Genomic DNA, 461,373 nt, shown 5'->3' with positions numbered 1-461,373 from the left:
GTGTCGCCATCAATGACAAGTCGGCCCAGTTCGGTCTGCCGGAAGTGACCCTGGGTCTGCTGCCCGGTGGTGGCGGTGTCACCCGCGTGGTGCGCATGCTGGGCATTCAGGATGGCCTGATGAAGGTGCTCATGCAGGGCCAGCGCATGAAAGCCGACAAGGCCCAGAAAGTGGGGCTGATCGACGAGCTGGCCGCCGACCGTGACGAAATGCTGGCCAAGGCCCGCGAATGGATCAAGGCCAACCCGAAGGCCCAGCAGCCCTGGGATCAGAAGGGTTACAAGATCCCCGGTGGCGACCCCAAGAATCCCAAGTTCGCCATGAATCTGCCGGCCTTCCCGGCCAACCTGAAGAAGCAGATCAAGGGTGCCAACTATCCGGCCCCGCTGGCCATCATGTCCGCAGCGGTGGAAGGGGCCCAGGTGGATTTCGACAATGCCTCCACCATTGAAGGTCGCTACTTCGTGTCCCTGGTTACCAGCCAGGTGGCCAAGAACATGATTACCGCCTTCTTCTTCAACCTGCAGGCGATCAATGCCGGTGCCAGCCGTCCCAAGGATGTGCCGAAATTCCGAGCCGAAAAAGTCGGTATTCTCGGTGCCGGTATGATGGGCGCGGGCATTGCCTACGTGACCGCTCGCAGTGGTGCCCAGGTGGTGCTGAAAGACATCTCCCAGGAAAACGCGGAGAAGGGCAAGGACTACTCCCGCAAACTGCTCGACAAGGAAATCTCCCGGGGCAAGATGACCGAGGAGAAGAAAGAGCAGATCCTGTCGCTGATCCACGCCACGGCAGACGCCAAGGATCTGGACGGGGTGGACTTCGTGATCGAGGCGGTATTCGAGAGCACCGAACTGAAGCACAAGGTTTTCCAGGAAATCGAGGATGTGGTGAAGCCCGATGCGGTGTTGGGTTCCAACACCTCGTCCCTGCCGATTACCGGTCTGGCCAAGGGTGTGAAGAAGCAGGACAACTTTATCGGTATTCACTTCTTCAGCCCGGTGGACAAGATGCCGCTGGTGGAAATCATTTCCGGCAAGGACACCAGCCCGGAAGCGCTGGCGAAAACCTACGATTACTGCCAGCAGATCAAGAAGACCCCCATCGTGGTCAACGATGCCCGTGGCTTCTTCACCACCCGCGTCATCGGTACCTTTGCCAACGAAGGCATTGCCATGCTGGGTGAGGGCATCAATGCCCAGTCCATTGAGCAGGCCGCCATGCAGGCGGGCTACCCGGTGGGCACCCTGAACCTGATTGATGAGATCAACATGGAAACCGCCCTGAAGATCGGCAAGGCGGCCCGTGACGATGCCAAGCGTGAAGGACTGGAGCTGCCGCCGGAGCATCCGTCGGAAGCGGTCATGAAGAAAATGGTCGAAGAGCTGAATCGCCCTGGTAAAGCCCAGGGTAAAGGCTTCTACGAGTACCCGGAAAACGGCAAGAAGCACCTGTGGCCTGGCCTGAAAGACGCCTTTGGCGGTGACAAGGAGATCCCGTTCGAAGATATCAAGGAACGGATGATGTTCGTGGAAGCCATCGAAGCAGTGAAATGCTTTGACGAAGGCGTGATGGAATCAGTGGCGGATGCCAATATCGGTTCTATCTTCGGTATCGGCTTCCCGGCCTGGACCGGTGGTGTGATCCAGTACATCAACCAGTACGAGGACGGCCTGCGTGGTTTCGTGGCCCGAGCCCAGGAGCTGGCCAAGCTGTACGGTGATCGCTTTAACCCGCCGGCTTCTCTGGTGGAGAAAGCGGAAAAGGGCGAAATCTACAAGTAACGAGGGTTTTGTCTGATAGAAAAACCCGGCCTTGTGCCGGGTTTTTTTATGCCTGTACGTTGCGCCGATACAGGGCTAGCGAGGCCCTACCCAGAAGTGCGGGTTGCAGGCCACTTCCCAAAGATGACCATCCGGGTCGGCAAAGTAGCCGGCGTAGCCGCCCCAGTCGGTGGGCTGGCCCGGCTTGATCCGTTGTGCGCCGGCTTTCTGAGCCTGGGCGAGAAGTCGGTCAACCTGCTGGGGGCTTTCCACATTGTGTGCCATCGCTACACCACGAAAACCCTCGCCTGCTGCTTCAACGCCAGCATCAGCGGCAAGGTCGTCATGACCGAACAGCCCCAGCCAGGTGCCGTTCAATTCAAAGAATGCCACCGGCGCATCGTCGGGCATGGCTCGGCGGGGCAGGCCCAGGCCCTGTTCATAAAAGCGGATAGCCGTCGTCAGGTCCCTGACGCCAAGGGTGATCATGCTGATACGTGGTTCCATTGAAATCTCCTGTTTGCGCAGATCACGCTGCCCTTTATGCTCAATACGGTATATCCAAGGGAGTGTGTATGGAACTGGATCGCTTTGGTTGGCCTTCTGGGCCCACCCTCAACGTGCAGAGTTTGCCAACAGATTTCCAGGAGCCGCCGCAACAGGATCTGGATACCGTGCTGGACAGTCTGCACGAATACCAGCGGCGACTGTTTGCCAATCGACGCCACGCGGTGCTCCTGGTGGTGCAAGGGCTGGACGCTGCCGGCAAGGACAGCCTGATTCGCACTCTGGCCCGGGCCATGGACCCGGCTGCGTTCCGGGTCCATGCATTCAGCCGCCCGCTGGGTGAAGAGGTGGACCACGATTTTCTCTGGCGGGTATGGCGGCACTTGCCGGCCAGGGGCGAAGTGGTGGCCTTTAATCGCAGCCATTACGAATCCGTACTGGCCGAACGGTTGTGGCCGGTCACCGAGCACAGCAGTGATGACTGGCCGCTGAAATACGAAGCCATCAACGCCTTTGAGCAGCATCTGCACCGGGAGGGAACCCGGATCATCAAGATCTGGTTGCACACCTCGCAGGAAGAACAACGCCGCCGGCTGCTGAAACGGCTGGATAAGCCGCGCAAGCGCTGGAAGTTTGATACGGCAGATGTGGAGAGCTGGTTGGCAAGGGACGCCTACTTGTCGCTGGTAAACGAGACTCTGACGGCAACGCATACCCTTCATGCACCCTGGCATCTGATTCCCAATGATGACAAGAAAAATGCCAGAGCGGCAGTGGCGGCGTTGCTCCTGTCCACGCTGAAAGAGCTGGCGCCGGAGTATCCGCAGGAAAACTCCGAGTGTATCGAGCACTACCGGAAAGTGTTGGCGAACCCGAATGATTGAATCACCGCGATGAACAGTGTGCTCACGATGATTGCCGGACTGGGCCTGTTCCTGTTTGCCATGCAACTGGTGGAACAGGCGGTGCAGACCCTGTTCAGCGAAAAGGCCTCCCGGTGGCTACAACGTTCCACCAATACCACCCTGAAAGGGGTAGTGGCAGGGGCCCTGATTACCGCCGTGATGCAGAGTAGTTCCCTGGTCGGGCTATTGGTGCTGGCATTTGTGTCAGTGGGGATACTTCCCCTGCGCCATGCCATGGCGGTGATGCTGGGCGCCAATCTGGGCACTACGGTAACCGGCTGGCTGGTGACGCTGCTCGGTTTCAAGCTCTCGCTGTCCGCAGTCAGCCTGCCGCTGGCAGGGGCCGGTGCACTCTGCTACGTGCTCCTGCCGAAAGGCCTGTGGCGTTCTGTCGGCCTGTTTCTACTGGCTTTCGGTTTGCTGATCTTCGGCCTGGATACCATGAAGGTGGCGGTGGAAGGCGTCGGGCAGCGCTTTGATGTGAGTTGGCTGCAGGGTTATCCGCCGGTGGTGTATCTGCTGGCCGGGGTGCTGCTGACTGCTATTATCCAGTCCTCGTCGGCGGCCATGCTGATTACGTTGTCGGCGCTCAATGGTGGTCTGATTGCCTTGCCGGAAGCACTGGCGCTGGTGATTGGTGCGGATCTGGGAACCACCAGCACCCTGCTGCTGGGGGCGATCAAGGGATCAGTCCAGAAGAAGCAGGTGGCGGCTTTCCATGTGTTTTATAACGTGGGAACAGCGCTGTTGGCCTTCCTTTTGATCATGCCTGTATGGCCCAAGGTGTCCGGCATGCTGGGTATCAGTGATCCACTATATGGATTGGTGGCTTTCCATACGGGCTTTAACCTGATCGGGATTGTGGTGTTTGCGCCGTTACTGGGTGCCATGGAGCGGAGCATTGAAAAGCATATCGGCAAGCGAGGGCACCATGATCTGTTCGCTGATATCAGTCCGCAATCAGTGGAGCCAGCGCTGTTGGTGCTGGGCCGTGAAACTGACAGCCTGATCGAACGGATCAGGCACTACTGCCGTTATCCCCTGCAGGGACGTTCCTTGTCCCGCTTCCTTGAGGAATACGGGCAGGTGACGGATCTGGAAATGCAACTGGCCGACTACGCCAACCGGCTGGCCCAGCAGCCCATGACCGAGGGGCAGGAACAGCGCCTGCGACGTTTGCGCGCCCGGGTACGCGAAGCCGTTTATGCCTTGAAGGCGCTCAAGGATGTGGCGGATGATCTGGCGCTACTGGCAGAAAGTCGTGATCCCGGCTTGCAGGGCTTCAGTGAACAGATCCTGCTTGCGCTGGAGAGACTTTACCAGTCACCACGCTGCGCGGACCTTGCGGAACAGCATCGCCAGGCCATGGAGCAACTTCACCGCGAAGCCTATTCATTGGTGGCAGATGCCCGTGTGCGGGGTATCAGCGTGCTGAATCTGGCCAGGGAGGTGGATGAAAGTGGTCGCCACTGGCTGCGAAGTCTGGCGGTGACGGAGGGTACTGTGACGGGGCTGGAGTCAGGCTGACGCGCCGGAGGGGGTCAGGTTGTTATCGGCGGCAAGCTGGGTAAAGGCCGTGTCCAGCCAGCGTCGCAATTCACTGGGGCGCAGGGGTTTGGGCATCAGGGTCTCACCACCGGCGTCCAGACACTGTTGCCGGTAGGCCTCACTATTGTTGCCGGAGATAAACAGTATGGGGGTCTGACCGTTCTGGTTACGAATTTCCCGGGCCACACTGAAGCCGTCAAGCGTCGGCAGTTCCACGTCCAGGATCAATAGATCCACGTTCCGTTGCCGGTAGAGGCGTAACGCCGCCTCACCGTCGGCTGCCAGTACATATTCATGGCCCAGCTCTTCGATGATACGGCAGATGATCAGACTGACAGCTTTATTGTCTTCGACAACGAGAACATTCATGAATGATTTTGTAACGTAACGGCGCGCTGATAACAAGGGTGAAAGACACGTCAAGGTAGTTTTTGTTATCTCAGCGTACAATGGCGCGACCGGATTGGGTAAACACTATGTCAATTATGGTCAGTTTCTTTATTATTGGCGATCCGGATTCCGGTCAGAGGATTCGAGATACAAGCCCGATGGACAAGAACGCTGAACGGGTAACGATTTCGGGATACTGAAGAAGCGGTTGAGCCGCTTTTTGGCATTGCCAATGGTGTGAGGGTGGCGGTCGATGTACCAGCGCAGAACAATCAATATCAATCGCGTAGTAAAGTTGCTCCAGGGGGCGGCCCGGTCTGGTGCCAGCATTCCCGATCTGCTTGATCAGTGCGACATCCCCCGGCAGTTGCTTGATGACCCGAACGGCACGGTTGAGCGCGACACCTTTATCAAGATGATGCTGCTGATCATGCAGCAGACCCAGGACGAGTTTCTCGGGTTCGGCCAGGGGCGAAAATCCAAGCCCGGTACTTTTTCCATGATGGCCCACGCGGTGATTAACTGCCCGACCCTGGGGGCGGCCATTGAGCGGGGTATCCGTTTTTACGATCTGTTCGAGCTGAGCATGCACTCCCGAATCGAGCGGGAAGGGGACATCGCCCGGCTGGTGGTCAAGGCCGATCCGCGCCTGGATTTCCGGGAAGTGATCATTGAGACCTCTCTGTTTGTCTGGCTGCGCTTCATGAGCTGGCTGGTGGGTAAGGCCATTGAGCCTCAGCTGGTAAAACTGGATTACACGGACGTGAGAAACGATGAAGAACACCGTTTTTTGTTCGATTGCCCCATCGAGTACAGCGCCGACGAGAATGCGGTGAGCTTTCGAGCAGATTTCCTGGATCTTCCCCTGGTGCAAAACGAGCTGTCTCTTTCCAAGTTTCTCAAGGACTCCCTGGCCCAGTTGTTCGATGGCAATATCCACAATGTGGGCCTACCGGCACAGATCCGGGCGATCATCTCCAACGAATACGGCAACAGCTTCCCCGATTTCACGGAAATCTGCGGTAAACTCAACATGACGCCGCAAACCCTGCGCCGCCGGCTGAAAGAGGCCAATACCAGCTACCAGGAAATCAAGGACTCCATCCGCAAGGATGCGTCAGTCTATTACCTGTCCAAGCCGGATCTGAGCATCGATGAGATTGCCCTGCTGATGGGCTTCAGTGAAGCCAGCTCTTTCCACCGTGCTTTCAAGAAGTGGACGGGCAAGACCCCATCCAGCTTCCGCAAGGAGCATTTCGGCGTCAGTCATTAATCTGCCCGATTACCAGGACCCGCAATGACAGTGCAAGACGCCAACACGGCCCGCCTGCTGGTAACCTGCCCGGACAAGCCGGGCATTATCAGCGCCGTCAGTACCTTTCTGTTCAACCACGGTGCCAACATCACCGACTTCGACCAGCATTCCAGTGATGCCCGGGGTGGCACGTTCTTTTTGCGGCTGGAATTCCAGACCCCGGAGCTGGACTGCTCCCGGGAGGCGCTGCGTAACAATTTCGCCAGCCGGGTGGCCGAGCCCTACGGCATGCAGTGGCAGATCAGCTATGCCAGCGAGAAAAAGCGCATGGCAGTGCTGGTGTCACGGCATGACCACGTGATCATGGATCTCTTGTGGAGAACCTCGCGGGGAGATCTGCCGGCCACCATTCCCATGGTGATCAGCAATCATGATGATCTGCGCGGCGAAGTGGAGCGATTCGGTATCGACTATCACCATATTCCGGTGAACGGCGATAACAAGGCCGAGGCAGAAGCGAAAGCGCTGGAGTTACTGGATGGCAAGGTGGACGTGATCGTGCTGGCTCGCTATATGCAGATATTGAGCAGCGAGTTCGTTTCCCATCACCCGCACCGCATCATCAATATCCACCATTCCTTTCTACCTGCCTTTGTGGGGGCCAACCCGTATCAGCAGGCCCATGACCGCGGTGTAAAGTTGATAGGTGCCACCAGCCACTATGTGACGGAAGATCTGGACCAGGGTCCGATCATCGAGCAGAACGTGCAGCGGGTCAGTCATAGACATTCCGCTGACGAGCTCAAATCGCTGGGGCAGGACGTGGAACGGCAGGTAATGTTGCGCGCAGTACGCTGGCACCTGGAAGACCGGGTCATCGTTGATGGCAACAAGACCGTGGTGTTTGTGAAGTAGCAGCACACTCCTATCTGCGATGACGTGAAAAAACGGTGCGTTGTTGGAGCTTTGCTTGCAAAGCGAAGAAGGCTGCTCCCATGCGCTTCGCCTTGAAAGCATGGCTCCAACAGCATTTCCGGGTCAGTTGGAATACCGTAGTCCCACCCCGAAGGTACCGAAGTGCTCGGATTCCAGTTGCGTTTGGCGGTAATCCGCGGTGACAGTCAGCTTGTCCACTACCGGGATGGCCAGACCCACGCCGAGGTAGGGCGCAATACCGCTCTGGCTGTCGCTGCTCGGGGCTTCCGTCAGTGACACCACGGTGTCGCCATTATTATCCAGCAGGGTGCGCTGCTGACGGTTTTCCAGTTCGAAATCGTAGATGTAGGCGCCGCCTTTCAGGTACACCCAGCGTTTTGTCTGCCAGAGCACTCCCACGGTGAAGCCATTTATTTCCAGCGAATCTTCCTCGCTGATGCGGACACTGCTGGCCCCGGCACCCTGTTCGGACACGGTTGGGGCTCGCTCAAATTCACTGTCGATGGAATCCTTGCTCTGACGCAGGAAACCCGCTTCCAGTCCCAGACGGGAATAACCGCCCAGATCGACACTGTTAAGCCACATACCAATGCGAATATCCAGTCCGTCAGTAGTGTCAAAGCCATAGGGTGCCAGGTCGGCACGCAGCATTTGCGCTTCGGCGTAGAAATCCACATCCGGTGGTGCCAGTTCTTCTTCGGCGTGTACAAAGGGGGAGAGCAGGGCGGTGCCAAGGCCCAGGGTCAGCGGCAATATTGTTTTCATTATTGATCCAGCCGTTGTGATAAGGACAATGTGCCACATTGTAACCACCGCGAGACCGACATGCACAGTGACTTGCAGCACGACCATGATGAAACCCTGCTGGGGTTGTGCCGACCCGGCTTCGAGAACGATCTGGCCGCGGAGCTGAACTACCATGCGGCAGAGCAGATGGTCGGCGGTTATCCGCGTACCGTCCCGGATAGTGGCTATGTGCTCTGGCACAGCCAGCAAGGCTCCATGGCGGCATTGCTGCAGAGCGGGCTGATTTTTGCCCGCAGCCTGAGCCTGGCAGAGGGCCAGTTCGTGGATATCGGCGACGACCGGATCGCCGAACTGTGGCCGTTATTGAAACAGGCGGCCCCTTTCAGCGAAGTGTTTCTGGAGCACCCGGACACCAACGATGGTCGCGAGATGCAGCGTTTTCTGCGGGGCTTTCGCAAGGCGCTGGAGCCTCGCCTGAAAAAAGCCGGCCTGCTGAAACCCGGTGCCCGTCAACGGGTGCACCTGTTCTTCAGTGATTCCCACAATGGCTGGGTGACCAGCAGCCCGACTGCTGTGCCGTTGGCCGAAGGCGGGGTACGGCGACTAAAACTGCCGGCCGAAGCGCCCAGCCGTTCGGCACTCAAGGTGGAAGAAGCGCTGCTGCGCTTTTTCGGCAGCACCGACAGCCTCACTGCGAAAACAGCCGTGGATCTGGGCGCCGCTCCTGGCGGCTGGAGCTGGCAACTGGCCCGCCGTGGCATCAAGGTGCAGGCGGTGGATCATGGCAAACTCGATGCCCGTCTGCTGGATGAATACCCGGTGGAACATATCCACGGTGATGCCTTCACCTGGCGGCCCCGCAGCAGTGTGGACCTGGTGGTCTGCGATGTGGTGGACAAGCCGGCACGGACCCTGCAGCAGATGGAAAAGTGGCTTACCCAGGGCTGGTCCCGGGCGGCCCTGTTCAATCTCAAGCTGCCCATGAAGCGCCGTTTTCAGGAGGCGTGGCAATTGCTGGAAAAACTGACCGCTGCCATGGAACGCCATGAGCATCTGGGCGTCCCCGAGATCAAGGCGGCACAGCTTTACTACGATCGGGAGGAAATCACCGTGTGGGCCGCGTTCCACCGGGATTACTGATCATGTCAGCACAGCGTGTCTCCTCAACAGGGACTCCAGCCCTGTTTGTCACCCTGGGCATGCTGTATTTCGCCCAGGGGCTGCCTGCTGGTCTGCTGGGTAAATCCATGCCGGCCCTGGCCCGGGACGCAGGCCTGTCACCGGAATGGATTGGTCTGCTGGCGCTGCCGGCGTTGCCCTGGGCACTGAAGTTTCTCTGGGCGCCCTGGGTGGACCGCTGGGGCAGTGGCAAGCCCAATCACCGCAAGCGCTGGGTTCTTGCCTGTGTGTTTGCGGTGATGCTGGTACTGGCCATCACTGCCTTGTTTCCCCGCGAATGGTTGTTTGGTCCGGGCTTTGCGTTGCTGGTGGCCCTGCTTTTCCTGCTCAACCTGTTCAGCGCTACCCAGGATATTGCCACCGATGGCCTGGCCACTCGCTTGCTGACGCCGGACCTGCGTGGGCTGGGGAACAGCATTCAGGTGAACGGCTACAAGATCGGCATGATCCTGGGCAGTGGCGCCTTGCTGATCATGGTCGGTCGTTGGGGCTGGCAGGGCACCCTGGCAAGCCTGATTGTGGCCCTGCTGTTGGTGGCACTGGTTGTCTGGCGATTTCGCGAGCCCCGGGAGCAGATCAAACCCCGTCGACCCGTGACGTTGCGCTGGTGGCGCCGGCAACTGACTCTGTTCTGGTGGCGGCCAAAGATGGCAGTGTGGCTGGTGATCCTGCTGGGCTACAAGGTTGGTGACGGGTTCGGTACCCGCATGATCAAACCCTTTCTGGTGGACCGGCAATGGAGCCTGGAAGCCATCGGCCGTCTGGACCTGGTGTCATCCCTGGTGGGGTTGGCCGGGGCGGCTCTGGCGGGTGTACTGATGATGCGGCTGTCGCGCAAACTGGCCTTGTTCGGCTTTGCCGGCTTGCAGGCCTTGTCGTTTCTGGGCTGGTGGATGGTGGCCAGCAGCGAGGCGGACCACTGGATCTGGCCGGTCGCCCTGTTCGAGCAGTTCGCTGATGGCCTCTCCACCGTGGCCCTGTTTGTGCTGATGATGGATTACTGTCGCAGCGGCCACGAGGGCAGTGACTACACCATGCAGGCGTCGGTGCAGCTTTTTGCGGTGGGGGCCTTCACCCTGGCCAGCGGTTTCAGTGCGGCCTGGCTGGGGTACGCCGGCCACTTCCTGCTGGCTGCGATTCTCTGCTCAGCCGTTATAATGGCCGCCTTTTTCTGGCAAGCGCCCCTTGATGGCAACGCACAAAAGGTAACTCCATGAGCCATGACGCCCAACACCACCTCGATGCCACCGGCCTGCTGTGCCCGGAACCGGTGATGATGCTGCACAACAAGGTGCGCGACATGGCCCCCGGAGAGGTCCTGGAAGTGCGCGCCACCGACCCGTCCACTGAGCGGGACATCCCCAAGTTCTGCCAGTTTCTTGGCCATACGTTGTTGGGGCAGGAGCAGGAAGGGGAGCTTTGGGTGTATTGGATACGGAAGAAGCAGTGAACAGTTAATAGTTAACAGTGAATAATTGCGCGCCCAAGCGCATTGAAAGTTGAACGCAAAGAGGCCGCGTCCATGGCTAGGACGCGGCCTCTTTGCGTTGTGGATTCGCTCACGGATCAATCCGCGTAGCTGTTCACTATTCACTGTTAACTATTAACTGTCTTTTCAACTCCTTGCCAGCATGGCCACCGCCGCCAGTGCTTCCGGGTCGCGTTCTTTCAGTTTGTTGGCGATGCCGTGTTGAAAGAAGTACCGAAAGTCCGGCAACTGTTGGGCCTGAATCAGGCATTTGGCGCCGGGTAGCACCGGGGTTTCCATGGAACCGGATTCGTCGGCCACCATGGCGGCCAGGCTGCCGTCGGCGGTCAGCCGCCAGCTCACCACTTCCATCAGGCTGATGGTGTGGAAGTCATCTTCGGAAAATACCGCGTGGGTCCCGATGGTGTCGGGGATTTCCTGAATCGTCTGGTGGCCGGGCTGGGGCTTGCCAAAGAAGCCCAGTGCCGCATCCAGCTCCTGCACCTTGTGCTCCGGGGCATCAATGAACAGGTAATCGCTTTCCGGCAGACGGTAGCCTTCCCAGCGACCGTTCAATGGATCGGCCAGGGCCATAGCGGTCACCGGCTCTTTCAGCCAGGGCACCATGGCCACGGTGTCGCCGTTGGCAAGGCGGGCCCAGGCCAGGATTTTCAGGGAGAAGAGTTTGTCCGGGTGATGATCATTGGCGTACAGCAGCTCAATGCCATCGTATTCCGGGGAAAGGCGCAAAATGGGGGGCTGTGCCGCTTTGCGGCGTGGAGAGAAAGGAACCACATTGTTCCCGCCAGGGTGTTGCCGGTGAGCCTGAGTCATGGGCACCTCCCGGTACAAGTCCTTGGCGCCGCCAGCCCGACACACAGTGTTCGTTCTGCACGGCCCGTTAATTCACGTTAGCCTGTACGGGGCGGCCATGCAACCCGCTGCAGATAACCGGTTTATCGTGGCATTTTTCTTCAGGAGGCGTATGTGCAGTGTGAGTATTATTTTGCCTATGGCTCGAACATGAACCCGGGCCGTATGGCGGTGCGCGGCATGCGTTACCGGGAATCCATGGCGGCGCGGCTGGATGGTTGGGGGCTGGCATTCAACAAGCGGGCCCATGGCAAACAGGGCATTGCCTACGCCAACATCGTGCCCATGGAGGGCGTGGTGGAAGGGGTGCTATACCGCTTGCGCGACCATCGGGAAATCGAGCGGATGGACCCCTATGAAGGGCACCCGGTCCGTTACCGCCGTGAATGCCTGCCGGTGCTGACGGGCGCAGGGGAGATCCCCACCTGGGTCTACATTGCCAACCCAGACTGGCAGGCGGACAACCTGAAACCGGAGCGCTGGTATCTCAATCATCTGTTGAGCGGTCGCCCTTGGTTGACCGACAGTTATTACCGAAGGCTATTGCAGGTGCCGGTGTTTCAATCGTAGGCGCCTGCCGGACGATAAACCGGTTGTGGGGTACGAGAAGCGAAAGCCTGGCCTTCCGGTTTTGTATTTGGCTAACGCGCCATTTATTCGCAAGCAATGAGAGTGACGATCCTACAGGCGGTGATCATAACGCAGGGTGGATTAGCCTAAGCGTAATCCTCCTGTGCTTTCTCCTCCCTCGCCGAGCCATCGTCGTACCGAAACAATGGTGGATTACGCCTAGGCTAATCCACCCTACGGGAGACGCCGGAGAGGGATGATGTCAGGTGGTTGGTGACAAGCTTTGTTGCATCCGCCAGCGCAGTCGCCAGCCGAGCAGAATGGCGGCCACGGTGAGACCAGCTACCAGACCGATCCAGAACCCAGCCGGGCCCATGGGCTCACCGAACCAGTGGCTCAGACCCAGGCCGTAACCCAGCGGCAGGCCCACCCCCCAGTAGGCGAACAGGGTCATGATCATCGGCCAGGCGGTATCCTCGAAGCCGCGCAGGCAGCCGTTGGCGCATACCTGCAGGGCGTCGGATACCTGGTATAACGCCGCGAACAGCAACAGATAGGTGGCCAGTTCGATCACGTCCCGGTTATTGGTATAGATATGGGGGATCCAGCCTCTTGCCAGTACCAGCGCCGCGGCTGCCGTCACCCCCACCACCGTGGTAATGCACAGTGCCACCTGCACCGCGTGGCGCAGGCCAGGCTCGTCGTGGCGCCCCCTGGCATGGCCCACGCGGACCGAGGCGGCCAGGGAAAAGCTGAGCGGCACCATGAAAATCAGCGAGGTGAAGTTCAGGGCGATCTGGTGGCTGGCCACGATCTGGGCGCCCAGGCTACCGATCAGCAGCGCAATCACGGCAAAGATGCTGACCTCGAAAAAGATCGACAACCCCACCGGCAGACCCAGACGCAGCATGTATCCCAGGCTGGCTATTTCGAAGTGGCGCCGGCGCAGATTCAGTGGGGCGTGCTGGTACACCGGGTGGCGATGGGTATAAAACAGCATCATCAGCGCCATGGACCACATCACCAGGGAAGTGGCCCAGCCACAGCCCACGCCTCCCATGGCAGGGAAGCCCAGCTTGCCGTAGATCAGTACATAGTTACTGGGAATATTGATCAGCAGGCCGATCACACTGATCAGCAACACCGGGCGGGTGTGATTCATGGATTCGGTGTAGCTACGGATTGCCAGCATCAGGGCGGCGCCGGGCATGCCCCAGCTGAGCGCATCCAGATAGCCGCTGACCAGTGGACGAATGGCTGGGTCCACGTCCATCCATACCAGTACCGGGGCGATGCTGCGCAGAATCAGGGCGCAGAGAATCCCCAGCCCCAGGCCCAGCCAGATGCCCTGCTGGGCGAGCGGGTTGATGCGATGGTAAGCTTCGCCGCCGAGATGGCGGGAGAGAATCGGCGTGGCGCTCATCAGCACGCCGGTCATGAACAGGAACAGGGGCACCCAGATACTGGCACCCACCGCCACCGCCGCCAGATCATTGGCACTGACCCGACCGGCCATCATGGTGTCCACAAAGCCGTTGGCGGTCTGGGCCAACTGGCCGCCAAGAATGGGCAGGGCAAGTGTGAGCTGGGCGACGAGCTCCTGACGACGGGATGACATAGGCGCGACGAATCTTATGGGTGATCTTGGCGGTAAGCCACAGGGCCAAACGAAGGCGGCTACCATACCGCAAAGCGCTGTCCGGGGGCACCGTAGCGACGACCTGGACAGACTGTTTAGGGCCACTTTTTTTCCTTCCTACGCCACCGTGCTGGAAGGCGGCGCGGACGAGCCCCTGTATCGTCCGGGCAATCCCCATCGTATCTGCTATACCCGCGATTATTTCCGCAGCGCCCTGCACGAAATCGCCCACTGGTGCGTGGCAGGCCCGGCGCGCCGGCAGCAGGAAGATTATGGCTACTGGTACGCCCCGGACGGGCGCAATGCCGCACAGCAGGCAGAGTTCACCCGGGTAGAAGTCTTGCCCCAGGCCTATGAAGCGCTTTTCTGCGCCGCTTGCGGCCATCCGTTCAGGGTGTCACTGGATAACCTGAATGGGGATGCGGGGGATGAAAGGGACTTTGCCATGAAGGTCAGGGAGAAGGCGCTTTCCTTACTGGAAAACGGCCTTCCCGAACGCCCCCGACTCTGGTGTCAGGCCTTAGCAGATTTCTACGGTCGGACGTCTATTTCCCTGGAGGAGGGACTTGGCGAGGTTTTTGATTGCCCTTGATCAGTGGACTGGAGCGTTTCAGTTAACAGTGAATAGTGAATAGTTAACAGCGACGCGACCAGGCTTTTCTGGTGCTGAAACGAAAGAGGCCGCGCTCAAATCATGGGCGCGGCCTTTTTCGTTGCAGATTGTGCTGACCTGTGGCGCGAGCTATTAACTGTTCACTGTTAACTATTCACTGCCCTTAAAGTCTGCCGCTGCGTTTCAGCATTAAATACAGGTTGTTGAGCTGCGCCGGCATGTGCTGCGGGGTGGTGGCGGTGACCAGGGCGCCGGCGTGGCGCAGGCGGGTGTGCAGATCGTGGCGGGCTTGCTGTTCCTGGGCGTCGGCGCACACTTGCAGGGCGCGGTCGAAATCATTGCCTACCGGCTGGCGGGCCAGTTGTTCCTGCTCTGGCAACAGCATGTCTGCAATCAGCACCAGATGGTGGCGGCGCAGCAGCGATACGGCAGTCATCAGGTCGTCCAGGTCTTCCTGCTGCAAGCGAGTGACCAGTACCACCAGGGCGCGGCGTCGGCTGCGGCGGACCAGTTGCCGGGCAGCCAGGCTGAAGTCACTGGCATGGTGGCTGGGGTGCAGGTCGTAAAGCCCGTTGAGCAGATGGTTGATGCCCTGCTGGCCTTGTACCGGGGGCAGCCAGCGCGGCTGGTCGCCGGAAAACAGCATGGCGCCGGCCTTGTCCTTCTGCTTGAGTGCGCTCCAGGCCAGCAGCAGGGCGGCGTTGAGAGCGTGGTCGAAGCCGGTCAGGGCGCCCACCGGCATCCCCAGGCGGCGCCCGCCATCCAGCATCACCAGTACCTGTTGATTCTGCTCGTCCTGATATTCCCGGCTGATCAGGCTGCGGCGCCGGGCGGTGGCCTTCCAGTCGATCTGGCGCAGGCTGTCACCGGGGTGATATTCCCGTAGTTGATGAAACTCCATGCCTTCGCCTCGGCGCGGTTGCAGGCGGGTGCCGGTGAGCAGGTGAGCATGGTTGGCATCCAGTCCACTGTGGCTGAGCCGGGAAAAGTCCGGGTACACCGGCACGGTGCAGGCGGCGCCGCATACCTTGCGCACCCGCCACAGCTTCAGTCGGCTGGGGAACCAGAACACCAGATCGCCAAATTGCACCGGGCCGCGGCGGCTAGGCCGGTAGTGATAGGTCAGCTCGGTCAGTTCTTCTTTGGCTCGCTGCAGGGTGGCCGGCAGGCCGGTGTGGGGATCGTCGCCGGGGTGCTGATCGGCCAATTCCACGCTGTCCGGCAGGCTTGCGGAGGTGACCCGCACCCGTACCGGGTGCGGTTGCTGAACCGACAGGGCGGTGGGCAGCTCCCGTTGTGCTTGCGGGGCGGGCAGGCGGCGGGCGTGCCACAGGTCCAGCAGGGCAATCACCAGAGTCAGGCCGCCAAGCGCCCACCACAGGGCTACGGCGAGAATCCCCGGTATGACCAGCAACGGCAGGGCCAGTAGCGCCCAAAGGCCGGTGAGCAGGAGAAAACGCGGCGCCGGCTTCATTGCTTCGGCGCTTCCACCTGTTCAAGCAGTCGACCCAGGGCGGTTTCCGGGGTCTGGCCTTCGATTTCCGCATCGGCACTGAGCTGGATACGGTGGCGCAGGACCGGGCGGGCCACCTGCTGCACATCGTCCGGGGTAACAAAATCGCGGCCCTCGAACAGGGCCTGTACCCGGCTGGCCCTGGCCAGGGCGATGCTGGCACGGGGGCTGGCACCGTGGCTCAGGCCGCTGAAATCCCGGGTGGCACGCACGATGCGCAGGGCATAATCGAGGACTTCGTCGTCGATCAGCACGCTGTCGCTAAGGGACTTCATGGCTTTCAGGCCAGCGGCATCAGTAACCGGCCTCAGGCTGTCCACATCCAGGCTGGCGCGGATGGTGCCGTCCAGCACCATGTTGACCAGACGGGTTTCGTCGGCGTGATCCGGGTAGTCGATCAACACCTTGAACAGGAAACGGTCCAGCTCCGCCTCCGGCAGCGGGTAGGTGCCTTCCTGGTCCAGCGGGTTCTGGGTGGCCAGTACCATGTAGGGTTCGTTCAGGGTGAACGCCTTGCCTTCGATGGTGATCTGCCGCTCCTGCATCACTTCCAGCAAGGCTGCCTGGGTCTTGGCCGGAGCCCGGTTGATTTCATCGGCCAGAAGCAGTTGCGTAAAGGCGGGGCCGCGGCGAATGCGGAACTGCTCACTCTTCTGATCGTACATGGCGTGGCCGGTCACGTCCGTGGGCATCAGGTCCGGGGTGAACTGGATACGGTTGAAATCCAGCTCCAACACCTTGCCCAGGCTACGCACCAACAGGGTCTTGCCAAGTCCGGGTACCCCTTCGATCAGCACGTGGCCACCGGATACCAGGGCGATCAGCACTTCGCGAACCACCTGGCGTTGGCCGATCAGCACCTGATTGAGGTGGTGTTCAATATCCTGGGCCAGGCGGGCAGCCTCGGCCAGGGTAGTGGGCTGTGTCATGTTTCACTCCTCAGTGCTTGCAGCAGGGCCACCTGCTGGGTGAGCTGGTCGCGGTTTGCCGGGGGCTGTGTCAGCGCATGCTCAAGTTGTGCCACGGTGACGTTCAGATGCGTGGCGGCGCGCTTCAGGGCCTGCTGGCGCTGGTGATGGTAACGGTTGAGTCGGGCTTGCGCCTGCTGACGCAGGGCGGTGAGCAGGGTGCCCTGCTGTTCGGTGCGCCACTGGAAGTAGCCACTGGCGTGCAGATGCTGCAGGTAGTCCCGGTTGTTGTCTTCGGCCACCGGCTGAATCGGGCCGCGGCGGGGAATGCGTGACCATAGCCACAGGGCGACAAGCAGCAGCAGGGCGGTGCCCAGTTCCGGGGCGCGGAGCCATAGCCATTGCAGCAGTGGCGGCATGGCCACGGAGCGCACGAACCAGACCGGTTCGTTGCCGGTGAGCCAGGCCAGCAGCCAGGCGTGGTCGAAATAATGCAGATTGTGGTTGTCCCACAGCCCCAGGTCGGTGAGTACGGTGACCTGGCCGTCGCCCAGGGATAGCTGGACCAGCTGGCTGCCGTAATCGTTGTCCGCATAGGCGGTCACTTCCACCGGCCACTCGGGGAGAAACTCTTCCGGACTGCTGTCCTCGTTCCAGCTGTGGTGCCAGAGCACATGCTGGCTGTGCAGCTGGATGCGCCGGGAGGGCTGGTCATCACCGGCATGCAGCAGCAGGGGCTCCGGTTGTGGCGGGGCCTCGCAGGCCAGTGCCTCGCAGGTGTCACGCAGTTCGTCGTTGTCGGTGAGTAGACAATATTGCAGGGGGTTACCGGCAAAGGCGGGCAGGGCGTCGAGCAATTCGAAAAAGGGGGCCAGCTCTTCGTCGTCGGTTTCCTGTTCGCTTTTCCAGACGGTGATGCCGAGGCTGTAGAGCAGGGGGTCGTTGTCCTGCCACTCCATCTCGGTGGCGGTATCTTCGTCCCGGGATTTTGGTAGTGGCCGTGCCTCGACGATCAGTTCGCCACCGGCTTCCACCCATTGCAACAGTGAGCGGACCTGACTGTGGTTGAGCAGGCCGCGTTGCTTGTCGATGACCAGGGTGGTGTCTTGTTCCGGCAACGGAAACAGGGCGGCGGCACTGAGCACCCGTTTGCTGGGCTGGCCCCGCTGTGCCAGCCAGTCCTGGGCAGCGCTGTAGGGGTTGCGTTGAATGGCGCTGTCCGGCGCCGCCCGCTGGATCACGGTGACCGGCTCGGTGAGTGTGTAGTAGGCGATCATCAGCGCTACCACCAGCAGGGCGCCCAGCCAGGGGAGTTTTCTACGCATGGGCAGCCTCCTCTGCGCTGATCTGCTCCCAGTCAGCCAGCAGGGTGCGCACCGTATCAGCGCCCACCGGACGATGGGCCCAGGCAGTGCTGATCCAGGCTTGAGTCAGGCGTTGCAGGTAGAGAATCGGCAAGGATTCGCCGTGGGTGGCCTTGAGGTTGCGCAGGCATTGCTGCTCGGTACTGCCCGCGGCCAGAGCCACCGGATAGCGGTGCAGCAGGTTGGCCAGGGCACTGCGCAGCATCAGCGACAGGGCCAGGCGAATATCGCTGGCGGCCAGTGCTTTCTCCACCGCGTCGCGCAGATTCTTCGGCAGGCTCTGGCGGCGAATATCCATGCCGGCCACATGGGTGGGGATCACCGGGGTGTTATCCCGATTGCGGCTTCCCAGCCCCAACTGATCCATGACCTTGATCAGCAGCCAGATCGCCAGCCCGGCGAACAGGGTCCAGAACAGTATCCATAGAACGGCATCAGGGATGTCGAAGGGGCTGGAAGAGGAGTCCGGTTGCTCATCATCGTCCAGGTTATCGAAGAAGTGTTTCCAGAATTCTTCCAGCCAGCTGTTGCCGTCGTCGTTCCGGTCTTTCCATTGCCGTTCGGTACGCTCTTCGAAAGGCATGTAATCCGGCCCGGCCAGTAGCTCGATGACCTGCTGTTGCTCTTCATTGCGGGGGGCGGGCTCTGCCGTTGCCGGTTCCGGCAGGGGCAGCAACAGGGCCAGAAGCATGAGCACGGTGGCACCGGTGCGGGTTGCCCGGTGGCGGCCAAGGCGGGTCAGGCCCAGTTGCAGGTCCCAGCCTTCCAGCCAGGTGCGCTTGTTCAGATAGAGGGCAAAGCCGCAGGCTACATAAAGTGGTTCGGTGACACACATGACCAGGTACAACGTGGCACTGGCAATGGCCATCTGCAGGGCACCCTGATCATAGAACCAGTCACTCCATTCCAGGCTGAACTGCCAGGGCACCAGGGTGTAAAGCAGCACCATCAGCCCCATGGCCATGAACTGTTCCAGGTGCAGCACCACGATGGTCATGATGCCGGCCCGGTTGGAGGGGTAGCTGTTCAGTGCCCGCAAACGCTGGCTGAGTTGTTCCCCTTTGGCGCCCTCCAGTTGCCAGACGCAGGTGTTGAAACTGCGTGCCGGACCGAAACGCCGCCAGGTGAGCTGGCTGGCCAGGCCGGGCAGGGCGTAGTGGCGCCAGCGCTGGAACAGTTGTTTAAGGGTGAGGGTTTCCGCAAACAGGGCGTGGCTGTACCAGGCCAGTAATGGCCGTTCCCAGAGTGGCTTGAGCCACCAGAACAGGAACAGCGGCAACAGGGTTTCTGCCAGCAATGACCAGCCCAGCAACAGCCCGAAAGGCACCAGCGTGAACGCCAGCCATACCCACAGCACCGGTGCGGCCCAGTGTCGATACAGTTTGGTACCCAGGTCCACCGCCTGCCAGGGGCTACGCGGTGCCAGGCGAGCGCTAGCCTTTTCCAGCTCCACGTTGACGTCCCCCGAAGAAAAGATAGAGATAAAGCAGTGCCCAGCAGGCGGCACCGACGCTGTATTTTATGGTGGGTGCGAAGTCTCTGGGCGACCAGAAGGCTTCGATGAAAGCGGCCAGCAGTAGCAGGGCGAATACCCCGTACATGGTCGGCAACGCATCCCGTGCGGCCAGGCGCAGGGCATCCAGCCGCGACCATTGCGCTGGCGCGATAATCGACCAGCCCAGTCGCAGCCCGGCGCCCCCGGCCAGCACGATGGCGGTGAGTTCAGGAGCGCCGTGGGCAATCACGAAGGTGAAAAACGCTTCATGGCCGCCAGTGTTGATCAGGTGGCCGGCGATGGCGCCAAAGAAGCTGCCATTGAACAGCATGACAAAGATCGCGCCCACGCCCAGCAACAGGCCGCCGGCAAAGGTGCGAAAGGCAATGCCGATGTTGTTCTTGATGTAGTAACCGAACATCAGCACATCATCCTCGCCCTCACGGTCGGCATGGATGTCAGCGCTGGCAGAATCCGCCGGCTGGTACATGAGCTCCAGATCCGAGAGCATGGCTTCGTCCACCACGGTATAGATCATCTCTGGTTGTTGCTGCACCAGAATCCAGGCCAGTGCGATGGACAGCACAAAGCTGAGCGCGCTGACCAGGTGCCACTTCCATTGCCGTCGAACCGCAGCGGGAAAGCCGCTGGCAAAAAACTGGCCGATGCGATCTGCCAGGGGCGGGTTGTAGCGGTACAGCTGGTGGTGGGCACGCAGCACCAGGTTGTTCAGGTATTGCTGCAATTCCAGGCTGTAGGTGCGCTCACGGGCCAGCGCCAGTTGATGGCAAAGCTGGCGGTAATCCGCCACAAAGCGATCCAGCGGCAGGCGTTTCTTGCGCGATACCCGTAGCGCTTCCAGTTGCTCCAGCTGCTGTTCCAGCGAGTCCCACAGGGGGCGGTACTGTTGTTCGAAGCGGGCCTGTTTCATTGGGCCCCCTCAAGCAGGTAACGGGTCACGGAGCGCAGACGTGCCAGTGCCAGCGGTGGGCTCAGTTCCGGGAAGGCCAGTTGTGCCAGTTCCTGCTGGCGGGCTTCGGAAAACTGGTCCTGGCGCTCGTGGAAGGCCAGCAGGGCCAGTTGGTCCTGGGAGCTGAGCGGCCAGTCCGGCGGATTGGCCGGGCCGCTGTGTTGCTTGCGGGTGGTCTCGGTCTGCTCGATATGGACTACCAGGGTGTTGGCCGCCATGTCGCCCAGGCGCTGATAACGGGGGCTGATCAGGGTGGTGACAAAACCCAGCAGGTAAAACAGCGGGAAGGCATCGGCGGTGCGCAGCAGATTACGGATCAGGCTGCCGTTGAAACTGAGCGGGCTGCCGTTGGCGTGGACCACGGCAATGCCCATGGCTTTCTTGCCCGGGGTCTGGCCATGGCGCAGCGCTTCGAACAGGGTGGGGTAAAACCATTCCAGCGCAAAGCCGATGATCAACAGCAGGCCGATACCCATTTTGCCAAGCATGCCGAGCACGAAGGCCAGTACCGCAAAGATCAGCAAACGAAGGGTGAGGTCGATACCGTAGGCCATGGCCCGGGTCACCGGGCCGGCCAGGGACAGGCTGAGCATGGCCCCTTCCGGTGTCTCCACCTCGTACCGTTCGTCAATCAGCATGCTGCCCCTGGCGAATCTGCAGGGCAGAGAATACGAACAGCATGACCGTCAGCGAGGTCTTGGCGATGGCCAGGGTGCGTACCGGTGGCGGATCCAGTAGTTGGACAGCATAGCCGCAGAAATAGAACAGCAGAATAAAGCATAGCCAGGTGGCCTGACGCTTGTTGCCACTGATCACGGCGGGGAGCATCAGCACCAGGGGGGCATAGAGAATCACCGCAAAGATGATGCTGGAGACAGGATGTACATCCGGCGGTGCCAGGCTGAACAGCCCGGTGATGCCGACAAACAGCAGGAGTGCGTAACTGATACGCAGAAGCAGCAGATTCATTGTCAGGCCTTGAGTTGGCGGGCCAGGGTGGCCAGGCGTTTGCCCAGCGCCCTTGCCAGGGAGATTTCATGATCGGTCAACGACGGGTCCGCATCGATGCCGGCAACGTGGGTAGGGCCATAGGGTGTGCCGCCACTGCGGGTATCCAGCAGCGCCTGCTCGGAATAGGGCACACCGGTAATCACCATGCCGTGGTGCAGCAGCGGTGTCATCATGGATAGCAGGGTGCTTTCCTGGCCGCCATGCAGACTGCTGGTGGAACTGAACACGCCGGCGGGTTTGCCGATCAGGGTGCCTTTCATCCACAGGTCGCTGGTCTGGTCGATAAAGTATTTCAACGGCGCGGCCATATTGCCGAAGCGGGTGGGTGAGCCCAGCGCCAGGCCACTGCAACCGGCCAGGTCATCCAGACTGGCATAGGGCGCTCCCTGTTCCGGTACGGCGGGTTCGGTGGCTTCACAGTTGGCAGAGATTGCCGGTACCGTGCGCAGCCGGGCTTCCATGCCGGTGCCTTCAATGCCGCGAGCGACCTGTTGCGCCAGATTGGCCACACTGCCGTTGCGGCTGTAGTAAAGCACCAATACATAATCCGTCATGATGGTGTCAGTCCAGCAGGTTAAGGGCGTTTTCCGGCGGGCGTCCCAGCACCGCCTTGCTGCCCCGTACCACGATGGGGCGCTCGATCAGCTTCGGATACTGCACCATGGCGGCAATGACAGCATCATCGCTGCTATCCGCCGACAAGCCTGCCGTTTTATAGTCGGCTTCCTTGTTACGTACCAGATCATGAGCCTTGGCAAGGCCAAGTTTCTTGATCAGGGTTTTCAGCGTGGCGGCATCCGGGGTGTCGTCCAGATACTTTACGATAGTGGGCTGGATGCCGTTTTCTTCCAGTAATGCCAGCGTTTGGCGGGATTTCGAACAGCGCGGGTTATGGAAGATGGTGTAGTCCGTCATGAGTTTTGCATATTCTGTGAATGAGGGTGTCATTGTAAGGCGCTTGAACCCGCTGGCAAGGAGAGGATGCCGATAGCATGGAAACTGATGAAAACGTCATTCCGGTACGCGCCAGGCTGGATTCCATCCGCGCTTTTTTTGCGCTGCTGGTGCGCCAGTTCAAGGACGACGGCTGCCGGGAAAGCGCTGCCGCACTGACCTACACCACCCTCTTTGCCATCGTGCCGGTGATGACCGTGAGTTTTTCGGTGCTGGCCTCGGTTCCGGCGTTGAAAGGCAAGGGCGCCGAGGTTCAGCTGTGGGCGTTTGAATACTTTGTGCCGTCGGCGGGCAATATGCTGCTGGAACACCTGCAGTCGTTTGCCCGACAGGCTACCAATCTGACCGGTCCGGGGGTGGTTATCCTGATTGTCACCTCGGTGCTGATGCTGCGAACCATTGAGCAGACCGTGAACCGAATCTGGAAGGTACGTAGTGCCCGCAAGGGACTCACCAGCCTGATGATGTACTGGGCAGTGTTGTCGCTGGGGCCGATCTGTCTGGGGGCTGGCCTGGCGATCTCTTCCTACCTCACCTCCCAGGCCATTTTCAGTGATACCGTGCATTATCTCGGTGGGGTCAGGCTGTGGCTGTCGTTGCTGCCTTTCCTCTTTACTACCGCCATGCTTACCCTGCTGTACACCGTGGTACCCAATACCAATGTGCCGCTTCGCCAGGGCATAGTAGGGGCTGCTTGTGCTGCGTTGCTGTTTGAGCTGGCGAAAAGCGCTTTTGCTTTTTTTGTCCGTCAGACTCCCAGTTATGAAGTGGTGTACGGTGCCTTTGCGGCGGTGCCGGTGTTCCTGTTATGGGTCTACATTTCCTGGATTATCGTGCTCGGCGGCGCGGAGCTGGTACGTGCCCTGGTGGTATTTCAGGAACATAGGCGCCAGGTTCCCAGGATGCATGCGTTGATGCGTTTGCTGCATGCCTTCTGGCTGCGTCAACAACATGGCAAGGTACTGCGCAGCAAGGAAGTGCGTCAGGTGATGCGCGACTGCGGCGTGAGCCAGTGGGATGAGTTCCGCAATCTGTTGATGGACGCAAAGCTGATACGGCGCACTGAGGAGGGCGGTTATATGTTATCCCGGGATCTGCGCAACCTGACCCTGGGGCAGCTGGTGGCCATGTTGCCCTGGCCGGCGCATACCCAGCTGCGGGTGCGGCTGGGTAATGATGAATCTGCCTGGGAGCGGGCATTGAAGGAAACCATGGATCAGGCCCGTGAGGGTATGATGGCGCCGCTGGATATGCCGCTGGATACACTCTTTCAACGTCGCGACAGTATTGGCGACAAAGAGGATAGTCGGGAGAACAATGATGTCGATCACTAAACATGTACTGGTGAGCGGCAGGGTTCAGGGGGTAGGCTACCGGGCCTGGACCCAGCACGAAGCCAGCCTGCGAGATCTGGTTGGCTGGGTACGTAATTGTGACGACGGCCGGGTGGAAGCCACCTTGCAGGGCTCGCCGGATGCGGTAGAGGCCATGCTGGACGCCATGCGCCAGGGGCCGGCCATGGCCCGGGTGGATGAGATCATCACCCAAGATACAGAGGCGCTGGCGACCCGGAATTTTGAGGTAACTCGATGAAACAGGTTGAACTGGTAAACGGAGACTTGCGCTTTCCGGCCCTGATGGCCGGCAGCGGTGAGCCCGTGATTTTGCTGCATGGTTTCCCGGATACTTACGAAAACTGGGCCGTGCAGATCAATGCGCTGGCGGCAGCGGGTTACACGGCAATTGCTCCGGCCCTGCGTGGCTATGCCCCAGGCTGCCAGTCTGGAAATGACGATTATTCCCTGTATTCAGCGGTGGATGATCTGATGGTGTTTGCCGCCCAGTTGGGTGGCCGTGTGCACCTGATCGGCCACGACTGGGGCGCGGCAGTGGGCTACATGGCCTGTGCCCAGGCGCCGGATACCTTTTGTTCCTTCAGTGCCTTGGCGATTCCCCCCTTGCGGCGCATTCCTCAGGCCCTGCTGAAGGTCCCTGAGCAGGTGCTGCTCAGCGGCTACATGCAGTTTTTCCAGTTACCGGTAGCCCCGGAGGCCTGGCTCAAACGCGGCGATCTGGGTGGAGTGGAATCCCTGTGGCGTCGCTGGTCGCCGGGTTGGGAGCCGGGACTCTATCTGGACAATGCCAAGCACACACTGGCTGAACCGGGCGTTATCAGTGCGGCTCTGGGCTGGTATCGGGCCATGTTCAAGCTTTGGAAAAAAGAGCAGCGCAAGGCTCTCACCTGGCTGGGACAGGATATTGCCACGCCCACCCAGATCCTGATTGGCGAAAATGACGGTTGCATGAGCCCCAAACTGCTCGAACACACTCTGGTGGAAAGTGACTTCAGTGGTGGGGTAGAGCTGCATCGGATCGCCAATGCCGGACATTTCCTGCACTTGGAGCAACCAGAAGTGGTCAATGATCACCTGTTGCGGTTGCTCAGCAATACCCGCTGCGACTGAGGTGAACGCGGCTCAGGCCGCAAACCGCAAGGTGCAGGGAACGAAATCCGCTCACCGGGGTTTTGTTCCCTGGCTCTGCTGACCTGTTCCTGATGTATTCCGATTTTCGCCCTGTTCACACTCTGCGCTATACTACGCGCCCCCAAATTGTCCCAGCAGGAGTAATCCCATGACGGTGATTCGCCAGGATGACCTGATTCAGAGCGTGGCTGATGCCTTGCAGTACATCTCTTACTACCATCCGGTGGATTTCATTCGTGCCGTCACCGAAGCCTACGAGAAGGAAGAGAGCAAGGCTGCCAAGGACGCCATGGCGCAGATCCTGGTCAACTCCCGCATGTCTGCCATGGGCCACCGTCCTATTTGCCAGGACACTGGCATTGTGACCGTGTTCGCCAAAGTGGGCATGAATGTGACCTTCGAAGGCGACATGAGCCTGGACGACATGATCAACGAAGGCGTGCGCCGGGCCTACAACCACCCGGAAAATGTGCTGCGCGCCTCGGTGCTGGCGGACCCGGACGGCAAGCGTGCCAACACCAAGGACAACACCCCGGCGGTGATCAACTATTCCATCGTTCCCGGTGACAAGCTGGAGATCGATGTGGCGGCGAAGGGCGGCGGCTCCGAAGCCAAGTCCAAGTTCGCCATGCTCAATCCGTCCGATTCCGTGGTCGACTGGGTGCTGGAGCAGGTGCCGAAGATGGGCGCAGGCTGGTGCCCGCCGGGCATGTTGGGCATCGGCATCGGCGGCACCGCCGAGAAGGCCATGCTGCTGGCCAAGGAGTCCCTGATGGACCCCATCGACATCCACGACCTGCAGGCCCGCGGCCCGCAGAACCGTGCCGAAGAGTTGCGCCTGGAGCTGTTCGAGAAGGTCAATGCGCTGGGTATCGGTGCCCAGGGCCTGGGTGGTCTGACCACGGTGCTGGACGTGAAAGTGGCGGATTACCCCACCCACGCGGCCAACAAGCCGGTGGCGATCATTCCCAACTGTGCCGCCACCCGCCATGCCCACTTCACCCTGGATGGCACCGGCCCGGCGGACCTGAAAGCGCCGGATCTGAAAGAATGGCCGGACATTGCCTGGGGCAATGACGAAGGCGCCAAGCGCGTCAATCTGGATACCGTCACCCCGGAAGAAGTGCAGACCTGGCAGCCCGGTGACACCATTTTGCTGTCCGGCAAGCTGCTCACCGGTCGCGATGCGGCCCACAAGCGCATGGTGGACATGATTTCCAAGGGCGAAGAGCTACCGGTGGACTTCACCAACCGCTTTATCTACTACGTGGGCCCGGTGGACCCGGTGGGCGACGAAGTGGTGGGCCCGGCTGGCCCCACCACTGCCACCCGTATGGACAAGTTCACCCGCACCATGCTGGAAAAAACCGGTCTGATCGGCATGGTGGGCAAGGCCGAGCGTGGCGACACCGCCATCGAGGCGATCAAGGACAACAAGGCTGTGTACCTGATGGCTGTGGGCGGTGCCGCTTACCTGGTGTCCAAGGCAATCCGTAAATCCCGGGTGGCCGCGTTTGAAGACCTGGGCATGGAAGCCATCTACGAATTCGAGGTGGAAGACATGCCGGTTACCGTGGCCGTGGACTCCAATGGCGAATCCGTTCACAAGACCGGCCCGGTGATCTGGAAAGAAAAGATCGCCGCACGTTAAGGTTCTGCGTGTCATCGAGGGGGCAGCCTGGCTGCCCCCTTTCTTCCCGTCCCGATGTCACAGGCGACGTTCTGTTGTGCGTATTGTTCCGGTTTTCCTCATAGGGTGTCTGGTTGCTGCTGTCAGCGGTTGCAGCACTGTTGTGCCGACCACTGCTGACTGGCTGGGCTGGACCCGCGCGCCGGCCCAGGTGGCCGGTCTCGACTATGATGAGATCGAAGCGTTGGGTGCCAGGGCGGGAGGCTGTCAGTCCCTCTTTCAGCACCACAGCGAGGCCCGTTACCTGAAAGAACAGCAGGCAGCGGCGTGGCAGGATGACTGCGCGGAGCGGATTGCCCTGGCCCGCAAGGCCCGACACTATGCGCAACAGGTGGATCTGGAGGTGGAGCGCGCCTGGCAGGCGGTGATGGCGCACAAGGAAGAGCAGCGCCGCCAGGCACAACGACGCCGTGAAATCCGTGAGAGCATGCGGCAGGCCCAACAAATGTCGGAGAGCCTGCGCAATGCTGAAGAAGAACAGGAAAAGGCCCAGAGTCAGCGGCTGGAGAGGCTGGATGGGGCCAATATCCACAGCCTGATGCTGGAAGTTCCGAACCTGCCGCTGGCGTTTACTGTGGGCTCTGCCTCGGATATGACCCTGAAACGGTTTCTGGCCTGTCTGGAAGTGCTGTACCCCAACGAGGGTTATCAGATCCGCCGCGATGGCGACAAGCTGACGGTGAAGGCGGAGCGGGCTACCATGATGCGTGGCGATGTGCTGCTGGAAAGTCGCTATACGCGAATCTGGGACAACTGGACCTTGCAGTACCTGTCGGTGGGCGAAATTCGTGCCGAGAACGCCCAGGACCGCTACGTACTGGCGCAAAACCTATTGGGGTCACAGTGCCAGCCGGACCGGCAAGACGATAGCGGTAGCTAAGCCAAGCTGGTCCATGGTGCCAATGGATCGGCCCATCCCTCCCAAGCATTAATTCCGAAGCCATTAATCTCCGAACTCGCGATCGTCGTGCGTAGGGTGGATTAGCCGCAGGCGTAATCCACCGATTCACGGCTTGCTGGTGGATTACGGCCTTCGGCCTAATCCACCCTACGCAAAATCCGGGTTTTGTCTCTAAAACGAATAAGTCCGGGAGCCCGAGCCCCATCCTTGGGGCTACGGAGATCAATCAGGTCTTCCTGGGGTCACAGTACGAAGGCCTGGGGCTACCCGGACAATCAATGTACTGTTCATTTGATCAGTAGTCAATCAAAGCCCACCAAACCTCTCGAAACTCCACCGTAGGAGCGGCGCTCGAGCCGCGAACGTACTTGCGAAGGCATTCCCAAGTACGGTTCGCGGCTCGAGCGCCGTTCCTACAGCCTGGTTCAGCCCGCCCGCAGTTTCGGTTTCACGGTAATCAGCAGCGCTGGCAGCAGGGTCAGGTTGCTGAGCAGGGCCACCAGCATGGCCAGGCCGGTGAGCAGGCCGAAGTAGACCGTGGGGTTAAAGTTGGAAAACGCCAGAATCGAGAAGCCGGCAATGATGGTCAGCGAGGTGTAGTACATGGCCTTGCCGATGGAGCCGTGGCAGCGCTTCATGGTAGCCACGTAGTCGTTGTCTTTCGGCAATTCCTCGTGGAAGCGGTGGATGTAGTGAATGGTGTCATCCACGGCGATGCCGATGGTGATGGCGGTGATAGTGATCGTCATCAGATCCAGGGGCAGGCCGATCCAGCCCATCAGTCCCAGCACCAGGGATGCAGAGATCAGGCTCGGTACCATGCTGATCAACGCCACGGGGAGGCTGCGGAAGAGAATCAGCAGCATCACCAGAATGGCGGCGAACACATAGCCCAGGGTCTTGATCTGGGAATCGAACAAGCTCTGCAGCATGTTGTTGTAAAGCACCATGGCGCCGGTCAGATGTACCTGTTCCGGTTGCAGGCCGAAGTTGGTTTCCATATCGGTGCGGATCTTGGCGAGCAGCTCGTTACGGTTCAGGTTCTCGTCCGAGTCGATCACCCGCACGCTGAAACGCACCTGGTTACCGTCGTCGGACAGATAGGGACGCACCAGCTGGTCGCGCAGGTCCTCGGGAATGAAGCTGGCCAGCAGCATCAGTTGTACATAGCTGAGCGGCCCCTCGTTGAGTTTTTCCGCTACCTTGTAGGTAGTGGCGATGGATAGCACCTTGCCGGTTTCCGGCAGGGATTGCAGATAGTTCTGGATCTCCACCAGCTGGGCGAGACGCGCCGGGGTAAACCAGTAGGCGCCTTTCAGCGGGTTGGGTTTTGCCTGCTGGGGTTCAGCAAACGGATCGTCAGAGGGGGCACTGGCAAAGGGATCTTCGCCGCTAGAGCCATCGGAGAAGGGATCACTGTCCGCAAACGGATCCGGCTCTGCTGAGGCGAACGGATCGCTATCGCCACCCGACGCGAATGGATCTGTTGCGGTGCTATCGTCCATGGATTCACCGTCCCAGCCGGTAGCCGGTTGCGACGACGCTGTCGCAGTCCGGGCTTCAGTACTCGGCGCATCGATGACAATATCCAGCGGAGTCGTGCCCCCCAGCTTGCGATCAATCTGCAGCATGCCCTGGTAGATTTCCGTGTCTTTCTGGAAATAGTCGATGAAGCGGTTTTCCACCGTCAATCGGCTGACGCCCCACAGTGAGGCGACCACGGTGATAATGGCCAGCACCATCAGGGTAGGGCGATGTCGTTCGGTAAAGCCGGCAAACGCCAGGGTGAACTTGCGGCTGAAGTCTCGCCCCTGTTGTGGTTGCCCGGCCTTCAACGGACCTAGCAGGGCCGGGAAAACCAGAAAACAGACCACTAGCGCCACGCCCAGGCCGAAGGTCATCATCCAGCCGAAGTCGATCACCGGGCGAATCCCGCTGATCACCAGGGAAGAGAAACCCACCATGGTGGTGAGGATCATGTAGATCATGGGCCGCATCATGTGGGCGGCGGTTTCCCGGATCAGCCATTTCTGGCTTGCATCCGGGTTTTCTTCGTGCAGCTCACGGAAACGCACGGTCAGGTGGATGGTGATCGACATGGTGATGATCAGCAGTAACGAGATGTAGTTGCTGCTGATCACCGAGACTTTCCAGTCCATCCAGCCCAGCCAGCCGGTCACTGTCAGCACGGTGACGCCACAGCAGGCCAGGGGGACCACCACCCAGCGGGGGCGGCGGAAGATCATGAACAGAGTGACAATCAGAAAAGCCAGGACACCAATCCCGAAGATTTTCAGGTCCGCTCGAATAAAGCGCACCAGATCGGTGGCGATCATGGGTACCCCGCCCAGGAACAGTTTTGCCTGGTCCCGGTAGCTGTCCATGATGTGGCGAACCTGATCAATCTCGCTGGCAGTGCGTTCCTGTATCTGGCTGCTGTAGTCGCTGAAGGCCCGTGAGGCTTCCTCCAATGCCTGTTCGCCGTCCTCGTCAAGCTCACCCTCATGCTGCTGTGAGCGTAGCTCATTACGTCGGTAGAGCAGTTCGTAATACTTCTCGTCCCGTTCGAAACTCACCAACAGGGCGGTGGTGTTGCCGTCGTCGCTGACCAGCAGATCTTCGTAGAGCGGGTTTTCTTCGGTGAACTCCTTTTTGGCCAGCGACAGGTCCACATCCTTGTCGGTGAGGGTGCGGTAGTCGTTGGCCAGGTCACTGAATTCCACCTGGGGACTGAACAGCAAGGGCACATCCAGCATGCTGTAAACCGAACTGACCCGGTCTACCTGCTTCAGATCGCTCTGTAATGCCTGCAAGTGTTCCAGCGTATCGCGCTGGAACAGCGGCGCCTGGGACGGCGTATAAGTGATGATCAGGAAATCACTACCGCCGTAACGCTTGGAAATCTTTCGGTAGTACTGCAATGCCTCATCGTTCTCGAGCACCAGCGAATCCGCCGATGCATCAATCTTGAACTCCCGGGCCTGCCAGGCAGCAACAGCACAGAGCAGCGCCAGCAGAGCCAGCCAGAAAACCGGGTGTGCCAGCACAACCCGGCAGTAGGCATTAAACAGTCGATGAGTCATGAAGGAATCCGTTCAGGGTGAATAATCAGAACATGGCAGCGTATTCTGCCGCAAAGCGGGTATCAAAGCGGTGAATCAGTTTGCCGGCGGGCCAGGCCAGCAGGGTGAGCAGCCCCTCGGTCCATTCTTCCTGATGCACCCGGCAGCCACCCTGACCATCGTCGATAAAGGTAAAGCGATGGGTGATGCGGGCGAAGGGCAGGTGCAAACCCCAGGTGATGCGCTCGTTTTCCTTGTACTCCATCACCCTTACCACTACCGGCGCCGGCGGCAGGCCGGGTAAGTCTGCCACAAACAACAGCAGGGCGCCGGGGCGCCAGTTGCCATTGAGCAGACGGGCATGGCGCACTACCGAACACCAGTTCTGCCAGTTGGTTGCGTCGGTGAACAGTTTGAAAGCCTGCTTGCGCGAGGCCCGGGTGTCGGTGACCTCGTCGACCAGATAGCGTTTGAGCATAATCGATCCGGTTGTTGATTGGGGTGACGGTAGGTTACTCACTGTCCGAGGGAACCTCCAGTCGGTCAAACGGGCCAATCCATCTTGGTCGGTTGACCTGCCCGATACCTTTGCCTAGTTTCGGGTGATTGCGAGGTACCACCATGACCACAACGTTGCTTCCGGCTTCCATTCTTCCCGGCCTCCTTGAAGTATCCCTGCGCAGCCGTCTGGATGTGCAGTCCCTGTTCGAGCGTGCCGGTATTGATGCGGATATTGTTGGCCGCAACGACCGTTTTATCAGCCTGTTACAGCTGGACGAGTTGCTTTATTCCGCGTTCAGCGAAAGTGATGATCCTTTGTTCGGTCTGCATGTGGGAGCCGACAATCACTACGGCAATCTGGATTTGCTGGGCAATCTGATGGCCACGGCTGATACCCTGGAACAGGGCCTGGCCATGTTGTTTCGCTACAAGGATCTGGTGGTCCCCTACCTGGGTTTTTCTTTGCATGCCCATGGCAATGAGGTGATGCTGGCTGTGGCCAGCAAGGACCCGACCCTGCGCTTTACCGCCACCCGCACCCATAATGAAGTGGTGGTGGCCACCATGGTGGCCATCGGCCGCTCCCTGCTGGGTGGCACCATGCCGGTGAACGGTGCCTGGTTTCTGCATGACCAGCCGGTGGTGGATCAGGTGGCGGTCTATCAGCAGTTTTTCCAGTGCCCGCTCCACTTTGCCCAGCAACACAACGCTATCACCATCCCGGCCAGCCTGTTGGCGCAACCGCTTCCCCGGGCCTATCCCAAATACAACGAACGTCTGCGCAAATCCGCTGACCAGGTGCTGTCCGGGTTGTCACGGGCTGCCGGTGTATCCGGGCAGGTGATCAAGCAACTGGAAATCATGCTGGGCGGGCAGGGCGTGACCATGGAAGCGGTGGCCGACGCCCTGGCCATGACGCCCCGCACACTCCAGCGTCGTCTGCAGGAGGAGGGCACCCGCTTCGCCCAGCTTCGCGACCAGGTGCGTCACCAGCATGCCTGCCAGGCCCTGCGTGAGCCGGGTTGTGACATGCAGGCATTGGCCATGGAGCTGGGGTTTTCCGATACCGCCAATTTTTACCATGCCTTCAAGCGCTGGCAGGGCTGCGCACCGGGCCAGTACCGAAAGCAATTCGCCTGATATTGGAATCGCTGCGACGTTTTGCCGCATTGGCATTGCCGGCCGTATCCGTAGGCTGCCCGCTATCGTTATTTAGTGGGGAAGCTACATGCGGAACACAGTTCATCTTCTCGTCGCGGCCACCGTGATGACCAGCGTGGGTCAGGTTCAGGCCCATTACGATGGCGGTCGTGCTGACAGCCACGCGCCGATTTCGGTGATGGGCGACCATACCCACGGCAAAGGCGAATGGATGTTGTCCTATCGTTATATGGGCATGGGAATGAGTGGCGCTAGATCAGGCAGTGAATCGTTGAGCACCAATGAGGCATTTGCAGACATTCCCGGCATGAACATGGGCATGGGCACCATGAAAGCGTTGCCCTACGAAATGACCATGCAGATGCATATGCTGGGGGCCATGTATGCGCCTACGGAAAACCTCACCCTGATGGCCATGTTGCCGTACGCCACCAATGAGATGACCACGAAAACTCGTATGACCATGATGATGGATACCATGGAAGACGAGTTCGACACAGAAACCTCCGGTATTGGTGACGCCAGTATCGGTGGCCTTTACAAGTTCTTTGACCAGGGTGGTTACCGTCTGCACCTGAATTTGGTGCTGGGTCTGCCCACCGGCTCTATCGAGGAAGAAGACTACGTACCCATGCAGGGCAAGGACATCCAACTGCCATACCCGATGCAGTTGGGCTCCGGTAGTTATGAGGCGCGCCCGGGCATTACTCTTAACAAGCAATATCAACGCTGGAGCTGGGGGGCGCAGGCTAGCGCCAGGATCGCGCTGGACGAGAATGATCAGGGCTACAAATTGGGCTCCCGACGTTTTCTGACGGCCTGGGTGGCCAAGCCACTCGCTCCCTGGGTCTCCATGTCCCTGGCTGCTTACAAGAGCTGGTGGTCTGACATTCACGGGGCTGCGGAAGATCTGACTATCTCGCCGATGATGAACCCGGCGGCAGACCCGGATGCGAAGGGTGGGCAACGACTGGATATCGGTCTGGGGCTGAACCTGCTCGGCAAGAACGGCACCCTGACAGGCCACCGTCTCGCCCTGGAATACAAGGCTCCGGTTCACCAATCCCTGCATGGCGTTCAGATGGAAACCGATTACACCTTCACGGTGGGATGGCAGAAGGCCTTCGGCGGGAAATAACGGTTCTTTGCGCAGCAAGGGCCAAACAAAAAAGCCGCCTTTAGGGGCGGCTTTTTTTGTGATTCGATGGTGCCGGAACGCGGAATCGAACCGCGGACCTACTGATTACGAATCAGTTGCTCTACCGACTGAGCTATCCCGGCATGCCCGAAGTTCGGGCGGCGCTAGTTTAGCAGGACGCCCCGGGCTGGCAAGTATTGGCGTCAAGAAACCTGCTTGATGCCGGCCAGTTTGCGGGCGTGCCATTTCTTGGCGTCCACATCCATGCCGCGCAGGATCTGGATGCGTTGTGCCTGGGGGCTGCCGGCGCCATGCATGGATTCGGTCAGATACCCCACGGCGTTGCGACCCAGCGTCATGTTCTCGATCAGGCGCAGGATACGCATGCGATCCTCCGTGGGAATGTCATCCCGCCCTTTCAGGAAACGGCGGATGATATCGCCGGCTTCCTGGTTTTCCAGGTCTTTTTCACTGGGCATGGTGACCATGATGCCGCCAGCCAGGTCCTGCGCCAGCCGGGCGATTTCGTAGGGGAAGCGGGTCACGTTGTGTTTGCACACGTTGGACAGCATGGCGTCGTTCATGAAGATGCCGCTGGGCATCTGCTTCGCCTCGTGGGAGCTGGCAATGCCGGAGGAGTAGATGGTCTCGTTCAGGTGCACCATTTCCACCAGCTTGTCGCGAATATGGCTGACTTTCTCCAGTCCGTTGTATTCGGCAATGGACGCGGCGGCGCCCACCAGTACATCGCCAAGACCGGTTTTACACACATAGCTGGCCCGGTGGTAGGCGGTGAAACGGGCGACCATGTCCTGGGCGAATTCGTATTCACCGTCCATAAACACGTGTTCGTGGGGAACGAAGACATCGTCGAAGTAGACCAGCACTTCCTGGCCGCCGTATTCGGCGTTGCCCTGGTCGATGTCGCCGCCTTCCATGGCCCGGGTGTCGCAGCTCTGGCGGCCGTAGATGTAGGTGATGCCTTCCGCGTCGCCGGGGATCATGCCGACTACTGCATAGTCACGGTCTTCTTCGGTGAGGTTCATGGTAGGCATGACGCAGATCCAGTGCTGGTTCCAGCCGCCGGTCATATGGGCTTTCACGCCTTTTACGTAGATGCCCTTGTCGGTGCGCCGGGTGACGCGCATGAACATGTCCGGATCGCTCTGTTGCGCGGGGCGCTTGCTGCGGTCGCCCTTGGGGTCGGTCATGCCGGCGGCGATCAGGATATTTTTGCGTTGCGCTTCGCCGAGGAAATCCAAGAAGCGGTGGTGATACTGGGTGCCGTGCTTTTCGTCGATCTCGTAGGTGATCGAATGCAGCACGCTGATGGTGTCCAGCCCGGTGCAGCGCTGAAAACAGGTGCCGGTAATCTGCCCCATGCGGCGCTGCATCTTGTTCTTTTTCACCAGGTCCGCCGGTGATTCCACAATGTGCAGAAAGCGATTTACCGGTGCATCAATGAGCGGCGACCAGGCGGTGGCCAGGTCCGGATCTTCGATGGCCAGATCGTAACTGGCGCGCAGGGCGTTGATGCTGGGCTTGATGATCGGATGGTCAGCGGGTTCGTCGATCAGCTCACCGAACAGGAACAGGCGGGTGCCGCGGTTGCGCAGGCTGGCCAGATAATCGTCACCGGTTTTCAGGACGGAAAAGCGGTTCCAGCGCTGTTCGGCGGTTTCCTCGCGGCGCGGGGCAGGGGTCGCGGCGTTCATGGTGCCTCCTGTGATATCCATTGCTCTGGCAGCGGGCCAGGGTGTCGTGACTTGGGGGTCACTTACGATGGTATACAGGGTGTCACGGGAGGCAATGACAGAAACTGCCGCTGTACGCTGCGGTCAAGTCAGGGGGGCTGTGGGGTAGCGAATGGCTTGCTGTAGGAGCGTCGTTGGCGGCGGGATAACCAGAGTAGCGAGTTTCGAAAGGCAAACCCCTGAACACGGTCAAGTCAGGTGGTTTCGCTCCTCGTAACTCGTTACTCGAAACTGGGCTTATCGCGCCGCCAGCGCCGCTCAACGGAAGGGGGCGGGTTTTAGCGATTTTCGTTTTGCGCCTTAAACACCATCGACGCTGAATTCAGGCAATAGCGCAGGCCGGTTGGGGGCGGGCCATCGGGGAATACATGCCCCAAGTGCCCATCGCAGCGGGCGCAGCGGATTTCCACCCGGACCATGCCGTGGCTGGTGTCGCGCAGTTCGCGGATATGCTCCGGGTCGAAGGGCTGGTAGAAACTGGGCCAGCCGGTGCCCGACTCGAATTTGGCGTTGGCGGCAAACAACGGCAGGTCGCACAGTTTGCAGTGGTAAACACCGTCTTCCTTGTTGTCGAGCAGGCCGCCGCAGAAGGGCGGTTCGGTGCCTTGATTGAGGAGGATGCGCTTTTCTTCGGCGGTGAGATTTTCCGCTCGCTGCTGTTTCTCGGCATCGCTGAGCGGCGTGAGATCATGGCCGCTGGCAGAGTGTGTTGTGTTCATTGCGTATCCCCTTTGAGCAGGTCGGGAAAGGCATGGATGAGTTTTTCCACCTTGGGCCTGGCCACGTGCACGATATAACCCTGGTTGGGGTTGTGGCTGGCGAAATTCTGGTGGTAGTCCTCACCCCGGAAGAAGGTCTCCAGCGGCTCCAGTGTGGTCACAATGGGGCCAGTAAAGGCGCCGGCGTTCTCCAGCTGATGGATATAGGCTTGGGCTACCGCTTTTTCCTCCGGGCTCTGATAGAAAATGGCGGACCGGTACTGGGTGCCGCGGTCGTTGCCCTGGCGGTCTTTCTGGGTGGGGTCGTGGGCCACGGAAAAGAACACCTTCAGTAGCTGTCCGTAGCTGATCACCTTGCTGTCGTATTCGATTTCCACCACTTCCGCGTGACCGGTGGTGCCGGTGCAGACCGCTTCATAATTGGCACGGGCGGCATGGCCACCGGCATACCCGGAGGTGACCCCCAGTACGCCATCCAGATTGAGGTAGACCGCTTCCACGCACCAGAAACAGCCCCCCGCCAGTACCGCTTTCTGAATGCCGTCAGTTGGCAGGTCGTCCACCGGGTCGGGGAAGCGTTCCGGGTGAATCGCCAGGGATGTTCCGGGTATCACTGCAGTCATGGGGTCCTCCGCTGGTGAGAATGCCCCGGCGTATGGCCGGGGGCTGCTGGCCCTAAAAAGGTGCTGTTGGCACTTTGCTCGCAAAGCGAAGATTTCAGGTTGCACGGCACTGGATCAAATCCTTCGCCTTGCGAGCCATCCGACATTGGCTCAGGTCAGTCCTGCTTCACTGCGCCGCTACGGATCAATGTGTCGATCTGTTCATCACTGAAGCCTGCCTGGCGGAGAACCGCCTGACTGTCTGCCCCGGCGCTGGCTGCGGCTTTGATATCGCCGGGGGCGCTGCGCGAGAAGCGGGGTGTCGGTGCCGGCTGTAAGGTGTTGCCGACTGTGACAAAGGAACCTCTTGCCGCGTTATGCGGGTGTGAAGGCGCTTCTTCAAGGCTCAATACCGGTGCAAAACACACGTCGGTACCTTCCATCAACGCGGTCCATTCATCACGGCTCTTCTGTTTGATGACCTCAGCCAGTTTTTGTTTCAGTTCCGGCCACTTTGCCGGGTTCATTTGCTGGCCGAATTCCTCGGCGGGTAACTCAGCGATGCGGCACAGCTCGGCATAGAACTGCGGTTCGATGCTGCCGATGGAGACATATTTGCCGTCGCGGGTTTCGTACACTTCGTAGAAGTGGGCGCCGGAATCGAGCATGTGGGTGCCGCGATTTTCGGTGAACAGGCCCTGGGCTTTCAGTCCGTAGAACATGGCCATGAGGGCGGCGGAGCCTTCCACCATGGAGCTGTCGACCACCTGGCCTTCGCCGGAGCGCTGGGCTTCCAGGGCGGCACAGACCATGCCGAAGGCGAGCATCATGCCGCCACCACCGAAATCACCTACCAGGTTCAGCGGAATGGCGGGTTTTTCGCCTTGGCGGCCCATGGCATGGAGGGCTCCGGACAAGGAGATGTAGTTCATGTCGTGGCCGGCCGCTTTGGCCAGCGGACCCGTCTGGCCCCAACCCGTCATGCGGCCGTACACCAGTTTCGGATTACGGGCCAGGCATTGTTCCGGGCCGATACCGAGGCGTTCGGTCACACCCGGGCGAAAGCCTTCGAACAGGCCGTCGGCGGTTTCACAAAGCTTGAGGACGGTCTCGATGCCTTCCGGGCTTTTCAGGTCCAGGGCCAGGTTCTGCCGGTTGCGGAACAGTACGCTGTGACCGATGGCGGCGTGGGGGTTGCCGCCGGGGCGGTCAATGCGGATCACGGTGGCACCCATGTCCGCGAGCATCATGCCGCAGAAGGGGCCAGGGCCGATGCCGGCCAGTTCGATAAAGGTCAGTCCGTTCAGTGGGCCAGTCATAGTCTTTATTTTCCGTTGTCAGGGTATTAATGCGAGCTCTTTGAGTGTCTTGCGCAGGGCCGTACATTGGCTCTTGGCGATGGCAACGGTGTTACTGGCTTCGTGGGTGGTAGCGATCCCGGTCCACAGGGGCTTGCCGTCAGCATTGATCAGTTCCGCGCCGTGTTGACGCAGTGCCTCGGGGACGTCCTCCCGGGCCAGCTCGCCACCAATACCCACTTGCCAGGTCGGTTTCATCTCGCCGGCGGACTGGTCCATGGGGTTGAGGCGATTACCCGCCGTGGGCGGTGCTGCTGCATCGATCAGCAAGTGGGTGAGTTCCACCACCAGAACCCGTTGCACATCATTGCTCTGCGCCCAGTCGAGGATGCGATTTTTTCCGCCTTCGTACCATAACGGTAATTCCTGATGGCTGAGCAAAATGGTCAACGAACCGCTTGAAAATATTTCCTTGCAGGTCAGTTCCCAGGTTTCGCGGGTGCTGCCCTCCGGGGTGTGGGCGACCAGTAGCAGAGTTTCTTGGGGAGGATGGCTCCCTTCAGCGGTGAAGCGAGTTGTCACTTGGGTAGTGCTGGCACAGCCGGCAACGAGCAGGGCAGGTAACAGAAAGCGAAGCAACGGGCGCATGGCGGATCTCCGGGAGAAAAAGCGGCTTGTAGCACGCCTTCAGTGTAGCAGTGCGGTTGCCAGGGCTCATCCGCTAACGGCCGTCTTGCGGCTGTGGTTGTGACAGGGTCGTCAGCGAAACACTGAGCGGCCTCGAGGAACAAGGCTGGCTCCGTGTTGTTTGCACGAGCTAGGGCAACGGCGCGGAGAACACCGGTTGCTGCTGGTCAGCGGTGCTAACCGCAAAACGACAGGACCCGGAAGGTAAGGGGGTGGCGGGATACCAGCGCACCTCATAGCGCCCGGTTTCATTATCTGTGTCCTCCTGATGCAACAGCTGCAGCTCGGCGCTGTCATCGCTGATGACGCCATTGTCGCAGTGGACGGTCAGTAGCGGACGATCCAGTGCCAGTTGGTTGGCCGGTTCCGCTGTAAGCAGCAGGCTCCAGTAAGGGCCGGTGGTGGCATGACCCTCATGGTGTTGCGGTTCGCTTAACCAGCGCCGAGCGCTCGAGCCTGCCAGAGAGTCCGGGAAGTATTGCCGGCTGAGCAGGGAAAACGTCTGGCGTTGCGGAATGTCGTTGATGTCGCCGTGTTGCTGAAGGTCCCGGCTCAGTGCTGTGCTTTGCTGAATGAGAAAATCCAGGGTATGCGGCCCATAGAGGGTGTGACCGCCCTCGTAATACTGGAGCGCATATTCTTCCGGAGTGACGGCATAGCCGAAGTAGCCATTGGCCAGACTGGAAATTTCCACCTTCCAGTCGCTGCCATCGGGCAGGGTGTTCGCCACCGCCTGGCGGAGTCTGTTGCCGCTTTCCAGGGTGATTTCCCAGGGTAAGGGGACCAGCACCAGGTCGTTGATGCGCACGACCTGGAACAGGGCCTGGTGCGGAAAGCGCTCGGCCGGCAACAGCAATTGCAGCTTGGATAGCATCCATTGTTTGACGCCCTGGCAGTTATCGGTAAACACCTGCCGTGGCCAGTCTTCCGCCAGGAAGGGCAGGTAGGAAATCGGAAAGACTTCGTCACCGTTGGCGGCGCCGGCCACGGAGGCGCCAGCGATGGCCCGTTCGCAGAGTCCGAAGCGGCCGGTATCAATATCGTCTAGCAGGTCCAGCTGGCGGCTGGCGACGGCGGTGCTGAGGCTGTCAGTAAGCTGACTTTCCAATGAATGAAAAAGTCTGGACGCATGTTTCCCCAGTGCCTTGCCGATACGTTCGGCTTCAAGGTCACCACGCAAATTCTCTTTCCAGGCCGGGTTGTTATCCGCGTGGGTTGCCTGGGCGGCGCCATGGATGAAATCCGGGGAGTCGTCCGCCAGTTCGGCTTCCAGTTCCTCGCTGATCCAGTGCCAGACATCCGCATGGTAGGGGCGAGTAAAGGGTGGAATGGCGGTGCCGTGGATCGAGTAGAGGCTGAGTGCGCCGGCGGGTACAAAACCGTTGCCCTGGCGCTGATCAATGCGCAGCAGGGTCATGGTGGGATTCACCGCCTGCATGGGGTCGGCGTTGCGGTGATTCTGGTCAGGAAAATTATTGGCCCAGGCCTCGATGGAGCGGTTGCGGGTAAAGCCGAACAGGTCGCTCTGGCCCACTGCAAAACGGGCTTCGCGGCGGGATTCATAGGCCTCAATGACGGTATCGGCAATGCGTTGGCTGAGAAACTCGAACAGGGCCGGGTCGAAGCCGGGTTTATTGCTGCCGAAAACATTGTAGAAATCGCTACCCAGATACTGACCGGGACCGGAGTGGGTGTGAGTAACCAGCAGGGTCAGGGCATGGGCAGGAATATCGGTGTTATTAGCGATCAGTTCTGCCACCCGGTGACGCAGCACTAGCGAACCGGAGCCAAGATCCAGCTGCACGATGGCAAGCGGGGTTTGCCCGGGACCTTTCAGGTAGAAGGCCCTGGCCTTCAGGCGAGTGCGGAAGCCGTCGGCATTTTTTGCCCAGGCGGAATAACCGAACTTGGGTATGCCGACAGGCGGCGTAATGTCTCGTTCAGCAATACCGGCTTTTGCTGTGGCGTTGTCGGCTGTGATCGGTTGTACTGGGAAAGAGAAAGACAGGTTCTTGTTGGGGTAAAACAGGAAAGGCCAGGCCGTGTGCAGCAGGCCAACGAGAATACCGGTAAACAAGAGTAGTAGCAGTAAATAGCGGATGCGCAGTGTTCGCATGGGAAATGGTGTTCCAGATAGTTTGCACTATCGTGCCACAATTGGGGTTGTTGTGAAATCTACCCCTTGAAACGGCGCCATTTTCCTCGCTTTGATACGAAAGGATACGCTCAGAAACAAAATAGGGCGCCAGCAACCAATTGGCAACATTAAAGCAACGTAACGGCACTCGTTGATGGTTTTAAAGCGCCCCCAATGCTATTTCAATAATTGCACAGATCAATCATACCCGAGGGGGGTAATCATGAAAGGATGCATTCGACTCTCAGCTCTTGCGCTTTCTGTGGCTATGGCAAATCAGGCCTTGGCAGAAGACAAGGCAGGTGACTCTACACGCCAGTATCTGGCGCCCATGGCAAGCTACCTGGTGCTCGACGAAGATCGGGAAATTTCCCGCAATGGTCTCGGCGCAAGCCTGATCTACGGCCGTGAGCTTTCCGAGCACTGGTGGTGGGAGACTGAAGGTGCTACCTATGGTCTTGATACCGATGTTGATGGTGGCACGGATTTTTACCAGTATGCATTGAGCACCGGCATCGCCTATGCCTTCGGCGATCGTGAGGGCTTTACCCCGTTTGTGCTTGCCAATATCGGTGCCATCTACAATGACGTTGTTCCTGATGATGATGATGGTACCGACTTGCACGCCAATGTGGGTATTGGTGCGGTGACCGGCCCGATCTTCGATAACGGCCTGAAGCTGCGTGCTGAAGCCCGTTACATGTATGACGATTTTGATGGCGTGACCGGCACCCTTTCCGAGGACGAGGGCGGCTTCAACGACTGGCGCTTCTCTCTGGGTCTGGAAATTCCACTGGGCGTGACCAAAGTGGTGGAAGTCGAGAAGATCGTCTATGAAACCAAGGAAGTGGAAAAAATCGTCGAGAAGCCCTTCATCGACAGTGATGGCGACGGTGTACCGGATGACCGCGACAAGTGCCCGGATACCATTGAGGGCGCCAAAGTCGATTCTGATGGTTGCATGATCATGAATCAGACCATCACCTTCAACAATATCAACTTTGAACTGAACTCCGCAGAGATCACTGCCAGCTCCCGCCCGTCTCTGGACCGGGTAGCCAAAGCGCTGAAAGCCCAGGATGACTTCAAGGTTGAGATTGCCGGCCATACCGACAGCACCGGTTCAGCGTCTTACAACGAAAGTCTGTCTGATAAGCGTGCCAAATCCGTACGCCAGTATCTGATTGATCAGGGCATCGATGCTGATCGCCTCACCGCTCGCGGTTACGGTGAACTGGAACCGATCGCCAGCAACGAAAATCAGTCAGGCCGTGCCATGAACCGCCGTGTGGAATTCCGCGTCAGCGAGCAGTAGGAGACGAACAATGAGTACCTATATGAAAACCTTGTTCGCCATGCTGCTCGCAGCCACCCTGGCCTTTGGTCTGGCTGGCTGTGAAGCGGAAGGTGATAGCAATGGCAATACCCCGGGGTCGAGAATTTCCGATCAGGACAATGACGGTATTCCCGATGATGAAGACAACTGCCCCACGGTGCCCAATTCTGATCAGAGCGATATTGATGGCGATGGTATCGGTGACGCCTGTGAAGACGACACCGATGGAGATGGTATTCCGGATGATACTGACAACTGTCCGCTGGTACCGAACGTGGATCAGCTCGATAGCAACGGTGATGGTATCGGTGATGCCTGTACGGATGATGAAGACGGTGATGGTATCCCCGATGATACCGATAACTGTCCGGTAATCCCGAACCCGGGCCAGGAAGATGGTGACGGTGACGGCATTGGTGATGTCTGTGATAACTGTCCGCTGGTGGCCAATCCGGGTCAGGAAGATGCGGATGGCAATACGGTTGGCGACGTCTGTGAAGACGACGACGATGGCGATGGCACCCCTAATGACGATGACAACTGCCCGGTAACCCCGAACCCGGATCAGGCGGATGTGGATGCGGATGGTGTCGGTGATGTGTGCGACAACTGCCCCAACACTGCCAACGCGGATCAGGCCGATGCGGATGAAGACGGTACCGGTGATGTGTGTGACGCTGATGGCTTCAGCTGCAGTGCAGGTGGTGCCTTCGAGCCCCTCACCGCTGCCAACTTCGGCGCAACTGGCACAACCTTCGGCGTCTGTGTAGGTTGTGGTGTGACCGGTCCGGAACTGGCCATTGACGAGATGAACAGTACCTTCTCTGAAATGACTCTGGCGGTGAACGTGGCGGGTGGCGCTCGTCTGACCGTTACCGAAAGCACCAACACCAACTTCTCCGGCCTGGTAAACATTGGCTTCGTCACCAGCAACCCAAGTACCGGCCTGCTGGACCTGGGTGCGCTCGGCGATTTTCTGACCCTGCGTCTCTATGACGATGGTGTGGAAGTCGACAGCTTCACCGTGGGTGGAGGCGTGCTGGCACTGGATGTAGCGGGCCTGCTGGGTGACTCAGGGCAGACTTTTATCAGTACTGAAGTGGATGCAGATGCCACAGCATTTGATGCTGTTGCCCTGGAGTTTGGTGGTCTGGTCTCCGCAGATAGTGAGCTGCGGGTACATGATACCTGCATCCAACAGCTCTAAACGCTCTTTCCTCCTTCTTTTGTCAGGGGCCTTCGGGCCCCTTTTTCTTGTGCTGAAATCTCCCTCAGTGGCATATTCCAAGGGTGTGGCAATGGGGTGACAAAAACATCGTCTGACACCGCCTGAGCCGTTACCCTGTCTGTAACAGCCAAAGAATGATAATCCGCAGTAGAGGGGGGCTTCATGCGAACAGGACTGATGCTGACTGTGATGTTGTTGGTTGCCGTGATCACCGGTTGTGATAAGGAGCCGGGGGTCGGGGAGGTGGTCAGCTCCTTTGCAAACTATCAGGAAAAAGGCGATCTGGAGGCGTTGCGTCAGCGCGGGTTTATCCGCCTGCTTGCGCCACGCTTTGATGAACCTTCCGGCCTGCCCCGGGATGGCGTGCCTGCGCGTGAATATCAGGCGCAAGCGGAATCCTTCGTCAGAGAGTTGGGTCTGGAGCCTCGCTGGGTCTACGCGGACAGCGTGGCGGAGCTGGGAAAGCTGATCAATGCCGGCATGGCCGACATTATCGTTACCAATTACTCCGTGACCAAGTCGCGGCAGAAATCACTGGCGTTCTCCACACCCGTCAATGCGGTGCAGGAAAAGCTGGTTGTTCCCGTCGAACGCAAAGACATCAGTTTGACAGACCTTGATGATCTCACCATTGCCGTGCCAGAGGGGACGGCCTATCAGGAAACCGCCGAGAAGCTGGCCCGTCGTCACGATGGAGTTCGGATTGATGTGGTCGATGCCGAGTTGTCCGATGAAGAGCTGGTGGAGGCGGTAGAAGCCGGTGAGCTGGAAGCGACCATCGTTGACAGTAACATGCTGGATCTGTTGCTCAGCCCGGATTCCGGGGTGGCTGAAGGCCCGGTAGTGAACCGGAAACGACGAATTGCCTGGGCGGTCAGAAAAGATAGCACCGAGCTACTGGATCGTATCAACCAGTTCATTACCAGTGAGCGGGTTATCAGCTCGGTCAAAAAGCAGGTAAAACGTGACTGGGCCGAGATCAGGAAACAGGGGGTGCTGCGAGTCATTACCTCCAACAATCCGGCCAGTTATTTCATGTGGCGTGGTGAGCTGATGGGCTTTGATTATGACCTGATCAGTGATTTTGCCAAAAAACACCGTTTGCGGGTGAGTGTGGTGGTCCGTGACAGCCCTTCGGCCATGTTCCAGGCCCTTGAGGAAGGGGAGGGAGATGTGATTGCCGCGTCCATGACCATCACCGAAGGACGCCAGGAAAAGGGCTGGATGTTCAGCGATCGTTACCTGGAAGTGAACGAACAATTGATTGGCCGGGCGGATGAGGAGCCGCTGGAAAATCTGGGCCAACTGGCCGGCCGCACCATAGCGGTTAACCCCGAAACAGCCTATCACGATACCTTGCAGCAGCTACTTGATGATGATTTCCCCTTCATCGTTCAGGAAGTGCCGGGCGCCAGTACCGAGATGTTGATTAACGCTGTTGCCAACGGCGAATATGACTTGACCATGGCAGATAGTCATCTGGCCGCCATGGAGTCCACCTATCGAGAAGACATTGCCGTGCTGTTCGAATTCGAGCCTGCCAAGGAGATCGGCTGGGGGCTTCGGCAAGAGCAGACGGGGCTGAAAGAGCAACTCGACAGCTATATCGCCCGTCAGTATCGTGGCCTGAATTACAACATCACCTACAATCGCTATTTTCGCGAGAAAAAAACCATCAACACCCATGAGGCTTACCGGGTTGGCTCCGGCAAAGCCATTTCACCATATGATGATCTGGTAAAGAGTGAGTCACTGAAATACGGCCTGGATTGGCGCTTGATCACCTCGCAGATGTACCAGGAGAGCCGCTTCAACCCCAAGGCACGCTCATTTGCCGGCGCTCAGGGGCTATTACAGGTAATGCCACGTACCGGGCGTCAGTTTGGTTACAGCAACCTGACCCGGCCTGAGAATGGAGTGGCCGCCGGAGTCGCCTATATGGACTGGCTGGAACAGCGATTCCCGGCGCGTCTGGATCTGGCAGAAAAACTGTATTTTACGCTGGCCGCCTACAATGCCGGGCATGGCCATGTGGAGGATGCCCGTCGCCTGGCGGAACGTCTTGGAAAGGATCCGGATAAATGGTTTGGCAATGTGGAAGAAGCCATGCTGCTGCTTTCCCGGCCGGAATACGCCCGTCAGGCTCGCTATGGTTATGTCCGGGGGGCTGAGCCGGTGAAGTATGTCAGGCAGATCAAGAACCGTTATCTGGGCTATGTGTCGGCTCTTGAAAAAGAAGACAGCTAGCCGCCTGTCAGGGGATAGGCTGCCTGAGAAAGTGAAGGTCAGGAAAACTGCTGGTTTTTACAAAGTAGCCATGGAAAAGTAGTGATGTAGCCCCATGATACAGGTACCCATTCATTGAAAGGAGATTGTGATGGATCGCAATGCTTTCATCGAAAAAATTAAAGGTAAATTGAACGAACTGGACAATGAATTTGACCAGTTGCAAATCAAGGCGGACAAGGCCAGTGAAGAGGTTCGCCACAAGTGGGAAAAACGAAAGACGGAGTTGAAGGAAAAACGCCAGGAACTGGCGGCGCGGCTGGACGAACTGCGCAACGACAGCAACGCCCGCTGGGAAGATGTGAAGGCCAGTGTGGAAAAAACCTGGGATAGCACCCTGGAAGGGTTGAAGGATATCAAGAACAACCTTCTCAAATAAGTCTCAGTCAAATTTAACATCAAGAACGTTGGGATAAGCGTGCCAATTTATTGGCGCGCTTTTTTTATGAAAAATTCATACCGCCGATCGCGAAATTTTCAACTGCTGTCATACCAACTGTAAAAGAACAGTTTGTTACTGTCTTCCCTTTCCAAAAAACAACAGAATATCAACAATGAAATTGACGGAAACTTCACATGTGGGAGTAGTCTGTGGAGAAAGTATGCATTGTGCTAGGGAGTAGTGGCATGAAGAGTCAAGGACGGTTTCATATAGCTTGGTGGGTACCCGTTTTGCTGTTGCTAGGCAGCTTGGGCTTGTCGGGTTGTGGTGCGGATGGAGATGGTTCTCGCTCGCAACCCCCGGTTAATCGTGACGCTGATCAGGATGGCGATAATGTTCCTGATAACCGTGATAATTGCCCATCTGTCAGTAATCCGAATCAGGCCGATACCGATGGTGATGGCTTGGGTGATGCCTGCGACAACGATGCTGACGGCGATACCATCCTCAACAGCAACGATAACTGTCCGGCCGTGGCCAACACGGACCAGATCGATACGGATGGTGATGGCGTCGGGGATGCCTGTGACACGGATACGGACACTGATGGTGACGGGGTAGATGACGGCGTGGATAACTGTCCGGCTGTTGCCAACCCGGGCCAGACAGATACGGACAGTGATGGCACTGGCGATGCCTGTGATACGGATGATGACAATGACGGTGTAGAGGACAGCACTGACAACTGCCCGCTGACCAGTAACCCGGATCAGACCGATACGGATGGCAATGGCATCGGCGACGCTTGCGACATCGATAGTGACGGGGATGGTATCAGCGATGATCTGGATAACTGTCCCAATACTGCCAACGCTGACCAGACCGATACCGATAGTGACGGTACCGGCGATGTCTGCGATGCCGATGATGACGGGGATGGTGTTAATGACGGTACGGATAATTGTCCGCTGATCAGCAACCCGGATCAGGCGGATGCCGATGGTGATGGTATCGGTGATGCCTGCGATACCGGCAATACCGACAGTGACGGTGACGGCGTCGATGATGATGTCGACAACTGTCCGGATGTGGCCAATGCGGGTCAGGAAGATCTGGATGGGGATGGCACCGGCGATGCCTGCGACGACGATACTGATGGCGATGGTGTGGCCGATGCGCTGGATAACTGCCCACTTACCGCAAATTCAACCCAACTGGATACCGATCTGGACGGGCAGGGTGATGCCTGCGACAGCGACGATGACGGCGATGGCGTTGATGATGGCGCGGATAACTGCCCCACGGTCAGCAACCCGGATCAAGCCGATGCCGATGGTGACGGTATTGGTGATGCCTGCGATCTGGATCTGGATGGTGACGGTGTCGATGACCTGAGTGATAACTGTCCGTTGATTGCCAACCCGGATCAGATCGATTCCGACGGTGATGGCCTGGGTGACGCCTGCGATCCTGATGACGACAACGATCTGGTACTGGATGCGGTGGATAACTGCCCTCTGACGGCCAATGCGGACCAGACGGATACCGATGGTGATGGCGTGGGCGATGCCTGCGATAGCAATACGGATACCGATGGCGATGGCGTGGATGATGGCATCGACAACTGTCCGAATGTGAGCAACCCGGATCAGGCGGATACCGATGGCGACGGCATTGGTGATGCTTGTGACCCGTTAACTGACAGTGACGGCGATGGTGTTGCCGATGATGTGGACAATTGTCCGGACGTTGCTAATGCCGATCAGGCTGACAATGACGGTGACGGTCAGGGTGATGCCTGTGACACGGATGATGATAACGACAGCGTTCCGGATACCCTGGATAACTGTCCCAATGACCCCAATGCCACTCAGCTGGATAACGACCTGGACGGCATCGGCGATGTCTGCGATACCGATGATGACAACGATGGTGTGGAAGACAGCGTGGATAACTGTCCCACCGTCAGTAACCCGGATCAGGCCGACACGGACGGGGATGGTATCGGTGACAGCTGTGATGTGGATCTGGACGGTGACGGTGTTGATGATGTGACTGACAACTGTCCGCTCATCGCCAACGCGGATCAGCTGGATTCGGACGGTGATGGTATTGGTGATGTCTGTGACCCGGATGACGACAACGACCTGGTACTGGATGGCCTGGATAATTGCCCGCTGACACCCAACACCGATCAGGCTGATATCGACGGTGATGGCATCGGTGATGCCTGTGACACCGTAAACGACAGTGACGGCGATGGCGTTTCCGACGAGACCGACAACTGTCCGGCGGTTGCCAACCCGGACCAGGCAGATGCGGATGGTGATGGCGCCGGTGATGCCTGTGATAACGACGCTGACAACGACGGTGTTACCGACGATGTGGACAACTGCCCGAACAACGCCAACGCGGATCAGACCGATTCCGATGGTGATGGACTGGGCGATGCCTGTGATGCCGAGTTCACCTGTAGTGGTGCTACGGGGAATGGCCTGGAACCGCTAGTGGCGCCTACGGCGACAGCATCCGGTGGTGGCTTCGGACTGTGTGTCCTCTGTGGTCTTCAGGATGCAGAACTGGCAGTGGATGATCAGGTGCCTACGGCTGCACAGCTCTTCGTGACTCTGGGTGCATTGGGTGGCGGTTCCCGCCTGAATGTAGACAGTGGCGAAAGCTTCAGTGGCACCAACCGTGCTGGCTTTACCGTAAGCAACAGCGCCGAGTTGCTGGATCTGGGCGTGCTTGATCAGATCACAGTCAGCCTGTTGAACAACGGTACTGTCGTTGACACCTCAGGCAGCGGTGGCCTGCTGAACTTGCAGTTGCTGACACTGGCCGGTTTTGACCAGCAGTTCCTGTTCGTGGATACCGCAGAGACCTTCGACACCCTGCGGGTGGACTTGTCGGCCACGGTGGGTCTGCTCACGGATCTGAATGTGCACCAGAGCTGTGTGGGTCCCACGCCCTGATTCAACACAAGCATGAAGAAAGGAAAAACGGGAAGCTTCGGCTTCCCGTTTTTTTTGCGGATTTGAAAATGCCAGGAGAACCTCTGAAAAACACCGCATTTCCTGTGGGAAGGGGCGCTTCAGAGGCAGCTTAATGGGAGGGGCTGTGCAGTGAGCCGAACTCAGGCCGTTCTGGCCAGGGGGTGCAGCCATTCCCCCAGCGCAGCCAGGACCTGCTCCCGGCACTGATCGTTGAGCAGTTCATGCCGACCCTCAGGCCAGAAATGGGCGGTCAGTGGCTGCTCCATGGTATGCAGGACTTGCTCCAGGGCCATCATGCCTTTTCCCATATCACTCATGGGATCTTGTTCTCCACCCAGTAACAACACCGGCAGGGTGTCGGGCAACTCTGCCAGCTGGGGGACACTGTGAATCTGGCGCAGGCCCTGTACCAGCTGGCACCAGGATTCGGTGGTGCAGTCGAAACCGCACAGGTCGTCATCCATATACTGCTGCACCTGCTCGCGATCATGACTGAGCCAGTCAAACTCGGTCTGCGGGTCTGGCACCCGGCGTGCCCAGGCGCCAAAGGTCATTCTGCGAATCAACGGGCTGGTACCGCGTTTGCCGTTGCGGTGGCGGGCAAACTTCAACGGTAGGCCCATCAGTCCATAGTAGGCGGCGGGGTGATAATCGCTGGCGCACAGAGCCAGCCCAGCCAGCTGTTCGCCGATGCGTTGTGCGGCGGCCAGGGCGATGAAGGACCCCATGCTGTGGCCGCCGAGTACACAGGGCAGGCCCGGGTGGGTTTCTCTGGCCATGGCGATCACCGCCATGGCATCCTGCACCAGAGCGTCCCAGCCATCCGCATCGCCAAAATGCCCCTTGGGGCAACGATCACTGATGCTCAGACCGTGTCCGCGATGGTCCGGGCAGTACAGGTGCCAGCCCTGTTCGTTGAGGGCATCTGCCAGGCCCTCATAACGAGCGCCATGTTCCGCCATGCCATGCAGCCACACCACGATGCCTTGCGAGGTAGCGACCTTGGCGGGCCAGTGGTGGATGGCTGTGGCATGGTGGTCATCAGTACTCAGATAACGCATCTGTTTTGTCATACAGTCTCCGGCGACATGGTCCATGGGCAGGCGGGAACCCGGTTATGATCATAACAGCTATGGCAACCGGGTGATGCAGCCACTACCATCCCGACCTGAACCAGATATCCAGGAGACACCATGATCGAATACCGGATTCGCCCGCTGCGCCCGGAAGCGCATTTGTTTGAAGTCACCATGACTGTGGCGAAGCCAACTCCTGAAGGGCAGGCCCTGACCATGCCGGCCTGGATCCCGGGTAGTTACATGATTCGCGATTTTGCCCGCCATCTGGTGTCCCTGGAAGCCAGCTGTCACGGTGAGAGCCTGGCCGTGGCCAAAATCGACAAACAGACCTGGCAGTTGCCTCCCTGTGAGGGACCGGTACAGATTCATTACCAGATCTATGCCTGGGATCTTTCCGTCCGTGGTGCCCACCTGGATACGACCCATGGTTATTTCAATGGCACCTGTGTGTTTCTGGCAGCCATGGGGCACGAGGACCAGCCCTGTGAAGTGGATATCGAAGCACCGGAAGGTTCTGCCTACCTAGGCTGGCACCTGGCCACCGGGCTGCCCCGGGTGAATGGCTCGGAGCTGGGGTTTGGCCGCTTCCGGGCAGACAACTACGATGCCCTGATCGATCACCCGGTGGAAATGGGCCCGTTCGAGTATGCCCAGTTTGAAGCCTGCGGCGTGCCGCACTGGGTGGTGATGGCCGGTCGGCACAAGACGGACATGGCGCGCCTGTGCCGGGACCTGAAACCGATCTGCGAGCATCATATCCGCATGTTCGGTGAACCGGCGCCCATGGATCGCTATCTGTTCATGACCCTGGTCACCGGCAACGGTTATGGCGGCCTGGAACATCGTAATTCCACCAGCCTCATGTGTGCCCGCGACGACCTGCCCAAACGCACTGACGAGCCGGGCAAGGTACGCGATGGCTACCGCAATTATCTGGGCCTGTGCAGCCACGAATATTTCCATACCTGGAATGTGAAGCGGATCAAGCCGGCGGCCTTTACGCCCTTTGATCTGTCCCAGGAAGTGCACACCGAACTGTTGTGGGCTTTCGAGGGCATCACCAGTTACTACGATGATCTGTCGTTGACCCGCACCGGGCTGATTGCGCCGCAGAGCTATCTGGAGCTGCTCGGGCAGACCCTGAGCCGGGTGTATCGCGGCCAGGGCCGTCACAAGCAGACCGTCACCGAATCCAGCTTCGACGCCTGGACTCGTTTCTACAAGCAGGACGAAAACGCCCCCAACGCCATCGTCAGCTATTACACCAAGGGCTCGCTGGTGGCTCTGGCGCTGGATCTGACCCTGCGTAATCTGACTGGCGAGCAAAAGTCCCTGGATGATCTCATGCGCCTGCTCTGGGCCCGTTACGGCCAGACCGGCGAAGGCGTGCCGGAGCAGGGCATACAACCCTTGGCCGAGGAAGTGGCCGGTTGCGAGATGAGCGACTTTTTCGAGCAGGCGCTCTACAGCACCGAGGATCTCCCGCTGGCGGAGCTGCTGGCCGAGCGGGGCGTGGAACTGAACTGGCGCAGTGCCGCCGGCCACGGCGACAACGGTGGCAAACCCGGCAAGGATGGCATCCCCAATCTGGGTGTGCGGCTGGTTGCCGATACGATGGGCGCGAAGATTGCGGTGGCGTTCGAGCAGGGCCCGGCCATGGCGGCGGGACTGTCCGCGGGGGATGTGATCATCGCCGTGGATGGCCTGCAGGCCACGCAGAGCAATATCGACAACCTGATGGCCAACTTCCTGCCCGGCGAAATTGTGGAAGTCCACGCCTTCCGCCGCGATGAACTGATGAAGTTCAAAGTGAAAGTGGCGCCCAGTGAACCCAGCACCGCGTACCTGACCATCGCCAAGGGCGGGTTAACGGAGAAGGGCAAAGCCTGGCTGCACTGTAAGGGCAATTAATAATTGATAGTTGATAATGAATAACGAAAGAAAACAGGCCGTAGGAGCGGCGCTTGAGCCGCGAACCTGCTTGCGAAGGTTTTCCCAAGTACGATTCGCGGCTCAAGCGCCGCTCCTACGGCGTTTTATGGTTGATTGAATTTTTCATGTCTTTGAAGCCACTCTACAGCCAGCTTGATAACGCTCGCAGAGCTGATCATTTTCGTTTGAAAAAGCGGATTGATGGTCTGTCACGCTTGCCTGCTGACAAGCGCAATGACAAGGCGGTGGAGAAGATATACTCGGCCATTGCCGCTTCCGTTGCCAATCGGGAAAAACGTCAGGCGTCTCAGCCCGTCCTGAACTGGCCGGACCTGCCGGTGGTGGCCAGCCGTGAGGAGATCAAGGTGGCCATTCGCGACCATCAGGTGGTGGTGATCGCCGGGGAGACTGGCTCGGGCAAGACCACCCAGCTGCCCAAGATCTGCCTGGAACTGGGGCGGGGTATCGAGGGCACCATCGGCCATACCCAGCCTCGCCGGCTGGCGGCCCGGGCCGTGGCCAGCCGGGTGGCGGAAGAGCTGAACAGCCCGCTGGGCAGCACAGTGGGCTTCAAGGTGCGCTTTGCCGAGCAGGTCAGCGAGACCAGCCTGATCAAGGTGCTTACCGATGGCATGCTGCTCAATGAAATCCAGCAGGACCGCTTTCTCAATCAGTACGACACCCTGATCATCGACGAAGCCCACGAGCGCAGCCTGAATATCGATTTTCTGCTCGGCTACCTGAAACAACTGCTGCCGAAACGGCCGGATCTGAAGGTGATCATTACCTCGGCCACCATCGATCACGAACGCTTTGCCAATCATTTCGGTGATGCGCCGGTGCTGGAAGTGTCCGGGCGTACCTTCCCGGTGGAAATGCGTTACCGTCCGCCGGTGGAAGGGCAGGAACTGTCCCGGCAGATTGAAGAGGTGTTGCAGGAAATCCAGCGCGAGGAACGCCGCGATGGCTTGCCCGTGGCGCGGGATGTACTGGTATTCCTGGCCGGCGAGCGGGACATTCGCGATGTGCACCATCACTTGAAGCGATGTGAGCTGAGAGACACGGAAATCCTGCCCCTCTATGCGCGACTGAGTCAGGCCGAACAACACCGCATTTTTGCTTCTCACCGGGGCCGGCGGGTGGTGCTCAGCACCAATGTGGCGGAAACCTCCCTCACCGTGCCGGGTATCCGCTATGTGATCGATGCCGGCACCGCCCGAATCAGCCGCTACAGTGTGCATTCCAAGGTACAGCGCCTGCCGGTGGAGCCGGTCAGCCAGGCCAGCGCCAACCAGCGGGCCGGGCGCAGCGGGCGCATCATGCCGGGTATCTGTTTCCGGCTGTATGACGAAGACGACTTTCTCAATCGTCCCGCCTTCACCGACCCGGAGATCCAGCGCACCAACCTGGCGGCGGTGATTCTGCAGATGGCGGATCTGAAGCTGGGCCGCGTGGAAGACTTTCCCTTTATCGAACCACCGGACGGGCGCCTGATCCGCGACGGTTACCGGCTGCTGGACGAGCTGGGCGCGCTGACCCCGAAACAGACCCTGACACCCCTGGGCCGACAACTGGCCCGCTTTCCGCTGGACCCGACCCTGGGGCGGATACTGGTGGCGGCTTCCCAGCAGAAGGTGCTTCGCGAAGCGCTGATTATCGTCTCGGCCCTGGCAGCCCAGGACCCCCGCGAACGCCCCCACGACAAGCAACAACAGGCGGACCAGGCCCATCAGCCGTTCACCGACAAGGATTCGGATTTCCTGTTTTTCGTCAAGCTGTGGCAGTGGGCGGACAGTCAGCGCGAGTCGCTCAGCCGCAACCAGTACGAGAAGCTGTTGAAGAAAACCTTTCTGTCGCCCACCCGCATGCGCGAATGGCGCGATACCCACCGCCAGTTGTTGTTGCTGTGCAAGGAGCAGGGCTGGGCGCTGAATGCGCCGACCATGAACGAGCAGGGGCTCGTAGAGGGTGCCTATGGGCCTCTGCATCAGGCTCTGTTACCCGGCCTGCTGGCCAACGTGATGCAGCGCACGGACGAGGGCGAGTGGCTGTCCACGCGCAATCGCAAGCCGCTGATCTGGCCGGGCTCGTCGCTGTCGAAAACCAAGGCCCGCTGGCTGATGGCAGCGGAGCAGGTGGAAACCAGCCGGCTGTTTGCTCGTACCGTGGCGCGCGTCGAGCCGGAATGGGTGGAAGCGGCCGCCGCTCACCTGGTGAAACGTCAGTATTTCGAGCCGCACTGGTCGAAGAAACGTGGCTGTGCCATGGCAAAGGAACAGGTGAACCTGTTCGGCCTGATCCTGGCCAGTGGCCGGCGCGTGAACTATGCGCCCATCAACCCGCAGGAAGCCCGCGAACTGATGATCCGCGAAGGGCTGGTGATGGGAGAATTGCACCGGGAGCCGCCCTTCGTGAAGGCCAACCGGGAGCAATTCGAGACGCTGGAAGAGATGGAACACAAGCTGCGCCGCCGTGACATCCTGGTGGATGAGGAGGCCCGGGTGGCCTTCTACGATGAGCGGTTGCCGCAGGACCTAACCAGCCTGGCCGGGCTGATGAACTGGTATAACAAAAAGGCCACGGCGGCTGAGAAGGACGCGCTGCTGATGAAGCGGGATTTCCTGCTGTCACGCAGCCCGGATCTGGCCAACGACCAGTTCCCGGATCAGCTGCGCCTGGATGGCATCAGCCTGCCGCTGGAATACAGCTTTGACCCCACCGGTGAGCGCGATGGCGTGACCCTGATCGTCCCGGTGGCGGTGCTCAATCAGGTGCCGGAAACCCGACTGGACTGGCTGGTGCCGGGGCTGCTGCGGGAAAAACTGGAAGCTCTGATCCGGGCCCTGCCCAAGGCGCGGCGGCGCCACTTTGTGCCGGTACCGGATTACGTCAGCGCGCTGCTGGAAACCCTGAATCCGCAAGAGCCCCTGTTGTCGGCCATGACCCGGGAACTGCAGCGCATGACCGGTGTGCGTATCGAGCGGGAAGAGTGGCAGGATGCCACGCTGCCGGATCATCTGCGCATGTTTATTCAGGTCGTTGACCGGGTGGACGGCAAGCGCAAGGTGCTGGCCCAGGGACGCTATCTGGATGAAGTCCGTGACAAGCTGGAAGGTGTCACTCGCAACCTGCCAGAGCCTGAGGCGGAGGAGCCGGCGCTGCGTGGCCAGGAATGGCTGTTCGGCACACTGCCGGAAACCCGCGAGCAGGATCTCGGCGGCATGGTGGTGCGTCGTTATCCGTCGCTGGAGGAAGATGGCGACGGGGTGGTGTTGCGCTATCGGGATGATGCCGATGAAGCGTGCTGGCGCCATCGCTGGGGCACGGCGCGCCTGTTGGGCTTCAAGCTCAGTGTCCAGCTTCGCGACCTGCGCAAACAGGCCTCACAGATGGCCGGTTTCCAGAAGCTCAAGGGTGAAAAAGGCGCCATGGCCCGCCAGGCACTGGACCATGCGCTATTGCGTCTGCTGGCCGAACATTTCCGGCTAGATGAACCGGTGCGGGATAACGCCGCTTTCCAGGCTCGGCTGGATGCCCATCGGGGCGATTTCGTCCCCTGGGCCAGCCAGCAATTGACCGCCTTCGGCAAGCTGTTCGCCGATTACCGGCAGCTGATGGGCAAGCTGGAAAAAAACTTCCCGCTGGCCTGGGCCCATGCCCACCGGGACCTGAAGCAGCAACTGGCCAGCCTGTTCAGTGATGATTTCCTGTTGCAGGTGTCCTGGCCCTGGTTGATGGAGTACCCCCGTTATCTGGAGGCTATCGGCCACCGGCTGGACAAACTGGGCGGCCAGATCGGCAAGGACCGCACCCTCACTGCGGAACTGGAGGCCTACCACAAGCAGTACCTCACCCGTGCCGCCGGTCTGCCCCTGTGGCAGCAGCCGGCGACCTTGCAGGAGTATTTCTGGATGTTGCAGGAATACCGGGTGAGCCTATTTGCACAACAGCTCGGTACCCGGGTGTCGGTGTCCGCCAAGCGCCTGAACAAGCAGTGGGAGCTGTGTTGAGGAATCGCCTTTTCCACGAAGCCGCTGTAGGAGGCTGCTTGCAGTCGAACCCGGTTGGCTTCTCAGCGATGGAGTTCGCTGGCAAGCAGGCCCCTACAGTGGCCCTGTAGAAAGCCTAACAACTATCCGGCCACCCCCTTTGCGCTGGCCACCCCGAATCCGGATAATCGACCCATTATTCCCATTTATGAAACGGGGCCCTTTGCCCCGTTCGAGTGCGAGGACTCGCTTGTGAGCTATTCTGTAGTAATCAGTGGCACCGGCCTGTGGACCCCGGAGCAGACCATCACCAACGACGAGCTGGTGGAATCCTTCAACGAATACGTAAAACGGTTCAATGAGCGTAACGCCCAGGCCATCGAGGCCGGTGAGGTGGAAGCCCTGGGGCCCTCCGATAGCGCCTTTATCGAAAAGGCGTCCGGTATCAAACAGCGCTATGTTATCGACAAGACCGGAATTCTCGATCCGGACCGGATGGCGCCGCGTATTCCGGAGCGTTCTGACGACGAGGTGTCCATTCAGGCGGAGATCGCCGTGAACGCGGCAAAGCAGGCGCTGGAGAATGCCAACCTGACCGCCGATGACCTGGACGCGGTACTGGTAGCCTGTTCCAACATGCAGCGCCCGTACCCGGCCATGGCCGTGGAAGTGCAGGCCGCTCTGGGCATGGAGCACGGCTGGGGATATGACATGAATGTGGCCTGTTCCAGCGCCACCTTCGGTATTCAGGCCGGTGTCGACGCTATCCGCAACGGCAGCGCCCGCCGGGTGCTGATGGTGAATCCGGAAATCTGCTCCGGCCACCTTGCCTGGGAAGACCGCGACTGCCACTTCATCTTTGGCGATGTGGCCACTGCGGTGATTCTGGAACGCAAGGAAGATGCTACCTCCGACAATCAGTGGGAAGTGCTGGGCACGCGTCTGCAGACCAAATTCTCCAACAACATCCGCAACAATTTCGGCTTTCTGAATCGTGCTGACGAAAGCGGCGTTGGTGCTCGTGACAAGCTGTTCCGCCAGGAAGGCCGCCGGGTGTTCAAGGAAGTGTGCCCCATGGTAGCCGAGCAGATTTCCTCGCATCTGTCCGATACCGGTGTGCCGGTGGAGGCCCTGAGCCGCATGTGGTTGCATCAGGCCAACCTGAGCATGAACGAGCTGATTTCCAAGCGGGTACTGGGCCGCCCGGCCACCCGTGAGGAAGCCCCGGTGATTCTTGATGACTACGCCAACACCAGCTCCGCCGGTTCCATTATCGCCTTCCACAAATACAACGCGGACCTGCCGGTGGATACCAAAGGGGTGATCTGCTCTTTTGGCGCCGGTTATTCCATCGGTAGTGTGATTGTGAACCGGATCAAATAACGGCTCGGCAACTTCACGCCAGCTTCACAAGGGCCGCTTCGTGCGGCCTTTTTTGATGCTGGCTGTAACGTTTACCTCACGTGTTCATCTCTATATTATCTGAGACAGGCGCTACACAAATAAACGTGCCTGGGCCGCATCATGCGGTGTCGGATACTCAATAACGATGTATGGAGACTGAACATGGCTAAGTTGAGCAAACTGAACCCCCTGGCTGCTACCGTTGGTGCAGCTGTTGTCGCTTCTGCACTGTCTGTTCCGGTGGCTACGGCTGCCGAAAACCCCTTTGCTGCGTCTGATCTGAAAGCCGGTTATCAACTGGCTGGCAACCACGCTGAAGGCAAGTGTGGCGAAGGTAAGTGTGGTGACAAGAAAGGCGAAGGCAGCTGCGGCGAGAAAAGCGGTGAAGGCAAATGTGGCGCCGACGACAAGAAAGATGGCGACAAGAAAGGCGAAGGTAAATGTGGTGAAGGCAAATGCGGTGGTGATGCCTGAAGGCAGGAGCTGACGCATGAAACCTGAGACACCAGTGTCCGGAGTGGGCCTGGGTCTTCGGCGGGCCCTGATGGGCCCGCTTTCTTCGACCCTGGATTCCCGGAAAGTGCGCCTTTCGACTTTATGGAAGTGGCACCGGAAAACTGGATCCCCATGGGTGGGCGTCTGGCGAAGGAGTTTCGTGCCTTCACCGAGCGTTTTCCATTTGTGACCCACGGGCTGAGTCTGTCCCTGGGCGGACCAGAGCCCCTGGATTTTGAATTATTGAAAGCGGTGAAAGGGTTCCTCAAGGAACACAATATTCGCCGTTATACCGAGCACCTGAGTTATTGCAGTGACCACGGCCACCTTTACGATTTGATGCCGATTCCCTTTACCGAAAAGGCGGTGCACTACGTGGCTGACCGGGTACGACAGGTGCAGGATTTTCTGGAACAGCCCATCGGTATCGAACACGTCAGCTACTATACACAGTTGGGGAATGCAGCCCCCGGTTCCGACATGTCGGAAATCGACTTCGTCAATGCGGTGCTCGAAGAGGCGGATTGTGAGCTGTTGCTGGATGTGAACAACGCCTACGTGAACAGCATCAATCATGGTTACGACCCGCGCGAGTTTATCAGCGCCTTGCCGGGCGAGCGTATCTGTTACGTGCATATCGCCGGTCATTTCGACGAAGCGGAAGATCTGAAAGTGGATACCCATGGCAGCGCGGTGATCGACCCGGTATGGCGCTTGCTGGAGCATGCTTACCAGGAGTTCGGGGTACTGCCCACCTTGCTGGAGCGGGATTTCAACTTTCCCGGTAACGACACCCTGTTTGGCGAGCTCCGACAGATTGCTGACTATCAGCAGCAACAGCGTTCAGCGACACGGAAACTGGGATGAGCGAGACGGATTTTCAAAACTTGCAGCGTCATTTTGCCGCCCATTTGCGTAATCCGAGTCGCCACCCGGCTCCAGAGGGTATTGAAGAGCGTCGGCTGGCGATCTACCGCAACCTGTTTTTCAATAACGTCAACGGCTTCATTACCCAGGGCTTCCCGGTGCTGCATTCCCTGCTGGATGCTGAGCGCTGGCAACGTCTGGTTCGGGCCTTCTTTGACCAGCACGCCTGTCAGACCCCATATTTTCTGGAAATCCCCCAGGAATTCGTCAGCTTTCTGGCGTCAGGCCAGGGGCAGGAGGAGGGCGATCCGCCTTTCCTGCTGGAGCTGGCTCACTACGAATGGATGGAGCTGGTGCTGGATGCCTCCACCGAGGAATTCCCGACAACCGGCTTTCACCCGGAGGGGGATCTGCTCCGCGCCATCCCCCAGCTCAGCCCCTTGCATGTAGTGCTCAGCTATCAGTACCCGGTCCACGAAATCTGCGCCGAGTTCCAGCCCCTGGTACCCCTGGAGCAACCGTTGTGGCTGCTGGTGTATCGTGATCGCGAGGACCAGGTGCGCTTTATGGAAATCAATGCACCCACCGCACGGTTGCTGCAATTGATTGACGAGAACCCGGATAGCACCGGCTTTCAGATCGTCGGCCAACTGGCGGAAGAACTGCAATTCGCTGACGTGGAGAAACTGGCAGCCTTCGCCCGCGATATCCTGCAACAGATGCACCAGCGGGACATCCTGATAGGCGCCAGTCTGAAGAGCTGCTAGGCGGTTAAACCACACAGTACCGGCATGCGTTTCCTCAGTGATCTCTGTGTCCTCTGTGGTAAAACCGGTTTCCCGGCCTCGACGAGATACGGCGTTTTCACCTGTTCCAGCTGTAAAATCCGCCGGGAGGCAGAGCGGTTCAGCGCGTGGCCCTGTTCGGGGATGCGACGGGCTGGCTATAATGCAGCGTCGACGACATACCGGGGTGACCGTGCGTTATTTACTGCTGACCATATTGCTGAGTGTTTCCTGTACCGCTATGGCGGAAGAGGAAGACTGGGGCGCCGCTTCCACGGCGTTCGATACGCCCCAGAGCAGTCAGGCAAAGGATGACGACCCCTGGGAAGACATCAACCGCAAGATCTTTGCCTTCAACGAAACCCTCGACAAGTACGCCCTCAAGCCCGCTGCCAAGGGCTATCGCAAGGCGACACCGGGCTGGTTCGATGACACCGTTACCCGCTTCTTCGAGAACCTGCGCGATTTTCGCAGTGGTCTTAACAGCGTGTTGCAGTGGCGGTGGGGCCATGCCGGCCATAACTTTGGTCGTTTCACGGTCAACAGCACCCTGGGGATCGGCGGCCTGTTTGATGTGGCCAGCAAGGTGGATCTGGACAAGCACAACACCGACCTGGGCCTGACGTTTGCTCGCTGGGGAATTCCGGAAGGCAATTACCTTGTTTTGCCGTTCTGGGGCCCATCCACTGTGCGCGATGCGGCAGCGATTATCCCGGAAGACTACATGCGCCTGCGCCACTACATCGAGCATGATCTGACCCGCTACAGTGTGACCGCCACCTATGTGGTGGACTTGCGTGCGGATCTGCTGGATCTGGAGCGCAACATTGTCGGTGACCGCTACACCTTCCTGCGCAATGCCTACCTGCAACGCCGCCGCTTCGAATCCGGCGACGCGCCGTCCCTGCGTTTCCCGGACATTGAGGAGCGGGATATGGAGTTGGAAGATGAGGGGTGGTGAAAGCAGTTAATAGTTAACAGTGAATAGTTAACAGCTGCGCGAGCAGGTTTGTCTTTATCTTCATGCAATGAGGCCGCGCCCAACTGATGGGCGCGGCCTCACACGTTTAAAACCTGAAACACGCCTGACGCGCGCTGTTCACTGTTAACTATTCACTGTTAACTGCTTTCAGTTTCGCCCGAATATAGTCCCCATGCGACACATACAGTAAATCGCTGACCCGGCGGATCAGGTGTTCTTCGTGGGCGTCGGCGTGGCCGTCGGCGGCGGCCATGGCCCACATTTCCTCGATCAAGGTGACTCTGGGTTCTGGTCCCCAGTGATCGCGAAGCGGGCGGGTGAATTCGAACAGGTCGGTGGCCTGGTCCACGCGGTTTTCCAGTTCCGTGAGGATGTCATTCATTTCCTGTGGGTCCAGATGCCAACGCTTTTCCACCGCCTGAATCAAACGTTGTGATTCTTCCTCTGCCACGGCACCGTCGGTGCGTGCCACTTCCAGCAGCAGGGCGGCGGCCGCCCGATGCAGGTCGTGCTCGCTGGTCTGCTGTTGGGGCTGGTCGGGACGAAAGAGTCGGTTCAACCAATTCAAATTACACCTTCCTCCTGCAGTAGGGTTTCCAGCGCCACCTGGTCGTTGGCGAAGCGGCGGATGCCATCGGCGAGCAGGTCGCTGGCCATGGCATCGTCATTGAGTTGCCAGCGAAACGCGGCCTCGGTGACGGCCTGCCAGTCGTCTTCCGGTGCCACCAGTTCCGCATCCAGTACCCGTGTCAGACTACCGGTATCGGCGGCCAGTTCCCCGAGCAGGGCCGGGCTGATGGTGAGCTTGTCGCAACCAGCCAGGGCTTCGATTTGGCCGGCGTTGCGGAAGCTGGCACCCATCACGATGGTCTCCAGGCCGCGGGCCTTGAAGGTGCGGTAGATCTGACGCACGGATTGCACGCCCGGGTCGTCATCGGCAGTGGCCATCTCCATGCCCTGTTTGCGGTGCCAGTCGAAGATGCGGCCCACAAACGGAGAGATCAGGGTGGCGCCGGCTTCTGCGGCGGCCAGGCCCTGGGTCTGGTTGAAGACCAGGGTCACGTTGCAGCGGGTGCCTTCTTCTTCCAACACTTCCACCGCGCGAATGCCTTCCCAGGTGGCAGCGGTCTTGATCAGGATGCGCGACGGATCCACATCCAGTTCCCGGTAGATGGCGATCAGCCGGCGGGCTTTCTCCACGGTGGCGCGGGTGTCGAAAGACAGGCGGGCGTCCACTTCACTGGAGACCAGGCCGGGCACCCGTTCAAGGATGGCCTGGCCGGCCAGGCAGGCATAGCAGTCCGTCAGCCAGTCCATCTCACCGTCATGCCCCAGGGTACGGCACAGATCCGCTGCCTGTTGCAGCATCGGTCGGTAACGCTCGTCACGGGCTGCCGCCAACAGCAGGGATGGGTTGGTGGTGGCATCCTCCGGCGCCAGTTCAGCGATCATGTCCAGATCACCGGTATCGGCCACCAGGGAGGTCCATTGGGCTAGCTGTTCGCGTTTGTTCACGGTATCCGTTCCTTTCAGTGTCATGGCGGGGCACGGTACTGCGCCGCCATGACAGAATTATGGTTTCACCACAGAGGTCGCAGAGTACACAGCGGTATTAGGGGTGTGGGAAACCATGCTTGCATGGTGAAGAGGCGGGCACGGCTTCGCTATGCAAGCATAGCTTCCCACAAAAACAGAGAGTGTCATCCGGCTTTTGGCTCTGTGAACTCTGTGTCCTCTGTGTCCTCTGTGATGAAAGACTTTTTACAGCCTAAGACAGTTGTGCCAAAGCGTCCATGAGCACTTGCGGGGTGGTGTCCGGCTTGTGCATGTTTTCGCTCAAGTGGCGGCGGAAGCGGCGGGCGCCGGGTTCGCCCTGGAACAGGTTGAGAATATGGCGCAGGGAATGCTTGGGGGCATGGCCCAGTGCATAGCGGCGTTCCACGTAGGGCAGGAATTGCTCGGCGATCTCCCGGCGGGTAGGCACGGCGTGCTCGTCGCCGAACACGATGCGATCCGCGTTGGCCAGGAAATAGGGATTCTGGTAGGCCTCGCGACCAATCATCACGCCATCCACGTCGCCCATGTGTTCGTGCACCTCGTTCAGTGTCTTCACGCCGCCGTTGAGAATGATCTCCATATGAGGGAAGGCCTGCTTGATGGCGTAGGCCCGCTGGTAGATCAGCGGCGGAATCTCCCGGTTTTCCTTGGGCGATAGCCCGGACAGGATTGCCTTGCGGGCATGGATGGTGAGGCTGGTGCAGCCGGCCCGTTCCATGCGGGTGACAAACCGGTAGAGAAAGTCGTAATCATCCTGGTCATCGATGCCGATGCGGGTCTTCACCGTCACCGGCACGCAGACCGCCGCCTGCATGGCTTCCACGCACTGGGCTACCAAGTCCGGTTCCGCCATCAGAATGGCGCCGATCTTGCCCTGCTGCACCCGATCCGACGGGCAGCCCACATTGAGATTGATCTCGTCGTAACCGTATTGCTCGGCGATCCGGGCCGCTTCCGCCAGATCCTGCGGCTCGCAGCCGCCTAGTTGCAACGCCACCGGGTGCTCTTCGTCGTTGAACGCAAGAAAGCGGTCACGATCGCCGCGCAGAATGGCCTGGGCCACCACCATTTCGGTGTAGAGCAGGGTGTGGCGGGTAATCAGCCGGGCCAGAAACCGGTAGTCCCGGGTGGTCCAGTCCATCATGGGCGCCACGGACAGGCGTCGATCCAGGGCTGGGGCAGGGCTGGCGGTCATCACGGCTCTCGTACGGCTTGCAGGAAAGGGGACTATTCTCGCATGTTCATGGGGCACGGTGGGAGCGGATGTGGGCTCTGTAAGCACAAACCCACTCAGTCTTGTTGGACAATGCGCCTGTTAATCGACCGGCCATGCTGATAAACTCCGCCGCCTTCTTGTCGACCCAAGTGTGCAGATTCAATGATGCAGACGGTTTCTTCTGTCTTGCGGCTCAGTCCGCCCTAGGTTTTCTCCCCCAGCCACTTCCTGTGGTGTTTTGGTCGTGCCCTGTCGCGACGATGTCTTCCTGCCTGTGAAATTAATGCTGAGATAGCACGAACCGGCTCCGTGCCAGCAGGCATTCGTGTCTTGAAATCAGGAACCTCGTAAATGATTCAATCGTTAAAGCAGAACTGGTTTAGCCATCTTAAAGGCGACACCCTTGCGGGTGCGGTGGTGGCTCTGGCTCTGATTCCAGAAGCCATTGCTTTCTCCATTATTGCCGGCGTAGATCCGAAAGTGGGTCTATACGCTTCCTTTTGTATTTGTGTGGTGATCGCCTTTGCCGGTGGGCGGCCGGCGATGATTTCCGCCGCCACCGGGGCCATGGCGCTGCTGATGGTGGGGCTGGTGAAGGAACATGGTCTTCAGTACCTGCTGGCGGCGACGGTGCTTACCGGTATTCTGCAGATACTCGCTGGATTCCTTCAGCTGGGGAATTTAATGCGCTTTGTGTCCCGGTCGGTGGTCACCGGGTTTGTGAATGCGCTGGCGATTCTGATCTTTCTCGCCCAGTTGCCGGAGCTGAGTGGTGTGACCTGGCACGTTTACGCCATGGTGGCTGTTGGGTTGGGTATTATTTATCTGCTTCCTTTGCTGACCACGGCAGTGCCGTCGCCGCTGGTGTGTATTGTGGTGATTACCGGTTTTGCCATGTACATGGGCATGGAAGTTCCCACTGTCGGGGACAAGGGTGATCTGCCAGACAGCCTGCCCATGTTCCTGTTCCCGGACATCCCGCTTAACTTTGAAACCCTGCAAATCATCTTCCCCGTGGCCTTTACCATGATGGTGGTAGGTTTGCTGGAATCCATGATGACCGCGACTATCGTTGACGATCTGACCGATACGTCCAGCGAGAAGAACCGTGAGTGCAAAGGGCAGGGCATTGCCAATATCGTTTCCGGTTTCTTCGGTGGCATGGCCGGTTGCGCCATGATCGGTCAGTCCGTTATCAACGTGAAATCCGGTGGTCGGACCCGTCTTTCCACGCTGATTGCCGGTGTCTTTCTGCTTATCCTGGTGGTGTTTCTTGGCGAGTGGGTATCCCAGATTCCCATGGCGGCCCTGGTTGCCGTGATGATCATGGTGTCTATCGGTACCTTCAGCTGGGAATCGATTACCAACATGGCCAAGCACCCGCCCAGCAGTACCCTGGTGATGCTGGCCACGGTGATCGTCACCGTGTACACCCATAACCTGGCCTATGGTGTGGGCATTGGTGTGGTGCTCAGCGCCCTGTTCTATGCCAACAAGGTGGGCCGTGTCTTCTACGTGCGCTCTGATCTGGATGAGGACAATAGTAGCCATCGACGCTACGAAGTGCTGGGACAGGTGTTCTTCACTTCTGCCGAGCAGTTCATTGCTTCCTTTGATTTTAAGGAAGCACTGGATAAAGTGACTATCGATGTGCACCGTTCCCATTTCTGGGATATCACTGCCATTGGCGCCCTGGACAAGGTGATCATCAAGTTCCGCCGTGAAGGTACCGAAGTGGAGCTGATTGGCCTGAACGAAGCCAGTGCCACCCTGGTAGACAAATTTGCCGTGCACGACAAGCCCGAGGCGGTCGAAAAACTCATGGGCGGCCACTAAAGGAGAAGAACAATGAGTGAAGTGATTGCCTGTATTGATGGTTCTCCGGCTGCGGCCCGGGTTTGCGATTATGCGGTCTGGGCGGTGCAGCGCCTTAACGCGCCGCTGACCCTGTTGCATGTGCTGGACCACTCCCGTTACCCGGTAGAAAGTGATTTGAGCGGCAACCTGTTGTTGGGTGGCCGCGAATCCCTGCTCACCGAACTGTCCGAGCTGGACGCCAAACGCAACAAGCTCGCCCTGGAGCAGGGCAAGTTGATGCTGGAAGCCGCTGCCGGTCGCGCCATCGAAAAAGGCGTAAGCGAACCCAAACAGCGTCAACGTCATGGTGGCCTGGTAGAGACCCTGGCGGGCATGCAGGAGCAAACCCGTATTCTGGTGATCGGCAAACTGGGTGAGGAGCACACCGGCGAAGCGGAGCAGGTGGGCGACCACGTGGAGCAGGTGATTCGCACCATGCACAAGCCGATTCTGGTGGTGCCGTCCGATTTCACCGAGCCCGGTAAAATCATGCTGGCCTTCGATGGTAGCCCCACCTGTCGTGAAGGCGTAAAAATGCTGGCCGCCAGTCCGCTGTTCCTGGGGCTGCCTTGTCACCTGGTCGCAGTGGGCAAGGACAAACATCTGACCGAGGATCTGGCCTGGGCCCGTGACACCCTGGAGAAATCCGGTCACGAGGTAGAAGTGGTGCAACTGGAAGGCGAAGTAGAGCCTGCCTTGCATCAATACCAGCAGGATAACGGCATTGATATGGTGGTGATGGGGGCCTATGGCCATTCCCGTATCCGCGAGTTTTTCGTGGGCAGTACCACCAGCAAGATGATCAAGAACGCTACAGTGCCCCATTTGCTGCTGCGATAAGGATGTGCCCCGGCGAAGTTGAAGACGCCGGGGTCTTGTCCCCTGGAAGAGCCAAATGGAACAGGCAGAACAGGAATACTTTCGCCAGAAATTGCTGGAAGAGAAGCAGGCATTAGGCGAAAGGAATGATGAGGCCGATTCAGCCACCAAACCGGTGGAACTGGACCAGCAAAGCGTCGGCCGCCTGTCGCGGATGGATGCCATGCAGGGCCAGGCCATGGCCCTGGCAACCCGCCAGCGTCAGCAGCAGCGTTTGCGCAAGCTTATTGCGGCGTTGCGTCGTATTGATGAGGATGATTACGGCTACTGCGAGGATTGCGGCAAGCCTATCAATCCCAGACGTCTCGAGATTGATCCCGCCACCTTGTTCTGCCTTGATTGCGCCCGTGCCCGCGAATAGGTCCGTATTTCCAGTACACTCCTTCTACTTTCTGCGCGCTCTGTGTGGCATTAGCCTCGCCGCGTACTGATCTGACGATATACGGGGAGGTTCCCTTGCCGGAGTTGAAGATTCTGGGGTTGTTTCTGATCACGGCGGTCGCCGAGATCGTGGGCTGTTATCTGCCCTACCTGTGGCTGCGAGAGGGAAAATCCGCCTGGCTGTTGATCCCTGCTGCCCTGAGTCTGGCTGCCTTTGCATGGTTGCTGTCATTGCATCCCACGGCGGCGGGGCGGGTCTATGCGGCCTATGGGGGCGTGTATATTTTCGTGGCGATTCTCTGGTTGTGGGGCGTTGACGGTATTCGTCCCACGGGCTGGGATATTGTCGGGTCGTTGGTGGCGTTGACCGGCATGGCGATCATCATGTTTGCGCCTCGGCAGATGGGATGACGCCTGAGGCTTGATGCCGGACGCTTGACGCTAAAAGACAAACCAAAATCCTTTGGCGTCTGGCGTCCGGCGTGTATGCCTTATTCCACGGTAATAGTGATCTTTTCCGACATCACCGGCGGTTCATGGGGCACGTGCATGTGGTCACCCAGCAGCAATTGCAGGGTATGAGTGCCCGGTTCCAGTTCCAGCTCGGTCTGGGTCTGGCCCTTGCCGAAGTGGACCACGTTATCGTTGGCCGGCAGCGGGAAATCCATGGGCGGCAGTGCGTCCTTGTCCAGATCGATCAGCAGGTGGTGGTGGCCGGCATGTTCCTGTTCGGTGCCGGCGGGCGCCACGTCCATGCCTTCCAGACCGAATTCCACGGTAACCGGGCTGGTCACGGTAGCACCATCCGCGGGGCTGAGAATGGTGGCTTTGGCGTCTTCCGGAGCGCTGCTGCGGGTCATGCCGCTGCTGCTGGCAGCATCGTCGGCGCCACTATCTTCGGTCTTGGCGGAGTCAGCCTGGGTGTCAGTGGCGGGCGCTTCGGCTGCCGGTGCTTCGGTCTTGGGTTCTTCGCTATTGTCTGAGCAGCCCTGCAGCAGGGTGGCGCCGGCGATCATGGCCACCAGCAGAGAATGTTGAAAGGGAATACGCATGGTCTTTTCCTTTTCTTTCTGTCGTGTTGATGAAGTCTGCCGGCGGCGTGCCGGCAGAAGAATGAGTGGCGTTCAACCTTAGCAGAAAGGCGCGGGTGGATGTCTATATGGATCACGCTTTGGCAGGTATAATCCGCGCCAGTTTGCCTTATTGGAGTCAGCATGACCGTCCGTACTCGCGTAGCGCCGTCGCCCACCGGCGACCCCCACGTAGGCACCGCCTATATTGCCCTGTTCAATCGCTGCTTTGCCCACCAGCACGGTGGTCAGTTCATTCTGCGTATTGAAGATACGGACCAGACCCGTTCCACCGACCAGTCCGAACAGATGATTCTGGATTCGCTCAAGTGGCTGGGGCTGAGCTGGGACGAAGGCCCGGATGTGGGCGGCCCCCACGGCCCGTATCGGCAGAGCGAACGCAAGCACATGTACCGTGAGTACGCGGAAGCGCTGATCGAGAAAGGCCATGCCTTCAAGTGCTACCGCACCAGTGAAGAGCTGGACACCCTGCGTACCGAGCTGAAAGAGCAGGGCCAGAATCGGGCACTGAAGCCGATGGATCTGGAGCTGCCCGCCGACGAGCAGGCAAAGCGTGAAGCGGAAGGGGCGCCCTACGTGATTCGCATGCGCGTGCCCACCGATGGCCGCTGTGAGATCCAGGACATGCTGCGTGGCACCGTGGAGCTGGACTGGGCGCTGGTGGATGCACAGATCCTGCTCAAGTCCGATGGCATGCCCACCTACCATCTGGCCAATATCGTGGATGATCACCTGATGGAGATCACCCACGTGATCCGTGGTGAGGAATGGTTGAACTCCGCCCCCAAGCACAAGCTGCTGTATGAGTATTTCGGTTGGGACATGCCGGAGCTCTGCCATATGCCGTTGCTGCGCAACCCGGACAAATCCAAGCTCAGCAAGCGCAAGAACCCCACCAGCATCCTGTTCTATCAGCGCATGGGCTATCTGCCGGAAGCGCTGGTGAATTACCTGGGGCGGATGGGTTGGTCCATGCCGGACGAAAGCGAGAAATTCACCCTGGCGCAGATGCAGGATGCCTTCGATATCAATCGAGTGTCCCTGGGCGGTCCCGTCTTTGATGTGGAAAAGCTGAGCTGGCTGAATGGCCAATGGCTGCGTGAGCAGAGCGACGAGCAGTTCCTGGATACCTTGCTGGACTGGGCCTACAACCGCGATTACGCCATGAAGATCATCCCTCACCTGCGCCAGCGGGTGGAAACCCTGTCGGATGTGGCGGACAAGGCGGCCTTCTGTTTCAGCGGCATGCCGGCGATCAGCGAGGCCAGCTTCGAGCACAAGCAGTACGGTGCCGAGGACATGAAGGTGTGGCTGCAGTACCTGCTGTGGACCTATGAAGCTCGCAGTGACTGGAATCGTGACGGCCTGTTTGCCGATGCCAAGGCCATTGCCGATGCCCTGGAAGTGAAGATCAAGGACTTCCTGTTCCCGGCCTTCGTTGCCATTGCCGGCACCAGCGGCAGCTTCTCGGTGGTGGATTCCATGGAAATCATCGGCGCCGACCTGAGCCGCGCTCGCCTGCGCAACGCCATCGAGGTGCTGGGCGGGGTGTCCAAGAAGCAGATGAAGAAGCTGGAGAAGGCCTACCGGGATTTGCCGGTAGGCTGAGTTGCAAGTTAAAAGTTGAAAGGCGCGGTCAGGTTCCATGGGGTCTGATTGGCCGTGCCCGCGCACCATGTTATCCGCAATCGCGGTGAGGGCGGCGCTGTTTGGCAGGGCTTTTGTCGCGTTGTAACTTTCAACTTGCAACTTTCAACTGATGTTGCCCAGTTTTTCAGCAGCTTGTTCAGGATGTAGCCAAACGGACTTCATTCTGAAAAAAACACCAGGCCAGCGCTTGACAGAGTAGGGGGGCTGGGTAGAATACGCCGCACCAACCGGGACGCACCTTGTCCCGATTGTCGTATTTGGGGCCATAGCTCAGCTGGGAGAGCGCAACACTGGCAGTGTTGAGGTCGGCGGTTCGATCCCGCCTGGCTCCACCAAATACGTCCCCTTCGTCTAGTGGCCCAGGACACCGCCCTTTCACGGCGGTAACAGGGGTTCGACTCCCCTAGGGGACGCCATATAGAAAGGCCCTGCTCGAAAGAGTGGGGCCTTTTTATTTGTGCGTATTTTGCCTCGGGGGTGCGCGCCCTTGACGGCCTCTCTTTTATCCAAGCAGCTGGGCCACGGCGCTGATGTCGGTTTCCAGGCGGAACTCCCCGGCAATGCTTTTCTCATCACCGGGCCGGTACTTACCGGTCTGCACCAGGCAGGCCTGCATGCCGCTGTTGAGCGCGCCTTCCACGTCTCCGTGTACATCGTCACCGACCATCAGGGTGTTTTCGGGCCGGGTGCCCAGGTCGGCGAGCACCTGTTCGAAGAAAGCAGGGGAGGGCTTGCCGGTGATGATGGCCCGGCAGTTGGCGGCATACTCGAGGGCCCTGACAAAGGGGCCGGCATCCAGGTGCAGCCCGTCATCCAGTTGGTAGTAGCGGTTTTCGCCAATGGCAATCAGGGGCGCGCCGTCGTGCAGCAGGCGGAACGCCTGGTCCAGGTGGTCATAGCTGAATTTCTTGCCGGCATCACCCAGCAGCACGGCATCGGCTTGCTTGCCTTGCAGGTCGGCAAATTCCTCTTTCAGGTTGGGGTGAAACAGACAGTAGGGGGTCAGATTGTGGCGGGTCAGGTAGTCGTGGGCCGCTTGCGGCGCGGTAAACAGCTCGGCCTCGTCCACGGCCAGGTTCAGGCTGGCCAGGTCGTTGAGTATCTGGCTGCGGTTGCGCTGGGAGGTGTTGGTGACAAAACGCAGGGGCAGGCCGGTGGCACGCAGTGTATCGAGCGCCTCCAGGGCACCGGGCAACAGACGCGGGCCCTGATAGAGCACGCCGGCCAGGTCCAGGCAGATGGCATGCAGCGGCATGGCACTCCTCCGTGAGGGTTCTCATGTCAGGATAGTGCGGGCTGTCGTTTCAACTCAAGCGGCGAATGGTCAGGGTATGGGCGATCTTTTCCCCATCCCAGATGTATTCGTAGTGGGCGCTGGGGGTGATGGCCTCCAGCGGCTGGGGGGTGAACAGGGCGTAGCAGTGGCTGCCGGGGGCGCGGACCGATTCGTAGTGGAGGCCGGTTTCACGCTGCTGCTGGAGCTGCTGGCCCAGCTGCCGTGCGGCCCGGTAATCATGCGGGTCATGCCAGTGCGGATGCTGCGTTGCCGGGGTGATGTCGCACAGGGTGGCGGAGAAATGAACCTTGAGGCCGCGCATGACAATGCGATCGTATTTCAAGCCCTCTACCCGCTGGAAGTAACGCTGCTGATGATAGCGGGTTTCGGCCAGGGCGGTGGCCATTCGATCCGCGCAGTAGAAGACGCCGTAGGCACCATCGGAAAACCGGGAGCCGGCCGGGCTCACATGAACAAAGGGGCCCAGGGCATAGTTGCAGCCGGGAATGCCCCAGGGACGCTCTGCGGGCGGTACCCGGTTCAGGTCGCCCACCTCGTTCTGCAGGCGCGGATTGGTCAGGGCCTGTACCGCAAACAGGGCGTCGAAATCCGTCTGGTCCGCCACATCGTCAAAGATGGCGATGGGCGGATATTTGCCGTTGACCAGCCGGTAGGCGGTCTGGGAGGAGAGTGTGTGTCGGGGCAGGGCGTGGATCTCGGTTTCCCTCATCCCCATTGCCCGCCCCGCAGGCTGTCCAGCTGACGGTGCACTTCGTAGAGGCTGGCCACGCGGCCGTTGCTCATGATGTCCATGGGCGTGGCGCCGTTGAAGAACGGGTTGTGGTTGGCCATGCGTACGAAGCCATAAACGTTTTCCCGGTTTCCGAACAGGGTGCGTAGCGCCTGATGGATGTTCAGCAAATAGCTCAGGCGCTCCAGCAGGTCGTTGCCGACCCGGGCGCTGTCCGGCTGGCTCTGGTACTTGTGCAGGGTGGAACGGCCCACGCCGAGCAGGGCCATCTTTTCCTTTTCACTGCACTGCCAATGCTCCAGGAGCTTGAGGACGGCGCGCAGAGCCGCATGGCGGGCGCCGTCGTCCAGTGCCTGGGGTGTCTGTTGTCTGGCTGCTTCCATAGCGCCTCCTGACTCGATGATTCAATAATGATCTTTTTTGTCTATTTTGTCTATATGTGGACGAATGGCTCTGAGAAGGTCCTGGTGCCCAGGCAATGGGACGAATTGGGGCCTGAAGGGTGATGAAAAAGGAGGGCGTTTTGGTGAAAAAGACAGGGGCGGGTACAGGGTTGTGTATCTTCGGGGGGAGCCAATTCCCTGCCCAACAATGAGGCAAGGCAATGTGTCAGTGGCAATGCAGCGGCGCTGCTGCCCCGTGATGGGGCAGTATTTCAGTCCTGATCCTGGGTCTTTAGCAAGCGGCGTAGCAGTGAGGAAGTATCCCAGCGCCCGCCACCCATTGCCTGAATTTCGCGGTAGAAATCATTGACCTGGGATGTCACCGGCAGGGTTGTGCCGTTGCGGGCCGCTTCCGCCAGACAGATATCCAGGTCCTTGCGCATCCAGTCCACCGCAAAGCCGTGTTCGTACTGGTCGTCGATCATGGTCTGGTGGCGATGGCTCATTTGCCAGGAGCCAGCGGCGCCATGCTGGATGGTGTCGAAGACTTTGCCGGCATCCAGCCCGGCATTCTGGGCAAAGGCCACGCCTTCCGCCAGGGCTTCCACCAGACCGGCTACGCAGATCTGGTTGACCATCTTGGTGAGCTGACCGCTGCCCGCCGGCCCCATCAGGTTTGCGGCCTTGGCATAGTGATTCAGCACCGGAACAACACGCTGGTAGGCGGCGTCGTCACCGCCACACATGATCGACAGCTGGCCGTTCTCGGCACCCTGCTGGCCGCCGGACACGGGCGCATCGATAAAGTCGGCCTGACGGTCACGGCAGGCGGCGTCCAGCTCCCGGGCCACGGCGGCGCTGGCGGTGGTGTGGTCCACTAGCAGGGCCTGTTTGCCGAGGGTTTCCAGCACGCCGTCGGGGCCCAGGGTTACCTGCCGCAGGTCGTCGTCATTGCCCACGCAGACAAACACCATGGCGGCTCCTGCGGCGGCTTCCGCCGGGGTGGCTGCGGTGCGGCCGCTGAAATCCCGGGCCCACTGGCTGGCCCGGCTGGCGGTGCGGTTGTAGACGGTCATGGACAGCCCGGCTTCAGCCAGATGGCCGGCCATGGGATAACCCATGGTGCCCAGTCCGATAAAAGCGGCGTTAATCTGTGACATGGCTGGCGTCTTGCTCCGTGAGGGTGGCGGGGTCATTGGCCGGTAGCGGGTAGGCGGCAAAACGGGGGGCCGTGAGGCTACCCAGGTAAAGGGTATTGCCGTGCTGTTCCACGCTGGTGATGGGGGCGAAAGCGTCGGCACTGGTATCCTGCAGGTTGTGGGTCACTTCGCCCTGTTCGTTCAGGCCCAGTACAAACCCGTGATGAGCCGGCTGGGGCTGCAGGAAGGAGGGTAGACGGAAGGCCACCTTGCGCAGCAGTGGCTTGTCGGACATGGCATCCAGCATGGCGTTGCGCGGGCTGAACAGGGCCACCCAGAAGGTGCCGTTGCCGTTGGCGGAGACGCCGTCGGGAATGCCCGGCAGGTTGTCGACGAAGACATCATGGCTGCCGGCTTTATCGCCTTTCAGCCAGTAACGGACAATCCGGTAACTGCCGGTTTCATTGACCAGCACAAAGTCTTCGTTCTGTGACACGGCGACGCCGTTGGCGAATTGCAGGCCATCAAGCAGGACGTCTGTGTGGTCGCTGGCCGGGTCGTAACGCAGCAGACGGCCGTGGCCACCGTGCTCAAGGATATCGTCGCGGGCGTGCAGTGCTGGGCCGAACTTGCTGGAGGCATCGGTGAAGTAGATAACCCCGTTGCTGTCCGCGTCCACATCATCGGTGAACTCGTAATCTATACCGTCTGCCCGTTGCGAGAGCGCGGAAATGGCCCCGGACGGGCTGATGCTGAGCAGTCCCTTGTAGCCATCGGCGACGAGCAGATTGCCTTGCGGGTCGAAATCCAGGCCCAGCGGACGGCCCTTGGTGTCGGCAATCAGGTCCGGGTTGCTGCCATCAGGGTCAAAGCGAACGATGCGCCCGTCCACATAACCCACATAGAGAAAACCGTCGTCATCAATGGCCACGTCTTCCGGGCCGATGCCTTCATCGACAGCCAGGGAGCGGCTTTCCGCCAGGGCAGAGTTGCTGGCGTAGGGGCCTTCCAGTGCCGGCGCCTCGGGCGCTTGCCAGGCCACCGGATCGATGGAAACCGGCCAGAACAACAGATAGCCAACCAGAATGATGAGAATCAGCAGTGCGATGTTTTTTATCATTGGAATCCGGAAGATCAATTAACGGAAAGCAGATGCTTGCATGGAGGGCGCAGTGGCGCAAATGCAGGGTGCTAATCATTGCGGATGAGCGTGGTTAGGGTGGGCGGTAAAGGCAGAATCTGTTTTTACCACAGAGGGCACAGAGCTCACTGAGGAAAAGAGACTACAGCTGCAGGTTTTCTGGGGGCGCTATGCAGATAGCCAGTGGCACGCAGTGCGCTCTTGCCCCTGAAAAGAAAGGGTTTTACTCGGTGAGCTCTGTGCCCTCTGTGGTAAAGAGCCTTTGAACCTAACAGGCAGCAGGCACAAAAAAACCGCCCGAAGGCGGTTTCTTTGTGTGGCGCTAACGAGGGGCTTATTTGCGCTCGTTGACCGGTACGAACTCGCGTTCGGTCTCGCCGGTGTACAGCTGGCGCGGACGGCCAATCTTGTACGGGTTGGAGATCATTTCGTTCCAGTGCGCGATCCAGCCCACGGTGCGGGACAGGGCGAAGATCACGGTGAACATGGACGTCGGGATACCAATCGCTTTCAGGATGATACCAGAGTAGAAATCCACGTTCGGGAACAGCTTCTTCTCTTTGAAGTAGGGGTCGCTCAGGGCGATTTCTTCCAGCTTCATGGCCAGTTCCAGCTGCGGGTCGTTGACACCCAGCTCGGCCAGTACTTCGTGGCAGGATTCGCGCATTACGGTGGCGCGCGGGTCGTAGTTCTTGTAGACCCGGTGACCGAAGCCCATCAGCTTGAACGGATCGTTCTTGTCCTTGGCCTTGGCGATGTAGGTGTCGATGTTATCCAGGCTGCCGATTTCATCCAGCATGTTCAGTACGGCTTCGTTGGCGCCGCCATGTGCCGGCCCCCACAGAGCAGAGATGCCCGCAGCAATACAGGCGAACGGGTTGGCACCGGAAGAGCCAGCCAGACGCACGGTAGAGGTGGAGGCGTTCTGCTCGTGGTCTGCGTGCAGGATGAAGATGCGATCCATGGCCTTGGCCAGGGTCGGGCTGATTTTGGACTCTTCACAGGGGTTGCCAAACATCATGTGCAGGAAGTTTTCTGCATAACCCAGGTCGTTGCGCGGGTACATGAAGGGCTGGCCCAGCGCGTACTTGTAACACATGGCCGCAATGGTGGGCATCTTGGCGATCAGGCGGTACGCAGTGATTTCACGGTGTTCGGGATTATTGATATCCAGAGAGTCGTGGTAGAAGGCGGAAAGGGCGCCAACCACGCCGCACATGATGGCCATGGGATGGGCATCGCGGCGGAAACCGTTGAAGAAGTTACGAATCTGCTCGTGCACCATGGTGTGGTTCTTCACGGTGCTGACGAATTGCTCTTTCTGCTCTGCTGTCGGCAACTCGCCGTAGAGCAGGGTGTAGCACACTTCCAGGTAGTCGGACTTGCCGGCCAGTTCCTCGATGGAGTAGCCGCGATGCAGCAGCTTACCCACTTCACCGTCGATAAAGGTGATCTTGGATTCACAGGAGGCGGTGGAGGTAAAGCCCGGGTCGAAGGTAAAGACACCATTGGCTACCAGTTTGGACACGTCAATAACGTCGCGGCCCAGTGTCGGGGAGTAGATAGGCAGGTCCAGGTCCTTACCATCTACCTTGAGAGTGGCTTTCTTCTCGGTCATGGGAATCTCTCCATTGGCGGACGAGGGAACGTTCCTCAAGGCAAGGAAGGTCCTCCAAAGCGCGGGGGAAGGTAAAGTTTTGACACACCTTTGTCAACGCGAACCCGGGAACCGGTGGGTCAGACTTTTGTAGGGTAAACAGCTTGTTACGGCAAAAACCGCGTTTTGCATCAGGGTGGTGCGAGCTCTTTTTATAACGCTCACATCCGGTGCGCCATTGTAAATCAAGGTGTTAGAGAAAAGATACTGTGTCTGAATGGTGCGCAGCGTTTGTTTTGCTCATGGTGCGGCGATATACTGCCGCCCGGCAGAAACCTCTGACTGGGGGTTTTGTGTGGGCCCACCCCGGCCCGGGCGAGGTTGTTAAGATCAGACTTCACGTTTTGATCTCAACAACTTTGCCAAAGTTCCCGACAACCGCCCCAACCTGGGGCCCGGCTATAAGTAGGCTACCGTGAACGATAAGCGACCCGTTAACCTCGATCTGAGCACGATCAAGTTCCCGGTCACGGCTATAGCATCTATCACCCACCGTGTAACCGGCGTTGCCATTTTCCTGGCGTTGCCGATTCTTCTGTGGATGCTGGATCGCTCCCTGGCGTCTCCCGAGAGCTTTGCGGACCTGAAAGAACTGATGACCTCCCCGCTGGTGAAGCTGGTGGTATGGGCCATTCTGGCTGTACTGCTGTATCACCTGGTGGCAGGTATTCGCCACCTTATTATGGATGCTGGCGTGGGTGAGACCCTGGAAGGCGGCCAGCGCGGCGCCAAGCTGGTGTTCATCATCTCTGTAGTACTGATTCTGCTGGTAGGAGGCTGGATATGGTAACCAGTGTGACGAGCCTGGGCCGTAACGGCCTGTATGACTGGCTCATTCAACGTGTGTCTGCCGTTATCATTGGTGTGTACATGATCGGCATGCTGGGCTACCTGATGTTGTCCGGTGATCTGGACTATGGCAGCTGGAAGGCCCTGATGGGCTCTGTTTGCATGCAGATTGCCAACACCCTGCTGGTAGTTTCCGTCGCTGCACATACCTGGGTAGGCCTGTGGGGCGTAACCACCGACTACCTGACCGGCATGACCCTGGGTAAAGCTGCCACCGGCGTTCGCCTGATTGCCCAGTTGGCAATCGCACTGGCTCTGGTGGTGTATCTGCTGTGGGGTCTGGTTCTGATCTGGGGAGGGGCGTAATCCATGTCCATTCGCACTATTACGTTTGACGCTATCGTCGTAGGTGGTGGTGGTGCCGGTATGCGCGCCTCACTGCAAATGGCCCAGTCCGGTTTCAAGACTGCGCTGATTTCCAAAGTCTTTCCGACCCGTTCGCACACCGTGTCCGCCCAGGGCGGCATCACCTGTGCGATCGCGTCTGCCGATCCCAACGATGATTGGCGCTGGCACATGTACGATACCGTCAAGGGCTCCGATTACATCGGTGACCAGGACGCCATCGAATACATGTGTAACGTGGGCCCGGAAGCGGTGTTCGAGCTGGACCATATGGGTCTGCCGTTCTCCCGTACCGAAGAAGGCCGTATCTATCAGCGTCCGTTCGGTGGCCAGTCCAAGAACTTCGGTGAAGGTGGCCAGGCGGCCCGTACCTGTGCCGCCGCTGACCGTACTGGTCACGCGCTGCTGCATACCCTTTACCAGCAGAACCTGAAGAACGGCACCCAGTTCTACAATGAGTGGTACGCTGCCGAACTGGTCAAAGATGCTGACGGTAATGTCTGTGGCGTGATTGCCATCGACATCGAGTCCGGTGAGACCGTGTTCTTCAAGGCCAAGGCAACCGTATTTGCCACCGGTGGTTCCGGCCGTATCTACGCCTCCACCACCAATGCCCTGATCAACACTGGTGACGGCGTGGGCATGGCCCTGCGTGCCGGCCTGCCGGTGCAGGACATCGAGATGTGGCAGTTCCACCCCACCGGCATCGCCGGCGCTGGTGTACTGGTAACCGAAGGTTGCCGGGGCGAGGGTGGTTACCTGATCAACAAGGACGGCGAGCGCTTCATGGAGCGTTACGCGCCGAACGCCAAAGATCTGGCGTCCCGCGACGTTGTTGCCCGTTCCATGATGATGGAAATCCTGGATGGCCGCGGTGCCGGTCCGGATGGTGATCACGTGTTCCTGAAGCTGGATCACCTGGGTGAAGAAGTCCTGCACAGCCGCCTGCCGGGCATCTGTGAGCTGGCCATTACCTTTGCGCAGACCGATCCGGTGAAAGAGCCCATTCCGGTTGTACCTACCTGTCACTACATGATGGGCGGTATCCCCACCAATGTTCACGGCCAGGCGATCAAGCTGAGCGGCGGCCATGAAGGCGAAGACCAGTTCGTTAACGGTCTGTTCGCGGTGGGTGAAGTAGCCTGTGTATCTGTACACGGTGCCAACCGTCTGGGCGGCAACTCGCTGTTGGATCTGGTGGTGTTCGGTCGTGCGGCCGGTCTGTTCATCGAAGATCAGCTGCGTCAGGGTATGACCCAGTACGAGCCCACCGATGCCGACATCGACCAGGCCCTGTCCCGCGTGCGTCGCTGGGATGAGTCCAGTGGTGGTGAGTCTGTCTCCGCCCTGCGCAAAGAGCTGCAGAGCGTGATGCAGAATCACTTCGGGGTGTTCCGCAAGGGCGACCTGATGGCGGAAGGTGTAGCCAAGCTGGCGGATCTGCGTGAGCGGATTTCCAAGGCGCACCTGGATGACAAGAGCAAGCCGTTCAATACCGCGCGTATCGAAGCGCTGGAGCTGGACAACCTGCTTGAAGTGGCGGAAGCCACTGCCATCGCCGCAGAGGGACGTACCGAAAGTCGTGGCGCGCATTCCCGTTACGACTACCCGGATCGTGATGATGAGAACTGGCTCTGCCACTCCATCTTCGACCCCAAAGCCAAGAAGCTGGGCAAGCGTGAGGTGAACTTCAAGCCGAAGACCGTTGACACCTTCCAGCCCAAGGCGCGGACCTACTAAGGGGAGCTAACGATGAAAGTCAGTATCTATCGCTACAATCCGGAAACGGACCGCGAGCCGAGCATGAAGGAGTATGAGGTCGATACCCAGGGTAAAGACCTCATGGTGCTGGACATTCTGGCGCTGGTGAAAGAGCAGGACGAATCCATGTCCTACCGTCGCTCCTGCCGTGAAGGCGTCTGTGGTTCCGACGGCATGAACATGAACGGCAAGAATGGCCTGGCCTGTATCACTCCGCTGTCCCAGGTGGCGCCGGGTGTACTGGAAGGCAAGAAGCCGCTGATCCTGCGCCCGCTGCCGGGCCTGCCGGTGATTCGTGACCTGGTGGTGGACATGGGCATGTTCTACAACCAGTACGAGAAGGTGCAGCCGTTCCTGCAGAACAACACGCCGGCTCCGGCCATCGAGCGCCTGCAGACCCCGGAAGATCGTGCCAAGCTGGACGGTCTGTACGAGTGTATTCTGTGTGCCTGTTGCTCTACCAGCTGCCCAAGCTTCTGGTGGAACCCGGACAAGTTCCTGGGCCCGGCGGCCCTGTTGCAGAGCTACCGCTTCCTGGCGGACAGCCGCGACAATGCCACCGAAGAGCGACTGAGCAAACTGGACGACCCGTTCAGCCTGTTCCGTTGCCACGGCATCATGAACTGCGTCAGCGTGTGTCCGAAAGGGCTCAACCCGACCCGGGCCATTGGCCATATCCGTTCCATGCTATTGGAGCGGGGCATCTGACCCGAATGAAAAAGGCGGCCATGTGGCCGCCTTTTTTGTTTCTGGCAGAGCTGAATTGTCGCGAGCAGCTGTCTATTCGACGTTTCGCCAATGCAGCGACAGGCATAAGAAGTGTTACCTTATTTTATCAAGACGGCGTCTAACAAAAGCGAAATAAAAGGGCTACACTAGACGGCGATTCGAGGTAATCCCTCGTCGAGAGCTGGCAGAATACTCACTCTCACCCAACCCGGTGAAGATGGGTGATTTTGTTGCATCTCATGGGTGGGGCAGGGCTTAAAAGGCGCTGCCCCGGACAATACAAAGCGTACGGGAACAGGGTCGCCCCCCTGTGGTCGCAGTGACACCACCTACCACAGAGTGTGACACCTCCCGCTGAAGGAACGAGCTGACATGCAAGACAGTTCCATGCAGCGCCAATGGCAGTCCTCCCACATTGGAGGAGCCAACGCCGCCTATGTCGACGAACTGTACGAATCCTATCTGACTGACCCCAATTCTGTGCCGGAAGACTGGCGCGTCTATTTCGAAAAACTCCCCAGTGTTGATGCCGCCGTCGAGTCCGACGTTCCCCATGCGGCTGTTCGCGAATACTTCCTGCTGCAAGCCAAGAATCGTTCCCGGGTGCAAAAGTTCGGTGCCAGTGCGGTCAGTACTGAGCACGAGCGGCGCCAGGTGCGGGTGTTGCACCTGATTGCGGCGTACCGCAACCGGGGCCATCAGGTGGCGAAGCTGGATCCGCTGGGGATCATGGAACGCGAAGCGGTACCGGATCTGGAGTTGTCTCACCACGGGTTAAGCCCCGCGGACCTGGATACCGTATTCCAGACCGGCAACCTGTTTATCGGCAAGCCGGAAGCGACCCTGCGCGAAATCGTTGACTGTCTTCAGGGTACCTACTGCTCCAGTGTGGGTGCCGAGTACATGCACATCGTCAACACCGCGGAAAAACGCTGGTTGCAACAGCGCATGGAAGGGGTGCGCAGCCATCCTGAATACGGTGAAGACGTTAAGAAACATATTCTCGAGCGTCTCTCCGCCGCCGAAGGCCTGGAAAAATACCTGGGAAGCAAGTACCCCGGTACCAAGCGCTTTGGTCTCGAAGGCGGTGAATCCCTGATTCCGTTGATGGACGAAATCATTCAGCGGGTGGGCAGCTACGGGGCCAAGGAACTGGTCATTGGCATGGCCCACCGGGGTAGACTGAATGTGCTGGTCAACACCCTGGGCAAAAGCCCCAAGGACCTGTTCGAGGAATTCGATGGCAAGAGCTTCATCGAAACCGGTTCCGGTGACGTAAAGTATCACCAGGGCTTCTCCTCCAATGTGCAGACCTCCGGTGGTGAAGTCCATCTGGCCATGGCGTTCAATCCGTCTCACCTGGAAATCGTTTCTCCGGTGGTGGAAGGCTCGGTGCGGGCTCGACAGGACCGCCGTGAGGATTATGAAGGTGAACAGGTGGTGCCGATCCTGCTGCACGGGGACGCGGCTTTCGCCGGCCAGGGTGTGGTCATGGAAACCTTCCAGATGTCGCAGACCCGCGGCTTCAAGACCGGCGGCACCTTGCATGTGATCATCAACAACCAGGTGGGTTTTACCACCAGCCGTCGTGAGGATGCCCGCTCCACGGAGTACTGCACCGACGTGGCGAAGATGGTGCAGGCACCGATCTTTCACGTGAATGCGGATGATCCGGAAGCGGTTTACTTTGTTACCCAGCTGGCGGTGGATTACCGCATGCAGTTCAAGAAGGACGTGGTGATCGACCTGATCTGCTATCGCCGTCTGGGGCACAACGAAGCGGATGAGCCGTCATCCACTCAGCCGTTGATGTACAAGAAGATCAAGTCCCATCCGACTACTCGTACCCTTTATGCGGAACGCCTGGTCAGTGAGGGCGTGGTCAGTGAGCAGGCCGCGCAGAAGACCGCAGACGATTACCGCAACATGCTGGACGCGGGCGACCATGTGGTGAAATCCCTGGTCCGCGAACCCAACAAGTCCCTGTTCGTAGACTGGTCACCCTACATCGGCCATCAGGTTGAAGATGACTGGGATACCAGCTATCCGCTGAAAAAACTGCAGGATCTGGCCACTCGTCTGGAAACACCGCCGGAAGGTCTGGTGGTCCAGCGCCAGGTGAAAAAGATTCTCGAAGACCGCCGCAAGATGACCGCCGGCGCGTTGCCGCTGAACTGGGGCTACGGGGAAACTTTGGCCTACGCCACCTTGATTGATCAGGGTTTTCATGTGCGCCTTACCGGGCAGGACTCCGGCCGCGGTACGTTCTCCCATCGCCACGCGGTGCTGCACAACCAGAAAGACGGTGAGCAGTATGTACCGCTGCAGCACCTTTATGAGGGTCAGCCACGTTTCGATATTTACGATTCGTTGCTGTCTGAAGAAGCGGTGCTGGGGTACGAGTACGGCTATTCCACCACCACGCCCAAGACCCTGGTGATCTGGGAAGCCCAGTTTGGTGATTTCGCCAACGGCGCTCAGGTGGTGATCGATCAGTTCATTTCCTCCGGAGAAGCCAAGTGGGGCCGGCTGTGTGGCCTGACCATGCTGTTGCCCCATGGCTATGAAGGGCAGGGGCCGGAGCATTCCTCCGCTCGTCTGGAACGATTCCTGCAACTGTGCGCCGAGCACAACATGCAGGTCTGCGTGCCCAGCACCCCGGCGCAGATTTATCACCTGCTGCGTCGCCAGGCGGTACGGCCGTTGCGCAAGCCGCTGGTGATCATGAGTCCGAAGAGCCTGCTGCGGCACAAGAAAGCGATTTCCACGCTGGAAGAGCTGGCCGACGGTATTTTCCGTACCGTGCTGGATGATCCTGCGGAGCTGGATCGCGACAAGGTGAAACGGGTAGTGATGTGTTCCGGCAAGGTCTACTACGACCTGCTGGAAAAACGCGACAGCGATGAGTTGATCGACACCGCACTGATTCGTGTCGAGCAGCTCTATCCGTTCCCGGAGCAGCGCTTGCAGGAAGTGTTGGAGGGCTACCCCAATCTGGAGAACCTGGTGTGGTGTCAGGAAGAGCCCATGAACCAGGGCGCCTGGTATTGCTCCCAGCACCATATGTACCGGGTGGCTCGCGAGGTCGGAGACCTGCGGGTGCATTACGCAGGCCGGGATATGGCTGCCGCGCCGGCAGCTGGCTCCATGGCCCTTCATGTGGAACAACAGCAGCGTCTGGTCCAGGACGCCTTCGAGATCAAGTAGATAAGGATTAGGCATGGCGACTGATATCAAAGCTCCGCAGTTTCCCGAATCAGTAGCGGACGGCACCGTAGCCACCTGGCACAAGCAGGAAGGCGAAGCGGTCAAGCGTGATGAGCTGCTGGTGGACATCGAAACCGACAAGGTGGTGCTGGAAGTAGTGGCACCAGCTGACGGTGTAGTCAGCAAGATTCTCGCCGCAGAAGGCGACACCGTTGAGAGCCAGCAGGTGCTGGGTCATTTCGAAGAGGGCGCCAGCGGCGCGGCGTCGTCTGGCGGTGACAAGGCTGATACGGCTCCGGCCGAGCAGAAGCAAGAGGAGCCGGCAGCAGAAAAGGCGCCTGCCAATGAGGCTGCCAGCGACGACGACAGCGCATCGGATCAGGCCGGCCCGGCTGCCCGCAAGCTGATGAGCGAACATGGCGTTGCCGCTGCGCAAGTGACTGGTACCGGCAAGGGTGGCCGCATCACCAAGGCGGACGTGGAAAAAACCATCAGCGCCAAGGAAGAGAAGCGGGCCAGCCAGCCGGCACCGCAGCAGCCGGCCACCCTGGATGTACCGGCAACGCCGGGTGAACGCGAAGAGCGCCGGGTACCCATGACCCGTCTGCGCAAGCGTATCGCCGAACGACTGGTGTCTGCCCAGCAGAACTCCGCCATGTTGACCACCTTCAACGAGGTCAACATGAAACCGATCATGGATATGCGCAAGCATTACCAGCCGGAATTCGAAAAGGCCCACAACGTGCGCCTGGGCTTCATGGGCTTCTTTACCCGTGCCTGCGTGGAAGCGCTCAAGCGCTACCCGGCGGTGAATGCGTCCATTGATGGTGACGACGTGGTTTACCACGGGTACTACGATGTGGGTGTGGCGGTATCCACCGAGCGTGGTCTGGTGGTTCCGGTGATTCGCGATGCGGATCAGCGTGGTCTGGCGGAAGTAGAATCCCAGATCATCGAGTACGGCCAGAAAGCCCAGAAGGGCAAGCTCTCCATCGAGGAAATGACCGGTGGCACCTTCACCATTTCCAATGGCGGGGTGTTCGGGTCACTGATTTCCACGCCGATTCTCAATCCGCCGCAGACGGCCATTCTCGGTATGCACAAAATCCAGGAACGCCCCATGGCGGTGGACGGCAAGGTGGAAATTCTGCCGATGATGTACCTGGCGTTGTCCTATGACCACCGTTTGATCGATGGCAAGGAAGCGGTGCAGTTCCTGGTGGCAGTGAAGAACTTTATCGAAGATCCGGCGCGCCTGCTGCTGGATATCTGAATGTATGCCTGCACGCATCACGTTGGCACGCAACCACGCTCCGGGCGTGCCAGCGTGTTGCGTGAAGCGTGCCTGCGATTGAAGGAATAGATCATGACTGACAAGTACGACGTCATTGTCATCGGTGGTGGGCCCGGCGGTTATGTGGCCGCCATCCGTTGTGCGCAACTGGGTTTCAACACGGCCTGCATCGAGAAACGCATCAACAAACAGGATGAACCGGCACTGGGCGGTACCTGCCTGAACGTGGGCTGTATTCCCTCCAAGGCGTTGCTGGATTCTTCCTGGAAGTATCACGAAGCGCAGAGTTCTCTGGCTGATCATGGCGTCAAGCTGGGCGACGTGAGCCTGGACCTGGATACCATGCTCAAGCGCAAGGACACCATCGTCCGCAACCTGACCGGCGGCATCGCCCAGCTCTTCAAGGCCAACAAGGTCACCTGGTTGCAGGGCTCCGGACAATTGAAAAGCGGCAAGCAGGTGGAATTCACCCCACTGGAAGGGGATGCACAGAGTCTGCAGGCCGAGCACATCATTCTTGCCGCTGGCTCCGTGCCGGTGGAGATTCCGCCGACACCGGTGGATCAGAAAATTATCGTCGACTCCACCGGTGCCTTGGATCTTCCCGAAGTGCCCAAGCGCCTCGGCGTGATCGGTGCCGGTGTGATCGGTCTGGAGCTGGGCAGCGTCTGGGCCCGGCTTGGCAGTGAAGTGGTGGTGCTGGAAGCGGTGGATACCTTCCTGCCCACGGTGGATCAGCAGATTGCCAAGGACGCCAAGAAACAGTTCAGCAAGCAGGGCCTGGATATTCGTCTCGGTGCCCGGGTCACCGGCTCCGAGGTGAAGAAGAACCAGGTCGTGGTGAGCTTCACCGACAAGGACGGCGACCAGCAGGAGACCTTCGACCGCCTGATCGTGGCCGTGGGCCGACGCCCTTACACCGAAGGCCTGCTCAGCCAGGATGCCGGTGTCAGCCTGGATGAGCGTAATTTCGTTTACGTGGACAACCAGTGCCGTACCGATGTGCCCGGTGTTTACGCCATCGGCGATCTGGTCCGTGGCCCGGCGTTGGCGCATAAGGCCATCGAAGAAGGCGTGATGGTGGCCGAGGTGATTGCCGGCGAGCACACCCAGGTCAACTACGATGCCGTCCCCGGGGTGATCTATACCCACCCGGAAGTGGCCTGGGTGGGCAAGACCGAAGAAGAAGTGAAGGAATCCGGTGAAGCCTACAAGACCGGTGCAGTGCCGTTCGCAGCCAATGGCCGTGCCATGGCGGCTGGCGAGACCGGGGGCATGGTGAAGTTTGTGGCCGATGAGAAAACCGACCGCATTCTCGGTATGCACGTGGTGGGGCCACAGGCCTCGGAACTGATCCAGCAAGGTGTGGTGGCGATGGAATTCGGCGCCACCATTGAAGATTTGCAACTGATGGTGTTCGGTCATCCGAGCCTGTCGGAAACCGTTCATGAAGCCGCCCTGGCCGTGGATTACAAGGCAATCCATGTGGCGCAGCGTCGGCGCAAGAAATAACGCCGCAGAACGGTCGCGAAGTGACGGCGTCCAACCGGGCGCCACTCATTCATTGATATGGAAGTATTGGCATGAATCTCCATGAATATCAGTCAAAGCAGCTTTTTGCTGATTATGGTCTGCCAGTTTCTACCGGTTTCGCCTGCGATACTCCGGAAGAGGTCGCAGCCAAAACCAAAGAAATTGGTGGTGAAAAGTGGGTGGTAAAAGCCCAGGTACACGCCGGTGGCCGGGGTAAGGCCGGGGGCGTGAAACTGGTGAACAGCCCGGAAGAAGCGGCGGAGTTTGCCAAAAAGTGGCTGGGTAAAAACCTGGTCACGTTCCAGACCGATGAGCATGGTCAGCCGGTGTCCAAGATCCTCGTGGAAACCTGCACCGACATCGCCAAGGAACTGTACCTGAGTGCGGTGTTTGACCGTGCCTCCCGGCGTGTTGTGTTCATGGCCTCCACCGAAGGTGGCGTGGACATTGAAACCGTTGCGGAAGAAACCCCGGAAAAAATCCTCAAGGCAGAAGTGGATCCGCTGGTTGGCGCACAGCCCTACCAGGCCCGCGAGATCGCCTTCAAGCTTGGCCTGGAAGGCAAGCAGGTGGGCCAGTTTGCCAAAATCTTTGTAGGCCTGGCGAAACTGTTTGAAGACAAGGATCTGGCACTGATCGAAGTGAACCCCCTGGTGATCACCGATCAGGGTGATCTGCACTGTCTGGACGCCAAGATCAACGTGGATGGCTCAGCACTTTATCGCCACCCGGACATCAAGGCCCTGGAAGATCCCAGCCAGGAAGACGAGCGTGAGCGTCGTGCTGCGGAGTGGGACCTCAACTATGTAGCGCTGGATGGCAACATCGGTTGCATGGTGAACGGTGCTGGCCTGGCCATGGGCACCATGGACCTGGTGAAGCTGAAGGGCGGTGCCCCGGCCAACTTCCTGGATGTGGGCGGCGGCGCTACCAAGGAACGTGTTACCGAAGCCTTCAAGATCATTCTTTCCGATGATCAGGTGAAGGGCGTGCTGGTGAACATCTTCGGCGGTATCGTTCGTTGCGACCTGATTGCCGAGGGCATTATCGGGGCGGTCGAGGAAGTGGGTGTGACGGTGCCGGTGGTCGTTCGTCTCGAAGGTAACAACGCGGAGCTGGGCTCCCAGAAGCTGGCAGAAAGCGGCATGAATATTATCGCCGCGCAAAGTTTTGACGATGCTGCCGAGCAGGTAGTAAAAGCAGTGGGAGGTGCCGCATGAGCGTACTGATCGACAAGAACACCAAAGTTATCTGCCAGGGTTTCACCGGCAGCCAGGGTACCTTCCATTCCGAGCAAGCCATTGAATACGGTACCAAGATGGTCGGTGGTGTGACCCCGGGCAAGGGCGGCCAGACGCATTTGGGCCTGCCGGTGTTCAACACCGTGGCCGAGGCAGTTGCCGAAACCGGCGCTACTGCCAGTGTCATCTACGTGCCGGCGCCGTTCTGCAAGGACTCCATCCTGGAAGCCGCTGATGCGGGTATCGAGCTGATCGTCTGCATCACCGAAGGCATCCCGGCGCTGGATATGCTGTACGTGAAGGAATACATCACCCGCAAGGGCGGTGTGCGCCTGATCGGCCCCAACTGCCCGGGTGTGATCACCCCCGGTGAGTGCAAGATCGGTATCATGCCCGGTCACATTCACCAGCCAGGCAAGGTGGGCATCGTATCCCGCTCTGGTACCCTGACCTATGAGGCGGTTAACCAGACCACCAAACTGGGCTTTGGTCAGTCCACCTGTATCGGCATTGGCGGTGACCCGATTCCGGGTACCACCTTTATTGATGCCCTGGAATTGTTCCAGAATGATCCCCAGACCGAAGCCATTGTCATGGTCGGCGAGATCGGTGGCACCGCGGAAGATGAAGCAGCAGCCTATATCAAAGAGCACGTGACCAAGCCGGTGGTGAGCTATATCGCCGGTGTAACCGCGCCTCCAGGCAAGCGTATGGGCCATGCCGGCGCTATCATTGCCGGCGGCAAGGGCACTGCGGACGAGAAGTTTGCAGCCCTAGAAGCGGCCGGTGTGAAAACCGTGCGTAATCCTGCGGAAATTGGTAAGGCTGTTAAAGAAGCGACAGGCTGGTAATCAAAGCCTGCACGGATACAAAAAAGGCCGGCAAAATGCCGGCCTTTTTTGTTAGTGAAGAATGTCGTCGTCCAGGCTAAAGAACTCGTATTCGTTGAGTTCCTTTTTCAGGCGACGTTCCTCCAGGCGATCCTCGATGCGATGGCGCATGTCCATATTGAAAGAGCGGGAACGTGCACTGCGCTCTTCCTGCTCTTCATCACCGGTATCGTCATCCAGGATATCGAAATCTTCGTTCATCAGCAGATCTTCCGAATCAAGGTCTTGCTCATTACGATGGTTACTCATGGTGGCCTCCTGTGTCTGACCTCCTCAAACAACCTGTTAATCGGCTAGTCAGGTCCGGGGCACCGGTTTCCTAACATCCTCAGCGCCTGTATATATCCTGATTTCCCCCCGTACAAGTTTTTTTTTATTTCCGATGATAAGTGGTGGTGGTGGGAACGCCCGGCGGCGCCGGCGGCCGCTGTAGCAGGTTGCGGCAAGGTGGAGTGTGATGGAGATCATGCCTGACTGCCGTATAGCAAAATCAGTCACTTAAGTGCTGGAATGCCTGGGCCCGGCTTTGTAAAGTGGGGCCATCGGGAAAACCATTTCGTCCGGAGCCCGCAGAGCCTCTTTGGGGTTCGTCTCGGCGGGCTGTACCGCTAAGAACCGCTCGCTTTCGAGTCTCATAGTGCAGGATTATATGGCAATGGCTGACATTGGAAGGCCAATCTGAGGGGAAAACGTGCCGACACACGGTTCACAGAAGCTGATTCAACGCTCCGTTGAGAGACTTATCTGTTGAGAGAATAAGAAGATGGCAGAACTGCTGATCATAATCGGGGTAAGTGGGCTCATCATCTGTACCCTGGGCCTGATGCATGAGGCTGGCAGCCGGGGGCACAGCGCCCTGTTTTTTCTGGTTCCCCTGGCAAGCCTGGGGCAGGTGCAGCAACACTGGGAAGAATATCGCTGGTGGGCATTGGGGCGTGTTGCTTCTCTGCTTACCGCGGCAGTCGGTATTGCCTTGTTCCTGGCAACCGGCCAGAGCCCACTTGAGCAGGCTCCCCGTCAGAATCTGGCTGGCCAGGCCGGCCAGGTGTTGCGGGGCGATAATATGGCGTCCAGTACCGCTTTTGTGACCTCTGAGGAGGCCGCGTTACTGGTGGTGGAAGGGCAGGGGAAAGCCCTGTCCGGTCGACTGCACGGAAAAAAATTCCGCTATAACCGTGTGGCGTTGATCGATGGCGTGCTGACGGCCAGTCAGGGTGAAGGTTTCCTGCCCGAGCTGGAAGTACGCATCCTGCTGGGCTGGGATCCGAAAGAGATCACCGAGCGCCGTACAATGCTGGTGAACCCTTCCGATGAAGGGGCGCCTGTTGTGCATTTATCCTGGAAACCGGACGGACAGGACTACCCGGAAACCCGCATCTTTGCCGGCGGCTATCGCATGGAGCTGGCACTGGCGCCACTGGATACAGACCAGCTTTCCGGTTCCATGGTGCTGGTCATGCCTGACAGTTTCAAAAGCTATCTGGTCGGAGACTTCACGGCGTATTCCAATCATCTCCGCTATCGTAATGGTGTTGTGGATTTGCACTTCGATCACGATGATACCCTGGCGTATGTGGCCGAGGATTATCTGGCAACCCAGTTCCCGGAAGGGGTGCTCGAATCCGTCCAGGCTGAGCATGTTCAGCTGAGACGTGCCGAGGGCAGCGGTCAGGTGATGTCCCGGGTGGTACTGACCAACGGTGCGGTGGAACAACGGCATGTGCGTCTGGAGAAAAGCGAAGTGGGCTGGGCCGTGGTTCCGGGGTCAATGGAAACCCGGGTGATCACTGAGCCGCGAGAAGGCAGTGCAACCCTGATATCGCCGGTGTTCGAGAAAGCGGCGCCAGAACCGGCACAGTCGTTACCGCCGGTGGAGAAGACCTTCCCGGAGCTGGTGGCCTATGTGGACAGGAATGTGCTGCTGGAAACCCACAGCGGCCGTCAGCTTGATGGGGTATTGCGCCGTGTCAGTGGCGATCGCCTGTGGCTGGTCATGAATGTGGGCAGCGGAAACGTGGAGCGTAGTGTGTCCGCTGAGGAGCTTAAATCACTGACCTTGTCCACTGGACAACGCATTGACCTGCTCTCTGAGGGGGAGGCAGACAATGAGGCCGGGGTTGTCTATGAGAGTGAGTCCCCTGTTATCCAGTCGGAGCAACCCGGCAGCAGGGTAGGCGAGCCGGTAGAGGAAATATCTGCGAGACTGAAGGAGCTTCGTGCCCTGGTTGGAAAATCTGTCACCATCACCGCCAGTGACGTTGCTACCCGCACAGGGATCCTGCAGGCGGTCAGCGACGATCATTTGACCTTGAGTGTGGCGGTGGGAGCAGGCAACATCGAATACTTCTATGACATGAATAGCATTCAAAAGGTTGAGGCAGCGCGTTGAAGATACTGATTACCGGAGGCAGTGGATTTATCGGGCAACACCTGTGCCGCAGACTGGCGGCTCACGGTCATGAGCTCATTGTGCTCAGCCGCCGTCCGCGGCGGGTCGCCAAGCTGTTGCCGGAGGAGACCCGTATCGTGTCGTCCCTGGACGATATCGTTGATGACGAGCCCATTGACGGCATCATCAACCTGGCCGGCGAAAGTCTTTTTGCCGGGCGCTGGACGGAACGTCGCAAGAAGGTACTGTTCGATTCCCGTATTGGTGTCACCCAGGGGCTGGTTGGCCTGGTGTCCAGGTTGCAGCGCAAGCCGGCGGTGATGGTATCCGGTTCTGCGGTGGGATTTTATGGGGATGCCGGTAATGCGGAACTGACCGAGGACAGCGCTGCCCGCAAGCGTGATTTCGGTTATCTGCTCTGTGATGCCTGGGAGCAATCGGCACGGCCTGTGTCCCGTCAGGGGGTGCGGTTGTGTCTGGTACGTACCGGCATTGTGCTGGGGCGTGATGGCGGCATGCTTGGCAAGCTGCTACCGGTTTACCGGCTCGGGTTTGGTGCCATGCTCGGTGATGGTAGCCAGTGGTTGAGCTGGATCCATATTGACGACATGGTGGCGATTCTGGTGCGGGCGGTGGAAACTCCGGGGATTGATGGAGTGTTCAATGCCACGGCTCCGGCGCCTGTCACGCAACGTGAGTTCCATCGTTCCCTGGCCAGTGCGGTCAAGCGCCCGGCTTTTCTGCGGGTGCCGTCAGTGGCTTTGCGTGCCGGTCTGGGTGAGCAGTCAGAGATCCTGCTGGGCGGCCAACGGGTGTATCCCCGTCGCCTGGAGCAACAAGGTTTCGTGTTCCGTTTTCCGGATCTGACCTCGGCACTGGCTCACCAGGTCACGCGCTGAGCTCTTTCCTCCCCCCTTGAAAAACTCACGGCTGCCCCTATTACACCCGGGTGATTAACCCCCATAGGAGTCAGCCGTGTCCGTAGAAAAACAAACCCATGGTTTTCAGGCAGAAGTATCCCGCCTGCTGCACCTGATGATTCATTCCCTGTATAGCAACCGGGAAATTTTTCTTCGTGAATTGATCTCCAACGCCTCCGATGCTTGTGACAAACTGCGTTTCAAGGCACTGGACGAGCCGTCGCTGCTTGAGTCAGGGAGCGATCCGGCCATCAGCCTGCGGATAGACAAGGAGGCGGGCACCCTCACCATTGCCGATAACGGTATCGGCATGAATCAGGAAGAGGTGATCGAGAATCTGGGTACCATCGCCCGTTCCGGCACCGAAAAATTTCTGGCCTCGCTGAGTGGTGATCAGAAGAAGGATGCCCAGCTTATCGGTCAGTTTGGTGTGGGTTTCTATTCCGCGTTCATTGTCGCCGATCGGGTAACCGTGGAAAGCCGCAAGGCCGGTACCGATGCCTCTGCCGGTGTGCGCTGGGAAAGCGACGGCCAGGGTGAGTTTACCGTGGAGGCTATTGACCGGGCAGAGCAGGGCACGGCGGTGATTCTGCATCTGCGCAAGGATGCCCGGGAGTTTCTGGATGATTTCAAGGTCCGCCAGGTGGTTCACCAGTACTCGGATCATGTGGCGTTCCCGATCACCCTTGTCACCCCGGGTGAAGGAGACGAAGAGGAAAAAACGGAAACCCTCAACTCTGCCACGGCCCTGTGGCAGAGGCCCCGTCAGGAAATCAGTGACGAGGAGTACCAGAATTTCTACAAGCACATCAGCCACGATTTCCAGGATGCCCTGAGCTGGAGCCACAACAAGGTTGAGGGCAAGCTGGAATATACCAGCCTGCTTTACATACCGGCCCGGGCACCTTTTGATCTGTATCACCGTGAAGCCAATCGTGGTCTTAAGCTCTATGTGCAGCGTGTCTTTATCATGGACGATGCGGAGCAGTTTCTGCCCCAGTACCTGCGCTTTATCAAGGGGGTGATTGATGCCCCGAACCTGCCTCTGAACGTGAGCCGGGAGCTGCTGCAGGACTATGGTCCGGTACAGAAAATCCGTGCAGCGTTGACCAAGCGTGTGCTGCAGATGCTCAAGAAGCTGGGCAATGACGAGGAAAAATACGCCACCTTCTGGTCCCATTTCGGTCAGGTGATCAAGGAAGGCATCGGCGAAGACCGTGACAATCAGGAGGCGATTGCCGCCCTGTTGCGATTTGCCAGCAGCAAGCAGCCGGACAAGGTGGCCACTTCACTGGACCAGTACCTGGAGAACAAACCGGCAGACCAGGACAAGATCTATTACCTGCTGGCTGACACGCCGTCGGCGGCAGAGAACAGCCCGCACCTGGAAGTGTTCCGCAAGAAAGGCATCGAAGTGCTGTTGCTCAGCGACCCGGTGGACGAATGGATGGTCAGCTACCTGGACAGCTACAAGGATGTGAAGCTGGTCAATGCGGCCCGTGGCGAGCTGGATCTGGGTGAAGAGGCGGACAAGGCGGATAACGAGAACCCGCTGATCGGCCGTCTCGGCAGCACCCTGGCAGAACGGGTGGAAGCGGTACGTGCCACCTCCCGGCTGGTGGATTCCCCGGCCTGTCTGGTGTTGGCCGAAGACCAGCTGGGGCCACAGATGCGTCGCATGCTGGAAGCCGCCGGCCAACCGGTCCCGGAAAACAAACCGGTGCTGGAAGTGAATCTGAGTCACGGCTTGCTACAGGCGCTGGCCGAGATGGAAGAGGGCGAACGCTTCGACGATCTCGCGGCACTGCTGCTCGATCAGGCCATGCTGGCGGAAGGACAATTGCCGAAAGACCCGGCGGCCACCGCACGGCGCCTGCAGGGAATGCTGGTGAAGGCAGTGAACAGTTAACAGCGACGCGATCAGTGTGGCTGCATTTCCAACCCCAAGAGGCCGCGCCCATATCCTGGGCGCGGCCTCTTGGGGTTCTGATATGACAATAATTCTCCGCGCAGCTGTTAACTATTCACTGTTCACTGTTAACTGCTCTGCCGCGTTGTATCCCTGACGGGGGGCGCTTATGATGCCCCAAAAGCTGCTATACAAGGCGTTCCGTATGGAGCAGGAAAGACATAATGCAACGATTCTGGGCGGTGGCAGTTTTGGCACCGCCATGGCCAGCATTCTGGCCGCTAATGGACACCGGGTGAATATCTGGGTGCGTGACCCGGAAACCGCTGCGGCGATCAATCTGGATCGCGAGAACAGCCGCTACCTGCCCGGTGCGGAATTACCCGCCGGAGTGAACGCCACAGACAGCCTGGAAGAGGCACTGGATCAGGCATCCCTGGTGTTTGTGGCCATTCCCAGCAAGGCGTTCGTGGAGGTTCTCCGGCAAGCCAGGGAATGGGTGCCAGCGGATACGCTGGTGATCAGTTGTACCAAGGGTATTTATTCCGAAGGGTTTCTGCTGATGAGCGAAGTGCTGCAGCAGGAATGGCCTCACGCTCGTATCGGTGCGCTCAGTGGCCCCAATCTGGCCAAGGAAATTGTCGAGCAGAAGTTCAGTGGAACCGTGGTGGCAAGCCCGGATGAGGAGCTGTGCCAGGTGGTACAGACAGCCCTGAGCTGTGATTATTTCCGCGTCTATGACAACCCGGATATTTACGGTGTGGAGCTGGGTGGTGCCCTGAAGAATATCTATGCGGTGGCATCCGGCATGGCAGCGGCCATCGGCGTGGGCGAAAACAGTCGCAGTTTCATGATCACCCGTGCCCTGGCAGAAATGAGCCGTTTCGCGGTGGAGCTGGGGGCCAATCCAATGACGTTCCTGGGACTGTCAGGAGTCGGGGATTTGATCGCCACCTGCAGCTCTTCCTTGTCACGTAACTACCAGGTTGGTTTCCAGCTGGGTCAGGGCAAGAGCCTGGAAGAGGCGGTGGAAAGCCTGGGGCAGACCGCGGAAGGCATCAACACCATCAAGCTGGTGGCCGACAAGGCCGCCGAGCTGGGGGTCTATATGCCCTTGGCCACCGCATTGTACCAGATCGTCTACCATGGCCAGCCGCTGGAACTGGTTATCCAGCAACTGATGAGTGGGGAATACAAGCACGATGTGGAGTTTCAACTGGCGGGAACCGGGCTGTGAGGCTTTATCTTAGCCGGCACGGGCAGGCGGTCTCCCAGGCACCCACCGATGCGCAGCGCCCGCTGACCGAAACCGGCAGAGCGGCGCTGCTGGCCCACTGGCAGCTCATGCGTAGCAATGGCATTATCGTCACCGCTCTTATCGCCAGCCCTTATGTGCGTGCCCAGCAGACGGCTGACTGTATCGAGCAGGTCTATGGTGATCTTCCTCGTCTGACCTGCGAGCAGTTGGTGCCGGACGCACACCCGGGGCAGCTTTTCGACTGGCTGCTTGCCAATCCGCCCGCAGAGCATACCGTGCTGGTCAGTCACATGCCGCTGGTGGCCCAGTTGACGGCCAGCTGGACCGGTTCGGCCGAGCGTATCGGTTTCAATGTGGGGACGGTGGCCTGCCTGGACGTGGACGTGGCTGCAGCCGGCGGTGCCCGGCTGTTATGGTTACGCAGTCCGGGGGAGGCTGTGGCTGGCCGCTGATCCGCAAAACCCTACCCTCGGTAACCCTTCCTGTACCGTTCGCCGTTGGGCGCTGGTCAGGGCATTTGTGATTCCCTAATCTGACCCTGATGGCACTTGAACGCATGGCAGACTCCTGAATGGTGTCATCGGAACCACCCTAAGGGGGGGAATGCGATGTCTCCTTGCGTCGCATCAACTTAGGCAGATCCTCGGGCACCAACCTATGTTGGTGCTTTTTTTATGTCACCTCGCTGCTTGCACGCCTCTCACTTTCCCGCCTCAAATCCTGTTTTCACCATAAAGTGCACCGAGCCACAGAGAGGATTTTCCTCAGTGATCTCTGTGTCCTCTGTGGTGAAAAGGGTTTTCTTTAACCTGATTCAGACTCCGGTTCCCAGGCCAGCCGTTCAATGGGCTGGCCATCGGCGGCTACCAGGTTGAGCAGAATCGGCAGGCGGCCGAGAAATTCCAGCCCCTCGGACTGGCGAAGTTCCTTGAGGTATTGTTTTACCCGGCCACTGATCCAGGGGTGCAGAGTCGCCTTGATGGTAACCCCCTTGCAGCGTGAACCTCGTTGCCGGTGCCAGTCCTGCAGGGCGGAGCGCAGTACCGGGAAGTGGGACTGGAACTGTTCGAAGTCGTCGGCTACCAGATAGATATCGTACTGGTAAAGGTTGCCGCGCCAGCTCAATCCGGCCTTGGTTTCCTTGAGCCGCAGTCGTGGGGCCAGGGGGCCGTTGATGCCAGTTTCCTGGGGGCGGTAACGGGTCCGTTCACCGATGTAGTGGTCAGGCGATTCCAGGTTATCCAGGGCGTCGGTAACGGCGGCGCCGCTTTCCGGCCGGTCGGCCGGGGCCTTGGCCAATAACTGGCGCAGCAGTGGCTGGTAATGACGTAGTGTCGGCGGCAGAAGGGGGATGGGATCGTTTAGATGGGCCCGTGTCATGGCGGCAGTATCGACGCCCTGATAGGGCGGTTCGCCTGTGAGCATTTCATAGAACAGACAACCCAGGGAGTAGAGATCAGATTGCGGTGTCAGCGGCTGGGAGCGGTGCTGTTCCGGGCTCATGTACTTGGGGGTGCCCATGATGCTGTTTGTGCCGGTAACGCTGGTATCGCGAAGAATGTTGGCGGCGATGCCAAAGTCCATCAACAGCGCAGATCCGTCAGCGCGAAACAGCACATTATCCGGTTTTACGTCACGGTGAATAAAACCGTGCTGGCCGGCATAGCCAAGGGCGCCTGCCAACTGGCGTAGAACGGTCTCGGCCTGGCGGGGCTCCATGCCATCACGGATACGCTGTTTCAGGCTGCCCCCGGTGACGTACTCCATGCTCAGATAATAATAGCCCTCATGCTCGCCCACGTCGTAGACCGGCACGATATGGGGGTGATTGAGGCTGGCGACGGTGCGTGCCTCTTGCATGAAGCGCTCGGCAAAGCTTGGCTCCAGGGCGAGGGAAGGGCTGAGAATCTTGATCGCAACCTGACGCTCGAAGGAGTGCTGGGTGGCCAGAAAGACATGGGCCATGCCACCTTTGCCAAGGCGTTCGGTAATGCGGTATCCGGGGAGTCTGATGGCCATGCTGTTATTCAGGTCGTTCTGACCGTTTGTTGTTGTCGGGCCCGGAGAGCTATTCGGGTGGTTCGCCGTATAGTGCTTTCATCTCCGCTTCGGAGCGACGGGCCTGAGCCAGTTTCGCCTCCAGCCGCTTTTTCTGTTGATCAAGGCTCAGGAAAAAACTGACCTTGCTCTGCAACAGTTGCGGATCAATGGGCTTGAACAGATAGTCTACGGCACCACTGCGATAACCTTGTTGCACAAAGCGGGTTTCTTTCGAGATCGCAGTCACAAAAATGATAGGCACATTCTGGGTGCGCTGGTGAGAACGCATGATGCCGGCCACTTCGAAACCATCCATTTCCGGCATTTGTACATCCAGCAGTACCAGGGCGTAATCTTCCTTGAGCAGCTTGGCCAGGGCCGCATTACCACTGGTAACGCTGTCCAGATCACAGTCCATATCTTCGAGCACTACCTCAAGGGCCACCAGATTCTGCGGGGTGTCATCCACCAGCAGGATGCGGGAGCGGGGCAGCTGCAAATTGTCGTCACTGGATTCGGTGATGGTGCTCATGATGTGATCCGGTTGGCGTATAAGCTGAGACTTAAGTCCTAGTCGATGGTATCAACTTTTTTCGGGGCCGTCTCGCTCTTCCAGCTTCCATTGTTGCACGGCCATCTGGGCTTTTACCTGTTCCAGCACATCCAGCAAGGTGTCCCGGATCAACTGGTCCAACTGCTCCCCTTCGCCTTTGGCAGCGCCGATCAGGTCGTGCAAAAGCTGCTCCAATTGTGGCCGATTGGCTGGTGAGGCCAGGTCATCCACCAGCTGATCCACGAAGGCAGTACCGGTTTCCCGGACGGCCTCGCCAAGAAGGGCAATGGCCCGAGGCCCGGCCACCGGGATTGCGGCCAAGCGTTTACCTGCCTGGGTGCGAGTCAGTGACTCGTCGGTAAGATGGGCGAAATATTCCGCCAGCTGGTCACGATACTGACCATGGCTTTTCTGGGTGGCGTCGGCGATGCGGGTGGCGATAAAGCTAACCAGCTTGTCCTGGCGTGGAGCCAATACCTGGGATTCGATGCGATGCAGTAGCGGGCTGCCGCCGCCGATTTCCCGCTGAGCGCCGCTCAGTACATTGATCACCACCCGGTCGGAGATTTCCTCTACCACAATGCCGTAATACTTGAGGATAGTCTGGCCCAGCCAGGTTTGTGACAGGTCGATAATGCCCATGCGCTGCAGGCGCATGACCAGGCCGACTATGCGCAGAATCCGCAACCAGCGGAAGCTGCCTACCGGAATGCAACCGAGCAGGTCATACCAGTGAGCGAAGGGGTAAAAGAACCAGCGGTGGTAGGTGCCACGGGCAATGGCGATAACCCAGCGGATCACGAACTCGGTCAGGTAGACGGCGACAAAACAGAGGTCATAGAACAGGAAGTTGCTGTGGATGGTGTCCCGGTAAAACGCATGGAACGCCGGCGTTATCCCCGCCAGGAATTCCTGCACAGGCGGCACCTGGAAGAGCCAGTCAAACAGGATCAGCCCCAGATTGAGTATCACCAGGGCAATCATCAACAGGTCGACAACAAAGCCGGCCGTGTCCAGGTTGAGCTTTAGCTTTTCCGGATGCAGTTTGATTTTCATGGACTAGCCGCGAAACCGTGCCCATACCGGGCAGTGATCGGAGGGTTTTTCCATGCCGCGTAACTCGTAGTCCACGCCGGTGGTGTCGAGTTTATCCAGCAACGGGGGGGTGGCCAGCACGGTATCAATACGCAGGCCTCGGCGGGGCTCTCGCTCGAACCCTCGTGAGCGATAATCGAACCAGGAAAAGATGTCATCGGTTTCCGGGTTCTGGTGCCGGAAGGTGTCAGTCAGTCCCCAGTCGATCAGACGCTGCCACCACTCACGCTCTTCCGGCAGGAAGCTGGTCTTGCCTTCGCGCAGCCAGCGTTTTCGGTTGGCCTCGCCGATGCCGATATCCCGATCGGTGGAGGAAATGTTGAAATCCCCCATCACTGCCACTTGATCGTTGGGTTGGTGATGGTTAGTCAGATAGTCCTGTAGATCCTGATAGAACTTTTCCTTGGCGGGGAACTTGGTCGGATGTTCGCGGTTTTCACCCTGGGGAAAATAGCCATTGAGCACGGTAATGACAGAGCCATCGGTATGGCGCAGGGTGCCGATGATCATGCGACGCTGGGCATCTTCATCGTCGGTAGGGAAGCCGTACTGCACTGATTCCAGAGGCTCGCGGGTTATCAGTGCCACACCATAATGGCCTTTCTGCCCGAAATAGTAGGGGTGGTACCCCATGTCGCGCACAGCCTGTTCGGGAAACTCCGGGTCATGAACCTTGGTTTCCTGCAGGCCAATCAGGGCAGGCTGATACTTGTCAATTACTGCCTGCAACTGGTGCAGACGAGCGCGAATACCATTGATGTTGAATGAAATCAGGGTCATGAAGCCTCCTTAATGGCGGCATTGTACACCAACAAAAGATGACGAAGGCAGGCAACCCTGTGGCGTTTTCGGACATGGCCCGGGGTGAACAGATACGGCTATGATGTCTCTTTTGTTTTCGTGCCCAACTCAGGGAGACACCATGTCAGCAGTTTCTGCCGGCCGCCAGGCGCTGGTCTTTGCCCACGCCAATGGTATTCCCGGTCACAGTTATGACACCTTCCTGGCGCCGCTGGCGGACGAATTCGATGTCACCATCATCGATCGCCTCGGCCATAACCCGGCGTACCCGGTGGATGCGGACTGGCACAGCCTCAGCCTGGAGCTGGAAGCCAGCCTTGAATCCTTGCCCAAGCCCATTGTTGGTGCTGGCCACTCGCTGGGTTCAGTGATCATGTATCTGGTGGCCCAGCGTCGCCCGGAATGGTTTTCTGCGTTGATCATGCTGGACCCGCCGATGATGAATGGCTGGCACGGGGTGATGATGCACGCGGCGAAACTGACCGGCATGATTGACCGGGTGACCCCGGCGGGCAAGAGCAAGGGGCGGCTGGATTACTGGCCTAATTGGGACGCTGTGGAGAGCTACTTTTCCTCCCGTGGCCTGTTCCGGGCCTTTGATCCTCGTTGCCTGGAAGATTATCTGCGTGCCGGGCTGGAGCCCTGGCAGGGGGGCTGGCGATTGCGTTTCCGCCCGGAGGTGGAAGTGGCCATTTTTCGACATACCCCCACGGCCGCCACCCGTATGCCCAGGCTGAAAGTGCCGGGGGCAATTATCACCGGCAGGGGCTCGCCATCGCCGTTTCTGGATAGTGCCCGGCGCCACGTGCGCCGCCACGGCATGCTGCACCGTATTGCCGAAGGATCGCACATGTACCCGCTGGAAAAGCCGGAGCAGACCCTGGCCCTGTTTCGCGAGACCCTGCAAATGCTGCAACAGGAAGAGGCGAGCTGATGTCGGCAAAAGAGAAGAAATTTCACGTTTTCGGGCAGACTCTGGCGGCCCTCAGGTGGGACGGGGAGGGCGAGCCGGTGCTGGCCCTGCATGGCTGGCTGGATAACGCCGCGTCCTATATCCCGCTGGCATCGCAATGGCAACGTCCCATGGTAGCACTGGATTTTTCCGGTCATGGCCATTCCGACCATCGCCCCGACGGCGTCGTGACCCATCTGGTGGATCATGTGCGTGATGTGCTGGCCGTGGCGGATCAGCTCGGCTGGCAACGTTTCACCCTGATGGGGCACTCCATGGGGGCGGGCATTGCCTGTCTGTTCGCGGCGGCGTTTCCGGAACGGGTCTCCCGTTTGGTGCTGATCGAAGGGCTGGGCCCCCCCACTACGCCGGGTAAAGATGTGGCCAGCACCCTGCGCAAGGCGCTGGATGACATGATGGCGCTGGCAGACAAGCGTAAGCCGGTATATGCAGACATTGCCGACGCGGTAGAGGCTCGCACCCGGGGGTTCGGTGGCCTCAGCCGGGAGGCATCTGCACTACTGAGCGAACGGGGTCTGATGCCGGTAACCGATGGCTGGACCTGGCGGGCAGACAGCCGCCTGCGGCTGACCTCCTCGTTACGGCTGACTGAAGAGCAGGTGGAGGGATTTGTCCGCGCCATTCAGGCACCGGTCTGCCTGATTCTCGGCGAGCAGGGCATGGGCGGCAACGGCATGTTTGATCACCGACTGGACTGGCTGCCGGATGCCACCGTGGTGCGTTTGCCGGGGCGGCACCATTTGCATATGGAAGCGCCGAAGGCCGTGGCTGACGCCATTGATGCCTTTCTCGATAGCACCACCGCTAACTGACCAAAAGCACCAGACCTGTTCTGGCTGCTGCTTGAAAAGGTCATGTATTGCCTTGACCTGGCTCGCTAAGCTGAAAGAAAAGGGCATTCAAGGAGCGCGTTACGATGAAAGTGGTTGAGGTGGCCTCGCTGAACGATTACGTAGGCAAGGAACTGGGAGCCTCTGACTGGTTCCAGATAGATCAGGACAGGATTAACGCTTTTGCTGACGCAACCCTGGATCATCAGTTCATTCATGTGGATCCGGACCAGGCAAAGAACACGCCATTCGGCACTACCATCGCTCACGGCTATCTGACCCTGTCTTTGCTGCCTTACCTGCAAGCCTCCATTGACGGCTTCCTGATGCCCAAAGGCATGAAAATGGCCATGAACTACGGCTTCGACAAGCTACGGTTCATGGCGCCTGTGAAACAGGGGAAACGTGTTCGTGCGGTGGCTACCTTGCTGGATGCTACGGAAAAGCGTGAAGGGCAGTGGTTGCTGAAGTTTGCCTTTACCGTGGAAATTGAAGGGGAAGACAAGCCGGCACTGGTGGCCGAATGGTTGCTGATGTACTTTGTCTGAGAACCAAGCAGTGTCATAAACAGCCCGTTGAGGGCATCACAATGTCTCCTGGTCAGGTCTGTCGTTTTGTGCACGGCAGGCCTGTTTTTTTATCGCACCTTTGCCCTCGTCAGCCCTGCTGTCCGCCACTTTCCAAAGTTCGGGTTCTACGCAAGGTTGATCAAATAAGCTACTGATTTAGCTCAGGTTGATTTGTGGTTGTGGCCGTTATTGGTGCTGGCAAAATACCGCATTTCGACGTACTGTAAGGGGGAACTTTTGTACTAGAGGGCGAATTTGTCGCCACCCCGTATCAGGGCTTTCCAATGTTGCACCGTTCCCGACAATGGCTTCGTCGACTGGTAGATAACCGTTCTGCCATACGACGAGATCTGCGCCTCAGCCTGAGCCACGCAGCGGATATTCCACGGATGATTCTGCCGCTGGGTAGGGAGCCGGGTATCCGCTCGGAACTGGCATGGTCTTCCTATGCCAGCCGCGGTGAAGCCTTGCTGTCATTGTTACAGTTGCTGGTACCTGCCACTCGCGAATCCATCAGCCAGGGGACCCTGGTCTGCTATCCGCCTCGCACCACCCATGAAGCCCGCTCCTCGCGTTGGTTCTTCATCAACGATATGGGCACGGCGGGGCCAGTGGCACTGCTCAATGCCAGTGAAATTGCGCGGCTCTTCCGTCGCCCGGTACACCTCATCCATACCCCTACCTGGGGGCTGGTTCGCGATCTGGCCGAGTCCATTACCGCGCGAACCCTGCGCAAGGACGGCAAGCTGTCGCGGCCGGCACTGAATATTCTGGTAGAAGCGCTGGAAAATAATGAGCAGGTGGTGCTGGTCTGCCATTCCCAGGGCACCATTGTGGCCAGCTATATCGTGCGCAAGCTGTTACGGCATCCCAGTGCCCGGCAATTAGTCAAGAAACTGGAGATTTACTGTATCGGCGGTGTGGCTGACAGCCTGGAAATAGACCCGCAACTGACCCTGGCGGCCGGCCATCCGGTGCCCTATGTGGAGCATTTTGCCAACGGTCGCGATTATTTGGCGCAGATCGGCATTCTGTCGCATCTGGACAGTACCGCCGGTACCGTCTATTGCCTTGCCGACCGGCCTGGTCATCTTCTTAACGAGCATTATCTGCCTGCCATTGCGCGAGGGGATTTCTGCCAGCGCCGTTCCCGGCTTTACGGCTATGTAAGAGGGCGGGAGCCCGGTCCGAAAGGGGCCTTGTCAGTGGTCAAAAAGGAAATGGACCCACATGGATAAGAACAACAAACCGGTACTACTGTTTGTCGACGACTCCAAAGTGATGCGACTGGCTGCCGACAAGATGCTGGGCCGGGAGTTTCGCGTGGAAGTGGCAGAAAATGGCGTCGCAGCATGGGAGCTCATCTGTCACAACCCGGCCATCAGTGTGGTCTTCTCGGATCTGGCCATGCCGGAAATGGACGGTTTCACGCTACTGAAAAAAATCCGCACCAGTGAGGATGATGGTATCGCCGGGTTGCCGGTAATTATTGTTACCGGTGCGGAGAATGACGACGAGGCGCGTAGCGAAGCCCTTAGGTTGGGTGGCACCGACTTTATCAGCAAGCCGTTCAACTCCACGGATCTGCTGGCCCGTGCCCGGGCCCATGCGCACTATCAACGTGAGCGAAAGGAACTGGCCCGCCAGGCCATGATTGATCCGCTCACCCGGCTGGGCAATCGTCGCTATTTACAACATCGCCTGCGTCAGGAGTTGGCTTTGGCCAGTCGTCAGCAAATTCCGCTTTCGGTTGTGCAACTGGAGATTTACCAATTCAATCAACTTTTCGTACAGCTCGGTAAACGCAGAACCGATATGGTGCTGATGAAAATGGCACAACTGATGCGGGGAGTGGTGCGCAAGGAAGACTCGCTGGCGAGAAGCAGCGTGGCCCAGTTTACCATTTTGCTGCCCAGTGCCGGAGCTAATGGTGCCCAGCGTTTTGTTGAGCGAGCGTTGAAAGTCAGTGAAAAGCTGGCTTTTCAATTTCGAGGCAGGGCACAGCAGTTGCCGCTGTCGGTGGTCATACATACGCCCACTGCGCACACCGGGCTGATGCCCCGCCAGGTACAAGCAGTATTGGATGAACAGATGAACAAGGCGCGCCTAGCCGGGCCCGGGGCGGTGGTCAGAGATGGCCCCGATGAGCCTCTGGCTACCGGCCAGGCGGCGCCCTCGATAACCATTGAGCAGGCACTCACGCTGTTGCGGGCAGGCAAGTCCCGTGTGGTGGAGAATGCGTTGCCGGACTTGAAACGCCAGCTGGCGCCTCTGCTGGAATTGATTGAGCAGGCGCCCGCGGGTCAGGAGACAGCATGAAGGTAATGGTTGACCGGGAATTTCCTGTCGGCGTGGACCGGCTTTATGAAATTCTCACCAGCAAGGCCTATTTTGAGCAACGGTTTGAGTGGGGGAAGGTAAACGACTATCGATTCCAGGCGTTTCAGGAAACCGCAGAAGGCTTGCTGATACAGATCGTTCAGCCGATCCGGATTCGCACCGACAAGGTGCCGTCATTCGCGCGGCGTTTGCTGCCCAGTCAGGCAGATCTGCTGACGGAATTTTTGTGGCAAGCCACCGGGCAGCCGGGCTGCTATGAGGCTCGCTATCGTTTTCAGCTGGGCAATGTGCCGCTGAAGATCAGTGGCAACATGCGGCTCAGCGCTGACGGTGAAGACCAGTCCATTCAGCAAACTCAAGTGGAAATTACCTCCTCGGTTCCACTGGTGGGTAAAAAGCTGGTGGATCTGGTGGCGCCGAAAATCGACGATGCGCTGGCAGGGGATTATCGACATACACTGCGTTACGTGGAGCAGTTTGCCTGACGTATAGAGAATAATTGTTACCACATAGGGCACAGAAAACACGGAGTAAAAAGCAGGCTATGACTGCCAGGTTATCGCGGGCATAGTGCAATGCCGCGAAGGAGGGGGCGCGCTTTTGATTTTTCTCAGTGCCCTCTGTGGTGTGAAACCGGCCTTTTGTTGTTAACGCCGATACTTCGCCCCTAGCTCCCTCAGTGCCCGCTCCCAGCGTTTCCTGAACCAGCGTTTGCGCCGCCATTTGGCCTGGGTATGGCCGGAGGCGATGTGCAAGGCGCTGTCACTGTCCAGTGCCTGCAGAATCTGCTGACTGAGTTCCTGGCGGGTGACCGGGCTGCGGCCGATCTTGCGCTGGAAGCGAGCGTCGCTGAGCGGGTCGGTGGCACACAGGCTGTTGGCCTGCTCCTGATAGAGGGGGATGACCACGGTGGTCACCCGGATGCGGCTGCTGTGCAATTCACTATGCAGGCTTTCCCCCAGTGCCACGATGGCGGCGCTGGCGGCACTCTGGGCAGCGGCCAGAGGCCCCGCAAGAATGCCGTATTCCGGTACCACATTGAGAATGCGACCGCCTTCCTGGCGATGCATGGCGCTGATCGCGCTCTGGCACAGGTTCACTGTATCCATCAGTTGCTCATCCAGCACCCGCTGCCAGTGAAATCCTTGGGTGGCTTCGAAGGGCCCCAGGGTCAGTGGGGCGGGCAGGTTGATGAGGGTATCCAGTTGCTGCCAGCGACGCAGAACCCGTTCCACCCCCCGTTGCCGGTCACGGGCACTACCGGGCAAACAGTCCAGGAAAAGGGCTTCCCGGCCGTTGCCGTGCAGGTCGGCACAAAGCTGGTTTCCGAGCTGCCCGTCAGCGTCTGCCAGGGCCACCCGAAAATGCTCTGCAGCGTCACTGACCAGTGTCTGGCCAAGCTCGGAACAGGCATTGCTGATAAGCAGGGTAGGCTGATGTTTCAAGGGGTCTCCGCGGCAAATCGATCAATAGTGAACAAGTGTTGACTTTCTCTTTTTGTAAGTTAACATGTGTTCACTATAACAAGTTCAGAGGAGCTTTTCCCATGACTATTATCTCTCGTCTCTGCAAAGATGTGTTCGCTCTGGTTGTGGCTGTTATGTTCACCGTGCTGATGGTAGCCGGTCTTGCCGATCAGGGGAAAAACCTGTTTCCCGCCATGTTGGCGTTTGCCGCCATGGTCCCGGTAGTAGGCAGTGCGGCAGTGGCCATCAAGCGTGACTGGGACAACCGCGACCATCACCTGTCAATCTGATCCTGTCCGGCGCGGGTGCCTGCCGCCTGCGCCGCCTTTTCTGCCTCGGCCACTGGCCGCTGCAGCACCTGCTCTTCCCCTTCGCTGCGTGCCAGCAGCACCGTGACCACACTGTCGCCCCAGACGTTGACGGCGGTGCGGAACATGTCCAGCAGTCGGTCAGTGACCAGAATCAGGCCGATGGCTTCCGCCGGCAGCCCGATGGCAGCCAGTATCACGGTGATTGCCACCAGCGAGGCGGCCGGAATACTGGCGACACCAATGGACGTCAGTACTGCGGTGATCACGATCATGAATTGTGTCGCCAGTGACAAGTCCATGCCATAGGCCTGGGCGATGAACATGGCGGCTACGCATTCATACAGGGCGGTGCCATCCATGTTGACTGTGGCCCCCAGTGGCAGCACAAAGCTGCTGCTCCGCTGTGAGACCCCGGCCCGGTTCTGTACGCATTCCATGGTCAGCGGCAGGGTGGCGGCGGAGCTTGCCGAGGAAAAGGCGGTCAGCAGCGCCGGTGTCATGGCTTGAATGTGCCGTAACGGTGAGCGACGGGCCAGGAAAAAGACCAGTGCCGGCATGAAAACAAAGGCGTGCAGGAAGAGTGCGACCACCACCGAAGTGAAAAACCATGCCAACGGTTCAATGGCATCAAGGCCGGTGCGGGTCACCGTGGCGGCAATCAGGGCGAATACCCCCAGCGGAGTGAAGCGAATTACCAGCATGGTGATTTTCATCACCACCTGATAAATCCCCTCGATCAGATCTCGCAGGCTGCGGCCGGCATCATTGCGCTCGGTGCGCAGGAAATAGCCAAACAGCAGGGCGAATACGATCAGGCCCAGCATCTGGCCTTCGGCGGCCGCGGCGATCAGGTTAGGGGGCAGCATCTGCATCAGGATCTGGGTGAAATCCCCCGCGCCTCGCCCTTCGATGCCGGCCAGCACCGCCTCGGTATCGCTGGCCAGGCCAAGCAGGTCCCTGGCCGGCTGGCCGTCGATGACCCCCGGGCTGAACAGATTGACGGTTACCAGGCCGATGATCACTGCGACTACCGTGGTGGTCATGTACAGTGCCACCGTCTTGAGCCCCATACGGCCCAGATTGTTGCCGTCACCGACGCTGGTCATGCCGTTGATGATGGCGGTAACAATCAGCGGTACCACCACCATCTTCAGGCCATTAATGAACAGGCTGCCAACCAGATCGTAACCGGCCAGTACCGGCACCCCGAACAGAGTGGTGGTCTCGTTGGTCAGGCTGCCGACCAGGGCGCCGGCCAGCATGGCGATAAAGATCTGGTGGTGTAGCTTCATGGTGTTCCCTATCGGCTGTTGTTGTTATGGCTCAATGCGCGAACAGGGTTACAAGACTACCTGATCCTTGGTGCTGTCACATGGCGGCAATGGCAGGAAGTGCAGCGTTTCACAGCAACTGGCGCAGTGCCGCAGGGTCAACCTGGCTGCTCAGGGTTTTCTGGTAGGCCGCCTTCAGTTGTTGATCGGCTTCCACCGGGCCGAGTCGTTCGCACAGCAGTATATAGGTACGATTCAGCTGATCGCGCAGAGCGGTTAATGCCAGAGGGGCAAGGGGGCGATCCGGGGATTGCAGCCAGTATTCCATGGTCAGCCGGATTTCCGTACCCACCTTATTGCTGCGCAACTGGGCAGCCAGGTCCAGGCGCAGCTGGCTGGCCGCCCGGGCGCCGATGCCGTCCCACAGCGAGCGCATCATCTGCTCGAAAGCCTGGCTACAGGGGTGTTCCTGCGCGTGTCTTTCGCCGCTGTCTGCCAGCGGATCGTCGGCCAGTTCCCGCTCAGACAGGGTCATCGCCTGCACCAGGCTCATATGAATTTGATGCCGACGCTCACTCAGGTCGAATAACTGGCAAAGCTCACTGACAAAGCCCTGCAGGGAAAATCGCGGCCGTTCGGCGTAATTCTGTTGCCAGAGGCTCAGTGCCTCCAGCACCAGCGGTTCGTTCATGTAGGGGGTCAGCCCGGTAACAATGGCGCGCCGTCGACGTTGCAGATCCTGGCTCATGGACGGGACTCCGCCGGGCTGCTTAATTCACTGTTGTAGAGGGTATTCTGGGGGAATTCGGGGTAGCCGCTTTCCGCATGCTCGCTCAGGTCCAGGCCGCGTTGTTCATGCAGGGCAGGTGCCCGCAGGCCAGAGAGCACGGACACCAGCATGTACATCACCAGGGCAGTGAAGAATGCCCAGCCAAACGCGACTACGATGCCCAGCAGTTGCACGGTAATCCGTTCCGGGTTGAACAGGTCGCCATCGTAGAACAGGCCAGCGGCCAGGGTGCCCCAGGCGCCGGCGAAAGCATGTACCGGCACCGCGCCGACCACATCATCGAGACGCAACGCCAGTAACATTCTCGCCCCGAAGGCCGCTAGCGCACCGGCGACCAGGCCGGTGAGCACAGCAAATCCCGGTGTCATCACGGCGCAGCCCGCAGTGACAGCCACTAGTCCGGCCAGGCTTCCGTTGACGGTTTCCGTCAACAGAATCGGTCGGCGGCTGACCATGCGGTAGATCACGCTGCCCACCGCACCTGCGGCGGCGGCGAGCTGCGTGTTCAGGTTCACCTTGGCAATATCCACGCTGGCGGCCAGGGTGGAGCCACCATTAAAGCCGAACCAGCCGAACCAGAGAACAAAACCGCCCAGGGCCACGTAGGAGAGATTATGACCGGGGATGGCGCGGGGCTGGCCGTGACTGTCAAAACGACCCAGTCGAGGTCCCACCACCAGCACCCCGGCCAGGGCACACCAGCCGCCAATGCTGTGTACGACCGTGGAACCGGCAAAATCAATAAAGCCCAGTTTTGCCAGCCAGCCGTCACTGTTCCAGGCCCAGTGGCCGTAGAGCGGATAGATCAGCCCGGTGATGACCACCGCCCCGCACAGGTAGCCCACATAACGGGTACGCTCTGCCATGGCCCCGGAGGCGATCGTGGCAGCGGTGGCCGCAAACATGATCTGGAATAGCAGCATGGCCCAGGTGCTGCCGTCGGCCTGGCTGAGCATGAACTGGTCCTCGCCGAACCAGCCGGTGCTGCTGGTGCCGAACATCAGGCCAAAGCCCACGCCCCAGAACACCAGGGTGCCAACGCACAGGTCCATGTAGTTTTTCATTACCACATTGAGCGCGTTCTTGGCACGGCTCAGGCCGCTTTCCAACAACGCAAATCCGGCCTGCATGAAGAACACGAGGGCGGCGGCAACGGCAATCCAGACCGTATCGACGGCGCTGAGCGAGTCCGCTCTGGCCAGCCCGGGAAATAGCAACAAGGAAAACCAGGGTAAGCGGCGCTGTGACATGAGATGAACCCCATTCGTGATAGTGACGGAGGGGTGATTGCAACGGTTGTGCCAAGCTGGCAGGAAGATGAATGGCGGTGGTAGTGGTGCTTTTTTCGTATTCGTGTGCCCGGGTTTGGGGCGTGGCGTTGCCATGGTGCGCCAGTGTGCACCGGGTTGGTCCGTCTGTCAGGGGCTGGCGTTCTCTGCCTGGCAGAGTTGCTGAATTCGCTGGAATTGGCGTTCGGCAACTTTCTGTACCGACAGGCGGGGGCGACGCACCAATTCCATATCGGTGAATTCCACGTCCTGTCGCAGGTCTTTTAACAGTAGGGGCTGTGGATAGGTACACACGTAACGAATATCCACCTGATACCAGCGGGGGTTTTCATGGGTGCTGCGATTGTCGAACCCGGCTGAGTCGGCATCAAACTGGCTAGGGTCCGGGTATGGATCACTGACCACACACGCTTCGCCAACAATGGCAGGCTTAGGACAACTGGAATGATAGATAAGCACGGTATCGCCTTTGCGCATTTCGTCGCGCAGCCGATTGCGAGCCTGGTAGTTGCGCACCCCGTCCCAGCCGCTGGTGCTGTCAGGGCATGCCCGCAAGTCATCAATGGAAAAGGTATCGGGTTCGGTTTTCAGTAACCAGATCGCGCTCACTGTCCCCCCGTGAGGTGGTTTTCCTGAAGACAGGCTTTGGCCTGTGCCAGGCTGCCACAAACGTAGACCGGAAATTGCGGTTTGTTCAGGGTCAGCATCATGTTGGCAAAGGTGCGGTTTAGGACGCTTTCCAACACCAGCACCTTGGCTTCGGTAATCTGTTCAAAATCTTCACCACACGCATATCGCGCGGCGGTGAAATCCAGTCCGCGGATGCGCCCCACGTAGATCGCCAGCTGCTTGCGATGACGATTCATATTGAACAGGGTCAGCCGCTGCCTATAGATCGACAGTTCCACGCGCATGTCCACCAGGGTGCCGTTTTTAAGATCTACCAGGGTGAAGGGGCCGTCTTGTGACACCGTAACTGCAGTCATGCTTATCCTTTCATAGGCAATGTGTCAGTATTTTATACGCAATCCAGCTGCTCCTGAAAATGATGGCACCTGATTCCGTGTGCTGATATTGCGATAACGCACATGATTTTCAGCGCAAGTCCAGGCATACCTGTCTCCAGGCCAACAAGTTCTTCTCTGGCAGGCTTTCACCGTGGATTCTGTGCTAATCTTCGGCGCCTGCTCGAGGAGGATGCCGTGATTAGTCCGCAACAACACAAAGAAGCCGTTACCGCCCTGCAGACCGTCAGGGATTGCCTGCGTTTCGGGGAGAGTGCCCTGCGTGCCGGCGAGGTCTTCTTTGGTCACGGCAATGACGATCCCTGGGATGAGGCGCTGGCCTTGTTGATGCACACCTTGTCCCTGCCGCTGCAAAGTGACCCACGTATCCTTGACGCCCGCCTGTTGCCCTCTGAAGTCAGTGATTACCTTGAGCTCCTGTCTCGGCGTGTTAACGAGCGGGTGCCGGTGCCTTACCTGACCCATGAGGCCTGGTTCTGCGGGTTGCCCTTTTACGTGGACGAGCGGGTGCTGATTCCCCGCTCACCGCTGGCGGAACTGATCGAGCAATCCTTCACCCCCTGGGTAGAACCGGATCATGTCCATGCGGTGCTGGACCTGTGCACCGGCAGTGGCTGCATTGCCATTGCCTGTGCCTACGCTTTCGAGCAGGCGCGGGTGGATGGCAGTGATATCAGTGACGAAGCCCTGGAGGTCTGTGAGGACAACATCCGCCGCCACGGCCTGGAAGGGCAGGTGAGAGCCCTGCATTCCGATGGCCTGGCCCAGGTGGATGGGCCCTATGACCTGATTGTCTCCAATCCGCCCTACGTGGATGCGCAGGATATGGCCAGCCTTCCTGATGAATACCGCCACGAACCGGAGCTGGCACTGGCTTCAGGGGACGATGGCCTGGACTTTACTCGTCGCCTGCTGCGCGATGCCCCGGATCAGCTTACCGAGCACGGGGTATTGATTGTGGAGGTGGGCAATAGCTGGGAAGCCATGGTCAATCAGTGGCCCGAGGTGCCTTTCTTCTGGTTCGAATTTGAGCGCGGCGGTCACGGGGTATTCATGCTTACCCGTCAACAGCTGCTAGAATACCGGGAACAGTTTTCTTTCTGAGCCGCTGACGCGTCTCTCCCTTTGCAGGTGAGAGGGCAAGCAATGGCCCAATGCTTTTTTGAGGATCCGCATGTCCGGCAACAGTTTCGGTGAACGTTTTCGCATCACCACCTTTGGTGAGAGTCATGGCCTGGCACTGGGGGCCATCGTGGATGGCTGCCCGCCGGGACTGGAAATCAGCGAGGAAGATTTGCAGGTGGAGCTGGACCGGCGCAAGCCTGGCACCAGCCGCTACACCACCCAGCGTCGTGAGCCGGATCAGGTGAAGATTCTTTCCGGTGTGTTCGAAGGCAAGACCACCGGCACGTCCATCGGCTTGCTGATCGAAAATACGGACCAGAAGTCCAAGGACTATTCGGACATTGCCACCACTTTCCGGCCCGGGCATGCGGACTACACCTATACCCAGAAATACGGGTTTCGCGATTACCGGGGCGGTGGCCGGTCTTCTGCCAGGGAAACGGCCATGCGTGTGGCTGCCGGCGCCATTGCCCGCAAGTACCTGGAGCAGACACAGGGGATCCGCATCTACGGTGGTTGCACCCAGATCGGTGCGATCAAGGCAGAGCAGTTCGACTGGGCCGCGGTAAACAGCAATCCGTTTTTCTTCCCGGATGCAGACAAGGTGCCGGAACTGGAAGCGCTCATTAATGCCCTGCGCAAGGACGGGTCTTCCATTGGTGCGCGGGTGGAAGTATTTGCCGACGGCGTCCCGCCGGGCTGGGGTGAGCCGGTATTCGACCGAATCGACGCGGATCTGGCAAAAGCAATGATGTCTATCAATGCAGTCAAGGGTGTGGAAGTGGGCGACGGTTTTGCGGTGGTCAATCAGCGCGGCGAGCAACACCGCGATGAGATGACACCAGAAGGGTTTCTCAGCAACCATGCCGGCGGCGTTCTCGGTGGCATCAGCTCCGGCCAGACCATTCGTGTGGCCATGGCACTCAAGCCCACCTCCAGCATTCTGATTCCCGGCAAGAGTATTGATCTTCAAGGCAAGCCGGTGGAAGTGGTAACCAAGGGTCGCCACGATCCGTGTGTGGGTGTGCGTGCCACTCCTATCGCCGAAGCCATGCTGGCACTGGTGCTGATGGATCACTGTTTGCGCCATCGGGCCCAGAACGGTGATGTGAAACCGCCTTTCCCGCCGATTTAAATGGCTCACCATCCGTAGGAGCGTCGCTGGCGGCGCGATAACGCGCAATCAAAAGCATTTTCACCACAGAGGCCACAGAAAAAACCAGTCTTTTCCTCGGCGATCTCTGTGGTTACATTGCTGTTTAACGCCTTTGATCGCGCCGCCAGCGACGCTCCTACGGCAGGTTTGATTTAGCGCCGGATGTCTGACATCAGACGTCCGGCCTTCCATTCATTTAACCGCCACGCCAAGGTTCAGCCCCTAATGCCTTACTACTGGCGACTGTCAGGCTTCTATTTCCTCTATTTTGGACTGTTGGGCGCCCTGGTCCCTTACTGGTCCCTGTATCTGAAAGACCTGGGATTCAGCGCTGCCGCCATCGGTCTGCTGATGGCCATTCCCCAGTTGACCAAGATTGGTGCGCCTAACCTGTGGGGTTGGCTGGCGGATCGCAGCGGCCAGCGTCTTCGTATCATTCGTGCCGGCAACTTGTTGGCGGCGGTGGTATTCCTGCCGGTATTCTGGATAGACCAGTTCTGGTCCATGGCGGCACTGCTGGTGTCGTTCAGCTTCTTCTGGAACGCGGTGCTGGCCCAGTTTGAAGTGCTCACCCTGCAATCCCTGGGGCACCAGTCCCATCGTTACAGCCATGTGCGCCTGTGGGGCTCGGTAGGGTTTATTCTGGCGGTGCTGGTGCTCGGCGAGGCGCTGGACCGGCTTGGAACCGATTTGCTGCCCTGGGTGCTAAGTGCGCTGCTGTGGCTGCTGTGGCTGGGTACCCTGACCCTGCCGGCGGGTGACGGGCAGGTGCGTCATCGGGAAGCGGGTGGGCCGTCAGTATGGACCGTGTTGCGTCGACCGGCGGTTTCCCTGTTTCTGGTGGCGGCGTTTCTGATGCAGCTGTCCCACGGGCCTTACTACACCTTCTACAGCATCTACCTGGAGGATCTTGGCTTCAGCAAGTTCGTGGTAGGAAGTCTGTGGGCCCTGGGGGTGCTGGCGGAGGTGGGGCTGTTTCTGCTGATGCATCGGCTGTTGCAGCGATGGTCGATCCCCTGGATTCTGGTGGGCAGTCTGTTGCTGGCGGCACTGCGCTGGCTGGTGATCGGCATGGTGGCAGATTCATTGTTCTGGCTGGCCCTGGCTCAGCTGCTCCACGCGGCCAGTTTTGGCAGTTTCCATGCCGCCAGTATTGCCTGGATGCACAAGCAATTCGGGGCGTCGCTGGGTGGCCAGGGGCAGGCCCTGTATTCCAGCCTGGGTTTCGGTGCGGGCTGGGCTGCAGGGGCCGGCTTGTCCGGCTTGTTCTGGCAGCAGTGGGGGGCGAATCTCTTTTACGGAGCGGCACTGGCCGCGCTACTGGCGGCCATGTTGTTGATCGTGGGCGGGGTGACCAGCTCGAACAGATAGGGATTGAAACCGTTACAGTCCGGATGCTTCCAGTGCCTGCAAAAATGCCTTGGCGGCATTGGAGCGGGTACGGGCAGGGTGGATAACCACCCCCAGCTCCCGCTCCGGTAACGGTACATCCACGGCCAGCTCCACCACAGAGCCATCTACCATGGTGGCGGGCAGTACGCTCCAGCCCAGACCGATGGACACCATCATGTGAATGGTTTCCAGATAATTGGTGGACATGGCGATATTGAGCTTCAGGTTATGCTCGTCAAACAATCGCTCTACAATGCCACGGGTGAAAGTGACCGGTGACGGCAGAATGGCACTGTAGCCGGTAAGGGTTTCCAGGGTGATATTTTCCACCTTGGCCAGCGGGTGCTCGGGTGCGCACATGAACACCAGGGGATCGCGCCATATCACATCACTTTGCAGACGATCATCTGGCTGTGGTGGCAGGGTGACTACACCCATTTCCAGTTCCCCGTGCAGCACCCCCTCCCAGGCTTCTTCCGAATCGATAAAATGAATGTCCAGCTCTACCTTCGGATAGTCCCGGGAGAATTGTCGCAGTACCGGCGGCAGGCGATGCAGGCCGATATGGTGGCTGGTACCGATGCGCAACTTGCCGGTGACCGAACCGGACAGATCGTGAATGGCCCGGGCCATGTCTTCCACGTCCATCAGCACCTGCCGGGCCCGCGGCAGCAGGGAGCGGCCAGCTTCGGTGAGCTGGATCTGACGACCTACCCGGTCAAACAGGCGAGCGCCAAGCTGCTGTTCGAGCAGGGCAATACGCTTGCTGATGGCGGGTTGGGTGATGTAGAGGCGCTCTGCGGCGGCAGAAAACGAGCCGGTTTCGGCCACCGCCATGAAGGCGCTGAGGGTCGGCGTATCTATCATTCCCGGGGCATCCAGTTGTTCGGTTGCGAGATAATAATTGGTTATCTTAAAAATGAAAAATATGAATTGGATTTATTGATGGGTGAACCCTACATTAATCGTTATTGACAAACCAGTCGCAATGGTGAAGTTGCTGCAGTGCGACGCAGGGAGAGAAACATGGCCGGCAAGACCCTCTATGACAAATTGTGGGACGCCCATCTCGTCACCGAGCGTGAGGATGGCTCCGCACTGATCTATATCGATCGCCAGATCATCCATGAGGTGACCTCGCCCCAGGCGTTTGAGGGGCTGCGTCTGGCTGGCCGTAAACCTTGGCGTACTGGTGCCAGCGTGGCGACGATCGACCATAACGTGCCCACTACGCCGTTCAAGTCAGCTGCTGAAATTGTGGATGAAACCTCCCGGATCCAAGTGCAGACCCTGCAGGACAACACCCGGGAATTCGGCATTACCGAATTCGGCATCGGCGATGTGCGCCAGGGTATCGTTCACGTGATGGCCCCGGAGCAGGGCGCAGTGGTGCCCGGTATGACCGTGGTCTGCGGTGATTCGCATACCTCCACCAACGGGGCGCTGGCCTGTTTGGCCCACGGTATCGGTACCAGTGAGGTGGAGCATGTGTTGGCCACCCAGACGCTGGTGGCCAAGAAAATGAACAATATGCGTGTCAGCGTGGAAGGTGAGCTCGGTCCGGGTGTTACCGCCAAGGATGTGGTGTTGCATATCATCGGCATTATCGGCACCGCCGGTGGTACCGGCTATGCGCTGGAATTTGCCGGCAGTGCCATTCGCAGCCTCTCCATGGAAGGCCGCATGACCATCTGCAATATGTCCATCGAGGCAGGTGCCCGTGCCGGCATGGTAGCGGTGGATGATGTCACCATTGATTACGTCAAGGGCCGTCCCTTTGCGCCCAGTGGGGCAGACTGGGACAAGGCCGTGGAATACTGGCGCACCCTGGTTTCCGACGAGGATGCAGTATTCGCCCAGGACATCACCATCGACGCAGCGGACATCAAGCCGCAGGTCTCCTGGGGTACCAGCCCGGAAATGGTGGTGCCGGTGGATGCCTCCCTGCCGGATCCGGCTGCCGAAAGTGACGAGGTGAAGCGCTCTGGTATGACGCGAGCCTATGAGTACATGGGGCTCAAGCCGGGTATGCCTGTCACCGATATCAAGGTGGACCGGGTATTCATCGGCTCCTGCACCAACTCCCGTATTGAAGACCTGCGAGCCGCTGCCGAGGTGGCCAAGGGCCGGAAAAAAGCGGATTCCGTGAAACAGGTGCTGGTCGTACCGGGCTCCGGTTTGGTCAAGCAGCAGGCTGAGAAGGAAGGCCTGGATAAGGTCTTTACCGACGCGGGCTTCGAATGGCGTGAGCCAGGCTGTTCCATGTGCCTCGCCATGAATCCGGATCGCCTGGAAGCGGGGGAGCACTGCGCGTCCACGTCCAACCGTAATTTCGAAGGTCGTCAGGGCAATGGTGGTCGCACACATCTGGTAAGTCCGGCCATGGCAGCGGCTGCTGCAGTCGCCGGCCATTTTGTGGATATTCGCGAACTCGACCGGGCCTGAGGAGCAGATCATGGAAAAATTTATTCGTCAGGAAGGGCTGGTTGCACCGTTGGATCGTGCCAATGTGGACACCGACCAGATCATTCCCAAGCAGTTTCTCAAATCCATCAAACGTACCGGTTTCGGACCGAATCTGTTTGATGAGTGGCGCTACCTGGATGAGGGTTTTCCTGGCCAGGACAGCAGCCAGCGCCCGAAAAACGAGGATTTTGTGCTGAACCAGCCCCGTTATCAGGGCGCCAGCATTCTGCTTACCCGTCGTAACTTCGGCTGTGGCTCCAGCCGGGAGCATGCCCCCTGGGCATTGATGGATTTCGGCTTCAAGGCCATCATCGCGCCGAGCTTTGCGGATATCTTCTACAACAACTGCTTTAAAAACGGGTTATTGCCCATTGTGTTGTCTGAGGATAACGTGGAAGCCCTGTTCAGAGCGGTGGAAGGGAAGGAAGGCTTTCGGATTACCATTGATTTGGAGCAACAGCAGGTGATCCCGGAAAGCGGGGAGCCGCTGCCGTTCGAGATTGATGAGTTTCGCAAGCACTGTCTGCTCAACGGTCTGGATGAAATCGGCCTCACGCTTAACGAGGCAGACACCATTCGTGCCTATGAAGCACGCCGCGCCGAGCGGGAACCCTGGATCTTTCAGTAGGAAAGACAGGATCATTAAAAGAAAAATCAAGGAGGCGACACCATGTTGCGAATTTTATCTTTGCTGTCAGTACTGACTTTGGCCGGTTGTGCGACCGGCATGTACAACGAGCCGGACGCAGGTGATGCGGCCAAACTGAGCGTGGACAACCAGCTTTCCGCCGCTGCAAAAGGTGATGACGGCGGTGGTTGGCAGATGCCCACCAGCAGCTCAGCCAAGGCGGAAATCTTCAAGGTCGATGGTGACCGTATTTCCGAGCAGGGTGGTGTGGAGTCGGTGTTTATTGATGCCGGTGAACGTTCCGTGGAAGTGTTCGCCGACCAGGGCGGGATCCTGCGTTTCGGCAAATTCCGCCATACCTTTGAAGAAAAGGGTATTTACCAGGTGCGAGTGAAGCCATCTTCCGGCAACAAGGGTGACTACACCCTGGAGCTGGTCAAGGCCTCGGCACCTGACGATGTGCTGGTAAGCAAAAACTTTTAAACCTCGTTATAGCAGTAAACAGGAAGCAGGAATGAGCAAGGTACTGGTGTTGCCCGGTGACGGTATCGGCCCGGAGATCGTGGATGAAGCGGTGAAGGTGCTGAATGTCGCCAAACAGAAGTTTGGCCTCGATGTAGAGCTGGATGAGGCCCTGGTGGGCGGCGCGGCGGTGGATGCGGAAGGTGATCCGCTGCCGGAGAGTACCCTGGACAAGGCCCGCGCTGCGGATGCGATTCTGTTCGGCTCCATCGGCGGCCCCAAATGGGATGCCATTGAGCGGGACAAGCGCCCGGAGCGTGGTCTGCTGCGCCTGCGTTCCTCCCTCGGCCTGTTTGCCAATCTGCGCCCGGCAATCCTGTTTCCGCAACTGGCGGATGCCTCCAGCCTGAAGCCCGAAGTGGTTTCCGGTCTGGATATCCTGATTGTTCGCGAGCTGACCGGCGGCATCTACTTCGGTCAGCCCCGTGGGATCAAGGAAGAGAACGGCGAGCGCGTGGGTTTCAATACCTACGTTTACACCGAGTCGGAAATGCGTCGTATCGCCAAGGTGGCGTTCGAGCTGGCCATGAAGCGTGGCAAGCGAGTCTGTTCTGTGGACAAGGCCAATGTGCTGGAAGTCACTGAACTCTGGAAAGAAGTGGTCACCGAGGAGGCCAAAGCCTACCCGGAGATCGAGTTGTCACACATGTATGTGGACAACGCGGCCATGCAGTTGGTGCGTGCGCCAAAACAGTTTGATGTGATTGTCACCGGTAACCTGTTCGGTGACATTCTCTCCGATGAAGCCGCCATGCTCACCGGCTCCATCGGGATGCTGCCCTCCGCGTCCCTGGACGAGAACCGCAAGGGCTTGTACGAACCCTGCCACGGCTCGGCACCGGATATTGCCGGCCAGGGTATTGCCAACCCGTTGGCGACCATCATGTCGCTGGCCATGCTGATGCGTTACAGCCTGGAGCGCGGTGATGTGGCGGATGCCATTGAAGCTGCGGTAGAGCGGGTACTGGATCAGGGGTTGCGTACTGCGGACATCTACACCGAGGGCACTCGCAAAGTGGGCACTGAAGAGATGGGTAACGCCGTGGCTGAAGCTCTGGCCCAGGCGTAATAGCGCGTTCACCCGTTTATTCACAGATAGAAAGGGCAATCCTTTCAGGAGACAGTTTTCCAATGAAGAAAGTCGGTTTTGTCGGCTGGCGTGGCATGGTGGGTTCCGTTCTGATGGAGCGCATGATTGCCGAAAATGATTTTGCAGATATCGAACCGGTCTTTTTCTCGACCTCCCAGGTCGGACAGGCGGGCCCCGATGTGGGCAAGGATATTCCTGCCCTGGGCGATGCCAAGAGCATTGATGAGTTGAAAAGCCTGGATGTGATCGTGACCTGTCAGGGTGGCGATTACACCAATGAGGTGTATCCCAAGCTGCGTGAAGCCGGCTGGGACGGTTACTGGATTGATGCCGCATCTGCCCTGCGCATGGCGGACAACAGCGTTATCGTGCTGGATCCGGTGAACCGCAAGGTGATCGACAGCGCCCTGGACAAGGGAATCAAGGATTACGTCGGCGGCAACTGTACTGTCAGCCTGATGCTGATGGCTCTGGGTGGTCTGTTCAATGAAGGCCTGGTCGAATGGGCCAGCGCTCAGACCTATCAGGCGGCATCCGGTGCCGGTGCACAGAACATGCGCGAGCTGATCGCCCAGATGGGCAAGATCCACGGCGATGTGGCCGACAAACTGGCTGATCCGGCCAGCGCGATTCTGGATATCGACAGCCAGGTGGCAGCCACCATGCGTAGCAGCGATCTGCCCACCGAGCATTTCGGTCATTCCCTGGCGGGCTCTCTGTTGCCCTGGATCGACAAGGAAATGGAAAACGGTCAGAGCAAGGAAGAGTGGAAGGCCCAGGCAGAAACCAACAAGATTCTGGGCCGTGGCGCGAACCCCATCGCTCTGGATGGCACCTGTGTGCGTATCGGCGCGATGCGCTGCCACGCCCAGGCCCTGACCGTGAAGCTCACCCGTGATGTGCCGCTGGATGAAATCTACGACATCATCGGCAAGGCCAATGACTGGGTGAAAGTGGTGCCGAACGAGAAAGAGGCTACCCTGCGGGATCTGACTCCCACGGCGGTAACCGGTACCCTGAATATCCCGGTGGGTCGTCTGCGTAAGCTCAACATGGGCGGCGAGTACCTGAACGCCTTTACCGTGGGTGACCAGCTGCTGTGGGGTGCGGCGGAGCCGCTGCGCCGTATGCTGCGTATCCTTATGGAGCGCTAAAAAGTAAAAGTTGAAAGTGGAAAAGCGCGGGCAGGGCCGAGGTAGTATCAAGGCCGTGCCCGCGTTTGTATTTGTGGGGGGATAATTGTCGCCCCTGCAGCATCGTTCTTGCGAGGTTTCTATGCGCTCTATCAATCTTGCCATTGTCGGTGCAACTGGGCTGGTCGGTGAGGCTATTATCAAGCTGCTTGCAGATCGGCAGTTTCCGGTTGGCGAGCTTTTTGTGCTGGCATCAGAGAATGGAGCCGGTGGCAAAGTGTCCTTTGCCGGCAAATCGCTGACCGTCAAAAAAGCTGAAGACTTCGACTTTTCCCAGGTGGAGGTGGCGTTGTTTGCTGCTGGCGCCACGGTTAGCCAGCAGCTGGCTCCCCGTGCCGCGGAGGCCGGGGCAGTGGCGGTGGATCTGTCACCGGCGTTTCGTTATGAATCCGATGTGCCGTTGCTGGTCGCCGACGTCAATGATGAGCTGCTGGCCCAGGCCCGGGAAAACAACCTGGTTGCCTGTGCTGATGCCGCCACCGTGCAGCTGGTGCGGGCACTCAAGCCCCTGGCTGATCTGGCCCCTCTGCAGGAGGTGGTGGTGACCCAGTTTCAGGCCGTGTCAGCCACCGGTAGGAGTGGGGTGGATCAATTGGCCCAGCAGAGCGTGCGTCTGCTCAATGGCCTGTCTCCCAGTGAGGCCGCCCAGGCCCAGATCGCTTTCAACGTGCTGCCGGTGAGTGGGCAAGTCCAGGAAAACGGCTTTACCAGCGAAGAGCTCAAGCTGATGCTGGAAACCCGTCGGATTCTGGCTGACCAGCCCGTGTCGGTACAGGTCACCACGGTGCGGGTTCCGGTCTTCTATGGCCACGGGCAGAGTGTGTCGGTTCGTAGCATTCAGCCCTTGGCAATGGCCCAGGCCCTGGGTGTGTGGGAAGGGCAGAGCGACCTGGATGTGCTGGAAAATGATGATCCCCAGGCCATGTCTCCGGTGGCCTCGGTGGAAGGGGAGCCCTGCCTGCGGATTTCCCGAACTCGGGAAGACATGGAAGGCAGCGGCGGTTTGAGCTATTTTAGCGTCGCCGACAATGTCCGTTGGGGGGCCGCTTTGAATGCGGTGAAGGTGGTCGAGAAGTTGCTAAAAGACTATCTGTAATGGATACTTACTGACATTATGTGACGCGGTTTCTAGGTTTTGACCCCTGCCTGGGGCAAAATGTGTGATCAGCGTCATAGGACTGCTTGCCGCCTCGGGTTCGTCCGGTAGCGCCCGCGGGATCGGGCTGAGCGCGGGAAACATAATAAATAAAGGGTTCGACCATGCTTCGAAAACTTGGGTTTGGCTTAACCGCACTGGTAATCATGTCACCAGGCGTAGCGGCGGCTTTAGGGGTTGGGGAATACGAGCTGAATTCCTACCTTAACCAACCCCTGGATATGGAAATTTCTCTGCATGAGGTCGGTGATCTGACCGCAGAGGAAATTCTTGTGAATCTGGCGTCGCAGGCCGAATTTGACGCAGCCGGGGTGGATCGCTCCTATTTTCTCAACCGTATGGATTTCGAGGTTGAGCTGCTGGCTGGTGATAAAGCGTTGTTGCATATCACCACGGATCAGCCGGTTCGCGAACCCTATCTGAATTTCCTGGTGGAATTTCTCTGGCCCACCGGCCGCCTGATGCGTGAGTACACGGTGTTGCTGGACCCGCCCAGCTATGCTGACAGCTCCGCTACCACTGCGCCAACCATCAGCCGGGTCCCGCAACCGGTTAGTCGCAGTGAGCAGGAGCCTCAATCCGCCCCGAGTCGTCCTGCCGCCCAATCACCGACACAAGCAACGTCTCCGGAATCCGGCAGCCCGACTACAGTTAGCAGCCAACCAGTGGCCGACACAGGTCAGCGCAACACTTATACGGTGAAAGCGTCCGACACCATGTGGCGTATCGCCCTGGATAATCGGCCGGCAGAAAGTGTTTCTGTACAGCAGATGCTGGTCGCTATCCAGACCATGAACTCTGATGCCTTTATCAACAATAACGTCAATCTGGTTAGGGAAGGCACGGTGCTTCGCATCCCTAACGAACAGGAAGTGCGTAATATCTCCACCCGCAGTGCCATCGTGGAAGTGGCTGACCAGAATCGGAAATGGCGGGAGATGCTGGAGGCCCGTGGTATTCAGGTACCTCAGCAACGTGCCCAGCTGGATGGCAGTCGTCAGGTTGCAGATAGCGACGACAATGAGACGGGACCGACCACCGGCCAGGTGAAACTGGTTTCTCCGGAATCTACCGCTGGGGTTGATGATGGTGACAGCACTGGTTCTGCCCGCGAGGGTAGTGCCAATACCGCGGTGCTTGAGAATGAGTTGGCGATTCGTGACGAAAACCTGGACCGTCTGGACCGAGAAAACTCCGAGCTGAAATCCCGTCTTGACGATCTGGAGGCGCAGACCCGCACCAGCGAGCAATTGCTGAAACTGCGTAACGATCAGATTGCACAGTTGCAGGAAGAGCTCCGCAAGCTGCGCGAAGAACAGGGTGTCGCCGTGGAAGGTGAAGACCCGCTCATGGAAGACCCCGCCGAGCCCGAAGTGTCTGCCGCGAATGATGACATCGATGCCACTGCCGGCAGTGATGGCGATATGGCAGATTCTGGTGAGGAAGGCTCCGAGCCGATGCAGGACGAGGCTGATGCTGCAGCCCAGGGCGATGCGACTGTGGCGGCAACGGACACTGGTGTTGCTGAGAATGATGCTGCAGAGGCTGAGGGCGCAGAAGATCCAGAAGGTACAGAAAGTGCCGGCACCGATCTGTCGGATAACGCCGAGCCAGCAGTTGCTGCCGGTGAGCCCGCAGTGGAAAAAACACCGGAGGTGGCCAAGCCCAAGCCGGTTGCGCCTGCACAGCCTCCTGCCCCGCAACAGGGTGGTATAGTTGATCTGTTGCTGGATAACCTGATGTATATCGGCTTGGCACTGATTGCCATTCTGCTGTTGCTCTTCCTGCTGCTGCGAGGCAAGAAGAAGGATGATGCTGATGAAGAGGCTGGTGGTGCTCTGTTTGAAGACCTGAATGATGAGGGCCAGGATGAATTCGGGCTCAATCTGGATGATGACGATGTCGTTGCCGGCACAGTCAGTGAGCAGGATGACGAAGCCGAAGTTCCGGAGCAGACCAGCAGCCAGGACCCGCTGGAAGACGTGGAAGTCTATGTGGCCTATGGTCGCTACCCGCAGGCGGTGGACTTCCTGCGCAATGAGATCAACAAGCATCCCCAGCGAGCCGATCTGAAAGTCCGTTTGCTGGAGCTCCTCAAGGAAATGAATGACGATGCTGCTTTCCGGCAGCAGACCAGCATTTTTGCCGGCACTTCTCCGGAGGTAGATGACGCCATCGCCCGTCTGGGAGGCAATGTGGTATCACGGGCTTCCGGCGGTGATGATGCGCTGTCTCTGGATGATCTTGAGATGGGGCTCTCTTCTGATCTGGGCGACGATGTGCCCACCATGCAGGCGGATGAGCCGGAAGCATTCTCCATCGCCTCAAGTGATCAGGAAAAAGAGGAGCAGGGCGACGAGCTGGCGGATTTCGATTTCGAGCTTGACGCGGATGAAGACGGCGACGGCGACGGCGACAATACCTTGATGCTGGATGCTTCTGAGGACAATGCAGCTTCGCTGGATGATTTCAGCCTAGATTTTGAAGACGACAGCAAGCCGGAAGCAGAGCAGGAAGCGCCTCTATCCGATGCAGATAAGCAGTCCCTGGGTGCCAGTCCGGTTCTGGAGCTGGATGACGTCAGCAGTTCATCCCTGGGCGATGATGATACCGAGTACGGCGATCTGAATCTTGATGACATGAGCCTCGAGTTCGACGAGTCCGGCGACAGCGAAGACAGTAAGGAAGAGCTTGATCTTTCTCTGGATGATCTGGATCTGGATGGTGACTCTGGTGAAAGTGCGGATGACACCCTGACGGACCTGGACCTGGAACTGGACGAGGCAGAGAAATCCCTGGCCGGTGCTGCGGACAGTGACGACAAGGACGATCTCGCCGACCTGGATCTGGAGATGCCCGCTGACGAGCCGACCCCGGCTTCCGAGCAGGCCGCTTCCCTGGAAGATCTGCTGGGTGACGACGACCTGCAGCTGGACGATCAGGACGACAGCCTGTCTCTGGATGAAGAGCCGGTTCAGGAAGAATCTCCTTCCGACGCGCCGATCCCAGCCCCGGAACCGGAAGCTCCGGTCGCCCCTGCCGAGCCGGAAGGCGACATTGAGCCTCCTGCTGCCCCCCAGGCAGCCGGCGATGTGCTCGGCGACGAGGATGATTTCGACTTCCTCGGCGAGACCGACGAAAACGCCACCAAACTGGATCTGGCCAAAGCCTATATCGACATGGGCGATACTGAAGGTGCCCGGGATATCCTCAACGAGGTCATCTCTGAAGGTACCGATCAGCAGCAGGCAGAAGCACGTGAACTGATGGGGCAGGTTGGCTGATCAGTTCTGAGCTAGGAAAAAGGGGGGCGATGCCTTAAGGTATCGCCCCCTTTTTGTTTTAGTTACGAGTTGAAAGTTCAAAGTGGAAAAGTGCGCGCCCGGCCGGGGTTACACGGTGAAGGCCCGGGCTGCGAAGCAGACCTTGGCAGTGCGGCCCAGATTTATCGCCAGGCTGGCACTTTGTGTGGGTTTTAACTTTTCGCTTTGACCTTTCAACTGAGGTTGTCATGGCCCGTATTGCCCTTGGAATTGAATACGACGGTACCGACTTTCGTGGCTGGCAGACTCAGCAGGCCGGTGTCAGAACCGTGCAGGAATGTCTTGAGAAGGCGCTGTCGAAAGTGGCTGACCATCCAGTAGCGGTGGTCTGTGCCGGTCGCACCGATGCTGGCGTGCACGGCACCGGGCAGGTGGTGCATTTCGATTCCGATGCGTCCCGTGAGATGAAAAGCTGGATCATGGGCGGCAATACCAATCTGCCACGGGATGTGACTGTGCGCTGGGCCACCCCTGTCAGCGAGGAATTCCACGCCCGCTTTTCTGCTGTCAGCCGCCGTTACCGTTACGTTATCTACAATCACTCCCGCCCGCCGGCTCTGTACCGCAATCAGGTGACCTGGAATTACCGACCGCTAAATCTGGGCGCCATGCGTGAAGCGGCCGATTACCTGGTTGGCAGCCATGACTTTACCGCTTACCGCAGTGTGCACTGTCAGGCAAAGTCACCGCACAAGACCCTGCACAGCCTGAGACTGTATGAATACGGCAAGGTGATCGTGCTGGAGGCCCATGCTAACGCCTTCTTGATGCATATGGTGCGTAATATGGCGGGTGTGTTGATGACGATCGGGGCGGGCAAGAGACCGGCGCACTGGGCCCGAGAGGTGCTGGAGTCCAAAGACCGCCGCAAGGGGGCAGCAACGGCACCGCCATTTGGCCTGTATCTGGTGGATATCGAATATCCGGATCACTTTCATCTACCCAGAGAGCCGTTGGGGCCCCTGTGGTTGCCCCATTCCCTTGAGGCATAATGAAGGTGGTGACAGCGAATCATTTCTCGCTGATGCCCCGAAAAATCCCTAATCCGTCGGGCTTTTGATACACTGGAGAACCCATGACCATACCCCGGGTCAAAATCTGTGGCATCACCCGCATTGAGGATGGACTGGCGGCGGCAAGCGCCGGTGCTGATGCCATTGGTTTGGTGTTTTACGAGCCCAGCCCCCGTTTTGTTACGGTCGCCCGGGCGGCGGCAATCTGTGCCAGCCTGCCCCCGTTCGTGACCACGGTTGGCTTGTTCGTGAATGCGTCGCAAGCCGCCATAGAGCATGTGTTGAGCCAGGTGCCGCTGGATCTGCTGCAATTTCATGGTGATGAGCCCGCGCAGTTCTGTACCCGCTTTTCGCGCCCCTGGATCAAGGCGGTGCGCATGAAAGACGATGTGGATCTGTACCGCTGTGCGGCGCAATACCGGGAAGCAGCGGGGTTGCTGGTCGATAGCTATGTGGCCGGTGTGCCCGGTGGCACCGGAGAAACCTTTAACTGGGGCAGGTTACCCAAGGATCTGCCCCTTCCTGTGGTGCTGGCCGGTGGCCTGCATCCGGGCAATGTGGCCGATGCCGTGGCACAGGTACGGCCATGGGCGGTGGATGTTAGTGGCGGCGTTGAACAGAAGACGGTTCAGGGCGGTCGCAGTGGCGGGATCAAGGATCCGGCTGCCATCCGCGCCTTTATCAAAAGTGCGAAAATACGAGGAGTAGCTGGTGTCTGAACGCCCTGATTTTTCTGCTTTTCCTGACGCCCGAGGCCATTTTGGCCAGTTTGGCGGCTGTTTTGTTTCCGAGACCCTGATGGGAGCTCTGGACGATCTGGCTGCCATGTATGAGCGTCTCAAGGATGATCCGCAGTTCCGCGCGGATTTCGATTACGACCTGGCCCATTATGTGGGCCGCCCGTCGCCGTTGTATCTGGCGGAGCGATGGTCGAAGCAGCTCGGCGGCGCCAAGATCTGGCTCAAGCGTGAAGATTTGAACCACACCGGTGCCCACAAGGTGAACAACACCATCGGCCAGGCTCTGTTGGCCAAGCACATGGGCAAGCCGCGGGTGATTGCGGAAACCGGGGCAGGGCAGCATGGCGTGGCAACGGCCACCGTGGCGGCCCGGCTGGGGCTCAAGTGCCAGGTGTACATGGGGGCCGAGGATGTGGAGCGGCAAAAGCTCAACGTCTACCGCATGAAGCTGCTGGGTGCCGAGGTGATTCCGGTGACGTCCGGTTCGAAAACCCTGAAAGATGCCATGAACGAGGCCATGCGTGACTGGGTCACCAATGTGGACGACACCTTCTACATCATCGGCACCGTGGCAGGCCCGCATCCGTATCCGCTGCTGGTGCGCGATTTCCAGTGCGTGATCGGTCGTGAAGCCCGTGAGCAGAGCCTGAAGCAGGCCGGAAAACTGCCGGATGCGCTGGTAGCGTGTGTGGGTGGCGGTTCCAACGCCATTGGCCTGTTCCATCCCTTCCTCAATGACGATGACGTGGCCATGTACGGTGTGGAAGCCGCCGGCGACGGCATCGAAACCGGTCGTCATGCGGCACCGCTGAGCGCCGGGCGCCCTGGTGTGCTGCACGGTAACCGTACCTACCTGATGGAAGACGATAACGGCCAGATCATCGAAACCCATTCCGTGTCCGCTGGCCTGGATTATCCTGGCGTCGGCCCGGAGCACGCCTGGTTGAAGGATCTGGGTCGGGTCAACTATGTGTCTGCGGATGACAAGGAGGCCCTCTCGGCGTTCCGTGAGCTGACCCGGGTGGAGGGCATCATGCCGGCTCTGGAATCGGCCCATGCGCTGGCCTATGCGCGCAAACTGGCTCCAACCATGTCACCGGATCAGAATATTGTCGTGAACCTGTCCGGTCGTGGGGACAAGGACATTCTGACTGTCGCCGCCATCGATGGCATTGAATTTTAAGGAGCAGTAATGCGTCGTATTGAAAGCTGTTTTCAGCGGCTGGCCGAGCAGAACCGCAAGGCCCTGATTCCCTTTGTGACCGCCGGTGATTCCAGCAAGGAAGTGACGGTGCCACTGATGCACGCCATGGTGGAAGCCGGTGCCGACATCATTGAGCTGGGGGTGCCTTTCTCGGATCCCATGGCCGATGGCCCGGTGATTCAGAAGGCCTGTGAGCGGGCCCTGGCCCATGGCACCTCTACCCATGATGTGCTGGCCATGGTCAAGGAGTTCCGCGAGCGCGATACCCGGACCCCGGTGGTACTGATGGGCTATCTGAACCCGGTGGAAGCGCTTGGCTACGAAAGCTTTGCCAAGGCCGCCTCTCAAGCCGGCGTGGATGGCATCCTGCTGGTGGATCTGCCGCCGGAAGAGGCGCTGGAAATCAAACCTGTGATGGATGCCCACGAGCTGGACATGATTTTCCTGGTGGCACCCACCACTTCGGATGCCCGTATCAAGCTGATTGGCAAGGCCGGCTCTGGCTACCTGTATTACGTGTCCCTGAAGGGGGTTACCGGCTCCGCATCCCTGAATGTGGACGAAGTGGCCAGCCGGGTTGAAACAATTCGCAACCTTGCTCAATTGCCCATTGGTGTCGGCTTTGGTATCAAAGACGCTGAATCTGCACAGGCGGTGAGCCGGGTGTCCGACGGTGTGGTCGTAGGTAGTGCTCTGGTGAACCAGATCGCTGCCAATCCGGATAACCCGGGGGCGATCAACAAGGCCATCAGTGACATCCTGGCCGCCATGCGCAACGCTATGGATCAGTAACGGGACCTTTGCATGAGCAACAGCAACTGGCTGGAAAAAATCCTGCCTGCAGTACGTCGCCCCCAGGAAAACCGGCGCAACAACATTCCCGAGGGGCTGTGGCGTAAGTGCCCACGCTGCGACGGGGTGGTGTACCGGCCTGAACTGGACCGCAACATGGATGTTTGCCCGAAGTGTGAGCATCACCTGCGTATCAATGCTCGGCGGCGGCTCAAGCTGTTTCTGGACGAAGGCGCGCAGACGGAAATCGGTACGGAACTGGCACCGGTGGACCGTCTCAAGTTCAAGGACTCCAAGAAATACAAAGACCGTCTGGTTGCTGCCCAGAAAGCCACCGAAGAAAACGACGCGCTGATTGCCCTGAAAGGCACTCTGCACGGAGAGCCCCTGGTGGCCTGTGCCTTCGAATTCAACTTCATGGGCGGTTCCATGGGCTCCGTGGTCGGCGAGCGTTTTGTTCGTGCTGTAGATGTGTGCCTGGAGCAAAAGCTGCCGCTGGTGTGTTTTTCTGCCAGTGGCGGGGCGCGTATGCAGGAAGCCCTGTTCTCCCTGATGCAGATGGCCAAGACCAGCGCAGCGCTGGAAAAGATGCGCCAGGCGGGTTTACCGTTTATCTCTGTGCTTACCGATCCGGTCTATGGTGGCGTTTCTGCGTCCCTGGCCATGCTTGGTGACGTAAATGTGGCTGAGCCCAACGCCCTGATCGGTTTTGCCGGGCCCCGGGTTATTGAGCAGACCGTGCGACAGAAATTGCCTGAGGGCTTCCAGCGCAGTGAATTCCTGCTGGATCATGGTGCTATCGATATGATCGTGTCCCGCCACGATATGCGCGACACTCTCCATCGCTTGCTGGCGAACATGATGGGCTGGTCCCTCCAGACTGTTGATGACTGATGATTCCGCCGCTTCCGCTCTGGCCGCCTGGCTGGAGCGGATCGAGGCCATGCATCCCACCGAAATCGAACTGGGCCTGGAACGTATCCGGCAGGTAGCCCGTCGTCTTGGGGTGGACACGATGCCGGTGCCGGTGATCACCGTGGCCGGTACCAACGGTAAAGGTTCCACCCTGAGCCTGATGCAGTCCCTCGCGGAGCGTCATGGCCGTCGAGTCTGTCTCTATACCTCTCCTCATCTGCACCGTTTCAATGAGCGCGTGCGTCTGCCCCATGGACAGGCCTCTGATCAGCAGCTCTGTGAGGCATTTGCGCAGGTGCAACAGGCTCGCCTGGACATTTCCCTGACCTATTTCGAGTTCAGTACCCTGGCGGCACTATGGTTGTTCCGGCAAAGCGAGGCCGATCTGGTGCTGCTGGAAGTAGGCTTGGGTGGCCGGCTTGATGCGGTGAATATCGTTGATCCGGATGTGGCGGTGGTCACCTCGGTGGGGCTGGATCATCAGGACTGGCTGGGCGAAACACGAGAAGCTATTGCCGGCGAAAAATGCGGCATCGCCCGTCCCGGCAGGCCTCTGGTTTTCGGCGAGGAAGACTGGCCGGAAAATCTTCCTGCCCTGGCAGAACACTATGCGGCGGAGCCGGTTTTTGCCGGCCGTGATTTCCGCCTCACCGAGCAAGGCGTCACGCTCAGTGATGGCCGCGAGTTGGCCTTTCCCTCCAAGGTGATCCTGGGCCGGGATAACCTGGCAACGGCCTGCCAGGCGCTTAGCCTGGCCGGAATTGTCGTCGATGCACAGGATTGCGCGGCAGTGGCGGATGTGACCCTGTTCGGTCGTTGTGAATTCCGGCAGCTGCAGGGACATGACTGCTGGTTTGATGTGGGCCACAACCTGCCGGCCGTGACCCGTTTCCTGCAGCTGTTGCCTCCCTGTGAAGGGCGGCGGCATCTGGTGTTCGGGATGATGGCGGACAAGCCCATTGATGAGGTGGTGGCGTTATTTGCCGGTCAGCCGGTGAATTGGCATCTGGCAGCGCCAGCCATGGCAAGGGCGGCATCGCCCGCCAGGCTGGCGGCTGCTTTGCCGTCGCAGGCATCATATCGTCAGTATGGCAGTGTTTCCGAGGCACTGCAGGGCGCTCTGGATGCTGCACAGCGTCACGATCAGGTGCTAATCTTCGGGTCTTTCTATACCGTTGCGGAAGCGAGGGGAGAGCAAGGTGGATAAACGAACCCGCCAGCGCATTATCGGCATTGTCCTGTTGTTGGTTCTGGCCGCCGTGCTGGCGCCCTTTGTGTTCCGGTCACCGGAACAGATCCGCAATGCGCTGGATATGCAAATACCGGATCAGCCGGAGATGACGGCGGTGAATGTGGAGCCGGTAGTGTCTGCAGACATGGAAAGCGCGGCGGCGGAACGTATCCAGTCTGAGCGTCAGGCGGTCAAGGAGGCCGCAGAAGAGCAGTTACACGCCGAGACGGACAGCACCGAAAAGTCTGCCGAGGTTGCCCGTGAAGACAGCCAGACTGCGCCGCTGGCTGACGATGCCCCGGTACCGCCGCCGGCGGATCAGGATGACGGGCCGGTTTTGGCTGGTTTTGTGGTCCAGGTGGGCAGTTATTCCAGCGCAGATAATGCAGCCGGCATGGTGGACAAGCTGAAAGCCGCCGGCTATCGGGCCTATAGCGAAACCGACAGTCACCAGGGCAAGGTCGTTCATCGTGTGATGGTGGGACCGGAAATCCACAAGAAGGATGCCGAGCGGACCCGCCAGCAGCTGGCGGATGACAGCCGTTTTGGCTTCAAGGGGCTGGTGCGGATCTACGCACCCTGATTGCCACCATCCACTGGCTGTATCCATGGGCAAGTGGTTCGGCCTCTGTTAAACTTCGCGCTCTGAATTTCCCGGGTGGCCTGCGGCTGACAAAGGCTCCAACTCACCTCGGGACAAGCGTTTATCCGCCGGCGAGAGCACGCTTTACATGAATCTGGCAGACGCCATCATTCTGATCGTCATCGCAATTTCCGCTTTGCTGAGCGTGCGCCGAGGCTTCACCCGCGAAGCCTTTTCGTTGCTCACCTGGGTGGCGGCCTTTATCATCGCGCGCCTGTTCAGTCCGGCTCTGGATCTTCTTCTCCAGGATCAGATCGCTACCCCCAGCCTCCGTGCCGCCGTTGCTTTCGGCCTGCTGTTTGTCTTGACGCTGGTGGTTGGCGCCCTCATTAACCATCTGCTCGGTGAGCTGATCCGTGTCACCGGGCTGAGCAGTACTGATCGATTGCTGGGTATGGTCTTCGGCGCCTTGCGAGGGGTGCTGCTGATGGTCGTGCTGGTAGCCCTGGGGCGGCATCTTTTTGGCGCCGACCCATGGTGGCAAGAATCCACCCTGGTTCCGCATCTGGTCATGATGGAAGCGTGGACCCGGGATATGGGCGAGAAACTGCTCGCTCTGATCATGAACGTATAAGCAACGAGGGTGTGTAAACATCGTTCATACTGACGGTGTCACAGGCCCTAACGAGAGGAAAGTACCATGTGCGGCATTGTGGGCATTGTCGGCCATAGCTATGTGAACCAGGGCATTTATGATGCGCTGACAGTCCTTCAGCATCGGGGGCAGGATGCAGCCGGTATCGTTACCTGTGACGGAGATCGTCTCTATCTGCGCAAGGACAACGGCATGGTGCGCGATGTGTTTCGCACCCGTCATATGCGCCGCTTGGTTGGCAACATGGGGATTGGCCATGTGCGTTATCCCACCGCGGGCAGCTCCAGCTCAGCGGAAGCCCAGCCGTTCTATGTGAATTCCCCCTACGGCATCACTCTGGCCCACAACGGCAATCTCACCAATGCCGAGGAACTGGCCGAGCATATCTTCCGGGCTGATCTGCGCCATATCAATACCACCTCTGATTCCGAGGTGCTGTTGAATGTGTTCGCCCACGAACTGCAGAGTCTGGGCAAGTTGCAGCCTGAACCGGACGATATCTTTGACGCGGTTGCCGCAGTACACAAGCGGGTGGAAGGGGCCTATGCGGTGGTGGCCATGATTACCGGTTACGGCATCCTGGCGTTCCGTGACCCTCATGGTATTCGGCCAGTCTGTTTCGGTCGCAAGGATACCCCGGACGGGCCCGAGTACATGGTGGCTTCCGAATCCGTGGCATTGTCTTCTCTGGGCTTTCATATCGAACGTGATCTGGAGCCGGGCGAAGCCATCTATATCACCGCCGAAGGGGAGATGCACACCCGCCAGTGTGCCGACAATCCCAGCCTGCACCCGTGCATTTTCGAACAGGTATACCTGGCACGTCCGGATTCCATCATCGACGGCATTTCGGTGTACAAGGCCCGGTTGCGCATGGGCGAGAAACTGGCAGAAAAAGTGGAACGTGAATGGCCGGACCACGATATCGACGTGGTGATTCCTATTCCTGATACCAGCCGTACTTCGGCTCTGCAGATGGCCAACCATTTGGGCGTGAAATATCGCGAAGGCTTCATCAAGAATCGTTATATCGGCCGTACCTTCATCATGCCCGGTCAGCAGCAGCGCAAGAAATCTGTGCGTCAGAAGCTGAATGCCATCGAGCTGGAGTTCAAGGGCAAGAATGTCCTGCTGGTGGATGACTCCATTGTGCGTGGAACGACCTGCAACGAGATTATCCAGATGGCGCGCGAAGCCGGTGCCCGTAAAGTGTATTTCGCTTCTGCGGCTCCAGCGGTGCAGTATCCCAATGTCTATGGCATTGATATGCCGGCAGCACAGGAACTGATTGCCCATGGCCGTACCACCGAAGAAATTGGCAAACTGATCGGTGCTGACAAGTTGATTTACCAGGACCTGGAAGATCTGGTGGAGACTTGCAAGGAAGGCAATCCCGGGGTGGAGTCCTTTGACTGTTCCGTGTTCAATGGAACGTATCTGGCGGGCAATATCACACCGGAGTATCTGGCAAGTCTTGAAGCTCGTCGCAATGACATGGCCAAGGGCAGTAATGAAAAAACCCAGGCCCTGGCAGATAACGAGATTATCGATTTGCACAACACGAACTGAGCACGACCCAAAGGAAAATTGAGGCTATCAATGAACGATCTGGATCCGACACAACTTGATGTGGAAACCCTGGCTATCCGCACCGCACAGTTGCGTACGGACGAGATGGCTCACTCGGATCCGATTTTTCTGACCTCCAGTTTCGTCTATGAAAGTGCGGCGCAGGCCGCGGCTCGCTTCGGGGGACAGGAACCGGGCAATATCTATTCCCGCTTCACCAATCCCACCGTACGGGCTTTCGAGCAGCGTCTGGCAGCCCTGGAGGGAGGTGAAGCCTGTGTGGCCTTCGCCTCTGGTATGGCCGCTATCAGTGGCACCTTCTTTTCCCTGCTGTCACCGGGCGACCACATTGTCAGTTCTCGCAGTGTATTCGGTACCACCAATGTGGTGTTTGACAAATACCTGGCCAAGTTCGGTATCGAAACGTCTTTGGTGGATCTGAGTGAATTGAAGGACTGGGAAGCGGCAATTCGCCCGGAAACCCGGATCCTCTATCTGGAGACGCCGTCCAACCCGTTGTCAGAAATTGGCGATATCCGGGCCCTTGCCAAACTGGCCCATGACAACGGCGCCTTGCTGGTGGTGGATAACTGTTTTTGTACCCCAGCCCTGCAGAAACCCCTGGATCTTGGGGCGGACATCATCATTCACAGTGCCACTAAATACCTGGATGGCCAGGGCCGCTGCCTTGGTGGTGCCGTAGTGGGTCCAAAAGCAGAAATGGAAGAAGTGCTGGGCTTTGTCCGTTCCGCCGGTGCCTGTATGAGCCCTTTTAACGCCTGGGTATTCCTGAAGGGCCTGGAGACACTGAAATTACGCATGGAAGCACAGAGTGCTCGCACCCAGGAGCTGGCTGAGTGGCTGGAAAGCCAGCCAGGTATTGTTCGGGTGCACTATGCCGGTCTGAAGAATCACCCCCAACATGCATTGGCCGGTAAACAGCAGTCCGGTTATGGTGCGGTCATGTCCATTGAAGTGGAAGATGCCGCAGGCTGCAGGGATCGGCAGGCAGCCTGGCGCTTTATTGATGCCACCCGGCTGATTTCCATTACCGCTAATCTGGGAGATGTTAAAACGACGATCACGCACCCAGCCTCAACAACTCATGGGCGTGTGAAAGAGGAAGAAAAACAGCGGGCCGGAGTCACCGAAAATCTGATTCGTCTTGCTATTGGCCTGGAATCGGTCAATGACCTTAAGGCGGATTTGAGCCGGGGATTGCAGGCGATCGCTAGCGCATAACAATAAGCGCCTGGCGCTTGCTGGCTGACCCCTCGCAAAAGAAGGCGGCATCTCACCGATAGCGCCCGGTCAATACAGAATCAAGGGGAATCATGCAGGCACTGGATAAAGCCCTGGCCCAGGTGGGCCGCGTGGTACTGGGCAAAGAAGAACAATTGAAGCTCGCGCTTACCTGCATGCTGGCCAATGGCCATCTGCTTATCGAAGACCTGCCTGGCATGGGGAAAACCACGCTTGCTCATGCTTTGGCCCGGGTGTTCAAGCTTGAGTACCGGCGGGTGCAGTTCACCAGTGATATGTTGCCGGCGGATATTCTCGGCGTCTCCGTATTCGATCCCAACACACAGCAGTTTTCCCTTCGTGAAGGTCCGGTTTTCACCCAGTTACTACTGGCGGATGAAATCAATCGGGCCACACCGAAAACCCAGAGTGCGCTGCTTGAAGCCATGGAAGAGCGACAGGTGACCCTGGACGGGGTGACCCGGATCTTGCCGCAACCCTTCTTTGTTATCGCTACCCAGAATCCGGTAGATCAGGCGGGCACGTTCGTGTTGCCCGAATCGCAGCTTGATCGTTTTCTGATGCGGATTTCCCTGGGCTACCCGGCCCCTGAAGTTGAGCTGCAGCTATTGGCTGGTGGCGACCTGCGTGAGCAGGTTCGTGAGCTGCAGTCAGTGATTAATAGTGAAGGGTTGATCAAGTTGTCACGGGTGGTGGGTAAAGTCCGCGCCAGCCATGAGTTGCTGGACTATGTTCAGCGTTTGCTGGATACCACCCGTTCCGATGACCGTTTCGTCGCTGGGCTGTCTCCCCGAGCCGGCCTGGGCTTGCTCAAGGCAGCCCGGGCCTGGGCCCTGGTCAGTGGCAGGGATTATGTATTGCCGGAAGATGTGCAGGCGGTATGGCCATCCGTGGCGGAGCACCGTCTGAGTGCTCGTCAGGGGGGGAGTGTGGCGGCCATTACCCAGTCCCTGCTGCAGTCCGTGCCAGTCATACGTCGCTAATCCATGCAGCTGCCGGCGCCGATACGGGACCTTTATGAACGCTGGCTGGCCCGGCGCTTGCCTCCGGCCAGGCAGATCGTGCTGGATCGGCGCCGCATATTTATTTTTCCGACCGGTTACGGTTTCTTTTATCTGCTGGTGGCGGCGCTGCTTTTCATCGGCGGCATCAATTACGAAAACAATCTGATTCTGGCCTTGTCCTTCCTGCTCGCCAGCTTGTTCATGGTGGCGATTCTGCATACCTTCCGGAATCTGTTTGCCCTGGGCATGCGTAACGGGGATAGCGAATCCGGTTTTGCGGGAGAGGAAGGCGCGTTGGAACTCGTATTGTTTGCCCAGCGACGAGATCACCATTGCGTCTGGTTCCGCTGGCGTGGTCAGGACGGCCAGCAGATCAGTATCCGCAGAGGTGAAGAAGAAAGCCTGTGGCTGAATCTGCCACTGACAGAACGAGGGAGGGTGGCGGCACCTCGCCTCAAGGTGGAAAGCCGCTTTCCGCTGGGGTTGTTACGCACCTGGTCCTATGTATCGCTGGACCACTATTGTCTGGCCTGGCCACGGCCGGAGGAAAGTCTGGATTGCCCGGCAGATGGCGGCAAGGAAAATCAGCAGGCGTTCAGCAGTGGCCAGTCAGGCAATGACGAATTCCAGGGGCTGCGCAGCTACACTCCAGGGGACTCCCTTCGCCGGGTAGACTGGAAAGGTTACGCACGGGGTCGCGGCTTGAATATCAAGCAGTTCGAGGAACCGGTGGGCGGCCGTTTGTGGTTGCGCTGGGATCGTTTGCAGGGCCTCGGCGAGGAGCAGCGACTTTCCATACTGTGCTACTGGGTTTTGCAACTGGACCAGCAGCGCCAGCCCTATGGTCTGGAGTTGCCGGGCCTGACGTTGGCGCCGGATACCGGTGATGTGCATCGCTGGCGGCTGCTGGATGCTCTGGCCAGCTATCCGGATTACTGAGGTTTTCCATGGCGCGCATTTATCAGGTCCCGTCTCATACCAGACTCTGGCTAGCCCTGGCAGTTGTGCTGTGTTCCATCCCCCAACTGGTCAAAGGGCCTCTCTGGCAGGCCGGGTTGCTGGTGCTGGTGATCCTGATCCGCTGGCTGGTGGATCAGCAGCGCCTTACTCTGCCCGGCCGCATAGTGCGTACGCTGCTATTGATTGGCGCTGTGGGGCTGACCTTTTACAGCTTTGGCAGATTGTACGGGCCGGAAGCGGGCGTTGCCTTGCTGGTCAGCTTGTTTGCTCTCAAGTATCTGGAAGTGGTGCAGCAGCGTGATGCCTATGTGGTAATTGTGCTGGGGTATTTCGTATGCGCCACGGCACTGTTGTTTTCCCAGACACCGGGCATGTTCCTCTATGTGGTCCTGTGCATGACGGTCCTGACTACCTGTCTGGTGGGGATCAATCACAGTGACACCCGGGCCAGCGGCTTGCTGCATGGCAAGCGGGCGATGGTCATGACTATGCAGGCCATTCCCCTGATGGTGGTGTTGTTCCTTTTGGTGCCACGGGTGGCACCACTTTGGAATATGCAAGTGGGGGAAGACAAGGCCCGCACTGGTATGAGCGACAGTATGTCACCGGGCCAGATCAGTGAACTGTCGGAATCTGCGGAGCTGGCCTTCCGGGTAGACTTTCAGGGAGACATTCCGCCTCGGCCACAGCGTTACTGGCGGGGGCTGACGCTGAGTCACTACGACGGACGCACCTGGCAGCAGGCAGTGCCCCAGGGACAGGCGGAGTCAGAATACCTGTACCGGAGAGGGAATCAAAAACCGGTTTGGTACCAGCAGCTCGAGAGCCGTCGAGCCGCGGAGCAACAACGGTATCGCTACCAGATCATTGCCGAACCGACCCAGCGCCGTTGGCTGTTCAGCCTGGCTGTTCCTTTCCCGCTGGATGAAGGCATGGCGCTGGCCAAGGATATGCGGCTGGTGGCTGACCAGCCGGTGTCGCAGCGGTTTGCCTATGGTGTGGAAAGCGTGCCTGCAGCCACTGACGCTATCAGCCTTGACGGGCAGGAGCGACAACTGATGCTGTCGTTACCGCAGGAGTCAGGAAGGAAAGCCAGAGGGCTCGCGCAACAATGGCAGCTGGAAAGCCATTCAGCACGTGAGATTGCCCAGCGAGCGTTGCGTCATTTCCGTGAGCAACCTTTTCATTACACCCTGAGGCCACCCAGGCTCACCGCGGATCCAGTGGATGATTTCCTTTTTCGGACCCGGCGTGGATTCTGTGAGCACTATGCCTCCAGTTTTACCTTCCTGATGCGCGCGGCCGGGGTGCCGGCCAGGGTCGTGGTGGGCTACCAGGGAGGCGAGCAGAATCAACTGGGTACCCATTTGCTGGTGCGACAGTACGATGCCCATGCCTGGAGCGAGATCTGGCTGGAAGGGCAGGGATGGACCCGTGTCGACCCTACCGGCGCGGTAGCGCCTGAGCGCATCGAGCTTGGGCTAAGGGAGGCCCTTGAGAACAGTGAAGACGGCAGAGATGTGCTGGATGATCTGGGGCTCCGCCGTTTCTCGGATGGGGGGCTATTTGCGAAAGTCAGTCAGTGGATGGATTACGTGGATTTCCGCTGGCAAACCTGGGTGCTGGGGTACGATAGCGCCTTTCAGTCCGCATTTCTGGAAGATCTGCTCGGCGTTGTTTCACCAGTCCGCATTGCCATTGCGCTGATCGTTGCTGTCGCCATGTTGATGGGGCTCTATGCCCTGTTTTTACTTTGGAGGACCGGCAATGCGAGGCTGACGCTGATGGAGCGTGAATACTGGCGATTGCATCAGCGTGCCAGTGAACGGGGGCGGCCACTGGCGGTGGGACTGACCCCCATGCAGTTGAGTGACGCGATCAGCGAGCAGTGGCCTCAGGCGGCGGTTGCTGCGGAGAATTGGGCAAAATACTATCAGAAGCTCCACTATGATCCTGTTTCAGCGCCGGACAAGCGACAAAGGCGTCATTTACGAAGCCTGAGAAATCGCTTATACAAATTATTGGACTAGTGTGCTATTTGTAGGTCATGGTCGCCAGGCCACGAGCTGCAATAACCGGTTGTTATGGAGAACGACAAATGCGCGCCGCAAATTACAAGAAAGGGCTCGAACTCACCGACCACAGCCCATGGGCTCAGGCCTTCTGGGACGATCTGGTGCCGTTGAAAAACCGGGTGGTGGAGCATCCGGTGTTTGTGGAAATGGGAGCCGGAACCCTCAGCTTGCCGCGTTTTCGCAGTGCCTTGCTGAATTTCTACCCCCTGGTCGAGAATTTTCCCAAGTATATGGGGTTGAACCTGGCCAAGACTCAGCCGGGCCGGTATCCAGGTCACGAAGAGAGCAAGAACTGGCTGATCAGCAACATCAAGGTCGAACAGCGCCATGCCTACTGGTACCAGGACTGGGCCATGGGCTTTGGTATTACCCTGGAAGAGCTGGAATTTGTGACGCCGCCGCCAGCCATGGATGCGGTGAATCATTACCTCTGGCACATGGGGCGTCAGGCCAGCCTGGAGGAGGGCCTTGCCGCCACCAATCTGGCCATTGAATGGGCTACTGGCGAATGGAGCCAGAGTGTGGTCAAGGGTATGCAGGCCTACCAGGAAAACGGGGTGGCCACCATTAACCGTCATTCAATGGCCTGGCTACGCGCCCACGCCTCCTACGACGACGCCCATCCCCACGAAGCCATGGAGCTCATCAAGCTTACCTGTGTCAATGAGGAAAGCCGGGAAAGAGCCTTCGCCGCAGCGGTCAAAGGGCTGGAATACTACGTTCTGGCCCTGGATCACTGTTACGCCCAATCAGACTGAATAGACCTGATCACGCCTACAAATCCGGGAAAGCCGCCTATTGTTTTTGGTGGTTCTTCCCGGTCCGGTTCCTGTTTTCGCTGTTAACTATTCACTATTAGCTGTTCACTGCCTTTACATATACACCTTCAGTTTTTCGCGGATTACCCGTTGGATAGCCTTGACCTCCATGGGCGATCGGTCGGATAGCTTCGATGGCTGGATCCGGTGCAAGTGAAGAGAGGGAGAGTCTTTGCGAAAGGCCCGCAGATCCCCCTTGGTGATCACAGGAAGGAACGGCACTTCCTCGGTTTCCTTTTTCATTAGTGCCCAGAGGCCCACTTTCAGCGGCACCGGCTTGATGACTTTTTCGTTATTCTTGAGCAGCCGCAGGGTCAGGAAGAGTCCCTCTTTGTTGAAAAACTCGCCGGGCATAATATGCATGCCGGTAGGGTGTACGCTATGGTCCCCGATATTGTTAAACGTATCGTGGTAGGCGTAGGGGTTGGGCAGAATGACCAGAGAGCGGTCATCATCCGGTGGAATGGAAATATCGTAGTTGGTGTAGAGCTGCTCCACCGGCGCACTGTAGACGCACAGCGTGTCCTGAAACTGTTTGATGAAATTGACCGCCCGCTGATGGTTGTCGAAATCATTCAGCTTCCAGATAAGGTGCTCAGGGATCCCCAAGTCATTCAGCATATATCACTATATAGGGTAGTTATTAATTATTAGTCGGTAATGAGCAGAATATAGCATAGGTTTACCTCCCCACCAGTGGTATTCGCCGATCAACATGACCAGAGGTGACAGCCGTCACGGCGCCTCAGCAATGGACGTAACAAATGCAGAACGAATTTCCCGTCGATGATGTGGTGGAGCCACTGCTTGATGCCTTGCAGAACATGGGGTGTGCCATTCTGGAAGCGCCCCCTGGGGCGGGGAAATCAACTCGTGTACCGTTGCGCCTGCTTGAGCGTTTCGGGGCCGGCCAGAGTCGCATTCTGATGCTGGAGCCACGCCGGGTTGCTGCCCGCTCCGTGGCGAGTTTCATGGCCACCCGGCTTGGCGAGCCGGTGGGCCAAACCGTTGGTTACCGGACACGTACCGATACCCGGGTCAGTGCCGCCACCCGTCTGGAAGTGGTCACCGAAGGGGTCTTGACCCGTATGGCGTTGAGTGACCCGGAGTTGCAGGGCATCAGCCTGGTGATTTTTGACGAGTTTCATGAACGCTCCCTGAATGCGGATCTGGGCCTGGCCTTGGTCAAGGAAATCCGCGAGGCATTCCGCCCTGATCTGGGGCTGCTGGTCATGTCTGCCACCCTGGACTGCGGGCCCCTGGTGAGCATGCTGGATGCCCCGGTGATACGCAGCGAAGGGCGCAGTTTCCCGGTCAGTGTGGTTTATCGCCCGGCGCCCCCTCGTCAGGACTGGCGGGACCACTGTGTCCAGCAGGTGTGTTCTGTAGCGGAGGAGGCTCAGGTAATACTGGTGTTTCTTCCTGGCCGGGCGGATATCCGCCGCGTGGCCCGAGGCCTGTCTGAATCCGGACTCAGCCTGCCGGTTAGTGAATTACATGGTGGCCTGCCGCTGGCCCAGCAACAGCAGGTGCTGGAGGCGGCCAAAAGTGGCGACTCGCTGATTGTGCTGACCACCAATGTGGCGGAAACCAGCCTGACCATCGAGGGGGTGACCCATGTCATTGATAGCGGCCTGGCTCGGGAGCCGGTCTATGATCCGGCGCGTCACCGCAGCCGGTTGGTCACCAGGAGGATCAGTGAGGCCAGCGCTCGTCAGCGTAGCGGGCGGGCAGGGCGGCTGGGGCCCGGCTGCTGTCTGCGACTGTGGTCCGAATCCGAGGTGATGGCCAGCCATCAGAAGCCGGAAATAGCGAGGGTGGCGCTGGATCAACTGGTGCTGGACCTGGCTCGCTGGGGCTGCCGGGAGCCCCGGCAGATGCACTGGCTGGATGCACCACCAGCGCCGGCTTGGCAGAACGCGGTGGTTCGACTCCGTGATGGGGGCGCCCTGGATGCGCAAGGCGGGCTGACAGAGCATGGCGCGGCCATTGCCCGATTGGGTGTCGAACCGGCCCTGGCGATGCTGATACTGGCAGGTAGAGAGCAGGGGCTGCCCGTGGCGGCAGCCCGGGTCGCTGCCTTGTTGTCCGAGCGGGATATCCTCAATGGTCAGGGTGTGGATTTGCGTAGCCGCCTGCAGGTGCTGGAGATAAACCCGGATCGTCACAGGGCGTTATTGTCTGAAGCGCAGCGACTCCTGCCGGGCAAGTCCCGCGATAGCAATGACTGGCGTCATTGCCTGGGGAGGGTGCTGGCAGGAGTTTACCCCCGACAACTGGCCCGCCTGCGCCAGACAGAGGGCAACCGTTACCAGATGATGGATGGACCCGGTGTGCAACTGCCGCCCGGGGATAGCCTGGCTGGCACACAATGGCTGCTGATTCTGGATACGGACGGCCAGCCCCGGGATGCCCGTATCCGGCTCGCCATGCCACTGGAAGAAGCGGATCTGGAACCGGTTTTGACCCGGCAGGGGCAGTGGCATGAGCAAATTGGCTGGGATCGTGAGCGACAGCGGGTGAGCGGCTGGCGCCAGCGCCGTCTGGGCGCCATTGTCCTGCAGAGTCAGCCCATGGCAACGCTGACTGCGGAACAACAGACTCAGGGATTGCTGGAAGGATTGCGTGGTGACGGGCTGGGCTTGTTGCCCTGGTCCGAGGATTGTCGGCAGTGGCAGGCCAGGGTGACAACTCTGGCGGCGGTGGATAACGGTGACTGGCCGGATGTAAGTGATGAGGCCTTGCTGGAGAATCTGGAAAGCTGGTTGGCACCGTTTCTTGCCGGCATGCGCACCTTTCAGGATCTGCAACGGGTGCCACTACGCGATGCCCTGAACCTGCTGTTGACTGCGGATCAGCGCAAGCAACTGCAACGGGATATGCCGGAAGCCATCACCATTCCCACCGGGCGGCAGGTTCGGCTGGATTACACCGGGGACACGGTGGTGCTGGCCGTCAAGCTGCAGGAACTATTTGGCCTCACTCGTCTGCCAGTCATTGCCGGGGGCAAGCTGACCATCAGTGCGCACCTGCTGACGCCGGCAGGACGGCCGGCGGCCATTACCGATAACCTGGAGCGGTTCTGGCGGGAAAATTACCAGGCGGTGCGCAAGGACCTGCGAGGCCGCTACCCCAAGCACCCTTGGCCGGAAGATCCGCTGGCGGCAGAAGCTACCGTGCTGACCAAGCGCCGTCTGAATGGCGGCTAGCAGAGGCCGTTACAAGACTGTTCAGCTCTGCCGCTGGTAGCCTGCCCGGATTGTTGCGGGAAGCGATGTTCGCATCGCGAAGATGTTGGCAGTGATGTTCTTTTAACGACGTAAGCCGCCGCTTTCTGGAACAGCATTGCTGAAATAGCGAAAGAATTTCCGACAATCGGTGCTGAACTTTTTACTTCTGCAAAAACAAAAACGCCCGGCAAGTGCCGGGCGTTTTTGGTTCGCGAAGCGATCGGTCAATCTTAGACAGATTGGGCAACCGGGATCTTCACGGTATCTGCCACGTCCTGGTATTCGGCCATCTGGTCGAAATTCAGGTAGCGGTAGATCTCGGAGGACATGGAATCGATAGTGTTCGCGTACTCCATGTACTCTTCGGTGGTCGGCAGCTTGCCGAGGATGGACGCCACAGACGCCAGCTCAGCTGATGCCAGGTACACATCCGCACCCTGACCCAGACGGTTCGGGAAGTTACGGGTGGAGGTGGATACCGCAGTGGACTTGGGCGCGATGCGAGCCTGGTTCCCCATGCACAGGGAGCAGCCCGGCATCTCGGTGCGTGCACCGGCGCTGCCGAAGATGTTGTAGTAGCCTTCTTCGGTCAGCTGGTGCTGATCCATCTTGGTCGGCGGGGCGATCCACAGACGGGTCGGCATGGTGCCGCTTTCCACTTTCTGCAGCAGCTTGCCGGCAGCACGGAAGTGGCCGATGTTGGTCATGCAGGAACCGATGAAGACTTCGTCGATCTTGGCGCCAGCCACGTCGGACAGGGTCTTGGCATCGTCCGGGTCGTTCGGGCAGCACAGTACCGGCTCTTTGATCTGGTCCATGTCGATTTCGATGACGGTGTGGTACTCGGCATCGGCGTCGGCACGCATCAGGCTCGGATTGGCCAGCCATTCTTCCATGCCGTTGATGCGACGCTCAATGGTACGGGCATCGCCGTAACCGTTGGCAATCATCCACTTGAGCATGGTGATGTTGGACTTCAAGTACTCGGTCACGCTGTCTTCGGACAGGGTGATGGTACAACCGGCAGCAGAACGCTCGGCGGACGCATCAGACAGTTCGAACGCCTGCTCGACAGTCAGATCGTCCAGACCTTCGATTTCCAGTACGCGACCGGAGAACACGTTGACCTTACCGGCTTTGGCAACGGTCAGGTGGCCGTCTTTGATGGCCTGCAGCGGAATCGCGTGTACCAGGTCACGCAGGGTGATACCCGGCTGGCGCTTGCCCTTGAAGCGAACCAGTACCGATTCCGGCATGTCCAGCGGCATCACACCGGTGGCAGCGGCAAAGGCAACCAGACCGGAACCGGCCGGGAAGGAAATGCCCATGGGGAAGCGGGTGTGGGAGTCACCACCGGTACCGACGGTATCCGGCAGCAGCATACGGTTCAGCCAGGAGTGAATGATGCCGTCGCCAGGACGCAGGGACACACCGCCACGGTTCATGATGAAGTCGGGCAGGGTGTGCTGGGTTTCCACGTCAACCGGCTTCGGGTATGCAGCGGTGTGACAGAAGGACTGCATCACCAGGTCAGCCTGGAAGCCCAGGCAAGCCAGATCTTTCAGCTCGTCACGGGTCATCGGGCCAGTGGTGTCCTGGGAACCCACGGTGGTCATCTTCGGCTCGCAGTACATGCCCGGGCGAACGCCTTCCAGGCCGCAGGCCTTGCCGACCATCTTCTGGGCCAGGGTGTAACCCTTGTTGGAGTCACCGGGCTGCTCCGGCTTGCGGAACAGATCAGACGGTGCCAGACCCAGGGCTTCGCGGGCCTTGGTGGTCAGGCCGCGGCCGATGATCAGGTTGATACGGCCGCCGGCGCGCACTTCGTCCAGCAGTACCTGGGAGCGCAGCTCGAATTCGGCAATCACTTCACCGTTTTTCTCTACCTTGCCTTCAAAGGGGTAGATATCGATCTGGTCGCCGGTTTCCATCTTGGAAACGTCGCATTCGAAGGGCAGGGCGCCGGAATCTTCCATGGTGTTGAAGAAGATGGGAGCGATCTTGCCACCGATGCAGACACCGCCAGCACGTTTGTTCGGTACGAAAGGAATGTCGTCACCGAAGTGCCACAGCACAGAGTTGGTAGCGGATTTACGGGAGGAACCGGTACCCACAACGTCACCCACGTAGGCAACGGGGAGGCCTTTGGCCTTCAGTTCTTCCATCTGCTTGAGCGGGCCGATTTCGCCGTCTTTCTCCGGGAAGATGCCTTCGCGGGCATTCTTCAGCATGGCGTTGCCGTGCAGCGGGATGTCCGGGCGGCTCCAGGCGTCCTGGGCGGGGGACAGGTCATCGGTGTTGGTTTCGCCGGTTACCTTGAACACGGTCAGAGACATTTTCTCTGCCAGGTCCGGGCGCTTGGTGAACCACTCACCTTCGGCCCAGGATTCGATCACTTCCTTGGCCTTGGCGTTGCCGGCTTTCATCTTGTCTTCCACATCGTGGAAGGCATCGAATACCAGCAGGGTGTGCTTGAGCTCGTCAGCGGCGATTTCAGCCAGTTCGGCATCGTCCAGCGCTTCTACCAGGGTGGCAACGTTGTAGCCGCCCTGCATGGTACCCAGCAGCTGCACGGCACGCTTGCGGTCGATCAGGGGAGAGCTGGCTTCGCCTTTCACAATCGCGGTCAGGAAGGCGGCCTTCACGTAGGCTGCCTGATCCACGCCGGGCGGAACGCGGTTAACGAACAGGTCCTGGATGAATTCTTCTTCGCCGGCCGGCGGGGTTTTCAGCAGCTCGACCAGCTCGGCAACTTGCTGCTCGTTCAGCGGTTTGGGCGGCACGCCTTCGGCGGCGCGCTCTTCAACATGTTTGCGATAGGCTTCTAGCACAGCGTTTCCCTCTTTACTCGAATTGGCTAATTTCTTTTGGAAATCAGTCTTTTAGGGTGTTACTGGGGGTTGGAATTGCGCGCGGAGTATAGCGGAAATGCCATCAACTGTTAAGCCAAACCGCCGTTACAGCCATTCACGGCATGAATACTCGCAATCACTGAAGGGGTAGGCTGCAAGGATCAGTAGGGGGTTTTCTGGTCTGCAGGTGGACGCCGGAAGCGTTTGTAGCTCCACAGGTACTGGGCTGGCTCTTCGTCGATCAGGTGAGCGATGGAGTCGTTCATGGCGGAGAGGGCGGTGTCCAGATCCTCATCGGCCACTTGCGGGTTGGCCGGGCGCACGCGAATTTCGAACCCCTGGCCGTCCGGCAGGCGCCGGGCCCAGGCCATAAAGGTAACCGCACCGGTTTGACGGATCAGCTTGCAGGCCAGGGTGCCGGTGTAGGTGGGCTGGCCGTAGAAGGGGGCGTGTCGGCCGCTACGGCGATCCGGTACCTGGTCCGGCAGGATGGCAGTGAGCGCGCCTTTTTTCATGGCGCGCACCAGGCCGGCCACCCCTCGTGCGGTGGTGGGGTACATGGTGGAGCCGAAGTGTTCGCGGCCTGAGCGTATCAGGTCATCCACTTCCGGCAGCCCCGATGGGGCAAACATGGCATGCAGACCGAACTCGGTGGCCAACCAGAAATTGAGCACCTCCCAGCAACCCAGGTGGGGAGCCAGGATCATCACCGGTTTCCCCTCCTGGACCGCCTGGCGCAGGGGGCCGTCACCATCCACTGCCACGATCCGTTTCAGGCCTTGCTCCGGGTGTCGCCAGAAGAGGGCGATCTCGAAGGTGTTGCGGGCGCTTTCCAGCAGGGATTGCCGGGCCAGTTGATGGCGCTGTGTTTCCTCCAGGTGGGGGTAGCACAGGGCCAGATTGATCCGGGACACGCGCCGGGCCTCACTGGGTAGTCGTGCCAGCAGCGCCCCGAACAGGCTAGCGATGCAGCGGTTCACAGCGTAAGGAAGGCAAGCGATCAGCCGCAGCACGGTCACTGCGGCAAGACCCTTGATGCGTTGGATTTTTGGATTGGTTCGTCGTCCCATGGCGAGAGAGTATAGGACGCCAGACGCAGGACGCCAGATACCTGATACAGAAAATAGAGAAACCGCGTTGCGGGTGTGGTGTGCCGGCGTGAGTGTATCCCGCTATAATGCGCGCCGACCCTGAGGATGCCATGCACGATATCTCCCACATTCAAGACTTCCTGCCCTGTGCCACACCGCCGGCCTGGATCGACTGGGCGCTGCAGCACCCGGACATTCTGCTGATTGATCATGCCCATTGCGAAAAGAAGGCCGCCAGTACGGCGCTGAATCTCATGTTTCGCTATGTGGACCGGCCGGAATTGCTGGATGCCCTGAGCCAGCTTGCCCGCGAGGAGTTGCTGCATTTCGAGCAGGTGCTGCAGATCATGCGCCAGCGCGGCGTCACCTACGACCACATGACGCCGGCCCGTTATGCCAAGGGCCTGCGCCAGCATGTTCGCACCAGCGAACCCGGGCGTCTCATCGATACCCTGATTGTCGGGGCCCTGATCGAAGCGAGAAGCTGCGAACGTTTCGCTGCGCTGGCTCCCCACGTAGATGAGGAACTGGGCCGCTACTACCGCTACCTGCTGAAAAGCGAATCACGGCACTTCGAGGATTACCTGACACTGGCCGAACAATATGCCGGCGAGCCCATCGAGGAGAGGGTGAGTTTTTTCAAGGAAGTGGAACGGGAGCTGGTGGAGTCGCCGGATTCGGAGTTTCGGTTTCATTCGGGAGTACCACAGCAGTTAACAGTGAACAGTTAACAGCTGCGCGAGCAGGGATTGTCTGTACCCTTAAACAACGAGGCCGCGCTCATCTTATGGGCGCGGCCTCATGCCTTTGAAAATCATAAGCACGCTTAACGCGCGCTGTTCACTGTTAACTATTCACTGTTAACTGATTTCGAAGCTCTCCAACCGCAGCCCCTTCTCACTGTCTGCCACAATCTGCCACCCCAACTTACCCCAATCACCCAACACCCAGCGTTTGCCCTGGCCACTGGCCAGCTCCACGTCGTGGACGTTGGGGCGGTGGGTGTGGCCGTGGATCAGGTGGTTGACGCCGGCGTCTTCCATGACGCGGACCACTTCCTCCGGGGTCACGTCCATGATGTTTTCCGCCTTGTTGGCGTTGTTGCCCTGGCTTTGCATGCGCATGCCCTGGGCGATCATGCGGCGTTCCTCCAGGGGCTTGGCCAGCATGCCCTGTTGCCACTGGGGGTTACGGGCCATGGTGCGGAACTGTTGATAGGCCGTGTCCAGGGTGCACAGGCTGTCGCCGTGCATCAGCAGGGCACGGGTGCCATACAGATCCACCACGGTGCCTTCCTCTAGCAGGGTGCCGCCGCAGGCGGCGGCGAAATCGTCACCGAGCATGAAGTCCCGGTTGCCATGCATGAAGTAAAGCTGGCTACCGTTGTCGCTGAAACTGCGAAAGGCGCTAATCGCTTCCTGATTGAACGGGGTGTCATCGTCGTCGCCGATCCAGGCTTCGAACAGATCACCCAGTACATAGAGCGCGTCTGCCTTGCCGGCATGGGCTTCGAGCAGTTTGCCCAGGGCTTCCAGATGTTCCGGTCGAGCCGGGTCCAGATGAAGGTCGGAAATAAACAGGGTGTAGCTCATGGTCACTGTGCGCCTTTTTCATCTTCGCCGGCTGAATCCAGGCGGTAGGCTCGGGTAATCAGGATGGGCACTTCCGGCACGTCCCGGGCCAGCATGCCATTGAGACGCTGGCTGGTGGTGCGTTCGCGGGCGATATTGTCCACCACGGACATACCGTCAGTGACCTTGCCGAACACGGCATAGCCCCAGCCGCGGGGTTTTTTGCCGGAAAAGTCCAGGTTGCCGTTGTCTACAAGGTTGATAAAGAACTGGGCGGTGGCCGAATGCGGGTTGCCGGTGCGCGCCATGGCCAGGGTGCCGCGCTCGTTCTTCAGGCCATTCTCGGCTTCGTTCTGGATCGGGGGACGGGTGGCCTTGCGCTGCCCGCTCTGGTCAAAGCCGCCGCCCTGTATCATGAAACCGCGAATGACCCGGTGGAACTGGGTGCCATCGTAGAAGCCGTCATCCACATACTTGAGGAAGTTGGCGACGGTCTGCGGCGCCTTGTCCTCGTAGAGTTCCACGGTGACCGGGCCGGCAGAGGTTTCCAGGCGAACCTGCGGATTGGCGAGCAGCAGGGTCGGCAACAGGGCAAGCAGGGCAGTGGCCAGAACGCGCATGGGCTCAGTCCTCGATCAGTTCAGCAGATTCGATCAGCACCGGCTCTACCGGTACATCCTGATGAAAGCCGCTGTTGCCGGTGGGCACATTGCGGATTTTCTCTACCACGTCCATGCCGTCACTGACCGCGCCGAAGACCGCATAACCCCAGCCATCCTGGCTGCGTTCCTTGTCCAGGAAGTGGTTGTCGGCCACGTTGATGAAGAACTGGGCGGAGGCGGAGTGCGGGTCCGGGGTGCGCGCCATGGCGATGGTGCCGGCCTTGTTGGACAGGCCATTACCGGCCTCGTTCTGGATGGTGTCACGGGTGGGCTTTTGCTGCATATCTTCAGTGAAGCCGCCGCCCTGGATCATGAAGTTGCTGATAACACGGTGGAAGATGGTGCCGTCGAAGTGGCCATCCTTGACGTATTGCACAAAGTTCTCGGTCGTGATCGGCGCCTTCTCTGCGTCCAGTTGCAGGGTGATTTTGCCGTAGGTTGTTGTCAGCACCACTTTCATCAGGTTTTCTCCGCAAGATGGGCCCGCTGCGGGTTTTTGTTCCCGGGCTGGCCCTGAGTCTTTGACTGTTGGGGGGCGTACAGTACACTAGCGCACCTTCATTTTCACCGTGAGAGCCTGCCCATATTCAGGCTCCCTGCCTTCCGGACTGGCCAAGACCCATGAGCGAAACGAAAGCGCCCAGCAATTTTATCAGACAGATCATCGACCGTGACCTCGCAGAAGGTAAAAACGACGGCCAGGTGGTGACCCGTTTTCCGCCGGAACCCAATGGGTACCTGCATATTGGTCATGCTAAATCTATCTGCCTGAACTTCGGGATTGCCGAAAGCTATAACGGCAGTTGTAACCTGCGCTTTGATGACACCAATCCCGCGAAGGAAGAAGACGAGTACATCCAGTCCATCAAGCAGGATGTGCAGTGGTTGGGCTTTGCCTGGAATGGCCAGGAGCGTTTCGCCAGCGACTATTTCGACCGGCTTTATGAGCTGGCGGTGGAGCTGATCCACAAGGGGCTGGCCTACGTGGACAGCCTGAGCCCGGAGCAGATCGCCGAATACCGTGGCAACTTCACCACCCCGGGCAAGCCAAGCCCCTACCGCGAGCGAAGCGTGGAAGAAAATCTGGCCCTGTTCGAACAGATGCGCAGTGGCGAGCTGGACGAGGGCGCAGCGGTGCTGCGTGCCAAAATCGACATGCAGAGCGCCAATCTGACGCTGCGCGATCCGATTCTCTATCGTATCCGCAAGAAAGTGCACCATCAGACCGGCGACAAGTGGGTGATTTACCCCATGTACGATTTTACCCATCCCCTGTCTGATGCCATCGAGGGGATCACCCACAGTCTCTGTACCCTGGAGTTTGAAGATCACCGGCCCTTTTACGACTGGGTGATCGAGAACACCTCCGTGCCCGCCAACCCGCGCCAGTATGAGTTTGCCCGGCTGAACCTGAATTACACGGTGACCAGCAAGCGCAAGCTCAAGCAACTGGTGGATGAGGGGCATGTGGAAGGCTGGAACGACCCGCGCATGCCGACGATCAGCGGTCTGCGCCGTCGCGGCTACACGCCGGCTTCCATTCGTACCTTCTGTGAGTCTGTGGGCGTCAGTCGGGCCGATTCCGTGGTGGATATGGGGATGCTGGAAGCCGCCATCCGTGACGACCTGAACCAGCATGCCCCCCGTGCCATGTGTGTGCTGCACCCCCTGAAAGTGGTCATCGAAAATTGGGAGGAGGGCCACGAGGAATCCCTGACTGCACCGGTACACCCGCAGAACGAGACCATGGGCACCCGCCAGGTACCCATGACCCGTGAGGTGTATATCGACCGGGAGGATTTCCGCGAAGAGGCCAACAAGAAGTTCAAGCGCCTGGTGCTGGGTGACCGGGTGCGCCTGCGCTACGGCTATGTGATCCGCGCCACCGACGTGGTGCGTGATGACAGTGGCGAGATTGTGGAAGTGCGTTGCACCTATGACCCGGACACCCTGGGCAAGAATCCGGAGAATGCGGATGACCAGGGCAAGCTGCGCGGGGTGATCCACTGGGTCAGCGCCAGCAAAGGGGTGCCTTGCGAGGTGCGTCTTTACGATCGTCTGTTCACCGCAGCGAATCCCAACAAGACCGAAGAAGGGCAGACTTTCCTGTCCCACATCAATCCGGATTCCCTGAGTGTGCTGGATGGCTGTTGGGTTGAGCCTGGGCTGCGCGGGGTTTTGGCGGAAACCCGCTACCAGTTTGAACGTGAAGGCTATTTCTGTGTGGATCAGGACAGCAGCGAGGACAAGCTGGTGTTCAATCAGACGGTCGGTCTGCGCGAATCCTGGCCAAAGGAAGCCTGATTCAGCGATAGAAAATAGCAGGAAAAGGGGCCACGCTAGTGGCCCTTTTTTGTATCAGTCGGTCAGATCATCCACCGGCGCATCCGGGGCGTTGTTCTTCACGGATTCAATACCGTTTTCCATGCCACTGGTGCTCTTGTACATCTGGCTCTGACCAATGATCTGGTGGTTGGCGGCTTTCAGGGAAAAGTAGTGCCTGCCGTCCTTGGCTTCCTTGCGGTCATAGCGGCCGTCGTCCGGGGCATTCTTTTTTACCGAATCCACACCGTTCTCACAGGCGCCTTTGGTGGTGTACTGCTCGCTGGAGAGAATGATTTCCCCGTTGCCGGCTTTCAGACGAAAGATGTACTGCCCGTTGCTGGCCTTATCGATTTCGAACTTCCCTGCCATAGTCGTTCTCCTTGGGTCTATAGCGACGCCTCGCGGATGAGGCAAAGGAAACTATAGGCCGCTGCAGTCGACAATAATGTTACCGCCGGTTGTGACTGCGTAGCGTTGCTTTGCTTTGTGGGCGGGATCGCAAAAAGGTGAGGGCTGGTGCCGCCATTGGCGGCACCGGTCGGGCAGGGACGAACAGGCTTAGCCGAGCGCTTTTTCGCCGGACTGCAGGGTCTGGAAAATCAGGGTGTTGATGGTCATGGGACCGACACCACCCGGTACCGGGGTATAGGCGCTGACACGGTCTACCAGCGGGGCCAGTTCAATGTCACCGCATTTCTCCGGGTGGAAGCCGGCATCCACGACGACAGCACCATCCTTGATCCAGTCTGCCTTGATGAATTCCGGTTTGCCCACGGCGCCAACCACGATATCTGCCTGTTTGACCAGTTCCGGCAGGTTACGGGTGCGGCTGTGACAGATGGTTACGGTGGCGTTGGCTTCCAGCAACATCATCGCCATGGGCTTGCCGAGAATGGCGCTGCGCCCGACCACAACGGCGTGCTTGCCCTCCAATTCCACCTGGTAGTGCTCCAGCAGGCGCATAATGCCCTTGGGGGTGGCGCAGCCGTAAGCGGTCTCGCCCATGCTCATGCGACCAAAGCCCAAGCAGGTAACGCCATCCACATCCTTTTCCAGGCTGATGGCATCGAAACAGGCGCGCTCATCAATCTGCGCCGGCACCGGGTGCTGCAGCAGGATGCCGTGCACATCCGGGTTACTGTTCAGCTCATCGATCTTGGCCAGCAGCTGTTCGGTGGTGGTTTCCGCCGGCAGTTCGATGGCTTCGGATTCCATGCCGACCCGACGACAGGCATTGCCCTTCATCTTTACGTAGGTGGCAGAGGCCGGATCGGCACCAACCAGAATAGTGGCGAGAATAGGGGTGCGGCCGTTGGCTTTGGCTTTCAGTGCATCAACGCGCTCACGCATTTCCTCTTCAAACTGCTGGGCCAGGGCTTTGCCATCAAGAATCTGGGCGGTCATGGTGGGGTCTCTCTAACATTGGCTGAAATTGGCAAGGAGGTTGGGGCGAAAACGGCGCGATTCTCGCACGCACCGGCCATGGGCGCAAAAGTTGTCTAAAATCTGAACGTTAGGCATATTTTTGTTGCCGAATCCGTTGACGCTCCCGGGGGTGCCGAGTATTATTCGCGCCTCGCTTTCAAGCTATGTAGGCGTGACAGAACATCGGGGTGTAGCGCAGCCTGGTAGCGCGCCTGCTTTGGGAGCAGGATGTCGGGGGTTCGAATCCCTCCACCCCGACCATTATAGAGAAGGCGAAACCTGCAATGCGCCTGTAGCTCAACCGGATAGAGCAACGGCCTTCTAAGCCGTCGGTTGCAGGTTCGAGTCCTGCCAGGCGCGCCATTTGCCAGCAGAACGGCGACGCGCAGGACAGACAATATGGTTTATGGTGACTGTAGCTCAGTTGGTAGAGCCCCGGATTGTGACTCCGGTGGTCGGGGGTTCAAATCCCCTCAGTCACCCCATTTTAAAAGCCTCCGGGAACTCCCGGAGGCTTTTTCGTATGGGCTGCCGATGCGGCGCTCATGTAGGCACAGCGGGCGCCTTTTGATTATAATCTGCGCCCTTAATCAGGCCGTCTGTCTTAATCTTCCGGCGGCGAGCAGCAAAAAGTCTTTTTAAAGAGGATGTTATGCAGGTTTCTGTTGAAACGACTTCAGGTCTAGAGCGCCGTCTGACGGTGGGTGTGCCGGCGGAGAAAGTGGACTCCGCAGTAGAAGGCAAGCTCCAGGAAGCCCAGAAAAATGTCCGTCTGGACGGTTTCCGCCCGGGCAAAGTGCCCATGCGTGAAGTAAAGCGTCGCTTCGGCAGCGCCGTGCGTAACGAAGTGCTGGCTGATGTGATGCGCGAAGCCTTCATCGAAGCTGTGGAGCAGGAAAAGCTGCAGCCGGCCGGAATGCCAGGCTTTGAAGCCACCAAGAACGAATCCGGCCAGGATCTGGAATTTGTCGCCACCTTCGAGGTGTACCCGGACGTTGAGTTGTCTGCCTTTGATTCCATCGAAGTGGAAAAGCCCAAGGCAGAAGTGACTGATGCCGACGTGGATACCATGATCGAAACCCTGCGTCAGCAGCGTGCCGAGTTTGCAGAAGTCGAGCGTGCCGCGGAAAGCGGCGACCGTGTCAACATCGATTTCAAGGGCCTGAAAGACGGTGAAGCCTTCGAAGGTGGCAGCGCCGAAGGGCAGAATCTGGAGCTGGGCTCCGGCCAGATGATCCCGGGCTTTGAAGACGGCATCATCGGCATGAAAGCCGGTGAGGAAAAGGACATCGACGTGACCTTCCCGGAGGACTACCAGTCCGAAGAACTGAAAGGTCAGGCTGTGGTCTTCCAGATCAAGGTCAACAAGGTAGAAGGCAAGGCGCTGCCGGAAGTGGACGCAGAGTTCATGAAGGCCTTCGGTGTTGAAGATGGCGACGAAGCCAAATTCAAGGCGGAAGTGCGCAAGAACATGGAGCGCGAGCTGAAAAATGCGGTCACCGGCAAGGTAAAAGAGCAGGCGATGGATGGTCTGGTCAACCTGCACGAGTTTGACCTGCCGGGCGCCCTGGTCACCCAGGAAATCCAGCGCATGCGTCAGCAGATGATGCAGCAGTTTGGTGGCGGTCAGCAGTTTGACGCGTCCATCCTGCCGGATGATCTGTTCAAGGAGCAGGCTGAGCGCTCCGTGCGTCTGGGCCTGGTGGTTCGCGCCATCCTCGACAAGCACGAAATCAAGGCCGATGCCGACAAGGTCAAGGCCCGTGTGGAAGAGATCGCCGAGCAATACGAGAAGCCGGAAGAAGTCGTTAACTGGGTGTACAGCAACCCGCAGCAGCTGCAGCAGATTGAAGGTGCGGTGCTGGAAGAGCAGGTGGTTGACCTGGTGCTGGATAGCGCCAAGGTGGAAGAAAAAGCCATGTCCTACCAGGACGCGGTGAAGCCTCGCGAGCAAGCAGAAGGCTGATTCTTTCCGCTTTTTGACACCAAAACGGGGCCTTCTGGCCCCGTTTTGCGTTATTTATGCACAATTTGCGCAAGTTTTGCGCATTCAGACCCCGCCTGAGCCCACTTTTATAGACGCCCCCCATACACCGTCATAAGATGCTGGAAGACCTGTTCGTCCGGCCTGCCTTGTTTTCGGCTGTGTCAGCCCCCATTGCAGCATTCAGGATGAGGTCGGCTACCGCCGATACCAATAAATCACAAGAGCGTCCCCGGACGATCGACGAGAAGGAAAGCGCTACATGATCGACTTGAGCCGTATCAAATCCATGACCCCGGAAATGCAGCAACTGAGCAACGACCCGACCAACCTGGGTCTGGTGCCGGTGGTCATTGAGCAGACCGCCCGTGGCGAACGTTCTTTTGATATCTATTCCCGCCTGCTCAAGGAGCGGGTGATTTTCATGATTGGCCAGGTGGAAGACCATATGGCCAACCTGATCGTGGCCCAGATGCTGTTCCTGGAGTCCGAAAACCCGGACAAGGACATTCACCTGTATATCAACAGCCCGGGGGGCTCGGTAACCGCAGGGATGTCCATTTATGACACCATGCAGTTTATCAAGCCGGATGTATCCACCATGTGCGTGGGCCAGGCTGCCAGCATGGGCGCCTTCCTGCTGGCTGCCGGTGCCGCTGGCAAGCGTTATGCGCTGCCCAATGCCCGGGTGATGATCCACCAGCCGCTGGGCGGCTTCCAGGGTCAGGCCTCGGATATCGAGATCCACGCCAAGGAAATCCTCAAGATCAAGGGGCAGCTCAACAGCCTGCTGGCGCATCACACCGGCCAGCCGCTGGAAAGGCTGGAGAAGGACACCGACCGTGACAACTTCATGGGCGCCGAAGAAGCCCAGGAATACGGCATTGTTGACGCGGTGTTGCGTCAGCGTCCGGTGTAATTCGGTAACCTTCGTACAAAAAGTGTCCTAACGGAAGGCCTGAGAGGCCCGGCGGGCTTGAAAAACCCCCCGTCTCCCTGCATCTTCAAAGAGACGCAAATACTCAAATACACAGGTTTAGAGGCGATTCAATGACCGACTCCACTGGCAAGGGCGACGACGGCAAGCTGCTGTACTGCTCTTTTTGTGGCAAAAGCCAGCATGAGGTCCGCAAGCTGATTGCGGGGCCCTCGGTCTTTATCTGCGACGAATGCGTGGATCTGTGTAACGACATCATCCGCGAGGAAGTGCAGGAAGACACCGGGGACACAGGCGGAGAGAGCCTGCCCAAGCCCAATGAAATCAAGGAAACCCTTGATGAGTACGTGATTGGGCAGGAGCGCGCCAAGCGAGTCCTGGCAGTGGCGGTGTACAACCACTACAAACGTCTGCGCAGCAGTAGCAAGGGGCGCGATGAAGTGGAGCTGGGCAAAAGCAATATTTTGCTCATTGGCCCCACCGGGAGTGGTAAGACGCTGTTGGCCGAGACCCTGGCACGGCTGCTGAATGTGCCCTTCACCATTGCGGATGCCACCACCCTCACCGAAGCCGGTTACGTGGGTGAGGATGTGGAAAACATCATCCAGAAACTGCTGCAAAAGTGTGACTATGACGTGGACAAGGCTCAGCGAGGCATTGTCTATATCGATGAAATCGACAAGATTTCCCGCAAGTCCGACAACCCCTCCATTACCCGTGATGTGAGCGGGGAGGGCGTGCAACAGGCCCTGCTCAAGCTGATTGAGGGCACGGTTGCCTCTGTGCCACCCCAGGGCGGTCGCAAGCACCCCCAGCAGGAATTCCTGCAGGTGGACACCTCCAACATGCTGTTCATTTGTGGTGGTGCTTTTGCCGGGCTGGACAAGGTGATCCGCGAGCGCTCTGAGAAGGGCGGTATCGGCTTCTCGGCAGAAGTGAAGAGCAAGGACGATGCCCGCAATCTGGGTGAGTTGCTGGTGGATGTGGAGCCGGAAGATTTGGTCAAGTATGGCCTGATTCCCGAATTTATCGGCCGTCTGCCGGTGATTGCAACCCTGGAAGAACTCAGTGAAGAAGCGCTCGTGCAGATTCTCACTGAGCCGCGCAACGCCCTGACCAAGCAGTACGCTCGCCTGTTCGAGATGGAAGGGGTGGAGCTGGATTTCCGCGATGATGCCCTGCGAGCTGTGGCCCATAAAGCCATGGAACGCAAGACCGGGGCCCGTGGCCTGCGCTCTATCCTGGAAAGTGTGCTGCTCGACACCATGTACCAGGTCCCGTCCATGGACTCTGTGGCCAAAGTGGTTATCGACAGTCCTACCATCAAGGGTGAATCCGATCCGTTGTTGATCTACGAAAACAACGAGCAGTCTTCCAAGGTGGCACCGGATTAAGGTGCTACCACGGCAATAGAGGCAATACGTGCTGAAAGATATCCCGCTTTTACCACTGCGTGACGTAGTGGTGTATCCCCATATGGTGATCCCGCTGTTTGTTGGCCGGGAAAAGTCCATTGCTGCGCTTGAAACCGCCATGGCGGATGACAAACAAATCATGCTGGTCGCCCAGCGCAATGCCTCTGACGATGACCCGGGTGCGGATGACATTTACCGGGTCGGCACCGTCTCTACCATCCTGCAGCTGCTCAAATTGCCAGACGGCACCGTCAAGGTGCTGGTTGAAGGCGGTCAGCGAGCCCACGTGGTCAAGGCCGAATTCGGCGACCAGGGTGGCATCGCGGATGTACGTGAGCTGGAGGAGGGTCTGCCGGAAGAGGGTGAACAGGAAGCCCTGTCTCGCTCGCTGCAGTCCCAGTTCGAGGATTACGTCAAACTTTCCAAGAAAGTGGCGCCGGAAGTTACCGGCTCCGTTTCCTCCATTGATGAAGTCAGCCGCCTGGCCGACACCATTGCTGCCCACCTGCAATTGAAGCTGGAAGAAAAGCAGGATGTGCTGGAAATGGTGGATGTGCGTGAACGGGTGGAACACCTGATTGCGCTGATGGAATCCGATATTGATGTGCTCAAGGTGGAAAAACGCATTCGTGGGCGCGTCAAAAAGCAGATGGAGAAAAGCCAGCGCGAGTACTATCTGAACGAACAGATGAAAGCCATCCAGAAGGAACTGGGTGATCTGGACGACAGTGGTAACGACCTGGAAGACCTGGAAAAGAAAATTGAAAGCGTGGGCATGCCCAAGGAAGCCCTCGAGAAATCCATGAATGAGCTGAACAAGCTCAAGATGATGTCGCCCATGTCTGCGGAAGCCACGGTAGTCCGAAGCTACCTGGACTGGATGACATCAGTGCCATGGAAGAAACGTAGCCGGGTACGCCACGATCTGGCCCATGCCAAGAAAGTACTGGATCAGGATCATTACGGCCTGGAGGAAGTGAAGGACCGGATTCTGGAATTCCTGGCAGTACAGAGTCGTGTGGGCAAGGTAAAGGGTCCAGTTTTGTGCCTGGTCGGTCCTCCAGGTGTGGGTAAAACCTCACTGGGCCAGTCCATCGCCCATGCCACCAATCGAAAGTTTGTGCGAATGGCGCTGGGTGGTGTGCGAGACGAGGCCGAAATTCGTGGTCACCGTCGTACCTATATCGGTTCGTTGCCGGGCAAGGTGGTTCAGAAGCTATCCAAGGTTGGCGTGAGGAACCCACTGTTCCTGTTCGATGAAGTGGACAAGATGGGTATGGATAACCGCGGTGATCCGGCCTCAGCTCTGTTGGAAGTGCTGGATCCCGAACAGAATGATACCTTCAGCGATCATTATCTGGAGGTTGACTATAATCTGTCTGAAACCCTGTTTATCTGCACCTCCAACTCCATGAACATTCCGGCACCGTTGCTGGACCGTATGGAAGTGATTCGTCTACCTGGTTATACCGAGGACGAGAAGGTCAACATCGCCCTCCAGTATCTGGTTCCCAAACAGATCAAGAACAATGGTCTGAAAAAGGACGAGGTGATTTTCGACGAAAGCGTGCTGCGTTACGTGGTTCGCCACTACACCCGCGAAGCCGGGGTTCGTGGACTGGAGCGAGAAGTCAGCAAGATTTGTCGCAAGGTGGTCAAGGAGCATCTGCTGGCAGGCGAAGCAAAGACCGTCACCCTGTCCGACGATCTGGTGGAGCATTACCTTGGTGTCCGCAAGTTCAGCTTCGGTCGCGCGGAAGAACAAGACCAGGTAGGACAGGTCACTGGACTGGCGTGGACCTCCGTGGGTGGTGAGCTTCTGACTATCGAAAGTGTTTCCACTCCGGGCAAAGGCCGCGTAATCTCTACCGGTTCGCTGGGTGATGTCATGCAGGAGTCTATTCAGGCTGCCTGGACGGTTGTGAAAAGCCGCGCTGGTACTCTTGGAATTCGACGTCGCTCTCTGGACCGTAACGATCTGCACATGCATGTGCCGGAAGGCGCCACGCCAAAGGATGGTCCGAGTGCGGGTATTGGCATGTGTACCGCCATGGTGTCGGTGTTGACAGGCATCCCGGTGCGTGCGGATGTGGCCATGACCGGCGAAATCACCCTGCGTGGCCAGGTGCTTCCCATCGGTGGGCTGAAAGAGAAATTACTGGCCGCACACCGTGGTGGCATCAAGACGGTATTGATACCGGAAGAAAACGAGCGGGATCTCAAGGAGATCCCGGACAATATCAAGTCGTCCCTGGATATCCGTCCTGTTAAATGGATTGACCAGGTGCTTGATGTGGCGCTGACTCATCAACCCAGCCCGCTGAGCGAAGCGGAACTGGAAGAGGATTTGGCGCTCGCAGAAGAGAAAAACCAGGAAGGCACAAAGCGTCCCAGTACACATTAACGGGTCGAATTTGAAGCTTTTTAAATTATTGATCTATATGGTTTTTCATTTTTTTTAACTTGGGTGCGATGATACCTTTCCTTTCTTGACGCTCCTTATACCCGTTGGTATAAAGGCGGCTTGCTCAGGAGGAGAGTACATCACGCCTCGACCATAAAACCGGGAAAAACAGAAAGGGGAACTTTGTGAATAAGTCAGAGTTGATTGATGCGATTGCCGCTAGCGCGGATATTTCCAAAGCCGACGCAGGTCGTGCACTGGATGCTACTTTGGAAGCGGTTACTGGCGCCCTGAAAAAAGGTGACAGCGTTTCTCTGGTAGGCTTTGGTACTTTCGCTGTAAAAGAGCGCGCTGCTCGTGAAGGCCGCAACCCGCAAACTGGCCAGACCATTCAGATCGCCGCTGCCAAGGTACCGGGCTTCAAGGCCGGTAAGGCACTGAAAGACGCGGTGAACTAAACTGTTTGCAGGAGCGGTAGTTCAGCTGGTTAGAATACCGGCCTGTCACGCCGGGGGTCGCGGGTTCGAGTCCCGTCCGCTCCGCCAGTTTGAGGAAGCGCAGCCGTAAGCGGGTGCGCTTTTTTCCGTTTAGGGAACCTGCGCTACCAGTTGCGGTTCTCACATAACAAGATCGAATTCGACAGTTTTCACCTGAAACCATGCTGAAGTCACGGATTCAGGTTTTAATAAGAGTCCCTACGGAGTAATTTCATGCAGGAGTTCAGACGGTTTGTCCGCGGTCCCGTGGGCAAGGTCCTGCTTGCCGCGATTATCCTTCCCTTTGTCATTTCTGGTTTCTACGGGTATTTCACCGGCGGTGGAAGCGGGGATGTGGTTGCCGAAGTCGAGGGCAACAAGATCACCCGCAGTATGGTCAATCAGCGCGTTGAACGTGTTCGAGACATGCTGCGTCAGCAGAGTCCGAATATTGATCCTTCCATGCTGGATTCCTTTGTGCGACCTGAAATGGTGCTTGAAGGTCTGGTTAATGAGCAGTTGATCATGGCAGCAGCGAAGAATGCCGATCTGGCATTCAGCGAAACGCAGGCTGCCCGCGATATTTACCAGGTCCCCCTGTTTCAGGAAAACGGCAAGTTTTCCGAGACCCGTTTTGAGCGGGAGCTGCGTAGCCGTGGCATGACGCCACAGGGTTATATCCGTGGCCTGCGTCAGGATATGCTCAAGGAGCAGTATCGCAATGGCTTCCTGGCAACCAATTTTGCATTGCCTTCAGAGCTGAATGAACAGCGTCGGTTGGGTGAACAGGTCCGCGATATTCGTTATGTGACCCTGGATCTGAACGCTCTACGTAGTGAATTTAACGTCACAGACGAACAGGTTCAGGCTTACTACGAAGAAAACAAGGCGGAGTTCATGCGCCCGGAAGAATTCCGTGTCGCTTATGTGAAACTGGCTGCGGAGAATTACGCGGATCAGGTGTCCGTGAGCGACGAGGATGTGGCAGCTGAGTACCAGGTGCGTCGCTCGATCATGGAAGAATCTGGCGCTGGCACCGCTCGCAACGTGGCGCACATTCTGATCGAGGTTAATGGCGACCGGGATCTTGAGCAGGCTGAAGCTCGTGCAAACGAGGCCGTTCAGGCCATTGCCGCTGGAGAATCTTTCGCCGATGTAGCAGCGGAGTATTCCGACGATCCGGGTTCTGCTGATGCAGGTGGTGACCTTGGTGTGGTTTCCAAGGGCGCGTTGCCTGAGGAGATGGAAGAGGCCATTGCCAGTCTTGAACCGGGCATGGTCTCTGATCCGGTAATTACCGATGCCGGTGTCCATCTAATCAAGGTATCCGATGTTGTCCGTGAGCAGGACTTACCCACACTTGAAGAGCTTGCCGGTCAAATTCGTGCGGATCTCAAGCAGGGCCGGGCAGAAACCCTCTTGAATGAAGATGTGGCACGTCTTGAAGAGCTGCTCTACGAGCACAGCGACATGACCGTGCCTGCTGAGCAGGTAGGCGTTGAGTTGAAAACTACAGGCTGGGTGCCGTTGTCGGCCCTGCCAGCGCCGTTATCTTCCCCGCAGGTTCAACAGGCCCTCAACAGCGATCAGGTTCGCAAGGATCGCCACAACAGTGACCTGATCGAGGTCGCGCCCGGTGAATACCTGGCCGTACGCATCGTTGAAGAAAAGCCGGCGGAGGCTCTGCCTCTGGAAGACGTTTCCTTTGCCATTCGTGAGCGGCTCAAGGGTGAGCTGGCCGCTGACAGGGTTCAGGAATTGTCTGCGCAGGCAGAGGAAAGGCTGCAGCAGGGTACAACGCTTGATGATATTGCTGCCTTGTTCGAAAGCGATATCGAAGAGCAGGAAGGCCTTCAGCGTGGTGGTGCAGAGCCTTCCATGGAAGTGGTCAATGGTGCTTTTGCCTTGCCCAAACCAGAGGAAGGGCAAAACTCCTCCATTGAATTGACCCGCGTGGGTGATGGATCTCTGGTTGCCTATCAGGTAACCCGTGTGGAAGACGGTAATGCTGAGCCGCTGTCTGATGCCCAGCAACAGGCCGCATTGCTTGAGCTGGGGAATATCGAAGGGCAACGCAGCTTCCGTCAGGTTGTTGCACTACTGCGCGACGAAGGGGATGTGGATCTCAACCCCGAACGCTTGAGTAGTCGCTCCGCCGATCAATAACACGACCGGTAGACACAAAAAAAGCTCACCAGCAATGGTGAGCTTTTTTTTATGCCTGCAATCCCCGTCGCGGGGCTGCGTTTGGCTTACTCGCTATCCATCTCAAACGGCATGGATACGGTGCTGGCACCGGCATCTACGTAGGTGATTTCGCCGGTGATACCGGAAGCCAGGTCAGAGCAGAGAAAGGCTGCCACGTTACCCACTTCCTCGATGGTCACATTTCTGCGTAGCGGTGCCTTGGCGGCGTTATAGTCCAGCATGCTGCGGAATTTCTTGATGCCGGATGCCGCCAGGGTGCGGATCGGACCGGCGGAAATCCCGTTCACCCGAATGCCTTCCGGACCCATGCTGGACGCCAGATAACGAACAGAGGCTTCCAGGCTGGCCTTGGCGAGACCCATCACGTTGTAGTTTGGAACGGTCTGGCGGGCGGCATGATAGGTGAGTGTCAGCAGCGAGCCATTGCGATTTGCCATCATCTGGCGACCGGCCTTGGCCAGGGCAACGAAGCTGTAGCTGGAGATATCATGGGCGATACGGAAACCTTCCCGGGTTGCCACTTCCGCGAAGTTACCATCAAGCTCATTACCGGGGGCAAAGCCGACCGCATGGATAATGCCATCCAGGCCGTCCCATTGCTTGCCCAGCGCGGTGAACACGGCCTCGATTTCTTCATCGCTTGCCACATCGCAGGGGTAGCACAGGGCTTCGCTACTGCCGTAGCGTTCAGCCGCTTTCACGACCCGGCTTTTCAGTTTCTCGTTCTGGAAGGTAAAGGCCAGCTCAGCACCCTCGCGATGCATTGCTTCAGCGATACCGGTGGCAATGGAGCGGTCACTGGCGACGCCGACAATCAGGTAGCGTTTGCCTGCTAGAAATCCCATGGTCATCCCTCGTGGTTCTGGTTGTTCCGATTGGTGGCCAACATAACGACTGGGCCAAGTATAGGCAATTAAAGCGAGTTTGACGTCTCTTCACGGGCTGACAAATGCAACGGTGTGTTTCCCGGGGCTTTCCTCAGGCAAAGGCGGCAGACATCAACTTAAGCGTGTAACTGTGCTGCGGCTGGTCGAAAACGGCCTCGGTCTCACCTTGTTCCACTACTTTGCCATCTTTCATCACCATGACCCGGTGACAGATGGAGCGTATGACTTTCAGATCATGGCTGATAAACAGATAGCTGAGATCATGTTTCTTTTGCAGCGACTTCAGCAGTTCCAGAATCTGGTATTGCACACTCCGGTCCAGGGCTGAGGTGGGTTCATCCAGTATCAGCAGCTCCGGCTCCATGATCAGGGCCCGGGCAATGGCGATACGTTGCCGCTGACCGCCGGAAAACTCGTGGGGGTAGCGGTAGCGGGCTTCCGCCGGCAGATCCACTTCGTCGAGCATCTGGATGACTTTGCCATCCCTTTCCTGACGGGACATGGCGCTGGCGTGCACGGCCAGGCCTTCCGCCACGATCTGACCCACGGTCATGCGTGGATTAAGGCTGCCGAACGGGTCCTGGAACACCACCTGCAGGCGACTTCGCCAGCCTCGCATTTGGCGGTGGTTTAGTTGGCGCAGATCGGTGCCGTCCATGAGGATCTGGCCCTGGCTTTTTACCAGGCGCAACAACGCCAGTGCCAGCGTGGATTTGCCGGAGCCGGATTCGCCAACAATGCCCAGGGTTTCGCCGCGCCTTACGCAAAGATCAATGTCGTCCACAGCACGCATCAACGGGGCAGGGGAGAACAGGCTCTGGCGCTTTTCCTTGAAGGTGACCGCCATGGTGGTGGCTTCCAGCAGCACCGGAGCGTGTTCGGCTAGTGGCGGCATCTTGCCGCGGGGCTCAGAGCTGATCAGGTGCCGGGTGTAAGCCTCCTTGGGTTCTGCCAGCACCTGTGCAGTGGGGCCGGCTTCCACCTTCTTGCCGTGGTGCATGACCAGGATGTCATCGGCAAAGCGACTGACCACCGCCAGGTCATGGCTGATCAGCAGAATCGACAGGTTCAGATCGTTCTGCAATCGCTTGATCAGGGTCAGGATGGTTTCCTGAACGGTTACGTCGAGAGCGGTGGTGGGCTCGTCGGCAATCAGGATCTGTGGATCGTTGGCCAGGGCCATGGCGATCATTACCCGCTGACGCTGGCCACCACTGAGCTGGTGGGGATAGCGCCCCAGCATTTCCGTGGTGGCAGGGAGCTCCACCTGGCCGAGCAATTCCAGGCAGCGTGCACGGGCCTTATGACGACTCATGCCCTGATGGACAAACAGACTTTCGCTGATCTGTTTCTCCACGGTATGCAGTGGGTTAAGCGCTGTGAGGGGCTCCTGGAAAATGGTGCCGATACGGCCGCCGCGCAGGGCACGTTTGCGATTCTCCGTGAGGCCCAGCAGGTTTTCACCATCCAGGGTCAGGGTCTCAGCCTGCCAGCTGGCGCTATCCGGCAGCAGATCAAGAATTGACAGGGCAGTCAGTGATTTGCCGGAACCGGACTCCCCGACCAGCGCCAGCATGTGGCCGGGTTCCAGATCCAGGGACATGTTATCCACGGCCACATCCTGGCCGAATCGAATGGTCAGGCCGCGCAGGGATAGGAGGCTCATTGCAGAAACTTCCTTGTGTCGAACGCATCACGGACGGCTTCACCGATAAACACCAGCAGAGTGAGCATGACCGTGAGCGTGGCAAAGACGCTGATACCCAACCAGGGAGCGTGCAGGTTGGCCTTTCCCTGACCTACCAGGCGCCCCAGTGATGGTGCATCCGGGGGGAGCCCGAAACCGATAAAGTCCAGGGAGGTGAGTGTTACTACGGCACCGTTGAGAATGAAGGGAAGGAAGGTGATGGTGGCGACCATGGCATTGGGCAACATATGGCGGAACATGATCACCGGTGTTCGCACACCCATGGCGTGAGCGGCGCGTACATAATCCATATTGCGACAGCGCAGGAATTCGGCCCGCACCAGATCCACCAGTGTCATCCAGGAAAACAGCAGCATGATAATCAGCAATGTCCAGAAACTCGGTACCACGAAGCTGGAGATGATGATGATCAGAAACAGGATCGGCATGCTTGACCAGATTTCCAGAAAACGCTGCCCGGCCAGATCCAGCCAGCCACCGTAGTAACCCTGAATGGCACCAATAATAATGCCGACAATGCTGGAGAACAGCGTCAGCATCAGCCCGAACAGTACGGAAATACGAAAGCCGTAGATCAATCCGGCGACCACATCACGGCCCTGATCATCGGTGCCCAGCCAGTTTTCCGCTGAGGGTGGGGCAGGGGCCGGTTCGCTCAGGTCGTAGTTGATGGTGTTGTAGCTGAAGCGAATCGGCGGCCAGAGTATCCAGCCGCTCTCTTCGATCAGATCTTTCACCACCGGGTCCCGGTAATTGGCTTCCGATTCGAAAAAACCGCCAAAGGTGGTTTCCGGGTAGGCATTGAATACCGGGGTGTAGAGCTCGCCGTCGTAGTGGACCAGAAGAGGCTTGTCGTTGGCGATGAATTCTGCGCCCAGGCTGAGGATGAACAGCACCAGAAAAATCCATAACGACCAGTAGCCACGGCGGTTGCTGCGAAACGCCTGCCATTGGCGGGCGGATACCGGATTGCGCAAACGCAGGGAGGGCAGAGCCATCAGTTGTCCCTCCGTTCAAAGTCAATGCGGGGGTCTACCCACATATAGGTCAGGTCGCTGACCAGCTTAAGCAACAGGCCGATCAGGGTGAAAATGAACAGGGTGCCGAAGACCACCGGGTAGTCCCGGTTGATCACCGATTCAAAGCCCAGCAACCCGAGACCGTCCAGGGAGAAGATGAATTCGATCAGCAGTACACCGGTAAAGAACATGCTGATAAAGGCGGCGGGAAAGCCGGCGATGATGATCAGCATGGCGTTGCGGAACACATGGCCATATAGCACCTGCTTTTCACTCAGCCCCTTGGCGCGGGCGGTCTGCACATACTGCTTGCGGATTTCATCCATGAAGGAATTCTTGGTCAGCATGGACAAGGTGGCGAAGTTGCCGACCACAATGGCAATGGTGGGCAGGGTGATATGCCAGGCGTAATCGATAATTTTGCCGAACAGGCTCAGTTCGTCAAAATTGTCCGAGGTGAGTCCGCGAAGCGGGAACCACTCGAAATAAGAGCCGCCGGCGAACAGCACAATCAACAGAATGCCAAGCAGAAAGCTGGGGATGGCAAAACCGATAATGATGGCGGTGCTCGACCAGACATCGAAGCGTGATCCATCCCTGACTGCCTTGCGAATGCCCAGTGGAATGGAAATCATGTAGGCAATCAGGGTGCTCCACAGCCCCAGGGAGATGGACACCGGGAGGCGTTCCACAATCAGTTCGGTGACGGAGCGGTCCCGGTAGTAGGATTCACCGAAATCAAAACTGAAGTAGTTTTTGATCATCAGCCAGAAGCGTTCGTGGGCAGGCTTGTCGAAACCGTACATCTTCTCGATGCGCTCCACCAGTTCCGGCGGCAGCCCCCTGGAGCCACGGTATTCACCGCCGCTGACGGTGTCTGCACTGCCGCCGGCAAAGCTGCTGCCGGTACCGCCGCCACCAATTCCCTGCAGCTCTGCCAGTGTCTTTTCCACCGGTCCGCCGGGGGCGGCCTGTATCACCAGAAAGTTCAGCAGCAGGATGCCGAACAAGGTAGGAAGAACCAGCAACAGCCGTTTGGCAATGTAATAGCGCATCATTTAGCCGTGCTATCCCACCAGGTATCCAGGGCAGCATCCATGCCTACGTACCTGCCGAGCCTGGGATGGCGCAGGCGTGACTGGTAGGCGAGACGGTACTCGTCGGAATACCAGTTGAACACGCTGTAATGGTGCCATTGCAGCACACGGTCCAGAGCCCGGCAGCGGGTGATCAGCTCTTCCCGGGTCTGGGCTGCGACAATTTTATCTACCAGCGCATCAACGACCGGGTTCTTGATGCCGATCAGGTTGCGGCTACCGGGTTGGTCGGCGGCCTCGGAAGACCAGTATTCCTGTTGTTCGTTGCCGGGTGAGCTGGATTGGCCCATGCGGTAGACAATCATGTCGAAGTCGAAATTCTGGATGCGTTCAACCCACAGGGATGAATCGACCTTGGACACGTTGGCAACAATACCCAGTGCCTTCAGGTTGCGGGAGAACGGCAGCACGATGCGCTCGAAGGCCGGAGAGCTGAGCAGGAACTCGAAGCGAACCGGTTTGTTATCCGGGGTGTAAAGCTGGCCGTCGCGGAGCTGGTAGCCGGCTTCCTTGAGCAGCATGGATGCCTTGCGCAGGTTTTCACGGGGGCGACCGGAGCCATCGGTTTTGGGTGGCTGGTATTCCTTGTTGAAAACTGCTTCTGGCAGTTGCTCCCGGTATGGCTCCAGCAGTTCCAGTTCTGCCTTGGAGGGCAGGCCGGTGGCGGCCATCTCGGAGTTATCAAAGTAACTGCGGTTCTGTTTGTACTGCCCATAGAACAGGTTGTCGTTGGACCACTGGAAATCAAAGGCGTAACCAATCGCCTCTCTCAGGGTCTCATCCTTGAACAGGTCTTTGCGCAGATTGAAGATAAAGGCCTGTGCGCCCCAGGGATTTCCGTGGCTGACCTCATCGGTAACAATTTCGCCGCTTTTGAAGGCCGGTCCCTTATAGGCTGTGGCCCAGAGCTTGGAGTTGTTCTCATGGCGCCAGTCGTAGCGGCCACTTTTGAACGCTTCCAGAGCCGCCGTTTCATCCAGGTAGTAATCGTAGGTGATGCGATCAAAGTTGTTGCGCCCCTTCATGACGGGGAGCGATTGGGCCCAGTAATCCTTGCGGCGCTGGTAAACCACTTTCTTGCCGGGTTTTGCCTCTGCCAGGGAGTAGGGGCCGGAGCCCAGTGGGGGCAACATGCCATCCTTGTCGAACTGCCGGTCTTGCCAATGGTGTTTGGGTAGCACCGGGAGCTGACCGATGATCAGCGGCAGTTCCCGGTTGTCACGGGTCTTGAAATGGAAGGTGACGGTGAGCGGGTCGTTGACTTCCACGCGCTCTACGGCTGCGTAGTAATAGCTGTAGAAAGGCTTGCCTTTCTCCAGCAGGGTCTGAAAGGTCCAGGCCACATCGTCTGCCCGCACCGGTTCTCCGTCGGCAAAGCGGGCTTCTTCGCGAAGATGGAAACGTACCCAGCTGCGGTCATCCGGCCATTCGATGCTTTCTGCCAGCAATCCGTACTGGGTGAACGGTTCGTCTTCGCCACGGACAGTAAGCGAATCGTACAGGTAGGAGTTATCCAGAAACGCCATGCCGGCAGCAGCGCGGCCCTTGGAAACAAAGGGGTTGAGGGAGTCGAAACCGCCAATCACATGCAGCCGCAGCTCGCCGCCTTTGGGAGCCTTGGGGTTGGTGTAATCAAAATGCGAGAACCCGGCGGGGTACTGGGGCTGGCCATGCATGGCAATCGCATGGCTTTTGTGGATTTCGGCATGTGCCAATGCTGTGAACGCACACAGCCCAACAAACAGCCCACGCAGCACAGTGCTGTGAATGGCCATAATGACTCCTTTTTTCATGCGGCACGCTTACCGGCAACACGCAACGGGTGGGTGATGGCAACCTTGTCTGTTGCCGCTTCCGTTGTCGTCGGAGAATCGGGGCCTGACAACGCGGAAACGAGGCCGGTCTTGTTGCATGTCTACGTGAAGCGTGCGCGTATTATTTATTTTTCATCCACCAGGTATCCAGACCCAACCCGAACGGTATCGGTTCCGAAGGCCGGGAAAATCTGTCCCACCAGGCAACCCGGTGATGGCGGATATGGTAATTCAGGACGCCGTAATGCTGGTAGCGCAACATCCGGTCCAGTGCTTGCAGGCTCAGGACATAGTCTGCCTCTTCTTTTGCAGAGTGGGCGGTGCGAATCAGATAATCGATAACCGGATGGCTGATGCCCGCCAGGTTCTTGCTGCCGATGATATCCGCACTGCTTGACGCGAAATAATTGGTCAGCTCCGGCCCGGGGTAGTCCCGCATCGGCAGTACAAACAGCACCACATCATAGTCAAAGTTGTCCAGGCGCTCCTTGTAGGCGGCGGGCTCCACTTCCCGATAGTCGGCTTCAATGCCCAGTCGCTTCAGGTTACGGAACCAGGGGGCAAGGATGCGGTAAATGCCGGGGTTATGGGAATTGAGGACAGTAAAACGTAAAGGCTTGCCTTGTGCATTGACCAGCTTGTGATCCTGCAGGCGCCAACCGCTGGCCTGTAGCAGCGATAGCGCTTCGCGCATGCGATTGCGGATCTGGCCACTGCCGTCATTCACCGGGGGATGGATGTCGGCAGTGAAGAAATTGTCCGGCAGGTGTTCCGCCTGATCCGCCAGCAGGTCTTGCTCTTTGGACGTGGCGGGAACCGGCGCAGAGTAGGGGCTGTTGGGGAACCAGCTGACGGTGCGAGTATAGGCATTGCTGAACAGGTTGCGATTGGACCATTCAAAGTCAAATAGCAGGCTGGCGGCCTTGCGCACATTCAGGTCATTAAACGGGGCTTTGCGGGTATTGAAAAAGAAAGCCTGCACCGGTCGAGGCATCTGGTGAGGAATTTCCTGTTTGATGATCTGACCCTGTTTCACGGCAGCAAAATCGTAGGCAGTAGCCCAATGCTTCGAACTGTAATCGTAATGCAGGTCATAATCACCGGATTTGAAGGCCTCGAAAGCCACGTCTGCATCGCGGAAAAACTCGAAGACCACCTGGTGAAAGTTGTAGCGTCCGCGGTTAACCGGCAGGTCCGCTGCCCAGTAGTCCTTGACCCGCTGAAACACCACCTGCTTGCCAGGTTTGACCGAACTGACCTGATAAGGGCCGCTGGACAATGCCGGGGTAAGGGTTGCCCGCTCGAAATCGTTTTTTTCCCAATAATGTCTGGGCAGGATGGGGATCGAACCGACCACCAGGGGTAAATCCTTGCGGCTTTCCTTGAAGGTGAACTTGACGGTGAGAGGATCCAGTGCCTCGACACTGGCCAGGTCCGCCAGTTGCAGGGTGTACTCGGGTTTGCCCTTGCTGAGCAGAATGTCAAAGCTGAACACCACATCCTCGGCCCGGATCGGGTGGCCATCATGGAAGCGGGCCTGTTCGCGGATGCGGAAAGTGGCCCAGCTCCGGTCTTCAGGATATTCCACCCATTCAGCGATCAGGCCGTAGGCGGCGCCTGCTTCATCGCCAAGGCGATTATGGGACTGGTTGCCCATCAGCAGGCTGTCGGCCAGTTCGGTGACGCCGTACATCTGCATGCCGGGGGTATCAGCCGGGCTGATACCCTTGAGAATATACGGGTTGAGGCTGTCAAAGGTGCCCTGGCCATAAAGCCGCAGGGTGCCGCCTTTGGGGGCATCGGGATTGACGTAGGCAAGGTGCTGAAAATCGGCAGGGTATTTGAGGTTGCCGAAGGGATGATAGCCGTGGCTGCGGGTTACCTCGGCGTGGCTGGCCACGCCGAGGAGCAGGGCCACAAGGGCCAGAGCGGTTCTAGAATGTTTTGCGAATATCAACGTAGAGTGTCAGCCGTTGCCCGGGTTTAATGTAACGATTGCTGGCTACTCGGTCGTTCCAGCTCTTGATGTCATTCACCGATACATTAAAGCGGTCTGCAATGGCATACAAGGAGTCTCCACTGCGTACGGCATAGCGTAGCTTGCGCACCATCTTGTCATCTTTCGCAGGAGTGACGGTGCCGCCCTGGCTGGATTCGCTCCACACAGCCAGGGATTGACCGATACGCAGCCTGTCACCGGGGGCCATGTTGTTCCACTTGGCCAGTTCCTTCACGCCCACATCGTAGCGGCGCGAAATGTCCCACAGGGTATCGCCGGACTGCACGGTGTAATTGACCCGTTGTCGGCCTTTGCGTTGCCGGGATTGGTTGGCAGCCAGTCGTGCCTCTTCACTGAGGCTGTAGTCGCCTTTTCCGGACGAGGGCCCGGGAATCAGCAGGGTGCGCCCGGCGATGATGGTGTTGCCGTTCAGCTTGTTGATGCTGCGCAGGACCTGCGGTGTGGTGCGGTGTTTGCGCGCAATCGCGCCCAGGTTGTCCCCGGGACGAATTTCGTAACGGACCCATTGCATCCGTTGGCCTTCCGGCAATTCGGCCAGCCCGGTACGGAAGCGCTCTTCCCGATCAACCGGCACCAGAAGACGGTGAGGACCATCCGGTGAGGTTGCCCAACGGTTGAAAGAAGGGTTGAGCAGATAGAGTTCTTCTACGGATATATCTGCGAGTCGGGCGGCCTGGGTCAGATCAATCTGACCGCCGGTTTCCACGGTGCTGAAGTAGGCCTCGTTCTGGATCGGGTGAAGCGTGACGCCGTAGGTCTCCGGGGCCTGTACGATCTGGGCAATAGCCAGCAGTTTGGGTACGTAGGCGGTAGTTTCCCGCGGCAGGTCCAGGTGCCAGAAATCCGTTGGCCTGCCAGCTTCTTCGTTGCGTCGGATGGCGCGTGATACGGTACCACCGCCGGCATTATAGGACGCCAGAGCCAGCAGCCAGTCACCATCAAAACGGTTCGACAGCTTTTGCAGGTAATCCAGCGCCGCATTGGTGGATTTGAGGATGTCCCGCCGCTGGTCTTCCCACCAGGTGCGCTTCATGCCGAAATAATCACCGGTCGATGGAATGAATTGCCAGGGGCCGGCCGCTCTGCCGTGGGAGTACGCAAATGGGTCGAAGGCGCTCTCTACAATGGGAAGCAGCGCCAGCTCCAATGGCATGTTGCGCGCTTCTGCTTGCTCGATGATGTAATGCAGGTAACGTTCTGAGCGGGTGGTGACCCGGGTGAAATATTGCGGGTGGCGGGCATACCAGTCGCGCTGAACGCGAATACGGTCATTTTCTACAGTCAGGTCAAGGCCGTAGCCTTTACGCAGTCTTGCCCATAAGTCGTTGCTTTGATCAGCTTCGTCCGGGGTGTTGTCCAGTGGGTTCGGTTCATCCATGCCGTTGGCAAGATTGACATCGTCCACTGACGGTTCGGCGGCGGGCATGGGAGGAAGCTCATCCAGGGACTGATTCGAGGCACAGCCACCCAGGACTCCCAGGCCCAGACACAGGGCGAGAGTAGTAATTTTTTTCATAAAAATAGCGACAGCAAAATATTTCATTCATTTTAGGGGTATGGAAAGGGGCCCCACAAGCAATGTCAGCTAAAAGTTGTCTTTCCAGCGACGCAAGGTGGCAAAACACTGCATATCAGTGGCGGAAGCCCCGGTTTCACGGGCTTCACAGGCGCGCTTGAGGGCCGGCTCGTGGGCGCGCAGGAACGGGTTGCTGCGGGCTTCCTCTTCCAGAGTGGAGGGCAGGGTGATCCGGCCTGCCTCGCGAGCCTGGCGTACGCTTTCAAGCCGCTCAGTCACGGCGTCGTCATCCGGAGTGACCGCGGCGGCAAAGGTCAGGTTGGCGAGGGTGTATTCATGGGTACAAAACACCAGGGTTTTGGCCGGCAGGCTGGCCAGGCGCTGCAGCGAGTCGTGCATCTGCTCCGGGGTGCCTTCGAACAGACGGCCACAGCCGCCGGCGAACAGGGTGTCACCGCAGAACAGCCAGCTCTGTTCGGCGTCGTGGAAGGCGATATGCCCCAGGGTATGACCGGGGACTTCCATCACCGTCAGGGTCATATCCACCCCGGCCGGTTGAATGGTGTCGCCCTCGGCAAGGGGGTGCGTCATCCCGGGGATGGTTTCCCGGGCGGGCCCATAGACGGGAATATCCCTTTCCTTGAGCAGCGCGGGAATGCCGCCCACATGATCCGGGTGATGGTGAGTCACCAGAATGCTGGTGAGTTGCAGTCCGTTTTCCTTCAGGAACTGCTCCACCGGTGCGGCATCGCCCGGGTCTACAACCACGCAGCGATCCTCCTGGCGGATCGCCCAGATGTAATTGTCTTTAAATGCGGGGATGGCAGTGGGGCTGTGCAGCATGTCGTGCTACGCTCCTAGATAGGTTCTAAAGGGCCGGCAATCTTTTGTGATCAGGAGTCATTGTCCGTCATGCAGCTGCCTCCACTCAACCGTATTTCCTATAATGCCTCCTCCCCTGAGTTGGGGCGCAATTTTGACAACTGGCTGGACAGCGAGCCGGGCCAGGCCTTGCTGGCTGCCGAGCGCGACATGCTCGGTGAATGGCTGCGCAGTCAGGCCGGTCAGCGGGCGGTGGCCCTGTACAGCGGCAGTGGCCGGGATATGCTGGCCGAGAGCCCGCTACCCTGGCAGACCAGCATCTCTACCCAGGGCTTCGGTGGCACCCGGGTTCGCGCCCGTCTGGAGCTGTTGCCCCTGGCCAAGGCCAGCGTGGATCTGCTTCTGCTTCACCATGTCATGGACTTTAGTCAGGATCCCCACCAGGTGTTGCGCGAAGCCACCCGAAGCATCGCGCCGGGCGGCAAGGTGGCCATTATCGGCTTTCATCCGATCAGCCTGATGGGCCTGGCGCGCTGGTTCTTCTGGCGGAGCCGGCCGGGCTGGTCCGGGCGCTTTTACCGGCCCACCCGTCTCACTGACTGGTTGCAAGTATTGGGATTTGAGGTCGATGGCATGGCCAGTGGCTTCTATACTATGCCGCTTTCCGACCGTGGCCGGGAGCGCCTGCGCCTGCTGGAGTGGCTGGGTAGCCTGCTTTGGCCTCGCCACGGCAATGCCTATTTGCTGGTTGCCCGCAAACGGGCCGGCATCGCCAAGCTGTTGCCCGACAGGCAACACAAGGTGCCGCGCAATACCGTGGTTCCGGTACCGGTCGCCCGCTGGGGACAGCAAAACAAGGAGTCCTGATTCATTGAAGCAAGTGATTATTTTCACCGACGGCGCCTGCCGCGGTAACCCTGGCCCTGGTGGCTGGGGTGCGGTGATGCGTTACGGCACCACCGAAAAGACCCTGTTCGGTGGTGAACCCGATACCACCAACAACCGTATGGAGCTGATGGCCGCTATTATGGCCCTCGAAGCCCTGACCCAACCCTGCAAGGTGGTGCTGACAACGGACTCGCGCTATGTCATGGATGGCATCACCCAGTGGATGGCCAACTGGAAAAAACGGGGCTGGAAAACCGCTTCCAGGCAGCCGGTAAAGAATGCGGATCTGTGGCGGCGACTGGATGCGGCCTGCGGCAAACACTCCATTGAGTGGCAATGGGTGAAAGGCCACAGCGGGCATCCCGAGAACGAAAAAGCCGATGCGCTTGCCAACCGTGGCATTGATGAACTTCTTCAGAAAAAAGGAATGCCGAGCTAATGCGTCAGGTAGTACTGGATACGGAAACCACCGGCCTTGAGCCCAACGATGGCCACCGGGTGATCGAAATCGGTTGTGTCGAAGTCGTCAATCGGCGGCTTACTGGTAACAGCCTGCATTTGTATCTCAATCCCCAGCGCGAGATTGATGAAGGTGCCCTGGCCGTGCACGGCATCAGCACCGAGTTCCTGGCGGACAAGCCCACCTTCGACAAGGTTGTCGATGAATTCATGGCCTTCGTGGATGGTGCGGAACTGGTGATCCATAATGCCCCCTTCGATGTGGGCTTTCTGAACCACGAATTGCGCCGCCTTGGCAGTCGCTATGGCACCATCGAGCAACGCTGTGGCGTTCTCGATACCCTGGTGATGGCTCGCCAGAAACACCCGGGGCAGAAGAACAACCTGGATGCGTTGTGTCGACGCTATGGTGTGGAAAACAGCCACCGGGAGCTGCACGGGGCCTTGCTGGATGCGGAGATCCTTGCCGACGTCTACCTGGCCATGACCGGTGGCCAGACCCGGCTGTCTCTCGATGGTAGTGACAGTGGGGAGCAGGGCGGAGAGATGGCTGCGGAGGCCATTCGCAGGCTGGATGGCCAGCGCCCGGCATTGAAAGTGGTGAGAGCCTCCGACCAGGAACTGCAGCGACACCGGGACAAGCTGGCAGCCATTGCGGACAGTAACGGTGAGGCGACCCTCTGGGATCGCCAGAAAGAAGAAAGCCCGCTGCAGTGAAGCGGGCCGCCACTTGAGCCCTGGCCGGACAAGCATAAAACGCCTGATTCGAAAAAGCGTCTTGCCACTTGTCCCCTGAGGCGTGGTTTAGTGTGTCTTGCCCGGGGACACCTGGAACTCACTCACATCGTGGTGTTCGATCCAGCCATTCTCGTAGAGATAATCCGTAGCTGGCCCCAGTGCCATCATCGACATGAGCAGGCCGGTAACGGACATGACGATGGTGTAGGGCAGGGCCATTACCACCATTCGTCCGTAGGACAACCGCACCAGTGGCGCCAGCGCCGAGGTCAGCAGAAACAGGAAGGCTGCCTGGCCATTAGGGGTGGCAACCGAGGGAATATTTGTGCCGGTGTTGATGGCCACAGCCAGCAGGTCGAAGGTATCTCTGTCGATTTCGCCTTTCAATAGTGCCTGGCCTACCTCATCCACATAGACCGTAGCCACAAAGACGTTATCGGACACCGCCGACAGCACCCCGTTGGCCACATAGAAGGCGGGTCCCTGAATCTGTTTTTCCAGACTCAGCACATATTCAATTACCGGAGCAAAGAGCTGCTGATCTGCAATCACAGCTACTACAGCGAAAAACACCGTCAGCAGCGCGGTAAATGGCAAGGCTTCCTCAAACGCCGCTCCCAGGCGGTGCTCCTCGATGATGCCGGTAAAAGAGGTGGCCAGAATAATCACTGTCAGGCCTACCAGCCCTACCGAGGCGGCATGTGTAGCCAGGCCGACAACCAGCCACACGGCGGTGAGCGCTTGTATCACCAGTGCTGCCCGGTTCTGCACGGTGCGCTTGCGGTCCTGTTCCAGCGCGTATTGGCGCATGATGCCACGCACCTTTTCCGGGATATCTTCGCCGTAGCCGAAGCTGCCACTGATTTCCAGGAACACGCAGGTGAGAAGGCCCATCACCAGCACGGGCAGGGTAATAGGTGCCATGCGCAGGAAAAACTCGCCGAATTCCCAGCCAGCCTTGTTGGCGATGAGCAGGTTCTGGGGTTCGCCCACCAGGGTGCAGACCCCGCCCAAGGCAGTGCCAACCGCTGCGTGCATCAACAGGCTGCGCAGGAAGGCGCGGAAGCGGCGCAGATCCTCGCGGTGCAGGTCTTCAACGCTGGTGTCGTCACCATGATCGTGTTTCTGCTGAAAGCTCTTGCCGGAGGCGACCTTATGGTAGATGCCGTAAAAGCCGGTACATACCGCGATAACCACGGCGGTAACGGTGAGCGCATCCAGAAACGCAGAGAGAATGGCTGCTGCGACACAGAACAGCAGGCTCAGGCGTACCTTGGATTTCACCCCGAGCAGAATGCGGGTGAACAGGAACAGGAGTAGATCCTTGAGGAAGAAAATCCCCGCCACCATGAAAATCAACAGCAGCATCACTTCCAGATTGCTTTCCACCTTGTGCAGTACCGTCTCTGCAGAGGTCAGCCCGATCAGTACTGCTTCGATGGCAAGCAGGCCACCCGGTTGTAGCGGGTAGCACTTGAGCGCCATGGCCAGGGTAAAGATGAACTCGGCCAACAGCAGCCACCCGGCGACAACCGGACCCAACGTCAGGTGGATCAGCGGATTGACGGCCAGAAAGGCGATGATGGTGTATTTGTACCAAGCGGGAGCTTGCCCAAGGAAATTGTGCAAAAAGGCACGGCCAAGCGTGGCTGACATGGCGGAATCCTGCGCGAGGGATGAACGGGGTTTAGGCGGCGGCAATCATACGGATTTGCCGTGCCCCAGTACAGTGCAGTTGCCGGATAAAGAGGGTGGGCGATGGCCGGGATTGACATGGATCAATCCTGGTTCAGGTCTGTGGTAATGAATAGGCTATTTTCAGAGTGTGGCCAGGTTAACAAATCACCAATAAATCAGTTGCTTACAAATGAAAGTTGACGCACTGTTTGATGGCGTGCAAAAGTTGACGCGCCCTTACCGGCCGGTGTTGAAAAGAGTCCGGAGCCTTTTTCTGCCGTCTTGATGGGGGCGTCAGCCAGGGGACACACAACAAATCAACCGCCTGGCGTGTTGGTCGGATAGCAGGGTTATTTGTTTTTGTCAGCCCGAGCTGCTTTTAACGGCCTGTCGACACTTCTATCATGAGGATTGCGGCGTATCCGGGGGTTTCACGGCGTACGACCGATGATAATAACAGTTGGGTGCTTGCGGAGAGTCCATGGTCGCCATAACGAATACCACCTCCCTGACTTTTCTCAAGGAAGCGATTGACGCCACCCTGACGGAAGCGGAAACCAGCCTGGAGGCGTTTTCCGACGACCCCTCCCGTCAGGAAGAGCTGGCACGCTGTGCCGAAGACTTCCAGCAGTTGCGGGGTATCTGTCAGGTGGTGGAGCTGCCCGCGGCGGCTTTGATGAGTGAGGAGATGTCTCTTGCTGCCCGGGAGCTGCGTGAAAAGCAGTCTGATGCACGGGTGCAGGCACTGAGCAATGCCATTGTTCTGCTCACCCGCTATTTCGATTATGTCCAGCTGAAGAATCGTACCCTGCCGGCCCTGCTGATCGGTGGCATCAATGAGTTGCGCCGGGCCGGTGGCAAGGCGTTGATCCAGGAAAGCCACTTTTTCAGCGCCGACCTGTCCCGGCCGCGGAACCCGCAAGCGCCGGACAGTGACCTGCCTCGCTCCGAATTACCGGCATTGGCCCGGCGATTACGCCATATGTACCAGACCGGTCTGTTGGGGGTGCTACGGGACCAGAACCCTTCGGTAAACCTCCGCCTGATGGGGAGGGCACTGGTTCGCCTGGATCGTGCCGCCGGTCATTGTGGACTCAGCCGGTTCCTGTGGATCGGCCAGGCTGTCATCTCGGCAATGGTCGGCGATGACATGGCAATCACGCCGGCTCGCAAGGCGCTGTTGTCTCAGTACGATCGTCAATTGAAGAAGCTGGTCTATGGCGGAGATCAGGCGCTCAGTGAAGAAGCGCCGTTGTTAATGATCAAGGAAAGCCTCTATCTCGTGTCTCTGTCTTCTCTGGACGCGGGGGTGGTCGCAGAAGTGAAGCAGGCGTTTGCTCTGAATAACGATGTCTCCGACGCCATTTTGCAGCGTGAATTGGCGCTGATGACCGGTGCCAGTGGCTCGGTGATTCGCTCCGTGGCCAGTGCCATGCGTGATGAAATCAGTGACCTCAAGGAAAGCCTGGATATGGCGTCACAGGGCGTCGCCGATACTAATTATCAGTCTGTGGCCGCCAGTCTTAATCGACTCGGTAGTACCCTTGCCATGATCGGCAAGGATGATGAAGCTGGCGTTATCAAGCATCAGGCGGCCAAGGTTAATGAGTGGCGCGCAGACCAGAATGTGGAGAGTGCGGCATTCCATTCGCTTGTGGATGACCTGCTGATGGTGGAAAACGTGGCAGCCAATCTGGAACGCAGCATTACGCCGGAAGACGACATCCATCGGGGCAGCAACAATAGTGGCATTTCCCTGTATCAGCTGGATGATGCCCGGATGACCGTGGTTGGGGAATGTCGCGCCGGCCTGGCCTTGGCCAAGCGCTCTATCAGCTCCTTTATGGATAACAACTGGGATGCCATGCATCTTTCCAATTTGCCGGGCACGTTTGCATCTATCGCCGGCGGCCTGATGTTCCTGGAGCTGCAACGGGCCCGGGGTGTGACTGAGGCATGCCACAAATATATCGTTCACCAACTCATTGAGGGCCCTGCGGCTCCCACCCGGGAAAATATGGAAACCCTCGCAGATGCCCTTACTGGCGTTGATTACTACCTGGAAAGTATGGAAGAGCAGAAGCCCATCGGTGACGGTGTGCTTGAAGTGGCGGAAGAAAGCATGAAAGCCCTGGGTTACCCGGTGGCCAAAGTGGCTTGATACCCATGATTGATCTCTCCAGCCCCGAACCCAAGGATGCTGAGCACGCCAGATGCTACGTAATCCATGAGCAGAATGTTCTGATTGCGGCCGATCAGTGGCAATTTCCTGTGTTGCCGGCTTATATGCTTCGTCAGCATCCAGATTACTACTATCTGGGTCTGTTGAACGGCGAACCCTGCTATGTCTGTGAGCTGAGTAACCATGAGCTTGACGACGGTTCCCTGCAGCCGGTGCCGTTACGGCGATTGATTTCCGGCGGCCTGGATGAGGCAGGATTCTCCATGGTGAGCCGTGCCCTGCAGTTCCTCAGCTGGCAGAAGAACCACCGTTTCTGCAGCCGTTGTGGCGCACCCACCGAACCCCACCCTAGGGATCTGGCAATGGCCTGCCAGGCCTGTGGCTATTTTCAGTATCCCAGAATCACTCCCTGCATCATTGCCCTGGTGACCCGTGGCGAGCATGCGCTGCTGGGTCGCTCAACCCGTTTCCCGGAAGGCATGTACTCCTGCCTGGCGGGGTTCATGGAAGCGGGGGAGTCCGCGGAGCAGGCCCTTGTCAGGGAGGTTCGGGAAGAAAGTGGTATCGAAGTGACCAACTTGCAATACCTCAGCAGTCAGTCATGGCCGTTTCCCCATTCCCTTATGCTGGGCTTCCATGCGGATTATGCCAGCGGGGAAATCTGTATTGATGATGATGAGATAGTGGCGGCGGACTGGTTCCATTACCAGTCCCTGCCCATGATTCCGCCACCGGGCAGCATTGCCCGGACCCTGATTGACCATTGGGTTGTGCGCTTCAAATAAAGGACAGTACCAATGAACTACACTCTCGCGCCTCTGGTGATCTTTATCTTCAGCCTAGTTTTTGTCTTGCTGGGTGCCTGGGTGCTGCTTCGTCAGCAATGGTTGATGCAATGGCTCAAAGGGACCGCAGGGCTGATGATGGTGGGGCTGGCCATCTACCTGAGTCTGTTCGCCCTGAATATCTATGGTTACCGGGAATACGCCCAGGAAGTGTCCGTCGCTACGGTCAGCTTCCGCCAGTCAGGTGAGCAATCCTTTATCGCTACCGTCACCCGCACCGACGGCACCACCGAGGACTTCCGCCTGAAAGGGGATCAGTGGCAACTGGACGCCCGCATTATCAAGTGGAAAATGCCTTTCAGTCTTCTGGGCCTGCAGCCAGGCTACCAGCTGGACCGCATCTCCGGTCGCTACTACGCCCTTGAGGACGAACGTTCACTGGACCGCACCGTCTACAGCCTGCACCGCGATCCTGTAGGCATTGATGTCTGGAAGATGGCCCGGGATGGCTGGAGTCTGCTGGTGGACGCCAGCTATGGCAGTGCTGCCTATTTGCCTATGGCAGAAGGTGCCCTGTTTGAGGTTAATGCTGGCCCCACCGGCCTGGTAGCCCGCCCCATGAACGGCAGTGCCCAACAGGCTATCTCCGGCTGGGATTGAGGTTTTGCGGTCACCACAGTCCCTCCCTGTGGTGACCGCCATACCCCATTGCGGCTCTCTTAGGTAGAATCATCCCACTTCTTTTCATCTGTCGCCCATGGACAGGTGCCAATCCTACGGACAAGCAGGTAACCAGTGATTGCGTTTTTATCCGAATACGGCATGTTTTTGGCCAAGGTCGTTACCCTGGTGGTAGCGATCTTGTTTGTGATCGGCGGTATCGCCGCCACCGCTTCCCGGGGCCGCAACAAGGCTGGCCAGGATGGGGAGCTGAAAGTACGCCACCTGAATGAGGAATTCGAAGATCTCAAGGATTCTCTGGAAGCGGAAATACTGCCAGAGGCTCAGTACAAGAAAGCACATAAGGCCAAGCGCAAGCAGGAAAAGCTGGAAGCCAAGCAGAAGAAAAAGGCAGGAACCGAGGACAAGGTGGAACCGCGCCTTTTTGTGCTGGATTTCGATGGCGATGTGCAGGCCAGTGCCGTGGATCATCTGCGCCGGGAAATCAGTGCTGTGCTGCAAGTAGCCACACAGAATGATGAAGTGCTGGTGCGTTTGCAGAGCCCCGGTGGTCTGGTGCACAGCTACGGCCTTGCAGCGTCCCAGCTGCGCCGTATCCGCAATAGCGGTATCAAATTGACCGTGACCGTTGACGAAGTCGCCGCCAGTGGCGGCTATATGATGGCCTGTATCGCTGACCGTATCGTTGCCGCGCCGTTTGCGGTGATCGGCTCTATCGGCGTGGTAGCCCAGATCCCCAATTTCCACCGCTTGTTGAAAAAGAACGACATCGACGTGGAGCTGATGACAGCCGGAGAGTACAAGCGCACCATGACCATGCTGGGTGAAAACACCGAGAAAGGTCGCGCCAAGTTCCAGGAAGAGCTGGAAGAAACCCATCAGCTTTTCAAATCCTTTGTCCGTGACAACCGTCGTGGTCTGGACCTGGACAAAGTCGCCACCGGCGAGCACTGGTTTGGCACTCAGGCCAAGGAGCTGGGACTGGTGGACGAGATCATGACCAGTGACGAATTGTTGCAACTGCGCCAGGGAAGCCATTCTCTCTATCAGGTACAGTGGGAAGCCAAGCGCAAGCTGGGTGAGCGGCTGGGGTTCTCCCTGGAGACCAGTCTGCACCGTGCCGTGGAAAAATTTTGGCACCGCGGCAGCCAGCGCCAGATTCATTAAATAAGCTGCGAGCTATGAGCTGCTAGCTTTGAGACGCGGGCATCGTGCTGCTAAGCGAGAGAGTATTGTCGCCGCGCCCAAGGCTAAGGCTGTAACACCATTGTTTCGCGGGCAGGGTTTTCTGTTTAAAGAGACCTTTATCCGCGTCTCACAGCTAGTAGCTAGCGGCTCGTAGCTTTAGAGGAGTTCCGACCATGAGTTTCCAAGCCCTGCTGACCCGTGAAACCGAGAACGGCTATGAAAACGCTGTTGAAGAACGCGAGCTTGCCGATCTGGGGGAGGAGGGTGTGCTGGTGCGGGTGCACTGGTCGTCCCTGAACTACAAGGACGCCCTTTCTGCCACCGGCAATAAGGGCGTTACCCGTCAGTTCCCTCACACGCCGGGTATTGATGCAGTAGGAGTGGTCGAGGAAACCGCGAATGGCCCATTCAGTGTGGGTGATGCCGTCATCTGCACCGGCTATGACCTGGGCATGAATACGGATGGTGGCTATGGCCAGTACATCCGGGTGCCGGCGGAATGGCTGGTTCCTCTACCTGAGGGCTTGGCTCCCCGAGATGCCATGGTGCTGGGCACCGCCGGATTGACCGCTGCCTTGTGCGTGGAGTCACTGCTCGATACCGGTCTCAATCCTGACCAGGGCCCGGTGCTGGTTACCGGTGCTACCGGCGGGGTGGGCAGCATCAGTGTGGCCATTCTGGCCAAACTGGGTTTCTCGGTGTCCGCAGTGAGTGGCAAGCCGGAATCACACCAGTGGCTCAAGTCCCTGGGGGCCAGTGAGGTGATCAGCCGCGACAGTTTTCTGGAAAATGCCGGAAAGCCGATGCTGAAAGAAAATTGGGCCGGAGCGGTGGATTGTGCCGGTGGTGATATGTTGAGCACGGCACTGAAAAGCCTGAAATATGGGGGCTCAACGGCGTGCTGTGGACTGGCTGCTTCTCCTAAACTGGAAATGACGGTTTTACCGTTCATTCTGCGCGGGGTGAATCTGCTGGGCGTAGACAGTGTTGAGTTGCCCTGTGAGATCAAGCAACAGATGTGGCAGCTGCTCGCGGACGAGTGGATGCCTGCGGATCTGTCTTTGCTGGAAGCGGATGAGGTTGATCTTGATGGTGTAAACGCCTGGGTGGAAAAAATTCTCCAGGGCGGTGTTCAGGGGCGAGTGGTCGTGCGTTTGCCCTGAGCCAATAACGCTTTGGGGGCACTGAAAAAAGCGCGGTGAAGCCGCGCTTTTTTATTTGTCTGAAGAAACTTGCTGACGCATTCTATGGTTAACAAGGAACAGGGGGCATTGGCCGCCATGAGTAATAACAACTGGCTGAAATTCGCATTGCAGTTGACGGCTAAGGGTGGGGCGCTGCCACTGGGGTCGCAGCAACTACTGACTGAAACACCGAGCTACTGGGTTCATCTGGATTATACCCGCGAAGAGAGCGAGCAGTGGTTGCAACAGCAGTCCATTCCGCAGGCTGTTATTGCTGCGCTGACGGCCGCGGAAACTCGCCCACGTGCATCGGAAGTGGCCGGTGGCGTGCTGGTGTATTTGCGTGGCGTCAACCTTAACCCCGGTGCACGGCCAGAGGACATGATTGCTCTGCGCATGTGGGTGTCACCGACCGGCCTTATCAGTACCCAAAAACGTACGCTGCTCAGTGTGGAGGCAGTGCGACAGACACTGGACAGTCAGCAGGGGCCAGATTCCATCAGTGCCCTGGTGGCTGAACTGATTGATCAGCTGATCTGGCGAATGGAGGAGGTGATCGAGAATCTGGAGCTGGAAGTGGAAGGCTGTGCTCTGCAGCTGGAGGAATCCCCCACTGCCAGCCTGACGTCACATTTGAGTTTGTTGCGGCGCCGTGCAATTACCCTGCGGCGTTATCTGGCGCCACAGCGAGAAGCCCTGATCAAGCTGCAGAATGAAAGCCTGTTTGCCGCGGTGGATACCCTGTTGATCCGTGAGGCTACAGACAGGCTGCAGCGCTTGCTGGAAGATCTGGATGCGGCCAGGGAGCATGCCACCCTGCTGCAGGAGGAGGTGTTTTCGGTGCAGAACGAGGCAATTAATGATCGCATGTACCTGCTGGCGATCATTTCGGCATTGTTCCTGCCACTGGGTTTTCTCACCGGCCTGTTCGGTATCAATGTGGGTGGGTTGCCAGGCGTTGAGGATCCGAACGCCTTCTGGTGGTTCTGTTCCGGAGTGGGAGTGATTGCCGTTGGCGTCGCCATCTGGATGCGAAAACGCCGCTGGTTATAGCCAGCGGCGTTCGGTATCTACCGTTGATGTGCCTGTTGTTCAGGCCCGGCGGTAAATCGGTCTTGGATCGTTCACGTCAGCCTGGTAGGTGACGCTGAAATCTTTCAGACCTTGCAGTGCATCTTCGATGCTGCGGTCTTCGCGAATTTCAAAGGCATTGAACCCGCAACGGGTCATGTAGAACAGCTGGTCACGCAACACGTCGCCGGTGGCGCGGACTTCGCCCTCGAAGTTGTAGCGAGTGCGCAGCTCACGGGCATAGGAGTAGCCGCGGCCGTCCTTGAAGGCAGGGAAGTGAATCGCCACCAGCGGCAAGCTGGCCAGATCGTCTTCCAGGTCTTTGGGCTCTTCGCCGGGCGCCAGCCATACAGCCACATCGCCACGCTCGATCAGGGCATCGCGATTTTCCTGCCAGTAGGCCAGCGGCACAATGATCTTGCCCTGTGCCGGTACGCCGTTTTCCAGAGCGTCAGCTTCCAGGCGCTGCCACTGGTTGTCCACGATGGCGCCATCAATGATTACCTTACCCATAGATGCGCTCCTTGAACGGTTCCATGCCAATGCGCTCGTAGGTGTCGATAAACGGCTCGTTTTCGAGGCGTTTTTCCACGTAGAGCTTGATAATGTTTTCTACCACATCGGTGATCTGGTCCGACTCGAAGGATGGGCCCAGTTTCTCACCTACACGAGATTCCTTGTCGCCACGGCCGCCCAGGGTGACCTGGTAGAACTCCTTGCCTTTCTTGTCCACACCGAGAATGCCGATGTGGCCAATGTGGTGGTGACCACAGGCGTTCATGCAACCGGAGATGTTCAGGTCGATGAGCCCCAGGTCGTGCACGTAATCCATATTGTCGAAACGACGCTGGATGGATTCCGCCACCGGGATGGATTTGGCGTTGGCCAGGGCGCACAGATCGCCGCCGGGGCAGGCCACGATATCGGTGATCAAGCCCAGGTTCGGGGTCGCGAAACCGAGGGCATCCAGGGCTTTCCACAGATCGTAGAGATCCGAGGCGGCCACGTCAGCCAGTACCATGTTCTGCTGGTGGCTGTTGCGCAGCACGCCGAAGCTGTACTGGTCCGCCAGATCGGCCACGGCTTCCAGCTGCTCGTCGCTGATGTCGCCGGGAACCCGACCGGTTTTCTTCAGGGTCAGGGTAACGGCACGATAACCGGCCTGTTTGTGGGCGCGGGTATTGGTGTGATACCAGCGGCTGAACGCCTTGTCTTCGGCCAGTTTGGCATCCAGAGCGGCAGTATCCACGGACTGGTAATCCGGGGCAGAGAAGCAGGACTGGATGCGTTCCACTTCTTCCGTGGTCAGGGTCATTGGGCCGCCTTTCAGCTCGGCGAATTCCTGTTCCACCAGTTCCCGGTACTTGTCGGCCCCCAGAGCCTTCACCAGAATCTTGATGCGGGCCTTGTACTTGTTGTCCCGGTTACCGTACTTGTTGTACACCCGCAGGATTGACTCCAGGTAGGGCAACAGGTCCTGCCAGGGGACAAACTCGCCGATGACGGAGCCGGTCATGGGGGTACGGCCGAGGCCGCCACCAGCCCAAACCTGGAACCCGGTCTCGCCGTTGGCATCGTGAACCAGTTGTACGCCGATATCGTGGACGCCGATCAGGGCCGGGTCCGCGTCGGGGACTGCATTCACGGCAATCTTGAATTTACGCGGCAGGTAGGCGAATTCCGGGTTGAAGGTGGACCACTGGCGAATGATTTCACACCAGGGGCGCGGATCTTCAATTTCCTTCGGGTTCACGCCAGCGAATTCATCAGTGGTGATGTTACGGATACAGTTACCACTGGTCTGAATGGCGTGCATCTGCACCTCAGCCAGCTCGGCAAGAATATCCGGCACCTCTTCCACAGAAGGCCAGTTCAGCTGAATATTCTGGCGTGTGCTGACGTGGCAGAAGCCCTTGTCATAGGTGCGCACAATATGAGCCAGACGGCGCAACTGACGGCTCGCCAGTAAGCCATAAGGAACGGAAATGCGCAGCATCGGCGCATAACGTTGAATATAGAGGCCGTTCTGGAGACGCAGGGCGAGAAACTCGTCTTCGCTCAATTCTCCAGCCAGATAACGGCGGGTCTGGTCGCGATACTGCGCAACCCGCTCTTCCAGCAGTTGCTGGTCATGTTCCTGATAGACGTACATGGGACCGATTCACCGTCCTTTATGCTTGAAATTCAACAAGTAAGCGTCGCCCTCGGGGGAGGGAGAGCGGCACTCTAACAAAGCGCCCTTATAGTGAAAAGAAATATCTTGGCATATCGCTATAACGGGGGCTCATGAAACCAGACTTATTTAGCGGCCGCGTCCAGCACCATATTCACGGTGACGATCATACCGATGACCAGCGCCAGAACCAGCACTACATAGACACCGATATAGTTACCGGCATCGCCCTTGGTAAAGTCGCGCTCGCGGTTTTTCGAGCTCTGGACACCGAACAAAGCGGCCAGAATGCTGCTGATGGTCTGGATCAGGGTGGGTTTCTTTTCTTGATCGGTGGAGGTGTGATCCTGCTCGGACATGGAGAATCCTGCGTTTTGGCGATTGGCTAAACGTTATAACTGCACCAGTCATTGTACGCTTGCCGGGCGCTGGGTAACAGCGCGGAGGGTCAGGGTTGAATTCGCTTCACCACGGCACCATTGCAACTGCTGAGTACCTGACTAAAATAGTCAGGAAAGCATTACCACCCCCAGGTGGCCATTCATCCCGAACAGGAATCATGATGGCAGAGCAGTTGATCGACATTACCGAAACCGCCCAGGACTACTTGCGTGACCTGTTGGGCAAGCAGGACCAGGGCGATATCGGCGTGCGCATTTTTGTTGAGCGTCCTGGCACCCCTCATGCAGAGTGCTGCATGGCCTATTGCCCGGATGGCGAGCAGGAAGACAGCGACGTGCGCTATGACTACGAGGGCTTTCATGCCTGGGTGGAAGGCAAGAGCGTGCGCTACCTGGAAGATGCGGTGATCGACTACAAAAAGGACAGCATGGGCGGCCAGCTCACTTTCCGTGCCCCGAAATCCCGGGTGCCCGATATCAGCGAAGATGCCAGCATCGAAGAAAAGATCAATTACGTGCTGTATGCCGAGATCAATCCCAACCTGGCGGCCCACGGCGGCAGCGTCCAGTTACTGGAGCTGACTGAGGATAACGTGGCCGTGCTGGAATTCGGCGGCGGTTGCCAGGGCTGCTCCGTGGTGGATGTGACCCTGCGCGACGGCGTGGAAAAGACCCTCAAAGAGCGCGTGCCGGACCTGACCGGTGTCCGCGACAAGACCGACCACACCGTCACGGATAACGCTTACTACAGCTAACAGCTTCGAGCTACTAGCTACTAGAAAGGAAAAACGCAGCCATGGGGCTGCGTTTTCTTTTATGAGGTCTTCGCTTTTACTAGAAGCTAGTGGCTAGCAGCTCGTAGCTTTCCTCACCCGCACTGCGGTTTACGTCCCGCCGCCTGGGCCTGCTGATACAGCGGCATCACTTCCGGTATGCGCGCGCGCAGGCCGTCAATGCGGGTGGAATTTGAGGGGTGGGTGGACATGAACTCCGGTGGCTCGTTGCCACCATTGGCTGCCGCCATGTTCTGCCACAGGTTCACGCTTTCCCGGGGATCGAAACCGGCCTGGGCCATCAGTTGCAGGCCAATGATATCTGCCTCGGCTTCATGCTTCCGGCTGAAGGGCAGGGCAAGACCATATTCTGCGCCCACCCCCAGGGCTGCCATCACTCCCTGTTTGGCTGCGGTATCCTGGCCAGCAAGAGCCCCCAGCAGCTGCATGCCGCTCTGGGTGGCATACTGCAGGGACACGCGCTCGTTGGAATGCTGAGCCTGCACATGGCCAATTTCATGACCGATTACGGCGGCAAGCTGGCTCTGATTCTTGGCCACTTTCAGTAGCCCCGTATGCACGCCGATCTTTCCCCCGGGCAGGGCAAAAGCGTTGGCGCTGTCTTCCTGGAATACGGTCACTTCCCACTGCTGGTTGCCAGCCAAAGTGTTGGTGATGGCATTGCTCACGCAAAGGACGTAGTTCACTTCACGATTGTCCTTGCTCTGTGGCTTTTCCTCCTTCATCTGTGCATAGGCAGTGCTTCCCATCTCGTCCATCTGATCGGCGGGCATCAATAAGAACTGATTGCGACCCAGTGGTGAGGTGGCGCAGGCCACAAGCCCGGTAGTGAGCGCGGAAACCGTGATAAGACGGCGGAATTTCATTGTTTCATTACTCCCATTCCCGCAGAAAACGGCGGGACACAAACATAAGCCAGCTTGCCCAGCCAGCACTTCCGAGGAAGATGATAAGGCCAAACAGGGAAATTTCCCATGGTGCAGGGGGTACGCGGCCGGCCAGCATCAATGAGCCGCCGATAAAACCGGAAGCCACCAACAGGGCCTGCACCTGTCGATACTGACCACGCTCCAGTCGCGCCACCAGTCTTTCCAGATGGCGCGGGTCAATGCTGCCATCCTGTTGCGGTGGCAGGTTGCTGGTGTGAGGCGGGGCGTAGACCTTATCCACCACATCCAGAGCACGCAGGCTAAGGCTCTTGGCCAGGCGCACCGGAGAGTAGCGATTACGGACCATGCGTTTGAGCAGAGGTTCCGCCTCGGTCATCAGATCGAAATCCGGGTTGAGCAGGCGCCCGAAGCCTTCCAGCGTGATGATGGCCTTGATGAACAGGGCAATATCGCTGGGCAATACCAGGTTGTGGTTACGTACCAGGGCGGTGATATCGGTAAGCAGGGCACTGATATCCAGTTGCGAAAGCGAAATACCGTGGTACTGGCTGATTACGTCTTCCACATCCGATACCAGCTGATCGAACCGTACCGGTTGCCCGTCGGACCAGTTGGACAATACCGCCGCACATTGTTCTGCCTCACGTAATACCACCGAGCGGGTAATCTGCAGGATCTGCTCGCGGCGGCTATGGCTGAGTTTGCCGACCATGCCGAAATCCAGCATGGCAATGCGGTTGTTGTTCTGGATGATGAAGTTGCCCGGGTGCGGGTCGGCGTGAAAGAAGCCGTCTTCCAGGGCCATTTTCCAGGCCGCCAGGGCGCCGCGCCGGGCAATCAGTACCCGGTCAAAACCTTGAGCATCCAGTTTGTCCGTGGCGCGGGCAGGAATCCCCTCAATATGCTCCTGAACCTGCAGGGTTTGTGATGATAGTTCCCAGTAAACCTTGGGTACGGTAAGCCATTTCAGGGTGCGCATGTTCCGGCGGATACGGTCGGCGTTGCGGGCTTCGATGGTGAAATCCAGCTCCCGGGTCAGGGAGCGTTTGAACTCACGGACCAGTTCCACAGGTCGGTATCGGCGAAGCTCAACGGAATTGTCAGCCGCCAGTTTGGCGAGCTGATCCAGCAGTCGCAGGTCGGATTCGATTTTGGCACGAATGCCCGGTTTCTGGATTTTCAGCACCACTTTTTGGCCGCGACGGGTAAGACCGCTGTGCACTTGACCGATGGAAGCGACGCCGATGGGCTGGGGATCGATACGGGCAAAGGCGGTTTCCAGGGGTTTGCCCAGGACCGCTTCGATGTGTGGCACCAGCTCCTCATAGGGGATAGCGGTAGCCTGATCCTGAAGCTTCTCGAATTCGGCAATCCAGTCGAGAGGAAACAGGTCTACCCGGGTGGCCAGTACCTGCGCGAGTTTCACGAAGGTGGGGCCCATCTCCTCCATGGCATGACGCAGCCGTTCGGCGGTGCCCATGCGCAGCATGTCAGGGCGCATGGAACTGCGCACCAGCTTACCGGCGTGCTCAGCCGGTGTGGAAAGCCCGAGGCGACGAATCACATCGGCAAAGCCATATTTGAACAGAATGGTGGCCAGCTCATTCATACGGAGCAGGTCTTTGCCGGTGTGCAGGATGCTCATGGGGCATGTCCTTTAGTCGTGCGCTCCTGATCCAGCAACTGCTGCTTCAGTGTTGTTCCCCAATAGAACCCGCCCGGCCCGCCATCGGCGCGGGTGACCCGGTGGCAGGGTACCAGGATCGCCAGGCGGTTCTTGCCCACTGCCTGACCTACGGCCCGGGCCTGGCTGCCCAGCTGCTTGGCAATATCACCATAGTGCCGTGTGCTGCCGGAGGGAATGCCTAGCAGTGCTTGCCACACCTGTCGCTGGAACGGCGTACCGCAAAGATGTAACGGGGTTGGCGCGGAGTCGGGATGGTCCAGGGTAGCGAGTAGGGTGGGGGTGGGTTGTTCGGTGAGGCTGGTGTCAGGAAAGCGTTGTTGCAGCCTGGCCAGAGCCTGGTCCTTGTCGTCGCAGAAATCGAAATGGATCAGACCGTGAGTGGATTCAGCAACAAGGGCCTTGCCATAGCGGCTTTCACCGTAGTACCAGGTCAGTTGCCCCGCATAACTGTCTGACTCATGGAGGCGAGGGCCTGCAGGTGTGGTCGCTTGTTCTGTCGTCGTTTCCATCGTCAGGGGATGTAGCCAGTGCTGGATAGCATCGGCGATGGCTTGCGGGTTGTCTTCCTGCACATAGTGCAGCCCGCGACCGCAATCGGAAATATCCAGGTTGGGAATCTGTTCCAGCAGCCAGCGGATGCGCGCCGGGCCGAGCACGGCCCCCGGTCGAAACCGCAACAACAGCATGGGCTGGGGCATGCTGCCCAGCCCCTTCTCGATGTCCTCGATGGCCCGCCAGGTCTCATCCTTGCGATCGTTGATCGGTAGCTGGTTGGGCCAGACATACACCGGGTAGCGGGACTCTCGCTGGCGAAAAGGCCTCTGGTAGATGCGCCTGACGCTGCGGGGCAAGTGACGGATGACGCCGAAAGGCAGCACCATCCTGACAAACAGATTACGGTTGATGATCAGAAAACGCCCCAGCCGTTCCTGCCGGAAGGCAAAGAACAGGGGCCGCAGGGGCAGGGGGAACTCATCCCAGTCAAAGGTGAACGGGAAGGTTTCCATAAAACACAGGCGGCTGACAGTGTTCGGCTGCTGTTGCGCCAGCCGAAAGCCCAGTGGGCCACCCCAGTCGTGGAGTACCAGGGTAATGTCGGAGAGTGCCAGCGCGGCAACAAAGTCTTCCAGGTAGCGGTAATGGGTCAGGAAACGGTAATCGATATCGGGTTGGTCACTGCTGCCGAAGCCGATCAAGTCCAGGGCGATGCAGCGATACTGACCGCGAAGCGGCTTTATTACATTGCGCCACAGATAACTGGAAGTGGGGTTGCCATGGATGAACAGCAGTACCGGTCCTTCGCCTTCATCAATGTAATGCAGGCGGTGGCCATTCAGTGTGACGTAACGCGACTCAAACGGAAAATCCGCAAAACCCATGACATGCATCCCTTGCATCGATTTTTTCAACTGTTACTGCTTTTCTGGCAAGATGCCATGGCTGTGTCATTAACGTAAAGTGCGAAAAAATGTCAAAACCCTATCTGCGAGACGATTTACTGGAAGTGCGCCACAGTACTGTCCACGGTCGAGGTCTGTTTGCCAGCCAGCCGATCAAGAAAGGGACCGAGTTGGGGCTTTGCAAAACCAAGGCTGCCAAAAAAGAGGGTCCCTATGTGTTATCGCTGGATGACGAGGGTAAAGAGCGCTACCGGGTACTCTGCGACCTGCGTTTCATCAACCACGGCAAGAAACCCAATGTCGCTTATTACGACGACCTGACTGTGGTGGCGCTGAAGTCCATCAAGGCCGGGGAAGAGCTGCTGCACGACTACGGCGACGATTGGGACTGAAGAGGCAGTTAATAGTTAACAGTGAATAGTTAATAGCTTAAAACCTGGATTAGCGGCCATCTGTAGGAGAACCGCTTGAGGTGCGAAGCCGGCCTCAGAACGGGCAGGGTGAGGTGAATTCCTGCCAGAGCCCGGTTATCGGGTGGTTGAAGGCCAGCCATTCCGCGTGCAGCAGTAATCTCGGGCTTAATGCCTCTATTTCCGGCGGTGCATACATGTCGCAACCGATGATGGGGTGGCCCAGCTCCCGGCAGTGAATCCGTAGTTGATGGCTGCGGCCGGTGACCGGGCTTAACGCCAGCCGGGTGCGGTTGCGGATCTCGTCCCGTTCCAGCACCTGATAATGGGTAAGGGCCGATTTTCCTGTGTCGTAACAGACCTTCTGCAGTGGCCGGTTGGGCCAGTCCGCGATTAATGGCAACTCGATGCTGCCACTCTCCTTTTCGACCAGACCATGTACCACTGCCTGATAGCGTTTCTTCACAGTACGTTGCTGGAACAACCGACTGAGCTGGCTCTGCGCCTGGCGGGTGAGGGCGAACACCATGATGCCGGAGGTATCCAGATCCAGTCGGTGCACCAGCCGTATATTCGGGTCCTTGCGTGCCAGCCGACGAACGGCGCAATCCTGATTTTCCGGGGCACGCCCCGGCACACTGAGCAGGTAGGCAGGTTTGTTGATCAGCAGGATGTGATCATCCCGGTATATCGTGCCCACCCGCTCATGGCAGGTGGGCACGATATAGTAGGGTTTGTCGGCGGGGGAATTCACGGGGCAATTCGCCGTTGAGACTCGCAGGTGTCGCGTGTCGAAACACTGGCCTGGTTTTGCCTTTCGCTACGCATCACTCGCTTCTCGCCACTTATTTTCCCCAGAGAATCGCAAAGACATCGTCATACTGCTTGGCAAAATGCACAGTGAGTCCGTCTTTCAGGTAATCCGGCAGTTCATCGAAATCCCGCTGACAGGCTTCCGGCAGAATCACCTCACGAATTCCCACCCGCCGGGCCGCGATGACCTTTTCGCGGATGCCGCCTACTGCCAGCACCTGGCCGGTAAGGGTCAGCTCGCCGGTCATGGCTACTTTGCGGGGTAGACGTTTTTTCAGGAGCAGCGACAGCAGGGCGCTGGCCATGGTGATGCCGGCACTGGGTCCGTCCTTGGGCGTCGCTCCTTCCGGTACATGGAGATGGAGAAAGGCCTCATCCAGTCGTTCCTCGCTGAGACCGTAATCCTTCAGGTGACTGGCCACATAACTGTAGGCAATCTCCGCGGATTCCTTCATCACATCGCCCAACTGACCAGTGAGTTTGAAGCCTCGTTGTTTGCTGTGCACCTGGCTCGCTTCTACTGATAGCGTGGCTCCTCCCATGGCGGTCCAGGCCAGGCCGGTGACCACGCCCACACCGCGCTGGGTCTTCTCGGTCTGGAAGTAGGGCTGGCCCAGGAAATCCGCCAGGTTCTTGCCGGAGATACTCAGTTTCTTGTCCCCGGCCAGCAATTTGACCGCGGCCTTGCGGATGATCTTGTTGAGCTGTTTTTCCAGGTTACGGACCCCGGCCTCGCGGGCATAGCCTTCCACGATCTGGCGCAAGGCACTGTCGCTGATGCGCAGCTGGCTTGGCTTCACCCCAGCCCGCTCAAGGGCTCGGGGCCACAGGTGCTGGCGTGCGATCTGCACTTTTTCTTCGGTGATATAACCGGACAGGCGAATGATTTCCATGCGGTCCAGCAAGGGGCCGGGGATGCTATCCAGCGTGTTGGCGGTGCAGATGAACAAGGCATGGCTCAGGTCTAACCGTTCGTCCAGGTAGTGGTCCAGGAAATCCTGGTTCTGTTCCGGGTCCAGCACTTCCAGCAATGCTGAGGCCGGGTCACCCTGAAAGGACTGGCCCAGCTTGTCCACCTCGTCGAGCATGATCACCGGATTCGCGGTGCCGGCTTCCTTGAGTGCCTGCACCAGTTTGCCTGGCATGGCTCCGATGTAGGTGCGACGATGACCCTTGATTTCCGCTTCATCCCGCATGCCACCCAGGCTGAAACGGTAGAACTTGCGACCCAGGGCATCGGCGACGGATTTTCCGATACTGGTCTTGCCCACACCGGGTGGCCCCACCAGCAGGATAATGGAGCCTTTGACCTCACCGCGCAGTGCGCCTACGGCCAGGAATTCCACTATCCGATCCTTCACATCATCCAGGCCGCTGTGGTGAGCTTCAAGTATTTCCCGGGCGTGTTGCAGGTCCAGATTGTCGTCGCTGTACTGGCCCCAGGGGACATTGGTGAGCCAGTCCAGGTAGTTACGGGTGACGCCATATTCCGGTGAGCCGGTTTCCAGCACGGACAGTTTCTGCAGTTCATCGTCAAAGCGCTTCTTTACGGATTCCGGTGGTGCCAGAGCACGCATCCGCTCACGGAATTCCTCCGCTTCGGCGGTCTTGTCGTCCTTGCTCAGGCCCAGTTCCCGCTGGATGATCTTGAGCTGCTCGCGAAGGAAGAACTCGCGCTGGTGCTGGCTGACCTTTTCGTTAACCTCTTCGGAAATCTGGCTTTGCAGCCGGGCCACTTCCAGCTCTTTCTTGACCAGGGTGAGCACTTTTTCCATGCGCGCTTTCAGCGGCACGGTTTCCAGGATGGCCTGCAGCTCCGAGCCGTTGGCGCTGGTGAGTGCCGCCGCGAAGTCGGTGAGCGGTGAGGGGTCGCTGGGGGAAAAATTCTGCAGATAGTGGCGCAGTCCCTCGTTGTAGAGCGGGTTCAGCGGCAGCAGTTCGCGGATGGTGTTGATAATGGCCATGCCAAAGGCGCGGATGGTTTCATCCGCTTCGGCACGGGATTCCGGATAGCTGACCTCGGTCATGAAGGGGCGCTTGCGGCTCAGCCAGTTTTCAATACGGAACCGTGTGGTGCCCTGGGCCACCATCTGGAACTGGTCGTTTTCTTCATTGAGGGCGTGAACCTTGACCAGACAGCCGTATTCCGGGAAATCCTCGTGGGTCACCGAGTCCGGGTCGTTGTCGCCCACATAGACCAGGCCCAAAGACTGATGCGGCGTCTGGCTGACCCGTTCCAGGGTCGCCTGCCAGCGCTCCTTGTCCAGCATCACCGGTTGCACCAGCCCGGGCATAAAGGGGCGGTGTTGCACGGGGATCAGGTAGATACGCTGGGGTTTCAGCTGGTCGGGCAACGCCAGGCTGCCCGAGGATTGCTCAACAGTATTGGTATCGTCTTGGCTCATAGTGTTGTCACTTCCATTCAGCGTGGAAACAACATGGTGGCGACGGGCGAAAAATCAATTGTTGATGATCAACAGATCCGCACTCAGGGTTTTCGGGGTTTTTGTCCGGCGCTCCACGACACGGGCATCCATCCCGGCATTCTCGCATTTTTCCGCCAAGGCATAGAATGGTGAGCGGCCCGGGTCAGCAATGATCACCTGTTTGACCCCGCTGCGCAGTCCCCGGCGTATCAGGTTGAAGAGCACCGGGGTCAGCTCGTCCCAGAAGCAGATGTCGGCGCCGGCAATAATGTCCACGTCGGCCAACCGCTTTTGGGTCAGTTTCTCGAAGCGGTCCTGTTGCTGGGTGATCTGGACCTTGTTGATCTGTGCGTGCAGGTCGAGATAAGGAAACACATCCGGGTCGGCATCCACGGCGGTGACCCGACACCCAAAACGCTTGGCCGCAAAGATGGAGAGGGGCCCCCAGCCGCAGCCGATATCCATCATATGTTCATCGGCGGACACTTTTCGGCGGGTCAGGTGGTCCATGATCAGGAAGCTGGAGTTCCAGACCTTGTTGCCATGAATGGAGGGGGTGTGGTTGGCACGTTTCAGGCGACGGATTTCCCGGTGGCCGGAACGCAGCAGGGTGATGCCGCGAGTGCGAATGGTATGCGGCTCTCCAGCGCGTATAACTGTTCCTGACATAATCGCTCACCAGCGGCAAAGCCAGAAACATTACGGTCAAGCTCAGCGGGATTCAAGCCGTATCTCTACAAGACATGCTGTAGGCTGACTGCCTTGGGTGAATAACTATAATGACGAAAACCTGATGATTAGAGAAAGTATTGCTGGTGTCAGCGGCCTTGCCGCGGGGCGGTCCCGATATTTACGCGCCCTGACAGCCATGGCTCGGGTGGCGGCGATATATGCCGGAGGAGTCGGCAAGGAAGACCGTCACCAACGTCATTGCCGTGGCGCCAACATTCTCGCAGCCTTGTGTCGTCGCAATGGCGCTTTCTGGGTCAAGGCGGCCCAGTTCTTCAGTTGTCGGCCGGACGTGCTGCCACAGGAATACATTGAAGCATTTCAGCAACTGCAGAACGATGCGGCGCCGGTCCCTTTTTCCCGCATTGAAACGGCGCTGAAGAAATCCTGGGGTGTTGACTGGCGAGATCAATTCCGCTGGATTGACGAGACACCGATCGCGGTGGCATCCATTGCCCAGGTACATCGAGCGCGCCTTGAGGACGGCACCGATGTGGCGGTGAAAGTGCGCCTACCCGGGGTAAAGTCACTGTTTGAGCAGGATGCCAAGGTGTTTCAGATTCTGGCGGCGATTGCTGCACCCCGGTTGCGGGAATTTGATCTGAAGCAGGCCGTTGAGCAGCTGTTGAGCATGACCGCCATGGAGCTGGATTTCCGCAACGAGGCGGCCAATACTCGACGTTTTGCCCGCCAGCCCCATCATCCCCGTATCCGTATTCCTGACCTGATTGATGGCCTGTGCAGTGAACGCATTCTGGTGACCAGTTGGGAACATGGCTCAAGGCTGCGTAACCATCTGGATGCGAATCCGGAACAGGCCAGGGACCTGCTCTCGGTACTGTTAACCAGCTACCTGCAGCAAGTCACCCGTTTCGGGGTCTACCAGGCGGATCCGCACCCGGGCAATTTCCTGGTCAACGACCAGGGCCAGGTGGTGATTCTGGACTTCGGTGCCATCGGCGTGCTGACCCCGGACGAGGTTCGCCGCTATTCACGGTTGCTGTATGGCCTGATGGGCTTTGAAGGGGACGTGGATATCGGCGAACTGTTTGTTCAGGCCGGTTTCAAGGGTGGCAGCCCGGAAACGTTGCGGGAGCTGGCGCTCTATGTGTTGACTGACAAGGTCAATCAGCAGGGACCGGTGGCCGCCATGGGGGAATTGATGCAGCGCTTTCGCGAAGAGCGTATTTCCATCCCGGATTCCTATATCGGCATCTCTCGGGTATTGATCACGCTGGGCGGCTTCCTGATGAGTTACCAGGTGCCGTTTGACTGGACACCGCCGGAGCAGCGGCAGGTCCAGTCAACGTAGCCCTGTCCTGTCAGATCAGGAATCCACCTGGGCTTCTCGCCAGAACACCCGGAAGGCGTCGGCGCTCTTGGTGGGCGCTTCAGCCATGGGGACATGGCCGATGCCATCGAGAATCACCGCCCGAGAGTGGGGCAGCTCCTCAAGAAAAACCTCCACATTGTCCACCCCGAGCAGGCGATCCTCCCGGCCCCACAGGACCAGCGCCGGCTGATTCAGATCGGCCAGTTTGCCGGTACCTTCCAGGCTCATGCCCGGATCGGTGTCCATATCTTCCCAGATCTTGTCCGCCACCGGGGCATTCTCGGCTTTCTTGGCACCCATGATGTCGATGAAAAATTCCGGAATGTAAGGAGCGTCTTCCATGGCCCACTTGAGTGTGGTGTGGAACTGTTCCGGGCTGCGAGGAATCAAGGGGTTGCTGTCGCTGGTAGCCAGGATGGCCTTGAAGTCTTCGGTTTGGCGGGTAAGCCCGGCGGAATCCACCAGTCCCATGGAAAGCACCTTCTCTGGTGCTGCTTGCGCCAGAGCCAGGGTGATCGCACCGCCCATGGAATTGCCGGCCACGTGATAGGCGGGAATCTCCAGGGTATCCATCAGGGTAACCAGACGCTGGGCCTGGGACGCCATGGTGTAGTCCAGTTCGGTATTACGGGTGGTTTCGCCGTGGCCCGGCAGGTCCGGCACCACAAAATGGAAATCGCCTTCCAGCTCGTTGACGAAGCGCACCCAGTTACTGGAATCGGCGCCAAAGCCGTGGATCAACAGCACCACCGGTTTGTCCAGCTGGCCTTCACTGCGCAGCAGGTGCCATTGAATGCCATCAGCGGTCTCTACGGTCTGATCTGTCAGGCCGGCACGGCTTTTTTCCAGACCCAGGCCGGTTTCATAGGCCCATTTTGCCAGTCCGTCGCAGCCGGAAAGGATGATCGTGCTGATCAACAGCAGGCTGAGTTTCAATGAATGCATGAATGAATCCTGTTTGTTGTTTTGCCGACCGACGAGCATAGGGGATTTTGTCGCCTCGTGTCCTTCCCTGCGGGCCAATATCCAATGGATCTTTGATCCTCTTGTGGCGAAGCTTGCAGAGATCCTATCGGCTCTTCAGATTCCAGACACCAGCGGCGACGATAAGCAGGGTGCCAATGAGAGTGGTAAGGACCAGGGTTTCGCCCCAGAACATCCAGCCGAGCAGAGCGGCCCAGACGACGGAGGAATAGTTGTAGACGCCCACCTGGCCCGGGCGGGCGATTTGATAGGCGGTGGTCATGGCATATTGCCCGCCGGTGGCCACCAGGCCGATGCCGAACAGCCACAGATAATCCGTGCCAACAGGCAAGGTGCTGGCCCAGGGCAGGGGCAGGGCGGAAAACAGGGTGGCGAACAGGGCGAAATAGAAGACTACCCGTTGTGCTGGCTCCGACACCGCCATGCGCCGGATACTCACCTTGGCCACACTCATGATGGCAGCACCAGCCAGTGCCACCCACATCACCGGGTTCACGTTGCCGCTGCTCACGTCCATGATTACGGCGACTCCGGCAAAACCGCCGATAATGGCCAGCCAGGTGCGCACACTGATCACTTCCCGTAGCCACAGCCAGGCGACGATCGGCAGGAAGAAAGGCACGGTCATCTTCACCAGCACCGCTTCTGCCAGGGCAATATGGCCGATGGTATAGAAGAAGCAGAACATGGCAGTGACCCCGGTGAAACCGCGGATCATGTGCAGATGAAGGAAGCGGGTGCGTAACTGGCCGAAGCCGCCACGGGAGGCAATGATCGGAATCAGAATCAATAGCCCGAACAGGTTGCGGGCAAACACGATCACCTCGGTATCGAGGTGATCGGACAGGTGCTTGATCATGGCGGCCATCACCGCCAGAAGGCCCTCGCCGAGAACCAGTAGCAGGGCGCCCTTGAGAGGCTGGTCGCTCACGCGATCACTTGCTGGCTGGCACCGGTGTGCCCCACAGGTCGTGCTCGTCAGCGTGCTCGATATTCACCATCAGGCGCTGGCCGGGTTTCAGGTCACTTTCCCCGTTGAGATAAACAAGGCCGTCAATTTCCGGTGCATCCGCCTGGGAGCGGGCAATGGCACCTTCCTCGTCCACTTCGTCCACCAGCACTTCCAGGGTCCTGCCGATTTTCTTCTGCAGCTTGGCGGCACTGATGCGGGCCTGCACGTTCATGAATCGCTCGCGGCGTTCTTCCGCCACGTCCGGGTCCACCGGGTCGGGTAGGGCGTTGGCCGGGGCGCCTTCCACCGGGGAATAGGTGAAACAGCCCACCCGGTCCAGCTGGGCTTCTTCCAGCCAGTCCAGCAGGATCTCGAAATCCGCATCGGTTTCACCGGGGAAGCCGGTGATAAAGGTGCTGCGCAGGGTGATGTCCGGGCAGATTTCCCGCCAGCGACGGATCCGCTCCAGCGTATTCTCGGCATGAGCCGGGCGCTTCATGTTCTTGAGAACACTGGGGCTGGCGTGCTGAAAAGGAATATCCAGATAAGGCAGGATATGGCCTTCGGCCATCATCGGGATGATGTCGTCCACATGGGGGTAGGGGTATACGTAGTGCAGGCGCACCCAGGCACCCAGTTGACCCAGTGCCTGACACATCTCCAGCATGCGGGTCTTCACCGGCATGCCCTGCCAGAAACCGGTCTGGTACTTGCGATCCACCCCATAGGCGCTGGTGTCCTGGCTGATCACCAGCAGCTCCTGCACACCGGATTTCACCAGCCGCTCGGCTTCATCCATCACATCGCCAATGGGGCGCGAATCCAGCTTGCCGCGCATGCTGGGGATGATGCAGAAGCTGCATTTGTGATTGCAGCCTTCGGAAATCTTCAGGTAGGCATAGTGTCGTGGTGTCAGCTTGATGCCCTGGGGCGGTACCAGATCCATAAAGGGGTCATGGTTCTGGCTGGGCGGCACCACCTGGTGAACCGCGTTAACCACCTGCTCGTATTGCTGCGGGCCGGTGACGGACAGCACCGAGGGGTGCACCTTGCGGATGGTGTCTTCTTCCACGCCCATGCAACCGGTGACAATCACCTTGCCGTTTTCGCTCAGCGCTTCGCCAATGGTTTCCAGGGACTCGGCCTTGGCATCGTCGATAAAACCGCAGGTGTTGACTACCACCACATCCGCATCGTCGTAACTGGGTGTGACCTCGTAGCCTTCCGTGCGAAGCTGGGTCAGAATACGTTCAGAGTCCACCAGGGCCTTGGGGCAACCCAGGCTGATGAAACCGACTTTACCGGACATAGTGATACCTCGATATTGGCTGCCGTTCGCTGATGGCTGACACTGGCTGAGCGAACGGGGGCGCAATTCTACCGCCGTCACCGTTTTGAAGCCATGCCGCAGGGCTGGCCTATCAGACAGGAGGTTTTTGATGCGCTGTTTTGTCGGCGTACCGGTGACCGGGCCCCTGGCCCGGGAATGCAAGGAGCTTGCCCTGGGGTTGCCGCGGGCCACCCCTCGACCCAATCTGCATCTGACGTTGGCCTTTCTGGGGCAGTGCACCCCGGCAGGGGTGGCCCGACTATCCGCAGAATTACAGTCACTGTCCGACCGCTTTGCGGCCTTTGATCTGACGTTTGATCGCTGTGAGCCCTTTCCCGCAGAACAGGGCCCATTTCTTGCGCTTACTGCCGCCGCTTCGGGGTCACTCAAGGCGTTGCATGACGCCCTGTGGGATTGTCTTGTCCGTCAGGGCATTGACCGCGAACAGCGGGCCTTTCGCCCGCACATTACCCTGGCGAAGCCGGGGCTGGCCCTTGCGGCACAAGCCGGTGACTGGCAATTGACCGTAGACCAATTATGTCTGTATCAGAGTGAGTTGATTCAGGGTGAAGTGCCGACTTACCGGCCCTTGTCGCAGCATTCACTGAGGCCGAAGGCTTGAATTCTTGCACTGCACCTGCAAGGTTGGAGCCTCTGCAAAACCGGACCCAAGGAGTCTTACCATGGAGCTAGTCAGTAACAGTCTCACCGATCAGGCTCCCATAGCTGAAAAGTTTGCCTTTGCGGTGATTGACCCGGAAAACCATGTGGCCTTGTCCAGCAACATTAATCCTCATCTGGCCTGGAAAGGCGAGCCTGCGGGAACCCGCTCCTTCGCGGTAATTTGCCATGACCCGGATGTGCCCAGTGCCGGGGACGATGTGAACCAGGAAGACCGGGAGGTGCCTGCGGACCTGCCGCGTGTGGATTTCTATCACTGGACCCTGTTCGACATTCCTGCTGACCAGAGCGAAATCATGGAAGGCAGCCATTGCCAGGGAGTCACCCCGCGTGGCAAGTCCGGACCGTCTGCCCCCCAGGGGCTGCGACATGGTCTCAATGATTACACCAGCTGGTTTGCCGGCGATGGGGATATGGAAGGGGACTACTTTGGTTATGACGGACCCTGTCCGCCGTGGAACGACAGTATCGTCCATCGCTATGTCTTTACTGTCTATGCACTGGACGTGGACAAGCTGCCAGTGGCAGATGACATGAGCGGCGGTGCCATTGTGGCAGCCCTCGAGGGGCATGTGCTGGACAAGGCCAGTATCACGGTCAGCTATACACTGAACCCTCGACTGGCGGACTGAACGTGCTACGGGCAGACACAAAAAAGGCCGCTTTCGCGGCCTTTTTTGTAGGTCCTCAATGAAAAGGACCTGAATTGGTCGGAATAGCAGGATTCGAACCTGCGACCCCTACGTCCCGAACGTAGTGCTCTACCAGGCTGAGCTATATTCCGGATCTTGTGCTGGCGCATTCTAGCAGCGAATTTTCAAAATACCATACCTAAATAACCGTCGCCGGCCTGTTTGCGCAGATTCTGGTCAACGACGGGCAGGGCAGGCAGAATGCGCCGCCTGAACGACACAACCGGGGACGGTATGACAACCTTTGAGCACCCCTGGGGCCAATTGACCCTGCAGCGTTGGCCGCTGCGCCACAATGAGCCCCTGCAAGCCTGGGATAATGCGGATCTCTACCTGTTGAATACCCTGAAAGCGCGCGCGGCCGGGCCCTCAACGCTGGTGGTCAACGACCAGCAGGGCGCGTTGGCCTTGGCGGCGTCGCAGCACGGGCCGGTGATCAGCAGCGGAGATTCTTTCCTCGCGAGCCGGGCGCAGGTGCATAACTGCGATCTGAATGGGCTGCCGGAGCAGGGGGCACCCCTGTGGCCTTTTGATAATCTGCCGGAATCGCCTGATCAGGTGATTATGCGTGTTCCCAAGTCACTGGCGTTACTGGAATGGCAGCTGCAGTGGCTCAGTGAACAACTGGCGCGGGGCACGCCAGTGTGGCTGGCAGGTATGGACAAGCACCTGCCCCGCCAACTGGTGCCGCTGATGCAGCAGTATCTGGGCAACGGCCGGGCGGAACTGGGCTGGAAAAAGGCCCGCCTGTTCAGTGCCTTGGCGCCCGGCGAACGACTCGCAGTCGCGCCGTATCCCACCGAGGTGGAAGGCCCCATGGGACCGTTGACGGTGCACGCCGGGGTGTTTGCTCAGCAACAGCTGGATATCGGGGCGCGGTTTTTCCTGGCGCACCTTCCCAACAATCTGCCACCTGGTGCGACGGTGGCGGATCTTGGCTGTGGCAACGGAGTGATCGGGCTGGCGCTGCTGCAGGCATGCCCGGACAGCCATCTGGTGTTCTGTGATGAATCCTGGCTGGCACTGCAAAGTGCCCGTGACAACGTGGCGCGGTATTGCCCGGAGAGCGCCAGCGAGTTTTATCTCGGCGATGGTCTGGCGGGTCATGATGAGCGTTTCGATCTGATCCTGCTCAATCCGCCGTTCCATGACGGGCATGTGGTTGGCGATCACGTGGCGCGGCGCTTGTTCAGACAATCAAAGCAGGCATTGAACGCTGGCGGAGAACTACGAGTGATCGGCAACCGCCATCTGGGTTACCACAAATTGCTGGGCAAGCTGTTTGGCAAGGTCGAGGTACTGGGCAGCAACCAGAAATTTGTCGTCTGGCGTTGCATGTAGGGTGCACTGAGTCGATGTGCCGTTGTTGGGCTCGCTATAGGGCAATTTCTTCGAACGACGTCACTACCTTATGCCGGCTTTCTCCCTGGTTGCCTTCGCGATCCAGCCGGATAGTCTGAAATCCCGCTTCAGCGGCCGCATCCAGTTCTGCCTCAATATCCGACAGAAACAGCAATTGCTCCGCCGGCAAACCGATGGATTGCTGGATGGTGCGGTAACTGTCCGTTTCCTGTTTATGACCGGAGGTGGTATCGAAATAACCGGAGAACAGGCCTGTCAGATCTCCCGCATCGCTGTAGCTGAAGAACAGCTTCTGGGCCGCGATGGAGCCGGAGGAATACACATACAGGTCCAGCCCTTTTTCTTTCCAGGCTTGCAGGGCCGGGGCGGTATCGGGGTAGAGGTGGGCGGTGTAATCACCATTCTGGTAACCGGTCTTCCAGATCATCCCCTGCAGGGCTTTCAGCGGGGTGGCTTTGCGGTCGTCGGTGATCCATTGCTGAAAGAGGGCATTGGCAGAGGCCGGGCTGTCCAGACGCTGTCCGCTTTCCTGCTCAGCCGCTTGTACCTGAGCCTGTATCTCCGGTTGGTCCCAGTGTGTTTCCAGAAACGCGGGAAATTGTCTGGCGGCATAGGGGAACAGCACTTCCTTGACGAAGGAAATGCTGCTGGTGGTGCCTTCAATGTCGGTGACAACGGCTTTAATCATGGTCAACTTCACAATGCATAGTCTGTAACAGCCTTCCCTGGCGAAAACCCGGCGTTACCAGCGAGGTTAATGCCGCTGGCCGGGGAGCGATTCCTGTCGGGAGGAGGGCTCAGTTTTCCAGGCGGTTGAACCGCTGGGCGATATCGCTGCCGGTAAAGTTGGCCACCCAGCCGTCCGGATTATTGAACAGGCGAATGGCCACGAAGCGGGGATTGGGGCCCATGTCGAACCAGTGGGGGGTGTTGGCGGGCACGCTGATCAGGTCGCCCTTGGTGCACAGCACCTCGTAGACCTTGTCGCCGATGTGAAGGGTGAACAGGCCCTGGCCTTCCACGAAGAAGCGCACTTCGTCTTCACTGTGGCGGTGCTCTTCCAGAAACTTCTGCCGGAAAGCGGCTTTCTCCGGGTGATCCGGCACCATGCTGACCACGTCCACGGTCTGGTAGCCTTCCTCGGCGATCAGCCGGTCGATGTCCGCCTGGTAGGCGGCAATCACTTCGTCCTGCTGGGGATTATCGGACAGGGTCTGAGTGGCTTGCCACTGCTCATAGCGAATGCCTGCATCGGCCAGTGCCTTGGCCATGGCCGCCTTGTCAGTCAGATGCTGCTCAAGGGTATCCGGCTGGCTGTCGTGAAAGATTTTCAGTTCGCTCATGGTGCTCAAACTCCTTGCAAACGGCGGCGGTCCAGCTCTATGGCGAGCAGGGTCTCCAGCGCTTCAAGTTGACGGTAACAGGTGGGTAAATCGCTTGCCCAGGTGTACAGGCCGTGGCCGCGGATCAGATAGGCGTGGCTGATGCTGTTATCTGCCATGGCCGCATCCACTTGGTCGGCGAGGGCGGCGATGTCCTGAGTGTTATCGAACACCGGGATCACCAGCCGGCTGTCATGGGTGGTATAGCCTTCCAGAGCCTTGAGCAGCTCGTAGCCTTCCAGGGTGATGCTGTTGGCGGGCCAGTGCATGGTCAGCACGGTGCCGGCATGACTGTGGGTATGCAGGACCGCGCCCACGTTTTCATGGCGACGGTACAGCTGGGTATGGAGCAGGGTTTCCGCCGATGGCTTGCCGTCGCTGGCGGCCTGACCGTCCATGTTCACGGCCATGATATCGGTTTCCTGCAGCAGCCCCTTGTCCTTTCCGGAGCGGGTGATCGCCGCATGGGTGGCGTTCAGGCGCACGGAGTAGTTGCTGCTGGTGGCCGGCGACCAGCCATGTTGATAGATGCGCTGGCCGGTGGCCGCCAGGGCCCGGGCGGCTTCACGGTAATCGGCAGTGGAGTAGGGGCGATCGGTCATGCTGTTATCCACGAAGTGAGCTCAAGAGCCTGTTTGGAGTCTATACGCAACCGCGCCGGAGGCAATTTTTTCGCCAGGTCGTGATTGCGATTGTGTGGTGTAGTGACTCTACATGAACAAGGGCAATCGCGGGCTGGCGGGAAAAGGGTCCTGGCCCTTCGGGTTGCCGCTGAAAATGACGCCATGCTGTGTTGTGAACCTTGAACTTGATCCATCAGGTCCTGCGGTCCACGCCTTGCCTGGCGTCATTTTCAGCGGCAACGCGGTTGCGTATAGACTCCAAACAGGCTCTAAGTGTATCGGTGGTGGGGTTCCGGATCACGCCCCGTTCGGTGACGATGGCGGAGATCAATTCAGCCGGTGTCACATCAAAGGCCGGGTTGTAGACGGGGCAGTGGGCCGGGGCCAGGGTCTTGCCCTGAATGCTGCGCACTTCGCTGGCGTCACGCTCTTCGATAACGATATGGCTGCCGTCCGGCAGGTCTGCATCCAGGGTTGACAGTGGCGCCGCTACGATAAAGGGGATGCCGTGATGGCGGGCCAGCACGGCCAGGTTGTAGGTGCCGATCTTGTTGGCGGTATCGCCATTAGCGGTAATGCGGTCGGCACCCACTATCACCGCCTGAATCTTGCCCTGCTGCATGAGCTGGCCAGCGGCGCTATCTGCTACCAGAGTGACGGGAATGCCATCGTTGAGCAGTTCCCAGCTGGTTAGCCGGCTGCCTTGCAGCCAGGGCCGGGTTTCACCGGCGTAGACTTCCTGCAGGTTACCCCGGGACCAGGCTGTGCGGATAATACCGAGCGCAGTGCCGTGACCGCCGGTGGCCAGGGCGCCGGTGTTGCAGTGGGTGTAGACGCTGGCGTTGTCCGGCAGCAGGTCGGCCCCCAGCTCGCCCATGCGCTGGTTGGCGGCCAGATCTTCCTGGTGAATGGTTTGTGCATCGGTTTTGAGAGCGCTGATCAGCGCGTCCCCGGAAAGGTCGCCAGCGACTTTTTGCAGGCGCTCCAGGGCCCAGAACAGATTGACCGCCGTTGGCCGACTGGCCGCCAGGGTCGCAATCGCCGGGGCCAGTGCTACCGCTGTGGCGGTGTCACCCAGCCGGGCGGCTTCCAGGGCCAGGCCATAGGCGGCGGTAATGCCAATAGCGGGTGCGCCGCGTACCACCATGTCACGAATGGCCGAGGCGGCATCATCGCTGCCATGCACGGGAAGCCAGACGGTTTCCGCCGGCAGGCGTCGCTGATCAAGCAGCTCCAGATGATCCTCATGCCAACGGATGGCGGCGCTGTTAATGGCCATCGGTGATGTCCTCGTCATGTCCGTCAGGGTGTTTCAGGGGCGTTCTGTCGTATTTGCGGCGTATCCAGTTGGCGGCCCGGAAGACGCCAGGGCGGCGCATAATAGCGCGTTCCAACCGGTATTTCCCCGGAAACGTGCTCGCCATCAAAGCGATGAGGATGGTGAGCAGCCCTTGCCCGGGAAGTACCAGCATCAGGATGCCAGCCACCAGCAATTCGCCATTAGCGGTAATGCGGTCGGCACCCACTATCACCGCCTGAATCTTGCCCTGCTGCATGAGCTGGCCAGCGGCGCTATCTGCTACCAGAGTGACGGGAATGCCATCGTTGAGCAGTTCCCAGCTGGTTAGCCGGCTGCCTTGCAGCCAGGGCCGGGTTTCACCGGCGTAGACTTCCTGCAGGTTACCCCGGGACCAGGCTGTGCGGATAATACCGAGCGCAGTGCCGTGACCGCCGGTGGCCAGGGCGCCGGTGTTGCAGTGGGTGTAGACGCTGGCGTTGTCCGGCAGCAGGTCGGCCCCCAGCTCGCCCATGCGCTGGTTGGCGGCCAGATCTTCCTGGTGAATGGTTTGTGCATCGGTTTTGAGAGCGCTGATCAGCGCGTCCCCGGAAAGGTCGCCAGCGACTTTTTGCAGGCGCTCCAGGGCCCAGAACAGATTGACCGCCGTTGGCCGACTGGCCGCCAGGGTCGCAATCGCCGGGGCCAGTGCTACCGCTGTGGCGGTGTCACCCAGCCGGGCGGCTTCCAGGGCCAGGCCATAGGCGGCGGTAATGCCAATAGCGGGTGCGCCGCGTACCACCATGTCACGAATGGCCGAGGCGGCATCATCGCTGCCATGCACGGGAAGCCAGACGGTTTCCGCCGGCAGGCGTCGCTGATCAAGCAGCTCCAGATGATCCTCATGCCAACGGATGGCGGCGCTGTTAATGGCCATCGGTGATGTCCTCGTCATGTCCGTCAGGGTGTTTCAGGGGCGTTCTGTCGTATTTGCGGCGTATCCAGTTGGCGGCCCGGAAGACGCCAGGGCGGCGCATAATAGCGCGTTCCAACCGGTATTTCCCCGGAAACGTGCTCGCCATCAAAGCGATGAGGATGGTGAGCAGCCCTTGCCCGGGAAGTACCAGCATCAGGATGCCAGCCACCAGCAATAATACTGCCAGTACGTTGCGAATCAGCCAGAAACACCAGGCCAGCGGGCCACGATGGGCGTGGGGCAGATAGCTTTCGGTGAAATAATCCTCAGGCATACGCAGTAATAGCCAGGGAATGGCAACACAGGAGGCCAGGGCCATGACAATACCGGTTACCGTGAGTGCCGGCAGCCAGGGTTCCAGTTGCTGGGCCAGCGGCTCCAGCCAGGCGGGTAACTCTGCGTTCAATGGGCCTCCGGTTTGCGGTGCTGTGCAGAGAGTGTGTGCCGCGTACAATGCGGTTAAGCTCGGCGATTTTCAATCCCGAGTGCATCACTTTCGTGTTCATGGACAGCAAGGAGAATCCGTTATGATCCAGGCCGGACAACTCATACTGGCAGCGCTTATCGGCCTGTTGATTGGTGCAGTGCTGGGTCTGGTGCTATGGCGGATCTGGCTGGCCCGTCGCGAAGTGCGGGAAACGAGAGCCCAGCAGGTGCATATTCTCGACAGTCTTGAGGTGTTATGCCGTGCCGTTGACCAGAAACAGGTAGAGTTGAGTGAAGCTTCCATACGCATCAGTGCGCTGCTGGACTGTCTGCCTGAGAGTATCGAGCCGAAGGTGGATCTTGCTGCTATCCACCAATTTGCCGAGACCTGCCGACAGTTTGATCGTGGCGAGCAGCGGCAGGAACTGACACCCCGGGCGCGCTTCCAGCAGGATTCCCATCGCTGGCAACTGGAAGAGGATCAGGATGAAGTGGTTAACCAGGCGACCCGGCGCCTGGCGAAGGTGTTACCGACCTGGCGGATCGGGTTGGGAATCTAGAGTGCCTCAAGGGGTTGTCGCGAGATATCTGAACGAGGTCATTTCAATGCGCCCCCGCACAAACAAATTTTCCTGGTGGTCCATGCGGACCATAAAGTAATCCAGTTCCCGGGCTGCCCAGAAACGCGAGCGTTTGCTTCGTTCCGGGTAATCCCGCTCTACGCTGGTGGCATCCCATTCACCGGCGGGCGTCTCCAGGTTTTCCTCTCCCAGAGAACGGTACTGATAGTGTGCCATGCCATCGGGTTCAGCCACCGGATAGCTGAATGCCTCGTCTCCCCTGGCCATGTTGCAGCGGGCCATCATGGCCACGCTCAGCGCATCCAGGGCATCGTCTACTAGTGGATATATCGCTTTGCTTCCCTGGGCTTCGCGGTCTTGCCAATCAAACAGAATTTCGCCTTCCCGGCGCAGGCCGAAGCCGGCACTGGCATGGCGATAGTGGTGGGGCTGGGCGGTACAGTCATGCCAGCGGAAAGTGGCCACTTCCTCATGTTGAAACAGGCGATTTTCAATACGGAAATGGAGCTGGTAATCCTGATCTTCCTGCGTCAGGCGGATGGTGGCATTGAGACCAAGCGGGATGCCATTGACCACAACCCGGTATTCGGCCTCAGCAGGCTGGAGCGCTAAAGGGAAAGGCGGGAGTTGATCGGCAGATTCAGCAAACAGTGACTGGGACGCCAAAAACATCAGGCCCGTCAGCAGCCGTAAGGACCGAGTAATTACAGTATGATTCGCCACTTTCCCAGTGTCCGCCAGTTAAATGAGTATGGATGATAGCACGCTCCACATTGCCTTCGAGGCCTCACCATCCCTTCAGCAATCCATAGAGCGATTTATTGACGGCATGCTGGCTGCGCCCGGCCGTTGCCACCTGGAAGAACTGGATGCCCTGGTTGTGCCTTTTGTTGATGAAGTCCTGTCGGTGTTCTTCAAGGGACCGCTGGAAGCGGCCAAAGCAAAGGGGCCCTCGGCAAGGCTGATTCTGGGTGCCATGAGAGTGATTAACCGCTCGGCGGACAGTCTCATTGGCCGGTTGATGAAGAATACCACCGTAGACGAGCAGCTGGCACTGGCGCGGTATTTCTGCAATTTGCGCCGTTATCGAGGTGGCAAGCTGTATGTGGCCTACCCGTTGAGCCCGGCCATGGCCGAGAAGGCTAGTCTGGTGTTCCAGGCAAGTCTACTGGGCGAGGAAGACATGGCCGGGCTGCTTGATGTGCTTCAGGCCATCAACGATGGTGCGATTACGCATTTCATGGATAACTCGGTGGCTTGTCTGACACTGGGTCGAGTAAACCGTGCATTAGTCTCCGCTGCTCGTGTTACAATTTGTAAAGCAACGGCGTCCGCCACTCATAAGGGGTTGCCGGGCATGGAGGCCAGCGCCAGGAAGGCGGTGGTGCACTATTTTGATCAGATGCTGATACGGTTCGATGATGGATAGCAGGGAAAATCGCGGTGCCAACCGCCGCAAGTTGGCGCGAATCAATACCCAGATGCGGGTAGATATCTTTCGCCACCGTTTGATTGGGGGGTGGCGCTTTGTGACCCGTGCCAAGGCCATGGACTACAACCGTTTCGGGGTAGGTCTGACCTCGCCGGTAAGTTTGTCACGGGGGACGCGACTCAAGCTGGACCTGTACGCGCCAGGCATGATCCTGCGTCAAGTATCGGCGGAAGTGGTCAGTTGTCACCGGGCAGGGCAGGCCTATCGCATCGGGCTACGTACCTATTCCAACCTGCGTGAACTGGCTGGCGATGCCCGCCAACACCAGATTCGTTATCTGGCGGGTATGGAAGAGCAGCTTTTCCCTCACTAATGCTGTTTCCGGATACAAAAAAGCCGCCCGAGGGCGGCTTTTTTGATATCGGCGTACTTAGTTGCCGGAGGAGGGGGCTGCTGCTTTCTTCTTGGCAGGAGCCCGCTTGGTAGCGGCTTTTTTCTTGGTAGCTGCTTTCTTGGCGGGGGCCTTTTTGGCAGCGGCTTTCTTTGCAGGAGCCTTGCGAGTGGCAGCTTTCTTGGCAGCGGCCTTTTTCTTGGCGGGGGCTTTTTTGGCTGCTGCCTTCTTGGGTGCAACCTTGCGCTCAATTTCCTTGGCGCGTTTTTCCAAGTCTTTCTCGTATTGGCCGATAACCCGGGACAGGCTGTGAGCCTGCTTGGCGGTGGCCTTCAAGACCCGCACTTCGGTTTCCAGAATGCGCTTGCGACCTTCAGAGGCTTCAACCTGCTTGCGGGCATCTTCTGCCGCCTTGCGGGCACGCTCAATCTGTTTCTTGACGGTGGCGGTGGCACGGTCACGGTATTCCGCCTGCAGCTTTTCAACCTTGGCGAAGTACTCCCGCTGACGCTTCATTTCCTGGTTCAGGCGATCGCGCACCTTCTCCAGTTGTTTCTCAAGTTGACTGATCTGTTTCTCGCGTTCCTTGTCGAAGCGCTCAGCCAGCTTGCGAATCTGAGCCTGAAGTTCCTCGACAGTATCTTTCACCTTGCTAGCAGCCATGGATGACTCCCTTTCCCCTTCGGATTGTTCGTAGTGGCTTTGTGCCGGAGAGCAGCAATGCCCTGATTCAATGTTCAAGTGCAACGCAGTTGCTGTAGCAACTTTATGCCACATCCCAGCACTGAACAACCATTGATCAATTGAAAAGCAGGCCGAACGTTGGATGCTGGACCTAAGACACCGGGAAAGAGCTTGTGGCAAGCATCACTTCCCACAGAAAGACACCAACCGCAAAATGCTTGAACCTGGTATCAGTGTTGTGCTGTTGCGATTCGTGGATGCGCGCAGGATACTGGGCAAAATTCACCTTCACCCGGGACCTACCATGCCGGTTTCCTTTGATGGCAAGCTGGTTATCGCGATCAGCTCACGTGCCTTGTTCAACCTTGCAGACAGCCACAGGGTCTATCTGGAAGAGGGGCTGGAAGCCTTTCAGGATTACCAGACCCGCCACGAAGACGATGTGCTGGAGCCCGGTGATGCTTTCCCCCTGGTGCAGAAGCTGCTGGCTATTAATGAACTGAAGGAAGGCAAAGGCCGGGTGGAAGTGATTCTGCTGTCACGCAACAGTTCGGATACCGGCCTGCGGGTTTTTAACTCGATCGAGCATTACGGGCTGCCAATTACCCGTGCGGCCTTTGCCGGTGGGCAAAGCCCTCACCGCTATGTGTCTGCTTTTGGTGCCCACCTGTTTCTTTCCACTGACCCGGATGATGTGCAGCAGGTGCTGGAAGCCGGCTACGCGGCCGCCACCATTCTTTCCGGCGGCCAGTGCCAGCGTCCGGATGGCATTTTGCGGATCGCCTTTGATGGCGATGCAGTGCTGTTTTCCGATGAGTCAGAACAGATATTCCAGAGCGATGGCCTGGAGGCCTTTACCGAAAACGAGAAGCGCTCGGCCCGCCAGCCGCTGGATGGAGGACCTTTCAAGCCTTTCCTGGCGGCCTTGCATCAACTTCAGAACAGCTTTCCAGTGGAATCTTGCCCGATCCGAACCGCCCTGGTGACCGCTCGGGGCGCCCCTGCCCATGAGCGGGTGGTACGAACCCTTCGCGACTGGAATATCCGTCTGGATGAAAGTCTGTTTCTGGGAGGGCTGGCGAAAGGGGACTTTCTGCGGGCATTCGGTGCGGACGTGTTCTTCGATGATCAGCAGGGGCACTGTGAATCAGCTGCCCACCATGTGGCCGCCGGGCATGTTCCCCATGGCGTGGCGAATCGGCGCAAAAGCGGCGAGGGCTGAAGCCTCCGTGTAGCCTTCCGGTTTTTCGCCTTTCTGCAGGAGCCCATGCTTGCATGGTGAACAGCCGCCATTGCAAGCAGGTTCGCAATGCGAGCATAGCTCTTACATTCTTGATTATCTGGGATAGCTTGAGGCGATCTGTCCGGTCAGTGTTCAAAACACCGCATACTTGACCCCCAGCGCCAACAACACGGTTACCAACACCGGGTGCATGATGTGGTTGGGTATCCGTTGGCCCACATGGGTGCCAATGTAGATCGCAGGCAGCGAGCCCATCAACAGAGCAACCAGTAGCCCCGGATCTACATGCCCCAGGGCTAGGTGTCCAAGACCGGCGATCAGGGTGAGTGGCACAGCATGGGCCAGATCGGTGCCGACTATCCGAATTGGTGCCAGGGCAGGATAAAGAACCAGCAACACGGCAGTGCCGATAGCGCCGGCGCCTACCGAAGACAGAGTCACGAAGACCCCCAGTAGAATTCCCATTGCCACCGTCCAGGCGCCGGCCCGTTGCTGAGCGGATCCCAACACCCCTGTGGGGTGGTGGGCGCCCCAGCTTTGCAAACGGCGCTTGAACAAGAGCACCAGGGCGGTGACGATGAGTGTGATGCCCAGCGCCGTTGTCAGCAGAGGCGCATAGTCGTCAGCACTGGAAGCCAGCAACCAAAGAGTGGCAGTGACAAGCAGCGCAGCGGGGATGCTACCGGCGGCCATGCGCTTCATGATGGCCCAGTCCACATTGCCGCGACGGGCATGCATCACCATGCCGGAGGATTTGGTAATGGCGGCGTAAAGCAGGTCGGTACCGATGGCAACCTGGGGCGGGAACCCGAACAGCAGCAGGATCGGGGTCATCAGTGAGCCACCGCCGACCCCGGTGAGGCCAACCGCGAAACCGACCAGCGCACCGGCGCTTATATAGAGAAGCAGCTCCGGTTGCAGTATCGGCATACAAGTGGCTCCTGGCTTGGAGAAAAGCTTGACGGGACCACTATAAAGACGGTTATCTATGCTTTGAACGAATAATTATTCATATTTTTATAACCAGGTTGAGTTGGCGTTCCGATTTGCGAATAATGAAGAGTGCCTGACCTGGGTGCCGTGTTCCGATTGCGGAGGCAAGGATGAAACTGCAGCAATTACGCTACATTTGGGAAGTGGCCCGCCATGATCTGAATGTGTCTGCCACCGCCGCGGCCCTTTTTACTTCCCAGCCGGGGATCAGTAAGCAGATTCGCATGCTGGAGGATGAGCTTGGCGTTGAAGTCTTTGCCCGCAGTGGCAAACACCTGACCCATATCACTCCGGCAGGTCAGGCGATCCTGAAAATCGCTGGCGAAATTCTCCAGCAGACCGAATCGATTCGTCGGGTCTCCCAGGAATACCGGGATGAATCCCGCGGCGAACTCAGCATCGCCACCACCCACACCCAGGCTCGTTACGCCTTGCCACCGGTTATCCAGCAGTTCACCGGGCGATTCCCGGATGTGTCCCTGCACATGCATCAAGGGACACCCATGCAGATTTCCGAAATGGCCGCAAACGGTAGCGTGGATTTTGCCATTGCCACGGAAGCCCTGGATCTGTTTACCGATCTGGTGATGATGCCCTGCTATCGCTGGAATCGAACCGTGGTGGTGCCGCAGGGCCATCCGCTGACCAAAGTCACACCACTGACCCTGGAAGCCTTGGCAGAGTACCCCATTGTCACCTATGTATTCGGTTTTACCGGCCGCAGCAAGCTGGATGATGCCTTTGTCGACAAGGGGCTGGAACCGAAGGTGGTATTCACCGCCGCCGATGCGGATGTCATCAAGACTTATGTGCGGCTGGGTATGGGGGTGGGCATTATTGCCCACATGGCCGTTGACCCTGTCGAAGATAAGGGGTTGGTGGCCCTGGATGCCGGGCATCTGTTTGAATCCAGCACCACCCGTATCGGCTTTCGCAAGGGCACCTTCCTGCGCGGTTTCATGTATGACTTCCTGGAGGCGTTCGCCCCCCATCTGACCCGGGAGCGCGTGGATGCGGCCATCAAGGCCCCTAACCGGGAGGAGCGAGAGGCCTTGTTCGAGGGCATCGAGCTACCTATTCGCTAATATCCCTTGTGGGAAGCGATGCCAGCATCGCTTCCCACAAAATACCCTCTCGCACAATTGCATAAGCCCGAAATCCAGGCTCCCCGTTGCAAAGCCCCCAAGGCGCCGCTACATTGTGCGCGCCTTATTAACCCAAAGGGGAAAACCGTGGAATTGCTGTGCCTGGACCTGGAAGGGGTGTTGATCCCCGAAATCTGGATCAACTTTGCGGAAAAGACCGGTATTGACGAGCTTCGAGCCACCACCCGGGACATTCCTGATTATGGCGAGTTGATGCGGATGCGTCTGCGTCTGCTGGACGAGCACGGCTACGGCCTGCCGGACATCCAGGCTGTCATCGATACTCTGGAGCCTCTGGAGGGCGCCAAGGAATTCGTCGAGTGGGCCCGCGAGAACTTCCAGCTGATCATCCTTTCTGACACCTTCTACGAGTTCGCCAGGCCGCTAATGAAGAAGCTGGGTTGGCCGACCCTGTTTTGCCATCGTCTGGAAGTGGACGAGAACGGTCGCATCACTGACTACAAGCTGCGCCAGAAAGACCCCAAGCGGGCATCCATCAAGGCTTTTCATTCCCTGAATTACCACTGCATTGCGGCGGGTGATTCCTACAACGACACCACCATGCTGTCAGAAGCGGAACAGGGCATTCTGTTCCACGCCCCGGATAACGTGATTGCCGAATTCCCCCAATTCCCTGCTGTGCATAGCTACGACGATTTGAAAAAGGAAATCGTCAAAGCCAGCCCGCGAGATATCCCACTTTAATACAGTGTCCAGGCAACACGCTTCGTTTGATGGAACAACGCGAAGCGGGTTTGTTGCCCGCAGGAAATGAAAAGCCGCGCCCAGAATCTGGGCGCGGCTTTTTCGCAGTAGTGGGCTGCTTTTACTTGCTGTATGAAGCGTGCTGCCAGTTGTGTTGACTACAGAAACCGTTCCTCCAGTGCCCCCATCAACTTGGCGACCTTAAAGCAACTTTCCTCATACTCTTCTTCCGGTACGGAATCAAAGACGATACCGCCACCGCCATGGCAGTAGAGCCTGTCGCCCTCGGTTTGCAGGGTGCGAATAAGAATGTTGCTGTCTAGGTTCCCGAGGTTATCCATCCAGAAGAAGCTGCCACAATAGGCGCCACGGGGCGCCGGTTCCAGCTCGGCAATGATTTCCATGGCTCGTTTCTTCGGTGCGCCGGTGATGGAGCCACCCGGGAACGCACCGAGCAGGGCATCCAGCGGCGACAGATCCCGGCGCAGGGTGCCGGTCACAGTGCTCACCAGATGCTGCACATTACTGAACCGCCGTAACTCGAACAGCGGGTCGGCCTGGACGCTGCCAGGTTCACAGCAGACCCCCAGATCATTGCGCAGCAGATCCACAATCATCAGGTTCTCTGCGCGGTCCTTGGGATTGGAGAGCAGCTCGTCTCCGAAAGCCTGGTCTTGCTCAGCGGTCGCACCACGGGGGCGGGAGCCTTTGATTGGCTCGGTTACCACCTGCCGGTCCCGGATCGACAGAAAACGCTCCGGCGACACCCCGAATATCTGGCAGTCACCGGCATCAAAGTAGCAACTGTGCGGGGCAGGGTGGGCATCCTGTAATGCCAGCCAGGCCGTCAGCGGATCACCCTGAAAGTGAGCGCTGAAACGCTGGGCCAGGTTTACCTGGTAACAATCTCCGGCAGCCAGGTAGTCCTTGATTCGGCCCAGACTATGCAGATATTCCTCCTGACTTTGTTCTGCCCGAAACGCTCCGCCGAGAGTGAATTCCCCTGTCGGAACGGCGCTCTCTGTGCCCTGCGGGTATGAGCCGCGAACGGGTGAAGGTATCTCCTTATATAGGTGGATTACCGCAGGCATTACAGAATGGTTATGTATGCCTTCCCCTTTCACGGTGGAGGAACGATTAACCCCTCTCAGCCATGATCCGGCCTCATAAGGCAGCACCCCGGCCGCAAAGGTGTAGCCGCCAGCCAGGGCCTTTCCCGTTTCCGTTGCACAGCGCACAAGATCCGTGGCGTTGTGCGCGGATAGGGTCAGGTCGGGGCAGTTAAGCGCGACCAGGCCATTAGTGCTATTGAAAAGACAGCTTGGAGACATCATGGGCAACCAGATTCGGGAGGCGCTAGTCTACCTGTCATGTTGAAACCTGCTCAACTCTGTTACTGCGCGTAACAAATAAACTTTACGGGTCATGATGTTTACATCTGTGTTCGGTTGTTACGTGCGTGCAAGAAAAATGAAAATTCAAATAAAACAATGAGATAGGTCAAATGTAAGAGGGCTTCTACTTTTGTAACGGATGCATTTGTTTTTGTAACCATTGTGTTAACTTAGATGCGTGCCCCAACCAACGTGGCACCCAAACGATTACAACAAAACGTTGTGCACACGAGGAGATTACAATGGAATTCAAGAAACTTGCTCTGGCGGCCGCCGTTGCAGCCCTTCCGGCTACCGGTTTTTCCATGGAAGCCCTGGAAGACAGCGCCCTGTCTGGAGTGACCGGTCAGGATGGTATTTCCATCTCTCTGGCATCTAATGTTACTACTGGGCTGAAAATTCACGATAAAGATGGTTTCACCGGGAATGGTGTTGCTACTGCCGACTCTGGTGCCTTGGTAATCAGCGGTTTTGCCATCACTCGCGCTAACACCACTGACAGCATTGATATTGATATCGATACCAATGGTGGCACTTCGCCGACCCTGAACATTGGCGTGAGCCTGCCAACCGGCCTTACTGTTGCTCTGGGTTCTGTGGGTGTTGCGGATTCCGGTCGTACCGTTAGTGCTGCTGGCGTTGCTGGTGGCACTTGGTCTTCTACCGGCACTGTTGCAAGTGTTCTGAACCTTGGTTCCATGACCTTGGGTGCCACTACCCTGAATATCCAGCTGGGTAACGAACCGCAAGGCAATATGATTGCCCTGAATACCACCATTACCGGTGGCATCAGCCTGACTGGCTTCTCCGTGAGCGATGCAAACAGTGGTGGCAGCTTGATCACTGATCTGCAGGTTGTTGACAATGCTGGTACGGACCTGACGCTGAGTACCGGCATCAACATTGAGGCTGATGGCTTGCATATTGGTCTCGCTGGTTTGGGGGGGGCTACCGGCATGGACGTTCGTATGACTGACCTCAAGCTGGGTACTGCTGCTTCTGGCTCTATCGGTGATGTTGAACTGATCGGTCTTGATCTGACTGGCGACCTGGTAATTGCTGGCCACTAAAATTTACTGGTCATTTTGAAACAAGAAAACCCGGCCAAGGCCGGGTTTTCTTGTTCTAAGACATCGGTTTTTTTGGCAGAATTCGTATTGTTGAATGTCTATTCCAATCTTGCTTTTCAGGTGAATCTTGAGCATTGACACTATAACTAAAAAAGCCCTGCATGCCATGCAGGCTGGCAATTACCGTAAAGCAATGAAGTGGGTTGTTGAGGCCCAAAAAATAGCGAATCCATTGCCGGTGGCACTTTATGAAGTGTCTGCGCAGGCTAGTTTGGCTCTCGGGGATCTGAGCACGGCAACGAACAGCATCAAAGGCGCAATTAATGTCGGCGGGGCAACGCTGCAACGGGTCATGTTCTATGGCGATTTACTGTTGCGTTCGGGGCAACTACAAGTTGCCGCCGATGTGTTTCAGCAAGTTATCCGGGAGCAAGATGCGTACCCATTGGCCTGGAAAGGGCTTGCTCATTGCCTTTTTCAAGCTGGAGATTGGGGGCGTGCACAGGCGGCCTATGCAGCAGTGTTGGAGAGGGACCCAAAGGATATTGAGGCCAAGACTTACATTGCGAATTGTATTCTGAAAACCGATGCGGCTGCCAAGGCTGGCGTATTACTTGAAGAGGTCATTAGGGATAACCCCGATTATCCTCAGGCAGGGGTCTGGTATGGTGAGGCTCTGCGTCGTAGTGGCAGAGTTGAAGACGCCATTCCTTTATTTCAGAAATGGAGCTCCAATGAGGAGGTAGGCGAGTTAGCCAAACGTTTATTGTTAGCCTCCTGGATATCGATTGAAGATTACAGTGAAGTGGAGAGTGTCCTTGAGCCTTTGCTGGAACGTTACCCTCATGACCCGGAGCTGCTGACGCTGCATGCCCGTTGGTTGGCCGTGGAGGGGCGTCGTGAAGAGGCTATTGGCACGCTTAAAAGCGTTCTGGAAAAAGAGCCAAATTATTTCACTGCATGGTCGCCTTTGCTTGATGCAATCAAAGAGCCGCTTGATTCTGCATTTGAAAAACGGCTGTTTTCCGCTTGTGATAAAGCCGAAAAAACAGCGGATAAGCGTGATGCTGCGGGAATGTATTTTGCGGTCGCTCGTCAATATCAATTGGCAGGGGAGCTGCAAAAAGAAATGCTTGCGCTGGAGAAGGGCAACGCGACTATGGCGGAATTAGCTCCAATGGATTCCAGTCGCCATGCGGCCAATGTAAAGCGAGTCAGGGAAGCCTACCCTGCTAAAAAGATAGAAGCGGTTGGCGTTGCAAATAATGATGACTTTTCAGGATTCTCTCCCGTTTTTATTCTTTCTCTGCCTCGTTCTGGGAGTACTTTGCTGGAGCAGGCTCTTTCTCGCCACCCGATGGCTGCCGGTGCAGGGGAGGCGAACTTCGCCAGCGATGCCTGGAGGCAGTTGACCGGAAGCTGGAGCCTGACAGATTACCCGGAGAATCATGAGTCGATCTCGACTGAACAATTGAAGAAATTCAGGGAGGCCTATCTGCAAGCGGTATCTCGCTCCGGGATAGCTCCAAATAAAGTGATGATCCATAAAGGGATTAACAATCACAAAATTGCTGGGTTGCTGGCTGCTGCTTTTCCCAAAGCCAGGTTTATTGAGTTAAATCGTGCGCCGCTTGATGTGGCTTATGGCTGTTATAAGCAAAATTTTGAGTTTCAGCACTTTAGCTTTACGGTTGATGGAATAGCATCCGAAATTTCATTGTATCGCGATGATATGAGCTGGTGGCATCAGGTGCTTTCCGGCAGGCTTAATGTGACAACGTATGAAACGTTGGTTGAGAATTTTGAAGAGGAGTTGCGGCGATTGCTGGCATGGCTTGAGCTACCTTGGGATGATGCCTGTCTTGACTTCGGTAGGGTCAGCAGAGTGGGTACTGCCAGTATGAATCAGGTCAGAGAAGGGGTTTTTACAACCGCAGTTGGGAAGTACGATAAATACGGCGAGTTGTTCAATCCATTTGTGAAAGCCCTGGAGCAGAGGGGTGTGAATGTACGGTCTGTCCCTTGAATCGGGGCTGTGTCCCTGATTCTGATTAGGGTTTGTCGATGGGAATGCCATATTTCTGTCGATCTCGGTGTCACCTGTCAGAATAGGTGGTTGCCTGCCTAATGGGACATGGTTAACATGACTGGCCATGTTTGAAACAAACAATAACAATAACGGCGGATAACTTGCCATGCTGACGTCCATGCTGGGTGTAGCGCTGATCTACTTTGCTGCCAACGAATCCGTAGTGATCGAGCCCCCTGAAAAAGGGGTGGTCTATTACGAGCATCCCACTGGTGATGGGCCGCTGCGTGAGCGTGGCCTGCCTGTTAAGCCTGTTTCTGAATTCCGTTATCACAATGTCACCCGCCAGGCGTATGACTATTCCTGTGGCTCCGCTGCCTTAACCACCGTACTGAATCAGTATCTTGGACGCCAGTTCCAGGAGCGTCAGATTATGGAGGGCCTTCTGCGTTTTGGTGAAACCGAGAAGATTGTGGAGCGACGAGGCTTTTCACTGCTTGATATGAAACGATTGGCCACCGCCTTGGGGCATCCAAGCGGCGGGTTTCGGGCGGAGATGAAAGACATCAAGAGCTTGGACCACCCTGCAATCGTGCCTATCGCTTATGGTGGTTTCAAGCATTTCGTGGTGCTCAAGAAGTATCAGGATGGGCACATTTATGTGGCTGACCCGGCCTTGGGGAATATCAGTTTCACGGAATCCAAATTCCTGGAAATCTGGGATCAGAATGTACTTTTTATCGTATTTCCCAACGGTTTTGAGCCCCAGGATGGCCTGGAATTGACAGATTATGATCTTCGTCTTCTGGATGAGCGAACCATTAACAGGCTGGCTTTCCAGCAGTTTCCCGTATTTACCAATACCATTGAAAACTGGGCGGATAAGGCCAGTACGCTTCGCCGGGTGCTGATTGAGGAAGAAGATGGCACAGAGCGTGTGATCAATGTGCCGACCCGTACCTATTTCAGAAAATAAGAGCCTGCAGTGGCAAATAACAAACAGAATAAAGGAAGGCTTTGCATGAACATGAAGTCTGGAAAGATTGCAGCGATCGCTGCACTCCTGCTTGCCCAGCCCTTTGCCTGGGCGGCCGATAGCGTAGAAGAAGCACGCGATGCCCTGCAGACCAAGGAAGATGACGTTACCGAGGAAAAAAACCTGGAAGAGGTATTCCAGGCCGCCGAAAAGCAATATTCGTTGCTGCCTAGCGGGCAGATGTCGCTAAATTTCGCCGCAAACTATAGTTACTACCGCGATGACCGTATCGATATTGCCCTGGATGAAGATAGTGGTAGCATCAGTCGATTCCGTATTGAGCAGGATGCTCAGCATTCTTTTGGCTCATCTTTGTCGTTTGATTACGGTATTTGGAACAACCTGACCTTCAATACGCGTCTGCCTGTCTCTTATAAATACGATACTGAAAAGGATGTGTCCCAAGCGGCATTGGGGGATGTGTCCTTTGGCCTGCGTTATCAGCCTTTCCCGGTGCGCCCCGGTGCAATGAATACCACGCTTTACACCACGCTTAGCACGCCAACAGGTGACAGCCCCTATGACATTAATGTCAATAGCGAGGTGTCCAGTGGTTCAGGGTTTTACTCCCTCGGCGGTGGCGTCAGCATGAGCAAGGTTGTCGATCCTGTTGTCCTCTATGGTTCCCTAGGCTATTCCATGGCCTTTGATGTGACCGGACTCAATCAGCGCCGTGGCTCGGCGATTCTGGAAGAAGTGAACCCCGGCGATAGCATCAACTTTTCCATGGGCCTGGCCTATTCCTTGTCTTATGAAGTTTCAATCAGCGCTAGCTACCAGCAGTCTTATAACTTCGATACGGAGTTTCAGTTTAGTGACGGCCGGGTAGCCAGTTCTGAGGATTCCACATCCAGCGTTGTTAACACTTCCGTCGGACTGCGTTCTTCCAAGAATCGTATTATTAACCTGAGTTTCGGCTTCGGTCTGACTGAAGACTCTCCCGACGTGCTGCTTGGGCTGTCCATGCCGATTGATTTCAGTGGCCTGAAACCCGGTGCCTAAGCCGATTTTAGCAGTTGTGAGAGGCATGCCATGAAGAATAATAACAAGGCTTTGGGCTGGATCCCGGCAGTTTTGCTGGGTTGTCTGTTTGCCACGAGTGCCCCGGCACAGTTAGCTAATAATCTGGCAATTGATGTGCGTGCCATGAGCATGGGTCATGCGGTGACAGCGGATCCGCCTGGCATTATGGCAATTCATTTCAATCCCGCCGGATTGGCCAAGCTAGATGGTCGCAGGATGGATCTGCAGTTTCTCGGTGCTGATTTCAGTCTTGAGTCGGAGTTTTCTGCGCCTCCGGGGTATAACGTTTTCGGCTTTTCGGATGATCCCGTTGTCTGTAACGATGCTCCCAATGATGGTGTGGATTTCTGTCGGGATTTCAAAACAGCGACCAGTACGATTGAGGGTATTTCCCTCTATGTTCCTTTTATCAATGACACGGTAGATCTGCCACCCGGGCCTCTTATCGCAGGTCCACTGCCAGCCTTTTCAATCCGTCCTGCTGGCTCCAAATTCACTTTTGGTACGGCTACCTATTTGCCTATGGCTGCCGGTTTTTATCGGGATGAAGATGACGTAGGTAACTTCATGGGTGAGCGCGTAGCGTTGGAGCGAATTACTTATCTTTCCCCTTCAGTGGGCTACCGGGTAAATGATGAGCTATCGATCGGTGCCTCCATCGGCATGAGCTTCCAGGCAGTGGCCCTGGAACAGGATTTTCGTGCCCCCAATGAGCTGCTGGGGTTTGCGCGGGTGCTGGATGAAAGTATTTGTGCGCCTTTCAAAGGTGAATCCAATATTGCTCTGGATCTGATTCTTTTTGGTGTCTGTCGCCCGGAGGAGGGCTTGGGTCCATTCAAGAACTTGGCATCACTGGATGTGGCCATGGATCAGCGTTTTAGTCCTTCTTACAATCTTGGGGTGCTATGGGAGCCCCATGAACGTTTTGCATGGGGGGCCGTGTGGCGCTCTCCGGCCAAGACCCATATGCGGGGGGACTACAAAATAAGTTATAGCAATGCGACCCAGGAAACGATCAACGGCATTGGTGGCTCACCAACCGGTGCGATTGCCCTGGCTGTCTTGGGTATACCCTCCAGAATCGGGGCAGAAGAGGTGGGCCGCGTGAGTATGGATCTGACCATGCCCGCGACTTTCCAGACTGGTATCAAAGTGCGGCCCACGGAAAGATTGCAATTCAATGTGGATGCAGTCTGGGCCGATTACAAGGAGTGGGATTCCTTCGACTTTACCTTTGATCGCAGTTCTGCGGTACTCAGTCTGGCGCGCCTGTTTTCGCCGGGTTCCACCTCGACACGGTTAAGCTACCCACTGAATTTTCAGTCCACCTGGAATCTGGCATTTGGCGCTTCCTATGACCTGACTGGGCGTATCCAGCTTCGAGCCGGCTACGAGCCGCGAGCATCAGCGATTCCGGAAGACCGCCGCAGCCCGATGGTGCCGATCAATGAGGCGAAGTATTACAGTCTTGGTCTTGGCTATAAATGGGACAAGGAGACCGATATCGACCTGGGCATCGCCCAGCTGCGCAGCAAGGATGAAATTCCTGCCAACACCAGCTGTGCCGCTAACTGCACGGGTATCGACAATGTGGTGTATAACCCCTATGCCGGTCTGGATATCAAGACCGAAGCGACGGTAACGATTCTGGGGCTGGCATTCAGAACTCGCTTCTAATGCCTTCCTGGCCATGTAGGAGCTTGCTTGCAAGCGAACCAGGCCCAAACGCATAGCGAGAATTCGCCTGCAAGCAGGCTCCTACAGGAAAATGATGGGAATAGTGGTTACGGGGAACGCAAAGACAATGCAGGCCAATCGCATGAAGCAACTGCTGCATAAAAATGCATTGTTGGTATTGATTCCCTTCTTTCTGGCCGCCTGCCAAGGTCGGCCGGGGCAGGGTGAACTGTATGTCTATACGGATGCTCAGGGCAATCTGGTCAGTATAGAGAGACCTGCTGAGAAAAAAACGGCTGAACCGGGTCGCAAGGCTGAAAATCTGTCGCGGAATGAGTCATTAGAGGGTTATCGCCCCAGCGAAGAGATAGATCAGGAACTGGAAGCCAAAGAGCGGGACCGCTTTATCACTTATGTGGACGAGAGTGGTCAACTGGTCAGTCGCCCATTGGATATGGTGGCCGAGAAAGACGCTCAGAGCAGCGCTGAACCGGATTATGCTGAGATATCCGGCGGCGAGTTCCTGGAAACCTACCGGACAATACGGCAGGATTGCTGCCTGCATTTGCTGGAGGAAGCTGTCGAGCTTGCCCGGGGGGCGGAGATGCTGATCACCTTTGACCAGGGTAGCCCGGTCATGCTTGGTGACGAGCCGCTCAAGGCAATGGCGCTGAAACTGGCGAAAGATGTAAGTACCCTTGACCTGAAGGCTTTTATTCGCAAGCAGAACTATGTGGCGGCACAGCTATTGTGGCTGGATGAAGAAGGGCGACCGGTCCTGCTGATTGACCAGCCGTTCAGCCGAAAGTATCCGGAAACCTGGTACCGCTACGGCTACCTGCAGGGAACTCTGCCGCGTGAACCTGGTCAACGTCACTTGGTGGTTTTCCTGCCTTACCTACAAGAACAGCCGAGCACCGATGGGCTGCAGGCAGTATTGAAAGGCGAATTGCTGCTGTCCGCCCAATGAATTCAGCCGGGTAGAGCCCGGCTTGCGATTATAGGTAACGAATTATGCGACACCTTACATTAATGGCTTTTGCCGCCCTGGCGCTGGCTGGCTGTAATGGCGGCGAAGACTTTTCTGATGCTACGGTTCCCGGTTGCCCGCTAGGTGCGAATTGCGACCTGAACCCCCGAGGTGAGGTCCTGGTCGAGTTGCAGGGTCCCCGGGTTGCCAATCTGGGCTACAGCTGTGGCAATTCTACCGGCTACACCCGGGCAGAAGAGGTGACGCTTGGTAATGTTGTTGTTCCTCCGTTTCATGCGCTGTGTCCGGCAAATTCCGGCAGTATCGAATTTTATATTGGCAGTGGGCTTTTTGAAGGTAACAACGCCAGCCTTGGCCGTTACCTTCTGCCCCAGCAGCTTCGTAAGGGCACCTACCAAGTCACTTTGGCCGATTTGAGTCTCGCTAACACGATAACATCCCCTCGTCGTGTGGCGCTCAAAGCAGACAGTATGGATGCGACCAGCTCTGTGCTTAACAGGTCTGCTCTGTTGCATGCGTTGAATGAAATGGGGAACGATCCTGACCAGGCAATTATCATTCCTGGTAATCCGGCAGAAAAGGCGGATGCAGGTGATCCAAATACCATTCTTGATGCTCAACCGGATCTTGCTCCGGATAGTGGCTTTGCAGGAACCGATTACGAGGCTTTCAAGGCCGCATGGCAGGGATTCATTGATCGTGTGAATACAGAGAGCCCAACTGACGGGTTTGATACTGATACGACAAATTATCAGACGCGCTTGGAGCTTGGTAATGATCGCTCACGAGCGGGCCTCTATGCGTTTGAAATAGCAGGTGAATGCATCATTCTAGAGGGGTGTGAGTTCGGTGGAGAAGCGGGCTCCACGGTGTCTTTTACTCTCAACGCCTTGGTTCTCCCTGATGGTGGCATTCTGGGTGGCGGCACCGGAGTCAGGGCATCTAATGATCAGAATCAGATACTGGATTACCTGGGTTTTGATTCAAATGCAGGGCTTTCTGATCTGCTTGAGCTTCAGAATCAACAGGATGAAAGCTTGGCCGTAGATCTTCTAAGTCGTGATATCGGCGATGCCCCGGCGGACAATACACAAGGGAAAATTAGCGGCCGGTTTCTTGGCTCCAGCCTTTACGCCGGGGTGGAAATTGATGGGAGAAGTGACTTCAAGCTGGATTTCCCCGGCAGCGCAACAGCGCTCGACCCGAATGATAAGGGGGAAATCAATGGTAAGTTATTGAATGAGGCCCTGGATCCCGAATCCCCGCTACCTTTCCGGGCCACGAAAACGGGCTTTGTTCAGGCGCTCCCTGATAGTGCTATTGTTTCGGACCTGGCAGGCACCTATACCATTCGGTTAATGCGCGCTTGTGTGGATGATGATCTTGGCAATGATGATGCTAATTGCTCTGATATTGTTGATCCCACTCCGGACACCCCCGATGTGAATGAAGAGATCAGCGATTCAGGGGGAAATTACCCTCAAATAATCGGTGGTGAAATTATCACCAGAGAGCGTTTTCGTCTGGATGAAAATAGTGTTGATGAATTCTGCCTGGTGATCTCCAGCGAAGGCCAGGTATCAACAGGGGTCGCCGGCGCTTGTGATACGACTTATACCGTCGGTTTTGTCACCCGGACTTTCAGTGACCCCAAAAGTGCGAATGTATCGCTGCGGCTTGCCCCGGGCCTGGATGTGGCTGCCGATATTCCCCACTTCAATGCAACGATAGAGGGGCGGATTGACTTGGCGGCAGGAGGTTGTGCTCCCATGTATCGTCTCTCCGATGAGAACTTCGAAATCGGCTTGCGTGCCCGTTGGGTTGAGGATTCCTATTTGCCACGGCTTCTTCTGGCGGAGCTCGGCGAAGATCGCACGGCCGCAGAAGATCGCCGTGTGGCGTCTCTGGTGAGTGGGGCGGTGCAGTTCTTTGAGGGCGCACCGGGTGATTCCTGTGACCCCATGGCACCAGCTCCCTGAGTCAAGTTGTCAACAATGCCCCTTGAAACATCCTGTTTAGGGGCGTAAAGTCCAGCCCGGTTGTTCAGATTGTCAACAATCGGGCTGTTTTATGTCTGTTGCTTCCCCGGGCTCCTTGCCTGAAAACACACGCACACTGGCAGATCGGGTTTTCGCCCGGCTTCAGGACGATATTGTGCGCGGGGAGATCCTGCCCGGTTCCAAGGTCAGCGAAACCGAGCTGGCTAGCCGCTACGGCGTCAGCCGTGGCCCCCTTCGTGAAGCTATCCGCCGTCTGGAATCCCGCAAGCTGCTTGAGAGAGTGGTACATGTGGGTACCCGGGTGGCCTCCCTTAGCGTCAACGATCTGATTGAAATCTACCATGTACGCGAAGCCCTGGAAGGCATGGCCGCCAGGCTTGCCGCCGAGCATATGACTGCCGAGGAAGTGCGCGGCCTTTATGATGTGCTGGCCCAGCATGAGCAGCAGCAGGACCTTCGCGAAGATGTGGCTTATTTTCAGCGCGAAGGGGATCTGGATTTTCACTATCGCATTATCCAGGGCAGCCACAATGCCACGCTCAGCCAGTTGCTGATCGGGGAGCTCTACCACCTGGTGCGTATGTACCGCTATCAGTTCAGCACCGTGGCCAACCGACCCCAGAAAGCTCTCAATGAACACCGCCGAATCGTAGAAGCCATCGAAGCCCGGGATGCCGAGATGGCCGAGCTGTTAATGCGTCGCCATATCAGCAGTGCGCGCAAAAATATCGAAAACCAGTACACCACACCGGCTAATACCCCGTAGGAGCCATGCTCGCATGGCGAACATAGTTCGCTTGGAAACAAGCTCCCAGGGCTCATAACGAGGAGATTTACCATGAGCAAACTCACCGCCGGCGGTCGTTTCCGCAAGGCACTGGCCGAAGAAAAACCGTTGCAAGTGATGGGCACCATCAACGCCTATGCGGCAATGATGGCAGAACAGACCGGCTACCGGGCTATCTACCTGTCAGGCGGTGGTGTGGCAAATGCCAGCTACGGCTTGCCGGACCTGGGCATGACCAGCATGAATGATGTGCTGGAAGACGTGCGTCGAATCTCCAGCGCCGTGGAAACCCCGTTGCTGGTGGATATCGATACCGGCTGGGGTGGGGCGTTCAATATCTCCCGTACCGTGAAAGAAATGATCAAGGCCGGTGCCGGCGCGGTGCACCTGGAAGACCAGGTTGCCCAGAAGCGCTGCGGCCACCGCCCGAACAAGGAAATTGTCTCTCAGGAAGAAATGGTCGACCGGGTCAAGGCCGCCGTTGACGGCAAGACCGATGATGATTTTTTCATCATCGCCCGTACTGACGCGTTCCAGAAGGATGGCCTGGAAGCGGCCATCGAGCGCTCCAGAGCCTGCATCGAGGCCGGTGCCGATGGCATCTTCGCCGAAGCAGTACACACGCTGGAAGATTACAAGGCCTTCAAGGAAGGTCTGGGCGACGTTCCCTTGCTGGCGAATATCACCGAATTCGGCGCTACGCCGCTGTTTACCCGCGAGGAGCTGGCTGAGGCTGGCGCGGACATGATTCTGTATCCACTGAGTGCTTTCCGTGCCATGAATCAGGCAGCACTGAAGGTGTACCAGAGTATCCGCGAGCAGGGCCACCAGAAGGACGTGGTAGACATCATGCAGACACGTATGGAACTGTACGATTTCCTGAATTACCACGATTACGAGCAGAAGCTCGACGCGCTCTTTGCCAAGGGCAAGGGCTGATTTCGCTGCCACCTAAACCGTAGGAGCTTGCCTGCAAGCGATCCATATTCTGGTGAAGGATGGGAAATCGCCTGCAGCCAGGCTTCTATGGGATAAACAAACAGATTCATAAGGAGATAAACAATGGCAGAAGGCAAAAAAGTAGGCGGCGCAGGTCTGCGTGGCCAGGTAGCAGGCAAAACCGCTCTCTCCACCGTTGGCAAGAGCGGCTCCGGCCTGACCTACCGTGGTTATGATGTGAAAGATCTGGCCGAGAACTGTGAGTTCGAGGAAGTGGCACACCTGATCCTGAAAGGCGAATTGCCCACCCAGGACCAACTGGCTACCTACAAGGCCAAGCTGAAAAGCCTGCGCGGCCTGCCCGATGCGCTGAAAACCGTCCTCGAGCAGATTCCCAAGGACGCCCATCCCATGGACGTGATGCGTACCGGCTGCTCCATGCTGGGCAACCTGGAAACGGAAACCGATTTCAGCCAACAGGAAGATGCCACCGATCGTCTGCTGGCCGCTTTCCCCGGAATCATCTGTTACTGGTACCGCTTTAGTCACGATGGCGTGAAGATCGATCCGGAAACCGATGACGACTCCATCGGCGCTCACTTCCTGCACCTGCTGCGTGGCGAAAAGCCCAACGAGCTGCACGAGCGGGTGATGAACGTGTCCCTGATCCTCTATGCAGAGCACGAGTTCAACGCCTCCACCTTTACCGCCCGTGTTTGTGCCTCCACCCTGAGTGATCTGCACAGCTGCATCACCGGTGCCATTGGCTCTCTGCGTGGTCCGCTGCATGGCGGCGCCAACGAAGCGGCCATGGACATGATCGAGAAATTCTCTGATCCGGATAACGCCGAAAAAGAAATGCTGGGCATGCTGGAGCGCAAGGAAAAGATCATGGGCTTCGGCCACGCGATCTACACCGAATCTGATCCGCGCAACGCCATCATCAAGCACTGGTCCGAAAAGCTGGCCAATGATGTGGGCGATACTGTGCTGTACCCGGTATCCGTGCGTTGTGAAGAAGTCATGTGGCGCGAAAAGAAGTTGTTCTGTAACGCCGATTTCTTCCATGCGTCTGCGTACCACTTCATGGGCATTCCCACCAAGCTGTTCACACCGATCTTCGTGATGAGCCGCCTGACTGGCTGGGCCGCCCACGTGTTCGAGCAGCGTGCCGATAACCGCATCATCCGTCCGAGTGCCGAGTACACCGGTCCGGAACTGCGCAAGGTAACGCCAATCGCCGAGCGTGGCTAAAGGCTTCGTCATGCGAGCATGACTTCCCACAGACGACTACGCCTGTGGGAAGCGATGCTCGCATCGCGAAAGCGCACTCCTTAAACCCAGGATTCCCCCTGAACAAGAGTCCCAGGCTATGAACACCGAATACCGCAAACCCCTTCCCGGCACCGAGCTGGAGTATTTCGACACCCGTGCGGCCGTCGATGCGATCCAGCCTGGGGCCTATGACAAACTGCCGTACACCTCACGTATTCTTGCCGAGCAGCTGGTACGCCGCTGCGCGCCGGAAGCGCTGACTGATTCGCTCAAGCAGCTGATTGAGCGCAAGCGTGATCTGGATTTCCCCTGGTATCCGGCCCGGGTGGTCTGCCATGACATCCTTGGCCAGACCGCACTGGTGGACCTGGCCGGGCTGCGGGATACCATTGCCGAGCAGGGTGGTGACCCCTCTAAAGTCAACCCGGTGGTGCCCACCCAGCTGATCGTGGATCACTCCCTGGCCGTTGAGCACCCGGGCTTTGAAGAGAACGCCTTCGAGAAAAACCGGGCGGTGGAAGAGCGCCGCAACGAAGACCGTTTCCACTTCATCAACTGGACCAAGACCGCCTTTGATAACGTGGATGTGATCCCGCCGGGCAACGGCATCATGCACCAGATCAATCTGGAGAAGATGTCTCCTGTGGTACAGGTCCGTGATGGTGTCGCCTATCCGGATACCTGTGTCGGCACCGACAGTCACACCCCCATGGTGGATGCGCTCGGCGTGATCTCCGTGGGCGTGGGCGGCCTGGAAGCCGAGAACGTGATGCTGGGCAACCCGTCCATGATGCGTCTGCCCGACATTGTCGGCGTGGAGCTCACCGGCAAACTGCGTCCCGGCATTAATGGTACTGACCTGGTACTGGCGATCACTGAATTCCTGCGTCGCGAGCGTGTCGTTGGTGCCTACCTGGAATTCTTTGGTGAAGGCGCCGACAGCCTGTCCGTGGGCGACCGCGCCACCATTGCCAATATGACGCCCGAGTATGGCGCCACCGCGGGCATGTTCTTCATCGACGACAACACCCTGGAATACCTGAAGCTAACCGGCCGCGAAGACAAGCAGGTGGCGCTGGTGGAAAACCTACGCCAAGTACTGGGAAGGCACCATGGCTGAGGCCCGTGCACCTGTGTCGCCGTCCAATGCGATCCTGCTGGACAGTGCCGCTGGTGCCTATCTGGACAAGATGGGCTTGCCGGAGGAGGACTTTAACTCCTACGCGACGCACCGTGGTGATCACCTGACCGCCCAGCGCGCCACCCTGGCCAACCCGAAACTGTTCAACGAAATGGTCAAGGACGAGCAGGGCAACGTGATCCAGGGTTCCCTGGCCCGGGTTGAGCCGGAAGGCGAAGTGAAGCGTATGTGGGAAGCCATCGAAACCTACATGGACCGCAAGCAGCCGCTGATCATCATCGCCGGCGCTGACTACGGCCAGGGCTCGTCCCGTGACTGGGCGGCCAAAGGCGTGGCACTGGCAGGGGTTGAAGCCATTGTTGCCGAAGGTTTCGAGCGCATCCACCGTACCAACCTCATCGGTATGGGCGTCATGCCTCTGCAGTTTGAGGAAGGCACCACCCGCAAGACGCTGGGCCTGGATGGCACCGAGATCTTCGACGTGGAAGGTGAGCGCGCGCCCGGATCCACCATGACCCTGGTCATCCACCGTCAGAATGGCGATGTGGAACGCGTCCCGGTTAAGTGTCGCCTTGATACCGCCGAGGAAGTCTCCGTGTATTCCGCCGGTGGCATCCTGCAGAAGTTCGCCAAGGATTTCATGGCGGAAGCGAGCTAAAACCGCCCCCTCTCCCCCGGCCCCTCCCCCGCGAGGGGGGAGGGGAGCTTTCTTTCCCGAAGTTTGGGATAAACTGCTAGCGTTGCAGTTACCCCAAAGCCTATCTAAAAGGTCCCCTCTCCCCTTGCGGGAACGGAGCTTGCGGAGTAACGCACGCAGTGCGGCCCGTAGGGCGAGCGAAGCGAGTAAGGGACAGGGAGAGGGGGGCGCTACAAAGCACAAAACGAAAGGAGGCCGGTAATGGACTACCGCCACCATTTCGCAAAGGACTTGCGAACCAACATGACAGACGCTGAGCGACTGTTATGGAAACACCTGAGGGCCCACCGGCTGAGCGGCCAGAAATTCCGCCGGCAACAACCGTTAGGGCCTTATATAGCAGATTTCGTGCACTTCAATTCACGGCTGATCGTTGAAGCAGATGGCGGTCAGCACAATGAAAGTGAAACCGACAAACAGCGTGATGCCTGGTTGAAAGAACAAGGTTTTCAGGTGTTGCGTTTCTGGAACAACGAGATTTTGCAGAATACGGAAGCGGTACTGGAGGTGATTTTCAGTGCCCTTGATCCCTCTCTGACAAAGGGAGAGGGGCTGAATAGATAGGCAGGGTAGCAACTGCGAGGTCCGCAGGTCACCCCAAACTCCGGAAAAGAAAGCGCCCCTCTCGCCTTGCGGGAGAGGGGGCGGGGGGAGAGGGGTACGCTACGAAGCACAAAGCCAACAGAACAGGAAAGCCCCATGCCCCATGCACCCCAAATAAAAGTCCCCGCCACCTACATGCGCGGCGGCACCAGCAAAGGCGTTTTCTTCAGCCTCACCGATCTGCCGGAAGTGGCCCAGGTGCCCGGCGAGGCCCGTGACAAACTGCTGCTGCGCGTCATCGGCAGCCCGGACCCCTACGGCAAGCACACCGACGGTATGGGCGGCGCCACCTCCAGCACCAGCAAGACGGTGATTCTGTCCAAAAGTGACAGCGCCGATCACGACGTGGATTACCTGTTCGGTCAGGTTTCCATCGACAAGCCCTTCATCGACTGGAGCGGCAACTGCGGCAACCTGACCGCGGCGGTAGGAGCCTTTGCCATCAACAATGGCCTGGTCGCAGCCGACCGGATTCCCGAGAACGGCATTGCCGTGGTGCGCATCTGGCAGGTGAATATCCAGAAAACCATCATTGCCCACGTACCGATCACCAACGGTGACGTCCAGGAAACCGGTGATTTCGAGCTGGACGGGGTGACCTTCCCGGCCGCAGAGGTGCAGGTAGACTTCATGGATCCGGCAGATGGCGACGGCGCCATGTTCCCCACCGGCAATGTGGTCGACGAGCTTGAAGTCCCCGGCGTTGGCACCTTTCCGGCGACCATGATCAATGCCGGTATTCCTACGGTTTTCGTGAACGCAGAAGATATCGGTTACACAGGTACAGAGCTGCAGGGCGACATCAACGAAAACAAGGAGGCGCTGCAGAGGTTCGAGACCATTCGTGCCTATGGCGCCGTGCGCATGGGCCTGATCGAGAACATCGAAGAAGCGGAAGCCCGTCAGCACACCCCCAAAATTGCCTTTGTGGCAAAACCCAAGGCTTACACCGCATCCAGTGGCAAGCAAATTGGAGAAGGGGAGGTGGACCTGCTGGTCCGGGCCCTGTCCATGGGCAAGCTGCATCATGCCATGATGGGCACCGCCGCCGTGGCCATTGCCAGCGCCTCGGCAGTGCCGGGTACCCTGGTTAACCTGGCCGCCGGTGGCGGCGAGCGGGACAGCGTCACCTTCGGCCACCCCTCTGGCACCCTGCGCGTCGGCGCAGGAGCCCAGCAAGTGAACGGCCAGTGGACCGCCACCAAGGCCAGCATGAGCCGCAGCGCCCGCGTGCTGATGGAAGGCTGGGTACGTGTCCCCGGCGACTGCTTCTGAGTTGATTTTTGTAAAAACAGAGCCTGTTAGGAGCGCTCCACTGTAGGAGGTTGCTTGCAGGCGAATTCTTTCGCTTTGAGGCTAACGGCGAGTTTGGCCTGTAAGCAGCTTCCTACGGTGGGGGCAGGTTTTGTAGGAGCCCATGCTTGCATGGCGAACCGAGCGTTAGCGAGGCTGGGTTTACAAATTGCCCGAGCAGAGAAGGTTTTTCAGAACGGCACCAGATAATACCGGGCGTTGTTCCTTGCCAGGCCAACATGTGCTCCCACAAAAGCACTAACTCACCGGCAAGGCCTTCCTCTCGGGCTAACGAATCAAAAGCGGCCAGTGAAGCGAAAACCTTATTGCTACCTTCGTATTCTGCTAACATCATGGATGTCGCAAACCCCAGCGGAGCGAGCATGGCTACCACCCTTGAACACGTTAGAGACTACCTGGATCACGAATCTGACGTGAGCCTTGCCTATGTCTTTGGCTCCATGGCAAAGGGCAGCGAAAAGTATCAAAGCGACCTTGATGTAGCGATTCAGACGGTCGCGCCTCTCTCCGCGCCCAGGAAAATGGAAATAATTGCCAAATTGGCAAGTATTGCTGGGCGCCCGGTGGATCTTGTCGACGTTAACCAGGCAGGAGAGCCGCTCTTGGGCGAGATTCTCAGGGATGGTAAGCGGCTGAAAGGCTCAGACAGTCAACATGTTGCGCTGATACAGCGCCATATCTATAACAGCGAAGATTTTTTGCCCGCCATTCGCCGTTTGTTGTCCGAGCGGAGACAGCAATGGATATCTTGATTATTGAACGGAAGCTGGAATCCTTACGTCGCTGTATAAAGCGTGTGGAACTCAAACGTCCGGACACCGCCTCAGTGCTGGAAAATGACCCCGACATTCAGGACATCCTGGTTCTGAATCTCAGTCGCGCCGTGCAGTTATGTGTTGATATCGGTGCGCACTTGTTGGTGGACCATGATGTGCCGCCGCCCAATACCATGGGGGAGACCTTCGATCGTCTCGCTCAGCTGGAAATCATCACTTCATTGTTGTCCGAGAAGCTGAAGAAATCTGTCGGTTTTCGGAATATGGCAGTCCATAATTACGATGTTCTTGACTGGAACATCGTATTCGCTATCGCCAAGCATCACCTTGATGATTTTACGGGTTTTGCTGCTGCGACCATGGCTATTATTGAAACTTGACCTGAACGTGATTACGTCCCCATCCTGAAAGCCTCCACCAGCGTAGAAGAGGCTTGATCATGTCTACCAACGTCGATAGCAACGAACGCCCGGATTACGACCCGGAAATCCAGGCCATTGCCGACTATGTGCTGGACTACATTCGTGCCTATGGCGCCGTGCGCATGGGCCTGATCGAGAACATCGAAGAAGCGGAAGCCCGTCAGCACACCCCCAAAATTGCCTTTGTGGCAAAACCGAAGGCCTACACCGCTTCCAGTGGCAAGGACATTGGGGAAGGTGAGGTGGACCTGCTGGTGCGGGCCCTGTCCATGGGCAAACTGCACCACGCCATGATGGGCACCGCCGCCGTGGCCATTGCCAGTGCCTCGGCAGTGCCGGGCACCCTGGTTAACCTTGCCGCCGGTGGCGGCGAACGTGACAGTGTAACCTTTGGCCACCCCTCCGGCACCCTGCGCGTCGGTGCCGGCGCCCAGCAAGTGAACGGCCAGTGGACTGCCACCAAGGCCAGCATGAGCCGCAGCGCACGGGTGCTGATGGAAGGCTGGGTACGGGTCCCCGGCGACTGTTTCTGACGCTGGTTTGTGTGTGGGAGATGATGCTTGCTTGCATCAAGAAAGGGTTTGCCAGGGAATAAGAGGCTTGATCATGTCTACCAACGTCGATAGCAACGAACGCCCGGATTACGACCCGGAAATCCAGGCCATTGCCGACTATGTGCTGGACTACCGTATCGACTCGGAAGAAGCCTGGGACACCGCGCGCCACTGCCTGATGGATACCCTGGGGTGTGGGCTGTTGGCACTGCGGTTTCCCGAGTGCACCAAACACCTTGGGCCGCTGGTGGAGGGCACCCTGGTCCCACATGCTGCCCGGGTTCCCGGCACCCTGCACCGCCTTGACCCGGTCAAAGCCGCCTGGGACATCGGCTGCATTGTTCGCTGGCTGGACTATAACGACACCTGGCTGGCGGCAGAGTGGGGGCACCCATCGGATAATCTGGGCGCGATCCTGGCGGTGGCAGATCACCTTTCCCAGAAGCGAGTGGCGCAGGGTAGGGCACCGCTGACCATGAAAGACGTGCTCGATGCCATGATCCGCGCCCACGAAATACAGGGCGTACTGGCGCTGGAGAATTCATTCAACAGGGTAGGGCTTGATCATGTGGTGCTGGTGAAAGTGGCGTCCACGGCCGTGGCGGCAAAAATGATGGGCGCCAATCGCGAACAGCTGCTTTCCGCCATTTCCCATGCCTGGGTTGATGGCCAGTCATTGCGTACCTATCGCCATGCCCCCAACGCAGGCTCACGAAAATCCTGGGCCGCTGGCGACGCCACCAGCCGGGCCGTGCGGCTGGCCGATATCGCGCTGAGAGGGGAAATGGGCATCCCCAGTGCGCTGACCGCAAAGCAGTGGGGCTTCTACGATGTGCTGTTTTCCAAGACCAACAAGGACCAGCAGATAAAACCCGACGCGGAGCGTAAATTCCGCTTTCAGCGAAACTATGGCTCCTACGTCATGGAGAACATTCTCTTCAAACTGAGCTTCCCGGCAGAGTTCCATGCCCAGACCGCCTGTGAAGCGGCGGTCACTCTGCATCCTCAAGTGAAGGATCACCTGGACCAGATCGACAGCATCGAACTCACCACCCACGATTCCGCCATTCGCATCATTTCCAAACAGGGTGCGCTGGCCAATCCGGCTGACCGGGACCACTGCCTGCAATACATGGTTGCCGTACCGCTGATATTCGGTGAGCTCACTGCCGAGCACTACGAGGATGACTTCCACAAAAACCACCCCCTTATCGACACCCTGCGCGATAAGATGAAGGTGCAGGAAGACAAGCAGTATTCAGCGGATTACCACGACCCGGAGAAACGCTCCATCGCCAATGCCATCCAGATATTCTTCAAGGATGGCACCCACACGGACAAGGTGGCCGTAGAGTATCCCATCGGTCACCGTCGCCGCAGGGAAGAGGGCATCCCGGTTCTGGAAAGCAAATTCCGTCAGAACCTGCTGACCTGTTTCCCGTCGGGGAGAGCCGAACGTATCCTCGAGTTGTGCCAGGACCGCGATGAGCTAGAGTCTCAACCAGTCAACGAATTTATGGACATGTTGTCCCATTAACAGCATCTTCGGGTTGTTGTAGGAGCTTGCTTGCAAGCGAACCACCCTGCTAACAAGCCCCAATTGCTCTGCGTACCGTGCTGCTGATAAAGTGAGCAAGTAGTCTTCTGGATAGCTTGGTATGACAAGTATGGCGGAAAATTTGATAGACAGAGAATACTACCCCGAACTGGATCTCATTATGTGGGACCGAGCGGACCGCCTTGTCTCCGAGGAAGCGGCGTTTCATCTCTATGAAACCCGCTGGCGTTATGTGGACCAGAAACGGCTGAAACCGGAAGAGAAGGCCATGATAACTCGTTTGGCAACCAAGTATGGACATGGGGTCATGCTGACAGCATGAAACTGCTCAGGCCACATCATCAAACTATCTGGAGCATCCTCGAAGCCCTGAATGGGCCTTTCCTGATTGAGTACAACATTCTGTTTGGTGGTGGTACGCGAATCGCCATGGAACTTGGCGAATACCGTGAATCCATTGATATTGATTTGTTCTGCGTGGGCAGAGAGTCCTACAAAGCGGCTCGTTCTTCCATTACCCAGAACAGCTTTGGAGACATCTTCCAACCAGGCAAACAACCGGCTCTTTATAAGGGCCGTGAGATTCGTGCTGATCGGGATGCCATACGGAGCATTATCGATGGGAGCGGCCGTCCAATAAAACTGGAGCTTATCCAGTTCGATGAGCAGGGAATCCTGGCCGATAGCCGTACTTCACTTTTCCCTGTTCCTTTTGTAGCACAGGAAAGCTGTTTTTCTACCAAGCTCCTAGCCAATGCAGATCGGTATCGAAGCAGTAATAAAGATCTGATTGATCTTTGCATGATGCGAAGAGAGTGGGGCGGAATTCCTGACTCCGCCTGGCAAGCTGCGGTGAATCATTATGGAGAGGCCGTTATTTCTCGCTCACTGCGCCAGTCTCTGGAGCTCATTACCTGTAAACCAGAAGAGTCTGTTGAGCGGCTAGTCGATGAAATGCAGATAGAACCTGAGCTCGCCTCTTCTCTGATTAATGACACTGCCAAATCATGGCTGAGAAGATTACAAGGCCATTGATGCCCCTGACTGGTCTGTACTACGGGCTGCCAGCAGCAAAAGTGATCTGAACTCTAGGGAGCCTCTGAATAACTCCTTGCATGCTCAGTCTTTCAGGCTGGCTCGCAATCTATACTCGCAGAGCACAGAGGGCGCGATTTTGAAGGTGTATGTCGATCCATCGGCTCTTCACCTTCAACACGCAACAACGAGTGCGGGCCAGCCTGGAAGACCCGGAGGGCGTGGCCTGAAGGGCACATCTGCTGCGCTTTGTCGCTAGGAAAGGGAACCACCCTGCCCGTCGCGACAAAACACAACAGCTGCACCCTTCAGGCCACGCTGAGTACGCAAGGAGTTATTCAGAGGCTCCCTAGATCCCTTAAACACTCCCGCTCATGACCCCCTTTCCTGTAGGAACGGAGCGTAGCGGAGTAACGCACGTAGTTCCGTGCGGCCCGTAGGGTGAGCGAAGCGAATAACCTTGCTTGCAAGTGAACCGCCCAGCGAATAAGTCAGAACACCTCGTCATCCCGGGGTTATTCGCTGCGCTCACCCCTTCGGGGCCAGACTTCGTCTGTTCTGTTCTGCGCTGGTCGCCCCGGGATCTCCCTCAGCCGCTCGCAACCTTCCCGAAAGGCCCTGCCAACCGGAGGAGATTCCGGGGCAAGCCCGGAATGACGGCTCTATAAGCATGGAAATGTTATTACCCCAAAGCGAGCCGATGCATCGGACGGTGTAACAGCCACCGCAGTGCCTGGATTGCTCCAAAAGCCAACCTCCGGGTAACATGGATGGCATATCAACCACCAAGCCCTTCACATGCGCCTAACCCTTGAACAACAACAAACCATCCGCGATCTCGTCACCGGCAGTCTTGGCGAGGGGGTTGGCGTTCTGGTGTTTGGCTCGCGTCTCGACAACAGTCGGCGTGGTGGAGACCTGGATCTGTTGCTTGAGTGCCCGCAGCATGTGCCTCTGCTTGCCAGGGCTGCACTCAAACTCAGGCTAGAACAAGAGCTTTCCATGCCTGTGGACCTGCTGTTCAGCGAACCCGGCAGACCTGCAACGGATTTTGAATCCATGGCAAGGGGCAAATCTCAGAGGCTAGTGGGCCGCTTGTGAAATTCGGTAACAAAGGAGCGCAGCCAAAGTGTTCAGATCTAGGCGGAAAAGAGCAGGAATAGTGGGCTTATTTCAAACTTTTCCAACGCAGAGCTGGGCGCTTTGGCGACGCGAACTGTTGCCTAATTTTGCAAGCGGCCCACGTAGGGGGCTTGTATGAGTAGTCAACAAATGCTGGATAATGAACGTCGCCACCTGGCAGGTTTGCTGGTGGCTCTACAGCGTTGCGCCTGGTTTCTACACCAATCGGAAGGCAAGATCGACTGGCCATTACACGGCCCCTTTCTTGAAAAGCACCGCAAAGATGTCGACCTGTTTGAAACCCTCGCAGCAATCAATGAGCGTTTCGCCAAACTGCAAGACACCCTGGCAGCTGCCATGCGTCATACGGCTTTGCTGATGAGTGAACCCGCAGACAGCTTCCTCAAGGTGCTGGTCTTTTACGAAAAACTGGGTGTATTGGATTCCGCTGAATTGTGGCAACAAAGCCGAATGGCACGCAATATGGCCGCCCATGATTACGAAACCGACTACGCCATCATCGCCGAACACTTCAATACTCTCCACCAGCTCAGCCCCATGCTTTACTCCACGACTCAACGGTTAATTGTGGAGGTGCAAGCACGGCTGGCTATTTCCCCGGAAAACAGTGATTTCCAACAGGAATTCGATACCTTGTTCCCGACCTCGCTTTAACGGCGCTGCTGATAAATCCGGCTGAGAGCACACACACATCATGCATGCAAGGGTTTGTAGGAGCTTGCCTGCAAGCGACAGGGCTGTCCTGCGAATAGCCCCTTCAGGCGTCATCCCGGGGTTATTCGCTGCGCTCACCCCTTCGGGGCCAGACTTCGTCTGTTCTGCGCTGCGCTGGTCGCCCCGGGACCTCCTTCAACCCACCGTGGCCTCTCCGAATGGCTCTGCCAGCAGAGGGAGATTCCGGATCAAGTCCGGAAAGACGATGTTATGAGTTCGTCAAAATGAGGGAGTCCTGCGTCGCCGCTGAGAGTACACACGTCATGTGCATAAGGGGTTTGTAGGAGCTTGCTTGCAAGCGAACCTCAGTGGTTGGCATGCAACATGCGAGGAGCGGCGCCGGCGGCGCGATTCTGTCCAGACCAAAGCCGCCAATCACGTCATTCCCCAGCAACGAAGAGTGCACGCTACTCCAGCTATTGAGATGTTTTACCTAAACGGAGCCCTTTGATCATAGCAGTCACAAATCATCGCTTCCGCCATGCCGGGGAATATCTCGCATTTCCGGCGCCGCCGCGCCCAATGACGCCAGGCGTTTCGCCGCCTGAACCCGCACGTAAGTCCGCATGGCTTCACGAAACAAATCAGCCTTACCAACACCTGGGTCGGCCATGGCAAGGGCTTGTTGATATAGCTGGTCATCAATAGTCAAAGTGATGCGCATTTGATCTGCCTTGCAGTAACGATGATGCATTTTAGAAAGGCGGCCATTGCCGTGCTGTATGTACGACGCTCAGTATCCGTACCCGTGTACCCTGTACATCATAGACCAGCATATAATGTGGATGCACAATCAGCTCCCTGGTGCCGGACACACGACCGACCCGGCCGCTGTCCGGGTGATCGAGCAGATGAGCAGCGCGCGTGCCGAGAAAAATTCATCAAGTGCTAAAGCGGCAGAAGGGTTATCCGTTTCGATGTATTCATGAATTTCGTCGCGGTTGTCTGTTGCCTTGAGAGTCCAGAACAATTCCATTAGTTGGTATCTTCAAGCCGACGAAGGGTTAGGGAAGGTCTGAATAACTCGCTTTTTTCGCCTTTACGATGATCAACAGGCTTCTGCCATCAAATTCAGGCCACAATTCACTCTTGAGTGTTCATTTTTTCGCCTGATTGCCGCACTTTAGCGGCAATCAGGCGCACTGCCCCTAGGGCAGAAGCACCCGTTTCACCCTCAACAGGTTGTGCAGCCCCGCCAGGAGATAGAGCCGGTTGGTATTTTTCGCCAGACCCCGGTAGCGAACCTTGCTGTAACCGAACATGCCTTTGATCACTCGGAAGGGATGTTCCACTTTGGCACGTACGCTGGCTTTGATGGTTTCGCATTCCAGCGCAACCTTCGACATCGTGGAGCGCTTACCAGGACGCTCAGCGATAAACCAATCCACTTTACGGTTCTTGTGCTCTTCGCGTTTCTCGATACCGCAATAACCCGCGTCTCCCCAGACACGTTTCTCTTTGCCATGCAAAAGCTGGTCTGATGCCGTCAGGTCATGCTCATTCGCGGCGGTAGTGGCAAGACTATGAATCAGACCCACTGTGTCATCGACGCCAATATGACACTTCATGCCAAAATGCCATTGATTGCCTTTTTTGGTCTGATGCATCTCCGGATCACGGGCCTTTTCCTTGTTCTTCGTCGAGCTGGGGGCGTCGATAATCGTCGCATCAACGATGCTGCCTTCCCGAACCATCAGGCCATGTCGTGCCAACTGACGGTTGATCTTCTTGAACAGCTTCTTGCCAAGAGTGTGCTGCTCCAGCAGGTGCCGGAAGTTCAGGATCGTTGTCTCATCAGGAACCCGAGAGAGCCGAATCCCTGCGAAACGGCGCATAGACTCGATCTCATACAAGGCATCTTCCATCGCCGGATCACTCAGGTTGTAGATGATCTGCATGACATGAATGCGCAGCATGCTGGAGAGCGGATACGGCGGCCGGCCAGTGCTACCGGAGGCGTAATAGACCGCAATCGTGGACTCCAGCGCCTTCCAGGGTAGCAACTGATCCAACTTCTCAAGGAACACTTCCCGCCGGGTCTTGCGCTTCTTGTGTTCGTATTCGGCTTCGGCAAAAGTCAGCTGCTCATGGCATTCCCGGAAAGTGGCTGATAGAAAGCCCTGATTATGGCAAAGTCGGGGAGTTTTTCAGAGGTTCCCTAAATAACTCCTTAGCAGAAACCACCGCATGAACATCCAGATGGTTCGGCATATCCTGTCTCTCTACAGTTGCCTGCTTGTAGGCATGCGGCCCGGTTGCTTACAAATCAGTCCCAATTCATCCATTAGTCTGCGCACCTTGAAAAGACCGATTTCCAGCCCCTGCTCACTTGAGCACCCCTTGTATCGTGCGGCTGCCCGCCGAACTCCTGCTTTGCCTGCATAGACGGTGCACCATGGCCTTCAAGGCCAGGCGTTCACAACGGGCCTCCAACTCCTGAATGCGGCGCTGCTCCAGGGTAAGGGCCTTGCCTTTGGGGGGTAACACCTTGGCGTTCCGCCTCAAGCTGCTTAACCCAGCGCCGCAGCGCGCTCTCGACGACACCAAGCGATGCGATGGCCTGGGGAACTGTGTAGCCTTGATCCAGCACCAGGCTGGCGGCTTTCTGCTTGAACTCAGGAGTCAAGGAACGTCGTTTGCTGGTTATCTGACACCTCGCTTAAGGTGGTAACGTTACCACCTACGTTGGTGTCCGGACTCATTAGGCCACTACAAATAAGAATGAAGCAGCCTGGCCCACCTTCGACAAGACCGGCTACGCAGCGGTGGCCAACAGCGGCGGGTGGATAAATGCTCCCTATGCCGCGATCAAGAACGCCCGTGCGACGGTGGATCTGGGGCTGCTTGACGCGCTGAGCGCCCTGGGCGAAGGCGCGAGCCTGGAGAACGTCAACCACAACCCGCTGCCGCCGGACAACTGGCACGGCAGTGCTCTGCTGACGGCCGGAAGGCGTCGCCCGGGGCGCCGGTCTGGAGTTCCACCGCTTCGACGAGCCCCTTACACCGGCGCCCCGGCGCCTTCCGTCAATGCGGCAAGGCCCGACCTTAGGGCCTTCAGGGCCGGGCTTGCAAGCCGGGGGCCGATTTGGTAAAAAGAAAGGTCAGGCAAGTCAATAATAACAAAACAGGCTGGCTCCCTATGCACATCAGCAAGCTGCAACTCTTTCTCGTCGCCTGCGGCCTGAGCGTCGGGACAGCGGCCAGTGCCCTCGAATCCCTGCCCGACAACGCCCTGGCGGCGGTCACCGGCGAGGGTATCGCCCTGGTGCTGGAGGATTTCCGCTTCCAGATGCGCAACACCGGCTATATCGAGCAGATCGGCACGGACCCGGGTGTCGGGGCCGGCTATCAGCGCGGCGATCTGCGCTGGTATGGCCTGACGGTATCGGGCGCGGGTGGCGCCGGCGGCTTGGGCTGGAACGGCGAGGCCTGCGGTCATTCGCTCTGCCCCCTGTCCCTCACCGGCGCCACCATTGCCCCTTTCGACAACCCCTACCTGCTGCGGGTGTTCGACAAGACCGGCTTCGATTTCCAGAACACCGAGGTGACCAAGACGGTGCTGGAAATGGTCGGCCCCACCGCCTCCGACCCCTACCGCTGGTCGTTCTGGGGCGAGATAGAAGCCGGCAAGAGCGGCGCCACCAACAACGGCCTGCTGCAAAGCCAGGCCCTGATCAACGGCCGGCCCGTGGTCGATGATACTGTCCGGGAAAGCACCTACGTGGTGACAACGAAGGATTCCACCACCACCACCACCGTCACCTCCTGCGGTTTTGCCTGCACCCAGTACACGGCGGAAACCACCACCGAAACCACCGAGGAGACCTACGTCAACAATGTGCTGGTGTCTACCTCCCAGGTAACCACCACCACCACCACCTCGGGCAGCGGTGGTGGTGGTTGCAGCGGATTCGGTACCCCGCGCACCTGCACCACGACCAACAGCACCTCCACGCCGGGGCCCACCAGCTTCACCGAGGAAACCGTCCGCCGCGGCACCCTGTTCCGGCTGTTCCAGAATCAGGACGATGCTGATCGCTCCGTCGGCATGACCTTCAATATTGCCCTGTCCGGGGATTTCCGCTTCAGTCTGGCCCAGACCGCCGCCAGCGGCGACGCCCTGGGCGTGGTGCCCGAGTTCGACAACGGCACCGGCACTGGCGATGCGCCGGGGTTGATCTTCCGCAACGTCAATAGCTGGATTCCGATGGGCCAGCTGTTCTACCAGTCGCTGATTCTGGACGATAACGTGCCCGGCAGTGGCGCCGGCGGCGATGGCAACTTCGTGATCGAGCTGACCCGCCTGCCGAACCGGGACAATGCCTACAACGACTTCTACAGCCTGCCGGGCCTGAACGGCGGCACTGGCGAGGGTTGCGTGGACGCTCGCTATCAGGGTGCAAGCTGCGGTTATCAACGAACCGAGCGGCCGTCGCGCTATCACGAGACCCACGGCTTTATCCGCTGGGGAGACTGGTACCCGGGCAACGGGGCCAACTGCGGCGCCGCGGGCACGCTGTGCAATAGTTCCGCCGCCACCGATGACGGCTTTATTTTCATCAAGGCCACGGAGGCGTCCACGTTCACCGCCACCGCCACCCAGCCCGATACCTCCGGCAACTACAACGACCCCCCGCCCACCCTTACCCGGACCCGCACCGGACTTAGCGCGGTCAATCTCGGCGATGGCCGGATTGAGGGCCTGCTCATCCAGCACCTGAAAATCACCAGCCTGGGGGCGGGGCCATGATGAACATACTGTTTTTTCCGGTCGGCAGGGCCCGCCGGGTCCTGGCCGCTGTCGTCATGCTGCTGCTCCCCCTGTGTGAAACCGTGGCGGCGGAGGGTAGCATCGACACCGGCCTGGTGCCGATGAGCGACGCGGCCCTGGCCGGAGTGGTGGCCAGGGAGGGGGTCGGCACCTTGCTGGAACTGCGCATCAACGCGGACGAAAACGGCGCCCCTCTCGCCAGCCTGTCCTCCTGCACCGGCATCGGCAATCCCTGCCGGCTGGGGCTGAAATTCGCCAACCGCGATGGCGGCGGCGGCGAGTGGATAGTACTGAAGGATTTCTTCGGCCGGTTGTTCCTCGACGGCCTGAACATCGACGGCTCCTTCAACCCGGCCACCTCGACCGCCTACTACGACGCCACCCGCTTCCAGGACGACAACGGCACCTGCCTGCTGGCCGGCTGCGACCCCAACGGCCTGCCGGCCCTGATGCTGTCCTTTACCGGCACGGCGGGCGTGTTCGAGGCCGACGTCATCCTCGGGCTGGAAATCGGCCGCATCGCCATCGAATATGGCAGTACAGGCTTCCAGGCGGATGCCAACGGCAGTTTTGCCGGAGTGCGCGTCGCCGATGCCGAACTGGGCCGGCAAACGCAAATCGATATCGACGGGAAGGTACGCATTTATGGCTATTAAACCCTCAGCGCGCCGTAGCGCCGCCCTGGCACTGCTGGCGTCGCTGTCCATGCCCGTGGCGGCAATGGAGCGGATGGCCGATGCGCAGCTCGCGCAGATCAGCGGCCAGCAGGCCCTGTTCTGGAGCGACCAGATCGCCCCCAGCGGCACCGCCGGCGGCACCACCGACTTCACCTTTATGCGCTCGGGCCTGAACGTCGATCTGGACATGAATCTGAATATCGACAGACTACAGCTCGGTTGTGGCGGCACTAACGAGAACCTGGTCGCCAATGCCTGCGATCTTGACATCGATTACCTGCGTTTTATGGGACGCAACGGTGATCAGCCCGGCGATCCGGTCACCAGCGATTTCAAAACCCGGCGCCCCTATGTGGAATTTGCCGTACGCAACGCCGACAGCAAGACTCTGCGAGAGATCGCCGGCATCAAGATCGGCTTCGAAACTGCCGATGGCATGCTGGGCATCGGCCGCCTCTACGGCAATGGCCAGGTCAATCTGGAGCATGGTGGCACCTGCGATACCTCGGCCGGTGACGGCAGCGGCGCGCTCGCCTGCCATTCCGGCATCAACCGGCTGAGCGGGAACCTGAACCTGGAGGTGTCCGCCAACATTCTGGCGGGTACCGCTCTCGGCGATCAGTCCATCTGCTTCGGCAACACCGCCACCGCCGATCATGCCAACTGCGACGGCAACCCGGACAACAACACCAGCAACGAGATCCAGGATCCCTACTTCCAGCCTGTCCGCGGCACCCGCATGAACGCCGTGATCCTGGCCAATATCCCCGCCTATGTGTATAGCGGCAGCCTCAACGGCACCACGGCCGCGGCCGACCTGAAGGAAAACCTGCGCTTTATCCACCAGGTACTGCTCGACTCCTCCAAAAGCGGGGATTTCTTCCTGTCCCTGCAGCGCGAGCAGGTCGCCTGGCCCACCTTCGACAAGACCGGCTACGCAGCGGTGGCCAACAGCGGCTGGTGGATGAATATTCCCTATGCCGCGATCAAGAACGCCAGTGCGACGGTGGATCTGAGGCTGCTCGACGCCCTGAGCGCCCTGGGCGAAGGCGCGAACCTGGAGAACGTCAACCTCAACCAGCTGCCGCCGGACAACTGTTACGGCTCGGTAGTGTTCTGCTGACGGAGACAATGCCATGGCGTGCGAAAAACGTCCGCACCCGGTCGTGAATACCTCGGGCCCCGGCAATGTCGGCCGGTCCCGATGCCGTTTGACCAGGATGGGCTGCCTCGGCGCCTTGCTGGTGCCGGTCGCGGCGGCGGCCCTGCAACCGCTCGATGACCCGTCCCTGGCCGCTGTCGCCGCCCGGGATGGGCTGGTACTCGAGTTGGCCAGTGACCAGGTCACCGCGGACCGGATCGACTGGACCGTCGATCGGGGCGTGACACAGGTGGGAGGCGTCACCATCAGCCCCGAGGCGACAGCACAACTGCACACGGTTGCCGTCACCCCGATCGGCGCCGACGGTGCCCCGGCGACGACTCCGTTCAGCCATGTGCTGACCCTCGATGCGGGCTCCGACGGGGTCGACCCGCTCCTGGCCCTCGACTGGCAGGGAACACGCACCCGGGTGCGACTCGATCGCATCACCCACGGCGCCGATCCGACGCGCTCCCTCGGCACCCTGGTGCTGGATACGGAGCCCCATGTCCGGCTGGTAAACCGGGGCATCCTGGACAGCAGTTTCGGCAACGCGTCACTGACTCTGGATACCGGCAGCGGGCAGTTTTTCTACCGGCAGGGTGCCAGCGGGGCGCCGGAACTGACCATCGACAATCTGCGCCTGGCGCTGGCCATGAGCGCCGGCACGGTAGGGCTGGACGCGGGGGAGCTGTTTGTCGCAGCACCCACCGCCACCGTGGATCTGAACCTGGATTTCCGCTACGAAGGAGCGCCGAGCGGGGATTTCACCCGTACCGCAACGGACTTGCCCGTGCTGGGCTGGCGCTGGCAGGGCGGGATGGTGGACCTCCGCGCCTGGCTGGCCGGTGGCGGCGTCTGGTACGGCACGGCGGCGGACGGCTCGGAAGATATCGCCAACCGTAGCGAGGGCCTTCACTTCGGCCTGCGTGGCGACTTCGCCAGCGATTTCGCCTGGTATACCAGTGAACCGGGCAGCCCCATGCAAGCGGTGTTCGGCGACTGGCGCAAGCTCGCCGGCGCACCTTATGCCCTCAACTTTCCGAACATCACTCTGGATGCGGTCAACGCCGGGCAGCAGCCGGGCGGCCTGTGCTGGGGCGGCACGGTCAACGGCCCCACCTGTCCGGGCGGCGGGCAGTACCTGAACGTGGCGGCGGAAGACGGTTTCGCCCTGCTGATCCGCGACGGCAACCTGCACGCCTACTCCGCCCAGGTGAGTCTGCTGGACGATATCAACGCCGACGGTGACTACGCCGACACCTCCGGCCAGGGTACGCCGGAAACCCAGGACTTTCCCTGGACCCTGGTCTACACCCTGGGGGACCTGGACGCCAACCTGTTCGTTTATCCGGGCACCACCGGTGCCAATACCACCGGCATGAAGATGGACGGCATCGTGAAGATCCAGTCCAACAGTGCCGACTGGAACAGTGGCAGCCATTTCATGATCGGCGACACGGATATCAACCTGGGCATTGGCTTCCTGCGTTCCAACCTGCTGTTCGCCTTCGAGGACATGTTCCTGACGCTGGAACCGGAAGGACTGGCGCTGCGGTCCGGCCAGGCTAGGGCCGCCTTCAACGGCCGTTTCGGCGGCGGCGACATTACCGGGGGCGACCTGGGCAGCGAAATCGCCCTGCTGAATGTGGATGCCGATCTGGAGTTCGACCGGTTCGACGTGCTCTTTAAACCAGCGCCTGCCGGCCAGTCTTTCATGGGGTATTCAGCGGATCTTCGCTTGACTGACCTGACTGTCGCGGAATTCGCTAACAGCGGCCCTCAGGGCAGCTATGTGTCGATCGCGGAACCGGGCCGGCCGGACACACGCCTGACCTTCGGTCAGATCACCGGCAATCTCAGCCTGGCCAATGGCCGGGTCGACCTCATTCCCGAAAGCGAGGCTCTACCCCGTACCGCTCAACTACAGATTGGCAACGACATCCTGTTCGGCACCACTGTGCCGGGCGGCGCGCCCTTCCTCGTCAACACCGTGACGCTGGGTAACGACCAGGTGGGAAGTGTCGCCATCCCCTCCGGACAGTGGCATGGCGCCTTTTCCCTGATGCGGCAACGCTAGGGCGCCGCTCGGCGTCAGCGCATGGTCCGTCGCCATGCCGCCGGCGAAACGCCGTACCAGCGGCGAAAGGCCCGGCAGAAATTCGGCGGCTCGCTATACCCCAACCGCATTGCGATGTCGGCGATATCCAGTCTGGCGTCGGCAAGCATCCGCGCAGCATATTCCTGACGCAGTAAATCCAGTATCTGTTGGTAGCTGTCGCCTTCCCGCTGCAGCCGTCGCATCAGCGTCCGCGGCGTCACGGCCATGCGCCCGGCGATTTCTTCCAGCGTGGGCGGTCTCGCGGAGACACCGCCTCCCGCCAGACCGGTCTCCAGATGGGCCCGAAGAAGGGCTCTGACCATGCCGCCGGCGGTTGCAAAGGTGTTGTTGCGCCCCATCTCCCGCTGACACTCCAGTATGTTCTCGCGGTAGACACGCCTCTCGTAAAGCGGGGACGGCAGTGTTCGCCAACCGGCCGGCATGGCGATGCTGTAACCGTCCGCGCCGAACATGGCCCGGGCCTGATACAGGCCTGCTATCCGCCGGGCCGGTGTCCCTTCAGGCATTGCCAGACAGATCTGCAACGCCCTGTCAGGGATGGTACCGAGTATCGCCTCGAGCATGGACTCGACCACCTTCATGACGATCAGGGCAATGCGCCCGGTGAAAACCGGATCACCGGTGACATCCCGTAGCACGAGCCGCATCACGTTATCTTCCTCGCGGAGACGCATCTCCACCGCCGTAATACGGGCCCGGTAATAGGTCGCGATCGTGGCGACGGCATCACCCGCCGTCGGCGCCGTCAGGGCAGCAAAGCCGACAGCGCCGTGGGAGGTGATATTCAGGCGCGCCCCCAGTTCCACCGGCCAGACAGCCGAGCCAGCGTGGGCCTCAAGATTGTCGAATATGGCCGCCAGCGACTGCCAGGGAACAAACTCCAGCTCGTCCAGCCCCTCCACGGCGACCCCCGACCCTTCAAGTACGAGATCAGGCGAGATGCTGACACCCTGCAAAATCAGCCGCACATAGGCTGCCGCCACGTCATAGCCCCCCTCGGAACCCGGAGCAGGACCGTTGCTACCTTCCCTTTTTGTCACTTAATGATCCGCATTTTGTCATTAGATGAAATTCAGGTTGGTGCGCAAGCCCGCTAAAGTCAAGGGCGATACGCGCAACAACACGCGCGATAACAATAGGAGTGCCTTATGACTGTCACCTACCAATTGACTCACCCTGAAAAAGGGCTGATCCGATACACAGACAAAAAACGTCACCTCTGGGTAGCCTCACTAATCCTGCCGCTGCTGGCTCTTTCTGGCATAGCCGGCTATTTCGCCCTGAACAAGGCCGAATACCTGTTGCTGGCGCCACTCTTCTTCATTTATGGCATTGTACCGCTGCTGGATAGCGTCTTCGGCGCGGACGAAAACAATCCCCCCGAGGAACTGGTGCCCCAGCTCGAAGCAGATCGTTACTACCGTATCTTGACCTGGCTGACAGTGCCCATGCACTTTGTGGTCCTGCTTGCCCTGGCCTGGTTTGTGGGCACGCAGCCGTTATCCGCCTGGGCAATCGTGGCCGTGGCGCTCACCGCGGGTATCTACAGCGGGCTGGGCATCAATACCGCCCATGAGCTGGGACACAAGAAGCCCGTGTTCGAGCGCATCCTTGCCCGGGTCGTCCTTGCCGTCAGCACCTACGGCCATTTCTGTGTAGAGCACAACCGCGGCCATCACCGCGATGTGGCGACGCCGGAAGATCCGGCCAGCTCGCGCATGGGCGAGTCTATCTACAAGTTCATGCTGCGCGAGATACCCGGTGCATTCCGGCGCGGTTGGAACGAGGAAAAACGGCGTCTGGCGCGATTGAACAAGTCGGCCTGGAGTGCCGATAACGAGATCCTGCAATCCTACGCGCTCAGTGCGCTACTGCAGGGCGGGCTGATCGTGCTGTTCGGCTGGATCATGGTGCCATTCCTTCTGATCCACAACTTCTGGGCCTGGTTTCAGCTTACCAGCGCCAACTACATCGAACACTATGGCCTGCTGCGCCAGCGCAAGGAAAACGGCCGCTACGAGCACTGCCAGCCCCATCACAGCTGGAACGCCAACTACATTTTCAGCAACATCCTGCTGTTCCATCTTGAGCGTCACTCGGATCACCACGCCAACCCGACTCGCCGCTATCAAAGCCTGCGTAACTTCGACGATATTCCCGAACTGCCGAACGGCTATTTCGGCATGTTCCTGATCGCCTATGTCCCCTGGCTCTGGTATCGGGTGATGGACAAGCGCGTGCTGGCCCTGCCGCATATTGATGGCGATCTGGGCAAGGTGAATATCGACCCGGCGAAACGCACCCGGATCGTCGCCCGCTACGGTGCCGGGGAGGTGTCCCATGGCTAAGTATCAATGCAACGGCTGCGGCTACATCTTTGATGAAGCCGTTGGCGAAAAGCGTGAGGGTTATCCGCCGATGCCATTTGAAAACCTGCCGGATGACTTCGTCTGCCCGCAATGCAGTGTTCGTTACAAGGAGGATTTCGAGCAAATGGAAGCGTGAGGGCCAGCCTCGTCCTGATGCAGAATAATAGGACACCCAGACATTGGCAGATATCCTACGGCATTCACCGGCCGTTGCTGATGGCTGCCTGTTCAAAAGGGCAGTATGTTGAGGTCATGGATAAGCAAGGAGGCAACCATGACCCGAGCCCGTTACCAGCAAGTATCCCTATCTGAGACACCATTTTATCACTGCATCTGCCGCTGCGTGCGCAGGGCGTTTCTGTGTGGTCGTGACCATTATTCCGGTCAGGACTACGAACATCGCCGGCAATGGGTGGTAGAGCGCCTGGCGACGCTGGTGAATGTGTTTGCCATTGATTTGTGCGCGTATGCGGTGATGTCTAACCATTACCATGTGGTTCTGAGGGTTGATCAGGCTCGGGCGGAAAGCTGGACGCAGCGGGAAGTTGCTGAGCACTGGATGCGGCTGTTTTCCGGGCCGCTATTGGTGCAACGCTGGTTGCGTGATGAAACCGGCGAGGTGGAAAGCCTCAAGGTGCTGGAGATTGTGGAAGAATGGCGCTCCCGGCTGTATGACCTGGGCTGGTTCATGCGCTGCCTGAATGAGCATCTGGCCCGCAGGGCAAACGAGGAAGACGGCTGCAAAGGTCGCTTCTGGGAAGGGCGATACAAGAGTCAGGCGCTGCTGGATGAAAAGGCCCTGCTTAGTTGTATGGCCTACGTGGACCTGAACCCGGTACGGGCCGGCATGGCAGCCACCCCGGAAACGTCGGATTACACCTCCCTCCAGCAGCGCAGCCGCGCTGTCCAGAATAAATCCTCTATCGAGAAAGTCCCGACGCTTCTGCCATTAGTGGATGGGGAGCATATCGAAAGCGATGACAGCACGACGATTTGCCGCATGCGACTGATGGATTATCTGGAATTGGTGGATGCCACAGGCAGAGCCCTACGTTCGGACAAGCGTGGCGCAATAGATGGTTCTGCGGCGGGCATCCTTGATCGTCTGGGAGTGGATCAGACGGTCTGGCTGGAAAATATGGCACCCAGGAAGCAGCGAGCCCCACTGGCTATTGGTCCGCTGGCGAAGGTCAGAGCTTTTGCCGAAGCCACTGGCCGGCGCTGGATTGCCGGGCAAAAAGCGGCTTGCGCGCTGGGGTGAGGTTTTGAGATGGGACCAAGTTTATGGATGTCCTGACCAACAGGCGACAGGCGCGGGCATGACGGACCAAGACCTCGGTGTTAAGTCTGTTAGGGATTGTATAGTGTAACGCTACGAGATACACTATTTTTGTGGCAGCCAGGGAGGGGCAATGATCAAGAGCTTTCGGCATAAGGGCCTGAGACAGTTTTATGAGACGGGCACTATGAAAGGCATCCAGGCCAAGCATGTACCGAAGCTCCGCCGACAACTGGCTCGCCTGGAAGTGGCTGTAGGCCCGCAGGATATGAATGTCCCAGGCTGGGATTTACACCCGCTGAAAGGCACGCTCCAGAATCATTGGTCGGTGAAGGTGAGTGGCAATTGGCGGCTTACCTATACCTTTGAGAACGGTGATGCCGTGCTGGTGGATTATCAGGATTATCATTAAGGCGAAGGCTGAGGAGATCACCATGGTGATGTTCAATCCCCCGCACCCAGGGGAAACTCTGCGAGAGGATGTTTTGCCTGAGCTGGGGTTGACCGTGACGCAGGCGGCCAGCCAGCTTGGCGTGTCACGGATTACGCTGAGCCGGGTATTACATGGCCATGCCTCGGTGTCTGTGGATCTGGCACGGCGACTGGAGAAGTGGCTGGGAGGCCCGGCGAATGGTCCCAGTGCGGATAGCTGGTTGCGCCAGCAGCTGCAGTATGACTTGTGGCAGGCTAGGCAAACGCCTGAGCCTAAGGTCCAGCCGGCTGTGACGGCGTAGCGCATGCAGGCTTGAATCGGTGAATCGGCCTCAGAATCTCCCTCGTTTGACCTTGTAGGAGGCTGCTTGCAGGCGAACCGTCTTTTGAGGGTTGTGGTTCGGCCCCATTCGCTTGCAGGCAAGCTCCTACAAAAAATTTGGGCATTGCCAAGAGGGACCCGTGCTCCCTCGTTTTATTACGTGGGCCGCGACCGACTTATTTGACAACTCCCAGGCGTAAGCCGAAAGGCCTTAACAGTTTTTCCGCAGTGCCCAGCGTCGGGTTACCCTGGCCGTTTTCGATGCTGTGAATCACTCGCACTGAAACACCGGTAAGTCGACTCATCTCATCAAGGGTAAGCCGTAGCTCCTTTCTTAACAGAGCCACGATCTGGGCGAGTGGCTGCCCGGGTTGCTCTGCGATGGACTGGTAAACGGCTTGCCGGCGTGCCAGTTGCTCATGGGGTGTGAGTTGGGTGTAGCGCTTGTCCATGGCTAGATTGCCTCCAGCAACTTAACGGCCATTTCTGCCAGCCTTTCAGCCCGCTCGATCATTGGGGTGGGGATATCCAGTTCGCGCATCTTTTCCCCCAGAGTGCGTAATAGTGGGAGTAGCGGTTTCAAGCCTGCTGCCAGGCTTTCCGGCGGCAGCCCGCTGGCAGTCGCTGCCTGCTTGATCGCGCTGTTCCAGTCTGGCTGGCCGTTATCATCTTGCGCCCACCGTATGGAGCGAGCGATGCCTTCCGGGTGTAGGTACATCGGCGCGAAATCGAACAGGGAGGTAAGGGCGATATGGCCGCTGTTTGTACGGCTGATGGCGGTATTGCGGCTGTGATTATCCTTGTTGCCAAGAATGATGTTGGCTATATCGCGTTTCAGGTATTCGATGATTTCCTGCTCGGGATCGTTACAGGCTCCGGCAATTGCCGTGCAGGCTTCATTGTGTGTCATGCGTAGCCCAAATCCTGCTTTCTGGCACAGAGAGGCGAGACTTTCCTGGGCGATACGTGTGACGTTGCCTTTATCGCATTGGCGGTCAAAGCGGGGGATGAAAAGGGCGCCGTTGTGGTTTTCCAGCTCACCATGAACACGCAACCCCAGGTGCCTGGCCAGGGTCATGTATTTCGCTTCACATTCCAGAATCAGTTTGAGGTCGGCTTGGTGGCTGCGCTGGAATTTCACCAGCCAGTGTTTGCGTGCTTTATGATCGGGAAGGGTGTGATCCAGGTATAACAAGCCGTCGTCGGCTTCTGTCAGCAGGATTTTGGGCCACTCGCCTTGTACGCCAGATGAGCCCGCTACAAAGAGCCCATGGCTGGCTAGGTATTCCACAAAATCTTCATGCCTGTTGGCAATGTCGCTGTAATGAAAGCCGGTAAGCGGTGTGTTCGCCTGCTGGTTGCGCTCGGCGGCTTCCTTGATGCGAAGGTTGCCAATAGGGTTGCCGGCGCCAGCCAACAGCAACGCCCAGTCGGCTGAGTAAGTCGCAGTTTCTGGCAACTCCAGTTGCCTTAGCAGTTCCTGGCGTCCAAACCCTTGGGGAAGCAAGTCCAGTAGAAAGGGGGGCCAACTTTCATGCTGGAGCAACTCCATGCTCACTGGCCATTGATAGGTGCAGGCGTGGGCATCACGCTTGCCTTGAAAGTTCAGGACATGGCCGAGGGTGTAGCCGGCTCGGGTGGAGGCTTTCCAGCCTTGCTGCTCATCGTTAGTGAGCGTCACGCTAGCAGCATCATGCCACGTGTTATCTGTGAATATCTGGATCGTACATTTATTGTTCATTTGTGCACTATAGGGAAAAACAAGCGGCTTTTAAATGCCTTTTTTTTGCGTTAAAGGTAAAGAGTGAGGCTCTGGGAGGGGCAGTGCTGAATCGGGGACACCCAGAACCTCCTTCAGCTCGCCGTGCCCTTTTCGAATGAATGGCTCTGCCGGGGGAGGGAGGTTCCGGGGCATCAGCGCAGCGCAGAACAGCCGAAGGCTGGCCCCGAAGGGGTGAGTGCAGCGAATAACCCCGGAATGACGGTGTTATGAGTGTGAATCGCTTGCAGGCAAGCTCCTACGGCGGGTACCAGTTACTGCAGCCGCCGCTCCAGCCCCTTCATCGCCAAGACTCGCGTACTGATTTCCTCAATCGATAACTCCGTGGCATCCAGGTACGGAATGTTGTGTTTGTTGTACATCGCTTCCAGGGCTCTTAACTCCATATCACACTGACGCAGGGAGGCGTATTTGCTGCCGGCTTTTCGTTCGCTGCGGATAGCGCTGAGACGGTCCGCGTTGATGGTGAGACCGAAGAGTTTTTGTTTGTGTTCAAGCAGTGGCTTGGGCAGCCGCAGGTCGTCGAAGTCGTCTTCGGTGAGTGGATAATTGGCGGTGAACAGGCCGAACTGTAGTGCCAGGTAGAGACAGGTCGGTGTTTTACCGGAGCGTGAGACGCCGATCAGGATAACATCCGCCTGGTCGTAGTGGCGGGTGCGGGCGCCGTCATCGTTGTCCAGGGCAAAATGCACGGCATTGATACGAATGCGGTAGGATTCCGCATCACGGATAGCGTGGCTCTGGTTGATCTTGTGGCTGGAGCGTACCCCCAGTTCGTCTTCCAGGGGGTTCAGGAAGGCGCCGAACAGGTCCAGCACCAGGGCATCGCAGCCGTGTAGCAGGGCGCGGTGGTCGTTGTTTACCAGGGTGGAGAAGACCACGGGTTTCTGGCCATCTTCTTGTGAGGCCCTGTTGATACGGGCTACCGCTTCGCGGGTCTGCTCATCGGACTGAACGAAGGGCAGGGTGACCTGCACAAATTCAATATCGCCGAACTGACTGAGCATGCTGTGGCCGAGGGTTTCAGCGGTGATGCCAGTGCCGTCGGAGAGGTAAAACGCCGTTCTTTTCATTGGTTTCAGCCGTTTTCTGTGTCTTGGGAGCGCCAATTACTGCAGCCGTGCAACTTTGAGATGTTTATTCCCAAGTACATTCGCGGCTCAAGCGCCGCTCCTAGGGGATTTCGTAAGTCATTGTTTTCAATGATGACAGTCTAGAGGCAGTGACAGGCGGGGGCCAGTGCTATCTTTCAGCTTGTCGGGCAAATCCTGCCTTGGGCGTTGTCCCTGCCTTCACATCCTTCTAAACTGCGCCGGATGGGCAAGCTCGCAGGTTAATTACCCTTTCATTTTCAAGGGGATAGTGCCCCGAGGCGGGGTATGACAAGCTTCAGATGCAGGGATTGACCAAACTCGTACCCAAATTACGACGAGGGGCGGGCAAACTGTGCGGGTTTTGAGTAGAATGTCGGCTCGATTAGAGCCGGCTCAGGCCAGTAATCAACGGTAATACGTAAAAGGAGACGACCTTGGCGGAATATGTAGTCTGGTTTCAGGACCTGGGGAAGAATGACGTTGAGCGCGTAGGCGGCAAAAATGCATCCCTCGGTGAAATGATCAGCAATCTGTCGGCAGCGGGTGTCTCCGTTCCGGGCGGCTTTGCCACCACCGCTGAAGCCTTTCGCGAGTTCCTCGAGCACAACAATCTGACCCAGAAAATCAACGAGGCCTTAAGCGCCCTGGATGTTGATGATGTGGTTGCTCTGGCCAAGACTGGCGAGCAGATCCGCCAGTGGGTTGTGGATGCACCTTTCCAACCTGCCTTGGACAGCGCTATCCGCGAGGCTTACGCAGAGATTGGCGAGGGGAATGCCGATTTGCCGGTGGCGGTACGTTCTTCTGCGACCGCAGAAGATCTGCCGGATGCCTCCTTCGCCGGCCAGCAGGAAACCTTCCTGAACATTCGTGGTATCGACAGCGTAATGATTGCTGTCAAGGAAGTGTTCGCCTCCCTGTTTAACGACCGTGCCATCAGCTACCGCGTCCACCAGGGCTTCGACCACAAGCTGGTTGCCCTGTCTGCTGGCGTGCAGCGCATGGTTCGCTCCGAGACAGGTGCCGCTGGCGTCATGTTCTCCATGGACACCGAATCCGGCTTCCGCGATGTGGTCTTTATTACCGCCTCCTACGGTCTGGGTGAAATGGTGGTGCAGGGTGCGGTGAACCCGGATGAGTTTTACGTCCACAAGAAAACCCTGCTGAACAAGAAACCTGCGATCCTGCGCCGCAACCTGGGCAGCAAGATGCAGAAGATGATCTATGGTGCCGAAGCTACCGCCGGCAAGTCTGTGCAGATTGTGGAAGTGGATAATGCCGAGCGCATGGTCTACTGCCTGAATGACGAGCAGATTGAAAACCTGTCCCGGCAGGCCATCGAGATCGAAAAACACTACGGCATGCCCATGGATATTGAGTGGGCACTGGACGGCGACGATAACAAGCTCTACATCGTGCAGGCTCGCCCGGAGACCGTGAAGAGCCGCTCCGATGTGAATGTGATGGAGCGTTACCTGCTCAAGCAGACCGGCAAGGTGCTGGTAGAAGGCCGCTCCATTGGCCAGCGTATCGGTGCCGGCAAGGTGCGGATCGTCACCAACATCAAGGAAATGGACAAGGTCCAGCCCGGCGATGTGCTTGTTACCGACATGACTGATCCGGACTGGGAGCCGGTCATGAAGCGTGCAGCGGCTATTATCACCAACCGCGGTGGCCGTACCTGCCACGCGGCGATCATTGCCCGCGAGCTGGGCGTGCCTGCCATTGTAGGCTGTGGCGATGCCACTGAGGTGCTCAATGATGGCCAGGAAGTGACGGCATCCTGTGCCGAAGGTGATACCGGCAAGATCTATGAGGGCCAGCTGGAATTCGATATTCAGCGAAACTCCATCGAATCCATGCCCAAGCTGCCGTTCAAGATCATGATGAACGTGGGTAACCCGGATCGGGCGTTTGATTTCGCCGGTCTGCCAAACCAGGGCGTAGGCTTGGCCCGTCTTGAGTTCATCATCAACCGCATGATCGGTGTGCACCCGAAAGCGCTGCTGAACTACGATAGTCTGCCCAAGGACGTGAAGCAGAACGTGGACAAACGCACTTCCGGTTACGGTGATCCGGTGGATTTCTACGTGGAGAAGCTGGTTGAGGGGATTTCCACTCTGGCCGCCGCTTTCCATCCGGAAAAGGTCATCGTTCGCTTGTCTGACTTCAAGTCCAATGAGTACGCGAACCTGATCGGCGGCAAGCTCTATGAGCCGGAAGAAGAGAACCCCATGCTGGGCTTCCGTGGCGCCAGCCGTTATATCAGCGAAAATTTCCGTGACTGCTTTGAGCTGGAATGCCGTGCCCTCAAGAAGGTGCGCGACGTCATGGGCTTTACCAATGTGGAAATCATGGTGCCCTTCGTGCGGACAGTGGGCGAAGCGGAGCAGGCGGTTGATCTGCTGGCCAAGAACGGCCTGAAGCGTGGCGAAAACGGTCTGCGCGTGATCATGATGTGCGAACTGCCTACCAACGCGCTGCTGGCTGACGAGTTCCTGCAGCACTTTGATGGCTTCTCCATTGGCTCCAACGATCTGACTCAGCTCACCCTGGGTCTGGACCGGGATTCCGGTATCGTCAGCCATCTGTTTGATGAGCGTGACCCGGCAGTCAAGAAGTTGCTGAAGATGGCCATCGATGCCTGTAACGCCCAGGGCAAGTATATCGGCATCTGTGGCCAGGGCCCGTCAGATCATCCTGACCTGGCCAAGTGGTTGCTGGAGCAGGGCATCTCTTCCGTGTCCCTGAACCCGGATTCCGTACTGGACACCTGGTTCTACCTGGCGGAGAAGCATGGCAACTGATTTGCCCGCTTGATCCTGCACCTGGCCAAGTGGTTGATGGAGCAGGGCATCTCTTCCGTGTCCCTGAACCCGGATTCCGTACTGGGCAATCCATAACTGGGTCAGAATCCCGTTGCGGGATGTGCCCACGAAGGCCTTGATCTTGAGGTTCTGCTTGATCGCCTTGAAGAATAACTCGACTTGCCAGCGATCCTTATAGATGTCAGCAATCGTGCGTGCGCTTAGCTTGAAGTTGTTGGTCAGGAAGACATAGTGACGGCCCGTTACCGGGCAGCGGAAGCCGACCCGCAGATTGGCAGCATGTGCACTGTTGAGCTGATTCCTGCCCCTTGACTGTCGTTCCAGTGGATGCTGTTCGGGCGGAGCCGGGTCATCAATGACTTCCAACCATGTCCACTTGTCGAAGGCAATGATTGCCCTTCGGCTGACCCGCAATCAACTCACTTTGCTTGCCGTCGGAGATCCACACAAACTCCGGAATCATGCGTTCGTGATTGAGGCCCACGTGCAATTTCACCGAGGCTTTGGTGGCATTGTTCCGTGCCCAGGGGAACAGGTTGATGGACAAGTCAATCAGGCTGGCATCTAGGGAATACAGCGGATTTTTGAAGCGGAAACGGCGCTGGCCCGGCAAACTTTGGCACCGTTTTAGCAGCTTCCCAAACAGCGCCTCGTAAAGCTGGTAAGGCTGCTTCTCGTTCACTCTGGCCAGAGTCGAACGAGCAATCGGCTTGCCGCCCAGATGGTACAACTTGCCTTGCTGGGCCTGCAGGACACTGGCTCTGTCGGCCCGCTACGAGAAACTGGCGACTGGCACAGCGTCCCTGACTGCTCGCGCCAAGGCATCGAATTCATGTCTCGAAACCGGCTTGAGCAGATCGTGAAAGGCGGTGTTAGAATGTGACAAAGCCTGAACCTCCCTGATGACAACGTTTTCTTCGCAGATACATTGTAATCAGATTGGTTCAGGCTTTTTCATTTATCCCAAACTGTGGGACAGCAGTGCGCGATTGCGGGCTTTTTACTGTGTGGGCGGGTGTATGCGTGTGACTACCTTTCGGCTGCCTATTCCCTCATGGGAGAGGGCGCACTCCAGAATGGGTGAGGCTCGCAAGCACCGCAAGTTCAAAACCTGGATAAAGGTACCCCATGTTTCATCGCCTGATCAGGACACTGGATTTGTACGATGGCCTGCGACTGCCGGTAAAAGTCGGGCGGCTGGAGCTGTTGCTGATCCATGAGGAGGGCGAGACCCGCCTAATGCAACGACGCTGCCCCCATGCGGACTTTCCATTGGATCGCTGCACTGTCAGCCACGGTGAGCTGCGTTGTCCCGGACATGGGCTGGCGTTTTCTCTGCGTAGCGGACGCTGTCTGAGCGCCAACTACCAACTCGAGCAATACCGGATCGACTACGACGGCCCCTGGTTGGGTGTGAATCTTTCCCCGTAGCACATCCGACTTTACCAAAGAGAACACAGGCGTCACTGAGAGTGAGCGGATCGTCTTTTTGTAGGAGCTTGCCTGTAAGTGAATTGGTGTCGAGATCCGCTTGCAGGCACGCTCCTACAAAAGCGGGAGGGCAGCGCGTTATTGGCGGACAGGGGAAGCGTAGACCACCTTTTCTTCACCAAGATCGGCAACAAAGTGGCTGCTGTAGCGGTGGCGCAACTGTTTGACCTTGCGCACGTAGGCCTGGGTTTCCTTGAAGGGCGGGATGCCGCCGTAACGGCGCACGTTGCCCTCACCAGCATTATAGGCTGCAAGGATATGGTCCAGAGTGGAGAATTTGCCTTTTAGATATGCCAGAAAGCGGGTGCCTCCGAGGATATTCTCGCGGGCATCGAATGGGTTGCTGACTTCCAGATAGGCAGCGGTTTCGGGCATCAGCTGCATAAGGCCCTGGGCGCCAACACGGGAAACGGCCTGAGGGTTGAAAAGGGACTCGGCATGGATGACCGCTTTGACCAGAGCCGGATCGACGCGGTGCTGTCCGGCGGCAAAGGTAATCAGGTTGTCGTAGCGATCCCGCTCCACATCGCTCAGGGCCCTGGGCTGATAGCTCCAGCCCTTGCGGATTGACAGCAGGGTGTGATTTTTACCGACTCGATCCTGGGGCTGATCTGTGAACAGAATAGTGCCGTCCGCGGCGCGATACTTGTAAATATCACTGGCCCCGACAGTGCCTGAAAAACTGATCATGCCGCTCATTAACAGAGTCAGCAGCCCGGTCAGTCGCATTGGATTCCCGTTCCCCATTCTATGCGCTGTTTCTGCACGTTGTTGTTTTAAGGAAAAGTCTGCCCGGGAAACAATGCTTGCCCGGTATCAGCTTTTCTGGCGGAGGTTACCCCCATGATAACGTCGCGCCTTGTTGTTATGACTCATGACCGATGAATTGTCGATATAAGCCGCTGAGCGTACCCACATAACCGGGAATCATCATACTATCGCTTGGCTAAAGGCCCAAGAGGCGTGGTGCACATTCCAGTGGTTTGTTCACGATATGGACCCATCGGTTCTGCCTATGACCCGAATCAGCCTGAGTGGCTTGTTAATCCTTCCGCGCTGCGCACAATAGGGGCAAATCCAGAAGGAGACAGCAGTGACGACAGAATTTGATCTGGTGGTGATCGGAGCCGGCTCAGGCGGTGTCCGTGCAGCACGTATGGCGGCAAGCCATGGTGCCCGGGTGGCCATCATTGAGGAGCGTTTCTTTGGTGGCACCTGCGTGAATGTGGGCTGTGTGCCCAAGAAACTGTTCTCCTACGGTTCCCATTTCCCCCAGGAATTCGCGCTGGCCGAGGATTTTGGCTTTTCCGTGCAGGGCTGGTCATTCGACTGGGCTACCCTGCGGGATAATAAAAGCCGTGAGATTGAGCGTTTGAATGGCATTTACCAGCGGATCCTCGACCAGGCCGGGGTTACCATTTTCGAAGGCCACGGCAAGGTGTTGGGGGAAGGCCGGGTTGCGGTCGATGATCAAGAACTCAGCGCGGCCAATATTCTCATTGCCACCGGCGGAAAGCCCTTTGTCCCGGAGTTGCCCGGCCGTGAGCTGGTGCGAATCTCCGACGACCTGTTCTATCTGGATGTCTTGCCCGAACGGGTAGCGGTGGTCGGCGGGGGTTATATTGCCACCGAGTTCGCCGGCATCCTGCATGGGCTGGGCTGTCAGGTTACCCAACTGTACCGGGGAGACCTCTTCCTGCGAGGGTTTGACGGTGATATCCGCCAGTTCGTGGCTGAACAAATGCGTGGGCAGGGCGTTGACCTGAAATTCAATACGGACGTGGCGCGCGTTGATCTTGCCGATGGTGGCAAGCAGGTTACCTACCTGGATGGCAGTCAGCAGACCTTTGACGAGGTGTTCTACGCTACCGGCCGTGTGCCAAAGCTGGATGGGTTGTTTGCTGAAGGGGCCGCGCCAGCGCTGGCGAGCAATGGGGCAATCAAGGTTGATGCGGGTTTTGCCACCTCAATCCAGGGGCTTTACGCACTGGGCGATGTCATCGATCGTGTCCAACTGACCCCTGTCGCCTTGGCGGAGGGCATGTGGCTGGCCGCGAAGCTGTTCGGAGAGAGAAAGCCGAAGGCCGAAATGGATTACCACAACATCGCCACTGCTGTTTTCAGCCATCCGAACATCGGTACCGTTGGGCTTAGCCAGGAAGAGGCGCTACAGCAGACTCCGGCGATCCGGGTCTATAAAAGTAGTTTTCGGCCCATGCGTTACACCCTGGGCGACAAGCAGGAGCGCAGCCTGATAAAGCTGATTGTGGACGATGAAACCGACAAGGTGCTTGGCTTGCATATGGCCGGTGAGGACGCGGCGGAAATTACCCAGGGCTTTGCCGTGGCCATCAAGATGGGCGCCACCAAGGCGGACTTCGACGCCACTGTGGGTATCCACCCGACAGCAGCGGAAGAGTTGGTGACGATGCGTCAGGGGGAAAGGCTCACCGCCTGAACAGCCAATAGTGTTTGGCCTCACCGCAGGACCGCCGCCAGCGACGCTCCTGCGGACAGGGTGTCAGATTCTCTCCAGGTCCACCGGCAACCCATCCCCTGGGACCGGCAGGCTAGTGGTATCCACCGGCATTTCATAGTCCTGCGGTACGCTCCAGCGATAATTGAGCAGCACCTGGTGCAGAATCGCCTTCACCTGCATCTCCGCAAAGTGCAGGCCGATACATTTGTGTGCGCCGCCCCCGAACGGCACCCAGGCATAGGGATGCACCTTGTCCTCCCGACGGGCGTCACTGAACCGTTCCGGATCGAATCTTTCCGGTTCCGGCCAGTACTCTTCCATGTAGTGTGTGAAGTAGGGGACCACATTGATAAAGCTGCCACGGGGGATGAAAAACCCCTCGTATTCCACGTCCTTGACGGTCTTGCGCGGCAGGGAAGGTACTGGAGCGCAGAGCCGCAACGCTTCTTTCATGGCCATGCCAATGCCTTCCAGCCGGGGCAGGTCCTCATAGTCCAGGCAGGTTTTGGCGAGGGCCTGGCTTTCCGTGCGCAGACGTTCCTGCCATTGCGGATTTTTGGCCAGATAATAGAAGAGGGTGGAGAGCGTGATAGTGGACGTATCGTGGGCTGCCATCATCAGGAAAATCATGTGATTGACCACATCGTCATCACTGAATTGTTCTCCGTCTTCCGTTTCTGCATGGCATAGCACGCTGAACAGATCGGAATCGCGGCTTTGGCGTTTGGCGGCAATTTCCTTGCGGAAGAAAGCTTCCAGAACCTTGCGTCCCTTGAGACCTTTTGACCAGCGCAGCCCAGGAACACTGGTGCGCACGATGGCCGTGCCAGCGCGAACGGTATCAACAAAGGCCCGATTGATGTCATCAGCTTCCGGGCCCAGTTCGTACCCCATAAACACATCGGTGGCCAGATCCAGGGTCAGCTGTTTTACCGCACTGAGTACATGGAAGTCGGCAATTTCTTTCCAGGGAGCAATGCCCGAGGTGATGTGTGGCCCCATCCTGTCCAGGTAACCCTTCAACACATCCCGATTGAAAGCCTGCTGCATGATCTTGCGATGCCAGCGATGCTCCTCGAAATCCAGCAGCATGATGCCACGATGAAAAAAACGGCCGATGAAATAGTCCCATCCCTGGTGATTGGAAAACAAATCACCACGGTTGAGCATAACGAACTGATTGGCGTCCGGGCCCAGCATCTGCACCATTTTCAGGCCGAATACGCTGGTCCACGAAACCGGGCCGTATTGATCATAGCGCTTTCGCATCAAGCCGATCGGGTCGCGCATGAAGGAGAGGGTATGGCCAATCAGCGGTAGCCCCTTGTCGCCGGGAACGGCCCGAAGTTGACTCTGGGCGGGCAACGAACAAAACGGTTGTGACATGGATCTCTCCTGATAAACAGTACGTCTACTTTTAGCTGGATAGTGCACTCAGCTCAACAACACTAAACAGATTTCGTTATGGCATTTCCCTGTCAGCTGAGCGGCTCAGATGTTGTCTATTTGCCGGTGTTGTGCTGTTTTTTTGACCGTAACCGGCCTGACTGGCATCCCGGCGAGGATGGGGCCCGTCACTCAGGGGTTATGCACCCGGTTATCCACAGAAACTGTGGACAGAAAAAGAGGGGCGGTGGGCACTGGGAGAGCCACCAAGGCCTGTGTATGATTCGGCAACAAACAAAAACTGCGTGCAGGCCGGGCTTGGTCGGTTATGTCTTCCAGTGAGCCAGTTCGGCCGGGTTGAGTGTGACTGCCAATAGTTGCGAGTGCTCAGCAAGCCATGGCCTGCAGACAGTCCGCAAGCCTGCTGTACTAAGGAGAACAAGGAATGCGTCGTGTGGTGTTTAACCAGAAGGGGGGAGTGGGGAAGTCCAGTATCACGGTAAACCTGGCTGCCATCAGTGCTGCCGAAGGAAATCGTACCCTGGTAGTGGATCTGGATCCGCAGTGCAACGCCAGCCAATACCTGCTTGGGATGCCCGCCTACAGCAATGGGGAGGGCCCGAAGCCCAATATCGGTACCTTCTTTGCCCAGACGTTGTCGTTTCGGTTGAAAGAGAAGGATGCCCGTGAATACGTGCATGCCACCCCTTTCCAGAACCTGTTTGTGTTGCCGTCGGATGGCGAGCTGGGCGAAATTGAGCACATGCTGGAATCCAAGCACAAGATCTACAAGCTGCGCGGCCTGCTGAAAAGCCTGGCCAAGGATTTCGATACCATCTTTGTGGATACCCCGCCTGCCTATAATTTTTATACCCTGTCTGCGCTCATTGCTGCCGACCGGGTATTGATCCCCTTCGATTGTGATGCCTTTTCGCGCAAGGCTCTGTACACCCTTCTGGAGAACATTCAGGAAGCCCGTGAGGATCACAATGACGAGTTGCAGGTGGAAGGCATTGTGGTCAACCAGTTCCAGCCCCGCGCCCGGCTGCCCCAGGAGCTGGTAGCGTCGCTTGTAGAGGAGGGGTTGCCAATGTTGAACAGCAAGCTGTCTGCCAGTGTGGTGATGCGCGAGTCCCATGAGCAGGCCACGCCGCTCGTCAACTTGCAACCCAAGCACAAGCTGACTGAGGAATATCGGGCCCTGTTCCACGAACTCCATGGCCGCTAATCCGTTCCTTAAGCAGGCCTCCGGCCGTGCCGAACGCATCTTGCGCTCGGCAACGGCCAGCCGCTGGCTTGCCAGGGCGGTTTTCAATCGCTCTGACCAGCTCCAGCAACGGCTTGGCGAAGCGGCGGAGCAGCTCAAAATGCTGGCCAGGATGCTGCTGGACTGGACGACGGGACGCTACCGCCAGGTGCCTTGGGCAACCCTGCTGACCATCACCGGAGCGCTGGTGTATTTTCTGATGCCACTGGATGCTATTCCCGACCCGATTATCGGACTGGGCTTGCTGGATGATATGGGAGTGCTGGCCAAGGCCTGGCAATTTGCCCAGCAGGATATTGAGCGTTACCAGGGGTGGCGTGACCAGCAGGAAGATCCGGAGCAGCATTCGCAATTCATTTTCAGGCCGAATACGCTGGTCCACGAAACTGGGCCGTGGCTGACTTCCGCAGCGCTTTCTTTCGCATCGCCGATCGCGGGTCGCGCATGAAGGAGAGGCAAGGCGCTTTCAATCAGCGCGGTAGCCCCTTGTCGCCGGGAACGGCCCGGAAGTTGACTCTTGGGCGGGCAACGAACAAAAACGGAGCCGTGATACGGATTCTCCTGATAAACAGTACGTCTACTTTTAGCTGGATAGTGCACTCAGCTCAACAACACTAAACAGATTTGCCATGGCATTTCCTGTCAGCTGAGTAGATGTTGTCTATTTGCCGGTGTTATGCTGTTTTGACCGTAACCGGCCTGACTGGCATCCCGGCTTATGATGGGGCCCGTCACTCAGGGGTTATGCACTCCGGTTATCCACAGAAACTGTGATTGGAAAGAGGCGGTGGGCCACTGGGGCCTGGAGAGCCACCAAGGCCTGTGTATGATTCGGCAACAAACAAAAACTGCGTGCAGGCCGGGCCTGGTCGGTTACGTTCCTTCCAGTGAGCTGCGTGCGCAGACGTTCCTGCCATTGCGGATTTTTGGCCAGATAATAGAAGAGGGTGGAGAGCGTGATAGTGGACGTATCGTGGGCTGCCATCATCAGGAAAATCATGTGATTGACCACATCGTCATCACTGAATTGTTCTCCGTCTTCCGTTTCTGCATGGCATAGCACGCTGAACAGATCGGAATCGCGGCTTTGGCGTTTGGCGGCAATTTCCTTGCGGAAGAAAGCTTCCAGAACCTTGCGTCCCTTGAGACCTTTTGACCAGCGCAGCCCAGGAACACTGGTGCGCACGATGGCCGTGCCAGCGCGAACGGTATCAACAAAGGCCCGATTGATGTCATCAGCTTCCGGGCCCAGTTCGTACCCCATAAACACATCGGTGGCCAGATCCAGGGTCAGCTGTTTTACCGCACTGAGTACATGGAAGTCGGCAATTTCTTTCCAGGGAGCAATGCCCGAGGTGATGTGTGGCCCCATCCTGTCCAGGTAACCCTTCAACACATCCCGATTGAAAGCCTGCTGCATGATCTTGCGATGCCAGCGATGCTCCTCGAAATCCAGCAGCATGATGCCACGATGAAAAAAACGGCCGATGAAATAGTCCCATCCCTGGTGATTGGAAAACAAATCACCACGGTTGAGCATAACGAACTGATTGGCGTCCGGGCCCAGCATCTGCACCATTTTCAGGCCGAATACGCTGGTCCACGAAACCGGGCCGTATTGATCATAGCGCTTTCGCATCAAGCCGATCGGGTCGCGCATGAAGGAGAGGGTATGGCCAATCAGCGGTAGCCCCTTGTCGCCGGGAACGGCCCGAAGTTGACTCTGGGCGGGCAACGAACAAAACGGTTGTGACATGGATCTCTCCTGATAAACAGTACGTCTACTTTTAGCTGGATAGTGCACTCAGCTCAACAACACTAAACAGATTTCGTTATGGCATTTCCCTGTCAGCTGAGCGGCTCAGATGTTGTCTATTTGCCGGTGTTGTGCTGTTTTTTTGACCGTAACCGGCCTGACTGGCATCCCGGCGAGGATGGGGCCCGTCACTCAGGGGTTATGCACCCGGTTATCCACAGAAACTGTGGACAGAAAAAGAGGGGCGGTGGGCACTGGGAGAGCCACCAAGGCCTGTGTATGATTCGGCAACAAACAAAAACTGCGTGCAGGCCGGGCTTGGTCGGTTATGTCTTCCAGTGAGCCAGTTCGGCCGGGTTGAGTGTGACTGCCAATAGTTGCGAGTGCTCAGCAAGCCATGGCCTGCAGACAGTCCGCAAGCCTGCTGTACTAAGGAGAACAAGGAATGCGTCGTGTGGTGTTTAACCAGAAGGGGGGAGTGGGGAAGTCCAGTATCACGGTAAACCTGGCTGCCATCAGTGCTGCCGAAGGAAATCGTACCCTGGTAGTGGATCTGGATCCGCAGTGCAACGCCAGCCAATACCTGCTTGGGATGCCCGCCTACAGCAATGGGGAGGGCCCGAAGCCCAATATCGGTACCTTCTTTGCCCAGACGTTGTCGTTTCGGTTGAAAGAGAAGGATGCCCGTGAATACGTGCATGCCACCCCTTTCCAGAACCTGTTTGTGTTGCCGTCGGATGGCGAGCTGGGCGAAATTGAGCACATGCTGGAATCCAAGCACAAGATCTACAAGCTGCGCGGCCTGCTGAAAAGCCTGGCCAAGGATTTCGATACCATCTTTGTGGATACCCCGCCTGCCTATAATTTTTATACCCTGTCTGCGCTCATTGCTGCCGACCGGGTATTGATCCCCTTCGATTGTGATGCCTTTTCGCGCAAGGCTCTGTACACCCTTCTGGAGAACATTCAGGAAGCCCGTGAGGATCACAATGACGAGTTGCAGGTGGAAGGCATTGTGGTCAACCAGTTCCAGCCCCGCGCCCGGCTGCCCCAGGAGCTGGTAGCGTCGCTTGTAGAGGAGGGGTTGCCAATGTTGAACAGCAAGCTGTCTGCCAGTGTGGTGATGCGCGAGTCCCATGAGCAGGCCACGCCGCTCGTCAACTTGCAACCCAAGCACAAGCTGACTGAGGAATATCGGGCCCTGTTCCACGAACTCCATGGCCGCTAATCCGTTCCTTAAGCAGGCCTCCGGCCGTGCCGAACGCATCTTGCGCTCGGCAACGGCCAGCCGCTGGCTTGCCAGGGCGGTTTTCAATCGCTCTGACCAGCTCCAGCAACGGCTTGGCGAAGCGGCGGAGCAGCTCAAAATGCTGGCCAGGATGCTGCTGGACTGGACGACGGGACGCTACCGCCAGGTGCCTTGGGCAACCCTGCTGACCATCACCGGAGCGCTGGTGTATTTTCTGATGCCACTGGATGCTATTCCCGACCCGATTATCGGACTGGGCTTGCTGGATGATATGGGAGTGCTGGCCAAGGCCTGGCAATTTGCCCAGCAGGATATTGAGCGTTACCAGGGGTGGCGTGACCAGCAGGAAGATCCGGAGCAGCCATAGAGGAGCGAAGCGAGTGGTGGCGTTTATGGCGTCGAAAGGCCTGTATGCCACAGGCGAGCGATTGCCATTTTCGGCGTGCCGCGATCCGTAGAGCACCTTCTAGAGTACCTTCGGAGGAGGTCGGTATAACCATAATCATTCTGATATCAATACCGGGTTCCTCTCTTTTACGGATTCTGTGATAGTGTTTACTCTTATTGAGTGAGTGCCAGCCCTGGGCCGGCGTGATCAAAGCAAGAACAAGCAATGCACAACAACAATTAGCGATCAGGAAAAGGGAGTAGTTATGGGCAAGCGTCTGCTGGGGAGCCTTCTGGCTATCGCCTTGCTGCCAGCGCAGGGGATGGCAGCCATTAGCAATGCGGATCTTGAAGAGTTTGAATTGTCTCTGTGGAAGGTTCGCGCAAATTTTCATATGCTCAGTGTGATGACCGGCAGTGACACCTACGCGTCCGATCTTGAACGCACTATAGCTCGAGCCAGCCAGGCCCTTTCTGAATTGAAAAGTTCTGCCGAAGGCAGTGAAGAGCGCCAGTTTGTGGCTGACCTGGAGAAGGACTGGTTACTCTACAAGGATGCTGCCAAGGGCAACACCATGGCGGAGCAAGGGTACACCAATGCCTACGTCATCAAGGACGTCAATGAGTTACCCGCCATCATGTCAGAAAAGATGGATGCGTTCGAAAATGCCAGTAGCGGTAAATATGACGAGATTCGAGAGTTATCAGCCTACCTTCAGCGGATGACCTCCGAATACCTGAATGTGGCTGCAGATCCGGCCGGCGGTATGGCTGCAGGTTCCGATGAAGGCAGGCTGGATTTCAAGAATGCTGTGCCGCAATTCGAGAAAATGCTCAAGGCGGCGCAAAAACAGTACGCTGGTGATGAAGCCATGACCCGGGCCTTGGATCAGGTAGCAGTGAAGTGGAAGTTCATTCGCCAGTCCATGGTGAAATTCTATGAAAATGCGGTGCCGTTTCTGATTTATCGCTATACCAGACAGATGGTAGATACATTGGAACAGGCTATCAGCCTGGCATCAACGGATATGGCCAAGCCGACTTTCGGGCCCGTTGAATAGCCGGAACGACCAGTATTGGTTTACATCAAGGCCCCCGCTAACGACGGGGGTTTTTCGTGGGGTTGAGGAAGAGGAAAACAGGGTGAAAAAACAAGGATTGTGGGTGTTGGCCGGGGCGCTGATGATGGCTGTTTCCGGGGCGCAGGCCGCATTTTCTGCAACGGAGCTTGCAATGATGGAGGCGGATGCCTGGCGCGCCAGGATGGGGTTTCATCTGCTTTCGATTCGTGGTGACAACCCGGAAGACCGTGATTCGCTTCGGCAATTGCTCGAAGGTGGAGAGCGGCGGGTGGCTGAGCTTAAGGGGCAGGCTGAGGGTAGTGAGGTTTCACAGGCTAGCGCCTTTGGCCAGGCCTGGGGTGAACTATCCCGGCGCGCCCTGGATAACCCGCTCGCTTCGCTAGGCTATGCGGATTACGGTGCCATGAGCGAGATGAACACTACCACTCTTGCGGTGGCTGAGTTGGCAGAGCAGGCCGAAACTCGCAGCAAAGACAAGTATCTGGATGTCGCGGATTTGTCGGTATCCATGCAGCGGTTGGCTAGTGAATATCTGGCGTTGGCTGCTTTCCCGTCAGCAGGCCTGCCAACCGGTACCGGATTGCCGCCCATGGATTTTGCCATTGAAGCAAAAGGTATCGATGATCAGCTGGCCATTCTCAAGGGTCGCTATGCTGACGATGCGCAAGCGCGTGAAGTGTTGGCTTTTGTGGAGCAGCGCTGGGTTTTTGTGCGCAATACCATCCCGCGCATGAACGAAAACGATGCCAACAAGGTGCCATACCTCTTTTACCGTTATGCCAGCCAGGTTGCCGAGCGGGTAGAGGAGCTAGTGGCGCCCTGAACCAGTGTTCAGATACGGGGTACGGAGAAAATAGAGGACGTTTCTTCCCTTGCTGGTCAGTCCGAGCGGGTAGCCAGCCAGTCTGCGCTGATACGCCAGGCGTGGCTGGGTGCCTTGGAGCCGGAGAATACCCCGGCATGCCCACCAGGGACTTCCTCGAAACGCTTTTCCTGGCTGCCCACCAGACGTAGTACTTCCCTGGCTGCACGAAGACTGACGATATTGTCTGTGGTGCCGGCAAAGGCCAACAAATCCTGGTGAATCGCGGAGAAATCCACGCTGCGCTCACCAATGCGGATTTTTCCCTTGGCCAGGCTGTTGGCCAGAATCATCTTTTCAATCACTTCTCGCACCACCGCACCTGGGTAATCCACCATATCGTTGAACCATTGGCCCATGGTCATATACTCGGTGACATATTCCCGGTCGGCGATGTTCTTCACGAGATCAAGGTAGGCCTGTACAACCCCCGGCGGGTTGGTCATTTTGAAACCGAAGGTCAGTAGCCCCGCAGGGATGTGGAACAGCTTGTCGTCCAGTGGCTCGAGGCGCAGCTTGAACCAGTCGTGCAACTGCATGGCAGGAATGGATGCCAGGCCAAGGGCCTTGCCGAAGGGGCCGCTCTTGTGGAAATTCACAGGGCTGGCAATAGTGATCAGGCTGCGCACCGGCGCATCCGGGTGGCCACCCAGGTACATCATGCACAGCAGGCCGCCCATGCAGTAGCCCAGCAAATTGACCTGCTCCTGCCCGGAATGGGCCTTGACCGTGTCCACCGCCGCCGGCAACCAGCGGTTCACATAGGTATCCAGATCCAGACTGCGTTCTGCCTGGGAGGGCTTGCCCCAATCCACCAGATAGATGTCATAGCCCCGCGCCATGAGATAGCGGACCATGGAACGGTTAGGCATCAAATCGTAGGTCCAGCAATGGATACCCAGTGCCGGCACCAGAATCAGGGGCGTGCGGTATTTGTTGCGCTCCACCGGCATCATCTCGTCATTCACCGGGATCTCGTCCATGGGGGGCAGGCTATAATGGCGAACGGCCATGATGCCGTCGCGGTAGATTTCATCCCAGGGGCACTTGTCGATCTGGATAAACCGTTGCGGATGGCGCCGACGCTCGACGATATGTCCAACGGCACGCAGACTGGTCTTCAAACGGGATGACGTCGCCATGGATGGCCTCCGACAATGAAGGGGCTGGGGATACTATCGGGAAAGCAACGCATTACCATGGTGAAAAAGTAACACTTTGCAGATTAATGTCGACTCGCTAATCTAGCGCGCCCGACGCACAGGAGGCATTGGCCGTCGTGACAACTTCATCGCAATCCTTTACTCGTCTGGATGTCTGTAACCGCTTTCTGGAGTCGGTCAGGCACTCTGTTGTACTGGGGCTGGAAGTGCTCAGCGCCGAAGAACACGCAGTCCGGGTACGAGTGCCCTGGCGGGAAGACCTGGTGGGCAACCCGGAAACCGGGGTCATGCATGGTGGCGCTATTTTCGCCATGATGGACCATGCTGGCGGCATGGCAGTGACCTGCCGTACCTTTCCGACCTTTGAGATCACTCCCACCATCGACTTTCGCGTGGATCACCTGCGTGGCCCCGCGAAGGGGGCGGCGGTGGTGTGTGAAGCCACCTGCTACCGGCTTACCAACCATGTGGCCTTTGTGCGCATTACCACCTGGGAAGAGGGTACTGAGGACGAACCCATCGCGACCGGTCTGGCGACCTATACCCGACTGAAAATTGAAACCGCAGGCAAGGTGGTAGGGCAATGAAAGCACTGAAAACCCTGATTGAAGAATGCCGTGCCGGCAAAGCAGATTATCAAAGCCTCATCGACCGGGTGCCCTACGCCCGCTTTCTGGGCATCCAGGTGGTGGCGCAAGGGGATGAGCTGACCTTTGTGCTGCCCAAGCATGACAATGTAGTCGGTAACCCGACCCTGCCGGCCCTGCATGGTGGCGCCGTGGCGGGCTTCATGGAGCAGGCGGCGATTATCTTTATCCTGCTGCAAATGGGCGAGCCACGGGTGCCCAAGACCATCGATTTCACCATCGACTACCTGCGTGCCGGCCTGTTCCGCGACACCTATGCGGAATGCAGCGTCACCCGGCTGGGGCGCCGCATTGCCAATGTGCACATCAGCGCCTGGCAGAAAAACCGCCAGGAGCCGATTACCATTGCCCGGGCGCATTTCCTGCTGTCGGACGATGCCGGCTGAAATGGATCGTTGATAACGGCGAAATCAACCCCGAGACAGATCTGGAAACTCTAAGACCGCGTCCAGAGGTTGGGCGCGGCTTCCTGCGTTTGACGGCAGAGGAGTTATCCCACGAGTTATCCATTATCAATTGCTTTTCCCTGGTCCGGCGTTAAATTGTGATTTCACGCCAACACCCGGCCCGATTGTCAGAACGCGACATTGTTCCGGCACTCACATCCGCCTAGCGTTTAAGTGAACCTGTTCAGGGCGCGTCTTTGCGTCCTGAGGTGTGCGCTACAACGCTAATAAGGGTGTTTCCATGAAAATAACCAATGTCACCTCTCCCCCCACATCGGTGAGCATCTATGAGAGCTGGGACGGGCCCGGTGCTGAGGATATCGAAGACAAGCTGACTCCGGGCCATGTGCAGGATGTGGTGGAAATCTTCCAGACCCCGCTCACCGGCCACTACAACTGGGACTATTCCAGTGCCGATGGCCGTATCCGCAAGCTGTATCGGCTGGGCAAGGAACTGAACTGGAATGCGGACATGGATCTGGACTGGACGCAGAACTTTCCCAGGAGCGAAGTCCCGCTGGATCAGGCCTTCAATCCGTTCAACGGCTGGCCCACCTTCGAGGCGCTCAGCGACGACGAAAAACTGCGCTTCGGCTGGCACAATCTTGCCTGGATGCTGGCGCAATTCATGCACGGGGAGCAGGGAGCGTTGCTTGTGGCGTCGCAACTGGCCAGTTGCGCGCCGTCCTACGATGCCAAACTCTATGCGGCCAGCCAGACCTTTGACGAAGCGCGACATGTGGAGGTCTTCACCCGCTACCTGCAGGAAAAGATCGGCATTTTTTACCCGGTGAACCCCAATCTGAAGGCCCTGCTCGACAAAATCCTCTCTGACCCGCGCTGGGATCTGAAATTCATCGGTATGCAGATCATCATCGAAGGCCTGGCTTTGGCCGCCTTCAACACCCTCAAACTGACCGCCCATGACCCGCTGCTCAAGCAGATCATCCACCTGGTTATACGCGACGAGGCGCGGCACGTTACCTTTGGTGTCAACTACTTGGAAGACTTTGTTGAGACTCTTTCTGAAGAAGAAAAAGAGGAGCGTGCACACTTTGCCTTCGAGGCCTGCGTGGTCATGCGTGAGCGTCTGATCAGCACCGAGGTGTTCGAGCACTTCGGTTGGGATGTTGACGAAGCCCGTGAACAGGTGCTGTCTTCCACCATCATGGCCCAGTTCCGCAATCTGCTGTTCACTCGCATCATGCCCAACCTGAAACGCATCGGATTGCTGACCGAGTCGGTCCGTCCCCGTTTCGAGGAGTTGGGCATTCTGCAGTTCGAAAACCTGGTGGATGACGGGGAGGTGGACTGGGCAGAACTGTCCAAGCCGCTTTACGACGAAGCGTCCTGAGGGCGGTTCCTGCACAAGCCCAGATCTGAGTGTAGGGTGCACTGAGCCTAAGGCGAACTGCACCAGAACAATTGATAATGGATAATTGAGAACGCACGGGATAGTCCCTTTATTCTCAACGCAAGAGGCCGCGCCCAGAGTTCGGGCGCGGCCTCTTGCGTTGGAGATAGGCGAATCCCTGATGGCGCGTAGTTATCAATTATCCATTATCAATTATCAATTTAACTTGTTGGTGCCCCTACGTTTCATCACACGCTGGGGACTTTTACCATTCCATGCCGAACGGGTTTGGCCAGTGCCTGAGTGGTCGCCTCATAGGCTTGCTGTAACGCGACACGTCCCTGTTCCAGCTTCCCGGGGCCGCTGCGGGTCAGGCCGTCAATGGCCAGGGTTGTCAGGTTGGCGCGCAAAGGCGCCTGCAGGGCGGGGCTATTGGCCCGTCGCCACGGGGATCGGGATTGTAGATGATGATAAAGTATGCGCTCGCCGGGCCAGGTGCCGGCCAGGCCGTGGCGGTCAGCAATACCTCCATCCCAGTAATACCCCCCATCGATGCGTGCGGGCTGGAAAAGCAATGGCACCGCACAGGACGCATAGACAGCTTCCACTGGGTCACCGGTTTTCAGCACCCGGGTGCGCCGACTGGCGGCGTGCCAGGCGGAAAGGGCAACCGGGGTAGGGCTGTGGGCCAGGTCTGTTAGCGGGACCAGACCCTGCAACAGGGTCCGAAAACGTTTGCCGGCCAGCAAACCGAGGCCGGGTGCGGGGTCCCAGAAATGATCTCGAGACAGCCCCAGCAGGGTGCGCTCCATTTTTTCCGGGCACGCCTGACTGGCGATGCAGGCCGCGACCAACGCACCGGCACTGGAACCGCAATAGCGGGCCGGGTGTAATTCATTTTCTTTCAAGGCTTTGACGACACCAAAATGGGCAAAGAAACCAAAAAAACCGGACGACATGGCCAAGGTAAAAGGGTGTTCGGCCAGCCAGTCAGCCAGGCTCGGGGTGGGATATGTCTTCATTAAATTCGTCCTCTGCGGCGACAAACCCTAACCCGGGCACCCTCAGCCATACAATCCTGCTCACTGCCGTGGCGGTTACCGCGCTGGGGCAGACCCTGGTATTCACGCTGCTGCCCTCCCTGGGCCGGGCCACGGGCCTGGCGGAAATGCAGGTGGGGTTGATCATCAGTTGCTCGTCACTGGTTTTTGCTCTGGCCAGCCCGGTGTGGGGGACCCTTAGCGAATCCCTGGGCCGCAAGCGGGTGCTGGTGATCGGGTTGAGCGGCTACTCGCTCGGCACCTTGATGTTTGCGGTGGTATTCGATATTGGGCTGCACGGCGGACTGGCCGGCGGGCTGCTGGTGGCAGGCCTGGTGCTCAGCCGCATGGTGCAGGCGGCCATCATGGCGGCCACGCCAGCAGCGGCGGCGGCCTATACCGCTGATATCACCACTCCCGAACAACGGACCCAGGGCATGGGCCGAATCGGTGCTGCCAATAATCTGGGCACGGTGATCGGCCCGGTATCCGGCGGCATTCTGGCGGCGGTGGGTCTGGTCTTTCCGCTTTATGGGGTGGCGGCGCTGACTGCGCTTATGGCCATAGCCACAGCGCTGTGGCTCCCCCCATCGCCGCACCAGCCTATGGCCCGCACGGTGTCGCTGGGCAAGGTGCTGCGTAGCGGGCTCGGCGCCTATGCGGATCCGCGCCTGCGCGACTTACTGCTTACCGGGGTGATGCTGTTCATGAGTTTTGCGCTGATTCAGCAGACCCTGGGCTTCCTGTTTCAGGACCACTTCGGGCTGTCACCGGCGGCAGCCGCCCGCGCCCTTGGCCTGACCATGATGGCAGCGGCCGTCACCTCATTGTTCGGCCAGATTGTGGTGGTGCAATGGCTGCGAGCCCCTGCCACGCTGTTGATCGCCCTGGCGGTGCCTGCGCTTGGCGGGGGAGCGCTGATTCTGTGGCTGGCAGACCAGCAATGGGTGATGAGCTTTGCGGTGCTGCTGGTAGGTCTTGGGCTGGGTTTTGGCATGCCGGCGATCATGTCCCTGGCTAGCCTGCGGGTCAGCAGTGAAGAACAGGGCAGGGTGGCCGGGCTGGCCAGCGCCTGCCCGGCGCTTGGGTTTATTCTCGGGCCGTTGGTGGGCACCGGGCTGTACACCCTCGACCATCGTTGGCCCTATTTGCTGGTGATGTCCCTGATGGTGCCACTGGCCGGGCTGGCCTGGCGGCTGGTGCGTTCCGCGGCTGACAGTGCGTAGGGAGTCAGTGGCGAGGTCAGAGTTTCGAGTTGCGAAAACCGGTCAAGAATACTTCAGCCTCGTAGGGTGCACTGAGCCTAGGCGAACTGCACCGATTCGGCGCCGGGGATGGTGCAGTTCGCCTTAGGCTCAGTGCACCCTACGGAAATACCGGGCGTCATAGGCCAGATCGAGTCAGGTGTTTAGCGACAGGGATTTCCATAGATGAGCCGCCAGCAGGCTGCGCCAGGGGCGGAAGTCTGCCAGCCAGGCTTCGGCTTCCCGGGCGGTCGGCGGAGTTGCACCACCCTGTACAACGACCCAGGGCATGGGCCGAATCGGTGCTGCCAATAATCTGGGCACGGTGATCGGCCCGGTATCCGGCGGCATTCTGGCGGCGGTGGGTCTGGTCTTTCCGCTTTATGGGGTGGCGGCGCTGACTGCGCTTATGGCCATAGCCACAGCGCTGTGGCTCCCCCATCGCCGCACCAGCCTATGGCCCGCACGGTGTCGCTGGGCAAGGTGCTGCGTAGCGGGCTCGGCGCCTATGCGGATCCGCGCCTGCGCGACTTACTGCTTACCGGGGTGATGCTGTTCATGAGTTTTGCGCTGATTCAGCAGACCCTGGGCTTCCTGTTTCAGGACCACTTCTTCGCTGTCACCGGCGGCAGCCGCCCGCGCCCTTGGCCTGACCATGATGGCAGCGGCCGTCACCTCATTGTTCGGCCAGATTGTGGTGGTGCAATGGCTGCGAGCCCCTGCCACGCTGTTGATCGCCCTGGCGGTGCCTGCGCTTGGCGGGGGAGCGCTGATTCTGTGGCTGGCAGACCAGCAATGGGTGATGAGCTTTGCGGTGCTGCTGGTAGGTCTTGGGCTGGGTTTTGGCATGCCGGCGATCATGTCCCTGGCTAGCCTGCGGGTCAGCAGTGAAGAACAGGGCAGGGTGGCCGGGCTGGCCAGCGCCTGCCCGGCGCTTGGGTTTATTCTCGGGCCGTTGGTGGGCACCGGGCTGTACACCCTCGACCATCGTTGGCCCTATTTGCTGGTGATGTCCCTGATGGTGCCACTGGCCGGGCTGGCCTGGCGGCTGGTGCGTTCCGCGGCTGACAGTGCGTAGGGAGTCAGTGGCGAGGTCAGAGTTTCGAGTTGCGAAAACCGGTCAAGAATACTTCAGCCTCGTAGGGTGCACTGAGCCTAGGCGAACTGCACCGATTCGGCGCCGGGGATGGTGCAGTTCGCCTTAGGCTCAGTGCACCCTACGGAAATACCGGGCGTCATAGGCCAGATCGAGTCAGGTGTTTAGCGACAGGGATTTCCATAGATGAGCCGCCAGCAGGCTGCGCCAGGGGCGGAAGTCTGCCAGCCAGGCTTCGGCTTCCCGGGCGGTCGGCGGAGTTGCACCACCCTGTAATTGTTGGATTGCCCGGCGCACGGCCACATCCCCGTGGAGGGTGCCGTCCATCCGGGCATAGCCTCGCAGCAATGCATAGTGAACGCTCCAGGGGCCGAGCCCGCGGATGTCCAGTAATGTCTTCTGTAGTGTTTTCAGGCGGTTCTCTGGGATGCCGATCTGCGGTAGCAGGGATTCAGCAAGGCAGGCTTGGGCCACGCTCAGCAGGCAATCTGCCTTGCTGCGCGAAAACCCGCAGGCTTTCAATGTTTCCGCGTCGGTGGCAATCACATCGCTGGCATCGGGGTAGCAGTACAGGCCGCTACTGTGCTGACGGCCAAGTGCCAGGATAAAACGTCGACGAATGGAAACCGCGGCGGCCACACTGATCTGCTGGCCGATGATTGCCCAGCTCAGTGCCTCGAAAGGTGATGCGGATTGCGGCACCCGCAACCCGGCCTGGGAGCGCACCAATACGCCTATCAGGGGATGATCGGCAACCTTTGCTTCGAATTCCTGTGTTGGCTGATCCAGCCCCAGCAGGTGACGCGCAAAGGATTCCAGTGAAACACCGGTTAACGGCACGTCACTGTCCGGCTTCAGCACAATCCGGGCCTGGCCGGGTTCGTTGAATTCCACGACCAGCAGTGCCGGTATCTGTTGCCAGATGAAGGCCTTGTCGAGCCTCTTGGCATCAACTCTCTCGGCTACCGCTTGAACATCCCGCCGGTGAAAATCCAGAAACGCCTCGCGATCAAAATCCACCGGCAACGGCAGAACTACCTCCGCTGTTTTTTTTCGCACTCACTCTCCTCGTGCTCACGTTCCAGCAAGGCCCGTTTGCGCTCCACGCCCCAGCGATAGCCGGACAGGCTGCCATCGCGGCGAACAATACGGTGGCAGGGAATAGCCACGGCAAGTGTGTTGGCGGCGCAGGCCGACGCCACTGCCCGGGCCGCACCCGGCTGGCCGATTTTCTCGGCCAGCTCCTGATAGGACAGGGTGGTGCCCGGCGGTATCTGCTGCAGCGCCTGCCACACACGCTGTTGAAAAGCGGTGCCGCGAATGTCCAGCGGTAACGACAGGTTCCGGTGCGGATCTTCGATCAGTGCAATAACCCGGGCCACCTTGTCATCAAACGCCGGATCCGGGGGAAGCAGGTCGGCGTCGGCAAAGCGGGCCTGGAATTCCAGGAGTAATGGCTCCGGCTCATCACCGAGGCTGATGGCACAGATACCCTGCGCCGTTTCCGCCACCAGCAGGCTTCCCAGGCTGCATTCGGCCATGGCAAATCGGATGGTGATGCCCGCACCACGGGAACGATACTGGCCAGGCAACATGCCCAGCATCTGCTTGCCTTGGGTATAAAGTTGGCTGCTGGATTCCATTCCAGACTCCTGCATGGCATCACTGACTGAGTGATGTCGCTGTAAATTGACGGCCAGCCGCCGCCGGCGCACAGCCAATGCATAGTCCCGCGGCGAGAGACCGGTGACAGCCTTGAACTGGCGCTGCAGATGGTGGCGTGACCAGCCGCATTGAGAAGCAAGATCCTTCAGCGTCGGCAAGTCATGGCTTTGTTCAATATAACGACACAGTGCAATCACGATGTCTGTTACCGGCGAGCCCGCCGGGGAAAGCGGAGTGCAGCGACGACAGGGGCGAAAGCCGGCCTGCAGCGCTGTCTGCCCATTCGGGAAAATTCGCACATTGTCTGGGTTGGGGCGTTTGGCAGGGCAGCTGGGTCGACAGAAAATCCCGGTAGTGATGACCCCATACACAAAGCGACCATCGGCGCGGCGGTCACGCACCAGGATTGCCTGCCATTGTGTGTCGGTAATCTCGGCAGTCACTGTGGTCACGATCTGTTCCTTTGGATGCTGTGAAGCGTGTGACCTCATCATGGCCCGAAGGAAATCGTGATGCACTCTGGATGTTGCGGTGGAATTGGAAAAGCGGAAGGGGAAGAGGGGAGAGGTGGGTGACTGGCACCCACCTCCGCAGGCCGCCTTACTCGGTGTAGGGCAGCAGGGTCAGTTCCACGCGGCGGTTCTGCTCCCGACCGCTGGCAGTGTTATTGCTGGCGATGGGTTGGGTTTCGCCGAAGCCGACGGTGTCCATGCGCACTTGTTCAACGCCGAAGCCACCGAGAATGTTGGCCACGGACTGGGCGCGCTGCTGGGACAGCATCAGGTTGTATTTGTCGCCACCGGTGCTGTCGGTGTGACCGGCGACCTGGATCATGGTGGACTTGTACTCTTTCAGTACTTCAGAGACGGCATCCAGTACCGGGCGGAAGGAAGACTTCACGGTGGTGCTGTCGGTGTCGAACGTCAGGTTACCCGGCATGTTCAGGATGATGTTGTCACCGTCACGGGTGACCGACACGCCAGCGCCTTCCAGTTTCTGGCGCAGTTTGGCTTCCTGTACATCCATGTAGTAGCCAACGCCACCACCGGCAACAGCGCCAATACCGGCGCCTTTCAGTGCACGTTCCTTGCGCTCTTTGGCACTGTCTGACGTGGCGATACCGATCAGGGCACCGGTTACGGCGCCAATACCGGCACCCATTCCAGCCTTGGAAGTCTGCTTTTCACCGGTGTAGGGGTTGATAGTGCTGCAGCCAGCCTGCAGGGACATAGCGCCGGCAAGTGCCAGGCAGCCAACGAAACGTTTCATGGAAACTCCTTGTAAGTCTTATAAGGTATTGGTTTTTAAATAGTTTGGGCGTGTACAAACAATAGCCCTGAGAGCATGGCCGGTAAAGCGGCGTGTTCATCAGTTTACGAATTTGTACGAAAAAAACCGAGTATCTGTCGGCATACGGTTGTTATCTATTCAATAACGCCGTTTTGGGAGAACAAAACCCGATCGGTGTCCGAAATAGTCCATCCACTGTCCCGCTGCGCCAATGAAACCCCTTCCTTTCAGGGCTACCATTGGTGCAGTCAGTCTGGTTCGGTACGCCCCGATATAACGCCTCCCATTTCGGGGCCGACGGATTTATAAAACCAAGGAGTATCGCGCATGCGACGCTGGAACGGCTGGGGCGATAGCGCCAACCATTATCCGCTCAAGGCCTCAGGCCTGAGTTTTCTGCAAGCCCGTCTCGGTGCTGCCACCCCTCTCCCCGATGCAGAAATGGCCGCGGTGTCACAGCGAGTGCCGGCATCACGCCTGCCTGAGCATCCATTAATTCGTACCGATGCAGAAACCCGTATTCGTCATGCCCGGGGGCAAAGCCTGCCAGACTGGCTGGCCATGCGGTCTGGTGATTTCGGCCGTTTCCCAGACGGTGTTGCCGTCCCGGGCAAAAGCGAAGAGGTGAAGACCTTGCTGGCCTGGGCGCAAGAGAACGATGTGCTTGTTATTCCCTATGGTGGAGGCACCTCCGTGGCCGGGCATATCAACCCACCTGTCAGCGACAAGCCGGTGCTGACACTGTCTCTGGCCGCTATGAATCAATTGCTTCACCTGGATAAGGAAAGCCAGATTGCCACTTTTGGTGCCGGCACTGCCGGGCCGGAAGTGGAACGTCAGTTACGCGAGCAGGGATACATGCTGGGCCATTTTCCGCAATCCTGGGAACTGTCTACCGTTGGCGGTTGGGTAGCCAGCCGCTCCAGCGGTCAACAGTCCATGCGTTATGGTCGTATTGAGCAAATGTTTGCCGGCGGTCGTGTTGAAACCCCCAGAGGCACTCTGGATATCCCCACCATCCCGGCGTCATCTGCGGGGCCGGATCTCAGGGAAATCATCATGGGCTCGGAAGGGCGCATGGGGATCATTACCGAGGTCAAGGTACGGGTTACACCCCTGCCGGAAACAGAAACCTTCCAGGTGGCCTTCGCGCCGGATTGGGAAACAGCCAAGACGCTTGTTCGTAGCCTGACCCAGGCCAAGCTACCACTTTCCATGCTGCGGCTTTCCAATGCAGAAGAAACCCGCACCCACCTGATGCTGGCTGGCCATGAAAGGCTGGTGGCCGTTCTCCACCGTTATCTGTCATTGCGCGGCTGCGGGAATGAAAAATGCATGATTACTTTCGGGGTCACCGGTGAAAAAGCATTGGTTCGCCATACCCTGGCCACGGTGAAGAAACGCATTCGTGCTGCTGGAGGCACTGTGGTAGGTGAGTTGCTGGGCAAGAAATGGGAAGAGTCCCGTTTCCGCTCCCCCTATTTACGCCACGGCCTGTGGGAGCATGGTTATGTGGTGGACACGTTCGAAACCGCAGTGGACTGGAATCGGGTCACCCCGGCCATGAAGGCCATGGAGCAGGCGGTTCGTGACAACGCAGGTGAAGGTGAGAAAGTGCACGTCTTTACCCATCTGTCACACCTTTATCCGCAGGGTTCCAGTATTTATACCACCTACGTGTTTCGTTGCTCTGACAGTTACCAGGCCACCTTGAAACGCTGGCGGGCCATGAAGGACGCGGCCAGTGATGCCATCGTGGCCCAAGGCGGCACGATCAGCCATCAGCACGGGGTAGGGCGCGATCATGCGCCATGGCTCCATCACGAGAAGGGTGACCAGGGTATGGCAGCATTGGCGTCATTGGTGAAGCACTTTGACCCGCAGCAGCGGTTGAACCCCGGTTGCTTGCTCGACAACACACAGTCCCAAGTTTGAGAAGGAATATTGATGCTCGGCAAACGCCAATCCCTGGATGCTCTCGCTGACGAAAACTGGGATCTTATTGTGATCGGAGGGGGTATCACCGGTGCCGGAGTCTTGCTGGAAGCGGCTCGCCGCGGACTCAGGGTTCTGTTGCTGGAACAGACCGATTTTGCCTGGGGAACATCCAGCCGCTCCTCGAAGATGGTGCATGGTGGTCTGCGTTATATCGCCCAGGGTGATATTCGTCTGACTCGCCACTCTCTGCTTGAACGTGAGCGCCTGATCGAGGAATTGCCTGGTCTGGTGGAGCGGGCAACCTATCTGTTCCCGTTGCGCAAAGGGGTTTTCCCGGGCCGATGGCCCATGAAGGTGATTCTCTGGCTGTATGACTTCCTGGCGGGCATCCGTGATCATCGTTACCTTAGCCGCGAGCAACTGCTGGAACGCGTGCCGGGCTTGAACAGCCAGTCGCTCACTGGAGCCATGAGTTATACCGACGCTCTCACCGATGACTGCCGTCTGGTGGTGCGGGCGATACTGGAAGCGGCCCGCCATGGTGGCCAGGCGCAAAATTATTGTCGGGTGGAGCAGGCTGAGGCCAACGGAGACAGGTTCGCCGTCACCGTAACAGACCGAACCACCGGACAGACCGCTACGCTCTCATCGCGCAGAGTGGTCAGCGCCACTGGCGCCTGGGCTGATCGTTTTTCCGGCAGCGACCCTCGCGTTCGACCGCTGCGTGGCAGTCATCTCTTTGTCGATCCAGCGCGTCTGCCAGTGGAAGATTGTCTTACCGTCATGCACCCGGACGATGGTCGACCGGTCTTTGTGTTCCCCTGGGAAGGGGTGACCTGCGTGGGGACCACGGATCTGGACCACCCCCAAGACATGGATATTGAAGCGGCGGCCAGTGGCCAGGAAGTGGACTACCTGCTAAGACTCATCAACAGCCAGTTCCCCAAGGTCGGGCTCAGCCGGGAGGACATTTATTCGACTATTGCCGGTGTCCGACCGGTGATTGCCTCTGGCAAGGGCCTGGACCCTTCCAAGGAGCGTCGCGATCACGCGGTATGGGGCGAAAACGGCATTGTCACTGTCAGTGGTGGCAAGCTGACGACATTCAGATTGATCGCCCTGGATGCCTTGCTTGCCACCGGGCTGATCAGTAATGCCGACCACAAGCGTGGCCAGAAAAGCAGTGAGCGGGGTTTTACCCCCATCAGCGATGCTCCCGCAGCGGTGGATGCTTTCCTGCACGCGGATCAGGGGGACCCGGTGTTTATTCAGTGGATCCTGGATAACGAGGATGTGGTGCATCTGGATGATCTGATGCTGCGCCGTACCCGTCTGGGGCTTTTGCTGCCTGGGGCCGGTAAAGTGTTTCTGGATACGCTGAGACAGCAAATTCAGCACAGCCTTGGCTGGGACGATGCCCGCTGGGATCAGGAGCGCAGTCGCTACCTGGATATCCATCAGCGTTATTACGGTGTTCCTGCCTCTCCAGCACAGCAGGCGGCGGGATGAGCGCGCCTTTGCTGCTGGCACTGGATCAGGGCACGCAGAGTGCCCGGGCCATGTTGTTTGATGGCAATGGTGAACTGGTCGCCAAGTATCAACAACACATCGAGCCTTACCTGGCTGGCCAACCGGGCCATGCCGAGCAAGACGCCAATTATTTCTGGGAGCAACTGGGACAGGCCTGCCAGGGGCTATGGCTTGAACATGCCGAGCTGCGCTCAAGAGTGATAGCCGTCTCCCTGACTACCCAGAGGGCGTCAGTGGTCTGTCTGGACAAGGCCATGCGACCATTGCGTCCGGCTGTGATCTGGCTGGATCAGCGACGCACGCCGGATTTTCCGCAACTTCCCTGGTGGTATGCGGCGCCGGTGAACTTGCTGGGGCAAGGGGAAACCTTGCGTCAGTTCCAGGCCAAGGCAGAGTGCAACTGGCTGGCCGTGGACGAGCCGGAGATCTGGCAGCGTACGGCCCATTTCCTTCTGCTATCTGGCTACCTGAATTACCGCCTTACTGGTGAAATCCGCGACTGCACCGCTTCCCAGGTCGGCTACATTCCTTTCGACTACAAAGGGCAACGCTGGGCGCCGGACCATGACCTTAAATGGAAAGCCCTCCGGGTCACCCGGGATCAACTTCCCGAGCTGATCCCATCTGGCGAATTGCTGGGCAAGGTCACCGCCGCTGCCAGCCGGCATACCGGTATTCCTGCTGGCCTGCCGGTGATTGCCAGTGGTGCGGACAAAGCCTGCGAAGTGCTTGGTTCGGGCGCCTTTACTCCGGAAATCGGCAACCTAAGCTATGGCACCACGGCCACCTTCAATACCTGTAATGAGCGCTATGTGGAACCGATTCCGTTTGTGCCCGCCTACAGCGCTGCGGTACCGGGGCGCTACAACTCGGAAATCATTGTTCAGCGTGGCTACTGGATGGTGAACTGGTTCAAGCGGGAGTTCGCACAGCAGGAAGTGCAGCAAGCGCAAGAGCTGGGTGTCAGCCCGGAAACCCTTTTCGAATCCTTCCTTCATGAATCTCCCCCCGGCGCCATGGGGCTGGTGCTGCAACCGTTCTGGAATCCCGGGGTACGCATCCCCGGGCCGGAAGCCAAGGGTGCCATCATCGGCTTTGGTGACGTCCATACCCGTGCCCATCTCTATCGGGCGATTATCGAAGGCATTGCCTATGCGTTGCGCGAGGGCAAGGAGCGTCTGGAGAAGCGCAATCGGGTGAAGGTACAGTCTCTGCGGGTGTCCGGCGGTGGTTCCCAGAGCGATGCCATCATGCAGATTACCGCGAACCTGTTCGGTCTGCCTGCTGAACGGCCACATACCCCGGAAACCTCCGGGTTGGGTGCGGCCATCAATGCTGCCGTGGCCATGGGGCTGCATCCGGACCATGCCAGTGCAGTGGCCGCCATGACCCGACCTGGCCAGCGTTTCGACCCTGAGCCGGAAGTGGCCCGCCAATACGATGCGCTATATCGGCACGTCTACCGGAAAATGTATCCGCGCCTGTCGCCGCTTTATCGCTCGATCAGGCAGATCACCGGCTATCCGGCACGATAGGAGCCGTGCGCCTTTAGCGTGGTGTTCCCCGGACTAAAGGCAAGTGGCCTGGCGGGTGAGTTATCGTCACTTTTGCCCATTCTGGCCTCACCTATTGATCGTCGGTGTGTGGCTTGTGCACGGTTTTTTGCCTAGGCTGTGCGGGATTGAATGAGGGTTCCCATGGCTTTCCGATTCTGGGCTACGTTGTTGTTTTTCTGTCTTGCATCCGGTGTTGTTGCTGACAGCACCACCTTGCAGGCTCTGCGAGCGGACCTGGCCAGCGGGTCGCTCAAGCCGGTGCTGGCCAGGCAGGCGCTTATACCCATTCCCGACCAGCAGATTGCCCGATGGGTACAGGACGTTAACATCGAGCAATTTGCCATCACCGGATTCAATGAAAACCGGGCACGTTTTGCCGCCCGTGTCAGGCTGCATTTTGCTGACGGGGCCATTGGTTTTTTGCGGCTGGAGGGCGAGCCGGGCGAAGACTATCGGCTGACCGAATGGTACGACTATAGCAGTGGCCTGCAGTTGAGTGATCTGATTGCCTACGGCGCCAGGTTTAACAGCGGACAGGGCAAGGCATTCTTGGCAATGCTGCAGAACCGACCGGGCTCCCCGGAACTGGCATCCCTGGCAGCAGGACGCCCTGTCCTGCAAGCGTTATGGCTCGCACAATGCAGTGACAAGCCTTGTGAAGATCAGGCCCTGGCGGCCCAGGAGCCCACCAATAAACCGGCTTTGTGGCAGCTTGAGAAACCCCTGGCTTCCGATCAGGATCATTACCGGCAGATCAGCAAGCAACTCCATGACGCACTCGGCGATGATCCCTATCTGTGGTGGCTCAAGGGGCAGCTGGCGTTGCTTCAGCAGCGATGTGAATGGGTGCAGGCCGATCTGGAGCAGGCCTGGCAACGGCACCCGGAACATCGGTTGCTGGCTGATGTGGCGCTGCAATGTTATCTGGCTGTGGAGCAGGGCGGGACAGAGTTTCTCGATCAGCTTTCGGTCGCTTTGGGTGCCGACACCGTGTCGGCTGCCATCGGGAATTATTACCAACAGCAGGGTGCCCCGGTGCCCGCTATCTACCAACCCTGGACGGTACCGGGAGAAAACTGACATGCGTGTTTCCGACCTGGCCCGCAAGACGGGAACCACCACCGAAACGGTCCGGCATTACACCGACATTGGCTTGCTGCAACCGGTCAGGGACCCGAATAACGGCTATCGGCATTACAGAAATACGGATTTACGATTGTTGCGGTTTGCCCTGAAGGCACGATCTCTGGGATTTACCCTCGCTGATATCCAGGCTCTTGCTGATGCGTCCCGACATGGAGAGACGCCTTGTGGTCAGGTACGTACGTTGATTGAAAGCCGACTGCAACAAGTGGAAGACCGCATTGCCGAGTTGCAATCACTGAGCCAGCGGATGCGCACGGCCATGGCCGAATGGCAAACCACTCCCGACCAGCGTCTTGACGATGGTCGGGTCTGCGGTCTGATCGACACCTTTGTGGATGACGCCGGGGCAGGCGCGTAGATCAGTCTTTCTTGCCGGCCTTGTCGGCCCCTTTCTGCTTGTCTGCGGCCACTTTTTCCGCGGCCGCTTCAGCGCGAGCTTCGGTGCGGGCCTCTTCCTTGGCGGCATCTTCCTTGATCAGGCCAAGCACGTGCCAACCTGCCTTGGGCGCTGGCTGACTTTCCTCGCTGAACACATAAATGCGATCACGGGTATCAATGGCAAACAGGGGCCATACCCGGCGGTGGGGGGTTTGCAGGTAGGTGTTGAAATCGAACTCTTCAGTGAGCCGGGTCTTGCGGATTTCTGCGCCCTGGCTCAGCAGGCTGGCCAGGCGTGCATAGGTCATTTCCGCACCGAACAGGGTAGCACCACGGTGTTCAGGGGCCACTTCATGCTTCACTTCCTTATCGCTGCGCTGGGTGGGCAAACTGAAGATATTCGGCTCGCCGAACTCCAGTCGATAGCGCATGGTGGCCATGGTGTTCAGCTCCCGGCGTGGGCTCAGGCCCAGCAACTTTCCGTAGCCCACCAGATCCATGTATTGGTCAGCATGCTGGGATACCGGATTGCCATAAAAGGTGCTCAGACCTTCCATGCGGGCAAGGCGAATGGACTCCCAGCTGGAATCGGTAACCATCACTGAGAAATGGTTTTTCTGCAGGGCAGCGCCAATGGCTCGGGCGACCGGGTTGGCTCCAACGATCAGGAAGCCTCGCGGTGCCGGTTCGGCGACTTTGAGCAAGCGTGCCAGGGGGCGCGCTGTCAGGCTTTGCAGCGCCACCGTGCCAATGATGACCATGAATGTCAGGGGTACCAGCATCTCCGCACCGGCCACGCCGTTTTGCAGCAAGCGTTCGGCAAACAGGGCGGAGATAGCGGCAGCAACGATGCCGCGGGGAGCAATCCAGGCGAGCAGGGATTTCTCCCGCCAGTTCAGATTGGAACCAAGCGTTGCCACCAGCACCGAGGCAGGGCGAGCCACCAGTTGAATAATCGCCAACAGAGCCAGTGCCATCAGGCCCAGTTGCTCCAACTCCTGCATTTCCAGACGCGCGGCCAGCACAATAAAGAGCCCTGAGATCAGAATGACCGACAGGTTTTCCTTGAAGTGGAGAATGTCGTTGGTGCGAACCCCTTTCAGGTTGGCTAGCACGATGCCGGTGGCAGTGACGGCCACCAGCCCGGATTCTTCACTGAGCGCGTTGGCCAGCACGAATTCGCCGATCACCAGTGACAGCACCAGGAAGCTGCGCAGATATTCCGGAACCAGATGTCGCCGCAGCAGTGCCGCCAGCCCCATGGCAACAATCACCCCGATCGCAGTGCCCACGGTGATAGTCTGGATGAACAGCCACAGGGTGTGGAGCAGGGCGCCTTCCTGGCCACTGGCTACTACCAACTCATAGGCCAGTACGGCAAAGATGGCGCCCAGTGGATCAATGACGATGCCTTCCCAGCGTAGCAGACGGGCCACGCTGCTGACCGGGCGTACGCTGCGCAACAGCGGCACGATCACGGTGGGTCCGGTGACCACGACGAGTGCGCCGAACAGCAGGGCCAGATCAAACGACAGTTTCAATAGCCACCAAGCGGAAATGGCAACAATGGACCAGGTAACCAGTGCCCCCCAGGTAACCAGACGACGCACGGTTTTCTCAAGACCGCGGATTTCGTCAAAACGAAGGGTCATGGCCCCTTCGAAGAGAATGATGGAAACCGCCAGCGACACGCCGGGAAGGAGCAAGTCGCCCAGCAATTCTTTGGGCTGAAGCACGCCGGTCAGTGGCCCCAGAGCCAGACCTGTCAGCAGAAGCGGGAGAATGGCAGGGAGTTTGATGCGCCAGGAAACCCACTGGCAGAGGAAGGCCACAACGGTAATGATGGCCAATTGGTAAGCGATCTCTAAATCCATGCAGTTCCCGTATGGTAATGACGGCAGGTTGGGCAGGCAGTGTTGTTAGCAGAACCTATGGAGCCAGTTGCCATATGCAGTTGCAAAAAGTCTGCGATGCATTTGTGCCGGTCCGTTGGCAGTCATGTCATCGCTGTATCCATCTCGGTTTTCAAGCCCCAGTGGTGAGACTGTTGCCACACCTACCAAAGCGGGTAATGGTCACAGGACAGCCCGGTGGCCGCAACCCGTTTTTCACAAGCATGCTTGAATCTGGTTCATAAAATCACTGAACCTCGCTTTGACATGCGGTACCATCGCGCTCTGACAGCCTGACTGGACATTCCATGCAAAGCCGAATTTCCCCGCGCCGACTGGCACTCCTGCTCGGCACTCTGGTTGCCCTGGGGCCGCTGGCCATTGACACCTATCTTCCCGCATTACTCGCCATGTCCGAACATTTCGCCGTGCCGATCCATGATGTGGAGATCTCGGTAAGCGTTTATGTGCTGGGTGTGGCGCTGGGCCAGTGGTTGGGCGGCCCGTTATCGGATCATTTCGGGCGAAAGCCGGTGGCTTACACAGGCTTGTTGCTGTTTATCAGCTCGAGTCTGTTGATTCCCTTCAGTGCGGATATTGAGGTGCTGTATGGGCTGCGTTTTCTGCAGGCAGTGGGCGGGGGCGCGTCGGTGGTGATTGCAGCCGCTTCGGTCCGGGATCATTTTACCGGCCAGCAGGCAGCCAGCGTGCTGACAAGTATCGGCCTGGTGATGTTGATCGCGCCGCTGCTGGCCCCGGCAGTGGGCGTGGCATTGCTCAATCTGGCCGGTTGGCAGAGCATTTTCTTCATGCTGGCAGGCTATGGTGCAATGCTGATGTTGCTGGTGCGTTTTCCGCTGCCCACGGTGCCTCCGAGTGAGGACAATGAAACCCTGTGGCATCGTTTGTTTCATGCCTATGGGCGAGTGCTGCGTAATCGCCCAGCCATGGGCTTTATTCTTGCCAACGGGCTGGCATTTTCCGCCCTGTTCGTCTTCATTACCGATGCTGCCTTCCTGTACATGGATTATTTCGGTATCAGCCCGGAGCAATTCCCACTTTTTTTCGGGGCTAACGTGGTGACCATGCTCGGGCTGAACCGGTTGAATGTGGTCTTGCTACGCCGCTATGCCAGTGCCGATATCATGCGCGCGGGCTTGATCCTGCAGGCTCTGGCGGGGGTAGCATTGTTGGTGCTGACGCTGACAGACTATCTTGTGCTGTGGGCCGTGGTGCCATTGATCATGGTGACGGCGGGCATGGTGGCGTTGGTGATACCCAACGGCATTGCCAGTTTTCTCAGTCTGTTCGATCGCGATAGCGGGGCAGCGACCGGCCTGAATGGCACCCTGCAATTTCTGCTGGCTGGCCTGATTGGCACGGCATTGGGGGCCTGGCACGACGGCACACCAATACCGATGACCCTGCTTATGGCCGGTAGCAGCATTGCAGCGCTGATCGCTTTCCTGTGGCTGCGAAAAGGCGCGGAAGATCAGGTCTCGTAGAACATGCAGGGTGCACTGAGCCTAAGGCGAACTGCACCAATATGACGCCGGGGCGGTCCAGCAACCGTAGGGTGGATTAGCCTAAGGCGTAATCCACAAGATTCACCAACCAGACTCCGGATCTCAGGATGGTGGTGGATTACGCCTGAGGCTAATCCACCCTACGAGGTCTGCCCGCCCCCGCGTGCATTGCAAGTGCAGTCAGGCTTTCCCTCCACGAGGGACAGGCTGCAGTGGTGGTGCTATCTGGGCAGTCAGCACCAGTAGCAAGGTGACAACCCAGGGCAGCAGCAGCCAGAGACTCAACGGCAATTGCCCATCGAACAGCTTTTGCCCCAAAGGAAACAGTGCGGCAAAGTGAATCAGGTTGGCCAGTAGTGCGGCGCCACCGATCAGGAACAGGGCCTGCAGGGCCGCAGTGCGACGTAACAGGCGCTGACGGGCGCCGATCACTACCAGCAAGCGGTTGTCCTTGCGCATCTGATTCGCGGTGGCCAGCAGGGCTGCTGCCAGCACCAGCAGGGCCGCCAGCATCAGCAGCAAGCCCACGAAGAAGGCTGCACGACTGGCCTGGGCAACAATCTCTTCCAGAGTGGCAAGGATGGCATTCACATCCAGCAGGCTGATCTGCGGAAACTGTTGTACCAGACTGCCCAGCTCCTTGCTCTTCTCGGGGGGCAGATAAAAACTGGTTATCCAGGTCCGGCTCTGGGTGTCCAGAGTGCCGGGGGAGAACATGAAATAGAAGTTGGGAGCGAAGCTTTCCCAGTCCACCTCCCGCAAGCCGACAATCTCCGCCTCAATGGGCGAGGCGGCCCCGGTGAAGGTCAGCTGGTCACCCAGTTTGAGTCCCAGGGATTCCGCCAGCTCACTTTCCACGGTCACCTCACCGGGCCGCTCGATCCAGCGGCCTTCCAGCATGACGTTACTGTCGGGCAAGGCATCCGCTTCGGTCAGTGACAGGTCCCGGTTTAATGCCCGCTCTGCCCGGTCCTCTTCTTTGGTGACCGCTTCTCGCACCGGTTCGCCGTTAATGGCGGTGAGCCGGGCACGCACCACCGGGTAGAGAGGCTGACTGTCGCTGTTGTGCTGGGCCAGCCAGTCATTGAAAGGCGCCAGATCCTGATCAAACAGGTTGATGACAAAATAGTTGGGGGCATTTTCGGGCAGGGTAGAGCGCCAGTCGCTCAGCAGTTGCCGGCCGGTCTGGATGGACATGGATAGCACCGCCAGTGACACCACCAGTGCCGCCAGCAGGGGCAGGGTAGTGGCCTTGCGCCGGCTAAGGCGCCGCAGGGCCAGGCGCGCTGCCAACGGCATCCTGCCGCTGGCCCGGTCCAGCAGTGACACCAGTGGCCACAGCAGTAGCGGCAGTCCCACCGCGATGGCAAAGGTAAGCAGCAACAGCGGCCACAGGCTGGCCAGTGAACCACTCATCAGGGCTGCAATGGGAATCGGCGTGAGCAGGGCGATCAGCAGAGTCCAGCGCTGGCGGCCGGGTTGGCTGTCGCGCTGTTGCAGCAAGGCGGTGGCAGGCAGGCCAAGGTGCGCCCACAGCGTCGGTGCGGCAAATCCTAGCCACAGCAGCACCGGGCCAATCAGCCCCAGCAGCGGAGCGGAGACGGGAAAGGCCATACCACCTCCCATCAGTGCGATCAGATAAATGCCCAACGCACTGGCCAAGGCGATGCCGGCGAGGGTAGGAATCAGCAGTGCCATGGCGTCACCGCCCAGCAAGCGACGGACAATGGCTGCCTGGCTGGCGCCCACGGTTTTCATAACTGCACAGAGCGTTTGCTGGTGCCGGGCACGGTGGCTGGACGTCAGGTAGATGGCCGCGGCACACAGAAGCACCACCAGCATTACTGCCAGTTGCGACCACAGGAAAAGCTGCTCTACTGGCCCACGGCTGCGCAACTCGGTATTGGCAACGGTTTCGAGTTCCTGGTCCGGGCGCAGCCCGGGAGTCAGGCGGGATTCCAGCTGCTGGCGAGCGGCATCGTCGGCGGCTACCAGTACGTTATGCCGGTAGCGGCTGCCTTCACCGAGTACGCCGGCGCTTTGCAGATCATCAAGATGGATTAGGGCGCGGGGGTTCATGCTGTAGAAGCCCGCCTGTTGATCGGGCTCCTGAACGATGACCTTGTCGATCAGCAGGCTACGCTCGCCCAGGGTTATGAACTCGCCGGTCTGCAAACCCAGGCGATCGAGCCCGGTGCCGGCAATCCACACATGGCCCGGCTCCGGCCCATGATCCACCGGATAGGGATCCGCAAAACGGCTGTCACTGATCTGGATCTCGCCATAGAGCGGGAACCCGGCAGAAACTGCGCGGATGCTGGCCAGCAGGAAGCTCTCGTCGTTAACCAGCACGCTGGAAAATTCCACGCTTTCGGTATGGCGAGTGCCGGCCAATTGCTCCAGCTGTTCTGGCTCCGGGAAGCGGGTGCCTTCCAGAATCAGGTCCGCGCCCAGAGCCACGGCGGTACGCTGGTTGAATCGTTGGTCCACGGTGTCACGCAGAATCAACATGGCGGTCATGGCAAAAGCGGCGACCAGGACCGCCAGTGCCTGAACGCGGAATGCGGGGGAGCGCCAGGCCTTAATCACCAAGACGGCCCTCCACCAGTGACATGGAGCGGCTGCAACGCTGGGCCAGGGTCTGGTCGTGGGTCACCAGAACCAGGGCGGTGCCCTGTTCCTGGTTCAGGGAAAACAGCAGGTCTGCCACGTGCTCGCCGTTGGCGTAATCCAGGCTGCCGGTGGGTTCATCAGCAAATAGCAGCGAAGGGGCTACCGCGAAAGCGCGGGCCAGGGCAACGCGCTGCTGTTCACCGCCAGACAGTTGGGCCGGGAAATGGTGGCAACGTTTGCCCAGCCCGACCTGGTCCAGCCAGTGCCGGGCGGTGTCGCGGGGCTTGCCACGGCCAAGGATTTCCAGTGGTAGCATCACGTTTTCCTGGGCGGTGAGATCCGCCACCAGCTGAAAATGCTGGAACACGAAACCGCATTGTTCGCCACGCAGGCGGGCCCGTTGATCCTCGCTGCCACTGCTGAAGGACGTGCCTCCCAGCAGTACCTCGCCACTGGTGGGCACATCCAGCCCGGCCAGAAGGGACAATAGGGTGGATTTTCCGGAACCAGACGGCCCGGTAATGGCCAGACTGTCACCGGCATTCACTTCCAGCGTGATATCCTGCAACAGATCCAGCCCGCCCTCTGGCCCCTGTACACGTTTGCCAAGGTTTCGGGCGCTTAATACGGGAGATTGTGACTTCATGATTCGGCTTCTTTTAATGGCAATTCTGGCAATGGTGTCGCTGTCTGCGCAGGCCAGGGGTGTACTGGTTCTGGGCGATAGTATCAGTGCCGCCTACGGGATTGAAAAATCCGCAGGCTGGGTCGCCCTGTTGGAGAAAGAACTGGAACAGCGCTGCCGTGATTTCCCCGTGATCAATGCGTCGGTCAGTGGCGAAACCACTGCCGGCGGCAATAGTCGGTTACAGGCATTGCTGGACGAGCATTCGCCGCACATCGTTATCATTGAGCTGGGCGGCAATGATGGCCTGCGTGGCCTGTCCCCTTTGGCCATGGCCAGAAACCTGAGCCAGATGATCGAAAAAAGCCGCGCTGCCGATGCCTCGCCGGTATTGCTTGGCATGCGTATTCCCCCCAATTACGGACAACAGTATACCCGTCTGTTCGAACAGCAGTTCCGTCAGGTATCTGACGACAAACAGGTACCGTTGTTCCCGTTTTTTCTTGAAGGCGTCGTAGCGCAGGGCTGGATGCAGAAAGATGGCATTCATCCTACCGAGCAGGCCCAGCCCTTGCTGAAGCGCCATGCCTCCACGGTGCTTGAGCCCCTGTTGCCAGAGCAGTGCGGCAAGAGGAAAGGAGGCGACGATGTTTGAGCTGACGCCGCCCTGGCAGGATGTACTGAATTACTGGTTTGAAGATGGCTTGAGCCAGGATTGGCCGCAGCCATCTGTGACGCGAAAATGGTTTCGTGCCAGTGCCGGAGATGATGCGGAGATTGAGCATCGCTTCGGCGTTTATGTGGAGGCGGCGATACAGCAGGAACTGGTGGACTGGGAGCGCCAGCCCCAGTCACGGCTGGCATTGATTCTGTTGCTGGACCAGTTCACCCGCCATATCTACCGTGGCCAGTCCCAGGCCTTTGCCGGCGATCACCGGGCGGCAACCCTGGCGGTGGAGGGTGTTTCCAGGCAGATGCACAGCAAGTTGCCCCTGTGCGGCCAGGTGTTTTTCCTGATGCCACTGATGCATGCCGAGGATGAAGATCTGCAGGGTCTCTGCCTGAACAGCATGACGGACTTGCTGGAGCGCGCACCCGCTTCCTGTCGCGATTCAGTGCGCAGCAGCGTCAATGCCGCCAGGCAGCATCGGGATCTGATTGGCCGCTTCGGGCGCTTCCCCCATCGCAACAAGGCGCTGGGGCGGGAAAGCACGGCCGAAGAGCTCGCCTATCTGGAAAAATCAGGTGGTTTCGGACAGTAATTGGAAACGCCATGCAGGAGCCATGCTTGCATGGCGAATAACGGCGGCTAGCAGATTCGCCATGCGTGCATGGCTCCTGCTAGGGGTCAAGTCCGGGACTTCTTGCGGATATAGAGGGTCTTGTTGATTTGTGCCACGGTCTCGCCGTCATCATTGACGATGGTCACCGGCCAGCAGGGCAGGTATTTGTCGCCATCAGCGGTATGTCGCTGGATATCGTCCAGCATGGCATCGGTTAGCTGGAAACGGGCATGGACCCGTCCCGTGCCGGGTTTGATGAAATCGATCTCGGCGGCCTTGTCCCAGACAATGTAGTCCCGGCCCAGCACGTTCATGACCATGAGCATGTAGAACGGGTCCACCATGGAATAGAGGCTGCCGCCGAAATGGGTGCCCACGTAATTACGGTTGTACCAGTGCAATCCCATGGACACCTTCAATTCACGGAAATCTTCCGCCAGATAATCCACCCGCACGCCGGCCCCGAGATAGGGGCCGTAAAGGTTGAGAAACCAGCGCAATCCCCTTGGGGTTCTGGCAAAGCGAGTCAGAAAATTACTCACTTGCCGGGCTCCAGCACGGCCAGGGCCTGATGCAGGCGATTACGCACGGCGGTACAGACGGGTTGATCGTGATCTTTGAGCAGGCGAGTCATTTCGTCCAGGGCGACAAACTGTTGCTGCTTCATGGCAGAGGGCAGTTTTTCCAGCTGCCACTGCAGACGCCGCTGTCGCTCGGCCTCCGGGCTGGGTACGCCGGCCAGGGCCTCGAAAGCGACCGCGAGGGTCAGGGATTCATCGCCGCACTCATTCACTTCACCCAGTGCTTCTACCTGCTGTTGCAGAGCCTGCCAGCGCTCCCACTCTGACTGACGATCCAGTCTTTCCCTGGCGCGACGGCGGAGCTGCTGGGCCTGGCGATTAAGGGACTGGGGCAGGGCGGCGCTGCTGAATTGCTCGAGCGCTTCCAGTGCTTCTTTCAAGGCGTGGGCGCTATCCCGAGAAAAAGGCGCATCAAGACGGCTTTCCAGCAGGATGACGGCATCCTGGGCTTCCCGTGAGCGGATTTCCTGTTCTGCTTTGCGTTCGGCGTGCTGACGATTGCGCTCGGCAAACAGGCTGTCCATGACCTTCTTGAACTGCTTCTGGTCGGCACGGTGCTGGGCCGGCGGCAGCCAGGGGGTGTCGCGCCACTGTTTTTGCAGTTGCTGGGCCTGCCGGGTGGCTTCGCCCACATCGTCAAGTTCGGCCAGTTTTTTTGCCTGAGTGATCAGGGCTTGCCGGGCGGTTTCCGCCTGATCGATATATTCCTTCAGCCTTTCATCCAGACCCGAGAGGATGGCAGAGAAGCGTTTCTGCACCTCACGAGCATCGGTGAAGCGCACTGGCTGGATCGCCTTCCAGTCTTTCGGGGCCTGTTGGCGGATCTGCCAGATGCCCTGCCAGTCGGCCCGGCTCCAGTCCTGGGCGGCAATAAACTGTTCCAGCTGTTCGCAAAGCTGACGGCGTTTTTCCAGGTTCTGCTGACGCAGGGCGTCTTGCTCAGCGAAATGAGCCCGGCAGGGCTCATAGGCACGATCGGAGGCGGCCTTGAAGCGATCCCACAGGGCCTGATCTTCGTCCTGGTCAGAGCTCATCAAGGCGCGCCATTCTTCATGGAGCGCCTGAATGGCGGAAGCCAGTTGTGGCGCATCCATGCTGCTATCGGCCAGAGCCTCCATATCTTCGCACAGCGAGACTTTCTTGGGCTCTGCGGCAAAGCGATGCCAGTCCTGCAATTCGGCACGGCGCGCTTCGAGCTTTTTCAACTGGCTGGCCAGGGCTGGGTCGCCTTGTTCCTCGATGATCGCCTGGGCCTTGTGCCAGAGACGATTGGCATGGCGCAGGTTGCCTTCCCGCAGCTCCCGCTTCAGTGCCACCAACAGGCCCTGATGGGGGCTTGGTGCGGGACGGCTGGAGCGCGACGCTGCCTTTTCCTTGCGGGGCTCCGTGGCAAGTGCGGTCAACAAGGGTGGTTTGGGATAGCCCGTCGGCCATTGTGCGGCCAGAGCGTTCAGCCGGGCGGGATCATCGCGGGCGTCCAGAATATCGACGGCCAGGTCCAGCATGCGCTCAAACGCACTCACCAGATCCTCGAAGGCCTGTCTGTCATTGTCCGGCGCCGGAGCCTGCTCATTGGCACTGTCCCAGCGGCGCTTCTGGGTGGACAGGGCAGAGCGCAACTCGCCCAGTTGGTCTTCCCAGGCCTGTGGGTCGCTCTGGTTAAGTAGTTGATACAGATTGTGCGCGGCGGCTTCCCGCTCGGCACGGGCGGTATCCGCCAGGGCCTGGCGGTGATTTTCTTCCTGCAGGGTGGCCAGTTGATGGCGGCATTGTTGCAGTGCTTGCTGAACCCGTTCCGCCAGGTCCGGTGTGGCCCGGCCGCGACTGTCTTGCCACTGCTGTTCCAGCTGTTCAAGCCGTGGGCCATAAAGGGCATCGACGGAACGGCGGGCATGTTGCTCCAGGCGATCTGCCAACTGGATTACGCGGGCGGACTCTGCCTCTTCCTGCTGCATTTTTTCCTGCAGGGCTTTTGCCTGCTCCCGGGCCAGCCGGGTAACCCGTTTGTCGCGGCCTTCTCGGCTCAGACGTTTCAGGAGGGAGAGGCTGCGAAGCTGTTGGGCGGCTTCCAGTCGCAGGGTTTCGGTCTTGCTTTCCAGCGCCAGCTCGAACAGCAGGTTGTCGTCATCCAGGCGCTCGATGGCGGCCTGTTGGCACATTTCATCGGGGCTGTTGCGGGCAATAAAGGCCAGCGCTTCCCGATTGCCGGTCAGGCGTATCAGCCGCAGCCGGGTTTCGCTGTTGGGGGCGCCATCGGCAGTACCGGCCAGCAGTGCCATGATGCGCATGGAGGCGGCTTCACGCACCGAGGGCTCTTCATCTCGCTGGTGGATTTCGTCCAGCAGGGAAAAGTCGTTAATCCTGCCGCTGGCGGCGGCCCGCACCAGGGAGTTGGAATCACCCCGGGCGAGGCGGGCCAGAGTGGCCTCGTCGTCGTTGGGGCAGAGTTGCTCCACGGCCTTGAGCCGCATGTCGGGATTGCTGTGCTGCCAGCGGGGTTTCAGAAATCGGCCAAACATAGAGTCTCGCCCGGGTGCTTCCCGGGTCCCTGTTTATTGTGGGCCGAAGCGTCGAATAAATCTGGCTTATTGGCCCATTTTTGAAGTCAGTAAGGCATCCTTTTCCGCCCAGAGCTCGCCAATCCATTGCTGGAATCGGGCGCGAAACTCCGGGTCCGATTCGTAGTCGCCCTCAGAGGCCCAGGCAGGGATAACGCGCTGTTGAACGATAACTTCGACTTCGTTCATGGCGCCGCCGAGATAGGCCAGCAGAGAGCGGGGTGCCTCCGGGGGGTAAATAATGGTCACATCAAGCAAATTTCGCAAATGCCCGGACATGGCATTCAAAGTAAAGGCCGCGCCGCCGGCTTTCGGTTTAAGCAGGTGGCGGTAGGGGGGTTGCTGCTTGGCGTGCTTTTCCGGGGTGAAGCGGGTGCCCTCGAAAAAATTCATCACCGAGGTGGGAAAGTAGGCAAATTTCTCGCAAGCCTTGCGGGTGGTTTCCAAATCCTTGCCTTTCAGGGTCGGATCTTTCTCCAGTTCTGCCTTGGTGAATCGCTTCATGAAGGGGAAATCCAGTGCCCACCAGGCCAGCCCAAGGATCGGTACCTTGATCAGTTCCTGCTTGAGGAAAAACTTCAGGAACGGAATGCGGCGGTTGGAAATGTGCTGCAGCACGAGAATGTCAGCCCAGGATTGGTGGTTACAGGTAACCAGGTACCACTGATCCCGGTCCAGGTTGTCCATGCCGGTGATGTTCCATCTTACCTGACTGGTCAGACCAATAATGGCGTTATTGAAGCCGATCCAGGTCTCGGCGATGAAGACCAGGATTTTCGACAATATCACCTGGGATTTTTCTCCACGCAGCACCAGCCTCAGCAGGGCAAAAAAGTAGAGCGGCAGGCAGAGAAGAAGGGTGTTAAGCAGGATGCCAAGCAGGGCCAGTACGCCACGGATCTTGTGCCAGATAGTCATAACTGTCGTCGTCAATACCAGGGTAAACACGCATGCTACCCAAAGGCCGCGGGCATGTCCCGTGTCCGTTTCGGTCATTTTTCCCGAAAATACAGGGGCTTGGTTTTTTCATAAAAAAGGCCATGCCGGCAGGGCATGGCCTTTATTCAGGGGTTGCGAGTGGGTGTCAGTTGGCCCAGCCACTGTTGCGTCGACGCCCCGACCGTGAGCGCATGATCATGCCTGCAACCAGGCCAAGCAGCAGGATGCCGACGCCGGTGATCCATTGCTGGGAGGTGTTGTTGTTGCGGAGCATGACGTTTTCGCCTTTCACCTGATCCAGCTCGGAACGAAGCAGGCTCAGTTCCTCATTGAGGCGGCGGTTGGCCTGGTCCAGACGAATCGGGTCAGAGGCCACGTCCTGCAGTTGCTCCAGCTCGTTGCTGCGGGCGCTGAGGGCATTTTTCAGTTCGGAGGACTGTTCGGAGAGCGCCTCGTGCTGCCCCTTGAGCTCAGCCAGCTGGGTGCGCAGCTTGGCGGCTTCTGCCTTGGCCTGTTCGCTGGCCTGGTTGGCACGCTCCAGCAAGATCTCGGCGGTTGGGCTCTGGCTCAGGTACTGCTTGCCGATGTAGCCCTCGATATCCTTGTAACGGATCTTCGCCCAGTCCCCGTCGAATCCGAGAAATTCAATGCGGGTACCGCTCGGGATACCCCGGTGGAGAATACGGCCAGAGGGGTTGGCAGATGAACGAATCGGCACATAAATGTTGTCATCCACCCAGGCAGTGGAGGCGACAGCCGTATGGCTGGCTACCATTATTGCCAGGAAACAAACCAGTCTTGCGAGCATGGGGGTCTTTACTCCTTCGTGTCAGGCCGCGCAGTCTAGAGAAGTCATCAGGGTTGCGGCGCTACCATAATCACATTTCGCGCTGTGGGCCGTGGTGTCTTTGTAAAAAATGGCAATCTGCCCGCTAACAGGTCAGGGCAGCACCTTCTTGAACGGTTTTACCGTGACGCCAGCGTAAACACCGGCAGCAATGTAGGGGTCGGCATCCGCCCACTGTTGGGCGGCTTCCAGCGAGGCAAATTCGGCCACGACCAATGAGCCGGTAAAGCCGGCCTCGCCGGGATCGTTGCTGTCCATGGCCGGGTGCGGGCCGGCCAGAATCAATCGCCCCTGTTCTTTGAGGGTTTCCAGCCGGGCCAGATGGTCTGCCCTGGCCTGTTTGCGCAAGGGAAGGGAGTTGGCCACGTCCTCACTGATAATCGCGTACAGCATGGTTTCGCTCTTTGTTCAGGGTTAACGGTGGTGTGCGGCCATGATCTCTTCCAGCTTCAGGCCGGTGAGTTTGCCGATGCGGCGAAACAGAAAGACCATGGCCAGAATCAGTACAATCATGGAGGGCACGACAATAACCGGGTAGCTCAGGGCTGTCATCTTGCCCAGCTCGGCATTGAAGGCCTCACTGCCCGGCGGGCTGGTCAGGATAATCCTGGCCAGCACGTAGTTGAGTACCGAAGACAGGAAAAATGAGGCCGCGACCATCCAGGAAGCCTGCTTGAGGGTTCGCTCGAAGGCGCTGAGATTATTGTTATCTTCCAGTCGGGCGGCAATTTTGTCGGTATCCAGCACCTTGTCGTTATAGAGAAAGGTTTTTACCAGCGGCCAGCGGGTGCGCAGGGAAACCACGGTCGCGACGCCCAGCAGTGCGGGGATAGCGGCTTCTTTCATGGCAATGTACTTGGCGTCCAGCTCCATCAGGCTGATGCCGCCAGTCAGCAGAATGCTGACGATACCCAGACCTGAGAAGAAATTGGCCTTGCCGTTCTGCAGCAAGTCCCGCAGGCCGTAGAGCAGGGGGAAGGCCAGCGCCACCACGATGGCCCACTTGGTGCCAAGCCAGTCATCCCCGGAGAGTTTGGCCAGGATCAGGGCGGGGATGATGATATTGATCAACAGGTTGGCCAGCAGGCTTTCCTGTTTCGGTGGCGTGGCGCTGGCAGGCTTGCCACGCTGTTCCGGGGTGTCGCTGTCGCTCATTGAGTATTCCGTTTGATCGGTTAGGGTAACCTGGCGCCTTTAAAGATGCCGGTGCCGGGCACAAAAATGCTACCCTGCGCCTTGATTCCCGTCGTCAGCCTGCCGGAGCGGGCCCGTTTGGCGGATGTGGAGTCACTGCAGACACATCGAGAACCTTGAGAGGATCTGGCTATCTCCTGTAACCACACAATCGACCTGCACAGTCACAGTACTGCGTCCGACGGTATTCTAAGCCCTGCAGCGCTGGTGTCGAGGGCTGCGGACTACGGAGTGACCTGTCTGGCGTTGACGGACCACGATACCCTAGCTGGGCTGCCGGAGGCTGGCGAGGCTGCCCGGCAGCACGAGATCAGCCTGGTGAACGGTATCGAGCTGTCTGTGCGCCACGAAAACCGCGAGTACCATGTGCTGGGGCTATGGCTGGACACGGACTGTGGGCAGCTGCAGGAAAGGGTGGCCGCCCAGCAAGCGGCACGGGTTAATCGTGCCCGGGAGATCGGCCGCCGCCTGGACCGTGCCGCCACCCTCGCCAATAGCTATGAGCGCACCTGCGAACTGGCAGGCACTGACGCGCCAGGGCGCCCCCTGTTCGCCCGTTTTCTGGAAGAGGCGGGCAGGGTGCGCAACCAGCGCCATGCCTTCAACCGTTACCTCAAACAGGGCCAGTCGGCTTTTGTGGCCACCCCCTGGTGTACTCTTGATGAGGCGATTGCCGATATTCATGCCGCCGGCGGCTCGGCTGTACTGGCCCATCCCCAGGCCTACGGCATGACGCGCAAAAAGCTGCGCCAGTTTCTCGCCAGCTTCAAGGAAGCCGGCGGTGATGGCCTTGAAGTGGCCATGCCCGGGCTCTCCCCGCAACAGACTGCGTTGTTGGATGAGTGCTGGCAACACTTCGACCTGCAGGTATCCGCCGGCTCCGACTTTCACTCACCGGAGCAGAAATGGCTGGCACTGGGTCGGCTGCCCCCAGTGCCGAGCGGCGCCAGGCCGGTTTGGGAAGGGCGGCTGGCTTGAGTTAACAGTTAATAGTGAACAGTTAACAGCTAAAACAAAGACTTATCGCTGCTTGTTAAAGTTCACTGTTAGCATGTGGCATTACCTAAATTTGGAACTGCTCTTCGGCCGAAAATGAACTCCTTCGGGGTTTTCCGCTGTTCACTATTAATTATTCACTGTTAACTGCTTATTTATGACCGAAATCCTCTACATCCATCCTGAAACCCCCCAGCCGCGCCTTATCCGGCAGGCTGTAGACGTGATTCGCAACGGCGGGCTGATTGCCTACCCGACGGATACTACCTATGCACTGGGCTGTGGCATTGGCGAGAAAAATGCCCTGGATCGCTTGATCCGCCTGCGGCAGCTGGACAAGAAACACCAGTTCACCCTGCTGTGTCACGACCTCTCAGCGCTGGCGATCTATGCCAAGGTGGAAAATCCGGATTACCGTCTACTCAAGTCCCACACTCCGGGCCCCTATACCTTTATCCTCAAGGGCACTACCGAGGTGCCCCGGCGGTTGATGGATCCGAAGAAGCGCAATATCGGTATTCGCGTGCCCGATCATCCTATCTGTCAGGCGCTGCTGGCCGAGCATGGCGAGCCGATCATGACGTCCACCTGCCATCTACCCAACGACGAATTCCCGCTCACCGACCCCCAGGATGTTCGGGATTTCCTTCAGGGGCAGGTGGATCTTGTTATTGATGGCGGCTTCTGCGGTGTTACCGAAACCACCGTGATATCCCTGGCTGACGGCGATGGCCCGGAAGTAGTGCGCGAAGGGGCTGGGCCGGTGGACAGTATTTACTAATGTTCACTGTTGCTGGTTATCTTTTGCCCAGAGTGCTGCAAAGGACCCGCTTGCCACTGTCCCTGATGCCCCGGTTCACCGTATAATCGCGGGCTTTCCTCCGTGCCGAGCCAAAGGCGGCGTACGGATAGTCGGGTTTGTTAAGGAGTAGGCTTTGAGTTCCGTGGTTCCCTCCCAGCGAGTTGTTTCCGGCATGCGCGCCACCGGCCGCCTGCATCTGGGGCATTACCATGGCGTGCTGAAGAACTGGGCGCGTCTGCAGCACGAGTACGAGTGCTTTTTCTTTGTGGCAGACTGGCACGGCCTCACCACTGAATACGAAAACCCGCACAAGATCGAACAGCACGTCTGGGATCTGGTGATCGACTGGCTGGCCGCTGGTGTGAACCCGGGCTCGGCCACCCTGTTTATCCAGAGTCAGGTGCCCGAGCATGCGGAGCTTCATCTGCTGCTGTCCATGATGACCCCGTTGTCCTGGCTGGAACGGGTGCCCACCTACAAGGATCAGCAGGAAAAGCTGCGCGAGAAAGACCTCAGCACCTATGGTTTTCTGGGCTATCCGCTGCTGCAATCCGCCGACATTCTGGCTTACCGGGCCGGTCAGGTACCGGTAGGCGCCGATCAGGTGGCCCATGTTGAGCTCACCCGGGAAGTGGCGCGCCGCTTCAATCACCTTTATGGCCGTGAGCCGGGTTTCGAGGAAGCGGTGGATGCGGCCATCAAGAAAATGGGCAAGAAGCAGGCAAAGGTGTACCTGAACCACCGCCGTCAGTACCAGGAGAAAGGTGATGAAACCTCCCTGGAAACCGCGCGTGCTCTGGTGGAAAGTCAGCAGAACATCACCCTTGGAGACAAGGAGCGATTGATGGGCGACCTGGAAGGCGGCGGCAAGGTGATCCTGCCCGAGCCCCAGGCACTGTTGACACCGGCCTCCAAAATGCCGGGGCTGGATGGGCAGAAAATGTCCAAGTCCTACGGCAACTTCATCACCATGCGTGAGGAAGAGGCGGATATCGACAGCAAGATCCGCCGCATGCCCACGGACCCGGCCCGGGTTCGCCGCACAGACCCGGGCAACCCGGATAACTGCCCGGTGTGGCAGTTCCACATGGTCTATTCCGATGACAACACCCGCCAGTGGGTGAAAGAGGGCTGCACCAGCGCCGGCATCGGCTGCCTGGACTGCAAGAAGCCTGTCATCGAGGCGGTTCAGGCAGAGCTGGAGCCGATCCGCAAGCGTGCCGAGGAGCACCTGCGCAACCCGGATCTGGTTCGCACCCTGGTCGCCGAAGGTTGCGAGGAAGCCCGCGAGGCGGCCCGCGCCACCCTGGAAGAAGTCCGTGCCGCCATGGGGCTCAATTACCGCTGAGGCGCACCAGCGCACTCGGGAGAGAGACATGACTGAACCGGCAGAACCTACAGTCACACCCGTCATGAAGCCGCTGCATCCCAGCCAGGCGGAGATGCCCTTTGGCCTGATGTATGGCAAGGCCATCACCAAGCTGCCGGACGATCTGTACATTCCGCCGGATGCACTGGAAGTCTTCCTGGAGGCGTTCGAAGGCCCGCTGGATCTGCTGCTGTATCTGATCAAGCGCCAGAACCTGGACATTCTCGATATTCCGGTCTCCACCATTACTACCCAGTACATGGAATACGTGGAGCTGATGAAGGCGATGAACTTCGAGCTGGCGGCGGAATACCTGGTGATGGCCGCCATGCTGGGGGAGATCAAATCTCGCATGCTGCTTCCTCGTCAGAAAGACGACGAGGAAGACGAGGAACATGACCCGCGGGCAGAGCTGATTCGTCGCCTGCAGGAATACGAACGCTTCAAGCAGGCAGCAGAAGATATCGACGGGTTACCGCGACTGGAAAGAGACATCTTCCCGGCGGAGGCCAAGCGCCCGGAGTTTACCCGTGAAAAAGCCCAGCCAGACGTGGATATGCGTGAGCTGTTGCTGGCCCTGAAAGAAGTCATGCACCGGGCTGACATGTTCGAAAGTCACCAGGTGTCCCGGGAAAAGCTCTCTACCCGTGAGCGTATGGCCAACGTGCTGGACAAACTCAAGGGGCGGGATTTTGTGCCCTTCGTGGAGCTGTTCAATCCGGAAGAAGGCCGTCTCGGTGTGGTGGTGACGTTTCTGGCCACCCTGGAGCTGGTCAAGGGTAGCCTGATCGAGCTGGTACAGAACGGGCCTTTTGCCCCGATTCACGTGAAGGCGAAGACCCTGGTGCTGGAAGAATCCGATGTGCTGGCCCAGCTGGAGCTGGAAGACGAACCCGATGACGGCGTGGATGATGAAACCGATGCCCATGACGGAACCGAGGGGTAAGCGTGGAAGCTGAGCAGATAAAAAGAATTATTGAAGCCGCCATTCTGGTGGCTGAAGGCCCGCTGGACCGGGATGCGATCCTGTCCCTGTTTGATGAAGAGGATCGCCCCAGTAAGCAGGATTTGGGTAAATACCTGGAAGATATCGATGCGGCCTATGCAGATCGCGGCATCTTCCTGAAGGAAGTGGCCTCCGGTTTCCGCTTTCAGGCCCGCCCGGAACTGGGCCAGTGGGTCAGCCGCCTGTGGCAGGAGAAGCCGCCGCGCTACAGTCGGGCGATTCTGGAAACTCTGGCACTGATCGCTTATCGCCAGCCCATTACCCGTGGCGAAATCGAAGAAATTCGTGGTGTTTCGGTAAGCTCGCATATCGTCAAAAGTCTGCTGGAGAGAAACTGGGTGCGTGTAGTGGGGCACCGGGACGTGCCGGGCCGACCGGCCATGTTTGCCACCACCAAGCAGTTTCTCGACTACTTTGACCTGAAGAGCCTGGAAGATCTGCCGCCGTTGTCGGAAATTCGCGACCTGGACAAGATCAACGAGGAGCTGGCCCTCAGCGATGTGCCACCGGCCAATGCGGCACCGGGTGACATGGACGAGGCGCCGGAAGGTGAAGACGGCCATAGCATGCTGGACGACGAACGCGAACCCCGGCTTCCCGGTGATCAGGAGGCCTTCCCGGGGCTTGAGCAGGAACCCGAAATTGACGATGCCACCTTGATGAGCATGGACAAGGTGGACTCGGTCCTGACCAGCTTTGAGCAGGAATTCCGTCGCAAACCGGGAGCCGACAAGGATGAGCTGGAGGCCCCCGGCAAGGAAACCATGGCCGAAGAGGCCGATACGGCTGACAATAGCCCCATTAATGACGCTGACGGCACAGATGCCGCTGCGAATGACAGTGCAGAGGACAGCCAGACACGTCATGACTGAGACTGAAAAATTGCAGAAAGTGCTGGCGCGAGCTGGCCTGGGCTCCCGTCGGGAGCTGGAAAAATGGATTGCTGATGGCCGGGTTTCGGTTAACGGCACTGTGGCAACCCTGGGCGACCGGGTTGGCAATGACGACACCCTACGTGTGGATGGCAGGATTATTAAAGTGAAGCCGGAAGAAGAAATTGTTCAGCGCGTGATCATGTACCACAAGCCACCCGGCGAAGTGTGCTCACGCAACGATCCGGAAGGGCGCCCCACGGTGTTTGATAATCTGCCGCGCCTGCAGGGCATGCGCTGGGTACAGGTAGGGCGTCTGGACATCAATACCACTGGCCTGCTGCTATTCACCACCGATGGTGAGCTGGCCCACCGGCTCATGCATCCGTCCAACGGTTTCGTGCGTGAATACGCGGTGCGGGTGCGTGGCGGTATGACCCCGGAAAAGCGTCAGGCCATGCTGGATGGCGTGCTACTGGAAGATGGTGTCTCCAAATTCGATAGCATAGAGGATGCCGGCGGCGCGGAAGAGGGCGCCAACCACTGGTACAAGGTGACACTGACCGGGGGCAAATACCGGGAAGTTCGCCGTCTTTTCCAGTCCCAGGATCTGGAGGTGGCACGCCTGATGCGGATCCGCTTCGGCGACCTGACCCTGCCACCACAACTGCGCCAGGGCCGCTGGATGGAGCTGGAGCCTGAACAGATTCAGGCCCTGATCGGCAAAGTGGAGCTGAAGGGCAAGAAATACACCGGCCTCTACGGTCGCGCTCGCCTGCGCCACCAGCGCGCCGGCAGCAAACCTCCCCGCAAGGCGCGCGGCCCTTACCGGCGCTAGGCAGTCACCCTGTAGGAGCGCCGCTTGAGGCGCGAAGCAGTCAGTATCGAATTACGAGGAGCGAGTCTTGAAAAGCAGGACCCGTTCTCTGGTTTCGCTTTTCGTAATTCGCGCCTCAAGCGGCGCTCCTACGGCAGCCTCATCAAGCGCCCGACCAGCGCGGGCAGCGCCGTCTCAACCCTCAGAATGCGGACCCCGAAGCTGTGGCAGGCAAAGCCTTTCCGCTGCAGCATCGCCACTTCGTAATCGGTCCAGCCGCCTTCCGGGCCGATGGCCAGGGTGACAGGCTCAGTCAGGTCGACGGGCATGGCCGGGTGGTCGCCGGGGTGGGCGAGGATCCGTCGGCCGGGTCCTGCCCAGCTGTCCAGGTCGTCTTCCACGAAGGGCTTGAAACGCGGGGCGAGAACCAGCTCCGGCAGGGTGGTGTCGCGGGCTTGTTCCAGCCCTAGCAGCATCTTCTCGCGCAGCAGGCCGGCCTTCAGGTTGGGGGTCTGCCAGTAGCTCTTGTCCACCTTCCAGCTATTGATCAGCACGATGCGCTTGATGCCAAGGCTGGTGGCATCAATCAGGATACGCTTGAGCATCTTGGGGCGGGGAAGGGCCAATAGCAGGGACAGAGGAGGCGGGGGCTCGCAATGAGCATCTACTTCAAGATAAGTTGTTATCTCATTGTTTTTAATCGATTCAATTCGTGCTGTTCCCATGCCACCCCCGAGAATGCCTGCCCGGCAGGTGTCACCCTCAGCCAATCCCAGAATCTCGCGCACATGGCGACACTGGCGCTCGTCCAGGCGCCAGAGATTGCCATGAAGATGTTGATGAGGGTGTAGCAGCAGCAGATTCATGGAGCGGATTATGGCACAGCCTGACCCGGAATCCGCGCTGAAATCCTCACACCAAAGTGACGTAAATCGCTGTTTACTTGGCTGTTCTCGCCCTATGCCGGGCGACGCAGCCTTGCTAAATTGCCCGCATCAAGCACTACCGGCTGCAGGAACCTGTCTGTAGCGAGGGTGACATTGACCCGCTGGTAACTGGCGGCGTCTTCGGGCCACTGGTAGAGTGTGCCGCCCGTTCGCCCGTCCGATTAACTGTTTAGTGTGGAGAGTTTCATGCAGTTTCAGGGTACTGACCAATATGTGGCCACCGACGACCTGAAAATGGCCGTGAACGCAGCGATCGCCCTCAAGCGCCCGTTGCTGATCAAGGGTGAGCCGGGTACCGGCAAGACCCTGTTGGCGGAACAGGTGGCCGAATCCCTGGGTTTGCCGCTGCTGTCCTGGAATATCAAGTCCACCACCAAGGCCCAGCAAGGCCTGTACGAGTACGATGCCGTATCGCGCCTGCGCGATTCCCAGCTCGGCGCCGAAGGGGTGGAGGATGTGGCCAACTACCTGAAAAAGGGCAAGCTGTGGGAAGCCTTTACCCATGAAGGGCAGGTGGTGCTGCTGATCGACGAAATCGACAAGGCCGACATCGAGTTCCCCAATGATCTGCTGCAGGAACTGGATCGCATGGAGTTCTTCGTCTACGAGACTGGGGAAACCATCCGCGCCGAGCAGCGCCCGATCGTGATCATTACCTCCAACAACGAGAAAGAGCTGCCTGACGCCTTCCTGCGCCGCTGCTTCTTCCATTACATCAACTTCCCCGATGCCCAGACTATGCAGGCCATCGTGGATGTGCATTTCCCGGAGATCAAAAAGAACCTGGTCACCGAGGCCCTGGAAATCTTCTTCGACCTGCGTAAGGTGCCCGGCCTGAAGAAAAAGCCGTCCACCAGTGAATTGATCGATTGGCTCAAGCTGCTCATGGCTGACGATATTCCGGCGGACATTCTGCGCAACCGCGACACCAAAAGCGCGGTGCCGCCGCTCTATGGTGCACTGCTGAAGAACGAGTCGGATGTTCAATTGCTTGAGCGCCTGGCGTTCATGAACCGTCGCGAAAGTTAACCGCAACGCTGGCTGATTATGCTGATTGGTTTCTTCGAAAATCTGCGCCGTTACCGGGTCCCGGTAACCCTGCGCGAATTGCTGGATCTCTTTGATGCCCTGCAGGCCCACGTGGCCTTCGGCTCCATCGAGGATTTCTACCTGCTCAGCCGGGCGGTGATGGTCAAGGACGAAAAGTTCTACGACCGCTTCGACCAGGCGTTTGCTAACTACTTCGAAGGCCTGGAAAACCTGGAGCCAGACTGGCTCAACAAGGTGATCCCGGACGAGTGGCTGCGCAAGGAGCTGGAGAAGAACCTGAGCCCGGATGAATTCGAGAAGCTCAAGGGCCTGGGCAGCCTGGAAAAGATCATGGACGAGCTGCGCAAGCGGCTCGAAGAGCAGGAAAAGCGCCACCAGGGCGGTAACAAGTGGGTCGGTACCGGCGGTACCAGCCCCTTTGGGGGCTATGGCGCCAATCCGGAAGGGGTGCGCATGGTTGGGCCCTCCCGCAACAAGCGGGCGGTAAAAGTCTGGGAAAAGCGGGAATTCCGCAACCTGGATGATTCTGTGGAGCTGGGCACCCGCAATATCAAACTGGCCATGCGGCGCCTGCGCAAGTTTGCCCGCACCGGTCGCGATGAAGAGCTGGATATGGATGACACCATCCGTTCCACCGCCCGCAACGCCGGCCTGCTCGACATCAAGATGCGCCCGCAGAAGGAAAACCGCGTCAAGGTGCTGATCTTCTTTGATGTGGGTGGTTCCATGGACCCGTACATCAAACTCTGCGAAGAGCTGTTCTCCGCCGCCCGGCTGGAGTTCAAGCATATGGAATATTTCTACTTCCATAACTTCATTTATGAATACGTGTGGAAGGACAACCGCCGTCGCTGGGACGAGAAGATTTCCACCTGGGACGTGCTGCACAAGTACGGCAGCGACTACAAGGTGATCTTCGTGGGCGATGCGGCCATGAGCCCCTACGAAGTGAACTCCGTGGGCGGCAGCGTGGAGCACTGGAACGAGGAGGCCGGCGCCGTCTGGTTCCAGCGCGTCATGGAAACCTACGAAAAGGTGGTCTGGCTCAACCCGGAACCGGAGCGGGCCTGGCAGATGACCACCTCCACCCAGTGGATCAAGCAGCTCAGCGAGCACAAGATGTATCCGCTCACCATCGAAGGCCTGGAAAAGGCCATGCGCTATTTGAGCAAGTAATAGTCTTTGGACAGGAAACTGCCTGTCGCCGAATCTCCACAACCCCGTTTCGGCTGCAGGCAAGTCATCCAACACTTGCGCTCAAAGGCAAAAATCTGCATTCCATTCGTCCGCCAATCCCCAGATATTGCTGTACTAAACATTTCGTCTAGTAGCGGACAAAGCATCGCATCCGTATTCTTCGCGCCTTTCGCGTTTCACGCCCCGGACAGCCCACAAGGCACATAACCCCGGGACGCCGAAGCAAAAAGATGAACGCCACCGTGATCCGGTGGATTTCAGGAGAGATTCCCATGTCCAGGGTGCGAACCACCATCTGGACGACCGTTTTCAGCAGTACCGCACTGGCCGCCGCCAGCCTGTCTGCGGATACCACCCAGTCTGAAATCCGTCGTCTTCAAAAAGAGCTGGATCAGCTCAAGGCCAACCTGACCCAGGATGCGCCAACCCATACCCCATCAAACGATGTGCAGTGGCCCGACTTTGCAGTGTTCGGAAAAGTCAGTGTGGATGCTATCTACGATGACAAGAACGCAGGGCTTAATGATCTGCTTATCCCTAGCACCATCCCAGCCGGTGATACCCACCAGCAGAATTTTGAGTTGCATGGCAAGAACAGCCAGCTGGGCCTGCGATTGGGGGAGGGCAGTGGGCCCCATGCGGTGTTCGCTGTGGATCTGTTCGGCAGCATCGACGGTTACGACCTGAGAGTGCGGGATTTCTATTTCGAATACGGCGCCCTGCGTGCTGGCTATGGCTATACCGCCTTGCTGGACGGTTCGGCCTGGCCCTTGACCCTGGATTCCCAGGGCCCCAACAGCGCCATCTTTGCCCGCCAGACCGGCGTGCGCTGGCAGGGCGAGCATCTGACCCTGGCGCTGGAGGATCCCAACCCGGAAGTGTATGACCCGGATAACCTGAGCAGCGCCAGTGGTCGCCGCCCCGACGTCATCGCCGCCTGGAATCAGCCCCATGAGCGCGGGCATGTGCGGGCTGGCCTTGTAAATCGGGAAATCGGTGTGGAATTTGCCGATGGCGACCAGCAATACGCCAATGCCACCGGCGGTGTGCTCAGCGGCACCCTGGCTGTGACTGACAGCCTGACCCTGCTGGCCAGTGGCAGTTACGGGCAAGGCATGGCCCATTACTACAATGACCTGTCCGGCTTCGGTGACAGCGGCATGGATGGCTATGTGTTTGCTACCGACGGCTTGCAGCCCTTGCTGGCCCAGGGCGGTTATCTAGGCGGGCAGTGGCAGTTCCGTCCTGACTGGACTCTGGCCATGGTCGGGGGTGAGATCACCCTGGAAAAGGACGACGATCTGCCGCCGGATGCCATGCGTCGCACCCGTTACGGCACGCTTAGCCTGATTCGCCAGCACGATAGCAGCCTCAGTTATGGGGCTGAGCTGGCATACGGGATGCGCGACAACCAGGCAGGTGATCGCAGCGAAGCGCCACGGGTGCAGTTAAACCTGACTTATCGCTTTGAACATACTCACAGCCGCGATCACTGATCGATGCGAAAGCGTGAAGAGCTGAACGGGCTCTTTACGCTTTTCTCATACGTGACCCCGGGCAGCATTGGCATTCTTTTGCGCTTATTGTTCGCGACCTCCACGGCTGATGAAGCTTTCAATCAAATCCATGGGAAGCGGGAAAACAATGGTGCTGGAGCGCTCGTTGGCGACCTCGGTCAATGTCTGCAGGTAGCGTAGTTGCAGCGCCTGGGGTTGTTCGGACAGGGTTTTCGCTGCTTCCAGCAGCACCTGGGACGCTTCCTTCTCACCATTGGCATGGATCACCTTGGCGCGGCGGATACGCTCCGCCTCGGCCTGGCGGGCAATTACCCGCACCATGCCTTCATCCAGATCCACATGTTTGATTTCCACATTGGTAACCTTGATGCCCCAGTTATCGGTCTGTTCGTCGAGAATTTCCTGAATATCGCTGTTCAGCTCATCCCGTGAGGCGAGCATTTCGTCAAGCTCGTGTTTGCCCAGTACTGAACGCAAGGTGGTCTGGGATAACTGGCTGGTGGCAGAGTAGAAGTCTTCCACATTGATCACTGCTTTCTCGGCGTCCAGCACCCGAAAATACAACACGGCATTCACCTTGACCGACACATTATCCCGGGAGATCACATCCTGGGTGGGCACATCCAGTACCCGGATGCGCAGATCCACCTTTACCATCTGCTGGATCACCGGCACCACCAGGATCAGCCCCGGGCCTTTCACCCGGTAGTATCGCCCCAGCATAAAGATCACCCCGCGCTCGTACTCGCGCAGAATACGGAACATGCTGATCAAAAAGCCGACCGTGATTATGGTCAGCGATAACCAGAAATAGGGAGTCATGATGTCTCCTCCTTGTCGTCCGGTTTCACATCCAATACCAGATCGCGACGGTCGGTGACCTGTAGCGACTGGCCCTGGCGGACCGGCTGTTGACTTCGTGCATGCCAGATTTCGCCCAGCACCCGCACCTGGCCCTCGTGGTCAAAATCATCCAGCGCGACAGCGGTTTGCCCCACCAGTGTGTCGTCCCCCGTAACTGGCGGCCCTTCGTGGGCCTTGACCGCCAGTCGTACAAACAGGCCCACCAAAAGCAGTGAGCCCACGCCCACCGCGGCAATCACGGGCATGGCAATGCGGAAAGCAGGGAGATCCGTATCCATCAACATGATCGAACCGATCACGAAAGCGATTACGCCGCCGATTCCCAGCACCCCGAAGCTTGGCGATATGGCCTCCAGCGTTACCAGCACCGCGCCCAGCAAAATCAGTCCGAGCCCCACATAACTCACCGGCAACATCTGCAGGGCATAAAGAGCGAGCAACAAACAGATTGCACCCAGCACGCCTGGGACGCCCACACCGGGGTTGGAAAACTCCAGCACTAGTCCGTATATCCCCACCAGCAACAGCAAATAGGCAATGCTCGGGTCGGTAACAATGGCCAGAAAATCCGTTCGCCAGTCCCGTTTCACCTGATGCAATTGCGCACCGGCCAGTGCCAGACTGACCGATTCGCCGTCCCAACTCAGTTCTCGTCCATCCAGCTGAGCAAGCAGCTCATTGAGGTCAGTCGCTTTCAGATCAATCACGCCTTGCTCGAGGGCATCGCTGGAGGACAGGCTTACCGCTTCGCGCACCGCCTTTTCTGCCCAGTCCGCATTGCGACCCCGCAATTCCGCCAGCCCGCGGATATAGGCCACCGCATCGTTGACCTGCTTGCGATGCAGTGCCGAGGCACTATCAGGACGGGCAGAAGAGTCATCATCGCCTTTTCCTTTGTCGTCCGGTGAGGAGGGGGAGGGAAGACCACCACCGCCGCCAATCTGCACCGGCGTGGCCGCGCCCAGATTGGTGGCCGGGGCCATGGCGGCAATATGGGACGCATAGAGAATATAGGTGCCAGCACTGGCCGCCCGGCTACCACTGGGAGAAACATAGGTAGCCACAGGTACCCGACTATCGAGAATCGTCCGAATCATGTCGCGCATGGCGCTATCCAGCCCGCCAGGGGTATTCAGCTGCAACACAAACAGCGTTGCGGCCGCCTCGTTGGCTTCTTCCAGGGAACGGACAAACCAGTCACTGAGCGCCGGTCCGATTGGGCCGTCCAGGGTCATTACCCAGACTGAAGCTGCGGAAGGAGAGGGCGTGGCGGAGGAGGCGTTCTGGGCTGGAGAGGCGGGCGCCAGCAGGAACAAAAGCACCAACAGCACACAAAGAAACACTCTGGCCGCAAGCCTGTGGCCATGATGCGGTGCGCTGCGATATTCACGGCCCATGAGAACGCTCCCTTGGCCATCTATCTTCTCTCTATCCCCATGAAAGCCTATTTAACCGGCATCTAGCAAGACCTGGCTTGATGCCGGACACGGCGAGTCACAAACGTCGCATCATTTACCAGAGTTCAACACCAAAGGGGCTGAGGAGAAGGCCGAGAACCACAAAGCAGGTGATGGTCAGCAGCACGCTGCATCCCATGGCAAGCAGAAAGCCCCAACGTTCCAGCATGAAGGGAAACAGGGCAAACATGGGCAGCGTCGGGATGACGTACCAGAAGGTGTACCAGGCGTGATTGCCGATTTTCTCCTCGGGCTGGTTTCCCATGTAGAGCCAGAACATGGCAAGCAGGGTTACCAGCGGCAAGGCGCCGATCAGGGCGCCCAGTCGGTCGCTGTGCCGGGCGACTTCTGATATCAGCACAACCAGCGCGGCAGTAATGAGGTATTTGAGGTAGAGGGGCATCCGGATTTCCCTTTGGTTTGGGTGCCCCTGAAGTATCCCGTCAAACTAGGAAATCTTCTATTTACCATGTATGCACACCAAGTGGTGTATTTTATTATGATAATCAATCGGGTAGCACGAATGCCGTGTCAACTGTGCGCGACGCAACCGCTGCATCCCTGTTACATTATTGGTGGCGCCGGGCAGGGGATCACAAAATCTCTTTACCGACCGGACCATCGCTAAGCCACTCGCGGTCTTCCTCGCTCAGTGCGGTATTCTCTGGTGTACAAGCTGCCAACATCTCTTCCAAGGTCGGCATGGGCTTTGGGCGAATGATCAACTGCTCATCAGTCAGTTCCATATCAACGATACTTCCCACATCAAGACCAAGATGCTGCAAGACAGTTTTAGGGACTCGAAGTCCTGCGCCATTACTAATTTTCTGCACTTTCAATTTCATAAGCACCTCACACATTGGGTGTAACCTCAATTTAAATAGATAAATCACCCGTAACAACCATGTGGTAGTGATGGTCAAGAATTTAGCCATGCAATATATAGAGGTTCGGCCACGGACAAATAACTATGGATCTTCTGTTGTTTGGCGATTGCAATGATTTCACTGTGTGTGCACAAATGATCGGACAGAGGCTCAAATAGAGGGTGCCGGCGATCAATCCCTGATAAATAGCGATTAGCCCACTCCTCAAGTCGCTGGAACTCCTTGCTGTTTTCGTCGGGCGAGCCAATTGTGACTGGAATAATCTGGTTCAATAACGCATATACCTGCCCTTGGTTCGTGGCGTGCAGCTCTGCTTCCTGCCTTGGCAAGCAGCACTTCTTGTATTTAACCCCGCTACCACATGGGCATGGCGCATTTCTTTGCAGGTGAGACATTCTCCACCCAAACGGAAAATGGGTATTATAGTCCGTGGATGCTCAGGCATCAAAAAATGATAGTTCTCACTTTTAGGTGAGACTTCCATGAGCAATGCTCGTCTTCAGGCATTTGGCGCAAAGGTTAGAGCAATGCGAAAGCAGAAAGGCCTATCCCAAGAGGAGCTTGCAAGTTTAGCAGGCTTGGACCGCAGCTATATGGGTCACATTGAGCGTGGCGAAAAGAACATTACTCTGCTCAAAATCTACCAGATTAGCGACGCTCTCTCGCTTCCTGCTGCTATTTTTCTAACCGATGAATGATATTCCTATCATGTAGAACCGGTATCAGGCTTTAATTCACTATTTTCGTTCAAGCGGTTTTGTGTCGTCAGGAAGTTGTAGGGGGGAGGGGAGGTTGAATTCATTCTCCAAGAACTCATCTAGCCGCTGCGCGATACGGAAGGCCTCCGCATTCTCCGATCGCTTGCCTTCAAGGTTTTAGACCTGGCAAATGAACTTGCGATGGACTATCTACAGGATGACCCGCTTGCCGGGTCTGAGCAAAACACGATAAGAAGCCCACGCTTAGCGAACCGCACATTCTTCCCAATGGCGTTCATAGCTGTAACGTCAGCCTTGCCTATCTGGGTTTGTATTGGTGTTTGTTTTTTCGCCCAACAAACTGCCGGAAACGAAAAGCAAGGCACCGGTGACAATAGCAATATCAGCCAGATTAAAGGCCGGCCAGTGCCAGTCCCGCCAATAGAAATCAAAGGAATCCACAACGTAGCCGCGAAATATTCGGTCAATCAGGTTGCCCATGGCGCCACCGAGGATAAGACTGTAAGCGAAGGCTTCTCCTTTATGACGATTTTCAAGAATCAGCTTGATCAGGAAAATCGAGACCACCACCGCGATTCCGATTAAAAAATAGCGCTGCCAGCCTCCGCCATTCGCAAAAAGACTGAATGCGGCACCGGTGTTCCATACGTGCACCCAGTTAAAGAACGGGGTCACTGAAATAGACTCGCCATAGGCCATTGATTGCTGCACCAGCAACTTTGCAGCCTGATCTGACGCTGCCAGCAGGCTCGATATGGAAAACAGGGCATACGACGAGTGCTTGTTGCCAATAATGAGCAATTATTTAACCCTTCAACGCCAGAATACGCCTGGCCCCGTTAAGTACAATGACTCCCGATAGCACGACGAGCCCCGCGATGGTGCCGATAATCAGATCCGGATAATTGGACCCGGTCCACGCGACCAGGGCGCCGGCGGTGATGACCCCCAGGTTGATCACCACGTCGTTGGCCGAGAATATCCAGCTTGCCTTCATGTGCGCCCCGCCTTCCCGATGTTTGGAGGTATTGGCAATCAATGCGACGAATGCGATAGCCATCATCACCAGCGATTCAGGCTCACTACCGAATACAAAGCGTCTCACCACCTCTATGAGTACGCCAACAGCCAAGATCAGTTGCAGGACACCCGCAAGATGGGCAGCACGTAGCTGCATTTTCACGCTGTGACCAACCGCATAAAGGGCAAGCCCGTACACGGCCGCATCGGCAAAATTATCCAGGGATTCTCCAATCAGGCCGGTGGACTGGGCGATCAGACCGGCAGTCATTTCCACCACGAACAGAAGTGCATTGATGCCGAGCAACCAGCGCAGGGTCCCGGATTCTTGCTTAGCAGAAGCTGCCGAAAACTCGGCGGCCTTGATGGTCTCCGGATTTGCAGCGACGGTTTCCTGAAGCGAGGCGCCTAGCCCCAAGGTCTTCAGTTTCGAGGTGACGGGCTCGACCTCGCCGTCATGCACGACCTTCAGCCGGCGGTTCGACAAGTCGAAGGACAGCGCCCGAATCTCCTCAAAGCCGTTCAGGGCTAGGCGAATCATTCGTTCTTCTGATGGACAGTCCATCTTCGGCACGGCATAAACACTGACCCATCTCCCTGGCGCCTCGGAGGAGGCCTGTATATCGGTATCCGCTGCGGACGTTGCATCACCGCCACAGGCGCCACCACAGGATTTGCTCATGATACGACTCCACTTGAACAATGTTGTGGTACCATTTTAAACTATAAAGCTACTATAAGGTCAATAGAGTAAAGAATCCGTTGGGGAGGAGGCTGATGCGCATTGGTCAGTTGGCGCAGTTGGTAGGGGTCGAAACACAGACGATCCGCTTCTATGAACAGCAGGGCTTGTTGCCGCCGCCTGATCGGCAGGACAACGGTTACCGTGTCTATACCGAGAAGCATGGTGAGGGGCTGGCCTTCATCCGTCGCTGCAGAATCCTGGGCCTGTCACTGGCTGAGATTCACGAACTACAGAGCTATCAGGACGACCCTCATCAGCCTTGTACCGCCGTCAACGCCTTGCTCGATGATCACATCTCTCATGTGCGGTCGCAGATAACCGCTCTGCAAGCGCTTGAGAAACAACTCGTTTCACTGAGAGCGAGTTGCAACGATGACCGGGAAGTTGAGGCGTGTGGGGTTCTTGCTGGAATTAGCGAAGGAAACATGCACCAGCAGTAGGTGAAGCATCAACCAGATAATCCGATGAGATGCCGGTCTGTCTCACTCTCATGCAAAGGTAAGATCAACTGAATCGCCACCGGTTTGCTAGACACCTTTCAGCCATACAAAATGGTGGCCGCCGTACTGATAATCTCCTCAGGCTTAACGTAGCCCTGTACGTGGTACAGGCCCAGCTCGCTCGAATATCCATAGAAACTCCAAAACGGCATGAAAAAGCCCGCACAAGGCGGGCTCTGGCATGCAGTGAAAGGGGGGGGGGAGTGTAAAATTCATGATCAAAAGCATCGGTTTGCTGTTTTGGGTTGCAAGTAGAGCAAGTAGTGTTAGTGGGTGTAGATTCAGTATCCTTCAGGAAAAGCTCATTATAGAGCGGTCGAGATTGAACAGGCTGGACGAGACTCCAAATCATCATCCCAACTATTGATGAATTTGACTTGAAGCATAGAGAATGGAGGGTGAAGGTGTCAGTTGTCTGACCGGTCGCCGAATCGATCAGAACCAGGGATTACAACAACTGCAGTAAGGCCTCCTACCTTACTGGACGTGTAATGAACCTGTCCCTGATAACGCTCAACTATTGCGTGGACAATAGCCAGCCCCAATCCATGACCGGGTGTTTGCTCGTCCAGCCTCAATCCTCGCTTGCCCAATTGTGAGTGGGCTGTTTCTGATACGCCCGCTCCGTCGTCGCTGATGATAATTTTTAACTGCTCTTGATCTTCACTCAGCGTGAGCTCCACCCAGCGGGATGACCATTTGCCTGCGTTATCCAGCAAGTTGCCAAGGATTTCGTTCAGATCATGCTCCTCGACAGGCCAGCGATGGTTTTCAGGCAGATCCGTTGACAATTCAAAAGATTTATCGGGGTAGAGGCGGCCAAGCATCCACAGCAGATCCCGGGCCTGTTTGATCGGACATACACTTTGGCCGACCTGTGGACCCGCAAACCGGCTTCGCCGCATTTCGGCCTCAAGCTGAGCATCTATGTCGTCGAGGCGCGCCGCCATTTCCCATCTCAGCTTCTCATCGAGCGGGCGACTGGTGTCTTCCAGGATCTGTCTGACAGCCGCTATGGGGGTTTTCACGCTGTGGGAAAGGTTGGCAAGTGCGTCACGGGAGCGTTCCAGCCGGTCATCCAGTGAATCCAGCAGTCGATTGAGTTGCCGGACGAGGGGCCGGAACTCCTCCGGGCCGTCTGCGTTAATACGGGAGAGCTCGCCTGACTGAAGTTTTTTCAGGTTCATCTGAAGGCCCGCTATTGACCGCAGGGCCAGAGTGATTCCCAGCCATATGCTCCCGATCATCAGAATGACCAGTAAAACCGAGACGACGGCAGTCCAGATATGGAGTTTGGCCTGGCTCCGATGAAGCGCCTCCATATCCTCGGCAACAATGATCACGAAGGGGTTTCCGTCGACCGTGAAGGCACGGCGATACCCAAGCATTTGGGAAGGCGCAGATGGTACCTCAGCATCCCTGGCTCTCACGGCTCCCTCCTGCCCGGAGGTGAGCAACGGCCTCAGAATCGGAGTCCAGGTCTCCGGTGAGATGGACTGCCCAGACGGAGAAGCGATGGCGATGGCGAAGGCGTGGAGGAGCACTTCCTGAAAATAGTCGCCGGTCTGGAGTGTATCAATCTGGCCACCGGATTGGCGGATCTGGTGTTCCAGAAAAGCTACCTCATCTTTCAAGCGGCGTTCTACTAAGTCCATGGTCATCCTCTCCAGCAAGGCCCCATGGATGATCCAAGCCAGTGCCATCAGACCAATACCGGCCGGAAGTAGCAGAATCAGGAGCATCCCCCTGACTGAGCGAGGTCTAGCGGCTATCGGCATCGAACAGGTACCCTTGACCACGTCGGGTCTTGATGGTGTCCGGTCCCACCAGCTTCCTGAGCCGCCGCACATACGCTTCGATCACGTTCTCGCTGGGTATGTCGTCGATGCTGTATAGCTGGTCGAGAAGCTGTTCTTTCGAGAAAACCTGCCCGGGACGACTCATCAGACATCGGAGCAAACGGAACTCCGTACCGGTCAGGCTATGTTCGGTCTCGTCACCGGCCCTTAACGTCTGGCGATTTTCGTCCAGCTCGAACCGGCCCGCTGTCAGGGTATCCATTATTCTGCCTTCGCTTCGCCGGACGATGGCGTGAAGTCGGGCAATCAGCTCTTCGGTCTGGAAAGGCTTCGCGAGGTAATCATCGGCGCCGGCCTTCAAGCCATTGACCTTGTCCTGCCAGTCTCCCCTGGCGGTCAGGATCAACACCGGGAAACTGACCTTATGCGTCCGCCACTGTTTCAGTACGTCCAGGCCGTTGCCGTCGGGCAGGCCCAGGTCAAGAATACCGGCGCGGTAACTTTCCTGCTGCCCGAGGTGCCGGGCTTCCCGCGCTGTACGGGCGGTATCCACGCTGAAACCGGCCTTTTCCAGTTGGGCGCTTAGCCCATTTGTCAGCAGGTAGTCATCTTCCACCAGAAGTAATCTCATTCCTGAACTGCCTTTCTAAATTGAGCATCAGAGTCCGTCAGTGTCGCTGCCCAAGCTGAATTGTGCCAGAACAAAAAATAATTCCGATTTTCAGCCTGGATTCAGGTTGCTGAGCGATGGTAGCAACCGCTTCTGGATATTGCTCAAGTTTTGAGTGAGACAACCCGGCCCTCAGGGCCAAAGCTGTTCAAAGGAGAAGATATATGACCGTATCAAAATTCCTCGTTGCTGCCGCAACTATCTTATTGTCGGCGACCACCTTTGCCGCTGGAACCCATGGTGGAGGACATGATCACGGCGCTGCGAGTGGTGAGCCCGGCAAAGCCTCAGAGGCCAGCCGAACCATAACAGTCGAAATGTACGACAATTACTATGAACCGGGATCAATCATCGTAAGCCCCGGGGAAACGGTGCGGTTCGTGGTGGAGAACAAGGGGAACCTCGTTCACGAGTTCAACATCGGCACACCTGAGATGCATGAGGGGCATCAGGAGGAAATGATGATGATGGTCGAACATGGCGTCATCCAGGGCGGAAAGCTCAACCACGACATGATGGAAATGGACATGGGGAACGGCCAGTCCATGAAACACGACGACCCTAACAGCGTCCTGCTGGAACCGGGCCAGAGGCAGGAAGTTATTTGGAAGTTTTCCGATAACAGCAATATCGAGTTCGCCTGCAACGTGCCGGGTCATTACCAGGCAGGGATGTACGGTGACGTCAAGGTCCAGTAACTGAGTTCACTAATGGGGCGTTGATCCAGTGGGCTTGTAGGTATTTATTTTGAGGGTTCTTAGTGAAGAGCGATTTGGAGCAAAAAGTATGAACAGCCGTTTAGGTTCAGTGTTGTTAAGCCTGCTGATGTCTGCATCGGTCATGGCTGGCGAATATAATCTCACGGTTGATCGGGTCGAAATTGACACCGGCGATTTCGTGAAAGACGGCATCGGTTATAACGGTGCATCTCCCGGGCCGGTAATGCGCTTCAAGGAAGGCGAAAACGTCAAGATCAACGTGACCAACAACCTGGATGAGATGACTTCCATTCACTGGCACGGCCTGATCCTTCCTTTTGATCAGGACGGTGTGCCTGGTATCAGCTTTCCAGGCATCAAGCCGGGTGAAACCTTCACCTACGAATTTCCCATCCAGCAGGCTGGTACTTATTGGTTTCACAGCCACTCCGGTTTTCAGGAGCCGGATGGCGCCTACGGTTCCATCGTTATCGAACCTGAGGGACGTGAACCGTTCCGCTACGATCGCGAATACGTAGTTCAGCTAACCGATAAGCACCCGCACTCCGGTGATCGCATCATGCGTAACCTGAAGATGATGCCGGACTACTACAACCGCGAGCAGCAGACTGTCGGAGAGTTTTTCTCTGACGTGTCCGAGAACGGCCTGATGAACACCGTTCGGGACCGTATGGCCTGGGGTGGCATGCGGATGATGAAAGCGGATGTCGAGGACTTGCAGGGTTTTACAGGGCTGATCAACGGTAAAGGGCCGGATCAGAACTGGACTGGGCTTTTTGAGCCGGGCGAACGCATTCGGCTGCGTTTCATCAACTCTTCGGCGATGACTTACTTTGATATCCGGATCCCCGGTCTGGACATGACGGTTGTGCAGGCTGATGGCAACAACGTTCAGCCGGTTAGTGTGGACGAGTTCCGGATCGGTGTGGCGGAAACCTACGATGTGATCGTCCGTCCGAAAGATGAGCAGGCCTACACCATCTTCGCTGAATCCATGGGGCGTTCGGGCTATGCCAGAGCGACACTGGCCCCAGAAGAGGGTATGGAAGCGGCCGTGCCGCAACTGCGCGAACCGGCGCGCCTGACCATGGCTGACATGAGCGGTATGCCCGGTATGGACCATGGCAGCATGGCTGGTATGGATCATGGCGACATGGATATGAATAGCTCAGAAGGTATGTCCGGAATGGATCATTCTTCGATGGAGGGAATGGACCACGCAAACATGAGCAACATGGACCACTCAAATATGAAAGGAATGGATCATTCCAACATGGAAGGTATGGATCATTCGGGCATGTCCGGCATGGACCATGGTTCCATGGCGATGGGAAAAGAAGGTCCAAGCGACCCCTTCTATGCGAAGGGAAGTGGCCTCGTCCCCACGGCAGCCAATGGCGGCAAGTTCCTGTCCTACGCTGACCTGAAGGCTCAGGATCCACTGTATGAAGACCGTGAACCAACTAAGGAAGTTGAGCTTCGTTTGACTGGCAATATGGAACGGTACACCTGGAGTATCAATGGCGTTAAATACGAGGACGCCGATCCGATTCGCCTGAAATACGGTGAGCGGGTCCGCTTCAAGTTTGTCAACGAAACCATGATGACTCACCCCATGCACCTGCACGGCATGTGGTCCATCCTTGATGTTGGCGCAGGCCAGTGGAACCCGATCAAGCACACGATTAGCGTGAACCCAGGCACTACGGTGTACATGGAAACCGAGGTTGATGAGCCTGGCCAATGGGCGTTCCACTGCCACCTCTCTTACCACGCGGCCGCTGGTATGTTCCGTAAGGTGGTTGTTGAAGGTGGGCCAGAGTCGACGCAGGCCAAATCAGACGCGGCTGCTGAAGAAGGAGGTGAGGCATGAGTTGTATTCGATCACTTGTTGCGGTCAGTTTCTTTGCCTCTATCGGATTCTCAACGGCGGTGACAGCTCAGGAAATGATCTCCGACACCACCGCTCGTAAACAGCCGCTCACAACCTGGGGTGTTCAATTTGAGGAGTTTGAATACCGCTACAGCGACGATGACGAGGAACTGGGCGTCTGGAATGCGGATGCCTTCTATGGCACCGATGAGTTCAAAGTCCGGTTGCTCACAACCGGGGAGTACGAGATAGAGGAGCAGGCCTACGAAACACTGGAAAACCAACTGGTCGGCCAGATCCCTATCTCCAAGTTCTTTGACGCCAAAGCGGGTGTGCGTTTCGATACGCCCGAGGGGCCGGACCGTACATATGCCGTTCTCGGTGTAGCCGGGCTGGCTCCCCAATGGTTTGAGATCGATGCAAACCTGTATGTCAGTAAGGATGGCGATACGTCAGCCGAACTGGATGCAGAGTACGAGCTGCTTCTCACCAACTACTGGATTCTGGCGGCAACGCTGGATGCCACGGTTGCGTTTAGCGAGGACCGGGAAATTGGCGTTGGTAAAGGACTGGTTTCTACCGAAACCGGACTCAGGTTGAGCTATGATCTGATCGACCGTGCGTTCTCGCCTTATGTGGGCGTGGTGCATGAGCGCAAATACGGCGATAGTGCCGACTTTGCCGAAGCGGACGGCGGCAGTACAGCAGATTGGTTTGCTGTGATTGGAGCGCGCATCGCACTCTGATCAGGTACTTAGGGGCTAAAGATATTTCTTTGGCCCGTTTTTCTCGACATTGATGCAAGTGAGATCTACCCAAGCCAGCATTGGCTATTTATTGAGTATCAAACGCCGTTCAAAACAACAGGAGGTTGTATGAGCAGCACGCACGACAGAACCACGCGCTATCAGAAAGGCAGTCTTACACTTCCGGGAACTGTTATGCTGGGCACCGGTGTCATGATTGGCGCCGGTATCTTCGCCCTTACCGGGCAGATGGCGCAGATGACTGGCGTTCTTTTCCCGTTGGCGTTTCTGGCCGCGGCGGTAATCGTAAGCTTCAGTGCCTATTCCTACATCAAAATTTCCAATGCCTACCCGTCAGCCGGGGGCATAGGCATGTACCTGCACAAAGCCTATGGCAATCGGTTACCGACGGCTTTCAATGCTTTGCTGATGTATTTCTCGATGGTGATTGCCCAGAGCTTTCTTGCGCGAACCTTCGGTTCTTACACCATGCAACTGTTCGGTGGCGATGAAAGTGGCCGCATGGTGCCCATTCTTGGCGTCTCACTAATTCTGGCCGCGTTTCTGATCAATCTGTTGGGCAACCGAATGATTCAGGGCGTGGCTTCCTTTATAGGGATCCTGAAGATCGGAGGCATTCTGGTTTTCGGGCTGGTGGGTATCTGGATTGCCGACAGTGTTTCTGTTGATTTCTCTAGCCCCGGTGAGGCTGGAACCTTTGGCAATTTCCTGGGGGCAACGGCCCTTGGCATTCTGGCCTTCAAAGGTTTTACCACCATCACCAACAGCGGCTCGGAAGTCATAGACCCCAAGAGAAACGTGGGGCGAGCGATTATTATTTCCATCGCAGCCTGCGTGGTGATCTACACCCTGGTCGGTTTCGCCGTTGCCAGTAACCTGTCCCTGGCGGAAATCATCAAAACGCAGGACTACTCTCTGGCGGCCGCTGCGCGTCCCGCATTGGGCGACTACGGCGTCTGGTTTACCGTCGCCATTGCGATGATGGCCACCGCCGGTGGCATTCTGGCCAGTATTTTCGCCGTCTCACGCATGTTGGCCATGCTGACTGAAATGAAGCTGGTTCCCCACAGTCATTTCGGCATGCCCGGTAGCATCCAGAAGCACACGCTGGTTTATACCGTGGTGCTTGGGCTTATCCTCACGGCCTTCTTCGACCTGTCCCGAATTGCAGCGCTGGGCATCATTTTTTACCTGATCATGGACATTGCTATCCATTGGGGCGTTCTGCGCTATTTACGGGAGGATGTGAAGGCCAATGTGTGGGTGCCCACGGTGGCAATTGTTCTGGATTTGCTCGCTCTTGGTGGCTTCGTTTGGGTCAAACTGAATACTGACCTGTTTGTTATTGGCGTGGCGGTTGTCACCATGATTGTTATCGCAGTGGCCGAGCAACTGTTCCTGAAAAAGGCCACAGAAGCCGAAGAAGCGGGACACAAAGAATCTCATGCTCATCATCACTAATCACCAGAACTCGATAGGGAGGGATCGGCCATGACGGCTGAGCACACGGTCAAAGATCCTGTTTGCGGCATGTCGGTGAATCCACACTCGGCGGAACATCGCAGCGAGCATGGCGGGAAAACCTGGTATTTCTGTTCTTCGGGGTGCAAATCGAAGTTTGACGGCGACCCGGGACACTACCTCAGTGGAGAACAGAAACAGGACGAACCCGTGGCTCCGGGCACCATGTACACCTGCCCGATGCATCCGGAAATTCGCCAGCAGGGCCCCGGAGATTGCCCTATCTGTGGTATGGCCCTGGAGCCCGAGCAGGTAAGTCTGGATGACGGGCCCTCGGCAGAGCTCAAAGACATGACCCGTCGATTTTGGATTGGCCTGGTGCTGGCCCTGCCGGTATTGGTGCTGGAAATGGGCGGACATCTCACCGGCCTTGACCAGATCGTTGCCCCACAAATGTCCAACTGGATTCAACTGGTGTTGGCGACGCCAGTAGTGGCCTGGTGTGGCTGGCCTTTCTTTGTCAGAGGCTGGAAGTCCGTCGTCAGCCGCAATCTGAACATGTTCACGCTCATTGCCATTGGTACTGGCGTGGCGCTGATCTACAGCCTGGTGGCGACACTGGCGCCCCAGATTTTCCCCGACGCCTTTCGGCAGGAAGACGGTTCTGTCGCCGTCTACTTCGAGGCGGCTGCGGTCATCGTGGTGCTGGTTCTGTTAGGCCAGGTGCTTGAACTGCGGGCCCGGGAGAAAACCTCGGGCGCGATCAAGGCGCTGCTGGATCTGGCACCGGCGACGGCCCGAAAGCTGGATGACCAGGGCGACGAGTCCGATGTGTCGCTGGATCAGGTCAAGGTGGGTGATCGCCTGCGAGTGCGCCCGGGGGACAAGGTGCCGCTGGACGGTGAGTTACTTGAAGGCAGCTCCAACGTGGATGAGTCCATGGTGACCGGTGAGCCTCTTGCAGTCAGCAAAAAGTCTGGCGACCAAGTGATTGGCGGCAGTATTAACCAACAGGGCAGCTTTATCATGCGGGCCGACAAGGTTGGCCGGGACACCATGCTTTCCCAAATCGTGCAGATGGTGGCCAGCGCCCAACGCAGCCGCGCACCGATCCAGGGGCTTGCCGATAAGGTGGCGAGCTGGTTTGTGCCCACCGTGATCCTAATTGCCATTGTTGCCTTTATAGCCTGGTCATTCCTTGGGCCGACACCGCCCATGGCGTTCGGGCTGATTGCGGCGGTCAGTGTTCTGATCATTGCCTGCCCTTGCGCACTGGGTCTGGCAACGCCGATGTCGATCATGGTAGGTGTTGGCCGCGGCGCCCAAAGTGGTGTGCTGATCCGCGATGCGGAAGCCCTTGAACGCATGGAAAAGGTAGATACGGTGGTAGTGGATAAGACCGGCACGTTGACAGAGGGGCAGCCACAAATCACCCGAATTGTTACAGCGAATGGGTACGATGACGATGCTTTGATGCGTTTTGCGGGCGGACTCGAGAAAGGCAGTGAGCATCCACTGGCCCACGCCATTCTGGACAAAGCCAAGGGCATGGAGCTGAAGCTGCCGGATGCGGAAGACTTCGATTCTCCCAACGGTAAAGGGGTAACAGGAAAAATCGACGGCAAGCGGGTGCTGCTTGGTAATCGTCTTCTCATGGAGTCGGAGAATGTCGACACCACTAGATTTGACAGCGATGCCGACGAGCATCGCAAAGATGGTGCTACCGTGATTTTTGCCGCCGTCGATGGAAAAATCGCTGGGCTGTTGGCCATCTCCGATCCCATCAAGAGAACGACCCACGCTGCTATTGTCGCGCTGCAAAAAGACGGCATTCGAGTGGTCATGCTGACTGGCGATAACTACACCTCGGCCGAGGCGGTTGCTCGCAAATTGCATATCGATGAAGTGGAAGCGGAGGTACTGCCGGAAGATAAGGGCAAGATCGTCCAGCGTCTGAAAGATGAAGGGGGTGTTGTCGTGATGGCGGGTGATGGCGTTAACGACGCGCCTGCATTGGCAACGGCGGACGTGGGGGTGGCCATGGGCACCGGCACAGATGTGGCCATCGAAAGCGCGGGCATTACGCTGCTGCGCGGCGACTTGATGGGTATTGTAGAAGCGCGTCGTCTGTCGCTGGCGACCATGCGCAATATCCGACAGAACCTGTTCTTTGCTTTTGTGTACAACTCCGCGGGCGTTCCGATTGCGGCGGGGGTTTTGTACCCGTTCTTCGGGATACTGCTTTCACCGATCTTCGCGGCTGCTGCAATGTCGCTGTCGTCTTTCAGCGTGATTGTGAATGCATTGCGCCTGCGAGTTATCAAGCTTGGCCCTAAGTAATAATCGCTGGTGCCGTACACTATTGATCGAACCATAGAAGATGCTGATTTTGAGGCGATTGACAAACGAGCGCGTCAGTCTCTCACGGATAACTGCTTCGGGGTGCTGATCGAAATCGACGTCAAAACCACGATGAAGGAGAAGCTGGGCACGGAAATACCTGCCTACCGGATCTTTGGGCATGCAATCCTAGGCCATCGGCGTGGAGCCTCGAGTAGGGGCTATTTTGCCATAGCTGGCGCCTTAAGCGACTTCATCCGTGATCTGTTGACCGTGATCAAGTTCCACGGGGTTTGCTCAGCCCGTTCAACTTTAATCCAACTCATTGTGATTAACTCTCTAGGTGTGTAAAGCCAACAGGTTGCTTATAACAGGAAGTCTGCTGATGCGCGGTCGCAGATAACGGCTTTGCAATCGCTTGAGAAGCAACTCGTTTCCCTGAGAGCGAGGTGCAACGATGGCCGTGAAGTTGATGCTTGCGGGGTTCTTGCAGACATCAGCGAAGGCATCGTACAACCGCAATAGATCAAAGTGTCGATTTTATAGTTCTTAACCACGCCGCCACCTGTCGACATAAGCCTCGGTACCCAGCATGCCAACAGGCGCCTGGAATGGCATCGAGAGACACTTTCACGCTTCATCAAGTAATGCTATTGAAGGCTGTGGCGTAGCAGAAGAGCATGCCAGAGGGAGCAGAGCTGGCGATCAATAGTTACATAGCTCAATATTAAACGTTGACATGGGGGCTACCCCAAGGTTTATGTTGTTAATAGCACATTGCTTCGGACTATGCTGACACAATATGTTTATTGCTCGGTTTTTCATTAGTTGCCTATTTCTGCTTAGCATCTCCTTGCAGGGGATGGCAGCGGTGCAATTGGCGCAGCCTTGCCCCATGGAACAAACCATGATGCAGGCAGACATGGATGACCGTTGCAGCATGATGTCCGCCATGCCACAAAACGATTGTTGTCTGGATGGTGAATCCAACACGCACAGCGGCCCGGTTTGCAAGCCTGGCCAGGAGTGCCATGCTGGGCAGCTCTCGATCATGAATACGGCTCCGGCGGTTTCTTTTCAGGTAGCAAATCCGGCTACCCCTCATTTTTCTAACCCTCTCTATCTCCCCCTTGCCTTATCTACCATCTGGCGACCGCCTCTAGCACTTTCTCACTGATCTTTTCGGGGTCCGGCCTGGTCTGGGCCCACTGAGGGCGCGTTGCGCGCCATGATCCGTGTTGGAGTGACACATGTATTGGATATTTCTGAGCGCCGGCCGGTATCGGCGCGCACTCGGCTGGCTAGCGCCCTCCCTGCTGCTAGCTAGTGTCCAGGCGTTTGGGGCAGAAGGCCTGACTTTTAATCAGGCGCTACAGCTCGCCTTACGTCAATCACCGGAATTGCGGGCGGAATCGGCCCGCGTCGAGGCCGCTCAGCAGGCAGAAGGGCCTGCCGATGCTTTGCCCGATCCCACCCTGATTCTTGGCCTCGACAATGTACCTGTGGATGGCGCCGATCGTTACAGCCTGTCGAGTGATTTCATGACCATGCAGCGTATTGGTGTAACCCAGCGTTTCCCCAATCGCAGCAAACGCACAGCAAGGGCAGAAGGTGCCAGACAGCAAATCGGCTTAACGGAGGCCACGAAAGAGGCCACTCGTCTGGCCGTGCTGCGTCAGACCGCTCAAGCCTGGATTGAGCTCCACACTCTGGATCGTCAACTAGTCCTGCTGGAAGAACTCATTGCTGAAAATCGTTTGTTCGACAAGGCAGTGCGTGCCCGGCTTTCATCGGGTCAAGGAAAGGCTATTGATAGCGTGGCACCCAGGCAGGAAGCCGTGACATTACTGGATCGGCGAGATGCTCTTCTGGCCAGGCAACGCCAGGCTAAGGCTCGTTTAATACGCTGGCTGGGGGAAGCCGGCCGGCAATCACCGGCTGGCCAAGCACCTGATTTCGCCATCAATGCTGAACAGTTACTGAATAGCCTGCATAAGCACCCTGAACTTGAGATAGCGTCGCGTCAGGCTTCTGTCGCCCAGGCTAACGCGGACGAGGCTCGTGCCGCCAAGAAGCCGGACTGGGCTTTAACTCTGGCTTATATGAATCGTGAAGAATTCAGTGACATGGCGATGCTACAGGTCAATGTGGACCTGCCATTGTTCAGCCGGTCGCGCCAGGGGCCTCGCATTGCCTCGGCGGAAGCTGAGTGGCAAGCACTGGAATCTCGTGCAGAGGCGGTACGTCGCGAACATGAAGCGATGCTGCAGAGCGATCTGGCCGAATATGAACGCCAGGAACGCACGCTTGCCCGGCAACGGGAGCGACTGGTGCCTCTGGCAAAAGAGAAAGTGGGATTGGCTAGGGCCGCTTGGCGCGGCGGTGATGGCAGTTTGGCCGATCTTGTACGGGCACGTAGCGAATGGCTGGACGCCAAACTGAAGGAGATTGATCTCAGCGGGCAGTATGACCAGCAGGCAGCCGCCCTCCATTTTACCTACGACCACCACGGCATGGTGGGCGAGGAGCAAGATAATGAACATTAAACGCAATGCCTTGATCGGTTTGGCTGCCTCGCTGTTGTTGCTAGCCGGAATATATTTGGGCCGTTACGTCACCCCTTCGCAGAGCAGTATATCGATGGCGATGGACAGCGGTGAAACCAACAGCAAAGCGGATGAAAAGGAAGTGCTGTACTGGTATGACCCTATGTATCCCCAGCAGCACTTTGACGAGCCCGGGCCCTCACCTTTCATGGATATGGAGTTGGTGCCCCGTTATGCCAATGGTGGTGATGATAGCGATCAGCCAACGGTCCGTATTGATGCAGCCATGGTACAAAATCTGGGAATTCGCAGTGCCTCGGTGGTCGTGGCTCAGTCACAATCTCAGCTTGATGTCACGGGGTTGATTGCTTACAACGACCGCGCCCTGACACGCCTGCAAAGCCCCGCGCCTTCCTTCGTAGACAAGGTCTGGCCTCTGGCTGAGGGCGACACTATCTCCAGTGGTCAGCCGCTGATGCAATTGAGAGTTCCGGCCTGGACTGGAGCTCAGCATGAATGGCTGGCCGTGCTCGGCAGCGGCAACAACGAACTGATCGTCGCCGGGCGGGAGCGCCTGTTGTCATTGGGCATGCCTGCATCCCTGATCCGAAGTATTGAACGCCAACGTAAACCGCTGGAAACCTGGACGGTGACAGCTCCGCATGATGGCGTGATACGCAGTCTCAATGCTCGTGCTGGCATGACGCTGTCGGCCGGTGCTCCCGTGGCGGAGATTCAGTCACTCAACCCCGTGTGGGTGGAGATAGCAGTCCCGGAACGCCAATTGGGGCAAGTCAGTAGTGGTAACGCTGTTGACGTGACCGTTCAAGGAGTGAAGCCAGCACTGCGTGAGGGGCAAGTTGCCGACATTCTGCCTCTGGTGGATCAGTCCAGCCGAACTGTGCCGGTGCGAGTGACCTTGTCCAATGACGAGGGTGATCTGCGTCCGGGCATGAGCGCTCAGGTACGCATTCATGGCGAAGCCACACAGAAAGCATTGGCCGTACCAACCGCAGCCTTATTGCATACAGGAAAGCGCAGCCTGGTGATGCTTGATGAGGGGGAGGGTCGATATCGTCCGCAGGCAGTGTTGCCGGGGGGCGAGCTGGGAGACCAAACGCTGATCCTGGCAGGGCTGAAGGAAGACCAGAAGGTGGTTGTCAGTGGTCAGTTCCTGCTCGATTCCGAAGCCAGCCTGCAAGGCATTGCCGTTCAGGAGCTGGCTATGTCAGATGAGACGGAAATGATGAACGCACTGCACTATGCCGAAGGTGTTGTCGAGCAACTGAATGGCAGCAAAATAATGCTGGACCATGGCCCTTTCAAGAGCTTGTCCATGCCTGCCATGACCATGCGTTTTAACCTGGCGAATGAACAAGTAGGCAAAGGGATATCGGTAGGTGATCGCGTGCGCATTGGCATTCGTGATACAGACAAAGGGTTGATTGTGGAGCGCCTAGAAAAGCAGGTGGCGGAACAAAAAGACACCCAAGTGAATTCGTTGCATTACGCCGAGGGGGTTATCGAGGGGCTATCCGACGGCAAGGTCAAGCTTAAACACGGTCCTTTTAAGACGCTCGGTATGCCTCGCATGACCATGCGCTTTCGTCTTGCCAGCGAACAGGTGGCCAGCGATATAGCAGTGGGCGATCGTGTGCGCGTCGGCGTCAAAGATACCGATAATGGCTTGACTGTGGTGTCTCTCGACAAACAGGAGGTTGCACCATGATCGCTACCCTGATTCGCTGGTCGTTGGCTAAGGAAGGTCTGAATAACTCGCTTTTTTCGCCTTTACGATGATCAACAGGCTTCTGCCATCAAATTCAGGCCACAATTCACTCTTGAGTGTTCATTTTTTCGCCTGATTGCCGCACTTTAGCGGCAATCAGGCGCACTGCCCCTAGGGCAGCAGCACCCGTTTCACCCTCAACAGGTTGTGCAGCCCCGCCAGGAGATAGAGCCGGTTGGTATTTTTCGCCAGACCCCGGTAGCGAACCTTGCTGTAACCGAACATGCCTTTGATCACTCGGAAGGGATGTTCCACTTTGGCACGTACGCTGGCTTTGATGGTTTCGCATTCCAGCGCAACCTTCGACATCGTGGAGCGCTTACCAGGACGCTCAGCGATAAACCAATCCACTTTACGGTTCTTGTGCTCTTCGCGTTTCTCGATACCGCAATAACCCGCGTCTCCCCAGACACGTTTCTCTTTGCCATGCAAAAGCTGGTCTGATGCCGTCAGGTCATGCTCATTCGCGGCGGTAGTGGCAAGGCTATGAATCAGACCCACCGTGTCATCGACGCCAATATGGCACTTCATGCCAAAGTGCCATTGATTGCCTTTCTTGGTCTGGTGCATCTCCGGATCACGAGCCTTACCTTTGTTCTTCGTCGAGCTGGGCGCTTCGATAATCGTCGCATCAACGATGCTGCCTTCCCGAACCATCAGGCCATGTCGTGCCAACTGACGGTTGATCTTCTTGAACAGCTTCTTGCCAAGAGTGTGCTGCTCCAGCAGGTGCCGGAAGTTCAGGATCGTTGTCTCATCAGGAACCCGAGAGAGCCGAATCCCTGCGAAACGGCGCATAGACTCGATCTCATACAAGGCATCTTCCATCGCCGGATCACTCAGGTTGTAGATGATCTGCATGACATGAATGCGCAGCATGCTGGAGAGCGGATACGGCGGCCGGCCAGTGCTACCGGAGGCGTAATAGACCGCAATCGTGGACTCCAGCGCCTTCCAGGGTAGCAACTGATCCAACTTCTCAAGGAACACTTCCCGCCGGGTCTTGCGCTTCTTGTGTTCATATTCGGCTTCGGCAAAAGTCAGCTGGCTCATGGCATTCCCGGAAAGTGGCTGATAGAAAGCCCTGATTATGGCAAAGTCGGGGAGTTTTTCAGAGGTTCCCTAACCGATTTTTGGTGCTGCTGGCGACGCTGTTCATGAGTGCGTGGGGGATCTGGTCTATCAACAATACCCCCGTAGATGCTTTACCGGATCTGTCCGATGTACAGGTGATTATCCGCACCAGTTACCCAGGTCAGGCACCGCAGCTGGTGGAAAAACAGGTTACCTATCCACTTGCCACCACCATGCTGGCCGTGCCAGGTGCGCGCACAGTACGTGGTTACTCGTTCTTCGGTGATAGTTATGTTTACGTGTTGTTTGAAGATGGTACCGACTTGTATTGGGCACGCTCACGGGTGTTGGAATACCTTAGTCAGGTCCAGTCTGAATTGCCGCGTACAGCACGACCATCACTTGGGCCAGACGCTACCGGTGTCGGCTGGATTTATCAGTACGCATTGATCGATCGCACCGGCCAGCATGATCTATCGCAACTAACCTCGATACAGGACTGGTTTCTAAAATACGAGCTGCAGACTCTGCCTGACGTTGCAGAAGTGGCAACCATAGGCGGCATGGTACGTGAATATCAGGTAGTCCCTGACCCGGTCAAACTCGCCAGCCATGGGATCAGTCATCAACAAGTACGCAAGGCGATAGAACAAGCTAACCAGGAAACCGGGGGAGCAGTGCTGACGCTGGGCGAAGCGGAGTTCATGGTGCGCTCCAGTGGCTACCTTCAGTCACTCGAGGATTTCCGAAAAATCCCACTAAAACTGGTTGATGGAGTGCCAGTACAGCTTGGAGATGTGGCGCAGATTCGCCTTGGTCCGGAGATGCGGCGTGGTATTGCCGAGCTGGACGGTGAAGGGGAAGTCGTCGGCGGGGTCGTCATTCTGCGTTCAGGCAAGAACGCCCGCGCCGTGCTATCTGCCGTGCATGAGCGACTTGAGACACTGCGGGAAAGCTTGCCGGAAGGGGTTGAGATCGTCACCACCTATGATCGAAGTGAGCTGATTGATCGAGCGGTAACAAACCTCAGTTACAAATTGATTGAAGAGTTCATTGTAGTTGCACTGGTGTGCGTATTGTTTCTTGGCCATTTGCGTTCGTCACTGGTGGCCATCATTTCCCTACCGCTGGGAATCCTTGCTGCCTTTATTGTGATGCGTTACCAGGGTATCAATGCCAATATCATGTCGCTTGGCGGCATTGCTATCGCTATCGGCGCTATGGTGGATGCAGCAGTGGTGTTAATCGAAAACGCTCACAAGAAAATTGAGATTTGGCATCGGGATAACCCAGGGCAATCTCTGACTGGTAATGCGCATTGGCGAGTCATAGAGCAAGCAGCTGTCGAAGTGGGGCCAGCGCTGTTCTTCTCGTTGCTAATTATTACCTTGTCGTTTATTCCTGTCTTTACCTTGGAAGCACAGGAAGGGCGGCTATTTGGCCCACTGGCATTTACCAAAACCTGGGCTATGGCGGCGGCAGCCGGCCTATCGGTGACATTGGTTCCACTGTTAATGGGGTACTGGATTCGGGGAAAGATACCTTCCGAGGAAAGTAATCCAATCAGTCGCTTTTTGATTAGTTGTTATCAACCCGTACTAGAGCGAGTCTTGGCGTGGCCGAAAACCACCTTGCTGGTTGCCGGTTTAGTTTTTGTTACCGCCTTTTGGCCGCTAAGTCAGCTTGGTGGTGAATTTTTGCCACCGCTGGATGAGGGCGATTTGCTGTATATGCCAAGTGCCTTACCAGGCTTGTCAGCACAAAAAGCTACCGAGCTTCTACAGCAGACCGATCGGTTGATCAAAACGGTGCCTGAGGTGGAGCAGGTGTTCGGCAAGGCGGGGCGTGCGCGGACAGCGACTGACCCTGCACCATTGACGATGTTTGAAACCACCATCCGTTTCAAGCCCAAGGACCAATGGCGTGAAGGCATGACAACGGAGAAGCTTGTCGAAGAGCTGGACCGTATTGTACGCGTGCCTGGACTGGCAAATATCTGGATTCCTCCGATACGCAATCGTATCGACATGCTTGCCACTGGCATCAAGAGCCCAATTGGCATCAAAGTAGCGGGTAATGACCTAGAGATCATTGACCAGGTGAGCCGTCAAATCGAACAGGTAGCCAAACAAGTACCCGGTGTCTCCTCAGCATTGGCTGAACGGTTGACTGGTGGTCGTTATGTGGATATCGATATTCGGCGTGGCATTGCGGCTCAGTATGGCCTCAACATCGCGGATATTCAGTCGGTTGTCAGTGGTTTGATTGGTGGTGAAAACATCGGTGAGACAGTGGAAGGGCTGGAGCGTTACCCGATCAGCCTTCGATATCCTCGCGAGTGGCGCGACACGGTGCATCGCTTACGCGATTTGCCCATAGTCACTCCCGAAGGAAAACAAATTACCCTCGGAACCGTGGCGGATATCAAGATTACCGATGGGCCACCGATGTTGAAAAGTGAGAATGGCCGACTGTCTGGGTGGGTGTATATCGATGTTCGGGGGCGTGACCTAGCCTCGGTAGTGGATGATCTACGTGCCTCAGTGAATGATGGAGTCAGGCTGCCAGAGGGCGTCAGCTTGTCCTTTGCCGGTCAGTTTGAGTTCCTGGAGCGGGCCAATGCGAGACTGAAAGTGGTGGTGCCGGCGACCTTACTGATTATTTTCGTACTGTTATTCCTGACCTTTCGCCGTGTCGGTGAAGCCTTGCTGATTATGGCGACGTTACCGTTCGCGGTGACCGGTGGTATCTGGTTCTTGTATCTGTTGGACTACAACCTGTCAGTGGCTACTGGTGTCGGCTTCATCGCCCTGGCGGGTGTCGCTGCCGAGTTTGGCGTAATCATGTTGCTGTACCTAAAGCAGGCGTGGCAGGAGAGACAGGAGCAGGGCCAAAAGGATGAAGCTGCCTTGATGGGTGCTATCCGTGATGGCGCGGTATTACGTGTTCGACCTAAGGCGATGACTGTAGCTGTTATTATTGCCGGCCTTCTTCCGATTTTCTGGGGGGGAGGTACAGGTAGCGAGATCATGAGCCGCATTGCTGCGCCCATGGTAGGAGGGATGGTAACAGCACCTTTGTTATCACTTTTCGTACTGCCCGCAGCCTATCTGCTGATGCAACGACGTGATAGGAATCCGGATTGACCAAGCTTAAAGCTTGGGTGGTAATCTCCTAGTCTTGGCGCCGGATCAGGAGGTTCGGCCGGTAAAAGCGTTGAATTTAGCCACTTCACCAATAACCTATTGATAATAAACAATAATCTTGCTTAGGCGCTATTTGCATAACTTCGAGTGGCATTTCCGATCACGCCAAAAGCCTGCCCCTTCATTACAGCGAGTTCTGGAGTTGTTTAAACTGCCCCTGAATCACGGCTTTTTCTTGAAGAATCACCTTATTCTCGTCGGTCAGAAGCGCCACTTTATCCTGGGTAGTTTTCAGTTCGGTTTTGGTGGCTTCCAATGCTTGGTATAACACAGCCACTTCTTTATCTAGATATGCTTTCTGACTGGTGAGTGCTGCTATTTTTTCGGCCAGCTGCTCGTTTTTACTCTGATATTCACCGCTCTTCGCCAAAGCTTTTTCGAGGTCACGTTTCAGGTTCCGGATATCCTCGGTCTTTCGGCTTAGCTCACTGTTCAATGCAGCATTGGCCTGCTCAAGTTCATGGACCCTTTGTCGCAATTGCGCGTTGGCGCCAAACAGATCTGACGACCTTGACTCAGCTTGGGCCAGCCGATGTTGCAGATCCTGGATCTGATCTTTCAACCCCTGGCTAGCCGAACGGAACTGTTCGCGCTCCTGCTGACGGTCTGCGGCAGTTCGTTGCTGGTAATGCTCAAAATGATCGCGAATGTCTCGGTTTTCCTGCTTAAGCTCAGTGACGGTTTTTTTCAATTCAGTGGATCGCGCTATCGCTTCGTCCCGCTGGGACTCCGCTTTGGCAAGGGCGACTCGGGTATCTTCCAAAGACCGACTTTGCTGACGTTTTTCTTCATTAAGCAGCTCTAGCTGAACTCCCATGTCCTGTAGACGCGCAGTCAGTTGTACGATGGAGGTGTTTGCTTCGGTTAACCTTTTGTGGCGTTCGTCATTCAAAGCATCGAATTCTTGCCGGATTTGGTCGATGCGTTGGTCAGCCATTTGCTGCATCCGTTCGTGCAGGGATTTCACTACTTCCACCAAGTCACGTGGCAGTCCACTAACCTCGGCAGCGCCGTCGTTGTCTGACCGCCAGCGCTTCAATAACGGAGCGATGGTGCTTCTGCTCCCAGTACCTAGTTGCTCGCGCACCCGATCAACCGTGGGTTCTTGGTCGCCGGCTTTGATGGTTTCTGCGGCTTTAACAATATCATAGTAAGTCACTCCTGCACGGGCCATTGTAGTTCCTCTGAGATTATTTCGTTACGTATTACGTATCACGTAATATAACATTATATTTGTGTATTTTGATACCGCTTGAATTACTGAATATAAGCATCGATAATGAGCGTTATCGTGGGTTAAAGTATTTGGTTGAAAATTTTCAGCTTGTAACGCCGGTACATCGCCCCCTTTCTGCCGTCTTCAATAGGAATCCAATGAACCGCGAATCACCAGAAATGGCCACCGACTTATCGTTACGTAATGAAGAGTCAAGCCTGACTACCTATCAGGAAGCTGAGTCACTGCGGCACTACCTCCAGGCAGCCACTTCAGACAGCACGCGAAAAGCTTACCGCTCGGCGATCCGGCAGTTCGAAAAATGGGGTGGAAGACTACCAACGGATCGGAATACTGTGGTGCGCTACCTGTTAGCCAAAGCCGACTCCCTCAACGCTCGGACCCTGGATGTCCACCTCACGGCCATCAGCCAATGGCACCACCACCAGAGCCTGATCGATCCCGTGCGCGATCCGTTGGTGCGCAAAACCATGGAAGGTATTCGCCGCACCCATGGCCAGCCCAAGCGAAAAGCCAAGGCGCTGCGCCTGGAACACATCGCTCAGATGGTGAAGCATTTGCGGCGCTTGCCCGATAGCAAGAAGAATTTCCGAGATATAGCCCTGGTGTTGACGGGCTTTTTCGGGGCCTTTCGACGGAGCGAATTAGTGGCCATACAAGTCAGCGATCTAGCGTGGGAGCCAGAAGGCCTGATTATCCGCTTGCCGCGCTCGAAGACTGATCAGCAAGCAACCGGGTTCGCCCGAGCCCTACCTTTTGGTGCCGAAAACTGCTGTCCTGCCACAGCGATTAAGGCATGGATGGAGGTGGCCAGCGTTGAGGATGGCCCTCTGTTCAGACCCGTCAATCGGTGGGATCAAGTGCACGAAAAAGCCCTGAATCCAGGCGCAATCAACGACCTGCTCAAAACTTTGGGAAAGGCCTGCCAGTTCGATTTTGTACCGGACCTGAGCAGCCATAGCTTCCGCCGAGGCCTGTCCACGTCGGCAGCACGGGAACGGGTGGATTTTGAGCTAATTAAAAAACAGGGAGGTTGGAAGAGCGACGCCACAGTCTGGGAATATATTGAAGAAGGTCAGCAATTGTCTAACAACGCGACGGTGATATTGATGGAAAAGATGGCATCCATCATGTTATCCCCGTAACGCATTCTCCGGACTCGTAATCGCTATCGATATCTGAATGGGACAATGGGCTTTTGATTCTCGCGTTTTATTGTTAGTATCCAGCATCCATTTTTATGAGTCGGTCTGTTTTGATAATGAATCGTTGGTTAACAATCGTATTAGCACTGGTGATTGCGCTGCAGTCACTGGCAGCTATTGGCGATATAAATCAACCTCATTATCCCGCTACGCCTTATCACGCTCATGATCACGGGCATTCCCATGAAGACGTCCTCCTTGACTCGGTCACTCTGGAAATGGAGGAGTCTTCGACCTCATCGGACCCTTCGCGAGATCACGCGTCCGATCATTGCCATCAAAACCATGCCCATTTTCACATGGTGCTGGTGAGCGCGGCAACGGATATTGCCGTTTTGTCCGCCGGTCAGCGCTTGTCCGACTATCAAGCCCGTCATACTTCAGTCATCCCACCCTCCCTGCTCCGCCCTCCCATCGCCTAAGCCTACGACGCACCCCATCCAGGGAACATTTGTCATTTAGATCTTCGTAGGAGAAGTTCCATGCTTTTTTGCACGCCCAAGAGTGCTGGGCGGCGTTTACTGCCGCGTCAGATTTGTGTCCTTTTTTTATTCCTCTTAGCGCTGGCGTTCAGAGTTACCGCGGTTCACGCCGCCGATGCGCCTCTAACCCTGCCCAAGGCCCTCTCCCGGGCGATGACGCACAATCCCGGTCTGCGGGTATTCGACTTTCGCTTGCAGGGGCTTGAGGGAAAACGCCTTTCGGCCGATCAGGCACCGGCTTATGAAGCAGGCCTGGAGGTGGAGAATATCCTCGGTAGCGGTGCCCTGCAAGGTGTCGATGGGGCGGAATACACCCTGTCGCTATCCTCGGTCATTGAGCTTGGAGGCAAACGCCGGGCTCGAATGAGCGCTGTGAGCTCCCGCTATGATCTGATGGAGGCCGAACGTGAGGCGGAGACCCTGGATGTGTTGGGCCAGGTAACTCAGCGCTATGTCGCCGCCCTAGCCCTGCAGGAAAAGCTCGCATTGGCCGCCCAGGCTGTGGAATTGAGCGAGGCGACCCTCAACACGGTCACCGGTCGCGCCAAGCAAGGCGCGGCGCCCGACGCTGAAGTCTTGCGCGCCAAGGCCGCGCTCTCCCAGAATCGCATCGCCCATTCCGCCCTGCAAACGGAGTACGAGAAGCGAAAGATGGCGCTGGCCTCGCTGTGGGGCGAAACGCAGGTGGATTTTCAGCGGTTGCAGGGAGACCTATTCCGGTTTGAGCCTGGCGAGCGTTTCGAGGTGCTGTACCAGCTGGCCAGCGAAAGTCCGATGATCCGGGTTTACGCCAGCGAGCGGCGGATGCGCGATGCCGAGATCCAGTTAGCAAAAAGCCAATCGGAAAGTGATATTCGCTGGCAAGTCGGCGCCCGCCGTTTTGAGGAGACAGGCGATACCGCGTTCGTGGCCGGGGTGTCGATGCCACTGTTTGCCGGAAGCCGGAACCGTGGAGAAGTGCAGGCCGCCACGGCGGCGCGTGACGAGGTGGAATACCGCCAACAGAGCGCGCTGCTGCAACTGCACTCCCTGTTGTTCGAGGCTTACCACACCCGCCAACAAAACATTGCCGCCGTTGAGCAGCTGCGTGATGCGGTGCTGCCCGATTTAACCAAGGCGCTAGAGCTTACCCAGCAAGCCTATGAACGCGGCCGCTACAGCTACGTGGAGTGGACCGCCGCTCAGCGCGAACTGCTCTCGGCCCGCGAGGCACTCGTCGAAGCAGCCGCCACGGCGCTGCTCAACCAGGCTCTTATCGAACAGCTTACGGCGCAGTCCATGACCCAAGGCCAGGCCACGCCCGCTAACCAAACACAGGATTATTGAACCATGCAATTGATAAAACCACTCTACTGGATACTGGTGGCCACCTGTCTGGCCGTCACGCCTCTCCACGCTTCCGAAGATACGCACGATGACGACGGAGAAGTGCACTCAAGCGCGCCCGAGACCAAGGGTCCCCATGGCGGGTTGTTACTGAAGCAGGACGACACTACCGTTGAGCTGCAGATTTTTGAGCAAGGTGTACCCCCGGAGTACCGCGCCTGGGTAACACATGGCGGAAAGCCCATTACCGATGGTGTTGACCTCAACGTCCGACTCACCCGCTTGGGTGGGCAAGTGGATACCTTCGATTTTGCCTTCCAGGGAGACTATTGGCTAGGTGACGGGGTGGTGACCGAACCCCATTCCTTTGATGTGGAAGTGATGGTAGCCCTGAACGGTGCGCAATACGACTGGCAGTGGGAATCCCACGAAGGTCGGACCCGCATTGCAACCGACATTGCCGCAAAGGCCGGCATCCAAGCAACCCAGGCCGGTCCGGGCTCGATTGAGAAGACCTTGACCACTTATGGGCAACTCACCACCGCGCCTGAACAACTCGCACGGGTGCGCGCCCGCTTCCCCGGCGTCGTCACCAAGATAAATGCTCGCCTCGGTGATCGGGTTGCCAAAGGCGATTTGCTGGCGCAAGTGGAATCCAACGAAAGCCTCAAAACTTATGACCTGCGTGCGCCCATAGACGGCGTGGTGATTGAGCGGCAGATCAGTGAGGGTGAAATCGCCGGTGAGCAACCATTGTTTGCGATCGCCGATTTAACGACCTTGTGGGCGGAGCTTCGGGTATTTCCGGGTCAGCGCACCGAGGTCGCGGTCGATCAGAAAGTACACCTGCAAGCCGAGGGCTTTGATCAACAGGCTCGCATCGGTCATCTGCTGCCTTCGCCGGGCAATGCTTCGTCTTCCCTGGCCCGTGTGGAAGTGGATAACCCGGATGGCACATTGAGCCCCGGCTTACTGGTGGCGGGGGACATAGTGGTAGAGACCCTTGAGCTGCCACTGGCAGTGGAAAATCGTGCACTGCAGTCCTTTCGGGACTGGAGCGTGGTGTTTATCCAGGTGGGCGATACCTATGAAATTCGCCCGCTAGAACTCGGCCGCAGTGACGGCACCCTGACCGAAGTGTTGGGCGGACTACAGGCCGGTGACCGGTATGTGGTAGAAAACAGCTATTTGATCAAGGCCGATATCGAAAAATCCGGCGCATCCCACGACCACTAACCCAGGAGGCTATGATGATTAATGCCATCTTACGCTTCTCGGTAGAGCGGCGGTTTTTAACCTTATCCTTTATTCTGGTGCTGGTTGGTGTGGGTTTATGGAGCTTTCAGCGCCTGCCCATCGATGCGGTGCCGGACATCACCAACGTCCAGGTGCAGATCAATACCGAGGCGCCGGGGTATTCGCCTTTGGAGGCGGAGCAGCGCATCACCTTCCCGGTGGAAACGGCCTTGTACGGCCTGCCGAATTTGTCCTATACCCGCTCAATATCCCGCTATGGCTTGTCCCAGGTGACTGTTGTGTTCAAGGAAGGCACGGACATCTATTTCGCTCGGAACCTGATCGATGAGCGCCTCGGCTCCATCAAGAATGCCCTACCACCTGGCCTGGAACCTGAAATGGGTCCCATCGCAACCGGCCTGGGCGAGATCTTGATGTACACCGTGGAAGCCTTGCCCGGCGCCACCCAGGCAGACGGCAGCTCGCTGGATGCTACGGCACTGAGGGAGATTCAGGACTGGATTATCAAGCCCCAACTGGCGCAAGTACCCGGCGTGATCGAAATCAACACCATCGGCGGCTATGACAAGCAATACCACGTCACGCCCTCACCACAAAAGTTACTGCAATTTGGCGTCACCATGGATGAACTGGCGGAGGCACTGCGGGCCAACAACGCCAATCGTGGCGCCGGCTATATCGAGCGCAACGGGCAACAGCTGCTGGTGCGTTCACCGGGACAATTGGCATCCATTGCCGAGATTGAGCAGGTGGTCATTGCTAACCGCGACGGCGCACCGGTAAAAGTCAGTGATGTGGCCGAGGTGGCCATCGGCAAAGAGTTGCGCACCGGTGCCGCCACCCGCGACGGCAAGGAAACAGTAATGGGCACAGCCATGATGCTGGTGGGGGAAAACTCCCGCTCCGTCGCGAAAGCCGTGGCCGAAAAACTGGAGTCCATCCAGCCCTCACTGCCCGAGGGGGTCAAAGTGGAGGCGGTGTACGATCGCACGACCTTGGTAGACAAAGCCATAGCCACGGTGGAGAAGAACCTGCTCGAAGGGGCGCTGCTGGTGATCGTGGTGCTGTTCCTGTTGCTGGGCAACCTGCGTGCCGCCTTAATTACCGCCGCAGTCATTCCCTTGTCTATGCTTGCCACCATCACGGGCATGGTGCAATCGGGCGTGTCGGCCAATCTGATGAGCCTTGGCGCCTTGGACTTCGGTCTGATCGTCGATGGCGCGGTGATTATTGTCGAGAACTGCATTAGGCGCTTGTCCCACGCCCAGCATAATGGTCAGCTGCCCCTCAAGGAACGGCTTCAACTGGTATATGAGGCCACCAACGAAGTCATTCGTCCCAGCCTGTTCGGTGTCGCAATCATTACCGTGGTCTACCTGCCGATCTTTGCCCTCACTGGCGTAGAAGGCAAGATGTTCCACCCCATGGCGGCCACAGTGGTGATGGCGTTGCTATCGGCCATGGTGCTGTCGCTGACTGTGGTGCCGGCCGCCGTGGCGGTATTTATGGGGGGCAAGATCAGCGAAAAAGAAAGCTTTGTGATCAGCGGCGCCAAATCGCTGTACAAGCCGGCCTTACTGGTCGCCATGAAGTTTCGCTGGCTGGTGCTGGGATCGGCAACGGTGCTGGTGGCGGTCTGTATCTGGCTTGCGACCACCCTGGGTTCGGAATTTATTCCACAACTGGACGAGGGGGATATTGCGCTGCACGCGCTGCGCATTCCTGGAACGGGACTGGAGCAATCCATCGAGATGCAGTCGCAGTTGGAAGAACGGCTGAAGGCCTTTCCCGAGGTGGACAAGGTGTTCGCCAAGATCGGCACGCCGGAAGTGGCCACCGACCCCATGCCTCCGAGCGTGGCGGATAACTTCGTCGTCCTAAAGCCCCGCGATCAATGGCCAGATCCTGACAAAACCAAGGAAGAACTGGTGGCCGAAATGGAAGCGGCGGTGACCCAACTGCCGGGTAACAACTATGAGTTCACCCAGCCCATTGAGATGCGCTTTAACGAGTTGATTTCCGGGGTGCGGGCCGATCTCGGGATCAAGGTGTTTGGCGATGATATGGATCAGTTGCTGGCCTCGGCGCAAGCCGTTCAGGAAGTGCTCGAAACCGTCGAGGGTGCGGCGGATATCCAGGTCGAACAGGTTACAGGGTTACCCATGCTGTCGATTCATCCCAAGCGCATGGTGCTGTCGCGCTACGGCCTGAATGTCGAAGACTTGCAAGCATTGGTGGCGACCGGAGTCGGTGGTGAAAACGCCGGGTTAATCTATGAGGGCGACCGCCGCTTTGAATTGGTGGTCCGTCTGCCTGAAGACGTGAGGCGCGATATTGATAGCCTCGCATTCCTGCCCATCCCCCTGCCAGACGGCGGCTACGTGCCCTTGTCGGAAGTGGCTGAGTTGGAACTGGCGCCGGCACCCAACCAGATCAGCCGGGAAAACGGCAAACGCCGGGTGGTGGTCACCGCCAACGTGCGGGACCGCGATCTCGGGGGCTTCGTCGAGGAAGTGCAGGCGCGTATCGCACAGGACGTCGATTTGCCGGACGGCTATTGGTTCGATTACGGCGGCACCTTTGAGCAATTGCAATCCGCCAGCGCGCGCCTCGCCCTTGTTGTACCCATTACTCTGGCGATCATCATCGGTCTGCTGATCATGGCGTTCGGGTCGTTTAAAGACGCCATGATTATCTTCACCGGCGTGCCACTCGCGCTGACCGGCGGGGTGTTGTCCCTGTGGTTGCGGGATATGCCGCTGTCGATCTCGGCAGGCGTGGGCTTTATCGCGCTCTCAGGTGTGGCGGTTCTCAATGGATTAGTGATGGTGGCCTTCATTCGCGACCTGTGGCGGGAACAAGGGGATCTCATCACGGCGATTGTGGAAGGCGCTCTGGTTCGCTTGCGGCCGGTTTTGATGACAGCCCTGGTGGCGAGCCTCGGCTTTGTGCCCATGGCACTCAATACCGGCACCGGCGCGGAGGTACAGCGACCGCTGGCGACGGTGGTGATCGGGGGGATTATCTCGTCGACTTTGTTGACGCTGTTCGTACTCCCGGTGCTCTACGCGCTGTTGCATCGTAAGAAAATATAAACGCGGCGGGGCTGAACGGGTTCCGGCGCGCCAGGAACCCGTTGCCGCAAGGTAACTTGGAGGGCAAAGCGAAAACTGAGCGCACGCCCGCCTCTCAATTACATAATTAATGTGTGATCGGTTGGATCATTACGACTAAGGTTGAAGAAATTATGCTTAAACTCATATTTATCGCCATTGCGTCCCTTGCCAGTGTCACGGCTTGGGCCCATGGCATGTCGGCGGAAGACCAAGCCCGGATACTCAATGCCGGCTACCTGGAGTACATCCGGCTAGGCGCGACTCACATGCTGAGCGGATACGATCATTTGCTGTTTCTGTTCGGCGTCATGTTCTTTTTGACGCGCTTTGGCGAAATCATCAAGTTCATTACCGCCTTCACCGTCGGCCATTCCATTACCCTAGTGTTCGCCACACTGTTTGGAATTACCGCCAATTACTATCTGATTGATGCGGTGATTGCGTTGACCGTTTGCTACAAAGCCTTCGACAACCTCGGTGGCTTTCAGAAACACTTGCAGATGAAATCCCCGAACCTGACCTGGATGGTGTTTTCCTTTGGCTTGATTCATGGGTTTGGCCTGTCCACCCGGTTGCAACAGTTGCCGCTGGGCGACGATGGCCTGGTAATGAAGATATTGTCGTTCAATGTCGGCGTCGAGTTAGGCCAGATTGTGGCCTTGAGCATTATGCTGGTCGTGCTCATGGTGTGGCGAAAAACCGCGTCATTTGAGCGCTTCAGCAAAGCATCCAATGTGGCGCTGATGCTCGCCGGTGGCCTGTTGCTGCTGATGCAGTTACATGGATTCCAGCACACGCAGTATCCGGATGATTTTCCTCTCAACCGGGATGATCACCAGCATGCGCACGAGGACATGGGGGATAACAAAGACTCTCTGTCGAACTACCCGAAACGCCTTGAGCTGCAAGCCCCATCCGCTGACCCGCAGCCCGAGGCACCTGAAGTCCACAGCCACGACGATGGCGAGCCCCACTCGCATTAATCTTGTTAACTTTTGAGGAAATACTGTCATGAAACTTTTTACCGTCATTTTTACACTGATTTTACTGTCCGGCTTTCAGCAGGCTTTTGCACACAGTGATCACGCTCACGGACCGATTACTGAAGCGTCGGCGCTTCAGCTCGCCAAAGAGGCGACCATCCAGTTGACAGAGAAGGACGCCGGACTGGGTTTTGGAAAACTGCCCGAAAGCTGGAAGGCAATGTCAGCTGCCTCTGCGAAGATCCATAAGAAAGGCAGCGGTTATTTTATTGTCTCGGTTGCCAATGCGGCTGAGGCAAAAACGCTCTACGTGCTCATATCGAGTGACGGGGAAGTCTACGATGCGAATTTCACGGGGAAATTCGACGGTTTGGAGTAAGGGTAAACATGCCGTGGCAATGGCTCATCACCAAATACCTGATTACGGCAGCAGTCGTGGTGGTGGTTTCGGAGATTGCAAGGCGCAGTGACAAGCTGGGTGCCCTAGTGGCGGCCTTGCCGTTGGTGACCATTCTGGCGCTTATTTGGCTGCATGTGGAAAATCAGCCCGAGGAGAAAATCGCCAGGCATGCCTGGTATACCCTCTGGTATGTGCTGCCGACACTGCCGATGTTTTTAAGTTTTCCATTACTGTTGGGTCGATTGGGCTTCTGGCCAACGCTGCTTGTCAGCTGCGCGGTTACCGCAGTTTGCTTCGGCATCTTCGCGCTGCTGCTGCGCCAATTTGGCATTAATTTGTGGCCTTGATATGACTGACCAACACGGATACGTCCATGCACGTTTAACCCTTGAACCACTATAACGAGGTGAGATGAATGCGTCACCATGATCACGCGCACACTCATTCAGACGACACCAGTTCCAGACGTCTTGGCCTAGTATTCTTTCTCAATGTGGGGTTTACCCTCATCGAGTTTGTTGGGGGGTTGTTGACCAACAGCACGGCCATCCTGGCTGATGCCGTGCATGACCTGGGCGATAGCCTGTCCATTGGCAGTGCCTGGCTGCTGAACCGGCAGGGGCGCAAAGCGGCTGACCGCGAATTTACCTATGGCTATCGCAGGCTATCGTTGTTCGGTGCCCTTATCAACGGATTGGTCCTGGTGGGCGGGTCGCTGTGGGTACTCAGTGAAGCGATCCCCCGGCTGGCCGACCCGGTCATGCCGGTCACCGAAGGAATGCTCGCGTTGGCCCTGTTGGGGGTTACAGTCAATGGGTTCGCGGCCTACCGTCTGAGTAAAGGGAAGTCACTGAACGAAAAAGTGCTCAACTGGCACTTACTAGAAGATGTCCTGGGCTGGGTCGCGGTGCTGATCGTCTCGATCATTTTGCAATTCGTGGACTGGCCCATCCTTGATCCCTTGCTGTCCATCGGTTTTACCCTGTTTATTCTGGCAAATGTAATCCGCAACCTCTGGGCCACCGGCAAACTCTTTATCCAAGCGGTACCAGACCCGGCGCTGCATGATGAGATCCGGCGAACGCTGCTCGGCATTGAACATATCAGCGAGGTTCACCATCAACACCTCTGGTCACTGGATGGAGAGCACCATGTTTTAACGGTGCATTTGGTGGTGAGGGACTCTTTTCCGTTGGAGCAATACCCCGCCACCAAGGCGGCGGTGGCCGATGCACTTGAGCCATACCAACTGGCTCACACGACCATCGAAATTGAACTGCCGACAGAATCCTGTCGAGATTCCTCTGACCAGCATTCATCTGCTGGCTAGCATCACTAGAAGAGCGAAATTATGTCGGTTCTCTACACTCTGGGATTATTCGTCATCACGGCCGTAGCCGAAATCGTCGGTTGCTACCTGCCGTATTTGTGGCTGAAAAAATCGGCTCCGGTATGGGTGCTGCTGCCGGCCGCCGCAAGCCTCGCGCTATTCGTCTGGCTACTGTCACTGCATCCGACTGACGTCGGACGGGTGTATGCGGCCTATGGTGGCGTCTATGTGTCCGTTGCCTTGCTGTGGCTCTGGGGTGTGGATGGGGTTCGCCCGCATTTGTGGGACTTTGTCGGCGTGGCGGTAACGCTCGTGGGAATGAGCATTATCATGTTGGCCCCGCGAGGATGACAGGTGCTATGACTACAAAAAAGAACATTGATGAAAACCATGCTATAGATCTGAAGTGAACTCATGGCCGCCATATATCAGACAGCCTATCCACGTATCAAATCAGACATTACCCAGGATGAGTTGGGGCATGTCTACACACCAACGCCAGAAGACCAGCAGTTTGCATTACGTCACTGTAAACGAAGCAGTGCGGCCTTTTTGGGACTTCTGGTTCAGCTAAAAATCACACAGCGATTGGGTCGGTTCGTCAGTTTGGGTGAAATTCCAAAAGTGATTATCGCGCACATAAAATCCCACTGTCGTTCACGGGCCACAATCCAGGATCTAAATGCCTACTATGGATCTGGATCGAAGGATCGTCATGTCAAACTGATACGACATCATCTCAATATCAAAGCTTATGACGCGGCCAAAACGTCTGAGTTGACCCAGGCCTGGGCACTTGAAGCAGCGACCACCAAGGAAGCGCTACCGGATATTATCAATGTCACGCTGGAATACCTGGTCAAGGAGCGATACGAGTTGCCAGCGTTCAGCGTGCTTGAGCGGATATGCCAAACCGCCAGAGCCGAAGTCAACACCCGGTATTACGATCAATTGTGTGAATTTTTGACGGCTGAAAGTCGCCAATGCATCACGGATATTCTCCGTTCCAGCACTGGGCCGAATGGTTTTGGCTGGAGCACGCTGAAAAATGAACCGAAACGCCCAACTCCTCGCAATATCCATGCGTACATCCACTACCTGGAATGGCTGACCTCCCTGCAAACACTTCTGCCCGCGGATTTGGGGTTGCCACCGGTGAAACACCAGCAGTTTATCGACGAGGCCAAGGCCCTAGATTTCGCCGAATTGATGAAACTAAAGCTGAACAAGCGACTCGCTCTGGTCATCGTTTTAATCCGACACCAATACGCACGAACTCTGGATAATGCCGCCGATATTTTTATCAAACTGCTGTTAAAAATGGATCGCTCGGCGCAGAAACTGTTGGAGAAATACCTTGCAGACCATCAAAAGCAAACTGATCATTTGATTTCTGTGCTGACCGGAACGGTCAAGGTGTATTTGGATAAACCCGAATCGGTGTCAGCTTTTGATCCGGTGCTGGGAAAGAACAGCGATCAGTTGCTGCAAATGTGCGAACACTACATGGCCTTCGCAGGTAACAACTATTTGCCGTTCATGGTTCAACTCTATAGAAAGCAGCGATCAACTTTGTTTCGCACAATTGAAATACTCAATCTGGCATCGGCCACGGAAGACAAGGACCTACTGAATGCTTTTCAATTTATTTTGAAACACAAACAACGGCGCGCCGAGTTCTTGTCTATTCAAAGTAATCTAAATGATCCATCTTCCAAAAATGTGATCAACATTCGCTGGATTCGCGAAAGCTGGTGGAAATTGGTCACGGGAAAATCGACTAAAGCGGCGCAAGTCACCGAGGTCAATAAAACCTGTTTTGAGTTGTGTGTGTTTGAGCGGATCGCCGAAGAATTGAGTACCGGTGACTTGTTCATTCCCTACAGTGAAACCTTCGATGATTATCGGGAGCAAATGATCACTTGGGAAGAATACGAGGGGCAGTTGCCTATCTATTGCGAGGAGGTAGGGCTTATCGCCGGTGATACTGAATTTGCAAAAACACTGAAGGAGTCCATGGAAACGAGTTGCCAGAAAGCTGATAGCCAGTTCCCGGAGGATGAGCTAGTTCGTATTGAAAACGGGAATCTGATTATAGGTAAACCGAAACCCGAACAACCCTCACCAGAAGTCGAAGAGATTGGAGCGCTATTGCGCGATCGCTTGGACAAGATCAACCTGCTCGATGTGATCATTAATGTCGAAAAATGGTTGAACCTGAATAAACATTTTGGGCCGTTGTCGGGTTTCGAATCACGTATCAGCGACCCGGTGTTACGTTTTGTTCTGACCGTGTTTTGTTACGGCACCAATATTGGCCCTACCGAAACCGTGCGCTCTGTGCAGGGTGTGTCGCGCAAGCAAGTTGCATGGCTTAACTTAAAGCGCACCACGGAAGCCCGTCTTGATAAAGCGATTGCAAAGATCAATAGCGAGTACAAGAAATACCGTCTCATCGAGTGCTGGGGATCGGGCAACAGTGTGTCCGCCGATGGCAAGCTATGGGATCTCTACGAAGATAATTTACTATCGGAATACCATATTCGTTACGGCAGCTATGGCGGCATTGCCTATTACCACGTCTCAGATACCTACATTGCGTTGTTCAGCCGGTTTATCCCCTGTGGTGTCTACGAGGCGATTTATATCCTCGACGGCCTGCTCAATGATGAATCTGATTTTAATCCAGACACCGTGCACGGCGATACGCAAGCGCAATCCACACCGGTGTTTGGTTTGGCGTATTTGCTGGGTATTAAGCTCATGCCGCGCATCCGAAATATTAAAGATCTCAGCTTCTACAAGCCTGACCGAGCCATGGTGCTTAAGCATATTCAGTCCTTGTTCAAAGAGCCTATCAAGTGGGACCTTATTGAAAAGCACTATGCGGATATGATGCGAACAGCCATGTCCGTCAAAGCAGGAAAAATTACCGCCTCGACAATCCTGCGCCGGTTCGGTACCAAGAACCGGAAAAACAAGCTGTACTTTGCGTTCCGCGAACTCGGGCGAGTGGTCAGAACCATGTTCTTGCTAGAATACATCACCGATGTTGATCTACGCAAAACGATCCAGGCAGCGACCTGTAAGAGTGAAGAGTTCAATGAGTTTGCTCGTTGGTTGTTCTTTGCGAATGCCGGAAAAATTTCCGCCAATTTAAAGCACGAGCAAAGCAAAATCGTGAAATATAATCATCTGCTGGCTAACTTCGCGATCCTGTATAACGTGAACGCGATGACGGAAGTGTTTAACCAACTGAAGTCAGAAGGACACAATATTACCCGTGACCACATGGCGGCATTCTCGCCATACCATACCGAGCACTTGGGCAGATTGGGAAGTTTTGAGTTGGATCTAACCAAACAAGTTAAGCCCATGACATTTGAACTGCTGGTTGATTAAACCTTTATAATTCAAATAGTTATGATCGAAGTGGCTAATTCCAACGCTTTTACCGGCCGGACCTCATCAGCTGCTGATCCGGCACTGATAATTGAGGGGGGGGCTGCGATACCCCCCCCGAAACGAATAGTCATGTCCAGATGCCCTATGGATGGCTGGTTGTGGTAGAGAGTCACAGGGGTAATAACTTATTTCTCTATAGAACAATAGGTTACGATGTTTTTGGGGGATTTTGCACGTTTGTCTGCCAACCCTCAAGATGGCACCATTTACCTCCGGGCTGAACGAAGTGGCGGCGGAGATGGACGAGTTTACACAATCACTTATCGTGCAACGGACGAAAACGGTAATGTAGGCTTCGGTTCTGCCGAGGTTCTCGTTCCGCATTCCAAGGGCAAGTAGGGCAAGCAAAGCCTTATTCGTGATTAACCTGCCGGCCAAGATAAACTGGCCGGCAGGCTTTCTACGCTCAAAACCAGCAAGGAACAAATTTTGGGCGGCTTCAAAAATTGGCACTTATCAATTTATTGCTTACCTCTTGAATTTATCCAATTTTTCCGAAAATGCTCAGACTTCCCTCGCTCTTTTTCAAGCGCTTGTTTAAGCCTGGAATTCTCATGCCGAACAGAGCCAAGTTCTTTTTTTAGTCGATCTATCTTGTTTCTCAGCAGGGCTTCAACATGCCGAGACTCCTCGGGTGTTCTAGCTGGAACGGTGACATTATCAATTTTTACGCTCGAAGCCCGGTCTCCCTCCCTCATACTAGAAATCTGGTCTTTAAAGTTGTTGTAAAGATACTGTCGGCTTACACCAGCCAGCTTGGCAACAGCTTTAAATGTGATCGTTTCATTGCTCTGCTTCAATTGATCAACCGCTTGCTCGACGGCTCTACGCTTTTGAAGGCTGCGCTCATCCCTGGCCTGACGCAAACCATCAAGGTTGTCTTCACTCATTTATCCTCCAGTGAGGTTTTGCGCGCTTGTTGCTCACGACCTTGATACTGGCCATCAGCTTCAATCGAAGAAACTATGTCATTAAGCCGCTTGTATATTTCCTTGTTTTTAGCAAGTCTGCGGCCTGTAATTTCAGACATACGACTTTGCTGATTCTCCTGCAAAGCCACAAGCTCTTCTTGCTGCTCTTCAATCAGATTAATTACTGCGCCTTTCTCATTCTTAAAGAAATCTACATCTTTAGCGTCAGCGCGGTAATGTTTGCATGTATAGCAAGCATTCGCATGCTCGCACCAATCACCAATTTGAGCAGGCATTGTACAAGCGCCGCCACACACCCGTGTAGCTCTTATCTGACCTTTTCTTACGAGGAGGTTGGCTACGCTTTCATCTACCTCCCCCTCAATTGTGTAAAAGCGGCCACCGCCATTTTGCAGAAGGGCTTTTTTCTTGAGCTCAAGCCGGTTGTTTATATATGCGGTGGCCATGTCAGGACTGGCATGTCCAAGCTCCATCATAATCGATAATATGTCATGGCCATCTTTGGCCATTGAGGTGCCTTTGGTATGCCTCAGAGGATGCCAGGAAAATGAAAGAGGGGACCCGTCATCAGATAATACACCAGTGCTTACGCATTGTTTTTTTATTTCGCCCATAGTGTAGGCGGGCGATGTAAAGCTTTCATGAGTGCCATTGAATACAGGGAAAAGGTATTTGGTCTTCTTTCCGTGTCGTTTAATAACTGCAGACCGTTGCTCTTCAATCGCGTTAATTATCTGAGCATGGTCTTTATTATTCTTGTGCAAAGGCTTTACATTCCACTTGCTAACTTTGCTCTGCCAGAATGTAAGCAGCATGAAATCTGCGTCGTTCGGATCTTCATCTAGACAATCAAACAAAATGGCATGGCCATCTTCAGACCTCATGCCAGCCCCCATTATCAAAGTAAAAACACATGGGGTAGGTGAGGGCGCATGCTTTACTGCGAAATAGAGCTCATCAACAATTCTCTGAGAGTAAGCACGGCCACCGCCTTCCTGCGCATAACCCAACCTTCCAAGACCTTCTTTATAATGCACATTCTTAATTTTCTTCGAAGATCGACCTGAAACAGTTAAGCTAGGCCAAATGTCAGGCCACTTCCTGGCTGCTGTAGCCAGCATAGCCAGTGTGTCGGTATACCAGTTTCTGCCATACAAGCCTTTTGCGTTCCCCCAATCAACAAACATATCACCAATAATAACATCCGTTATTGAGCTGGGAGATGGCCGCTCGAATGTCTCATGCATGAAATTACTAAAATGCTTGAGTCTCGCAACATAGCCGGTAAGTGTTTTGGGGCCCAATTCTCCGTGCGTGACCTTGTCGACAATGTGTTCTCTGACAGCATCCCTTAACCACTCCGGGAACTGGTATAAATTGGCGTAGCTACTTTTTTGCTTCTGGAGATCCTTGTACCTTACGTGATACTCAGAGTACAAGTCATCGAAGAGCAATATATTCCGTTTTCTTAGGCTTTTAAATTGGTCGCGCTGAATAATTATTTTTTTATGGAAGTCGCCAACAACAGTAATTTGTGGGGAGGTGTATTCCTTTTCCTTCAACTCGCCCGACTTAGTGTACTGTATTTTCACCATCGCCCTGTTAGGGTTTTCATCGAACAACATAAAATGTGCAATCAGATCTTTATTGTGGCCTTTCTTGTTAGGACCAATTGAGCCTTTTTGTGGGAATTCTGGATGAGGAATATCGGCTATGCATGTCACCCCAAATTTTTGCAGCGTATTCTCACAGCATGCCATCAACCAGCTCATTGGGAGTCTTCTTCTTTGGACTATAGACTGCGAATTCATTCTTGGATCAGAAAGAAGGTTAGCCCAGTAGAGCTTGACCTCTAGTGAAGGTGTCTCAGGAATTCCAACAAATGAAATAGGGCTTCGGTCGGCTATATATTCATTAACGAAACATGGGGTCTCATCGAGAAGGCTTTTATTCCATACACTTTCTTGTGCTAATACTGGTGATATAGCGTTTAAACGTGCTTCCATTTGCGCCGAATATAAATCAGCGCCTTCCTTGTCATGTGAAATCAGCTCTAAATCCATTTAATGCCTCGCTCAGCCAATTGGGTGCCGGATTCCATAAATTCTTCAAGCCGCTCCTTCAGCTTGTTTGGGCCGGTCAGATGTAATTTTCTAACCTCACTACTAAAGAGGTGCTTATAAAAATCGAGAGTTGTTTGAGGGCTGGCATGCCCAAGTCGGTCAGCAACGGCTAGCAACCCGTGCCCATCAGCGATAGCCTCACTAGCATGTGTGTGGCGAAAGTGGTGCCAAGTAAATGTATAGCCCGTACGTTTGATTAAATACGTTTTTAGATTCTCGGCGTAGCTCCGAGATAGGGCTTTTCCAATCCTGCCTTTCTTAACATTACAGAACACATATTCCGTGCCTGATTCAAACGCTGCCAGGTATTCTGTGCTTGTAATGTAATCTTCGTACATTTCAAGCAGGTAAGGCATTACAGGGATTGCTCTAGCACGCTTGGATTTGGCCCTGGCCCCATTTTCATTGTCAGATCGAGGAATTACCCAAATAACACCGTCAGCAAGGTCAACATCAGCATGGCGAAGTCCCAAAGCTTCTCCAATCCGCATTCCGGTGTTGTAGAGGAGGGTGACAAGAAAGGCGTCGCGGACCAGGCTGCATGCCTTTATGAGCTCCAGAACCGCCTCAGGCGACATCCTTTTTTCAGTTACTCTCTTCCTTACGGACCCCAGATCCCCTTTAAGGTAAGGATCTTTCTTCCTGACACTTCTGCGTTGATTGATGTGTTCAAGGAAAGGCTTATAGCTGTCTACAGGCTGATGTCGATTGCTGACAGCGACTGATGCAAAAGCAGGCTCTCTGCCTGTCAAATAGCGATAAAAGGACTTAACGGCCAGGTGCACCTGGTTATTCACCGTTGGGCCCAGCCTAGCTGCAGGCTCCAATGAAGGAGAAAGAAAGGCAAGATTTGAGGAATCATCGGCCATACCACTCAGATGGTAAGGCAGCCACTCAAGGAAACGATCATAGTCGGAAACAGTTATCCCGGTGATTTCCTTACTGTTTGAGTGGAGGTAAGTCCCAAGACGAGCAACATGACGTGCATATGCCTGGATTGTATTGGGAGAGAGATTGATCTGTTCAAGATGCACGATCCAATCACGAATCTCGTCTACTGGGTTTCCGTGATCATCTATAACGGTCCATGAATAGTTAGAATCATCAAATCGGATCTTTACGAGTTCCAGCACAAGCTGCTTCCATGCAGAGTGGACAAGGTGTGCATATACTGACTGGCCATTCTGAGAAGCTCAACTACATCCTCATAATGTACACAGTGGACATAGACATGCTTGGTGTCTATATTAACATAATATACATTATGCGTAGTTCTATTTGATCCTGTGTCAACCCAGCCTTATACAATACTTACGCCTGCGATTCACTCGGGCTTGCCATTGGCCCTGCTAGACTGCAAAACCAAGACTAAATATGAAAATAACCAACAAGGACACGTATGTCGTCACTGTCCCTCCAGTATCCGTGGCTACGGTGAATCTGTCGCGCTCCCAGGATGCGTTGCTGGTTAACGGCACGCTGGTAGCTGATCGTGCCGCCCGGCTTTCCGCGTCAGTGTCCGGTCTGGTGAGCAAATTGCTCGTGGATATTGGCGATCAGGTGGACGCCGGGGCTCCGCTGATTGAGCTGGATGCGGAGCTGACTGGACTCGAGCTGCAGCGCGCCCGCGCCAATTATCAGCAGCAACAGGCCACCCTGGCCGATGCCCGTCGGCGCCTGGAGGAAGCCAACAGCCTGGTAGCTAAACGAAGCATCGCCGCCAGCGAGGTGCGCAGTCTGGAATCCGAGGTTCAGGTAGCCAAGTCATCCCTGGCTGCCAGCCAGGCCGAGGTGGCACGCCAGCAGGCGCTGCTCAAGCGACACACCCTGCGAGCCCCTTTCAGTGGTGTGATCAGCGCAAAACTCACCGAGGTCGGCGAATGGCTCACACCTGGCACCACCGTGTTCGAGCTGGTGGGTAGCGATGATCTGCACGCGGATTTTGCTGTTCCACAACGTTATTTTCCGCAGATTTCCCGAGATACCGGCCTTGAGGTCTGGCTGGACGATGAAAACAACAGGCCCATGGGCGCGAAAATCACCGCCATTGTGCCGGTAAACGACCCTACCGCGAGAACCTTCACGGTGCGGGCCAGTATTGACGAAAAGGGCCTGACTCCGGGGATGGCCATCAATGGCCGGTTACAGATGCTGTCAGCAGATGCTCGCCCCACGGTGCCCCGGGACGCCCTGCTCCGTGACAGCCAGGACAATGTCACCGTCTGGCTGGCCGAGGGGGAAGACGACAATCTGGTGGCGCGCCGCAAGGTGGTCAAGGTTGCGCCGGGTCAGTCCCAACAAGTCACCATTCTGGATGGCTTGCGCCGAGGCGATCGCGTGGTGGTGCGCGGCAACGAGAGTCTGCGCGAGGGTGACCAGATCCTGGTGGTGGAATAATGTTCGAGAAGATTGTCCGCAATGGCACCCTGATGACCGTGGTGGTGCTGATCATCACCCTGCTCGGCGTTCTGGCGGCCCTGCGTATTCCGGTACAGATGATTCCGGATCTGGAGGTGCGTACCATTTCCGTGGTGACCAGTTGGCCCGGCGCCACCCCCCAGGATGTGGAGAAGGAAATCCTCATCGAGCAGGAGGAATACCTGCGTAACCTGCCCAACCTGCGGAGAATGACGGCCTCCGCTAGCAGCGGTGAAGCGGAAATCGAGCTGGAGTTTCCGTTTGGCGTGAATATCACTGATGCGCTGATCCGGGTCAATAATGCACTCAGCCAGGTCCCCGCCTACCCCGACAACGTGGATCAGCCGCGCATTCTGTCCAGCTCCTTTTCCAGCAACGCCTTCATGTATTACCGCGTCTCTCCCCTGCCCGACAACCCGCGCGGGCTGGATATGGACATGATGCAGGACTTCATTGACGACGAAGTGCGCTCACGAATGGAGAGCGTGGCCGGGGTATCCCAGGTGGAAGTGCGCGGCGGCGCCGAACGCCAGGTTCAGTTACTACTCAATGCCCAGAAACTGGCCCAGTTCGGACTCACCGTGGTGGATGTGCGCGATGCCCTGCGTGAGCGCAACCGGGATGTGTCCGGCGGTGAGCTGGAAAGCGGCAAGCGGCGTTATTTGCTGCGTACCGTGGGACGTTTCAAGGATATCGATAGCCTCAATGAGCTGATTCTGGCGCGCAGTGGCGACTCCCTGGTGCGCCTGCGGGACGTGGCCACGGTGGTGCTGGACCACTTTCCGGTTCGCAGCCTGTCGCGGGTGAATGGTGAGCCGGTGATCAGCCTGGCGGTGCGCCGGGAGACCGGTTCCAATGTCATCGACATCAAGTACGCCATGTTCGATCAGGTGACACAGATCAACCGGGAGGTGCTGGAGCCGGCGGGCATGCGCATGGCGTTGATCGCCGATGATGTGCGCTATGTGGAAGCCTCGGTGGCCAACGTGTGGACCAACCTGGCCATCGGCGCGGTGTTTGCCACCCTGGTCATGTTCCTGTTCCTGCGCTCGGTGAAGATCACCGCCGTGGGCGTGATCGGTATTCCCATCTGCACCATTGCGGCGTTTCTGGGCCTGCTGCTGGCCGGGCGCACCATCAATGTGATTTCCCTGGCCGGGATCGCCTTTGCCATCGGCATGACCCTGGATAATTCCATTGTGGTGCTGGAAAGCATTGAGATAGAACGGCGCAAGGGCCTGGATCGGATTCGCGCCGCGGTGAGTGGTATCCAGAAAGTGTGGCCAGCGGTGTTCGCCTCCACCATGACCACGGTGCTGGTATTCCTGCCGGTGGTGTTCATCCAGGAAGAGGCCGGCCAGCTCTATTCCGACATTGCCATTGCCGTGTCCGCGTCCATTCTGGTCTCCATGCTGGTGGCCATGACGGTGATTCCCACCCTCTCCGCCCGGCTGGATTTCAGTGCGGTGGTGGCCCATGACGGTCAGCACAGCCGCTGGATGATCGCCCTGCACCGCCTTTCCGACCGCTTGTCCAGTAGTCGCCCCCGGCAAGTGATCACCCTGTTGGCCACCGTATTGATTGGTGGCGCCATTGTGCTGTTCCTGACGCCGCCGGCGGAATATCTGCCAGAGGGCGAGGAACCGAAAACCTTTGCCAGCATGAGTGCGCCGCCGGGTTATAACCTCAGCACCATGGCGGCCATCGCCGACGAGGTGGAAGCGGAATTTCTGCCACTGGTGGGCGCCGATCCGGCGGATTATGACTCAGGCAAGTTGGCCATGCCGCCAATGAAGTATGTAAATATGGGTGTGGATGCAGAGCGTCTGCGCATCATCGCCGAGCCGGTGGACCCGGCGCATATGGAAGCGATGATGGATGCCATCACCGAGATCTATCAACGTTATCCCGGCATGGGCGCCTTTGCGGCCCGGGGTTCGATCATATCCAGTAATGACGGCGGCACCCGCAGTGTGACCCTGGATGTGGCCGGCGCGGATCTGGCGGAAATCTACAGGGCGGCCTCACGGCTGGAGCGCGAAGCGGAACAGGTCTTCGATAACCCTCGCATCCAGTCCCAGCCCGCCAGCCTGTCCCTGGCTCAGCCGCTGATAGAGGTTCTCCCGCGCTGGAGTCGCGCCGCCGAAGTGCAGTTTTCCACGGAAGCGCTAGGCTTTACCGTCGCCGCGCTTACCGATGGCGCCTACCTGGATGAGTTTTTCCTGGGTGACGACAAGATCGACATCTATGCCTACAGCCACCGTACCGGCACCCGACCCGATCTGGCCGCCCTCCCCGGCCTGCCGGTGCACACCCCCATCGGCGCCACGGTGCCGCTGTCTTCGCTGGCCACCCTGAAAGAAACCGTGGACACCAGTGTGGTACGGCGGGTCAACGGTCGACGCACGGTGACCCTGAATATCATCCCGCCCCGGGGCGTGGCCCTGGAAACCGGGGTCAGCCGGGTGCGCGACATGATCCAGCAGTTGCGCGATGCGGGAGAGATCCCGGACACTATCAGCATCACGCTGTCCGGGGCCAGTGACCAGTTGCAGGCCACCCAGGAATCCCTGTCCGGTAATTATGTGGTGGCCCTGCTGCTGGTTTACCTGTTGCTGGTGGCCATTTTCACCCACTGGGGGTTCCCGCTGCTGATCATGACCACCATTCCACTGGGCATCGCCAGCGGCCTGCTGGGGTTGGCATTGATGAATGGCGTGGGTGCCCTGCTGCCTGTACTGGGCCTGGCGCCGCTGACTCAGCCGTTCGACATGATTACCATGCTCGGCTTTCTGATATTGATGGGCACGGTGGTCAACAACCCGATCCTGATCGTGCATCAGGCCACGTTGAATTTTCGCGATAACACCATGAGCGCCGTGGATGCGGTAAGCGAAGCGGTGGCCTCACGGCTACGCCCCATCGCCATGACCACCATCACCACGGTCTGCGGCCTGGCGCCGCTGGTACTGATTCCGGGCGAAGGCACCGAGCTTTATCGCGGCGTCGGGGCCATCGTCCTGTTCGGGTTGCTCGGCACCGCCATCGTGACCATCACTTCCCTGCCAGCGCTGACCGCACTAGTGCTTTCCCTTTTCCAGAAGAGGAGCTGATTCCGCAACGTTTCCTTCCGAGAGTTGACGCCAGCGCAAAAAATGACCACAAAGTAACTGTGCCTATCTGAGGGTGGGTGAGACATTTTGTCCCAGGGTTACGACCAGCGCTGTTGATCTACGTCAAGAAAGCCATGGAACGCGCTTGGTATCGTCACCCAGCGCATTATTCGGAAGGAAACGCACATGGAAAATTCAGCGGTTTCGCCACCTTACAACTACACGGTGGTGCGACAATTCACCATCATGGCAGTTGTCTGGGGCATTGTGGGGATGCTGGTGGGGGTCATTATCGCCGCCCAGCTTGCCTGGCCTGTCCTCAATTTCGAGTTACCCTGGTTCAGTTTTGGTCGGTTACGGCCACTGCACACCAACGCGGTAATCTTTGCCTTTGGCGGCTCTGCCCTCATTGGTACCAGTTACTACGTCGTGCAGCGAACCTGTCAGGCCACCCTGGCGTTTCCCAAGCTGGCCGCTTTCAGTTTCTGGGGCTGGCAGGCGGTAATCGTGGCCGCGGCCATCACCCTGCCCATGGGCTACACCAGTAGCAAGGAATACGCGGAGTTGGAATGGCCCATAGACATCCTGATCACCCTGGTCTGGGTGGCCTATGCCATCGTATTCTTCGCCACCATTGCCCGCCGAAAACAACCGCATATTTACGTAGCTAACTGGTTCTACGGCGCCTTTATCATTGCCGTTGCCCTGCTCCATGTGATCAACAACATCGCCATCCCTGTGTCCGCGATGAAATCCTACTCGGTCTACTCCGGGTCCATCGATGCCATGGTGCAGTGGTGGTACGGGCACAATGCGGTGGGCTTTTTCCTGACCGCAGGCTTCCTGGGCATGATGTACTACTACGTGCCGGTACAGGCCCAGCGCCCGGTATATTCCTACCGTCTTTCCATCGTGCATTTCTGGGCCCTGATCGCCGTGTACATGTGGGCCGGCCCGCATCACCTGCACTACTCTTCCCTGCCCGACTGGGCTCAGTCCGTGGGCATGGTGTTCTCCATTGTACTGTTGGCACCCAGCTGGGGCGGCATGATCAATGGCATGATGACCCTGTCCGGGGCCTGGCATAAGTTGCGCACGGATCCGATCATTCGCTTCATGATCGTCGCCCTGTCCTTCTATGGCATGAGCACTTTCGAAGGGCCGATGATGTCCATCAAGACCGTCAACGCGCTCAGCCACAATACCGACTGGACCATCGGCCATGTTCATTCCGGTGCGCTGGGCTGGGTGGCCATGATTACCATCGGGGCTATCTACGTAATGATTCCCCGCCTGTTTGATCGCAAACAGATGTATTCGGTGGGCTGGATCAATGCCCATTTCTGGCTGAGCACCATCGGTACCGTGCTGTATATCGCTTCCATGTGGGTGTCCGGCATCATGCAGGGGCTGATGTGGCGAGCAGTGAATGCAGACGGCACCCTCACCTACAACTTCGTGCAGGAGCTGGTAGAACGGCAACCGTTCTACGCTATCCGCCTGCTCGGCGGGGTGGTTTTCTTCGCCGGCATGGTGCTGATGGCTGTCAACGTCTACAAGACTATCGTTGCAGAACACGATACCCATGGCGACGACAACGTGCTGCAGGCTGCCTGAGGAGACCGACATGTCCAATGCCCATGAAAGAGTGGAAAAGAATGTCGGCCTGATGATTGTGCTGACATTGATTGCGGTGAGTTTCGGTGGCCTGGCGGAAATCGTGCCCCTGTTCTGGCAGAAGGCCACCACCGAGCCACTGGAAACCCTTGAGCCCTATACGGCCCTGGAAATGGAAGGCCGCGACATCTATATCCGCGAAGGCTGCCACGTCTGCCATACACAGATGGTGCGTCCCCTGCGTGCGGAAACCGAACGCTACGGCGCCTACTCCGTGGCCGGCGAAGATGTCTGGGAGCACCCCTTCCTGTGGGGTTCCAAACGGACCGGGCCGGATCTGGCCCGCGTGGGGCTGCGTCCGATCACCGAGCAATGGCACCGTGAACATCTTCGCGATCCACGCCAGGTTGTGCCGGAGTCGAATATGCCGGCGTACCCCTGGCTGCAGGAAAATCCCGTGGATTGGGGAGATACCAAGAGGACCTTGCGACTGTTCAAGGACACCTTCGGTGTGCCCTACAGCGATCAGGACATCACTGAGCAGTTGAGCAAGATCGAGGGTGAGTGGGCCGATGCCACGGAAGAAGATGCACTTGTGGCCTATCTGCTTTCCCTGGGCCAGGAACGTAAGGAGGTAGCACAATGAGCTATCAAGCCCTGTTTACGCTGGTCTTCTTTGTGGCCTTTATTGCGATGACGATCTGGGTATACCGGCCCAGCCGCAAGAAAGACTACGAAAAACTCGCACACATGGCCCTTGAGGCTGATCGCCGAAAAGAGAGGGATGAGCAATGAGTGATTTCTGGAGCTGGTTCATCATCATTATCGTTGCCATCAATCTGCTCGGCTGTGCGGGCCTGTTGTTGTGGAACAATCAGATTTCCCCCGAAGAGGCGGCCAAGGAAACTACTGGCCACAGCTTTGACGGTATCCAGGAACGTAATGCCCCGCTTCCCCGCTGGTGGCTGTTCCTGTTCATCGGCACATTGATCTTCGCATGTGTGTACCTGGTGCTGTATCCCGGTCTTGGCAAGTTCCAGGGGGTGCTGAACTGGAGCAGTACGCTTCAGTATGAAAAGGAAGTCGCGCTGGTAGCGCGGCAGACGGATCCGTTGTTTGAGCAGTTTGCCAAAGTGCCTGTGGACGAACTGATCCAGTACCCGGAGGCTCTGGCCGTCGGTGGCCGTTTGTTTGCCAACAATTGCGCCATTTGCCATGGCTCGGACGCCCGTGGTGCCAAGGGTTACCCGAACCTGGCCGATGATGACTGGCTGTATGGCGGCGAGCCCGAGCAGATCATTACCAGCATCGCCCAGGGCCGCACAGGCATGATGCCGCCCATGGCCGCAGCCATCGGCAATACCGATAAGGCAGTGCGCGATATGGCTATCTATGTGCAAAGCCTGAGCCGGCCGGATCTTGCCAAGGATCCGGAGAAGGCCGCTGCCATCGACCGGGCGAAGCCGAAATTCGCGATCTGCGCCGCGTGCCATGGACAGGACGGCAAAGGGATTCAGGCTATGGGTGCGCCCAATCTCACGGACACCACCTGGCTTTATGGTCCAAGCCTGAAGGACATCGAAACCACTATCCGTGAAGGGCGAAAAGGGGAAATGCCCAAGCATGAAAATCTGCTCAGTGAAGAGAAGATTCATGTCATTGCGGCCTACGTTTACAGCCTGTCCAACAAGCCAGCCCCGTAACGCCGGGGCCATTGTCGCAGTCTGAAAAGGCTGCGACAGGCCGTGTCGGCGGATCACGCCAGCAGTTTTCGAGGTGCGTAATGAATGACCGCGACCGCATTAAAACCGTTGATGACAGCCCGGAAGCACAAGGGCCCATCAGCCTGTATGCCAAACGCAAACGGATACAGGTTAAATCCATCAGCGGTCGTTTTCAGCGCATTCGTGACTTCACCATCCTCAGCACCATGGGGCTCTATCTTGCCCTGCCCTGGATCCGCTGGGATGGCCAGCAGGCAGTGCTGTTTGATCTGCCCAACAGACAGTTCCATATTTTCGGCCTGACCTTCTGGCCGCAGGATTTCCTGTTCCTTTCCTGGATGCTGATCATTGCCGCCTTCGCCCTGTTCTTCTTCACGGTTCTGGCCGGACGTGTCTATTGTGGTTATGTCTGCCCGCAGACTACCTGGACCCGCTTTTTCCAGTGGATAGAGCAATTGTGTGAAGGCGACCGGCACAGCCGCATGAAAATGGACGAGGCCCCCTGGTCCGTCAGCAAGCTGCTGCGACGTGGCAGCAAGCATGTCATGTGGCTGGCGCTGGCATTTCTTACCGGTCTCACTTTTGTGGGCTACTTCTCCCCCATTACCGATCTGACAGTCCGTATCTTCAATTTCAGCTGGGGCGGCTGGGAGTTGTTTTGGGTTGCTTTCTTTACCGCTGCCACCTACATGAATGCCGGTTTCATGCGTGAGCAGGTGTGCCTGTATATGTGCCCCTATGCGCGTTTTCAGAGCGTCATGTTCGACCGTGAAACACTCATTGTTTCCTACGATGAAGACCGCGGCGAACCCCGTGGCCGAGGCAGCAAGAAGCGGAATCAGGCACCGCAGACCGTCGAAAAAGGCGACTGCATTGACTGCGGACTTTGTGTTCAGGTCTGCCCTACCGGCATTGATATTCGCGACGGGCTCCAATACGAATGCATTACCTGCGCGGCTTGCATCGATGCCTGCGACGATGTCATGGATCACATCGACAAACCCAGGGGCTTGATCCGCTACACCACCGAAAACGCACTGGAGGGTAAACAATCCCGGGTGCTGCGACCCCGGTTGATCGGTTATGGCATGGTCTTGCTGGCCATGGCTACCTTGTTCATGGTCACGCTCTATAACCGTGTACCCTTGCAGGTGGATGTACTGCGCGATCGCAATCAGCTGTTCCGGGTTGCCAGCAGTGGCCGCGTAGAGAACATCTATCGGCTTGAAATTCTCAACAAGGGCCAGAACACCCATCGCTATACACTGAGCCTGAAAGGCCCTGAGGGGCTACGAATGGAAAACCGCACCGAGTTTACCATTCAGCCCGGGCAGCACCTGTCCCTGCCAGTGACGGTGAGTTATGACCCCTACGAGGTGGAAATGCAGTCATCCACCATCTGGTTTTCAGTAAGGTCACTGGACGACCCAGACCTGGAGAAACAGCATGAATCCCGTTTCATCACACCACGTTGATGACCGCCCCTGGTATCGCTACCCGCTGCTGTGGCTGGCCATTTTACTGCCAGCCAGTTCAGTGATTGCCGGCCTGACAACCCTGTATATCGCAGTCATCAATGCAGACGCTCCGGTGGTCGATGAATGGTACAAGGAAGGCCGGGGCATTAACCGTTCCGTGGAACAGGAACAGATTGCCGCACGGCTGGGCATTGGTCTTGTGATGTCCCAGGTGGGTGCCGGGGTTCAGGCAAGGCTGAGCAGCGAGGCAGAAATCCCCGCGCCAGACGTTATTACCGTGGCGTTGCGCCACCCCACGCTCAAGGAAAAGGATCTGTTGCTGACATTCCACCATCAGGGCAATGGCGTTTTCCGTAGCGACGGAGCCCTTCCCTCAACGGGGCGCTTTATCGCTACCGCCTCCACCCCTGAGGGCCACTGGCGTCTTTACCAGAGCGGCAGCATTGAAGACGGCACGGTGCGCCTGGGGCACGTTAGCACGCCATGAACCAGAGCCTCACACCACCCTGCTGGCACTGCGGACAACCTGCGCCGCCTGGCGCCTTCTCCGCCCGCACCCCTGAGGGAAGCCGTGATGCCTGCTGCCCGGGATGTGCTGCCGCCATCGAAACCATTTATGGCATGGGGCTGGATGACTATTACCGGATTCGACAGGACGAAGCCCCGGCGCCGGATGCGCGCCGCGCGGAACTGGATCTGGCCCTGTTCGAGATTCCTGACCTGCTCGCACCACACTGTTCGCCGCTGCCGGACGGCGAACGACTGCAGCTGCAACTCAGTGGCCTCACCTGTGCTGCCTGCAGCTGGCTGATCGAAAAAGCCCTGTCCTCACAACCGGGGGTCAGCCGCGCCAGCGTCAATCTTGCGGGCATGACACTAACGGTGGACTACCAGGGGGCACCGCAAGCCAGGGAAACCGCCCGCCGTATCCAGCAGCTGGGCTATGGCGTCAGCTTGCCCGGCGATCCTGCTGCCAGCGCGGCCAACCGCCGCGAACACAAACGTTTGTTGGGCCGGCTGATCCTGGCCGGCCTCGGTGCCATGCAGGCCATGATGTATTCCATGGCCTTGTATATCGGTGTCTTCGACGGCGCGGATGCGGTGTATGAATGGGTTTTCCGCCTGGCCAGTTTTTTTGTCGCAACCCCGGTGGTGTTCTATGCCGGTTGGCCTTTCTTTCAGGGCGCCTGGCGTGGGCTGCGAAATGGCAGCCTGACCATGGATGCCCCTATCGCCCTGGCCCTTTTTCTGGCCTGGGGTGGCAGCCTGGTGGCCATGTTCACTGGCGGCAGCCACGTTTACTTCGATTCCGCCGCCATGTTCGTTTTCTTCCTGCTGATAAGTCGCTGGCTGGAACACCGTCAGCGCCAGGCGATTTATGCCGGCTACGCGAGGCTCGGCGATACCCTGCCCCGTGCGGTGCGACGCCTAAGTGGTGATCAGCCGCAGTGGGTCAGCCTGCGGCAGGTCGTAGCCGGCGACCGGGTGCTGCTGATTCAGGGTGATGTGGTGCCGGTGGATGGGCGCATCGTCGAGGGTCATGGCACTTTTGATGAAGCCGCTCTGACCGGTGAATCCCTGCCGGTAACCAGGGGAACGGATTCCCGCCTGGTGGCTGGTGCCCGGCTGCAGGAAGGCTCCATTACTCTGGAGGCAGAGTGCGCCGCCGACCACAGCCAGATTGCCCGTATCGCCGAGCAGGTGGAACTGGCCAGCCGCGAACGGCTGGATGTAATCCGTGACTGGCACCGCATCGCGCCGCTGTTCACCGGCGCCGTTCTGTTGCTGGCCACCTTCACACTGGTATGGCACTGGCCTGCTGGGCCGGGCGAGGCCTTTGATCATACCCTGGCGGTGCTGGTGATTACCTGCCCGTGCGCACTGGCGCTGGCAGTGCCGTTAACACTCTCGGCGACGCTGGGTACAGCCCTGCGCGAAGGGGTGCTGGTGGCATCACCTCGCCAGCTGCTGCGCTTACCACAGCTTGGCGGAGTACTTTTCGACAAGACCGGCACCCTGACACAGGGGCGTTTCTCGCTGGTAGACACGCAGGCGGTCTGTGACAAACCAACCGCCGATCTGCTTGCCATTGTCGCTGCCCTGGAATGGAACAACCCTCACCCGCTGGCGCAGGCTTTCCGGGACATTGCACGCAATCCCCTGGTCACTGCCATCCAGCCGGATAGCAACGGTATCAGTGGCAGACTTCAGGGGCAGCAATGGCGAATCAGTGGCGCACCACATCAGGCACGCCCGGGCACCACCTGCCTGCAGCTGAGCGGTGATGGCACGGTACAGCTGTATTTGTGGCTGCAGGACAGTCTCCGTGAGGAAAGCATTGCCGTAACCCGGGCGCTGCGCGAACAGGGTTTGAGCGTGCGCATGGCCACCGGCGACAACGAAGCCGCCGCCGCGCCGGTTGCCCTGGCATTGTCGCTGGAGGAATGGCATGCCGGCATGCAGCCCGCCGACAAGACCCGCTGGCTCACGGAGCTGCAAAAGGCCGGCCCGCAAATGATGGTCGGTGACGGCATCAATGATGCCCAGGCCATGCTGACTGCGGATGTGTCCGTGGCCACCGCCAATGCCACCAGCCTGGCGCAGCGGGCGGCGGGGCTGTATCTGCTCAAGGACAACTTGTATGCCCTGCCCGCTCTGACCTCGTTGGCACGCCTTTGCCAGCGCACGGTCCGCCAGAACCTGACCTGGGCCCTGCTCTACAATCTGCTGGCGGTTCCCTTTGCCGTGGCCGGCTGGATTCCCCCCTGGGCAGCGGCGCTGGGCATGTCTGCCAGTTCGCTGCTGGTCACCCTCAACGCAATGCGAGTTACCCGATGGAAATCGTCCTCCTGCTGATTCCGCTGGCATTACTGTTTCTGGCCGGTGCCATCTGGGCCCTGTTCTGGGCCCTGCGCAAGGATCAGTTTGATGATCTGGACAATGCCTCCTGGCGAGTGGTGTTTGAAGACCGGGAGCAGAGAAAGGGCCGTTCAAGCACCCGCAAAGACGCCACCAATGACGACAGCGATCGGGAGTCATGATGCCGGAAGCACCGGAATCTCTGTTGGCGTTGCTGGCCAGCGCTTTCCTTTTAGCTAGCGCCGGCAGCGTTCACTGTATCGGCATGTGTGGCGGCATCAGCAGTGCCCTCACCTTTTCGATTCCTGAACAGCGCCGCCAGGGGAAATCCCTGTGGGGCTGGCAGTTGTTGTTCGGTGCCGGCCGGGTGTCGACGTATGTGGTGCTCGGCAGCCTGGCCGGCGCGCTGGGAAAGGTCCTGCTGGAGTGGCTACCCGGCCCTTCCATGGCCATTGGTCTTGCCCTGTCCGGTGTGCTGATGTTGCTGCTCAGTGGTTATCTGCTGGGGCGCGGCGTGCTACTGAAAAAACTGGAAGGTATAGGCACCGGGTTGTGGCGCCGCTTGCAACCTCTGACCCGCCGCTTGCTGCCGGTGGATCACCCGGCAAAAGCCCTGGCGCTGGGCGGATTATGGGGGCTGCTTCCCTGCGGGCTGGTCTATACGGCGCTGGCCCTGGCCATTACCTCGGGCACCGCGTTGGCGGGCGCCCTGGTGATGCTCTGCTTCGGCGCTGTCACCGTGATGCCGGTGGCCACCACCGGGGTTATCGCTTCGCAGCTGCAGCGTTTCCGGACCGGACCTTGGCCAAAAGTGGCGGCGCTGCTGACCCTGATGCTGGCGCTGGTGTTCTTCTGGCAAGCCTGGTCCATGAGCCAGGGGACGCATACCGGTCATCATGGCGCTATGCCGCCTGCACTCTCCCCGTCACATCAGCACCATCATTCCGACACTTGATCCAGGTCAACATTGACCCTTCGCGGCCAGCCATAATGGGCAAAACCACTCAACAGGAGAGAGAGTGTGGCCACCTGGGACAAAACCTTGATCAGCCAGTATGGCGGTCCGGGACCGCGTTACACCTCTTACCCCCCTGCCCCACAGTTTCATGAGGAAGTTAGCGAGGCGGATTATGCCCGGGCCGTCGAGGCCGGTAATGCGGCTCGCCGGCCGCTCTCCCTGTATGTGCACGTGCCCTTCTGCAGCACCGTCTGCTATTACTGCGCCTGCAACCGTATCGTCACTGCCAATCGCAGTCGGGCGGCGGAATACCTGAAACGTCTCAAGCAGGAAATCGGCCGGCGTGCCGAACAAGTGGACAGCCAGCGACCGGTGACCCAGATCCATTGGGGTGGCGGCACCCCCACATTTCTCAGTGACGCCCAGATCACCGAGCTGGTCTACTACATGGCCCGGCACTTCACCTTGCGCGAAGACGACCGTGGCGACTATGCCATCGAGATTGATCCGCGTACCGTGGATCAGGCCCGCTTAGGGCTGCTGCGTGGCCTGGGTTTCAACCGTATCAGCCTTGGCGTTCAGGACCTGGATTTGCGTGTGCAGCAGGCTGTCAATCGCGTGCAGCCCTACGAAATGATTCGTCAGACCATGGAATGGGCGCGGGATTTCGGTTTCAAATCCATCAATACCGATCTGATTTACGGGCTGCCCTGGCAGTCCGAGTCCAGCATGGCCAGAACCCTTGAGCAGATTGCCGACCTGCGGCCGGACCGCATCTCGCTCTACAACTACGCCCACCTGCCGGCGCGCTTCAAGATCCAGCGCCAGATTCCGGACATGGCACTGCCCAGCCCGGATGAGAAGCTGGCCATGTTCGTGCGCGCCGGACGCATTCTGCAGGATGCCGGCTACGTCTTCATCGGCATGGACCACTTTGCCCTGGAAAACGACGAGATTGCTGTGGCCCAGCGTAACGGGCTGTTGCATCGTAATTTCCAGGGCTACACCCTGCACGGCGATGCAGACTTGCTGGGTTTTGGCGTCAGCGCCATCAGCCAGATTGGCAATCTTTACGCCCAGAACATGAAATCATTAAGTCAGTGGTCGGAAGCCATCGACCAGGGCCAGTCCACTATAGAACAGGGCTATGTGCTGGATCGCGACGATCAGATGCGCCGGGACCTGATCATGCGATTACTGTGCGACTTATACGTGGACATGAAGCTGTTCAGTGAGCAGTGGCAAATCAATTTTCCGGACTATTTTGTGGACGCCCTGGCTGCCTGGGTGGAGTTTGAGGCCCAGGGACTGGTGCGCGTTGACAAGCACCGGCTGGTCATCACGGACCAGGGCAGACTAGTCAGTCGAGCCCTGGTGATGCCTTTTGACAGATATACCCAGAACGAGGCCAGAAATCGCTTCAGTCGCATCATTTGAATCTTGTTCGTTTGTTGTTCACCCTGCCCTATACTGCAAGGTGAAATTTGCATTACGCAGCTATCAACCGGAGTCGCACCGTGTCCCAACATGTTTCCTGCAATGACTGCAGTCTGAGCCCCATCTGCCTCCCCTTGGCAGTGGCGCCGGCACAGCTCGACGAGCTGGATCGCATCATTCACCGGGGGCGCCCCCTGAAGCGCGGCGAGCACCTGTTTCGTGCGGCGGATGATTTCCAGGCGGTCTATGCGGTCCGCTCCGGCGCGCTGAAAACCTATGTGCTCAGCGATGAAGGCGACGAACAGGTCACCGGTTTTTATCTGCCCGGTGAAGTGCTGGGTATGGATGGCATCAGTACTGCGCACCACGTTTCCAATGCCAAGGCCCTGGAAACCGCCACGGTCTGCGAGATCCCTTTCTCCAAGCTGGAAATGCTGTCTCAACGGATCCCTTCGCTGCAGCACCATTTCTTCAGTCTGATGAGCAACGAAATTCGCTCTGACCGCGAGCTGCACATGCTGCTCAGCAAGAAAAATGCCGACGATCGGGTGGCCTCGCTACTGCTGTCCATGTCAGCCCGCCACCAACGCCGCGGACTCAGCGAGCGAATATTCCGCCTGCCCATGTCTCGCTATGACATCGCCAACTATCTGGGGCTGGCGGTGGAAACCGTCAGTCGTATCTTTACCCGCTTTCAACAGAATGAATGGCTGCGCGTAGAAGGTCGCGAAGTGGAAATTCTGGATCGTGGCAGCCTTTGCGGTGAACGGCAGAACCTGGAGGCCAGCCTGTGACTGCCCCCGTTCTGGCCATTCTCGACAGTGACCTGAAGGCACCCCAGCCAGCGTTGCACAAGGCTCAACAAATCGCTGCTGCCAGGCAGGTGCCGCTGCATGTTCTGGTCAATGCCTACTCCTCTGCCATGCTGCGTGCCGTTGGCGTTGATCAGGAGCGCCGCAACGCCGCCCGGGCACAGATCCATAAAGCCTGGCAGAAGCGCATCGGCGAACTGACGGACAGTGAGGGCTGCGAGCTTTCCATTTTGTGGCACAAAGACAGCATGGCGGCCCTGCGCGACAGCATTCTTGGCCTGCAACCCGCCATGTTGGTGGTACATACCAGCGAAGAGAGCGGTCTGCGCCGGCATCTGTTTACGCCCCGGGACTGGCAACTGATTCGCAAGGCGCCCTGCCCGGTGCTGTGTGTGCATGGCCCTCAGTGGTCGCCCTCCCCGAGAATACTGGCCGCTCTGGACCCGGGCAGCGAGGAGCAGCCGGATGATCCGCTGGCAATCGAGGTGCTTGATGCCGCAGGCCAACTTTCAAGCAAGCTAGGCGGTACCTTGCGAGCCTGCCATGTGCTGGATGAAATGGACGACAGCCTGATTCTGCTGGTGGGCGAAGCGATCCCCGATTACAGCGGCGGAATGGACAAGATCCGCGAGTTCTACCGCGAACGCTTTCTGCAGTTCGGCTCCGCCAACGGACTTGGCCAGGATCAGATGACAATCCTGACCGGCCCGGTCGCGCCAACACTGGCCAGATATTGTGATGAACAAAACATCGATGTGCTGGTGGTCGGTACTGTGCATCGCAACCTTCCGGAAAGGTTGCTGCTCGGTGCCACCGCAGAATCCGTCATTACCCGTGCCAGCACCGATGTGCTGGTGATCAAACCCGAAGGCTTCCAGAGCCCCTGGCAAGCCTGACTCAGGAGAACCACACAATGACTGACAAGAAGGATTTTGCCGACAACATTCGCCAGAAGCTGGAAGACTGGGATTATCAGCTGGATCGGCTGACTGCCAGGCTGGGCGACAAACGAGAAGAGTGGCGCGCGGAAGCCAAGCAGAGAATTGCTGACATTGAAGAACGCCGCGACGCGCTGGAAGCGAAACTGGAAAAGCTTGAATCCCATGGCGAGGATGCTTGGCAAGACATCAAAGCCGGCGTGGAGCTGGCCTGGGATGGCCTGAAAACCGGCCTGCTTGCCGCCCGCAGCGAATTCGAAGACAGAGACTAGCCGTGCTCCAGGAGCGTCGCTGGCGACGCTCCTACTGTTCTTGCCGCCGAAATACCGGCTTATCCGCTGTCGATTCCGCCGCGCAGAAACGATAACCCGCCACATCAAAATTCTGCAGTTTTGCCGGATCCTTGATGCCTTTCTTGATGATCCACGCCGCCATCAATCCCCGGGCCTTCTTGGCGTAAAAGCTGATCACCTTGTACTTGCCGTTTTTCTCATCCTGAAATACGGGCTCAATGATGCGGCCATCGATGGCTTTCTTCTTCACGGATTTGAAATACTCATTGGATGCCAGATTCACCAGTACGTCGGTTTTCGCCGCTTTCATATCCTTGTTGAGCTGTTCGGTGATAATGTCGCCCCAGAACGTATAGAGGTCCTTGCCGCGGGGGTTATCCAGTTTCGTGCCCATTTCCAGCCGGTATGGCTGCATCAGGTCCAATGGACGCAGCACACCATATAACCCTGACAGCATGCGGAAGGAATTCTGGGCTTCCTTGAGCTGGTTGTCGGTAAAGGTATCGATTTCCAGGCCGGTATAAACGTCGCCTTTGAAAGCGAACGCTGCCGGTCGGGCATTGCTCTTGTTGAAGGGCCGCTGCCACTGGGCAAAACGCTCCACATTGAGATGCGCAATCTTGTCGCTGACGCTCATCAGGCTGCTGACATCTGCCGGAGAAAGCTGGCGCGCCCGCTCGATCAACACCTCACTATCATCCAGCAAACGGGGCTGGGTGGTTTTCAGCGTTGGCAATTCGCTCTCGTAATCCAGGGTTTTTGCCGGCGAGACAACAATCAGCATGGCCTTCTCCTTTACATATGACTCCGGGGATTATATGAATCAGGGGGTGTGAGGTCTGCAATTCAGGAGAATAAATGCGCCTATTACTGGTATTGACTGTCATTATCGCGGTTACCGTGCTGTTGTGGGGTAGCTGGCAATGGGGCCGTCGACCTTTCTATCTGGTGCTTAGCCTGGTATTGGCGGGCCTCATCGTACTTGGCGTTGGTGTCTGGCATGGTGGCCGGGACGATCAGGTGCGCCTCCCGCCGAACGGTATTGTGGTGACATTGAAAGAAAGTCTTGCCTCGGAATCCGGCGTGCGCCTGACCGGCAACCTGGCCAATCGTAGTGAAATGAATGTGGCGGCGGTAACGCTCCAGGCACGAGCCCTGTCCTGCCCGGAGACTGAAAGCGAATGCACGGTGATTTACCAGCAGCCAATTGATCTGCAGATGTATGTTCCCGTCGGTCAGGACTACCCCTTTGCCGTGGTCAGCCGCCATCCGCCCGAAGACACCCCGGTGGATCGCTGGGAGCTGGATGCGATCGACAAGCTGGCTTACCCGAAAAAGTAGTAGGCAGGGCCTGGAAGGCTGCCAGGCTGGCATCCTGCCGGGTGAATCGTCACAATGCGCCCTTCAAACTCCCAGGAGTCATTATGGCATCACTGATTCCCGGCCAGCTTACCCCGATTGGCGATCATGCCTGGCGGGTTCTGGCGCGTAACCCGGGCATGATGACCGGGCCAGGCACCAACAGTTATCTGTTTGGCAAGGATAGTCTGACGGTCATTGATCCCGGCCCCGAGGATCAGGAACACCTGCAGGCTCTGCTGCAGGCTGCCCGAACCCTGGGAAAGCCCATCGAGCAGATCGTGGTCACCCATACTCATCGAGACCATTCCCCTGGCGCCCTGGCATTGGTGGCAGCCACCGGGGCTCGTTGCCTGGGCCCCTCGGTACCCGATGATGGACTACAAGACGAGAGCTGGCAGTCAGACCGTCTGTTGGCCGAGGGAGACCGGGTGGATTGCGGCGGCGTTTCATTACAGGTAATTGAAACCCCAGGCCATGTGGGTAACCACCTGTGCTACCTCAGTGATGATGGCATGCTGTTTACCGGCGATCACCTGATCCAGGGCTCCACTGTAGTGATCGCCCCACCCTCCGGTTCCATGCAGGCCTACTTTGCCTCCCTGCGCAAACTGCAGCAGCGCGGTGTCACGATGATGGCTCCTGGCCATGGCGATGTGATCAGCGACCCGGAAGAGACCCTCAGCCATACCCTGGCGCACCGACAGAAACGTGAAGACAAGGTCCTGGATGCCCTATCGGGCAACCCGCAAGCCCTGGGCGTACTGGTGAAGGTGGTCTACGACGACGTGCCGGAATTCCTGCACGGTGTGGCTCAGTTCTCTTTGCAGGCCCACCTGATCAAGCTGGCCGAAGATGGCAAAGCCGAGGAAGCCGAACAGGGTTGGCGCAAAACCTGATTGCGCCAACCAAGGAGAGTACGAGTTACGAGTTACGAGAAGCGAGTTTCGAAAGGCGAAAAACAAACCGGCGCTACGATTCTGGTTTTCGCGACTCGTTACTCGCTTCTCGCTCCGCCTCTTTCGCACCTCAAGCGGTGCTCCTACAGGTGCCTCGGCACAAGGTTTTTCGCTGTTAACTATTCACTATTAACGGTTAACTGCCTTTCACAGCCAGCCTTTGCGCTTGAAAAACCAGTATGGCGTCATGCCGGATAGCAGCATCAGGCAGATCGCCATGGGATAGCCATAAGCCATATCCAGCTCAGGCATGATTTCGAAGTTCATGCCATAGATGCTGGCGATCATGGTGGGCGGCAGGAAAACCACAGCGGCGATGGAAAAGATCTTGATGATCTGGTTCTGCTGGATATTGATAAAGCCCTGGGCCGCATCCATCAGGAAGTTGATCTTGTCGAACAGGAAGGTGGTGTGTGACATCAGGGTATCCAGGTCATGCTGAACCTCGGCACAGGTACGGCGCCGCACCTTGTCGGTACGCACATAGCGCTGAATGAAGGAAATGGAGCGTTGGGTATCCATCAGGCACAGGCGGATCTTGCCGTTGGTATCCTCCAGGCGGGCCAGTTTCTCGATATCCTCTTCCAGCTCGCCGTTTTCCTCCTCCAGCACGCTGTAACCCACCTGCTCCAGATCACGGTGCACATCCTCCAGGGCATCGGCCAGGTTTTCCACCTTCTGCTCCAGAATGCTCAGCAGGATATCGATAGGCTGCTTGGCCTTTACCCAGCCGCGGCGCACACGCAGGCGCAGCAGCCGGAAGTCCGGCAGGCGCGAATCACGGAATGACAGCAGGCGCCCCTCCTGCACCACAAAGGCCACCGTGGACGTGCGGGCGCGACCCTCGGACTGGAACAGGAACAGGGAGTGGACATGCAAGCCCTGCTCATCGCTGAAGAATCGGGCTGAGGCTTCGATCTCCTCCATGTCATCAGACGCTGGCAGTTCCGCCTCCAGGAATTGCTGTACCAGCTCCCGTTCGCTCTCTTCCGAATCCACCAGGTCAATCCAGCTGGCATCCTCGGCCAGAGAGGGCAGAATGCTTTCCGTGTCCTTTTCACGCAGAACACCGTTTTCGATGCGGAAGATATGCAGCATGATGTTTCCCTGATCATGATCGCCGGCAAGCGGCCGGCAGCAATTTGATAAAGCACTACGCTTATGACTGTCAACGATTCCCGGGCCGGGAGCCGGAACAACGCGCCGCAATTGATAACGCTGGCCGGTGAGGCCCGGCTCTGGCTATGGCGCGATGCCCTGCCCGCTCGGCTGAGCCAGTCGCTGCAGACGGCATTGAATAACGAGCTGGACTGGCAGCAACCGAGAATACAGGTCTTCGGTCGTTACCACACCGTACCACGGCTTACCGCCTGGCATGGTGACGAGGGTATCCCCTACCGTTACTCGGGCCATCGGCATGTGGCAGGTGGCTGGCCCGAGGTTCTGCGACCCGTACGCGATAGCGTTAGCGAACTCTGCGGGTATACTTTTAACTCGGTACTGGCCAATCGCTACCGCAACGGCAAGGATTGCATGGGCTATCACAGTGACGACGAACCGGAGCTGGGGCCTGAGCCATGGATTGCGTCCTACAGCCTCGGCGCCGAGAGGGATTTCGTATTTCGCCCCCGAGGCGGTGGGCGACAGTGCCTGTGCCTTGCCTTGCCAGACAACAGCCTGTTGCTAATGAGTCCGGAAGTGCAGAGGGGGTTTCAGCATGCGTTGCCACGCCGCCAGCGCGTTCAGGCAGAGCGACTTAACCTGACCTTTCGCCGGATCCTAACCCCTTGTCACCCCCAGAACGCGTAACTGAGCAAGATGGCGGCAATCAGGCCTGCTGCATCCGCCGCCAGTCCGCACCACAGGGCGTACCGAAAATCACGAATTCCCACGCTGCCGAAGTACACTGCCAGGACATAGAAGGTGGTTTCGGTGGACCCCTGCATGACCGCCGCCATCCGTGCCGCCAGGGAATCCACCCCCTGGGTCTGCATCACATCCACCATGGCTGCCCGGGCCCCGGAGCCACTCAGCGGCTTGAGAAAGGCTACCGGCAGCGCATCCACAAAGCGGGTGTCCCAGCCAATCGCAGCGGCCCCGTAGCGAATGCCGTCGAGAAACAGGTCCAGCACTCCGCCGGCTCTCAGCATGGCGATAGCTGCCAGCATGGCCACCAGATAGGGAATCAGCCTTACCGCCAGGGTAAAACCCTCCTTGGCACCCTCCACAAAGGTGTCGTAGCTATCCACCCCGCCCCGCCAGGCGGCGATGAAGAAGGCGCTCAATACCAGCAGCAGAATGCCGTTGCCGAGCAGGCTTGAGAGAGTGTTGGCCAGATCGGTAGGCGCCAGCCACACCACGGTGCCCAGTGCCGCCAGCATGGTCAGCCACAGCCCGGCCACTACCAGCAACAACGGGTCGCGCAGGGAGATGCGCTGCACCCGGGCGGTGACCAGAATGCCCACCAGGGTGGATACCGTGGTGGCCATCAATAGAGGCAGGTAGACCGCCGCCGGATCGCTGGCCCCCTGCTGGGCCCGAAACAACAGCACGGTTACCGGCACCAGGGTCACTGACGAGGTGTTGAGCACCAGAAACATGATCTGGCTATCCGTGGCCCGGGTCGGCTCCGGATTACCCTGTTGCAGGCGCTCCATAGCCTTGAGGCCCAGCGGTGTGGCGGCATTGTCCAGGCCCAGCATGTTGGCGGCCAGATTCATGGAAACGGGGGCGGACGCCTCCGGAGTACGCCGTACTCCGGGCATCAGCCGGGCCAGAACCGGCTCCACCCAGGATGACAAACGCGCGGCCAGATTGCTGGCTTCGGCCATTTTGAACAGCCCACTCCACAGTGCCAGCACCCCGATCAGCCCCAGGCTGACCTCCACGGCCAGATCCGCGGCCGACCAGAGGGCATTGATTAAACGCCCGGGCGCCGCCATATCTCCACCCAGGAGTTGGATCACCGCTCCGGCGATACCCGCAAGGAAAAACAGGCTGAACAGTCTGTGCAAAGCATCCCCCGTACGCTAGGGTCGTGGTAATTTGTTGAAAATCCGTAATTTGGCGACTTTTATGACGGTGCAACTTCGCGCTTTCACGGTAGTCTACAGGTTATAAAGGAATTCAACCCGCGAATGACCGCCTCCGGGCCGTCGTCTATACTGCAGGTAAACCGTTTGAGAAACAGCATGTCACTAGTTCGTAAACTCTTCCCTCTGGCTCTGGCACTGGTCCTGCTGGGGGGCGCCATTCAGGGAGTGAGTGGCCTTCGTTCCGAGCCGGAAGTTCAGGGTGACCTGAAACCCACCAGCGATCAGCTGGATGCCGCCGAGGAGATCGCCGCCAAGCTGAAGCATCATTATCGCCAGCTGGAGTTTGACGACAGCCTCTCAAGCCAGGTGCTGGACAGCTACCTCAAGGACCTGGACCCCAACCGCCAGTATTTCCTGGCCAGCGACATTCGCGAATTCGAGCGTTATCGGGATCAGCTGGACGATCAACTGAGTCGGGGCCAGCTGGAAGCCGGCTACACCATCTTCAACCGTTTCCAGGAGCGCCTGGAAACACGGTTGAGCAAGCTGCTCGACACCATTGAGAATGACCTGGAATCACTGAGCTTTGAGGGTGAGGAGTCCGTGTTGGTGGACCGTGAAGATGCGCCCTGGGCTGCAGACGAGGCAGCACTGGATGCTATCTGGCAACGACAGTTGAAAAATGCCGTCCTGTCCATGCGCCTCAATGACAGTTCCCTGGAGGATATTCGCACTCGCCTGACTCGCCGCTATGAAAGTCAGCTCAAACGTATCAGCCAGAACACCCCGGAAGATGTATTTCAGGTTTACATCAATGCGCTGACACAAACCTTTGACCCCCACACCACCTATTTCACACCGCATAACTCGGAAAACTTCGATATCAGCATGAGCCGCTCCCTGGAAGGTATCGGCGCAGTGCTACAATACGAAGACGGTTATACCAAAGTGGTGCGCCTGGTCCCCGGCGGCCCGGCGGCAAAAAGCGGCCAGCTGAAGCCGGCTGACAGGATCGTCGGAGTTTCCCAGGATGACGAAGCGCCGGAACCGGTAATCGGTTTGCGCCTGGATGAAGTAGTGGATCAGATCCGTGGACCCAAGGGCACCAAAGTCAATCTGGAAATCATCCCTGCCGGTAGCGCCAGCGAGCACGATACGCGCACCATCACCATCGAACGCAACAAGGTGGTGCTGGAAGAACAGGCAGCCAAAAAAGATGTGATCACCATTGAGCGTGATGGTGAAAGCATGAAGCTTGGCATCATCGAGATTCCTGCGTTTTACCTGGATTTTGCCGCCTTCCACCGGGGTGATCCCAACTACACCAGCACCACCAGCGATGTGGCCAAGCTGCTGGTTGAGCTACGCAAGGAAAATATCGACGGTCTGGTAATTGACCTGCGAAACAATGGCGGCGGCTCCCTGCTCGAAGTCAACAAGCTGGTCAGCCTGTTTATTAATCGTGGCCCCACCGTACAGGTACGCGAGTCCAATGGCCGGGTCAGCATTGAGGGAGATAAATTCCCCGGGGTGCTCTATGCCGGGCCCATGGCCGTGATGGTCAATCGCTTCAGCGCTTCTGCCTCGGAAATCTTTGCCGGCGCAATGCAGGATTACGGTCGCGCCCTGATTGTCGGTGATCAGACTTACGGCAAGGGTACAGTGCAGACATTGCTGGACCTGAACCACGGCAAGCTCAAGATGACCAACGCCAAGTTCTATCGGGTGTCCGGTTCCAGTAACCAGAATCTTGGCATCGTGCCCGACGTGGACATGCCCTCGCTGATCGACAAGGACGAAGTGGGAGAAAGCTCGCTGCCCAATGCCCTGCCCTGGGATGAAATTGACTCGGCCAAATACCAGCGGGTCAGTGAGATTGTTCCTTACTTGCCTGAACTGCGTGAAAAGCACTCCGGCCGCATCAACAAGAATCCTGAGTTCATCTACGTGGAGTCCCTGCGCAAGCTGCTGGACGAAAACCGTAATCGCACTGAGTTGTCTCTGAACGAAAAAAGTCGCACCGCAACTCAAAGAGCCCTGGACAGTGAGCGACTCGCCATTGAAAACCGTCGTCGCCAGTCTCGCGGCGAAGAGCCGCTGGCCAGTATCAAGGAACTTCGCGATCTTGAAGAGCAGCGAGCGCTTGATCCGGAAAGTGACGAAGAGTCCATTGATGAAGACCCCTATGTGCGAGAAACAGGGGAAATTCTGGTGGACTATATGAATCTGATACGCGAGAACCAGGTGGCCCGTAAAGGCTGACGGCAGGCAATCTTTTCTGCATAAAAAAACCGGCACCAGCCGGTTTTTTTATGTTTTCAGGCCAACGCCTTGAAGCCCCACCGAGCCGGGTCATCCCCCAGTCCCGCTTTCAACGTTTGCTTGCCCAGGCGATGGTTCAGGTCTTCCAGGGCTCGTTTGGCCGGATCTGGCAGGAATCGCACCCCGAAGCTGGCCGCACTGACAGCCGTCTTCACAATCCGCACAGCGGTGGCGGCGGAAACGCTGCTGTGGATATTCAGGTCATCCGCAACCTTGTCTCCAATAAGGTAGCGGCTGAAGCCAAGTAATACCTCATAGGACAGATTGAACGGCGGCTTGCCGGCCATGTCTCGGAGCAGAGACTTGGCCAGTGATTCACTATCTGCCGTGGGATCATACAGGTGCGAGGTCAGCTGCATGGCAAGGATTTCCTGCTCTTCCAGAGTGGTTGTCAGCAAGGCTTCATTCACACCAAGCAGATAGCCCGCATAGCGCCAGAAATAATGCATGGATTCATGCTCGGTGCGACTGATCTGCAGCCCCAGCCGCTTTAGCCCCCTTACCACCATGAAGTCGAACTCCAGCACAGTCCCGGCCATATCCTCCTGGTTGATTGGCAGGTCGTATTTGGCGTTGTCCCAGCGCGGATTGTTGGCCAGGAACTGGCGGACCGCGGCATGCAGCAGACGCACTTCCATCAGGGTGCGATGGCCCAGTCCACCTGGACGGATGCCGTCATCACCGACAATGTTATGAAGCATCTGTCCGGTTTCGTAAATCCTGCGGGAAACGTCTTTCTGCAAGCGACCTGTGGCCACCAGCACCTGGGATGGCTTGTTGTGCGCGTAGCCCTCCACAAGGCTTGAACACATCAGCACCAGGCCCTGCAGCGCGCCGTTGCGTCGATACATGCGCCGCCCTAACTCCATGGCGTCGAAATCCACCCAGGGTGGCACTGTATGGCAATGGTCCAGAAAGGCCTGAAAATCCCCTCCCTCTTCCCTGGCCCGTTTTTCCACCTCGTCTAGCAGACCGGAAGGCCGCGTGAACTTGATCTGTGCCGCGCAGCGGTCGGCGAGCGGATCCTGCACCTGCCGCCAGGAGTTCAGATGTTCATGGGAATAGCGATCCCACCAGACCCGCTCGCGGGGGCTTTGCGGGCCTCGCTCGAAGCGGATCAGTTCCTGCGGTGTAGCCATCATAACCTCGACATTGTTATTATCCTGGAACTCACGGGTTCTGGAATAACGCTAGGCCGCCGCGGCTATACGGTCAACACACTAAACAGTGAAATCTGTTACCCCTTCGATAAGGGTGTTGATCAACCATTGAGGGGCATCCAGAGGGAGGTCATGGCCTGCCTGGGGGTGAGATTTGATGGGCAGATCCCAGGCTCGGGAGAGAGCCTGGGAGCAGGCCGGGTTGACCAGACGGTCCCCTGCCCCATTGATGATCAGCACGGGCACGCTTTGTGGTAATGCAGTCGGGGCGCGAAAACGCATGGCAGCAAGCAGCTGTCTCAAGCTGTTACGCATCGATACGGGTTTTTCACGGGCATACTCCGCCCATCTCTCCGCCAGTTGATGGAGAAACGCCGGCTCACGCAGGTTTGAGGTGATTTCCAGAATGGCGGTTTCCTTGCGCAATCGGTCACGACCGAATACCGCATCACTTAGCAGGCGGCGGTAATTGGCCGGGCGCAGGCGTTGCCAGAACGGGCTGTATCGGCTGGCGCTGGTGTTGATCAAGCCCGCAAATGCCACTTCACCAGGTGCCTGACACAACCATTGCACCGCCACCATGCCACCTAATGACAGGGCTACCAGATGGTAAGGACCCTGATGCCCCTGCTTGGCAAGTTGATTGCGTAGATGGGCCACCATGGCGGCAACCCGAGTCGGGCTTTTGTCCTGATAGAACTGTCCATTACCAGGCAAATCCACCGTCACAACCCGGTCCTGCGGCACGCTGGCCTGAAACTGTTCGGGAAAATCCTCCCAGTGCCTCTGTTCACGAACCAGGCCACGCAACAACACCCAGGTTCTTCCCATGCAAGCTCTCCTTTCTGGCGCTTATTCTGTACCCTGTCAGACATAAACCAACAAACCCTGTAGCAGGTCCGGGCAATGACCCACTATCCAATACCGGCTAGAATGCCACCGGCGTTCAGGATGGCAAACGGAGTTTCCTCGCGACTATGACACGAAAAACCGTAAAACGGGTTAAGACAGGCTCGGTTGAGCGACGCTTTTCCATGGCCAAGGCCGGCTTTCTGGCCGGTGCCAAGTATGCGACCGCCAGTGCCGGGTCCCTTTTTACCCCCAAGGATCAACGTGAGGCTCGCCGCAAGGAGAACCTGTCCGCCCGTGCTCAGGAGCTGGTGGATGAACTGGGCCGGCTCAAGGGTTCCGTCGTCAAAATCGGCCAGATGATGGCTCTTTTCGGCGAGCATTTCCTGCCTGAGGAAGTGACCACCGCCCTGCACACCCTGGAAAACCAGACCAGTGCCCTGGAGTGGCCCTCCATTGAGCGCCACCTCAAGCGAGAGCTTGGCGAGGTCAAAATGGCGGAGCTCGAGATCGAGGAAACGCCGCTGGGCGCCGCCTCCCTGGCCCAGGTTCACAAGGCCATACGTAAATCGGATGGCAAGGAGCTGGTGCTCAAGATCCAATATCCCGGGGTCGCCGATGCCATTGACTCGGACATGCGCGCCCTGGTTCGCCTGCTCAAGCTGAGTCGCCTGGTTCCGATCACCGAGCAATTCAATCTGTGGCTCGATGAAGTCCGTGAAATGCTTCAGCGGGAAGTGGATTACGATCTTGAGGCCCACACCACTCGCCATTTTCGACAAGTGCTGGCCGAAGATACCCGTTTTGTGGTGCCGGAAATCGTCACGGAGTACTCCAGTCACAACATCATGTGCATGACGTTCGAGCGCGGCATCAGCGTCACCGACCCTTCCGTGCTGAAGCTGTCACAGGAACGCCGCAACTTTATCGGTCGCGCCATCATGGAGCTGTGCTGCCGGGAGGTGTTCGAATGGAACAAAATGCAGACCGATCCGAATTTCGGCAACTATCTGCTGCGTTTTGGCGACAGCCCGGAAAATGACCAAATTGTACTGCTGGACTTCGGCGCAATTCGGGATTTTGACAATGAGGTGCTGGGTCCGGGCCGGGAAATGATTCGCGCCTCCTTCCACCACGATGGTGACCGCCTGGTTCGCGCTCTCAACGCCCTGGATTTCCTGGCCCGTGGCGCCCCGCGCCGACTGCTGGATGATTTCTGTTCGCTGTGTTTTGAAGCCATTGAGGTGCTGCAGGACCCGGACCGTTTCCCGCCACCGGCGGAAGTGCTCAATGACAAGGGCGAATACTGCTGGGGTAGAAGCGACCTGCCCAACCGCATCATGAACCGGGCCAGCCGCAATGCCCTGTCGGTGCATTTCGACGTGCCGCCCAAGGAATTTATTTTCCTGGCGCGCAAGCTGCTGGGTGCCTACACCTTTTTGCATGTCATCGAGGCCGAGGTGCGTGGCAACACCATTCTGGAGCCCTTTATCCACATGCAGGAAGAGGCTGACGTGATCCTTGTTGATCAAAAAACCATCAGTCCGGTAGATTGACCACTCCAAAAGTGACAAAAAAACCCTTTTGTCACCCGCTTATCGGTGCGATAACGAATTCTCATTTGCCAAGGTGGCATAGCCACAATAAGGTTAGCACCCTGCTGAGAGCCTGTTTCAGGCCTTTGCGCCACCGACGGAGGTTATTCTCCGGCTTGCCTCACTGCACAGATTGTTGCAAAGGGTTCGCCGGCGGTATTCGACCTTCGCAGTGTGACGGATGACAGTAGCGGCCTTCGGGTCAACACTTTCCGCCATACGCGGTGTGCAAGGGCCTGGGACAGGCTCTTGTCGGTCGGCTCCCACGAAGCGACCGTTTAACGAGGCTTTCAAGGCGCCGGGTTGCCAACTCTGCCGCCCTGATAGCCGATTATTTGCGAACCACAGACGGGGGTAACGCAGGTGATTATCGGTGTTCCCAAAGAAATCTGCCCTGGCGAGCAGCGCGTTGCATTAACGCCTACCAACGTCAGCGCATTGCTGAAAAAACAAGGTGTCGAGATCATCATCGAGCGTGGCGCTGGTGATATTGCCGGCTATCCGGACAGCGCGTTTGAAGCTGCCGGTGCCAAGCTGGTTGATCGCGACGAGGTATTCTCTTCCGCTCAAGTGATACTGCAGGTGCAAACACCTGGCAGCAACACCCAGAACGGCAATGAGGATCTGGACAAACTCAAGCAAGGCCAGATCGTTATCGGCATGACCGATCCGCTGGCTAACCCGCAATTTGCCCAGACCCTGGCCGACAAGAAAGTCACCGGTCTGGCACTGGAGCTGGTACCGCGGATCACCCGCGCCCAGGCCATGGATGTGCTCTCTTCCATGGCCATGATCGCTGGTTACAAATGCGTACTGCTTGCCGCCAACGAATCCCAGCGCATGTTCCCCATGAACATGACTGCTGCCGGTACCATGAACGCCTCCCGCGTGTTCGTAATGGGCGCTGGTGTGGCAGGCCTGCAGGCCTGTGCGACGGCCAAGCGCCTGGGTGCCGTGGTTGAAGCTTATGATGTACGGCCCGCTGCCCGTGAACAGATCCTGTCCGTTGGCGCCAAGCCGGTGGAGCTGGACCTGGATACCGGTGAAGCGGAAGGCTCCGGCGGTTACGCCAAAGCCCAGGGTGAAGACTTCCTCAAGCGCCAACGCGAGCTGATGACGGAAGTGATCAAGGAAATGGACGTGGTCATCACCACCGCTGCCGTTCCCGGTGCGAAGAGCCCGATTCTGGTCACCGAAGACATGGTCAAGGCCATGAAACCCGGGGCGATCATTGTGGATCTGGCCGCCGAACGTGGCGGCAACTGTGATCTGACCGAGTCCGGCAAAACCGTTGTCAAGCACGGCGTCACCATCGTCGGCCCCGAGAACGTGCCCTCCTCCGTAGCTTTCCATGCTAGCCAGATGTTCGGCAAAAACATGGAAAACCTGCTTAACCTGCTGCTGGACGATAACGGCGACCTGCAACTGGATTTCGAGGACGAAATCGTTGTGGAAACCGTCATCAGCCACGATGGCGACGTACCCCAGGCCCGCCTGCGCGACCTGCTCGGCCTGCCCGCTCTGGCCAAGCCCGAGCCCGAGGCAGAGGAATCCGCTGATACGGACTCCGACGCCAACAAGGAGGAGGAGAAATAATGGATTTCGTAGCCCAACTGACCCTGTTTGTGCTGGCAATCTTCCTCGGTGTGGAGCTTATCACCAAGGTTCCGCCCACCCTGCACACCCCGCTGATGTCCGGTTCCAACGCGATTTCCGGCATCACCCTGGTGGGTGCCCTGATCGCTGCCGGCTCCGATTCCGGCATGCTGATCAATGTGCTGGGCTTTATCGCTGTGGTGCTGGCCACCATCAACGTGATTGGCGGCTTTATGGTCACCAATCGAATGCTGGCGATGTTCAAGAGGAAGTAATTCATGCAGAACTGGATTGATATCGCCTACTTGATCGCCGCCTGCCTGTTTGTGGTGGGCATCAAGGGGCTGACCAAGCCGAAAACTGCCGTGCGCGGGAACCTGCTGGCTGCGGCCGGTATGGGTGTTGCCGCCGTGGTTACCCTGCTCAACGAGCATATTGTTACCTATGAAGTGATCATCGCCGGTGTTGTAGTCGGGGGCCTGATTGGCGCTGTCATGGCCAAGAAGGTACAGATGACTGCCATGCCGCAGATGATCGCCCTGCTGAACGGTTTTGGTGGCGGCGCATCCTTTTCGGTGGCCTCCGCGGAGTTTTTCCGTGGCTCAGCCAGCGACACGGTGTCCATCATCGCTACCGGTGCTGCCGTATTGATCGGTGCTGTAACCCTGACCGGCTCCCTGGTGGCATTCGCCAAACTGCAGGAACTCATCGACGGCAAGCCCATGGGCTTCCCCGGCATGAAGGTGGTCAACGCCATCCTGTTCATCGGCTCCATCGTTGGTATCGGCTACCTGGTCGCCAACCCGGGCAATGAGATGGTGTTCTGGGGTCTGGTGGCTGCTGCCATGGTTCTCGGCCTGCTGCTGGTGCTGCCGATTGGTGGCGCAGACATGCCGGTGGTCATCGCCCTGCTGAACTCCTACTCCGGTGTGGCAGCATCCGCTGCCGGTTTCGTGATGGGCAACAGCGCCCTGATCATTACCGGTTCCCTGGTCGGTGCTTCCGGTCTGATCCTGACCAGCATCATGTGTAAAGCCATGAACCGCTCCCTCACCAACGTACTGTTCGGTGTCATGGCGGAAGCCGGCGAAGCCATGGATGATGACGAAGTCTATGCTGGCAAGGTGAAGTCCACCTCCGCAGACGAAGTCGCCATGATGCTTGAAACCGCACGCCGCGTGGTCATTGTGCCCGGCTTTGGTCTGGCCATGGCTCAGGCACAGCATGCAGTGCGCGAAATGGCTGACACCATGGAAGCGATGGGTATCGAAGTGGAATACGCCATTCACCCGGTCGCGGGCCGTATGCCTGGCCACATGAACGTACTGCTGGCAGAAGCCGAAGTGCCCTACGACAAGCTCAAGGACATGGATACCATCAATCCCACCTTCGAGCAGACCGATGTGGCTATCGTGCTGGGCGCCAACGACGTGACCAACCCCATGGCCCGCGAAGACAAAGGCAGCCCGATTTACGGCATGCCCATCCTCAACGTGGACAAGGCCAAGACCGTGGTTGTGGTAAAACGCTCCCTGAGCGCCGGCTTCGCCGGCCTGCCCAACCCGCTGTTCGCCAAGGACAACACCCTGATGTTGTTTGGTGACGGCAAAGGCGCGGTACTGGACATCACCACCGCCCTGAAAGAAGGCTGATCCGGTAACAGGATCAGGAAAAAGGGGGAGCTTCGGCTCCCCTTTTTTGTGTCTGGACTTTCTCTGCGTAGGGCGGTTAAGGCAAATAAAGTCATGCCGATGAGGCCTTCTGGTGGATTACGCCCTTAGGGCTAATTCACCCTACGCACTAGAGAGCTTTCGCTTTCCCGTCAGCCGCCCACAAAAAAGCCCGCCTCAATGAGGCGGGCCTTCTTGTGCTGTCTTAGCGTGACGCGCGCTGCGTTTCGCTACTTGAAGGTATAAACCAGACCTACAGAGAGCTGATGATCCGATTCCTTGGTGCCTGCCGGCACCTTGGATTCATGCTCAAGAAGATGACGCAGCCGCAGCGAGAAGTGGCTATTGATCTTGCTGGTCAGAGACGTTTCCATCCGGGTGCTGGTGGAATCTTCGCCGACTTCGCTACTGATTTCTTCCTTGAACTCCGCGTTCTCACTGATCTGCCAGCTATATTTCAAAGCCAGACGAGCGATGGCGCTTTCTTCCGTATCAGCACAGTCACCGTAGGAGTCTTCAGGCTCCAGACACTGCACGCGATAACCGGGACCGGCTTCCAGATCGAGGACATGTTTTTCATTTTCGATAAAGCGACGACCCAGACCGATGGCGTAGCTGGCCTGGTAGTGAAACCCGGAGAAGTTGTCTTTCTCGTAGGTCACCACATTAAACAGGTAATTGCGGGATTCCTCGCCCAGCTTGCGGTCCAGTTTGTAGGAGGCAAAGTAGTTCTCGTCGGTACGGTTGTATTCTTCCGTATCCGGATCACGTTCTTTCTCGTTGTTGGCGTCCGCCTTGAAATGGTGACGCCAGAGAGCGCTGTCACGGCTTGCGTTAACGTGGGCGTTCACCGAATTGGAATCCGTGTTACCGCGCTTGAACAGCAGACCAAGAGATACATCCCCTGACCACTTGCTCGCTTCGCTGGAGCCCTCCTCGGCCGCTGCCGATACCGCCGGCAACGCGGCGGCAATCAGCATGGCAGCGAGATACTTACTGCGCATGAATCTCTCCTCTACTCACTCTTGTCCAGATGCACATCCATCTGCGGAAACGGAATGCCAATCCCTGCTTCATCGAAGCGGCGCTTTACGGTTTCCGTGGTGTCCCAGAGTACCGGCCAGTAATCCGCACTCTTCACCCAGGGGCGACAGAGGAAATTCACAGAGCTGTCAGCCAGTTCACCCACCACAATGGTCGGAGCGGGATCCTTGAGAACGCGCTCGTCGGCGGCAAGAACCTCTTCCAACACCTTCTTCACCACGGAAAGGTCCGCATCGTAAGCAACCCCGAACACCATATCTACCCTGCGGGTGGGCAATTCAGAATAATTGGTGATATTGCCGGACATGATTGACCCGTTTGGCACGGTGATTACCTTGTTGTCCGGGCTGTTCATGATGGTGGCGAAAATACGGATTTCCTTGACTGTGCCAGAGGTGCCGCCAGCTTCGACGTAATGGCCGACCCGGAACGGTTTGAACATGATCAGCATCACCCCGGCAGCAAAGTTACCCAGGGAGTCTTTCAATGCCAGACCAACAGCCAGGCCGGCGGCACCGAGAATGGCAACCAGAGAGGTGGTTTCCACGCCCAGCTGGTCCAGAGAGGCGATGATCACGAACACAAACAACAGGACATGGATGATGTTGCTCAGAAACTTGGCCACTTCCGTGTCCAGTTTCTTGTCCATCACCCGGCCAAGCCATCCGGCCAGCTTACCCACAATCCATTTACCGACAATAAAGATGACCAGCGCCGCAATGATGTTCCACGCGTAGGGCATCAGGTTTTCGTTGGCAAAGGTTTCAAGTTGAGACAGATATTGATCCATTAAGCGTACTCCTCATCCAGTGAGCGCGAATTATGCCCATTCCTGCGCCAGGCCCAAGACAAGGACGATGGCCAGCGCGGGATTTTACAAAGGTTTCACCTGACAGAACGAGGCACAGACCCTACCCCGCCGTCGGCTTGCCACACATAATGAAACCTTCACACGCCCATGGCCAGTCTGAAACGCGCCTTGATCCCCGATTTGCCCATCTATCCGCGGCGATTACTGGGTATCTGGCTTGCTGGCCGGTATAATGCCCGGTCACATTTGCTGTCCTGTCGGAGTCTTCAATGTCCAAGAGCGTGCGTGCCCCCTGACCGCCCAACTGCAACAACGCATCCTGATTCTGGATGGCGGCATGGGCACCATGATCCAGGGCTGCAAGTTCACCGAGGAAGATTTTCGCGGTAGCCGCTTTGCCGATTGGCCCAGTGACCTCAAGGGCAACAACGATCTGCTGTGCATGACGCAGCCTGAACGCATCAAGGAGTTGCACAAAGGCTACCTGGATGCCGGCGCTGACATTATCGAGACCAACTCTTTCAACGCCACCTCCATCGCCATGGCCGACTACGACATGCAGGATCTGGCGCGAGAGATCAATGTGGCCGCTGCCCGGGTGGCCCGTGAAGCCGCCGACGAAGCGTCTACGCCGGACAAGCCCCGCTATGTGGCCGGGGTGCTGGGCCCCACCAACCGCACGGCCAGCATCAGCCCGGACGTGAACGACCCAGGCTTCCGCAACACCAATTTCGACAAATTGGTGGAAGCCTATCTGGAAGCCCTGGATGGACTGGTGGAAGGTGGTATCGACCTGATTCTGATCGAGACCATCTTCGACACCCTGAACGCCAAGGCCGCGGTATTTGCGGTGGACCAGTACTGCTATGAGAACGACCTGGACCTGCCGGTGATGCTCTCCGGCACCATCACCGATGCTTCCGGGCGCACACTTACCGGGCAGACCACAGAGGCGTTCTACAACTCCCTGCGCCACGCCAGGCCCATCAGCGTTGGTCTTAACTGCGCACTCGGGCCCATGGAACTGCGCCCCTATATCGAAGAGCTGTCACGTATCTCCGAGACCTATGTGTCCGCCCACCCCAATGCTGGCCTGCCCAACGAAATGGGCGAGTACGACCTGGATCCGGCCACCATGGCGAAAGAAATACGCGGCTGGGCGGAAAAAGGCTTTCTCAACATCATCGGCGGTTGCTGCGGCACTACGCCAGAGCATATCGCTGCAATGGCCGAGGCAGTGGACGGTCTGCCGCCGCGCCAGCTTCCAGAGATCGAAGTGGCCTGCCGCCTGTCAGGTCTGGAGCCCTGCACCATCAGCAAGGACTCCCTGTTCGTTAACGTGGGTGAACGCACCAATGTGACCGGGTCCAAGCGTTTTTTGCGACTGATCAAGGAAGAGGACTACGACGCGGCCCTGGATGTGGCCCGCGACCAGGTGGAGAACGGCGCCCAGATCATCGATATCAACATGGACGAAGGGATGCTGGAGTCCGCCGAGTGCATGGTGAAATTCCTCAACCTGGTGGCTTCCGAACCGGAAATCTCCAAGGTGCCGATCATGATCGACTCCTCAAAATGGGAGGTGATCGAGGCAGGCCTGAAATGCATCCAGGGCAAGGGCGTGGTGAATTCCATCTCCATGAAGGAAGGTGAAGAGTCGTTCCTGCACCAGGCCCGCCTGCTGCGTCGCTACGGTGCCGCCGTGATCGTTATGGCCTTCGACGAGGAGGGCCAGGCGGAAACCCGTGAGCGTAAGGTGGAGATCTGTACCCGCGCCTACAAACTGCTCACCGAGGAAGTCAACTTCCCACCGGAAGACATCATCTTCGATCCGAACATCTTCGCCATCGCCACGGGTATCGAGGAACACAACAACTACGCGGTGGACTTTATCGAAGCCGTGTCTGATATCAAAAGCACCCTGCCCCACGCCATGATTTCCGGTGGGGTTTCCAACGTGAGCTTCTCCTTCCGCGGCAACGACACCGTCCGTGAAGCTATTCACGCGGTGTTTCTGTATTACGCCATCAAGAACGGCATGGACATGGGGATCGTCAACCCCAGCATGCTTGCGGTGTACTCGGACATTCCCGAGGAGCTGCGCAACGCAGTGGAGGATGTGGTCCTCAACCGGCGCGAGGACGGTACCGAAGTCCTGCTGGATCTGGCTGAGAAATACCGTGGCAGCGGTGCGGAAAAGGCCAAGAAGGAAGACCTGGCCTGGCGCGAATGGGAAGTGGAAAAGCGCCTGCAGCATGCCCTGGTGAAAGGCATCGCCGATTACGTGGAAGAAGACACCGAACTGGCCCGCAAGAACGCCGCTCGCCCTCTGCACGTGATCGAAGGCCCGCTCATGGATGGCATGAATGTGGTCGGCGACCTGTTCGGCGAGGGCAAGATGTTCCTCCCCCAGGTGGTGAAGTCCGCCCGGGTGATGAAAAAGGCGGTGGCCTACCTGCTGCCCTTCATGGAAAAGGAAAAAGAAGAGCTGGGCACCCAGGATGAAGCCAACGGCAAGATTCTGATGGCCACGGTAAAAGGCGACGTTCACGACATCGGCAAGAACATCGTCGGCGTGGTACTGCAGTGTAATGGCTACGATGTGGTGGACATGGGCGTAATGGTGCCCTGCGACAAGATTCTGGAAACCGCCAAGGCAGAGAAGGTGGATATCATCGGCCTATCAGGCCTGATTACCCCGTCCCTGGACGAAATGGTCCACGTGGCCAGCGAAATGCAGCGCTTGGGCATGGACCTGCCGCTGATGATCGGTGGCGCCACTACCAGCCGAATTCATACCGCCGTAAAAATCGATCCTGCCTACCAGCAAGCGGTCGTTCACGTGGCCGACGCCTCCCGGGCCGTGGGTGTGGCCTCCAAGCTGCTCTCCAAGACCGCCAAGGATGATTATGTCGCAGAGCTGAAGGAAACCTACGAAGGCCTGCGTGTACGTCGCAAACAGCAGCAGGTGGACCGCAGCCTGATTTCCATTGAGCAGGCCCGGCAGCATCGCTTCCAGCCAGACTGGTCCGGCTACACCCCGCCTGAGCCTAAGGTAAAAGGCCTGAAGGTTTTCGACGACTATCCGCTGGAAGATCTGGTTCAGCGCATCGACTGGACGCCCTTCTTCCGGTCATGGGAACTGGCAGGCAAATTCCCGCGCATCCTGGAAGACGAGGTGGTGGGCAAGGAAGCCACCAAGCTCTACCGCGACGCCCAGGCAATGCTTGAGAAAATAGTTGAAGAAAAGTGGCTAACCGCCCGTGCTGTAATTGGTTTTTGGCCCGCAAACTCGGTTATGGATGATATCGAGCTATACCGGAAACCGGGTGACAAGGAGGCGTTCATGACCCTCCACCACCTGCGCCAGCAGCTCGACCGGACCAAGAATGACAAGCCGGACTTTTGCCTCAGTGACTTTATTGCACCCAAGGAAACCGGTCTCACCGACTGGCTGGGCGGCTTTGCCGTTACCGCAGGTAGCGGGATTGACGAGCACGTCGCTCGCTTCGAAGCCGACCACGATGACTATTCCTCCATCATGCTCAAGGCCCTGGCTGACCGACTGGCAGAGGCTTTGGCCGAACGGATGCACGAAAAGGTACGCAAGGAATACTGGGGGTATGCCAGCGACGAGGCACTTAGCAACCAGGACATGATCAGCGAAAAATACCGGGGCATCCGCCCTGCCCCCGGTTACCCGGCCTGCCCGGACCACACCGAAAAAGCCCTGCTGTGGGAGCTGCTGGAGCCGGAAAAAAATGCCGGCATGACCCTGACCGAGAGCTACGCCATGTTGCCTGCAGCCGCGGTATCTGGTTGGTATTTCTCCCACCCAGATGCCAAATACTTTGGCACCGGCAAGCTGGCCAAGGACCAGATGGACGACTATGCGGCCCGCAAGGGAATGACCCGCAAGGAGATTGAGCGGATGGTGCCACACCTGCTGGGGTATATGGACGAAGAACAGGGCTGACTTGCACGAGGTGCGCCTTGAGGGCGCTCCTTCACTGAGTTATTTCAGCGCGGCTGATGCGAAAACGCGAAACGGGGCTGCCAGTCGCTGGCATCAATGGTTTCCTGGTAACCATGCCAGGTGGCATAGCCAAGCACCGGAAGCAGCACAGCAAGCCCGAGATAGGCCGTCAGCAGCCCCAGCAACAAACACACCCCGATCAGGCAGGCCCACAGGAACAGCGCCAGCTTGTTGCGCAGTACCGCATTAATGCTGGTAATCACGCCTGTCACCATATCCGTGTGACGATCCATGATCATCGGCAGCGAGAACACGCTGGCGGTAAAGATAATGGCGCAGAAAACCGCACCGACACTGCTGCCCACCCCGAAAAACAGCAGGATGTCATTCCAGTGCCACTCATTCACCGGATAGAAGATATAAATCAGGTTGGCCGCCCGCGCCCAGATCAGAAAGACCACAATCATTATCACGGTGTATGTCAATGCATCCCCCATGCAATGGCGGGCCTGGCGCAGGCTGTCCTTGAGTGTCGGGGTTTGGTCCTGCTGGATCTGAATGCTGATGTTGTAGAGGTTCAGTGCGAGAATCGGCCCGAGAAAAACAAATCCGGAAATCAGCCCCAGGTAGAGCCCCATATTACCAAACCACCAGGTGGCTGCCGTTATCAGATAGCTCAGGCCGACCATGATAAAGCCGTAGATCAGGCTTGGCCCCGGTGCGGCACGGAAGTCCTGCCAGCCTTTGCGCAACCAGCGCAAAGGCGCCGAAGGGGCAATCCTGTAACAGGGCGCCACAAAGGGGCGGGTATCCTCTTCCTGATGGTGGTTATCGTTGTTCATGGCATGCCCGCATGGTGAGACGATACCTGTTCAATCTTCGGCAATCTTCGCGGACACATCAAGACTGCCTTGGGTGGCATCCAGATGACCAATCAGCTCATCCTGGACACTGTGCATCACATCACTGGCGGACCAGATGGCGGGGATCCCGTAGCTAATCGCCAGGCTGGCAGCACCATTGCAAGGGTCTTTCTCTGCGATAACCAGACCACCCGCCTGCACCAGCCACGGCAGCCAGGCAGGCTCCACCTGATCGACGACCACAATATCACCGGGGCATATCCGATTCAGGCTCCAGGCGCTGCACACCCGCCGTACCGGCCCCTCTACCCTGCCCGGCACCAGCGGCAAGCCGCGCAGCAGCGGGCTAAGGCGCTGACCGCCGCCAAAACCGTAACCAATCTGATCCATTTTCCAGTCTGGCGCACCCTGCAAACCGTCATCCAGGTAACGTAACTTGCGGTCGCCGATTACCTCGCGATTGGCACTGGCTGGCAATTGTTCTCCCATCCAGAGCTGCCAAAGTTCATCGAAGTACAGAAAATAAATATCGTCCGGATGTTGTAGCCGCCCCTGGTTCACCGCCACAGCACCCATGGCACGCAGCAGATCACGCAGCCGGTTACCGATGGCAAAGCGCAGGCCACGAGCCTGGCGAGCCAGTGACAACCAGCGAGCATCGTCCACTGAAGGTTCGGCACAGGTGGGCAGTTCTCCCGTGGCGCTCGCATACAAACCATTCAGATTGCCGGCCTGGGCAGGGCTTTCGCTCAATGGCGCGTGCACCGGGTCTGCCCCCGGACGCAAGCCGGTTTCCCTTAATGCCTCGGAGCGTTCAGCCACCAGAGCATCGATGGCGCCCTTCTCGGCACCGGTAACCAGCATTTCCAGAGGGAAGGGTGTCGTGTAGCGGCAGCTGCGGTCCGGCAAGGCCAGGTATCCGACCTCCCCCTCCACGCCACTGAGTCGTTCACCCATGCCGTCCAGCTGCATGAAGGCTCGCCATAGCCCTTCCTGGGTAGCTGCCGGCTGCTGCCAGCGTTTCAAGTCCCTGCTCACCCTGGCCAGCGTCAACTGATGTCGGTAAACAGTGAATCTGTCCGCCAGGCTGCTGCCGGACACCGGCTCAGCACGACTCTCAAGCTGTTGCCATGCCGGAGGCAGGAAGCGGCTGGCCCCGGCGTGCTGACTCTGCAGCTCACGGAAAAATGCACAGTTGGTGTACAGGTGGCTGTGCTGGCGACGGTAGGGTTCCACCTTAGCCAGCGATTGCCAGCCCTCACGGACGACCAGAGGCTCCCAGAAGGCGGTCTTCAGCCAGCGCCCTGCCAGGGTATACCACAATGGCGTTTCCACCTGAGTGAACAATCCGTTCCCTGCCCGGCGCGTCCATGCCTCCTTGGGCATGGGCAGCGAGCCCACCGGCAGGGTTTGCAGCAGCCACAACTGCTGCCCATCAAAGACCCATTCACCGGCCTGGGGACGCTGGAAGTTTTGTTTAAGCCGCTCGTGGAGCTCACGCAAAAGTGGCGCGCCAACCTGGTCACCAAGCGCCAGCTCCTGGTGGGAAGCATGCACCAGACGGCCGTCATCATCGAAGATCAGCCGTTGGCGCTCGCTGCTACCATCAAGCACCCCTTCCACCACCATATGGGGAAGGTCCTGTCTTAACGGGTGGCGGGTGAAAAGCACGCCGGCGGCCTGCTGGCGGGGCAATGCCTGGATCACCACATGATCCGGCCCTTGTTCACGCTGGAAGATGCTGCGCAACGCCGCCGCAAGAGACTCATCGGAATCCAGATTTAGCAAGCTTTCACGGCGGGAGTCCGGATTCATCGGCCCCTGTTGCAGGACCCAATAACGTTCTTCGCTGAACATACGCGGCAAGGCGCGCAGTTGTTGTGCCAGGGATTCCGGGGAGCTGTCCTGCACCACATCCCGACCCACCCGCCAGCTTGGCGGCACAGGCAGCCCCATGGCCGCCCAGCGCTGCAGGTTCTCGCTGCCCTGCGCGTCAGCAGTCAGTACTTCAATGCCCATGACCTGATTCTTGTTTGACGATGTTTTTCGACAGCCGCAGCCCTAACCAGTACAGAACTGGTATCAGCAACAGCGCCCCAATAGCGATTGCCGCGGCAATTCCCCCGAACAGAACCGGTGCTTTCATCAGGGTACTCATCAGCGAATCCTGCCAGTAAAAAAACCACGCATTTTCGGCAGGAAACAGCCACAAGTGGAACTGATAGAAAACCTGAGTCGGCCCGGCAATGACTAACCACGCTATCACAGCCCCTACCCCGAAAACAGTTATCCCCATGCGTCGCCGCATGGGCGGTATCCCCAGGCGGATACACAACAGGGCCAGCGGGAGCCATAGCAACGCCAGGGCCAGCATCAGCCAGCGCCCGGCATCAATCAGATCTGCCACATCCTGCAAATGACGGACCTCCGCTTCGTGCAGCAGCGGTATCGGTGCCCTGCCCGGTAGCGTGTAATGAATATCCGCCAGACCTTCCCCCTGCTGGTGAACGGCATCCCGGATTTGCTCGAATGCCCGATGGTGTTGCTCGCTCGGCAATTGCTCAAAACCGTAACGGAAACGATTCTGCGGACCGTACTCTTCTATATGCGCACCGATATCAAGCTGCTGATACCAGAAGCCATACCCATAATTGGCCTGGCTGTACAGCGCCCAACTGATCAGCACGGAAAGCAATACAGCCGTGACAGCGTAGAAGAACCAAACTAAAGTGGCAGCGATCGGGCATTTTTGTACTGTTTTTTTCATAGTACCCCACAAGATAAACCAGAATAATAAACAGAGGACGTAGCGCCATGCGACCGCTCTTCATGTCGATAGCCTTTTTTTTGGGCGCCATCGCCATTACCGGCTGTACCACCACACTTCCCACCACCAATGATCGTTTTGCCAGGCAGGCCCTGGAAGCCGATTATTATCAGGTTCGCATCCCCACCCGGGATGGCAAGAACCTGGCAGCCACTGTGTACCAGCCAGAGCTGCAAAGCGGCCAGAGCGCGCCCTTGGTGATTGCCACCCATGGCTTTGGTGGCTTCCGAGCCAAGCGGCCGCTGTCAGTGTACGGCAAGGCAATTCTCACCGGTGAAGCCGCTATTGCCGCCTGGAAAGCCGGCTACTGGGTGGTTTTCTATGACCAGCGTGGCTGGGGCCAGTCCGATGGCCGAGTGCATATGATGGACCCGGATTATGAAGTGGCGGACCTGAGCCAGGTGATTGACTGGTCCCTGTCCCATCTGCCGGGCGTTAAACGCCTGGAAGACGGCAGCCCCGCTATCGGCATGATCGGCGAATCCTACGGTGCCGGCCTGCAGACACTGGCAGCATTTACCGAACCTCGACTGAAAGCCCTGGTACCTCTTACCGGCTGGTATGACATGAACAGTATCGCTCCGAATGGAGAATTTCGCACTGCCTGGGGAGCGGTATTACTTGGCTTTGGGGGAATCAATAGCGGTTTTGATATCGGTGAGATGTTTGCCGACCCCTGGCGCAGTGCTTTCGACGGCACCGTCAGTCGTGACATGCAGGAATTGATGTACCAACGCAGCGCCGCCAGTTTCTGCGATCAGGGCAAAACTCCCCATGCGGATGCGCTCTTTATCCAGGGCTTCAGCGACAGCCTTTTCCCCTTCCAGCAAGCAGAAATGAATTATGAATGCTGGCAAGCACAAGGGCGTGACGCCCGCATTATTGGCATGGAAAGCGGCCATGTAATGCCCTGGCCGATCCAGAAATGGCGTGGCTGGCTGCCCTTTTACCAAACCGACGACATGGTTCACTGCGGTGACTACAGCGAGACCACCGTTGATACCATCATCAGTTGGTGGGACGAGAAGCTGCGCGGGGAAAAGCCTGCCGTGCCGCAGTACTGCATCAATGTCACCAGTGACCGCGGGATTGCCGTGGAAGACAGCGGCATCATTGACGGCGGCAGCCGCTATGCCCTCTCTCCTACCCGCGTGACCATCCCCTTGGCCGGAGCCTTTGAGTGGCTAATGGCGGGTTTTGATGTCGGTGGAGACATGTTCCGCGCCATGTGGCCCGGTGCAGATCTGCGCGAACTAAAACCCAATGGCGGTTTCGGACGACCAAAGTTCGTTCCGCTCTATGTGGCCCGTGGCGATGATGAGGTCTTACTAGGCAAGCCTCGTATCGATCTGAGACTGGCCGGCACCTCCGGTGGCAAGAGCATGCCTGTCTTTGTAGGAGTGGGCATTCAGCACGCCAATCGTCGCCGTGTACACGTTGCCAGCGAACAACTGACACCGCTGCCGGAAAAGGGTATCCACGATATGGAATTACCTGCGGTAAGCCAGCCACTAGAAGATGGCGATCGTGTCGGTCTGGTGATTTACGGCTTTACGGCCCAGTTTCCCCTGAACTCTGCCTTCCTGGCCAGAAACGCCACGGTCAAGGGCGATGTATGGTTGCCCCTTACCCGAGAAGAAGCCATTTCACTGGTTCCGGAGCGGCCTTTCTGAAGCGGACATTACGTAACCGCCATCATCACAGAGATCACTGAGTAAGAGGCTTCTCTGTGTCTCTGTGATCTCGGTGGTGATAATTTGATTACTCGCTGACTTGCACCGCCACCTCGGCGGAGCGCTGGCGCGCGAATTGATCCGCGGCATGTCCTTTCAGCCCATCTTCAAAATAAAGACTCACGGTAAACCGCAACTCTTCCGGCTGTGGCCAGCCATGCAGAGAATAACCCAGGTTAGGCAGCTGACCCGGAAACTGTTCCGGCTCAACGGCCAGTGAAGCATCATCCTGATAGATCAGTGCCAATGGGGTGTCCATCAGTACTTCTGGTACTGTCAGGTGGGTGAGCAAGGCAAAATCCCGTTTGCTGTCGAACAGGATCCAGTTGGCGTCCATGGGTAATGTCTGGTTCGCAAACGCCTGATCATCTGCCTTGCCGTCAACGATCACCGGGTTATCGACGAAATTTGACGTATAAACAGCCGCTCCTGACTGGTCGTTACCATCCACAGTCACCGAAACCTCAGGCTCTTTCAGGGTGGCCCGATAGAGGTCAGGGATTTTAGCGTAAGTATGGGCCTCGTAATGAGAAGCATAACGCATGGCCTGAACCTGAATGGTCATTACAGGAATGCCGGCGAGCACCACCCGGGTGCGTAAATGCATGACTGAACGAATCGGCCCCACAGAAAAGCCCACGCGCTTTGGCCTGAGATTGTGGTTATCCAGAGTCATACGGGTAAACCGAGACAGCACACCAGCACTCATGCGCATCTTCAGAGTGTCGATAATAGAGCCCTCACCCTGGTAGCCACGGTAGCCAAGATAGTGCCAGTTCAGCTCATTATCCGGATCCACATGCAGCTGATAAAGTGCCGTGCGGGTCTCACCACTGGCGATGTCGTGAGCTACATAGTAATTGTCGCTGCGTGCATCATTGCCCCGCACCAGATAGAAATGGCAATCGTCTGCAACTGTCAGCCCGGCAACCACCTCACCCTGATCCGGCTTGAACCCCTCTGGCGCCCGCGGCCCGGCATCAGTGAGCATCATCAGCAGTTGATCACCCGCATCCAGCTGGCCAGGCAAACCGGCCAGCTCAAAGCCGGAGCCTTCAAACCAGACCATGCCTTTCTGGTCCATTTCATCAAACTGATAGGCCACAGGGACAAACCGGCCTTTCTCTACCCGCATTACCGACAGGTCAGACAGAGGCATAGCAGAAGCCGCTGGAAGTTGGGCGCCAGAAATTTTCACAACGCGGCCTCTATCCAGGGGATCGAAGCGGCATTCGGCCTCCGCCGCTGCGGTGAAAGCCAGTATGGTGAAAGCCAGGATGAGGCGAAGCGTCATATTATTGCTGCAGAGTAGCCCGAACAGTGGCAGTACCGGATTTGCCACCCGGCGTCATTTCCAGATTCCCCAACTGCACCCCTTTTTCTTGCAGGGACTGCAGCCAGAGCACGATCTGGGCGGCGGGCTGATCCTCCAGCTGAATACGCACAGAACGATTGCCATCCGGGGAAAACCCTTTCAGGGTAAGCCCGAAGTCATCTGCAGTGCGGCTAACGTCGCTCACCCAGTTCTCTGGCAAACGGCTACTGTTTTTGCTTCCCGCGCGAGCCGCCTGCACTGCGCCACTGTTTGCCTCGATCCATTCCAGCGTCTGCATATTGGCCACGTACTGCTGGCGAGCCTGATCCCTGGCCGCCAAGGATGGCGCCCAGATCAGCCAGTACAACACCACGAAAACAGCCACCCCGACGAGCACCTTGAGCACCATCTGCTCACGGGCCTCGCGACTGGCATACCACTGTTGCAGCTGGGACCAGCGCTCATTCGCCAGTTTCTTCAATTCAACAGATGTCATCCTGGCTGCTCCACCTTGATGCGGGCACTGACGCCCTGGGCGCCGTTGCGGTAGTTGGCAATGGAGGCATTACCCCCCTGCTTTCTTATGGCGTTCTGCAGCGCTTCGAGCTGGGCATAGTCTTTGGCACCAACATCCACCAGTAACACATTCTGGCGTTGGTCATACTGGAGCCGTTTGGGCTCTACCTTCATCTCCTTGAGCACCTTGGCCACTGGTGCAAGCAGCGGGAAAAAAGCGGCACCACCGCCATCGCTGCCACCCCCAAGACGCGCCAGGCGCCCCTGAAACTGACGATTCAGGGCGGAAGTTGCCTTGTCACCGGGGAACAGCTGCTCATAACGGTCCTTGGCTTGCGCCAGGGCGGCATCCGCCGCCTGCTGGTAACGCCATTGCTGGACCCAGACAGCCACGACAGCAACCAGGAACACGGCCGCGGCCAGATAGGCAACCGGACGCCAGGGGCCAAGCAGCGCACTTTCCCTGCGGGTCTGGCGCGGCATATAGGGACCGGTAAGCAGCTCCTGGCCATGGCGATGGCGCAGGTCGGCAAACAGGGTTTGCAGGTCGACATCACGGGCCTGATCCAGGCTGTCACCCAACAGGGGGGCAAACGCTTCCTGCTGGTCTTCGTCGATGACCAGACCCTGCTCCCGATCAATTAACAACAGTTGCTGGTCATTCCCCAGGTCTGCAGTTAACGGCAGCATGGCCTGCAGGCAGTCCGCATCGACCTGTAACGAGGCCAGCTGGGCACCGGCCTCCCCCGCCCATTGCTTCAGGCTGGTGATCAGTTCGCGTCGCACCGCCGACACCTGATAGTCGTCGCCATTCCCCTTGCGGGAAACAAACCAGAGGTCATCCGGATTATCGAGCAGTTGCTCTTCCAGCAAATAAGGAAGCACGCGCTGGAGGTGGCGCGCCTGTTTGCGGCTGAGAGTGACATGGGTCAGCCTTGCACAGGAGACACTGACAACAACAGCGACTTTGCTGCCCTGACAGGCAGCCAGCGCCTCACCCAGCGCTAGCCATTGCACGGTTTCACCGTTGCGGGACTGGTACAGCACCGGACTGTCCAGCTGCCATTGGGTTTCACCGGCACCGGCAAGGTAAATCAAGGGAGCATCTGCCACGCTAATTCGTCCTTCCATCATTATTCTTCAGCATGTGCCACACAATTGCGGGGCTACATCTGGCTTTTGTCAGGTACCGTCACCATTGTAGAAGGGATTACACGCCGGTTCGAGTGGCGTCAGCAGAGGACTGACCTGGCGACTGAACACGGAGGTTGTTTCCCCCTGGCCGCTGGCCCGATGGAGCCGACTTACCAGGCGACTGAGTTGGCCATCCACCTCCACGTCTACCATTACCTGAAAATACTCGCTGCTGACACCCAATAAACTGGCAAGATCGTTCTTTTCATCGGCGGAAAGGCCATTGAGCGGGCCAAGCTGCATCACTTCACTGATCGCTGTGAGTGGTTTCTCCTGGCGAGCCTCAAGCACTGCCTGCACTGCAGCGGCACCTGCCACATCGCCAATCACGGCATCGAGCACCTGTGGCGGCGCGGTGTTCACATTCAAGGTAGTGCCCAGCGGCAAGGCCGTGAACAATCCCCACACCATGGGTTCGGAGGGCTGATCCGCCACCCGGAAACTGAGCAATGCCCGCAACTCGGACTCATGGGCTGCCGGCATATTGGGTGTTCGGCGATTGCGGTATTCCGGATCCTCCGCACCCTCCACACTATCAACAATGTTATTGCTATCCAGCCAGTCGGCCATTTCATTGGCCAGCCGGCTGGCATTGGCTTCACCAGGGAATGTCTGCTCGATGAGACGAGTCAGCTGTGAGATGGCTCGAGGATTGCGGACAAACTGGTCACCGGAAGCAGTGATCAGCCAGTTCAGGTTAAATCGTCCCTGCAGGTCCTGAACGCTGGCACTGAGCATGGCATCGTCATAGGGTGTGGGAGGCAATTGAACTGCCCACTGTTCCTCCACACAGTCATCCACCATGGCATTGTTATTGCGATCATCATCCAGATCGTCAATCAAGCCCTGCTGGGCCACCACTTCCGCCGCCATGGCGTATTGGTAGCGCTTGTCCCACTGCAGCAGGTTGTCCGCCCGGGTCAGAAAACGGTCCTGGCGGAAAACGATTTCCAGGGTAATGGTGGTGAGAATCGCGAACAGCATCAACACGATGATCAAAGCCACACCCTGCTGCTTTCCTTTCGCCGTCAGGACCATGGATTCACCACCGTGCGGTAGAAACGATGAATGATGTCGCCATCTTCCAGCTCAATTTCCACCTCAATGCTTTTCGGTAGCCGCTGCTGCCAGACAGGCACCGCTGCCAGCGCCACATCCGGCCAGAGTTCGAGCCACTGCCACTCGCCCTGCGGGGTACGATCCAGATAGCGCACAGTAAACCGGGCGACCTTGTCGATAAGAACGTCTTGTTGATACTCGGTGGCCACATTGGTATCCAGTACCGGCCAGTAACGACGATAGAGCTTGCCATCTTCCAGGGCATAGATAACCCGCTGCATTTCACTGCGCTGGCGCAGGCCGAAGGGATTGGACCAGCCCAGGCGGGTAAATTCCACATAGTTGTCACGGCCAACAATGGCAGGTTGCGGGTCCCCGTAGGGATCCCTGACCGGACGGCTGATCAGTTGCTCGAAATCCAGAGTCAGGTAGGTAATGGCGCGCTGGTTGCGCTCCATGATGCCGGCGTTGGTGTTGAGCTGCTCACGACCTTGCAGGGCGCTACCGAGAAAACTGGCCACCCATACATAGATAAAGGCGAAAATGGCGATGGTGACAACCATCTCCAGCAGTGTGAATCCCTTGATCGTGTTGCGCCCTGGCATTATGAGGCAGGCTTGCCGATCAGACTTGCCAGACGGTAGGCCATGCCACCCTTCTCATCGCCCTGCAGTAGCGGCCCGACCTCAATATCTACACGCCGGGTATCAGGGTAAGGACCTTCGCTAACGCTGGTTTCAATCCACCAGTCACGCCCATTGCGAGAAACTTCGCTGTCGGAGGTGCCAGTGGAAGGCCATTGCTGATACACCTGCATCTCCACCAGCTTGTCAGACGCTACCAGGAACCCCAGATGGGTCTCATTGATGTTGGTATAGGCCCGGGCTGTGGCCCCCATGCTCTGTCCAAGGGTAACCATGACCAGCGCCAGGATGGACACCGCGACCAGCACCTCCACCAGGGTAAACCCTCTCTGAACTCTGCTCACGGCTCGTTCTCCTCATCACTCTCTGCATCCGGATCACTGAACTGGCCCAGGGCAGACACCCGCAAACGTTGCTCGGCTTCCACATCGTCATAGGCGCGAAGTGTCAGGGTCAGCGGCGAGACCTCGCCACTGGGAAAGAAAAACACTTGGGGAAAAACTTCATCATCCTGGTCCGATTCATCCCCTTCTTCACCGTCGAGCAGCCCCTCCCCAGTGCCGACCATAACATCGTCCTGAACCAGGGTTTCGGCCACATCACTCAGGCTGGCCTGATCATCGGCCAGGTCATCCAGTTCCCAAACCAGTTCCAGTGAAGGCGGCAGCCGATGGGCTTTCAGCGCCGTGTCATCCACCGGCAGGAAGTCACCTTCGATTCTGTCGTAGGCGAGAGGGGTCCAGCCAGTAGTTTCCAGGCGCAACGCCAACAATTGACCGGAGAACAGACTGCGCTCATTGAGGAGTGCCAGAGTATCTTCCAGGCGGGCCGCTTCCTCTTCGAGCTGCCGGTCATCGCTGGTCCAGTTTCCCTGGGATACCAGCACCGCCGTTAGCAGCCCCATCAGCATCACCACTACCATGATTTCCAGTAGCGTGAATCCTGCCTGAGCGACGGGGCGTAGGCGCATGCTACTGAATGTCGCGCCAGTTGATATCCGCATCGGAGCCTTCACCACCCTCTACGCCATCGGCGCCAAGGGAAAGCAGATCGAAGGGGCCTTCAACACCGGGGCTGATATAGACATAGTCATTATTCCAGGCATCCTCTGGCACGCTGGAAAGATAACCGCCGTCAGGCCATTTGCGGGCAGACGCCGGGCGCTCTACCAATGCATTGAGCCCTTCTTCACTGGTGGGATAACTGCCGTTATTGAACTTGTAGAGGTCCAGCTGCTGGACAATCTTGCCCATGTTGGCCTTGGTCAGGTCTACTTTGGCCCCTTCACCCTGCCCGATCACATTGGGGACGATGACCGCGGCCAACAGACCGATAATGGCCACAACCACCATAATTTCCAGCAGGGTAAACCCCGACATGGCGCCTTTCGTTTTCATTCCTTCACCTATCCGGCTAGTAAATTGTTCATCTGCATGATGGGCAACATGACTGACAGCACGATAAGCACCACCACACCGGCCATGAACAGCAGCATGATGGGGCCCAGCAGGCCCACCATAGTATTGACCGTACTACTCAGTTCCCGTTCCTGATAATCCGCCGCCCGGGTGAGCATATGATCCAGCTCACCGCTGGCTTCACCACTGGCAATCATTTGTACCAGCATGGGCGGGAAATAACCGCTGGCATCCAGTGCCCGACTCAGGCTACCGCCCTCGCGGACCTTGGCGGCGGCATTCTTGACCGCGTTCCTTACCTCAAGATTACCGACCACCTGCGCGGCAATAAACAGTGCATCAACCAGTGGAACACCGGATCGGCCAAGAATGCCCAGTGTGCTGGCCAGGCGGGCGCTGTCCGCAGCCCGCAGCATGGTCCCGATCATGGGAGTGGTCACCAGTTTGCGGTGTACCCGCAGGCGAAACCCCGGGTCACGCATGGCGCGCATGAAGCCCACCACCGCCACAATAATAAGCAACATCAGCAGCCAGCCCCAGTCGCGGGCGAAGTCACTGAGCGCCATGACAATGCGAGTCAGCATAGGCAGCGCCTGGTCACGCCCCTCGAAGACCGCTACCAGCTTGGGCACCACAAAGGTCATCATCAACATGATGACGATGGTGGCAAACACCATTATGAAAGCCGGGTAGATCATTGCCTGAGCCACCGAACGGCCGGTGTCATGGCGAGTTTCCAGGTAATCAGCCAGCTGTTCCAGAACCTGCTCAAGGTGCCCGCTTTGCTCCCCCGCGGACACCGTGGCGCGGTACATCTCCGGGAAGGCGCGGGGGAAGGATTCGAAGCTGTGGGCCAGGCTGAAGCCCTCGCGCACCTTGGCGCGCACCGCCAGAATGATCCGCTCGATACGGTCATTGGCGGCCTGCTTGGCCACTGCCGAGAGAGCCTGCTCGACGGGCAGTCCGGATTTGAGCAGGGTTGCGAGCTGACGAGTCAGCAGCGCCTGTTCGGCGCCGTTAAGTTTGCCGGAGGCGGAAAAGCGCCCCAGACCGGCAGAGCTGCTGCTGTCATGGGCTTCATTGACTTCAATGGGTACCCAGCCCTTGTCACGGAGCTGTTGTCGCACCTGGCGAGCGCTATCAGCTTCCAGAGTGCCTTTTTTGATTTTACCCCTGTGATCCAGGGATCGATATTCGAATGCAGGCATGGATCAGGGGTCCGGTCAGTCCTCGCGGGTCACACGTAGCACTTCTTCCACGCTGGTGTGTCCAGCCAGTACTTTACGCCAGCCATCCTCACGGATACCAGTAGTGAGGGTGCGGGCGTGTCGGTTCAGTTCCAGCTCGCCGGCCCGGTCGTGAATGAGCTGACGCATGGTCTCATCAACCAGTACCAGCTCGTAGATACCGGTTCGCCCCCGGTAGCCTTGCTGATTACAGGCATCGCAGCCTTTGGGGTGATAGAGCGTACAGGACTCATCTTCCGGAAACCCCATCATTTTCAGCTCGCTGGCGCTGGGCTGGTAGGGTGTTTTGCAATCATCACACAGAACGCGCACCAGTCTTTGCGCCAGTGCACCAAGCAGTGAGCTGGAAAGCAGGAACGGCTCGATGCCCATGTCTTGCAGGCGGGTAACCGCGCCAACAGCGGTATTGGTATGCAGGGTGGAAAGCACCAGATGGCCGGTCAATGATGCCTGTACGGCAATTTCCGCGGTTTCCAGATCCCGGATCTCACCCACCATCACCACATCCGGATCCTGACGAAGAATCGCGCGCAATCCACGAGCAAAGGTCATGTCCACTTTGGTGTTGACCTGGGTCTGACCAATACCTTCAAGCTGGTATTCGATGGGGTCTTCCACAGTCAGAATATTGCGGGTGCTGTCGTTCAGATCCGCCAACGAGGCGTACAGGGTGGTAGTTTTACCGGAACCGGTAGGCCCGGTAACCAGGATAATACCGTGGGGCTTGTGAATGAGCTCACGCATCTGCTGGTCGCACACGTCCCCCATGCCCAGATGGGACAACTGAAGGCGCCCTGCCTGCTTGTCCAGCAGACGCAGCACCACTCGTTCACCATTGCTGGACGGCATGGTGGATACACGCACATCCACGTCCCGCCCGCCGATTCGCAAAGAGATACGCCCATCCTGGGGTATCCGTTTTTCAGCGATATCCAGCCGCGCCATGACCTTGATCCGTGAAACCAGCAGCGGTGCCAGTTCCCGCTTGGGGGTAAGGATTTCACGAAGCACTCCATCCACCCGAAGGCGAACAACCAGGCGGCGCTCGAACGTTTCAATGTGTATGTCAGAAGCATCCTCGCGGATCGCCTCCTGCAAAAGCGCATTGATCAGCCGGATAATCGGCGCATCATCTTCCTGCTCAAGCAGATCCGAGGTTTCCGGCAGGGAATCTGCCAAACTGGCCAGATCCAGCCCTTCGAGGTCATCGGCTGCTTCCGCTGCGGCCCCACGCTGCTGTTCGTAGGCAATGGCCATGGCAGAAGCAAACGCCGCATCATCCATTGGCACCAGCGCTGGCAACCTGCCGATATGACGCTGCACCTCACTGAGCGCAGAAAGCGGCACGTCCTTGCGATAACACAATTCACGACGACCGCCTTTCTCACGCAGCAGCACACCATAGCGCCTGGCAAAGCCATAAGGCAGCAATGACGGGGGAAGATCCTGATTTTCCTGCGTCTCGATGTGCTCGCTCATTTCAGTATTTGTCCATCAAATTCGCGATCACATTAGCTGTGATCTCTGTCAGCTCCATGAACTGGAAACCCACCTGGTATTCCCCAGGCGCATCCAGAATTTCCGACCACACCACCCGGGCATCAAAGCTGATAGTGTTGACCCCGGCGATCTGATCCGGAAGCACCATCCCCATCTGTAAAACCTCGCCCTGGGGAAGCTCCCGGCGGGTAAACAATTTGAACCCGTCAAGACTGATATTCATCAACCGGCCCACGTTACCACCAGTGCTGCGATCAAACACCACCATTTCCCTAAACAGTTTCTTGCGGGGGTGGCGGCGATGGTCCTTGCGGCTGTCCCGTACATCATTTTCATCGTCGGCCTTGCGCAGCACAATGACAACACCGGTAAAATTGCCAGCATCATCAGTAATCGCGTTGCCCCGTACAGACAAGGCTATCAGCCCATCTTCGTCCTGTGTGTAGAGGCTGTGTTCGTTTTTCCAGCTTTCACCCTGCTGGCAGGCCTGTCGCAGCGGTGAATCCTTCCACTCCCAGCGGCGTCTGCCAGTATCGTCGTTGAAGATCAGCGCTGCGATATCCTTGCCGACCAGCTCATCACGAGGACTGCGCAGCAGTGCACAGGCCGCTTCATTGCAGAAAGATACCCGGCCCCGGGCATCAGCACCGATCAGAGCCTCGCCCAATGCATGCAACAGACGCTCATTCTCATCTTTCAGCCGTTTCATCTGGACCACAGCTTGCTGCAGTTTCTTGCGCTGACGATCCAGCTCAAGAAACACATTGACCTTGGCTTCCAGTATTTTCTGGTCAATGGGCTTGAACAGATAGTCCACTGCACCACATTCGTAACCTTTGAAAACGTATTTCTGCTCTTTCGATATCGCGGTAACGAAAATGATGGGAATATGGTGGGTCTTCTTGTTCTTGCGCATCAGCTCGGCGACTTCAAAGCCGTCCATTTCCGGCATCTGCACATCCAGCAGCACCAGCGCAAAATCATACTTGAGTGCCAGCGAAAGGGCCTCGTTGCCCGATTGCGCCATAACGAGATTTCGCCCTTCCCCATCAAGAATTGCTTCGAGGGCAATAAGATTTTCCCTGTGGTCATCCACAACCAAAATGTTTTGCTTCATAGGTCTACTACCCTGCAACCTGTTCTGCCAGAAAGGGCCCGATTGCTTCGAGATCGAGCACTCTGGAAACTGCACCTGTTTTTATTGCCGCTTCGGGCATTGCCGGTGCTTCTGCGCTTACCGGTGACTGAGCGATGGTAAATCCGCCACGACGGCGAATATAGTCAATCCCTTTGGCACCATCTTCATTGGCGCCGGTAAGAATAACCGCTGCAAGCTGTTTTCCGTATACCGCCCCTGCAGAAAGAAACAGCTCGTCTACCGATGGCCGGGAAAACAGCACGGGCCTTCCGGCAGAAAATGCCAGTGTCTCATCCTCTTCCACCAGCATGTGATAACCCGGGGGGGCCACATAGACACAGCCAGGCAGAATTTCTTCCTTGTCTTCCGGTGCTATCACCGGTAACTGACAGTACCGTGCCAACAACCAGGGCAGGCGATTTTCTGCGCTAGCGTGCTGATGCTGAACCAGCAGAATCGCGGCCGGGAAGCCCACGGGCAATGCTGACAGAATACGTGTATACGCATTCAGACCTCCCCAGGAAGCCCCCATGACAATCGCCTTTACCGGCCCGATCCTGTCCATCACGATGAGTTACCGCTACCCTCCCCGCGCTGGGTCTTACCGGCCTCATAGGCAGCACGATGAGCCTGTGCCTCACGCAGCTTTTGCTGCAACTCACGCCGCTGTTTGTCCAGGCTGAGGAAAAAATCCACTTTGCTCTTGAGAATCAATGGATCCAGGGGCTTGAATAGATAATCTACAGCGCCTGCCTGGTAGCCTTTAAATACATATTTCTTTTCCTTGCTGATCGCGGTAACAAAAATAATGGGGATGGTTTGCGTATCCTTACGCTGGCGCATCAATTCCGCGACTTCAAAGCCATCCATCCCCGGCATCTGCACATCCAGCAGCACCAGGGATATATCTTCCTTAAGCAGAATCTTCAACGCTTCCTGGCCGGAATGCGCCTTGATAAGGGTGCGCCCCTCGCCCTCCAGGACTGCCTCTAGCGACACCAGGTTGGCGGGTTGGTCATCCACGAGTAGCAGCTTCTGCTCTATCATCGGTTGTCTCTAGTCATGCGTGGTGAAGTAGTTGCCGTTTGCGGAAAATCCGCAGCGGCTTGTTGATCACATCAAAGGTCTCTTCCTGACCACTGAAACGCAGGCTTTCCTTGGTACCCAGGCAGAGATAGCCGCCCATATCCAGGCTGTCGCTGAATAGCCTGATTACCCGGGCCTGCAAGGCACGATCAAAGTAGATCAATACATTGCGGCACAGGATAACGTGCATTTCACCAAAAACCTGATCCGTTGCCAGGTCATGGTCAGCAAAAACGATATTGCGCTTGAGGCGCTGCTCCATGATCACGCTGTCATAGCGTGCGGTAAAATAGTCAGACAGCGAGTGTTTGCCCCCTGCCCGACGATAATTGTCACCATACTGCTTTACCGCCTCAATGGAATAGATGCCTTTTTTGGCTGACGCCAGCACATTCTTGTCGATATCGGTGGCATAGATCATGGCTCGGTCGTAGAGCCCCTCTTCCTCCAGCAGGATGGCCATGGAATAGATTTCCTCGCCGGTGGAACAGCCAGCATGCCAGATTTTGATGAAGGGGAAGGTTTTCAATACCGGCACCACCTCCTCACGGAAAGCGCGGTAGAACTCCGGATCCCGGTACATCTCGGTCACATTGACGGTGAGATCGTTAAGCAGGGTTACGAAGAACGGCCGATCCCGGAGCACCTTGTCGGTCATTTCCATGATCGAGGCAAAACCGGACATGGCCATTCGGTGCATGACCCGGCGACGAATAGAGGCCTTACTGTAGGAGCGAAAATCATACCCATACATCTGGTAAATCGCCTCTAACAACAGCCGGATCTCAATGTCCTCGACACTGATCTCGTCGTCGTCGATGGGGTAAGGCTCAGCCATTCATTGATCCTCAAGCGCCTATTTATGAAGCCAGACCCGCAACAGCGAGGTGAGTTTCGCCATATCAATCGGTTTTGAGCAGTAATCATTGGCGCCTGCCTGGATACACTTGGCGCGGTCGTCTTTCATGGCCTTGGCCGTAAGCGCCAGGATGGGCAACTTCTGGAAACGGGCCTGCTCACGGATATGCGTCATGGCTTCGTAGCCATCCATTTCCGGCATCATGATATCCATCAGCACAATATCCATCTCTGGATGCTCATCCAGAACCCCCAGCGCCTCACGGCCATTATTGGCGATGGTGATATCGAAGCCCAGCTCTTCCAGCTGGGCCGACAGCGCATAGATATTGCGCATGTCATCGTCCACCAGCAACAGCTGCTTGCCTTCAAAAATATCATCCCGATGCTCAATCGCATCGGTACTGGGGCGACGGTTGGCCGGCAAGGTGGATTCCAGCCAGTGCAGGAACAGCGACGCCTCGTTCAACAGGCGCTCATGGGAGCGTTCCGTTTTGAGGATGATGCGGTCCGCATATTTACGTAGTTTTGCTTCCTCTTCCCGCGTCATATCCTTGCCGGTATAGATTACCACCGGAACGCTGTCGTAATCCTTACTGGCATGGAGGGTTTCCAACAGTTCAAAACCACTCATATCCGGCAGAGTCAGATCCAGAATCATGCAATCGAAAACGGTTTCACGGAGAGCCTTCAAGGCTTCCTCACCGCTGGTTGCGGCAGTAATTTCCACACCTTTCTGATCAAACAGCTCACGAATACTTTCGTGCTGGATTTCGCTGTCTTCGACCACCAGCAAGCGGCGAACATTTGTCTCAATAGCTCCCTCGATCTTGGCGAAGGCCGAGAGTATGTCGTCCTGCTTGGCTGGCTTGGTAAGGAAATCAATGGCGCCAAGCTCAAGAGCCTTCTTGCGCTCATCCCGGCCAGACAAGAAGTGCACCGGGATGTCCTTGGTGCGCGGATCCGCCTTGAGCTTCTCCATGACTTGCCAGCCGTCGATACCGGGGAGCCCGATATCCAGAATAATTGCACTCGGCCGGTAATGGCTGGCGTATTCCAGCCCCGCTTCGCCGTCAGAGCAGATATGCCCTTCCAGGCCATAATCAGCAGCCAGATCAAGAAGAACCGTAGCGAATTCACTATCGTCTTCAACGATCAGAACCGTCTTTTCTCGCACCACAAAATCATCTCGACCGGCTTCTGTCTGAGTCAGCGCGGCAGTATGCGCTTCTGCATTAGTGCCAATATCCGCTGCGCTGGTAACCTCGCCAGCAGGAGCATCCATGGATTCTGCAGTACCTTCCGGCAGATACAGCATGAAGGTGGATCCAGTGCCTTCACCGTCGCTGTGGAGGCTGATTTCACCGCCAAGCAGACGGGCCAACTCACGGGAAATCGTCAAGCCGAGGCCAGTACCTCCATATTTGCGACTGGTAGTGCCATCGGCCTGTTGGAAAGCTTCGAAAATAAGTTTCTGCTTTTCGGCCGGGATCCCTGCCCCCGTGTCGGTAACGGCAAACTTGATGGTTTTGTCATGCAATAGGTGACGGGATGGCAGGGTTTCGTCTTGCTCTGGACGCGCGATAGCCAGCGTCACCGAACCTTGCTCGGTGAATTTCAGAGCGTTGGAAAGCAGATTCTTGATGATCTGCTCCAGACGCTGACGATCGGTGTAGAAGTAATCCGGCAGATCGTCGCCGAGGTTGACGTGAAAATCCAGATTGCGACTTTCCGCCACATGCGCAAAGTTGCGCCGGAAATGCTCACCAATTTCCTGCGGGGACAGATCATCAATGATCACATCCATCTTGCCTTCCTCGATCTTGGAAATATCGAGGATGTCGTTAATCAGGCTAAGCAGATCCGAGCCCGCGGAATGGATGACCTGGGCATGCTCCACCTGCTTGTCATCAAGATTGCCCTTCTTGTTCTGTCCCAGGGCATTGGACAGGATCAGGATCGAGTTAAGCGGTGTGCGCAACTCATGACTCATTGTCGAGAGAAACTCGGATTTGTACTTGGAGGACATTTCCAGTTCACGGATCTTGTCTTCCAGTTCATGGCGCAACAATTCAAGCTCGTCGTTCTTCTGCGCCATCTCACTCTTCTGTTCGGTGAGCAACCGGGCCTGGGCTTCCAGCTCCTCATTGGTAACGCGCAATTCTTCCTGTTGGGCCTGCAGGCTTTCTTCCGAGGCACGTAAAGCCTGGGTTTGGGATTCCAGCTCTTCGTTGATCGCCTTTAGCTCTTCCTGCTGTTGCTGCAGTCGGGATTCAGAGGCGGAAAGCTCCATGGCCTGTTCTTCCAAGTCCTCGTTGACCTGAGCCATTTCCTCTTTTTGCCGCTCCAGGGCAACCGCCTGCTCCTGGGTTTGTTCCAGCATCTGTGCCAAACGCATGCGACTTTGCACGCTGTGAACGGATACCGCGATCACTGACACGCACTGCTCCAGGAATGTCAGGTCTTCATCACTGAATTCACGGAAAGCACCGATCTCGAGAACGCCCTTGATCTCATCATCGTGGACAACCGGCATCACCATCACATTGCGGGCCTGCCCAGTGCCGGTGCCCGACGCGATGCTGATGTAATCCTCTGGCACCTGCTCCAGCAGAATACTTTTACGCTCCAGTGCACACTGGCCAACCAGGGATTCGCCGAGCTTGAACGTATTGGCCAGATGCTTACGACGCTGCATGGCATAAGAGCTGCTCAAGGTGAGCTGCTCTGTAGCCGGGTCGAAGCTGTAAAATGCTCCCACCTGAGCTTCCAGCACAGGCACCAGAAAGCTGAGCATATTGTTGCCGAGTTGCTCGAAACTCATCTCACCACGCATGCGGTTATTCAGCTCGGCAAGATGATTCTTGATGGTTTCCTGGCGGCGGTCCTCGGTATGACGCTTAATCAGCGAATCACGCATCTTGCGAATGGCATGCAGCAGATGACCGGTTTCATCGCGGCCGCCCTGCTCTATCTTGGTGTCCCACTTGCCATTGGCAATATTGTCGGCAGCGTTAACTGCCCCTTCCAGCGGCAAGGTTATGGCGCGGGTCACTCGCAAAGCGATCAGAGCAAGCAGGGTGAAGGCAACCAGGCCCAGAAACAGGCCGATTTTCTGGGTGCTGAGATTATCCGAACGGCTTGAATTCAGAGTTTCACGAAACGCTTCATAGCGCTGTTTTTCGAACGCTTTCTGGTGCGTTTCGTAAGCATCCTGGAGGCCACGAACATGGCTGATGCGCTGATAAAGATCGTCGGAGGCTGCATTATTATTGATCAGGCTGCGGGCCAGGGTGGTGGCCTCACTGATATACGCACTGAAGCTGCGACGCAAATCCTCCACGCCGCCGGACAGGCTTGGGTCGGTGCGCCGGATATCCGCAAGCCGTTGCTCAAATTCGGCGGCACGGCTCTGCGCTTCCTGCAGAAGGTCCGGATCCGCCTGAGTGATCGCCGCAATGAAGGATTCACTAATGGCAATGAAATCCACATTGTTGGCGTTTACCAGCTCAAGAACGGGGAAATCCTGCTTCTCGATACGCTTGAGATGATCAATATTGGTTTCGGCAATATAGAAGCTGTATGCCGCATAGACGACAAACAACACGATGCCCAGTCCGGCTACAGACAAAATCTTCAGCCGCACAGACAGGTTCTGGAACCAGTTCATTCAGATAGCCCTCTCGCCTTTCCGGCTTTTTGTTCTCGGTGCCCCCCGAAAGGGCCAGGCCTGAATCCGTCGTTTGAGTGCGGGCTCAGGCTAAGACTAAAGTGTGAGGCTACCAGAAAGCTTGGCAATACGGCAATAAAGTGCCTGAAGTTGCGTAACCAGACGCTTGATTTGACTGGAATTTTTTCCGACTAGCGGCGATCGCGAAATGATGCGGAAGAGAGAAGCTGTGGCGAAAAGCCAGGAGAGGATGGTAACGGGAAAACTGGTGCCCGGGGCGGGACTTGAACCCGCACGACCAAAGGTCAACGGATTTTAAGTCCGTTGCGTCTACCAATTTCGCCACCCGGGCGGTGACCGTGCGGGTCAATAATTGGAGGCGCGGGTCGGAATCGAACCGGCGTACACGGAGTTGCAGTCCGCTGCATAACCACTCTGCCACCGCGCCTTTAAACTGATTTACCAAGAAAAAACCTCGGCGGAACCGAGGCTTTTGAAAACTTGGAGCGGGAAACGAGATTCGAACTCGCGACCCCAACCTTGGCAAGGTTGTGCTCTACCAGCTGAGCTATTCCCGCTTTTTTTGCCGCGAAGCATGCTTCGTTGCGGGGAGAATTCTACCCATCGCCCCCTCACTGTCAACCCGAGCCTGATGGTTTTTTCTGATTTTTCAGCACTTTGACTAAAAAACCTTCGATTCTGCCCTGGCCTGCACGCGCAGCAACCCGATGAAGCCGACTCAGTCTCCGCTTTTCAGTAACTCCGGGGCGGCAGCGCGCAAATAAGAGCCCATGGACCACAGGGTCAACGCCGTGGCCAAGTATAGAAGGCCGTAGCTGAGCCACAACCAGGGAGTCATCATGATATCGCCCAGGGCATCGAAATCGGGCTTCTGGGCCAGTAACAGGGTGATGGCTGTCATCTGGGTAACTGTCTTGATCTTGCCCAGCTGACTGACGGCCACCCTGCCCCGCTGCCCCAGTTCTGCCATCCATTCACGCAGGGCGGACACGGCAATTTCCCGTGAAACGATCACCATGGCAGGCACTGCCAACCAGGCCGTTGCATGGACCTGCACCAGCATGACCAGAGCCACGCCGACAATCAGCTTATCTGCCACCGGATCCAGAAAGGCACCCAGGGGGCTGGTCTGATTCAGGCGGCGTGCCAGGTACCCATCGAGCCAGTCCGTTACGCCAGCAGCCAGAAACAGCGCTGCCGCGCACATATCGCTCCACTTGAAGGGCAAGTAGAACACCAGAACCAGAACGGGAATTGCCAATACACGAATCATGGTAAGGATATTGGGCAAATTCAGGATCGGGTTCGTTTTCTGCATAGTACTACCGCCAAAATAAGGGCCTGTTGATACCCCGCTGTCCGCCACGAAGCCTGAAAAACCTCGAAAAGACACGGACGCAGAGCATGGCCAGCATAAACATCTGCCGCAATGGGACACAGCAGACTCTAACAGGCCGAAAGGGCCAGTATAACGGAAAGCCCGTTGTGACTCATTGCCCATTTTGCGACCACAGACGCTTCGGTACGAATCACAGGATTTTCAACACCACACCCACAATCCCTTAGTCATGAAACCAGTCATAAAGGGTCTGTGCCATCTGGGCGTTGATGCCTGGCACCCGGGCCAGCTCGCCAGCCGAGGCGTTTCGTAACTGCTTGAGGCCACCAAAGTGGGTCAGAAGCGCCTTACGGCGCTTCGGTCCGATACCGGGGATTTCGTCCAGGGAGGATTGTTTGCGCGTCTTGCCGCGCCGGGCCCGATGGCCGGTGAGCGCAAAGCGATGGGCCTCATCCCGAACCTGTTGCAGCAGGTGCAACGCGGAGTGGGAGGGCCCTGGCACCAGTTCCTGACCATCGGGCAGATACAGCACTTCAAAGCCGGGCCGTCTGCTTGGACCCTTGCCGATGCCCATGACCCGCACACGGCCCTGCAATGCCAGTTCTTGCATCACATCCCAGGCACGCTGCATCTGGCCCTTGCCGCCATCAATAAGGAGAAGATCCGGCAGCCTGGCCTGCTCCTTGAGCACCCGCTGATAGCGACGCCGCACAGCTTCTTCCAGCGCCTCGTAATCATCGCCGGCATGGGTCGGCGCCACATTGAAGTGGCGATAATCGGTTTTCCTGGCGCCCTGTTGGTCAAATACCACACAAGACGCCACGGCCTTCTCCCCCTGGGTATGGCTGATATCGAAGCATTCAATGCGGCGAACGGGTTCATCCGTCCCAAGCAGTGCCTCCAGGGCCAGAAAGCGCTGCTCCATGTGCTCGCGGGCGGCCAGTTCCGCCGCCAGGGATTGCTGGGCATTGGTCTGTGCCATGTCGATCCAGGCAGCTCGTTCCCCCCGAACCCGCCAAGCCAAACGCACTTTTTTGCCCCAATGGTGGCTCAACGCTTGCTGCAATGCCTCGGCACTCGCTGGCTCCAGGCCCAGCAGAATTTCCTCGGGCTGCACCGGATCTTCCCGGTCACCCAGATAATATTGGGCCAGAAACGCCTCCAGAATTTCGTTTTGATCCTCTTCGCCCCGTGTATCCGGCCGAAAGGTGCGATGGCCGAGAATCCTGCCACCGCGAATCATCAACACTTCCACCACTGCCAGGCCATGGCGGCTTTCAATGGCCACCACATCCAGATTGCCCTGCCCCGTTTCTGCGTATTGTTTTTGCTGAACAGACTGGATCGCAGCGAGTTGATCGCGAATGATGGCTGCTCGCTCGAAATCCAGGGCCTGAGCGGCGGCATCCATTTCTGCACTGAGCTGCTCTACTACCTCTCTGCTGCGCCCATCCAGGAAATCCATGGCAAGCTTTACCTGATGCGCATAGGCCTCCTCACTAACCAGGCCCACACAGGGAGCGGTACAACGATTGATTTGATGCTGCAGGCAGGGTCGTGTCCGATTGCGAAAATAGCTGTCGCTGCAGTTGCGCACCTGGAACACCTTTTCCACCAGGGAAAGCGCTTCACGCACCGCACCACCGCTGGGGTAAGGGCCGAAGTAATGGCTGCCGCTGCGGCGACTACCGCGGTGAAAGGTAATGCGCGGGAACCGGTCCGAGGTAGTGATACGGATATAGGGGTAGGACTTGTCGTCGCGCAGCAGAATATTATAGGGCGGCCGCAGCTCCTTGATCAGCGACTGCTCCAGCAGCAAGGCCTCTGCCTCGCTGCCGGTAACCGTGGTCTGGATACTGGCGATACGCGCCACCAGGGCACGGGTCTTGGGGCTGGTAATGTTTTTCTGGAAATAGCTGCTCAGGCGGGCCTGTAAATTACGAGCCTTGCCCACATAGAGAACATCACCCTCTTCATTGAGCATGCGGTACACGCCCGGCTTGCGGGCGCAATGATCCAGAAAGTGTTGGGGGTCAAACTCTGACAAGGGAAAAGTCTCGGCCAGTTACTGCTGTAAAAAGTGTAACAGCTTCGCCCGGACTATTGCCTCTTTCCCGTGACACCATAAGTGCAATCAGGGAGCTGTGTTCTCCACCGCGTCCAGCATGCCGTGGCGCACCGCCAGCAAAGCCATTTCCACATCGCTGGTCACGCCCAGCTTGTCGAAGATACGATAACGGTAGGTATTGACGGTTTTGGGCGACAGGCACAGTTTGTCAGCCACATCCTGCACCTTGTGGCAGTTGACGATCATCATCATGATCTGTAGCTCGCGCTCGGAGAGCATATCCAGCAGAGACGCGTCGTCACCGGTATAAGGCTTGAGTGCCATGGCCTGGGCAATTTCCGGGCTGATATAGCGCTGCCCGGTGGTGACAATCTTGATGGCGCGAACCATTTCTTCCAGGTCTGCACCCTTGGTCATGTAGCCGGCGGCACCGGCCTTCATCAGGCGGGAGGGGAATGGCTCCTCCTCGCACATGGTCACGGCAATTACACGGATGCCTTCGTCCACGCGCAACAGTTTACGGGTTGCTTCAAGGCCACCGATGCCCGGCATCTTGATATCCATCAGCACCACATCCGGCACCGTGTCCTTGGCCAGCTGCACAGCCTGCTCACCGGAACTGGCCTCACCAACCACCCGCAAGCCTTCCACTTCGTCCAGCATCCTGGCAATGCCGGTTCTGACCAGATCATGGTCGTCCACTACCAATACTTTGATCATTACTGCTTCCCCCGGGTAATTCCTTTACCCTTGTCTTTTTCAGTAAGGCCCGAAGGGTAGCGTCTGTGCACCCGCATGCATAGGGCCTTGTTAACAAACGATGACATATCTCACGCCACCTCTGAAATTTTTATTGAATGGCCGTTCAGTATCCGCTCAACTCGGTGATTTCCCTAATCATTGTATTGTACAGGCACTCAAAGGCATAAAGCGTTATTCATTAGCCATTGGTCTCGTTGACGCCTGCATCGAAAGCACTAACCATAGGCCTTGTATACGTCCCAATCGGGCTCCAACAGCGACAATGACAAAAGGCACCCCATGAGCGCAATCGTTCTGCTTCTGCTCGGCCTGGGTGGCATGGCCGCCGGATATTTATTGTACTCCCGCTTTATCGCTACCCGCATCTACAAGCTTGACCCCAATTTCCGTACCCCAGCCCATGAATATGAGGATGGCGTGGATTTTGTGCCCACCAACCGCTTTGTGCTATGGGGTCACCACTTCACCTCCGTGGCCGGCGCCGCGCCGATTGTTGGCCCGGCGATCGCGGTAATCTGGGGCTGGTTGCCCGCCTTTCTGTGGGTGGTGCTGGGCACCGTTTTCTTTGCCGGGGTCCACGACAGTGGCGCCCTCTGGGCCAGTGTGCGCAACCGGGCAAAGTCCGTTGGCTCCCTGACCGGTGAAGTCGTCGGACGTCGTGCCCGCACGGTGTTCATGATCGTCATCTTCCTGGTGTTACTGATGGTCAACGCGGTTTTCGGAGTGGTCATCGCCAAGCTATTGATCAACAATCCGGGCGCCGTTGTACCGGTATGGGGCGCCATCGCCGTGGCCCTGGTGATTGGTCAGTTGATCTACCGCCGGATTATTGGTCTCGGGGTGGTTTCCGTGGTGGGTGTCATTGCCCTCTATAGCCTGATCTATATCGGCCCACAGGTGCCGGTGGAATTGCCGGAGCAGGTCATGGGCCTGTCCGCCAGTGCCAGCTGGATTCTGCTGCTGTTCGGCTATGCGGCCATCGCCTCCCTGCTGCCGGTGTGGGTGTTGCTGCAACCCCGCGATTACATCAATGGCCTGCAACTGTTCGTGGGCCTGATCCTGCTCTATGGTGCCGTACTGATCGGCAACCCACAGGTGGTGGCGCCGATGATCAACAGCGATGTGCCGGCCGGCACGCCATCTCTGCTGCCACTACTGTTTGTCACCATCGCCTGTGGCGCCATTTCCGGTTTTCATGGCCTGGTGGCGTCCGGCACCAGCTCCAAACAGTTGGATAAAGAACCGGATGCCCGCTTTGTCGGCTATTTCGGGGCTGTCGGTGAAGGCGCCCTGGCTCTGGCGGCCATCATCGCGGCCACCGCCGGCTTCGCCACTCTGGCGGACTGGCAGGCCGTCTATACCGCTTTCGGCGATGGCAGCCTCACTGCGTTCGTCAACGGCGGCGCCAATATTCTTGCCGGCGGTACCGGCATGGACGTGGGCGTGGCCGCCACCTTGCTGACCGTGATGGCTGCCCTGTTTGCCGGCACCACCATGGACACCGGCCTGCGCCTGCAGCGCTATATCTTCCAGGAATGGGGAGAAATCTATCAGCAGAAATGGCTCACTCGCCCCCTGCCCGCCACCCTCCTGGCAGTGGCCAGCTGCCTGCTGCTGGCCTTCGGGGCCGGCGGCGCCGATGGCTCCGGCGGCCTGCTGATCTGGCCATTATTTGGCACCACCAACCAGTTGCTGGCCGGGCTTACCCTGCTGGTGATCACCATCATGCTGGTCAAACGGGGCCGCCCCGCCATTTACACATTGGCACCACTGGTATTCCTGCTGGTAATGACCCTGTACGCCCTGTTGATCCAGCTCAAGAGCTTCTACGACAAGTCGGACTGGTTCCTGCTGGGGCTGGATCTGGTGGTTCTGGTAGCCGCCCTGCTGGTCACCCTGGAGTGTGCCGCCGCCCTGAAACGTGCCTTCAACGCACCGCCGGAGAGAATCTGATGACCGGCAAGACACGGCTGTTTTTCCGCCGCCTGGGAGAACTGGGGGCCCAGTACTACAACGCCCCCTACCGGGCGGCCATCGCCCGGGCCAAGCGGGACGAGGAAGACTTGTTCATGTTGCTGGTGTTTGCGGAAATGATGGGAGTGCCCAACCCGGCCGCCTGGAGCACGCTGGAACTGCAGCCGCTGCTGATGGACCGCTTTCACGAATGGCATACCCGCATGGGCATGGAACGCTCACCGCTTGATCATTTCCGCTGCTGCTGATGCCTTCATTGAATCTGGACAACCTGCTGGCGGAAAAATCCCTGCTAATGGTCGGCGGCAAGGGCGGCGTGGGAAAGACCACCACCGCCTCTGCCCTGGCCCTGCGCGCCGCCGAACAGGGGCGCCGGGTGCTGCTGGTGTCCACTGATCCGGCCCACAGCCTGGCCGATGCCTTCGCCCGCCCCATCGGCAACCACCCCACCCGCCTGGCTCCGAACCTGGTGGCCCTGGAAATGGATCCAGACCAGGAAGTGGATGCCTACCTGGACCGGGTCAGTGCCCAGATGCGTCGCTTTGCGGGCCCGGACCAGGTCCGCGAGCTGGAAAAACAGCTACGCCTGAGCCGCCAGTCTCCCGGTGCCCAGGAAGCCGCCCTGCTGGAGCGAATCGCCCGCATCATTGATGAAGACAGCCGCGACTACGACCTGCTAATTTTCGATACTGCGCCAACCGGCCACACCCTGCGTCTGCTGAGCCTGCCGGAAGTGATGGCCGCCTGGACCGATGGCCTGCTACGTCACAATGAAAAGGCTCGCAAGCTGGGCAAGGTGCTGGGTCACCTGACACCCGGCAAGGATCTGGACAGCCCGCTGCAGGACCCCACCGAACATGCCACCGCCGATCTGGACCCGCGGAGCCGGGAGGTGGCAGAGACGCTGCTGGCCAGGCAGCGCCTGTTCCACCGCACCCGCAGACAGCTCAGCGACCCGGACCACACCGCCTTCCTGTTTGTTCTGACCCCGGAACGTCTACCCATCCTGGAAACCGCCCGGGCCGTCGCCACCCTGCGCGACAGCCACATCCCGGTGGCCGGCGCCATCGTCAACCGGGTCCTCCCGGATGCCGCCGACAGTGCCTTCTTCGCCGCCCGCCTGGCTCGACAGCAGCGACACATGATCGAATTGGATGAGGCGCTCAAGGGGCTGCCCAGAATCCAGTTGCCGTTGTTGGAAGACGATATTCAGGGACTGGACGGGCTGCAGGAGTTTGCGGCGTTGCTGGAACCGACGATATAGACGCGCAGAGTTACGAGGAGCAAGGAGCGAAAATCAACACCGGTTTTGACTTTCGCTTGTCGTAACTCGTAACCCGCTACCGCCCCTTCTTCGCCGCTCGGGCGTTTACGTTGCGCGATTGGCCATAAAAAAAGCCCGCGCTCTTATGAGCACGGGCTTCTTGTTTGGCGGAGGGGGTGGGATTTGAACCCACGGACGGTCTCCCGTCGCCGGTTTTCAAGACCGGTGCATTCGGCCACTCTGCCACCCCTCCGGACAGGCCAGCAATAATACATGAGCGATAAGGTCAGTCAATCGCGGTACGCAAATCTGCCCGGCAAATGGTTGAAACTTAACCAGAAGCAGGACGAACTGCTGCTCCTTTGGCATAACGGGAAAAAATTCGCTGCTTTGCCGCTTCGTAGGTATCCCGCGATAAACAACCAGAATCTGCCAGCCGTCGATGCTCTGCCACCTCTGCTGCCAGACGTGCCTTCCCCTTGGGCAACAGGGTCCAGGCTTTCTGCCCACGTACACCAATTGCCTTGAGGACTTTTTCGACACGTTCGCGGTCGCCTCGCTGGCGGTAAAGCGCAAATACCGGGGCACCACCGTGGCGAGTGACAAACTGAAAGCTGGCGCTGGAACAGCGCAGACTGTTCAACCCGGACAGCAACACCAGCAAAGCGCCCCCGATCATCCCAGGTAACCAGGCCGCATGGACCGATAAGCCGGTAACCAAGGCTGCCAACGCCATTACCGTTATGGAACACCACGCTAGCGTTCTCTGAAGTATCGGTTCCGGCTTCACGAACGCCAGATTGATCACCCTGGCGGAGTCGCTTCGCCCTTTTCTCTCGCGCCACTCCAGGTAACGACCATTAAAGAGAGTCAGCTGGCGCCGGGGACGCCACCAACCTGGCGCCTGAAGGAAAACCATTTCCGCTTTCCAGTCCGACTCGGCAGGCACAGCCAGCAATGCCTGATGGATATCGTCACCGGTGCTGACGGCATGAATCTGTATCGACTCCTCCTTCGGAGCCAGACCGAGTGTTGTCATTATTTCCCCCGCGGCGACCTATTAGCGGCCACTCGTTATTCATTACGAGGGTATGACAATATTTGCCTCTCTCCCGAGATTTGCTTCACAAAAGCGCCCACAGGGCCCGTCCCACCGCGATAGCCTGCCGAGCCGCAAAAAATAAGGCTTTTTCCCTTGTTTCTTCGCTTGATTTTGGCGTTACCGCCCTTATTATCACAGGAACAATTCGCAAGGATGAGTGCAAACACATGAATAACCCGACTAACCCCTATTCCGTCTCCTCCCACGGCGCTGCCGTCACCGGGGAACGTGCGGCCCAGGTATTGAAGAACACCTACATGCTGCTGGGGCTGTCACTGATTGTCGCCACCGGCGCGTCCTGGTTTGCCATGGCCAGCAACATCGGCTTTATCAACGTATGGCTCACCATCGGTGTTTACTTCGGCCTGCTGTTCGCCACCAACATGCTCCGCAACAGCGCCTGGGGCATTCTGGCTGTGTTCGCTCTGACCGGCTGGCTGGGCTTTACCACCGGCCCGATCATCAACATGTACGCGCAAATGCCCGGTGGTATGGGAACCGTCACCATGGCTCTGGGCGGCACCGCGGGTATCTTCGTGGTCATGTCTGCCATCGCCCTGGTAACCAAGAAGGATTTCAGCTTCCTGACCAACTTCATCATGGTCGGCATTCTGGTGGCCTTTGTTGCTGCCATCGCCAATATCTTCTTCGCCATTCCGGCACTGGCCCTGGCGATCTCCGCCGCCTTCGTACTGCTGTCTTCCATGCTGATCATGTGGCAGACCAGTGCCATCATCCACGGCGGCGAGACCAACTACATCATGGCCACGGTGACCCTGTTCGTGTCCCTGTATAACCTGTTCATGTCCCTGCTGCACCTGCTCACCGCCCTCGGCGACGATTGATGCGATTTGCCCTTCTGGTCAACGCAGCGGCGGATTCCGCCGCTGCATTGACCGCTCTCCACACTGCCCAAGCCCTGCTGGGCCACCCTGATCACCAGCTTTATCGCCTCTTTTTCTACCGGGATGCCGTGCACCTGGCGAATCGATATGCCTGGAGTGCTGATGGTGACCAGGCCAGTGCCGCCCAGCAATGGCAGCAATGGCTCGGTGACAATCCGATCGATGCGGTGGTTTGCGTGGGTGCTGCCCAGCGTCGGGGCGTAGTACCAGACACCCTGGCCGACGGCTTCACCCTGGCCGGGCTGGGCCAGTGGGCAGATGCCCTGATCAACAGCGACCGGGTGATACAGTTTGGCTAATCAGATTCTCTATATCGCCAGTGGCAATGCGCCGTTGTCCAGCCAATTCCAGGAAACCCTGGATATGCTGCTCACCGGCGCAGCGTTTGGGCAGCCCACGACCCTGTGGCTGACCAGTGACTGCCTGCATCAGTTGCAACTGGCGCCCAGCGACAGCCTGGCGCAGTTGCCGGACTTCGGCGTACGCTGCGTTACCGACGCCCCGGCACCAACCGCACCAGTCCCCCTGGAGACCCTGGATTCCCAGGCCCTGCTAACACTGCGTGATCAGTGCAGTCAGATTCTGGTGTTCTGAGAGACGCTAAATGATTCACCTGATAGGTTTTACCCCCGACAGCCCCCAGCGCCAGGCATTCGAGGCCCTCTACCAGGAAGGCGATATCTGTGTGTTCAGCGATGCTGGCCTGTTGTTTGCTTCAGGGTTATCACTGAAAGGCGACGGCTACCTGTTACAGCATCCCGTGCTGGCCCTGCCGGACAGCCCACTGCCCGTTATCGACCATACCCACCTGCTGGAGCTGGTCGCCGAACACGGCCCCTGTACCAGCTGGTATTGATATAGCGCTCATTCGCACGACAGCACGCGCACGTGCACGCCTGATGCGTCGGCATCTTCGAGGTTAATCATGACTGAACATGCTTTTGCACCCTTTGTACGGACGCTTGGCCGCGGTAAACGAGCCAGGCGCAGTCTCACCCGGGAAGAAGCCCGGGAGGCCATGCAGGCAATCCTTGATGGCCAGGTGGAGGATATCCAGCTTGGTGCTTTCCTGATGCTGCTGCGGGTGAAGGAAGAAACCCCGGAGGAGCTGGCTGGCTTTCTGGATGCCTGCCGCCCGGTCTGTTACCAGGCGCTGGCGACCCTGCCGGACGTACAGCTGGACTGGCCCAGCTATGCGGGCAAGAAGAAACATCACCCCTGGTACCTTCTGGCAGCGCTATTGCTGGCCAGCCAGGGCATCCGCACCCTGCTCCACGGTGGCCCCGCCCATACCCCCAACCGGGTCTATAGCGATCAGCTTCTGCCACAGCTGGGCCTGCCAGTGGCCAACTCTCCCCGGGAAGCCGCTGCGCACCTGGATCAGCACGACCTGGCTTATTTGCCCCTGGAGACCTTCTGCGCGCCGCTTTCGCGCCTGCTGACCCTGCGCTATTTTCTTGGCCTGCGCTCCCCCATTAACACCCTGGCTCGCAGCCTCAATCCAGCCAAGGCCCCTCTGTCCATGCAGAGCGTCTTCCACCCGGCCTATATCGAACTGCACCAGGGCGCCGCCGACCTGGCCGGTGATCAGGATCTGTTGTTGTTCAAGGGCGAAGGCGGCGAACTGGAAATCCGCCCGGATGCCCGCACCCAGATCACCGGCATCCGCCACGGAGAACATCTGGAAGGCGCAGCCGTTCTGGACAACGTCATGGCACGACAAACACCTCCAGGCGAGCCGGACGCACAAACAGTGCTGGCGGTATGGCGTGGCGAGCAGAGCGATGACTATGGCGAGAATGCGGTAATTCAGACCGTCGCGGTAGCGCTATGGGGGTTGGACCGGGCGGAAAGCCTGGAACAGGCCCAGCAACAGGCCCGGGAGTTATGGCTTAACCGGAACAAGCAAGGTTTATCGGGAAGAAATTAATAGTTAATAATGAATAATTAATAACGTCGCGAGAGAACCCTCTGTTTTGAAAGCAAGAAGCCGCGACCATGGCATGGTCGCGGCTTCTTTGTCTGAAAACCCCATACGCGTGACCGCGTAACTATTCACTATTCACTGTTAACTATTAACTGCTTTTTTTAAACCATTCAAACTGCGAATGCAGGCTCACCACACTGCCGACAATGATCAACGTGGGCGCATGAATCTCCCGCCCTTCGATCTGATCCGCCAGGCTATCCAGCGTCCCGGTGATCACTTCCTGGAGATTGGTAGTGCCGCGCGACACCAGGGCTATCGGCGTATCACCGGCGCGCCCATGCTCCATCAGCTTGCTGCAAATCTGCCGCAGGCCCACCAGGCCCATGTAGAACACCACCGTTTCGGTTTCACTGACCAGATGCTGCCAATCCAGGTCCACGGAGCCATCCTTGCGATGGCCAGTGACGAAGCGAACGGATTGTGCATGATCACGATGGGTCAGCGGGATCCCGGCATAGGCGGCACAGCCACTGGCGGCGGTGATGCCCGGCACCACCTGAAAGTCGATGCCCTCGGCCACGATCAGGTCGATTTCCTCGCCACCGCGCCCGAAGATAAACGGATCCCCGCCTTTCAGCCGACACACCTTCTTGCCCTGTTTAGCGTAGTGCACCAGCAGTTCGTTGATGTTGTCCTGGGGCAAGGCGTGCTTATCACGGGCCTTGCCCACATAGACCATTTCCGCATCCCGGCGAGCCAGGTCCACAATGCCCGGCCCCACCAGACGATCGTAGAGCACCACATCGGCTTTCTGCAGCAGGCGCAGGGCGCGGAAGGTAAGCAAGTCCGGGTCGCCGGGGCCGGCACCCACCAGGTACACCTCGCCACGGCTGAGGCGGCTGGCATCAGCCTGATCAATGGCTTCGCTGAGCAGGGTTTCCGCTTCGCTGTCCTTGCCGGCCATGACCTTCTCGACCAGCGGTCCCTCCAACGCCTGCTCCCAGAACAGACGACGGGCACCCACATTGTCGAGCTTGTCCTTGAGGGGCTGGCGGAATTTCGCCATCAGGTCTGCCAGACGCCCCCAGCGAGCCGGCAGCGAAGACTCCAGCTGGCTGCGCAGTTTGCGCGCCAGCACCGGGGAGGCACCGGAGGAGCTGATACTGATCAGCACCGGGGAACGGTCCACGATGGCCGGGAAGATGAAGTCACCCAGGGAGGGATTGTCCACCACATTGACCGGCAATCCTTTCGCCTGGGCCTGTTGTGCCACTGCAGCGTTCACCGCTGCATCGTCGGTGGCACCAATCACCAGGGCCTGGCCTTCCAGATCCGCCGTCTCGAAGGAGCGCTCACGGATGTCGCCCCCACTTTGCTCCGCAATGTCGCACAATTCCGCGCACACTTCGGGCGCAACCACACTTACCTTTGCACCCGAACGGTGCAGCAGGCGCCCCTTGCGCAGGGCGACTTCGCCGCCGCCAACAAGCAGGGCCGATTTGCCCTGCAGACGCCAGCTAATTGGTAGGAATTCCATGACTGCTCCCTGTAAACGCCTGACGCCGGATGTATGACACCTGCCGCAGACACCAGAAACCCTGGCTTCCCTGGGTTTCTGCCCGGCGATGATGGCCAATGCGCATCGTCACCGGTCACGGCAGAACTGCCCTACTTCAGGCGTTCAAGACCTCTCATGTAGGGGCGCAATGCCTCCGGTACGGTCACGGAACCATCATCGTTCTGATAGTTCTCGAGGATCGCCACCAGTGTACGCCCTACTGCCAGACCAGACCCATTCAAGGTATGTACCAGTTCGGGCTTGCCGGTTTCCGGGTTGCGCCAGCGGGCCTGCATGCGGCGCGCCTGGTAGTCACGGAAATTGGAGCAGGAGGAAATTTCCCGGTAGCGCTGCTGGCTGGGCAGCCAAACCTCGATGTCATAGGTCTTGGAGGAAGAAAAGCCCAGGTCTCCGCCGCACAGGATCACTACCCGATAGGGCAGATCCAGCTTCTGCAGAATCGCTTCCGCATGGCCGGTCAGGGCTTCCAGCGCCGCATCGGACTCTTCCGGACGTACCAGTTGCACCAGCTCCACCTTCTCGAACTGATGCTGGCGGATCATGCCGCGGGTGTCCTTGCCATGGCTGCCTGCCTCGGAGCGGAAACAGGGGGTATGGCAGGTATAGCGACGGGGCAGCGCCTCCGCGTCAATGATTTCGTCAGCGGCCAGATTGGTTACCGGGACCTCGGCGGTGGGAATCAGGTACAACTCCCGCTCGCCTTCCATCTTGAACAGATCATCGGCGAATTTGGGCAGCTGGCCGGTGCCACGCAGGGCTTCCGGGCCTACCAGATAAGGTACATAAACTTCTTCGTAACCATGTTCGCTGCTGTGAGTGTCGAGCATGAAGTCGATCAGTGCCCGGTGCAGACGGGCCAGGCCACCGGTCATTACCGCAAAACGAGAGCCGGACAGTTTGGCAGCGCGCTCGAAATCGAGGCTACCCTGCCCCAGTGCCTCGCCAACATCCACGTGATCCTTCGGTTCGAAGGCAAAAGTCTTGGGGGTGCCCCACTGGCGCACTTCCACGTTGTCGTCTTCGTCATTGCCGGCGGGTACGGCGTCCTGAGGCACATTGGGGATGCCCATCAGAAAATCGCGGATTTCCTCCTGGATCGCTTTGGCGTTGGCCACTTCCTGATCCAGTTCCTGATCGATGGTTTTCAGGGATTCGGCCACCTGGGCCTTGGCCTGATCCACATCCATGCCGGACTGGATCAGCTGCCCCACCTGCTTGGACGCTTTCTTGCGCTCAGCCTGCAGATCCTGGGAGCGCACGTCCGCCTGTTTGCGACGGGCATCCAGGGCAGCAAAGGCGTCCAGATCCAGGTCAAAACCACGCTTGGCCAGTGCCGCCTTGATGGCTTCACCGTCCTGACGCAGGGCACGAATATCCAGCATGTTTGTTTCACTCCAAGCAAAAAACGCCCGACGCCAGATGCCTGGCGCAAGACGCGGATAAGATTCTTTCCTGTAGGAGCCATGCTTGCATGGCGAACCTGCTCGCGAGAGCGCCCTGACGGGCGGTTCGCCATGCGAGCATGGCTCCTACGGTGTATTTTTTCGGCGGTCGTTATTCAAAAACCAACCGGCCCAGCAGCAACCCCAGCCCGCCGAGACAAAAACAGACCAGCACCGACGCCAGGCCGTAGCCTGCCGCCATGCCGAAAGCTTTCACTTCCACCAATCGAACCAGCTCGAAGGAAAAGGTGGAAAAGGTTGTCAAGGCACCGAGCATGCCGGTCATCAGGGCCAGACGCCAGATCTCACCCACCGGCAAACTGGCCAGAGCCACGGCCAGAAAGCCGAACAGAAAGCTGCCCAACAGATTCACCCCGAAGGTGGCCCAGGGCCAGGCCGGCATGGCCGGTACCCCAATCCACAGGCTGGTGGCGAAACGCAGGCAAGCGCCAATGGCACCGCCGCCGGCAACGGCCAGCCAGGGCGCCAGGGTTGCCATGCTCATTGCTCGTCTCCGTAGCGCTGCCAGTCGCTCTGCGCGTTCAGGCCGCGCAAACGGGCCAGCTTTTCCGCTACCTTGATCTCCAGTCCCCGGTTTACCGGTTCGTACAAACGGGTGCCGCTGAGGCTGGGCGGAAAGTAGTTTTCGCCGGCCACAAAGGCATCCGGAAAATCGTGGGCGTAATGATACTCGGCCCCGAAGCCTTCGTCTTTCATCAACTGGGTGGGCGCGTTGCGCAGATGCAGCGGCACCTCGTCAGTGGGATGTTCGCGAACCAATGCCCTGGCCTGATTGTAGGCCTTGTAGACCGCATTGCTCTTCGGTGCCACCGCAAGATAGGTGATGGCCTGAGCAATGGCCAGCTCCCCTTCCGGGCTTCCCAGCCTTTCCTGCACGTCCCAGGCCTGCAGGCACAGGGTCAGCGCGCGGGGGTCGGCATTGGCCACTTCTTCACTGGCCATGCGCACCACGCGGCGGGCAATGTACAGGGGGTCACAGCCACCGTCCAGCATGCGCGCAAACCAGTACAGCGCCGCATCCGGGTCGGACCCGCGCACAGATTTGTGCAGGGCGCTGATCTGGTCGTAGAACAGGTCGCCGCCCTTGTCGAAGCGTCGAACCGCATCGCGCAGGACTTCACGCATCAGCTCCGCATCGATAACCGGCGCCTCGCCGCCAGCCAAATCCGCCGCCACTTCCAGCATGTTGAGCAGACGCCGGGCATCACCATCGGCGTAGTTGAGCAGCAACTCGCGAGCCTCATCGTCCAGACGCATGCCTTTCAGACTCGGTTCCGCCAGAGCACGATCCAGCAGGCCACGCAGGTCGTCCGCAGTCAGTGAGCGCAGCCGGTAGACCCGGGCCCGGGACAGCAAGGCGTTATTGAGCTCGAAGGAGGGATTTTCGGTGGTAGCACCGATAAAGGTGATGGTGCCCTCTTCCACATGGGGCAGGAAGGCGTCCTGCTGGGCCTTGTTAAAGCGGTGCACCTCGTCCACGAACAACACGGTGCGGCGGCCCTGCCCCAGGCGAACCTGGGCCTGCTCCACCGCGGCGCGGATATCCTTTACCCCCGACAGCACTGCGGAAAGCGTGACAAAGGCGGCATCCACCGTTTGGGCAAGGATGAGGGCCAGAGTAGTCTTGCCGGTGCCCGGCGGGCCCCACAGGATCATGGAATGCAGTTGCCCACGCTCCAGCGCTTGGCGAAAGGGCTTACCCTCGCCCACCAGATGCTGCTGCCCCACGTACTCGCCCAGCGAGGTGGGACGCAGGCGAGCCGCCAGGGGCTGTGCCTGCTGGGCCGCATCAGTGGCGAACAGGTCGTTCATTGCTGTTGCTGAATGACATCCGTGCCTTCCGGCGGCACGAAGTTGAACAGGGAGGCATCAATGCCCGTGTTGACTACCAGATCGCGAAAATCGATCACGGTTTGCTGGCCCAGCGCGTCCTGCAAACGCATGGAGCTGGGCTGGTCGCCCTGAAAGGTCACATCCAGCTGGTCAAACAGCGGATCCTTCCCTTTCGGCTTGAGCCGATAAGTGACGCTTTGCCCCTCCCGGCTGCGCTCGGAAATAGCGAAGGCCTCCGCCACATCGGCGGGCTTTCCGCCGAACAACAGTGCCGGGGTCTGCCCCAGATCCTGACTCAGGGGGCGCACCACCACTTGCTCCAGGTCCTTGTCATAGACCCAGACGGTGCTGCCATCGGAGACCGCCAATTGCTCAAACGGCATTGCCGTGGACCAGTAGAAACGGTTGCCTCGGGCCACCTGAAAATTCCCCTCCGCTTCCTGCATGTGAGTGCCACCCTGGTCCAGCACCATCTGTTCGAACTGGCCCTTCATGGATTCCAGCTTTTGCAGTTTAGACAGCAGCTCATCGGTGGGGGCCGCCCACAACAGGGACGGCATGATCAGTAAACCCGTTACCAGCTTGCGCATTGAAACTCCTTGTCGGCCGTTTCCGGCCTGATTACACCGGCGGCGGTGCCAGCACTTCACGCTGGCCATTGTGGCCCGCCTCGCTGACAACCCCGGCCATCTCCATGGCTTCCACCAGACGGGCGGCGCGGTTGTAGCCGATTTTCAGTTTCCGCTGCACGGAAGAAATGGAGGCCCGACGGGACTGAGTCACATAGGCCACCGCCTCATCGTAAAGCGGGTCGTTTTCGTCATCGCCCCCGCCACCGGCACTTTCCATACCGGGCATGGGCGCATTGAGGTCACTGCCACCATCGAGAATTTCGTCCAGATAGTTGGGCTCACCGCGCTTGCGCCAGTCGTCACAGACCCGGTGTACCTCTTCATCTGAGACAAAGGCACCGTGAACACGTTCCGGAACACTTTTACCGCCGGGCAAATAAAGCATGTCACCGTGGCCGAGCAGTTGCTCTGCCCCGCCCTGATCAAGCACCGTACGGGAATCGATTTTGGAGGATACCTGGAAGCCGATCCGGGACGGCACGTTGGCCTTGATCAGGCCGGTAATCACGTCCACGGACGGACGCTGAGTGGCCAAAATCAGGTGGATACCGGCTGCCCGGGCTTTCTGGGCGATACGGGCGATCAGCTCTTCCACCTTCTTGCCGACGATCATCATCATGTCGGCAAATTCATCGATAACGATGACGATGTACGGCAGATGCTCCGCCAGCGGCGCCTCTTCCTCAAGGTTCATGGGGTCCTCCGGCTTCCACATGGGATCCTTGAGAGGCTGGCCCGCCTTCTTGGCGTCCGCCACCTTGCGGTTATAGCCGGAAAGGTTACGCACCCCCATGGATGCCATCAGCCGGTAGCGACGCTCCATTTCACCCACCCCCCAGCGCAGCGCGCCGGCGGCTTCCTTCATGTCCGTGACCACCGGGGTCAGCAAATGGGGAATGCCGTCGTAAACCGCCAGTTCCAGCATCTTGGGATCGATCAGGATAAGTCGCACGTCTTCCGGGTTCGATTTGAACAGCATGGACAGCAGCATGGCGTTCACGCCCACAGACTTACCGGAACCGGTGGTACCCGCCACCAACAGGTGAGGCATCTTGGCCAGGTCGGCCATCACCGGGTTGCCGGCAATGTCCTTGCCCAGCGCCATGGTCAACGGCGACGGCGACTGGTCGAACATCTGGGTGCCGACGACTTCGGTAAAGCGGATCATTTCCCGCTGTTCGTTGGGAATCTCGATGCCCACGGTGGTCTTGCCGGGAATCACTTCCACCACCCGCACGCTGATCACCGCCAGGGAACGGGCCAGATCCTTGGCCAGGTTGGTGATCCGTGACACCTTGATACCTGGCGCTGGCTGGATTTCGAAGCGGGTAATCACCGGGCCAGGCTGCACCGCCACCACCTCGGCCTCAATATTGAAATCCTTCAGCTTGATTTCCAGCAGGCGGGACATGCCCTCCAGGGCTTCCTCGGAGAAACCGCCCTTGGACTCTTCAACCTGATCCAGCAGTACCAGCGGCGGCAGCTCACCGTTCACCTCGGTAGTAAACAGCTTCTGCTGTTTCTCCTTGTGCACCCGTGCACTCTTCTCCACCGGCTTGGCCGGTTTGGCGATCTTGGGTGGCGTGCGGGTTTCCGCTTTCTTCTTGGCCTCGCTGATCACCTTGGCGCGTTTTTCATGGGCCTGCTTCTTCTGCTGGGCCTCTTCACGTTTTCTGCGGCGTGCTTGCCACCAAGCCGGAATCTTCTCGAAAGCACCGAGCACCAGGGCGCCCAGGCCCTCTGCCAGGGCAATCCAGGACAGATCGGTGAAGATGGTGACCCCGATCAGGAACAGGGCGACCATGATCAGGCTGCCCCCCAGAGGGTTGAAACTGTCCAGCGCCGCCGCGCCCACCTCATGGCCGAGAATCCCGCCGGCACCTTCCGGCAGGGCCTCGCCCACGGTGAAGTGCATGTAGGACAGGGCTGTTCCCGCCAGCATGGTCAGCACAAAGCCCACCAGCCGCAGACTGAACAACGGCCAGCTGCCAGGCAGGCCGGCGTGGCGTTCACGCAGCACCTTGGTGGCCCAAAACCCCACCAGAACCGGAAACAGATACGCCATATAGCCGAACAGACCCAGCAACAGATCGGCGCTAAACGCCCCGGCCCGGCCAGCGGCATTGCGCACCGCGTCCACATTGCCCACGTAGGACCAACCCGGATCACGGCTATCGAAGCTGATTAGCGCCAGCAGCAGATACAGGGACAGGGCGATCAGGGCGATCACCATACCCTCTACCAAACCGCGTTTGAGATGGCGGGAAAACCCGGACTGTCCTTGCCCGGCAACCGTTTTACTCACGCCTTACCCCTTGAATTCATAAAGTTAAGCTTAAGGAATTGCCGATAACGAATTGAAATTATTGCGATTGTAGTCAATCCCGCTGGGAGCGACCAGCTTTGTCGCCCCGGCACTGGCGAGCCGCCGGGGATTATCGCACAAATCCCACCGGCTGCCTGCCCGACCCGGTCGCAGTTGGCTTATCCTATGACAGTTATAGGCTTCACGAACCCCCTGTTTTACGGTAGTTTTCACACCCTTGAATGCGCAGGGCCACACCCCCATCTGTTGGGGAGCCATCGGCAACCTGCCCTTACCTATCAACTGGAGTTCTCAATGAGCGACGTGCAGCACCATCGCCTGATTATCCTCGGTTCCGGCCCTGCGGGTTACACCGCCGCCGTTTACGCCGCCCGTGCCAACCTCAAGCCGGTGGTGATTACCGGGATTCAGCCGGGTGGGCAGCTCACCACCACCACCGAGGTGGACAACTGGCCCGGTGACGTGGAAGGCTTGCAGGGCCCGGACCTGATGGTGCGCATGCAGCAGCATGCCGAGCGTTTTGAGACGGAAATGGTGTACGACCACATCAACGAAGTGGATGTGCGCAACCGCCCCTTCACCCTCCAGGGTGATAGCGGCACCTACACCTGTGATGCCCTGATCATTGCCACTGGGGCTTCCGCAATGTACCTGGGCCTGGAGTCCGAGGAAGCCTTCATGGGTAAAGGGGTGTCCGCCTGTGCCACCTGTGACGGCTTTTTCTACAAGGGCCAGCGCGTTGCCGTGATCGGTGGCGGCAATACCGCCGTCGAGGAAGCTCTGTACCTGTCGCACATTGCCGACCATGTAACCCTGGTGCATCGCCGTGACAGCCTGCGCGCGGAGAAAATCCTCCAGGACAAGCTGCTCGCCAAGGACAACATCAGCGTCGAGTGGGACCACACCCTGGAAGAAGTGCTGGGCGACGACAGCGGTGTCACCGGGATGCGCATCAAATCCACCAAGGGTGAAGGCAGCAAAGACCTTGAACTGCAAGGTGTCTTCATTGCCATCGGCCACAAGCCGAACACGGATATCTTCGAAGGCCAATTGGACATGAACGACGGCTACATCAAGATCCGTAGCGGCATCGAAGGCAATGCCACTGCCACCAGTGTGGAAGGCGTGTTCGCCGCTGGCGATGTGGCGGATCACGTCTACCGTCAGGCGGTCACCTCCGCCGGTGCGGGCTGCATGGCCGCTCTGGATGCGGAGAAGTATCTGGACAACCTGAACCACTAAGGCATGGTGCCGTGGCTGGAACCGGGAACCCCGTTCCCGGATACCCGCACCGCCCTGACTGACCCCGATGGCTTGCTTGCCGCCGGGGCCGACCTGAGCCCGGAGACACTGCTCCGGGCTTATTCGTTGGGCATCTTTCCCTGGTATGACGCCGACTACCAACCCATCCTGTGGTGGTCCCCTGCCCCACGCTGTGTGATTCACCCGCGACGCATACATGTCAGCCGTAGCCTGGCCCGACATATGCGCCGAACCGACTTTACCGTCACCCTGGACCGAGCCTTCGAATCGGTGATGCGCCTGTGCGCAGCCCCCAGGGCTGATGGTCTGGGTACCTGGATCAGCGAGGAAATGATCGACGCCTATGTGCACCTGAACAAGCTTGGTTATGCCCACAGCCTGGAGGTCTGGCAGGACGGACAGATTGCCGGTGGTGTCTACGGCATCAAGCTGGGCGGAGTCTTCTTCGGAGAATCCATGGTCTCGCCTCGGCAAAACGGCTCCAAGGTTGCCTTTGCCGCCCTGCGAGCCCTGGCGCCAACCCTGGATATCGAGCTCATTGATGCCCAGGTGGAAAACCCGCACCTGCTTAGCCTTGGCGCCGAACTAATCGACCGTCCCGCCTTCGAGGGACTACTGCAACAGCTGATTCCTGACACTCCCAAAGCCGAGCACTGGCCTGATACTGAATGGGATCGCTCTCTGCCGCTCGGCAACACATCGCAGGAGCCCGACGACAGGCGATAGCGGATAACATTCCCTTTCCTGGTCGCCAGCAAGGCTGGCTCCTGCACCAAAACTGGGTGCCCCAGCAGGCGCAAGGCATATGGTTTCCACCGTTATATTCGCTACACTGAAGGCATGACCGATTTGTCGACGCTGCGATTCTTCCGCACCCCGGCCCACAGCTGCAGCTACCTGGAAGACCGCCAGGCATCTACCCTGTTTGTGGACCCACAGGCCAAACTCTCACCGGAGCTCTATAGTGAACTGAGCTTGCTGGGATTTCGCCGTAGCGGCGATTATCTCTATCGGCCGCACTGCGACGGCTGCAATGCCTGTATACCTGCGCGAGTGCGCGTTACGGATTTCCACCCACGCCGTCGCCATCGACGTATCGAAAAGGCCAATCAGGATCTCACTGTCCACCGCGAGCCAGCTCGCTACACCCGTGAGTTCTACACTCTCTACGCAGCCTATATAGACCAACGTCACGGTGACGGCGACATGTACCCCCCTTCAGAGGAGCAGTTCACCAACTTTCTGACCTGCGACTGGGCTGATACTCACTTCTACTGCTTTCGCCAGGAGGGCAAACTGGTGGCGGTGGCGGTGACCGATCAACTGGAGGATGGTCTCTCTGCCGTCTATACCTTCTTTGATCCGACACTGCCTGAACGCAGTCTGGGCGTGATGGCCCTGCTCTGGCAGATTCGTCAGTGCCAACGCCTGAAACTGCCCTACCTTTACCTGGGCTACTGGATTCATCAGTGCCAGAAGATGGAGTACAAGAGCCAGTATCAACCCCTGGAAATCCTGCGCAGTGGCGCCTGGAAGGACTTCAACAAGGACTAGACAGCCCAAAGGGGCGCTCTATCGCGTGCCGAATAACCCGCTTTTCCCCTGTGTCCCAACTTCTTTTGCAGCCCGGCGTCTTTTCCGGCACAATTGCGCCCGCTAATAGCCGGTAACCCAAGGTATTCGTTGGATGGCGAAAGAAGAGCAGATTGAACTAGAAGGTGTCATCGTTGAAACCCTGCCTAACACGATGTTTCGTGTGAAGCTGGACAACGGTCATGTTATTACCGCCCATATCTCCGGGAAGATGCGTAAATTCTATATCCGCATTCTCACCGGCGATCGCGTCAAGGTGGAAATGTCCCCCTATGACCTGAGCAAGGGCCGTATTACGTTCCGCATGAAATAAGGAAAAGCAGTTAACCGTTAATAAGTAACAGTTAACAGCTAAAAAAATACCCCCGTCTTTTCACAGAGCCGGGGGTATTTTTGTTTTTCCTTAGCTATCAACTATTCACTGTTAACTTTTAACTGCCCTTTCACGCTGGCTCCGGTTCCGCTGCCTTCACGGTGAGCGACAGCTGGCCATCCTTCTCGGTCACATTGACCTGGCCACCGTTCTCGGACAGTTCCCCGAACAGCAGTTTTTCCGCCAGCGGCTTCTTGAGCTGCTCCTGGATCAGGCGCGCCATGGGGCGGGCACCCATATCCTTGTCGTAGCCCTTGTCTGCCAGCCAGGTGCGGGCGGCATCGTCCACGTTGAGCACCACACCCTTCTCGTCCAGCTGCGCCTGCAGCTCCACCAGAAACTTGTCCACCACACCAAGGATGACCTCACTGGTAAGCGGCAGAAACTGGATGATGCCATCCAGGCGGTTGCGGAACTCGGGGGTGAAGACCTTCTTCAGCACTTCCATGCCGTCGGTGCTGTTGTCCTGATCGGTAAAACCGATGGTGCGCTTGTTAAGCACCTCCGCCCCGGCGTTGGTGGTCATGATCACAATCACGTTGCGGAAGTCCGCCTTGCGACCGTTGTTATCGGTCAGGGTGGCGTTGTCCATCACCTGAAGCAAGATATTGAACACTTCCGGGTGCGCCTTCTCGATTTCGTCCAGCAGCAGCACACAGTGCGGCGTCTTGGTAACGGCTTCGGTCAGCAGACCACCCTGGTCGTACCCCACATAGCCCGGAGGGGCGCCGATCAAGCGGCTGACCGTGTGGCGCTCCATGTACTCGGACATGTCGAAACGCACCAGCTCCACACCCAGGGCCCGGGCAAGCTGACGACTCACCTCGGTCTTGCCCACCCCGGTGGGGCCGGCAAACATGAAGCTGCCGATGGGCTTGTTCTCGCCCTTGAGGCCGGCCCGGGACAGCTTGATAGCCGCCGAGATGGTGTCGATGGCCTCTTCCTGACCGAACACGGTCATCTTCAGGTCCCGCTCCAGGTTGCGCAGCAGCTCCTTGTCAGAGGACGACACCTGCTTGGGCGGAATACGGGCGATCTTGGCCACCATGTCTTCCACATCGGATTCTTCGATGGTGTGCTTGCGCTGGTCTTCCGGGCGCAGGCGCTGCCAGGCACCCACCTCATCGATCACATCGATGGCCTTGTCCGGCAGGTAGCGGTCATTGATATAGCGGGCGCTCAGCTCCGCCGCTGCTTTCAGGGCGGCATCACTGTAGCTCACGTCGTGGTGCTTCTCGAAACGACTCTTCAGCCCCTTGAGAATACCCACGGTATCTTCCACTGAGGGCTCCACCACATCGATTTTCTGGAACCGGCGAGACAAGGCACGGTCCTTCTCGAACACACCCCGGTATTCCTGGAAGGTGGTCGAGCCCATGCACTTCAGCTCACCGCTGGCCAGCATCGGCTTGAGCAGATTGGAGGCATCCATGACGCCACCGGACGCGGCACCCGCGCCGATAATCGTGTGGATCTCATCAATAAAGAGGATTGAGTTGGGGTCCTTCTTCAATTCGGCCAGCACCGCTTTCAGGCGCTTCTCGAAATCACCCCGGTACTTGGTGCCGGCCAGCAAGGCGCCAAGATCCAGCGAGTAGACGGTGGCATCCAGCAGCGGCTCAGGCACCTTCTCTTCCACAATCATGCGCGCCAGACCTTCGGCGATGGCGGTCTTGCCGACGCCGGGTTCGCCCACCAGCAGCGGATTGTTCTTGCGGCGACGACAGAGGATCTGCGCCGCCCGCTCAATTTCGAAGGCACGCCCCACCAGCGGATCGATGCGATCCGCGCGGGCCAGCTCATTCAGGTTACTGGCGTAGTTTTCCAGGGCGCTGGCCGGCGCACTCTCACCGGCATTCTCCATATCCTGTTCCGCCTCCATGGACGGCTCAGCATCCTGCACCTGGGAAATACCGTGGGCGATAAAGTTCACCACGTCCAGGCGATGGATATCCTGGCAGTTGAGAAAATACACTGCCTGGCTTTCCTGTTCGTTGAAGATGGCCACCAGTACATTGGCGCCGGTCACCTCTTTCTTGCCCGAGGATTGCACGCTGAACACCGCGCGCTGCAACACCCGCTGGAACCCCAGGGTTGGCTGGGTGTCGCGGTCCGGGTCACTTTCCGGCAGCAGGGGGGTGGAGTCCTCGATAAACTGGCTTAACGCATCGCGCAGTTCCTCCAGGTCCGCGCTACAGGCACGCAGAACCTCGACGGCCGCCTCGTTATCCAGCAGCGCCAGCAACAAATGCTCAACGGTCATGAATTCATGACGGTGGCTGCGTGCATGACGAAACGCCTCATTGAGCGTCATTTCCAGTTCTTTGCTGAGCATAAGGCTACCTCACTGCAGTACCCGGGCATTCAGCTGGGAGGCCTGGATCAGGCCTTCTCCACCTGACACATCAGCGGATGCTGATTTTCACGGGCATATTCCACCACCTGAGTGGCTTTCGTTTCGGCGATATCCTGGGGGTAGACCCCGCACACCGCCTTTCCTTCGGTATGGACCGTGAGCATCACGCGGGTGGCCTGCTCCCGGCCCAGATTGAAGAAGTCTTCCAGTATCTCTACCACAAAATCCATGGGGGTGTAGTCATCATTGAGCATCAACACCTTGTACATGGAGGGGGGCTTCAACTTCGGCCTGGCCTCTTCCACCGCCAGATCACCATGGCGATCCGGGTCGGGAGGAGTATCTGCAGGCCCATTACGGAGATCACCTTTTCCGTGAGCCATTACCGAGTGCCCTTGTTGTTGCCAGTTCATAATGCCTCAAAACCGTTGTAACCCTGCTGGCGTCAGCAGGCAATGAAGAAATGATGGGCGGTAACGGATTTTTCAATCCCTACCCGTTAATATTTCACGGGCTTGACACCCTGCGACGCATGTTTAAAAGTTGCACAATAACTCCGGTCACCAGTTTACCGCAGCAGTCGGCCCGGGGATAACAACAAACAATGACAGCCATTGGATAGGCAAGAGGGAAGGACCATGGCAACGGGACGAGTAAAGTGGTTTAACAATGCCAAGGGGTACGGGTTTGTCAGACCCGATGAAGGGGGTGAGGATCTGTTCGTCCACTACTCCTATATCCAGATGGAAGGCTACAAGAGCTTGAAGGCAGGCCAGCCCGTGGAATACGAGGTCCAGCCGGCCAACAAGGGCTTTCACGCCGTCAATCTGCGTGCTGACGGGGAATACACCGCCGAAGCCGATAACGAAGAAGGCGCCGCTGAAAACCAGTCGGCGCCCTCCTGATCGCGCAATGAGCCGGGTGTCTGACTGATCAGATACCCATATGCTCAATCACCGCATCACCGAACTCGGAGCACTTCAGCAAGGTGGCATCCGGCATCAGCCGTTCGAAATCATAGGTCACGGTCTTGGCGGCAATCGCCCCTTCCACGCCATTGATGATGAGGTCGGCCGCATCATTCCAGCCCATGTGACGCAGCATCATTTCCGCTGACAGAATCAGGGAACCGGGGTTCACCTTATCCTGGCCGGCATATTTCGGTGCAGTCCCGTGGGTTGCCTCGAACAGGGACACGGAGCCACCAATGTTGGCCCCTGGGGCAATCCCGATCCCCCCCACTTCCGCTGCCAGAGCATCGGAAATGTAGTCACCGTTCAGGTTCAGGGTGGCGATCACGCTGTAATCGGCAGGACGCATCAGGATCTGCTGCAGGAACGCATCCGCGATCACATCCTTGATGATGATTTCCTTGCCGGTGCGCGGGTTTTTCATGGTCATCCAAGGGCCGCCATCCAGCAACTCCGCGCCGAAACGCTCACCGGCCAGCTGGTAGCCCCAATCCTTAAAGGCACCCTCGGTGTACTTCATGATGTTGCCCTTGTGCACCAGGGTGACGGAATCCTTGTCATTGTCGATGGCATACTGAATCGCCTTGCGCACCAGACGCTGGGTGCCCTCACGGGACACTGGCTTGATGCCAATACCACAGCCTTCCGGGAATCGGATCTGGGTGACGCCCATTTCCTCGCGCAGGAAACGGATCAACTTGGTGGCTTCCGGGCTGTCTGCAGCCCACTCGATGCCCGCGTAAATATCTTCGGAGTTTTCTCGGAAAATGATCATGTCGGTGAGTTCAGGATGTACCACCGGACTGGGAACCCCTTCAAAGTAGCGAACCGGGCGCATACAGGTATAAAGGTCGAGCTCCTGGCGCAGGGCCACATTCAGTGAACGGATACCGCCACCTACCGGCGTGGTCAGCGGCCCCTTGATACCCACGGTGAATTCTCGCAGTGCTTCCAGGGTCTCTTCGGGCAGCCAGACATCAGGCCCGTAAACAACCGTGGCCTTTTCCCCTGCGTATACTTCCATCCAGGTGATGCCACGCTTGGTACCATAAGCTTTTTCGATCGCTGCATTAACAACTTTCATCATCACTGGTGAGATATCAACACCAATGCCGTCCCCTTCGATATAAGGAATAATCGGGTGGTTGGGGACATTCAGGGACAGGTCCGCATTAACCGTGATTTTGTCACCGTCTGCGGGAACCGTGATCTTTTGGTATCCCATCTACACTACTCCCTCTGAATAAAAGCGAATCAGGTATTTCTGGCGAGTATAGCACCGACCGGCAGGCCGCGGACATCTGGCCAGGAGCGGATACAGCGGGTTTTCTACCCCTTCTGCGAGCCGCCGGGAGCCCTGTTACGGAACAGGCCAGCCAGCCCCTCGCCGGCCGACGAAAGAGGCTACCACTACCGGGGTAGCCAAGCGCTGGCAGGAGCGGATTCAGGAAGGCCGACTATCGCAGCCGGAAGGGAAATCACGAATTTGCACAAAAAAAGACCGGCTTGCGCCGGCCTTTTTACTTCCAACAACCAACAGATGCTTACAGCCTGTCCAGAATATTGTTGAAGGTGGCACTTGGTCGCATGGCAGCGGAGACCTTGCTGAAATCGGGATTATAGTAACCTCCGATATCAATAGGTGAACCTTGCACCGCGATCATTTCCTTGACGATAGCTTCTTCGTTTTCGCTAAGCGCAGAGGCGATGGCAGTGAATTTGTCTTTCAACTCAGCATCGTCATCCTGTGCAGCAAGCGCCTGGGCCCAGTACATGGCCACATAGAAATGACTGACCCGGTTGTCAGGCTCGCCCACCTTCCGTGACGGCGACTTGTTCTGCTCCAGATACTGCTCATTGGCTTTATCCAGGGCGGCGGCAATCACTTTGGCCTTCTTGTTACCATACTTTTCGCCAAGCTCTTCAATGGACACCGACAGCGCCAGAAATTCGCCCAGAGAGTCCCAGCGCAGGTGATTTTCTTCCGTAAATTGCTGCACATGCTTCGGCGCAGAGCCGCCAGCACCGGTTTCATAGAGCCCGCCACCAGCCATCAACGGCACAATGGAGAGCATCTTGGCACTGGTACCGAGCTCCAGGATCGGGAACAGGTCAGTCAGATAATCACGCAACACATTACCTGTCACCGAAATGGTATCTTTGCCGCGGATCATGCGCTCCATGGTATAGCGGATCGCCTGGACCGGAGACATGATGCGAATATCGAGTCCCTCGGTATCATGATCCTTAAGATACCTTCTCACCTTCCGGATAAGCTGTGCGTCGTGCGCACGCTCTTTATCCAGCCAGAAAATGGCCGGGGTGTTGCTTTGCCGGGCACGATTCACCGCCAGCTTCACCCAATCACGGATAGGCAAGTCTTTCGCCTGGCACATGCGCCAGATATCGCCCTTCTCAACGTCATGACTCAGCAGCACTTCGCCATCATCGCGAACGATACGCATGGTTCCGTCTGCTTTGACTTCGAACGTTTTGTCGTGCGAACCGTATTCCTCAGCTTTCTGCGCCATCAACCCCACATTAGGCACCGAACCACAGGTTACCGGGTCAAAGGCGCCGTGGGTTTTGCAGAAATTGATAACTTCCTGATAGATGGTGGCATAGGTGCTTTCAGGAATGACGGCCTTGGTGTCTTTCAGCTTGCCGTCGGCGCCGTACATTTTGCCACCCTGACGAATCATCGCCGGCATGGAGGCATCAACAATAACGTCAGAGGGTACATGCAGGTTTGAAATGCCACGATCTGAATCCACCATGGCCAGTTCCGGGCGGTGCAAGTAACAGGCACGAATGGTGGACTCGATTTCCAGACGCTGGGAAATCGGGAGCTCCTCGATCTTCTGGTAGATATGGCTCAAGCCGTTATTCGGGTTTGCGCCGATTTCTTCCAGTGTTTCGCCGTGCTTATCAAACAGTTCCTTGTAGAAACGACGGACCGCGTAGCCGAACACGATGGGGTGAGACACCTTCATCATGGTCGCCTTCACGTGCAGGGAAAACAGGATGCCAGTGTTCTTGGCATCGTCGAGCTGCTCGTCGAAGAAATCACACAGCGCCTTTTTGCTCATGTACATGGCATCAATCACTTCACCATCCAGAAGCGGTAATTCCGGCTTCATGACAGTGATGTTGCCATTGGCATCCTCAAACTCGATGCGGACCTTGCATGCTTTTTCAACCGTGGTGGAGGTCTCATGGGAAAAGAAGTCACCGCCACGCATGTGGGCAACATGGGTACGGGATGCCTGGCTCCAGTAGCCCATACTATGCGGGTTTTTGCGTGCGTAATTTTTGACCGCAATGGGGGCGCGGCGATCCGAGTTGCCTTCGCGCAGTACCGGATTGACCGCAGAACCCAGAATTTTGGTGTAGCGGGCCTGAATCTCCTCTTCTTCCTCGTTGCGAGGCTCATCCGGATATTCAGGCACACTGAAACCGTGCTCATTCAGCTCCGCAATCGCTTCCCTGAGCTGATGGATGGACGCACTGATATTGGGGAGTTTGATGATGTTCGCGTCAGGATCTTGCGTCAAAGCACCGAGCTCAGAAAGGGCATCCGCCACCTTCTGCTCTTCTGAAAGATATTCAGGAAACGTGGCGAGAATGCGTGCAGCCAGTGAGATATCACTGCTTTCAACGTCAATACCAGCGATCGAAGTGAATTTTTCAATGATAGGTAAAAAGGAATAGGTCGCCAGCGCTGGCGCCTCATCGGTTATGGTGTAGATAATTTTAGGGGTGGTCATAAAATTACAGGTCCCAATTGTATTGGCAGTGCTTCCCGCCCGATATGAGCCGGCTTTTGGCCGTCAGATCCGCGGGCCTAAAAGGAGTGCTCACTCCAAATAAAACCTTATTCTGCATGGGTTGGCGAGTATAGCACCGACCGCCTACCCTTGTTAGCGTAGCCACCCGGTAGCACGACTCAAATCATCAATGACAGCCATCAGGAATGTCAGGCCATATGGCGCAACTGATTTTGCTCAACAAACCCTTTCAGGTCCTCTCCCAGTTCAGTGACGACCAGGGTCGCCAAACACTACGCGAGTTCATTCCCGTGCCCGGGGTTTACCCGGCCGGACGGCTTGACTGGGATTCTGAAGGCCTGCTGTTGCTCACTGATGACGGCGCCTTGCAGGCACGCATCAGTGACCCGCGCTTTCATCTGCCCAAGACCTATCTGGTCCAGGTGGAAGGCAAGCCCGGGGAGCAGGAACTGCAAAAACTGCGCCAGGGCATCACCCTCAAGGACGGTCCCTGCCGTCCAGCCAAAGCGGAGAGTATCGAAGCGCCCGATCTGTGGCCGCGTCACCCCCCGGTTCGGTCCCGTAAAACGGTAGCGGATAGCTGGTTAAAACTCACCATAGACGAAGGTCGAAATCGGCAGGTGCGGCGCATGACCGCCGCCATCGGCCACCCTACCCTGCGCCTGGTGCGCTGGCAGATCGGTGACTGGGACTTGACCGGCCTGGCCCCCGGGGAATGGCGCTCTATGGCGGTTCATGCGCCGAAAGCCCCTGCAGCCAGGCAGCGGCGGCCTCGGCGTCCCGCTGGCGGGCCTCGACCCAAAACCAGCGGCCGCCGATAAGCTCTTTCTTCCAGAATGGCGCCCGGGTTTTCAACAGGTCCATGATGAAGGCGCAAGCCTCGAACGCCGCCTGCCGATGTCCCGCACTGACCGCCACCTGTACGATGTCGTCACCGGGCTTCATGGTGCCAACCCGGTGCACCACCCAGGCACCATTAAGGTGCCATTTCTGCCCCGCCTGCTCGACGATGGTGCCGAGAACAGACTCCGTCATCCCCGGGTAATGCTCCAGATGGAGCGCCTCCACCCTTCCCTGCTCATCGCGAACCTGACCGGAAAATTGTACCTGCGCGCCACTCAGGCCGGCATCACGAAGCCAATCAGACGGTTCGGCAGCCAGCAATGGCCCGTTGCGAATCTCAATGCGGGTTTTCATCCGCCTGTCACCGGAGGAAACAGAGCCACAACATCACCTTGGGAAATACTGGAGTCTTCCGAGCCCAACACTTCATTGACTGCCACCATACGCCGTGGCGTCGCCGCAAGAGCATCCGCCAAGGCGGGATCCCTCTCTAACCAGGCCACCAGTTTTGCCACCGTATCCACCGAATCAGGCGGGGATACTTCCAGCTTGTCACTGCCTACCCGCTCACGCAGGGCGGCGAAAAAACGCACTTCTATCATCATTGGCCTTCCGCTTCCGAATCCTGTCGCTGGTAGAGACCGCTGCGGCCACCACTCTTCTCCAGCAGGCAGACCTCTTCAATCACCATGCCACGATCCACCGCCTTGCACATATCGTACAGGGTCAACGCGGCCACCGAGGCCGCCGTCAGCGCCTCCATTTCCACCCCGGTAACACCCTTGAGCTTGCAGGTGGCCAGAATTTCCAGGGCATCCTCACCCGATGCCTCAATGGCCACCGTCACCTTGCTGAGCAGCAACGGGTGGCACATGGGGATCAGATCCCAGGTTTTCTTGGCCGCCTGGATGCCGGCGATGCGGGCGGTAGCCAGCACATCCCCCTTGGGATGCCGCTGATCGCGGATCATCGCCAGGGTTTGCGGCAGCATGCGGATACGCGCCCGGGCCGTGGCCTGCCGCTGCGTTTCCGCCTTGTCGGTCACGTCCACCATCTGGGCGCGTCCCTGGTCATCCAGGTGGGTAAACCGGTCCCCGGGCATTGATCACTCCTGTTGTCTGTGGCGCTGCTGCGCTACCATTCCCGCCTTTATTGTCCGTCTGAAGCCATGCATCCATGGTGCCGGCACGGATTCCGTTATTATTGTGCCCCATTTGGGCGGGGCCGGTACCGGCAGGGTTGATATGAACAGTTTCGAGCCGCACATTACTGTGGCCTGTGTGGTGGAACAAGACGGGCGTTTTCTCTTTGTTCGGGAAATGAGCAAAGGGCAGGAAGTGCTGAACCAGCCCGCCGGGCATGTGGAGTTCGGCGAAAACCTGATGCAGGCCGCCTACCGGGAAACTCTGGAAGAGACCGCCTGGCAGGTGGAGATCACCGATCTGCTTGGCTGGTATATCTTCCAGCCCTTCCGGGGCGCTGGAGTCTATTACCGTACCTGTTTCGTGGCCAGACCGATCAGCCATGACCCGGGACAGAAGCTGGATACCGGTATCCTTGCCGCCGAATGGCTGACCCCGGATGAACTGCGCCAGCGCCGCCCACAGCACCGTAGCGCCCTGGTGGAAAAATGCCTGGACGACTACCTGGCAGGCCGCCGCCTGCCCCTGGACTGTATTTATCAGCACCCCTGGCCGCTGCAGCGCGGCTGACACGAAGGCAGCATGATGAGCCAAGCTTCTCAAAAAGCCCCACAAGACACCCATGTGATCGTCGGCATGTCCGGCGGCGTAGATTCCTCTGTGGCCGCTGCGCGGCTGCTGGACGCGGGTTATCGCGTTGAAGGCCTGTTCATGAAGAACTGGGACGAGGACGACGGCACCGAGTACTGCACCGCCCGGGAAGACCTGATGGATGCCATGCAGGTGGCCGGGGTGCTGGGTATCGAGCTGCATACCGCCAATTTCGCAACGGAATACTGGGACCGGGTGTTCGAACACTTCCTGGCCGAATACAAGGCCGGGCGCACCCCCAACCCGGACATCCTCTGCAACAAGGAAATCAAGTTCCAGGCGTTTCTGGATCATGCCATCACCCTGGGCGCGGACTATATCGCCACTGGTCACTACTCCCAGGTGAGCCATGACGGCAAGGCACAGTTGCTGCGTGCCGTGGACACCAACAAGGATCAGACCTACTTCCTTCACGCCGTGGATTACCGCAAATTCGAGCGTACCCTGTTTCCTCTGGGTGACCTGGAAAAACCGGAAGTACGGCGCATTGCAGAGGAAAAGGGCTTTGCCAATCACAAGAAGAAGGATTCCACCGGGATCTGTTTTATTGGTGAACGCCGCTTCAAGGATTTTCTCGAACAGTACCTGCCCGCCCAGCCCGGCAAGATCGAGGATGACCATGGCAATGTGATCGGCGACCACGACGGGCTCATGTATTACACCCTGGGCCAGCGCCAGGGCCTGGGTATCGGCGGTCGCGCCAACGCCGGGGAGGCCCCCTGGTATGTGGCTGGCAAGGATCTTGAGCGCAATGTGCTAGTGGCCGTCCAGGGCACCGATCATCCGCTGCTCTACAGCCGCGAACTGACCAGCGCCCCCATGCAGTGGGTCGCCCTGGCACCGCCAGCCCTGCCCGCCCGACTCACCGCCAAGACCCGCTACCGGCAACCGGACCAGGCCTGCACCGTCAGCGATGCCGGCAATGGCCGTGTCCATGTGCTGTTTGACGACCCCCAGCGTGCCGTCACGCCGGGCCAGTCCGTGGTGTTCTACGATGGGCCCGTATGCCTGGGTGGTGCTGTCATTGAGGAGACCGCATGAGCGAACGCTTCAGCTCGCAACAGCAACAAATTCTGGCCCTGGCCGCGGTCTTTCAGGCCGCCCAGCTGGCCGATGACATTGCCCTGCGCGGCGACTGCGACCCGCGCGCCTTTGAAGCCCTGATCCATGGTGTCATGGCCCTGGACGCGGACAGCTTTGACGCCATCTACCCGCAGCCAGCCCTGCTCCGCGATGGCGTCAGCCTCCTTAACCGCAGCCTCAACCGGGATTCCGCCGGCGGCAACCTGCGCCCGCTCAATTACGGCCTGGCCCTGCTGCACCTGGCCGCCAAGCTGCGCAAGAGCGATGACACCGTCAACATCCTGCGCCACCGCCTCAAGGCGCTGGATGGCCAGCAGGCGCATTTCAGCAGCGTCCGTGACGATGCCTTCTGCCACCGCCTGGCCGGTATCTATGTGGACACCCTGGGCACCTTCCGTTTCCGCATCCAGGTAAAGGGCGAACCGGCCCACCTGCAGGACGAGAACAAGGCCGCCCGGGTCCGCGCCCTGTTCCTGGCTGGAGTCCGTGCTGCCTTCCTCTGGCACCAGCTCGGTGGTCGCCGCTGGCAGCTTTTGTTCCAGCGAAAGCGGCTTTTGAGCGGCATAGAGTCCATAGATATCAATAACTTGTAATATTTTCTTAAAGTCATTTGCAGGCGCGTTGTTGGCGGCGTGCTCAAAAGAAGGTGCGAGTTACGAGGAGCGAGTTTCAAAAAGCGACACGCCATGAGTTAGCGTTTGTTCGAAACTCGCTTCTCGTGACTCGTAACTGAGGAATCGCGCCGCCAGCGACGCGCCTGCCGATACTTCGCCCAACCCGTCAAACAACAACGCAGCCTTTGCGGTTTTACGGTATCATTGCGCCGCTTTTACCCTCACGGAAACGATTCGGGAGCCATTTCCATGTCCAGCCTTACCTCTCTGACTGCCATTTCACCGGTCGATGGCCGCTATGCCGGCAAGGTGGATGCCCTGCGCCAAACCACCAGTGAATACGGCCTTATCCGCTTCCGCGTGCATGTGGAAGTGAGCTGGCTGGAACAGCTCGCCCACGACAAGAACATCCCAGAAGTGCCCTTGATGAGCGGCCAGGCCGCCTGGCACCTGCGCGGCGTAACCCGCGACTTCGATGTCGAGCATGCCGAACGCATCAAGGCCATTGAAGCCACCACCAACCATGACGTGAAAGCGGTGGAATACTTCATCAAGGAACAGATGGCCGAGCACGACGAGCTGGCCGGCATGAGCGAGTTTGTTCACTTCGCCTGCACCAGTGAGGACATCAACAACCTGTCCTACTCCCTGATGCTCAAGGAAGCCCGGGAAATCCTGCTGCCGAAGATGGACCAGGTGATCAGCGCCATCCGTCGCCAAGCCCACGCCCAGGCCGACCAGCCCATGCTGTCGCGCACCCATGGCCAGTCCGCCTCCCCCACCACCGTGGGCAAGGAAATGGCCAACGTGGTGGCCCGCCTGCAGCGCCAGCGCGACCAGTTCGCCGCCGTAGAGCTGCTGGGCAAGATCAACGGTGCCGTGGGCAACTACAACGCTCACTTGTCCGCCTACCCGAATGTGGACTGGGAAGCCTTTGCCCGTCGCTTTGTGGAAGGCCTGGGGCTCACCTTCAACCCCTACACCACCCAGATCGAACCCCACGATTGCGTGGCCGAGTACTTCCACGCCCTGATGCGCTTCAACACCATCCTGCTCGACTTCGACCGGGACGTATGGGGCTACATCTCCCTCGGTTACTTCAAGCAGAAGACCGTGGAAGGCGAAGTTGGCTCCTCCACCATGCCGCACAAGGTCAACCCCATCGACTTCGAGAACTCCGAAGGCAACCTGGGCCTGGCCAATGCCATCATGGATCACCTGGCGGCCAAGCTGCCGATTTCCCGCTGGCAGCGCGACCTGACCGACTCCACCGTGCTGCGTAACGTGGGCGTGGGCCTGGCACACAGCCTGATCGCCTTCGAAGCCAGCCTGAAAGGTATTGGCAAACTGGAAGTAAACCCGGCCCGCCTGAATGCGGATCTGGATGCTGCCTGGGAAGTGCTGGCCGAGCCGATCCAGACCGTCATGCGTCGCTACGGCATCGAGAAGCCCTACGAAAAACTCAAGGCTCTGACACGTGGCAAGGACGGCATCAACCAGGAAACCCTGACCGCCTTCATCAATGAGCTGGCGATCCCGGATGAAGCCAAGGAAATCCTGCTGGCCATGACCCCGGGCAGCTACATCGGCAACGCGCCCCAGCAAGCGCGCAATATCTGATGACAGAACCGGGCCTTCCCACTTTCACGCTGCCGCTCAACCCGGCAGCGTTTTTGCGTGATTACTGGCAGAAAAAGCCCCTGTTCATGCCCGGTGCCGCCAGCGGCCTGGATGAACCGGATGCGGACACCCTGGCCGGGCTGGCGCTGGAAGAGAATGTGGAAGCCCGCATCATTCGCGGCGCCGATGCCGGCCCCTGGGAGCTAAAACAGGGGCCGTTCGAGGAAACCGTGTTTGCCGAGCTGGGCGAACGGGACTGGACCCTGCTGGTGCAGTCCGTGGACCACTATCTCACCGACGTCTCCCTGCTGCTGGATAGCTTCAACTTCCTGCCCAGCTGGCGGCTGGAAGACATCATGATGAGCTATGCCGCCAAGGGCGGCAGCGTCGGCCCACATTTCGACCGCTATGACGTCTTTCTGATCCAGGCCGCCGGTAGCCGCCGCTGGCAGATCGGCGACGCCAGCGACGAAAAAACCGCGAAATTGCCGCATCCTGAACTGAAGTTGCTGGCCGACATGCCGGTGCGGGAAGAGTTCGTGGCCAACCCTGGCGATGTGCTCTATCTGCCGCCCGGCGTAGCTCACCATGGGGTCGCCGAAGACAGCGACTGTATCACCTGGTCGGTGGGTTTCCGGGCCCCGGATTACCAGATGCTGATGGCGGAAATCGCCGGTGAATGCCTGGCCGATGCGGACAGCGAGCTGTTTACCGACGCAGACCGGCAGGTGCCCAAGGATCCGGCCGTACTGGCCGATGGGGACCGTCAGCAACTGATTCGCGGCGCCCTGGATCTGCTCAATCCGGCCGCCATCGAACGGGCAGTTTATCGCTGGCTGTCCACCCCCCGGCTGGATGGACTTGAATTTGCCGTCGATGATGCCCATATTCGCCAGCGCGATCCCTCGATCGCCCTGGTGCGCCATGGTAGTGTGCGCCTGATTTTGCAGGGCAACATTGCCTGGCTAAACGGTGAGCCACACTCACTGACAGAACAACAACGACCACTGGTACAGCTGCTGGCCCGCCAGCGCTGTTATACCCGTGAAGCGCTGGATGCCGTGCTGCAGCCAGCCGGGAGTGAATTGCTACATGACTGGATTGAACAGGGCTTCTTCGCCCCACTATAACGAGACCCCTATGGCTATCAGCATTATCGAGACCCGCTGGGACGAAAACGAAACCGCCCTGCGAGCCCTTCGCCAGAAGGTCTTCATCAGTGAACAGCATGTTCCCGAAGAGCTGGAATGGGATGGCGAAGATGACAAGGCCATCCACTTTCTGGCACTGGACCGGGAACAGAACCCGGTAGGCTGCATTCGCCTGCTGCCCAGCGGCCAGATCAGCCGCCTGTGTGTGCTCTCCGAGCAACGTAACAACGGTGTCGGCAGTTCCCTGCTGGTAGCTGCGGAAGAAGCCGCCCGCGCCAAGGGCATGGAAGAAATCTTTCTGCACGCCCAAACCCACGCCACCAGCTTCTACGAAGCGGCCGGTTTTGCGGTTTCCGGCGGCATCTTCATGGATGCCAACATCCCCCATCGCCAGATGTTCAAACCCCTGGTCTGATGCCCTTTGTCATCGGCGACGACGACACCCTGCACCATCCGGCATTCCGTGAGGCCAGCACTGCGCTGGCCACGCTGATCGCCGCCTGCCGACGCAGTCTGTGGCTGCGGATGCCGGCGCTGGATGGTCTGACCGCCGACCGCGGCCTCTGTGATGCCCTCAAACTCTTGGCCTTGAGCAGTGCCAAAGTGGATATCCGCATTCAGTACGACAGCCAGGACAACGCCGTACGCAACGGCCACCGCCTGATCCACCTGGCCCGCCGACTGCCGTCGCGCATCCAGCTCCGCCAGAGCCAGGAGGATGACCGGGACGGGCAGCTCTGCTTTGCCATCGGCGATGGTACCGGGTTATTCGAAGCTCCGGGCTGGCCACGCCCCAGCCGCCTCGACCTGTGCGCCCACCGCCTGCCCCGGGCACCGCGCCTGGCCCGGCAGTTTCAGGAGCAATGGGAGCGGGCCGCAACCTCAACAGAGTTGAGAGAGCTGCGTCTGTAGGGTGTGTAGGGTGGATTAGCCCGAAGAGGCGTAACCCACCAGAAACGTCGTGCCAGACTTCGAACCGTGTGATGGTGGATTACGCCTTCGGCTAATCCACCCTACGCCCTGACCCCCACGTCACAGACTTGCTGTCAGCCGCCAGTTCACCTGGCCGCTGGCCTGGTATTTTTCCTCGAAATCCGTCAGCGTCTCGCTCTGCATCGGCAGCTCTGACAGCTCGGCCCGGATGCCACTGATCGCCAGTGCCGCCTGCACTTCCTGCAGATACAGTGGCCAGTTACTGCGAATTTCCAGCTCGCCGCCCAGCGACAACACCGTGGGCCAGACCGGGTGGCCGTGCCAGCGACGCTTCAGATGGGCGCTTTTCGGCCAGGGGTTGGGATAGAGAATCTGATGGCGGGCCAGCAGCCAGCCCTCCCCGATCATCAACCGCCACAGGCCAGCGCAATCTGCACGCAACAAGCGCAAATTGTCCGGCAAAGCCTCAAATCGCCGCTCCGCCCGCTGCAACCGCACAGCAGACTGGTCCACCCCTACCACCAACGCCTCGGGGTGCTGGCTGGCCAGCAACAAGGAAGAACGCCCGGTGCCGCAACCGGAATCCAGCATCAACGGCCGCTCTGCCCCCTGCTCCATTCGCCATTGCTGCAGTTGCGAAAACGCCTGAGCATCATGGTCTGCAATTGGCGCCCGCCAGGGGCTTTGCAGGTGTCGACGGACCACCCTCTCAAGATCATCGTGGATTCCGCTTTGGTTAGAGGTAACGCTACGGCTATTCGCAAACATGGCAACTCTGGGACAACTTCAGGCGGCGGCCATTATGCCTGTGATCCGGTAAAGATGCGCAATGAAGCAGCCATGATAGAGTGAGAAAAAGCATGTCGGAGACGACCATGATGCAACGAATACAACGCTGCCGAAATCTCGTTCTGCTGCTCAGCCTGCTGCTGGGGATGTTCGGCCAGAGCATGGCAGACTCCATGCGCATACACGTATTGCCCCGCCCGGATGCAGCGGCTCTACTACCGGTTATCCAGCCGCTACTGGCGCCTGGCGGCAGCGTGCGTGCTTATCAGGGCAAGTTGATCATCCGTACCACCGACAGCAATATGGCCGAACTGGAAGGCGCGCTGGGCAGCCTGGAGGCAAAACCCAGTACCCTGGTTGTTCATCTTCGTCGTCAGGGCAGCAGCAGCGAACAACGCAACGGTGTGGACACCCGCATTGAAGGCCACATTCCCGGCGGCGTATCCGGTGATATCCGCATTGAACAAAGTCAGCGGCAAACACGCCAGCAGGACCATTACCGAATTCGCACCCTCAGCGGTTACCCCGCCCATATCAGCCAGGGTACCCTGCTCGCCCTCGGCGGCGGCTATTACGGTACCGTGCTCGCCGAGCTGCAACAGGGTATCCAGGTGGTACCGCAACTGACCCCGGATGGCAGCGTGGTACTGCAGATCAGCCAGCGCTATGACCAACCGGGCGGCCAGGGCGTGGCACATACTCAATCCAGCGGCACCACCCTGCGGGTACAGCCCGGCGCCTGGCAACCCATGGGTAGCATCACTGTAGACCGCCAACAGGATCAGCGAGGGATTGGCGGGGTGAGAAGCAGCAGCCAGCAGGTCAATCTACCGTTGGAGGTCATGGTGGAGATCAGTGAATAGTTAACAGTGAACAGTTAATAGTTGCGCGGGAAACAACTGGCAGGGATTAAAACGCAAGAGGCCGCGCCCAACGATTGGGCACGGCCTCTTTGCTTTCAAGAACTGCGACGCGAGAACGCGCCGCTGTTAACTGTTAATTATTAACTGTTAACCGTTGCTCTTCAGCTCACGGCGACGACGGTGCAGAACCGGCTCGGTGTAGCCGCTGGGCTGGGAGCAGCCCTCGAACACCAGCTCTACCGCTGCCTGGAAGGCTACGGAGTTGTCGAAGTCCTTGGCCATGGGCACGTACAGCGGATCGTTGGCGTTCTGACGATCGACCACTTCGGCCATGCGCTTCAGGGTTTCCATCACCTGTTCCTGGTTGGTGATGCCGTGGTGCAGCCAGTTGGTCACGTGCTGGCTGGAGATACGCAGCGTGGCCCGGTCTTCCATCAGGCCCACATCATTGATGTCCGGCACCTTGGAACAGCCCACGCCCTGGTCAATCCAGCGCACCATGTAACCCAGAATGCCCTGGGCGTTGTTATCCAGCTCCTGCTGGATTTCCTCGGCAGACAGCTCACGGGTCAGCAGCGGCACGGTGAGGATGTCATCCAGGGACGCGCGCTTGCGGTTGGCCAGCTCTTTCTGCACCTCGGCCACGTTCACTTCGTGGTAGTGGGTCACGTGCAGTGTGGCAGCGGTCGGGGACGGCACCCAGGCACAGTTGGCGCCGGCTTTCGGGTGACCGGCCTTGGTGGCCATCATCTCTGCCATTTCGTCCGGCTTGGGCCACATGCCCTTACCGATCTGGGCATGACCCGGCAGGCCGCATTCCAGGCCGATATCCACGTTCCAGTCTTCGTAGGCGTTGATCCACGGCAGGGCTTTCATGTCACCCTTGCGTGCCATCGGGCCCGCTTCCATGGAGGTGTGCATTTCGTCACCGGTACGATCCAGGAAGCCGGTGTTAATGAAGATCACACGCTCTTTCGCCTGGCGGATACACTCCTTCAGGTTCACGGTGGTGCGACGCTCTTCATCCATGATGCCGATTTTCAGGGTGTTCTTTTCCAGCCCCAGGGCTTTCTCGACACGCTCGAACAGCTCAACGGCGAAGGCCACTTCTTCCGGGCCGTGCATCTTCGGCTTCACGATATACATGGAACCGGTGCGGCTGTTGCTCAGCTTGTTGAGCTTCTTCAGGTCGTGGATGCCGGCCAGCACGGTGACCATGCCGTCCATGATGCCTTCCGGAGTTTCCTCACCGTTCATGAGGATGGCCGGGTTGGTCATCAGGTGACCCACGTTCCGCACCAGCAGCAGAGAGCGACCGTGCAGGGTCAGCGTGGAGCCGTCCAGCGCGGTGTACTCGCGATCAGGGTTCATGGCGCGCGTCATGGTCTTGCCGCCTTTCTCGAAGGACTCCTGCAGGTCGCCCTTCATCAGGCCCGCCCAGTTGCGGTACACCTCGACCTTGTCTTCCGCATCCACAGCAGCCACGGAGTCTTCGCAGTCCTGGATGGTGGTGATGGCGGATTCCAGCAGTACATCCTTCATGTTTGCCGCATCGTCGGCACCAATCGGGTGGCTGGCGTCGATCTGGATTTCCGCATGCAGGTTGTTGTGCTTGAGCAGGATGCCGGACGGTGCCGCCGCATCGCCCACGTAGCCCTGCAGCTGGGACTCGTCTTTCAGGCCGCTCTTGTCACCGCCCAGAGACACTTCCAGCTTGCCATCGACGATGGCGTAGCCGGTGCTGTCCTTGTGGGAACCGCTGGCCAGGGGGAAATAGTTATCTAGGAAGTCGCGGGCCCAGGCGATGACCTTGGCGCCACGCTTGGGGTTGTAGGCACCGCCTTTCTCGGCGCCGCCTTCATCGGAAATCACATCGGTGCCGTACAGGGCATCATACAGGCTGCCCCAGCGGGCATTGGCCGCGTTCAGGGCGAAGCGGGCATTTTTCACCGGTACCACCAGCTGCGGGCCGGCGATGGTGCCGATCTCGTCATCCACATTCTCGGTGGTGACCTTGAAGTCGTCGCCTTCCGGCAACAGGTAGCCGATCTCGGTCAGGAACTGCTTGTACTCGGCCATGTCGATGGCCTGGCCTTTACGGGCCTTGTACCACTCATCCAGCTGAGCCTGGATGGTTTCACGCTTTTCCAGCAGCGCCTTGTTCTTGGGCGCCAGGTCCTTGAGGATGCTTTCCAGCTCGGCCCAGAAGTGTTCCGGGTCCACGCCGGTGCCCGGCGCAATCTCGTTGACTACCAGATCATGGAGTTCGGCAGCGATTTCGAGGCTACCCTTCTGAATACGATCGGTCATGGTGCTCCTACCCTTCTGGTCGAGAGAGTCTTGGTTAATCGGGACATTCGGCGAAAACCCAAGGGTCAATCTCACCTGGGTGAGATCGGAGGAAATCGCAAAAGCCCGGGGAAACGGTTACATGGCCATCCGATGGACAGCCCCGCAAAAAGGCGCGGGCATTTTACCGGAAACGTGGCCGTGAATCATGTTTAGTGGCAAATCGGGGAAAATCGCTGATTTTTTGATCAACCAAACAGGTTGACCACATCCAGCCGGTGGGCCTGTTCACCACCCTGCTGCTGGCCGTCTTCCAGGTTCTCGAAGTCGAACAGACGGGTATCGGCCAATTGCGAAGGGGCAATATTCTGGATCGCAGCAAAGATGTTCTCGATGCGCCCGGGCTGATCCCGGTCCCACTTGTTGAGCATCTCCTTGATCACCTGGCGTTGCAGGTTCTCCTGGGAGCCGCACAGGTTGCAGGGGATGATCGGGAAATCCTTGAAGCTGGAAAACTCGATAATGTCCTTTTCCCGGCAATAGGCCAGCGGGCGAATGACGATATTGCGGTTGTCGTCGCTGCGCAGCTTGGGCGGCATGGCTTTCATCTTGCCGCCGTAGAACATGTTCAGAAACAGGGTTTCGATGATGTCGTCGCGGTGATGGCCCAGGGCAATCTTGTTGGCGCCGATCTCCTCGGCAAAGCCATACAGGCTGCCGCGGCGCAGGCGAGAACACAGGCCGCAGGTGGTTTTACCCTCTGGCACCTTTTCCTTGACGATGGAATAGGTATCCTTCTCGAGGATATGGTACGCCACCCCTTCCTTTTCCAGGTATTCCGGCAATATATGCTCCGGGAACCCCGGTTGCTTCTGGTCCAGGTTCACCGCCACCAGCTCGAAATTCACCGGTGCCGAGTGCTGCAGGTTGCGCAGGATTTCCAGCATGGTGTAGGAATCCTTGCCACCGGACAGGCACACCATCACCTTGTCGCCTTCACCGATCATGTTGAAATCGGCAATGGCGCGGCCCACTTCACGCCGCAGCTTCTTCTGCAGCTTGTTGAGGCGGGTCCGTTGTTTGGCGTCCAGGGCGTCCAGAGACATTACGTCACCTTCATTTTGCGGATCAATCGGCGGTACAGCGCGGGGCTCCAGCGTTTCAGGTAGACACCCGCCCCTTCGCGGCCGGCGATGATAACCTGATCACGGCCCTGCTGCACGGCCTTCACCAGCCGTTCGGCGCATTCTTCCGGGGGAATACCGGCTTCCTGGGCCTCGTCCATGCTGCCCTGAGCGGTACCGTCGGCGGTAAGCGCATTCAGGGACACGTTGGTGTGGATAAAGCCCGGCATTACCAGGGTCACCCGGATACCGGCCTCGTATTCCTCCGCACGCAGAGATTCAAAGAAACCATGGAGGGCGTGCTTGCTGGCGCTGTAGGCGCTGCGCAGTGGCGTAGGCAGTTCGCCCACCAGGGAGGTCACCACCACAAATCGCCCTCTGCCCTGTTCTTTCAACCAGGGCAGCACCGCCTTGGTCAGTGCCACGGTACCAAAGAAATTCACCTCCATGATGCGCCGATCCACCGCCAGATCCGTGTCGGCCACCAGGGATCGCTGGGAAATCCCGCCGTTATGGACCACCTGATCAAGACGTCCGAAACGCTGGCGCACCGCCGCGACGGCGGCGGGCATGGCCCCGGCATCCGCCAGATCCAGCGGCAGCACCAGATGATCATCGCTGTTGACCAACCCTTCGCGGACCCGCTTCAGCTCCTCTTCCCGACGGGCCGAAAGCACCAGAGTGGCGCCCCGGCGGGCATATTCCTTCGCCACAGCCTCACCAATTCCGGAGGACGCCCCGGTTATCCATACCACCTTGCCAGCCAGCGTTTCGGCCATCTAACACGCTCCTTGAAATCAAATACACCGCAAGGGTAATGGCATGGGCGAGAAATCCAAAGACAGGAATGCCAAACAGGCTCACTGCGAAGCCGCGCAGGAGCTGGCACTCGAACAGCGATTGCCGGGCTTCCAGCGTGGGAGTCCTTCCGCGGCTTCACGCACTGCGGTGAAATAACCCTGTTTCGAGAAATAATTCGCAACATATTGTTTTTAAAGGATTTGAATTCTTTTCTTTGCCGCATTCCCCCCAGCCCATGGGGCCGCAACTTTCAGCATGAGAGCGGCATCCCGCCCGACATGATCAGGCCTCACAACACCGCGTTAACACACCCGTCAAACGATTGTGTTGCCCGAGCCGGTCTGTCAGCTTCTCTCTACCTCTCACTATGACATCACTGTGACCTGTGATGAGAAAAACGGTAAAGTCAGATAAAAAGCCACCCGGCCACCAACAGGACTTTATCGCTTACGTGTTTACCCTGATTCCCGCCGACCCGCCGGAGCGCGCCATCCGCCTCCGCCGCCAGATCATGGCCGTTTATTCCTATTGCCTGCTATGGGTAGGGACGATAATCGGCGTCGAACTCAGTGCCTTTGCCCCGGATACGCCACACCTGACCATTTTCGCGGTGCTATTCGCCATCAATCTGGTGTTCTACCTGCTGATCCGCAGCGGCCTCAGTGAACGACTCGGCGATCCCAGCCTGACCATTCTGCAGATGGCCACGGGCATCATCCTTACCACGGTGATCCTCCACTACACCCGCGAGCTGCGTGGCGCCATGTTGAGCATCTACTTCATGGTGATGACCTTCGGCATTTTTGCCCTGGACCGGCGCCGGCAAATGGCCATGGCTGGCTTTACCCTGCTCTGTTTCACCGCCTTGCAAGTCTACGAATGGATAGAAACGCCCCAGCAGGCGATCTTTTCGTTTCTGATCGGCCACTGGATCATCCTCGCCCTGATCCTGTGCTGGTTTATCTATATGGGGGGATATATCCACAACCTGCAAAACCGGGTCCGGGATCAACGGGAAAACCTGCGTGATGCCCACAGGCGCCTGAAAGCTATTGCGGTACGCGATGATCTCACCGGGCTGTATAACCGCCGCCATTTTCTGGAACGGCTGGAAGAAGAGCTCTCCCTCGCCAACCGCAACCACACGCCTCTGTACCTGGCGATTATCGATCTGGACCATTTCAAGCAGGTCAACGATAACTACGGCCATCACAGTGGCGACGAGGTCCTCAGCCGGTTTGCCCGTATCGCCAGCCAGAGCCTGCGCAAGTCGGACCTGCTGGCCCGCTATGGCGGGGAAGAATTCGTGGTGCTGTTTCCCCATGCCTCCGAGGCTGCCAGTGAGGCCGCTCTTGAGCGCTTGCGCAGCCAGTTTGCTGAACAGGGCTACGACTTCGCTCCACAACTGCATACCACTTTTTCTGCAGGGCTCACCGCCTTTCATGAAGGAGAAACCGCAGACCAGTTAACCAAACGGGCGGATACCGCCTTGTATGAAGCCAAATCCCGGGGACGAAACCGGATAGCAAAACTGCCCTGAGCCATAATGCCGGGAATGCCTGGAGCCCCTGAACAACTCCCGGTATGCTTGCGGCCAGCGGAGGACTCAATGTCAGATATCACCAATCCCAGCCTGAAAAATACCGTTCGCCAATATTTCCAGGAGCAAGGCGAAGACGCCCCTACCTGGACGGAAATCCATGGCATGCTCTGTGCCCTGGCCGTGGGGCCAGAGGTGGAGTCAGTGGATTATGCTGCGGAGCTGGAGATGCCGGTTCCAGGGGAAGTCAGCGATGCCCTCAACCGGTTGCGCGAGCGGCTGGTCACCCAGTTGCTTGGCGGGGATGCCATCAACCTGCCCTGCCTGCTGGACCCATTCCAGGAAGAGGATGGCCAGGATCTGGCTAGCTGGTGTGCCGGTTTCATGACCGGGGTTTTCGTGGATGAGGAGGCCTGGTATCAGGATGATGAGGAACAGATGGCTCAGCTGTTACTACCCTTCATTCTTATCTCCGGGGTAGACGATGACGAAGCTCTGGACACCCTCTGGGAAAACACCCAGGTGGTCCGGCAAATGGCCTTGAGCATCCCGGAAATACTGGAAGAGCTTTACCTGGTATTTCATGGTCCGGACCAGGGCGAGGTATTCGCCCCGGCAGATTAACCGAACACCAGGCACAAACCGGGAGTCAGTCTTCCTGCAAAGACAGGTGACTGATGTCCGGGGAAACCGGCGGTTTTTCCTCTTTTTTCTGCCCCAGCACTTCCCCGGCCTGGGCCATGCTCAGGTGACTGACATCCGGTGCTGGCGGTGGTGCTGCCTTGTCGCTGTTATCCATTTCCGCCCCCACTTCTGCCACAGAGAACGCCCCGGAAAAACCGGTGCCCCCGGTGCGGATGGTGCCAACCGTTTCCAGATCCCCTGACGTCTGCTCTGACTGCTCCTGACTTTCAGGTGCCGGAGAAGCGGCACGGGGCTCCGGTGCCGATGGCGGCTGTACAGGATCTGCTACCGGCCGCAATTCGCACTCGGCACCGGCCTGTTTCAGCACCGCGCGGAATTTCATGGCGGTGGCCTGGTCCGCATCCTTCTTCAGCACCACCGGTTGCCCGGAGAACAGTTTCTCCACCCGGGCTGCATCCATCTTGAAAATTTTTCCCAGGTTGGCCTTCACCGTAGCCGGGTCCGACCCTTTCACCAGCTGACCGGCAAAAACAATATGAAAACGGGTATCGGCCATTGTGGATTCCTCTCTCATTCTCGTTCACTACCAATGTAGCGCACTCGACCATGGGCAGCACGGTTGCTCAAAGCCTGTTTACCTGTGTTGCGTGACGCATGCAGCTTGAAGCCGCCGTCACGCCATTTCACTGGCGGCGTATTCAGCCAGCGCAGCAATGGTGCGCGACGGATTCAGGCCCAATGCACGAGGCACCATGGCACCATCAACCACAAACAGATTGGGATAGTTGAACACTTCCCCCCGGTGGTCTACCACACCCTGCTCCACAGAATCGGCCATATTGCAGCCCCCTAGCGGGTGCGGGGTGACCAGATCCTTGAACCAGGTCCAGGTAGCAGGGGTCATGGGTTCCCCCCCGGTGGCGGCGGTCAGCGCCAGGTGCCGGTCCGCCAGGCCCTGTACTGCCTTTTCCGCCTTGCGGTAATCCCATTCCAGCTTCAACCGGTCTTTCTTCCAGGGCCAGTACCAGCGTCGGCCCAGATAGAAACGACCACCGGGGTCGTCCATGGCTTGCCCGAACCAGGGCATCATCTTCGCAAAGGGATCACTGCTGTCACCGTATTCGAGCATGGCCGCTCCCAGCCGGGTGCCGGCAAAACGGGAATTCTTCCCCAGCCGCTCCATCCAGCTACCGAGAATATCCGGCACGCCACCGTCTTCCACAAAATACCGTGCGCCACCATCGGAGCCATCCAGGTAATCGATGGCACTGGTAATGGTGGGGCCCCGAGTGGGAGAAACCCGTCGCTCGTCATAGAATGCCATCGTGGCAAAGTCACCATTGCAGGACCAGTTGTGGCCCAGCTTGCGACTCAGTTTCGGCAGGGTCTTGTATTGATCCCGACAGCGCAACAGCAGTTCCGTGGAGCCCATGGAACCGGCAGCCACGATCACCTTCTCTGCCTTGAACCGTCGCCAGCAATGGCTATCCAGGTCCCGGGCCAGCACCTCATAGCCACCGCCATCCAGAGCGCGAATGGTACGCACATGATGCAGGGGGCGAACATCGGCACCGGCGTTCTCCGCCGCTGCCAGGTAATTCATATCCAGGGTGTTCTTGGCTTGCACCGGGCAACCCAGATCGCAATTACCGCAATGCACACAGGTGCCCTGGGTCTTGCCCTGTGGATTCACCCAGGATCGGCTGTGGCCATAGTCATACGGGTCATCGCGCTCCGGGCTCCACTCCGGATCAAAGGTGATCGCCTGGGGAACAATACGAAACCGGTCACCGGCCCCCACCGCGTCTGCCCCCTCTTTCATCAGGTGCGTACGTGGTGTCCATTGATTGGCCGGCAACTCCTGCACATTGAGCATGACACCGGTGGTATCGTAATGGGGCTTGAGCGTGGCGTAGTCGATGGCCTCGGGCCAGCCTTGCGCGAATGCCTCCGGCCTGGCTTCGATGCTGACGTTGGCATAGATCAGGGAACCACCGCCAACACCGGCACCCATGGCGATACTCATGTCGCCGAAATAGCGGAAATCAATCCAACCGTTCTGTTTTTCCGGTTCCTTTTCATCCCACAGCCAGTCTCGCTGGGATACCGAAGGGTAATCCTCCGGCAACCAACGCCGCCCCCTTTCCAGCACCACCACCCGGCTTCCCTTCTCCGCCATCCGGCAGGCCATCACCGAGCCGCCGAAGCCGCTGCCGATGATCAGGACATCCACATTTTCCATTGTCTCCCCCAACCCCTGTTTTTTTATCGTCACCTTTGCGACAACGCTTTTTTAATCAAGGTTTTGCACTATAAAATTAACTGTCAATCCTGTCTATTTGCAGCACTTTCCAGTAATCTGGCGACTGTCTTCGCCGGCCTCATTGCAGCACCCATGGAACAGATCGATTTCGTCACTATTGAAGAGCAGCAACGCCCCCGCAAGCGCAATGGCGCCGCGCGCAAACCTGCTCCGAAGAAAGCCGCGAAGCCGCAGCGCCCGGGTGCCGTTCGCGACGGCTACCGCCGCCTCACAGCTGATATCCCCGCCGATCTGCACAAGCGCCTGAAAATGCAGGCTCTGATGGAGGACCGCTCCGTCACTGAACTGATCGTGCAAGCCGCGGAGTGTTTTCTTCGCAATCGGGACTAGCAAAAAGCACGCAGCATGCCTGCCAGGTTAGTCCCCTCCTCTTTCACACAATCGTAACCCCCCTGTCATTCCTCCGCACCGATCCATAACCATCCTGACAATCGACGCCACCGTTGAGGAGCTAGCAGATGGCTGCGGATCTGTTTTTGTTAGGGTGCACCCTGGTCTTCGGGGTGAGCTTTCGCTTTCTCTTCCATCACCTGCCGGAAGAACGCTGGCAATTCGTCGCCTCGCTACCCCTGAAGAAAAACAGCGATGGCTCCTGGCAAGGCCTGAACCTGACTTTCTATGGGTTATTTACCGGCATTGCCGGCGGGCTCGGCGTTGCCGCCTTCATTCTGCTCACCGCCTCCGCTGGCGTAGCCCTTGGTACTGCCTTGCTGCTAACGTTGGGAGTGCTGGCCATTTGCCTGCCTGCGGCCAAGATAATTGCCACTGTGGTGGAGAAAAACCGCCATGGTTTTACCGTGGGCGGCGCCAGCTTTGTGGGCATTATCATCGCCCCGCTTTTTCTCTGGCTGGCGGACCTGGCCAGCCAGCGCTGGTGGGACACGGCCCTGCCGATTCTGCCCATGCTGGCGGCCATGTCCATTGCCTATGTGCTGGGTGAAGGCATCGGCCGGCTGGCCTGCATCAGCTTCGGCTGCTGTTACGGCAAGGCACTGAATCGCTCACCACGGTGGGCCCAGCGCCTGTTCTGTACCCTTAATCATGTCTTTATCGGCAAGACCAAGAAGATCGCCTTTGCCGGGGAAATGGAAGCGGTAAAAGTCATTCCTATCCAGGCGGTGACCTGCGTGATTTATACCGCCCTGGCCCTGCTCTGCAGCGCCCTGTTTTTCCATCGGCAATTTGCACTGGCCTTTGCCCTGAGTCTGGTGAGCAGCCAGTTGTGGCGGGTGTATTCCGAGACACTGCGGGCAGATTATCGAGGCGGCAGCAAGCTGTTCTCCGTCTACCAACTGATGGCACTACTGGCCGCGCTCTATGGCATTGCCATCAGCCTGGCGCTACCTGCCCATGCCGGCCTTGCCCCGGATCTGGCTGCCGGGCTGGGCGCCCTGTGGACACCGGGCGTCATCCTCAGCCTGCAGGTCATCACCGTGACCATGTTCTTCTTCTCCGGCACCAGCACCATCACCACCGGCGAACTCCGCTTCGGCCTGGCCGAAGACTGGCGCAGCCAGGCAGGGTGTGAAGAGGAAGGGTGCAAGGGAGAGGGGAGAAGGCGGCAGCTTGAACAGCTGCAAGCTACAAGCCTCAAGCTACAACACGAGAAACGAATGTAGTGTTTCCAACGCAAGAGGCCGCGCCCAGGACTCGGGCGCGGCCTCTTGCGTTTCAAATACCAACATTATTGAGCCGCGTTGTAGCTTGTAGCTTGTAGCTTGTAGCTTGTAGCTTGTAGCTTGTAGCTTGTAGCTTGTAGCTTGTAGCTTGTAGCTTGTAGCTTGTAGCTTGTAGCTTGTAGCTTGTAGCTTGTAGCTTGTAGCTTGTAGCTTGTAGCTTGTAGCTTGTAGCTTGTAGCTTGAAGCTTTGACCTCACCCCAACGCCACCGCCTTCACCTGTGCATAGAGCTGGGTACCGGGAAACACTTCCAGCTCCCGGGCGGAGCGGCTGGAGATGCGGGCCAGCAGGCGTTGATCGCCCAGGACCAATTGCACTACCGCCTGCCCCGGCCCCACTTCACGCAGCCCCGCCACCTGCACCGGATGGATATTGAGGATGCTGGAATCCTGCGGCGCCTGGCGACACAGACTCACATCCCGGGCGGCAATACGGAGGCGCACCGGTTCATCGCCCGCCACCGGCTGGGCCGCCGGCAGCCAGAAGGTCTGCTGCGCAACAGTCACCGCCTGCAAATGATCGTGGCTGTCATAATCCCCCAGCTCGCCGTACAGCAAGGCGGTGGCATCGCCCCGCTGTGCCAGCGGACCATCCAGCCGGGCCAGCTCCTCATGGGCCTTGCCGCTGGCCACGATACGGCCCTGCTCCATCAGCCAGACCTGCCGCGACAGGGTCAGTAACTCATCCAGATCATGAGTAACGTAGATCACCGGCACCTGCCTGGCAATCTCGCTGACCATGCCCAGCAGTTCCTGCTTGTGACCGTGATCCAGGGCGGACAGGGGCTCATCCAGTAACAGCAGTTCCGGCCCCGCCAGTAGCGCTCGGGCCAGTGCCACCCGTTGGGCCTCACCACCGGACAGTGTCGTCACGGAACGATCCAGCAAAGCATCGATTCGCGTCTGGTTGACCACCCTGTTCAGATCCCCTGCCTTTCCCCGGCGCTTCATCACGTAGGTCAGATTGCCGCGTACACTCAAATGCCGGAACAGGGTCGGCGCCTGAAACATCATGCCCAGGGG

General features: G+C 58.0%; 412 protein-coding genes, 12 tRNA genes and 6 pseudogenes (2 of these 430 cut by a window edge). 247 read left to right on the top strand and 183 right to left on the bottom strand.

Annotation, left to right across the window (positions count from 1 at the left end; all coding sequences use genetic code 11):
• A protein-coding gene (locus KZ772_RS04705) for a 3-hydroxyacyl-CoA dehydrogenase NAD-binding domain-containing protein (RefSeq protein WP_290538688.1) crosses the window boundary here: on the top strand, nt 1-1,784 show its 3' portion. The gene continues 382 nt to the left of window position 1, outside the view; the window shows 1,784 of its 2,166 coding nt (coding positions 383-2,166); the start codon falls outside the window, past its left edge; the stop codon is at nt 1,782-1,784.
• A gap of 75 nt (nt 1,785-1,859) precedes the next feature.
• Here the strand turns inward: KZ772_RS04705 and KZ772_RS04700 are convergent, their stop codons facing one another.
• Entirely contained in the window at nt 1,860-2,270 is a 411-nt protein-coding gene (locus KZ772_RS04700; RefSeq protein ID WP_290538687.1) for a VOC family protein, read from the bottom strand.
• A gap of 68 nt (nt 2,271-2,338) precedes the next feature.
• Here KZ772_RS04700 and KZ772_RS04695 point away from each other — a divergent pair, with 68 nt between their 5' ends.
• Both KZ772_RS04695 and KZ772_RS04690 read left to right on the top strand, forming a co-directional pair.
• On the top strand, nt 2,339-3,154 hold the full coding sequence (locus tag KZ772_RS04695) for a PPK2 family polyphosphate kinase (RefSeq protein ID WP_290538686.1): 816 nt from the start codon (nt 2,339-2,341) through the stop codon (nt 3,152-3,154).
• A 9-nt stretch (nt 3,155-3,163) separates the two neighbouring features.
• Complete coding sequence (locus KZ772_RS04690; RefSeq protein WP_290538685.1) at nt 3,164-4,702, top strand: Na/Pi symporter; 1,539 nt, start codon at nt 3,164-3,166, stop codon at nt 4,700-4,702.
• Here KZ772_RS04690 and KZ772_RS04685 read toward each other — a convergent pair.
• Nucleotides 4,694-5,092 carry a response regulator gene (locus KZ772_RS04685; protein ID WP_290538684.1) on the bottom strand — a complete coding sequence of 133 codons (399 nt, stop codon included), beginning with the start codon at nt 5,090-5,092 and terminating at the stop codon, nt 4,694-4,696. The genes KZ772_RS04690 and KZ772_RS04685 overlap by 9 nt on opposite strands.
• 274 nt (nt 5,093-5,366) lie before the next feature.
• Here KZ772_RS04685 and KZ772_RS04680 point away from each other — a divergent pair, with 274 nt between their 5' ends.
• Both KZ772_RS04680 and purU read left to right on the top strand, forming a co-directional pair.
• On the top strand, nt 5,367-6,386 hold the full coding sequence (locus KZ772_RS04680; RefSeq protein ID WP_290538683.1) for an AraC family transcriptional regulator: 1,020 nt from the start codon (nt 5,367-5,369) through the stop codon (nt 6,384-6,386).
• A 24-nt stretch (nt 6,387-6,410) separates the two neighbouring features.
• Nucleotides 6,411-7,283: a formyltetrahydrofolate deformylase gene (gene purU, locus KZ772_RS04675; protein ID WP_290538682.1), complete on the top strand. Its 873-nt coding sequence runs from the start codon at nt 6,411-6,413 to the stop codon at nt 7,281-7,283.
• Nucleotides 7,284-7,406: 123 nt separating this feature from the next.
• On the opposite strand, the gene KZ772_RS04670 is transcribed toward purU, so the two are convergent.
• Nucleotides 7,407-8,069 (bottom strand): outer membrane beta-barrel protein, encoded by a 663-nt coding sequence (locus KZ772_RS04670; RefSeq protein ID WP_290538681.1) that lies wholly within the window; start codon nt 8,067-8,069, stop codon nt 7,407-7,409.
• A gap of 60 nt (nt 8,070-8,129) precedes the next feature.
• Between KZ772_RS04670 and rlmM the strand changes: the two genes are divergently transcribed.
• Genes rlmM through tusA form a run of 3 tightly spaced genes read left to right on the top strand, consistent with a single transcriptional unit; the run spans nt 8,130 to nt 10,680 of the window.
• On the top strand, nt 8,130-9,191 hold the full coding sequence (rlmM, locus tag KZ772_RS04665; protein ID WP_290538680.1) for a 23S rRNA (cytidine(2498)-2'-O)-methyltransferase RlmM: 1,062 nt from the start codon (nt 8,130-8,132) through the stop codon (nt 9,189-9,191).
• Nucleotides 9,192-9,193: 2 nt separating this feature from the next.
• Complete coding sequence (locus KZ772_RS04660) at nt 9,194-10,447, top strand: MFS transporter (RefSeq protein WP_290538679.1); 1,254 nt, start codon at nt 9,194-9,196, stop codon at nt 10,445-10,447.
• A complete protein-coding gene (gene tusA / locus KZ772_RS04655) occupies nt 10,444-10,680 on the top strand; it encodes a sulfurtransferase TusA (protein ID WP_290538678.1) in 237 nt (78 codons plus the stop codon). The genes KZ772_RS04660 and tusA overlap by 4 nt, the downstream gene beginning before the upstream one ends.
• Before the next feature lie 165 nt (nt 10,681-10,845).
• Here tusA and KZ772_RS04650 read toward each other — a convergent pair whose 3' ends face one another.
• Nucleotides 10,846-11,532, bottom strand: a complete 687-nt coding sequence (locus KZ772_RS04650) for a hypothetical protein (protein WP_290538677.1) — start codon at nt 11,530-11,532, stop codon at nt 10,846-10,848.
• A gap of 153 nt (nt 11,533-11,685) precedes the next feature.
• Between KZ772_RS04650 and KZ772_RS04645 the strand changes: the two genes are divergently transcribed.
• Nucleotides 11,686-12,141, top strand: a complete 456-nt coding sequence (locus KZ772_RS04645) for a gamma-glutamylcyclotransferase family protein (protein WP_290538676.1) — start codon at nt 11,686-11,688, stop codon at nt 12,139-12,141.
• 262 nt (nt 12,142-12,403) lie between these two features.
• On the opposite strand, the gene KZ772_RS04640 is transcribed toward KZ772_RS04645, so the two are convergent.
• A complete protein-coding gene (locus KZ772_RS04640) occupies nt 12,404-13,759 on the bottom strand; it encodes an MATE family efflux transporter (protein WP_290538675.1) in 1,356 nt (451 codons plus the stop codon).
• Between the two features lie 16 nt (nt 13,760-13,775).
• On the opposite strand from KZ772_RS04640, the gene KZ772_RS04635 reads away from it, so the two are divergent.
• On the top strand, nt 13,776-14,372 hold the full coding sequence (locus tag KZ772_RS04635; protein WP_290538674.1) for an elongation factor P hydroxylase: 597 nt from the start codon (nt 13,776-13,778) through the stop codon (nt 14,370-14,372).
• Between the two features lie 184 nt (nt 14,373-14,556).
• On the opposite strand, the gene KZ772_RS04630 is transcribed toward KZ772_RS04635, so the two are convergent.
• The 9 genes from KZ772_RS04630 to arsC are packed head-to-tail and all read right to left on the bottom strand — an operon-like array spanning nt 14,557 to nt 22,569.
• A complete protein-coding gene (locus tag KZ772_RS04630; RefSeq protein WP_290538673.1) occupies nt 14,557-15,867 on the bottom strand; it encodes a DUF58 domain-containing protein in 1,311 nt (436 codons plus the stop codon).
• Nucleotides 15,864-16,835 (bottom strand): MoxR family ATPase, encoded by a 972-nt coding sequence (locus KZ772_RS04625; RefSeq protein ID WP_290538672.1) that lies wholly within the window; start codon nt 16,833-16,835, stop codon nt 15,864-15,866. Before KZ772_RS04625 ends, KZ772_RS04630 begins: the two co-directional genes overlap by 4 nt.
• A complete protein-coding gene (locus KZ772_RS04620; RefSeq protein WP_290538671.1) occupies nt 16,832-18,139 on the bottom strand; it encodes a DUF4350 domain-containing protein in 1,308 nt (435 codons plus the stop codon). The genes KZ772_RS04625 and KZ772_RS04620 overlap by 4 nt, the downstream gene beginning before the upstream one ends.
• Nucleotides 18,132-19,631 (bottom strand): DUF4129 domain-containing protein, encoded by a 1,500-nt coding sequence (locus tag KZ772_RS04615; protein WP_290538670.1) that lies wholly within the window; start codon nt 19,629-19,631, stop codon nt 18,132-18,134. The genes KZ772_RS04620 and KZ772_RS04615 overlap by 8 nt, the downstream gene beginning before the upstream one ends.
• Nucleotides 19,612-20,604: a stage II sporulation protein M gene (locus KZ772_RS04610; RefSeq protein WP_290538669.1), complete on the bottom strand. Its 993-nt coding sequence runs from the start codon at nt 20,602-20,604 to the stop codon at nt 19,612-19,614. The genes KZ772_RS04615 and KZ772_RS04610 overlap by 20 nt, the downstream gene beginning before the upstream one ends.
• Nucleotides 20,601-21,281 carry an RDD family protein gene (locus KZ772_RS04605; protein WP_290538668.1) on the bottom strand — a complete coding sequence of 227 codons (681 nt, stop codon included), beginning with the start codon at nt 21,279-21,281 and terminating at the stop codon, nt 20,601-20,603. Before KZ772_RS04605 ends, KZ772_RS04610 begins: the two co-directional genes overlap by 4 nt.
• Nucleotides 21,271-21,612: a DUF2069 domain-containing protein gene (locus KZ772_RS04600; protein WP_290538667.1), complete on the bottom strand. Its 342-nt coding sequence runs from the start codon at nt 21,610-21,612 to the stop codon at nt 21,271-21,273. Before KZ772_RS04600 ends, KZ772_RS04605 begins: the two co-directional genes overlap by 11 nt.
• A gap of 2 nt (nt 21,613-21,614) precedes the next feature.
• The gene (gene wrbA / locus KZ772_RS04595; RefSeq protein ID WP_290538666.1) at nt 21,615-22,208 is read right to left on the bottom strand and encodes an NAD(P)H:quinone oxidoreductase; all 594 of its coding nucleotides are present in this window, start codon (nt 22,206-22,208) and stop codon (nt 21,615-21,617) included.
• Nucleotides 22,209-22,215: 7 nt separating this feature from the next.
• Nucleotides 22,216-22,569 (bottom strand): arsenate reductase (glutaredoxin), encoded by a 354-nt coding sequence (gene arsC, locus KZ772_RS04590; protein WP_290538665.1) that lies wholly within the window; start codon nt 22,567-22,569, stop codon nt 22,216-22,218.
• Nucleotides 22,570-22,646: 77 nt separating this feature from the next.
• Between arsC and KZ772_RS04585 the strand changes: the two genes are divergently transcribed.
• The 5 genes from KZ772_RS04585 to KZ772_RS04565 all read left to right on the top strand — a co-directional run bounded on the left by KZ772_RS04585 (nt 22,647) and on the right by KZ772_RS04565 (nt 27,664).
• The gene (locus KZ772_RS04585; RefSeq protein WP_290538664.1) at nt 22,647-23,942 is read left to right on the top strand and encodes a YihY family inner membrane protein; all 1,296 of its coding nucleotides are present in this window, start codon (nt 22,647-22,649) and stop codon (nt 23,940-23,942) included.
• Nucleotides 23,926-24,201 carry an acylphosphatase gene (locus KZ772_RS04580; protein ID WP_290538663.1) on the top strand — a complete coding sequence of 92 codons (276 nt, stop codon included), beginning with the start codon at nt 23,926-23,928 and terminating at the stop codon, nt 24,199-24,201. The genes KZ772_RS04585 and KZ772_RS04580 overlap by 17 nt, the downstream gene beginning before the upstream one ends.
• Nucleotides 24,198-25,073: an alpha/beta hydrolase gene (locus KZ772_RS04575; protein ID WP_290538662.1), complete on the top strand. Its 876-nt coding sequence runs from the start codon at nt 24,198-24,200 to the stop codon at nt 25,071-25,073. Before KZ772_RS04580 ends, KZ772_RS04575 begins: the two co-directional genes overlap by 4 nt.
• A gap of 169 nt (nt 25,074-25,242) precedes the next feature.
• Nucleotides 25,243-26,745, top strand: coding sequence for a fumarate hydratase (locus tag KZ772_RS04570; protein WP_290538661.1), 1,503 nt, complete (start codon nt 25,243-25,245; stop codon nt 26,743-26,745).
• 142 nt (nt 26,746-26,887) lie between these two features.
• Entirely contained in the window at nt 26,888-27,664 is a 777-nt protein-coding gene (locus KZ772_RS04565) for a hypothetical protein (protein WP_290538660.1), read from the top strand.
• A 446-nt stretch (nt 27,665-28,110) separates the two neighbouring features.
• On the opposite strand, the gene KZ772_RS04560 is transcribed toward KZ772_RS04565, so the two are convergent.
• On the bottom strand, nt 28,111-30,768 hold the full coding sequence (locus KZ772_RS04560; RefSeq protein ID WP_290538659.1) for an MMPL family transporter: 2,658 nt from the start codon (nt 30,766-30,768) through the stop codon (nt 28,111-28,113).
• Nucleotides 30,769-30,793: 25 nt separating this feature from the next.
• Nucleotides 30,794-31,225 (bottom strand): SRPBCC domain-containing protein, encoded by a 432-nt coding sequence (locus tag KZ772_RS04555; protein ID WP_062816225.1) that lies wholly within the window; start codon nt 31,223-31,225, stop codon nt 30,794-30,796.
• Between the two features lie 143 nt (nt 31,226-31,368).
• On the opposite strand from KZ772_RS04555, the gene KZ772_RS04550 reads away from it, so the two are divergent.
• Together KZ772_RS04550 and KZ772_RS04545 are read left to right on the top strand one after the other, a co-directional pair.
• Nucleotides 31,369-32,388, top strand: a complete 1,020-nt coding sequence (locus tag KZ772_RS04550) for an AraC family transcriptional regulator (RefSeq protein ID WP_290538658.1) — start codon at nt 31,369-31,371, stop codon at nt 32,386-32,388.
• Nucleotides 32,389-32,476: 88 nt separating this feature from the next.
• Nucleotides 32,477-33,547: a transporter gene (locus KZ772_RS04545; RefSeq protein ID WP_290538657.1), complete on the top strand. Its 1,071-nt coding sequence runs from the start codon at nt 32,477-32,479 to the stop codon at nt 33,545-33,547.
• 67 nt (nt 33,548-33,614) lie between these two features.
• Here the strand turns inward: KZ772_RS04545 and KZ772_RS04540 are convergent.
• The 7 genes from KZ772_RS04540 to KZ772_RS04510 all read right to left on the bottom strand — a co-directional run bounded on the left by KZ772_RS04540 (nt 33,615) and on the right by KZ772_RS04510 (nt 40,723).
• Nucleotides 33,615-33,690, bottom strand: a tRNA-Thr gene (locus KZ772_RS04540).
• A 60-nt stretch (nt 33,691-33,750) separates the two neighbouring features.
• On the bottom strand, nt 33,751-35,262 hold the full coding sequence (locus KZ772_RS04535; protein ID WP_290538656.1) for a 4-hydroxyphenylacetate 3-hydroxylase N-terminal domain-containing protein: 1,512 nt from the start codon (nt 35,260-35,262) through the stop codon (nt 33,751-33,753).
• A 317-nt stretch (nt 35,263-35,579) separates the two neighbouring features.
• Nucleotides 35,580-36,020, bottom strand: coding sequence for a peptide-methionine (R)-S-oxide reductase MsrB (gene msrB / locus KZ772_RS04530; protein ID WP_290538655.1), 441 nt, complete (start codon nt 36,018-36,020; stop codon nt 35,580-35,582).
• A complete protein-coding gene (gene msrA / locus KZ772_RS04525; RefSeq protein ID WP_290538654.1) occupies nt 36,017-36,643 on the bottom strand; it encodes a peptide-methionine (S)-S-oxide reductase MsrA in 627 nt (208 codons plus the stop codon). The genes msrB and msrA overlap by 4 nt, the downstream gene beginning before the upstream one ends.
• A gap of 155 nt (nt 36,644-36,798) precedes the next feature.
• Nucleotides 36,799-37,950 (bottom strand): CaiB/BaiF CoA-transferase family protein, encoded by a 1,152-nt coding sequence (locus KZ772_RS04520; protein WP_365871170.1) that lies wholly within the window; start codon nt 37,948-37,950, stop codon nt 36,799-36,801.
• Between the two features lie 9 nt (nt 37,951-37,959).
• Nucleotides 37,960-38,568 carry a hypothetical protein gene (locus KZ772_RS04515; protein WP_290538652.1) on the bottom strand — a complete coding sequence of 203 codons (609 nt, stop codon included), beginning with the start codon at nt 38,566-38,568 and terminating at the stop codon, nt 37,960-37,962.
• A gap of 169 nt (nt 38,569-38,737) precedes the next feature.
• A complete protein-coding gene (locus tag KZ772_RS04510; RefSeq protein WP_290538651.1) occupies nt 38,738-40,723 on the bottom strand; it encodes a neutral/alkaline non-lysosomal ceramidase N-terminal domain-containing protein in 1,986 nt (661 codons plus the stop codon).
• Between the two features lie 244 nt (nt 40,724-40,967).
• Between KZ772_RS04510 and KZ772_RS04505 the strand changes: the two genes are divergently transcribed.
• The 5 genes from KZ772_RS04505 to KZ772_RS04485 all read left to right on the top strand — a co-directional run bounded on the left by KZ772_RS04505 (nt 40,968) and on the right by KZ772_RS04485 (nt 48,948).
• On the top strand, nt 40,968-42,059 hold the full coding sequence (locus KZ772_RS04505) for an OmpA family protein (protein WP_365870824.1): 1,092 nt from the start codon (nt 40,968-40,970) through the stop codon (nt 42,057-42,059).
• A 10-nt stretch (nt 42,060-42,069) separates the two neighbouring features.
• Nucleotides 42,070-43,287: a thrombospondin type 3 repeat-containing protein gene (locus tag KZ772_RS04500; protein WP_290538650.1), complete on the top strand. Its 1,218-nt coding sequence runs from the start codon at nt 42,070-42,072 to the stop codon at nt 43,285-43,287.
• Nucleotides 43,288-43,470: 183 nt separating this feature from the next.
• On the top strand, nt 43,471-45,555 hold the full coding sequence (locus tag KZ772_RS04495) for a transporter substrate-binding domain-containing protein (RefSeq protein WP_290538649.1): 2,085 nt from the start codon (nt 43,471-43,473) through the stop codon (nt 45,553-45,555).
• 130 nt (nt 45,556-45,685) lie between these two features.
• On the top strand, nt 45,686-45,973 hold the full coding sequence (locus tag KZ772_RS04490; protein ID WP_290538648.1) for a hypothetical protein: 288 nt from the start codon (nt 45,686-45,688) through the stop codon (nt 45,971-45,973).
• Nucleotides 45,974-46,221: 248 nt separating this feature from the next.
• The gene (locus KZ772_RS04485) at nt 46,222-48,948 is read left to right on the top strand and encodes a thrombospondin type 3 repeat-containing protein (protein WP_290538647.1); all 2,727 of its coding nucleotides are present in this window, start codon (nt 46,222-46,224) and stop codon (nt 48,946-48,948) included.
• A 161-nt stretch (nt 48,949-49,109) separates the two neighbouring features.
• On the opposite strand, the gene KZ772_RS04480 is transcribed toward KZ772_RS04485, so the two are convergent.
• Complete coding sequence (locus KZ772_RS04480; RefSeq protein WP_290538646.1) at nt 49,110-50,042, bottom strand: alpha/beta fold hydrolase; 933 nt, start codon at nt 50,040-50,042, stop codon at nt 49,110-49,112.
• 120 nt (nt 50,043-50,162) lie between these two features.
• On the opposite strand from KZ772_RS04480, the gene KZ772_RS04475 reads away from it, so the two are divergent.
• From KZ772_RS04475 to KZ772_RS04445, 7 genes and pseudogenes are all read left to right on the top strand, one after another.
• On the top strand, nt 50,163-51,959 hold the full coding sequence (locus KZ772_RS04475) for a PDZ domain-containing protein (protein WP_290538645.1): 1,797 nt from the start codon (nt 50,163-50,165) through the stop codon (nt 51,957-51,959).
• 146 nt (nt 51,960-52,105) lie between these two features.
• The gene (gene hrpA, locus KZ772_RS04470; RefSeq protein ID WP_290538644.1) at nt 52,106-55,990 is read left to right on the top strand and encodes an ATP-dependent RNA helicase HrpA; all 3,885 of its coding nucleotides are present in this window, start codon (nt 52,106-52,108) and stop codon (nt 55,988-55,990) included.
• A 231-nt stretch (nt 55,991-56,221) separates the two neighbouring features.
• Nucleotides 56,222-57,352: a beta-ketoacyl-ACP synthase III gene (locus tag KZ772_RS04465; protein ID WP_290538643.1), complete on the top strand. Its 1,131-nt coding sequence runs from the start codon at nt 56,222-56,224 to the stop codon at nt 57,350-57,352.
• A gap of 183 nt (nt 57,353-57,535) precedes the next feature.
• The gene (locus tag KZ772_RS04460; RefSeq protein WP_290538642.1) at nt 57,536-57,847 is read left to right on the top strand and encodes a hypothetical protein; all 312 of its coding nucleotides are present in this window, start codon (nt 57,536-57,538) and stop codon (nt 57,845-57,847) included.
• 70 nt (nt 57,848-57,917) lie between these two features.
• Nucleotides 57,918-58,735 (top strand): annotated as a pseudogene (locus KZ772_RS04455) (DUF692 domain-containing protein).
• Nucleotides 58,732-59,502 carry a putative DNA-binding domain-containing protein gene (locus KZ772_RS04450; RefSeq protein WP_290538641.1) on the top strand — a complete coding sequence of 257 codons (771 nt, stop codon included), beginning with the start codon at nt 58,732-58,734 and terminating at the stop codon, nt 59,500-59,502. The pseudogene KZ772_RS04455 and the gene KZ772_RS04450 overlap by 4 nt, the downstream one beginning before the upstream one ends.
• 181 nt (nt 59,503-59,683) lie before the next feature.
• The gene (locus KZ772_RS04445; RefSeq protein WP_290538640.1) at nt 59,684-60,481 is read left to right on the top strand and encodes a VacJ family lipoprotein; all 798 of its coding nucleotides are present in this window, start codon (nt 59,684-59,686) and stop codon (nt 60,479-60,481) included.
• A 148-nt stretch (nt 60,482-60,629) separates the two neighbouring features.
• On the opposite strand, the gene KZ772_RS04440 is transcribed toward KZ772_RS04445, so the two are convergent.
• From KZ772_RS04440 to dusA, 3 genes are all read right to left on the bottom strand, one after another.
• Complete coding sequence (locus KZ772_RS04440) at nt 60,630-61,070, bottom strand: TerB family tellurite resistance protein (RefSeq protein WP_290538639.1); 441 nt, start codon at nt 61,068-61,070, stop codon at nt 60,630-60,632.
• Complete coding sequence (locus KZ772_RS04435) at nt 61,067-62,041, bottom strand: transaldolase (protein ID WP_290538638.1); 975 nt, start codon at nt 62,039-62,041, stop codon at nt 61,067-61,069. Before KZ772_RS04435 ends, KZ772_RS04440 begins: the two co-directional genes overlap by 4 nt.
• 229 nt (nt 62,042-62,270) lie before the next feature.
• Nucleotides 62,271-63,254 (bottom strand): tRNA dihydrouridine(20/20a) synthase DusA, encoded by a 984-nt coding sequence (dusA, locus tag KZ772_RS04430; protein WP_290538637.1) that lies wholly within the window; start codon nt 63,252-63,254, stop codon nt 62,271-62,273.
• Between the two features lie 372 nt (nt 63,255-63,626).
• Between dusA and KZ772_RS04425 the strand changes: the two genes are divergently transcribed.
• The 4 genes from KZ772_RS04425 to KZ772_RS04410 all read left to right on the top strand — a co-directional run bounded on the left by KZ772_RS04425 (nt 63,627) and on the right by KZ772_RS04410 (nt 66,803).
• Nucleotides 63,627-65,111: a SulP family inorganic anion transporter gene (locus KZ772_RS04425; RefSeq protein ID WP_290538636.1), complete on the top strand. Its 1,485-nt coding sequence runs from the start codon at nt 63,627-63,629 to the stop codon at nt 65,109-65,111.
• A 12-nt stretch (nt 65,112-65,123) separates the two neighbouring features.
• On the top strand, nt 65,124-65,972 hold the full coding sequence (locus tag KZ772_RS04420) for a universal stress protein (protein WP_290538635.1): 849 nt from the start codon (nt 65,124-65,126) through the stop codon (nt 65,970-65,972).
• A 55-nt stretch (nt 65,973-66,027) separates the two neighbouring features.
• Complete coding sequence (locus KZ772_RS04415; RefSeq protein ID WP_290538634.1) at nt 66,028-66,372, top strand: TraR/DksA family transcriptional regulator; 345 nt, start codon at nt 66,028-66,030, stop codon at nt 66,370-66,372.
• A 95-nt stretch (nt 66,373-66,467) separates the two neighbouring features.
• Nucleotides 66,468-66,803, top strand: coding sequence for a YnfA family protein (locus KZ772_RS04410; protein ID WP_290538633.1), 336 nt, complete (start codon nt 66,468-66,470; stop codon nt 66,801-66,803).
• An 80-nt stretch (nt 66,804-66,883) separates the two neighbouring features.
• On the opposite strand, the gene KZ772_RS04405 is transcribed toward KZ772_RS04410, so the two are convergent.
• Nucleotides 66,884-67,444, bottom strand: a complete 561-nt coding sequence (locus KZ772_RS04405) for a DUF4399 domain-containing protein (protein WP_290538632.1) — start codon at nt 67,442-67,444, stop codon at nt 66,884-66,886.
• A gap of 162 nt (nt 67,445-67,606) precedes the next feature.
• On the opposite strand from KZ772_RS04405, the gene gltX reads away from it, so the two are divergent.
• The 3 genes from gltX (at nt 67,607) to KZ772_RS04390 (ending at nt 69,549) form a co-directional block, all read left to right on the top strand.
• A complete protein-coding gene (gene gltX / locus KZ772_RS04400) occupies nt 67,607-69,091 on the top strand; it encodes a glutamate--tRNA ligase (RefSeq protein ID WP_290538631.1) in 1,485 nt (494 codons plus the stop codon).
• A gap of 301 nt (nt 69,092-69,392) precedes the next feature.
• A tRNA-Ala gene (locus KZ772_RS04395) sits at nt 69,393-69,468 on the top strand.
• A 5-nt stretch (nt 69,469-69,473) separates the two neighbouring features.
• Nucleotides 69,474-69,549 (top strand) — tRNA-Glu (locus KZ772_RS04390).
• A gap of 86 nt (nt 69,550-69,635) precedes the next feature.
• Here the strand turns inward: KZ772_RS04390 and KZ772_RS04385 are convergent.
• The 6 genes from KZ772_RS04385 to gltA all read right to left on the bottom strand — a co-directional run bounded on the left by KZ772_RS04385 (nt 69,636) and on the right by gltA (nt 75,441).
• On the bottom strand, nt 69,636-70,388 hold the full coding sequence (locus tag KZ772_RS04385; RefSeq protein WP_290538630.1) for a TIGR01458 family HAD-type hydrolase: 753 nt from the start codon (nt 70,386-70,388) through the stop codon (nt 69,636-69,638).
• Nucleotides 70,389-70,437: 49 nt separating this feature from the next.
• Nucleotides 70,438-71,145 (bottom strand): RES family NAD+ phosphorylase, encoded by a 708-nt coding sequence (locus KZ772_RS04380; protein WP_290538629.1) that lies wholly within the window; start codon nt 71,143-71,145, stop codon nt 70,438-70,440.
• Nucleotides 71,136-71,543, bottom strand: coding sequence for an MbcA/ParS/Xre antitoxin family protein (locus tag KZ772_RS04375; RefSeq protein WP_035244067.1), 408 nt, complete (start codon nt 71,541-71,543; stop codon nt 71,136-71,138). Before KZ772_RS04375 ends, KZ772_RS04380 begins: the two co-directional genes overlap by 10 nt.
• Nucleotides 71,544-71,815: 272 nt before the next feature.
• Complete coding sequence (locus tag KZ772_RS04370) at nt 71,816-72,703, bottom strand: NAD(P)-dependent oxidoreductase (protein ID WP_290538628.1); 888 nt, start codon at nt 72,701-72,703, stop codon at nt 71,816-71,818.
• Nucleotides 72,690-73,802: an SMP-30/gluconolactonase/LRE family protein gene (locus tag KZ772_RS04365; RefSeq protein ID WP_290538627.1), complete on the bottom strand. Its 1,113-nt coding sequence runs from the start codon at nt 73,800-73,802 to the stop codon at nt 72,690-72,692. The genes KZ772_RS04370 and KZ772_RS04365 overlap by 14 nt, the downstream gene beginning before the upstream one ends.
• Before the next feature lie 355 nt (nt 73,803-74,157).
• Nucleotides 74,158-75,441, bottom strand: a complete 1,284-nt coding sequence (gene gltA, locus KZ772_RS04360; protein WP_062816189.1) for a citrate synthase — start codon at nt 75,439-75,441, stop codon at nt 74,158-74,160.
• A 454-nt stretch (nt 75,442-75,895) separates the two neighbouring features.
• Here gltA and sdhC point away from each other — a divergent pair, with 454 nt between their 5' ends.
• From sdhC to sucD, 9 genes are all read left to right on the top strand, one after another.
• Nucleotides 75,896-76,270 (top strand): succinate dehydrogenase, cytochrome b556 subunit, encoded by a 375-nt coding sequence (gene sdhC, locus KZ772_RS04355; RefSeq protein WP_273009616.1) that lies wholly within the window; start codon nt 75,896-75,898, stop codon nt 76,268-76,270.
• Nucleotides 76,264-76,635 (top strand): succinate dehydrogenase, hydrophobic membrane anchor protein, encoded by a 372-nt coding sequence (gene sdhD, locus KZ772_RS04350; RefSeq protein WP_290510422.1) that lies wholly within the window; start codon nt 76,264-76,266, stop codon nt 76,633-76,635. The genes sdhC and sdhD overlap by 7 nt, the downstream gene beginning before the upstream one ends.
• A 3-nt stretch (nt 76,636-76,638) precedes the next feature.
• Nucleotides 76,639-78,414 (top strand): succinate dehydrogenase flavoprotein subunit, encoded by a 1,776-nt coding sequence (gene sdhA / locus KZ772_RS04345; protein WP_290538626.1) that lies wholly within the window; start codon nt 76,639-76,641, stop codon nt 78,412-78,414.
• 12 nt (nt 78,415-78,426) lie between these two features.
• A complete protein-coding gene (locus KZ772_RS04340; protein ID WP_290510420.1) occupies nt 78,427-79,143 on the top strand; it encodes a succinate dehydrogenase iron-sulfur subunit in 717 nt (238 codons plus the stop codon).
• Between the two features lie 393 nt (nt 79,144-79,536).
• Nucleotides 79,537-82,371: a 2-oxoglutarate dehydrogenase E1 component gene (locus KZ772_RS04335; RefSeq protein WP_290538625.1), complete on the top strand. Its 2,835-nt coding sequence runs from the start codon at nt 79,537-79,539 to the stop codon at nt 82,369-82,371.
• Nucleotides 82,372-82,384: 13 nt separating this feature from the next.
• Complete coding sequence (gene odhB / locus KZ772_RS04330; RefSeq protein ID WP_290538624.1) at nt 82,385-83,644, top strand: 2-oxoglutarate dehydrogenase complex dihydrolipoyllysine-residue succinyltransferase; 1,260 nt, start codon at nt 82,385-82,387, stop codon at nt 83,642-83,644.
• A gap of 93 nt (nt 83,645-83,737) precedes the next feature.
• Entirely contained in the window at nt 83,738-85,177 is a 1,440-nt protein-coding gene (gene lpdA, locus KZ772_RS04325) for a dihydrolipoyl dehydrogenase (RefSeq protein ID WP_290538623.1), read from the top strand.
• A 71-nt stretch (nt 85,178-85,248) separates the two neighbouring features.
• Nucleotides 85,249-86,418 (top strand): ADP-forming succinate--CoA ligase subunit beta, encoded by a 1,170-nt coding sequence (gene sucC / locus KZ772_RS04320; protein ID WP_290510416.1) that lies wholly within the window; start codon nt 85,249-85,251, stop codon nt 86,416-86,418.
• Nucleotides 86,415-87,290 (top strand): succinate--CoA ligase subunit alpha, encoded by an 876-nt coding sequence (gene sucD / locus KZ772_RS04315; RefSeq protein WP_290510415.1) that lies wholly within the window; start codon nt 86,415-86,417, stop codon nt 87,288-87,290. Before sucC ends, sucD begins: the two co-directional genes overlap by 4 nt.
• Before the next feature lie 51 nt (nt 87,291-87,341).
• On the opposite strand, the gene KZ772_RS04310 is transcribed toward sucD, so the two are convergent.
• Entirely contained in the window at nt 87,342-87,578 is a 237-nt protein-coding gene (locus tag KZ772_RS04310; RefSeq protein WP_290538622.1) for a PA3496 family putative envelope integrity protein, read from the bottom strand.
• A 514-nt stretch (nt 87,579-88,092) separates the two neighbouring features.
• Between KZ772_RS04310 and KZ772_RS04305 the strand changes: the two genes are divergently transcribed.
• From KZ772_RS04305 to sixA, 5 genes are all read left to right on the top strand, one after another.
• Nucleotides 88,093-89,718, top strand: coding sequence for a hypothetical protein (locus tag KZ772_RS04305; RefSeq protein WP_290538621.1), 1,626 nt, complete (start codon nt 88,093-88,095; stop codon nt 89,716-89,718).
• A complete protein-coding gene (locus tag KZ772_RS04300; RefSeq protein ID WP_290538620.1) occupies nt 89,715-90,617 on the top strand; it encodes a TIGR01777 family oxidoreductase in 903 nt (300 codons plus the stop codon). The genes KZ772_RS04305 and KZ772_RS04300 overlap by 4 nt, the downstream gene beginning before the upstream one ends.
• Before the next feature lie 76 nt (nt 90,618-90,693).
• Nucleotides 90,694-92,547: a molecular chaperone HtpG gene (htpG, locus tag KZ772_RS04295; RefSeq protein WP_290538619.1), complete on the top strand. Its 1,854-nt coding sequence runs from the start codon at nt 90,694-90,696 to the stop codon at nt 92,545-92,547.
• 205 nt (nt 92,548-92,752) lie between these two features.
• Nucleotides 92,753-93,784, top strand: a complete 1,032-nt coding sequence (locus tag KZ772_RS04290) for an NAD(P)H-dependent glycerol-3-phosphate dehydrogenase (RefSeq protein WP_290539517.1) — start codon at nt 92,753-92,755, stop codon at nt 93,782-93,784.
• On the top strand, nt 93,781-94,257 hold the full coding sequence (sixA, locus tag KZ772_RS04285; RefSeq protein WP_290538618.1) for a phosphohistidine phosphatase SixA: 477 nt from the start codon (nt 93,781-93,783) through the stop codon (nt 94,255-94,257). Before KZ772_RS04290 ends, sixA begins: the two co-directional genes overlap by 4 nt.
• A gap of 352 nt (nt 94,258-94,609) precedes the next feature.
• On the opposite strand, the gene KZ772_RS04280 is transcribed toward sixA, so the two are convergent.
• From KZ772_RS04280 to xthA, 4 genes are read right to left on the bottom strand one after another with little or no spacing between them, the layout of a single operon-like run.
• Nucleotides 94,610-95,824 (bottom strand): serine/threonine-protein kinase, encoded by a 1,215-nt coding sequence (locus KZ772_RS04280; RefSeq protein WP_290538617.1) that lies wholly within the window; start codon nt 95,822-95,824, stop codon nt 94,610-94,612.
• Nucleotides 95,825-95,873: 49 nt separating this feature from the next.
• Nucleotides 95,874-96,377 carry a response regulator gene (locus KZ772_RS04275; protein WP_290538616.1) on the bottom strand — a complete coding sequence of 168 codons (504 nt, stop codon included), beginning with the start codon at nt 96,375-96,377 and terminating at the stop codon, nt 95,874-95,876.
• 51 nt (nt 96,378-96,428) lie between these two features.
• Entirely contained in the window at nt 96,429-97,454 is a 1,026-nt protein-coding gene (locus tag KZ772_RS04270; protein WP_290538615.1) for an ion transporter, read from the bottom strand.
• Between the two features lie 3 nt (nt 97,455-97,457).
• Nucleotides 97,458-98,273, bottom strand: coding sequence for an exodeoxyribonuclease III (gene xthA / locus KZ772_RS04265; protein ID WP_290538614.1), 816 nt, complete (start codon nt 98,271-98,273; stop codon nt 97,458-97,460).
• A gap of 142 nt (nt 98,274-98,415) precedes the next feature.
• Here xthA and KZ772_RS04260 point away from each other — a divergent pair, with 142 nt between their 5' ends.
• From KZ772_RS04260 to KZ772_RS04235, 6 genes are all read left to right on the top strand, one after another.
• Nucleotides 98,416-99,228 carry an alpha/beta hydrolase gene (locus KZ772_RS04260; protein ID WP_290538613.1) on the top strand — a complete coding sequence of 271 codons (813 nt, stop codon included), beginning with the start codon at nt 98,416-98,418 and terminating at the stop codon, nt 99,226-99,228.
• Entirely contained in the window at nt 99,228-100,079 is an 852-nt protein-coding gene (locus KZ772_RS04255; protein ID WP_290538612.1) for an alpha/beta hydrolase, read from the top strand. The genes KZ772_RS04260 and KZ772_RS04255 overlap by 1 nt, the downstream gene beginning before the upstream one ends.
• Before the next feature lie 104 nt (nt 100,080-100,183).
• Nucleotides 100,184-100,645, top strand: a complete 462-nt coding sequence (locus KZ772_RS04250) for a MaoC family dehydratase (protein ID WP_290510403.1) — start codon at nt 100,184-100,186, stop codon at nt 100,643-100,645.
• A gap of 305 nt (nt 100,646-100,950) precedes the next feature.
• The gene (locus KZ772_RS04245) at nt 100,951-101,904 is read left to right on the top strand and encodes a hypothetical protein (protein ID WP_290538611.1); all 954 of its coding nucleotides are present in this window, start codon (nt 100,951-100,953) and stop codon (nt 101,902-101,904) included.
• Nucleotides 101,897-102,985 (top strand): diguanylate cyclase, encoded by a 1,089-nt coding sequence (locus KZ772_RS04240; RefSeq protein WP_290538610.1) that lies wholly within the window; start codon nt 101,897-101,899, stop codon nt 102,983-102,985. The genes KZ772_RS04245 and KZ772_RS04240 overlap by 8 nt, the downstream gene beginning before the upstream one ends.
• A complete protein-coding gene (locus tag KZ772_RS04235; protein ID WP_290538609.1) occupies nt 102,982-103,491 on the top strand; it encodes a DUF2505 domain-containing protein in 510 nt (169 codons plus the stop codon). The genes KZ772_RS04240 and KZ772_RS04235 overlap by 4 nt, the downstream gene beginning before the upstream one ends.
• A gap of 162 nt (nt 103,492-103,653) precedes the next feature.
• Here KZ772_RS04235 and KZ772_RS04230 read toward each other — a convergent pair whose 3' ends face one another.
• Nucleotides 103,654-104,451, bottom strand: a complete 798-nt coding sequence (locus KZ772_RS04230) for an SDR family NAD(P)-dependent oxidoreductase (protein ID WP_290538608.1) — start codon at nt 104,449-104,451, stop codon at nt 103,654-103,656.
• A gap of 101 nt (nt 104,452-104,552) precedes the next feature.
• On the opposite strand from KZ772_RS04230, the gene KZ772_RS04225 reads away from it, so the two are divergent.
• The gene (locus KZ772_RS04225) at nt 104,553-104,762 is read left to right on the top strand and encodes a hypothetical protein (RefSeq protein ID WP_290538607.1); all 210 of its coding nucleotides are present in this window, start codon (nt 104,553-104,555) and stop codon (nt 104,760-104,762) included.
• On the opposite strand, the gene KZ772_RS04220 is transcribed toward KZ772_RS04225, so the two are convergent.
• The 5 genes from KZ772_RS04220 to KZ772_RS04200 all read right to left on the bottom strand — a co-directional run bounded on the left by KZ772_RS04220 (nt 104,747) and on the right by KZ772_RS04200 (nt 109,119).
• A complete protein-coding gene (locus tag KZ772_RS04220; protein WP_290538606.1) occupies nt 104,747-106,075 on the bottom strand; it encodes a dicarboxylate/amino acid:cation symporter in 1,329 nt (442 codons plus the stop codon). The genes KZ772_RS04225 and KZ772_RS04220 overlap by 16 nt on opposite strands.
• Nucleotides 106,076-106,184: 109 nt before the next feature.
• A complete protein-coding gene (locus tag KZ772_RS04215; RefSeq protein WP_290538605.1) occupies nt 106,185-106,802 on the bottom strand; it encodes a hypothetical protein in 618 nt (205 codons plus the stop codon).
• The gene (locus KZ772_RS04210) at nt 106,799-108,094 is read right to left on the bottom strand and encodes an ammonium transporter (RefSeq protein WP_290538604.1); all 1,296 of its coding nucleotides are present in this window, start codon (nt 108,092-108,094) and stop codon (nt 106,799-106,801) included. Before KZ772_RS04210 ends, KZ772_RS04215 begins: the two co-directional genes overlap by 4 nt.
• Nucleotides 108,095-108,262: 168 nt before the next feature.
• A complete protein-coding gene (locus tag KZ772_RS04205) occupies nt 108,263-108,742 on the bottom strand; it encodes an EVE domain-containing protein (RefSeq protein ID WP_290538603.1) in 480 nt (159 codons plus the stop codon).
• Nucleotides 108,739-109,119: a hypothetical protein gene (locus KZ772_RS04200; RefSeq protein WP_290538602.1), complete on the bottom strand. Its 381-nt coding sequence runs from the start codon at nt 109,117-109,119 to the stop codon at nt 108,739-108,741. The genes KZ772_RS04205 and KZ772_RS04200 overlap by 4 nt, the downstream gene beginning before the upstream one ends.
• A 216-nt stretch (nt 109,120-109,335) precedes the next feature.
• Here KZ772_RS04200 and prmB point away from each other — a divergent pair, with 216 nt between their 5' ends.
• The 3 genes from prmB to KZ772_RS04185 all read left to right on the top strand — a co-directional run bounded on the left by prmB (nt 109,336) and on the right by KZ772_RS04185 (nt 112,810).
• On the top strand, nt 109,336-110,262 hold the full coding sequence (gene prmB / locus KZ772_RS04195) for a 50S ribosomal protein L3 N(5)-glutamine methyltransferase (RefSeq protein ID WP_290538601.1): 927 nt from the start codon (nt 109,336-109,338) through the stop codon (nt 110,260-110,262).
• Nucleotides 110,263-110,332: 70 nt separating this feature from the next.
• A complete protein-coding gene (gene aroC, locus KZ772_RS04190) occupies nt 110,333-111,418 on the top strand; it encodes a chorismate synthase (protein WP_290538600.1) in 1,086 nt (361 codons plus the stop codon).
• Nucleotides 111,419-111,601: 183 nt separating this feature from the next.
• On the top strand, nt 111,602-112,810 hold the full coding sequence (locus KZ772_RS04185; RefSeq protein WP_365870805.1) for an MFS transporter: 1,209 nt from the start codon (nt 111,602-111,604) through the stop codon (nt 112,808-112,810).
• Between the two features lie 12 nt (nt 112,811-112,822).
• On the opposite strand, the gene KZ772_RS04180 is transcribed toward KZ772_RS04185, so the two are convergent.
• Nucleotides 112,823-113,698: a LysR family transcriptional regulator gene (locus KZ772_RS04180; RefSeq protein WP_082810792.1), complete on the bottom strand. Its 876-nt coding sequence runs from the start codon at nt 113,696-113,698 to the stop codon at nt 112,823-112,825.
• 159 nt (nt 113,699-113,857) lie between these two features.
• Here KZ772_RS04180 and leuC point away from each other — a divergent pair, with 159 nt between their 5' ends.
• From leuC to KZ772_RS04075, 21 genes are all read left to right on the top strand, one after another.
• Nucleotides 113,858-115,276, top strand: coding sequence for a 3-isopropylmalate dehydratase large subunit (gene leuC, locus KZ772_RS04175; RefSeq protein ID WP_290538599.1), 1,419 nt, complete (start codon nt 113,858-113,860; stop codon nt 115,274-115,276).
• Nucleotides 115,277-115,286: 10 nt separating this feature from the next.
• Nucleotides 115,287-115,925 carry a 3-isopropylmalate dehydratase small subunit gene (leuD, locus tag KZ772_RS04170; RefSeq protein ID WP_290538598.1) on the top strand — a complete coding sequence of 213 codons (639 nt, stop codon included), beginning with the start codon at nt 115,287-115,289 and terminating at the stop codon, nt 115,923-115,925.
• A gap of 42 nt (nt 115,926-115,967) precedes the next feature.
• Nucleotides 115,968-116,408: a hypothetical protein gene (locus KZ772_RS04165; RefSeq protein ID WP_290538597.1), complete on the top strand. Its 441-nt coding sequence runs from the start codon at nt 115,968-115,970 to the stop codon at nt 116,406-116,408.
• A gap of 31 nt (nt 116,409-116,439) precedes the next feature.
• On the top strand, nt 116,440-117,516 hold the full coding sequence (gene leuB / locus KZ772_RS04160; RefSeq protein ID WP_290538596.1) for a 3-isopropylmalate dehydrogenase: 1,077 nt from the start codon (nt 116,440-116,442) through the stop codon (nt 117,514-117,516).
• Between the two features lie 62 nt (nt 117,517-117,578).
• Nucleotides 117,579-118,691, top strand: a complete 1,113-nt coding sequence (gene asd / locus KZ772_RS04155) for an aspartate-semialdehyde dehydrogenase (protein ID WP_290538595.1) — start codon at nt 117,579-117,581, stop codon at nt 118,689-118,691.
• Between the two features lie 121 nt (nt 118,692-118,812).
• On the top strand, nt 118,813-119,826 hold the full coding sequence (locus tag KZ772_RS04150; protein WP_290538594.1) for an aspartate-semialdehyde dehydrogenase: 1,014 nt from the start codon (nt 118,813-118,815) through the stop codon (nt 119,824-119,826).
• Between the two features lie 164 nt (nt 119,827-119,990).
• Nucleotides 119,991-123,170, top strand: a complete 3,180-nt coding sequence (locus KZ772_RS04145) for a FimV/HubP family polar landmark protein (protein ID WP_290538593.1) — start codon at nt 119,991-119,993, stop codon at nt 123,168-123,170.
• Between the two features lie 227 nt (nt 123,171-123,397).
• On the top strand, nt 123,398-124,201 hold the full coding sequence (truA, locus tag KZ772_RS04140) for a tRNA pseudouridine(38-40) synthase TruA (RefSeq protein WP_290538592.1): 804 nt from the start codon (nt 123,398-123,400) through the stop codon (nt 124,199-124,201).
• Nucleotides 124,202-124,284: 83 nt separating this feature from the next.
• A complete protein-coding gene (locus KZ772_RS04135) occupies nt 124,285-124,941 on the top strand; it encodes a phosphoribosylanthranilate isomerase (protein ID WP_290538591.1) in 657 nt (218 codons plus the stop codon).
• The gene (gene trpB, locus KZ772_RS04130) at nt 124,934-126,145 is read left to right on the top strand and encodes a tryptophan synthase subunit beta (RefSeq protein ID WP_290538590.1); all 1,212 of its coding nucleotides are present in this window, start codon (nt 124,934-124,936) and stop codon (nt 126,143-126,145) included. Before KZ772_RS04135 ends, trpB begins: the two co-directional genes overlap by 8 nt.
• A 9-nt stretch (nt 126,146-126,154) precedes the next feature.
• The gene (gene trpA, locus KZ772_RS04125; protein WP_290538589.1) at nt 126,155-126,958 is read left to right on the top strand and encodes a tryptophan synthase subunit alpha; all 804 of its coding nucleotides are present in this window, start codon (nt 126,155-126,157) and stop codon (nt 126,956-126,958) included.
• 12 nt (nt 126,959-126,970) lie between these two features.
• Nucleotides 126,971-127,852 carry an acetyl-CoA carboxylase, carboxyltransferase subunit beta gene (accD, locus tag KZ772_RS04120; RefSeq protein ID WP_290538588.1) on the top strand — a complete coding sequence of 294 codons (882 nt, stop codon included), beginning with the start codon at nt 126,971-126,973 and terminating at the stop codon, nt 127,850-127,852.
• Nucleotides 127,845-129,080, top strand: coding sequence for a folylpolyglutamate synthase/dihydrofolate synthase family protein (locus tag KZ772_RS04115; protein ID WP_290538587.1), 1,236 nt, complete (start codon nt 127,845-127,847; stop codon nt 129,078-129,080). Before accD ends, KZ772_RS04115 begins: the two co-directional genes overlap by 8 nt.
• Complete coding sequence (locus tag KZ772_RS04110) at nt 129,073-129,687, top strand: SPOR domain-containing protein (protein ID WP_290538586.1); 615 nt, start codon at nt 129,073-129,075, stop codon at nt 129,685-129,687. The genes KZ772_RS04115 and KZ772_RS04110 overlap by 8 nt, the downstream gene beginning before the upstream one ends.
• Nucleotides 129,688-129,835: 148 nt before the next feature.
• Nucleotides 129,836-130,321, top strand: coding sequence for a CvpA family protein (locus tag KZ772_RS04105; protein WP_290538585.1), 486 nt, complete (start codon nt 129,836-129,838; stop codon nt 130,319-130,321).
• Nucleotides 130,322-130,387: 66 nt separating this feature from the next.
• Nucleotides 130,388-131,911: an amidophosphoribosyltransferase gene (gene purF / locus KZ772_RS04100; RefSeq protein ID WP_290538584.1), complete on the top strand. Its 1,524-nt coding sequence runs from the start codon at nt 130,388-130,390 to the stop codon at nt 131,909-131,911.
• 30 nt (nt 131,912-131,941) lie between these two features.
• A complete protein-coding gene (locus tag KZ772_RS04095; protein WP_290538583.1) occupies nt 131,942-133,153 on the top strand; it encodes an O-succinylhomoserine sulfhydrylase in 1,212 nt (403 codons plus the stop codon).
• Between the two features lie 92 nt (nt 133,154-133,245).
• Nucleotides 133,246-134,157, top strand: a complete 912-nt coding sequence (locus KZ772_RS04090) for a MoxR family ATPase (protein ID WP_290538582.1) — start codon at nt 133,246-133,248, stop codon at nt 134,155-134,157.
• 3 nt (nt 134,158-134,160) lie between these two features.
• Nucleotides 134,161-135,117 (top strand): DUF58 domain-containing protein, encoded by a 957-nt coding sequence (locus KZ772_RS04085; protein ID WP_290538581.1) that lies wholly within the window; start codon nt 134,161-134,163, stop codon nt 135,115-135,117.
• An 8-nt stretch (nt 135,118-135,125) separates the two neighbouring features.
• A complete protein-coding gene (locus KZ772_RS04080) occupies nt 135,126-137,168 on the top strand; it encodes a DUF3488 and transglutaminase-like domain-containing protein (protein WP_290538580.1) in 2,043 nt (680 codons plus the stop codon).
• 68 nt (nt 137,169-137,236) lie between these two features.
• Entirely contained in the window at nt 137,237-137,971 is a 735-nt protein-coding gene (locus tag KZ772_RS04075) for an iron-containing redox enzyme family protein (RefSeq protein ID WP_290538579.1), read from the top strand.
• A 114-nt stretch (nt 137,972-138,085) separates the two neighbouring features.
• Here the strand turns inward: KZ772_RS04075 and KZ772_RS04070 are convergent, their stop codons facing one another.
• A complete protein-coding gene (locus KZ772_RS04070; RefSeq protein WP_290538578.1) occupies nt 138,086-138,652 on the bottom strand; it encodes a hypothetical protein in 567 nt (188 codons plus the stop codon).
• 143 nt (nt 138,653-138,795) lie between these two features.
• Here KZ772_RS04070 and hrpB point away from each other — a divergent pair, with 143 nt between their 5' ends.
• Entirely contained in the window at nt 138,796-141,240 is a 2,445-nt protein-coding gene (gene hrpB, locus KZ772_RS04065; RefSeq protein ID WP_290538577.1) for an ATP-dependent helicase HrpB, read from the top strand.
• Between the two features lie 251 nt (nt 141,241-141,491).
• On the opposite strand, the gene acnB is transcribed toward hrpB, so the two are convergent.
• Together acnB and KZ772_RS04055 are read right to left on the bottom strand one after the other, a co-directional pair.
• Nucleotides 141,492-144,092: a bifunctional aconitate hydratase 2/2-methylisocitrate dehydratase gene (gene acnB, locus KZ772_RS04060; protein WP_290538576.1), complete on the bottom strand. Its 2,601-nt coding sequence runs from the start codon at nt 144,090-144,092 to the stop codon at nt 141,492-141,494.
• A 182-nt stretch (nt 144,093-144,274) separates the two neighbouring features.
• On the bottom strand, nt 144,275-145,183 hold the full coding sequence (locus tag KZ772_RS04055) for a lysophospholipid acyltransferase family protein (protein ID WP_290538575.1): 909 nt from the start codon (nt 145,181-145,183) through the stop codon (nt 144,275-144,277).
• Between the two features lie 131 nt (nt 145,184-145,314).
• Between KZ772_RS04055 and KZ772_RS04050 the strand changes: the two genes are divergently transcribed.
• Nucleotides 145,315-145,935 (top strand): tRNA-(ms[2]io[6]A)-hydroxylase, encoded by a 621-nt coding sequence (locus KZ772_RS04050; RefSeq protein ID WP_290538574.1) that lies wholly within the window; start codon nt 145,315-145,317, stop codon nt 145,933-145,935.
• Between the two features lie 129 nt (nt 145,936-146,064).
• Here KZ772_RS04050 and KZ772_RS04045 read toward each other — a convergent pair whose 3' ends face one another.
• The 3 genes from KZ772_RS04045 to KZ772_RS04035 are packed head-to-tail and all read right to left on the bottom strand — an operon-like array spanning nt 146,065 to nt 147,897.
• Complete coding sequence (locus KZ772_RS04045; protein ID WP_290538573.1) at nt 146,065-146,796, bottom strand: UDP-2,3-diacylglucosamine diphosphatase; 732 nt, start codon at nt 146,794-146,796, stop codon at nt 146,065-146,067.
• A 2-nt stretch (nt 146,797-146,798) separates the two neighbouring features.
• Nucleotides 146,799-147,395 carry a peptidylprolyl isomerase gene (locus KZ772_RS04040; RefSeq protein ID WP_290538572.1) on the bottom strand — a complete coding sequence of 199 codons (597 nt, stop codon included), beginning with the start codon at nt 147,393-147,395 and terminating at the stop codon, nt 146,799-146,801.
• Nucleotides 147,396-147,399: 4 nt separating this feature from the next.
• Nucleotides 147,400-147,897 (bottom strand): peptidylprolyl isomerase, encoded by a 498-nt coding sequence (locus KZ772_RS04035; protein ID WP_290538571.1) that lies wholly within the window; start codon nt 147,895-147,897, stop codon nt 147,400-147,402.
• A 161-nt stretch (nt 147,898-148,058) separates the two neighbouring features.
• Between KZ772_RS04035 and KZ772_RS04030 the strand changes: the two genes are divergently transcribed.
• Nucleotides 148,059-149,741: a glutamine--tRNA ligase/YqeY domain fusion protein gene (locus KZ772_RS04030; RefSeq protein WP_290538570.1), complete on the top strand. Its 1,683-nt coding sequence runs from the start codon at nt 148,059-148,061 to the stop codon at nt 149,739-149,741.
• A gap of 54 nt (nt 149,742-149,795) precedes the next feature.
• Here the strand turns inward: KZ772_RS04030 and KZ772_RS04025 are convergent, their stop codons facing one another.
• Together KZ772_RS04025 and folD are read right to left on the bottom strand one after the other, a co-directional pair.
• Entirely contained in the window at nt 149,796-150,131 is a 336-nt protein-coding gene (locus tag KZ772_RS04025) for a YegP family protein (protein ID WP_290538569.1), read from the bottom strand.
• Between the two features lie 189 nt (nt 150,132-150,320).
• Nucleotides 150,321-151,166, bottom strand: coding sequence for a bifunctional methylenetetrahydrofolate dehydrogenase/methenyltetrahydrofolate cyclohydrolase FolD (gene folD / locus KZ772_RS04020; protein WP_290538568.1), 846 nt, complete (start codon nt 151,164-151,166; stop codon nt 150,321-150,323).
• A gap of 205 nt (nt 151,167-151,371) precedes the next feature.
• Between folD and KZ772_RS04015 the strand changes: the two genes are divergently transcribed.
• The 10 genes from KZ772_RS04015 to KZ772_RS03970 all read left to right on the top strand — a co-directional run bounded on the left by KZ772_RS04015 (nt 151,372) and on the right by KZ772_RS03970 (nt 160,569).
• Nucleotides 151,372-151,448, top strand: a tRNA-Pro gene (locus KZ772_RS04015).
• Between the two features lie 25 nt (nt 151,449-151,473).
• Nucleotides 151,474-151,550: transfer RNA gene (locus KZ772_RS04010), tRNA-Arg, on the top strand.
• Nucleotides 151,551-151,596: 46 nt separating this feature from the next.
• Nucleotides 151,597-151,672, top strand: a tRNA-His gene (locus KZ772_RS04005).
• 167 nt (nt 151,673-151,839) lie between these two features.
• The gene (gene tig / locus KZ772_RS04000; protein ID WP_290538567.1) at nt 151,840-153,153 is read left to right on the top strand and encodes a trigger factor; all 1,314 of its coding nucleotides are present in this window, start codon (nt 151,840-151,842) and stop codon (nt 153,151-153,153) included.
• Between the two features lie 280 nt (nt 153,154-153,433).
• The gene (gene clpP, locus KZ772_RS03995) at nt 153,434-154,090 is read left to right on the top strand and encodes an ATP-dependent Clp endopeptidase proteolytic subunit ClpP (protein ID WP_290538566.1); all 657 of its coding nucleotides are present in this window, start codon (nt 153,434-153,436) and stop codon (nt 154,088-154,090) included.
• 131 nt (nt 154,091-154,221) lie between these two features.
• Nucleotides 154,222-155,502 carry an ATP-dependent Clp protease ATP-binding subunit ClpX gene (clpX, locus tag KZ772_RS03990; RefSeq protein ID WP_290538565.1) on the top strand — a complete coding sequence of 427 codons (1,281 nt, stop codon included), beginning with the start codon at nt 154,222-154,224 and terminating at the stop codon, nt 155,500-155,502.
• A gap of 28 nt (nt 155,503-155,530) precedes the next feature.
• On the top strand, nt 155,531-157,927 hold the full coding sequence (gene lon, locus KZ772_RS03985) for an endopeptidase La (protein WP_290538564.1): 2,397 nt from the start codon (nt 155,531-155,533) through the stop codon (nt 157,925-157,927).
• Between the two features lie 185 nt (nt 157,928-158,112).
• Nucleotides 158,113-158,385, top strand: a complete 273-nt coding sequence (locus KZ772_RS03980; RefSeq protein ID WP_035244197.1) for an HU family DNA-binding protein — start codon at nt 158,113-158,115, stop codon at nt 158,383-158,385.
• 10 nt (nt 158,386-158,395) lie between these two features.
• Nucleotides 158,396-158,472, top strand: a tRNA-Asp gene (locus tag KZ772_RS03975).
• A gap of 165 nt (nt 158,473-158,637) precedes the next feature.
• Nucleotides 158,638-160,569, top strand: a complete 1,932-nt coding sequence (locus KZ772_RS03970; protein ID WP_290538563.1) for a SurA N-terminal domain-containing protein — start codon at nt 158,638-158,640, stop codon at nt 160,567-160,569.
• Between the two features lie 86 nt (nt 160,570-160,655).
• Here the strand turns inward: KZ772_RS03970 and KZ772_RS03965 are convergent, their stop codons facing one another.
• The 8 genes from KZ772_RS03965 to gloB form a co-directional block, all read right to left on the bottom strand.
• Nucleotides 160,656-161,456: an enoyl-ACP reductase gene (locus tag KZ772_RS03965; protein WP_290538562.1), complete on the bottom strand. Its 801-nt coding sequence runs from the start codon at nt 161,454-161,456 to the stop codon at nt 160,656-160,658.
• Between the two features lie 133 nt (nt 161,457-161,589).
• The gene (locus KZ772_RS03960) at nt 161,590-163,164 is read right to left on the bottom strand and encodes a dipeptide ABC transporter ATP-binding protein (protein WP_290538561.1); all 1,575 of its coding nucleotides are present in this window, start codon (nt 163,162-163,164) and stop codon (nt 161,590-161,592) included.
• Complete coding sequence (locus KZ772_RS03955) at nt 163,161-164,189, bottom strand: ABC transporter permease (protein ID WP_303759814.1); 1,029 nt, start codon at nt 164,187-164,189, stop codon at nt 163,161-163,163. The genes KZ772_RS03960 and KZ772_RS03955 overlap by 4 nt, the downstream gene beginning before the upstream one ends.
• A gap of 14 nt (nt 164,190-164,203) precedes the next feature.
• Nucleotides 164,204-165,280 carry a microcin C ABC transporter permease YejB gene (locus KZ772_RS03950; RefSeq protein ID WP_300149036.1) on the bottom strand — a complete coding sequence of 359 codons (1,077 nt, stop codon included), beginning with the start codon at nt 165,278-165,280 and terminating at the stop codon, nt 164,204-164,206.
• Nucleotides 165,280-167,097: an extracellular solute-binding protein gene (locus KZ772_RS03945; RefSeq protein ID WP_290538559.1), complete on the bottom strand. Its 1,818-nt coding sequence runs from the start codon at nt 167,095-167,097 to the stop codon at nt 165,280-165,282. The genes KZ772_RS03950 and KZ772_RS03945 overlap by 1 nt, the downstream gene beginning before the upstream one ends.
• 160 nt (nt 167,098-167,257) lie before the next feature.
• Complete coding sequence (locus KZ772_RS03940) at nt 167,258-169,054, bottom strand: extracellular solute-binding protein (protein ID WP_290538558.1); 1,797 nt, start codon at nt 169,052-169,054, stop codon at nt 167,258-167,260.
• Nucleotides 169,055-169,070: 16 nt separating this feature from the next.
• Nucleotides 169,071-170,672 (bottom strand): LysM peptidoglycan-binding domain-containing protein, encoded by a 1,602-nt coding sequence (locus tag KZ772_RS03935; RefSeq protein WP_290538557.1) that lies wholly within the window; start codon nt 170,670-170,672, stop codon nt 169,071-169,073.
• Nucleotides 170,673-170,741: 69 nt separating this feature from the next.
• Nucleotides 170,742-171,515: a hydroxyacylglutathione hydrolase gene (gloB, locus tag KZ772_RS03930; protein ID WP_290538556.1), complete on the bottom strand. Its 774-nt coding sequence runs from the start codon at nt 171,513-171,515 to the stop codon at nt 170,742-170,744.
• A 69-nt stretch (nt 171,516-171,584) separates the two neighbouring features.
• On the opposite strand from gloB, the gene KZ772_RS03925 reads away from it, so the two are divergent.
• From KZ772_RS03925 to dnaQ, 3 genes are read left to right on the top strand one after another with little or no spacing between them, the layout of a single operon-like run.
• Nucleotides 171,585-172,361 carry a methyltransferase domain-containing protein gene (locus KZ772_RS03925; RefSeq protein WP_290538555.1) on the top strand — a complete coding sequence of 259 codons (777 nt, stop codon included), beginning with the start codon at nt 171,585-171,587 and terminating at the stop codon, nt 172,359-172,361.
• Between the two features lie 4 nt (nt 172,362-172,365).
• Nucleotides 172,366-172,821, top strand: a complete 456-nt coding sequence (gene rnhA, locus KZ772_RS03920; protein ID WP_290538554.1) for a ribonuclease HI — start codon at nt 172,366-172,368, stop codon at nt 172,819-172,821.
• Nucleotides 172,821-173,558: a DNA polymerase III subunit epsilon gene (dnaQ, locus tag KZ772_RS03915; RefSeq protein WP_290538553.1), complete on the top strand. Its 738-nt coding sequence runs from the start codon at nt 172,821-172,823 to the stop codon at nt 173,556-173,558. Before rnhA ends, dnaQ begins: the two co-directional genes overlap by 1 nt.
• Before the next feature lie 87 nt (nt 173,559-173,645).
• On the opposite strand, the gene nhaB is transcribed toward dnaQ, so the two are convergent.
• Complete coding sequence (gene nhaB, locus KZ772_RS03910; protein ID WP_290538552.1) at nt 173,646-175,235, bottom strand: sodium/proton antiporter NhaB; 1,590 nt, start codon at nt 175,233-175,235, stop codon at nt 173,646-173,648.
• 502 nt (nt 175,236-175,737) lie between these two features.
• Between nhaB and KZ772_RS03905 the strand changes: the two genes are divergently transcribed.
• The 6 genes from KZ772_RS03905 to KZ772_RS03880 all read left to right on the top strand — a co-directional run bounded on the left by KZ772_RS03905 (nt 175,738) and on the right by KZ772_RS03880 (nt 182,329).
• On the top strand, nt 175,738-177,417 hold the full coding sequence (locus tag KZ772_RS03905) for a hypothetical protein (protein ID WP_290538551.1): 1,680 nt from the start codon (nt 175,738-175,740) through the stop codon (nt 177,415-177,417).
• Between the two features lie 5 nt (nt 177,418-177,422).
• Nucleotides 177,423-178,223, top strand: a complete 801-nt coding sequence (nudC, locus tag KZ772_RS03900; protein ID WP_290538550.1) for an NAD(+) diphosphatase — start codon at nt 177,423-177,425, stop codon at nt 178,221-178,223.
• A gap of 12 nt (nt 178,224-178,235) precedes the next feature.
• Nucleotides 178,236-178,883, top strand: coding sequence for a hypothetical protein (locus tag KZ772_RS03895; RefSeq protein WP_290538549.1), 648 nt, complete (start codon nt 178,236-178,238; stop codon nt 178,881-178,883).
• A 135-nt stretch (nt 178,884-179,018) separates the two neighbouring features.
• Nucleotides 179,019-180,071 carry a protease SohB gene (sohB, locus tag KZ772_RS03890; protein ID WP_290538548.1) on the top strand — a complete coding sequence of 351 codons (1,053 nt, stop codon included), beginning with the start codon at nt 179,019-179,021 and terminating at the stop codon, nt 180,069-180,071.
• 194 nt (nt 180,072-180,265) lie between these two features.
• Nucleotides 180,266-181,255, top strand: coding sequence for a YhdH/YhfP family quinone oxidoreductase (locus tag KZ772_RS03885; RefSeq protein ID WP_290538547.1), 990 nt, complete (start codon nt 180,266-180,268; stop codon nt 181,253-181,255).
• Between the two features lie 84 nt (nt 181,256-181,339).
• Nucleotides 181,340-182,329, top strand: a complete 990-nt coding sequence (locus KZ772_RS03880; RefSeq protein WP_290538546.1) for a zinc transporter ZntB — start codon at nt 181,340-181,342, stop codon at nt 182,327-182,329.
• 39 nt (nt 182,330-182,368) lie between these two features.
• On the opposite strand, the gene KZ772_RS03875 is transcribed toward KZ772_RS03880, so the two are convergent.
• From KZ772_RS03875 to KZ772_RS03865, 3 genes are all read right to left on the bottom strand, one after another.
• The gene (locus KZ772_RS03875) at nt 182,369-182,860 is read right to left on the bottom strand and encodes a DUF934 domain-containing protein (protein ID WP_290538545.1); all 492 of its coding nucleotides are present in this window, start codon (nt 182,858-182,860) and stop codon (nt 182,369-182,371) included.
• Nucleotides 182,853-184,499: a nitrite/sulfite reductase gene (locus tag KZ772_RS03870; protein ID WP_290538544.1), complete on the bottom strand. Its 1,647-nt coding sequence runs from the start codon at nt 184,497-184,499 to the stop codon at nt 182,853-182,855. The genes KZ772_RS03875 and KZ772_RS03870 overlap by 8 nt, the downstream gene beginning before the upstream one ends.
• Nucleotides 184,500-184,645: 146 nt before the next feature.
• Nucleotides 184,646-184,879, bottom strand: coding sequence for a DUF2970 domain-containing protein (locus KZ772_RS03865; RefSeq protein ID WP_290538543.1), 234 nt, complete (start codon nt 184,877-184,879; stop codon nt 184,646-184,648).
• Between the two features lie 200 nt (nt 184,880-185,079).
• Between KZ772_RS03865 and nfuA the strand changes: the two genes are divergently transcribed.
• A complete protein-coding gene (nfuA, locus tag KZ772_RS03860) occupies nt 185,080-185,676 on the top strand; it encodes a Fe-S biogenesis protein NfuA (protein WP_290538542.1) in 597 nt (198 codons plus the stop codon).
• A 113-nt stretch (nt 185,677-185,789) separates the two neighbouring features.
• Here the strand turns inward: nfuA and KZ772_RS03855 are convergent, their stop codons facing one another.
• The 3 genes from KZ772_RS03855 to KZ772_RS03845 are packed head-to-tail and all read right to left on the bottom strand — an operon-like array spanning nt 185,790 to nt 189,671.
• The gene (locus tag KZ772_RS03855; protein ID WP_290538541.1) at nt 185,790-186,581 is read right to left on the bottom strand and encodes a M48 family metallopeptidase; all 792 of its coding nucleotides are present in this window, start codon (nt 186,579-186,581) and stop codon (nt 185,790-185,792) included.
• A 7-nt stretch (nt 186,582-186,588) separates the two neighbouring features.
• Nucleotides 186,589-188,250: an AarF/UbiB family protein gene (locus KZ772_RS03850; RefSeq protein ID WP_290538540.1), complete on the bottom strand. Its 1,662-nt coding sequence runs from the start codon at nt 188,248-188,250 to the stop codon at nt 186,589-186,591.
• Nucleotides 188,247-189,671 (bottom strand): haloalkane dehalogenase, encoded by a 1,425-nt coding sequence (locus KZ772_RS03845; RefSeq protein WP_290538539.1) that lies wholly within the window; start codon nt 189,669-189,671, stop codon nt 188,247-188,249. The genes KZ772_RS03850 and KZ772_RS03845 overlap by 4 nt, the downstream gene beginning before the upstream one ends.
• A gap of 89 nt (nt 189,672-189,760) precedes the next feature.
• On the opposite strand from KZ772_RS03845, the gene KZ772_RS03840 reads away from it, so the two are divergent.
• The gene (locus KZ772_RS03840; RefSeq protein WP_290538538.1) at nt 189,761-190,084 is read left to right on the top strand and encodes an SET domain-containing protein; all 324 of its coding nucleotides are present in this window, start codon (nt 189,761-189,763) and stop codon (nt 190,082-190,084) included.
• 94 nt (nt 190,085-190,178) lie between these two features.
• Here the strand turns inward: KZ772_RS03840 and KZ772_RS03835 are convergent, their stop codons facing one another.
• The 3 genes from KZ772_RS03835 to KZ772_RS03825 all read right to left on the bottom strand — a co-directional run bounded on the left by KZ772_RS03835 (nt 190,179) and on the right by KZ772_RS03825 (nt 194,010).
• Nucleotides 190,179-190,856: a pseudouridine synthase gene (locus tag KZ772_RS03835; protein ID WP_365870784.1), complete on the bottom strand. Its 678-nt coding sequence runs from the start codon at nt 190,854-190,856 to the stop codon at nt 190,179-190,181.
• Nucleotides 190,857-190,947: 91 nt separating this feature from the next.
• A complete protein-coding gene (gene lon / locus KZ772_RS03830) occupies nt 190,948-193,320 on the bottom strand; it encodes an endopeptidase La (RefSeq protein WP_290538537.1) in 2,373 nt (790 codons plus the stop codon).
• 54 nt (nt 193,321-193,374) lie between these two features.
• Complete coding sequence (locus tag KZ772_RS03825) at nt 193,375-194,010, bottom strand: methyltransferase domain-containing protein (protein WP_290538536.1); 636 nt, start codon at nt 194,008-194,010, stop codon at nt 193,375-193,377.
• Between the two features lie 124 nt (nt 194,011-194,134).
• Between KZ772_RS03825 and KZ772_RS03820 the strand changes: the two genes are divergently transcribed.
• On the top strand, nt 194,135-195,382 hold the full coding sequence (locus KZ772_RS03820; protein WP_290538535.1) for an AarF/ABC1/UbiB kinase family protein: 1,248 nt from the start codon (nt 194,135-194,137) through the stop codon (nt 195,380-195,382).
• 15 nt (nt 195,383-195,397) lie between these two features.
• On the opposite strand, the gene KZ772_RS03815 is transcribed toward KZ772_RS03820, so the two are convergent.
• From KZ772_RS03815 to rimO, 3 genes are all read right to left on the bottom strand, one after another.
• Nucleotides 195,398-196,348, bottom strand: coding sequence for an alpha/beta fold hydrolase (locus KZ772_RS03815; RefSeq protein ID WP_290538534.1), 951 nt, complete (start codon nt 196,346-196,348; stop codon nt 195,398-195,400).
• A 124-nt stretch (nt 196,349-196,472) separates the two neighbouring features.
• Nucleotides 196,473-197,318, bottom strand: coding sequence for an EamA family transporter (locus KZ772_RS03810; protein WP_290538533.1), 846 nt, complete (start codon nt 197,316-197,318; stop codon nt 196,473-196,475).
• A gap of 4 nt (nt 197,319-197,322) precedes the next feature.
• Nucleotides 197,323-198,648 carry a 30S ribosomal protein S12 methylthiotransferase RimO gene (rimO, locus tag KZ772_RS03805; protein WP_290538532.1) on the bottom strand — a complete coding sequence of 442 codons (1,326 nt, stop codon included), beginning with the start codon at nt 198,646-198,648 and terminating at the stop codon, nt 197,323-197,325.
• Between the two features lie 130 nt (nt 198,649-198,778).
• Here rimO and thpR point away from each other — a divergent pair, with 130 nt between their 5' ends.
• Both thpR and KZ772_RS03795 read left to right on the top strand, forming a co-directional pair.
• On the top strand, nt 198,779-199,291 hold the full coding sequence (gene thpR, locus KZ772_RS03800; RefSeq protein WP_290538531.1) for an RNA 2',3'-cyclic phosphodiesterase: 513 nt from the start codon (nt 198,779-198,781) through the stop codon (nt 199,289-199,291).
• Nucleotides 199,292-199,352: 61 nt separating this feature from the next.
• The gene (locus KZ772_RS03795) at nt 199,353-199,982 is read left to right on the top strand and encodes a YbhB/YbcL family Raf kinase inhibitor-like protein (protein WP_290538530.1); all 630 of its coding nucleotides are present in this window, start codon (nt 199,353-199,355) and stop codon (nt 199,980-199,982) included.
• Nucleotides 199,983-200,057: 75 nt separating this feature from the next.
• Here the strand turns inward: KZ772_RS03795 and KZ772_RS03790 are convergent.
• Nucleotides 200,058-200,134 (bottom strand) — tRNA-Pro (locus KZ772_RS03790).
• A gap of 142 nt (nt 200,135-200,276) precedes the next feature.
• Between KZ772_RS03790 and KZ772_RS03785 the strand changes: the two genes are divergently transcribed.
• Nucleotides 200,277-201,383, top strand: coding sequence for a methyltransferase (locus KZ772_RS03785; protein WP_290538529.1), 1,107 nt, complete (start codon nt 200,277-200,279; stop codon nt 201,381-201,383).
• A gap of 34 nt (nt 201,384-201,417) precedes the next feature.
• On the opposite strand, the gene mtnC is transcribed toward KZ772_RS03785, so the two are convergent.
• The 6 genes from mtnC to KZ772_RS03755 form a co-directional block, all read right to left on the bottom strand.
• Complete coding sequence (gene mtnC / locus KZ772_RS03780; protein ID WP_290538528.1) at nt 201,418-202,092, bottom strand: acireductone synthase; 675 nt, start codon at nt 202,090-202,092, stop codon at nt 201,418-201,420.
• Between the two features lie 109 nt (nt 202,093-202,201).
• A complete protein-coding gene (locus KZ772_RS03775) occupies nt 202,202-202,747 on the bottom strand; it encodes a cupin domain-containing protein (protein ID WP_290538527.1) in 546 nt (181 codons plus the stop codon).
• A 5-nt stretch (nt 202,748-202,752) separates the two neighbouring features.
• Nucleotides 202,753-203,388, bottom strand: a complete 636-nt coding sequence (locus KZ772_RS03770; RefSeq protein ID WP_290538526.1) for a methylthioribulose 1-phosphate dehydratase — start codon at nt 203,386-203,388, stop codon at nt 202,753-202,755.
• Between the two features lie 214 nt (nt 203,389-203,602).
• A complete protein-coding gene (gene mtnA / locus KZ772_RS03765) occupies nt 203,603-204,688 on the bottom strand; it encodes an S-methyl-5-thioribose-1-phosphate isomerase (protein ID WP_290538525.1) in 1,086 nt (361 codons plus the stop codon).
• The gene (gene mtnA / locus KZ772_RS03760; protein ID WP_290538524.1) at nt 204,678-205,622 is read right to left on the bottom strand and encodes an S-methyl-5-thioribose-1-phosphate isomerase; all 945 of its coding nucleotides are present in this window, start codon (nt 205,620-205,622) and stop codon (nt 204,678-204,680) included. Before mtnA (KZ772_RS03760) ends, mtnA (KZ772_RS03765) begins: the two co-directional genes overlap by 11 nt.
• Nucleotides 205,612-206,067: a PGPGW domain-containing protein gene (locus KZ772_RS03755; protein ID WP_290538523.1), complete on the bottom strand. Its 456-nt coding sequence runs from the start codon at nt 206,065-206,067 to the stop codon at nt 205,612-205,614. The genes mtnA (KZ772_RS03760) and KZ772_RS03755 overlap by 11 nt, the downstream gene beginning before the upstream one ends.
• Nucleotides 206,068-206,188: 121 nt before the next feature.
• Between KZ772_RS03755 and KZ772_RS03750 the strand changes: the two genes are divergently transcribed.
• A complete protein-coding gene (locus KZ772_RS03750; RefSeq protein ID WP_290538522.1) occupies nt 206,189-206,647 on the top strand; it encodes a DUF2489 domain-containing protein in 459 nt (152 codons plus the stop codon).
• 6 nt (nt 206,648-206,653) lie between these two features.
• Here KZ772_RS03750 and KZ772_RS03745 read toward each other — a convergent pair whose 3' ends face one another.
• The gene (locus KZ772_RS03745) at nt 206,654-207,340 is read right to left on the bottom strand and encodes a DUF3108 domain-containing protein (RefSeq protein ID WP_290538521.1); all 687 of its coding nucleotides are present in this window, start codon (nt 207,338-207,340) and stop codon (nt 206,654-206,656) included.
• 79 nt (nt 207,341-207,419) lie between these two features.
• Here KZ772_RS03745 and KZ772_RS03740 point away from each other — a divergent pair, with 79 nt between their 5' ends.
• Nucleotides 207,420-208,097 (top strand): hypothetical protein, encoded by a 678-nt coding sequence (locus tag KZ772_RS03740; protein ID WP_290538520.1) that lies wholly within the window; start codon nt 207,420-207,422, stop codon nt 208,095-208,097.
• The gene (locus KZ772_RS03735; RefSeq protein ID WP_290538519.1) at nt 208,087-208,473 is read left to right on the top strand and encodes a PilZ domain-containing protein; all 387 of its coding nucleotides are present in this window, start codon (nt 208,087-208,089) and stop codon (nt 208,471-208,473) included. The genes KZ772_RS03740 and KZ772_RS03735 overlap by 11 nt, the downstream gene beginning before the upstream one ends.
• 57 nt (nt 208,474-208,530) lie before the next feature.
• On the opposite strand, the gene KZ772_RS03730 is transcribed toward KZ772_RS03735, so the two are convergent.
• Nucleotides 208,531-209,154, bottom strand: coding sequence for a hypothetical protein (locus tag KZ772_RS03730; RefSeq protein WP_290538518.1), 624 nt, complete (start codon nt 209,152-209,154; stop codon nt 208,531-208,533).
• A 325-nt stretch (nt 209,155-209,479) separates the two neighbouring features.
• Here KZ772_RS03730 and KZ772_RS03725 point away from each other — a divergent pair, with 325 nt between their 5' ends.
• The gene (locus KZ772_RS03725; RefSeq protein WP_290538517.1) at nt 209,480-210,397 is read left to right on the top strand and encodes a 5'-nucleotidase; all 918 of its coding nucleotides are present in this window, start codon (nt 209,480-209,482) and stop codon (nt 210,395-210,397) included.
• Between the two features lie 153 nt (nt 210,398-210,550).
• Here the strand turns inward: KZ772_RS03725 and KZ772_RS03720 are convergent, their stop codons facing one another.
• Entirely contained in the window at nt 210,551-211,348 is a 798-nt protein-coding gene (locus tag KZ772_RS03720) for a sulfite exporter TauE/SafE family protein (protein WP_290538516.1), read from the bottom strand.
• A 173-nt stretch (nt 211,349-211,521) separates the two neighbouring features.
• On the opposite strand from KZ772_RS03720, the gene cysB reads away from it, so the two are divergent.
• Nucleotides 211,522-212,496, top strand: a complete 975-nt coding sequence (cysB, locus tag KZ772_RS03715; RefSeq protein WP_290538515.1) for an HTH-type transcriptional regulator CysB — start codon at nt 211,522-211,524, stop codon at nt 212,494-212,496.
• Nucleotides 212,497-212,643: 147 nt separating this feature from the next.
• Nucleotides 212,644-213,261 carry a bifunctional phosphoserine phosphatase/homoserine phosphotransferase ThrH gene (gene thrH / locus KZ772_RS03710; RefSeq protein ID WP_290538514.1) on the top strand — a complete coding sequence of 206 codons (618 nt, stop codon included), beginning with the start codon at nt 212,644-212,646 and terminating at the stop codon, nt 213,259-213,261.
• A gap of 158 nt (nt 213,262-213,419) precedes the next feature.
• On the opposite strand, the gene KZ772_RS03705 is transcribed toward thrH, so the two are convergent.
• The gene (locus KZ772_RS03705; protein WP_290538513.1) at nt 213,420-214,499 is read right to left on the bottom strand and encodes an anthranilate synthase component I family protein; all 1,080 of its coding nucleotides are present in this window, start codon (nt 214,497-214,499) and stop codon (nt 213,420-213,422) included.
• A 398-nt stretch (nt 214,500-214,897) separates the two neighbouring features.
• Here KZ772_RS03705 and KZ772_RS03700 point away from each other — a divergent pair, with 398 nt between their 5' ends.
• From KZ772_RS03700 to KZ772_RS03610, 19 genes and pseudogenes are all read left to right on the top strand, one after another.
• Nucleotides 214,898-215,725, top strand: a complete 828-nt coding sequence (locus tag KZ772_RS03700) for a DUF6160 family protein (RefSeq protein ID WP_290538512.1) — start codon at nt 214,898-214,900, stop codon at nt 215,723-215,725.
• A 127-nt stretch (nt 215,726-215,852) separates the two neighbouring features.
• Nucleotides 215,853-217,751 (top strand): tetratricopeptide repeat-containing sulfotransferase family protein, encoded by a 1,899-nt coding sequence (locus tag KZ772_RS03695; RefSeq protein WP_290538511.1) that lies wholly within the window; start codon nt 215,853-215,855, stop codon nt 217,749-217,751.
• Nucleotides 217,752-217,920: 169 nt separating this feature from the next.
• Nucleotides 217,921-218,730, top strand: a complete 810-nt coding sequence (locus tag KZ772_RS03690) for a C39 family peptidase (RefSeq protein WP_290538510.1) — start codon at nt 217,921-217,923, stop codon at nt 218,728-218,730.
• A 45-nt stretch (nt 218,731-218,775) separates the two neighbouring features.
• Nucleotides 218,776-219,792 carry a transporter gene (locus KZ772_RS03685; RefSeq protein ID WP_290538509.1) on the top strand — a complete coding sequence of 339 codons (1,017 nt, stop codon included), beginning with the start codon at nt 218,776-218,778 and terminating at the stop codon, nt 219,790-219,792.
• A 30-nt stretch (nt 219,793-219,822) separates the two neighbouring features.
• Nucleotides 219,823-221,490: an outer membrane protein transport protein gene (locus KZ772_RS03680; protein WP_290538508.1), complete on the top strand. Its 1,668-nt coding sequence runs from the start codon at nt 219,823-219,825 to the stop codon at nt 221,488-221,490.
• A gap of 142 nt (nt 221,491-221,632) precedes the next feature.
• Nucleotides 221,633-222,460, top strand: a complete 828-nt coding sequence (locus KZ772_RS03675; protein ID WP_290538507.1) for a hypothetical protein — start codon at nt 221,633-221,635, stop codon at nt 222,458-222,460.
• A gap of 44 nt (nt 222,461-222,504) precedes the next feature.
• Complete coding sequence (locus KZ772_RS03670) at nt 222,505-224,460, top strand: hypothetical protein (RefSeq protein ID WP_290538506.1); 1,956 nt, start codon at nt 222,505-222,507, stop codon at nt 224,458-224,460.
• Nucleotides 224,461-224,551: 91 nt separating this feature from the next.
• Nucleotides 224,552-225,247 carry a GntR family transcriptional regulator gene (locus KZ772_RS03665; protein WP_103916900.1) on the top strand — a complete coding sequence of 232 codons (696 nt, stop codon included), beginning with the start codon at nt 224,552-224,554 and terminating at the stop codon, nt 225,245-225,247.
• A gap of 72 nt (nt 225,248-225,319) precedes the next feature.
• Nucleotides 225,320-226,207, top strand: a complete 888-nt coding sequence (prpB, locus tag KZ772_RS03660) for a methylisocitrate lyase (protein ID WP_290538505.1) — start codon at nt 225,320-225,322, stop codon at nt 226,205-226,207.
• A gap of 123 nt (nt 226,208-226,330) precedes the next feature.
• Nucleotides 226,331-227,461 carry a 2-methylcitrate synthase gene (gene prpC, locus KZ772_RS03655; RefSeq protein ID WP_290538504.1) on the top strand — a complete coding sequence of 377 codons (1,131 nt, stop codon included), beginning with the start codon at nt 226,331-226,333 and terminating at the stop codon, nt 227,459-227,461.
• Nucleotides 227,462-227,579: 118 nt separating this feature from the next.
• Nucleotides 227,580-229,281 (top strand): annotated as a pseudogene (locus KZ772_RS03650) (aconitase family protein).
• Nucleotides 229,282-229,521: 240 nt separating this feature from the next.
• Nucleotides 229,522-229,884 (top strand): endonuclease domain-containing protein, encoded by a 363-nt coding sequence (locus KZ772_RS03645; RefSeq protein ID WP_290538503.1) that lies wholly within the window; start codon nt 229,522-229,524, stop codon nt 229,882-229,884.
• Nucleotides 229,885-230,019: 135 nt separating this feature from the next.
• A complete protein-coding gene (gene prpF / locus KZ772_RS03640; RefSeq protein WP_290538502.1) occupies nt 230,020-231,198 on the top strand; it encodes a 2-methylaconitate cis-trans isomerase PrpF in 1,179 nt (392 codons plus the stop codon).
• Nucleotides 231,199-231,599: 401 nt separating this feature from the next.
• Nucleotides 231,600-231,989 carry a nucleotidyltransferase domain-containing protein gene (locus tag KZ772_RS03635; protein ID WP_290538501.1) on the top strand — a complete coding sequence of 130 codons (390 nt, stop codon included), beginning with the start codon at nt 231,600-231,602 and terminating at the stop codon, nt 231,987-231,989.
• A complete protein-coding gene (locus KZ772_RS03630; RefSeq protein WP_290538500.1) occupies nt 231,977-232,393 on the top strand; it encodes a DUF86 domain-containing protein in 417 nt (138 codons plus the stop codon). Before KZ772_RS03635 ends, KZ772_RS03630 begins: the two co-directional genes overlap by 13 nt.
• A gap of 128 nt (nt 232,394-232,521) precedes the next feature.
• Nucleotides 232,522-232,968 (top strand): annotated as a pseudogene (locus KZ772_RS03625) (PrpF domain-containing protein); the annotation flags it as partial.
• A 73-nt stretch (nt 232,969-233,041) separates the two neighbouring features.
• Nucleotides 233,042-234,526, top strand: coding sequence for a bifunctional 2-methylcitrate dehydratase/aconitate hydratase (locus KZ772_RS03620; RefSeq protein ID WP_290538499.1), 1,485 nt, complete (start codon nt 233,042-233,044; stop codon nt 234,524-234,526).
• Between the two features lie 181 nt (nt 234,527-234,707).
• Nucleotides 234,708-234,869, top strand: a complete 162-nt coding sequence (locus tag KZ772_RS03615) for a hypothetical protein (RefSeq protein WP_290538498.1) — start codon at nt 234,708-234,710, stop codon at nt 234,867-234,869.
• Nucleotides 234,866-235,582 carry a nucleotidyl transferase AbiEii/AbiGii toxin family protein gene (locus KZ772_RS03610; RefSeq protein ID WP_290538497.1) on the top strand — a complete coding sequence of 239 codons (717 nt, stop codon included), beginning with the start codon at nt 234,866-234,868 and terminating at the stop codon, nt 235,580-235,582. Before KZ772_RS03615 ends, KZ772_RS03610 begins: the two co-directional genes overlap by 4 nt.
• An 804-nt stretch (nt 235,583-236,386) precedes the next feature.
• Here KZ772_RS03610 and KZ772_RS03605 read toward each other — a convergent pair.
• Nucleotides 236,387-236,530 carry a hypothetical protein gene (locus KZ772_RS03605; RefSeq protein ID WP_290538496.1) on the bottom strand — a complete coding sequence of 48 codons (144 nt, stop codon included), beginning with the start codon at nt 236,528-236,530 and terminating at the stop codon, nt 236,387-236,389.
• Nucleotides 236,531-236,839: 309 nt separating this feature from the next.
• Here KZ772_RS03605 and KZ772_RS03600 point away from each other — a divergent pair, with 309 nt between their 5' ends.
• Nucleotides 236,840-237,379, top strand: coding sequence for a hypothetical protein (locus KZ772_RS03600; RefSeq protein ID WP_290538495.1), 540 nt, complete (start codon nt 236,840-236,842; stop codon nt 237,377-237,379).
• Nucleotides 237,380-237,899: 520 nt separating this feature from the next.
• On the opposite strand, the gene KZ772_RS03595 is transcribed toward KZ772_RS03600, so the two are convergent.
• The 5 genes and pseudogenes from KZ772_RS03595 to KZ772_RS03575 form a co-directional block, all read right to left on the bottom strand.
• On the bottom strand, nt 237,900-238,103 hold the full coding sequence (locus KZ772_RS03595) for a type II toxin-antitoxin system VapB family antitoxin (protein WP_290538494.1): 204 nt from the start codon (nt 238,101-238,103) through the stop codon (nt 237,900-237,902).
• A 31-nt stretch (nt 238,104-238,134) separates the two neighbouring features.
• A complete protein-coding gene (locus KZ772_RS03590) occupies nt 238,135-238,254 on the bottom strand; it encodes an addiction module toxin RelE (protein ID WP_290538493.1) in 120 nt (39 codons plus the stop codon).
• The gene (locus tag KZ772_RS03585; RefSeq protein WP_290539527.1) at nt 238,233-238,415 is read right to left on the bottom strand and encodes a type II toxin-antitoxin system RelE/ParE family toxin; all 183 of its coding nucleotides are present in this window, start codon (nt 238,413-238,415) and stop codon (nt 238,233-238,235) included. Before KZ772_RS03585 ends, KZ772_RS03590 begins: the two co-directional genes overlap by 22 nt.
• A 172-nt stretch (nt 238,416-238,587) precedes the next feature.
• On the bottom strand, nt 238,588-239,520 hold the full coding sequence (locus KZ772_RS03580; RefSeq protein ID WP_290539514.1) for an IS5 family transposase: 933 nt from the start codon (nt 239,518-239,520) through the stop codon (nt 238,588-238,590).
• Between the two features lie 328 nt (nt 239,521-239,848).
• Nucleotides 239,849-240,086 (bottom strand): annotated as a pseudogene (locus tag KZ772_RS03575) (transposase); the annotation flags it as partial.
• A 492-nt stretch (nt 240,087-240,578) separates the two neighbouring features.
• Between KZ772_RS03575 and KZ772_RS03570 the strand changes: the two are divergent.
• Genes KZ772_RS03570 through KZ772_RS03555 form a run of 4 tightly spaced genes read left to right on the top strand, consistent with a single transcriptional unit; the run spans nt 240,579 to nt 246,108 of the window.
• Nucleotides 240,579-242,189 carry a hypothetical protein gene (locus tag KZ772_RS03570; protein WP_290538492.1) on the top strand — a complete coding sequence of 537 codons (1,611 nt, stop codon included), beginning with the start codon at nt 240,579-240,581 and terminating at the stop codon, nt 242,187-242,189.
• Nucleotides 242,186-242,866, top strand: coding sequence for a hypothetical protein (locus KZ772_RS03565; RefSeq protein WP_290538491.1), 681 nt, complete (start codon nt 242,186-242,188; stop codon nt 242,864-242,866). Before KZ772_RS03570 ends, KZ772_RS03565 begins: the two co-directional genes overlap by 4 nt.
• Nucleotides 242,856-244,010, top strand: coding sequence for a hypothetical protein (locus tag KZ772_RS03560; RefSeq protein ID WP_290538490.1), 1,155 nt, complete (start codon nt 242,856-242,858; stop codon nt 244,008-244,010). The genes KZ772_RS03565 and KZ772_RS03560 overlap by 11 nt, the downstream gene beginning before the upstream one ends.
• Before the next feature lie 13 nt (nt 244,011-244,023).
• Nucleotides 244,024-246,108 carry a DUF6160 family protein gene (locus KZ772_RS03555; protein ID WP_290538489.1) on the top strand — a complete coding sequence of 695 codons (2,085 nt, stop codon included), beginning with the start codon at nt 244,024-244,026 and terminating at the stop codon, nt 246,106-246,108.
• Nucleotides 246,109-246,122: 14 nt separating this feature from the next.
• Here the strand turns inward: KZ772_RS03555 and KZ772_RS03550 are convergent, their stop codons facing one another.
• Nucleotides 246,123-247,133, bottom strand: coding sequence for an AraC family transcriptional regulator (locus KZ772_RS03550; protein ID WP_290538488.1), 1,011 nt, complete (start codon nt 247,131-247,133; stop codon nt 246,123-246,125).
• A 165-nt stretch (nt 247,134-247,298) separates the two neighbouring features.
• Between KZ772_RS03550 and KZ772_RS03545 the strand changes: the two genes are divergently transcribed.
• The 5 genes from KZ772_RS03545 (at nt 247,299) to KZ772_RS03525 (ending at nt 250,532) form a co-directional block, all read left to right on the top strand.
• Nucleotides 247,299-248,498: an alkane 1-monooxygenase gene (locus tag KZ772_RS03545; protein ID WP_290538487.1), complete on the top strand. Its 1,200-nt coding sequence runs from the start codon at nt 247,299-247,301 to the stop codon at nt 248,496-248,498.
• Nucleotides 248,491-248,655 carry a rubredoxin gene (locus KZ772_RS03540; protein WP_290538486.1) on the top strand — a complete coding sequence of 55 codons (165 nt, stop codon included), beginning with the start codon at nt 248,491-248,493 and terminating at the stop codon, nt 248,653-248,655. Before KZ772_RS03545 ends, KZ772_RS03540 begins: the two co-directional genes overlap by 8 nt.
• Nucleotides 248,656-248,793: 138 nt before the next feature.
• A complete protein-coding gene (locus KZ772_RS03535; RefSeq protein ID WP_290538485.1) occupies nt 248,794-249,780 on the top strand; it encodes a transposase in 987 nt (328 codons plus the stop codon).
• 205 nt (nt 249,781-249,985) lie between these two features.
• On the top strand, nt 249,986-250,210 hold the full coding sequence (locus tag KZ772_RS03530; protein WP_365870767.1) for a type II toxin-antitoxin system RelE/ParE family toxin: 225 nt from the start codon (nt 249,986-249,988) through the stop codon (nt 250,208-250,210).
• A gap of 22 nt (nt 250,211-250,232) precedes the next feature.
• Nucleotides 250,233-250,532, top strand: a complete 300-nt coding sequence (locus KZ772_RS03525) for a HigA family addiction module antitoxin (RefSeq protein WP_290538483.1) — start codon at nt 250,233-250,235, stop codon at nt 250,530-250,532.
• A 196-nt stretch (nt 250,533-250,728) separates the two neighbouring features.
• Here KZ772_RS03525 and KZ772_RS03520 read toward each other — a convergent pair whose 3' ends face one another.
• The 3 genes from KZ772_RS03520 to KZ772_RS03510 all read right to left on the bottom strand — a co-directional run bounded on the left by KZ772_RS03520 (nt 250,729) and on the right by KZ772_RS03510 (nt 253,405).
• Nucleotides 250,729-251,004, bottom strand: a complete 276-nt coding sequence (locus KZ772_RS03520; RefSeq protein ID WP_290538482.1) for a helix-turn-helix transcriptional regulator — start codon at nt 251,002-251,004, stop codon at nt 250,729-250,731.
• A gap of 2 nt (nt 251,005-251,006) precedes the next feature.
• Complete coding sequence (locus KZ772_RS03515) at nt 251,007-252,233, bottom strand: HipA domain-containing protein (protein WP_290538481.1); 1,227 nt, start codon at nt 252,231-252,233, stop codon at nt 251,007-251,009.
• A 353-nt stretch (nt 252,234-252,586) separates the two neighbouring features.
• The gene (locus KZ772_RS03510) at nt 252,587-253,405 is read right to left on the bottom strand and encodes a pyruvate, water dikinase regulatory protein (protein WP_290538480.1); all 819 of its coding nucleotides are present in this window, start codon (nt 253,403-253,405) and stop codon (nt 252,587-252,589) included.
• 455 nt (nt 253,406-253,860) lie between these two features.
• Between KZ772_RS03510 and ppsA the strand changes: the two genes are divergently transcribed.
• Nucleotides 253,861-256,233, top strand: a complete 2,373-nt coding sequence (gene ppsA / locus KZ772_RS03505; protein ID WP_290538479.1) for a phosphoenolpyruvate synthase — start codon at nt 253,861-253,863, stop codon at nt 256,231-256,233.
• An 84-nt stretch (nt 256,234-256,317) separates the two neighbouring features.
• Here ppsA and KZ772_RS03500 read toward each other — a convergent pair.
• A pseudogene (locus tag KZ772_RS03500) lies at nt 256,318-257,140 on the bottom strand (transposase); the annotation flags it as partial.
• Nucleotides 257,141-257,382: 242 nt separating this feature from the next.
• On the opposite strand from KZ772_RS03500, the gene KZ772_RS03495 reads away from it, so the two are divergent.
• The gene (locus tag KZ772_RS03495) at nt 257,383-257,685 is read left to right on the top strand and encodes a Rieske 2Fe-2S domain-containing protein (RefSeq protein WP_290538478.1); all 303 of its coding nucleotides are present in this window, start codon (nt 257,383-257,385) and stop codon (nt 257,683-257,685) included.
• A 138-nt stretch (nt 257,686-257,823) separates the two neighbouring features.
• Here the strand turns inward: KZ772_RS03495 and KZ772_RS03490 are convergent, their stop codons facing one another.
• The gene (locus tag KZ772_RS03490; protein ID WP_290538477.1) at nt 257,824-258,474 is read right to left on the bottom strand and encodes a transglycosylase SLT domain-containing protein; all 651 of its coding nucleotides are present in this window, start codon (nt 258,472-258,474) and stop codon (nt 257,824-257,826) included.
• Between the two features lie 364 nt (nt 258,475-258,838).
• Between KZ772_RS03490 and gorA the strand changes: the two genes are divergently transcribed.
• A complete protein-coding gene (gene gorA / locus KZ772_RS03485) occupies nt 258,839-260,203 on the top strand; it encodes a glutathione-disulfide reductase (protein ID WP_290538476.1) in 1,365 nt (454 codons plus the stop codon).
• A gap of 63 nt (nt 260,204-260,266) precedes the next feature.
• Here gorA and KZ772_RS03480 read toward each other — a convergent pair whose 3' ends face one another.
• Complete coding sequence (locus KZ772_RS03480) at nt 260,267-261,610, bottom strand: cytochrome P450 (RefSeq protein WP_290538475.1); 1,344 nt, start codon at nt 261,608-261,610, stop codon at nt 260,267-260,269.
• Nucleotides 261,611-262,055: 445 nt separating this feature from the next.
• Between KZ772_RS03480 and KZ772_RS03475 the strand changes: the two genes are divergently transcribed.
• Together KZ772_RS03475 and KZ772_RS03470 are read left to right on the top strand one after the other, a co-directional pair.
• Nucleotides 262,056-262,838, top strand: a complete 783-nt coding sequence (locus tag KZ772_RS03475) for a ParA family protein (RefSeq protein WP_290509312.1) — start codon at nt 262,056-262,058, stop codon at nt 262,836-262,838.
• Nucleotides 262,828-263,325: a YkvA family protein gene (locus KZ772_RS03470; RefSeq protein WP_290538474.1), complete on the top strand. Its 498-nt coding sequence runs from the start codon at nt 262,828-262,830 to the stop codon at nt 263,323-263,325. Before KZ772_RS03475 ends, KZ772_RS03470 begins: the two co-directional genes overlap by 11 nt.
• A gap of 294 nt (nt 263,326-263,619) precedes the next feature.
• Here the strand turns inward: KZ772_RS03470 and KZ772_RS03465 are convergent, their stop codons facing one another.
• Complete coding sequence (locus KZ772_RS03465; protein ID WP_290538473.1) at nt 263,620-264,633, bottom strand: cytochrome P450; 1,014 nt, start codon at nt 264,631-264,633, stop codon at nt 263,620-263,622.
• Nucleotides 264,634-265,078: 445 nt separating this feature from the next.
• On the opposite strand from KZ772_RS03465, the gene KZ772_RS03460 reads away from it, so the two are divergent.
• From KZ772_RS03460 to KZ772_RS03445, 4 genes are all read left to right on the top strand, one after another.
• Nucleotides 265,079-265,861, top strand: coding sequence for a ParA family protein (locus tag KZ772_RS03460; protein ID WP_290509312.1), 783 nt, complete (start codon nt 265,079-265,081; stop codon nt 265,859-265,861).
• Nucleotides 265,851-266,249, top strand: a complete 399-nt coding sequence (locus KZ772_RS03455; protein WP_290538472.1) for a YkvA family protein — start codon at nt 265,851-265,853, stop codon at nt 266,247-266,249. The genes KZ772_RS03460 and KZ772_RS03455 overlap by 11 nt, the downstream gene beginning before the upstream one ends.
• A 205-nt stretch (nt 266,250-266,454) precedes the next feature.
• Nucleotides 266,455-267,330: a hypothetical protein gene (locus tag KZ772_RS03450; protein WP_290538471.1), complete on the top strand. Its 876-nt coding sequence runs from the start codon at nt 266,455-266,457 to the stop codon at nt 267,328-267,330.
• An 82-nt stretch (nt 267,331-267,412) separates the two neighbouring features.
• Nucleotides 267,413-268,174 carry a hypothetical protein gene (locus tag KZ772_RS03445; protein WP_290538470.1) on the top strand — a complete coding sequence of 254 codons (762 nt, stop codon included), beginning with the start codon at nt 267,413-267,415 and terminating at the stop codon, nt 268,172-268,174.
• A gap of 56 nt (nt 268,175-268,230) precedes the next feature.
• On the opposite strand, the gene KZ772_RS03440 is transcribed toward KZ772_RS03445, so the two are convergent.
• Nucleotides 268,231-269,355, bottom strand: coding sequence for an alpha/beta fold hydrolase (locus KZ772_RS03440; protein ID WP_290538469.1), 1,125 nt, complete (start codon nt 269,353-269,355; stop codon nt 268,231-268,233).
• 137 nt (nt 269,356-269,492) lie between these two features.
• Between KZ772_RS03440 and KZ772_RS03435 the strand changes: the two genes are divergently transcribed.
• From KZ772_RS03435 to KZ772_RS03425, 3 genes are all read left to right on the top strand, one after another.
• Nucleotides 269,493-269,963 carry a PaaI family thioesterase gene (locus KZ772_RS03435; protein WP_234999936.1) on the top strand — a complete coding sequence of 157 codons (471 nt, stop codon included), beginning with the start codon at nt 269,493-269,495 and terminating at the stop codon, nt 269,961-269,963.
• The gene (locus KZ772_RS03430) at nt 269,960-270,409 is read left to right on the top strand and encodes a PaaI family thioesterase (RefSeq protein ID WP_290538468.1); all 450 of its coding nucleotides are present in this window, start codon (nt 269,960-269,962) and stop codon (nt 270,407-270,409) included. Before KZ772_RS03435 ends, KZ772_RS03430 begins: the two co-directional genes overlap by 4 nt.
• 301 nt (nt 270,410-270,710) lie before the next feature.
• Nucleotides 270,711-271,823 (top strand): ferritin-like domain-containing protein, encoded by a 1,113-nt coding sequence (locus tag KZ772_RS03425; protein ID WP_290538467.1) that lies wholly within the window; start codon nt 270,711-270,713, stop codon nt 271,821-271,823.
• A 248-nt stretch (nt 271,824-272,071) separates the two neighbouring features.
• On the opposite strand, the gene KZ772_RS03420 is transcribed toward KZ772_RS03425, so the two are convergent.
• Nucleotides 272,072-272,845: a patatin-like phospholipase family protein gene (locus KZ772_RS03420; protein WP_290538466.1), complete on the bottom strand. Its 774-nt coding sequence runs from the start codon at nt 272,843-272,845 to the stop codon at nt 272,072-272,074.
• Here KZ772_RS03420 and KZ772_RS03415 point away from each other — a divergent pair.
• Nucleotides 272,836-274,089: an MFS transporter gene (locus tag KZ772_RS03415; RefSeq protein WP_290538465.1), complete on the top strand. Its 1,254-nt coding sequence runs from the start codon at nt 272,836-272,838 to the stop codon at nt 274,087-274,089. The genes KZ772_RS03420 and KZ772_RS03415 overlap by 10 nt on opposite strands.
• A gap of 174 nt (nt 274,090-274,263) precedes the next feature.
• Here the strand turns inward: KZ772_RS03415 and KZ772_RS03410 are convergent, their stop codons facing one another.
• Nucleotides 274,264-274,398 (bottom strand): hypothetical protein, encoded by a 135-nt coding sequence (locus KZ772_RS03410; RefSeq protein WP_290538464.1) that lies wholly within the window; start codon nt 274,396-274,398, stop codon nt 274,264-274,266.
• 325 nt (nt 274,399-274,723) lie between these two features.
• Here KZ772_RS03410 and KZ772_RS03405 point away from each other — a divergent pair, with 325 nt between their 5' ends.
• On the top strand, nt 274,724-275,185 hold the full coding sequence (locus KZ772_RS03405; protein WP_290539513.1) for an MFS transporter: 462 nt from the start codon (nt 274,724-274,726) through the stop codon (nt 275,183-275,185).
• A gap of 174 nt (nt 275,186-275,359) precedes the next feature.
• Here KZ772_RS03405 and KZ772_RS03400 read toward each other — a convergent pair whose 3' ends face one another.
• The 3 genes from KZ772_RS03400 to KZ772_RS03390 form a co-directional block, all read right to left on the bottom strand.
• Nucleotides 275,360-276,262 (bottom strand): base excision DNA repair protein, encoded by a 903-nt coding sequence (locus KZ772_RS03400; protein ID WP_290538463.1) that lies wholly within the window; start codon nt 276,260-276,262, stop codon nt 275,360-275,362.
• Nucleotides 276,238-277,320: a bifunctional DNA-binding transcriptional regulator/O6-methylguanine-DNA methyltransferase Ada gene (gene ada, locus KZ772_RS03395; protein WP_290538462.1), complete on the bottom strand. Its 1,083-nt coding sequence runs from the start codon at nt 277,318-277,320 to the stop codon at nt 276,238-276,240. The genes KZ772_RS03400 and ada overlap by 25 nt, the downstream gene beginning before the upstream one ends.
• Before the next feature lie 148 nt (nt 277,321-277,468).
• Complete coding sequence (locus tag KZ772_RS03390) at nt 277,469-278,137, bottom strand: OmpA family protein (protein ID WP_290538461.1); 669 nt, start codon at nt 278,135-278,137, stop codon at nt 277,469-277,471.
• 348 nt (nt 278,138-278,485) lie between these two features.
• Here KZ772_RS03390 and KZ772_RS03385 point away from each other — a divergent pair, with 348 nt between their 5' ends.
• The 5 genes from KZ772_RS03385 (at nt 278,486) to KZ772_RS03365 (ending at nt 284,686) form a co-directional block, all read left to right on the top strand.
• Nucleotides 278,486-280,093: an FAD-binding oxidoreductase gene (locus tag KZ772_RS03385; RefSeq protein WP_290538460.1), complete on the top strand. Its 1,608-nt coding sequence runs from the start codon at nt 278,486-278,488 to the stop codon at nt 280,091-280,093.
• A gap of 12 nt (nt 280,094-280,105) precedes the next feature.
• Nucleotides 280,106-281,605 (top strand): glycerol-3-phosphate dehydrogenase/oxidase, encoded by a 1,500-nt coding sequence (locus KZ772_RS03380; protein WP_290538459.1) that lies wholly within the window; start codon nt 280,106-280,108, stop codon nt 281,603-281,605.
• Nucleotides 281,602-283,161 carry an FGGY-family carbohydrate kinase gene (locus KZ772_RS03375; RefSeq protein WP_290538458.1) on the top strand — a complete coding sequence of 520 codons (1,560 nt, stop codon included), beginning with the start codon at nt 281,602-281,604 and terminating at the stop codon, nt 283,159-283,161. The genes KZ772_RS03380 and KZ772_RS03375 overlap by 4 nt, the downstream gene beginning before the upstream one ends.
• Nucleotides 283,162-283,323: 162 nt before the next feature.
• Nucleotides 283,324-284,262, top strand: coding sequence for a hypothetical protein (locus KZ772_RS03370; RefSeq protein WP_290538457.1), 939 nt, complete (start codon nt 283,324-283,326; stop codon nt 284,260-284,262).
• Nucleotide 284,263: 1 nt separating this feature from the next.
• Nucleotides 284,264-284,686, top strand: a complete 423-nt coding sequence (locus tag KZ772_RS03365; protein ID WP_290538456.1) for a MerR family transcriptional regulator — start codon at nt 284,264-284,266, stop codon at nt 284,684-284,686.
• Between the two features lies 1 nt (nt 284,687).
• Here KZ772_RS03365 and KZ772_RS03360 read toward each other — a convergent pair whose 3' ends face one another.
• Nucleotides 284,688-286,580 (bottom strand): sodium:proton antiporter, encoded by a 1,893-nt coding sequence (locus KZ772_RS03360; RefSeq protein WP_290538455.1) that lies wholly within the window; start codon nt 286,578-286,580, stop codon nt 284,688-284,690.
• A 326-nt stretch (nt 286,581-286,906) separates the two neighbouring features.
• On the opposite strand from KZ772_RS03360, the gene KZ772_RS03355 reads away from it, so the two are divergent.
• A complete protein-coding gene (locus KZ772_RS03355; RefSeq protein WP_290538454.1) occupies nt 286,907-288,103 on the top strand; it encodes a multidrug effflux MFS transporter in 1,197 nt (398 codons plus the stop codon).
• 201 nt (nt 288,104-288,304) lie between these two features.
• On the opposite strand, the gene KZ772_RS03350 is transcribed toward KZ772_RS03355, so the two are convergent.
• Both KZ772_RS03350 and KZ772_RS03345 read right to left on the bottom strand, forming a co-directional pair.
• Nucleotides 288,305-290,713, bottom strand: coding sequence for an ABC transporter permease (locus tag KZ772_RS03350; protein ID WP_290538453.1), 2,409 nt, complete (start codon nt 290,711-290,713; stop codon nt 288,305-288,307).
• Nucleotides 290,706-291,383 (bottom strand): ATP-binding cassette domain-containing protein, encoded by a 678-nt coding sequence (locus tag KZ772_RS03345; protein ID WP_290538452.1) that lies wholly within the window; start codon nt 291,381-291,383, stop codon nt 290,706-290,708. The genes KZ772_RS03350 and KZ772_RS03345 overlap by 8 nt, the downstream gene beginning before the upstream one ends.
• A gap of 16 nt (nt 291,384-291,399) precedes the next feature.
• Between KZ772_RS03345 and KZ772_RS03340 the strand changes: the two genes are divergently transcribed.
• Together KZ772_RS03340 and KZ772_RS03335 are read left to right on the top strand one after the other, a co-directional pair.
• Entirely contained in the window at nt 291,400-292,017 is a 618-nt protein-coding gene (locus KZ772_RS03340) for an arylesterase (RefSeq protein ID WP_290538451.1), read from the top strand.
• Nucleotides 292,010-292,624, top strand: coding sequence for a DUF924 family protein (locus KZ772_RS03335; RefSeq protein WP_290538450.1), 615 nt, complete (start codon nt 292,010-292,012; stop codon nt 292,622-292,624). The genes KZ772_RS03340 and KZ772_RS03335 overlap by 8 nt, the downstream gene beginning before the upstream one ends.
• Nucleotides 292,625-292,710: 86 nt before the next feature.
• Here the strand turns inward: KZ772_RS03335 and KZ772_RS03330 are convergent, their stop codons facing one another.
• From KZ772_RS03330 to KZ772_RS03305, 6 genes are all read right to left on the bottom strand, one after another.
• Nucleotides 292,711-293,187 (bottom strand): DUF4442 domain-containing protein, encoded by a 477-nt coding sequence (locus KZ772_RS03330; protein ID WP_290538449.1) that lies wholly within the window; start codon nt 293,185-293,187, stop codon nt 292,711-292,713.
• Nucleotides 293,184-295,745: a DUF349 domain-containing protein gene (locus tag KZ772_RS03325; protein WP_290538448.1), complete on the bottom strand. Its 2,562-nt coding sequence runs from the start codon at nt 295,743-295,745 to the stop codon at nt 293,184-293,186. Before KZ772_RS03325 ends, KZ772_RS03330 begins: the two co-directional genes overlap by 4 nt.
• Before the next feature lie 66 nt (nt 295,746-295,811).
• Entirely contained in the window at nt 295,812-296,702 is an 891-nt protein-coding gene (locus KZ772_RS03320; RefSeq protein WP_290538447.1) for an acyltransferase, read from the bottom strand.
• A gap of 166 nt (nt 296,703-296,868) precedes the next feature.
• Nucleotides 296,869-297,531 carry a TIGR04211 family SH3 domain-containing protein gene (locus KZ772_RS03315; protein WP_290538446.1) on the bottom strand — a complete coding sequence of 221 codons (663 nt, stop codon included), beginning with the start codon at nt 297,529-297,531 and terminating at the stop codon, nt 296,869-296,871.
• Nucleotides 297,532-297,663: 132 nt separating this feature from the next.
• Nucleotides 297,664-297,963, bottom strand: a complete 300-nt coding sequence (locus KZ772_RS03310; RefSeq protein WP_290538445.1) for a YciI family protein — start codon at nt 297,961-297,963, stop codon at nt 297,664-297,666.
• 21 nt (nt 297,964-297,984) lie between these two features.
• Nucleotides 297,985-298,725: a VC0807 family protein gene (locus KZ772_RS03305; protein ID WP_290538444.1), complete on the bottom strand. Its 741-nt coding sequence runs from the start codon at nt 298,723-298,725 to the stop codon at nt 297,985-297,987.
• Between the two features lie 165 nt (nt 298,726-298,890).
• Between KZ772_RS03305 and KZ772_RS03300 the strand changes: the two genes are divergently transcribed.
• The 6 genes from KZ772_RS03300 (at nt 298,891) to rluB (ending at nt 304,647) form a co-directional block, all read left to right on the top strand.
• Complete coding sequence (locus KZ772_RS03300) at nt 298,891-299,742, top strand: PHP domain-containing protein (RefSeq protein ID WP_365871165.1); 852 nt, start codon at nt 298,891-298,893, stop codon at nt 299,740-299,742.
• Nucleotides 299,743-299,917: 175 nt separating this feature from the next.
• Complete coding sequence (locus KZ772_RS03295) at nt 299,918-300,541, top strand: L-threonylcarbamoyladenylate synthase (RefSeq protein ID WP_063509324.1); 624 nt, start codon at nt 299,918-299,920, stop codon at nt 300,539-300,541.
• Nucleotides 300,542-300,695: 154 nt separating this feature from the next.
• A complete protein-coding gene (locus KZ772_RS03290; RefSeq protein ID WP_290511296.1) occupies nt 300,696-301,910 on the top strand; it encodes a tryptophan--tRNA ligase in 1,215 nt (404 codons plus the stop codon).
• Nucleotides 301,911-301,938: 28 nt separating this feature from the next.
• Nucleotides 301,939-302,877 carry a ScpA family protein gene (locus tag KZ772_RS03285; RefSeq protein WP_303759842.1) on the top strand — a complete coding sequence of 313 codons (939 nt, stop codon included), beginning with the start codon at nt 301,939-301,941 and terminating at the stop codon, nt 302,875-302,877.
• A 2-nt stretch (nt 302,878-302,879) separates the two neighbouring features.
• Nucleotides 302,880-303,809 (top strand): SMC-Scp complex subunit ScpB, encoded by a 930-nt coding sequence (gene scpB, locus KZ772_RS03280; protein ID WP_290538443.1) that lies wholly within the window; start codon nt 302,880-302,882, stop codon nt 303,807-303,809.
• Nucleotides 303,802-304,647: a 23S rRNA pseudouridine(2605) synthase RluB gene (gene rluB, locus KZ772_RS03275; RefSeq protein WP_290538442.1), complete on the top strand. Its 846-nt coding sequence runs from the start codon at nt 303,802-303,804 to the stop codon at nt 304,645-304,647. The genes scpB and rluB overlap by 8 nt, the downstream gene beginning before the upstream one ends.
• Before the next feature lie 128 nt (nt 304,648-304,775).
• On the opposite strand, the gene KZ772_RS03270 is transcribed toward rluB, so the two are convergent.
• The gene (locus KZ772_RS03270; RefSeq protein WP_290538441.1) at nt 304,776-305,492 is read right to left on the bottom strand and encodes a 16S rRNA (uracil(1498)-N(3))-methyltransferase; all 717 of its coding nucleotides are present in this window, start codon (nt 305,490-305,492) and stop codon (nt 304,776-304,778) included.
• A gap of 267 nt (nt 305,493-305,759) precedes the next feature.
• Between KZ772_RS03270 and KZ772_RS03265 the strand changes: the two genes are divergently transcribed.
• The 3 genes from KZ772_RS03265 (at nt 305,760) to KZ772_RS03255 (ending at nt 309,316) form a co-directional block, all read left to right on the top strand.
• Nucleotides 305,760-306,602, top strand: coding sequence for a MoxR family ATPase (locus tag KZ772_RS03265; RefSeq protein WP_290538440.1), 843 nt, complete (start codon nt 305,760-305,762; stop codon nt 306,600-306,602).
• 18 nt (nt 306,603-306,620) lie between these two features.
• Nucleotides 306,621-307,799, top strand: coding sequence for a VWA domain-containing protein (locus tag KZ772_RS03260; RefSeq protein ID WP_290538439.1), 1,179 nt, complete (start codon nt 306,621-306,623; stop codon nt 307,797-307,799).
• A 293-nt stretch (nt 307,800-308,092) separates the two neighbouring features.
• Nucleotides 308,093-309,316, top strand: coding sequence for a hypothetical protein (locus KZ772_RS03255; protein WP_290538438.1), 1,224 nt, complete (start codon nt 308,093-308,095; stop codon nt 309,314-309,316).
• A gap of 84 nt (nt 309,317-309,400) precedes the next feature.
• Here the strand turns inward: KZ772_RS03255 and KZ772_RS03250 are convergent, their stop codons facing one another.
• The 5 genes from KZ772_RS03250 to KZ772_RS18560 all read right to left on the bottom strand — a co-directional run bounded on the left by KZ772_RS03250 (nt 309,401) and on the right by KZ772_RS18560 (nt 312,940).
• Nucleotides 309,401-310,159: a slipin family protein gene (locus KZ772_RS03250; protein ID WP_290538437.1), complete on the bottom strand. Its 759-nt coding sequence runs from the start codon at nt 310,157-310,159 to the stop codon at nt 309,401-309,403.
• Nucleotides 310,156-311,598 carry a nodulation protein NfeD gene (locus KZ772_RS03245; RefSeq protein WP_290538436.1) on the bottom strand — a complete coding sequence of 481 codons (1,443 nt, stop codon included), beginning with the start codon at nt 311,596-311,598 and terminating at the stop codon, nt 310,156-310,158. Before KZ772_RS03245 ends, KZ772_RS03250 begins: the two co-directional genes overlap by 4 nt.
• 115 nt (nt 311,599-311,713) lie before the next feature.
• A complete protein-coding gene (locus KZ772_RS03240) occupies nt 311,714-312,061 on the bottom strand; it encodes a DUF3147 family protein (RefSeq protein ID WP_290538435.1) in 348 nt (115 codons plus the stop codon).
• Between the two features lie 190 nt (nt 312,062-312,251).
• On the bottom strand, nt 312,252-312,503 hold the full coding sequence (locus KZ772_RS03235) for an AbrB/MazE/SpoVT family DNA-binding domain-containing protein (protein ID WP_031226830.1): 252 nt from the start codon (nt 312,501-312,503) through the stop codon (nt 312,252-312,254).
• 74 nt (nt 312,504-312,577) lie between these two features.
• Nucleotides 312,578-312,940, bottom strand: coding sequence for an SEC-C metal-binding domain-containing protein (locus tag KZ772_RS18560; protein ID WP_365870750.1), 363 nt, complete (start codon nt 312,938-312,940; stop codon nt 312,578-312,580).
• 87 nt (nt 312,941-313,027) lie between these two features.
• Between KZ772_RS18560 and KZ772_RS03230 the strand changes: the two genes are divergently transcribed.
• Nucleotides 313,028-313,243, top strand: a complete 216-nt coding sequence (locus KZ772_RS03230; RefSeq protein WP_011588651.1) for a helix-turn-helix transcriptional regulator — start codon at nt 313,028-313,030, stop codon at nt 313,241-313,243.
• Nucleotides 313,244-313,552: 309 nt separating this feature from the next.
• Here the strand turns inward: KZ772_RS03230 and lspA are convergent, their stop codons facing one another.
• On the bottom strand, nt 313,553-314,065 hold the full coding sequence (gene lspA / locus KZ772_RS03225; protein ID WP_290538434.1) for a signal peptidase II: 513 nt from the start codon (nt 314,063-314,065) through the stop codon (nt 313,553-313,555).
• Nucleotides 314,066-314,069: 4 nt separating this feature from the next.
• Complete coding sequence (locus KZ772_RS03220; protein ID WP_290538433.1) at nt 314,070-314,966, bottom strand: cation transporter; 897 nt, start codon at nt 314,964-314,966, stop codon at nt 314,070-314,072.
• 95 nt (nt 314,967-315,061) lie between these two features.
• On the opposite strand from KZ772_RS03220, the gene cadR reads away from it, so the two are divergent.
• Nucleotides 315,062-315,469, top strand: a complete 408-nt coding sequence (cadR, locus tag KZ772_RS03215) for a Cd(II)/Pb(II)-responsive transcriptional regulator (protein WP_004364961.1) — start codon at nt 315,062-315,064, stop codon at nt 315,467-315,469.
• Between the two features lie 467 nt (nt 315,470-315,936).
• Here the strand turns inward: cadR and KZ772_RS03210 are convergent, their stop codons facing one another.
• Both KZ772_RS03210 and KZ772_RS03205 read right to left on the bottom strand, forming a co-directional pair.
• Entirely contained in the window at nt 315,937-317,184 is a 1,248-nt protein-coding gene (locus KZ772_RS03210; protein WP_231483467.1) for an ATP-binding protein, read from the bottom strand.
• Between the two features lie 106 nt (nt 317,185-317,290).
• Entirely contained in the window at nt 317,291-317,959 is a 669-nt protein-coding gene (locus tag KZ772_RS03205) for a response regulator transcription factor (protein WP_007151491.1), read from the bottom strand.
• A gap of 203 nt (nt 317,960-318,162) precedes the next feature.
• Between KZ772_RS03205 and KZ772_RS03200 the strand changes: the two genes are divergently transcribed.
• From KZ772_RS03200 to KZ772_RS03165, 8 genes and pseudogenes are all read left to right on the top strand, one after another.
• The gene (locus tag KZ772_RS03200; RefSeq protein ID WP_039926258.1) at nt 318,163-318,696 is read left to right on the top strand and encodes a plastocyanin/azurin family copper-binding protein; all 534 of its coding nucleotides are present in this window, start codon (nt 318,163-318,165) and stop codon (nt 318,694-318,696) included.
• A gap of 88 nt (nt 318,697-318,784) precedes the next feature.
• Nucleotides 318,785-320,590: a copper resistance system multicopper oxidase gene (locus KZ772_RS03195; protein WP_290538432.1), complete on the top strand. Its 1,806-nt coding sequence runs from the start codon at nt 318,785-318,787 to the stop codon at nt 320,588-320,590.
• Nucleotides 320,587-321,336, top strand: a complete 750-nt coding sequence (locus tag KZ772_RS03190) for a copper resistance protein B (RefSeq protein WP_035460407.1) — start codon at nt 320,587-320,589, stop codon at nt 321,334-321,336. Before KZ772_RS03195 ends, KZ772_RS03190 begins: the two co-directional genes overlap by 4 nt.
• A gap of 129 nt (nt 321,337-321,465) precedes the next feature.
• Nucleotides 321,466-322,818, top strand: a complete 1,353-nt coding sequence (locus tag KZ772_RS03185; RefSeq protein WP_290538431.1) for an APC family permease — start codon at nt 321,466-321,468, stop codon at nt 322,816-322,818.
• Nucleotides 322,819-322,848: 30 nt separating this feature from the next.
• Nucleotides 322,849-325,158, top strand: a complete 2,310-nt coding sequence (locus KZ772_RS03180) for a heavy metal translocating P-type ATPase (RefSeq protein WP_007151136.1) — start codon at nt 322,849-322,851, stop codon at nt 325,156-325,158.
• Between the two features lie 390 nt (nt 325,159-325,548).
• Nucleotides 325,549-325,683: pseudogene (locus tag KZ772_RS03175) on the top strand (Cd(II)/Pb(II)-responsive transcriptional regulator); the annotation flags it as partial.
• A gap of 725 nt (nt 325,684-326,408) precedes the next feature.
• Nucleotides 326,409-327,704 carry a TolC family protein gene (locus KZ772_RS03170; protein ID WP_035246375.1) on the top strand — a complete coding sequence of 432 codons (1,296 nt, stop codon included), beginning with the start codon at nt 326,409-326,411 and terminating at the stop codon, nt 327,702-327,704.
• A complete protein-coding gene (locus KZ772_RS03165; protein ID WP_022985554.1) occupies nt 327,694-329,433 on the top strand; it encodes an efflux RND transporter periplasmic adaptor subunit in 1,740 nt (579 codons plus the stop codon). Before KZ772_RS03170 ends, KZ772_RS03165 begins: the two co-directional genes overlap by 11 nt.
• Nucleotides 329,434-329,604: 171 nt before the next feature.
• Here KZ772_RS03165 and KZ772_RS03160 read toward each other — a convergent pair whose 3' ends face one another.
• Nucleotides 329,605-330,546: an IS5 family transposase gene (locus KZ772_RS03160; RefSeq protein ID WP_064782570.1), complete on the bottom strand. Its 942-nt coding sequence runs from the start codon at nt 330,544-330,546 to the stop codon at nt 329,605-329,607.
• A gap of 83 nt (nt 330,547-330,629) precedes the next feature.
• Between KZ772_RS03160 and KZ772_RS03155 the strand changes: the two genes are divergently transcribed.
• Nucleotides 330,630-333,713, top strand: a complete 3,084-nt coding sequence (locus tag KZ772_RS03155; RefSeq protein ID WP_290538430.1) for an efflux RND transporter permease subunit — start codon at nt 330,630-330,632, stop codon at nt 333,711-333,713.
• Nucleotides 333,714-333,897: 184 nt separating this feature from the next.
• On the opposite strand, the gene KZ772_RS03150 is transcribed toward KZ772_RS03155, so the two are convergent.
• Nucleotides 333,898-334,947: a DNA-binding protein gene (locus KZ772_RS03150; protein ID WP_290538429.1), complete on the bottom strand. Its 1,050-nt coding sequence runs from the start codon at nt 334,945-334,947 to the stop codon at nt 333,898-333,900.
• A 200-nt stretch (nt 334,948-335,147) separates the two neighbouring features.
• On the opposite strand from KZ772_RS03150, the gene KZ772_RS03145 reads away from it, so the two are divergent.
• The 10 genes from KZ772_RS03145 (at nt 335,148) to KZ772_RS03100 (ending at nt 348,511) form a co-directional block, all read left to right on the top strand.
• Nucleotides 335,148-336,155, top strand: a complete 1,008-nt coding sequence (locus KZ772_RS03145; RefSeq protein WP_290538428.1) for a site-specific integrase — start codon at nt 335,148-335,150, stop codon at nt 336,153-336,155.
• Nucleotides 336,156-336,697: 542 nt separating this feature from the next.
• Complete coding sequence (locus tag KZ772_RS03140; protein WP_290538427.1) at nt 336,698-338,023, top strand: TolC family protein; 1,326 nt, start codon at nt 336,698-336,700, stop codon at nt 338,021-338,023.
• A gap of 3 nt (nt 338,024-338,026) precedes the next feature.
• Complete coding sequence (locus KZ772_RS03135; protein ID WP_290538426.1) at nt 338,027-339,259, top strand: efflux RND transporter periplasmic adaptor subunit; 1,233 nt, start codon at nt 338,027-338,029, stop codon at nt 339,257-339,259.
• 14 nt (nt 339,260-339,273) lie between these two features.
• Nucleotides 339,274-342,375 (top strand): CusA/CzcA family heavy metal efflux RND transporter, encoded by a 3,102-nt coding sequence (locus KZ772_RS03130; RefSeq protein WP_290539510.1) that lies wholly within the window; start codon nt 339,274-339,276, stop codon nt 342,373-342,375.
• A gap of 152 nt (nt 342,376-342,527) precedes the next feature.
• Nucleotides 342,528-343,379, top strand: a complete 852-nt coding sequence (locus tag KZ772_RS03125) for a HupE/UreJ family protein (RefSeq protein WP_290538425.1) — start codon at nt 342,528-342,530, stop codon at nt 343,377-343,379.
• A 28-nt stretch (nt 343,380-343,407) separates the two neighbouring features.
• The gene (locus KZ772_RS03120; protein WP_290538424.1) at nt 343,408-343,758 is read left to right on the top strand and encodes a DUF6488 family protein; all 351 of its coding nucleotides are present in this window, start codon (nt 343,408-343,410) and stop codon (nt 343,756-343,758) included.
• 8 nt (nt 343,759-343,766) lie between these two features.
• Nucleotides 343,767-344,126: a DUF3147 family protein gene (locus KZ772_RS03115; protein ID WP_290538423.1), complete on the top strand. Its 360-nt coding sequence runs from the start codon at nt 343,767-343,769 to the stop codon at nt 344,124-344,126.
• 68 nt (nt 344,127-344,194) lie between these two features.
• Nucleotides 344,195-345,109, top strand: coding sequence for a cation diffusion facilitator family transporter (locus KZ772_RS03110; protein ID WP_290538422.1), 915 nt, complete (start codon nt 344,195-344,197; stop codon nt 345,107-345,109).
• Nucleotides 345,110-345,130: 21 nt separating this feature from the next.
• On the top strand, nt 345,131-345,460 hold the full coding sequence (locus tag KZ772_RS03105; protein ID WP_290538421.1) for a YnfA family protein: 330 nt from the start codon (nt 345,131-345,133) through the stop codon (nt 345,458-345,460).
• Nucleotides 345,461-345,523: 63 nt separating this feature from the next.
• Nucleotides 345,524-348,511, top strand: coding sequence for a Tn3 family transposase (locus KZ772_RS03100; protein ID WP_290538420.1), 2,988 nt, complete (start codon nt 345,524-345,526; stop codon nt 348,509-348,511).
• Between the two features lie 524 nt (nt 348,512-349,035).
• Here KZ772_RS03100 and KZ772_RS03095 read toward each other — a convergent pair.
• Genes KZ772_RS03095 through KZ772_RS03085 form a run of 3 tightly spaced genes read right to left on the bottom strand, consistent with a single transcriptional unit; the run spans nt 349,036 to nt 352,762 of the window.
• Nucleotides 349,036-349,464 (bottom strand): DUF6262 family protein, encoded by a 429-nt coding sequence (locus KZ772_RS03095; RefSeq protein ID WP_050731506.1) that lies wholly within the window; start codon nt 349,462-349,464, stop codon nt 349,036-349,038.
• Nucleotides 349,461-351,569, bottom strand: a complete 2,109-nt coding sequence (locus KZ772_RS03090) for a tyrosine-type recombinase/integrase (protein WP_290538419.1) — start codon at nt 351,567-351,569, stop codon at nt 349,461-349,463. The genes KZ772_RS03095 and KZ772_RS03090 overlap by 4 nt, the downstream gene beginning before the upstream one ends.
• Nucleotides 351,560-352,762, bottom strand: coding sequence for a tyrosine-type recombinase/integrase (locus tag KZ772_RS03085; protein ID WP_089031988.1), 1,203 nt, complete (start codon nt 352,760-352,762; stop codon nt 351,560-351,562). Before KZ772_RS03085 ends, KZ772_RS03090 begins: the two co-directional genes overlap by 10 nt.
• A 241-nt stretch (nt 352,763-353,003) precedes the next feature.
• Here KZ772_RS03085 and KZ772_RS03080 point away from each other — a divergent pair, with 241 nt between their 5' ends.
• The 15 genes from KZ772_RS03080 to KZ772_RS03010 all read left to right on the top strand — a co-directional run bounded on the left by KZ772_RS03080 (nt 353,004) and on the right by KZ772_RS03010 (nt 369,255).
• Nucleotides 353,004-354,026 (top strand): efflux RND transporter periplasmic adaptor subunit, encoded by a 1,023-nt coding sequence (locus KZ772_RS03080; RefSeq protein WP_290538418.1) that lies wholly within the window; start codon nt 353,004-353,006, stop codon nt 354,024-354,026.
• Nucleotides 354,026-357,160, top strand: a complete 3,135-nt coding sequence (locus tag KZ772_RS03075; protein ID WP_290538417.1) for an efflux RND transporter permease subunit — start codon at nt 354,026-354,028, stop codon at nt 357,158-357,160. Before KZ772_RS03080 ends, KZ772_RS03075 begins: the two co-directional genes overlap by 1 nt.
• Nucleotides 357,161-357,346: 186 nt before the next feature.
• On the top strand, nt 357,347-358,777 hold the full coding sequence (gene ccoN, locus KZ772_RS03070) for a cytochrome-c oxidase, cbb3-type subunit I (protein ID WP_290538416.1): 1,431 nt from the start codon (nt 357,347-357,349) through the stop codon (nt 358,775-358,777).
• Nucleotides 358,778-358,787: 10 nt separating this feature from the next.
• Complete coding sequence (ccoO, locus tag KZ772_RS03065) at nt 358,788-359,423, top strand: cytochrome-c oxidase, cbb3-type subunit II (protein WP_290538415.1); 636 nt, start codon at nt 358,788-358,790, stop codon at nt 359,421-359,423.
• Nucleotides 359,420-359,572, top strand: coding sequence for a cbb3-type cytochrome c oxidase subunit 3 (locus KZ772_RS03060; RefSeq protein WP_290538414.1), 153 nt, complete (start codon nt 359,420-359,422; stop codon nt 359,570-359,572). Before ccoO ends, KZ772_RS03060 begins: the two co-directional genes overlap by 4 nt.
• Entirely contained in the window at nt 359,569-360,480 is a 912-nt protein-coding gene (gene ccoP / locus KZ772_RS03055; protein ID WP_290538413.1) for a cytochrome-c oxidase, cbb3-type subunit III, read from the top strand. Before KZ772_RS03060 ends, ccoP begins: the two co-directional genes overlap by 4 nt.
• A gap of 80 nt (nt 360,481-360,560) precedes the next feature.
• The gene (gene ccoG / locus KZ772_RS03050) at nt 360,561-361,976 is read left to right on the top strand and encodes a cytochrome c oxidase accessory protein CcoG (RefSeq protein ID WP_290538412.1); all 1,416 of its coding nucleotides are present in this window, start codon (nt 360,561-360,563) and stop codon (nt 361,974-361,976) included.
• On the top strand, nt 361,948-362,466 hold the full coding sequence (locus KZ772_RS03045; protein WP_290538411.1) for a FixH family protein: 519 nt from the start codon (nt 361,948-361,950) through the stop codon (nt 362,464-362,466). The genes ccoG and KZ772_RS03045 overlap by 29 nt, the downstream gene beginning before the upstream one ends.
• Nucleotides 362,463-364,835 (top strand): heavy metal translocating P-type ATPase, encoded by a 2,373-nt coding sequence (locus KZ772_RS03040; protein WP_290538410.1) that lies wholly within the window; start codon nt 362,463-362,465, stop codon nt 364,833-364,835. Before KZ772_RS03045 ends, KZ772_RS03040 begins: the two co-directional genes overlap by 4 nt.
• A complete protein-coding gene (gene ccoS, locus KZ772_RS03035; protein ID WP_290538409.1) occupies nt 364,814-365,020 on the top strand; it encodes a cbb3-type cytochrome oxidase assembly protein CcoS in 207 nt (68 codons plus the stop codon). The genes KZ772_RS03040 and ccoS overlap by 22 nt, the downstream gene beginning before the upstream one ends.
• Nucleotides 365,017-365,793 carry a sulfite exporter TauE/SafE family protein gene (locus KZ772_RS03030; protein ID WP_290538408.1) on the top strand — a complete coding sequence of 259 codons (777 nt, stop codon included), beginning with the start codon at nt 365,017-365,019 and terminating at the stop codon, nt 365,791-365,793. Before ccoS ends, KZ772_RS03030 begins: the two co-directional genes overlap by 4 nt.
• Before the next feature lie 66 nt (nt 365,794-365,859).
• Nucleotides 365,860-367,233, top strand: a complete 1,374-nt coding sequence (gene hemN / locus KZ772_RS03025) for an oxygen-independent coproporphyrinogen III oxidase (RefSeq protein ID WP_290538407.1) — start codon at nt 365,860-365,862, stop codon at nt 367,231-367,233.
• A 47-nt stretch (nt 367,234-367,280) separates the two neighbouring features.
• Nucleotides 367,281-368,027, top strand: a complete 747-nt coding sequence (fnr, locus tag KZ772_RS03020) for a fumarate/nitrate reduction transcriptional regulator Fnr (RefSeq protein ID WP_290538406.1) — start codon at nt 367,281-367,283, stop codon at nt 368,025-368,027.
• The gene (locus KZ772_RS03015; RefSeq protein WP_290538405.1) at nt 368,024-368,941 is read left to right on the top strand and encodes a universal stress protein; all 918 of its coding nucleotides are present in this window, start codon (nt 368,024-368,026) and stop codon (nt 368,939-368,941) included. Before fnr ends, KZ772_RS03015 begins: the two co-directional genes overlap by 4 nt.
• A 17-nt stretch (nt 368,942-368,958) precedes the next feature.
• The gene (locus KZ772_RS03010; RefSeq protein ID WP_290538404.1) at nt 368,959-369,255 is read left to right on the top strand and encodes a hypothetical protein; all 297 of its coding nucleotides are present in this window, start codon (nt 368,959-368,961) and stop codon (nt 369,253-369,255) included.
• Between the two features lie 31 nt (nt 369,256-369,286).
• Here the strand turns inward: KZ772_RS03010 and yaaA are convergent, their stop codons facing one another.
• Nucleotides 369,287-370,060, bottom strand: a complete 774-nt coding sequence (gene yaaA, locus KZ772_RS03005; RefSeq protein ID WP_290538403.1) for a peroxide stress protein YaaA — start codon at nt 370,058-370,060, stop codon at nt 369,287-369,289.
• A 74-nt stretch (nt 370,061-370,134) separates the two neighbouring features.
• On the opposite strand from yaaA, the gene KZ772_RS03000 reads away from it, so the two are divergent.
• Entirely contained in the window at nt 370,135-370,617 is a 483-nt protein-coding gene (locus tag KZ772_RS03000) for a hypothetical protein (RefSeq protein ID WP_290538402.1), read from the top strand.
• A gap of 83 nt (nt 370,618-370,700) precedes the next feature.
• Nucleotides 370,701-371,534, top strand: coding sequence for an MBL fold metallo-hydrolase (locus KZ772_RS02995; RefSeq protein ID WP_290538401.1), 834 nt, complete (start codon nt 370,701-370,703; stop codon nt 371,532-371,534).
• Nucleotides 371,535-371,741: 207 nt separating this feature from the next.
• On the opposite strand, the gene corA is transcribed toward KZ772_RS02995, so the two are convergent.
• Nucleotides 371,742-372,692 carry a magnesium/cobalt transporter CorA gene (gene corA, locus KZ772_RS02990; protein ID WP_290538400.1) on the bottom strand — a complete coding sequence of 317 codons (951 nt, stop codon included), beginning with the start codon at nt 372,690-372,692 and terminating at the stop codon, nt 371,742-371,744.
• Nucleotides 372,693-372,755: 63 nt separating this feature from the next.
• On the opposite strand from corA, the gene KZ772_RS02985 reads away from it, so the two are divergent.
• Nucleotides 372,756-373,403 (top strand): alpha-ketoglutarate-dependent dioxygenase AlkB, encoded by a 648-nt coding sequence (locus KZ772_RS02985; RefSeq protein WP_290538399.1) that lies wholly within the window; start codon nt 372,756-372,758, stop codon nt 373,401-373,403.
• Here the strand turns inward: KZ772_RS02985 and KZ772_RS02980 are convergent.
• Nucleotides 373,385-374,608 carry a nucleoside recognition domain-containing protein gene (locus KZ772_RS02980; RefSeq protein WP_290538398.1) on the bottom strand — a complete coding sequence of 408 codons (1,224 nt, stop codon included), beginning with the start codon at nt 374,606-374,608 and terminating at the stop codon, nt 373,385-373,387. The genes KZ772_RS02985 and KZ772_RS02980 overlap by 19 nt on opposite strands.
• Before the next feature lie 177 nt (nt 374,609-374,785).
• Between KZ772_RS02980 and KZ772_RS02975 the strand changes: the two genes are divergently transcribed.
• Entirely contained in the window at nt 374,786-376,891 is a 2,106-nt protein-coding gene (locus KZ772_RS02975) for a carboxy terminal-processing peptidase (protein ID WP_290538397.1), read from the top strand.
• A 56-nt stretch (nt 376,892-376,947) separates the two neighbouring features.
• Here the strand turns inward: KZ772_RS02975 and KZ772_RS02970 are convergent, their stop codons facing one another.
• A complete protein-coding gene (locus tag KZ772_RS02970) occupies nt 376,948-378,093 on the bottom strand; it encodes an oxygenase MpaB family protein (protein ID WP_290538396.1) in 1,146 nt (381 codons plus the stop codon).
• Nucleotides 378,094-378,171: 78 nt separating this feature from the next.
• Nucleotides 378,172-378,942 (bottom strand): alpha/beta hydrolase, encoded by a 771-nt coding sequence (locus tag KZ772_RS02965; protein ID WP_290538395.1) that lies wholly within the window; start codon nt 378,940-378,942, stop codon nt 378,172-378,174.
• Between the two features lie 146 nt (nt 378,943-379,088).
• Between KZ772_RS02965 and KZ772_RS02960 the strand changes: the two genes are divergently transcribed.
• The 4 genes from KZ772_RS02960 (at nt 379,089) to KZ772_RS02945 (ending at nt 383,803) form a co-directional block, all read left to right on the top strand.
• A complete protein-coding gene (locus tag KZ772_RS02960; protein WP_290538394.1) occupies nt 379,089-380,516 on the top strand; it encodes an AarF/ABC1/UbiB kinase family protein in 1,428 nt (475 codons plus the stop codon).
• Nucleotides 380,517-380,918: 402 nt separating this feature from the next.
• Nucleotides 380,919-382,151, top strand: a complete 1,233-nt coding sequence (locus KZ772_RS02955; protein ID WP_290538393.1) for a Re/Si-specific NAD(P)(+) transhydrogenase subunit alpha — start codon at nt 380,919-380,921, stop codon at nt 382,149-382,151.
• Nucleotides 382,151-382,426, top strand: a complete 276-nt coding sequence (locus KZ772_RS02950; protein ID WP_290538392.1) for an NAD(P) transhydrogenase subunit alpha — start codon at nt 382,151-382,153, stop codon at nt 382,424-382,426. The genes KZ772_RS02955 and KZ772_RS02950 overlap by 1 nt, the downstream gene beginning before the upstream one ends.
• A gap of 3 nt (nt 382,427-382,429) precedes the next feature.
• A complete protein-coding gene (locus tag KZ772_RS02945; protein ID WP_290538391.1) occupies nt 382,430-383,803 on the top strand; it encodes an NAD(P)(+) transhydrogenase (Re/Si-specific) subunit beta in 1,374 nt (457 codons plus the stop codon).
• 248 nt (nt 383,804-384,051) lie between these two features.
• On the opposite strand, the gene KZ772_RS02940 is transcribed toward KZ772_RS02945, so the two are convergent.
• Together KZ772_RS02940 and KZ772_RS02935 are read right to left on the bottom strand one after the other, a co-directional pair.
• Complete coding sequence (locus tag KZ772_RS02940) at nt 384,052-384,825, bottom strand: DUF481 domain-containing protein (protein WP_290538390.1); 774 nt, start codon at nt 384,823-384,825, stop codon at nt 384,052-384,054.
• Between the two features lie 11 nt (nt 384,826-384,836).
• Nucleotides 384,837-385,655, bottom strand: a complete 819-nt coding sequence (locus KZ772_RS02935; RefSeq protein ID WP_290509356.1) for a mechanosensitive ion channel domain-containing protein — start codon at nt 385,653-385,655, stop codon at nt 384,837-384,839.
• A 358-nt stretch (nt 385,656-386,013) separates the two neighbouring features.
• Between KZ772_RS02935 and metH the strand changes: the two genes are divergently transcribed.
• Nucleotides 386,014-389,652 (top strand): methionine synthase, encoded by a 3,639-nt coding sequence (gene metH / locus KZ772_RS02930; protein WP_290538389.1) that lies wholly within the window; start codon nt 386,014-386,016, stop codon nt 389,650-389,652.
• 44 nt (nt 389,653-389,696) lie between these two features.
• Here metH and KZ772_RS02925 read toward each other — a convergent pair whose 3' ends face one another.
• Genes KZ772_RS02925 through KZ772_RS02915 form a run of 3 tightly spaced genes read right to left on the bottom strand, consistent with a single transcriptional unit; the run spans nt 389,697 to nt 393,282 of the window.
• On the bottom strand, nt 389,697-390,494 hold the full coding sequence (locus KZ772_RS02925; protein ID WP_290538388.1) for a DUF2189 domain-containing protein: 798 nt from the start codon (nt 390,492-390,494) through the stop codon (nt 389,697-389,699).
• Between the two features lie 30 nt (nt 390,495-390,524).
• A complete protein-coding gene (locus KZ772_RS02920) occupies nt 390,525-392,534 on the bottom strand; it encodes a PEP-utilizing enzyme (protein ID WP_290538387.1) in 2,010 nt (669 codons plus the stop codon).
• The gene (locus tag KZ772_RS02915) at nt 392,524-393,282 is read right to left on the bottom strand and encodes a DUF1461 domain-containing protein (protein WP_290538386.1); all 759 of its coding nucleotides are present in this window, start codon (nt 393,280-393,282) and stop codon (nt 392,524-392,526) included. Before KZ772_RS02915 ends, KZ772_RS02920 begins: the two co-directional genes overlap by 11 nt.
• A gap of 47 nt (nt 393,283-393,329) precedes the next feature.
• Here KZ772_RS02915 and KZ772_RS02910 point away from each other — a divergent pair, with 47 nt between their 5' ends.
• Complete coding sequence (locus KZ772_RS02910; RefSeq protein ID WP_290538385.1) at nt 393,330-395,015, top strand: CocE/NonD family hydrolase; 1,686 nt, start codon at nt 393,330-393,332, stop codon at nt 395,013-395,015.
• An 88-nt stretch (nt 395,016-395,103) separates the two neighbouring features.
• Here KZ772_RS02910 and KZ772_RS02905 read toward each other — a convergent pair whose 3' ends face one another.
• The 21 genes from KZ772_RS02905 to uvrY form a co-directional block, all read right to left on the bottom strand.
• Entirely contained in the window at nt 395,104-396,234 is a 1,131-nt protein-coding gene (locus KZ772_RS02905) for a hypothetical protein (RefSeq protein WP_290538384.1), read from the bottom strand.
• 136 nt (nt 396,235-396,370) lie between these two features.
• The gene (gene gspM / locus KZ772_RS02900) at nt 396,371-396,886 is read right to left on the bottom strand and encodes a type II secretion system protein GspM (RefSeq protein ID WP_290538383.1); all 516 of its coding nucleotides are present in this window, start codon (nt 396,884-396,886) and stop codon (nt 396,371-396,373) included.
• Nucleotides 396,883-398,019 carry a type II secretion system protein GspL gene (gene gspL / locus KZ772_RS02895; RefSeq protein WP_290538382.1) on the bottom strand — a complete coding sequence of 379 codons (1,137 nt, stop codon included), beginning with the start codon at nt 398,017-398,019 and terminating at the stop codon, nt 396,883-396,885. The genes gspM and gspL overlap by 4 nt, the downstream gene beginning before the upstream one ends.
• A gap of 69 nt (nt 398,020-398,088) precedes the next feature.
• Entirely contained in the window at nt 398,089-399,138 is a 1,050-nt protein-coding gene (gene gspK, locus KZ772_RS02890; RefSeq protein WP_290538381.1) for a type II secretion system minor pseudopilin GspK, read from the bottom strand.
• Nucleotides 399,129-399,764 (bottom strand): type II secretion system minor pseudopilin GspJ, encoded by a 636-nt coding sequence (gspJ, locus tag KZ772_RS02885; RefSeq protein WP_290538380.1) that lies wholly within the window; start codon nt 399,762-399,764, stop codon nt 399,129-399,131. Before gspJ ends, gspK begins: the two co-directional genes overlap by 10 nt.
• A complete protein-coding gene (gspI, locus tag KZ772_RS02880; RefSeq protein WP_290538379.1) occupies nt 399,764-400,147 on the bottom strand; it encodes a type II secretion system minor pseudopilin GspI in 384 nt (127 codons plus the stop codon). Before gspI ends, gspJ begins: the two co-directional genes overlap by 1 nt.
• The gene (gene gspH / locus KZ772_RS02875) at nt 400,144-400,773 is read right to left on the bottom strand and encodes a type II secretion system minor pseudopilin GspH (RefSeq protein WP_290538378.1); all 630 of its coding nucleotides are present in this window, start codon (nt 400,771-400,773) and stop codon (nt 400,144-400,146) included. Before gspH ends, gspI begins: the two co-directional genes overlap by 4 nt.
• 1 nt (nt 400,774) lies before the next feature.
• Nucleotides 400,775-401,200, bottom strand: coding sequence for a type II secretion system major pseudopilin GspG (gspG, locus tag KZ772_RS02870; protein WP_290511351.1), 426 nt, complete (start codon nt 401,198-401,200; stop codon nt 400,775-400,777).
• 8 nt (nt 401,201-401,208) lie between these two features.
• A complete protein-coding gene (gene gspF / locus KZ772_RS02865; RefSeq protein WP_290538377.1) occupies nt 401,209-402,429 on the bottom strand; it encodes a type II secretion system inner membrane protein GspF in 1,221 nt (406 codons plus the stop codon).
• A 15-nt stretch (nt 402,430-402,444) separates the two neighbouring features.
• Nucleotides 402,445-403,947, bottom strand: coding sequence for a type II secretion system ATPase GspE (gene gspE, locus KZ772_RS02860; protein WP_290538376.1), 1,503 nt, complete (start codon nt 403,945-403,947; stop codon nt 402,445-402,447).
• Between the two features lies 1 nt (nt 403,948).
• Nucleotides 403,949-405,085, bottom strand: a complete 1,137-nt coding sequence (locus KZ772_RS02855; RefSeq protein ID WP_290538375.1) for a response regulator — start codon at nt 405,083-405,085, stop codon at nt 403,949-403,951.
• Nucleotides 405,086-405,092: 7 nt separating this feature from the next.
• Nucleotides 405,093-405,671: a chemotaxis protein CheB gene (locus KZ772_RS02850; protein ID WP_290539509.1), complete on the bottom strand. Its 579-nt coding sequence runs from the start codon at nt 405,669-405,671 to the stop codon at nt 405,093-405,095.
• Nucleotides 405,671-406,153, bottom strand: a complete 483-nt coding sequence (locus KZ772_RS02845; protein ID WP_290511355.1) for a response regulator — start codon at nt 406,151-406,153, stop codon at nt 405,671-405,673. The genes KZ772_RS02850 and KZ772_RS02845 overlap by 1 nt, the downstream gene beginning before the upstream one ends.
• A 13-nt stretch (nt 406,154-406,166) precedes the next feature.
• Complete coding sequence (locus tag KZ772_RS02840; protein ID WP_290538374.1) at nt 406,167-407,030, bottom strand: protein-glutamate O-methyltransferase CheR; 864 nt, start codon at nt 407,028-407,030, stop codon at nt 406,167-406,169.
• 18 nt (nt 407,031-407,048) lie between these two features.
• The gene (locus KZ772_RS02835; protein WP_290538373.1) at nt 407,049-410,720 is read right to left on the bottom strand and encodes a response regulator; all 3,672 of its coding nucleotides are present in this window, start codon (nt 410,718-410,720) and stop codon (nt 407,049-407,051) included.
• 266 nt (nt 410,721-410,986) lie between these two features.
• Nucleotides 410,987-411,072, bottom strand: a tRNA-Leu gene (locus KZ772_RS02830).
• 22 nt (nt 411,073-411,094) lie between these two features.
• Nucleotides 411,095-411,168 (bottom strand) — tRNA-Cys (locus KZ772_RS02825).
• Between the two features lie 54 nt (nt 411,169-411,222).
• Nucleotides 411,223-411,298: transfer RNA gene (locus KZ772_RS02820), tRNA-Gly, on the bottom strand.
• Between the two features lie 161 nt (nt 411,299-411,459).
• Nucleotides 411,460-412,059, bottom strand: coding sequence for a CDP-diacylglycerol--glycerol-3-phosphate 3-phosphatidyltransferase (gene pgsA / locus KZ772_RS02815; RefSeq protein WP_290538372.1), 600 nt, complete (start codon nt 412,057-412,059; stop codon nt 411,460-411,462).
• A gap of 244 nt (nt 412,060-412,303) precedes the next feature.
• Entirely contained in the window at nt 412,304-414,127 is a 1,824-nt protein-coding gene (uvrC, locus tag KZ772_RS02810; RefSeq protein WP_290538371.1) for an excinuclease ABC subunit UvrC, read from the bottom strand.
• An 87-nt stretch (nt 414,128-414,214) separates the two neighbouring features.
• Complete coding sequence (gene uvrY, locus KZ772_RS02805; protein ID WP_290538370.1) at nt 414,215-414,868, bottom strand: UvrY/SirA/GacA family response regulator transcription factor; 654 nt, start codon at nt 414,866-414,868, stop codon at nt 414,215-414,217.
• Between the two features lie 321 nt (nt 414,869-415,189).
• Here uvrY and KZ772_RS02800 point away from each other — a divergent pair, with 321 nt between their 5' ends.
• Genes KZ772_RS02800 through KZ772_RS02790 form a run of 3 tightly spaced genes read left to right on the top strand, consistent with a single transcriptional unit; the run spans nt 415,190 to nt 418,148 of the window.
• Nucleotides 415,190-416,863, top strand: coding sequence for a carbon starvation protein A (locus KZ772_RS02800; RefSeq protein ID WP_290538369.1), 1,674 nt, complete (start codon nt 415,190-415,192; stop codon nt 416,861-416,863).
• Nucleotides 416,863-417,132, top strand: coding sequence for a cory-CC-star protein (locus KZ772_RS02795; RefSeq protein WP_290538368.1), 270 nt, complete (start codon nt 416,863-416,865; stop codon nt 417,130-417,132). The genes KZ772_RS02800 and KZ772_RS02795 overlap by 1 nt, the downstream gene beginning before the upstream one ends.
• Nucleotides 417,132-418,148 carry an ArsA family ATPase gene (locus KZ772_RS02790; protein ID WP_290538367.1) on the top strand — a complete coding sequence of 339 codons (1,017 nt, stop codon included), beginning with the start codon at nt 417,132-417,134 and terminating at the stop codon, nt 418,146-418,148. The genes KZ772_RS02795 and KZ772_RS02790 overlap by 1 nt, the downstream gene beginning before the upstream one ends.
• A gap of 165 nt (nt 418,149-418,313) precedes the next feature.
• Here KZ772_RS02790 and KZ772_RS02785 read toward each other — a convergent pair.
• Both KZ772_RS02785 and KZ772_RS02780 read right to left on the bottom strand, forming a co-directional pair.
• Nucleotides 418,314-418,401, bottom strand: a tRNA-Ser gene (locus tag KZ772_RS02785).
• 78 nt (nt 418,402-418,479) lie between these two features.
• Complete coding sequence (locus KZ772_RS02780; RefSeq protein WP_290538366.1) at nt 418,480-419,187, bottom strand: hypothetical protein; 708 nt, start codon at nt 419,185-419,187, stop codon at nt 418,480-418,482.
• Nucleotides 419,188-419,417: 230 nt separating this feature from the next.
• On the opposite strand from KZ772_RS02780, the gene KZ772_RS02775 reads away from it, so the two are divergent.
• From KZ772_RS02775 to KZ772_RS02755, 5 genes are all read left to right on the top strand, one after another.
• Entirely contained in the window at nt 419,418-420,095 is a 678-nt protein-coding gene (locus KZ772_RS02775) for a Bax inhibitor-1/YccA family protein (protein WP_290538365.1), read from the top strand.
• Nucleotides 420,095-420,454 carry a sulfurtransferase complex subunit TusD gene (gene tusD / locus KZ772_RS02770; RefSeq protein WP_290538364.1) on the top strand — a complete coding sequence of 120 codons (360 nt, stop codon included), beginning with the start codon at nt 420,095-420,097 and terminating at the stop codon, nt 420,452-420,454. The genes KZ772_RS02775 and tusD overlap by 1 nt, the downstream gene beginning before the upstream one ends.
• Entirely contained in the window at nt 420,447-420,749 is a 303-nt protein-coding gene (locus tag KZ772_RS02765) for a hypothetical protein (protein ID WP_290538363.1), read from the top strand. Before tusD ends, KZ772_RS02765 begins: the two co-directional genes overlap by 8 nt.
• 10 nt (nt 420,750-420,759) lie before the next feature.
• Nucleotides 420,760-421,011: a hypothetical protein gene (locus KZ772_RS02760; protein WP_290538362.1), complete on the top strand. Its 252-nt coding sequence runs from the start codon at nt 420,760-420,762 to the stop codon at nt 421,009-421,011.
• A 69-nt stretch (nt 421,012-421,080) separates the two neighbouring features.
• Nucleotides 421,081-422,085 carry a glycosyl transferase family protein gene (locus KZ772_RS02755; RefSeq protein ID WP_290538361.1) on the top strand — a complete coding sequence of 335 codons (1,005 nt, stop codon included), beginning with the start codon at nt 421,081-421,083 and terminating at the stop codon, nt 422,083-422,085.
• Between the two features lie 145 nt (nt 422,086-422,230).
• Here the strand turns inward: KZ772_RS02755 and cysG are convergent, their stop codons facing one another.
• The 6 genes from cysG to KZ772_RS02725 form a co-directional block, all read right to left on the bottom strand.
• A complete protein-coding gene (cysG, locus tag KZ772_RS02750; RefSeq protein WP_290538360.1) occupies nt 422,231-423,622 on the bottom strand; it encodes a siroheme synthase CysG in 1,392 nt (463 codons plus the stop codon).
• A 131-nt stretch (nt 423,623-423,753) separates the two neighbouring features.
• Nucleotides 423,754-425,046, bottom strand: a complete 1,293-nt coding sequence (gene serS / locus KZ772_RS02745) for a serine--tRNA ligase (protein ID WP_290538359.1) — start codon at nt 425,044-425,046, stop codon at nt 423,754-423,756.
• 172 nt (nt 425,047-425,218) lie between these two features.
• Nucleotides 425,219-425,611, bottom strand: coding sequence for a CrcB family protein (locus tag KZ772_RS02740; protein ID WP_290538358.1), 393 nt, complete (start codon nt 425,609-425,611; stop codon nt 425,219-425,221).
• Complete coding sequence (locus KZ772_RS02735) at nt 425,608-426,939, bottom strand: replication-associated recombination protein A (RefSeq protein WP_290538357.1); 1,332 nt, start codon at nt 426,937-426,939, stop codon at nt 425,608-425,610. The genes KZ772_RS02740 and KZ772_RS02735 overlap by 4 nt, the downstream gene beginning before the upstream one ends.
• Nucleotides 426,936-427,550 (bottom strand): outer membrane lipoprotein chaperone LolA, encoded by a 615-nt coding sequence (gene lolA / locus KZ772_RS02730; RefSeq protein ID WP_290538356.1) that lies wholly within the window; start codon nt 427,548-427,550, stop codon nt 426,936-426,938. Before lolA ends, KZ772_RS02735 begins: the two co-directional genes overlap by 4 nt.
• 31 nt (nt 427,551-427,581) lie before the next feature.
• Nucleotides 427,582-429,897 (bottom strand): DNA translocase FtsK, encoded by a 2,316-nt coding sequence (locus tag KZ772_RS02725; protein ID WP_290538355.1) that lies wholly within the window; start codon nt 429,895-429,897, stop codon nt 427,582-427,584.
• Nucleotides 429,898-430,212: 315 nt separating this feature from the next.
• Between KZ772_RS02725 and trxB the strand changes: the two genes are divergently transcribed.
• The 4 genes from trxB (at nt 430,213) to infA (ending at nt 433,087) form a co-directional block, all read left to right on the top strand.
• Nucleotides 430,213-431,160, top strand: coding sequence for a thioredoxin-disulfide reductase (gene trxB, locus KZ772_RS02720; RefSeq protein WP_290538354.1), 948 nt, complete (start codon nt 430,213-430,215; stop codon nt 431,158-431,160).
• 3 nt (nt 431,161-431,163) lie between these two features.
• Complete coding sequence (gene aat, locus KZ772_RS02715; RefSeq protein WP_290538353.1) at nt 431,164-431,907, top strand: leucyl/phenylalanyl-tRNA--protein transferase; 744 nt, start codon at nt 431,164-431,166, stop codon at nt 431,905-431,907.
• 114 nt (nt 431,908-432,021) lie between these two features.
• Nucleotides 432,022-432,735 carry an arginyltransferase gene (locus tag KZ772_RS02710; RefSeq protein WP_290538352.1) on the top strand — a complete coding sequence of 238 codons (714 nt, stop codon included), beginning with the start codon at nt 432,022-432,024 and terminating at the stop codon, nt 432,733-432,735.
• A gap of 133 nt (nt 432,736-432,868) precedes the next feature.
• Nucleotides 432,869-433,087, top strand: a complete 219-nt coding sequence (gene infA, locus KZ772_RS02705; protein WP_008929746.1) for a translation initiation factor IF-1 — start codon at nt 432,869-432,871, stop codon at nt 433,085-433,087.
• A 130-nt stretch (nt 433,088-433,217) separates the two neighbouring features.
• Here infA and clpA read toward each other — a convergent pair whose 3' ends face one another.
• Together clpA and clpS are read right to left on the bottom strand one after the other, a co-directional pair.
• Nucleotides 433,218-435,482 carry an ATP-dependent Clp protease ATP-binding subunit ClpA gene (clpA, locus tag KZ772_RS02700; protein ID WP_290538351.1) on the bottom strand — a complete coding sequence of 755 codons (2,265 nt, stop codon included), beginning with the start codon at nt 435,480-435,482 and terminating at the stop codon, nt 433,218-433,220.
• Between the two features lie 47 nt (nt 435,483-435,529).
• The gene (clpS, locus tag KZ772_RS02695) at nt 435,530-435,886 is read right to left on the bottom strand and encodes an ATP-dependent Clp protease adapter ClpS (protein ID WP_290538350.1); all 357 of its coding nucleotides are present in this window, start codon (nt 435,884-435,886) and stop codon (nt 435,530-435,532) included.
• Nucleotides 435,887-436,141: 255 nt separating this feature from the next.
• Here clpS and KZ772_RS02690 point away from each other — a divergent pair, with 255 nt between their 5' ends.
• Nucleotides 436,142-436,408, top strand: coding sequence for a cold-shock protein (locus KZ772_RS02690; protein WP_290538349.1), 267 nt, complete (start codon nt 436,142-436,144; stop codon nt 436,406-436,408).
• A gap of 28 nt (nt 436,409-436,436) precedes the next feature.
• Here the strand turns inward: KZ772_RS02690 and icd are convergent, their stop codons facing one another.
• Nucleotides 436,437-437,699 (bottom strand): NADP-dependent isocitrate dehydrogenase, encoded by a 1,263-nt coding sequence (gene icd / locus KZ772_RS02685; RefSeq protein WP_290538348.1) that lies wholly within the window; start codon nt 437,697-437,699, stop codon nt 436,437-436,439.
• Between the two features lie 319 nt (nt 437,700-438,018).
• Nucleotides 438,019-440,241, bottom strand: a complete 2,223-nt coding sequence (locus KZ772_RS02680) for an NADP-dependent isocitrate dehydrogenase (RefSeq protein WP_290538347.1) — start codon at nt 440,239-440,241, stop codon at nt 438,019-438,021.
• A 218-nt stretch (nt 440,242-440,459) separates the two neighbouring features.
• Here KZ772_RS02680 and KZ772_RS02675 point away from each other — a divergent pair, with 218 nt between their 5' ends.
• On the top strand, nt 440,460-441,083 hold the full coding sequence (locus KZ772_RS02675; protein ID WP_290538346.1) for a pseudouridine synthase: 624 nt from the start codon (nt 440,460-440,462) through the stop codon (nt 441,081-441,083).
• Here the strand turns inward: KZ772_RS02675 and KZ772_RS02670 are convergent.
• The 3 genes from KZ772_RS02670 to moaC are packed head-to-tail and all read right to left on the bottom strand — an operon-like array spanning nt 440,986 to nt 442,207.
• The gene (locus KZ772_RS02670; RefSeq protein ID WP_290538345.1) at nt 440,986-441,459 is read right to left on the bottom strand and encodes a molybdenum cofactor biosynthesis protein MoaE; all 474 of its coding nucleotides are present in this window, start codon (nt 441,457-441,459) and stop codon (nt 440,986-440,988) included. The genes KZ772_RS02675 and KZ772_RS02670 overlap by 98 nt on opposite strands.
• On the bottom strand, nt 441,456-441,710 hold the full coding sequence (gene moaD / locus KZ772_RS02665) for a molybdopterin converting factor subunit 1 (protein WP_290538344.1): 255 nt from the start codon (nt 441,708-441,710) through the stop codon (nt 441,456-441,458). The genes KZ772_RS02670 and moaD overlap by 4 nt, the downstream gene beginning before the upstream one ends.
• Complete coding sequence (moaC, locus tag KZ772_RS02660; protein WP_290538343.1) at nt 441,707-442,207, bottom strand: cyclic pyranopterin monophosphate synthase MoaC; 501 nt, start codon at nt 442,205-442,207, stop codon at nt 441,707-441,709. Before moaC ends, moaD begins: the two co-directional genes overlap by 4 nt.
• A 142-nt stretch (nt 442,208-442,349) precedes the next feature.
• On the opposite strand from moaC, the gene KZ772_RS02655 reads away from it, so the two are divergent.
• The 7 genes from KZ772_RS02655 (at nt 442,350) to KZ772_RS02625 (ending at nt 448,278) form a co-directional block, all read left to right on the top strand.
• Complete coding sequence (locus tag KZ772_RS02655) at nt 442,350-442,817, top strand: NUDIX hydrolase (protein WP_290538342.1); 468 nt, start codon at nt 442,350-442,352, stop codon at nt 442,815-442,817.
• Nucleotides 442,818-442,832: 15 nt separating this feature from the next.
• Nucleotides 442,833-443,939, top strand: coding sequence for a tRNA 2-thiouridine(34) synthase MnmA (gene mnmA / locus KZ772_RS02650; protein WP_290539508.1), 1,107 nt, complete (start codon nt 442,833-442,835; stop codon nt 443,937-443,939).
• The gene (gene hflD / locus KZ772_RS02645) at nt 443,936-444,574 is read left to right on the top strand and encodes a high frequency lysogenization protein HflD (protein ID WP_290538341.1); all 639 of its coding nucleotides are present in this window, start codon (nt 443,936-443,938) and stop codon (nt 444,572-444,574) included. Before mnmA ends, hflD begins: the two co-directional genes overlap by 4 nt.
• A gap of 270 nt (nt 444,575-444,844) precedes the next feature.
• Nucleotides 444,845-446,215 (top strand): adenylosuccinate lyase, encoded by a 1,371-nt coding sequence (gene purB, locus KZ772_RS02640; protein WP_290538340.1) that lies wholly within the window; start codon nt 444,845-444,847, stop codon nt 446,213-446,215.
• Nucleotides 446,215-447,345, top strand: a complete 1,131-nt coding sequence (locus tag KZ772_RS02635) for a cupin domain-containing protein (protein ID WP_290538339.1) — start codon at nt 446,215-446,217, stop codon at nt 447,343-447,345. The genes purB and KZ772_RS02635 overlap by 1 nt, the downstream gene beginning before the upstream one ends.
• Before the next feature lie 10 nt (nt 447,346-447,355).
• Nucleotides 447,356-447,781 carry a GNAT family N-acetyltransferase gene (locus KZ772_RS02630; RefSeq protein WP_290509724.1) on the top strand — a complete coding sequence of 142 codons (426 nt, stop codon included), beginning with the start codon at nt 447,356-447,358 and terminating at the stop codon, nt 447,779-447,781.
• On the top strand, nt 447,781-448,278 hold the full coding sequence (locus KZ772_RS02625; RefSeq protein ID WP_290538338.1) for a hypothetical protein: 498 nt from the start codon (nt 447,781-447,783) through the stop codon (nt 448,276-448,278). Before KZ772_RS02630 ends, KZ772_RS02625 begins: the two co-directional genes overlap by 1 nt.
• Nucleotides 448,279-448,398: 120 nt before the next feature.
• Here the strand turns inward: KZ772_RS02625 and KZ772_RS02620 are convergent, their stop codons facing one another.
• The gene (locus KZ772_RS02620; RefSeq protein WP_290538337.1) at nt 448,399-449,067 is read right to left on the bottom strand and encodes a methyltransferase domain-containing protein; all 669 of its coding nucleotides are present in this window, start codon (nt 449,065-449,067) and stop codon (nt 448,399-448,401) included.
• 107 nt (nt 449,068-449,174) lie between these two features.
• On the opposite strand from KZ772_RS02620, the gene KZ772_RS02615 reads away from it, so the two are divergent.
• On the top strand, nt 449,175-449,951 hold the full coding sequence (locus KZ772_RS02615) for a hypothetical protein (protein WP_290538336.1): 777 nt from the start codon (nt 449,175-449,177) through the stop codon (nt 449,949-449,951).
• A gap of 147 nt (nt 449,952-450,098) precedes the next feature.
• Here KZ772_RS02615 and KZ772_RS02610 read toward each other — a convergent pair whose 3' ends face one another.
• From KZ772_RS02610 to KZ772_RS02600, 3 genes are all read right to left on the bottom strand, one after another.
• Nucleotides 450,099-452,261: a malate synthase G gene (locus KZ772_RS02610; RefSeq protein ID WP_290538335.1), complete on the bottom strand. Its 2,163-nt coding sequence runs from the start codon at nt 452,259-452,261 to the stop codon at nt 450,099-450,101.
• Nucleotides 452,262-452,488: 227 nt separating this feature from the next.
• Complete coding sequence (ttcA, locus tag KZ772_RS02605; RefSeq protein WP_290538334.1) at nt 452,489-453,346, bottom strand: tRNA 2-thiocytidine(32) synthetase TtcA; 858 nt, start codon at nt 453,344-453,346, stop codon at nt 452,489-452,491.
• Nucleotides 453,346-454,143: an SDR family oxidoreductase gene (locus tag KZ772_RS02600; protein ID WP_290538333.1), complete on the bottom strand. Its 798-nt coding sequence runs from the start codon at nt 454,141-454,143 to the stop codon at nt 453,346-453,348. Before KZ772_RS02600 ends, ttcA begins: the two co-directional genes overlap by 1 nt.
• 410 nt (nt 454,144-454,553) lie before the next feature.
• Here KZ772_RS02600 and KZ772_RS02595 point away from each other — a divergent pair, with 410 nt between their 5' ends.
• Both KZ772_RS02595 and KZ772_RS02590 read left to right on the top strand, forming a co-directional pair.
• Entirely contained in the window at nt 454,554-455,705 is a 1,152-nt protein-coding gene (locus KZ772_RS02595; protein WP_290538332.1) for a GGDEF domain-containing protein, read from the top strand.
• A 69-nt stretch (nt 455,706-455,774) separates the two neighbouring features.
• Entirely contained in the window at nt 455,775-456,329 is a 555-nt protein-coding gene (locus tag KZ772_RS02590; protein ID WP_290538331.1) for a YecA family protein, read from the top strand.
• A 25-nt stretch (nt 456,330-456,354) separates the two neighbouring features.
• On the opposite strand, the gene KZ772_RS02585 is transcribed toward KZ772_RS02590, so the two are convergent.
• Both KZ772_RS02585 and KZ772_RS02580 read right to left on the bottom strand, forming a co-directional pair.
• Entirely contained in the window at nt 456,355-456,906 is a 552-nt protein-coding gene (locus KZ772_RS02585) for a hypothetical protein (protein WP_290538330.1), read from the bottom strand.
• A gap of 117 nt (nt 456,907-457,023) precedes the next feature.
• Nucleotides 457,024-458,592, bottom strand: coding sequence for a GMC family oxidoreductase (locus tag KZ772_RS02580; protein WP_290538329.1), 1,569 nt, complete (start codon nt 458,590-458,592; stop codon nt 457,024-457,026).
• Nucleotides 458,593-458,745: 153 nt separating this feature from the next.
• Here KZ772_RS02580 and KZ772_RS02575 point away from each other — a divergent pair, with 153 nt between their 5' ends.
• Nucleotides 458,746-459,003 (top strand): hypothetical protein, encoded by a 258-nt coding sequence (locus KZ772_RS02575; RefSeq protein WP_290538328.1) that lies wholly within the window; start codon nt 458,746-458,748, stop codon nt 459,001-459,003.
• Nucleotides 459,004-459,131: 128 nt separating this feature from the next.
• Entirely contained in the window at nt 459,132-460,292 is a 1,161-nt protein-coding gene (locus KZ772_RS02570) for a prolipoprotein diacylglyceryl transferase family protein (protein ID WP_290538327.1), read from the top strand.
• Nucleotides 460,293-460,545: 253 nt separating this feature from the next.
• Here the strand turns inward: KZ772_RS02570 and modC are convergent, their stop codons facing one another.
• On the bottom strand, nt 460,546-461,373 hold the 3' portion of the coding sequence (gene modC, locus KZ772_RS02565; protein ID WP_290538326.1) for a molybdenum ABC transporter ATP-binding protein. Its footprint extends 222 nt past the window's final position; the window shows 828 of its 1,050 coding nt (coding positions 223-1,050); its start codon lies beyond the right edge, outside the window; the stop codon is at nt 460,546-460,548.

It is taken from the genome of Alcanivorax sp. (assembly GCF_019431375.1).
Classification (GTDB): domain Bacteria; phylum Pseudomonadota; class Gammaproteobacteria; order Pseudomonadales; family Alcanivoracaceae; genus Alcanivorax; species Alcanivorax jadensis_A.
The sequence above is the reverse complement of the archived record's forward strand: the minus strand, read 5'-3'. Positions and strand labels throughout refer to the sequence as shown.

Coding starts and splice junctions, on each gene's coding strand:
- KZ772_RS04505 (WP_365870824.1), top strand. CDS start 40,968: ATGAAAGGATGCATTCGACTCTCAGCTCTTGCGCTTTCTGTGGCTATG.
- KZ772_RS04690 (WP_290538685.1), top strand. CDS start 3,164: ATGAACAGTGTGCTCACGATGATTGCCGGACTGGGCCTGTTCCTGTTT.
- KZ772_RS03180 (WP_007151136.1), top strand. CDS start 322,849: ATGACGGCTGAGCACACGGTCAAAGATCCTGTTTGCGGCATGTCGGTG.
- KZ772_RS03165 (WP_022985554.1), top strand. CDS start 327,694: ATGAACATTAAACGCAATGCCTTGATCGGTTTGGCTGCCTCGCTGTTG.
- tig (WP_290538567.1), top strand. CDS start 151,840: ATGCAGGTTTCTGTTGAAACGACTTCAGGTCTAGAGCGCCGTCTGACG.
- KZ772_RS03380 (WP_290538459.1), top strand. CDS start 280,106: ATGCTCGGCAAACGCCAATCCCTGGATGCTCTCGCTGACGAAAACTGG.
- KZ772_RS03090 (WP_290538419.1), bottom strand. CDS start 351,569: ATGGATTTAGAGCTGATTTCACATGACAAGGAAGGCGCTGATTTATAT.
- KZ772_RS03600 (WP_290538495.1), top strand. CDS start 236,840: ATGAGTAGTCAACAAATGCTGGATAATGAACGTCGCCACCTGGCAGGT.
- dusA (WP_290538637.1), bottom strand. CDS start 63,254: ATGACCGCCAGCCCTGCCCCAGCCCTGGATCGACGCCTGTCCGTGGCG.
- KZ772_RS03110 (WP_290538422.1), top strand. CDS start 344,195: ATGCGTCACCATGATCACGCGCACACTCATTCAGACGACACCAGTTCC.
- KZ772_RS04415 (WP_290538634.1), top strand. CDS start 66,028: ATGGAACAGGCAGAACAGGAATACTTTCGCCAGAAATTGCTGGAAGAG.
- KZ772_RS03610 (WP_290538497.1), top strand. CDS start 234,866: ATGAAACTGCTCAGGCCACATCATCAAACTATCTGGAGCATCCTCGAA.
- KZ772_RS02635 (WP_290538339.1), top strand. CDS start 446,215: ATGACAGAACCGGGCCTTCCCACTTTCACGCTGCCGCTCAACCCGGCA.
- KZ772_RS04280 (WP_290538617.1), bottom strand. CDS start 95,824: ATGGCCATCAGACTCCCCGGATACCGCATTACCGAACGCCTTGGCAAA.
- KZ772_RS03615 (WP_290538498.1), top strand. CDS start 234,708: ATGTGGGACCGAGCGGACCGCCTTGTCTCCGAGGAAGCGGCGTTTCAT.
- KZ772_RS03200 (WP_039926258.1), top strand. CDS start 318,163: ATGACCGTATCAAAATTCCTCGTTGCTGCCGCAACTATCTTATTGTCG.
- KZ772_RS02845 (WP_290511355.1), bottom strand. CDS start 406,153: ATGATAGAGCAGAAGCTGCTACTCGTGGATGACCAACCCGCCAACCTG.
- rimO (WP_290538532.1), bottom strand. CDS start 198,648: ATGTCCGGTAAAGTCGGTTTCATCAGCCTGGGTTGCCCCAAGGCCCTG.
- KZ772_RS03385 (WP_290538460.1), top strand. CDS start 278,486: ATGCGACGCTGGAACGGCTGGGGCGATAGCGCCAACCATTATCCGCTC.
- KZ772_RS03325 (WP_290538448.1), bottom strand. CDS start 295,745: ATGTTTGGCCGATTTCTGAAACCCCGCTGGCAGCACAGCAATCCCGAC.
- metH (WP_290538389.1), top strand. CDS start 386,014: ATGGGCACCATGATCCAGGGCTGCAAGTTCACCGAGGAAGATTTTCGC.
- KZ772_RS04150 (WP_290538594.1), top strand. CDS start 118,813: ATGCGCTCTATCAATCTTGCCATTGTCGGTGCAACTGGGCTGGTCGGT.
- KZ772_RS04085 (WP_290538581.1), top strand. CDS start 134,161: ATGCAGCTGCCGGCGCCGATACGGGACCTTTATGAACGCTGGCTGGCC.
- KZ772_RS03895 (WP_290538549.1), top strand. CDS start 178,236: ATGAACTACACTCTCGCGCCTCTGGTGATCTTTATCTTCAGCCTAGTT.
- KZ772_RS04145 (WP_290538593.1), top strand. CDS start 119,991: ATGCTTCGAAAACTTGGGTTTGGCTTAACCGCACTGGTAATCATGTCA.
- KZ772_RS02985 (WP_290538399.1), top strand. CDS start 372,756: ATGACTGTCAACGATTCCCGGGCCGGGAGCCGGAACAACGCGCCGCAA.
- KZ772_RS03745 (WP_290538521.1), bottom strand. CDS start 207,340: ATGTTTTTGGCGTCCCAGTCACTGTTTGCTGAATCTGCCGATCAACTC.
- KZ772_RS04115 (WP_290538587.1), top strand. CDS start 127,845: ATGACTGATGATTCCGCCGCTTCCGCTCTGGCCGCCTGGCTGGAGCGG.
- KZ772_RS04625 (WP_290538672.1), bottom strand. CDS start 16,835: ATGACACAGCCCACTACCCTGGCCGAGGCTGCCCGCCTGGCCCAGGAT.
- ttcA (WP_290538334.1), bottom strand. CDS start 453,346: ATGTCTCTGGACGCCCTGGACGCCAAACAACGGACCCGCCTCAACAAG.
- KZ772_RS04275 (WP_290538616.1), bottom strand. CDS start 96,377: ATGAGCACCATCACCGAATCCAGTGACGACAATTTGCAGCTGCCCCGC.
- KZ772_RS04380 (WP_290538629.1), bottom strand. CDS start 71,145: ATGGGGATGAGGGAAACCGAGATCCACGCCCTGCCCCGACACACACTC.
- KZ772_RS03725 (WP_290538517.1), top strand. CDS start 209,480: ATGCCGGTTTCCTTTGATGGCAAGCTGGTTATCGCGATCAGCTCACGT.
- lpdA (WP_290538623.1), top strand. CDS start 83,738: ATGACTGACAAGTACGACGTCATTGTCATCGGTGGTGGGCCCGGCGGT.
- KZ772_RS02940 (WP_290538390.1), bottom strand. CDS start 384,825: ATGCGCAGTAAGTATCTCGCTGCCATGCTGATTGCCGCCGCGTTGCCG.
- hrpA (WP_290538644.1), top strand. CDS start 52,106: ATGTCTTTGAAGCCACTCTACAGCCAGCTTGATAACGCTCGCAGAGCT.
- KZ772_RS03815 (WP_290538534.1), bottom strand. CDS start 196,348: ATGCATTCATTGAAACTCAGCCTGCTGTTGATCAGCACGATCATCCTT.
- KZ772_RS04075 (WP_290538579.1), top strand. CDS start 137,237: ATGCGCGCCGCAAATTACAAGAAAGGGCTCGAACTCACCGACCACAGC.
- purF (WP_290538584.1), top strand. CDS start 130,388: ATGTGCGGCATTGTGGGCATTGTCGGCCATAGCTATGTGAACCAGGGC.
- KZ772_RS03700 (WP_290538512.1), top strand. CDS start 214,898: ATGGAATTCAAGAAACTTGCTCTGGCGGCCGCCGTTGCAGCCCTTCCG.
- leuD (WP_290538598.1), top strand. CDS start 115,287: ATGGAAAAATTTATTCGTCAGGAAGGGCTGGTTGCACCGTTGGATCGT.
- KZ772_RS03425 (WP_290538467.1), top strand. CDS start 270,711: ATGAAAATAACCAATGTCACCTCTCCCCCCACATCGGTGAGCATCTAT.
- mtnA (WP_290538524.1), bottom strand. CDS start 205,622: ATGGCCATTAACAGCGCCGCCATCCGTTGGCATGAGGATCATCTGGAG.
- KZ772_RS03370 (WP_290538457.1), top strand. CDS start 283,324: ATGGCTTTCCGATTCTGGGCTACGTTGTTGTTTTTCTGTCTTGCATCC.
- KZ772_RS02780 (WP_290538366.1), bottom strand. CDS start 419,187: ATGACAACACTCGGTCTGGCTCCGAAGGAGGAGTCGATACAGATTCAT.
- KZ772_RS03245 (WP_290538436.1), bottom strand. CDS start 311,598: ATGGGCCGTGAATATCGCAGCGCACCGCATCATGGCCACAGGCTTGCG.
- KZ772_RS04695 (WP_290538686.1), top strand. CDS start 2,339: ATGGAACTGGATCGCTTTGGTTGGCCTTCTGGGCCCACCCTCAACGTG.
- KZ772_RS04670 (WP_290538681.1), bottom strand. CDS start 8,069: ATGAAAACAATATTGCCGCTGACCCTGGGCCTTGGCACCGCCCTGCTC.
- KZ772_RS03010 (WP_290538404.1), top strand. CDS start 368,959: ATGACTGACAAGAAGGATTTTGCCGACAACATTCGCCAGAAGCTGGAA.
- KZ772_RS04180 (WP_082810792.1), bottom strand. CDS start 113,698: ATGATAGATACGCCGACCCTCAGCGCCTTCATGGCGGTGGCCGAAACC.
- leuB (WP_290538596.1), top strand. CDS start 116,440: ATGAGCAAGGTACTGGTGTTGCCCGGTGACGGTATCGGCCCGGAGATC.
- KZ772_RS04035 (WP_290538571.1), bottom strand. CDS start 147,897: ATGAAAGTGGTGCTGACAACAACCTACGGCAAAATCACCCTGCAACTG.
- KZ772_RS03365 (WP_290538456.1), top strand. CDS start 284,264: ATGCGTGTTTCCGACCTGGCCCGCAAGACGGGAACCACCACCGAAACG.
- KZ772_RS04135 (WP_290538591.1), top strand. CDS start 124,285: ATGACCATACCCCGGGTCAAAATCTGTGGCATCACCCGCATTGAGGAT.
- KZ772_RS03185 (WP_290538431.1), top strand. CDS start 321,466: ATGAGCAGCACGCACGACAGAACCACGCGCTATCAGAAAGGCAGTCTT.
- KZ772_RS03075 (WP_290538417.1), top strand. CDS start 354,026: ATGTTCGAGAAGATTGTCCGCAATGGCACCCTGATGACCGTGGTGGTG.
- gspF (WP_290538377.1), bottom strand. CDS start 402,429: ATGCCTGCATTCGAATATCGATCCCTGGATCACAGGGGTAAAATCAAA.
- KZ772_RS03775 (WP_290538527.1), bottom strand. CDS start 202,747: ATGAGCGAACTGAAAATCTTTCACGACAGCCAGCCGGATACCCTTGAG.
- KZ772_RS03510 (WP_290538480.1), bottom strand. CDS start 253,405: ATGAAAAGAACGGCGTTTTACCTCTCCGACGGCACTGGCATCACCGCT.
- KZ772_RS02995 (WP_290538401.1), top strand. CDS start 370,701: ATGGCATCACTGATTCCCGGCCAGCTTACCCCGATTGGCGATCATGCC.
- KZ772_RS03150 (WP_290538429.1), bottom strand. CDS start 334,947: ATGGCCCGTGCAGGAGTGACTTACTATGATATTGTTAAAGCCGCAGAA.
- KZ772_RS04560 (WP_290538659.1), bottom strand. CDS start 30,768: ATGACTCATCGACTGTTTAATGCCTACTGCCGGGTTGTGCTGGCACAC.
- cysG (WP_290538360.1), bottom strand. CDS start 423,622: ATGGAATTCCTACCAATTAGCTGGCGTCTGCAGGGCAAATCGGCCCTG.
- lolA (WP_290538356.1), bottom strand. CDS start 427,550: ATGCGCAAGCTGGTAACGGGTTTACTGATCATGCCGTCCCTGTTGTGG.
- leuC (WP_290538599.1), top strand. CDS start 113,858: ATGGCCGGCAAGACCCTCTATGACAAATTGTGGGACGCCCATCTCGTC.
- KZ772_RS03945 (WP_290538559.1), bottom strand. CDS start 167,097: ATGGCCATTCACAGCACTGTGCTGCGTGGGCTGTTTGTTGGGCTGTGT.
- KZ772_RS03585 (WP_290539527.1), bottom strand. CDS start 238,415: ATGGAATTGTTCTGGACTCTCAAGGCAACAGACAACCGCGACGAAATT.
- KZ772_RS03495 (WP_290538478.1), top strand. CDS start 257,383: ATGTTTCATCGCCTGATCAGGACACTGGATTTGTACGATGGCCTGCGA.
- clpS (WP_290538350.1), bottom strand. CDS start 435,886: ATGGCTCACGGAAAAGGTGATCTCCGTAATGGGCCTGCAGATACTCCT.
- KZ772_RS02755 (WP_290538361.1), top strand. CDS start 421,081: ATGACTGAACATGCTTTTGCACCCTTTGTACGGACGCTTGGCCGCGGT.
- KZ772_RS03190 (WP_035460407.1), top strand. CDS start 320,587: ATGAGTTGTATTCGATCACTTGTTGCGGTCAGTTTCTTTGCCTCTATC.
- KZ772_RS03230 (WP_011588651.1), top strand. CDS start 313,028: ATGAGCAATGCTCGTCTTCAGGCATTTGGCGCAAAGGTTAGAGCAATG.
- KZ772_RS04460 (WP_290538642.1), top strand. CDS start 57,536: ATGGCTAAGTTGAGCAAACTGAACCCCCTGGCTGCTACCGTTGGTGCA.
- KZ772_RS03880 (WP_290538546.1), top strand. CDS start 181,340: ATGGTTAACAAGGAACAGGGGGCATTGGCCGCCATGAGTAATAACAAC.
- KZ772_RS04105 (WP_290538585.1), top strand. CDS start 129,836: ATGAATCTGGCAGACGCCATCATTCTGATCGTCATCGCAATTTCCGCT.
- gspM (WP_290538383.1), bottom strand. CDS start 396,886: ATGACATCTGTTGAATTGAAGAAACTGGCGAATGAGCGCTGGTCCCAG.
- thpR (WP_290538531.1), top strand. CDS start 198,779: ATGCGCTGTTTTGTCGGCGTACCGGTGACCGGGCCCCTGGCCCGGGAA.
- KZ772_RS04555 (WP_062816225.1), bottom strand. CDS start 31,225: ATGCTCAAACGCTATCTGGTCGACGAGGTCACCGACACCCGGGCCTCG.
- KZ772_RS03000 (WP_290538402.1), top strand. CDS start 370,135: ATGCGCCTATTACTGGTATTGACTGTCATTATCGCGGTTACCGTGCTG.
- nhaB (WP_290538552.1), bottom strand. CDS start 175,235: ATGTCAGCCACGCTTGGCCGTGCCTTTTTGCACAATTTCCTTGGGCAA.
- KZ772_RS03135 (WP_290538426.1), top strand. CDS start 338,027: ATGCAATTGATAAAACCACTCTACTGGATACTGGTGGCCACCTGTCTG.
- KZ772_RS02585 (WP_290538330.1), bottom strand. CDS start 456,906: ATGGCCGATACCCGTTTTCATATTGTTTTTGCCGGTCAGCTGGTGAAA.
- KZ772_RS04435 (WP_290538638.1), bottom strand. CDS start 62,041: ATGACACTGAAAGGAACGGATACCGTGAACAAACGCGAACAGCTAGCC.
- nfuA (WP_290538542.1), top strand. CDS start 185,080: ATGATGGCAGAGCAGTTGATCGACATTACCGAAACCGCCCAGGACTAC.
- KZ772_RS03140 (WP_290538427.1), top strand. CDS start 336,698: ATGCTTTTTTGCACGCCCAAGAGTGCTGGGCGGCGTTTACTGCCGCGT.
- KZ772_RS18560 (WP_365870750.1), bottom strand. CDS start 312,940: ATGTCTCACCTGCAAAGAAATGCGCCATGCCCATGTGGTAGCGGGGTT.
- clpX (WP_290538565.1), top strand. CDS start 154,222: ATGACCGACTCCACTGGCAAGGGCGACGACGGCAAGCTGCTGTACTGC.
- KZ772_RS04640 (WP_290538675.1), bottom strand. CDS start 13,759: ATGTCATCCCGTCGTCAGGAGCTCGTCGCCCAGCTCACACTTGCCCTG.
- KZ772_RS03740 (WP_290538520.1), top strand. CDS start 207,420: ATGGATGATAGCACGCTCCACATTGCCTTCGAGGCCTCACCATCCCTT.
- KZ772_RS04445 (WP_290538640.1), top strand. CDS start 59,684: ATGCAGCGTCGACGACATACCGGGGTGACCGTGCGTTATTTACTGCTG.
- KZ772_RS04025 (WP_290538569.1), bottom strand. CDS start 150,131: ATGGCAGGGAAGTTCGAAATCGATAAGGCCAGCAACGGGCAGTACATC.
- KZ772_RS02905 (WP_290538384.1), bottom strand. CDS start 396,234: ATGCCTCTGTCTGACCTGTCGGTAATGCGGGTAGAGAAAGGCCGGTTT.
- KZ772_RS03565 (WP_290538491.1), top strand. CDS start 242,186: ATGATGAACATACTGTTTTTTCCGGTCGGCAGGGCCCGCCGGGTCCTG.
- KZ772_RS02800 (WP_290538369.1), top strand. CDS start 415,190: ATGAGCGCAATCGTTCTGCTTCTGCTCGGCCTGGGTGGCATGGCCGCC.
- folD (WP_290538568.1), bottom strand. CDS start 151,166: ATGACCGCCCAGATTCTTGATGGCAAAGCCCTGGCCCAGCAGTTTGAA.
- KZ772_RS03680 (WP_290538508.1), top strand. CDS start 219,823: ATGAAGAATAATAACAAGGCTTTGGGCTGGATCCCGGCAGTTTTGCTG.
- KZ772_RS04365 (WP_290538627.1), bottom strand. CDS start 73,802: ATGATAAAAAACATCGCACTGCTGATTCTCATCATTCTGGTTGGCTAT.
- KZ772_RS04165 (WP_290538597.1), top strand. CDS start 115,968: ATGTTGCGAATTTTATCTTTGCTGTCAGTACTGACTTTGGCCGGTTGT.
- aroC (WP_290538600.1), top strand. CDS start 110,333: ATGTCCGGCAACAGTTTCGGTGAACGTTTTCGCATCACCACCTTTGGT.
- nudC (WP_290538550.1), top strand. CDS start 177,423: ATGATTGATCTCTCCAGCCCCGAACCCAAGGATGCTGAGCACGCCAGA.
- gloB (WP_290538556.1), bottom strand. CDS start 171,515: ATGCTGCACAGCCCCACTGCCATCCCCGCATTTAAAGACAATTACATC.
- KZ772_RS03645 (WP_290538503.1), top strand. CDS start 229,522: ATGGACTACCGCCACCATTTCGCAAAGGACTTGCGAACCAACATGACA.
- arsC (WP_290538665.1), bottom strand. CDS start 22,569: ATGACGGACTACACCATCTTCCATAACCCGCGCTGTTCGAAATCCCGC.
- rluB (WP_290538442.1), top strand. CDS start 303,802: ATGACTGAGACTGAAAAATTGCAGAAAGTGCTGGCGCGAGCTGGCCTG.
- sucD (WP_290510415.1), top strand. CDS start 86,415: ATGAGCGTACTGATCGACAAGAACACCAAAGTTATCTGCCAGGGTTTC.
- KZ772_RS03475 (WP_290509312.1), top strand. CDS start 262,056: ATGCGTCGTGTGGTGTTTAACCAGAAGGGGGGAGTGGGGAAGTCCAGT.
- KZ772_RS04535 (WP_290538656.1), bottom strand. CDS start 35,262: ATGAACGCCGCGACCCCTGCCCCGCGCCGCGAGGAAACCGCCGAACAG.
- KZ772_RS02690 (WP_290538349.1), top strand. CDS start 436,142: ATGGCAACGGGACGAGTAAAGTGGTTTAACAATGCCAAGGGGTACGGG.
- corA (WP_290538400.1), bottom strand. CDS start 372,692: ATGCTGCATATCTTCCGCATCGAAAACGGTGTTCTGCGTGAAAAGGAC.
- KZ772_RS03750 (WP_290538522.1), top strand. CDS start 206,189: ATGATCCAGGCCGGACAACTCATACTGGCAGCGCTTATCGGCCTGTTG.
- KZ772_RS02850 (WP_290539509.1), bottom strand. CDS start 405,671: ATGGACAGGATCGGGCCGGTAAAGGCGATTGTCATGGGGGCTTCCTGG.
- KZ772_RS03530 (WP_365870767.1), top strand. CDS start 249,986: ATGAAAGGCATCCAGGCCAAGCATGTACCGAAGCTCCGCCGACAACTG.
- KZ772_RS04490 (WP_290538648.1), top strand. CDS start 45,686: ATGGATCGCAATGCTTTCATCGAAAAAATTAAAGGTAAATTGAACGAA.
- KZ772_RS04545 (WP_290538657.1), top strand. CDS start 32,477: ATGCGGAACACAGTTCATCTTCTCGTCGCGGCCACCGTGATGACCAGC.
- msrB (WP_290538655.1), bottom strand. CDS start 36,020: ATGAACACAACACACTCTGCCAGCGGCCATGATCTCACGCCGCTCAGC.
- KZ772_RS04290 (WP_290539517.1), top strand. CDS start 92,753: ATGGAGCAGGAAAGACATAATGCAACGATTCTGGGCGGTGGCAGTTTT.
- KZ772_RS02740 (WP_290538358.1), bottom strand. CDS start 425,611: ATGAGCATGGCAACCCTGGCGCCCTGGCTGGCCGTTGCCGGCGGCGGT.
- KZ772_RS04185 (WP_365870805.1), top strand. CDS start 111,602: ATGTCTGACATCAGACGTCCGGCCTTCCATTCATTTAACCGCCACGCC.
- KZ772_RS04070 (WP_290538578.1), bottom strand. CDS start 138,652: ATGCTGAATGACTTGGGGATCCCTGAGCACCTTATCTGGAAGCTGAAT.
- KZ772_RS03440 (WP_290538469.1), bottom strand. CDS start 269,355: ATGGCGACGTCATCCCGTTTGAAGACCAGTCTGCGTGCCGTTGGACAT.
- KZ772_RS04500 (WP_290538650.1), top strand. CDS start 42,070: ATGAGTACCTATATGAAAACCTTGTTCGCCATGCTGCTCGCAGCCACC.
- KZ772_RS03430 (WP_290538468.1), top strand. CDS start 269,960: ATGAAAGCACTGAAAACCCTGATTGAAGAATGCCGTGCCGGCAAAGCA.
- KZ772_RS03465 (WP_290538473.1), bottom strand. CDS start 264,633: ATGTCACAACCGTTTTGTTCGTTGCCCGCCCAGAGTCAACTTCGGGCC.
- KZ772_RS03360 (WP_290538455.1), bottom strand. CDS start 286,580: ATGGATTTAGAGATCGCTTACCAATTGGCCATCATTACCGTTGTGGCC.
- KZ772_RS03315 (WP_290538446.1), bottom strand. CDS start 297,531: ATGCTCGCAAGACTGGTTTGTTTCCTGGCAATAATGGTAGCCAGCCAT.
- gspK (WP_290538381.1), bottom strand. CDS start 399,138: ATGGTCCTGACGGCGAAAGGAAAGCAGCAGGGTGTGGCTTTGATCATC.
- KZ772_RS04570 (WP_290538661.1), top strand. CDS start 25,243: ATGACGGTGATTCGCCAGGATGACCTGATTCAGAGCGTGGCTGATGCC.
- KZ772_RS04450 (WP_290538641.1), top strand. CDS start 58,732: ATGAGCGAGACGGATTTTCAAAACTTGCAGCGTCATTTTGCCGCCCAT.
- KZ772_RS04585 (WP_290538664.1), top strand. CDS start 22,647: ATGGAAACTGATGAAAACGTCATTCCGGTACGCGCCAGGCTGGATTCC.
- KZ772_RS03770 (WP_290538526.1), bottom strand. CDS start 203,388: ATGACCGATCGCCCCTACTCCACTGCCGATTACCGTGAAGCCGCCCGG.
- KZ772_RS04420 (WP_290538635.1), top strand. CDS start 65,124: ATGAGTGAAGTGATTGCCTGTATTGATGGTTCTCCGGCTGCGGCCCGG.
- KZ772_RS02670 (WP_290538345.1), bottom strand. CDS start 441,459: ATGAAAACCCGCATTGAGATTCGCAACGGGCCATTGCTGGCTGCCGAA.
- rlmM (WP_290538680.1), top strand. CDS start 8,130: ATGCACAGTGACTTGCAGCACGACCATGATGAAACCCTGCTGGGGTTG.
- KZ772_RS03845 (WP_290538539.1), bottom strand. CDS start 189,671: ATGGGTTTTGCGGATTTTCCGTTTGAGTCGCGTTACGTCACACTGAAT.
- KZ772_RS04660 (WP_290538679.1), top strand. CDS start 9,194: ATGTCAGCACAGCGTGTCTCCTCAACAGGGACTCCAGCCCTGTTTGTC.
- mnmA (WP_290539508.1), top strand. CDS start 442,833: ATGAGCCAAGCTTCTCAAAAAGCCCCACAAGACACCCATGTGATCGTC.
- KZ772_RS04040 (WP_290538572.1), bottom strand. CDS start 147,395: ATGCGCGTTCTGGCCACTGCCCTGCTTGCCCTGTTGCCGACCCTGCTG.
- clpA (WP_290538351.1), bottom strand. CDS start 435,482: ATGCTCAGCAAAGAACTGGAAATGACGCTCAATGAGGCGTTTCGTCAT.
- KZ772_RS04425 (WP_290538636.1), top strand. CDS start 63,627: ATGATTCAATCGTTAAAGCAGAACTGGTTTAGCCATCTTAAAGGCGAC.
- KZ772_RS03305 (WP_290538444.1), bottom strand. CDS start 298,725: ATGAGCGACAGCGACACCCCGGAACAGCGTGGCAAGCCTGCCAGCGCC.
- moaD (WP_290538344.1), bottom strand. CDS start 441,710: ATGATGATAGAAGTGCGTTTTTTCGCCGCCCTGCGTGAGCGGGTAGGC.
- icd (WP_290538348.1), bottom strand. CDS start 437,699: ATGGGATACCAAAAGATCACGGTTCCCGCAGACGGTGACAAAATCACG.
- yaaA (WP_290538403.1), bottom strand. CDS start 370,060: ATGCTGATTGTTGTCTCGCCGGCAAAAACCCTGGATTACGAGAGCGAA.
- KZ772_RS04605 (WP_290538668.1), bottom strand. CDS start 21,281: ATGCTGATTGACGAACGGTACGAGGTGGAGACACCGGAAGGGGCCATG.
- KZ772_RS04235 (WP_290538609.1), top strand. CDS start 102,982: ATGAAGGTAATGGTTGACCGGGAATTTCCTGTCGGCGTGGACCGGCTT.
- purB (WP_290538340.1), top strand. CDS start 444,845: ATGTCCAGCCTTACCTCTCTGACTGCCATTTCACCGGTCGATGGCCGC.
- KZ772_RS04340 (WP_290510420.1), top strand. CDS start 78,427: ATGAAAGTCAGTATCTATCGCTACAATCCGGAAACGGACCGCGAGCCG.
- KZ772_RS03295 (WP_063509324.1), top strand. CDS start 299,918: ATGACCGAAATCCTCTACATCCATCCTGAAACCCCCCAGCCGCGCCTT.
- KZ772_RS04260 (WP_290538613.1), top strand. CDS start 98,416: ATGTCAGCAGTTTCTGCCGGCCGCCAGGCGCTGGTCTTTGCCCACGCC.
- KZ772_RS04630 (WP_290538673.1), bottom strand. CDS start 15,867: ATGAAGCCGGCGCCGCGTTTTCTCCTGCTCACCGGCCTTTGGGCGCTA.
- odhB (WP_290538624.1), top strand. CDS start 82,385: ATGGCGACTGATATCAAAGCTCCGCAGTTTCCCGAATCAGTAGCGGAC.
- sucC (WP_290510416.1), top strand. CDS start 85,249: ATGAATCTCCATGAATATCAGTCAAAGCAGCTTTTTGCTGATTATGGT.
- KZ772_RS03630 (WP_290538500.1), top strand. CDS start 231,977: ATGGATATCTTGATTATTGAACGGAAGCTGGAATCCTTACGTCGCTGT.
- KZ772_RS03100 (WP_290538420.1), top strand. CDS start 345,524: ATGGCCGCCATATATCAGACAGCCTATCCACGTATCAAATCAGACATT.
- KZ772_RS04575 (WP_290538662.1), top strand. CDS start 24,198: ATGAAACAGGTTGAACTGGTAAACGGAGACTTGCGCTTTCCGGCCCTG.
- KZ772_RS04370 (WP_290538628.1), bottom strand. CDS start 72,703: ATGTCACAGATTAACGCCGCTTTTATCGGACTGGGCACCATGGGTTAT.
- KZ772_RS04200 (WP_290538602.1), bottom strand. CDS start 109,119: ATGACTGCAGTTACGGTGTCACAAGACGGCCCCTTCACCCTGGTAGAT.
- KZ772_RS03970 (WP_290538563.1), top strand. CDS start 158,638: ATGCAGGAGTTCAGACGGTTTGTCCGCGGTCCCGTGGGCAAGGTCCTG.
- KZ772_RS03850 (WP_290538540.1), bottom strand. CDS start 188,250: ATGAGCATCCTGCACACCGGCAAAGACCTGCTCCGTATGAATGAGCTG.
- KZ772_RS02975 (WP_290538397.1), top strand. CDS start 374,786: ATGTCACTAGTTCGTAAACTCTTCCCTCTGGCTCTGGCACTGGTCCTG.
- KZ772_RS03470 (WP_290538474.1), top strand. CDS start 262,828: ATGGCCGCTAATCCGTTCCTTAAGCAGGCCTCCGGCCGTGCCGAACGC.
- KZ772_RS04475 (WP_290538645.1), top strand. CDS start 50,163: ATGATCGAATACCGGATTCGCCCGCTGCGCCCGGAAGCGCATTTGTTT.
- KZ772_RS03865 (WP_290538543.1), bottom strand. CDS start 184,879: ATGTCCGAGCAGGATCACACCTCCACCGATCAAGAAAAGAAACCCACC.
- KZ772_RS04250 (WP_290510403.1), top strand. CDS start 100,184: ATGAAAGTGGTTGAGGTGGCCTCGCTGAACGATTACGTAGGCAAGGAA.
- hrpB (WP_290538577.1), top strand. CDS start 138,796: ATGCAGAACGAATTTCCCGTCGATGATGTGGTGGAGCCACTGCTTGAT.
- aat (WP_290538353.1), top strand. CDS start 431,164: ATGGTGCCGTGGCTGGAACCGGGAACCCCGTTCCCGGATACCCGCACC.
- KZ772_RS02570 (WP_290538327.1), top strand. CDS start 459,132: ATGGCTGCGGATCTGTTTTTGTTAGGGTGCACCCTGGTCTTCGGGGTG.
- KZ772_RS04405 (WP_290538632.1), bottom strand. CDS start 67,444: ATGCGTATTCCCTTTCAACATTCTCTGCTGGTGGCCATGATCGCCGGC.
- truA (WP_290538592.1), top strand. CDS start 123,398: ATGGCCCGTATTGCCCTTGGAATTGAATACGACGGTACCGACTTTCGT.
- KZ772_RS04480 (WP_290538646.1), bottom strand. CDS start 50,042: ATGACAAAACAGATGCGTTATCTGAGTACTGATGACCACCATGCCACA.
- KZ772_RS03730 (WP_290538518.1), bottom strand. CDS start 209,154: ATGGCTGCTAGCAAGGTGAAAGATACTGTCGAGGAACTTCAGGCTCAG.
- KZ772_RS04515 (WP_290538652.1), bottom strand. CDS start 38,568: ATGCGCCCGTTGCTTCGCTTTCTGTTACCTGCCCTGCTCGTTGCCGGC.
- gspH (WP_290538378.1), bottom strand. CDS start 400,773: ATGCGCCTACGCCCCGTCGCTCAGGCAGGATTCACGCTACTGGAAATC.
- KZ772_RS02950 (WP_290538392.1), top strand. CDS start 382,151: ATGGATTTCGTAGCCCAACTGACCCTGTTTGTGCTGGCAATCTTCCTC.
- cadR (WP_004364961.1), top strand. CDS start 315,062: ATGCGCATTGGTCAGTTGGCGCAGTTGGTAGGGGTCGAAACACAGACG.
- KZ772_RS02680 (WP_290538347.1), bottom strand. CDS start 440,241: ATGACCACCCCTAAAATTATCTACACCATAACCGATGAGGCGCCAGCG.
- KZ772_RS03665 (WP_103916900.1), top strand. CDS start 224,552: ATGTCTGTTGCTTCCCCGGGCTCCTTGCCTGAAAACACACGCACACTG.
- KZ772_RS02965 (WP_290538395.1), bottom strand. CDS start 378,942: ATGGGAAGAACCTGGGTGTTGTTGCGTGGCCTGGTTCGTGAACAGAGG.
- mtnA (WP_290538525.1), bottom strand. CDS start 204,688: ATGGCCATTAACAGCGCCGCCATCCGTTGGCATGAGGATCATCTGGAG.
- KZ772_RS03205 (WP_007151491.1), bottom strand. CDS start 317,959: ATGAGATTACTTCTGGTGGAAGATGACTACCTGCTGACAAATGGGCTA.
- KZ772_RS02970 (WP_290538396.1), bottom strand. CDS start 378,093: ATGATGGCTACACCGCAGGAACTGATCCGCTTCGAGCGAGGCCCGCAA.
- KZ772_RS04215 (WP_290538605.1), bottom strand. CDS start 106,802: ATGAGCCAGGATCTGCAACGTCGACGGCGCGCCATTGTTACCGGGCTG.
- KZ772_RS03060 (WP_290538414.1), top strand. CDS start 359,420: ATGAGCTATCAAGCCCTGTTTACGCTGGTCTTCTTTGTGGCCTTTATT.
- KZ772_RS03560 (WP_290538490.1), top strand. CDS start 242,856: ATGGCTATTAAACCCTCAGCGCGCCGTAGCGCCGCCCTGGCACTGCTG.
- KZ772_RS03340 (WP_290538451.1), top strand. CDS start 291,400: ATGGCAATTCTGGCAATGGTGTCGCTGTCTGCGCAGGCCAGGGGTGTA.
- KZ772_RS03160 (WP_064782570.1), bottom strand. CDS start 330,546: ATGAGCCAGCTGACTTTTGCCGAAGCCGAATATGAACACAAGAAGCGC.
- KZ772_RS03210 (WP_231483467.1), bottom strand. CDS start 317,184: ATGGACTTAGTAGAACGCCGCTTGAAAGATGAGGTAGCTTTTCTGGAA.
- KZ772_RS04385 (WP_290538630.1), bottom strand. CDS start 70,388: ATGCCGCTGCATGCCATCTGCCTGGACCTGGCCGGCGTGCTCTATCAG.
- KZ772_RS03115 (WP_290538423.1), top strand. CDS start 343,767: ATGCCGTGGCAATGGCTCATCACCAAATACCTGATTACGGCAGCAGTC.
- KZ772_RS03855 (WP_290538541.1), bottom strand. CDS start 186,581: ATGAAATTCCGCCGTCTTATCACGGTTTCCGCGCTCACTACCGGGCTT.
- KZ772_RS03605 (WP_290538496.1), bottom strand. CDS start 236,530: ATGCTGCGGGCACTCAAGCAACAGATCCAGGTCTCCACCACGCCGACT.
- KZ772_RS02835 (WP_290538373.1), bottom strand. CDS start 410,720: ATGAACTGGTTCCAGAACCTGTCTGTGCGGCTGAAGATTTTGTCTGTA.
- gspJ (WP_290538380.1), bottom strand. CDS start 399,764: ATGCCAGGGCGCAACACGATCAAGGGATTCACACTGCTGGAGATGGTT.
- infA (WP_008929746.1), top strand. CDS start 432,869: ATGGCGAAAGAAGAGCAGATTGAACTAGAAGGTGTCATCGTTGAAACC.
- ccoG (WP_290538412.1), top strand. CDS start 360,561: ATGAATGACCGCGACCGCATTAAAACCGTTGATGACAGCCCGGAAGCA.
- KZ772_RS03570 (WP_290538492.1), top strand. CDS start 240,579: ATGCACATCAGCAAGCTGCAACTCTTTCTCGTCGCCTGCGGCCTGAGC.
- KZ772_RS04635 (WP_290538674.1), top strand. CDS start 13,776: ATGGGTGATCTTGGCGGTAAGCCACAGGGCCAAACGAAGGCGGCTACC.
- KZ772_RS04095 (WP_290538583.1), top strand. CDS start 131,942: ATGAACGATCTGGATCCGACACAACTTGATGTGGAAACCCTGGCTATC.
- KZ772_RS03720 (WP_290538516.1), bottom strand. CDS start 211,348: ATGCCGATACTGCAACCGGAGCTGCTTCTCTATATAAGCGCCGGTGCG.
- purU (WP_290538682.1), top strand. CDS start 6,411: ATGACAGTGCAAGACGCCAACACGGCCCGCCTGCTGGTAACCTGCCCG.
- KZ772_RS04685 (WP_290538684.1), bottom strand. CDS start 5,092: ATGAATGTTCTCGTTGTCGAAGACAATAAAGCTGTCAGTCTGATCATC.
- KZ772_RS04335 (WP_290538625.1), top strand. CDS start 79,537: ATGCAAGACAGTTCCATGCAGCGCCAATGGCAGTCCTCCCACATTGGA.
- KZ772_RS03260 (WP_290538439.1), top strand. CDS start 306,621: ATGCTGATTGGTTTCTTCGAAAATCTGCGCCGTTACCGGGTCCCGGTA.
- KZ772_RS03870 (WP_290538544.1), bottom strand. CDS start 184,499: ATGTACGTCTATCAGGAACATGACCAGCAACTGCTGGAAGAGCGGGTT.
- KZ772_RS04700 (WP_290538687.1), bottom strand. CDS start 2,270: ATGGAACCACGTATCAGCATGATCACCCTTGGCGTCAGGGACCTGACG.
- KZ772_RS02595 (WP_290538332.1), top strand. CDS start 454,554: ATGAGAAAAACGGTAAAGTCAGATAAAAAGCCACCCGGCCACCAACAG.
- KZ772_RS03125 (WP_290538425.1), top strand. CDS start 342,528: ATGCTTAAACTCATATTTATCGCCATTGCGTCCCTTGCCAGTGTCACG.
- KZ772_RS04620 (WP_290538671.1), bottom strand. CDS start 18,139: ATGCGTAGAAAACTCCCCTGGCTGGGCGCCCTGCTGGTGGTAGCGCTG.
- KZ772_RS02600 (WP_290538333.1), bottom strand. CDS start 454,143: ATGGCCGAAACGCTGGCTGGCAAGGTGGTATGGATAACCGGGGCGTCC.
- KZ772_RS04090 (WP_290538582.1), top strand. CDS start 133,246: ATGCAGGCACTGGATAAAGCCCTGGCCCAGGTGGGCCGCGTGGTACTG.
- msrA (WP_290538654.1), bottom strand. CDS start 36,643: ATGACTGCAGTGATACCCGGAACATCCCTGGCGATTCACCCGGAACGC.
- mtnC (WP_290538528.1), bottom strand. CDS start 202,092: ATGATTAAAGCCGTTGTCACCGACATTGAAGGCACCACCAGCAGCATT.
- KZ772_RS04485 (WP_290538647.1), top strand. CDS start 46,222: ATGAAGAGTCAAGGACGGTTTCATATAGCTTGGTGGGTACCCGTTTTG.
- KZ772_RS04210 (WP_290538604.1), bottom strand. CDS start 108,094: ATGTCACAGCGCCGCTTACCCTGGTTTTCCTTGTTGCTATTTCCCGGG.
- KZ772_RS03875 (WP_290538545.1), bottom strand. CDS start 182,860: ATGGGTAAGGTAATCATTGATGGCGCCATCGTGGACAACCAGTGGCAG.
- KZ772_RS03555 (WP_290538489.1), top strand. CDS start 244,024: ATGGCGTGCGAAAAACGTCCGCACCCGGTCGTGAATACCTCGGGCCCC.
- KZ772_RS03795 (WP_290538530.1), top strand. CDS start 199,353: ATGGAGCTAGTCAGTAACAGTCTCACCGATCAGGCTCCCATAGCTGAA.
- trxB (WP_290538354.1), top strand. CDS start 430,213: ATGAGCGACGTGCAGCACCATCGCCTGATTATCCTCGGTTCCGGCCCT.
- KZ772_RS02960 (WP_290538394.1), top strand. CDS start 379,089: ATGACACGAAAAACCGTAAAACGGGTTAAGACAGGCTCGGTTGAGCGA.
- KZ772_RS03735 (WP_290538519.1), top strand. CDS start 208,087: ATGATGGATAGCAGGGAAAATCGCGGTGCCAACCGCCGCAAGTTGGCG.
- KZ772_RS04050 (WP_290538574.1), top strand. CDS start 145,315: ATGCACGATATCTCCCACATTCAAGACTTCCTGCCCTGTGCCACACCG.
- KZ772_RS03270 (WP_290538441.1), bottom strand. CDS start 305,492: ATGAATCTGCTGCTGCTACACCCTCATCAACATCTTCATGGCAATCTC.
- KZ772_RS03390 (WP_290538461.1), bottom strand. CDS start 278,137: ATGAAACGTTTCGTTGGCTGCCTGGCACTTGCCGGCGCTATGTCCCTG.
- KZ772_RS04610 (WP_290538669.1), bottom strand. CDS start 20,604: ATGAAACAGGCCCGCTTCGAACAACAGTACCGCCCCCTGTGGGACTCG.
- KZ772_RS03480 (WP_290538475.1), bottom strand. CDS start 261,610: ATGTCACAACCGTTTTGTTCGTTGCCCGCCCAGAGTCAACTTCGGGCC.
- KZ772_RS04055 (WP_290538575.1), bottom strand. CDS start 145,183: ATGGGACGACGAACCAATCCAAAAATCCAACGCATCAAGGGTCTTGCC.
- KZ772_RS03595 (WP_290538494.1), bottom strand. CDS start 238,103: ATGCGCATCACTTTGACTATTGATGACCAGCTATATCAACAAGCCCTT.
- KZ772_RS04495 (WP_290538649.1), top strand. CDS start 43,471: ATGCGAACAGGACTGATGCTGACTGTGATGTTGTTGGTTGCCGTGATC.
- KZ772_RS03030 (WP_290538408.1), top strand. CDS start 365,017: ATGATGCCGGAAGCACCGGAATCTCTGTTGGCGTTGCTGGCCAGCGCT.
- KZ772_RS03240 (WP_290538435.1), bottom strand. CDS start 312,061: ATGCCCCTCTACCTCAAATACCTCATTACTGCCGCGCTGGTTGTGCTG.
- KZ772_RS03925 (WP_290538555.1), top strand. CDS start 171,585: ATGCAGCTGCCTCCACTCAACCGTATTTCCTATAATGCCTCCTCCCCT.
- cysB (WP_290538515.1), top strand. CDS start 211,522: ATGAAACTGCAGCAATTACGCTACATTTGGGAAGTGGCCCGCCATGAT.
- KZ772_RS03410 (WP_290538464.1), bottom strand. CDS start 274,398: ATGCCCTGGGTCGTTGTACAGGGTGGTGCAACTCCGCCGACCGCCCGG.
- KZ772_RS03415 (WP_290538465.1), top strand. CDS start 272,836: ATGTCTTCATTAAATTCGTCCTCTGCGGCGACAAACCCTAACCCGGGC.
- KZ772_RS03520 (WP_290538482.1), bottom strand. CDS start 251,004: ATGGACAAGCGCTACACCCAACTCACACCCCATGAGCAACTGGCACGC.
- KZ772_RS04680 (WP_290538683.1), top strand. CDS start 5,367: ATGTACCAGCGCAGAACAATCAATATCAATCGCGTAGTAAAGTTGCTC.
- KZ772_RS02675 (WP_290538346.1), top strand. CDS start 440,460: ATGGCGCAACTGATTTTGCTCAACAAACCCTTTCAGGTCCTCTCCCAG.
- KZ772_RS02935 (WP_290509356.1), bottom strand. CDS start 385,655: ATGGATCAATATCTGTCTCAACTTGAAACCTTTGCCAACGAAAACCTG.
- KZ772_RS04080 (WP_290538580.1), top strand. CDS start 135,126: ATGGCGCGCATTTATCAGGTCCCGTCTCATACCAGACTCTGGCTAGCC.
- KZ772_RS03670 (WP_290538506.1), top strand. CDS start 222,505: ATGCGACACCTTACATTAATGGCTTTTGCCGCCCTGGCGCTGGCTGGC.
- hflD (WP_290538341.1), top strand. CDS start 443,936: ATGAGCGAACGCTTCAGCTCGCAACAGCAACAAATTCTGGCCCTGGCC.
- KZ772_RS04045 (WP_290538573.1), bottom strand. CDS start 146,796: ATGAGCTACACCCTGTTTATTTCCGACCTTCATCTGGACCCGGCTCGA.
- KZ772_RS02615 (WP_290538336.1), top strand. CDS start 449,175: ATGATGCAACGAATACAACGCTGCCGAAATCTCGTTCTGCTGCTCAGC.
- KZ772_RS03935 (WP_290538557.1), bottom strand. CDS start 170,672: ATGAAAAAAATTACTACTCTCGCCCTGTGTCTGGGCCTGGGAGTCCTG.
- KZ772_RS04245 (WP_290538611.1), top strand. CDS start 100,951: ATGTTGCACCGTTCCCGACAATGGCTTCGTCGACTGGTAGATAACCGT.
- KZ772_RS03375 (WP_290538458.1), top strand. CDS start 281,602: ATGAGCGCGCCTTTGCTGCTGGCACTGGATCAGGGCACGCAGAGTGCC.
- accD (WP_290538588.1), top strand. CDS start 126,971: ATGAGCAACAGCAACTGGCTGGAAAAAATCCTGCCTGCAGTACGTCGC.
- trpA (WP_290538589.1), top strand. CDS start 126,155: ATGCGTCGTATTGAAAGCTGTTTTCAGCGGCTGGCCGAGCAGAACCGC.
- KZ772_RS03885 (WP_290538547.1), top strand. CDS start 180,266: ATGAGTTTCCAAGCCCTGCTGACCCGTGAAACCGAGAACGGCTATGAA.
- lon (WP_290538537.1), bottom strand. CDS start 193,320: ATGAGCCAAGACGATACCAATACTGTTGAGCAATCCTCGGGCAGCCTG.
- KZ772_RS03320 (WP_290538447.1), bottom strand. CDS start 296,702: ATGACTATCTGGCACAAGATCCGTGGCGTACTGGCCCTGCTTGGCATC.
- ccoN (WP_290538416.1), top strand. CDS start 357,347: ATGGAAAATTCAGCGGTTTCGCCACCTTACAACTACACGGTGGTGCGA.
- xthA (WP_290538614.1), bottom strand. CDS start 98,273: ATGACCCTGATTTCATTCAACATCAATGGTATTCGCGCTCGTCTGCAC.
- KZ772_RS03095 (WP_050731506.1), bottom strand. CDS start 349,464: ATGAGTGAAGACAACCTTGATGGTTTGCGTCAGGCCAGGGATGAGCGC.
- KZ772_RS03235 (WP_031226830.1), bottom strand. CDS start 312,503: ATGAAATTGAAAGTGCAGAAAATTAGTAATGGCGCAGGACTTCGAGTC.
- KZ772_RS04225 (WP_290538607.1), top strand. CDS start 104,553: ATGACTATTATCTCTCGTCTCTGCAAAGATGTGTTCGCTCTGGTTGTG.
- KZ772_RS04375 (WP_035244067.1), bottom strand. CDS start 71,543: ATGGAAGCAGCCAGACAACAGACACCCCAGGCACTGGACGACGGCGCC.
- KZ772_RS03040 (WP_290538410.1), top strand. CDS start 362,463: ATGAACCAGAGCCTCACACCACCCTGCTGGCACTGCGGACAACCTGCG.
- KZ772_RS02855 (WP_290538375.1), bottom strand. CDS start 405,085: ATGAAGCAAAACATTTTGGTTGTGGATGACCACAGGGAAAATCTTATT.
- KZ772_RS02760 (WP_290538362.1), top strand. CDS start 420,760: ATGATTCACCTGATAGGTTTTACCCCCGACAGCCCCCAGCGCCAGGCA.
- gspG (WP_290511351.1), bottom strand. CDS start 401,200: ATGAAAACGAAAGGCGCCATGTCGGGGTTTACCCTGCTGGAAATTATG.
- KZ772_RS03535 (WP_290538485.1), top strand. CDS start 248,794: ATGACCCGAGCCCGTTACCAGCAAGTATCCCTATCTGAGACACCATTT.
- serS (WP_290538359.1), bottom strand. CDS start 425,046: ATGCTGGATATTCGTGCCCTGCGTCAGGACGGTGAAGCCATCAAGGCG.
- KZ772_RS03335 (WP_290538450.1), top strand. CDS start 292,010: ATGTTTGAGCTGACGCCGCCCTGGCAGGATGTACTGAATTACTGGTTT.
- KZ772_RS03105 (WP_290538421.1), top strand. CDS start 345,131: ATGTCGGTTCTCTACACTCTGGGATTATTCGTCATCACGGCCGTAGCC.
- tusD (WP_290538364.1), top strand. CDS start 420,095: ATGCGATTTGCCCTTCTGGTCAACGCAGCGGCGGATTCCGCCGCTGCA.
- prpC (WP_290538504.1), top strand. CDS start 226,331: ATGGCAGAAGGCAAAAAAGTAGGCGGCGCAGGTCTGCGTGGCCAGGTA.
- KZ772_RS03420 (WP_290538466.1), bottom strand. CDS start 272,845: ATGAAGACATATCCCACCCCGAGCCTGGCTGACTGGCTGGCCGAACAC.
- tusA (WP_290538678.1), top strand. CDS start 10,444: ATGAGCCATGACGCCCAACACCACCTCGATGCCACCGGCCTGCTGTGC.
- KZ772_RS02620 (WP_290538337.1), bottom strand. CDS start 449,067: ATGTTTGCGAATAGCCGTAGCGTTACCTCTAACCAAAGCGGAATCCAC.
- KZ772_RS03490 (WP_290538477.1), bottom strand. CDS start 258,474: ATGCGACTGACCGGGCTGCTGACTCTGTTAATGAGCGGCATGATCAGT.
- KZ772_RS03825 (WP_290538536.1), bottom strand. CDS start 194,010: ATGTCAGGAACAGTTATACGCGCTGGAGAGCCGCATACCATTCGCACT.
- gspE (WP_290538376.1), bottom strand. CDS start 403,947: ATGAGCGAGCACATCGAGACGCAGGAAAATCAGGATCTTCCCCCGTCA.
- KZ772_RS04270 (WP_290538615.1), bottom strand. CDS start 97,454: ATGAAAATCAAACTGCATCCGGAAAAGCTAAAGCTCAACCTGGACACG.
- KZ772_RS03455 (WP_290538472.1), top strand. CDS start 265,851: ATGGCCGCTAATCCGTTCCTTAAGCAGGCCTCCGGCCGTGCCGAACGC.
- KZ772_RS02795 (WP_290538368.1), top strand. CDS start 416,863: ATGACCGGCAAGACACGGCTGTTTTTCCGCCGCCTGGGAGAACTGGGG.
- KZ772_RS03675 (WP_290538507.1), top strand. CDS start 221,633: ATGAAGCAACTGCTGCATAAAAATGCATTGTTGGTATTGATTCCCTTC.
- KZ772_RS03195 (WP_290538432.1), top strand. CDS start 318,785: ATGAACAGCCGTTTAGGTTCAGTGTTGTTAAGCCTGCTGATGTCTGCA.
- KZ772_RS02920 (WP_290538387.1), bottom strand. CDS start 392,534: ATGGGCATTGAAGTACTGACTGCTGACGCGCAGGGCAGCGAGAACCTG.
- KZ772_RS03170 (WP_035246375.1), top strand. CDS start 326,409: ATGTATTGGATATTTCTGAGCGCCGGCCGGTATCGGCGCGCACTCGGC.
- KZ772_RS03265 (WP_290538440.1), top strand. CDS start 305,760: ATGCAGTTTCAGGGTACTGACCAATATGTGGCCACCGACGACCTGAAA.
- KZ772_RS02775 (WP_290538365.1), top strand. CDS start 419,418: ATGAATAACCCGACTAACCCCTATTCCGTCTCCTCCCACGGCGCTGCC.
- ccoS (WP_290538409.1), top strand. CDS start 364,814: ATGGAAATCGTCCTCCTGCTGATTCCGCTGGCATTACTGTTTCTGGCC.
- gltA (WP_062816189.1), bottom strand. CDS start 75,441: ATGACCGAGAAGAAAGCCACTCTCAAGGTAGATGGTAAGGACCTGGAC.
- prpB (WP_290538505.1), top strand. CDS start 225,320: ATGAGCAAACTCACCGCCGGCGGTCGTTTCCGCAAGGCACTGGCCGAA.
- prpF (WP_290538502.1), top strand. CDS start 230,020: ATGCCCCATGCACCCCAAATAAAAGTCCCCGCCACCTACATGCGCGGC.
- KZ772_RS03965 (WP_290538562.1), bottom strand. CDS start 161,456: ATGGGATTTCTAGCAGGCAAACGCTACCTGATTGTCGGCGTCGCCAGT.
- KZ772_RS02840 (WP_290538374.1), bottom strand. CDS start 407,030: ATGGCTGAGCCTTACCCCATCGACGACGACGAGATCAGTGTCGAGGAC.
- uvrY (WP_290538370.1), bottom strand. CDS start 414,868: ATGATCAAAGTATTGGTAGTGGACGACCATGATCTGGTCAGAACCGGC.
- KZ772_RS02575 (WP_290538328.1), top strand. CDS start 458,746: ATGGAACAGATCGATTTCGTCACTATTGAAGAGCAGCAACGCCCCCGC.
- KZ772_RS02735 (WP_290538357.1), bottom strand. CDS start 426,939: ATGAACGACCTGTTCGCCACTGATGCGGCCCAGCAGGCACAGCCCCTG.
- KZ772_RS03545 (WP_290538487.1), top strand. CDS start 247,299: ATGACTGTCACCTACCAATTGACTCACCCTGAAAAAGGGCTGATCCGA.
- KZ772_RS03620 (WP_290538499.1), top strand. CDS start 233,042: ATGTCTACCAACGTCGATAGCAACGAACGCCCGGATTACGACCCGGAA.
- wrbA (WP_290538666.1), bottom strand. CDS start 22,208: ATGACGGATTATGTATTGGTGCTTTACTACAGCCGCAACGGCAGTGTG.
- KZ772_RS04240 (WP_290538610.1), top strand. CDS start 101,897: ATGGATAAGAACAACAAACCGGTACTACTGTTTGTCGACGACTCCAAA.
- KZ772_RS03355 (WP_290538454.1), top strand. CDS start 286,907: ATGCAAAGCCGAATTTCCCCGCGCCGACTGGCACTCCTGCTCGGCACT.
- KZ772_RS03255 (WP_290538438.1), top strand. CDS start 308,093: ATGTCCAGGGTGCGAACCACCATCTGGACGACCGTTTTCAGCAGTACC.
- KZ772_RS02910 (WP_290538385.1), top strand. CDS start 393,330: ATGCGACCGCTCTTCATGTCGATAGCCTTTTTTTTGGGCGCCATCGCC.
- KZ772_RS03785 (WP_290538529.1), top strand. CDS start 200,277: ATGACAACCTTTGAGCACCCCTGGGGCCAATTGACCCTGCAGCGTTGG.
- KZ772_RS04305 (WP_290538621.1), top strand. CDS start 88,093: ATGGCAGAACTGCTGATCATAATCGGGGTAAGTGGGCTCATCATCTGT.
- KZ772_RS03120 (WP_290538424.1), top strand. CDS start 343,408: ATGAAACTTTTTACCGTCATTTTTACACTGATTTTACTGTCCGGCTTT.
- KZ772_RS02915 (WP_290538386.1), bottom strand. CDS start 393,282: ATGAAAAAAACAGTACAAAAATGCCCGATCGCTGCCACTTTAGTTTGG.
- KZ772_RS02590 (WP_290538331.1), top strand. CDS start 455,775: ATGTCAGATATCACCAATCCCAGCCTGAAAAATACCGTTCGCCAATAT.
- KZ772_RS04220 (WP_290538606.1), bottom strand. CDS start 106,075: ATGAAGCTACACCACCAGATCTTTATCGCCATGCTGGCCGGCGCCCTG.
- asd (WP_290538595.1), top strand. CDS start 117,579: ATGAAGAAAGTCGGTTTTGTCGGCTGGCGTGGCATGGTGGGTTCCGTT.
- KZ772_RS02580 (WP_290538329.1), bottom strand. CDS start 458,592: ATGGAAAATGTGGATGTCCTGATCATCGGCAGCGGCTTCGGCGGCTCG.
- KZ772_RS03525 (WP_290538483.1), top strand. CDS start 250,233: ATGGTGATGTTCAATCCCCCGCACCCAGGGGAAACTCTGCGAGAGGAT.
- KZ772_RS02630 (WP_290509724.1), top strand. CDS start 447,356: ATGGCTATCAGCATTATCGAGACCCGCTGGGACGAAAACGAAACCGCC.
- KZ772_RS02790 (WP_290538367.1), top strand. CDS start 417,132: ATGCCTTCATTGAATCTGGACAACCTGCTGGCGGAAAAATCCCTGCTA.
- KZ772_RS03130 (WP_290539510.1), top strand. CDS start 339,274: ATGATTAATGCCATCTTACGCTTCTCGGTAGAGCGGCGGTTTTTAACC.
- KZ772_RS04600 (WP_290538667.1), bottom strand. CDS start 21,612: ATGAATCTGCTGCTTCTGCGTATCAGTTACGCACTCCTGCTGTTTGTC.
- gltX (WP_290538631.1), top strand. CDS start 67,607: ATGACCGTCCGTACTCGCGTAGCGCCGTCGCCCACCGGCGACCCCCAC.
- KZ772_RS04580 (WP_290538663.1), top strand. CDS start 23,926: ATGATGTCGATCACTAAACATGTACTGGTGAGCGGCAGGGTTCAGGGG.
- KZ772_RS02925 (WP_290538388.1), bottom strand. CDS start 390,494: ATGAACAACGATAACCACCATCAGGAAGAGGATACCCGCCCCTTTGTG.
- KZ772_RS02655 (WP_290538342.1), top strand. CDS start 442,350: ATGAACAGTTTCGAGCCGCACATTACTGTGGCCTGTGTGGTGGAACAA.
- KZ772_RS03250 (WP_290538437.1), bottom strand. CDS start 310,159: ATGACTCCCTATTTCTGGTTATCGCTGACCATAATCACGGTCGGCTTT.
- KZ772_RS03285 (WP_303759842.1), top strand. CDS start 301,939: ATGACTGAACCGGCAGAACCTACAGTCACACCCGTCATGAAGCCGCTG.
- KZ772_RS03310 (WP_290538445.1), bottom strand. CDS start 297,963: ATGCTGTACGCGATTATCAGTGAGGACGTGGCCAACTCCCTTCCCTTG.
- KZ772_RS03685 (WP_290538509.1), top strand. CDS start 218,776: ATGAACATGAAGTCTGGAAAGATTGCAGCGATCGCTGCACTCCTGCTT.
- ccoO (WP_290538415.1), top strand. CDS start 358,788: ATGTCCAATGCCCATGAAAGAGTGGAAAAGAATGTCGGCCTGATGATT.
- KZ772_RS04310 (WP_290538622.1), bottom strand. CDS start 87,578: ATGAGTAACCATCGTAATGAGCAAGACCTTGATTCGGAAGATCTGCTG.
- KZ772_RS03635 (WP_290538501.1), top strand. CDS start 231,600: ATGGCTACCACCCTTGAACACGTTAGAGACTACCTGGATCACGAATCT.
- pgsA (WP_290538372.1), bottom strand. CDS start 412,059: ATGCAGAAAACGAACCCGATCCTGAATTTGCCCAATATCCTTACCATG.
- KZ772_RS04510 (WP_290538651.1), bottom strand. CDS start 40,723: ATGCGAACACTGCGCATCCGCTATTTACTGCTACTACTCTTGTTTACC.
- KZ772_RS02610 (WP_290538335.1), bottom strand. CDS start 452,261: ATGACCGATCGTATTCAGAAGGGTAGCCTCGAAATCGCTGCCGAACTC.
- KZ772_RS03690 (WP_290538510.1), top strand. CDS start 217,921: ATGCTGACGTCCATGCTGGGTGTAGCGCTGATCTACTTTGCTGCCAAC.
- KZ772_RS03220 (WP_290538433.1), bottom strand. CDS start 314,966: ATGAGCAAATCCTGTGGTGGCGCCTGTGGCGGTGATGCAACGTCCGCA.
- KZ772_RS03460 (WP_290509312.1), top strand. CDS start 265,079: ATGCGTCGTGTGGTGTTTAACCAGAAGGGGGGAGTGGGGAAGTCCAGT.
- KZ772_RS04255 (WP_290538612.1), top strand. CDS start 99,228: ATGTCGGCAAAAGAGAAGAAATTTCACGTTTTCGGGCAGACTCTGGCG.
- KZ772_RS04030 (WP_290538570.1), top strand. CDS start 148,059: ATGAGCGAAACGAAAGCGCCCAGCAATTTTATCAGACAGATCATCGAC.
- KZ772_RS03080 (WP_290538418.1), top strand. CDS start 353,004: ATGAAAATAACCAACAAGGACACGTATGTCGTCACTGTCCCTCCAGTA.
- KZ772_RS03905 (WP_290538551.1), top strand. CDS start 175,738: ATGGTCGCCATAACGAATACCACCTCCCTGACTTTTCTCAAGGAAGCG.
- KZ772_RS03145 (WP_290538428.1), top strand. CDS start 335,148: ATGAACCGCGAATCACCAGAAATGGCCACCGACTTATCGTTACGTAAT.
- moaC (WP_290538343.1), bottom strand. CDS start 442,207: ATGCCCGGGGACCGGTTTACCCACCTGGATGACCAGGGACGCGCCCAG.
- KZ772_RS02710 (WP_290538352.1), top strand. CDS start 432,022: ATGACCGATTTGTCGACGCTGCGATTCTTCCGCACCCCGGCCCACAGC.
- KZ772_RS04650 (WP_290538677.1), bottom strand. CDS start 11,532: ATGACTCAGGCTCACCGGCAACACCCTGGCGGGAACAATGTGGTTCCT.
- KZ772_RS02945 (WP_290538391.1), top strand. CDS start 382,430: ATGCAGAACTGGATTGATATCGCCTACTTGATCGCCGCCTGCCTGTTT.
- sdhD (WP_290510422.1), top strand. CDS start 76,264: ATGGTAACCAGTGTGACGAGCCTGGGCCGTAACGGCCTGTATGACTGG.
- KZ772_RS03950 (WP_300149036.1), bottom strand. CDS start 165,280: ATGCGCTATTACATTGCCAAACGGCTGTTGCTGGTTCTTCCTACCTTG.
- ccoP (WP_290538413.1), top strand. CDS start 359,569: ATGAGTGATTTCTGGAGCTGGTTCATCATCATTATCGTTGCCATCAAT.
- KZ772_RS03840 (WP_290538538.1), top strand. CDS start 189,761: ATGTCAAAACCCTATCTGCGAGACGATTTACTGGAAGTGCGCCACAGT.
- KZ772_RS03820 (WP_290538535.1), top strand. CDS start 194,135: ATGATTAGAGAAAGTATTGCTGGTGTCAGCGGCCTTGCCGCGGGGCGG.
- KZ772_RS03960 (WP_290538561.1), bottom strand. CDS start 163,164: ATGAGCCTCCTATCCCTGCGCGGCCTGACCATTCGATTCGGCCAGGAT.
- KZ772_RS02625 (WP_290538338.1), top strand. CDS start 447,781: ATGCCCTTTGTCATCGGCGACGACGACACCCTGCACCATCCGGCATTC.
- dnaQ (WP_290538553.1), top strand. CDS start 172,821: ATGCGTCAGGTAGTACTGGATACGGAAACCACCGGCCTTGAGCCCAAC.
- KZ772_RS03540 (WP_290538486.1), top strand. CDS start 248,491: ATGGCTAAGTATCAATGCAACGGCTGCGGCTACATCTTTGATGAAGCC.
- KZ772_RS03045 (WP_290538411.1), top strand. CDS start 361,948: ATGAATCCCGTTTCATCACACCACGTTGATGACCGCCCCTGGTATCGC.
- clpP (WP_290538566.1), top strand. CDS start 153,434: ATGATCGACTTGAGCCGTATCAAATCCATGACCCCGGAAATGCAGCAA.
- KZ772_RS04550 (WP_290538658.1), top strand. CDS start 31,369: ATGACCACAACGTTGCTTCCGGCTTCCATTCTTCCCGGCCTCCTTGAA.
- KZ772_RS03345 (WP_290538452.1), bottom strand. CDS start 291,383: ATGAAGTCACAATCTCCCGTATTAAGCGCCCGAAACCTTGGCAAACGT.
- sdhA (WP_290538626.1), top strand. CDS start 76,639: ATGTCCATTCGCACTATTACGTTTGACGCTATCGTCGTAGGTGGTGGT.